Source organism: Halosimplex amylolyticum (genome assembly GCF_051414035.1).
Lineage (GTDB): Archaea > Halobacteriota > Halobacteria > Halobacteriales > Haloarculaceae > Halosimplex > Halosimplex amylolyticum.
Window position 1 is genome coordinate 1 of sequence record NZ_JBLKNW010000003.1, and the last position, 355,372, is coordinate 355,372.

Sequence of the window (355,372 nt, forward strand, 5' to 3'; positions counted from 1 at the left end):
TCCTGCGGCGTTTTGACAGAGAAACCGCTATGGGTCCGTGAACACTCCTGTCCCGCCTGCGGGTTTGAGGCGGATAGAGACGCGAACGCGGCGTGGAACATCCGTTCTCGCGGTATCACGAAGCGGTTAGGAGCGGGACGCTCCGAATCAACGCCTGTGGAGACTGCGCTCCCTGTGGACACCTCGGTGTCTGCAAAGCGCGTCGTGGAAGCAGGAAGCCCCACCCTCAAGCGCGAGCCGTCAGGCGAGCGCTAGGGTGGGGTAGTTCACGCTGCCGTTTCTAGAGACACCGGTCATTCGCCGGCGTCTGCTTCGAAAGCCCCTTGAGCGCATTTACACGCGTCTGTAACTCGACGATTCGGTGTTCCCGTCGGAGACAGACTGACCAGTGCCACGCCCATCACAATTCGACGAATCCGCTCTCATCCGAATACTTGTGGGCGCTCCCCACTGAGTGGCAACTATCGCCTAAACAAATAGGCCAAAGATTGAAACTATATCGCTAACATTTAATTAATTGCCCGCACGCACGGGCAACGAAGCCATCCACTTCGTTGGAGCTGCCAGAACTCCACACCCACATCTCACCCAGGAGACACCGTTCCGTGACATGCTCCGTGCCCGGATGCAGGGCACGGCGCCTCTGCAAGTAGGGGACTCAGTCGATCGCTTGTCAGCAGATGGCACACCGCCGTGAGTTGCTGGGCAATGGCGGCATCGCTACCGTGATCCGCGTGTTCGTGTTTGACGGGCTCCTCGAAGGCCGTCTCGACGACACGGTCCGGCGAGTCTGGGGGGACACCCAGCAATTCTGCGGCGCGTGCTTCATCGAGTTCGAGTCGGGAATGATCGAGCCGCAGATTACCCAGTTTCGTATTTCCCCGTGAACCGCCTCGAGGTCAAGTGGTTCGAAAGGCCTCCGGCCTTTCGTCATCACGAGAGAGCGAAGCTCTCTCGAAGGACCCCGAGGCACTCGCCTTGCTCATCTGTAGAAGTACTCGGAGCAGTTCACGTTACACGCACACCACTTGTTTCAATCCAAGAAGGTCCTAATTACAGCAATGCTTAAGGTTCAATAGATAACAAATTCTCGTGGCGATACCGAATGACAGAGATCCCCTCTGTGGCGGTTTTGAAACGGCCTGTGGTGGGCAGGTACGCATATCCGTCGATCCGTTTGCGGGTGGCCGTGAACCGGGGCGAACCAGTCGCAGTCCGGCTCATCGAGTCGCTGCCCGAAGGCCTGGACGAAACCGCTGTAGGATTTCACGAAAATGAGGGGTACGAACACTGGTCCGTAGTGGGTGATGGACAGATCGTATACGAGGACGTCATCCAGAAGGGCGAGCCGATTTCGACGCTCTACGGGGTCGCTGACGCCGAGCAACTCTCGAAATGTCTGGCCCCGCCAGCAGTCGAAATTGCGCTGACAGACGATCTCGCTGCGGTCGACGCCGATGACTGGGTGCCACTCGGCGGCGACCAACTCAACGCGCGCATCGTCGAAGAGGATACAGTTGGCATCGACTCTCACCTTACAGACCGGCAAATTAGTCCTGGGAATGGGGATTGCGGGAATTTGGGCACTACAATGAATCAAGAAACACCGGACGATACTGACGAACAGAGTGGTGACTCGGCACAGGTGGCGGAGCAGGACGGTCGGCAAGACACAGATGAATCGGAGCCACAATCGAAGGAGTCGGACAGCTTGGACGAGAGCCCGTACGGAACAAACGAATCGGACGGATCACCATCGAAGGTAGATGCCGAGGACGAGGCGAAGCCACTGACTCGCGGAGGGGCGACGGCCGATTGCGATGCGTCGACGCCGACGGACCGGACGACCGAGCCGGGGGCGAGTGCGCCCGACGAGTCGACCGGTCCTGCGGTACCGACGCAGCCGGAACCGCACGATTCGGTGGTCGAGCGCTTCGCCGAGGAACTGCGGCGCGACGAACCGTCGTCGCAGGCGGTCGCGACGCTCCGGAGCCACCTGGGCGCGGACACCTCGGGCAGCGTCGACGCGAAGCTCGACCACTGCATGACGCGGATCGGCGAACTCGACGCGTACGTCGACGCCCTCGAAGCGTTTCTCGACGACGAGGGAACCGCCGAACAGGTGCTCGGGGAGGTCCGCGACGACCTCCGGACCGTCGAAGCGCACGTGGAGGACGTCGAACGGCGCGTCGAATCGGTCGAGAAGGCCCAGTCGCGGCTCGACAACCGGCTCGCGTCCGTCGAGGCTGACCTCGACGAGGTCGCGGAACTCGACCACGCTGTCGACGACCTCGACGCGACGGTGACCGAGACGAGGGCCGAACTGACCGACGCGGTCGCCGAGGTAGAAGCGGAGGTCGCGGCGCTCGGCGACGACCTGGAGAGCGTCGAGGAGTGGCGCTCGACGGTCGTACAGGCGCTCTCGGCGGTTGATGAGACGCCTCCCACGGGGGGGTCCGACGCGGACTGACTACTCTGCAGATCGCCGTCTAGCTAGTGAACTGATGGCTTGACACCCAGTGGGACAGTCTTCCGCCGTAAACAGCGTGATTTGTTCCTCGAAAAAGAGTTCGCCGAAACGGTACTATTAGTCTCAGAATACGTATGATTACAGTAGCCACTGTCTCAGACGGCCGACCTGGAATCAACACACCGCCGACTTGATAATCACTTAGTATTTTCTTTGCACCACCTCGTTTCTACGTCTCGCGATTTCAACGATGACCATTGACCAAGCAGTTCGTAGAGTTGTCAAAACAATTATCCATCCTCGAACACTAAAGAGTTGGTCGGATCCATCCTCGATCGTTCGGAACCAGAGGGGTATTGAGGAACAAGAAATTTCAGTATGTCTCGATCGAGACGCCCAACGCTTCAAAGTCATCGACATTGTCCGTCAGGACTGCATCGTCGAGGACGTCGGCCATCGCGGCGATATACCCATCGTTTGGCCCGACACCAGCGTTCCCTCCCACACGGTCATCTGCCTGCGCAAGGAGTTCACCCGCTGTTCGTGCGATCTCTTCATCGATGTCGATGCGGGGGTAGCCGAGGAGTGTATTGCGTACCTCCTGCTCGGAGGTATCACTTCGGGCCGTGGCGACGCCGTAGTACGCCTCAGCGACCACCGGAGTCGGCAACCACTGCATCTCGCCGTTCTCGACGAGTTCAGCGCCCTTCGAGAACGCGTCCGGATCCTCCGCCATCAGGTCGAAGAGATACGAGGAGTCAATAATCATTTGTTCGCATCCTCGCTTTCGAAGGCGCTCCGGGCGGCGTCAAGACGGTCGCGATCACGGCTACGAAGGTGGTTGACCGCTTCTTTTGCAGCCACCGCCTCTTCCTCGGTCAGGAGTCCGGCTACGTCCTCAGGATGAGGGCCACGTGTCATCCGGCGGAGCGTCTCTTCCATCGTTTCGTCCTCTTTTTTGTGGGCATGCAACCACTCGTGGTATTCCTCCGAGACTCGAATGGTTTTGACCATGCCATATATTGAGATATATGGGATTAAGAGTGTTACGCCGCTTTCCACACGTATTGAAAGACACAGACTACGCATGTACGCACATGCGTAGATGGGAATGGTAATAAACGGGTAGAAGTTGCCGACTACCGGCCGATCAGTTCAGGTCGGGAAGGTATTCGTCGTTCGCCTCCAGCAGGTCGTCGACCATCTCGTCGATCGCGTCCAGGTCCAGCGCCGCAGCAGTCAGGGGATCGAGCTTGATCGCTCGCCGGAGCGCGTCCTCGTCGCCGTCGAGGCCGGCGCGGACGGCCTGCTCCTGGACGTTGATGTTCGTCCGGTTCAGCGCAGCCAACTGGCTGGGGAGGTCGCCGACCGTCGTGGGGTGGATGCCGGTGCCGTCGACGAGACAGGGTACCTCGACGCAGGCCTCGTCGGGGAGGTTGGCGATCGCGCCGGTGTCGTTGCGGACGTTGAGGTTCATCCGGCGGACCGTGTCCGTCTCCCGCGAGTGGATGATGTGCGAGCCGTACTCGGAGGAGCGCTCCAGCGAGAGGTCCTCCTCGGTGGGGTCGAACGCCGCATCCAGGTCGGGCTGGTAGGACTGCCAGTGCTCGAAGTACCGACCGGTGGGCATCCACTCGATCGTGTAGTGGCCGAACGCCTCGTCGGGCGTGTAGTCGTCGATGATCCCCTGGTCGGTCCGGAAGTACGGCAGGTACTCGCTGAGGTGGTGGCTCGACTCGGTGATGAACGCGCCGAAGTGCTCCATGACGTCGAAACGCACGGGGTCCTGATCCCGAATGTCTGGGTCGTCGGCCGCCGCACGGAGCGCGGGGTAGAGGTCCTCGCCGTCGTGGGTGAGTTCCAGGTACCACGCCATGTGGTTGATCCCGGCGACCTGATGTTCGATCTCCTCGGCCGGGACGTCCAGATACCGGCCGATAGTCGCGGTCGTGTGCTGGACGCTGTGGCAGAGGCCGACCACCTCGATATCGGTCGCCTCGTCGACGGCCCAGCACAGGATCGCCATCGGGTTCGTGTAGTTCAGCAGGACGGCGTCGGGGCAGAGTTCCTCCATCTCGCGGGTCATCTCGAGCAGCATCGGCATCGTCCGGAGCGCCCGGAAGACGCCGCCCGGGCCGAGCGTGTCGCCGACGGCCTGCTCGACGCCGTGTTCCTGCGGGATACGAACCTCGTTCTCGAAGGGTTCCGCGCCGCCGATGTTGACCATGTTCAGCACGTAGTCGGCGCCGTCCAGGGCCTCCCGCCGGTCGGTCGTCGCGCGGATCTCGGCGGGGAGATCGTGTTCGCGGACGAGCGCCTCGCCGACCGAGGCCGTCCGGTCGAGTCGCCGCTCGTCGACGTCCATCAACGTTATCGTAGCGTCCTGTAGCTCCTCGAACGAGAGGATGTCAGTCATCAGGTTCTTCGCGAAGACGATACTCCCCGCGCCGACGAAGGCGATCTCTGGCATGGGTCGGTAGTCTCCGAGCGCCCACAAAGGGATTGCTGACATCGCCAGTCCACCTCCGGAGATCGGAACGTGATGTGCCCGGGAACCCCAGTGATGGTTTGCAGCGTGACGACCCGCGAGATGAGCCAACACTTCGGGTCGCTATCCGATTGTACCGTCCTCGCTGAAGCGGGCGGCCAGTGCAACGATGCGACGTGACGGAAATCAGTTCGCTGTTCGGTGTTGTCGGGATGCCCACGAGAGGTGGGAGACCGATCCCGGGCGAACCCCCGGGTAGACGTCGACCGATCCGTTCCTGTGCCCAAACCGTCTTGTGCCCACCGTCGAGAACAGAACTATGGTCGGAGAGGCGCGACAGACGCGAGTCGCGATCGAGGACGACTCGTTCGTGATCAACGACGAGCCGACGTACGAGAATCGAACCCACGAGGGACACTCCATCGAAGGGCTACTGTTCAACGCGAGGGTCGTCCACGCGTGGTTCGACGACGAGAATCCCGACACGGTGGACAACTGGGCGTACCCGGACACGGGTGAATGGGATCCCGAGCGCAACGTCGGCGAGTTCCTCGCCGCGATGCCGGAGTGGTACGACCGGGGGCTCCGCGCCTTCGCGTCGAACCTCCAGTGTGGGAGCCCGGAGGGCTACTCGGATTCCCAGCCGTGGAGCGTCTCGGCGTTCCGACCGGACGGGACGCTGAAACCGGAGTGGATGGACCGCGTTCGCCGCGTGCTGGACAGGGCGGACGAACTCGGATTCGTCGTGATTCTCGGGCTGTTCTACTTCGGCCAGGACGGCAGTCTCGAAGACGAGGCCGCAGTGAAACGGGGCGTCGACGAGGCCATCGAGTGGTTGCTCGACGAAGGGTACACGAACGTGCTCGTCGAGGTCGCGAACGAGTGCGATATCCATTACGACCACGACATCATCGACGTCGGTCGGGTCGTCGAGCTCGTCGAGCGCGTGAAAGGAATCGAACGCGACGGGTTCCGGTATCCGGTCAGCACGAGTTTCAGCGGCGGCGTCGTCCCCCCTGACGACGTCGTCGACGCCTCCGATTTCGTCCTCTTGCACGGCAACGGCGTCGACGACCCGGACCGCATTCGCGAGATGGTCGCCGAGACGCGGGCGCTCCCGTCCTACGACGCGATGCCGATCGTCTTCAACGAGGACGACCACTTCGGGTTCGGGTCGGAGTGCAACGTGGACGCCGCACTCGAATCAGGCGCGTCGTGGGGCTACTTCGATCCGGGAGCGAACGACTACTGGCACGGGTTTCAGTCCCCGCCGGTCCGCTGGGACAGCAACACCGCTCGCAAGAAAGCGTTCTTCGGCTATCTTGACGGCGTGACCGGCCCCGAGGACGCACCACACTCCGACTCCGAAGCGACCGCCGAATTGCAGTAAACCGGGACAGAAAACGACCATCTTGACGGTTCGCTTCGCCGTGTCGTGGGCGCGAACAAACCGGACGAAATCGGCGGCGATCAGTGGCGGACACGCGGCGAGCCGCAGCATCGAAATCGGATTCCATGCCGATCTAACGCCGTTTGGAGCAACGGTGCCTCAGCAACGAGAAACTCAGCCGAGTACTGTCGATCGAAGCTGTTTCCGTCCCGGGATGATTTTCCGATCTGATAGCTCCATTAGTCCTCGATAGACTGCGAACAGCAGTCCGAGAGCGATGAAAACCACCCAGTGGCACGGAACGGTGCGAATCGGAGCGGTTCTGGCTGCCTGTCCTGTGATGGACGGTCAGCTGTCATGGACGTGTCGTCTTGGTCTTCCCATCACCGGCAACGAGTTCGGGCGAACGTCAGAGAGAATAACTAAGATATTCGTAAGCAGGATTAACTGACCTAATTTGGTACTGTACATTACGTTCGATGCCTCGCGCCAAACTTACGATAGATATCCCCAACGAGACGTGGATCGGCGACGTCTCAGCCCAACATCCGGAGTTACGATTCGAAGTGGTCACGGCGATGCCCGGGGAAAACACCGGGATCGCCCTCGTCCGACTCGATGCCGCTCAACCACTCCCTATCATCACAGAGATTAGAGATCGAGACGACATCGACGAACTGGAATTGCTCTGGAAATACGAGGACGAAGCACTCCTCCAGATCCAGTCGTCGAACCCGTTGCTTCTCCTCCCCGTCTGGCGATCTGGCGTCCCACTCACCACTCCGTTCGAGATACAAGACAAGCAAGCCACTTGGGAAATGACGACCTCAAACAGCCGTCTATCACGCCTCCGCTCCCAACTCGATGATTTCGGGATCGGGTTCTCGATCGATTACGTCCGAGACATCGATACGAGTCAGGCGGACCAGTTATTGACGGACCGCCAGCAAGAAGTCTTATCCAAAGCCGTTACGGAAGGCTACTATCGCGCACCACGTGAGGCGACGCTCGGTGACGTCGCAGATTCGCTCGACATTGCAAACGCGACGTGTAGCGACGTCCTCCACCGCGCGGAAGGCCATATCATCCACTGGTTCATTGACGAGCACTTGGAAGTAGGATCCACGATGGAGTGAATTACACCAGTCTATTCTACGAACGTGACAAATGACCACTCTCCTGAGATCAGCCGGACGAATCGTCACGTTCCATCGAAAATGGGGTATCCGGTCCAGGGTCTGCTTGGAGAATCATCTGCACCCGCGTGTGCCACGTCTCGTAGAAGGCGTCACGTTCCTCATCAGAGAGGTCACCCTGGACAAGCCGCGCGATCTGCTCCTTTACCTCGGGGCTCCCGTTCGCTGACTCCGGCTTCGTGGCTGAAGGGGTGAATGTGATACGCACCGTTTCTTCGGTGTCAACCCGTTTGAATTCGAACGAGCGGCCGGGACCAGGGATCTCCTCGAACGAGAGGCGGTTGTCGCGGCCGCCAAAGCCGTTGAAGCCGCTGAACCCGGTTTCGTCAGTGGCTCCGGTAATGTGCCGCATGACGTTCGCCATTGGACCGTAACCTGCGGCGTCGGGCGCGTCACCGACGACGACGTTGATATCGCTCCTGACGGGGTATGACTCGGGGTATAATTCGTCTAATGCGAGTTGGGTACTCCGGTATGCGCCGGAAACAGCGGGGCATGCATGGCCTGCCGCTTTTGCTACATCGGCGAACGTCACTGTCAACGGCTCCCCGTTCGGAACCATTCCAAGTAGTTCAGCGAGCGGATCACGGATCTCGATTGGCTCCGCGTCGGCCAGACGACGCCAAGAGGTTTGGTCACGATGTTGACTCGCCTCGGGTTCAATTGAGGAGTTTGACGTGTTCGTCATGGTTCGGGCCCAGGTCTCTGATACTATCAGGCTTCACGATGCAAGGTTGTTCTCGGTAGTATGTTCGAAATAGGCCGTAAATTCCAGAGTGAGCGATAAGATACGAGGGTGTCAGCCAATATCGAATATATAAGCCCGAATCAGTACGACTGGAGGTCTAGTCAGATAATTCAAAGAAAGAGTCTCGAAACCCCGGACCCTTGGTTGCATTCGATCAGTCGTCGAGCATCTTAACAGTAAGTTGACTCTTGAGCAGTGGCAGTACACCGGATTCTTGGAGAGCTCCTTGTGTTCCACGTCGTCCCTTCGATAGTCCAATAATCGCTAGCAGAGTGAATAAGAACGGTGAGTCCACGACCCGTTTGGAGAATGTGGACGGCTCTCCTGGTTGGCGGAACCGCTAATATATTCGTCAAAACGGCTATGTTCAACAGCGTCGTTGTACCTGACGCCGAGACCGAGCTTCTCGGTACTCCCGCATCACTACCGCTATCCGTTGGCTGACTCCCGGACACAACCACCAGCGGCCTGCTGCTCCCCCTATCCCCTTTCGTTTTCCCATGGCCTCAGAGGATCGATATTCATTGAATTCGAGCCTGAGGAGTGCGAATACTGCACGAGTGGTTCAATATCTATCGTGCACCGGAAAATGCGAACATATTAGCGAGTTGCTCAGGGCTTCGCGCGAGCGACTATCGAGCCGACGTTAATACACTAATGTGATGTCGGAGACCATCACGCCTGTCGACTCAGACGCACCAAAACAGTCGTATCACCCCACGCGATGTCGGACGACTGCCGTTGCTCGGGAGGACGAAATCCGCCTGATGCTCTCCAGAAATCGAGCGGTCGTGCCGCCCACCACGCTTAGGAGTGCTGCCTGATGACGCCTGCAATCTCCGAGCGTATCACGGACAACGCTCGCATCGTCATCGCGATCATGATCGTGGCATCGGCAGTCGTTGCAGCCGGGGTCCCGATGGTCGACGGTTCGACATCGCTCGACCAGTTCCAAACGGATGCGGATGAGGCTGACGCGCAGGACTACGCCGACGCGAACTTCTCTGCAGGGGACACCGAGACGACCAGCGCCCAGGTCATCGTCAGGGATGACGACGTTCTCGACAAGGGGACCCTCGTCTCGATGCTCGAATACCAGGAGGCGCTCCGAAACAACGAGACAGTCAACGAGACACTCGCCGAGAACGACTCGACACGCAGCGTTGCGAACCTCATCGCAACCACGTCAATCCGCCAGGAGCGAACTGAAGACCTCCGGACTCGGCAGGCGGAACTCAACGAAACGGGCCGCGCGCTCAACGAAGCTGCCAACTCGCTCGCGCAGAACCCGAACGCCAGTATCCGCCCAGCGTTCGAAGCTGTCGACGTCAACACGTCGGTCAATCTCACCGAAGAGGACTACGCGCTCTTTGAAGAAAGCGTCCAACAACGGCGTACGACAGACAACGCGACGACGAGCGCCGCCGAACGAAACGGGACAGCAGCCGGTAATCAGACCGTCTCGCAACAAATTCTCACCGAGGAATACGCTGAACTGTCCGACGACCGGCAGGCGGTCAAAGCGCTTGATCCCACGCTGGATACTCAACTCGACGAGCTCCGGTCACTGAATGACTCTCAGGTCGATGCTCTCGCCGCGGACGCGCTCGCCGGCAATACGAGCCGGTCGTCGCAAACACTCGTGTTCATGCCCGATTACTACGAGCCGGGATCCGCTGAGACGAACGCGACACTGATGGTCGTCACGCAAGAGACGCCCGGCGGGTCATTCGCACCCGGGGATGCGCCAACCGAAATCGAGGACAGCCAGGCGGCCATGGTGGACCTCGCGCCTGACGACGACTCGATGTCCGTGCTGATTTACGGGGACGGCATCGTCTCCGCAGAGATTACGGACTCGATGATCGACAGCATCCTGCTAGTCGGCCCACTGGCGATCGCGTTTGTCCTCCTCGTTCTCGTGGTTGTTTACAGAGATCCGATCGACATCCTGCTCGGTCTATTCGGCGTCGCGCTCGTCTTGGTGTGGACGTTCGGCGTCATGGGCTGGTTCGACATCGCGTTCAGCCAGCCGTTCATCGTCGTGCTCGTCCTGCTCATCGGACTCTCGATCGACTACGGGCTGCACGTCGTGATGCGCTACCGGGAGGCCCGCGAGACCAGCGACACGTCGCCGAGCCACGCGATGACCGTTGCGCTCGGGACCGTCGGTGTGGCTCTCGTCTACGTGACCACGACGACCGCAATCGGGTTCCTCTCGAACCTCACGAGCCCGCTGACTGTCTTCCGCGAACTCGGTATCGTCAGCGCCATCGGTATCGTGGCTACGCTCCTCGTGTTCGGCACCCTCGTCCCGGCACTGAAAGTCGAACTGGATGCGTTCCTGGAGTCGCGCGGCGTCGATCGAGTGATGCCGGCAGTTGGGACCGGTCGCGGACCGATAAATAGCCTGCTCGACACCGGTGCGACACTCGCTACGAAAGCGCCGTACGTCGTGATTATCGTCGCGTTGCTCGTGAGTAGCGTCGGTGTCTACGGTGCGACGGACATCGATGCGAGCTTCGAGCAGTCTGATTTCCTCGCCGAAGACCCGTCTGATTGGGTGAAAGACCTTCCAGGACCGATCGCACCGGGAACGTACACGGCAGAGACGGCGATAGACACGCTGGATTCGGACTTCGTCAGGCGAGATACGACAGCGACGATTCTCGTCCGAGGCGATGTGACCGATCCAGCGACGCTAGACCGGCTCGATACGGCACGAGAAAACGCCAGTGACCTGAGTGCGACGGAAACGTACGCCAACGACGAGGCCGCGATCACTGACCCGATAACGGTGATGGATCGGGTCGCGGCACAGAACGAATCGTTCAACGCGACGCTCGCGGCCGCCGACACGGACGATGACGGCGTTCCGGATCAGGACGTCGCGGCGGTCTTCGATGAGCTCTACCGGGTCGCGCCCGAGGACGCCGGGAACGTTCTCCACCGCGAGGACGGCGAGTATCAAGCAGTTCGGATGATTGTGACCGTCAGTGGCACGGTCGATGACGAGACCGTTCGCGATCAGATGGATTGGGTCGCCGAAGACGTCGAAAGTGACGGCGTCTCTGCAATCGCCACTGGTGACGTGATTGTCAACCAGATCACGGCCGACCAGCTCGCACAAACGGCGATAATGAGCCTGGTCGTCGCGCTCCTCGCAGTACTCGCCGTCATTACGATAGCATACCGGGTCACAGAAGGGAGCGCTTCACTCGGCGCCGTCACGATCGTCCCGGTCGTGTTTACGCTGACGTGGGTGCTCGGGACGATGGCACTGCTGGATATCCCGTTCAACATCGTCACCGGGATGATCACTGGCCTGACGATCGGGCTCGGTGTGGACTACAGCCTCCACATCAGCGAGCGGTTCAACCAAGAGCTCGAAGACGCGGAAACGGTCGCAGATGCGTTGCACGAAACCGTAATTGGAACGGGCGGGGCGCTGCTGTCGAGTGCAGCGACGACCGCGAGCGGATTCGCGGTGTTGCTCGTGGCGATCCTGCCGTTCCTCCAGTCGTTCGGCCTCATCACCGCACTCACAATCGTCTTTGCGTTCCTCGCCAGCGTGTTCGTCCTCCCGAGCCTGCTTGTCGTCTGGGCGCGGTTCGCGAGACCCGACATGGCCACGGAGAAGCCCGATGCGAGTGCGGAGAAACCCGCCACCGCCACGGAAGCGAGATCGGGTGGTGAGGCGACCGAGAACGACTCTCTCGCGACGCGTTCGATCCGCCGCGATTACGTCCTGCCGGACCAGTCCATCCCCGTCGCGGTCTCGCTCCAGGGCGTTCGAAACCGCGTCTCTCTCCGGGAGACGGTCCCCGGCACGATCACCGCTCTCGACGCCACACCGGAGCCGGTCGCCGTGGACCGGCACGACGGAAGCGTGACCGTCTTCTGGGACGTCGGCGAATCGCCGTCGGAAGCGACCGTGGAGTACACGGTCGAACCCCCCGAGGAAGCAGCGGACGGCGACGCGGTCACGTTCGAGGGCGTCGTCGAAGATGGGGAGGTACAGCGTCCGGTTGACGGTGACGAGACGGCCGTCTTCGTCGACGACGTGTTCCAGCGAGTTCTCGAACGCGGCACTGTCACCGACGCTGACGTCGAGATCGCCGTAGAGCACGACGAAGTCTCACCAACAGAACTCGATCGGATCCGCCGTGCCTGGCTGAAAGGGGACTAAGTCCGACGGTATCACTCGACGTCGACGGTCTCTATCCGTTCGCGGATTACATCTTCCGGCGGCGGGGATTTCTCGTGTCGTTCTTCCGAATGTCGTTGGACTTGTGCGATGACCTCCGCTTCGTCCGCGGCTCGGATCAGGAACGTGCAATCCGGGGCCGCACACTCGAACTGATACGCCATATGGATGCTACGCCTCCCTCGCCCGTTAATCCTCGCGGAAGCTACCCCGACCTACTCGGTCACCGCGGTCGATCCTTGAGATCGGAGGCGCTACCTCAAATTACGCCGGACCACGCACAGCAGCTTGGAAACCGACTCGAGCAACTGGGCGCCCGGACCCTAGTTCGACGGAGTTTACTCCTCGGCAGGACTGTCAGAACGGTCCGACCGAGATCCGACCGTGGCCTGCTCGTTCACGCGAACGTCCGAGAGATCAGAGGAGTCCTCGTCGAACCGGGTGGCGACGGGCGGCCCATTGAGGAACGCCGCGAGAAACGCAGTTCCCGTGCCGTGTGACGACTCGGGTCGAGTGAACCACGTCCACAACGTCTACGGCGTCTCCGAAGACGTCTCCGGGCGCGCCCTGTCGAGTCACGCCGTTGCCCAGCTCGAAGCCTACGGCGCCGACTACTACCTCGATCCTGTGGGGGACGTTCGAGAGGCCAGCGGCACCGGCGACACCGACGGCGACGGCCGGTTCGTCGTCGAGGCCGATCACGCGACCGTGACGGCCGATCGGGTCGTGCTCGCGACCGGCTTCACGGACGCGGAGCCGTCCGTCCCGGGCCTCCGCGAGTTCACCGGTCGCGGGCTTCACTACTGTCTGCACTGCGACGGGTACGTCCTCGGGGACGCCAGCGCGTACGTCCTCGGCCACACCGACCACGCGGCCACAGTCGCGATGATCCTGCTCAACTTCACCGCCGACGTGGACCTCCTCCTCGATGGTCGCGACCCCGAGTGGAGCGACGAGGTCGGTCGCCAACTCCGGGCCCACCCCGTCGACCGCGTCGACGCGGAGGTCACCCGTGCGTTCCCAGCGGAAGACGCCGACGACGAGCGACTCGGCGGCCTCGAATTCGCCGACGGACGCGAGCGCGAGTACCGCGGTGGGTTCGCCGTGTACGGGAAGGAGTACGACACCGGCCTCGCGGAGTCGCTGGGTTGCGGGCTGGCCGACGACGGCGCGGTCGCAGTCGACGACGACTTCGAGACGAGCGTCGACGGCGTCTACGCGGTCGGCGATCTCACCCACGGGCAGAACCAGACAGTCGTCGCGATGGGTAACGGCGCCAGAGCGGGGATGGCGATCGACAAGGGCCTCCGTCGCTATCCCCGGCCGCCGGGGGAGGAGGTCGACGAATCGGCCGTCCCCGGCGCGCCCGCCGACCTCCGGTCGCGGATGCGATTGGTGCGAGAGCGCGATGCCCACCCCGGGCTCGGGAAGGGCGAGCGCGGCGAAGAAGACGAGTGAGCGAAACGGGAGGAGCGAGGGGCGGGGCCTCCGATTACCCCTGTCGCCGGGCCGTGTCCCGGTCACGGAAGACGTACAGACAGTCGTTGCTGTACGAGCGACCGAACTGGTCGGCGTCCTCGCAGCAGAGGACGCGGCCGTCCTCCATGACGAGGAGGTTGTCGATATTGATGAGCGAGTCGTCGGCCACGTCGGCCGGGTCGCTCGCGTCGGGGCCGACGATGACGGGTTCGAGCGTCGAGACGTTGTAGTCGGGTTCGAGCGTGCCGCGGTAGACCACGCCGCCGTCGACGCGGTCGAGGCCGAGGTCGCCGGTCTCGTCGGCCATGTCGTCGTTTAGTTCCGAGATGGCGAAGTAGACGTAGTCGCCGGGCGTCGCCTTGTCGACGCTGTCGACCCCCTCGGCCTTGTTGAACTCGATGGTCGCGCCGATCTCCTTGGCCGCGGCGCGGGTCTCGAGGAACGGCACCTTCCGCAGGTCGTCGTCGACGTTGTTCGGGTCGGTGGCGCTCCACTGCTCGGCCCACTCGACGATATTCTCGTTCGAGACGTAGTTCGCGTTGCCGTTCTCGACGACCTCGCGGTCGGCTTCCTCCAGGACGGCCTCGGTGACTTCCTCCCCTCGCTCCCACGAGGAGTGGGCGGCGAGGTAGTCCGCCTGGGTCACGTCGTCGTACTCGGCGATCCACGACTCGACCTCGGCGTTCGTCGCGCGGCCGAGCGGCCACCACTCCAGTTCGAGGTCGACCTCCGCGGGCGAGCCCCCCCGTGCGGCGTCGGCGTTGGTGACCTTCGGCGCGTAGAGCGTCCCCTCGACGTCCATGGGGTCCTGGTAGCTGTGGATCGGGCGCTCGGCCTCGAACTTGTAGACGCCCTTGCTGTCGCCGTCGGAGCACTCGTACACCGTCTTCTTGTTCTGCTGGACGTCGGGCGCCTCCCAGGCGGCCCGTCCCATCACGTAGTACTTCACCGGCTGTGGCGTCTCCGCGGTCGGCTCGCGGATGTCCAGGTGATAGCCGTAGCGGTACGGGTTGGGGTAGACGTCGCTGATCGGATCGGTCGTGTTCTGCTGGTCGGCTCCGTCGGCGTACGGCGGCGCCGACTGGTCGACGCGCTCGGCGCCGAGGTAGTACGCCAGGAACTCGACGCCGGTCAGCGCCCAGTACCCCTGGACGTACCAGGCCTCGTCGCCGTAGTACTCGTCGATGGCCGACTGGATCGAACTGGGATTCGGCCGGTTCCAGAACTGGCAACCGCCGATGCGGCCCTTCCCGGTCCCCGCGTCGACGACGTCACCGACGGTCGCGGTCAGCGACACGCGCGTGTGAGCGTAGTTCTCCTCCGAGGAGAGCATCGTCCCCCACGGGCTCAGGTCGCCGTAGCAGTTGATGCGCGTCCCGCCGATCGCTCGCATCGCGTCGGTGTTGGCGAGGTTGATCGCCGCGTCGAGGTCGGCGTGCCACTCGCCGTCGTCGTCCTGACTGATCGGGATGCGCGAGACGTTCCCGGGGCTGTTCTCCCAGTTGGTGAACAGGTACCCCTCGGTGCGCGCGCCGTCCGTCGCGACGAACTGGTTGCAGTCGGGGTTGTAGCCGGCGTCGCCGTACTGCGTGCCCGCGAAGTTGTCCCGGGTGAGGTCCCAGCCGTCCGGCGTCTGCGCGACGCCGAGGCGCTCGGTACCCCCGTTTATCGGGTCCTGTTCCCGAGCGAGAAAGGTGTACTCGCCTTCCGCGCCGCGGACGCGCTCCCGTTCGGCCTGCGCCTCGGGCGCCGCCAGCTCCTCGAAGTCGTCGTTCGTGCCGTCGAACTCGAAACTGAAGCCACTGAAGTAGCCGATGCCCGCACGGTCGTACTCGCCCGCGTTGTCGCGGCTCGGGTGCTGGAGGCTGTACAGCAGCGACCCGTCGTCGAAGACGTACGGACCGGTCACCTCCGCACCGAAGGCCGTCGACGAGAACCGCTTGAGTTCCCCCTTCACTGTCGGTGCGCCGTCTGTCTGTTCGTCGTCCGCCGCCGCCCCGCTCGCGACGCCGGACACGCTCGCGCCCAGCGCCGCCGCCGCGGACGACGCCAGCAGCGTTCGCCGATTGAGATCGACCATTGCGTTCGCGTGATTAACTGATCAGCAAATGAACTCTGCTAAGAGCGATACGTTCGCTTCTGATCGGGAGACAACGGTACGGAGAGCTATGTAGCAAATCCGTACGAACATTCCGCTCTCGGTGCCGGAGAGGTCGCGTCCAGACGATCGGAGGCGGCGATCGGATACGGAACGGAGGACGGTAGACGGCCAAACGGGATTCGTTTCGGGATCGGCGGCGTTCGCGAGAACGAAATTTTTACGTAGGCCATCAGAACGCCTCTACCGTTCTGAGAACGGCGAACAACCTGAATTGCTCATCGTTGACCCGAATCACCGTCCAATCGAGCGCGACTAGATTCGAGGTTTCGCCGCTTGTGGGCCGTAGAACGGCTTTCTGCGCCCACTCGTACACTGCTTTCCTGCTGCGTCGAGCACCGATATTATAAATTTCTCGAATTGTATATGGAATTTATATAACGGACAGACGAATTCGAATGCCTCTCTTCATCAACCAACGGGAGCCTATTCACGCTTCATAAACTCAGGTCGTTACAGTCGCTGTGTCCGGTGAGACGGTGAAATTCGGGCATTGGTCACTCAGAAATGCGTTCGCCTAGCCCTTCGGTCATAACTAAACAGGATCTCAGCTCGAATTGTGCACCTGAATTGCCTTCCATCAAAGTGCTGTGGCTAATTATTGTGCCTACCGGTACATCTTCACTAACTATTCCAATATCGTCCAGTAATTGATTCAACTAGTGAGTATTCGTTCCTGTCAGAATTTTATTGTCTAAATACTAGTGAGAGCAGCTAAGTGGCAAATTTTGTAGAATAAACGCGGGGAATGCGAGTCGTGTCCAGCAAACGAACCCGCTTCACTGAGCGGGTTATCTCACGTGCTCAAAAAGCCGTCGTCGGCGAGCCAGGCCAGCGTTCCAAGACGATGACAGTGGCTATGCAGATTGGGTGATCGTGGCGATTCACGGTCTCTACGAGGAGCTGGATCACACGTCTCGGTGGTTGCTGGACGTGTTCCACGAAATGCACAGCATTGCCGCTAAAGAACCCATTTGCAATCATTATATATGACTCAACGACGAATACGTGAGCATGTGGAGCGGGTCGCGACGGAGGTTCGTCCAGGGGGCAACACTGTGTGGTATCTCTCTGTCGGCCGGGTGTGTCACTGACAGACCGAGTTCTGCGGAGCGGGCTCGGGAGGCCAAGGAGTCACTCACGAAGTACGAAGATGTCTCTGCGGCCTTAGCAGACGGGTATCGGACGACGGCGGCGTACGTTCAGTCGAACGACGGCGTCGTCGGAACACCGTTCGTCAATTGGTCTATAGACGACGTCGATCCCGAGCGACCGCAGGTGCTCTTGTACGACCTGAGTGACGCCGGCCACTACGAACTGATGGCCGTCAAGTGGTATCGGCCGGCGGACGACGTCGACTTCCCACCGTCACTGTTCGGGAAGTCCTTCGCGGGACCGCAGGAGGGATCGATCCCGTCGCTTCCAGAACACTACGGTCTGAGCGCCTGGCTGTTCCGCGAGAACCCCGACGGCCTCTTCGAATCGAACAACGCCGCTGTCGAACCGGGAGATCTGGTCAGCATGGTCACCCCGGTCCGCCGAGAGATCCGGGACTACCTCACGGGGCGAGAGGCGACTGAAGACGGGTACAGGAACTCGGAGAAGTGCATGGCCACCGAACGAGGCGTCTACGGTGTCCCGTTCGTCGACGAAACGGCGATGGGCGACGGGGGCACCGACCAGTCTCGACCGCCGATCCTGCTGTACCGGGTCACGCCCTCGTGGAGTTACCAGCTCTTGGGCGTCGAATGGTTCGTTCCGACGACCGAGGCCGAGTCGGCGCCGTCCATGTTCGGCTTCGAATTCCACGAACCCGCGACGGCACACAGTCCGAAGGTCGACCAGCCGGAACACTACGGTCTCCACGCGTGGCTGTTCAGTGCGAACCCGAACGGGATGTTCACACCGTTCAATCCGGCGCTGTCGTGTTAATACGAGTCGAGTCGACGTGGAGATAGCGAACGCGCCTTCGCGGACCGGTAGTTGGTCGAACCGGCTCCGGTGGCGCGGCTACGGACTGAGCACCCCCCTGATTCAAGAGGAACGCGGCCGAGCAGACGAGTATGCAGTTCGACTGGATGGTCGCCTGTTACCCCGGCGACGGCGTCCACCGCGACTACCCGATGATGGAACGACTGGATCGCGAGACAGTGATGCACGGCGTCGACGCGGCCGTCGACGCGGGCCTCGGGGGGATGTGGGCCCCCGACCACTTCATCCTCGGCCCGCATCACGAGGAGTACGAAGTGTGGACTCTCTTGTCGGCTATCGCCGAACGCACGGACGACGTCGACATCGGCCCGCTCGTCGGCGCGATCACGTACCGGAATCCCGCGTTGCTGGCCAAGATGGCGACGACGGTCGACCAGCTCTCGGAGGGGCGACTGATCCTCGGCCTCGGGTGCGGGTGGCACCGGGAGGAACACGAGCGCTACGGCTTCGACTTCCCGGAGATCGAGACGCGGATCGAGATGCTCGACGAAGGTCTCGACGTGATCACTTCGATGTTCACCGAGGAAGAGCCGTCGGTCTCGGGCGAGCACTTCCAGATCGACGGTGCGTTCAACGAGCCGAAACCGGTTCAGGATCCGCACCCGCCGATCCTGATCGGGGGTGCGGGCCCGAAGATGCTCCGGCTGACCGCGAAGTACGCGGACGAGTGGAACGTCGAGATCAGCGGGCGGAACCGCGGACCACCGATCGAGTACAAGCGCGACAAACTCGACGAGTACATGGAAGAAGCGGGTCGGGACCCGGGCGAGATAGACCGGTCGTGGCTCGCACACGTCCTCGTCCGAGAGACCGAGGAGGAATTACAGGCGGTCTGCGACGATATATTCCCGCTTCCCTGGGGCGAGGAAGAGGACATGGACGACCAGCTTACCCGGGAGAACGCCTGGGAGAAGGGACAGATGATGATCGGCACGCCCGCAGAGGTCGCCGAGCGAATCGAGTACGTCCGTGACCTCGGGTTCGACAAGATGCAGCTCATGTTCCTCGATTTCCCGGACACGACCAGTATGGAACTGCTCAGCGACGAGGTCATGCCCGAGTTCGTCTGAACTCAGCGATTGCGCCTGTTACACTTCACGATCACGTAGAGCAGGCCGGCGGTCATCGGGACGATGATGGCGATGTTGAGGAGGTTGACGAAGTAGGCGGCCGTCCCGCGGGGAGTGATGATGGCCGACGTGACGATCAGGACCATCACCACGGTACACATGACGAACAGGGCGTGCCAGAGCCGCATCCAGGCGCAGATTTGCTCGAAGTAGTCTTCCATTTGCCGGGACCATGCCCGGGGGAAGCAAATGCGTTTGGGACCGAGGTCGACCCCTCCGAGGGCGGTCCCGCTGGTGTCGCCGCCGAGCAGCCGGCTCGTATCGGTGTCGCGACCAGTGGTTTTATCGATTGGTGGCCGGTCTTTCGGGTATGCCGACGGTCTCACTAGCGGAAAGCCAACGGGTCGAAGCGCTGGAACCGCCCGAGGGAGCGGTCGACGTCGTCCTCGATACGGACGCGTACAACGAGATCGACGACCAGTTTGCGGTTGCATACGCGCTGCTGTCCGGATCGATCTCGGTCGAAGCGATCTGCGCCGCCCCGTTTTATCACTCGACCAACGACAGGTCCGAGTCACCCGAAGACGGGATGGAGCAGAGCTATCAGGAGCTCCGCCGGTTGCTCGACCTGCTCGACCGCGACGCGGAGGGGTTCGTACACCGGGGTGCCACCGAGTTCATGGACGACGGGGTTGGGCCTGTCGATAGCCCAGCGACGGAGACGTTGATCAGGGCCGCCAAAGACGACAGAGACGGGAGACTCTACGTCGTCGCGATCGGCGCACCGACCAACGTCGCGTCTGCGATCCAGAGCGCCCCCGAGATCGCCGAGGATATCGTCGTCGTGTGGCTCGGCGGGCACCCCCACTCCTGGCACACCGCTCGCGAGTTCAACCTGATGCAGGACTACGCGGCGTCGAAAACCCTCTTCGACAGCGGCGTCCCCCTCGTCCAGGTCCCCTGCAAGAACGTGGCCGAGCACGTCCGGACGACAGTACCGGAACTCCGAGACCACCTCCCGGACGAGGGCGGCCTCGGTGAGTTCCTCTTCGAACGGTTCAGCGACTACCGCAGCGACGGTCGTGACCTTCGAGTCTGGTCGAAGGAGATCTGGGACATGGCGCCGATCGCCTATCTGGTCGACGCCGGCATGGTACCGACGACACTCACACACGCGCCGACACTGAGCGAGGGACTCCAGTACGGTCACGATCCGAACCGACACCTCGTCCGCGTCGCCACCGACGCGGACCGGGACCGGATTTTCGACGACTTCTTCGCGAAACTGACCGCTGCGGACCTCGGGTGAGACGAGACCGGACACTGAGTCCCCCGGCTCGTCCGACGAGGGCCGGCACCTCTCACCGCCAAATTCGAGCGCCGCGCTTCGCGCGTCGTATAAATACTTATATGGGTTCCGGCGGCACCTCCGTGCGATGCGAACGAACGACACAGTCGTGTTTGCCGATGCGAACGAAGTCACCGTCGAGGAACGTCCGGTTCCCGAACCCGATGCCGGACAGGTGCTCATCGAGGCCGAGCGGAGCCTGATCAGTACCGGGACGGAACTCACCCAACTGTCGGGCGACGTCCCCGAGGGGAGCGTCTGGGACCAGATCTCGAACTACCCGATCGACACGCCGGGGTACTGCACGACAGGTGAGATCGTTGCTGTCGGCGAGGGCGTCGACGAGAGCGTGATCGGGGATCGCGTCGCCACCTGGAAGCATCACGCTCGGTACACCGTCGCGGACTACGACGCGGTCGAACCGGTACCCGACGGTGTCAGCGCGGAGGAGGCCGCTTTCACACCGATCGTTCAGATCGTCATGAACGGCGTGCGTCACGGCGACCTCGACTGGGGCGAGTCGGTCGGCATATACGGCCTCGGCCTTCTGGGCCAACTCGCGACGCGGTTCGTCCGGATGGCCGGGACGCGACCGGTCTACGCCCTCGACCTCGCCGAAGAGCGGATCGAGTACCTGCCCGAGGATTCGGCGGTCGAAGTCATCAATCCCGCCGAAGACGACCCGCGAGCGCGCGTGGAGTCGACCGGTCACGGGCGACTCGCGGACGTCGTCTTCGAGGTAACTGGCAACCCGGACGTGATCACCCAGGAGTTCGATATCCTGCGCGAGCAGGGGCGACTCGTCATGCTCTCGAGCCCCAAGGGCGAGACCAGCTTCGACTTCCACGACTACTGCAACCGCGGTAGCTACGAGATAGTGGGTGCCCACGTGAACTCGCACCCGACGGTCGAGACGCCGGCGAACCCGTGGACGAAGGCCCGGAACGCGGAGTTATTCTACGACCTGTTACTCGACGACCGACTCGACGTGACCGACCTGATCAGCCATCGGGAATCGATCGAGGACGCGCCGAGCACCTACGACATGCTGGTCGAAGACCGGACGCGGGCGATGGGCGTCATCTTCGAGTGGTAACTCAGAGACCGACGCTCGTACCGACATCGGCCGATCGGTAGACGGCATCGAGGACTCGCTGGACGGTCAACGCCTCCGAGACAGTGTTCGTCGGCGGGGCTCGCCCCTCGACGACCGCGTCGAGGAACGCGCGCTCTCCCGCCTCCCAGACGTCGTTTTCCTCCTCGATCGTGACGTCCACGTAATGGTCAGTGACGGCCGTGTCCGTCTCGAAGATCGTGAGCGTGTGTCCATCGATCCGTGCGCCGGCGTCGGTCCCGCAGACCACGATGTCGTGTTTCGGATTCCGGTTGATCGCCCACGCGACGTCCAGCGAGACCGAGCTCCCGTCGGCGCAACGGACCATCGCGGTCGCAGAGTCCTCGACGTCGAACTCACCGGTGCCGCCGCCCCAGCCGTCGGGATCGGCGTAGTCCGCTCGGCCGCCGAAGTCCGCGCGTGTCGTCCCGAAGACGGTCTCGACCTCGGGGAAGTCGAGGAACCAGAGGGCGGCGTCCAGCGCGTGCCCCCCGATGTCGACGAGCGCGCCGCCGCCGGCCATCTCGTCGCGGGTGAACCACGAGCCGACCGACGGCATCCCGCGCCGCCGGACCTTGTTCGCCTCGACGTGTCTGATCTCGCCGAGTTCGCCCCGGTCGATCCGCGTCTTGAGTATCGCCGCGGTCGCGCGCCGCCGGTCGTTGAAGCCGACCATGCCGATCCCGTCGCTCTCGGCCGCCGCAGCGGCTATCCGCTCGGCACTCTCCACCGAGTGGGCGAGCGGTTTCTCGACCAGCACGTCCAGATCCCGCTCGAAGGCCGCGACCGTCGCGTCCTCGTGGAAGCGGTTTGGGCTCGCGATCTCGACTGCGTCCGGCGCTGACGCGTACAGTTCCTCGTACGTCTCGAAGGTCGGCGCGTCGAACTCCGTGGCGAACTGCTCACGAGCCTCGGGGTCCGGGTCGACGCCCCCGACGATCTCGTGTCCCAGTTCTGTGGCGTGTCTCGCGTGCGCGAGCCCGCGAGTTCCGAGTCCGACGATGCCGACGCTGACAGGAGCGCTCGTCATGCCCACCGATGGGCACAGCGGGTAAATAAAGGTGCACCCACCCGGAGCGACAGGCCGGTTCTCGCGGCGACGATTTTATGCCACAGTCCGGCGAGATGCCAACGATGACCTGGGACATCGCGGTTGCCAGTTTCGACCACCCGCACGTCACGTTCAACGTCGACGCCGTCGACGAACACGACGGTGCCGAACTCGTCGGCCTCTGCGACGAGCGACCGGAACGCTCCATCGAGTCGATGCGACGAGTCGCCGAGGAACACGGTGTGCCTCCGGAACGCCGGTTCGACGACCTCGATGCGTGCCTCCGAACGGTCGCGCCCGACCTCGTCTGGATCTGCAGCGATCACCGGAGCCACGGCGATCTGACCGAGCGAGCGGCCGCCGCCGGGGTGCACGTCCTCGTCGAGAAACCGCTCGCCGCCGACGTCGCGGAGGCCGACCGGATGATCGAGGCCTGCGAGTCGGCGGGCGTCCGGCTCGCCGTCAACTGGCCCTACACCTGGTCGCCTGCGGTCCGGACGACGAAACGACTCGTCGACGACGGACGGATCGGTGACGTGCGCGAGGTCCACTACTACGGCGGTCACACCGGGCCCCAGCGGGACAGCTGGTTCTACGACCCCGAGCGCGGTGGGGGATCGCTCGAGGACTTCCTCGGGTACGGCGCGGTGTTCGCGACCTGGTTCCGCGACGGCGAGTTGCCCGTCGAAGTCTCGACGCGAACGCACGTCCCCGACGACCTGGAGGTCGATACGCAGAGCGTGACGACCGCCGAGTACGACACCGGGCTCTCTACGTTCCACACCACCTGGCAGGGGTTCTCGAACCCCTGGGAGCGCACGACGCGGCCCGCAAACGGATTCACCGTCGTCGGGAACGATGGAACGGTCACGACCCAGACGGACGACGGAGGCCTCCAGATCCAGACGCGCGACGCGCCGGATGCGAGCGAGGTGCAACCGGACGACCCCGCGTTCCCGAACCGAAACGTTCTCGAGCACGTCCTCCACCATCTGGAGACCGGCGAGCCCCTCGCCGGACCGACCGCGCCCTCGCTCAGTCGCGCCGGCCAGCGGATCATCGACGGCGCGCGACGGAGCGCCGAGGACGGTGTTCGAGTCGAACTCGGGTGAACGACTGGAAACGCCGGGCGGTGGACGCCGTTCGGCGGGGGTACTTTGATGACAGTGCGCACGGGAGAGTATTGCATCGATGCCGACCGACGAGTTTCCCCTCCAGACGGAGCAGCCCGTCTTCCGGTCACGGCTTCGGGAAACGACCGTCGTGGCCGGTGCTCGCTCCCGCGTGACGCGACTGTCGCGTTTCCTCTTCCGGGAGCGTACGGACTACCTCTACCTCGCAGTAGTGATCCTGGCCGGGGCGTACGTGTTCTACACGGGCCTCGGTTCGTATACCATCAGAAACTGGGACGAGGCAATGTATGCGAACGCCGCCTGGAGTATGCTCAACGGACATCCGCTCGTCCCCCACCACCACTGGATGTACGGGCCCGACGCGGGCTTCCGGGCGTTTCTGGAGAAGACCCCGCTCGTAATGTGGCTCCAGGCGGCTTCGATAGCCGTGTTCGGTCCCAACGAGTTCGCTGTCCGCTTCCCGTCGGCGACCACGAGCGTCCTGACCGGCGTCCTCGCGTACGTGATCGGCCGGGACTGTTTCGACCGACTGGCCGGCCTGTTCGCTGCGCTCGCGTTCTATACCACGCCGATGGCCTACGTGGGTTTCAACGCCGGTCGAACCGGTGGCCTCGACATGACGCTGGTCTTCTTCGGCTCGCTGTTCGTCTACCTGACCTACCGAATCGCCTCGGGACGCGACGAGCGGTACGCCCTGCTCGGTGCGGTCGCCGGACTCGCCGTGCTCGCGAAGGGCTTCGCGGCCGGACCGTTCGTTTTCGCAGTCGTCCCGCTGGTCGTTCTCGAACGGGATCGGTTCCTCCGGCCGGCGTTCGGGAGAACCGTCGCCGTGACCGCCGTCCTCGTCGTGCCCTGGGCGCTGTACACGTGGGCGATCCACGGCGAACGGTTCCTGAGCGAACTGGTCTACGAACAGGTGCTCGCCCGTGCCGGGGGCCGCTTCGCCGTCGAGGGCGGCGTCTTCGCGTTCCAGAACTTCCCGTATATCAGGAACCAGTTCATCGCGTTCGACCCCTGGATCTACCTGTTCGTCCCGGCGCTGGCTGTCGCCGGCCTCCAGGTCGTCCGCGGTCGACGCGAACTGCGGTCGACCGCCGTCCTCCTCTGGTGGGTCGCCGCCGTCTTCGGGATCTACCTCCTGACGGGTAACCACGCCTGGTACGTCCTGCCCGCGTACGTTCCAGCGACCGTGCTGATCGGGAGCGTCCTCTCGACGGCGACCGCCGGTGACCGGGTCGCGGTCGTCGGGACGACCGTCGGACTCGTCGCGGCAGTCCTGTTGTCGATCAGGATGGGGGCGGTCGGGCCGGGACTGAGCGGCGGTATCGTCTTCGAGTACGGGTTCGCGGGTCCGTACGTCACCGGGATCACCTACTCGTTCGGCCTCACGTTCGCGGGTGCGCTCGTCGTCGCGGCGAGCGACATCCGCGAGACCGGAACGTGGATCACGGGGAGGTGGAGCCGGCGGCTACGGTCCGTCGTCGTCGTCCTCGGGGCCGTCGTCTTCGTCTACGCCATGGTGCTCGTCCCGCCGGACACCGCCGAGTTCGACGACGGGTGGTCAGCGGATCAGGAAGCGCTCGGTCACGAGATACAGTCCGCCGTCCCCGCGGACGACACGGTCTACTTCACGCCGGCGACGGTGACCAGCGACAACGCCGACGACGCGCTCCACACTGTTCCGTTCTACGCCCAGCGGGACTTCGCGCCGGCAAGGCCGGCGAAGCTCGCGGACGACCGCTCGGTACGGTACGCGCTCGTCCGGGAGCGACAGCTCGACGCGATCGACCGCACCCTGACCGCCGAACGCCACATCAGGGTCCGGGACAGGACCGTGGTGTTCGTCAGGTTCACGGACTGACCCGTATCGACGCCTGCCCGTCGGTTCCCCGGAGCGGCGGATGCACGCCGAATCCTGTTGATCGTCACCATTTAACACCTATCAGTTACAGTATCCAACCATGTCGGACGCCACGGAGATGTCTACCAGAGAGGTCAGGGAACTCACGACCGAGGTCAACCAACTGAAGAGCGCGGTGCGACTCGCGATCGGCGCGTCAGTCGGCGTGGCCGTCGCCACGCCGGTCATGATCATGGTAACGGTCTCGAAATTCATGCGGCCGGAGTGGATGCAGGGCCGACAGACGCTACTGCTCTTCTGGGCGGTTCTCGTCTTGCTCTCGTTCGCCGTGGCGTGGACGGCAGTTACGGTCCTCCGCAAACGCACTGCGGGCCTGCCGTGAGACCGCCGGGAGGATGCACGAGATCAGACGAGAGACACTACTGACCAAGTAGCGAACGAAGGAGCAGCGGGTCGGTGACGCACGTGAGAACGGTTCTATCGCGGTCGGGGAAGTGAACAGCGTCTGGAAGCGAGGTCAGCCGAGCAGGTCGGCCTGCGGAGAGGTGCTCCGCTCCTCTTCGGTGTCGTCGGCCACGTCGCCCTCGGCGTGGCGGGCCCGGACCCGCGGGTTGAACAGGCGGTCGCTCCCCTGAGCGATGAGGATGAGGCCGTACGACAGGACCACGATGGCGAGCATCGGCATGAGGATGGTGTGAGCGCCAGCGAGCGTGAAGAGCGCCCCGCTCTCGTAGGCAAGGTTCAGCATCACGCCCCAGTTGAGCGTCGTGAACGGGAGGATCCCGAGGAAGTACAGCCCGACCGACGAGAAGATCACGTAGCGGGCCGCGCCGACGAAACTGATCATGATGTAGGGCATGATGTTCGGCAGAATCTCCCGGCGTGCGATCCCGGCGGTCGAGACACCGACGCATCGTGCGGCTTCAACGTACGATTCCTCGCGGATCGTCAGGACCTGTGAGCGGACGGACCGGGCAAGTCCCGCCCAGTTGTTGATGACCAGAAGGAACCCGATGATGATCGGGCTCCGCGGCTCGAAGATGGCCGTGATGACGATGATGAGCGGGAGGCCAGGGATGGTCAGTCCGATGTCCGTGATCGTCATCGCGATGCGGTCGAAGCGTCCGCCCTTGTAGCCCGAGACGGTTCCGACAACAGTGCCGAGCGCCGAAGAGAAGACCGCCCCGGCCGTGATCATCTTCAGCATCGAAGGCGTGGCGTGGACGATCTGCTCGAGGATCGGCTGTCCGAGCCCGTTCGTCCCGAGGATGTAATTGGGGTCAGTGAACGGCGGGATCGTCGACTCGTGGCCGGAGGTCGGCGGCTCGAGGACGACGACACCGACGGTGCCCATCAGGACGTACGTGAGGAGGATGAGACTGCCGACACGGGTCCGACGGTCGCTCCAGACGACTCGTATCGGCGTGACCAACCACTCCTCGAAGAGCTCTTGGAACCGCTCTCGCCGAGTCAGCGAGTGCTCGGCCATGATCTCGAACTGATTCTCCTCCGGGGGGACGTTCTCGTCAGAATGACTCACGTGAATCACCTCTACTGGCGCGGGGGTCGATGAGTCCGTACGTCAGGTCGGCGACCAGAATACCGACGACTGTCGCGCTCGTCAGCATGATGAATCCGCCCATCATCAGCGGGTAGTCGCGGCCCTCGATAGCCTGGAAGAGGTAGTAACCGACGCCCTCGTACTGGAAGATTTGCTCCAGGATGACGGAGCCGCCCAGGACGAAGCCGATGGAGAGGAGGATACCCGTGTACAGCGGGAGGATGGCGTTGCGGCCGACGTATCGGAGAGCGATCCGACGCGACGGGAGCCCGCGGAGCCGCGCGACGCGCAGGTAGTCCTCGCCGAGCACCTGGATGCTGTTACCGCGCATCGAGAGCGCCCACCCACCGAAGCCCGTCGCGACGAGCGAGACGAGCGGCAGGATCGCGTAGTACAGCACGCTCGCGAAAAACGCGAGTGAGAGACCCGGGGAGACCGCGTCGTAGTTGTACTTCCCGCTGGTCGGGAAGACGCCCCAGATGTATCCAAACAGATACACGAGCAGCAGCGCGATGACGTAGAACGGGATCGAGTTGAGGAACGTCGCGACCGAACTCATCGTGACGTCGAATCGACCCCCCTCGGAGTAGGCCATGATAGCGCCAAGGACGATACCGCTGGTGAACGTGAGACCGAGACCTATCGAGAACAGGAACGCGGTCCACGGGAGGGCGCTTCCGAGTACCGACGTGACTGACTCGCCGTAGAGAAACGAACGACCGAAGTCGCCGGTCAGAATCGAGGTCATGTAGTCGATATACTGCTGAAGTATCGGGGTGTCTGGATTGATGCTGATGTATATCTCGACGAGCCGATTCAGTTGGGTCTCGCTCACGCTCCCTTGCTGCGTTCGAATCAGCTGAGCGCGGAGGAATTCGGCGGGGCCCCCGGGCATCAACCGGATCAGGACGAACGTCAGCGAGATGACCGAGACAAGTGTAAGAACTGCCTGGCCGATCCGCTCCACGTAGTAGTTTACCATGGATCCGTGAGAAGGACTATCGCAGATAGGGTATTAAAGTTTTGGTCAACCGGCGGCCTTCGGCCAATTATCGGGCAAGAAATAACCGAGAGCTCCGCGCGATTGTTGGGGGGTAGTTCGACGGTGGCAGCCGACACGGCGTGGCTGACTGTCGGCGTTACTCGCGTTTCACCTGGAACGCGCCGCGCTTCAGCATCTCGAACATGCCGTCGAGCAGCTTCCCGTCCCACTCGTCGATACCATTCTTGAACTGGAAGTCCTCCGTGTCGACCCCGAGCAGGGACTGCTGGTCGAAGACCGGAATCTGTGGCAGGGTCTGGTTGTAGACCCAGGCCAGTTTCTGGACAGGTTCTTTCGCGGCCGAGTAGCTGTCCGACGTCATCATGTCCTCGTAGGCCTGATAGACGTTGATCTCGGTCGTCGAGCTACTGTCCGGCTGCCCGACGGGCGGGACCGACACGGTCTCGGGCGGGCTCGTCGCCATCCACCCAGCGTCGGGCGTCATCACGTCCAGCGACGTGAACGGATGCCATCCCTGGCCCCAGAAGCCGGAACAGACCCCGTAGTCGCCGTTCACGATGTCCGTCGTCAACGTGCTCGGTGCCGACAGCTCGACGGCGAAGTCCATCGCCTGCAGGTCCTCTTTGACCCCCTGCATGTACGAGACGATGTAGGGCCAGCCGTAGTGCTTGATCGACACCTCGAATAGCTCGCCGTCTTTGGCCCACTTGCCGTTGACGCTGCGCTCGTAGCCGGCGTCCTGCATCAGTTCGACGACCTTGTCCTTGTCCCGCGACTCCGGTGCGTACGACGACAGGGAGTCCTGGACGTCACCGAGCCACGCGCTCTCGTTGACCATGATACCGGACGGCTTCTCGACGACCCACCGCGCCTCGCCCCAGGAACCGGAGTTGCGGATCGGGTTGATCGCCTTGTCCATGTTGATCCCCCACGCGAACGCCCTCCGGACGCGCGGATCCCCGTAGTGCTCCTGGGCCTGATTGAACTGGATGGCCTGCGAAGACAGGAAGTTGTGGAAGAACGCGCTGAACTCCTTTTTGGTGAGTTGCGAGAGGATGTTGTTCGGCGGCCCGTCCACCGCGTCGAGTTCGCCGCCGAGCGCCATCTGCCAGGCCTGCTGGCCGGACGCGTAGTTGTTCGTCCAGGTCTCGAACCCCATCTCGCTACCGATCGGGTGGCCGTCGTAGGGCTCGTAGACGACCTTCTTCGGCGTCCGGTTCTTGTATTTCGCCCAGCCCGTGCCGACGGGCTCGTCGAGTTCGAAGGCCGTGAGTTTCTCCTGGGCCGCGTTCATCGCCTCTTCGTCGCCCTCGGCCTCCTCGAGGCGCTTCAGGTGGTCCTCGTAGATGCTGTGTTTCGCGTTGAATCGGAACCCGTAGGCGCTCCCGAGGAGGTTGATCTTCAGGATGCTCGGATTCGCCTTCTTCGACAGCGTCATCTCGACGGTCTTGTCGTCGACTCGTTCGAGCGAGCTCATGTCGACGAAGTTCGTGAACCCGGCGCCCTGGAACCCGTGGAGGCGATAGACAGTGTAGACGTCGTCGGCCGTGACCGGGTCACCGTTGTGCCACTCGCGATCCTCGTTCCCGGAGATGCGAACCGTCTCGCCCTCTTCCGGGCTCTGGGGGAACTCCCAGGTGCAAGCCCGCGGAATGTACGAGACTCGCCCGGACTCCATGAACCGCTTCAGGTCGAAGTGGCCGACCTGTTCGTACGCCGTGAGGTTCGACGTCGAGTCGAAGTTCTGCCCGAAGGGGTTGAACTGCATGTCCGTCGGGGGCTGAGCGAGCTGGCCCGAGAACTGCGGCGTCGCGTCGATTATCTCGCCCTGCGGCGTCGAGGTCTCCGTCTCATCCGACCCGTCCGTCGGTGTCGCCGTCGCCGTCGGCGTCCCCTCCTGTCTCGTGACCTCGATTCCGCCGTCTCCGTTCGAGTCTGTCTCCGTCGGTCCGCCGCCGTCTCCGTCGCTGCCACACCCGGCGATCCCGATTGCAGACAGCGCGGCCGCGCCCTCGACAAATCGACGGCGGGTCTGTGAATACGACTGGTGGCTCTTCTGATTGCCATCCTCTGGCATGGTGTTGACAATCGTGCACCAGAGCATAAAACTTTCGGCCGGAACGACATCGACGTGTTCGTTTCGCGCCGCAGCGGTCACCTTCGGCCGCCACAGTCGGCTTGGACGACGTTCGATTTAGCCACCGATCGGGTGGAGCAAGCGAGTAGCCCGAAAGAATTCGACGGCAGACGGGCCGCCACGCCCCGAATCGGACCTATGCCGACCGGAAGACCCGGACACTGTCGACGGAGACCTCGTAGCCGTCGGCGGTATCGGTGATCTCGGCGGGTCGATCGGTGATCAGGTCGATCGGTTCGACGGGTTCGTCGAGCAGGACCGTCTCCGGTTCGGCGTCGAAGTTCAGGACGACCACGACCTGTTCGTCGCCGTCCTCGCGCCCGTACGCGACGACCCGACCCGAGCCGGCGTGCCAGTCGACGTCGACGAACTCGCCACGGCGAAGGACCTCGTGGTCGTTTCGCGCGCTGATGAGCCGCCGGTGGAAGTCGGTGAGGTCGTTATCGCCGCCGCTCCAGGTCATCTCGTCCCAGGATCCGGTGACACCGCGCTCCTGCCCGTAGTAGACCATGGGGACGCCGGGCAGGGTACAGACGGCGGCGGCCGCCGCCTTCAGCGCGGGCCGTCCGCACTCCTCGACGTAGCGCTCGAAGTCGTGGTTCTCGACGAATCGCAACTGGAGCGCGTGTTCCGGGAACCCCTCGGCCGCCGGCGTCCTGACGACGTCGAGCAGGTGCGAGGCCGGTTCCGCACCGCGGCCGATCCGCCGGAGGTCGTTGAACAGCCGCGTATCGTGGTGGAGGTCGAACTCGGACTCGTGGTACTGCGCGTCCCGCGGGATGACCTCGTCCAGGAGGAGGAACTCGGGGTTGTCGGCCTTCACGCGCTCGCGGGCCTCCTTCCAGAAGCCGTGGGGCGTCCCCCAGGCCACGTCACAGCGGAACCCGTCGACGACCGCCGCCCACTCCTCGACGACCGAGTGGAGGAACTCGCGGACCTCGAGGGACTCGTAATTGAAGTTCGGCAGGTGGTCCCAGTCGAAGTAGTGCTCGTAGTCGCCCTCGTCGTCCCAGTTGTACCAGTCGCGGTACTCGTCGACGGCGGCCGCGCTGAGCTGGAAGGGGACGTGGTTGAACCCCGAGTGGTTGATCACGAGGTCGAACATCACCTTGATACCGGCCTCGTGGAGGCTATCGACCAGCGACTCGAACGCCTCGCGGTCGCCGAGGTCGCCGGCCGTCTCGAAGTAGTCCTGCACCTGATATCCCGACGGGGAGGTCGTCTCGAGGACGGGCGTGAACCAGACGCAATCGATCCCGAGCGATTCGAGATACGGGATCCGCTTTTCGATCTCCGCGAACGTGGTATCGACGTCGTCGGCCGCAAACGCGCGAGCGTAGATCTCGTAGATCGTCGCGTCGACCGCCCACTCCGGGGGATCGTTCGGCCGATCTATCGAGACGCCGTCGCCATCGCCTCTGTCGATCCGAACGACGTCGGCCACGCTGTGGCGCTCTCCGACGGCGACCGCGTGGACGCGGACCACGTCGTCGATAGCGTCGACCGCGACCCGCGCTTCGCGGTCCGACGTCGTCAGGGGCGCGTCGTCGCGGTCGTCACGGTAAAACTCCACGTCGAGGTCTGCGTCCTCGTACTCGCTGTTGGGTGCACTCCGCGGTCGCGCCGTGACGACGACCTCGTCGCCCTCGCGCACCGCGTCGAGGCGGACGCGCGGTCGGCCGGGACCGTCGACGCTGACGTACGGGGCGACGTCCTCCTGTGGACCGATGTCTTCGAGGACGCGGTTGATGTCGGCCCGTTCGCCCGGGACCTTGTCCGTCGGGAGTTCGATCCGAACGGGTTCGCTGTTGTCGGGGAACGCCCTGACCGTCAGTTCGTGTCGGCCGTCGGGGGCGTCGAGTTCCACCACGTACGTCCCCGGGACGTCCGGCTCGAAGTCGAGTACCGAGGCGTCGCCGAGTTCGACCGCGCTCTCGTCCGGCGCCTCTCCCACCGACCAGGAGAACGACCCGTTCGGATCAGCCCTCCAGGGCGCGAGTTCGACGCTGTCACCGATGCTAACGAAACGGGGCGGTCCCGGGTGATGCATGCACGTGAGGTTACGCGAGCGGAACTTATTTCTTCGCCTCGCGGAACCGACGCTTCCGCCCGGGCCCGGCTCCGGGAACACGCTTATCTGGGCTCGTCACGGTACGAAAACCAGTATGGTACCGACCGACAGTCCCGACCGGGAGGGTCCGACGCTCGCCGAGCGGGCCGAGCGCGAACCCGAAGCGGTCGATCTCGACGCGATCGCTCGCCGCGCCACGGGCGCCGAGCCCGACAGACGGGCAGCCGCGGAGGCGCTCAGGGCGATCGCGGCCAGAGCACCCGAACGCCTCGACGACGCGATCCAGACCCTCGAAGGCCTCCTGCGCGACGAGAACCCCGCGATCCGCAGCGAAGCGACGATCACGACCGAGCGGCTCACGCAGACGCGGCCCGAAACGGTCGCGCCGCTCGTCCCCGCGCTCGTCGACCGCCTCGACGACCGGGCGTCGACCCGCTACACCGCGCTCTCGGCGCTCTCCGCGGTCGCACCGGTAGCGCCCGGCGAAGTCGTCGCCGCCGTTCCTGCGCTCGAAGACGATCTCGTGAGCGAGGTGGCCGACGTCCGCGCCAAGGCACTCACGGTGGTCGCCAACGCGGTCTCCGTGGAGCCCGAGGCAGCGGCACCGCTCGTTCCGCGCCTGCTCGACGTGCTCGAGACCCGGAACGACGCAGACCCCGGGTCGGGGAGGCAGGTAGACTCCGACGACGTCCGGAGTGAGGTCGTCCAGGGAGAGACCACCGTTCGACGGCAGACCGAAGAGGCGCGTGCACAGGCGGCCCGCACGCTGGTGACGGTGGCCCGGGCGCGACCGGACGCGGTCGTCGACGCCGTACCGCGACTGGGCTCGCTGCTCGCCGCCGAAGAGACGGTCCCCGCCGAGGTCGCACTCGTCGACGTGCTCGCGTCGGTCGCCGGCGAGCGCGCGGATGTCGTTCGACCGACCGTCGGGATGCTGGGAGAACTACTCGCGGACGGTTCGACCGCCGAACTCCGCGGGACTGCCGCCCGCGCGCTGGGGAACGTGGGGGCGGAGTACCCAGACCAGGTCGAATCCGTGGTCCGACCGAGGCGGGACGAACTCGTCGAACTGCTGGGGGCGGACGCCGCCCACGCACGTGCGAGCGCGGCGACGCTCCTCTCCGTCGTCGGTGACGTCGACCCCGACGGGTACCGGTCGGCCGCCGGGCCGCTCGTCGCTCGTCTCGAGGACGAGACTGCGACAGTGCGGGGCAGCGCCGCGCTGGCGCTCGGTTCCATCGGGGACGACCGGCGTATCGCCGACCTGCGAGCGCTCGCGGAGGATGACCCGGACGAGGGCGTCCGCTCCGCGGCGGCGACCGCGATCGACGCGATACGGGCGGGACAACACTGAATACGTCTACGGCCGACGTAGGACCAGAAGCGATATGCGACGGAAACTCGCCGCCGGGCTCACGCTGTTCGTCGCGGCGCTACTGCTCGCCGGCATCGCGTTCGTCTCGCCCGGAGCGGTCGCCGACGCGACGGACCTGAGCGAACTGAGACTCGGTGACGAGGGGGACCCGTCGACGCCCCACATCGAATTTTCTCGACTCGGAGCAGAGCGCGGATTCGAATACACCAGCACCTTCACGCCCAGCGACGGAATGATGGGGAACGCGGGCGTGTACGCCTCGGACTACGACGGCGACGGCTGGACCGACGTGCTCGCCCTCGGCGGCGACCGGCCGGTCCTCTTCGAGAACGACCGCGGCCGGTTCGTCCGGTCCGGCGCGCTCCCCGCCGTCGAGGGGTACGTGAAGTCCGCGCACTTCCTCGACTACGACGCGGACGGCGACGACGACCTCCTCCTGCTCCGCTCGGGCGACAGCCCGGTGTTCCTGGAGAACAGCGGCGGGTCGTACGACCGCGTCGCCGTCGGGCTCTCGGACGTGACCCTCGACGTGCCGACCGGCGCCACGTCTGCCGACTTCGACGGCGACGGCTGTCTGGACCTCTTCATCTACCAGAACGGCGACTGGTCCGACGGCTTCCCGGGGAACAGCGAGAACCGGGCAGCGGTTCTAGACGGCGAGGCGCGGCCGAACGTCACCGACGGGAACCCGAACCTGCTCTTTCGGGGGACCTGCGACGGGTTCGAGAACGTGACCGAGCGCGCGGGGATCCGCGGCCACAAGTGGACCCTCGCGGCCAGTTTCGTCGACCTCACCGGTGACGGACGACCCGACGTCCACGTCGCGAACGACTTCAGTCACGACGTGCTGTACGTCAATCTCGGGAACGACACGTTCGAGCGGGTCGACCTCGGGCCGGCGACCGACCGCAACGCCATGTCTTCCGAGATAGCGGACCTGAACGGCGACGGGCGGCTCGACGTCTACGTGACGAACATCTACTTCACGGACTACATGCACCTCGTGGGCCAGGGCGGGCGCGAGGTGAGCATGACCACGTCGAGCCTCTCGCTCAACCCGCACGGCAACAACCTCCTCGTTAATCGCGGCAACGGTACGTTCGCCGACCGCGCCGGTGGCCTCGGCGTCCAGAAAGGCGGGTGGGGCTGGGCGGCGTCGGCCGTCGACCTCGACAACGACGGCCACCGCGACCTGATCCACGCGACATCATCGGACATCCCGATCGTCGAGTACGACGGGCTGGGCTACGAGCGACCACAGGTCTGGGCCGGGAACGGGACCGGCTTCGCCGAGCGAAACGAGAGCGCTGCGGGCTTCGACGTGACGAACGGTCGCGGCCTGATCTCGCTCGACTTCGATCGCGACGGCGAACTCGAAGTGATCGTCGCCGAGAGCGCGGCGTACCAGACGGGCGTGAGCACGGCCGGTTCGTTCGCGGTCTACGACAACGTCGGTGCGGCGGGGCGGTCGGTCTCGATCGCCGTCGAACGGGACGGCGTGACCAGCGTCGGCGCGCGCGTGTTCGTCACGACGGAGGAGCGGACGCGACTCCGGGTGCTCAACGCCCGGTCGGACTTCTTCTCGCAGGAGCCCCGTCGACTCCACGTCGGCCTGGGGAACGAGACGGTCCAGCGCGTCCGGGTCGTCTGGCCCGACGGTACCGAGCGCTCGTTCGCCGACGTCCCGGACGGCCGGTTCCTCACGGTCACGCCAGACGGGGTCACTGCTGCCGGGAACGAGACCGACTGAGACGAGGAGACACGACCGGCGCCGCGAAGGCCCCCTGGCTTCGACGGGAAACTTATCGCTTGAGCGCACACACCGGAACACGTGAACGTCTTAGTCATCGATATCGACTCGCTGCGACGAGACCGGATCGGGGCGTACGGGCACGACGCGCCCACGACGCTGAACATCGACGAGGTGGCGGCCGACGGCGTCCGGTTCGAGAACTACTACGTCGCGAACTCGCCGTGCATGCCCTCCAGAGCGGGGTTCGTCTCCGGTCGCTACGGCGTCAACAACGGCGTCGAGACGCACGGTCCGACGGCGCAGGTACTGGAGTCGCCCTCGAACGTGACCGACCGCTACGGCAACTGGGCGTTCGGGCGGGGGCCGATGCGCGGCGGCGACTACCGGACGCTCCCCGAGGTCGTCTTCGAGGACCGCGAACTGCACACCGGGGCCGTGTCGTCGTTCACTCGCCATCCCGCGCCGTACCTCTACCAGGTCTGGCACGAGTACCACCAGCCCCAGGAGCCCGCCTCCTTCGTCGCCGACAGCGAGATCGGTCCCGTCGCCGAGTACTTCCAGACGCGCGGCGAGACGGTCGCCGACCTTGCGCTCGACTTCCTCGACCGCAACGACGACGGGGAGTTCTTCCTGTACGCGCAGTTCTGGGACCCCCACGCCCCGTTCAACCGCTCCGACGACGAGGAGGCCGAGTTCGCCGACACGCCCTTGCCGCCGTACCCGACCGCCGACCAGATCGACGACCACGCCGACTGGGACCAGATGAGCGCCGCGACCGACGAGGGGGCGCTGGCGTTCCCGATCCGGGACCGCGAGGCGCTCCGCCGCCTCTACGCGGGTTACGACGCCGAGATCCGCTACGCGGACGAGCACGTCGGCCGCCTGTTCGACCGCTTGCGCGAACAAGGACGGTACGACGACACGCTGATCGTGGTGCTCGCGGACCACGGCGAGGAGTTCGGCGAACACGGGGTCTACCGGAACCACTGGAGTACCTACGAGGGGACGCAGAACGTGCCGCTGATCGTCAAACCCCCCGCCGACGCAGCGGTCGAACCCGGCGCTCGCGACCAGCTCGTCACGAACGTCGACGTGGCGCCGACCCTGACGGACTACGTCGGCGCCGACACGCCCGACGGGTGGCAGGGGCGGTCGCTGCGACCGCTGATCGAGGGCGAAGACGTCGACTGGCGGGACCACGTCGTCCTCGATCACGGTCTGACGACCGTCCAGCGCGCTATCCGAACCGATCGGTGGAAGCTGATCCGGACGTACCACCCCGGGCTGTGGCCCGACCAGTTGCCCGACTACCAGCTGTTCGACATGCAGTCGGACCCGTGGGAACAGACGAACCTCGCGCCCGAGCGCCCCGAACTCGTCGACGACCTGGAGGCGGAGATGGCGCAGTGGGTGGAACGCCACGTCGGTATCGGCGGCGACCCGCTCCGCGAAGTCGCCCGCGACGGGCCGCTCGTTTCGATGCGCCACATCGTCGGCGAGTAGATACGCTCCGCCGCTACCGTTACTCCGCCACCGTGTCGATCGACCGCCCTCAGAACGGGTGGTCGTCCCACTCGACGGTCGTCGGCCCCTCCTCGTAGGGGTGGGCCTCGACGACGGACTCGTCGAGTTCGACGCCGAGACCCGGCCTGTCCGGTACTTCGACCGCACCATCCTCCGCCACGAGCGGCTCTTTCACGACGTCTTCGCGGAACGTCGGACAGCCGGCGAACCACGTCATCTGCTGTTCGAGGAGGTCGAGATTCGGCAGCGTCGCCGCGACGTGGAGGTTGGCGGCCCGGTTTATCGCGTTGTGCCAGTTGTGCGGCGTGCACTTGATCCCCTCGAGGTGCGCGAGTTCCGCGGCGCGCTTGACCTCCGAGATGCCCATGATGTTACAGTCGGGCTGGACGATGTCGTACGCGCGGTCGTCGACGTACGGCTTGAGCTCGTGGACGTCGTCCATCATCTCGCCGCCCGTGATCGGGACGTCGGGGAGCGCTCGCCTGATCTCCCGGTAGCCCGCTTTATCGTCGGCCGAGATCGGTTCCTCGAACCAGTAGGGATCGAACTCGGCGAGTTGACGCCCCATCGCGACGGCGTCGGTCACGTTCGCGAAGCGCATGTTACCCTCGACGATCAGTTCCATCTCGTCGCCGACCGCCTCGTGGAGCCGGCGGGTCGCCTCTACGAACGACTGGTGGTCACCGATCCGGAACTTGAACGCCTCGTACCCCTCGTCGAGGTACGATTCGGCCTCCTCGACGAGCCGTTCGGGCTCCTCGGCGAACCGCCAGTCGTTCCCGCCGCTGGCGTACACCTCGACCTCGTCCCGTTCCGCGCCGCCGAGGAGCTTGTACACCGGCTTCCCCGTCGCCTTGCCGAGAATGTCCCAGCACGCGGTGTTGACAGCCGCGAGCACGTACCGGTGCGCGCCTGCGGTGGTCTTGCGGCCGTACCAGAGGCCGGGCCGCGTGAGCGCGTCCGGTTCGGTCGGGTCCTCGCCGACGAACCGCCCCTTCATGTCTTCGACGGCCTGCGCGATGTTGCCCATCCCTCCGTAGGGACTCGGTTCGCCGAGTCCGGTGATCCCTTCGTCGGTGTGGACGCGCAGGACCGCCATGTCGGCCTTGACGCGCTTGGTCGGCGGCCTGACGAGGCCACCCGCGCGGGGCTGTTTCGATTCCGGCACGTCCGCAGACAGCAGTATCGTCTCGATGTCGGTGATCTCCATTGTCGACACTCCGGGATCGGAAAGCAGGATAGTAAGCCTTGGGATAGTGAGGGTCGGAGATCGGACGGGAACTCCGCCTGAGCCCGCGGAACGGCAGGAACTCGGACCGATACCGGGCCGGTTCGACCGGTATCAGTCCGCTTCCGATCCGGCGCCGTCCGAAACGCCGCCCGTGTCGGTCCGTGCGGTCGGCTCGTCGTCGGTGAGCTCGGGGCTGGACCAGTACTCGTGGTCGGCTCCGTACTCCCGGAAACAGGTGGAGTAGTGATTCTCGGCGTTCCACATCGCCTGGGGCGACTGCTCGGTACAGACCTCCCGCGCCTCCGGACAGCGGGTGTGGAACCGACAGCCCGACGGCGGGTCGACCGGGTCGGGGATGTCGATCTTTCGCAGCGGCCGCTCGCCGGCGTCGTAGTCGATGTCGAGATTCGGCGTCGCCCACCGCAGCGCCTTCGTGTAGGGGTGGCGGGGATTGGTGAGGACATCCTTGGCCGGGCCCAGTTCGACTATCTCGCCGAGGTACATGATCCCGATGAGCCCGTCGGCCTTCTCCGTCAGGTACCTCGCGTTCGAGAGGTCGTGTGAAATGAACAGGAACGACGTATTGAACCGGTCCTGCAGGTCCAGCAGGAGGTTCATCATCTCGACGCGCAGACTCACGTCGAGCGCCGAGATGGCCTCGTCGGCGAGGATGAGATCGGGATTCATCAGCAGCGCCCGGACGAGCGCGACGCGCTGTTGCTCGCCGCCCGAGAGCTGGTGCGGGTAGCGCTCGGCGTAGTCCTCGGGGGGCGTCATCCCGACGGTCTCCAGCATTCCAAGGATGCGTGCCTCCCGATCTTCCCGCGAGAGTCCCTTCTGCCAGCGTTTGAGGGGTTCTTCGAGCGTCTTCTTGATCTTCCGCTTCGGGTTCAGGGCGCTCCCCGGGTCCTGGTGGATGATCTGGAGCGCCCGGCGGATCTGAGAGTGGGCGATGTCTGGGTCCCCCCTCCCGTCTTTCGCGTCCCAGATGTCCTGGCCGCGGTACTTCACGCTCCCGCCGGTCGGTCGCTGCAGGCCGATGGCGGTCTTCCCGAGCGTCGTCTTCCCGCAGCCGGATTCACCGACCAGTGCGACGACCTGATTCTCCGGGATCTGCAGCGAGATACCGTCGACCGCGCGGACCGTCTCGGGTTCGGCGAAGAAATCGAGGAAGCCTGTCGACTCCTCGAAGTGGACCTCGACGTCGTCGAGTGTCAGCACCGTCTCCTCGTCGCCGGCCCCCGGGGTGACTACCCCGTCGGCTCGGCCCGGCGGCGTCGGCGAACCGGTCCCCGGTTCGTCTCCTCGGGAGACGTCGGGCCCCTCGTGGTCCGTGAGTGTGAAGGGGATCGCATCGGCCGAGTCCTCCCAGTAGAAACACGCGGCCGCCCTGTCCTCGGTGACCTGCTGGAACTCGGGGTCCTCGATCGTACACGTCTCGTCCGCGAGCGGGCAGCGCGGGTGATACGAACACCCCTCCGGCACGTTGACCGGATCGGGGCTCGACCCCTCGATCGGTCGCATCTGCTCGACTCCCGCGTCGAGGTTCGGCGTCGAATTGAGCAGCGATCGAGTGTAGGGGTGGGCGGCGTCCCGGAGGATCTCTTCGGTCGGGCCGAGTTCGACGAACTCGAAGGCGTACATGACGCCGAGTCGATCGGCGAGTTCGGCGACGAGGGGCAGGTCGTGCGAGATGAACACCAGCGTGAGGTCGTACTGCTCTTTGACGGTTTCGAGGAGGCTGATGATCGAGCGCTGCATCAACAGATCCAGGGACGCGGTCGGTTCGTCCATGACGAGCACCTCGGGTTCGAGGATGAGCGAGAGCGCGATGAGCGTGCGCTGTTTCATGCCGCCCGAGAGTTCGTGGGGATACGAACCGAGGACACGTTCCGGATCCAGATAGAGATCCGAGAGGAGCCGGTTGGCGCGTTCCATGCCCTCCTCGATGTCCGCATCGTGGACGTCGAGCGTCTCCTTGAACTGCCCGCGGATGGTCATCGTCGGGTTGAACGAGCTCATCGCGCCCTGGAAGACCATCGAAATCTCCTCCCAGCGGAGCTGTCGGAGCTCCTCTTCCTCAAGGTCGTTCACGACGACCGACTCGCCGGACGCCCGGTTGAAGATGACGTCGCCCTGGAGGATCCCCGGGCGGACGACCGCGTCCAGCAGAGACGAAGCCAACATGGACTTGCCCGAGCCCGACTCGCCGACGACCCCGAGAACCTCCTCGCGCTGGATGTCGAGGTCAACGCTGTCCAAGACGCGCGACTCGCCCCGATCCATATCGAATGTGACGCTCGTGTTCCGGAGCTGGATGATAGGGTCGCTCACGGAACCCGACGCCGGTTGGTCTGCCGCCATACAGTGATCAACAGAACACAGACCCAACGGCGACATAAACATTGTGCTCTGGTAGACATTGACGCACCTCGCCCACCAGAAAGAGACCGGAGCGTCGGTGCCGTGTCACAGAGGCGGGACTCCCGCAACGGGGCCGGTCACTCGGCGTCGATGTGGCGACGGAATAGGTCGACGAACCGGGCCACGTCGTCGCGCCCCTCCTGGAACGTCGTCCGGACGTCGCCGCCGGTCTCGACGCACTCGATGAAGTGCTCGAGTTCGCACTTGAAGCTCTCCTCGTAGGACGCGGAGACGGATTCGGTCTCGATGCTCGATTTCCCACGCTTGGTGGTGATGGTGAACGGGTCGTTCCGGAGGTACGGGTTCGTGAACTCGAGGGTGATCGTCTCCTCGGGCGTCTCGACGCGGACGAACTCTTCCCACTCCTTGCGCTCGTTGAACGAGGACGTGAACACGCACTTCTCGCCGCCCTCGAACTCGAACACCGCCAGGAGCACGTCGAGGTCGTTGTAGATGTCGACGTACTCGACGCGCTCGACGTCGCCGAACAGCCCTCGGAGTGCGCTCATGTCGTGACACGACGCGCCGAGGTGCGAGGAGTAGTAGCGCTGCAGGTCCGGGTCGTCGGTCCCGAGCGCCTGCTCGATCTGTTCGGACCACGCCCGCCCGCTTTCCTCGATGACTTCCTCGGGTGGGTCCCCCGCCGCCAGGTCGTACATCTCCTCGATGACCTCGTCGTGCTGGCCGAGGACGAGCGTCCCGACGACGCGGTTGACCGACTCGAGGTCGTCGACGCGGTCCTGCATCTCGAGGTACGTCGGGTCGTGGCGCTTCATGTACCCGACCATCGCGGTCGCGTCCGACGCCTCGGCCGCCTCGACCATCCGGTCGGCGTCTTCGACGGAGAGCGCGAGCGGTTTCTCGACGAACGTGTGGAGGCCAGCCTCCAGCGCGGCGACGGCGAGGTTGGCATGCGTCTGGGGCGGCGCCGCGATCACGACCGCGTCCAGCTCACCGGCCGCGTCCTCGATCAGCTCGGAACTCTCGGAATACCGACGATCGACCGAGTACTGCTCGCCGATCGCGTCGAGGACCTCGGGAGCCGGGTCGGCGATCGCGCCGATCTCGGCCTTCGGGATCTCGTTCAGGTGCGGGAGGTGCATCATCTGGGCTACGCGGCCACAACCGATCACGCCAAACTTCATACTCGTACTCCCAGCACTATGCAGGATAAAGATTGTGGGTCGATCACATCCGGAAACGGTCGCCGGACCCGTCCGATCGTGGCTCCGTCCGATCGCGCTCCCTCCGATCGAACCGCGTCCAGTCGCGGTCCGAAGACGTGGTCCAGGCCTGCCGCGGGCGCTCGGGGAGTGCCCTCCCACGCCAAACTATATGTTGGTTCACGCACCCATCACGACTGCAATGGACATCGACTTCGACGCGCTCGAGCGACGAGACTGGCAGACGACCGATGACGTGGAGACGACGCGACTGGCAATCGTCGGACTGGGTTGGTGGGCGGAGAACTTCGTCCTGCCTGCCGTCGCCGACTCGGACTACTGCGAGACCACCGCGCTCGTGAGCGGGTCCGCCGACACCGCAGAGCGACTCGCGGGCGAGCACTGCGGCGGCTCGGTCCGAACGATCGACTACGAGGCGTATCACGACGGGGATGGCGCCGACTCGTACGACGCTGTGTTCGTCGCCACGCCGAACGTCGAGCACCTCGACGTCGTCGAGACCGCCGCGGACCTGGGGAAAGACGTCGTCTGCGAGAAACCGATGGAGGCGAGCGTCGAGCGCGCCGAGCGACTCGTCGAAACCTGCGAGGACGCGGGCGTGACGCTCATGACCGCCTACCGGATGCAGTTCGACCCGACGATGCGTCGGGTCCGAGAGCTACTGCGCGAGGGTGTGATCGGCGATCCCGTCCAGCTTCACGGCGGGTTCGCTTACCACCTCGTCGGCGGCCTCCCCGGGCAGTGGCGTCGCGACGCCGAGGTCTCGGGCGGTGGCTCGCTGACTGACATCGGCGTCTACCCCCTGAACACCGCGCGCTTCCTCCTCGATTCGGACCCGGAGCGGGTGGCCGGGGAGGCGCTGACGCCGGACAAGGAGTTCGACCGCGCCCGCGACGAACACGCGGCCTTCCAGCTGACCTTCCCCGACGCGGTGACCGCCTCGTTCACGTCGAGTTTCGCCGAACACGGCGCGAACTGGCTCCGGATCCTCGGGACCGAGGGGCAGATCACGGTCGACCCCGCGTTCGACACGAACGACAGCCGGACGCTCACCGTCGAGCGGGACGGCGACCGACTCGAGTACGAGAGCGCCGCGTTCGACGAAGTGCGCGAAGAGGTCGACTACTTCGCTCACTGTCGTTCGACGGGTGAATCGCCCGAACCCGACGGTCACGACGGGCTGACCGACATGCGGATCATGAACGCCGTCTACGAATCCGCCGAGACCGGCGAGTACGTCTCCCTCTGATCGCTCGGCGACACACGTTCTCACCCACTCACAGATGTCACTCTTCGACCGACGGCCCGTCAGGATCGGCGGCGCCGTCACCGCACTCGCGACCGCCGTCGCGCTCGGAGCGACCGCGGCGATCCCCTACGAGACCGTCCAGCGCGGCGTGTTCGAGCTCATCGGCGTCTGGCTGTCCGGCGACGGCTGGGGCGCCCTCAGATACCTCGGCGGTCTGATCGGCGGGTTCGCCGCGGGGTATCTCACCGGTGGTCGCTGGGAAGAGAGTCTCACGAACGCGCTCGCGGCGGTAGCGCTGGGGCTCGTCGGACTCTACGTCGCCTACTGTGCGGTCGCCTCTGGAGTCGCACTCACACAGGGATCCGCGCCGCCGGTGGGCTACCTCTTGCTCGTCGTCCCGCTGCTGGTCGGTGCCCCGTTCGCCGCGGCGTTCGTACTCACCGCACCCGTCGGCGGAGTAGCCGGACTCCTCGCCCGACAGTACCGCGACGGGACGCTCCTCGCCTAACAGACCTGCCAGCCGCCGTCGACGTGGAGCAGTTCTCCGGTCGTGTACGCGGCCGCGTCGCTCGCGAGCCACAGAAACGCCGCCGCGACGTCGGCCGGTCGCCCGGCGCGGCCGAGCGGCACCGGTTTGATCCCCTCGTCGGTCTCGGCTACCTCCTCGGCTCCCTCCGTCCACCCGTCCACGATCTCGGTGGCGATCTGCCCCGGCGCGACGGCGTTCACCCGGATGCCATCGTCGGCGAACTCGAGGGCCGCCCCGCGAGTGATCATCTTCACCGCGCCCTTGGTCGCCTCGTACTGGACCGACCCGCCCTGTGCGAGGTCGGAACTGATCGAGGCCGTGTTGAGGACGACGCCGGGGTCGTCGCGGTCGAGCATGTCGACCGCGGCCGCCTGGCAGCCGAAGAAGACGCCGCGGACGTTCACCGCGTGCAGCCGGTCCAGTTCGGCAGGCGTCACCTCGCGCATCGGTTTGCCGAGCGTGATCGCCGCGTTGTTGATCATCACGTCCACGCCGCCGTACTCGCGACCGTGTTCGACGACCGCCTCCACCTCGGCGGGGTCTGTCACGTCGGTCTCGAGGAACTCCGCAGTCCCGCCACGGTCGCGGATCGCCTCGTGGGTCGGCGTCGAGGCGTCCACGTCTTTCGGTTCCGCGCGGACGTCGGCGTTGAGCACCGTCGCGCCGGCGTCTGCGAACGCGAGGGCGGTCGCCCGGCCGATGCCGGAACTCGCCCCGGTGATCACAACTGTCTCGTCCTCGAAGTCGTAGGTCGGTGAACCCATACCGCACGCGTCGGCCAATCGGCCCATAATTCTTCCGTCGGTCCGCCCGGGAGACTGCGAGAGTGAGTCGGAACGGTGGAGTAGCGAAGCGGAAGGAGAGGAGCGTCAGCGCGGTGAGCGAACCGAACCGGTCAGACGTCGACCCACTCGCCGGACGCGTCGGATTCCTCGATCGCCGCCAGCAGTTCCTGGACGCGATAGCCCTCCTCGAAGGAGGGCGAGTGGTCCTCGCCGGCCGCGGCAGCGGAGAGGAACTCGTAGTTCTCGTGGACGAACGTGTGCTCCCAGCCGATGACGTGGCCCGGTGGCCACCAGTGGTCGATGTACGGGTCCTCGGGGTCGGTCACGTTGACCGTCTGGAACCCCCGGTCGCCTTCGAGCAGGAGTTCCAGTTCGTTCAGCCGTTCGAGCGAGAACTTCAGGCTGCCCTTCGAGCCGTTGATCTCGACGCTGTGGTCGTTCTTGCAGCCGGTGGCGAACCGTGAGGCCTCGTAGGTCGCGATCGCGCCGTTTTCGAACTCCGCCTGGGCGGTGTAGGCGTCGTCGACGGTGACCGGCTTCGTCTCGGTGCTGTCACCGCCGCCGCTCTCCAGCGAGCCCTCGTCGCCGCCGGGGACGGGCCGCTCGTCGACGAACGTCTGAAGCTGCCCCGACAGCCTGCTGATGTCGCCGGCGCGGTCGCCGACGAGGAATCGGGCCAGATCGATCGTGTGGGCGCCCAGGTCCCCGAGCGCGCCCGAACCCGCTACGTCCTCGGAGTTGCGCCAGCTCCATGGCGCCTGGGGGTCGACCAGCCAGTCCTGGAGATACTGGCCGCGGACGTGGTGGATCTCGCCGAGTTCGCCCGCGTCGATCAACTGTTTGGCGTACTGGATCGCGGGGATGAACCGGTAGTTGAACGCGATGCCAGCGGTCGCCGACGAGTCGCGGGCGGCGTCGCGCATCCGCTCGGCGTCCTCCAGCGTGTGCGCGAGCGGCTTCTCGCAGAAGACGTGCGTGTCGGCTTCCAGCGCGGCGATCGAGGGGTCGGCGTGGACGTTGTTCGGCCCGAGATTGTAGAACACGTCGACCTCCTCGACGACGTCCTCCCAGTCGGTCGCGTACCTGTTGAAACCGAGCCGCTCGGCGGCCTCCGCGAGCGCCTCCTCGTCGCGGCCGACCACGACCTCGCGCTCGACTTCTGGTGCTTCGGGGAAAAACATCGGCAGACGCGCCAGCGCGTTGGCGTGCGCCTTGCCCATGAACCGGTAGCCGAGGACGCCGACGGAGAGTGGATCACTCATCTCGATCACCTCACGCCCAGTATGCGTCTCCGGGGGTGGTTTCGAAGACGGAGCGCTGGAGGACGTCGATGGCTTTCTCCAGGCCCTCGTTGGGCGAGGTCAGCGAGTCCTCGTGCTCGATGGACAGGGCGCCGTCGTAGTCGATCATCCGCAGCGTCGACACCACGTCCTTCCAGAACTCCTCGCCGTGGCCGTAGCCGATCGATCTAAATAGCCACGAGCGGTCGGGTTCTTCGGTGTACGGCTCGGTGTCGAGGACGCCCTTCACGCGGCTATTGGCCTCGTACACCTTGGTGTCCTTGGCGTGGAAGTGATGGATCGCGTCCTCCTCGCCGAGGAAGCGGATGGCCTCGGTGATATCGATGCCCTGCCAGAACAGGTGCGACGGGTCGAAGTTCGCGCCGATCCTATCGCTGGTCCTGTCACGGAGTTCGAGCATGCCCGTCGGCTCGTACACCAGCATGTTCGGGTGCATCTCGATACCGACGTCGACGCCGTGTGATTCCGCGTGCTCTCCGATCTCCGACCAGTATTCTTCAGCGACCTCCCACTGGTACTCGTGGGCCTCGTGGTGCTCGTTGGGCCACGGCGCGGTGATCCAGTTGGGCACCTCGCCCGCGGGACTCCCGGCGGGCAGTCCCGAGAACGTCGTCACCGCATCCACGCCCAACTGATCCGCGAGTTCGATGGCTTCGCGCAGTTCCGTGTCGGCGCGAGCGGCCCGTTCCTCGTCGGGGTGGAGCGGGTTGTTGTGCGTCGCCAGTGCCGAAATATACAGGTCGTGCTCGTCGAGCAACTCCTGCAGTTCCGCCTGTGCCTCGTCGTCGTCGAGATACTCCTCGCGCGGCAGGTGGTCGTCGCCGACGAACCCGCCACAGCCCAGTTCGACAGCGTCAACGCCCTGATCGGCCAGGTACGCGAACGCGTCGTCGATCGATTCGCCACCGAGTGCTACGGTCAGGACTCCTACGTCCATACGTGGGAGACTAGCTCGAAGTATCAAAAAGATTGGTGGTGAGACGGCCCGGGTTCGGCCGAAAGTATATGTGGATTGCTGATGAATTCTCATTCGTCCCTGTCCGCGATGGGACGATGTACAGTCTGCCAATAGACCCCACCGTACCCGGCACCGAGCCGCGTGCGGAGTCGCTGTCAGAGATCGACGCTATCCCGTCGATCGAACTTGCCACGGCCCACACCGGAATGGAAGTCGGGTTCTTCCCGGCCGGTACCAGCAGGCGGTCCGGAACCTGCCCGGCGTGGATCTGGAACTGGCGGAGGCCACTCGGTCTGTGCCACCAGTCGTGTCGGCCTCCCCGTTCCGGTTTCGGCTCCGCTTCTGAGGGTCGGCTCCAGATACCAACGCCAGTGCCAGACGGCGCTGCGGCCTCGACGCGTCAAACGGAACCACCGAGGGGGACTGTCCGGACAAACGTTTATCGCCCGTTCACTCCAGCAAAGCCGTATGGATCGGATCCTGTACGTAGACGTCGATTCGCTGCGACCGGACCATCTCGGTTGTTACGGCTACCACCGCGACACGTCCCCGACGATCGACCGCATCGCCGCCGACGGGATGCGGTTCGAGAACTACTACGTCTCGGACGCACCCTGTCTCCCCTCGCGAACGGCGCTGTTCTCCGGGCGGTTCGGGATTCACACCGGCGCCGTCAACCACGGCGGACTCACCGCAGACCCGCGCTCGCTCGGCGACCAGCGGTGGTTCCGCACGAGCGGCGAGTTCAGGAGTCTCCCAGAGGCGCTCCGACAGGAGGGATTCACCACCGTGTCAGTCAGTCCCTTCCCGAGTCGTCACTCGGCCTGGCACGTCCTCGACGGCTTCGAGACGTGGCACGATACAGGCGGCTACGGCGAGGAGGGCGCGGACGTGATAGCGCCGTACGCCGAGGAGTGGCTCGAAAACCACGCCGCGGAGGAGGGGTGGTTCCTCCACGTCAACTTCTGGGACCCGCACATCCCCTACGACACACCCGAGGAGTACGGGTTCCCGTTCGCGGACGACCCGGCGCCCGCGTGGCCGGACGAGGAGACGATCCGCGAGCACTACGACGGGTTCGGTCCCCACAGCGCCCACGACCTGCTCGACTTCGGCCCGAATCCCGACACGCCGCGCGAGCCCACCGAGATCGCCTCCCGCGAGGACTTCGAGACGTTCGTCGACGGGTACGACGTCGGGATCCGCTACATGGACGATCACCTCGACCGGCTCCTGGACGTGCTCGAATCCGAGGGCGTTCGCGACGAGACGCTCGTGATCGTCTCCGCGGACCACGGCGAAAACATGGGCGAACTCAACGTCTACGGCGATCATCAGACACCCGACGACAAGACCTGTCGCGTGCCGCTGATCGTCGACGGACCCGGCGTCGAGGCAGGCGTCGACGAAGGGTTCCACTACAACGTCGACCTCGCTCCGACACTTCTGGACCTCGTCGGCGGAGAGCCCGCCGAGCGCTGGGACGGCGAGTCGTTCGCTCCGGCAGTCGTGGACGGCGCAGACACGGGCCGCGACCACGTCGTCGTCAGTCAGGGAGCCCACGTCGCCGGCAGAGGCGTGCGCTGGGACCGCTGGCACCTCGTGCGGATCTACGACCCCGGCGTGAAGGACCTCGACGAGACCATGCTGTTCGACCTCGAAGCAGATCCCCACGAGACGACGGACCTGGCGGGGGAGCGTCCCGAAGTCGTCGCGGAGGGGATGCGCATCCTGGGGGAGTGGCGCGCCGAGCGACTCGACGAGGCCGCGCACGGGCGGAACGGAGGGAACCCGGACTCGCCGGACGCCGTCACGGACCCGCTGTGGACCGTGGTCGCCGAGGGTGGTCCGCTTCACACGACGCGGTCGGTCGACCTCGATGCGTACTGCGAGCGCCTCCGCGAGACCGGCCGAGAGCGACACGTCGAACGGATCCGAATGCGATACGAGTAATCGACAGCAGCCCCGGCTACGACAGCGACAGCGCCACCGTTCGGCGGTCGGGCGAGAGCCGATAGACGCCGGGAGCAGTTTCGTCGCGCGCCCTTCCATTCTCGCGCACTTCGCCGTCCCAGTGGAACGAGGTACGACGGCTGGTGCGCAGCGGTAGTCGACCGCGCGGTCCATGGCCTCGAAGCGTCTAGATGGGGGAGAAAATACCGCCGACTGTTACACCGTGACCGCCCGAATGTGGACCGCCTGGCTCGTGACTGCCGTTCGGTTAACCGGGATCCGGCAACTGATGGACAGTCTCCGGATCAGTCGCTCTTCGCTACGTTGACGGCGGTCGCGCCACGCTCCCGGTGTTTGATCGCCTCGCCCGAAGCGGCGTCGAAGAGGTGGATACGGTCCTGCGGGAACGCGAGTGTCACCTCGTCGCCCTCGCGAACGATGATGTCGCCGTCGACGCTGGCGGGATACGTCTGGTCGCCCAGCTCGAAGTAGACGTAGGTCACGTCGCCGAGCGGTTCGACGACGGACGCCGACGTCGTGACCGTATTGACCGCGTCCGGGTCGGCGAACTGGATGTCCTCGGGGCGGATGCCGAGGACGACCTCGTCGGTGCCTTCGACCGCGTCGAGCGCCTCAGACGGGAGTTCGTACTCGAACAGGTCGTTCCGGAGCGTCGAGCCCGCTACGGTCATCGTGAAGGTGTTCATGCTCGGCGACCCGATGAACCCCGCGACGAAGAGGTTCGCCGGCTCGTGGTAACACTCCAGTGGCGTCCCGATCTGCTGGAGTTCGCCGCCGTTGAGGATAGCGATCCGGTCGCCCATCGTCATCGCCTCCGTCTGGTCGTGGGTCACGTAGACCGTGGTGACGCCGAGCTGCTGGTGGAGGTTCTGGAGTTCGGTCCGCATCTGGGTCCGGAGCTTCGCGTCGAGGTTGCTGAGCGGCTCGTCCATCAGGAACACCGAGGGCTCCCGGACCATCGCACGGCCGAGGGCGACGCGCTGCTGCTGTCCGCCGGAGAGTTCTCCGGGCGGCTGGTCGAGCAGGTCGTCGATGCCCATAGTCTCCGCGGCGTCCTCGACGCGCTCCTCGATCGCCTCCTCGGACATGTCCGTGGACATGCGGAGCCCGAACGAGATGTTCTCCTGCGCGGTCATGTGCGGGTAGAGCGCGTAGTTCTGGAAGACCATCGCGATATCCCGGTCGGCCGGCCCGCGGTCGACTATCGACTCGTCGCCGAGTCGGATGTCGCCCTCCGTGACGCCCTCGAGGCCGGCAATACAGCGGAGCGTCGTGGACTTGCCACACCCCGACGGTCCGACGAGGACGAGAAACTCCCCGTCCTCTATCGTCAGGTCGAGGTCGTCGACTGCGACGATACCTCCGTCGTCTCCGAAGCGCTTCGTGAGCGATCTGATGTCTACTTCTGCCATGTCTGATCTACCTGGGTAACTGCGGTCGCTGTCGTTCGTGGTACCGTGGCGTTCATCCGTCTATTCACCTTTCATCCCCATCGTGACGCCCCTGATGAACTGTCGCTGGAAGATCGCCAGGAAGATCACCGTCGGGAGGACCGAGATGATGACGCCGGCGAAGAGCAGACCCCACTCGTTGGCGCGTCGGCCCTGGAACGCGAGCAGGCCCGCCGGGAGCGTCCGGTGGGCGTCCTGCGTGATGAACGTGAGGACGTAGAGGAACTCGTTCCAGAGGAACACGAACTGGTAGATGGCGAGCGCGGCCAGCGCGGGCGCTGCGAGCGGCAGGTAGATCTTCCAGAACACCTGGAACTCCGAGCAGCCGTCCAGGCGCGCCGCCTCCGAGTACGAGTCGGGGATCCCGAGGAAGAACTGGCGTATCAGGAACACCGAGAACGGCATCGCGAAGGCGATATACACCAGAAAGAGGCTGTAGAAACTGTTGAGCAGGCCGAGCTGGTTCATCATCGAGTACAGCGGGATGATGAGGACTTGCGTCGGGATCATCAGTCCGCTGATGAGGAACAACAGCGTGAACCGCTCGGCTCTGAAGTCGAACTGGACGAGCGCGAACGCGCCCAGTGCGCCGATCACGATGATGGCGGCCAGACTAACCGAGACCACGATGAGACTGTTCATGAAGTACTGCGAGAATCCGCCGACGTTCCAGGCCGTGACGAACCGGCTGAAATCGAGCGTCTCTGGGAGCGCGAGCGGCGCGGAGAAGATCTTGCTCCTGCTCTTGAACGGGAGCGTCAGCAGGATGTAGATCGGGAAGAACGTGACGCCGACCAGGAAGAACAGCCCCAGCGTGAGAGCCAGCTTCGTGGTGTCGAAATCGGACTGAAGCGCCTGACCGAACCGCGGCGTGTCCGTGCTCATCACGCGACACCTCCGGTCCCGCCGGTCCCGCTCCCGGTACCGAGATAGAAGTTCACGAGCGAGACGACGAGCGTGATCGCGAACAGGACGACGCTCAGCGCTGCGGCGGCGCCGAGTTGCTGCTCCATGAACGCGATCTTGTAGATGTACGTCACCATCACTTCGGTCGCGTGGCCGGGGCCCCCGCGGGTCATCACCCAGTAGTACCCGAAGACGCGGAACGAGCTAATCAGGGAGAAGATGAACACGAAGATCGCTATCGGCCGGAGCTGTGGCATCGTGATGTACCGGAACATCTGTAATCGGTTCGCCCCGTCGATCCGCGCGGCTTCGTAGAGGCGTTCTTCGATGTTCTCGAGGCCTGCGAGCCAGATGACGGCGTTGAACCCGGTCCACTGCCACGTGCCGACCAGGATGATGGCGTACAGCGCCAGACTCTGGTCGGCCAGCCACAGCGGCTGCCAGTCGATGAGCGGGAGCATCGCGAGGAAGCGGTTCATCACACCGTACGAGGGATTGTAGATGAACCCCCAGACGAACGCGACCGCAACCGGCATCATCGCCATCGGGATCAGGAACGCCGTCTGGAAGAACTGCCGGAACCGACCGTAGGCGTTCCTGATAGCGATGGCGAGCCCCAGTCCGAGCGTGAAGTTCAACACGAGACCGATAATCGCGATCTGCACGTTGTGCCAGATCGCCGTGTACACGACTGGGTCGGACAGGGCCGTCACGTAGTTACTGATCCCGGCGAACTCGAGCGAGCCGAATCCCGTCCACTCGAAGAACCCAAGTCCGAAGAGGCCTCCGGTGGGGAAGATGAAAAACGGGATATAGAACAGGAGCACGGGACCGATGTACCACCAGTGTCGCTTGAGCCCGAGACGGCTCGTCTGACTGGCGATCCGCTCCCGAGTCTCCCAGAGTACGTTTCGTGTGCTCATGATCAGTCAGTCGTCTCTCGCGTCTTCGATCGCCGTTTCGGTGACTTCCTGTAGGTTGACCAGGACCTCCTCGGGGGATAGGTCTCCGGACATGAACTCCTGCGTGTCCGAGAGGAGCGTCGAGGTCGGCTCCGGCATGAACGCGAGGTCGAACGGGTCGTACGTCGCGTCCGCGTCCGCGGCCTGGTCGAGCCCCGCACGGAGCGTCTCGTGGACCGGGTCCAGTTTCCCCTCGCTCTCGAGTTCGTCCCAGGCCCCCTTGTGTGTGATCGGCTGGTTCGCCTCGAGGAGCCACTGCTTCATCGTGCTCTTCGAATAGAGCATCTCGTACATCTGGACGCTCTTCTCCAGGTTGTCACGCTGCTCGGCGCGCTGGCTGATCGCGTGGACGTAGTCCCCCATGTAGAAGCGCTCGTTCTTCCCGTTCTCGTAGATGTCGGGGAAGTACGGCGGCCAGAAGTAGTCGACCGCTTCCGGGATGCCGGGGAAGTCGTCGTCCGTCACACTGGCGATCGTCTGGGTGATCCACGACCCCTGGTGGAGGAACGCGCCCTGGTCCTGCACGATCCAGGCGTTGATAGCCTCCGAATTGGAGATCCCGTTCGCGTCCTCGTTCACGTACCCGTCGGTGAACAGGCTCTGTACCTCCGAGAGCGCCTGTCGAAGCGGTTCTGTGTTCCAACCCTCGTCCGATTTGAGGTACGCCCGGTCGTTGAACTCCTCTGCCCCGATGGCCTTCGCCAACGCGAACGTCGTGAAGTGGCCCCCGGTCCACTGGTTCTTGTTCCCGAGCATGATCGGGGTCTTGTCGGTGTTGTCCTGCACCTGCTGGCACAGCTCCTTGAACTCGGACATCGAGATGTCGGTGCGGTGGCTCAGACTCTCCGGGTCGATCCCCGCTTCCTCGACGACCTTCTTGTTGTACCAGATCGGGAGCGGGGGCGTCGAGATGGGGATCCCCCAGACTTTCCCGTCGGGGTTCCGCCAGCTCATCATATCGCCTTCTTTGAACCGACCGCGGAGCACCGCAGCGTCGTAGAAATCGTCGAAGAACGACGAATCGACGTGATCCTCGATAGGGATGGCCTGCCCGTTCTCGACGTACCGCCCGAGCCGGGGCGGGCCCGCCCACGTGTAGAAGATGTCCGGCGCCTCCTCGGTCGTGATCGCGTTGCGGATCTGCGTCCGGTAGTCGTTGAAACTGTACCGGGCGAACTCGACCTCCTGGTCGGTCTGACTCGTGAAGTCGTCAGCGACGTCGACTGTGATGTTCTTCTGCGGCCCGCCGGTCCAGATATTCCAGTACTTGAGATTGCTCCCTCCGCCCGACAGGGTACAGCCCGCGAGCCCTGATAGCGCCGCCGAGGCGCCGACGCCCTTCAGGACCGTCCGTCGGTCGATCACGCTCTGTTCGGTGCTCTTACCGCTGGTGTCTCGCTGCATACCGTGGTCGCGAGATAACAACCACAGTATTTACCATTTTTTAAAACTAACATACAATAATAGCCCAAATTTAGATTGACTTCGGATGTGGGAAACTCGGCGAATACGAACGACTGCCCGACTGGTCGATGAAAGGCCGATCTACCGTTCAAGGCCGAACGCCGAGATCGCTGTTGACAGCGGCCGTCAGTCGTCGGATGTGCTCGTCTGCAGGGATTCGCCGGTGACGCCAGCGTCCCGGAGCGATTGAATCCGCTCGTCGTCGTATCCGAACTCGGTAAGCACCTCCTCGGTGTGTTCGCCGGGGCTCGGCGGCGGCGTCTCGACGCGCCCGGGTGTCTCGGAGAGGTCGGCCGGGACCCCGACGGTCGTGAACTCGCCGCCCCCGGGATGTTCGATGTCGACGAGCATGTCGTTGTGGTCGACCTGTGGGTCCTCGGCCAGCGCGTCGAAGTCGTTGACCGGCGCCGCCCACACGTCGGCGTCGAGCAGCAGGTCGAGGAGGTCGTCGGTCGCGTACTCCCGCGTGTACGATTCGAGCAGTCGCTTGATCTCGTCGCGACGGTCGAACTGGTCTTTCGGCGTGTCGAACTCGGTGAACCGTTCGTCCTCGAAGAGGTCGACCAGCGCCTCCATCGGCGTCATCGCGATGGCGACGTACCCGTCCGCGGTCTCGTAGATCCCGTAGGGGCCGCCGAGGAACGCCTGGGCGATCCCTTCCTCGGAACGCTCGAAGTCCACGTCGAGGTTGAGCGAGGCGGTGATCTCCTGGCACTGGAAGTCGATCGAGGCGTTCAACAGGTTCGTGTCGACGCGCTGGCCCTCGCCGGTCCGCTCCTTGTGGAAGAGCGCGACCATCGTGTTGAAGGCGATCTGCGATGCGGCGTGTTCGTCGACGATGGCAGTCCCGACGGGGGTGGGCGGGTCGTCTTTCCGGCCCGTGTTCTGCGCCAGGCCGCTCATCGCCTGGAGGAGCAGATCCTGCCCGGGGCGACCGGCGTAGGGGCCGTCCGGGCCGAACCCGGACGCCGAGACGTAGACGATCTCGGGATTGACTTCGCGGACATCGTCGTAACCGAGACCGAACTTGTCCATCACGCCGGGGCGGAAGTTCTCGACGAGGGCGTCCGCCTCGGCGACGATGTCCAGCGCGACCTCTTGGCCTTCGTCGCTCTTGAGGTCGAGTTCGACGCTGCGCTTGTTGCGGTTCATCGCGAGGAAGAACGGGGAAACCCCGTCGAGGAGTTCGCCGCCGGCGTGGAGTGTTCGCTCCCACTCGCCGCCGATCCGCTCGATCTTGATGACGTCGGCCCCCATGTCGGCGAGTTTCTGCGTCGCCCAGGGCCCCTGCATCATCTGCGTGAAGTCTGCGATAGTAACGTCTTCGAGCGCCTGATCCATACGCATGACACTCTATTCTGGTCCTTAAATTTTTGTACTCCGGTAGTCGGCCTGGGGCTTCCAGAGTGGACGGCCTCCGGCGGTTTCGTCCGAACCCAGGACCGACCCGGGTATCTGAACGGGTCGCGGTCAGGCCACGCCGATCGGCCGAATTACGGCGCCCACGACGGGTCGATCGGGGCTTCGAGCCGTTCGATCTCCGCCTCGGAGAGGTCCACGTCGAGGGCGTTCAGGTTCGATTCGAGGTGCTCCATCGTCCGCGGGCCGATGATCGGCGCGGTGACGACGTCTTTGTGGAGCGTCCAGGCGAGCGCGACTTCGGTGGGCGTCGCGCCCTTTTCCTCTGCGAGGTCGCGGACGACGTCGAGGACGTCCCACTCGTCGTCGCTCCAGCGGTCAGCGGGCGAGTCGTCGGCCCAGCGGGCGTCGTCGGGCGCGCCGTCGCGCTCGTACTTCCCGGTGAGGAAGCCGCCGCCGAGGGGCGACCACGGGATGACGCCGGTGTCCTGGTCCTCGCACACCGGGAGCAGGTTCGCCTCCTCGTGGCGGCGGATCAGGCTGTATTCGGGCTGCATGCAGACGAACCGCTCCAGGCCGAGTTCGTCGCTGGTCTTGAGCGCCTTCATGAACTGCCAGCCGGCCATCGTGCTCGCGCCGACGTACCGGACCTTCCCCTCCTGAACGAGCCAGTCGAGCGCCGAGAGGGTCTCCTCGATCGGCGTTGTCTCGTCCCAGCGGTGGATCTGGTAGAGGTCGATGTAGTCGGTGCCGAGACGGTCGAGGCTCGCCTCGGCCTGTTCGAGGATGTGCTTGCGCGAGAGCCCCTGTCCGTTCGGCCGGTCGTCCATCCCGCCGAACACCTTCGTGGCGAGGACGACCTCGTCCCGGCGACCCTGAAGCGCCTCGCCGACGATCTCCTCGCTATATCCGTCATTGTAGACGTTCGCGGTGTCGATGAAGTTGATCCCGGCGTCGAGCGCCCGGTCGATGATGTCGATGCTGTCGGCTTCGTTCGTGGGCTCGCCGAAGTTCATGCACCCGAGGCAGAGCCGTGAGACTTCCAGCCCCGTGTCTCCGAGTTTCGTGTACGACATCGCTGTATCTGACATACTCGCACAGGCCTGCTCGGCGACTGAACAAGTAACTACCGGTGGCACGGACAGCACACTGTCCAGGTCACGCGACGCAGAAGCGTCACAGCATTCCGTCCGGTCGCGGCCGAAGTCCCGCCGGAGCCCATGGATTCATAACGGTCCCCGCCAGAATGGAGGCGTATGCAGGACGACCGCATCGATCCAGCAGCCGCCCTTGACGCGATCGTGGAACGCGTTCGCACGACCCACGATGCCGTCGGACGGGAGTTCCCGTACGTAGCGGACCCCCAGACCGGCGAGTGGACGACGACGCCGGACGGGAACTGGTGCGGGGGCCACTGGATCGGACTGCTTCACCTGGCGAGCGACCGTCTCTCGGGCGAACCCGCGAACCAACTCCGGGCGGCAGCGCGGGATCACACGGAGCGAATGGACGAGTACATGCCACGCGAGTCGATGTTCTGCGGCATGAACTTTCGATACGCCGGATTCGGAGGGTACGACCGGACGGGCGACCGGTCGCTGTTCGGGCTCGGCCTGACCGGCGCCGACGCGATGGTCGAGTACTACCACGAGGGCGCACGACAGATCCCGCTCGGCGAACTGGCCATCAAGGGACCCGACGAGTTCCGCGGACCGGAGTCCGACCACGGCCCGTCCGGTGCGCAGATCGGCGCGGTCGACAACATCTACACGGCGCTGCCTGTCCTGTGGCGAGCGTACGACGAGACAGGAGACCCGACGTTCCGCGACGTCGCCGTCTCACACGCCGACCGACACCTCGACTGGTACGTCAGGGCGGACGGGTCGACGTGGCACCACGCCGTCTTCGACCCGGAGACAGGCGAACTGGAGCGCCAGTACAACGAACTCGCGCGGTCGGACGAGACCTGCTGGGCGCGGGGGCAGGGGTGGAACGTCGCGGGGCTCTGCCGCGCGTACACCGAAACAGGCGCCCAGCGGTATCTGGACGCGCTCGAACTGACCGTCGGGTACTACCGCGACAACTCGCCGGCCGACGAGGTGCCCTACTGGGACTTCGCGGTCAGTGGGGCCGACGAGCCGAGAGACACGAGCGCCGCCGCGCTCGTCGCCTACGGACTCCTCGGGCTCGACCCGAGGGACGAGTCGGTCGCCGACCTCCGGGCGTACGGTCGAACCGTGCTGGCGTCGCTGGTCGACGACTACCTCGTCACCGACCCGGACGCACCGAACGTCGGCGCCGTCCGTCACGGGTGTTTCAACCGCCCCGGCGATTACGCGGTCGACGACGAACTGATCTGGACGACGTACTACGTGGCCCGAACGCTGGAACGCGTGCTGGACGCATGACGAGCGGATACGATCTTCCCGGACCGAGCGACGAGGCCGACCCGGACGCCTGGGACGGTTTCGAGTGGCGGATCCCGGAGACGTACAACATCGCCTCAGTCGCGCTCGACCACGACCCCGACCGGACGGCGATCAGACACGTCGAGGAAGACGGCGACCGACACGAGTTCACGTACGGAGAACTCGAACGCGCCGCGAGCGCGCTCGCAGTGGATCTGAAGCGAAACGGCGTCGAATCTGGGGACCGCGTCGCCGTGTGTCTCCCGCAGTGTCCCGAACACGCGGTCGTTCATCTCGCCGCGTACCGCTGTGGCGCGGTCACGGTGCCGCTCTCGATGTTGCTCGGCCAGGACACGGTTCGCTACCAGCTCACGGACTGCAACGTCCAGACGCTGTTTCTGGACTCGCAACGAGCGGCGGCGCTGCCCGACGATGCGACGGCCGTCACCGAACGCGTCGTGACTGTGACCCCCGGGTCGGGCGACTACACGGGGCCGCTCCGGGCGCTCGGTGGGCTCGAAGCGGTCGTCGGCGGCGATGGGTCGACGCCCGCCGCACGGACGTCGGTCGACGACCCAGCCGTGATCCTCTACACGTCCGGAACGAGCGGTCATCCGAAGGGCGTCCTCCAGAGCCACGGCTACCTCCTGGGGTCGCTCCCCGGCTATCACTACTGCTTTCACCTGTTCGACGACGCCGACTACCGCGACGCGCTCCTCTGGACGCCCTCGGAGTGGGCGTGGGCCGGCGCGCTCTTCGACGTCGTGCTTCCGACGCTCGCCACCGGCGGAACTGTCCTCTCGACGGAGCGACGGACGGGGTTCGACCCGTCGAGTGCCCTCGACCGGATCGAGGACGAGTCGGTGACGCACGCGTTCTTCCCGCCGACCGCACTCTCGCGGATGCGCTCGGAGACCGACCCGGCGGGTCGCGACCTCGGATCGCTCGACGTCGTCATGTGCGGCGGGGAGAAACTGCTACCGGCCGTCTTCGAGTGGAGCGAGTCCGAACTCGGCGTCACTGTCAACGAGACCTACGGCCAGACCGAGGCGAACATGCTCGTCGGGAACAGCCAGACCACGTTCCCGGCCAGGGCGGGGTCGATGGGGAAACCCTACCCCGGACACGACGTCGCCGTGGTCGACGAGGACGGGGACCCGCTGCCGCCGGGCGAGCTCGGCGAGATCGTCGTCGAGCCACCCGACCCGGTCACGCTCATCGAGTACTGGGACGACCCGGCAGCGACCGACGCGAAGTTCTTCGACGACGGCCGGATGCGGACGGGCGACCTGGCCAGACGCGACGAGGACGGCTATCTGTGGCACGCCGGTCGCAAGGACCACCTGATCATCACGTCCGGCTACCGGGTGAGTCCGCTCGAAGTCGAGTCGGCGCTCACCGAGGAACCGCGCGTGGCGGCGGCAGTCGTCGGCGGCGTCCCGGACCCGGAACGCGGCCAGCGAGTGAAAGCGTACCTGCGGCTGACGAACGGTCACGACCCGTCGGAAACCCTCGCCGCGGAACTGCGCGAGCACGTCAGGGAGCGGCTCGGCGCCCACAAGGTGCCCCGCGACATCGAGTTCATCGAGTCCATCCCGGAGACGCACTCCGGGAAGGCCGACCGGACGACGCTGTTCTCCGAGTGACGCCCTCGGCACAATCTTCTTGTCGATTACCGTTCATCGTACGGCCATGACGACGACACTCAGATTCGTCGGTCGTCCCTTCGAGGGGTTCGAACGCGCGCTGGACCGCCAGATGGAGTCGTTCGCCGAGGAGTACGACGTCGAGTTCGAACGCGACCACCGTCCGCTCCCGGAGATCCACGAGGAACTGATCGAGGACGGCGGCCTCGACGACGGGACCTACGACCTGTTCCTCTGCCTCTCGGACTGGCTCCCGGCGGTAGCAGAGCAGGGACTGCTCGAACCGCTCGACAGCCGTATCGACGCCTCGCCGCCGGCGGACTGGCCGGACGGCTGGGCCGAGAGCATGCGCGAACTCGTCCGCTGGGACGGCCGGACTTACGGCGTCCCGTACCACGACGGCCCGGAGATCTTCCACTACCGCGAGGACCTCTTCGAGAGCGTCGAGGAGCAGCGCCGGTTCCGCGAGGAACACGGCAGGCCGCTCCACGTCCCCAGGACGTGGGACGAGTTCCTGGAGGTCGCCGAGTTCTTCACCCGACCGGAGGAAGGGCTCTGGGGAACCGTCGTCGCGGCCAAACCCGACGGACACAACGACGTCTACGACTGGCTCATCCACCTCTGGAGCCGCGGCGGGGAGGTGTTCGACGACGACGGGAACGTCGCCTTCGACTCCGATGCGGGCGTCGAGGCGCTCCAGTACTACCACGACCTGATCCACGAACACGAGGTCGCGCCCCCCGAGTCGCTGGAGATGGAGAGCGTCGAGTCCGGCGAGTTCTACGCCGAGGGGAACGCCGCGATGATGTGGAACTGGTCGGGGTTCGGCGCGATGGCCGAGGTCGAAGACGCGCCCGTGTTCGGACGGACCAACTACGGCATCATCCCGCGGGCCGACGACCCCGAAGGCGAACACACGTCGCTGACGGTACTGTACGGGCTCACCGTCCCGGCGAGCAGCGACCACAAGGACCTCGCCTACGAGTTCGTACGCCACGCCTCGACCGCGGAGATGGACAAGGTCACGACGCTCGAAGGCGCCTCGGGTACGCGGCTCTCCACGTGGCGAGACCCCGAGATCCTCCGGACGAACACGTTCTACTCGATGGTCGAGGAGATCAACACGTCGGGCGTGAACTTCCTGCCGCGGATCCCCGAGTTCACCGAGCTGAACGAGGTCCTGAACGACATGGTCCGTTCGGCGGTCGTCGACCGCGAACGCTCGCCCGAAGCGGCCGTCGAGCAGGCCGCAGCGGCGGCACGCGAGTTCACCCGCGAGTGACTACGCGTCCGCGTCGCGTTTCTCGCAGAGCGTGATGTGGCGGCACGACAGCACCGTGTCGCCGTCCTGGTTCTCGACGTCGTACTCGTAGACGACGCGGCCGAGGTCCTCGTTGTACTCTTCCGTCTCGACGACTTCGCGGTGGACCGTGAGCGTCGTCCCGATCGGGACGGGCCGCACGAACCGGAGGTCGTCGTAGCCGTAGGAGAAGGCCTTGGGGTTCATGTCCGCGATGAGCGCCTCGGCGATCGAGAACACGAGGTTGCCGTGGGCGAGGCGCTCGCCGAAGTCGGTGTCGTCGGCGTGGGTCGTGCTCATGTGGAGCGGGTGGAAGTCACCGGAGATACCCGCGAAGTTCACGATGTCCGCCTCGGTGATCGTGCGTACCTCTTCGACGCTGTAGGTCTCGCCCTCCTCGACCTCCTCGAAGTACCGGTCAGTATCTTTCGACGGCGCGTTCATGCCAGCTATATCGGGGAAGGGGGCCTTGAAGACTTCGGCGCCGTGCTCATCGCTGTAGGTCCACGAGGCGCCGGGCGGTCTGCTCGACCGCAGGGGTCGGATCCTCGAAATCCGCCTCGTACTCGATGGTGAGCGGCGTCGTGAGGTCGGCGTGCTCGTCGAGGAGCGAGACGAGTTCCGCCAGGTCGAGGCGGCCCTCTTCGGGGACGACCTCGGTCTCCGCGTCCACGAAATCCTTCACGTGGACGGCGTGGATGTAGTCGCCGAGCGCCGGGACGACCTCGTCGGGGTGTTCGTCCATCCGGAGGAAGTGCCCCGTGTCGACGCAGGCGCCGACCCGGTCGGGGGAGTCCTCCACGGCCGCGAGAACGTCTTCGATCGTCTGGTAGCGCGCGCCCGGACCGTGGTTGTGGACCCCGACGAGGAGGTCGTGCTCGGCGGCGACCTCGGCGACCGTGTCGGCGAGGTCCGGCGGGAAGTCACAGGAGACGTAGTCGGCGCCGAGTTCGCGGGCGAAGGCGAACCGTTCGCGGGCGTCGTCGAGCCCGTCCGCGTCGAACGACCCGCCGTAGTAGCCCCGCACCTCGATGCCGGCGTCGTCGAGCGCGGTGAGCGCCTCGTCGACTGCGGATTCGTCCGCGTCGGGCGCCAGGTGCGTGTCCATGAGTTCGATAGCCGTCACGTCGGTGTCGGCGAGTTCCTCGCAGACCTCGTCGATCGTGAAGTCGCGGTACGTGTAGATCTGGACGCCGATGTCGTACGCCATACCGGTCGAGACTGTCCCCGTCGGAATAAAACCCATCGGTGGCCTCCCGGTCACCGGCGACAGGTCCGACGGAAACGAGAGACCGGACGGGAAGACAGGCGGAGCAGTTTTATGAGCGCGTGGGAAATAACGGGGCGCATGCAACGCGCAGTCATTTCGGGCGAACGAGAGGCAGGTGTCGTCGACGCGCCGGACCCCGACCCCCACGAGGACTGGGTCAAGATCAAGGTCCGCGCCGCGCCGATGTGCACCGAGCACAAGGCGTTCAGCGAGGGGACCGAACAGTCGTATCTCGGCCACGAAGCCGCCGGCGAAGTCGTCGACGTCGCCCAGCCGAACCGCTTCGACGTGGGCGACCGCGTCGTCGCGACGCCGCTGTACTCCTGCGGCGAGTGCTGGCACTGCCGGTCGGGCGAGCACCTCTACTGCGAAGACAAACTCGACGTCGAAGCCGAGACCGGTTCCCGCGAGGGCGAGGCGACGTACGCGCAGTACCACCTCAAACCCGACTGGCTGCTCGCCGAGATCCCGGACGACGTCTCGTACCTCCACGGGAGCATGGCCTGTTGCGGCCTGGGACCGACCTTCGGCGCGATGGAGCGGATGGACGTCGACGCCTACGACACCGTCCTGGTCTCGGGGCTCGGCCCGGTCGGGCTCGGTGGCGTCATCAACGCCGCTTACCGGGACGCCGAGGTGATCGGCGTCGAACCTACCGACTATCGCGCCGACCTCGCGCGGGATCTGGGCGCCGACCACGTCGTCGACCCGACCGACGACGACGCGCTGGAGCAGGTGATTGCCCTGACCGACGGGTCGGGCGTCGACGCGGCGGTCGACTGCTCGGGGATCCCCGCCGCCCAGGAGTTCATGATCGACACGGTCAGGCGTCGGGGGCAGGCGACGTTCGTCGCCGACGGCGGGGGCGTCGAACTCGACGCCGGCGGCGACATGGTGTACAACGGCCTCACCATCCACGGCCAGTGGCACTACCCCGAAGAACACATCCCCGACGTGTTCCAGGTGATCCGGGACGTGCCCGAGAAACTCGACCAGTTCATCACCCATACCTACCCGCTGGAAGACGTGCAGGAAGCCTTCGAGACGCAGGCGACCAGGGAGTGCGGCAAGGTCGTCCTCGATCCCTGGCCCGACGAATAGCAGCGACGATCAGTCGGAGAATCGGGCCGGAGGGCGCGTCCGCCGGCCTACTCGATTTTCGCTATCTCGTGGAGTCGGACGGAGTCGAAGGTCACGTGGACGCGGTCGCCGTCGGTCTCCGCGTCGACGGCGACGTCGGTGACCGCGGAGACTTCCGATCCGTCCGGTACGCGAACCGTCGCCGTCACGTCCGAGAGCGGCGGTACCTCCGTGATCTGTGAGATCGGTTCGCCGGCGCGCGAGGTGTGGTAGTTCGTGGCGTGGAGGTAGGTCGCGTCGCCGGTCGTCATCGCGTTGAGTTCGACGCTGGACGGTGCGTCGGCCGCGAGCGCCCGTTCGTCCTGCAAGTCGGTGACCAGGTTGTCGAGCAGGCGGCGGTGGCCGTGGTAGTCCTCCTGGTAGTACTGCGTGAAGAGGTTCGTCCCGACGTAGACTGCCTCGCCGTCGCCGTACTGGTTGTGGGTGATCGCGGGCACGTCGAGTCGCCGCTCCGGCGGGGCCTGGTAGTGGGAGAACCGGCGAGTCTCCGACCGCTCGGTAGTCGGGGCGACGACGGTTCCGCGGGCCTCCGCCTCGTCCGTCGCGATCGACTGGAACGGTCCGTAGGAAACGCACTCCATGTCGGGCAGGCCGTCGGCGTAGGGGCCCGGATCGAGGTACGCCGTCGTGTAGGGGAGCCGCCCCCGAGTGGTCACGCCGAACACGTCACCGAGGCCGAACCCGTCCTCGGAGAGCGACGCCGTTCCCGTCGCGACGAGCTTCCCGCCGTCGTCGACGAACGAGCGGAGCGAGTCCAGCGTCTCCGCGTCGAGCGGGCCGGTGTCGGGCAGAATCGCGACATCGAACTCCGACAGACGGTCGTTCGCGAAGTGCTCGTCCAGGACGTCGAACTGCTGGTGGGTCTCGGCGAGGAACTTGGTCGCGCTGACGGCGCCCTGCGCGCTCATCTCGGGGTTGTCGGGGTCCATCGAGGCCTGCTGCCCCGCCGGGTCGTGGTGGCCGGGGAAGACGACGGCCACGTCGCGGAGCGGGTCTGCCTGCGGGAGCTTCCGCTCCTTGGCGAACTCGAAGGCGTCGCCGATGACGTCGTACTTGGACGCCTCGAGGACGCCTCGGGGTCTGAGCTGGTCGCCCACGCTGACGGGCAGGTGGTGGATGAGTGACGTAGAGAGTTCGTACTTCAGCTGGTTCTCGTGTTTGACGGTCCCGAAATCGCCCCAGACCTTGTGAAAGGCGCCGGTCATGCCCTGGGTGAGGCGGTCGTAGTTGCGGGTGTACCGCGCGTGCATCGGCGTGTGCATGTACCCCCACCCGCTCGGGAGGCTCTCGATGACGAGATAGTCCATCGTGTCGTAGAGGTCGGCGGTGAGGCCGAGGCCGAGCCGATGGTTGTAGGTCACCACGAGGTCCTCGTCGTGGTCTTTGACCAGTTTCGTCGTCCGGTCGGCGAAGTCGCGACAGACCTTCGCGCGGTGGCGCCGGCGGTCCTCGGGGTCGTCGGGGTCCATCCCGAGCGTGCGCATGCTCTCGCTGCAGTAGCGGCAGGTGCAGGCGTCCTCGTGGTACAGCAGGATGTCGAACCAGAAGCCGTCGATGTCGTACTCGAGGATCTCGCGGACGTGCGGGTGGATGACCTCCTCCGTGTACGGCGAGTTGAGACAGAGGTACTCCCAGCGGTCCTCGCGGGTCTCGGCGTTCAGCTTGTTCCCCTCGCCGTCGCGCTGGTACCAGTCGGGGTTGGCCTCGCCCGGCAGGTTGTCCCAGGCGACCGTGTAGTAGGCGAGCACGCCGATGTCGCGGTCGTGGCACGCCTCGACGGCCTCCCCGAACATGTCGAAGTCGAGGTTCGGGTGTTTCGGCCCGACCGCCGAGTCGTAGTAGGTGTTACCGTGACAGCCCTTCGCGAAGAATGTGACGCTGTCGACGTTCGCCTCGGCGAGCGTGGCGGCGAACTCCTCGGCGTCCCAGTCCTTCCCGACCTCCCGCTGGAAGGCCGGCGTGTGGAAGTCGAGGTGGATGTTCGTCTCGCCCAACACTGATTCCGTTGCCTCCGTCGGCTCCATAATCGCACGCCCACGGCCACGATAGTAAGTGTGTCGCTCGATCAGGGACGGGTCCGCTCGATCACGCGCAATCCCCTCGCGATAGACCCCGTGACCCGGTCGACGTCCCAGTCGCCGACTCCGTGGTACCGGAGTATCTGTTCCGCGTTCGGGGCTTCGTCTCCCGCCGCGTCGAGCAGGGCCTCGAAGTCGACGCCGCTACCGCCGCCGGGGACCTGCGAGTCGGCTCGGTCCCACCACGCTCTCGACGCTTGCCGTGAGGGACCGGGTTCCGCGTCCCAGAGGTAGACACCGTCTACGCGGTCGCCGAGCGCCGCGAGCACCGCCGCGGGGGACTCGTCAGCCCGCAAGAGGGTCGGCGGGGCGACGGCGACCCGTACCGCGTCGCTGTCCAGTTCGGCGACGACGTCCGTCAGTTCGTCGAGCGAGGCCGGAACGCCGATACCGGGGACCAGCGCGCCAGTCAGATCGTGTTCCGCGGCTGCGTCGAGTCGCGTTCGGAGCGTGTCTACGTCGAACGCCTCGGTCTCGCCCGGGTGCCCGTCGAAGACGACCGAATCCGCACCGAGTTCGCTCGCGAACCGGATCCGCTCGACAGCGTCCGTGCCGCCGACGGAGACGACCGGGGCCGAGAGGTCGTGTGCGTCGAGGTCCTGCCGGACTACCTCGACGTCGTCCGCCGGATCGAAGTGCGACGCGACGCCCGGCACCGACCAGAGGTTCACGCGCGTGACTCCGAGGTCCGCAAGCGCGCGAAACGCCTCGTCCCGCTCGCAGTCGCCGAACAGCGAACTCGCCACGGACACCGGTCGGCGCGCGACGAGATGGCGCCGGAGTCGCTCGGTCGTCGGCCGGCCGACCGCGAGCGGTCGCTCACTCGGTGCGACCGTCCGACCGTCGAGCGCCGACCGCATCGCGGCGTCGACAGTCCGGTGGACCGCCACCGCGCTCTCGAGGCCCGCCGGGTGCGAGTCGCGCTCGCCCGAGAACACCGCCGCGAGGTCGTCGTACAACCGCCGCGTCATGTACGAATCCTCCTCGAAGTCGCGCGCCTCGACGTGCTCGGTCCCGTCGGCGAACACGCCGCTCGCGTGGTCCCCCAGGACGAGTTCACCGCGGCCTTCGGTCCCGATGACGTCGATCCTGAACTCGTACCAGAACGTGCCGGCCTGTGCGGGGACGTCGGGCGCGCCCGGTCCGAGATGAACGTACCCACGGACGCTGTCGGGGTAACTCAGTTCGATCGCCGTGTCCTCCGGTTCGGCGTGGTCGACGACCCACGGGTTCGCCGCGGGATCGAGCGAGACCGGCCCCTCGGCGAACCCGCGGACGGCCGTCGGCTCGTCATCGACGAACCAGTCGAGCGCGTGGAGGAAGTGCGTCCCCTGCCCCGTCAGCCCGCCTTTCGTCGAGCCGACGAGCCGTTCGATCTCACCGAGACGGCCGTCATCGATCCATCCCTTCAGGGTGCGGAACTCGTCCGCGTAGGGTTTCTGGTGACAGACGGTCACTCGCGTCTCGGCCGCGTCGGCGAGGTCGGCGATCTCCTCGACCTCGCCCAGCGTGTTCGCGACCGGTTTCTCGATCAGTAGCGACGCCGGTTCGTATTCGAGCACGTCCCGGACGACCCCGACGCGACCGCGGGGCGAAGTCACGGCGGAGACGTGATGGGGTCGCTCCGCCGCGAGCGCCTCGTCGAGATCTGTGTAGTACGCCGGCACGTCGAACTCTGCCATTACCGATTCGGCCTGGTCGGCGTCCCTGTCACAGACCGCGACGAGGGTCAGTTGGTCGCTGTCAGCTATCGCCCGAGCGTGCTGCTGTCCCCGGTGGCCGCAACCGAGGAGCACGCATCCGTGGTCGCTCATCGTATTCCGTCCGACGGGAGTCTGATACTTATACGTAGAGGTGTCGACGGGCGGCCGATCCGGAGAGAACTTCCCGATCTATCATGATATTGTCGTTCGGTGACACCGAACAGTTGATCCGTCCCTATCGAACGACGGAGGCGTCGATCGAGGGCCGAGTAGCCGTCGTATCATCGAAACGCTCGAAATATGGGGGAGTGGGGATTGGTCACTCTGTTCGTTGAGAGCGAATCCGAAAGGGCGGCCGAAGCGACGGCGGGATCAGAGGTGACGGACGTTGATCTCGATCTCGTTAGCGGTCGCGAGCAAGAGATCCGTCAGCTCGTTCTCCAGTTTGTCCTCGGTCAGCCGGTGAGCCGGGCCCCCGATGCTGATCGCACCGTAGACGCCCTCTCCCGTGCGCTTGATGGGAGCTCCGATCGCGTGAAGTCCCTCCATCGACTCCTGCAGGTTGAACGCGACCCCGCGATCGCGGATCTCCTCGAGTTCTCGTTCGAGTTCGTCGCGGTCGGTGATCGTATTGGACGTGTGCTGTTCCATGCCTGTGTGGTCCAGGATACCCGATACCCGCTCAGGGGGCAAGTGTGCGAGGATCGCCTTCCCGGCCGCGATGTGATGGAGCGACGTGTGCCTCCCGACGTTCTCGTGCGTGTGGACGGCGTGTTCGCCCTCAGCGCTGTAGAGATAGACGGCCTGGTCGTGTTCTTCCGCGATGCACCAGACGCGCTCTCCGGTCTCGGCCGCGAGTTCGTCGACCCGCTCCCGGGCGGCCTGGAATATCTGGCGCTGTCCGCGCGAGTAGATCCCGTAGTCCAGAAAGCGTAACCCGATGTGGTACTCCTCTCCGAACCTCGTGACGAACCCGTGATCCTCGAGCGTCGCCAGGTGGCTGTGAATCGTACTCTTCGCGAAGTCCAGTTCGTCGGCGAGTTCGGTGATCCCGCGGACCTCCTGCTGGCGGATCGCAGAGAGGATCTGCAGGAGTTTCTCGTCCGATTGGACCGTCCGCCGCGCGTTGTCTTCGGCCATGCCACGACGTTTGTGACCAACGACTATTAAGATTGTTCGTTGTGGTCGAATCCCATTTCGACCGAACGGCGACCCGCATCGCACGACTAGTGAACGGGACACGAAGGGAATCGAGAACGAGCGAGTGACATCCGTGATATCGTCCGTTCGGTGAGAACGAACGCCTCGCAACCGTCACTGTCGAGTGAAATCGAACATACTTTTTTGCTCCCGTGGTCTTGAGCGAGTATGGACGAGGAAACAGCGCCGGACGTGGGTTCAACTGCCGGGGGACCTGGCAGCAAGGTGGCGGCGCTCATCGAGCGATACGACCTGGTCGGGCTCGGGGACGATCTCGAGTCGCGCTGGACGGCGGACGGAGACGAACGGATGAGTCTCCGCGAACTGGCCGACTACGTGAACGAATCGCTGATCGCGGCAGCGCTACGAGCGTCCGATACACAGCCGGTCGACGGCGTGGCGTCGAACTACTATCGGTTGCTGACGAGCGACGACGTGAGCAGCGGGACGCGAATCGAAGCCGAGAACGAACTGGAGTCTCGGGGCGTCGATGTGGATCAGTTGGAGTCCGACTTCGTCTCCCGACAGGCCATCCACACGTACCTCACGAGCGAGCGAGACGCGAGCTACGAATCGCCCGATCGGAGCGACAGTGAACGAGCCGACGATCGACTACAGACGGTCCAGCGGCTGAAGAACCGCCTGGCAACCGTCGCAGAACGCGTGCTGACCGAACTCGAGGGGTCGGGGTATCTCTCTGTCGGTGATGCGCGGGTGACGGTTCTCGTCAGCGTCCAGTGTCGCGACTGCGGTGAGCAGTACGCGTTCGCCGATATCATCGCGAACGGCGGATGCGACTGCTGACTGGCCGAACCGCGGTCTATCTGCCGAGCTCGTCTACCCGGCCGCTACTATGACAGCCATAGGGGCGTCATAGAACCTTGTCACCGTCGTCGAATTGGTCGCCACTAACCCATGACAGTCCTATGTCCGTCATACCATGATGGAGACACGGAGATTTTCACGACGTGGCCGGACACCAAGGTACAACATGTGTGCAAGCGATTAGGTGTGTCCCACAGTGTAAAAGAAGGGAATGATTTATCCCGAGGGCGATTGACAGACCAGACGGAATGAGTTCAGGACAACGGATTGGGGAAGAAGTGACTCTCTCGGTGGAGAACATTGGGGGGATCGACCGTAGCGCCGTCACGTTCTCTCCCGGGGTGACGATCCTCACTGGCCGCAACGCCACGAATCGAACCTCCTTGCTCCAGGCCATCATGGCCGCGCTCGGGAGCGACAACGCGACGTTGAAAGGCGACGCCGAGGAAGGACGAGCCGAGCTCACGATCGGGGGCGAAACCTACACCCGGTCACTCACGGCCCAGGGCAACGGTGTCGTCGAAACCGGTGACCCGTACCTGGACGACTCGACTCTCGCGGATCTGTTCGCGTTCCTCCTGGAATCGAACGAGTGTCGCCAGGCCGTAGCGCGTGGCGACGACCTCCGCGAGATCCTCATGCGACCCGTCGATACGGACGAGATCGAACGAGAGATCGACGATTTGAAGAGCGAGAAGAAGCAGATAGACTCGGAAATAGAGAACATATCGAATCTCACGGACAGACTGCCAACGTTAGAAGAAAATAAGACGGAAGTAGAATCAGAAATCGAAGATGTAGAGTCCGATCTCGAAGATAAACGGACGGAGCTCGACGATGCAGACAGAGAAGTGGAAGAGACGAGAGAAAAGAAAGAAGAGCTCGAATCGAAGCTCGACGATCTCAACCGATCGAGGGACGAGCTACAGCGAGTGACGGACAAGATCGAGTCGGAGCGAGAGAGTATCGCGGGGCTCGAAGCCGAGAAAGAGGACCTGGAGAGCGATTTCGAAGGGCTCTCGCCGATCTCCGACGAGAAGATCGGGGACATCGATGCCGAGATCCAGCGGTTGCGGGGAGAGATCGACGCGATGGACCGGACCGTGACCGAGCTCCAGTCGGTCATCCAGTTCAACGCGGAGTTCCTCGAGGACGAACAGCCAGAGGTAGCGACCGCGATCGGCAGCGATACAGGCGATGGCGGAGCCGTGACCGACGAACTCCTCGCGGACTCCGAGACGGTGACCTGCTGGACCTGCGGTTCGTCGGTCGAAACCGATCAGATAGAGTCGACACTCGATCAGTTACGGTCGCTCCGCGAGCAGAATGTCCAGGAGCAACAGTCCCTCGAGGAAGAGATCGACCGGCTCGAGTCGGAGAAGCGCGACCTCGAACGGGAGCGCGAGCGGTATCGGTCGCTCCAGCAAGAGATCGCCGACGTCCAAGCGGAGATAGAAGACAGGACGGAACGCCTCGGCTCGCTGCGGGAGCGACGGGACGAACTCGAGGGCGAGATCGACAACCTGGAAGACGACGTCGAGGCGTTACAGGGTGCCGACTACAGCGAGGTGCTCGAGATCAGCGAGGAGGTGAACAGACTCGAATTCGAGATAGAGCGGCTCGCCGAGGAGCGCTCGGAGATCGAGGCCGAGATCGAACGGATCGAAGCGAAACGGGACGAGCGCACCGAGCTCGAATCCCGTCGGGAAGAGATCCAGCGGGAACTCGACAGACTCCGGAACCAGGTGGATCGGCTCCAGGAGGAGGCTATCGAGGAGTTCAACGACCACATGGAGACGGTTCTCGAACTGCTCGAATACGACAATCTGGAGCGCATCTGGATCGAGCGGACGCGCGAACGCGTCCGGGAGGGTCGCAGCAAAGTAGAGAAAGAACGGTTCGACCTGCACGTCGTCCGGAGCGTCGACGGCGGGCGAGTCTACGAGGACACTGTCGACCACCTCAGTGAGAGCGAGCGCGAGGTCACCGGACTCGTGTTCGCGCTGGCCGGCTACCTCGTCCACGAGGTATACGACGAGGTACCCTTCATGCTCCTCGACTCCATCGAAGCGATCGACGCGGACCGGATCACGAAGGTCGTCGACTACCTGAACGGGTACGCGGACAACCTCGTCGTCGCGCTCCTGGAAGACGACGCTGCGGCGCTAGACGACAACTATCAACGGATCACGTCGATCTAAGTACCGATCGGTGACGGTCCACCGACGCCACAGTTATATGGGACCCGGGCCGTCGTTTTGGTATGTCTCAGGAGATCGAACGCATCGAAACGATCGAGTTCGGATATCAACTCCGGGACGTCGGGACGCCACCCGGTGGCTTCGACATCGTCTACGACCCCGGCAACGAGATGGAGCGGCGACTCTTCGCCGTCCGGATCGAAGTGAGCGACGGACTGACCGGCGAGTACGTCGGGAGTAACTCGCCGGGGGCGGCACAGATCAACATGGTCGCGGACTATCTCGTCGGCGAGAACCCTCTAGAGCGGGAGAAACACTGGTCGGAGTTGAAACGCGCGCTCCGGAAGTACGACCGAATGGGGATCGGCCCGCTCGATATCGCCCTCTGGGATTACGCGGGAAAGCGCTACAACGCGCCGATCCACGAACTGCTCGGGACGTACCGTCAGCGACTCCCGGCCTACGCGTCCACTTACCAGGGCGACCGGAGCGGCGGTCTCGATTCACCGGCGGCGTACGCCGACTTCGCAGAGCGATGCCGCGAGTTGGGGTACCCTGGCTACAAGGTCCACGGCTGGGACGGCGACTGGCGAGACGTCGACCTCCTGGACGCGACAGTGCGTGCCGTCGGCGACCGAGTCGGCGAAGAGATGGACCTGATGGTCGACCCCGCCTGTAACCTCGAGACGTTCGCCGACGCACTCCAGATCGGTCGGGCCTGCGACGAGTACGGCTATCTCTGGTACGAAGACCCGTATCGCGACGGAGGCATCTCTCAGCACGCACACCGCAAACTCCGTCAGCAACTCGATACGCCTCTGCTCCAGACCGAGCACGTCCGCGGCCTAGAGCCGCACGCAGACTTCGTCGCGAACGAGTCGACCGATTTCGTCCGCGCAGACCCGGAGTACGACGGCGGTATCACCGGTGCCATGAAGATCGCCAGGGTCGCCGAAGGGTTCGGACTCGACACCGAATTCCACGCACCCGGCCCGGCGCAGCGCCACTGCATGGCCGCCACGCGGAACGCGAACTACTACGAGATGGCACTCGTTCACCCCGACGCCGCCAATACGACCCCACCAGTCTATGCCGGTGAGTACGAGGACGATCTAGAAGCTATCGACGACGATGGAACGGTGCCCGTTCCGAACGATCCGGGTCTCGGTGTCGAGTACGACTGGGACTACATTCAGGCCAACGAGACCGGGCGTCGAGTCTACAGCTAACTCGGCCACTGGCCGTCGCTGGTGGACCGATCGAACGCCGCTATTCGAACTGAATACCGGCCTATTCAGGGTGTTCTGCGACACGTCTGTCCATGTCTTCCAGCGCCGTGAGCGAACGATGCAAGTTCGTGTACACGCCGCCACCCACCGAGTACTCCTGGACTCCGACAGGACCATCATATCTGACTGAACGGAGGAAACCGACCAGGACGAAATTGTCGAGTTTCCCCGAATCGAGCGTCCCGGTGGTCACCTCGCCGCCGAGCGTAGAACTCCCACACAGATCGATCGAATGGAGATGCGGAGTGACCGAACGGATGCGGTCGTCCGGAGCGCCCCGTCTACGGTGTACCAGTGATACAGTAACCGTTAGAATTATCCGCTCATAGAATGTAGCAATAGCCAATGGATCATCTCGACGAGATCTCCGTCGAAGAACTCCATGACGCCCTCGACGACGTCGATGGAAACAAGCCGACACAACGGTTGTTAGCTGCGATCGCGTACAAAAACGGCGTGACGCAAACCGAACTTGCCGAGTGGCACGACACCGGGCGAAGAACGATCTACAGCTGGCTGATGCGATTCGATACGGACGAACCGCTTGCGCAAGCTGTCTCTGATGCTCATCGATCGGGGAGGAAACGAAAGCTCTCAGAATTACAGCAAGAAGAGTTCGAACAATCCGTTCACGGACCACCCGAGGAAGTCGGGATCGACGCGCCGGCGTGGACGCCGGCGCTCGTCCAGGAGTTTCTCGAGGAAACCTACGGCGTCGAGTACTCCTATCCGAGTTGTCGGCGGTTGCTCAAAGAAGCTGGATTGAGGTATCAAAGACCACCCCATACAGCCGCCGAAGCCAAGGAATCCGACAAAGACGAGCTCCACGACGAGATCAAAAAATGCGAGCGGAGATGGACGCCAAAATAGTTTCCATCGACCAAACCAGGAGATCGGTTCGGGTCGAGCCGCGTGGATTCCGCGCGGCACGCGGCCGACCGTCGAACTTTCCGGCCAACGCGGCTGGACGTACCTGTTTGGCGCGATCACCGAGGACGGCAACTGCTGTTTCTCACGGTTCACCGAGTACGTTACCGCTGATCACGCGGACTATTTCATATTTCCGTGATACAAAGAATTCGAATAAGACTTGATCGTCGTGCTCGATGGTGCGCCGTACTTCGAGGCGTCGGCCGTCACGGACCTGACGGCCCGTGACGACCTCTCCTTCGTCACGTTACCGGCGAATACGCCCGAACACAGTCCTGTCGAAGGGTACTGGCGACAATTCCAAAACGCTCTCAGCAACCGGTTCTTCGACTCGCTTGAGTAACTGACCAGCGCGATCGATACCGCCCTCGACCAACCTGCGTTCCCCAAGAGTGAGCAACTATTTCTAACGCTTGCTGTAGCCACAGAACACTGCCCCGATTCGCTGGTCGTCGATGCGGGACGGTTCCCCTCGAGACTACCGGATCTCACGACCAAAACCCGAACGAGGGTAGAGTCGCATTGACAGTCGAGCATCCGTTCGGGAACCATCCACCACCACGAAACGAGAATAGCACGCCGCTACCCATAGACTCAATTATCGTCTATACGTCCGGCGGAGCATGGCTCCAGAATACGATTTCGATCTAGAGGACGAGCCGCGACAGCTCGACATTACGGACCTCGAACGCATCGAGCGCTTCAAGGAGGCCGGTTACGGTGGCAGCGTCGCAGATGCGCTGTACAACGTCGGCGTCCGCGATTTCGTATTCGATCAGGACTTCTTCGCGATCGACGACGGCGAGATACTGGCTGGTCGTGCCCTCCCCGTCAAACTCCACACGCAGGCCGCGACTGACGAGACCGAAGACCCCGGCGAACAAGCTGAGGGAGACGAAGAAGTCCATCCGCAGAAACGGATGATGCGCACCGTCGAGAGCCAGCCAGACGGGAGTATCCTCTGTTTCGATACCGGTGGAGACATGCAACCGGCTCACTTCGGTGAGATGAGCTGCACGTTAGCTTACTCACACGGTGCCCGTGGGATGCTCTGCGCTGGAAACGTTCGCGACACCCGGTACGTGAGACAGATGGAAGAGTTCCCGGTGTATACGCTGGGAACGACGCCGAACTGGCACGGCGGTTGGGAGATTATTGATGTTGACGTCCCCATCCATCTGCCTGGTCACCTAAGTCACTACGTCACGGTCCGTCCGGGCGATTTCATATTCGGGGACTTCGATGGCGTTCAAATAATACCCCGCGAAGTCGTCGACGAAGTGTTGTTGCGTATCGAGGACATCTACGAAGAAGAAAACGAAGAGCGCAGAAAGATCGCCGAAGGCATGCCTATCGACGAAGTCTACGAGGAATACGGTGTGCTGTGAGAGGGGCTTGTGTAGACGCTAGCAAAAACAGATAACTATCTAAGCTACTAGAATATGAAGCAAAAAGAGGTATTTTGTGTCTCGCAAACTCGCCTGCTTCATTGATCGGGTCGCTCGCACGACGGCGGCGATGTTCAGCCGGCGGACGCGACCGGCACGGATCGGATTCCTGCCAGCCAACGCTGCGCAAGACCGATGGTAGCGACTGATAACCATCAAATTCAGATACTGTTAGACGTCTATACCTATTAGTATCGTTCTCGATCGTCCCGACTCAGTGTGCCTTCGTGACCGAAGTTCCGACCTCCGACGATGGATCCTGCGGCCCGTGGACGAGCAGTCCGTGGAGACGTGCGTTTCCCCGCATCAATTCACCGGTCGGACGTCAGCGGTTCAGACGGGGTCGGTGCGGCCTTCGAGACCGTGAATTTCGGGCAGGGAGCGCCCGATCGCGGCTGGTCGAAGCCTTCGATCAGGCGGGGTCGACGGCGCGTTCGAGGTCGCGCGTTTCGACGCCCGTCCGGATCTCTTTGGCGCGTCTGCGGACGGCGCCGACGTACCGCTCGATCTCACTCGGTCGCTTCCCGTAGAACGAGGCGACCCAGTTCGTGTCCGTTCCGGGCATCGTCAGGAAGTACGCGGCGAGCGTGTCCCGGCCCGCCTGGACGACCTCCGGCGGAACCCCGCGCTCGCCGGTGCCCTCCTCCTGGAACCCGTTCACGTCGAAGTAGACGTCGGCGTAGAGGGTCGCCGTCTCCGGGTCGTCGAAGGTCATCTCGACGTGTTCGGGCGCCTCGAACCGGTATCGCGGGTCCGCATCCCCGCCGGGCGCGAACTCGACGACGCGGACGTCGAGGACGTAGTCTTCGTACACGGTCTCCGTTCCGTCGGCACGTTCGGGTCCTGTCATGGTGAATCGGTCGACGTGGTCGGTCGGCGTCCCGCGACCGGCGTCGCGGAACCCAGACGTACGGGAGATCCCTCCACTGGCGGGGTTGAACCTTGCTAGTAGCGGTGTATCCCGCTACGTATCGCTCGGGAGCGCTACCGAGAGACAGGTCGGTCCCGCAGGGAGAGGCGGTCACCGAAGAAGCACCACGGTTCTCGGCGGCGGCGCGTCGATGAGGCAGTTGTTCCGCGGCCGCTCACCCTGCGATAACGCTTTATGCGACGCTCACCAGACTGAGAGACATGGTCGCTTCCGGGCCGGAGACGCTCAAATCGAGCGAGAAACTGTTCGCGCTCGTCGACGCGCTGCTCGAACTGGGCGAGGCGGGAGTGACGGAGCTGGCGGAACACGTCTCCTTCCACAAGAGCACTGTCTACGTCCATCTCCAGACGATGCGGGAGAACGGGTTCGTGAACAAGTCGGGGGATAAATACCGCCTCTCACTGCACTTTCTCACGATCGCTGAAGCGATCAAGAATCAGCACGCCGTCTATCGAAACGGAAGCGTGGAGATCGACCGCCTGGCCGAAGAGACCGGTGAGCTGGTCTGCCTCGGTATTCCGGAAGACGGGAGTGTCGTCGTCGTCCACGAGGCACAGGGCGAGAAGACGACGCAGAGCATCTCCGTCGGGACGAAGATGCCCCTCACGGAGACTGCGATGGGAAAGGTGATCCTCGCCTTCGCCACCGGGTCCGAAGACGGCGGGGACCGACCGCCCGGTGACGACGAGTTCGCCGAGGCGGTCGGTGCGGTCGACAGCGACCACGAACTGGCCACCGAGATCGCGGCGATCCGTCGCGACGGGTACCTCGTCTCGGGCGGCGAGTTCGACGAGGAGATGCCGTACATCGCCGAACCCGACGTCGGGAAGCCGCGGTCGGAGTCCCATCACGCCAGGGTCCAGAACCGGACCGTCGCGGCGCCGATACGAGCGGACGGACGTCCCGTCGGTGCCGTGACGGTGACCGGGCCAGCGAATCGGCTCAGTGACGAGTATCTCGACGACGTCCGGCAGCAAGTCATCAGTACGGCCGACGAGATCAGACAGAAGTTGACTGTCACTCAGCGCTTCTAGCACAGTTCGCATCGGCACCCAGAGTGTGGCGGACTACGCGAGTCGGAGCCACACCCTCATCGCGCCCTGCTCGCGATTGTTCCAGGCGTAGTAGGGGATCGCCGTGACGGTCGTCTGGTCCGTCCCGACGGCGTCGATAGGTCGATAGAGTGCGTCGTCCCACTCGTCGAGACGCTGTACCGTCGCGGTCCCCTCGATCACCGTGACGCCTTCCAACAGCGATTCGTCGTGGGAGGCGGTGAGCGATTCCGGGTCACCGAGTATCAGATGGTGGACAGGGACAGCGTTGTCGACCGACTCGACGCAGTACACGAGCGGTCCTCGTTGCAGTGCGACGTGTCCCTCGTCGGCTCGGACGTCTGGATGCGCCGCCAGGACGTCTATCGTCATCGGAAACGTGAGAGAGATCTCGTCACCGTCCTCGAACGTACGGCGGACAGCAGCGTACCCGTCTACTGCGTCGGCGGCGATCGATCGGCCGTTTACCGTCATTTCGTATCCGTCCGCCCAGTCCGGGATGCGGAACTTCACCTCGAACTCGGTCGGCGCTTGGAGCGACACCTCGACGTCCACGTCCCCTTGCCACGGGTACTCGGTCCGCTGGCTGAGACGGACCGGGTGGTCCGAGACGGTCGTCTCGATATCGCTGCCGACGTAGAGGTTCACGTAGATCGAGTCGGCGTCCTGTGCGTACACGTGCTGGCCGAGGGACGCGAGCGTCCGTGCGAGGTTCGGAGGACAACACGCGACGTACAACCATTCTTTGCGTTCGTACGTCCCCTGGGTTTCGAGCGGGTTCGAGTAGGAGAATCGCGTTCCGTCGAGCGAGACGCCGACCAGTGACCCGTTGTACAGCGCTCGTTCGAGCACGTCGATGTACTTCGCCTCGCCGGTCAGTTCGAACATCTTCTGACTCCAGCGAACGCTGCCGATCGCGGCACACGTCTCCGCGTAGGCGGTCTCGTTCGGGAGGTCGTAATCCGTCGTCAGGGCCTCGCCTTCCGACGTCGAACCGATCCCGCCGGTGACGTACATCCGTTTCCTGACCATACTCTCCCACAACCGTTCGACTGCATCGAACAGTTCCGGGTCGGCGATCTCCCGAAGCAACGCCGCGACCGCGGTGTATAGATACGTGGCTCGAACGGCGTGGCCCTCGACGGATTCCTGTTCGCGGACGGGAGCGTGGTCCTGGGCGAATCGACCGTCGTACGTCCCCGACTCGTCCAGAAAGACGTCGCGGTTTGCCTCGATAGACTGTAGCACCTCGTCGTAGTCTTCCGTGCTGCCGAGTTCCCATTCCCTGGAGAACTCGGTGGCGAGGGGGGACGGATCTCGGCCGCGTCGGTCGATAAAACACGTCGAAAGATCGAGATATCGTCGCTCGCCGGTCGCTCGAAACAGTTCGACGAGCGCGAGTTCGATCTCCTCGTGTCCCGGGATGATCTCGCGCTGCCCGGGTCCGAACCGTTCGTCGATGTGGTCGGCGAACTGACGGGCGACGTCGAGGAGCGTCGTCTCACCGGTCGACCGGTGATGTGCGATCCCGGCTTCGATCAGGTGGCCCGCACAGTACAGTTCGTGCATCCGGCTGAAGTTCGTCCATCGGTCCTCCTGGTCGGCGAGCATAAAGAACGTGCACAGGTACCCGTCCTCGGCCTGCGTCCGTTCGATCAGTGAGACGACCTCGTCCACTTTCCGGCGAAGCGACGGCATCTCTTCGGTCGCCAGTACGTAACTGGCCGCTTCCAGCCACTTGTACGCGTTCGCGTCGACGAACATCGGCCCCTCGAACTCGCCGCCAGCCTCGCCGAGAACCCGTCGAAAGTTGTCGAGACAGCCGTTCGCCTTGATGTGGTCGTACTGGTGTTCGAGCGTGACTAACCGGTTCGTTTCGAGACGCGGCGTCCAGAAGTCGTCCCGAATATCGACTGCAGACAGGGGGAGCGTTCGGATGGCGTCCGTCATTGGCAGGGCTCTCACAGCGGTACGTGGTACTCGCACTTAGTAGCGTCTCTCGCGGATCCCAGGGGGAGTCGCCGGCTGGCCAGTCACGGCAAGCCGACCGGTTCCATCTTCCGTGAGTCTCACCGACCCCCGGAAGGGGCGCTCACTGCTTGCGCGATGACCGATATAGAAGAGGTACATTATACAAAGCGTAATGATATATTTCGCGGACGAAACGGCACACGGTCGAGCGAAGAGGGTAATCGCCGACGAGACGCCGATCACGCTGGATTCTGGGCCGATTACGTCTATTGCAGATGATCAACCGCCATAATAGCAATTGAGGAGGTTTTTAGCCCATGATTATCATTGGACATCTGCGTATAATCCGTGTTAGCAAAATTCTCCGTATTCGACAATTTTCCGCGGAGAGAGTCTCCAAGCCACCCGATACTCCCCTTAATCGGTGGATTCTCTCAACACAGCGTCTTTACAGTCTACCAGAACCAGTTCCATCTAGAATGATTTCGCCATATAACACATATCATATATTTATCGATTACTGTAAGCAATAATATAGTTGGAGAGTAATTCCGACCCCTTCTCCCTCCGCCGGTCCCGAACGTTTCGAACCGAATTCCGCCACCCGCTGCTGACTCGTGCACTCTCGGGAGAACGACCGGCCGCGAGACCGCGGACGTGAGAGGGTATCCAGCTGTTGATCGTGCTCTCCCCGAACTGGAATTGATCGGTTACTCCTCGTGCAGTTCTGCCGAGGCTGTTTATTGACGTTAAACAGAGTTCGAGATCCTCCGATCTCAGTCTCTAGAGAGCAGAGACCTGCAGAGCGATCTGAACGATCGCTGGTCAACAGTCCCTGAAAAAGGAGAGAATTACAGAGATAGTTCTGTAATTCCAGAGGTGCCGATGGGGAGGTACAATCGTTCCCGGAGCGGCTGTTTAACCACATTAAACAGGGGCCCGTCGGGCGAGCGTTCGAACGGGAGATCGCCGACCGATAGTTGTCGACCAGAAGCCTTCCGACCGGCTGGTCCCGTCACTGACAGTGACGAGATCCCGGACTGTTCTCGTGGCGGTCAGGAACGTATCAGAGTGATGGGGAGTTGGCTCGATAGCCGTGTCGTACCACTGTGTTCTCACCGTCTGTCTTGCCACCTCACGAAGATTCACTCCACTACGTCTGATCCGGTCGGATCGGAATTCTGCTTCGTTCCTGCGCCGATTCCTGCGAGCGACGTGGCGAAGCTGCCGACCGACGCGAGTGCCATAATTCCCGATGATCGTTCGTGTATATAAAAAGAGTTAAGTAGTTGGATAGGGACTATCTGATGATGCGAGACATTGACAGACGTCAACTATTGAGAGTGATCGGTGCATCGGGCGCGGTCGGGCTGGCGGGCTGCAGCGGAAACGACGACTCGGACGGTGGGGACGGGTCGGACGGTAGTGATGGAGGTACGTCCGACGGCTCCGACGGCTCCGACGGCTCTGACGGCTCCGACGGTTCCGACGGCTCCGGTGGCGACTCCTCGCCAGTCGAGATCACGTACCGTGACCGGCAGGGCGGGTCCGATCCGTCGATCTACGCCGACGTGTTCAACGAGGGGCAGGACGACATCCAGGTCAACGCGAGCATGAAGCCCGTCGAGGAGAAGTACCGGTCGCTCATCGCGCAGATCTCTGCCGGCAACGCCCCCGACGTGCTCGGGCTCGACGTGGTGTACCTGCCGCGGTTCGTGCAGCTCGGCGCGCTAGACGAGATCAACGACTTCTACGAGAGTCGGGAGTACACCGACGAGATCTTCCAGCCACTCCGCGAGGACTTCATCCAGTGGGAAGATAACTACTACGCGATGCCGTTCTGGATCGACCTGAGCGCGTACTACTACAACAAAAACCACTACGAAGAGGCCGGTCTCGACCCCGAAAGCCCGCCGGAGACCTTCGACGAGTTCCTCAGCGCCTGTGACGCGCTGCAGCAGGCGGGTTACGAAACGCCACTGTCGAACACGCTCGGGTTCGTCGGGCTGGAGATGTTCTTCTTCATGCCCCACGTGTGGGCGGGCGGCGGCGAGTTCCTCAACGAGGACCAGACGGAGTGCCTCATCGACGAACAGCCGGCCGTCGACGCGCTCGAGTTCTTCCTCGAACTGCAGGAGAACGACTACTCGACCGACCAGACGTCGACGGAGAGCTTCACCTACGGTGCGTTCGCGGCAGAGGAGACCTCCATGATGTACGGCGGCGGGACCGGCGTCGGCGCGGTGAAAGACCAGAACGAGGACCTGTTCAACAACATGGGGACCGCCATGTTCCCCAAGCCGGAGGGCGGAGAACGGTCGAGCTTCCTCGGCGGCAACAGTATCTCCGTCTCGACGCAGGTGAACGAGGAGAAACGCCAGGCGTCCCTCGACTTCATCGACTGGGTCAACAGCGAGGAAGGAATGCGCGTCACGGTCGAAGACCTCGGGTATCTCCCGGCGCGACAGTCCGGGTTCGAAACCGACTACGTCCAGGAACGTCAGCAGATCTTCGGGGCGTTCGAGACAGCGATGGAACAGGGCCACGCGCCGCCGATGCACCCGCGACTCCTCGAGATGCAGGGTCCGCTCAACAACGCGATCACCCGTGCGCTTCTCGGTGAACAGGAACCGCAGGCGGCGCTCTCGCAGGCCGCGGACTCGATCAACGGCGTGCTGCAGTCCTGAGGGATACTCCCTGCTCTTCTCACACTATGAGTTCACGCAACACATTGGGAGATACGATCGGCCGGTACTTACCGGACAGACTCTCGCCGAACGTCTCGGCGGACGGCGGTATCGACTGGACGCCGTACCTGTACTTGCTTCCCGCGCTCGTCGTGTACGCGGTCGTCCTCGTCTATCCGTTCATCGACACGTTCCTGCTGAGCTTCCAGCGAGTCACGACGCTCGGCGGGGAACGAACGTGGGTCGGCCTCCAGAACTACGAGGCGATCCTCACCGACCCGATCTTCTGGCGAGCCGGATTCAACACGCTCATCTTCAGCATCGGCATGGTATTCGTCCCGCTCGTTCTGGGGCTGGTGTTGGCGATCCTCATCGACACGGGCATCTCGGGCACGAGCACGTTCCGCTCGCTGATCTTCGTCCCGGTCATCATCCCGCTCGTGGTGGCGGGGATCGTCTTCGGCTGGCTCCTCGGACAGAACGGGCTCGTCAACCACTTCCTGATGAGTCTCGGCGTCATCGACCAGCCGATGCGGTTCCTCAACTCCACGACGTGGTCGCTCCCGAGCGTCCTGTTGATGGTGATCTGGAAACGGACGGGATACTACCTCGTCATCCTCCTCGCGGGGCTCCAGGGGATCCCCGACAGCGTCTACGAGGCAGCGAAAATCGCCGGCAAGAGCCGCTACGAGACGTTCCGGAGTATCACGCTCCCGCTGTTGAAGCCGGCCATCCTCGTCACGGTCATCATCGGTATCATCGACTCGGTCAAGGCGTTCGCACACGTCTACGTGATGACTGGGGGCGGCCCCTCCCACTCCAGTGAGATCCTCGCGACGTACTTCTACAAGGTCGCGTTCCGGTTCTTCCAGTTCGGGAAGGGCGCGGCGTACGGGTTCATCCTGTTCGTCATCGCGCTCACGCTCTCACTGCTCATCATCCGGTTCTCGGGAGGGAGCGAGATATGAGCGTCCGCTCGCGCGTCCACGATGCGGTCGTCGGGAGCGAGGACGCCAATACGGTCACGCGTATCGGGACGCTCGTCACGCTCACCGTCGCGGCCATTCTGGTCGCGATCCCGCTGTACTGGATGGTCGCGACGTCGCTCAAGACGCCGGTGCAGATCAGCGCGTTCCCACCCCATCTCGTCCCACCGACACCGACGATTTCCCCGTACTTCGAGGCGCTTCGAACCGGGCCCTGGGTCTCGTGGTTCCTCAACACCGTCGTCATCAGCGCCGGGTCCACCGTGTTCGTCCTCACGATCGCGACGCCGGCGGCGTACGTGCTCGCGCGACGCGACTTCCCCGGGAGCAACCCGATCTACGTCATGTTCATCGGCATCCTGATGATCCCGGCGCAGATCCTGCTCATCCCGATGTACACGCTCTTCTCGCGCTACGGGCTGATCAACACGCGCCTCGGGCTCATCATCGCCTACAGCGCGTTCTTCCTCGGATTCTGCGTGTTCCTCCTCCACAGCTTCTTCGCGAACCTGCCGGACAACGTCGAAGACGCGGCGCACATCGGCGGCGTCCCCGAGTGGCGGACGTTCCTGCGAGTCATCCTGCCGATGGCGAAGCCGGGGATCGCGACGGCCGCGATCTTCGTGTTCGTCTTCACCTGGAACGAGTTCCTGTTCGCGCTCACCTTCCTGCAGACCGAGGAGCTCTACACGATCAGCGTCGGGCTCCAGCAGTTCCAGGGACTGCGCGGCAACGTCGTCTACAACCAGCTGTTCGCGATGAGCACGCTCGCGACGCTGCCGATCGTGATCCTGTTCGCGATCTTCTCGGAACAGTTCATCAAAGGAATGGCCGGTCTCAACCTCAAGTAACATGAAATTAGAAATCGAAAACCTGACGAAAAAGTTCGGCGACCTCGTCGCCGTCGACGACGTCTCCATGACGATCGAAGACGGCGAGTTCGTCACGTTCGTCGGCCCCAGCGGCTGTGGGAAGACGACGACGCTCCGCTGTGTCGCGGGGCTGGAGACGCCCACATCGGGGTCGATCAAGATCGACGGCGAAGACATGACCTACGCGAGTCCGAAAGAGCGAGGGACGGCGTTCGTCTTCCAGGACTACGCCCTGTACCCGCACATGACCGCTCGCCGGAACATGTCGTTCGCGCTCGAGAGCACGTCGATGTCCGACGAGGAGATACGCGAGTCGGTCGAAAGCACCGCGGAGATGCTCGGGATTCGCGAACACCTCGACCAGACGCCCGGCGAACTCTCGGGCGGCCAACAGCAGCGCGTCGCGCTCGGCCGGAGCATCGTCCGCGACCCGAAGATCTTCCTGCTGGACGAACCGCTCAGCAACCTCGACGCGAAACTGCGCGTCCAGATGCGCGCGGAACTCCAGCAGCTCCACCAGGAGATCAAGTCGACGACGATCTACGTCACGCACGACCAGGAGGAGGCCATGACGATGAGCGACCGGATCGCCATCCTCAACGACGGCCGCCTCCAGCAGATCGCACCCCCCGAGGTCGCCTACTCCCAGCCCGCCAACGAGTTCGTCGCCGGCTTCATCGGCAGCCCGTCGATGAACTTCCTCGACTGTACCGTCTCGAACGGGACCGTCGAGACGGCGGCGTTCTCGTTCGACGCTCCCGACGGAGCGCACGGGGCCGTGACGCTCGGTATCCGACCGGAGAACATCACGCTCGGTCCGCCGTCCGACGACGGTCACGTCGACGCGACCGTCTCCGTGTTCGAACAGGTCGGCTCGTTCAACATCGTCTACCTGGACATCGACGGACTCGACGACGTCGTGGCGCAGGTCCCGGGTGCCAAACAGTTCGAACCCGGCGCTCGGGTCTCGGTCACGATAGACACCGGTCGAATCCACCTGTTCGCCGACGACGGGGAGACCGTCCACAACCCGCCGGTGTTCACCAAACAGCCCGCCGCCGCCGAGTAGTCGTCGCCGCTCTTTTTCTGTTCCGCACCGGCCCTCTACCTCGTTTCGAGCGAAGACGTGACTCCGAACGACAGCGACCACACACCTGGCGATAAAATACAGTTTCTGCCCGCCTCCGCGCCGGGCGCGACGGGCTTCCGAGTCGACTACGCGTCGATAGCGGCGTCGATCCGCTCCCACTGGTCGTCGGAGAGTTCGACCTCGACGGCGCCGAAGTTCTCGTCTAGCTGGTCGACCGTCCGTGCGCCGACGATCGGCACGCACGTGAACCGCTCGTGGTCCATCAGCCAGCGCAGCGACACCTGTGCGGGCGTCGCATCGACTTCCTCGGCGACGGATCGGACCTCGTCGAGGACGCTCCAGGCCGCTTCCGCCACGTAATCGGATTCGAACTGGTCGTCGATGTCCGCACGGGACCCGTCGGGACCCCGAACCGACCCGTCGTCGGCCCGCTCGTACTTGCCCGTGAGGAACCCGCCGTGCAGCGGCGAGTACGGACAGACCGCCAGATCCTGGTCCTCACACACGTCGAGGTACTCCGTGATCGGTTCCTTGTGTTCCGGCGGCTGGTCCAGGTCGTCGACGATCGGGTCCCGGTACACCGCCGAGTACTCGGGCTGGGTGACGGTGAACGCCTCGTAGTTGTTCACGTCCGCCTTCCAGAGTCCCTTGACCAGTCTCCAGGCATCGCATGTCGAGACGCCGACGTAGTGGACTTTGCCCTCACTGACGAGGTCGTCCACGGCCCGCAACGTGTGTTCGATCGGGGTGTCGTCGTCGGAGCGGTGCAGGTAGAGGATGTCGAGGTAGTCGGTCCCGAGGCGGTCGAGCGACCCCTCGACTTCCGCCTTGACGTTCTTCTTCGAGAGGTTCTCCTGGAACCGCGATACTGTGGACCAGAAACACTTCGAGGCGATCACGTAGTCCTCGCGGTCGCGCTCTTCGAGCCACTCGCCGATCCAGCGCTCGGAGTCGCCGCCGCCGTAGCTGTTGGCGGTGTCGATGAAGTTGCCGCCGCGTTCCTCGAGGGCGTCGAGCAGTTCGTGTGCGTCCTCGCGGCCGGTCTCGACGACGCCGCTGTCCTCGTGTTCCAGCCCGAATCGCCACGTTCCGAAGCAGATCGGTGACACTTCTAGTCCGGTCGAACCGAGTCTCACGTACTCCATACAGGGGACTCGGTCGGCAGTGAAATGAATCCACCGGCTTCGGAAGTCGCCGTTCAGAACCCGACGTCGCCCGTCGACGACGGGCCGGTTCCGTCGAGTGGACTAGCGGTCAGCCCCGGTCCGTCGACGGTCGGCGGTCGATAGGCTGGCAGTTCTCGGTGGAGGTGGTCGTTCCCTGTCGACAGCAGGTACCCGGTCACGATTTCGGGAGCCAGGTCGTCATCGACCCGTCCTCGCGGTTGTCCCACGCGTAGTAGGGGACGGCGACGACGTCGACGTCTTCGCGGTCGACGCTCTCGGCCGGTCGATAGAGCGACTCCTCCCAGCCGTCGAGGTCGATCGCGGTTCCCGAGCCGCGGAGCGTGGTCACGCCGCCGAGCAGGTCCGGGTCGTGGTCGGGCTCGAACGAATCCGCACCGTCTGACACGGTGAGCGATTCGACCGGGACGGACTGGTCCGCGTCTTCGATGCAGTAGACGAGCGGCCCGCGCCGAAGCGCGACCCGACCGGCGTCGGCCCGGGTCCGGGGGTCCGCGGTGAGCGCATCGACCGGCAGTGAGAACGAGAGCGTGACCTCGTCACCGGGGTTCCACGCTTGCTCGACCGAGACGTATCCGTCCGCAGTCGACGCCGAGACGGACGCACCGTTGACCGAGAGGGCGACGTCCGACGCCCAGTCGGGGACGCGAATCCGGAGGTCGAAGTCTACTGGTTCGTCGTGGGTGAACTCGATGGTCGTCTCGCCGTCCCAGGGATACTCCGTCGACTGGGTGAACGAGACCGTCTCGTCGCCGAGTTCCGTCTCGACCGAGCTCCCGACGAACTGGGTGACGTACAGCGCGTCGCCGTCGGTTCCCCGGCCGTAGACGTATCGCTCGAGCGAGGCGAGCAGGCGCGCGGCGTTGGGCGGACAGCAGGCCACGTAGAACCACTCCTTGCGGTGGTGGTCGCCGTCGGTCTCCAGCGGGTTCACGTAGAAGAACCGGTCCCCACCGGCGGACACGCCCGCGAGGAAGCCGTTGTACAGCGTCCGCTCGATCAGGTCGGCGTACGCGGTCTCGGCGGTCAACTCGAAGAGTCGCTGGTTCCAGAAGATGCTCCCGATGGCGGCGCAGGTCTCGGCGTAGGCGGTGTCGTTGGGCAGGTCGTAGTCCTCGGTGAACCCCTCGTGCTCGTGTTCCGACCCGATCCCGCCGGTCACGTACATCCGCTTCGTCGTCATGTTCGTCCACAGCCGTCGCATCGCGGCCCACAGTTCGTCGTCCTCGATCTCCTGGAGCAGCGAGGTCACACCGGTGTAGCAGTACATCGCGCGGACGGCGTGACCCTCGACGGTCTCCTGGTCGCGAATGGGCTGGTGGTCCTGTGCGTAGCTCCCGTCGTACTCGCCGTCCCTGAGGAAGTGGTTTCGAGCGCCCTCGGCGGCGGTGTGCCCGTGGTGAACGAAGTTCGCGCCGGCGATATCGTCGATGTTCGCGAGTTCGTCCGCGAGTGGGGACGGACGCTGGCCGCGAGCGTCGACGAAGTATCGCGCCAGGTCGAGGTACCGCTCCTCGTCGGTGACGCGGTAGAGTTTGACGAGCGCGAGTTCGATCTCCTCGTGGCCGGGGACGCCCGTCTGGCCGTCGGGACCGAACTGCTGGTCGATGCGGTCGGCGAACGCCGTCGCCACGTCCAGAAGCGATTCCTCCCCGGTCGCGCGGTAGTGTGCGACGGCCGCCTCGACCAGGTGACCCGCACAGTACAGCTCGTGCATGACGCTCAGGTTGGTCCACTTCTGGTCGGGCTCGACGAGCTGGAAGTACGTATCGAGATACCCGTCGGCCTGCTGTGCGTCGGCGACGAGCTCGATCACCTCGTCGACCCGTTCGCGCAAGTCGGCGTCGTCGTGGTTCGCGAGGACGTAACTGGCCGCCTCCAGCCACTTGTACGCGTCCGAGTCGATGAACATCGGCCCCTCGAACCCGCCCGTTTCGCCGTCTGCGACGCGACGGAAGTTCTCCAGACACCCGTTGGTCTCCAGTTGGTCGTACTGGTGGGCGACTGTCACGTCCCGGTTGGTCTCGACGCGCGGCGACCAGAACTCGTCGTCGAGCTCGACGTCGGTGATCGGGAGCGATTCGGCTGTCGCCCGTGGTCCTGCTGGCATACACTTTTCAATCGCGAGCGACCGACTAATAGGTACTGCGTCGCATTACTCGACCGACACGACGTACCCCACGCCGCGGAGAGAACGGGGGATACCGGCAGCGAAGTACTCGGACTGGAACGTCACCGCGACTCGGCGTCGATCCAGAGGCGCATCGCTCCCGCGTCTCGATTGGCCCACCCGTAGTATGGGATCGCACGGACAGTCGTCGCCGTCGCGTCCGCCTCCGAATCCTCCCGATACAGGCGCCCGTCGTCCCACGACGTCATGTCGGGGACGCGCGCGTCCAGGTCGAGCGCGGTGACGCCGTCCAGGAGGTCGGGGTCGTGTTCGACGGAGACGCCCCGGTCCCGGTCGAGTCGAACCTGGTGGAGCGGACGGGGACTGTCCTGTTCTTCCAGACAGTAGACGATGGGGCCGCGCTGGACCGCCACTGCGCCGGCCGTCGACCGGACGCTGGGATGGCTCGTGAGGAAGCGAACGGGGAACGCGGCCTCGAAGACCACCTCGTCGCCGGCAGTCCACTCGCGTTCGACCTGGAGGTACTCACCGGGCGACGCGTCGACCGGTTCACCGGCGACCGTCACGGAGACGTCTTCGCACCACTCGGGGACCCGCAGCGCGAGTTCGAACGTCGCCGGCCGCTCGGGCGTCACCGTCAGCCGCGTCTCGGCGTCCCACGGAAACGACGTGTCCTGGTCGATCGCGACTGACGTGTCGGCGACGTCGACGGTCGCCTCGCTCCCCACGTGGTGGTTCACGTAGACCGACGAGCCGTCGGAGGCGTAGACGTGCGTCGCCAGCGACGCGATGAGCCGTGGGACGTTCGTCGGACAGCACGCCGTCTGGAACCAGCCCTGTCGCTCGTTCGCGAATCGGTTCGGATCCACGCCGTGCAGCGGGTGCCCGTCCGGCCCCATCTCGTGCGGGTTGGCGTAGAAAAAGCGCGTCCCGTCCAGCGAGAGCCCCGCCAGCAGCGCGTTGTAGAGCGTCCGGGACTGCAGGTCGCCGTACCGAGCGTCGCGCGTCAACTGGAGGAGTCGCTGGTTCCAGAGGACGCTGCCGAGCGCGGCACAGGTCTCCGCGTAGGACGTGTCTGTCGGCAGGTCGTAGTCCTCGGTGAACCGCTCGCCCTCGTGTGAGGACCCGATCCCGCCGGTGACGTACATCCGTCGCTCCGTCATGTTCTCCCAGAGCCCCTCGAGGGCGTCGACGAGATCCTCGTCACCACGCTCTAGCGCGACGTCGGCCGCACCGGTGTACAGATACATCGCACGGACGGCGTGACCCTCGACGGTCTCCTGGTCGCGGAGCGGCGCGTGGTCCTGAAAGTACCGGCCGTCGTACTCGCCGTCGACCACGACGTGGTCGTACGGGTCGCCCGCGATCTCGTCGGGGTGAAACGCCTCGTATTTCAGCCGCGAGTCCTCGGCACCGCGCCGTTCGACGAAGTACTCGGCGAGGTCGAGATACCGTTCCTCGTCGGTGACGCGATACAGCCGCACGAGCGCGAGTTCGATCTCCTCGTGGCCGGGAACGCCATCGTGGCCGTCGGGACCGAATCTCCGATCGACGTGGTCGGCGAAGTCGGTCGCGACGGTCAACAGCGTCTCTTCGCCAGTCGCTTCGTGGTGTGCGATGGCCGCTTCGAACAGATGCCCGGCGCAGTACAGTTCGTGGAGGACGCCGAGGTTCGTCCACTTCTTGTCCGGTTCGACGAGCTGGAAGTACGTGTTGAGATAGCCGTCGTCCTCCTGGGCCGCGGCTATCAGTTCGACGAGTTCGTCCACGCGCTCGCGCAGTTCGGGGTCGTCCCCCGTCTCGAGGAAGTAACAGGCGCCCTCGAGCCACTTGTACACGTCAGAGTCGTTGTAGAACCGGCCCTGGAACTCGCCGTCGACCTCGCCCGCGGCGACCCGGAAGTTCTCGATGCGACCCGATTCGACGAGTCGGTCGTAGACGAAATCGACGGTGGTCTCCCGCACTGTCTCGATTCTCGGCGTCCAGAAGTCGTCGTCGATAGCCGCGTCTGCGAGGTCCACTGGTCGCAGCCGCTGATCGGAATGGGTTGGCACACCAATCGATACCTCAGACAGTGATAAATAGTTGTTCGTCACTCGACCGAGGGGATCGAGCGGTGTCGGACAGACAGACGAACCGTCGGCGGAGAGACGGCACCTGGCCCCGTTCGAGGCGCGGCGGACCGCATCGGCTCGGGGTTCCGTAACCAGTAGAATTATTCCGTCGCTATTGGTACTGTGAGTCGTTAGCATGACTAGCTCGCAGTACTCCGTAGCCATCGGTGACGTAGCAATCTCCGACGAGTTCTGGTCGCAGTGGGTCAGCCGGAACCGCGACGTTACGATCGAATATCAGTACGACCAGCTCGAAGCCTCGGGCACGCTCGAGAACTTCCGCCGGGTCATCGACGGGAGCGAAGGCGGGTTTCGGGGGATGTGGTTCCAGGACAGCGACGCGTACAAGTGGCTCGAAGCGGCGAGCTACGAGCTCGCGAAGGCCGACGACCCCGAACTCCGCGAACGCGTGAACGAGGTGATCGACCTGATCGCGGAAGCACAGGAGGAGGACGGGTACCTCAACACGTACTTCCAGCTCGTCGAACCCGGCAGGAAGTGGACGAACCTCCACATGCTGCACGAACTCTACTGCGCGGGCCACCTCTTCGAGGCGGCCGTCGCACACTACGACGCCACGGGCGAGGAGTCCCTCCTGGACGTGGCGACCGCCTTCGCCGACCACATCGACGACGTGTTCGGCGACGAGATCGACGGGGTGCCCGGTCACGAGGGGATCGAACTCGCGCTCGTCAAACTCTATCGGGTGACGGACGAGGAGCGGTACCTCGACCTGGCAGCGTACTTCGTCGATCTGCGTGGGCACGACGACCGGCTGGCGTGGGAACTCGACCACCTCGACGAGATCGCCGGTGGGGCGTTCGACTCCGACGACTGGGATGGCTCGATCCACGATGGTTCGCGAACGGTCTTCCTGGACGACGACGGCGAGTACGACGGGAGCTACGCACAGGACCACGCGCCGATCCGCGATCAATCGGCGGTCGACGGACACTCGGTCCGGGCGATGTACCTCTACAGCGGCGTCACAGATCTGGTCGCCGAACGCGGTGACGACGACCTCCGAGACGCGCTCGACAGACTGTGGACGAACATGACGACGAAGCAGATGTATCTCACCGGCGGGATCGGGCCGGAACACGAACACGAGGGGTTCACCGAGGACTACGACCTGCCGAACGAGACGGCCTACGCCGAGACCTGCGCCGCCATCGGGAGCATCTTCTGGAACCAGCGCATGTCCGAACTGACGGGCGAGGCGAAGTACGCGGATCTGATCGAGCGGACGCTGTACAACGGCTTCCTCGCCGGCGTCGGCCTCGACGGCAAGCACTTCTTCTACGTGAACCCGCTGGCGAGTTCGGGCGACCACCACCGCAAGGGCTGGTTCACCTGCGCGTGTTGTCCGCCGAACGCCGCGCGCCTGCTCGCCTCGCTCGGGCAGTACCTCTACTCGACCAGCGGCGACGAACTGTACGTCAATCAGTACGTCGGGAGCCGGCTCGAGACGACGGTCGGTGACACCGACGTCACACTGGACCAGTCGAGCGACCTCCCCTGGAGCGGCGACGTGACGATCGAAGTCGACGCCGACGGGAGCGTCCCGCTCAACCTCCGCATCCCCAGCTGGTGTCCGGACGCCACGGTGACAGTCGACGGGGAGGCGGTCGACCACGACGACAGTGGGTACGTCCGGCTCGACCGCGAGTGGGACGGCGAGACCGTCGAACTCCAGCTGGCCCAGGACGTGACGGTGATGGCTGCCCACCCTGCGGTCGAGAGCGACGCCGGCCGCGTCGCCGTCGAGCGCGGGCCGCTCGTCTACGCCGCCGAAGCGGTCGACAACGACCGGCCGCTCCACCAGTATGCGGTCCCCACCGACGCAGACGCGGCGGTCGACCACGAGACAGACCTGCTCGGCGGTGTGACGACGCTCGAAACGGACGCGACCGTTCCGGCCCTCGACGACTGGGAGGGCGAACTCTACCGACCGGCTGACGAGACCGAGACGGTGGAGACGGGGCTCGAACTCGTGCCATACTACGCGTGGGACAACCGCGACCCGGGCTCGATGCAGGTGTGGCACCGGTCCGACGGGGCCTGACGCCGGGAGCGATTCCGAGTCGAACAGACAGTCCGCTCGGCCGACGTTGAGGGCGACTCGATCCCGAGCGTTTATCTCCGTTCCGCGGCGGATCGACGTATGGATTCGATTCCACTCGGCACGACCGGCGAGACCGTCAGCCCGCTGTGTCTCGGGACGATGTACTTCGGAAGCAAGACCGACCCCGAGACCTCGCGAGCGATACTCGACAGGTACTACGAGATGGGCGGTCGTTTTCTCGACACGGCCAACATCTACGCGACGTGGGTCGACGGCTACGACGAGCCGGAGAGCGAGCCCTTCCTCGGGGACTGGATGGCCGACCGGGGCAACCGCGACGAGCTCTTCCTGGCGACGAAAGTCGGGTTCGAGTACGGCGACGTTCCGCAGTCGCTCGACCCCGACCTGATAGAACAGGAGGTCGAGAAGAGTCTCGATCGACTCGGAACCGACTACGTCGACCTGCTGTACGCTCACGTCGACGACAGAGAGACGCCGCTCGCGGAGACGATGGAAGCCTTCGACCGACTCGTCGAATCCGGGAAGGTCCGTCACATCGGCGCGAGTAACTACTACGGATGGCGACTCGCTCGCGCCAACACCATCGCCGAGGAGCGAGGGCTGACGAAGTTCAGTTGCGTCCAGCCCCGCTTTTCGTATCTCGTTCCGCACCGATACTCGGACTTCGACCGACAGCGCCCGGCGACCGACGAGTTCGTGACCTACTGCGACGACCACGACCTGACGATGCTCCCGTATTCGCCCCTGCTCCAGGGGTGTTACGGCCGCGACGACCGGCGGATCCCCGAACGATACGTCACGACCGAAAATCGCCTGAAGATGGAGACGGTCCAGGACATCGCCGAGCGGAAGGACATCTCGGGCAATCAGGTCGTCCTCGCGTGGATGACCCAGCGTGACCCGCCGACGGCCCCGGTCATCGGCTGTAGCTCCGTCGCACAGCTCGAAGAGAACGTCGAAGCGCTCGAAGTGGACCTGAGCGACGCCGAGATGGAGCGACTGGACAGCATCGAGACGCTCGGCGGCCTCCACTAATCGAGAGACGGGTCCCCGGCGAGGACGGGACCCGATTCAGACGAATTCCGGTCCGTCGACCGATTCCTCCTCGGCCGTCTTCCAGGAGTGTTCGGGCTCCCAGCCGAGCATCGACTCCGCCTTGGCGGTCGAGTAGGCGGACTCCTCGCCGGAGAGGTCACACTCGTCGGGTACCTCGCCGTAGCCAGCTTCGATCGCCGCGGTCGTCTCGACGCCGAGGAAGTTGTCCGCCGCGAACGCGTTGAACACTTCGTGGCCGTCGAAGTCCGCGTCGATCGCCGCTCTGACGAGCGACACCACGTCACGGATGTCGACGTACGACCAGAAGTTCCCGAATCGGCTCGCGGTCTCGAAGTCGAACTGCTCCCGGATCGGCGTGATCTGGTATCGGCCGGGGTACTGGATCCACGACGGGCGGATCGAAGCAGCCGAGACGTCGAACGCGTTCGTTACGCGCTCGGCGGCCGCTTCGCCGGCGAGTTTCGACGTTTCGTACCCGTTCCACGGTTTGACTCGATGGGATTCGGTGATCGGGAGCGACGCCGGCAGTTCGGGATCGGGCCAGTGCGTGCCGTACACCGTCTCGCTCGACGCCCAGACGATATCTGCCCCGGCCCGCCCCGCCGCTTCGAGCACGTGATACGTGCTTACCGCGTTGTTCTCGTAGACGTCGCCACCGGGGTGGTTTTCCTCGTGCGGGATGTTCCCGAAGTGAACGACGGCCGTCGGGTCCGCGTCCAGGACGGTCTCCCAGGTCGGTCCCTGTTCGGTCAGGTCGAGTGCCTGGAAGCTCACTCCGTCGACGTCTACCGTCTCGGGCAGCGTCAGGTCGGCTGCCACCACGTCGTAGTCGTCTCTGAGGTCGTCTACGATCCAGCTCGCCGAACCGCCAAGGACACCTGTGACGACAACTGTCTCTGCCATAGGTTCAAATTAGGTCGTATCGACAAAACGTTTTAGTTCACACGCCGGACGGAGTGGTCAATTTAAGTTGGTCTGTGGACACAGATCACATGGAATGGCGCTCGAACCAGTCCCGTCGGCTGTCGGGATCGACGGTGGGAACGGTCGGCCAGTCGAGGGGACAGTCGGTACCGCGGTCAGGACGTGATCCCAACCCATGCGAGACTTCTCAAACCACGCGCAGAACCGGCCGGCAGAACGTGACGTATCGATCACCGACGTACAGACGTGCGTCGTCCAGGGCAACTTCGAGTGGAACATCGTCGCGGTCCACACCGACGCCGGCGTGACCGGGATCGGTGAGTCGTACCGGGGCGGTGGCGTCACCGATATCATGGAGTACATGAAGCGGTTTCTGGTCGGGGAGAACCCGCTCGACGTCGAGCGTCTCTTCCGGCGGATGGTCACCGAGACCTCCGGGCACGGCGGGACGACCGGGAAAGTCGTCACTGCGGCTTCCGGTATCGAGATCGCGCTCTGGGACCTCGCGGGGAAACTGTTCGACCTCCCCGTCTACCAGCTCCTCGGCGGGAAGTACCGTGACGAGATCCGGATCTACTGCGACTGCCACGCCGGCGAGAGCTACGAGGTCGAAGACGGGTTTCACGCGGCTCACGACGAAGATCTCTACGCTCCCGCGGCCTACGCCGACGAGGCCGAGCGCGTTGCGGACATGGGGTTCACGGCGCTGAAGTTCGACCTCGACCAGCCGTTCGACAACAGCCCCGACCCGTACAACGGGCGCGTCCAGAACGAGGACATCCGGCGGAAGGTCGAGACGGTCGAGGCCGTCCGTGAGCGGATCGGTGACGACATCGACCTGGCGTTCGACGTGCACTGGGACTACTCGATCGACTCGGCGAAGCGCCTGGCCAGCAAGCTCGAGCCGTACGACCTGATGTGGCTCGAAGACGTCGTGCCGCCGGAGAACATGGCGGCCCAGCGGGAGGTCAACCGGTCGACGAACACGCCGCTCGCGACCGGTGAGAACCGATTCCGCGTCCACGAGTTCACGGAGTTACTGTACGACTTCGGCGTTGACGTCATCACGCCCGACCCGACAACGTGCGGGGGGCTCGCGGAGTCGAAAGCGATTGCCAACCGCGCGGAGGAGAACTACATCGTCTTCTCGCCGCACAACGTCTGTGGCCCGATCGGGACGATGGCGTGCGTCCACCTTGCGGCGGCGGTCCCGAACTTCGACGTACTGGAGTACCACGCGCTCGAAGTCGACTGGTGGGACGACCTGCACGACCGTGACGAGGACCTGATCACGGACGGGTACATCGAAGTGCCTGAGCGACCGGGCCTCGGGATCGGCCTCGACGAGTCGACCGCGACGGAGCACCTCGCAGACCCCGGGACGATGTTCGGATGACCGAGATCGGGCCCCACCCCTGCTGACCGCTCTGCTGATAGCCGGCAGTCTCCCAGCCGTCTACTGGAGAGGACCGCACAGACTTCGCGCGGTCTAGAACAAATTGAAAAAGTTATATTTGGCCAGTATACTCGACGTGTTGACTGGAATAGCAGACCTCAATCTACTGCAACCGAGTACCAGTGAACTACCCCACCCTATCGCTCGCCTAACGGCTCGCGCTTGAGGGTGGGGCTTCCTGCTTGCACGACGCGCTTTGCAGATACTGAAGTATCCACAGGGAGCGCAGTCTCCACAGGCGTTGATTCGGGGCGTCCCGCTCCTAACCGCTTTGTGATACCACGAGAACGGATGTTCCACGCCGCGTTCGCATCTCTATCTGCCTCGAACCCACACGCCGGACAGGAGTGTTCGCGTACCCACAGCGGTTTCTCGGTCGAAACGCCGCAGGACGCACACTCTTTGGTCGTTCCGCGCGGATTCACGGCCACGAAGTGCGTCCCCTCGCGCTCACACTTGTATTCGAGCATCCGCAAGAACGTCCCCCACGCCGCTCCCGCTCGGTTCCGCGAGTTGCCCGGTAGCTCGACCAAGCCCTTCGCGTCGAGGTTTTCGACCGCCACAAGGTCGTACTCACGGGCGTAGTAGTTCGAGAGTTTGTGGAGGAAGTCACGACGCTTGTTCTTCAGGGTAGCGTGGCGTCCGGCCACGACCTGGCGCTGTTTCTCCCAATTCGCAGACCCGTGTTCCTTCCGTGAAAGGTCTCGCTGGGCGCGTTCTAACCGCTCGCGTTCGGCGGACAGATCAAGCGACTCGACGGCGATTCCGTCTGTATCGTGGGCGTACGTGAGAATCCCCACGTCGATACGCATTGCTCGGGATTCTCCGGCTTCTCCGGCGGGTCGTCAGGCGTTTCGACGCCGAGGATAGCGTACCACTTCCCAGTCGGTTCCTGCTTGACGGTGACAGTCTTAATATCGGCGTCGTCGGGCAGGTCACGATGCAATGTAAGCGGGATTTCCCCGAGTTTCGAGAGCCACAGTTGCGTCCGACCGCTCGTGTTGTTGAGCTTGAAGCCGGATTGACTGTAGGTGAAACTGCAGTACTCGCCCGGTGCTTTCCACGTGAGCGTCCCGACGCGGTAGCCGTTCTCTTTACGCCCGCGAAGCGTCGAGAGGTTGTCGTACAACCGCTGAACGACTTTCTGTAGCACTTTCGAGTGGACGCTTTTCAGGTCACTCCACCACTTCTTGAGACTCGGCAAAAGTTTCTGCTCGGAATACGCCGAGGTGTCGTCGTTCCGATTGAGACGGTGGAGGAAGTGGTTGTAGACCTGCCTACAGGTGTCGACGGTCCACGCTAATTGCTGTTCGAGGGCGTCGGACGGTCGGAGTCGATACCTGTAGTTGTAGTTCATCAGGTGGCGCTACTCGTTGGTGGGTTCGGTGGTTCGGACGACTTTCACGTCCGCGCCACGCCAATCTTTGGGGACAAGGACATGAGCGCCGTTGCCGGTGGCTTTGACCGTTCCGTCGATGACTTCGTGGCCCTCGATCTCGTGTCTATCCATCATCGAAGTTTACACTATGTTTCAACATAAAGGTGGCGGTGGGCCTGTGTGCCGAGCGTCGAACGTAGTTGAGAACTGTGCGGTGCTGTATCCCCTCCCTGCTCACTCGCTTTACTCGCTCGTTGAGGAAGGGGCCTTAGCACCTCAATTCAGGTGAAACGAGTTCCAGTATCACCGCACCAGAATCACCGGATATCTAAATTATACATATAATTAGTCTTATTTATATATAACCTTTCTTTCAAGAAGGGAGAAACGGAGAGACAGTCTGATCCATTTCGAGGATGCGAACTATTCCACTCAGACACCACTCGCGCTCGTCGGTCCCTTCGTTGGGAGGTCCCTCGTCACGGGGAGATGGCGATGATCGGCGACACGCTCGCGCACTCGGCGTTAGCCGGCGCCGCGGCGAGGGGCCACCGTCGTCCTCGTGGCGATCGGCGTCTACGCGGCTGTGAAGGCCGGGATTCGTGCCCGACACGGGGCGTCGTGCTGACAGCGACGCCGCGTCTCGACAGCGGCGTCGACGACGCCTGACCCGAACGGGGGAGACGACAGCGATTGACCCGCCCCAGCTGACCTGCTCTCCTGGTGTAGTTCCGGCCGGCCGGGTCGTGGCGACTGCCGACCGGGAGTGGCGGACGAACGGAGAGAACCCCTGAGTCTCCTCCGGCTCGAACCGTCCGAACGTCGTCTCTCGGACCGATGGGGCTGTCCCCGTTTGCCGGATCCAACGACACCAAACGGCCTGCTCGAGATACGTATCTGTGCGAGTAACCATTATCGGTGCGACCGGACATATCGGCACGTATCTCGTCCCGCGATTAGTGCGCGCTGGTCACGACGTCGTCTCGGTCAGCCGCGGGGAGCGAGACCCCTATCAGGACGATAGCGCCTGGGAAGACGTCGAGTCGGTCAGCGTCGACCGGGAAGCCGCGGAAGCCGACGGCGAGTTCGGCGAGGTGATCCTGTCGACCGAGCCGGACGTCGTGATCGACCTCATCTGTTTCGAACTCGAAAGCGCCGAGGCGCTCGTCTCCGCACTCCGCGGCGAGGTACAGCACCTGCTTCACTGCGGGACGATCTGGGTCCACGGCCACAGCGACCTCGTCCCGGTGACCGAGGACGAACCGCGGACGCGCCGGCCACTCGGTGAGTACGGGCGAAAGAAAGCCGCTATCGAGTCGTATCTACTGACCGAAGCGCGCCAGAACGGGTTCCCGGCGACCGTCCTGCATCCCGGACACATCTCCGGTCCCGGCTGGGTACCGGTCAATCCGGCCGGCAACGTCGACGTCGAGGTGTTCTCGCGACTCGCGACGGGCGAGGAAGTCGCGCTGCCGAACTTCGGGCTCGAAACGGTTCATCACGTTCACGCCGACGACGTCGCCCAGGCCTTCCAGCGGGCCCTCGAACGGTGGTCGGCCGCCGTCGGAGAGAGTTTCCACGTCGTCTCACCGCGAGCGCTCACGCTTCGCGGCTACGCCGAGGCTGTCGCGGAGTGGTTCGGCCAGGAGGCTGACCTCACCTTCCTCCCGTTCGACGAGTGGGCCGAGCGCCCGGAATACGACGACCAGGCCGTGAGTACCACCGAGGACCACATCCGTCACAGCCCCAGCATCAGCATCGAGAAGGCCCGCGAACAGCTCGGGTACGAGCCGCGGTACACGTCACTGGAGGCGACTCGCGAGGCCGTCGACGCGCTCGTCTCGGACGGCACGATCGACGTCGGTCGGTAGGCCTGGCGACCAGTAACCGACCCGAAGGCGGCCTCGATTATTGGCTCGTCCCCGTCGGTGAGACAGCTACCTCGTCGAGTGGATTCTGATGTTCGGGAGTTCGGACGACGAGCGGACGCGTCGCCTGCTGTCGTTCCCGGCGTTCACTCTTGCAGAGACCGGACGCGCGGGAGTGAAGCGATCGAGGTTGCCGGGGAGATGGACGGTCGACGAACGAAGCGACCGACGGTAGTATTTTGACCCGTCGGTCGGAATCAGAACGCGATGAAATCATCGAGTGGCGAGAGCCGCGTCACGGAATCGCTCGACGGTGAGTGGCAGTTCCTGATCGACCCCGACGACGGCGAGGGAGGCACGCTCTCAGAGCCGGGGGCGGACTGGTCGGACGCCGAGCGCGTGAGCGTCCCGCACGCCTGGCAGGAAGACGAGGCGCATCGCGAGTACACCGGGACGGCGTGGTACCGACGGACGGTCGAGTACGACGGAGCCGGCGACCGCGTCTTCCTGCGATTCGGCGCCGTCGACTACGAGGCGACCGTCTACGTCGACGGCCAGCGGGTCGGGACTAACCGCGACGGCTACCTCCCCTTCGAGGTGGAGGCGACCGACGCCCTCTCGTCGGGCGAGAACGTCGTCGCCGTCGAAGTGACCGACCCCGCGGACCTCTCGGAGATCCCCCACGGCAAGCAGGGCGCGCCGTGGTACACGCGGGTCAGCGGCATCTGGCAGTCGGTCACCCTCGAAGCCAGACCGGAGCGGTTCGTCGACGACGTGCGGGTCACGCCGGATCTGGACGACGACACCGCGACCGTCGAGGTGACCGTGGATGGGGACGCCAGCGACCTCGACGCCGCGGTCACCGTCTCCCGGGACGGTGAGGAGGTCGCCGCGGCGACGTGCGACGTCGACGGAGGTGTGGGGTCCTGCACCGTCTCGATCCCCGACGCCGACTACTGGACGCCGGAGAACCCGGTGCTCTACGACGTGGGCGTCGAACTGCGGGCCGGCGACGAGGCGGTCGACGCGACGGAGACGTACTTCGGGATGCGCAGCGTCGGCACGGACGGCGACCGCCTCTATCTCAACGGCGAGCCGCTGTACGTCCGCGGGGCGCTCGACCAGGCGTACTACCCGGACACGCTCTATCGCCCCTTCGACGACGACCTGTACGAGTACGAGGTTCGGACCGCGAAGGAGCTGGGGTTCAACATGCTCCGCAAGCACATCAAGCCGGCTCACCCCGATTTCGTGGAGGCCGCCGACCGTCTCGGCATCCTCGTCTGGCAGGAGCCGGCGAACCCGACCATCTACTCCGAGCGCTCGAAGCGCGAGGTCCGCGAGCAGTTCCGCGGGATGGTCGACCGCGACTACAACAGCCCGAGCGTCGTCGCCTGGAGCCTCTACAACGAGGAGTGGGGCATCGGTCTCGACCAGGAGGACTACTCCGACCACGAAGACCGCCTCTGGAACGACGAGGAGAAACAGGACTATCTGACCGAGCTCTTCCACGAGGCCAAGGAGTGGGACCCGACGCGGCTCGTCTGCGACAACTCCGGGTGGGCCCACGTCGCCACCGAGATCAACGACTACCACGAGTACTACGTCAGCCCGGACCGCGCCGAGCCGTGGGCCGACGCGCTCGACGAGATCGCGGCCAATCCCGGGGACAACTACGCGACCGAGAACACGCCGGCCGAAGACGCACCGATCCTCGTCTCCGAGTTCGGGACGTGGGGCTTCCCGGACCTGCCGAAGCTCCGTGAACACTACGGCGGCGACCCCTCGTGGTTCTCCCACGACTTCCTCGAAGACCCGCTCAAACGACCCCAGGGCGTCGACGAGCGCTACGAGGCGACCGACCTCCCGGACGTCTTCGACGACTACGACGACCTCACCGCGGCGTGGCAGCGCCGGGAGGCCGTCTCGCTCCATGGCGTCATCGAGGAGATGCGAACCCACGAGGCCGTCGCGGGGTACGTCGTCACCGAGTTCTCCGACATCGAGTGGGAGTTCAACGGCATCCTCGACTACCTCCGGGATCCGAAAGAGCACCTCGCCGACGAGTTCGCCACGGTCAACAGCGAGGTGCTAGTCGCCATCGACGCCGAGACGCACGTCCTGGCGCCCGGCGACGAAATCACCGCGGACGTCCACGTGGTCAACGACACGACCGAGACGCTGGAGGGGGAACTCCGGTGGAGCGGCCCGGGTACCGAGGGCGAGCAGTCGGTGTCGGTCGACGGGTTCGGCACGACGACCGTCGAGGGCGCGATCACGCTGGCCCCCACTGGGGACGACGCGACGGACCACCACTCGCTCGACGTGACGCTCGACGCTGGCGATCGGGAAGTCTCGAACGAGGAACCGGTGTTCGTCGTCGCGAGCGAGGCGCCCGACCGGACGGTCTACGCCGACGAACCGCTCGCCGCCGCACTGGAAACGGGGGGCGTCGCGGTCACCGACGACCTCGACGAGGCCGACGTCGCCGCGGTCACGGAGGTCGACGCGGACGTCTCGGCGTTCGTCGAGGCGGGCGGTTCGGCGCTGGTCGTCCCCGAGCCCGACGGGCGGATGACCGAGTCCGACGCCTTCGACTACCGGTCGCTCCCCGCGGGCGAGAGCTGGAACCTCGTGTCGTCGCTCCTCTATCAGGACAGCGACCTCCTGGCGGACCTGTGCGCCGACGCCCGCGTCGGCTGGGCCTTCGAGGATCTCTTCCCCCACGACCTCGCCGAGGATCTGGACGAGTCGACCGACGAGATCCACGTCGGCTCCGTCGAGGGCTGGATCGCGAACTGGGGCAGCCCGCTCGTGGTCCGCGACCGCGGCGACGGCCGGGTCTGTAGCTGCACGTTCCGCGTCACCGACCGCTACGGCGAGCACCCGACCGCCACGGCGCTGGTCGATCGACTCCTCGGAGAGCTGTAGCGCCGTCGGACCGACCCGACGACGGGTGGGCCTGACGGCGGGAGAACCCAGACGACGGGTGGGCCTGACGCCCGGGGCATCCAGACGACGAGTGGACCCGGCGGTGGGCGCCGGTTCACTCGGCGGGGCCGACGCCCGCCTCGCGCATGTACTCGTCGAGCGTCGCCGCGATCCGCTCGGCGAAGGCGTCGTCGTTGACGTTCCCGTCGTACTCGATCAGTTCGACGTCCTCGTCCAGGGTGTCCCGGAGCGCGTCGAACAGCGCCGCGTCGGCCTCGGGGTCGTGGAAGTCCTCGCCTTCGGCGTCGAGCATCGACACCCCGCCCAGCGGGAGCGCGAGCGCGGTCGGCCCGGTCGCGTCGTTCAGTTTCCCGGCGACGATCTCCCCGAGTTCCGCGTTCTCCTCGGCGGTCGTCCGCATCAGCGTCACCTGCGGATTGTGGACGTGGAACTGCCGGCCCTCGAACTCGGCCGGGACGGACTCGCGCGGCCCGAAGTTCACCATGTCGAGCGCGCCCACCGAGACGACCTGGGGGATCCCCATCTCGGCGGCGGCGTCGAGGCGGTCGGGCCCGGCGGCGAGGACGCCCCCGACGAGTTCGTCCGCCCACTCGGTTGTCGTGACGTCGAGGACGCCGTCGACGACGCCCTGTCGAACGAGGTCCTCCATCGCGCGGCCGCCGGTCCCCGTCGCGTGGAAGACGATCGTCTCGTAGCCGCGGTCCTCCAGATACCGGCGGGCGGTCTTCACGCAGGGGGTCGTCACGCCGAACATCGTGACGGCGACCGCCGGCCGTTCGTCGACGTCCACGTCGGCGTCGTTGCTCACCATGCCGGCCATCGCCAGCGCGGCGTTGGCGATCACTCGCCGCGATAGCTGGTTGAGCCCCTCGATATCCGCGACGGAGTACATCATCGTCACGTCGCTCGCCCCGACGTACGGCTCGGTGTCGCCCGAGGCCATCGTCGACACCATCAGCTTCGGGACGCCGACCGGGAGGGCCCGCATCGCCGTCGTCGCGACCGACGTGTTGCCCGACCCGCCGAGGCCGAGCACGCCGTCGAGGACGCCCTCCTCGTGCAGTCGTCGCGCGACAGCGGCGGCGCCCTCGCCCATCGCCTCTATCGCCTCGCCGCGGTCGGCCTCCCCGCGCAGGGATTCGAGCGTCGTCCCGGCCGCCTCGGCCACCTCGCCGGCGGAGGTGTCCGGGTCGAACCCGGGTTCGCCCATCACGCCGACGTCGACGACGTGGACGTCCACGCCCTGCGCCGTGAGCACGTCGCTGGCGAAGCCGATCTCTTCCGCTTTCGTGTCCAGCGTCCCGACGATAACGACGCTCATCTCAGAATTCCATGTCCTTGAACTCGCGCGCCTGTTTCTGGATGGCCTCCTCGGTCGGGAGGCGTTCGATGCTCGACGCGCCGAAGAAGCCGACGACGCCCTCGGTGTTATTGAGGACGTACTCGGCGTCGTCCGGCCAGGCGATGGGTCCGCCGTGGCAGATCACCATGACGTCCTCGTCGACGGACGTGGCCGCGTCGTGGTGAGCCTGCACCCGCTCGGCCGCCTCGTCGAGGTCCAGCGCCGTCTCGGCGCCGATGTCCCCCGAGGTCGTCAGCCCCATGTGCGAGACGATCACGTCGGCGCCCGCCTCGGTCATCTGCCGCGCCTGCTCCTCGGAGAACACGTACGGGCAGGTGAGCATCCCCTGGTCGGCGGCCTCGCCGATCATCTCGACCTCCTTGTCGTACCCCATCCCGGTCTCTTCGAGGTTCTGCCGGAACCCGCTGTCCTCGTCGATGAGCCCGACCGTGGGGAAGTTCTGGACGCCCGAGAACCCCCGGCGCTTGAGGTCCTCAATGAACACGTCCATCTGCCGGAACGGGTCGGTCCCGTTGACCCCAGCCAGGACGGGCGTGTCCTCGACCACCGGGAGCACCTCGTGGCCCATCTCGACCACGATCTCGTTCGCGTCGCCGTAGGGGAGCAGCCCGGCGAGCGACCCCCGACCGTTCATCCGGTAGCGACCCGAGTTGTAGATGATGAGCAGGTCGACACCGCCGCGCTCCGCGAACTTCGCCGAGATCCCGGTGCCGGCGCCGGCCCCGACGACCGGCTCCCCGTCCGCGACTGTCTGTTCGAGTCGATCGAGTGTTTCCTCGCGTGTGAACGCCATGTGTTTGACATCTCCCGCTCGGCTCTTCAAACCATCCCATGGTTTTCATCGTCGGGTGTCCTCGCTCGCTCCACTCGCGCGAACGCCAGTGGCCAGTCCACACGCACACGCGAACGTGAGGTGGGCGTGGACGGTACTGGTCGGGGGTGGCGACGAAACAGTTATTGCGTTGACGGGACATGGCAACGTGTACCAATGACAGCGGAGAACTTCATCCGGAGCGACGACGTGCCGACGCAGTTGTTCGACTGGGGGAAACTCAAGTGGATGGCGTCGCCCGAGGTGAACGACTGCGAGCGGTTCAGCGCCGGCGTCGTCAACCTCGAACCCGGAAAGGGGCACGACCTGCACACCCACCCGGACAGCGACGAGATTCTGTACGTGATCAGCGGGGAGGGCGAGCAGACGGTCGCCGGCGACAGCCGCGAGGTCAGCGCCGGCGAGATGGTGTTCGTCCCGGAAGGTGTCGAGCACGGGACGACCAACACCGGCTGGGAACCGCTGCAGTTGCTGGCCGTCTACTCCCCGCCCGGTCCCGAAGCCGAACTCGCCGAACTGCCCGAGTGCGAGGTCGTCCCGCCTGGCGAAGCCCCGACGCGAGACGACTGAACGGAATTCCAGACAAGGTCGTCGCGTTCGTCGACCCGTCGCTGGATCCGGCGACATGCAGGGCTGGCCACGCTCGAACCTGGCCTGAGTCGGGACCAGTCGACAGGTCTCACCGGACGTCCTCGGTCACACCATCATTTTATGATGGATCGGGAGAAACGATAGAATAGAATGCCTATCGAATCGGTTCTGTTGCCCGTGGGACTGGACGACAGCGAACGCGTCGACCGGCTCGTCGCGGAGGCTGTCGCCATCGCGAAAGCGACCGGTGCGACCGTCTCGGTCCTGCACGTGTTCAGCGAGTCCGGACTCGAAAACGCCATCGACAGACTGGACATCGAACGCGGCACCGAGGCCGCTACCCCGGACGTGGTCGCCGACCGCTTCGCTCCCCTCCGGGAGGTGACGTCGCAACTCGCGGACGCCGGCGTCAGCTACGAGGTTCTGGGCGAGGTCGGCGACGCCGCCGAGCGCATCGTCGCTACCGCCGAGGACATCGGTGCCGATCGGATACTCATCGGCGGGCGCAGGCGGTCGCCGACCGGCAAGGCCGTCTTCGGCTCCACCGCCCAGACGGTCATGCTCGACGCGCCCTGCCCTGTCACCTTCGTCCGCAGCGGGGATCGCTGACGGCGGATTCCTCTCGGACCGCGGGCCTCGCGACGACCGACCGGCGAATCACTGGTGGCGCAGGTTTACCTCGACGACGTTCACGGTGCTCAGAACCTTCTGCGGGACCCGCTCGCGGAAGTGGTCGCCGCGCATCCGGCTCTTGATCCCCGAGACGCTGACGGCGCCGACCACCTCGTCGCCGGTCGTCCGGATCGGAGCGGCGACACAGCGGATCCCCTCGAGGCGCTCCTCGTCGTCGGTGGCGTACCCCTGCTCGCGGATCGCGTCCAGTTCGGCCCGGAGCTCGCCTTCGTCCGTGATCGTGTTCTCGGTCGCCGCCGGGAGCCCGCGGTCCTCGATGATGCGGTCGAATCGATCCTCGCCCATGTAGGCCAGCATCGACTTCCCCAGCGCCGTGGTGTGGAGGTGGACGCGCTTGCCCTCGAACGTGTCGAGCGCGAGCGCCTCGTCGCCCTTGCGCTTGAGCAGGAACACGCCGAGTCCGTTCTCCTCGACCATGAGGTTCGCGTGGTCGCCGACGTCCAGCGCGAGGTCGCGGATCTCCGACTCCGCAATCCGGCAGAGTCGCGAGCGGGTGCGAGCGTAGCCGCCCAGTTCGAGGAACTTCATGCTGATCACGTACTTGTCGCCCTCTCGCACCAGGTACCCCAGGTCCGTCAGCGTCTGCAGGTGGTCGTGGACGGTACTGGTCGGCTTATCGAGCTCCTCCACCAGTTCCGTCAGTGTCAGCCCGTCGTGATCCTTGAGACAGTCGAAGATCCGGAAGCTCACTGCGGTCGCGCGTATCTTCGGGTCATGACAGGCGTCCATACTCGGCAAGTGGAATCGGAAGCGCTTAATAGTTCCGACGATGCCGGAACCGGGGCTCACCGCACCGATCGGGTGCGGACGCGGCGCAGCGAGCCCCGCGCCCGATCGGTGTCAGAAGCCGCGGAGCGCCGAGACGAAGAGCCGCCAACGCCGCACCGCGCCGACGGCCCGCGCGACGAGACCGCAGCGCGCGAGGCCGGCGAACAGAGCGCCCGCCCGGTCAGAGGACAGGGCCGGTGTGGAGACACGAGCGGTTCGTATGACACCGGAGAAGTCGAGGTTCAGACGACGATAACGTCGTTTTCGAGGGTCCCGATGTCCTCGATGGTGATCTTCACCGTGTCCCCCTCGCGGAGCGTCACGTCGGCCGGCGGGATGATGGAAGTGCCGGTGAGCAGGACGGTCAGTTCCGGGACGTAGTTGTGACGCCTGAAGTACGAGGCCAGTTCCTCGCAGGTGCGGACCATCTCACCCGTCGAGGTCGACTCCGCGAACACCGACTCCCCGTCGCGTTCGATGGTCATCGACATCTCCAGGTCGTGCGGGTCGTCGACCAGTGCGACGGCCGGACCGACAGCGCAGCTCCGGTCGTAGATCTTGCTCTGCGGGAGATACAGCAGGTTGTCGCGCTCGATCGACCGGCTGCACATGTCGTTGCCGACGGTGTAGCCGACGATTTCGCCGTCCAGGAGGACCAGCGAGAGCTCGGGCTCGGGCGCGTTCCACTCCGAGTCGCCCCTGATACCGACCGCCTCCCCCGGACCGACCGTCCGGGTTGGGGTGGCCTTGAAGTACACTTCGGGACGCTCGGCCTCGTAGGCGTCGAGGTACGTCTCCCCGAGCCCGCCCTCTTCCTGGCGGTCCTCCTGGCTGATGGCGTAGGTCACCCCCGCCCCCCATATCTCGTCGGCCCGGACCGGCATCGCCAGATCGCTTTGGATCTCAGACCGTTCGATCGTGGGCGCATCGTCACACAGTGCGGCTGTCAGATCCGCCAGCGGTCGGTCCGCGATGACCGCCGACCGAGCGAGTTCTCTGAACGAGTCGACCCGAGCGTCGGTCTCGCTCAGGTCGTACAGCTCGTCGCCGCGTTCGACGACAACGGCCGTGTCCACCCCGTCGCTAGTCTGGAAGTATCTCATTCGTCCAGTTCCGATATTCGCTGTATAGGATAAATAGGTTACCCCGGTCCCGGCAGATCGCAGGTGACCGGTGCGTCCACTGCGCACGCATCGCTATCGCCGGCGTCCCGCTATCGCCGGTGTCCGCGACCCCCTCGTGCGTCGGCGTCGTTTCGATGACGTCGACACCGTTCCCTGTGTGACGACGGCGTTCCGAAATAGTCGGAATGCCGGCACAGGATCGGCCGTCCACTGCCAGACAATGAGATTACAGTATTACTGGTGTAATCTGCCTGATTTCTACACTATCATTTGTGATTGGCAAAGAGAACCACAACTTCGAGAAACAGTGGCGCGATTGTCTATAATGGTCGTTCATGGAGCTTCGCTATGGTGGGAGGGAACAGTGTAATCAGGTACTCGACTGGTAGTTCCGGACTGCGGACACGCAGACGGCCGCCTGAGCGAGTAGAGCGGTGTTCCGGCCATCTCGGAACTACGTCGGGGCGTCACGCTGTGGACGGATACTCCGCAGACGACGGCGGCAGGCAGTGAATCCCCTCCACACTCTACTGAGGAGCGCCGGCGTAGCCCGGCCGGGCGAACGAGACTTGCGGAGCAGATCCCCCCGACCGGTTGTTTTATTGGCTCGTCACTGGAGCATACAGTCGTATGCCAGACGCTCGCATAGCGGTACATCCGGAGGCGCGCATCGACCGTATCGAACCCGAACTCCACGGGCACTTCTCGGAGCATCTCGGGCGCTGTGTCTACGACGGTATCTGGCACGACGAGACCGTCGACGGCGAGGGGTTCCGCGAGGACGTCGTCGGCCTCCTCGAGGACCTCGACCTGCCCGTGCTCCGCTGGCCGGGCGGCTGTTTCGCCGACGACTATCACTGGGAGGACGGCGTCGGCGAGGACCGTCCCCGCCGACGGAACCTCTTCTGGGCGCAGGGCCGCGAGGAGGTGCCGGAAGAGCCCAACAGCTTCGGCACCCACGAGTTCCTCGAACTCTGCGAGCGCATCGACACCGAGCCGTACCTCGCCCTGAACGTCGGGTCGGGCGACCCCCAGGAGGCCGCCGACTGGGTCGAGTACTGCACCTACGGCGGCGACACGGCGCTGGCCGACCGCCGACGGGAAAACGGTCGCGAGGACCCCTTCGACGTGCCCTACTGGGGCATCGGCAACGAGAACTGGGGGTGTGGCGGCCAGATGTCGCCCGAGCAGTACGCCCGAGAGTACCGCCGCTTCGCCACGTACGTCGGGACGATGGACCACCTGATGGCCGACCAGGAGTTCGACCTGATCGCCTGCGGCTTCGAGGACCACGAGTGGAACCGCCGGTTCATGGAGGAGGTCAGTGAGTCCGCCTGGGGCGCCGAGTTCCCGCTGGACCACCTGACGCTGCACCACTACTACGGCCGGACCATGTCCGTCGTGGAGACCGAGGACGACGAGACGTTCGACCGGTTCCTCGTCGAGGCGCTCGAGATGGACGAACACATCGAACGGATCGCCGCTGCGATCAACGCGTCGGCGACGACGCGCGACATCGGTGTCATCATCGACGAGTGGGGGGCCTGGCATACCGAGTCAGTGGCCGAGACCGGCCTCGAACAGCCCGGGACCGTCGTCGACGCCCTCTCGGCCGCCGCCGTGCTCGATATCTTCAACCACCACGCGGACGTGATGACGATGGGTAACATCGCCCAGACCGTCAACGTCCTCCAGTGTCTCGTCGAGACCGAGGGCGACGACGCCTGGGCCCGCCCCACCTACCACGTCTTCGACCTGTACTCGCCCCACCAGGGCAACGACGCCGTCCGTACTTCCGTCGACGCGCCCACCCGCGAGGTCGAGAACAAGGACGACGACCTCCCGCTGGTCGGCGCCTCGGCCTCTCTGTCCGACGACGGGACCTACGTCACGCTCACGAACCTCGACCTCCGGGGTGAGCACTCGGTCGAGATCGACGTCGAGAACGCCGACCCCGACGCCGTCGACGCGCAGATCCTCTTCGGCGACCAGGAACACGACGCCGTGGTGGACGCCGACAACGCCGCGTCGTTCGAGCCCGAATCGTTCGACGTCGGCGTCGAGAACGACGGGACGCTCACGGCCGACCTCCCGCCGTCGACCGTCGTCGGCGTCTCGATCCGATAACCGCTCCCGGGACACCCGGGAGGCCCCTCCGCCCGCATCGACCACGGTTAGATAATGATTAATCGTTACTGATATTCGAGAATCTGCGCTCGTCTTTAGGGCGATGCGAGACGTCGACAGGCGCCGGAAATTCGACCGGTCGTGAGAACGAGACCCTCACCGCGTCGTCGGGCGCCCAGGTCCGCTCGACGGAGACGTCGTCGTCGCCCACAGGCCCGAAGGCGGCCGCATCCGGGACCGCCCCGGCCGTTCCTGGAGAACCCTACAGATCAGCGTCGAGGTGGTCGGCGGCCTTGAGCGCGAGCGCGACGATGGTGAGCGTGGGGTTCATCGCGCCGCTGGTCGGGAAGACGCTGCTCGATGCGACCGTGAGGTTGTCGAGGTCGTGGGTCCGGAGCCGGTGGTCGACGACGCTGTCGGTCGGGTCCGTCCCCATCCGCGTCGTGCCGGCGGGGTGGCGGGCGGCGCCCGGGTGATGGACGTCCGTCTGGCCGGTTATCTGCGTGTCCATCGACGAGAGGATCCGGCGTTGGACCGACTGGGCCCGTTCCAGGGACGCGACGGCGTGGTCGCCGACGTCCCAGGAGACGTCCGGGACGGGGTTGCCGTGGTCGTCCGTCTCGTCGGTGTCGAGCGTGACGCGGTTCGTCGGGTCGGGCAACTGCTCGACGAGGGCGCCTATCTGGAGGTGGTTGCCGAACTCGAAGTCGACGGCCTCCTGCAGGTCCGTGCCCCACCGCCCGTCCCCGAGCGCGAGGTCCAGCGGCGACGGGCCTGCGTAGTTGAAGAATTCCAGTTTGATGCTCCCCGGGGTCGGTTCCTCGTGGTCGTAGAACTGGTGGGACTCGCTGGTGATGAAGCCGATCTCGTGCTGTTCGGTCCGCTCCAGCAGGAGTGCGTTCGTGCCCGCGAAGGCGTGTTCCATCAGGTAGCGTCCCACCACACCAGAGGAGTTGGCCAGTCCGTCGGGGTACTGTTCGGACTTCGACAGCAGCAACAGGCGCGGCGTCTCGATGCCGCCACAGGCCACCACGAACTGGCGTGCCTCCTGTCGGTGTTCGGTCCCGTCGGGGGTGGCGTAGACGGCGGCCTCGACGCGTTCGCCGTCGGGGCCGTGTTCGAGGCGCTGGACCGGCGCCCGGTCGACGACGCGTGCGCCTTCTTCCTCGGCTTTCCGGACGTGAACGGTCGCGTCGTACTTGGCGCCCGAGGGACAGACCGGCGCACACGTGCCCCAGCCCTGGCACGCCGACCGACCGTCGTACGGTTCGCTGTTGCGCGCCTGCGGGACCGAGTGGACCGCGATGTCGAGTTCCTCGCAGGCCGCGGCGAACAGCGAGTCAGAGTAACTCGGCGGGAACCGCTCCATCGGGAACGATGCCTCGCGGGGCGGGGCGAAGGGGTTGTCCTCGCTTCCGGCGACGCCCATCTCGCGCTCGGCCTCGGCGTAGTAGGGCCGCAGGTCGGCGTAGGAGATCGGCCAGTCGGTGCCGAGGCCGTATCGGGACTCCATCTCGAAGTCCTTCTCGTGAAAGCGCGGCGTGAGTCCCAGCCAGTGCAGCGTCGTCCCGCCGACGCCTTTCACGCGTGTCGTGTTCAGCGGGTAGTCGACGGTTCCGCTCGACGTGTAGGCGTCGCGCGGTCCGCCCATGTCCCAGACGTCGGTCCACCCGTGGGCGGGACGCAGGTGGCGCTCCATCCGGCGCTGTCGGTCGGCGAAATCGAACCGCGGGCCCGCCTCGAGGACGACCACCTCGTGGCCGCGCTCGGCGAGCGTGGCAGCGGTGACGGCGCCAGCGGGGCCTGATCCGACGATACAGACGTCGACCCGGGCGGACGGTGTCCGTGGCCCGCTCACCGTCCACCCCGTCGCGCAGGCGTCGTGACCCCGGGACCAGTCGCTCTCTCGGAACGCATACTCCCCGATATCGGGATGGGACGGTTAACTGTTTCGTCGGTAGTGAACAGATGGCCGAAGATATTTTAACAGGTCCCGGCATATGAGGCGATATGGCTAGTGTTAACATCGACGACGTGACGAAAATCTACGAGGATAGCGACGAGGGGCGGATACTGGCCGTCGATGGCGTCAGTCTGGAGGTCGAGGACGGCGAGTTCGTGACCATCGTCGGCCCGTCGGGGTCGGGGAAGTCGACGCTGCTGCGGATGGTCGCCGGCCTCGAGGACATCACCGAGGGGACGATGAAGATCGGGGACCGGGTCATCAACGACGTCCAGCCCCAGGACAGGGGGGTGGCGATGGTGTTCCAGAACTACGCGCTGTACCCCCACATGACCGCCCGGAAGAACATGTCTTACGGGCTGAAACTGACCTCGGACCTCTCGGACGAGGAAGTCGGGGAACGCGTCGAGGAGGCCGCCGAGATGATGGGGATCGAAGACCAGCTGGATAAGAAGCCGGGGAGCCTCTCGGGCGGCCAGCAACAGCGCGTCGCCACCGGCCGGGCGATCGTGCGCGACCCCGAGGTGTTCCTGTTCGACGAACCCCTCTCGAACCTCGACGCGAAACTGCGCGTCCACATGCGGACGGAACTCCAGCGCATCCAGGAGGAGCTCGGGACGACCTCGATCTACGTGACCCACGACCAGGAGGAGGCCATGACGATGTCCGACCGGATCGTCGTTCTGGACGCGGGGCAGATCCAGCAGGTCGGGACGCCAGAGGAGATCTACAACGAACCCGCGAACCTGTTCGTCGCCGACTTCGTCGGCAGCCCGTCGATGAACACCTTCGACGTCAAGTTGGACGGCAACACGCTTGTGGGCGAGGCCTTCGACTACCACCTCTCGGAACAGCACCTCGAACAGGTCAGAGAGCACGCGAGCGACGGGGAAGAGCTCATCCTGGGGATCCGCCCGGAGAACATCCACCTGGCCGAGGGCACCGAAGAGAACGCCATCCAGGCGCACCTCGACGTCCGCGAGCCGATTGGCAGCGACAACTACCTCTATCTCACGATGGGCGAAGAGGAGTGTCGGGTCCGCGTCCCCGGCGACGTCAAACCCGAGGAGGGGACCGACATCACGGTCCGGTTCGACGAGTCGAACCTCCACCTCTTCCGCCAGAAGACCGGCCGGAACGTCCTCGCGGATATCGAACCGACGGCCCAGGCGCAGGCATCCGGGGAGAGTTCGGTCGCAACCGCCGAAGACTGAGGCTGCCCTCGACCCGGTCCGACCCCGGACGCACAAATCCACTCTTCTCTCCCGACGCGGCTCTCCCCCCGGTCACAACCGACCCGTCCCCGACACGATCTCTCGATGCTCTTTCCGCGTCGAGCGGATGGGATTTCCGTTCCGTCCGGTAACCCCGCCGGTATATTTATATACCGCCGTTCAATATGCTCACCTATGTCATTCGATGACAACGGCGTTAACAAGCGTCGTCGCAGATTCATCAAGGCGGCCGGTATCGCTGGCACTGTCGGACTCGCCGGGTGTAGCAGCGGCGGCGACGGTGGCGACGGCGGCGGCGACGGTGGCGACGGTGGCGACGGCGGCGGCGACGGTGGCGACGGTGGTGGCGGAACCGCGACCACGACGCCATCGGCGACGCCGCCGGACGCGGATACGGTCCTCACGTACTGGACGCTGTTCGGCGGCGGGGACGGCGTCGTGATGTCCAACATCATCGACAAGTTCAACCAGGAGCGCCCGCTGGGCGACGGCGTCGGCATCCGGCGCCAGCGCGTCCCGTGGGACCAGTACTACGACCGGCTGTTCACGTCGTTGACCGGCGGCGCCGCGCCCGACATGGGGATCATGCACGGGTCGCTGCTGCGCCGGTTCAGTGACGTCCTCGTCGACCCGACGCAGTACCTCGACGCCGGTATCGAAGAGGAGTATCTCAACACTCACGCCGACCTGGTCACGATCAACGGCGAGGCCCAGGCGCTGCCGATGGACTTCCACCCGGCCGGGATCTACTACAACAAGACGATCTTCGAGGAAGCGGGACTCGACCCCGAGAGCCCGCCGAGCAACTGGGAGGAGTTCAAGGCAGCGGGTGACGCGATCGTCTCGGAGACCGACAACCACGCGTGGGTACCGACGCCGTACAACGACGGGGTCGGTTCCTACCGCGCCTGGAGCAGCTGGGTCAAGCAGGCCGGCGGGGAACTGTTCAACGACGACGCCAGCGAACCCAAGTTCAACAACGACGTGGCCCAGGAGATGATCCAGACGTTCTACGACATGACCGGCGACTGGGGCTGGGCCGAGCAGACCTCCGAGGAGAACTGGGGCAACCGCGTCTTCCAGAACGGCAACCTCGGGATGGTCACCAACGGGACGTGGTACGTCAACGTCATGCGCGAACTCGACGACTTCGACTGGGGCTTCTTCAAGCCCTACGTCGCGCCCGGTCACGAGCAAAACGCCGCCTGGGCGGACGGGCACACCATCATCCTGCCCCAGAGCGCGGACCGCAACGAGGAGAAGACCCGACTGGCCGCCGAGGCCGCCAACTGGATCACCACCCAGAACCCCGAGTGGGGGACCGAGGCGGGCCACCTTCCGGCCGGCCGGGAGATAAACGAGTCCGGTGCGCTCGAGGAGTCGCCGGTCTACGACCAGACGCTGAGCAAGTTCCTCGAGATGGCCGAAAACGAGGAGTACTTTTTCCACCCGCAGTGGCCGCAGGGTGACCCGAACGACGAGTCCAACTGGAGCTGGCTGGTCGACGTCTGGGCGCACAACGCCGAGCCCGAAGAGGGCCTCCAGTCGGGCTACGACACGGTCAACAACTCGCTCGGGAACTGACCCCGGCGACCTACACCACCTATCATGTCGATACGCAATCGATTGTCTGGGCTGACGCGGACCGAGGAGGGCCGCAAGCGCCAGAGCATCGGTGGGATCAGCTGGGAGACCATCCAGGGCTACCTCTGGGCGCTTCCGTACCTGGCCGCGTTCGCCGTGTTCCTCCTGTGGCCCCTGGCCAAGGGGCTGTGGATGAGCGCGCACGACTGGAACCCGCTGCTCCCGTCGGAGTCGGAGTGGATCGGGATCCAGAACTACGTGGAGCTCCTGAACGACCCGTTCTTCTGGAGCGCCCTCTGGAACACGATCTACTTCGTGGTGCTGACCGTGGCTCCGATGGTGGTCCTGAGCCTCGCCCTCGCGCTGGGCGTCAACCGCAACGTGAAGGGCAAGACTGCGCTCCGGACTATCTACTTCAGCCCCTACGTGTTGACGATCGCGGTCGTGGCGATCATCTGGCTGGAGTTCCTCTCGACGGACTTCGGCCCGATCAACTACTACCTGAACCTGTTCTTCGGGATCCGGCCCCAGTGGTTGACCTCGGAGCTGTTGGCGATGCCGTCGCTGGCGATGACGACGGTCTGGTGGCTGCTGGGATTCAACTTCATCATCCTGCTCGCGGCCCGCCAGAACGTCCCCGAGCGGCTCTACGAGGCCGCGCGGCTCGACGGCGCCAGCACCTGGCGCCAGTTCCGGGACATCACGGTCCCGCAGATGCGAAACGCCCTGCTGTTCGTCGTCATCATCCAGTTCATCTACCAGTTCCAGGTCTTCGGGCAGCCCTACGTCATGACCGGCGGCGGGCCCAGCCAGTCGACGCGGACGATCGTCTACTACCTCTACCAGTCGGCGTTCAACCAGCAGTCCTTCGGCTACGCCGCGGCGATCGGGTACATCCTCTTCGCCATCCTGGTCGGGATCTCGCTCGTGAACTACTACGTCATCGGAGGAAACAATGAGTGATGCACGCCCCGACGAGACGACAGCCGGCCGCACCGGGCGGTCGTTCGACGGACTGACGAGCAACCTCACGCTCGAGAGCGTGGGCATCCACGCGTTCCTGTACGGGGTCGCGCTGATCTTCCTGCTCCCGTACCTCTACATGGCGACGCTGTCGTTCCAGCCCCGGAGTACCGCGATCGACGGCATCCCGTACTGGATCCCGCCGGAGTTCACGCTAGAACACTACCAGTTCCTGTTCGAGAACTCGCTCATCGTCGACTGGACGATCAACACGTTCATCATCGCGGGCGCGGCGACCGTGCTGATCCTGATCGCCGACTCGATGATCGCCTACTCGCTGTCGCGGCTGAGCTGGCCGGGCCAGGGAGCCATCCTCGGGATCATCGTCGCGAGCTTCATGGTCCCGTACTACCTGAACATCGTGCCGCTGTTCACGATCGTCGCGGACCTCGGGCTCGTCAACAGCATCTGGGGCGTCATCCTGCCCGCGGTGGCGAGCCCGCTCGGGGTGTTCCTGCTCTACCAGTTCTTCAAGGACATCCCCGACGAGTACGAGGAGGCCGCGCGTCTGGACGGCTTCTCGAACTTCCAGATCTACTCGCGGATCATCCTGCCGCTCGCGCGGCCGGTGTTGACCGCGCTGGCGCTGTTCATGTTCGTGTTCAACTGGAACGCGTTCCTGTGGCCGCTCGTCGTGTTGCAGGACAACGCGGCGTTCACGCTCCCGATCGGGCTCGTCTCGCTGCTCAACGCCCAGATCTACCGGCCGGGCCGCACCATGGCCGCGGCGCTCATCGCGTCGGTGCCGCTGCTGTTGGTCTTCCTCCTGCTCCAGCGGTACCTCGTGCAGGCCGTCGAGATGCAGGGCGTCACCGAGTGACCCCTGTCCCGGCCCCGTCTGCCGTCTTTTCTCTTCTCGCCGGTCTCCTTCGCCAGTCCGTCGTCCCGCTCTCGTCGGCCGACACCGCCCGCGGCCGTGGCTCTCACGTTCCGGGTAGACCGTCCGACCCCGGCGACGGGCGCGAACACAGCAAGTTTGGCCGGGACCGAACGAGGGAGGCAGTTCGGCCCCGCAGTGTCAGCCATGACCGACTCCGGCGTCTCGCTCCCGGCCCACGCGACGACACGCGACACCCGCGAACGGCAGCGTGCGCCGCGAGTCGCGCCAGCTACGGACGGCCGCACCGGGCCGCAAGTCGCGCCAGACACGACCGGTCGCACCGGGCCGCCGGTCGCGGCCGGCACCGACTGGGGCGTCGCACCGCGAACCGACCGCGGGCGGGCAGGTGACCCATGAGCGACACTGAAACCGATATCGACACCGACGTCGGCATCGAAGCGGTCCACGGCGCGTTCAGCGCGTCGTTCCGGTTCGTCGCACAGAACGCCCTCTCGGTCGTCGGCGTGAGCCTCGCGTGGACGCTGGCGTCGCTCCCGCTGGTCACGGTGGGACCGGCGACGCTGGGCGCCTACGCCGCAGTCGCCTCGTTGCGCGAGCAGGGGTCCGTCGACGTCGGCGCGGTCCGCGAAACGGTGCGCGACCACGGTATCAACGCCCTCCTGCTCGGGGGCGTCGTCGTCCTCTTGGCGGGAATCAGCGTCCTCTACGTCGCCCAGTTCGTGCGGACAGAGGCGGCGATTGCCGGCGTCCTCGGGGTGGCGGGCCTGTACGTGACCGTCCACCTCGTGCTGGTGCTGGTCCCGACGTTCGTCGGGCTGGCCGTCGGCGTCCCGCTCGCGGAGGCCGTCAGGACGAGCTACCGGTGGACCATCTCGCACTCGGTGGCCGCGCTCTCGATGCTGTTGCTCACCGGCCTGCTCCTGGTACTGTCGCTCGCGCTCACTGTCGCGTTCGTGCTGGTGTTCCCGGCGGTCGCCGCCTGGTTCCACACGACGTTGCTGGAGCCGCTGTTCGTGCCGGAGGGCGAACTGGTCAGCGGCGCCGAGGACCGATCCGGGTCGGCCGAATACGCCGGGCCGCGGGGCGGCTGACCCGTCCCCGTCCCCGTCCGGACGACTGACTCATCCGGTCGGTCGGCAGTCGTTTGCCGTCGTTCTCGAAACGTTGCGCAGACGGGGGAGAATTGGACGGGGACGGCCGGGACGTCAGAGGGCGGCGTCGACGTGCTCGGCGGCTTTCAGCGAGAGCGCCGCGATGGTGAGCGTCGGGTTCATCGCCCCGCCGGTGGGGAAGACGCTGCTGGACGCGATGGAGAGATTCGCCAGGTCGTGCGTGCGAAGCCGGGGATCCACGACGCTTTCGGCGGGGTCTTCGCCCATCCGAGTCGTCCCCATCGGATGGCTTCCCGACAGCGGGCTGTGATCCGGGGTGGCGTAGTCGACGCGCGCGCCGGCCTCGCTGAGGATATCGCGCTGGACCTGGATCGCTTTCTCGGCGGTCGCCCGCGCGTAGTCGCCGACCGTCCAGTGGACGTCCGGGACTGGGTTGCCGTGGTCGTCGGTCTGTGAGTCGTCGAGCGTGACTCGGCTGTTCGGGTCGGGGAGCTGTTCGACGAGCGCCTCCGTCCCGATGTGGCCCCCGTACGAACGGCCGACGGCGGTCGTGACGTCGTCGCCCCAGCCACCGTCGCCCAGGGCGGCCTCGACCGGCGAGGGGCCGGCGTAGTTGAGGAAGCCGACGAAGAAGCTCCCCGGCGTCTCCTCCTCGTGGTCGTAGAACTGGTGGGTGACCGACGTGGTGAAGCCGACCTGGTGTTGCCCGGTGGGCTCCGGGAGCTGGCCGGTGACGAGGTACAGCAGGTGGTCCATCAGGTATCGACCGACGGCGCCCGAAGAGTTGGCGAGTCCGTCGGGATAGGTCTCGGACTGGGAGAGTAGAAGCAAGCGCGGCGTCTCGATGGCGCCGCAGGCGATCACGAACTGTCGGGCTTCCTGGCGGTGTTCGGTCCCGTCGGGGGTGGCGTAGACCGCGGCCTCGACGCGTTCGCCGTCGGGGCCGTGTTCGAGGCGCTGGACCTGCGCCCGGTCGACGACGCGTGCGCCCGCTTCCTCGGCTTTGCGGACGTGGACCGACCCGTCGTACTTCGCGCCCGAGGGGCAGACCGGGGTACAGGTGCCGTAGCCGACGCAGGCGCTGCGGCCGTCGTACCCCTCGCTGTTGCGCGCCTGCGGCACCGAGTGGACGTCGATGTCGAGTTCTTCGCAGGCCTCGCCGAGGATCGAATCGGAGTGGCTCGGCGGGAACGCTTCCATCGGGAACGACGCCTCGCGGGGCGGGGCGAAGGGGTTGTCCTCGCTTCCGGCGACGCCCATCTCCGACTCGGCCTCGGCGTAGTAGGGCCGCAGGTCGCCGTAAGAGATCGGCCAGTCGGTAGCGAGGCCGTATCGGGACTCCATCTCGAAGTCCTTGGGGTGGAGTCGCGGCGTGTAGCCGATCCAGTGGAGCGTCGTCCCGCCGACGCCCTTGATGCGCGTCCTGTTCAGCGGGTAGTCCACGTCGCCGGTCGAACTGTAGGCGTCGCGGTCGCCGCCCATGTCCCAGACGTCCGTCCAGTCGTGGGCCGGGCGCTGGTGGCGCTCCATCCGCTCGAGGCGCTCTTCGAGCGGCACGCGGGGACCGGCTTCGAGGACGACCACCTCGTGGCCGCGCTCGGCCAGCGAATGCGCGACGATGCCGCCTGCGGGGCCCGCGCCGACGATACAGACGTCAGCTCGGTCGGACGGCGTGCGATCCGTGGCGGTCATCGATCAGGTCCCTGCTGGTACGCGTCGAGTCCGCCCGGGTGGCCCGGCGGGTTCGCGATACCGACCAGCTCCCCGCCCTTGGGTGAGCGCATCAGCCCGTAGAGCAACTCGTTGACGAGGAAGTACCGGATCCGTTCGAGTTCGTCGCCCTCCGGGTCGGGGTCGACCTGCGACATTCGAAGGGACTGGAGGAGCGCGTCCCCCTCCTCGGGTTCCAGTTCGCGGAACGGCGTGGAGTGTTCCGAGCGGGCGCGGTCGTCCAGCGCCTTCGCGGCGTCGACCATTGCGGCGCGGTGGTCCTCGTCGCCCTCGATGCGCCCCGCTACGAACGTCCGGACGAACGATTCGACCTCGGAGACTTCGGACGGATAGACGACCGCGGCGAGCGCGACTGTCGTCTCGAGGAGCGGTTCAGCGTCGTCACCGTCCGTCGGCGTTCCGTCGGGCCCGTCGGTCCCGTCGGGTCTGTCTGGCCCGTCCCTATCCTGTAACTCGGACGCGCCGTACACCACCCCACCGCCGACACCGATGGCCGCAAGCGCCGCTACCGCGTCGCGGCGTGTCAATTCCATGAACGCATCCAGCACGTAACTTCAGTTAACTCTTGTGCTGACTCGGACGGTGTCTCTCCGAGGGAAACGAGCCCGAATTGGCTCCCCTGAGGATCGTTCGCGGACCCGCTTTGGCATCTGGACCTCGGTCAGCGAGATACAGGCGAAACCACAGCGACCCGACGCGTATCGACATCCGCACACCGATCCATAATATTTGTGTCATACATTTGTTTTCTATACTTCTGTTGCTCTCGAGAGACGCTAACGCTACTGACTAATTCACGGGCAGTCTCAGAAATCAGTACTCAGAAGCCGTCTATTAACAGCATGGCGCGCAAAATGCGGCCGTTATCGGACCCTGAGAGGAACTGCCTGCTGATTTCCGCTACCGGTGAGCCGAACTGACCAGGCGTTCCGCACAGGGCCGCTCAGTTTCACGGACGAGGTCCGCTGAAAGTCATAGATCGTCATCTGACTCCTGATTCGCGCCAAAAGCGTCTTGTTCGATGATCGTTCGCGTCTCTGTCACCGACCGCCGATTATCCCGGGAGACGGTATATAAATAATATTTACTAGATAATTGAATTACTATAACTATCCTGCTAATATTCTCGCACTCTCTGTGTAAATTGAATCCGATTCAGGTGAGGGCAAGAGTCCGGTCGTTAGCCTGGGTGGTGGAGTGTCCCCCTCAGTGGATTCGTCCGGTGCACCTATTTAGAAATCGTGATTTCTGAAATCGCGATTTCTGAAATGAGAACTTCCATATTGACTCGTCGAGTATGGAGGGACATGTCGAAGTTCGTCAACCGGGCGCGAGAACTAACCGACATTCAGGCCCGGTATGACTCCGACGACGCCGAGTTGATCATCCTGTACGGGCGCCGTCGCCTGGGGAAGAGCGAACTCGCCCGTCAGTCGATCGCCGGCCGTGAGGACGCCGTCTATTACCAGGCGATCGAGTCCACAGCACCGAACCAGCTCGACCAGTTCGTCGACGCGGCCACGGCGCAGTTTCCCGACCTCGCAAACATTCGACGGGACTGGGAAGCGCTTCTTACGGCACTCGGCGACCGTGACGCAGTCGTAATCATCGACGAGTTCCCGTTCCTCATCGAGGAAGACGACTCGCTCCCCTCCCGTATCCAGCGCGTCTGGGACACGGAGCTCCAGGACACGGCGACGACGCTCGTGCTCATCGGTTCGTCGATCAGTGTCATGGAAGACGAAGTCCTCGCCGGCGGAAGTCCACTGTACGGCCGTCGAACTGCCACGATCGATCTGAAGCCGTTGACAGTCCGTGACGCGCGCGAATTCTTCCCCGACTACGATCCCGAGACGGCGGTGAAAGCGTGGGCAATCTACGGCGGAACGCCGTATTACCTGCAGACGATCGACTCAACGAAGTCGCTTGCCGAAAACGTCCAGTCCTCTGTGCTCTCCGATCGAGGCCTGCTCTACGCGGAGCCGGAGTTTCTGCTTCGAACCGAGCTACGCCAGCCGAACACGTACTTCAGTATCCTCCGTGCACTCGCTCACGGGCGACGGACACCGAACGAGATCGCTGGAATGGCCGGTGTCGAATCCGGTTCGCTCAGCACGTATCTGCAGAAATTGCAGCGGCTCCGACTTGTCGAGCGCCACATTCCCGTCACTGAGTCGCCCAAGTCGTCGAAGCACGGCCGGTACCGGATCGCCGACCCGCTGTTTCGGTTCTGGTTCCGGTTCGTCTACGGAAATCAGGACCGACTGCGGCTCCTCGGCGATGACGCGTACGAGGAGCTAGTTGCGCCGGAGTTGGCCGATCACGTGAGTCCGCTCTTCGAGCGCCTGTGCCAGAAGGCGCTCCCGGGGCTCGTCGACCGCCAATTCCTGCGCGTCGGGCAGTGGTGGTTCCAGGAACACGAACTCGACGTTCTCGGACTCAGCCGCGACGGACTGGTCGCGGGAGAGTGCAAGTTCACGTCGACACCAGTGAGCGAGGGGGTACTGACCGATCTCGAACGGACTGCCGACAACGTCAGATGGGGAGACGAACCCGCGGACGCGACGACGCAGTACGCGTTGTTCAGCCGCTCTGGATTCACTGACGACATCCGGCGACAAGCCGAGGAACGGGAGGACGTGAGCCTCTACGGCATCCCGGACGTCGTAGATGCGATTCCTCCGTGACTTAGTTCGACTACTCCAGCGCCTTCAGGTTGTGAACGGGGTCGAGCCAGTCGACGACCTCGGCGGTCGGTTCGACGGCCTCGGCGATCGCCTCGGCGGGCTTGTACGCCATCGGCGCCTCGTCGAGGACGTCGTCGACGACGGATTCGGAGTAGACGTCCTCCATCGACGCCTCGAACGCCTCGAGCGAGAGCGACTCGTGGGCCTCTCGGCGACCCATCACGCGGCCAGCGCCGTGCGGCGCGGTCTGGTGGTACTCGTCGTTGCCCCGGCCGCGGGCGAGCAGCGACCCCTCGGCCATGTTGAACGGGACGACCAGTCGCTGGCCCTCCCGGGCGGGCGTCGCTCCCTTTCGAACGGTCAGGTCGCGGAAGTCGACGTAGTTGTGAATCGACTGGAAACGCTCGACGGGTTCGACGCCGAGCGCGCCGCAGATGGCCTCACTCATGAGCTCGCGGTTCCAGCGGGCGTACTGCTGGGCGAACAGCATGTCGACGTAGTAGCCGTCGGCCTCGCGGCCCTCCAGCCAGTCCAGCGACTCGTTCCGGTCGTCGCCGCCGGGGTTCGAGAGCGTCTCGAACACCGCATCGACGCGGTCGTCGTCGAAGTCCGTGCGGATGGCGTCCTTCCGGAGGTGCGACTCGCCCATCCCGCCAGTCACCCAGGCTTTGAGGTCGGCGTCGGAGACCGTCTCCGGGTCGAACTTGACGTACTCGGCGTACTCGGCGGGGATGGCCGAGCGGATGACGTCTGCGTCGCGCTGCTCCGTGGCGCGCGCCTGCCAGAACTCGGCGACGGCCTTGCCGAGGTAGCGCGACCCGCTGTGGATGACGAGCCAGTACTCTCCCGAGTTGCGAGCGCGGGCGAACTCGACGAAGTGGTTCCCGCCTCCGAGCGTGCCCGCGCTCCGGATGACGTGGCCCATCCCCGCTCGCCCGGTCAGCACGCGGTCGCACAGCGACTTGAAGTACTCGCCGTCGTAGCCGTCGAAATCGAACTCGACGGGTTCTACCGACCGGCCGAAGCGCTCCCGGACCGCGGCATCGAACGACGCGAACACCTCGTTGGCGCGCTCGAAGGGGAAATCGTCGACGAGGTGGACCGACTCGTCGTAGTCGTGGACCGACCGGCCCATCGGGACCGCCTCACGGACGCGCCGCTCGCGCTCGGCGTCGGACAGCGGGAGTTCGTCACCGATATTCGTCGATGCCATGCCGCACCCCACGTCGACGCCGACGATGTTCGGCACGACGCGCTCGGCCAGCGGCATCGTGAAGCCGATGGGCGCGCCGGCGCCCCAGTGGGTGTCCGGCATCACGCGGACGGGCTGGGTGAACGCCGGGTGGTCGACGAGTTCCTGGATCTGCGCCAGGCAGTTGTCCTCGGCGAGCGACTCGTCGTCGACCAGTACGCGAGCGGTGGTGTGTTCGCCCTCCAGTTCGATCGCCATGCGGAATCTGTCGAGAACTCCGGTGCCTCCACGAGTAAGCTTTCGGGAGCCGTGGGAGGGAGCGACAGTGGGCGGTACGAATGCGATCATCGGTCAGTAATCTGCCGATTGAGCATTGCAATGGTGGACGATCACCGGGGCTCTTTACTGCTATCACGAGGTCATTATCCAGATAATCATTATTGCGATAATGACCTCCATCAGACCGATCATCTCGATAAGATTCAAAAGGAAGATCGAGCCGCGCACTATTGTGCAGCGACTTAGTTTAGTAGAGAATCGAAAAGAATCAGTAGCGACGGACAGACAGAGAGGGTCGAAGGTCTCGTGTCAGAGTAGACTGCCGAAGAAGTTCACGAGTTTCGAGACTGCCCCTTCGACGCTCTCTCTCGATTCCGCCAGTCCACCCGTGGTCGTCGTCTGCGTCGGTGACGTGTCGGTCGGTGCGTCAGTCGCCGTCTGCGTCGCCGTCGGGGTCGCGGTGGCTGTCGCCGTCGCCATGGGCGACTCGGTCGGGGTCGCGGTGGCTGTCGCCGTCGCTGTCTCGGTCGGAGCCGCCGTTGCCGTCGCGGTGTCGGTCGCCGTCTCCGTCGCCGTCTCCGTCGGCGTTCCAGTCGGCGTGTCCCCGACCGTCTCGGGGCGCTCGAATTCGAATGTCAGGTTCCACTGGCCGTCGACCGGAACGCTCCGCCCGTCGGCCGTCTCGGCACTGGCCGTGTAGGTTCCCGTTTCGAGATCGGTCCCGTTGATCTGTGCCGTCGAGTCCGCGTCGACGGTGAGCGTCGTCACGAGCCCGGTCTCGTTCTCGACGGTCAACTCGACCGCCTCGTCGTTGGGGTTCGTCGCAGTGACATTATCGTCGACGGTCAACGCGAGCGATTCGAGGTCGGGCGGAAGCGAAAACTGCCACTCGGTCTCGCCGTTGACGGGCACAGATTCACCAGCCAGGGTCGCGGCTGTCAGCGTGTACTCGCCCGGTTCGAGACCGGTGATCGACTCGTTCGCCCCCGAATCGACCTGGAGCGACCGGATGGTCCCCGACTCGTTCGTCACGTCTACAGCAAGCGGGCCGTCGGTCGGGTTCTCCGCCCAGACGACGCGGTTGCCGACGGTCGCGTTCACCGCGAGGTCGGCTTCGGCTGGGACGCTGACGAGCGCGTAGATCCCGTCCTCGGTGATCGTCTGCGTCACGATCCCGTCCACGGACTCGGTCTCGTTCACGACCGTCGTCCACTCGGTCCCGTCGTAGCGCCAGAGCTGGACCACGTCGTCGGTCTCGTCGGTCCCGACGCCTTCGAGTTCGAATCGCACCTGGATGTCGCCGTCCAGACTACTCGCGTTCAGTCCCGGCCCGAGGGCGGTGGCGTCCTCGAGGAGGTCCGGGAGCGCCGTCTGCTCGACCGAGTCCAGCGCGACGGACTTGTCGTCGAAAGTGGTGTTCAGCGACGGACCGAGGCGAAGCGCGGTCGCGGTCGCGCTGCCGTCGGTCGCTTCAAGCGCGAGGCCGACGTTGTCAGTGACGGTGACGTTGTCGAGCGTCGCGCTGCCGTCGACTCGCACGCCGTCGTCGCCGTTGTTCCGGACCGTCGTGTCGCTGACGACCGTCCCGGTGACGTCGGTGCCGACGCTGACGCCCGGGCCGGCGTTCGCCTCGATCAGCGAGTCGGTGACGTTCGTGTCGCTCATCGCGGACTGCTCGACGACGCCGGCGCCGTCGTTGTCTGCGATGGTCACGTTCTCCAGCGTGGCGACGGAGTGGCGCAAGAGCACAACGCCGGCCAGTCCGTTGCCGGAGACGGTCGCGTTGACCATCGTCAGTTCGCTCCCCGTGTTTCGCGCGCGGACGCCCTCGCCGCCGTTGTCCGACACCGTCGTGTTACGCACGTCGAGCAGGCTGTTCGCATCGGTCGCGAGACCCGTGCCGTCGTTCGCGCGCACGACCGACGACTCGACGGAGACTTGCGTGGTCTCGACGGCGGCAAGCCCGTTCTCGTTCCCCTCGATGGTGCTGTCGTTGACGGCGATCTCGCCCGTCTCGGCGGCGAGCAGACCGAGCGAGTTCTCGGCCAGCGTGACGTTGGTCACGTTCGCGTCGAGCCCGCGGAAGAGCAGGCCCTGCTCGTTCTCGCTGAACGCGGAATCCGCGACCGAGACGTCTGTGACGCCGCCAAAACCGATCAGGTCGACCGCGAGGCCCTGATTCCAGCCGCTCGCGCTGACGTTTCGAACGGAGACGTTCTCGACCGAAACATCGCTGTCGTTAAAGACCCAGATACCGGCGTTCACGGTGCCGGACTCGGGGTTCTCGATGGGACCCGGTCCCTCGATACTGTAGTCGTTCCCGTCGATGACGACGTCACTCGCCTGCACCCGGAGACAAGTGTCCTGCTCCGTGGCCTGGACGTCCGCGGTCAGTTCGTACGCACCGGGCTGGGTGATGTTCCGACACGAGTTGATCTGCCGGTCGACGCCCGCTGCCTCGACGGTGATGGTCACGTTCGGCGAACCGTTCAGCAGGACCTCTCGGTCCGCGCTCTCGCCGGTCAGGGTGTAGGTGCCCGGTTCGAACTGCTCACTGACGGTCTCGTTCGCGGAGATTTCGAGCGTCCTGTTCTCGACTCCCTCGGCAGACGCGGTGACCGTGACGGCGATGTCACCGAGGTTCGCGATCGTGACGTTCTGGTCCGCGACCGAAACGTCGAGATCGATCGGCTCCGGTTCGGCGCTCTCGTTGATCGTGATCTCGTAGGCGGACTCGCCCTCGACGAGAACGTCGCGCTCAGCGCTTTCGCCGGTCAGCGTGTAGGTTCCCGGTTCGAACTGTTCAGTCGCGTTCTCTCCGGCCGCGATCTCGATCGTGCGGTTTTCCATCTCCTCGGCGGACGCCGTAACCGTGACGGCCGCATCACTCGGGTTCGCGAGCGTAACGTTCTGCCCCTCGACGGTGACGGTGAGATCTATCGCCTCCACCGCAGTGATCGTGAACTCGTAGGTTGACTGACCCCCGAAGACGACCTCGCGATCCTCGCTCTCGCCGGTCAGGGTGTAGGTGCCCGGATCGAGCGTCAGCGTCTCGGTCGCGTTCGCGCCAACCTCGATCCCCTCTTCGGTTCCCTCCTCGTCGGTCGCCGTAACCGTGACGGTGGCGTTACTCGGGTTCTCGATCGTGAGGGTCTGGCCGTCGACGCTCACCTCCAAGTCGATCGCTTCAGGTTCTTCCGGTTCGGGTGCGGGGGCCTCTATCGTCACCTCCGCCTCAGACTGACCGTTGATCTGAACCGACCGGCCCTCGGTCGTCTCGGCCGTCAGCGTGTACGTCCCGGGGTCGAGCCGCTGGGCGACAGTCCAGTCGCGAGGCACCTCGAAGGTCTCGCGCTGGCCGTCGTCGCGCTCGGCCGTCACGACCACGCGCTGGTCGTTCGGGTTGTCGACGGTGAGCGTCTGGTTGTCGACGGTCGCGCTGAGACTCTGCAGTTGGTCGCCGACTGAGATGGTGAGTTCGGACCGTCCGGCGAGTTCGACATCGCGGCCGTCGTCGGTCTCGGCGGTCAGGGTGTACGTCCCGGGGTCGAGTTCAAGCGTGGTCGACTCGCCGGGCGCGAGCGTGACGGTCTGCAGGTCGCCGGCGTCGCTGGTCACGGTCACCGTGACCGCGACATCGTTAGGGTTCGCGAGGAAGATCGTCTCGTCGTCGGCCGAGGCGAATAGACTGCGCAGGCGGTCCGGCTCGTCGTCCTCGGGATCCTCGGCGGTCCCCTTCGCGTAGTTGTAGATGGTCACTTCCTGGGTGACGTTGATCTCGACGGCCGTCTGGACAGTATTGGCGGCCGCGCGCTCGGTCGACGTCTGGATCTGTTCGACGCTAACGGTCTGAGTCTGGATGAGCGCGAGCGACCCCTCACTCGCTCCCTGGGCCGCCGACTGAATCTGGACGACCGATGCGCCCTGGGATTGCGAGAGCACACCAGTGGCCGCGCTCTCGGCGATTATCTGTATCTGGACGATGTTGATCTGCTGGATCTGGATGACGGTGCCCGAGCCCGCACCTGCGGCCGCGGCCTGGATCTGCCGGACGTTCGTCACCTGGTACTGGACCGCGGAGCCGACCGCGCCCGCGGCCGCGCCGAACGCCGCCTGCTGGATCTGCACGATCCGCACCGACTGGACCTGCGTGAGCGTTCCGCGCGCGGCCCCCAGCGCGGCGGCCTGGATCTGGACGACCGTCGCGCCCTGGGACTGGGAGAGCGCGCCCTCGGCGGCCCCCATCGACGACTGCTGGATCTGGGTGACGGTTACGTTCTGGCTCTGGGCCAGCGCGCCCTTGCAGGCGCCACGAGCGGCCGCCTGGACCTGCGTGATCGTCACCTGCTGGATCTGGATGAGCGCGCCCTGTGCCGCGCCCATCGCCGACTCCTGGACCTTCTTGGGGTTCGCGCCGCTCGTGCTCTCGACCGCACCGCCCGCGGCGCCGAACGCCGCGGCCTGGACCTGCGTGACGTTCACGGCCTGTCGCTGTTCGAGCGAGCCATAGGCGGCACCCTGCGCCGCTTCCTGCACCTGCGTGACGTTCACCTGCTGGGTCTGCGTCACGTCCCCTGCCTCGTCCTCGGCGGGGGCATCCGCGTGTGTCGCTCCCGCCGCGGCGCCAACCGCGGCGAACTGGATCTGCGTGACATTCGCCTGCTGGGACTGGGCGACCGTTCCGTGGGCCGCGCCGTACGCGGCCGCCTGCTGCTGCGTGACGGTCGCCGACTGTGACATCGCGCCGGCCGCACTCGCGTACACGCCGGCCTGGATTTGCGTGACGTTCACCTGCTGGGATTGGATGAGTGCGCCGTGGGCCGCGCCTTTCGTTGCGGCCTGGATCTGTTCGGCTGAGACGTTCTGGAACTGCGCGGCCGCGCGGAGCGAACTGTTGATCGTGGCGTTGAGTTGGGCCTGCGTGACGTTGACGCCCTGCTCCTGGGCGAGTTGCGCGCCTTCCCGTGCGCCGTCTCGCGCGGCCGCTTGCTGGCTCTCGTTCAGCGACTCGTTCACGGAGACAGTCGTCTCTGGCGTGACGCTCGCGAGCGCACGGAGTTGGTCACTGAGTTCGTCGTAGGGGACCTCGTCGACTTCCTGTAACGACGTTAGTGTTGATGGTGACTGCTGGTCGTGTGATGGTTGTGTCGCTACCTTCTCTGTCGGGGTTTCGACGGCCGCTCGGTCCTGTATCGAGTCGGACTGTGTCATATCTGCCGCGGCGACTGACGGCGCGAAGACGCTACAGACCATGAGAACGACGAGTCCAATCGGGACCGCGTCGTTCATGCTCGCCTCCAGTAGTCGAAGTCGCGTCCGTCGTGCTCGTTCGAAAGCCGGAGTGTAGTGGTGTACGGAGTCATTTTTTGAGAGGGTGCCAGCGAGGTGACTCGCTGTGTCTGACGAGACGACTGTAATCTAAGTCGACAGATAAACCCCTGAGACCGTCGTTTTCACGGACGTTTCCGTAAGTTCGGGTTACGTGCTCAATGCAAGGAACAGTCGGAACAGGCGCGCCTTACTGCAGCGGTGCCTATGCCGGTAACGCCATCCAAGAAGAGTGAACAGTTGTGAGTCAGTGAGAACTGAGGAAAAGAGATACGTCCGGTACCGAGTGAAGAGAGTATTGTAGTGATCCTCGCTTGTTCGTGCTGAAGGGCTCGGTACTCCTGGCGGTACCGAACTACAAACAACGGACGTACCCGGCCAGAACTCGCCGTCAGCAGTGGCGAGTAAGCAATGTTCGTACAGACACACCGGCCAACGAGTGAACGTACTCAAACTGTCCGGACGGCAAAACCGTCCGCATCGTGCAGACACACACCGGACACCGAGTGAAAACAGAACAGATAATTTTCGCTTCCATAAAGACCGGGCCCCCGAGGCACAAGCAGAAGGAAGCACCAACAGAGAGACCGAACTGGTCAATTAGGATTGGTAGGGGATATATCGGCCAGTGAAAGCATTGACATCATTGCCACTTCACTCGGTCCGTGGTGTCTCTATCCGGACAGTATAATTTATAGGTGTTTCTAGACGTGCCGATAGTGGAAGGTATAGTGTTCAAAATCGGTTTCACTCGTTGTGAAGTCGGCACGTTTATGACTAATGTCCCACTCGGATAGTGTACTTGATGGCAGAACCGGACCAGACGACCAATATCTTCGAGACGGGCGGGATATTCACTAACCGGGAACTACTCCGCGTGGGCCACGTGCCCGAACTGGATCGCGTCGTCGGCCGCGATGACGAGGTGAACTCGATCGGGCAAGCGCTTGGACCGGCGACCGTCGGTGGACCGCCGGAAACCACCATCGTCTACGGGAAGACCGGCGCTGGTAAGTCACTCGTTACCCGGTGTGTGTCCCGAGAGGCACACACCGAAGCCGAGGCTAACAGCGTCATCTTCCAGCACGCGTACGTCGACTGCTCGGACTACCAGACGGAGACGAAGGCTAGCAGAGAAATGGCTCGCCAGCTCGCCGCAAATCTCGGTGCAGACGTGGACATCCCGCGTGTCGGGATCGCCGCCGCGGACTACCGAGACATCACTTGGGACCTGCTCGAAGACCACGGCGTCGACTCGCTTGTCGTCATCCTCGACGAGATCGACAAACTGGACGATGACGAACTGCTTCGAAGCCTCTCGCGGGCCCGCGAGAGTGGCAAGTCCGAGGCTCACATCGGCGCGATCTGCATCAGCAACAAGATCGAGTATCGGGAACGGTTGAACGAACGGATCGACTCCAGCCTCCAGGACAACGAACTAGTGTTCGACCCTTATGACGCCGGTCAACTCCGGGAGATTCTCGACAATCGGACTGACGCCTTCGTCGACGGTGTCCTCGAATCGGACGTTATTCCGAAGGTCGCCGCGCTCTCGGCCAAGGAACACGGCGACGCGCGTAAGGCCATCGATACGCTCTACGAAGCCGGACGGCTCGCCGAGAAGCAGGGAACCGACTCAGTCACTGTCGACCACGTCGACAACGCGGTCACCCGAGCCGAGGTCAACCGCTTCGAGAAACTCGTCAGCGGGACCACGCCACACGTACAGTATATCCTCCGGGCGCTTGCACTTTTGACCGCCGACAACCCTGAACGGGAGGCGTTCCGGACCCACCGGATCTACACCCTCTACGTGACCCTTGCAGACCGAGAAGGGGCCGAACCGCTCTCGGAGGACCGGGTCTATCGTCTGCTCAAAGAGCAGTCGTTCCTCGGTGTTACCGAGTCGAACCACACCGGTGGCGGCCAGGGTGAGGGAAGCTATCTCGAACACCGCCTCCTGCGGGATCCTGCAATCGTCGTCGAGGCCCTCGACGCCTCGAGTTGAGGCGACCGGGCAAGATTCGCTTTCACTCGTTGCGAGGGGTGGGGGTCTGCTGTTCGTACCTCCTGACAGCGGGGTGTTCGGACCGCTCTGACTTCTGGCCATCTCTGTGAACTGCTCAGGAATAGTGCGGGGTCTACGAGCGATGAATCTCGTTATGTTCGACTACCAAGGAAGCTCGAACCAGGGCGATCTAAGAGTTCGATAATCGCACGACTGGAAGCGAATTCTCTTGTCCATCCAGAGCCTTCCCAGAGGCATAGTTGCAATGGACGATACGTTACTCACGGCATCAACGCTTCCAGATGAACTGGTGACCCGAGACCAGTGGGTCTGCTGGCGGAATCAGGAACGCAACGGGACAGAAACGAAGGTACCGATCAACCCACACACGGGTGCATTCGCGTCGGTGACCGACTCTGAGACGTGGGCGTCATTCGAAACCGCGTGCGAATCGGTCGAGTCACAGACCGTCGATGGCATCGGATTCGTGTTCACCGAGACGGACCCGCTCGTCGGTGTTGATCTAGACGAATGTCGCATTCCGGAGACGGAGACAATCACCGACGACGCAACCGATATCGTCGATCGACTCACCTCATACACAGAGGTGAGTCCGTCCGGTACGGGTGTCCACGTCATCTGCACCGGTACACTGCCGGGCGACCGGAGTCGGAAGGGATGGGTCGAGCTGTACGAAGAGGCCCGCTTTTTCACCGTCACCGGCGACCACATCGAGTCGACCCCGACTACTGTCGAATCGCGGACGAGCGAACTCGCGACAGTTCACACCGAATACGTCGCCAGCGCGTCGACGACGACCGAGACAGATGACTCACAGCCCGAGTCGGGTGATCCACCGACAGAGTCAACAGCAGACGCACAACCAGAGGCATCCGGAAACACAGACAGCGAGGCGGGGAACGGACTAACGGACAGCGAGGTCGTCGACCGGGCACAGTCCGCGGCGAATGGCGAGAAGTTCACGCGCCTGTGGAACGGGGACACAGGCGGGTACGAGAGCCACTCCGAAGCCGACATGGCGCTCTGTGCGCTACTCGCGTTCTGGACAGGTGGCGCAAGTGGCCAGATCGACCGGCTGTTTAGAGAGTCGGGTCTCATGCGCGAGAAGTGGAACGAACAACACTATGCTGACGGAAGCACCTACGGCGAGAAGACAATCGACCGAGTCCTCCAGGGGACGGACGAGTTCTACCAGCCTCCCAGTGACTCACCGGAAGGTAACTCGACAGACGATGGTGTGACAGACGGTGACTCGGCGGCTGGGGCGGCTGACCAGTCGACGGCGACCGAACCGAGTAAAAATGACGCGGAATCTGAGGACTACGCATTACACGAGCAGCTGTCGGAACTGCGGACTCGCGAGGAACGCCACCTCACGGTGATCGCCACTCTTCAGTCACAGGTCGAGCGACTCGAAACCGAAAACGAACGACTCGCTGAAGAAGTATCTACCGTCCGCGAGGAGGCCAGCGCCAGCACAGACGATCGGAGTGGCCTGTCGGTTAGGGCACGCCTGCGGCGGTGGCTTCCGTTCGGTCCGTCCACCTGATCCGGAAGTCGAACATCTCGACGAGATGGTTCATCGTCTCCAGTGGAAATGGAGGTGGGGATCCAGAGGGGAACGACGACACTGATCAGCAGTCCGGTGTGGCTCCACTTCCTGTGAGGCGCCCCGTCATTGCACCGGTATCCCCGGTACATGGACGATTCACGGCATCTTGCAGGAGAAATCGGGTTCAGACAACAACCACTACTCGGTGGGTGGCCAGTACACTGTCCCGCTTCTCCGCAATATTGTGTGTCTCATGGCGTGTACTGACCGCGAAGGCAGGGTGAACAGGAACCAACCGGACCAGTTGAACGGTAGAAACCGGACGTATTCTAGAGAGAGGGCTTGAGACCCTCGATTCTGGCAGTCGTGGCCGCGGATTGCGACGAGAGTGGGGAACTAGTTCCGGAAGAACGAGCGTACAAGCGCCTCTGGCAGGCGAATACAAGCGAATCGAAGATCAGCATCGACTAGGGATCGATACGCCAGGAATAGCGATTTCCCCGGAGTTTGGGGCTGAAACAGGACTACAAAGGCATCGAATCAGGACGGATCATCGACGCCACAATCCCGATCACACGGGGGGTATTCGAGAAGCGGCGCGTTGCCCCAAGTACACGGACGATCTGCCGCGAATTGGCGAATCGACCCCGAAAGAAGTCGCGTCTCGATGCCCGCGAATTCATCGCTTTCGAGGCCGCTCACATCGGATTCGATCTTAGCCGGCGCATCCAGCCGCGGCGGAATGCAACGCATCTTTTGTCGTCACAGTACATCCCCACAGAGGACACCTATTGCGGGAGATTACGGCCGTGTACTTCCTTCGGCGGATCGAGCTCGCCCGATATCCCCCGAGTGAGCGGTCGTGCTCCCGGAGATTCATCGATTCGGGAAGATGGGGCGCCATTGGGACCATGGAGCGCTGTTGGGCCACCGATTTCCACTCCGCGAGTAGACGAGAGCTGGGCAAATTTCTCCCAAGAGAACCATCGTTTCAGATGGAGCGAGAGTGCCGCCTGGACTGCAGTATGATCGTGACGATCTGGTTTCCGGCTGGTCCGATAGACGGCAGGGTCGACCCCATGTTCACGAGGTGAAGACCGACACTCAAGAAGTCATTGTTCGCTGACAGGCGTACCGATGCAGCCGCCTTCCTCACTGACCCGCAGCGTCGAGGAACTGGTTGTGGAACGACCCGATAGTGTAGATGTCCGTGAAGCCAGGTTCGTCGAAGGAAATGCGCGAGAGGGCGTACGACTCACTGTAGGTCCTCTCGACGCGCGGCTCACCCGAGCCGGGATTGTGGAGCGCTCGGATGATCTCATGGCCCTCGCTTCGGCCTTCGACGATCCAGAACGCACGGTCGGGATCGCAGGCGGCCATCTTGTCGTAGTCGGCGGGGACCGCCCGAAGCGTATCGTGATTCGACCGCTCGGCTTCGCCCGTGATCACGACGTCGCCATCGGTATCGAGCACGGCGACGTCCAGCCGACCGCCCTCGACCGGGTAGTAGGTCTCGACCGACGCGCTCGCATGCTCGGGGTCGTCGACGAACTTCGACTCGAACGCCCGCGCCATGGACTCGACCATCATGACGTGCAGACTCGACTCGCTGAGGTCGCCGACGCCGTCGCCGTGTGCCCGGCCTTCGCGATGGGCGGCATCGATGCGGTCGCGCCCGTCCGGCGTAACCGTATAGAGCGTGTGCGGGTACTCTCCGTCGACAGTGAGCAAACCGTCGAGGACGAGCCGTTCGAACTCGTCGTCGGAGAGGCCGGCGTAGGCCCGTAATCGCTCCATCCCATCGCGGACGATGTCGTACTCCCAGTCGGTGTCATACCGTTGCTGGTGGGCGTTATAGACGAGCTGGAGGAACAGGAGCTGGGAGTCGGTGTACTCGAGAGTCGAACGCTCGCCGGGCGAAAGCGTCAGTCCGACGTGGATCGGCGGGACATCCAGTCGGTTGATGTCATCCCGGTCGCCGTGACAGTCGACCGCAGCGAGTAGCTCCGGGAGGCGCCGCCCATAGCGCGTCTCACAGGTTTCACAGACGAGCGAGCCCGACGGGCCGTGATATTCGATGCCTGCGGGTAGGCGGCGCGTGAACGGCAGTGTCGTCTCTATGGGCGCGTGTTCGGTCCCCATTTCTGTAGGTGTCGTCTCTGTATCCGACGTCTCACTCGTCGCGGTGTCCATTGGCGTACTCGTTCGCATGACGGATACTCCGTGGCGTCGCGAGCGCTCGCTACGCTGGGTCTGTGCGGCCTCGAACGTCGCTTGGCGGGCGGCCGATAGCGGGTCGTCGCCCCCGGGGTGGCCGGGTGGGAGTGCCAGGGATTCCAAGAGGATCGGGCGTGGCGGCTCGCTGGCGAACGGTGCCGGGAGCGAGGCCAACCATTCACCGGCCGCGAGGCGGCCAAGCCGCGTGGCGACTGCCTCGGGCGGCATGTCCTCGGTCGCCAAACGCCTGGCCAATGCCGGGTCGTCTGTGACATTGCCCGTGACGACCGTCCCGATGTTATTGATCGCTTCCTCGTAAGTGGCTTCATCGACGCGCTTGAGCTGACGGGGATACTGCAACGAGAGCGTGACGCCGACACCGAAGCTCCGCCCCTCTCGGAGGAGGTCGGCGAGAATCCCGGAGGCTGCGACCGTGGCCGCCTCTTCGATGTGGACGGTGACCAGCGGCGGGTCGCCAGTGGCGTACTGCTGGCTTCGCTCGCGGTCACGGCGCTGGAGCGCCGTCCACAGCTGAGAGAGGACGACCAGCGTCACGACCCGTTGGGGCTCGCGACGCATCTCGTTCGTGTCGATGATGATGACGCAGTCCTCGTCGAGTTTCGACCGCCAGTCGATAGGCTGGGCCGCGGCTCCATCGCTGTCGGCCTGAGGCGCGTAGTTGAATAGCGGCGCGATCCGACTGTCCATCGCCGCAGTCCCGATCCGGCGGGCGGCGCCGGCGACGATCTCCTGAAAGGTGTCCTCGCTATTGTCGGCGATCCGCTGGAGTTCCCGACGGAGGCCCTCGTCGATGACCGGCGGCGCGTGGCTGGTCTCGGCGAACCGGCCCATCCGGCGCTGGAGGTCCACCAGCGTGAACTGGTCGCTGCCGTGGACAGGATCGAACATGGCCTTGACGACCGCTTCGATGACCAGCGACGACGTGAACGCCTGGTCGAAGTGCTCGGAGCCCATGATCGCCCGGAGGAGCTCTTCGGTGTGGTCGGCGACGTCTTCGACGGCCTGCGAGCGAGCGATGCCCGACGCTTGCTGGCGAGTCACGTCGAAAAACGGTGTCGCGGGCACTTGCTCGGCCGTGTTGAATCGATAGACTGACTCGAGCGTTCCGTACTCGGCGTAGTGGGCTCGCTCGTAGTCGTCGGCCATCTGGCCGTCCTTGGACTCGATGATGATCGTTGCCCCCTCGGTCGCTTCGTGGTTGGCGAGCAAGCCGTTGACCCCGAGAATGCTCTTGCCCGACCCCGTCCCACCGGCGATGAGTTGGTGGCGATGCTGGAGTGTGGGCGGGACGGCGAGTGGCGTCGGGGCGTCCACGCGGTCGCTCGTCTGGGGAACGCCCAGCGTGAAGCCATCCGTCTGGTATGTCTCGAGAATACTATCGGGCGGTAAATCGAGACCCGTGCGCTCGCCGGCACGCGTCTCCATGGCTCGCGTGGTCTGTTCGGGGAGGCTGGCGCCGCCGACGAGACAGAACTGCCCGACTGTGGCCGGGTCAGCAACGATTCGCGGATGGGTGTTCGTCGACAGGGGGATCGAGATACCGAGGAGTCGTTCGAGCCGGCGACTCAATGCGACACCGCGGACTGTCCGACTCGCGAGGTCAGCGGCAAGTGATTCGGCGCCATCGCTGTCGTGGGCGTAGTGAGTGGTCGTGAGTCGGTAGTGATTCTGGCCAACCTCGGCGAACGCCCCGTCGATGTTCTTCAACGGTGTGGTGGTACTGGAGTCCGTCCCGAAGGCGACGACCCGCGTGTTGACCCGGAAGGACGTCCGGGCGTCGACGGCCTCGATGGCCTCGATCCGCGACTGGAGGTTTGCAGGGATGTCCTCGCGTCGCCGGCGTTCGGTCTCGGGTTCGAGGCCGGGGAAGAATCCTTCGAGGAGGATATCCGCGATCCCGCGCTGTGGGTAGTGATACTCGTCGATGGTCGCGTGAGCCTCAGTCTGCCAATCGGGCTTCGGTTCGAGGAGCGTCTGGCAGACGGTCGGGACCGCAGCGTCGGCGAGAGCGTCGACGACGGTTGTCAGCGGCCAGTTCGTCCGGTCGTCTTCGGAGAGGGCGTCGACCGTCCTGAGCCGAGTCTGCCAGTCACCCGATCGTTGCTCGTCGGCCTGGACTTCCAGTCCCGCGACCGGTCGCTCGGCGAGTGGTGTCGACTGGCCAGTCGCTCCGTCGACGTCGACAGATGCGCCGTCGTGATCGGCTGTTTCGTCCGTGGTATCGGCGACTGCAACAGCAGCAGGGGCAAGTGCGTCATCGTCAGCGGCTTCGCCATCGTTAGTAGTGGTATCAGTGGCTCCCAGTCGTGCGGCCAGTGACGTCGTCGTGGTGGTCAACTCGTAATCGGTCGGGAGGGCGCGACGCAACTGTGCGCGAAGGCGGTCTGCATCGATGCCGTCAGCGCCGAAGAGATAAGAGACGCCGTCGTCGGCACCGCTCGTGAGCAGCAACATCTCGATGGTCGGCGGGTCACCGTCACCCGCCGTCCCATGGAGCGCACGAAAGGCAGTCGTGGCGTGGGCCGGCGTGATCGCAGTCGTCGTCGGCCGGATCTCAATGTACGTTCGGTTGGCCGTCAATCCGTCATCGCGGGTCGGCATTTTCGATAGACAGCGGCCGGATTGATTTGTACATCACGGTCCGCCAGTGGGTAGTTGCGTGATACCAGCAGCCACGAGCGTGAGTGGGAGCTTTGTCACTCAGCTCTGGTGAAGGTCTCGCCCGGCTCACGCGGGTTCGCGTCGAACTCGACCCCCTCGAAGGCCCGTTGCAGTTGTGCGAGTGATGGAGCCCCGGTGGGCCAGCCACCTACTGGAAGCGTGGCCTTGAGGCACATCTAGTGTCTGGGTGACACTTTGCCGAACTTGGCTCACATTGTACACACAAGAAGGGCGAAGTGGGTAGGCTCACAACGAACACCTAATGAGTAGCGATAAGAAGCGCGTCCAGTTCCGGGCGCCACACCGACTCATCGACCGGACAGACGCCCTCGCGGAGGTTCTCGGCGAAGACCGGACGAATATCCTCGTAACCGCGCTCCGGGAGTATCTTCAGGATGCCACCCACGACGACGCGCTGACCCAGGAGATCGTCGCCGCCTATTACGACGACGAGATCACTGTCGAGCAACTCAAAACACTCGTCGACGCCGAAGAGGCGGCGAATCTCCGAGTGTTGAAACAGCAGTTGGACGAGGACTTTATCGAGGAGACCGCCGACACATAGATACCGATCCTCGTCGCGGATGCCTCCGCTCTCGTAAGTCTCGGGATTGTTGCTGACGACGATCCCGATCCACTTGCGCTTTGTTACGACCAATACGAGGTCGTCGTCCCAACGGCGGTCATTGCGGAACTCAAAGAGATCACCTCGTACATTGACGCGCACGGTCGTGCTGCATCCCTTGTCCTCGATCGAATCAAAGCGCTAGAAACACGGTAATGAGTGTAATCAACTCGGCTTAGTCCATGCCTCGCTCGCTGATACACGGCTCGTCACGACGCCAAGGCTCCTCTCGGTGCTCGTTCGAACCGAACAGCTCTCAGCTGCCAATGCGCGAGTGCTCCTCGACGCGATCAGCGATGCCCGTAGCTGGGACGCGAACAGCTACGTGCAACGAGCGAGCTCGTTGTTTGAAGAACCGTGAAAGGTCGCGGTCGCTTGGTCTCCTTGGGATACGATTCCCAGCATCATCGCACCCAGAGCGGACAGAACGAGCCCAGCAACTAGCATCGCTTCGAGCCACGAAAGCACAACAGACGCAGGAGAATACAGTGTAGGGAGATGAGTCCCCTTGACACATCACCGCTCGAAGCGGATCGTTCCGCCCCTACTATGGTACCTATTGTAGTATCGAGCAAGGCAATCATACATGACGGACAACTCCACAGGGCCAGTCCGCATCAACGTCAAAACCGACTGGACGAGCGAGTGGACGGTTGACACCAATGTGTTCGGACGGTTCGCCGAACACCTCGGCGGGGCCGTCTATCCCGGCGTGTTCGAAAACTACGTTCTCAACGGTTCGTTCGACGTGTGGAACATGTCGGCCGATCCGTGGACTGCCTTTCCGAATGTCGACACTCAGGAGGGCATCGCGACCCCGTGGGAGCCGGTCGGATCAGCGGGCGGGACGACGTTTGAACAGCGCGTCGGCGGTGTGCGCGGGCGCGATGGTCCAGGGGCTCTCGTCGACGGTGTCGAAGTCCCAGACGGCAAGCGTCTCGACCCGCCCGATGTGACTGAATCGCGCTACCAGCGAATTGGGAACGATACTGACGGAGAGGCGGGCATCGGGCAGCGCCTCGCTCTCCCGGACCGACGAACCGACTCGTTTGAGGTCTGTCTCTCGGTAAAGGGGGAATGCTCGACGTGCGTTGTGGGACTCGAAACCCCGGATAGTGACGTGCTCGCTCTCGAAACGATCCCGGTCTCCAGCGAGTGGGAACGCCACGAGGTCTCGCTTTCGCTGGATAGTGAGAGTCCCGAGCGCTACGCATCGCCCCAGTACGGGGAGTATCTCCTGAACATCAAGAGCGAGGAAACAGGCGTCCTCGACGTCGATTGGGTGACGCTGATCCCAGATGATGCAGTCGAAGGGGTGTTCAATCCGGAAACGATCGAGCGACTGCGGGAAGCCAACGTGACGAGCCTTCGGTGGCCAGGCGGCAACTACGCCAGCCAGTACCAGTGGCGTGACGGCGTCGGCCCTGTCGCCGAGCGCCCGGTAGTCCCGGTGGCCAACTGGGGTGGCCTCGATCCGAACTACCTTGGGACGAACGAGTGGCTCCGCTTCTGCGAACTCGTCGACGTCGAGGCCTACATCACGGTTCCATTCTGGTCTGCGGCCGGTCCTGAAACAGCCGCAGCCTGGGTCGAGTACTGCAACGGCGACCCCGACGAGACGGAACTGGGCGCGCTGCGGGCCGAACACGGGTACGAGGAGCCGTGGGACGTCACCTACTGGGGTGTCGGCAACGAGGTGTGGGGGAGCTGGCAGATCGGGCGGACCGAAGCGATCGAGTACGCCGATCGGTACGCGGACTACCACGCAGCGATGCGCGCGGTCGACGCCGACATCGAGATCGACGCATGCGGCATCGACCCTTGGTTTACCCAGGTCCACGATGGCACACGCGAGGATGTCACGGTCCCCGCGGACGGCGGCGATCCACCCGTCTGGAATGAGCGTCTCTTCGAACGCGCCGAGTCGGTAATCGAGGGCGTCGACGTCCACCGGTACACGGAGGGTATCAGCGGTCATACCGGTGAGGATGGTGCCCGAGAAGCGTGGCTCGATACGAACGACGAGACGCCACTCGGATACGTCGAGGTTCTAGTCAACGACCCCGGCTCGTGGGGTGAGATGTTCGACGAGGTTCGATCGGTCGCCGTCGACTACGGAGTAGACGATCTCCGGATCACTTTCGGCGAGTGGGGATTGCGCGCCTGGGAGATCGACGAGGGCTGGCCACGGGCAAGTCGCGGGACGATGGCCCACGCGACATTTGCCGCCCGTGCCCTCCAGGCATTGTTGCGCAACGGATGCGACGTCGAACTCGCCCACTGGACGGACTTTTCGCCGTACGTCCGTCCCCATCCCCGCAGCCGAACCGGACAGCATCTCGGCGCGGAGATCTTCCGAGGCGTGGCCGAACCAATCCTGGCAACGGACGACGAGTGGCACCTGATTGAGACAGCAGTCGAAGACAGTCCGGTCCGCGACCGCCCGGCGACAGGCGTCTCGATCCCCCAGGGAGAGGTCGAACTGGTCGACGCAGTCTCAATCGGGACGGCATCCCACGGGCGCCTGCAGACGATCATCGTGAACGGCTCGCTTTCTCAACCGGTCGACGTGGCGGTCGAGTACGGTGACGGCGTCGACGCAGTTCAGGGGTCCCTGTTCAGCGGGAGCGACGACGATCCGTTCGCGCAGGGTGACAGTCAGGAAGACGACGGCCACGAGGTCGAGACGTTCGAAGCGACCGGCGACAGAATCGATCCCCTCGAACTCACGCTCCCGCCAGCGTCGGTGGTACTTCTCTCCAAGTAGCGGTTCCCACGTATCACCCAAACAATAGCCGTTTCAGTCGGGTTTGAAAAGCGCCGTGTTCACGGCGCGGCAGTGGCCGTATCGCCAGTCTCTGGATCGAACGGGAGATTGATGACAAGTTCGTCGAACCAGACGACCGGGCGCTTGCTCTGGCCGTCTTCCTCGAAGAAGATGATTCCTAACTGGGCGAGCCGACTGAGTTCCTCGTGGACGTTCTTCACGTCTCGGTCAACAACCCGTGCGGTCTCGTTGATGCTGGCTGGCTCATCGCGGCGGATGGCTTCGATGAGATCGAGGACGCGCGGTGTCAGCGTCTCCATGAGGTCGTCGTAACTCGTGAACGAGAGTGTCGGCGTGGAATCAACCGCGTCGTCCCGTTCGAGCGCCTCGATCAGGTCGGTGACGTCGTCGTGAAACTCACTGGATGACTTCACGGTCACGACGAGGGTTGATTCGGCCCGAAGCTGTTCGCGCTCCATCGGGTGCAGTGACGGCGTGGTATCGTTCATAGGTATCACCGTGGCGTGATGGCCTCACTTGACCTCGAACTCGGATTTCGGGATCTCACTCCAGAACCGTTCCCACAGTTCGATCATTCCGGGGAACTTGATGACGTCTGGGTTGGGGTCTGGTGCAACGTGCAGTTCGTGTCCCTTGGTGTCTTCGTGTGAGTTATCGTACCGACGAATCGTCCCATCGGATAGCGTGCGGGGCTGGTCCGGTTCCGTCGCACCGTAGTGGAACTTGTAGGCCCACCCGGACGGGTACACGTCACGGTCTGTCCGCATGCAAAACACACGGACGACAGTTCCGTCGGGGTACTTCCGCCCCTCGCTCACGCCATCGAGGTCGTCGTCGGTCAGTGAGGCCATCCTCGTCTATTGGTACACAGACCAATCCTATAGGTCTATTGGTCAGGGGAACAATAGCAGTCGTTGGACCCCCAAATCCTCATACCCTGAAAGCCCTCGACCGCCCGGCATCCCACTACTGTGCGAGACTCCGTCTCGCTGGCCCTCGTTCGCTTCGCTCACGAGAACGCCGCTGCGCTCCTCGTCCCTGCGGTGCTTGCGGGGTCGGGGGATGATCGAGGTAGCCTCGCCCTTTCAATCCGCCAGGGTGTCGGCGGAATATGCAGTCGACGCGGTCGCTGTGCAGATGATACGTTACCGGCCCGCCCCGCTCGCCGCGTACCGCCCGTCGCTTGCTCACGGCTCACTGCGTTCGCCGTTCGCGCCTCGCTTCGCTCGCGACCGACCATTCCGGGCGTGCGGGCGCTCTCCACACCGCGAGCGGCCCGTTCCGGGCTAAAGTGAATGTGCCTTCGGCGCCAGCACCAAGCGCGCTTTCGGTTGCGTCGCCCTGCGGTCGACGGACACGAAAACCGGCTTGTGTGCTGGACGCTCGCTCCGGGCGGGTCGCCGGAAGACTCACTCCGCTCACGGCTCGCGGTGCTCACCGTTCGCTTCGAGGTCTCCCGTCGGTCGACCTTGCACCGTTCGTCTTCCGGGCCCTGCCTCGCTTCGCTCGGCAGGACGCCGCGCGGTGCTGGCTGGTTTTCTTCGACAGCACGCGCTCGTCGCGCCCGGAGGGCGCGAACGAAGGCGCGACGAGCGCGCGCAGATGTGTCTCGTCGGACGTGTCGTCGGAAAACCGCGATGTTAGAGCATCGCGGTGGCGGCGCGTGAGCGCCTTCAGTGGTACCAAGGTAGATACCAATGTCTAGTAACACTCGAGTCAGTAATGAAGTTTCGGTCGATGCACAGGCGGATGAACAGGAACGCGATGCGGTCGACGAACAACCGGAGCTGCGGCGGTCGGTCGAACAGGAGATACAGGGGAAAGTCGATACGAATCATCCGGATGGACGGCTGGCCGGGATGACGCTTGAGGCAGAAGAGCGCTTCAAAGCGCGGGAAGACGAAATTCGCCGTACCCGACAGCGGTGGGACAGGCGGGAATCCTCGGATCGGGAGGAACGGACGCGAGACGTGGTGAGTGGCCAGACGCGCTATGCCTGTGAGGAACCTCCCACGGATCCCCGTGAAGACCTCAGTAGCGAGCAACTGGCGGAGGTGAACAAGCGCGCGGCACAGATCGCGGATGACCTCGAAGGTCGTTCCAGGGCGGGGGCAGCGTATCGACTCGCCAAGAAGGTGCGCGAGGGCGTGGATATGTTGAACGCGGCATTGCTGGTCAAAGAGGAATTACACGCATCCCCGGGAGTTCCGGTACCGATCGATACACTTGAGACGGTGCCTCGCTCGGCGGTAGACATCGAGGGCGAAATCGTGCAGTTATGGGAGCCGAGTAACACGAAGATACAGAGTGTTGGACTCATCGAGGACGAGTCGGGACGGACAAAATTCACCATTTGGGAGCGAAGCGGGCAACCGTGGGTCAGCGAAGGGGAGCGCGTGCGGTTGCGAAACGTCGAGAAGAGCTGGTATCAGGGGCGTGTTTCGGTGGCCGTAACGGGCTGGTCAGAGATGGAGTTCCCCGAGAAAGACCGGTGGTGGAGCGAGTAGGGCGCAAACCCTCTCTGTTTTTATTTTGCCAGACCGGCCCGACCCCACCACCCCACCCACCGCTCCGTGCTCGCTCTCAGCCAGTCGCTGTGCGCGCAGCCACAACCTCCAGCAACGAGGGTGTCATACAACCGGTTCCCGTCCCCATCTTCTCTCTCGCTCTGCTCAGTACAGCCCGCAGTGTGACCAATTGCAGTGGCGCGCGCTGTCGCGGGTTTCATCCCGTGACAGCAGTCGCGCGAGAGATGAGCATCGCAGCGAAGCGAGAAGCGCAGTCGGTTGGGGAGGCGTGTGGCGCGGTGCTGTGCTGGTCCTGGTGGACTGAAAGGGCGAGGCGCGCTCGCGTTCAGTTTAGTCGCTTGAGTCGGCACTATCCGAGCGAAACGAGGATATCCGACTCAGCGACCGCGAGCGCGTCGAGGGCTTTCACCGCTTGCTGTCAGTAGCGGTCCCGTTCACTCGACTTCATTCCACAGCGAAACCCGCAGAAACAACCGATCAACAAGCACAGACACTGAGCAGGAGGTTCATCCTCAAGAGCCCCGAAATCATGATCTCCAATGGGCGGATCGAAGGCAACTCAACAACTCTTTGATAGCGACACTGGGTGATTTTATTGCCCCCTGAAGGGCGCGGGGGTACTGCTGAGTCCCTCGCGAGTACCAATGGGACACCGTGCACTCATCGCCTACGAACGGCCGGATAGTACCTACAATCTCCATTACACCCACTGGGGCGGGATGCATCTCAGACTCAAGCGGGAGATCAGTCGCGAGACACCGTTTGGTGATGATAAATCGAACGAAGCGAGCCAATCCATCTGTGAGCAACTCCTCGAAGCAGCGACCGAGACGGCGATTCAAGAGGCTCTCGACGGCCGTGAATCACCGTCACTCCCGGTGGATATCGACCCGTGGGCGACGCGTCTCACCCTCGACGAGATTCTCACCGATTATCTAGATTGCCTGCACCACGAAGCGTTCTACGTCGTCGACCGTGACTTCGGGGTGACTGCCTACCGAACGCACTGGTTCGGCCTGCAGTACGACTGTGCTGCAGTCGAAACTGCACCCACAGTCGGCAATGGAGCACTCAGAACCGTCCGGTGGCACGATGGCGAGCCGGTCGGCGATGGCTTCGCGCAGGGTGAGTTCCGCGCACTGAAAGCCGTCGTCGGCGACCTCATCGACCGCAGTGTGCTCACGCAGTCGGAGGCTATCGAATTCATGGAGCAGAAGCTCGACGAATGGGTCGGCGATTCTCAGGAACTCATCGTCAGGCGACCGCACGGTATCGAGTGATCCATCGCGATTCACTCGAGATCCGGTGTGCGAAGTTGCGTGTTTTTATGACCCCCTGAGGGGTGCGGGGGGCACTACGAGGCCTCGCGCTGACCTTCGATGGCTACAACAGAACACTTCGAACGAACCTTCGACGACGATAGCGGGCGAACCATCCAGACGACCGAGTGTCCCGAGTGCGACGGGCGACTCATCACAGACAGTGGTGAAACTCGCTGCAACGAATGTGGACTCGTCGTCGAAGGCTGCCGTGTCGATCGACGCGGACCACGCACCTTCGCCGGGGATGACACCGAACGAGAACGCACGGGCGCACCGATCACCGAAGCGCGACACGACCGCGGATTATCGACAGAGATCGGATTCAAGACCGACGGAAAGGGAAACACACTCTCCGAACGGAAACGACACCACTTCGCCCGCTTGCGTCGCGAGCACACCCGGGCGAAGTGGCGATCAAAAGCCGAGCGCAACCTCGCTCACGGCTGTACGGAGATTGCACGGATGGTCAGCGCGCTCGACCTCGATCGGGCTAACCGCGAGCAGGCGAGTGCGCTGTTCCGGTCGGCTCAGGATGAAGGCCTCCTTCCCGGTCGGTCGATCGAGGCGTTTGCGGCAGCCTCGGTTTACGCGGTGTGTCGATGTACGACCGCGACTCGAACGCGCGGTGAAGTGGCGTCGGTCGCACAGGTCGGCCGTGAGCGGGTGATCAACGCCTACGACGTACTCAACGAGCAACTGGACCTACCGGCACCCCCACAGCGACCACGAGAATACATTCCAGCGCTGGCGTCGGCGATGGAGGTTCCACCGGAAACCGAGGGTGTTGCACGAGCACTCGCCGAACGTGCCTGGGAAGCCGGTGAAAGCATCGGTGTTCATCCTGCAGGGTTCGTAGCGGGCTGTCTCGAAGTCGCCTGTCGAGACCACGATGTGGAGATTACGCAGGTAGCCCTCGCTGCAGCGGCAGACGTGGCGCCGGTGACCGTGCGTGCCCATCGCGATCGGATCGAAGCAGCGCGCAGTGGGTGGCGCCAATGAGCCTCTCTTGGATTCGAGGTCACCTGCCAGGCTTCGGTTCGAGCGACGAGCGCATCCACGAGTGTCGCCACTGCGGGCAACCACTCGAATCGACAGTCGACTCGTGTCCGATCTGTGGGCGGTCAGGCATTGCAACCTACGAGGTCGGGTAGACGCTCCGTACGTTCTTCTATTGGCGCCCCGAGGGGCGGGGCACTCGTGTTCGGGTGCTCCAGAAATCCATGCATCCACTGAAACAACTCAGGTTCACGACCCGTGTCGCCAAGCGCGCTCAGTACGAAGCCTTCGAGTTTTCCCTGTCTCCAGGTGGCGCCACGGTTCGCAACGGCAGTCATGCCAATCCGAGCGAGCACGAATATCTCGTCTCCATCACGGATGGGGTTCCCACGGCCTGTGCGTGTCCGGCCGATGAGCACTACGAGGGTGCGTTTGACATCCTTGCCGCCCGCAACCACTACACGGTCGAGGATCCCTACGAGTGCGACGACACGCCGGACTCGCGGCCGACGTTCGGCCTCGATGAGGGTGAAACCGATGGCATCGTCCTCGCGAACGCGCGTGCCGTCGACGGGTCTCTGACCGACGAGTTCGGTGGAACGAACTTTCCACTCATCCACACCGTGCTCCAAGGGACGCGGATCGTCCCGACACCGCGGCTCATCTGTGACTACGCTCGAAACGGACATCTGGCCCAGAAAGAAGCCCGATCGCTGATCACGACGATTTGCCCGCATCGGAACTGGTAAACCAGCCCCTATGTTACGCAATTGCTCCAGCGTCTCGAAGCGTGAGCTGACGCTGTTTGTGGAGCCTTGGTGGGTGAAGGATCGAATGATTGACTCGCCGTATTAGAGATCAAAATATTATAGCCCAGACTATTATATCTCATCTCCTAACTTCGGAGCACATATGTATCTCCCACAACGACTGGGGGTATGGACCAGTTCGTCAATCGTATCGAGGAACTCGATCGGTTGCAGACCCTCTATGAGAGTGACACTGGAGAACTCGCAATCATCTATGGGCGCCGCCAGATCGGCAAGAGCGAACTCGTCCGCCAATCGATTGCCGACCGCGACGATGCCGTGTATTATCAGGCAGTCCAAGGGACAGCGACGACACAGCTCAGGCGGTTCGTCGAGGCAGCAGCGACGACCTATCCAGACATCACGGCCGTCAAAGAGGAATGGGAACCGCTCTTGACGTACCTCACCGACAGAGACGCAATCATCGTCATCGACGAATTCCCGTACCTCATCGAATCGAACGAGGGGCTTCCGTCGGTCATTCAACACCTGTGGGATACGGCCGTCGACGAGAGTCAGGCAACGCTCGTACTCACAGGCTCTGCAATCGGCATGATTCATACCCACGTCCTCGATGGCGGTGCGCCACTCTACGGCCGAGTATCCCAGAGACCGAATGGCCGCCTCGAACTCACCCAGCTGCCGTTTCGCTCGATCCAAGAATTCGTGCCGACGTACGATCCCCACCAACGGGTGTTCGTCTATGGCGTCTTCGGCGGCACACCCCGATATCTCAGCCCGCTCGATCCATCACAGAGCCTCGGAGAGAACGTTACGCGACTGCTGTGCGACCCGGACGGCCCACTCCACGACGAGCCCGAAACCGTCCTCCAGATGGAACTCAACGAGGTGAACACGTATTTCTCCGTGCTGGAATCGATGGCCAGCGGGAACCGCAGTCGAAACGAGATTGCCCAGGGAGCCGGCATCGAGAGCACCAACACGTCGTACTACTTCGACCGGCTGGAAACACTCCAGATCATCGAGAAACACCACCCGGCACTCGCCGATCCGGCGCGCAGCAAGCGGACGCGATACCGGATTCGGGATCCCGTATTCCGCTTTTACTTCCGGTATCTCTACGGCCGCGAGGGACAGTACGAACTCTACGGCGAGAACGCCTACGCGGATCTCATCGAACCGGAATTGCCTGACTTCGTCAGTGAAACGTTCGAATCGCTCTGTCACCAGGCAGTGCCGGCGCTCTATGCAGACTACCAGCTCACACAGGTGCCAAGCCAGTGGTGGTACAAGGGCCGAGAGGTAGATGTCGTCGCACCAACTGACGAATCAACACTGATCGCTGGCGAAGCGAAATTTACCAGCGCCCCTCTCGGCTATGATGTGCTTTCGGATCTCGAAGACGACGTGGAGCACATCGACTGGACGCCCACTGGGGGTGGTGAGCCAACGTATGAATTCGCGTTGTTCAGCCGCTCTGGGTTCAAACGCTCCGTCGAGGAAGCTGCAGACGAGCGTGACAACCTCCGACTCATCGAACTGCCCGATATCGTTGCCGTTCTCGAGAGTGAGAACAGTCAGTAACGCCGGAGGGCCAGTGACCTACGACTTCGTCGTGGGTCAGTGACTGCGGATCTGCTCCTGAATATCGATCACTCTCGATAGCGCCGAACTCCCCGTCGACGAGCAAGCCCGCAACGCAATTCTCATCGATTTCCGTTCACGAGTCGGCCAGTTGTCGAGCGTAGGGTAGCATCGTGCCATGTCGGTTCACTCTCCGACCTACTCGATCGCTTCGCTCGCCCCTTGAGGACGGAGGCTCCACCTTGGGATACGCTGAAAACGAACGCACCGCACGGTCGGTTTTTCGGCGCCACCATGGGTGGGGCGCACAATCGGGCGCTCCGATGAACAATGCATCCACTGCAACAACTCGAGTTCCCGACCCGAGTCGCAAAGCGCGCCCAGTACGAAGCCTTCGAGTTCACCCTCTCATCCGATGGAGTCGTCGTCCGGAACGGTAGTCACGCGAATCCGGACGAACACGAATATCTCGTCACTGTTGAAGATGGCGTTCCTGCAACCTGTGAGTGTCCGGCCGACGAACAGTACGAGGGCGCGTGCAAACACCGGGTTGCGGTGGCGATTCGCCGACCGCTTCTCGATGCTGTCACAGCAGCTACCGGACAGCCAGTCGTGGCAGACGGCGGGGAGGTCGAGCCAGCACTCGTCGCATTAGGTTCTGAGTGCGAATTCGGCGAGAGTGAATTAGGCGCCGAACACACCGTTCCGGACGACGAGGACTGTCCGGAGTGTATCGGTAAGTTCCCATGTTGGGACTGTGTCCGAACAAGACGACGTGACCTTCCGGAGTGAGGCGTCACAACTAGTGCGCAGATCCGCAAAACCAGATCAGTCTGCCCCTCCAGAGATCCGAACCGACGAGTACTTGCATATAATTGAAGAAGCAGAAGATATATTGAGCGCAGCCACCTACAAAGAGGTATGACCGAGTTCGACCCGTCCCCTTCGTCCGATGATACTCAGCGACGGTGGCAGACGGGAACAGACACGTTTGGCCGTGTCTACGACGTCGTCCTCGGGGTTACGTCGCCGACTGCGTACACCGAGATCGCGACGCTTGCGGACTGCTCTCCAAACGCCGCGAAAAAGCATCTCGACCGCTTGGCGGAGATGGGCATTGCCCGGGCCGATAGAGATAGCCGCCCAGCGACATACGAACGAAACGAGGGATATCTCGAATGGCAGGACTCCAGTCGGATCGCAACCGAACTCTCAGTCGAAGAGATCATCGACCGCGTGGAGGCGCTTGAATCGCAGCGGGCGGAGTACGAAGCACAGTTCGGGACGACAGACCCAACGGACATCTCCGTGTTCGATGACGGTGAGCACGAAACGATTCACGAACGAATGGCCGCAGTCAGCGAGTGGCAGGGCGTGATTCGGGATATTAGGCTGTATGAGCTTGCTCGCCAGCTCTCCCAGAACGACGGACATTTGATCCCGGCGTAGATGAGTCAGCCACCGGAGGATTCTGCGCCTCACTCGACAGGCCCACCGGATCGACAGACGTTGCGCCTACTGGAGCGGCATCTCACGTCAGATTCACTCCTCACCGAGACCGCATTCGACCCGGATTCCTACGAACCCCGACGGCTTCATGGATTACTCGACGCTGGACGATACCCAGATTCGGTGAACTACCCCACCCTACCGTTCGCCTGACGGTTCACGCTTGAGGGTGGGGCTTCCTGTTTCCACGACGCGCTTTGCAGACACCGAATCGGTGTCCGTAGGGAGCGCAGTCTCCACAGGCGTTGATTCGGGACAGCCCTCCCCTACTTCTTCGAGACCGCGAGACAGAATGTTCCACGACGCATTCGCGTCTCTGTCCGCCTCAAACCCACACGACGGACACGAATGCTCGCGTACCCACAACGGTTTGTCCGTCTTGACGCCACATGACGCGCATTCTTTGGTCGTGCCTCGGGGGTTGACGGCGACGAACTGTGTTCCTTCACGCTCGCATTTGTATTCGAGCATTCGCAGGAACGTGCCCCACGAGGCCCCGGCTCGGTTCCGAGAGTTGCCCGGTAGTTCGACCAAACCCTTCACGTCCAAATCTTCGACCGCCACAAGGTCGTACTCGCGGGCGTAGTACGCCGAGAGTTTGTGCAAGAAATCACGGCGCTTGCGCTTCAGGTCGGCGTGGCGTCGAGCGACCGTCTTGTGCTGTTCCTCCCAATTGTTTGAGCCGTGTTCCTTCCGCGAGAGGTTGCGTTGAGCGCGTTCCAACCGCTCGCGTTCGTCGGAAAGGTCCGGCGACTCGACGGCGGTCCCGTCGCTGTCGTGGACGTATTTCAGGATTCCCACGTCGATGCCAACTGCGTCAGTCACTTCGTCGGGCTTCTCGGGTGGGTCGTCAGGCGTTTCAACGCCGAGAATGGCGTACCACTTTCCGGTGGGTTCGCGTTTAACCGTGACGGTCTTGACGGTGGCGTCGTCGGGCAGGTCGCGGTGGAACGTGATGGGAACGTCACCAATCTTCGAGAGCCATAGTCGAGTCCGACCACTCGTGTGTTTGAGTTTGAAGCCGGACTGACTGTAGGTGAACGATTGGTACTCGCCCGGTGCTTTCCACTTCAACTCCCCAACGCTGTAGCCGTTCTGCTTCCGGCCTTTGAGCGTCGAGAGGTTATCGTACAACCGCTGGACGACTTTCTGGAGTGCCTTCGAGTGAACGTCGCACAGATCGGTCCACCAGTCTTTCAGGTCCGGCAGACGCGTCTGCTCGGAGTACGACGACGTGTCGTCGTGTCTATTGAGACGGTGGAGGAAATGGTTGTAGACCTGCCTACAGGTATCGACAGTCCACGCTAATCGCTCGCGGAGGTCGTCGGACGGGTGCAGTCGATACCTGTAGTTGTAGTTCATCTATTCGTCGTCGGGGTCAGATGTGCGGACGACTTTTACGTCCGCGCCACGCCATCGTTTCGGGACGTAGACGTGAGCGCCGTTGCCGGTGGCTTTCACGTCACCGTCCACGACTTCGTGGCCGTTGATTGTGAACTGGCCCATGTACGATGTAGATACATTGTAAGGGCGTATAAACGTGTCGGTGGGCCTGTGGGCCGGTCGTTGCAGAGTGTATGTGAGAGGATGACGGCGCTGTATCCTCGCCCTACTGCGCTACTCGGTCGCTTTGCTCCCTGCGTTGCTCCTTGAGGACGGGGCATTAGCGCCCGATTTTAGGTAAACGGCGGGCAAGGATGTCATCTGGTAGGCATCTGATCGCCAACTTTGAGTGTTCCTCTGTATCTGGTATGTAACCGTAGCATATCCACAGTTATCGAGAACTAGTGTCTAATACTACTATTTTCACGACCGATCAAGAAGGTATTTACCAGACTGTTCGACGATATAGTGTACCGTCGCTCGTAACGCCATCGTCTCATGATGAGACGGGATCTGGCACGATGAGCGACAGCCATCTCATGAATGACGATACGACGCAGGCAGATTCGTTGCAGTCGAACCGGTCGGATAATCAAAGACCGTCGCTCCGGACGCTCGGGCTGACGCTGTCGGCCCTCGCCGTCGTCGCCATCGAACCGGCGAGCGCCCAGTCGGTCGGCGAGTCCTTTTGCCAGACGGACATGGCGACGACGATCCGGAATCTCTTCACGCTCATCCAGTTCGGCGGCCCGCTCATCGGCGGGCTCGTCGCGCTCGGCGCGACGGTCGCGATCCCGTTGCTCCGGCGTGTGGACACCAAGAAAGAGCTCAAATCGATGCGGGTACAGGCAGTCGTCTGGGGTGTCATCGTCGCGCCGCTGGGGACGACCATCCTGCAGTTCCTGCTCACGTCCGTCGTGGCTGGTGGCGCCAGTTGCAGCTTCTGAGCCACTCGCTCGGTGCCGGGATTGCGGTTTTCGTCCTGCTAGCGATGAGTGCGTTCGTCGCAACACAGTCAGTTGCTCGCCCCCTGGAGGCTGGAGCGTTCAGCCCAGCCGACGACCACGACCACGGGGACAATCAGAGTCTCTGGTCCCGGGACCGTGACACGATCAACCGCTCCGCGCTCCAGAACCAGACGGGGTCGGCGACCCACTCGCTCGCAGCGACGACGGATATCCCCTTCAACCGGCCACCCGACGCCGTCGAAGCGTGGAATCGCGAACAACTCGTTGAGTTCCCCACCACCGACCGCAGGTCGTCGATCCATCCACCGGGCGCGACGCTCGTCAACGGACAGTTCATCCGCGACGCCTACGCTGAGATATTCACGCTCCAGCCCTCGACCACGGCGCGGCTCACGCCAGATACCCAGCCGCTGTACGTGGCTTCGCAGGGGGAGCTATTCGCGACGTTGGATTACCGACTCATGATTCCGCGGGACGCGGAAACTGCGACGGACCGCTTCACATGGTCGCTACAGTCGCACAACATCTCGGACCTGCAGCTTCTCGTCGACGGCCATCCCGAGGCCGAGCAGGAGGGAACGCAGACGCCGCGCTTTGACTACGATCTCACGAACTATCCAGGGACGAACCACACGCTCACCGTCACAGCGAATTACACGATCGAACTCCAGCGCCAGCACGACTACTGTACGAATCTCACTAGTGCGGGCAACTGCACGGCGTGGGACTCGTCCACGACGAATATTACTGAGACCGTGACCGTCCGAGACTCGCGGACGGTTTCGGAGTACAGGCTCAGCGTCTTCGGTTACTACGCCCGGTATCCAGATGGCGACCTCGGGCTGACCATGTTCAAGAGCGAGCCCTGGCTGGGCTATGCACTTCCCGAAGGGCGGGTCAACGGCGTCTGGCGCTTTTACTCCGCACGAAATCCCAAGTGGGACAGATTAGTGAACTCGACGGCGACTAACACGACGACAATACACTCTCCGATGCATCCGTTGGGAGTATCGGCGTATCCGATCAAGACGGGCCCGACCGCCTCACCAGCCGAGACGGTCTCGATCCTGGAAGTCAACGGCCAGCAGCGCGACCCGCCCACGCTCCCCCCGACGGTCAATCTGGACGTCCTCGAGGAGCCCTACAAATCGAGCTATACCCTGATGGCCCGCTTCGAGACGCCCGGTCGGACCGTGTCGGACGTGACCGCCCACGGGCTGGTCCGCGGTGTCCAGACCGACGTCGACCCGCAACTGTTCGAGGAAGTGCCAATCCACCGCAGTAATCTCACGCTGGCCGTCTTGAACACGACCGCACGGACTGCGACCGTTCGTGTGACGCTTCGGGACGTCGAGACGGGCGAGCCTATCGAGACAGCCGGAAGTGAGGGATACGTCGTTCTCGCAGGCGAGCGAGTCCAGACGGGCCGGGACGGGACACTCACGAAGACGATCGACCGGCCAGCCGGTGCGATCGACGCTCGATTCGAGCCCACGGCGTGGTGGCTGAAGACGACGGGCTACGTCGGCGATTCCGACGCTGTCTCCGTGCAGGGGACGGTACTGTCGGTCGTCAGATCGCTGTACCGGGCTGGCGTACCGGTCGGGCTGTTCTTGGTGGCCGTGTTTCTCATCGATCGGATCACGGGGTTGCCCGTGTGGCCCCCATGGAGGGGATTATGACGGGTGAGAAGAGGTCTCGTCGGCAGTTCCTGAAAAGCGGGCTTGCGCTCACCGCAGTGGGACTGGCCGGGTGTTCGAGTGGTGGCCCAGCCGGGACCGACACCCCGGAGTCTGTCTTCCGGGAAACCTCGGTGTCTGGGAACGCACTCAGGGTCACTCTTCGAGAGGACCATGGGGTGTCGAAGGTCAATCTGATCGATCCATCTGGATCGATATTCCAGTCGGCACAGGTCGCGACTGGTGCAACGACGGTTGAACTGGGTCTGTTCGATTACCGACGAGGGTGGCACTACACGCCCGGCGATCACACGCTCGTTGCTGTCAATGATGGTGAGGAGGTCGAATCGACGACAATCCCGTTGACTCCTGAATTAGAGATTACGGGCGTTGAGCCGTACACTGGCGGGCGGCCAACCCCTTCGAACCGGGCGAATCTCCTCGTCACTGTGGAGAACACGGGGACCGGTCCAACGTGGGTCTACTACGTTGGATACGGGAATGCGCCTCATTCGGCAGCGAACCGTATTCCCACTACGGATTACGCTAGATCGACTCCCCTGCTGAATCTCGAAAAGCCAGAATCTGTGGATGGAGTGATATTGGACCCTGGCGATTCGACGGTACTTCGAGGGATTCGTTCACCGCTGCTCCTCTCCCAGAGCGATCACTGCAATGACTTTGAGACCGATCTGACTGTGATTGTATCCACGGGGGTCGGTGAGAATGGTCAACACGAACTTCGGGCAATCCTTGATGGAGACCCTCTCCGCGCAAACTTCCGGGGGACTTGCAGTGACATCAGAGTAGAATCTCGCGAAGGTGAGACTCAGTGAGTAACCGATCGTACTGGTTTCATCTACTGAGTATCTGTGTTGCCCTCCAATTTGGAGCAGAATCTGTTCGTGCTCAGAGTGGTGACAGTGGTGGCGGTGCACTTGGTGACACCATTGTGTGGGCGATCAAGAATGCCCTCAGAGTCCTTTTTGAGCCGCTCAAAACGCTAATCCAGAATAACGCGAATACTGCCCTAAGTGTCGCGATTGGGACTCCGCATCCGAATGCTGTGTTCATCGCCCCGACAAACAATCCCTGGACCAGTATTTACGGATATTTCTGGGATGTACTCACCCCTCTTTCACTGCTATTATGGGCGCTTTCCGTAGGAATCGTAATATTCCTTGAATCAACAAGCTACCTCTTCAGTAGCTATCACCGTACGAAACTGAAGCGTCGAGCCTTTGCTGGGCTATTAGGCATTCTCGGATGGTGGTGGATGGATGGGCTTGCGCGTCAGTTCACGAATGAATTGGCTATCTTCCTTGCCCCAGATCTGTCGGAGGTCACTCTCTTTGAAACATTGTCTGTCTCCGGCGTTGGTGCACTAGTGACAGCAATCACGTTTTCCGTGGACTTCATTTTGATAGCACTCGTCATCCTCATCTACTTCATCCGAGAAGTCGTCCTCTATCTCTTCACTCTCTTGATGCCGATCCTGATTGCACTCTGGATTCCTGGAGTCGGACCGTTTAGTCTCGTCTCGAAGTTTATGAAGCGACTAGCCGGATTCTATGTTCCGTTCCTCTTCATGACCATCCCAGTGGCCCTTCTGTTCCGCCTTGGGCAGATTCTCGGGGAGAACTTCGGCTTCTCAGTAGAGGGACTCGGACTCTGGCTTACTGCACTCATCATCCCTATCGTCGCGATAGCCTCACCGTTCGTCCTGTTCTGGCAAGCCGGCTCGATCTTCTTCATGGCCCAGAGCGCGTCTCGCCACGCTTCGACGCGACGTGCTCAGTCACGAATGAGTGGAATGAAAAGCGGTGTTGGTACCGTCACCTACGAGGGCCGGAACTTCTCCCGGGGTACACAGGGCAAGTCCGCCCTCAAGCCAGACGGGCAGGCGGTGTCAGGTGATGGCAACTCTCGCGCCCACGCTGCAGGATCCCGACTCAACGATGCAGGTTCGCGACTCCGCGGTGCGCTGGCGCGGTCGTCCAGTACGACTGCCGGTGGAGGCGATGGCTCAGCGGACAACTCACCAGCGCAGTCAGACAACACCGAAGACAGTGCGACTGTGGACACCGACGACGACGAGTCCACAACACAGTCGAACGGACGCCGCTCCCAGAACTTCGACGCACTTCGCGACGATAATCGAACGGGCAACACGAGCGACGACCGAGACAACGGCGCGATCGACGACGAGCCCCGCTACATCCGCTAATGATGCAAGACCGCAATCCCGCAAAACGCATTCCAAAATCGCTCGGTACCGATACAAAACTACTCGGCAGCTACACGATGACGGACCTTGCCGTGGCGTTGTTTCCCGGCGTGGTCGTCGTTCTCTGTGTCCAGGTGCTCCTCCCGGCTGGGCTGACCATCCGCGGCTATCACGTGCAGACGCTTGCACTCCCGCTCGCCGGCGTGATGATAGGACTCGGCGCGCTCTTCGTCTACCTGACGCCCGCGTATACGACCAGCGCCGACTGGGTCACCTCAATGGTGACTTTCCATAGTCGTGCCGCAGACCTTGACCACGAGGCCGCCAAAGAGTACACCCAGATCGAGCGGGTGTATCCCAATCGGAACGCGATCGAACGCACGGACGGGGCAGTCTTCGGGCTCGTGCAGGTCATCCCGCCGACGATGGCGCTGGCGACTAGCGAGGAGTGGGCACAGAAGGCCGAAAGCTTCCAGGACTTTCTCAACACGACCGTCGAGTTCCCGATCCAGATCTACTCGACGACCCAGCCGTTTCCCGTCGATGATCACCTCGCTCGCTACGAATCACGGCTTGACGATCCCGACGTGGAGGCGAATCCCCAGCTCGAGGGGCTTATCGAGAACTACGTCGCGTGGTACGAGGATGAACTCGACCAGCGCCGGATGACGATTCGTGACCACTACGTCGTCGTCCCGGTCGCGCCCACGGAGGTTCGATTCGACGACGCAAGTCTCGCACAGCAACTCGCCGCGGTTCCTCTGGTTGGGTTGTTCGTCCGTGAGTTGTACGCACCCCGTGAGGCCGTCGAGCGACAGGCACTGATCGACGAACTCGACGATCGCCTCGAACGAGTCCGGGCGGGCATCCGCGGTATCGATGGCTGTACAGCCCACCGCATCGATGCGACAGAGGCGACGAAGGTGGTCGGGGAGTACTGGAGCGATGAATCGATGGGCTACGGCCATCTAGAGCAGGTTCTTCGAACTCGTGGTGTCGTCGGAGGGCCAGAGCGATGATCGAGACGCTGTTGTCTGCCCTCCCGACTCGTGAGACGGAGACCGATCCGTCCGGGGAGTCCGAGGGCCCGGATGCAGGCAGCACCGAAGCGGAGCCGCCCACGACAAGCGAGACGGGTGGCGGTGCTGCAGCGGGCGTGAGCGTCGACTACGACCCCTCGAGTGTGAACGGGGGCGGAGACACTCCGTCGGTCCCGGACATCCACCAGACGGTCGTCACGCCCTCGAGCATTGAACGAAAACCCAACGCCGTCCGGACGGGCGAGCAGTGGACGCGAACGCTGTGGGTCGGGGAGTATCCCGATACGCCGATGGACGGTCTCTTCGAGACGCTGTATTCCACGGCGGACACGCGGCGGACGGACATCAGTCTCCACATCTCGCCGCGAGACACGAACGCGACACTGGATACGCTCGAAAATACGATTGAGGACCTACAGGCCGACCGGGAGTATCTCGAAGAGAAGCGGCGTGCGGGTGCCCGAGGCGTCGAGAAAGACATTCAGGACTACCAAGCACTGTACGATGCGCTCAGGAACACGTCGATGAGTGCGTTCGACGTCTCGATGTATCTCGCCGTCCAGGGGGACTCACCCGACGAGTTGAACGTCGACGGCGTCACGAGTACCGCCCGGCAGTCGCCGACGAATCTGACACCCGTCACGCCGCGATGGGCTCAGCTCGACACCTTCGTCTCGGCCAGTCCGGTCGGCGTCGATAAGTTGAACGAGTCGATGGATACGACGACCCCGATGCTCGCTGGTGCTGTCGGATCGATGTTCCCGTTCGTCGCCGGCGCGTTCGCCGAACCCGGTATCGAGTACGGAACCTATGCGCTCAACGAAAGTCCGTTGATTCTCGACCGGTTCGAGCGAGAGACGGGCTACTGCACGATGGTCATCGGCCAACTCGGCGCGGGGAAATCTTTCTCGACGAAACTGCAGTTACTGCGGCGGGCGATGTATGACCAGGACACGGTCATCATCATGCTCGACCCGCTGGAGGGATTCGCCGGTGTGAACGAGGCGCTCGGTGGCGAGCGCATCACTGTCGGCGGGACCCAAGGCATCAACCCACTCGAGTTGAAAGCCACACCACCAGAAGTGCTCGCCAACGCGCCCGATATCGATCCCTGGTCAGAGCAGATCTCGTGGGTGCTCACGTTCTTCGAGACGTTCTTCACGCACGTCGCGACCAATCCCCTTGGCGGCCGCAAGCAAACGCTTCGGCGGGCCGTCCAAGAGGCCTACGAACGGCAGGGGATTACGCGGGCGCCCTCGACTCATGACCGGGAGTCGCCGACGATCCGCGACGTGATCGCAGTCCTCGAAGATCTGCTGGCAGATCCGGCTGGGTTTGGCTACGCGACTGAAGGAGAGCAAGCGAGCGTCGAGGGTGACGCACAATCGTTGTTGACGGACCTTCGGCCTTCGTTCCGTCCGGGTGGTGACCTCGCTAATCTCGCGGAACAGACGGCCTTCGACCTGGACTCGTCGGTGTTGTATCTGGACTTGCACCAGGAAGAAGGGGCGTCCGGTCGCTCGGAGACGAGTCTCATGATGCAGGTGTTGTTCAACGCTGTATATGAGCGAGCAAAGGGCACGGACAAGCGGGTGGTTTTCGCTATCGACGAGGCACACTATCTGATGAACGACGCGACATCGTTGGAGTTCTTAGAGACAGCGGTTCGACACAGTCGCCACTACGATCTCTCGTTGCACTTCATCACCCAGACTGGGGGTGAGTTCGCCTTGACGCCCGAAGCGCGGACGATCGCGAATCTCTGTTCGATCACGCTGATCCATCGCGTGCAAGAGGAAGCCGAGAAACTTGCAGAGTGGTTCGGGTTGAGTGAGCGCGAAGTGAACTGGATTCGTACCGCGAAGGCTGGCAACGACGAAGACGGCTTTTCCGAGGCGTTGCTCGGAGTCGACGAAGAGGGCTGGTTCCCGCTCCGAATTCGAGCCAGTGAGTTCGAGGTAGGGAGTCTCGAACAAACCCCAGAATCGAAGACGTGACAGAATTGGTACCCGTATCACGCATTTACCAGAATTGAGGCGAGAATGCCCCGTTCTCAAGGAGCGAACAGTAGTGAACGAGTAGGGCGGGATGAATCGCCGCACGCCAGTACAAACCATTACACCGGGCTCGTCTCCACCGAATTGCTCCGTAGGCAGCGTTTGTTACGGTGGGAGGTGGCGGTCGTAGATATTCCGTCGGTGCCCGACTGCTTCGACGATGAGAACGTCCTCCTCGCGGTCCCAGGTGATAATTCCCCGGTAGTCGCCAGCGCGAAGCTTGTAGTATGGAAAACCGCTGAGCTTTTCGAGGCGATGGGACGTCCAGTCTTTCGCCTCGTCGAGTTTCTTGACCAGCCGCTCCTGGGCTTCGGTGTCGAGTCCCTCCAGTGAACTACCCCACCCTATCGTTCGCCTGACGGCTCACGCTTGAGGGTGGGGCTTCCTGATTCCATGACGCACTTTGCAGACACCGAATTGGTGTCCACAGGGAGCACAGTCTCCACAGGCGTTGATTCGGAGTGTCCCGCTCCTAACCGCTTCGTGATACCGCGAGAAAGGATATTCCACGCCGCGTTCGCGTCTCTATCTGCCTCGAACCCACACGACGGGCAAGAGTGTTCACGGACCCACAACGGCTTGTCCGTCTTGACACCGCAGGAAGCACACTCTTTGGTCGTGTCTTTTGGGTCAACAGCGACAAAGTGCGTTCCCTCGCGTTCGCATTTATATTCAAGCATCCACAGGAACGTTCCCCATGCCGCGTCTGCTCGGTTCCGCGAGTTACCCGGCAGTTCCACCAAGCCCTTCCCGTCCAAGTCCTCTACGGCCACCAAGTCGTACTCGGTGGCATAGTAGTTCGCCAACTTGTGGAGGAAGTCGCGTCGCTTTCGCTTGAGGTCAGCGTGGCGTTCGGCCACCACACGACGCTGTTTCTCCCAATTTGCAGACCCGTGTACCTTCCGCGAGAGGTTCTGCTGTGCGCGTTCCAATTGCTCGCGTTCCACCGAGAGGTCGGGAGATTCGACGGCGGTGCCGTCCGTGTCGTGAACGTACTTGAGAATCCCTACGTCGATACCAACACACTTCTCGGGATTCTCCGGTTTCGCGGGCGAGTCGTCCGGTGTCTCGATACCGAGGATGGCATACCACTCCCCGGTCGGTTCCTGCTTGATTGTGACCGTCTTGATTTCGGCGTCGTCGGGCAGGTCGCGGTGGAAGGTGAGCGGGATCGTACCGAGTTTTGAGAGCCACAGCCGCGTCCGACCGCTCGTGTTTTTGAGCTTGAAGCCGGACTGACTGTAGGTGAAACTGCGGTACTCGCCCGGAGTCTTCCAGTTGAGAGTGCCGACGTGGTGGCCGTTCTCTTTGCGACCGCGAAGCGTTGAAAGGTTGTCGTACAGCCGTTGAACGACTTTCTGGAGAACCTTCGAGTGAACGCTTTCCAGGTCGTTCCACCACTTCTTGAGGCTTGGCAGGAGCTTCTGTTCGGAGTAGGCCGAAGTGTCGTCGTTCCGGTTGAGTCGGTGGAGGAAATGGTTGTAGACTTGTCTACAGGTATCGACAGTCCACGCTAACTGTTTTTCAAGAGCGTCGGATGGTCGGAGTCGATACCTGTAGTTGTAGTTCATCTGGAGAGCTATTCGTCGATGGGTTCGCTCGTTCGGACGACTTTCACGTTTGCACCACGCCAGTCCTTCGGGACGAGAACGTGAGCGCCGTTACCGGTCGCTTTGGCTGTCCCCGTGATGACTTCATGGCCTTCTATTTCGTGCCTATCCATCACCAGTGTATATACAATATTGAAACATAAAAGTGACGGTGGGCCTGTGGAATTGCGACCAATCAGTGTATGAGACCTGTGCGGCACTGTATCCCCTCCCTACTCGCTCCCTTCGGTCGCTCCTTGAGGAAGGAGCCTTAGCGCCTCAATTCAGGTAAATCGAGTGCTTTCTGTGTCCACTCGACCTCAGTCATCGATCCCCAGCCGGTCCTTCACGTCGTCCTGCGAAACCGTCTCACCCTGCTCCCGCTGGTCGCGGCTCTCGGCTAGATGCTCGAGTGCTTCCTCGGACAGCTGCGTTGGTGGGTTGACGGCATCCCGGAGGGCGTCACGGATGAACTCGGATTTGTTCGCGTAGCCACGCTCCTCCCAGACCTCGTCGACCTGTGCCAGCAGCGACTGTGGCACTCGGACGTTGATCTTCTCCATTTCGCCGTCACCGCCGGCGTCACTGTCGGTGCTCATATGCTGTGATACGCTTGTATCACGTAAGTAGCTTCGGTTGATTCTCTGGACTGTGGTTGACAACGTCGAGACCTCGAGTGGGGGGACGTCAGTCAGGAGTTTCCTCTTCGATCGAAATTCGGTCGTCAGTGACATCGTCAAAGGACTTATCCGACGAGATGACCGGATCGTGGTTAGCGTAGGTAATGTGATACGCATCGAACGCGGTGAGGCCATGTTGCTCCATATAGTCGGCCGGTTGGAAGAGAACCGTCTCGTCTTCAGGGACAGACGCGATCTCAAGCGTGTAGCTGAGTGCCTCCATACGGTCGAATTCGAACCGATCAGAGATCATCACTAAACCACGAACATTCCGCGCCAATTTGAACAGAGACACGGCAAACCGCTCCGGGCGGCAGTCGGAGTGGCTGCCAGCCCGGGCAGGACACAGCTATTTCGGGAGCGAGCGATACGATAACGTCCCACGAGGGACGCATATATTAAGAGGCCGGTGTTCCCCAAAAGGATACCTGCAAACTGATAACAGATAGTGCACATGTGCGTATTTTCGCTCTAACGTATCTGGGGAGGAACAAGCGAGCTGTCATTAAGAAAATCACATTTTCGGCGGGCAGCGGTCGGTTTGGTGTCTGGTCCACCAGATTTCGTCCCACCTCGTGTACAGCGGCAGGACTACGTGCCCGCTGTATCCTCCGTCCATCTTCCTACAAGGAGGGAATCCCGGCCTTCAGGCCGGGAGGGAATCCGACAATCCCCTCAATAACCACGTTCTGATGCTCGATCCGAATATCGACCGTCATTTTTAACTTACGTAAGAACTTACGTTTAGACGGATGAGAGCCGACTTCGATATGGAGCGCGGGGGGCCACTTCACGAGGCCGTGAAGCAATACGCCCGCGACCACGGGATACGCCACTCCCGCGCATATCCTGAACTCCTTCGCAAAGGACTCGAATCCGAAGGCTATGATGTCAACCACTCTGACAGCGACTAAGACGCTGGAAGCCACGCTTGCACCACCCACGCGGTGCAAAGAGCAACGTCTCCAGCAAACGCTGTCCGAATACCGTGACGCACTCCACGACGCCTTCAAGCAAGACTGTACGACGATGAATGCCACGAACGACGTGGTGACACCGTACAACTTGCCGTACCAAGCGAAAGACGCCCTCAAATCCTACGTCCCCAAACTCCACAACACATACAACGCGAATGAGTTGGACGACGAACACCCGGTCCGCTTCGTGAATCGGGCCGGGAAGTTCGACTGCGACTCTTCACGTGAGTACGAAATCTGTTGGAACGTTCCCCAACCCGGTCGCGGAACCAACTTCTGGATTCCACTCCGACTGAACCCCAAGCAAGAGCGACTATGGAATGATCTCCTCGATGACGAATCGAGTACGGGCGTGGGAGAACTTCGTTTGCAGAAACATCGGAAAACGTGGACGCTCCACGTCACTGTCGAATACGAGGTCGAAGACACGACCGAGATGCCCGAGAATGCGACTCGGGTCGGCTTCGATATTGGGGAGTCGATGCTGGTCACGGGCTGTGCCCTCCAGCACGGTGCTCCCACCGAACCGTTGCTCATCAAGGGGAACGAAGCCAAACGACTCCGAAAGGAGATACACACCACGCTCACGCGTCTCCAAGAGCGAGACGCGCCCGAATGGCGTGTTGAAGAACGCTTCTCGTACTACCAGAACCGACTCACGGACATCATCGAGAAGGCCTCTCAGAAGGCCGTTGCGTACGCCACGCAATTTGAAAATCCCGTTATTGTGATGGAAGACTTGGCGTACATTCGGGAGTCGCTGGACTACGGGAAGTACATGAACCGACGCCTGCACTCGTGGGCGTTTGCTCGCTTGCAGGACCGTATCGAGGACAAAGCCCGAGACGCGGGGATTCCGGTTAGATATGTTCACCCACAGTACACGAGCAAAACGTGCCATGCGTGCCAGCACATTGGGTATCGGCCTCAGCAAGCCGAGTTCGAGTGCAAGAATCTGGAGTGCCACGTATCGACGTTTCAAGCGGACATTAACGCTAGTGCAAACATCGCACGACGCGTAGACCCGTGGGGAGAGAGCCTGCCGCTGAAACCGGCGGGCGATGACTCGCCACAGGATGGGAGCCGTTGTGACACGGCCACGACTCACCGGGAGACGAGTGGGATACCCTCGCAGATGACGCTCACGGCATTCCAAGAGTCGAAACCCCCTGCCAGCAACGACTGACTGGCATTCCCACCGTGTGGGAAGCCCCGCCGTTCACGGCGGGGTGGATGTCACTTTAACACCACTTTTGCTGGGATGTGGATTCAAAATCCAAGTGAGTCGGGAGCGAGCAGTGATCGACCGTAGCGGCGATTAGCATCGACAGTACTCTGCGATTGCCGGTCTTGAGCGTTTGTATTGACAGCCTCAGCCATCAACCGGTCTTGATCATTTCTATATCAGTCACCCGCTCACGACCGGTCTCTCGCCAGTGGCATCCGGCGTAGATCTCGGTCACTCGCCAACAGTCCGATTCAGACGATCGAACGAATCGGACTCGTCGACGTGGGCCACTCTTGGGCGTGTACTCGACCACGAATTCATTGTCATCCATCTTAGACGTACTCTGTCGAACTGGCGCCGGCGATGATAGCGGCCCAGCCTCTAGTGCTCACGCGGTGGTCTTCCCAGGCGCCGCGGATAGTCTCGACGTGGGTCAACCAGTCGGTCAGCGTCGAGAGGGGCGTCTCTGCGAACGCCCACGATTCGACCTCGCCGGCGTCGACAACGTAGACCGTTCGTTCGTAGCGACTCCAGAAGTGGGTCGCACCGTCGCCGTCAGTGCCGAGGTAGTTGGCGTCGTGGGCGAGTTGCTCAGCAATACCTTCTTCAAGAGGGGGATCATTTTTCGGCATGGGTTCTGGAAGAACCCGGCTCGCCTGGTTCCAGCAGGCGGGCGCTTTCTGCGATATATCGCCCGAGAGAGCCGGTGTTCCTATCTAATTGTATTGTAAGCGGCCACCATAATACTTTTGCTTTTGGTAAACAGACATTCGCACGTATGACACAGGGGAAGCGAACCGTCTCGGATAGTGAGATTATTGCTGCAATCTGCGACCAGGACGATCCGTTCGTGACAGCTGCAGAAGTCGCAGGAATGTTCGGGATGACACGTCAGTGGGCACACAATCGACTTCAAAATCTTCACGATAGCGAGCGGATCAATCGAAAGAAGTCTGGGCCGCGAAACGTGATTTGGTGGGTTTCAGAGAATTAACTATCGCGGGTATCCGCAAGATACTGTTCCCCAGTTGTCGAAATCCAGAAGAACCGAGCACGTCCGCCTGGATTCTTACTCATAAGATATCCATCACTCTCAAGGGACTTAAGCCGGTTGTCCGCCCACTGTCGACTCTTTTCGAATTCCTCACTAACTTCAGTCGCGGTGAAACCGGGGTCCGGCGACTCGACGAAGAACCGTAGGATTTCACGTGTCTTGACAGAGGGATCGGGACCGCGACTCACACCACCAATTACACGACCTCCGGATTATTGATTCCGACTCCATCCATTTACCATTAGCAACTATTAAGCCGGTAGCAAAGGCAGTACATATCAGACTCTATGCGGTGAGAATTTCGCCGGAAAATCGGCGACCGTGGTCTAGCACGGCCGCCGCGTGGAGTCGGAACGACCGACATGTTCGTAATCACGCCGCGGGGACTTCAACTTCCCGCACGACGAGTCGCATCACCCTGCAACTCTGCTGTGACGAGTGGAGTTGTACCAGCCTCTGCTCGCTCGACGTATCTCATTCCCGGAGGGGATCATCGATGACCGACAATGAGTCGCTCGAAGCACGTGTGGCCGCCCTCGAAGCGACTGTCGAACAGCAGGCAGCCCGCATCACCGAACTCGAAGCCGATCACGATTCTGAGCGCCAGGCACGTGAAGCAGCTGAAACGCGCGTCGACGAACTTGAAATGACCGTCGAGCGCCAGAACGCCCTCCTCGATGCACTCCGGAAACGGATGAAGATCAGCCGCGGGATGATCGGAGAACTCCAGTCCCGTGAACTCGAGAAGGGCGCACACCTCCGCTGGGATCACGTTAAACCGACACTGGACGACGACTTGCTCGAACTCCACGAGGACACTGTCGAGCGAATCAGCAAAGACGACGGGAAGTACATCCGACTCCCCGCGGAATCGGACCCGCTCGATAGTGACGGGATTGTCGCGCTCGCCCACGGAGATCTGCTACCCATCCAGCAACTTGCACAGCTGGACGAGGAGACGCTCCAGTCCGTTACGGATGCGCGCCCCGACCGCCTGGCCGCACAAGTCTGGCAAGCCCGCCACGGACCGTCAGGCGACCTCTGGAAGACCGGTTGCAACGGTGTCCGGGAATATCTCGACGCCGGCAAGCTAGCGACGTGGATTCGGATCCAAGAGGGCGACGTGAGTCCCGATTATGCGACGAAGCTCGCGCGGCGGACGATCGATTCGCTGCTGGATCTGTCGAAGCATCGGTTGTACGACGAACTGCGCTCTCGGCGTGCCGATGGTCTCCAGTACAAAGAGCGTCGAGTGGTGTTGCCAGCAGATGCAGAGATTCCTGGGGAGACGCGTGCAGGTAGTGAGTCAGTGGAACCAAAGGAGTCGACCCCGGCGACAACTGGTGTCGCCGGTGACTAGCGTCGGCGGAGTGAGAGAGTCGCCCAACCGGACACGAACTAGGTAACAGACACGGACTAATAGAGCAAGCGCGGGTGTTCATCTGGCGTCGGTAGCTTGTCGTATCGGGTCTCGATCGGCAGTCGTCGGCTAGAACCACTGTACCCCGATGCTGCGGTCACCGATGACACCAACTGTCCACGGATGATATATAGATTTGACCACGCCGCATATCTGCAACCCCATGAAATCGGTGGATTCCTGCTAATACGGTCAAAGTAGCGGGTAATGCCGGAGGTCAAGGTTAGAAAATTCCCGCTAGTATAACGAGGATATCTCCAGTTCGAGGCTAGACTCCCAGCTGGTCACCGGGGCGAGAGACGTTGTCCACCTCAAGGGCGATCAGACGCCCGAAATCCCCGCGGAGCGCGGTCGGCGTCTGACTACATGTTGGAACAAATAATTATCATGAGGAGTTACAAGTGTAGTGAAAGACCGTCTCTACTGCTAAAGTTTTCCGATTGAGGAATCCGATTCAGAGAGATGTTGACATGTTTCGGCGGCAGGCGCAAACGACGATATAGCCGCGAAACCGCTTGTGGGACGTTCCTATTGCCGATACGTGCTTCTGTTCGATCGGCTTCGAACGATAGATTTCGGGTGAGTCTAGGCACGAATTGGGGTGTGAAACGCAATCATAGCGGGGACCGAGATAGGGTGTATGCCCGGAACAAGGGTCGTACACGGGGTAGTTCCGCTGGATATGCGTATTCTGCGGGTTGTAGATCGCAATGCGATTGGCGAGGATGGTCTATAATATGACGGACTATCGTAACCGGGCCATTCGAGTCACAAAATGCCGTAGTCAGAGGTCAACACTTGTTTGATTATAACCCTCAATAACCTTCGATAGACCAATTGAAGATGGTTTGATCAGTTATGCTGGTTCTCGAACCAGTTTACAGTCCGCTGAAGCCCTTCTTCGAATTCGGTTGAAGCCTTCCAGTCGAACCGTTCTTTGGCGCGCGAAACGTCCAGACGACGGCGCATCTGTCCGTCGGGTTTCGAGGTATCCCATTCAACTTCACCCTCGAATCCGGTCACGTCGGCGATTGTCTCAACGAGCTCTCGGATACTAATTTCCATTCCGCTACCGAGATTTACCGGTTCGCTCTCATCGTACCGCTCGGTCGCGTCAAGAATTCCTTCGGCGGCATCTTCCACATAGAGGAATTCTCTGGTCGGTTCGCCGGTTCCCCACGCAGTGATCGACTCGTCGCCTCGCTCCCGTGCTTCCACGCACTTCCGGATGATGGCGGGGATCACGTGCGACGACTCCAGATCGAAGTCGTCTCGGGACCCGTAGAGGTTGACGGGCATCAGATAGATGCTGTTGAAGTCGTACTGCTTGCGGTAGGCTTTCGACTGCGTGAGCAGCGCTTTCTTCGCGATCCCGTACGGAGCGTTCGTCGGTTCAGGATAGCCATCGAACAGGTCCTCTTCGGAGAAGGGGACAGGCGTATTCTCCGGATAGGCACAGATAGTACCGAGAATGGTGAACTTCTCGACGTCGAACTGCCGTGCCATCTCCATGAGCTCGATGCCCATGATAGCATTATCGTAGAAGTACCGACCCGGGTTCTCTCGGTTTGCACCGATCCCACCCACTGTTGCGGCCAGATGAATTACAACATCTGCACCCGAGTCCTGGAAGGCGCGGCGGGTATTGGTACGTTCCCGTAGATCGTACTCGCTGCTTCTGGGAACGAATATTTCCACGTTGTCGGATCTGGATTCGAGATCTTCGACGAGATGGCTTCCGAGGAATCCGTCACCTCCGGTCACCATGACGGTTTTCCCGTCCCAGTAACCTGCACTCATCGCCAGTCCACCCGCCCGTACCACTGTTCGCGGTTGTTCGCGTACCAGTCAATCGTCTTCAGGACACCTTCTTCCCAACTAACTTCGGGCTCCCAGCCGGTCTCCTCGTTGAGTTTCTCGTAACCGACGAGGAGTTCCTCAACGTCACTATCACCTGGGCGGTACCGATCTTCGCGCTGAACGATCTCGGGGTTGTCCCAGTATCCGTTCTCACTCCCTACTTCGAGAATGAGGTTGGTCCATTCGCGCATCGAGATGTTCTCGCCGTAGCCGTATACGTACTGTTCACCGGGTGACCCCTCCAGAGCGACGTGGAGGTGGCCACGAACGCCGTCACTCACGTAACACAGATCTCGTTTAGGTTGGAGATTCCCGAGTTTGACGACCTCCTGCTCTAGAGCCTGTGTGATGATTGTCCCCGTAATATACCGTGGATTCTGTCGAGGACCGTAGTTATTGAACATCCGCGTCGTGACGGTTGGCAGCCCGTACCCATCGTGGAAGTTCATCGTCAAGAAATCTGACGCGAGTTTCGATGTCGCATAAATGCTCGTCGGATTGACCGGTGAACGCTCACTAAGGAGCACACGGCCATCGTCTTGGAACTCGTGTTTTTCTGCCATCTCCTCTTTGACGTTTCCATACTCCTCACTGGTGCCAGCGGTGTCGATTTTTGCGACGTCTAGATCAAGATCGACGACGGCTTGTAAGAGATTGAGGGTCCCATTGATGTTCGTCTCGACAGTTTCGTACGGTCGATCCCAGGATTCGCCAACGTGGGCCTGCGCCGCGAGATGGAAGATGAGCGAATCACTGTGATCTTCGAGAGCGGAGAGTGCTTTGCGAACTGAATGCGGATCTCTCAGGTCACCTCTATGGACAGTAACTTCGTCCGACTGATGTACGATGTTGTTGAGTTCGCCGCTAGAAGTCGCACGAACAAACACGTGAACATCGGCTCCAGACTTTACAAGGCGGTCAACAAGATGAGAGCCGATAAAGCCATCTGCGCCGGTTACGAAGACGGGACGGTCCACTAATTTAGAGTCTATATCCATTATTGATTCCTCTAACCGTGGCCTATTTTTAACTTGCTAATACGATTGGGACACGAGGGATCCAAAGAGATTCAAGGACGTATCGAAGGACCCATTTCCGTATTGATGTGAGAGATCTTATGAAAAATAGAGTTCTTTTAAGTCATCAATAGCAAAACGGGTCGTAGCTCTTATGCCATCCGACTGCAGTTACAGATAATAATGGCCATCCGGTGGCGGTATCGCCTCGCGAGCGTTGTCGGAACGGTGTTCCTGACCGCGTTCGCGGTGCTGGTCGCCAATCACATCCTCGTTCAGGACCTGTTCAGTCAGGTTCCGTACTTCGGACGACCGGCGCCGGCCGTCCTCGCTGACGGCGATCTGACCGGCGCCATCTCGACCGTACTCGTCGTGACGCTGGCCGCGATGTGGCCGGTCTTCAAACCGCGCCCTCGCCGCATTCTCGACACGATGCTGCTGACCCAGAAGCGGGTCTTCCTCGCGATGGTCGGACTCGCGGCGCTGGGCTACTACGACTACAGTTACAGTTTACCCCGGTCGACGCTCATGCTCCTCACGGTCTTCCTCCTCGCCGCGTTACCGGCGTGGATGACCGCCATCCGTCGCCGTCCGAGTGCACAGTCGCGGGCGATCATCATCGGCGACGACCCACAGGCGATGGAGGATATCCTCGCGACGACGGACATCCCCGTCCTCGGCTACGTCTCTCCGCCGTCGTCGTATGCGACCGAGGAACATCGCGACACGGCCGCGGTCGAACTGGCAGACGGTGGGACGGTCAGGCAACGTCTGGACGAACTCTCGAACCTCGGCGGGCTCTCGCGGCTTGATGAAGTGTTCGTGAAGTACGGCATCGACACGGCGCTGTTGGCATTCTCAGAGACCGACCGGGCTGAGTTCTTTGGTGCGCTTGACGAGTGCTATGAGCACGGCGTGACGACACTCGCCCACCGAGACCACGCAGATGCCATCCTGACGAGTTCGGTCAGCAGAGGCGACCTCGTCGAAGTCAATCTTGAACCGTGGGACTGGCAGGATTACGTGGCGAAGCGGCTGTTCGACGTGGCATTCGCGCTCGCGGGATTGCTCGTCCTCTCGCCGCTAGTGGTCCTCATCGCTGTGGCGATAAAGTTGGATAGTCGTGGCCCGATATTCTATAGCCAGGAACGGACGGCCGAGTTCGGCGATACGTTCACCGTCTACAAGTTCCGCTCAATGTTCGTTGGGGGCGAGGAAACGACCCCGAACGAAGACGAGGAGAACGACCGGATCACAAGAATCGGTCGCCTCCTGCGCAAGACGCACTTCGACGAGATCCCCCAGCTGTTCGCGATCCTGGCCGGAAAGATGAGCGTCGTCGGTCCGCGGGCCGCCTGGACCGACGAGGAGACGCTGCTAGAGGAAGAGGCCGAGAGCTGGCGCAAGCGCTGGTTCGTCAAGCCGGGACTGACGGGACTAGCACAGATCAACAATGTCTCTTCGACGAATCCACGAGAGAAGTTGCGATTCGACATCGAGTACATCCGGAAACAGTCGTTCTGGTTCGACCTGAAGATCGTTATCAGGCAGATTTGGAACGTGCTGGAAGACGTCACTCAAACGAACACCGCCCGGCGATGAGCCCGTGAGACGGGCCACGCGGGGATACCCCGAGAGTCGTGGATTTATTCGTTCCTCGGATTGAGACAGCGTATGGACGACGCTGGCGCCGTTTCGGAGAATCTCAACGAACGACTGGTACTCGAATATCCGCTATAAGGTGCACTTGCTGTGGACGAGCAGCGTGACCGCTGGACGTTCGAAGACGTTCCAGTAGACTCCGATGCGTTCGGCGAGCTGGCAGCCCGCGATGTCGTGGAGCAGATAGGCGACGACCCGACGGAGATTCAGCGGTCGTCGACGTCTTGGGGAAGGAACGAATCACATACCGGGGTGAGTGAGAACGACACTTCAATCCGATGGCCTACTGAACGGCCGTTTCCGGTCCTGCCCACAAACGACACACTTGTATGCGGGCCTGATGTTCAATTTCGTACGCTCAATGTGTGGAATCGGAGGGGTGCTATCGTTCAACGGTCGGCCGGACCCGGATGTTGGTGCCGCAATGACGGATTGTATGTTTCATCGAGGACCACATGACAAAGGTATCCACGCAGACGGACCCATCCTGCTGGCCCACCGGCGTCTAAGCATTCTCGACCTCTCAGACGCCGGTCACCAGCCGATGTCGAACAGAGACGGGTCTGTGTGGATAGTATTCAATGGCGAGATATACAACTTCCAGGAACTTAAAGACGACCTCACGGGGCATTCATTCAGGTCGAATACCGATACGGAGGTGCTGTTGCATATGTATGATGAGTACGGCACTGACTGTCTCTCTCGACTGCGAGGTATGTTCGCCTTTGCAATTTGGGACGATGAAGCCGAACAGCTTTTTCTCGCCCGTGACCGAACCGGGCAGAAACCGCTGTTTTATTATCACGACGAAAACGGAATGAGGTTCGGGTCAACAATCAAGACGATTCTCTCTGACCCACGGGTCCCAGCAAGGGCAGATGAAGCAGCTATCTGGTCATTTCTCCAGTACCATTACGTCCCCAGTCCGGATACCGGCTTCAAAGGAGTACAGCGCCTAGAACCCGGCGAGTACATGATCGTTAGTGAAGACAGCATCAGAAAGGAATCATACTGGAACCTCTCTTTTCAAACCCAGTCGAACGCGACGCCCGAGAAACTGATGGACAGGCTCCGCAATCGGTTGCGCGAGGCGACCCGCTTGCGGATGCGTAGCGACGTTCCGGTCGGTGTCTTCCTGTCGGGCGGTATCGACTCGACCATCACGACCGGACTCATGAGCGATTTGACAGATGATCCGGTGAAAACCTACTCAGTTGGGTTCGAACAGGAGTCACACAACGAGCTCGAGTTCGCGAACCTCGTCGCTGACGCGTACGATACGGATCATCACGAGTACACAGTATCGCCCGATGCGGTCGAGTTACTCCCTGAAATCATCGAGCACTACGAGATGCCGTTTGGAGATACGTCAGTGATCCCGACCTACTATGTCTCGGAGAAGGCCGGACAAGATATACGTGTCGCATTAACTGGAGACGCGGGAGACGAGAACTTCGCCGGCTACACGCGATATACGTACGATCAGATCTGTTCAATCGTAAGCCGCGTCCCAAGTCCGCTTCGACGGGCCGCCCGAGCCGTACTCGCAGGAATGGACGAGGTCGTAGATGGACCTGAACAAGTTCACTACGCGCGGCGAATGGTGGAGATCGCCGACGCGGATCCAGACGTTCGGTACGCGCATTTCGTGACACACCTCTTCGACGAGAGCTTCCAAGACGTATGGGCGGGAGAGCAGCAAGCGGACAAACTCGCCTGGTTCAGATCCCATTACGACCAGACAGATGGTCCGGAGAGACTCGACCGGGTGCTTCAGTTCGACATCAGAACCTATCTCCCAGACGACCTGCTCGTCAAAATCGACCGCGCAACGATGGCTCACTCCTTGGAGGCACGATCGCCGTTTCTCGATCATACAGTCCTTGAGTTATGTGCCCGCATTCCTGCGAAATACAAATGGCGTCGGGGAGAGAAAAAGTGGATATTGAAACGAGCATTCGAGGATCTAGTCCCTGATCCCGTCATAAAGCGGGAGAAACAGGGATTCGGCGTCCCCGTCCACCAATGGTTCCGGTCAGGTCTCCGAGAACACGGACGTGAGATGGTTGAACGACACGGTCAAAGAGAGGTATTCAACTCCGCTGTCCTCGAAACGCTGTTTGCCGAACACGTCAACGACGGCGTCGACAACGGACACCATCTCTGGGATCTCTTGATTCTCGACCGATGGTATCGACGGTACATTGATGACCGGTAGCCCAAGGACTTGATCGCAGACCGCCTATCGAAGCGAGACCAAATGGCTAATCACCCCGTCCGCCCATCCCATACGTATGCTATCCGGTCTCGACATCAACAATGTTTACCTCTACATAGCGGACGCCGTCCGGTGGGATTTCGCCCCCAACGATGTCCTCAATCGGGGGAAAACTATCAAGACAGTTGCGTCCGGTATCCACTCGCCGACAAGTATCGCCAGCATCGTATCTGGTACGCTCCTTCCGCAACATAATGTCGGCCAGTTTGAAGACTCACTCCCGGAAACAGTCCCCAATCTATTTCGTGATTTCGACGTCGAAACACTGTTCGCAAATACCATCAACGACGTACGGTTCGACAATAGCCAGTCCGAAAGTATCATCGCCCAGACACTGAACACGGAAACAGTAACACCAGACCGGTTAGATGGGGTGTCAGAACCGTTTCTGTTCGTCGAACGTGGTCCAGGCGGACACGCACCGTACGGGCGGAAACGAGAACGTGAGAACGCAACCGAGTACTTCGAGCAGCGCCCGAACGCAACTAGGGATCAGTTTGCACGAGAGTATCGTGAATCCGTCCTTGAGGATTCCGAGTGGTTTCTCAGCCGCTTAAAATCACTCCGCAGCCAAGGTCTCCTCTCGGATACGCTGGTGATTTACACGAGCGACCACGGTGAGTTGCTCGGTGAAGGTGGGATGGTCGCACATAGTCCGCCCATTCACCCCCGTCACGTCTATGTCCCAACGACGTTCATTCATCCCGAGATTGAAATCGAAATTGATCAAAAGGCAGTTCTCAGGCATGTCGATCTACTCCCTACACTCACTACTCTACTCGACGAAACTCTGAACACGGCTATTCGACCGGCGGGCCGTGACCTGACTGAAGCGCAACCCGCAGATGTCGGTCCGTGTTATTATTCGGCATCACGCAAAACGAGAGCAGGAACCGTTGAGGTCACGTACGATTCAGTCTGGGACGCAACCGGTGGCTACGTCTATTGTGAGACCTCCAGACTCTCCCGAGTGTTACTTGGTCTGCACCAGTCGTTGCGGACGCCTTGGCGACGGTACACACGGAACCACCTGTCTGCGTACCTCCCCTTCCTGCTTCGCGGTGATCAAAGTTACTGGGCGCCAGAAGTTTCGCAAACTGACGCCAAACAATACATTAAGAACGTCAGAACAGAACCGGCAGACGCGAGTGGGACACAGACCCAGGAAGTAGCTACAGACAGATTGCAAGAACTCGGTTATATCGAGTAGTCCCTGTCATTCGAGGTATCCGAGGTCACGTAAATTTTCTTTTAGGTCTCGATCCTGATCCTTCTCCGTGGGATCGCCTACTTCTTCGATGACCGTTTGGAGTGCGAGCGCGCAGTACGCCTCCGGACTCTCGAATCCGAGTTGGTCCGCACGCATGGCAATAGCCTCGTAAATCTCGTCATCCAGTTCAACCACTAACCTGTGTGTCATTGATGAGTGTTTTTCAACGCGATATATAATCTCTACGTTCCGGATAGAACACGGCTACTGCGTAACCGGGAAATGTTCTAATACTCCCTTTCTGGATGCCATGCGTACACGTCCCCCGCCAGCGCATCCCACTCGGGGTCCGGGACTCGCATAGGGGCGAATTCGAGCTGGTATCCTTCAGACCGAAGTAAAGTGAGGAGTCTTTCGGTCCGCTTAGGGCTCCCAGAGCTAGTGTATCCATACGTCTTACATAGGAGCCGCGGACGATACTTGCGAAGCACTTCGAGGCCAGACGAGAGAACATCGAACTCGGTCCCATTCGTCAATACTTCGATAAAGTCAGGTTCAATCCCGTACTCTTCAACCACAGTATCCAACGGGGCTACTTTAGCGGCGATATCGTCAGGGTCATTGAGCGGGGGGAGTTCGTCGTTTACTTCCGGATCCCGAACACGTCCACCACCCGCATAGTCCGGGTCAGATGAGATAGTGATATTTCCCGGCTCTGGCCAAATACCTCTAGAGTCAAGCGTTACGTTCTGTTGTGCCGCCGCCCGAGGTTCAAGCTCCGTGCGGGCCGTCTTTGTCGGTTCGAAAATGTACACCTGTCCGTCTCGGGTGGCTAACTTCGCGAACTCGTCTACGGTTTCCGGATTCATCGCACCGATCTCAAGGACCGTGTCGCCTGCATCGATGAGGAGCGCTCGCCGGGGCAGATACAGCGGAAAGTTCTCCCGTGGTGCACCGAACTGCCGCCACAGATACGCGCGGAGGCGGTCTTTGTATATTCCGTTAGGGGCATACCGGATCGGTGCGGTAGAAACCGTCCCAATAGTGCGCAGAAGATCTCTTGACATAATGAGAGCGTATTAGGCACGTCTTTTAATGACTTTCTGTTCCAAGAGCAAAGTCAGAAGGATTTATGTAACGAATTACGTGGCTTCGAGTGAGGGATACTTGCCGGTTCAGACCACCGTTTGATACCGATCGAGCGTTTCAGCTATCATCCGTTCCTCCGTGAATTTATCGAGGACACGCTCACGCGCCGCAACGCCATACGAAGTACGACGGTCTGGTTCAGCGATCAACTCGTTGATTGCATCGGCAATTGCTCCCGCGTCTTCCGGGGGAACAGTTATTCCAGTCACCCCGTCAAGACTCACCCAGGGAACGCCTGTCTGGAGATCCGTGTTGATGACAGGGATCTCGTATGCCATGGCTTCTAGCTGAACGACACCGAACGCCTCGCTCGGCTCTGTCGATGGGAGAACGAACACATCGGCTGCCTGGTAGCACTCGTGTAGCTGCTTTTCGGACACCTCACCCAGAAACTGAACTTGATCGGCAACATCGTACTGTGAAACAGCGGATTCGAGATCAGCGCGACGCTCGCCATCACCCACGACGATGAGTTCTGCGTCGACATCTGCCATCGCCTTAATTAGATACGAGACGCCCTTGTAGTAGTTCAAGCGCCCAACGAACAAGATAGTGTGTTCCGCATCATCACTGGAACCGTCCCGCTGTTGCACCTCATCAGATGGAGCAAACGTCTCTGTGTCCACTGACAATGGAACGATAGAACATTTCTCACGAATGCCTTCGAGATGGGGAGACTGTTCCAGTAATGGTCGTGACGTCACAAAGACGTGGTCAAGCGACTGCAAGAATCGGTCTATGAACGGTTCGTACCAACCCAATACTCGTGATTGCCGGACGATGTCGCTGTGATACGTCGCGACCGTGGCGGCACCGCTAACAGGAGAGATTAGATGTGATACGACGCTGAGTGGATTCGGGAGGTGGTGATGGACGACGTCTGCATCGCTTGCGAGGTGAGCGTATCTGAGTGGGAAGGACGGAGCTATCGGGACTGACAAGATGGTTCCGAAGTGCCTCGCTTCGTGGACTGCGACTCCATCAACGGACCGTCGCCTTCCAAATGCTTTTTGTGTCGTTGCGAGTACGTTTACTTGATGTCTAGCACGTACTGTGCCGTCAGCGAGTGTCTTAACGACACTTTCGATTCCGCCGAAATGCGGATAGTAGTACTTGTTAACGTGTAGGATGTCCATTCAACGACGAATACATGACTATGAGCTTTGTATATTTTGATCGTTGTGAGTACTGATATCCCTGAAAATGCAGGTCGAGCCTTAGATCGGAGACGAACGACCCTCTATCAACGGATCGCAGTTCATGGCTTTGGAGTTGTCACACTTTTTGCCGTTCTCGATTTTCTCTCTTTGAACACGGCAATCTCGGCCAGCGAAGGATTGATGCCCGTCGTCGCCATCTTTGTGACAGCCCACGGTCTGTACCGTATCGCCTACAACAAGCAGGCACAGATCGTCCTGAGAAAGCCGACGGTTCTCATCTTCGGTTTCCTCGCTCTCTTTGGTATCTATACTTTGGCGCGGACTGACCCCCTATTCAATCGCTACGGATTTCCTATCGCGGTGGCGTATCTGAAGAGTCTCACAATGGCGATATTACTCGTTTTGACTGTCAACGATGCTCGAGACCTGAACACAATCGCAGTATACGGTGTCGCTGGTGCAACAGCGGGGTCGCTGATATCTTTCACGAGCCAGCAGACGCGAGCGACGGTTCCTGGAATTAATCCGAATTTGATGGGGTTCGTCCTCGTACTCGGGATCGTACTGTGCGTTTTCGTATATGTCCACTCAAAGACGGTCATTTCTCAGCGGCTGTTGAAATTGTTTGGGGCTTCGATGGGGGTCGGCGTTCTGCTGTCAGGGTCGAGAGGCGCGTATCTGGCTCTATTCACATTCGTTTCGATGTCCGTCGTTTTCTTCTGGCCGCGAATTAGAAGCATCGCGACGGCAAATAGAGGTAAGGTCGCCTACTCCGTGATCATCGCCAGTACTTTTGCTGCAGTGGGTTCGTATCTGATGGCAGAGCGTATCGCGGTGTACATAATACGGATTCGCCGATTGGTGATTGTCTTTCAGGGAGCTGACGCACTCCAGAAACTTGACTCGGCATCGTTACTCACGCGGTACGAACTCCATCAAACCGGGTTGCAGATGTTCCTCCGTAGACCGTTGTTCGGGTATGGTTTCGGCGCCTTCCGTTCGTACGCCGGGTCACACGAACCGTTATTGTCGCCGGTTGGGCCTCACAGTTTCTACCTCTCGACAATCTCCCAATTAGGTCTGATCGGGGCCGCGCTGTTCGCCGTCCCAGTCGTGTTGATCTTTAAGCTCGCCTTCACACGGTGCCACTACGATACGGTCCCACAGGTGGAGTTACATCGTCTGTTGATTTTACTCGCTGGCTTCGTTGCACTCCTCGTACAGGGTGTGGCTGTCGACGTGTTCCGGTGGAAGCAATCCTGGATTCTCATCGGTTTCCTGTTGGCACACTACGAGATAGCGACCGCGAGCACTGAGTAAGGGATCACGGACCTCAATATCGAGACGTGAAGTCATGCAGACAGTGCCCGGTCGTATCCCTCGGAGACGCGACTGACCGCCGTGTCCCAGGTCGGCCCAGTTTCCCCTTCAAGACAGTTCTGCCTTAATTGCCGCGCTAACTTCCGGTCTTCTGCTAAGCGTCTTAGCGCGGCAACAATAGCTTCCTCCGAGCGTTCAACGACGAGACCGGTCACCCCGTGTGAGACAAGCTTCGATACGTCTCCAGCAGGTGACGCGATCACCGGGGTCCCGATTTCGAGAGCTTCGCGGACGACCCTCGGCGTCCCTTCGCTCGCCGACGGCAACACAAGAACATCCGCGCTCGTGATCCGTTCCAGTGCCGCACGGTGTTCCAGCTCTCCGGTCAATGCAACCTGATTCGAGCATCCCCTGACAGAAGTCACGACTGCGTCCTTCGCCGGCCCATCACCAACGATTGTCAACGTCGCGTCGGGATGCTCGGAAAGCAGTTGTCGAAACGCACGGCAGAGGAGAAGAACGCCTTTCTCTCGTCGAAGTGCCCCGACGTACACCACCGACAAATCGTCGTCCAGAATAGGTTTGGACCTGTACTCGGAAACGTACGGTGGATTCGCGACCGGAGTCCTGATGATGGAGTCGGCAAGGATGCCGCTCTGTCGTAATTTGTCGTCTATATTCGACGCACAACTGAACCAGATCGGCGTGCTCCCGATTTTCACGAGCGCAGGCGGGAAATCCTCGTCTCGGCAGTCATACACGATTCGCCTCCGGCTAAGTGCGGCACTCGCTGCGACGCCGAGCGTCCCCAGTGACGTAGAATGGGTATGAAGGAGATCAATCCGTCCAGTTACGATCAAGAATAGCGAGACAGCGAAGGCAATAGGTGGCTGGACGAACATGCGCAACGGTCGTGGGATTCCAGACAGTCTAGGCACGACGCGATACACCGTCGCCCCGTTCTGATTCGTGACGAGCGGACGGTCCGTGTGATACGAAGTGAGAACAGTGAAGTCGTACATTCCGGACAAGGACTCGACCAGATTCGAGTAGTAACTCGCGCTCCCACCCCGATACGGCGGATAGAGTGGTGTATAGAGAAAGATACGTACCAAGGTATCGGTCTCTGGTTTACGGCCGAGAATAAGCATTTCCATCTGAACGACGACTCGTATTGAGTTCTAAGAGGTTTAATACGCAGGGGACGCTACTTGGAATTGAAGAACTCCGGATGGCCATGACTGAAACACCTTCTGAGTGGAGCGGCCAAGAACCCGTTGTAACTGTCCTAATGGCAGTGTATAACGGCGAAACGTTCGTCGAAAGCGCTATCGAAAGCGTCCTCGACCAGACGTTCAGCGAGTTCGAGTTTCTGGTCGTCGACGATGGGTCGACCGACGACACGCCGGAAATTCTCGACGGGATCGACGACCCCCGACTCCGCGTCGTGAGGCAGGAAAACCAAGGCCAAGCAGCGGCTTTGAACCATGGCCTCCGCCAAGCCCGAGGCGAGTATATCGCACGGATCGACGACGATGACATCGCGTACCAGGAACGCCTCGAACGACAAGTAGCGGTGTTAGAGGGTGACAAGCGGATCGGTGTCGTGGGCTCGTGGCACGAACGAACGAACACCGAAGGGGGTACAGAGGAAACCTGGACGCGGCGCCCCCCCGTCACCGACGACGCTATCAGAAGGGAGTTTCCGATCCGGAATCCGATCGCTCATAGCACGGCGACGTTTCAGCGGGATGCAGCGCAAACAGTTGGGGGATACGACGAAACGATCGACTCGTGCATCGACTACGATCTGTGGGTCCGAATCGGTGCGGCCGGCTACCGATTCGCGAACGTCGACGAGGTGGTCTGTCGTATTATTCAGCACGACGAGAGTTCCTATCGATTCAATGGATGGGACCAAATCAAACACTACCTCCGGTCACTCCGGATCGGCTGGCGAGCGGCACGAACGCTGGGTGTCCCAGTTCGCTACCATCTCTGGCCCGCGATCATGTTCCTCTGGGCTATCCTCCCGTCACCCATGAAAACGCTCGTCCGGCGAGTGAGACCGACTTGCTAACGAGATACGATAAACAGAGTGCAACATGGATCGTGTGGAACATTATTCGATCGGGTGTCGTCTCCATCCCGTGCCGATGAATTTATTCACACTTCACCTTTTGGTTCGGACATGACAGACGAGTCCGCAGTCGCCCAGTTCCTCGACGAACGGCCGGAGCTGGCGTCGGCGATGCAAACGGTCCTCGCAGTAGACGAGGAAGCCGACAGATGGTCCTTCGACGAGGTAAACGTCGGGTCCGGCCCGTTCGGAGAACTCGTCGACCGTGGCATCGTCGAACGTGTCGACGGCGGATACACAGTCGCAAACCCTGCCGCAGTCCGTGAGGTACTCGACGAGCCTTCAGAAACGCACTCGTCAGGGGAAGACAAGTCAGACGAGAGTTTAGTCTCTACATCGCTCCCAGAGGTGGATCGAAATAGACTCCTCGGCATCGGAGGAACTCTCTTGTTTGTGGTCTTATTGCGGACTCTGTTCTCGCTGACTGCAGTATTCCGTAACGGATCGATCGTACTCTCTGGGAACGACCCGTACTACTACCGATATGTTATCGAGTCGCTTGTGACCGATGGGGGTGAGGAGATGCTGTCGCTGTCGACTGGCGTGGCAAATGGCGAACCCCTATTCGTGATTTCGCTAGCGGCCGCCAGCACACTCCTAGGCGGTTCAGAGACAGCAGCCGGACTCGTGCTCGCGTGGTATCCAGTCGTGTCAGCGGTGCTGACAGCGGCCGCGATCTATGTCTTAGCTAAGCGTCTGACTGCGGACCGCCGCTCCGGACTCGCATCGGTCGTGATGCTCGCAGTTCTCCCTGCTCACGCCTTCCGGACGAGTCTAGGATACGCAGATCATCACGCCTTCGACTACCTGCTGCTCGGATTCGTCGTCTTGACTCTTACAGAGTTGGTTTCCTCCACTCGCTCGGACAACAGACAACGGCGATGGGCGCTCGCGGTGATATTCGGGATGGTTTTTGGTAGTCAAATACTCGCTTGGGAAGCCGGCCCGTTGCTTGCGATACCGGTTGGTGCCGCGGTAGTATTTCTCACTCTTCTCGATGTACGGGCTAACCGATCTACTCTTCCGTGGAGTGGTTCGCTGCTTGCCGGAATCGCCCTGGGAACCCTGCTCGTCACGATGGCCCACTTCCTGTTGGGATGGCATACCCCAAATACCGTCCTTGCACCGATACTATTACTCTGTCAAGTCACTGCTGTCATCGTAATCGGCGAAGTCACGGTCCGCGTCGATGGGTCTTGGCAGGCGGGAGCGTCAACGATCGTAGGTAGCGCCCTTACAATTGCCGTGGCAGTTTGGATAGCACTCCCGACGTTCTGGACGCGAGCGATGCAGCAACTCGGACGATTGGGGGCCCAGCGAGACATCGTCGAGACGAAATCACTGCTGAACGCCGATACTGGAGCGTGGTTGCTAGTATTCGGCTTTCTTCTATTTCTAGCTGTACCAGTACTTGCGATCACGACAGCCGCTATTCGCGATGGCGTACGTCGCTGGGTCGTCCCCACGACGTACGGCTGGTGGTTGGTCGGACTCACGCTCTTCCAGATCCGGTTTGCTGGTGAAGCGTCCATCCTTGTCGCGCTGTTCGCCGGCATCGGGTTCCTGAAACTGGCGGCCTGGGTGGACCTTGTAGAGGATCTACCGTTGGGCGGCGGTGCCGAAACTATGTCCCGAGCCCATCTCACGGGAGAACCACGGTCTGGCACGTCACGCGGATCCCTCGGAGTGGCGAACAGGCGGACCGTGATTTCACTCGTCATGCTCTTTGTACTTGTAGGGGGACTGAGCTTCCTCCAGGTCCCAATCAAGACTAGTCAGGTAACAATCGACGACCAGACGTACGATACCGCGAATTGGATATCCGACCACGCCGCGGCGCAGAACCTGACCTATCCCGAAAACTACGTACTGAGCCAGTGGGGTCGCAACCGTGTCTATAATTACTTTGTAAACGGCGAATCGATGTCCTACTCATTCGCCCAATCCACGTACGCCGATTTCATTTCCTCGACACGGCCAGACTACTGGTATCACCGTCTTGATGACCGAGTCAGATTCGTCGTTACATCCAGCGTAGCAGTCAGCGAAGAGAGCCTCCAACAGTACTTGCACGAGCAGTACGGCGTTGGCGCAACGCCGGGGCTCTCACACTACCGCGCTATCTACGTGACTGAAGATGGTTCGCAGAAGGTATTCGAACTAGTTCCCGGTGCGGTCGTCACCGGCCCTGGGAAACCGAACAGCACTGCAGTTCTAACCAGAAAGGTCGATCTTGGCCAACAAACGATCAAGTACACCAGAAAGGTGAGCGTGAACGAGCACGGCGTTTATCAGATTCGTGTTCCGTACGACGGAACGTACGAACTCGGTGAGAAGTCTGTGACTATCCCCCAGCGAGTAGTCGAACAGGGATCGGTCGCTTCGCAATTTTCGAACGAGGGGTTCGCTTCGTGGTCGTTCGACGAAGGCGACGGGTCGACAGCCTACGATAGGAGTGGCGGGCATCACCTAACGCTCAACGGAACCACTTGGACTGACACGGCTGTCAACGGTTCAGCGCTGGCGTTCAGTGACGGAGCGACAGCGACGATGAAGACTCACAACAGCACATTCGATGAGTTTACCATCAGTTTTTGGGTGCGTCCGACATCACTGAACGTCAACCAGAATAACAATTTCCAGGTGCTACTGACGACTAACACAGGGACACCGCTCGTGCTCGAGCAAGATGGTGACATCTCCTTCCGACTCCCGAACACCGATACGTCCCGTCTCACCGGTGGAAACGTATCAGTTGGCGATTGGAGCCACGTCGCAGTCACGTACGACGGTAGAAGTCGTGAAATCTATAAAAATGGAACACTCGTTGCAGCGGACACTGTCAACCTGTCGATGGTGACGGTAGGACGTAAACTAACGTTCGGGGCGAATTCTCGCGGCAGCAACTCGCACACACTCACCGGACAGTTAGACGAGGTAACGGTCTACGAGCGGAGCCTCTCACCAGAGGAGGTCAACGTAACGTACACCTCCGGCTCGGCCGGCGAATAGCGGTGCATAGGATCTCAAAATTCTCACGAATGGGTCGAAGACGGACCGATTCGTATGCATTATGAACGTGGGCCTATTAGTCCCAATATCTTCTTCACACAGCTTCGATCCACATGACAAAGATCACTGCCCTCGTCATGATGAACATATACTCGAATCGTCCTATCGGAAATCAGGCGAGAATGAACGATATCCTGGCATATTCGTCCTACGAAGGACGAGACGATATCGAGTTCCGAGTTGTCCCACTTATTCTCGACGAGGGCCACGACTCCCCGGATGAAGATCATATCGTCTTGCACGAGCCAAGCTCACGGATCGACCTGCTCCGGAATACATTCCAAGCGATCCGTAACCATCGCGCCGACGTCGACATCGTCCACTTCACATCGCTGCAGTGGTATCTACTGTGTCACTTTCTATTCGGGTCTCGTGGCAACACCGTCGTTGGTCCCAATATCGGCCCACCGATACCAACGTCGTTGCGTGATACCGAAACGATTCGGTTCTTTCAGGAGCATTATCCAACCCAACACTTGAAAGATACGCACATCCGCGACAGGATGACACGGTGGAAGCTCAAGACAATCGATCGTGTCCTCAACGGTTCAGTGCGATTCATCCAGTGTGGTCAATGGCCTGCGGAGGCGACACTGATAGAGCGCGGGATCCCTGAAGACCGGGTTTCTGTGTTCCCTCCGAGTGTGCGCACGGATATTTTTTATCCGCGTTCATCACCACGCAACCAGGCACGCAGAGAGTTACTGGTGGTCACCTCGGCGTCGAAGCCGTTGCTGAAAGGATTCCAGATCCTCGTGGATGCAGTCAAGCAGTTCGAACCGTCGCTCTCCGATGTCACGATACACGTCCTAGGACTAGGGGGCTGGCCCGACGAGAAGATAACGGGCTACGAGAGCGTTCGCGAGACGTTCGAGTTCCATGGCCGGATTCCACGAGAAGATCTGCGCAAGCAGTACTGCTCGGCAGATGCCTTAATCAACCCGTCGTACACCGAAGCAGACGGTGGGACAGTGATGTCAGAGGCGCTTGCGTGCGGAACGCCCGTAATCGCGACACGAGGGGACGCGTTCGAGACTGCGGCCCTCGGCAACAATACACTGTTTTTCGAACGTGGAAATCCTGATGCTCTCGCTAAGGCCGTCAACCGGTTCTATCGGACCCCAAATCGGTACTGGACGGCGGCACGTGAGCAGGTCGATGCGTACGATATCGAATCAGCTTACGACGTTTTAGTGGACACGTATGAGCGAGTGCTTGGCCGCGACAAGTAAGCGGGTCTCGTATCTGAGTCACCAGCGGAGGATAGTCCAGCGGGCTGGCACGACGTCTAGTTCGGATGCGTCTACTTCGAATCCCGGCCATTTCGGCGGTGCCAGGACTGTCTTGTTCTCGTTCTCGTTCAACCAAGCACCCCACCAGCTGAACGTGCTGTTCGCGATAACGTTGTGATCACACTGACGCATGAGTCTAAGGTCCTCGTACGCTGTCGACCCATCGTTTGTGTCGACGAAATGCGTATTCACGTCGAGGTGGTCTGACTCGAGCGAGTCGTGACCAGAATTCTTCACCCATTCGATGTCGTCGGAGAAGACAAAAACATCAATTTCGGAATGGCTTTGGGCGAATCGATCGAGCGCCATCGAATAGTAGTCGGTCGGGAGCGTCCAATCGAACGATTCGTAATCACCACGTCGGAAGTGGACACTGACCGAGTTAGAGTTCTCAATCAGCCGGCCCCACCGTTCGTTTCCCCCCGCCTGTTCGTGAGTTACGGAGAGTTCTGTCCGGATCAGGTCATCGAATTCCTGAAAATACCGTTCAGTCTGCCAGTACCCGATGAGAGATACGTCACCGGGTAGTTCAAGCACCCGCGGGTCGAATCGAAGGGGCTCGGTCTCCGAATAGGTCCCCAGGAAGAGGACTGTCGCACTCGGGGCCCACTCGCTCCCGATAGTGGCAATTTTTTCGTGCACTCCGTCGAAGACGCCGCGGGAATCGTCGCTGAAAACCTCGGCGGCGATATCGAAATGTGAGAGTTGAAAGTTTCTGTTCGTCTGCCTCGAACGGTCTGCCCTGTAGTGTGTGATGTCAAGAACGAGTTCTGACCCCGTTCTGTTCGCGATGGCTCTTCCAGTTGCGTACTGAAAGAGTTGATTTCCGAGCCCACCTTTCAGCCTAAGGACGACCATTAACGTGATTCGATTATGCAGTTACCACCATGTATGTTCCTGATTATGGCACGGTCGTAACAACAACTCGACACCTTAGCAAGCCCACCGAAGGCATCAATACTGAACAACCGACTCGGATACAGCTCGAACAAAAATGTTATCACTCTGAGACCGATTGATTTCGACTCCAATTTTGCCAGATCAGATCGTGTCTCAGGGTCTGAGTGTGTGTCTCAGCCAGTTTTGAGGTTATCTCATCGTATTCCGGCTTGAATTCGGTCGTGTCCCAGTGATAGTGAAACTGCACGGGGATGTCTTGTATACGCTCGATATACCCCGTATCGATCAATCGGTTGAGAATTGCATATTCTTCACCCTCTACGTTCATTTTCATGATTCTGATCTTGTCTACATCGATCTCATCGATTACTTCACAGACATCCCTTACTTTTAATTCCGTGTCGTTGTCCCCAGAATGGGACGATGAGGAAGCGCCATCGATATTGAACGTTTTGATGCGATTCGAGTCAGAGAGACCGTACTGATGCACCTTCACAGTATTGGTATCCGAAAACTTTTGGGAGATTGTCTCGGTAAACTCGGGAACTGGCTCGAATATGTGGACTCGTTCTGGTGAGTGACGCCGGAGCAGCCGTTCGGTGTAATTTCCCTGATACCCTCCGATATCGAACACAATATCGTCGTTGCCTACGTCAAAGTCAAAGAGTACATCGTCGTCAAAGCAAAGCGTCTGTCGTCGTTTCTTTGACCACAGTGCTCGGATATAAATTGTATAGAGTCGCTCGGTAGCCTTCGAAATAGCAGATACGATCCCTTCTCTCCGATATTTATCGACGAACCGTCGCAACAGCGAGTCGAGTGACACAGATTCGATTCGATGCCGATTTATAAGTAATTTTGGTCGTCCTCCGTCAAATTATCAAATTAATGATTGTAAAGCGATGATCGATAGTCGCGACGCCAAGTGATTCGGCGTGCACTGCGGAGCCTTTCCCCCATGATTCGGTCAGGCACAGAAGTCCCCGATGAGGTGTCAAACGATCCATGCGTTCTCGGTCTGAAAAATTGCTAAACGAACGACGTTAGAGGCTTTCGTCCATATCGACGGACATCCAGATGTGCGGAATTTCGGCCAATCATTCGAGACCGACACGAGAGTCGAACGCAGCGAATTCGATTGCCTAGTCGTCCAGGGATAGATGCTATGACAGGACTCTGGAATCGATGGCGTGGTGCAGAGAACTATCGACGGACGGAAGTCGGATCACCACCCGCTGATACCGGTTACACGAACCGAAATGGTTTAGATTGCTATCGAAATAATCTTTAGACTCTATATGCTCTCACAAAACAGAAATCAACGTAATGAGTGACGATTTGATTCCTGATGAAAAGGCAGGCATCCGTGAGCGAGTGGAAGCGCTCGCACTTCTTGCTCGGTTTCGACCGATATTTACAGTCTCGATCATTGTTATTAGCGTTTTCGCGGCTCTATTCGAGGGTATCGGCCTCGGATTCATTCTTCCGATTATCGAAACGGTACGTAACGGGTCAGGCGGCGGCGGCGTAATACTCACCACCTTTAGAAGAGCATACAATTTTCTCGGGGTCCCATTCGAACTCGGATACATCGTGGCTGGCGTGTCGGCAGTCATGGCACTGCGATTTACGATGAGTTTCCTCGTCGCGTGGTTGCGAGCCGCGCTGAGCGCGAGGTACGTCGAGTACCTTCAGACTGAGACCTTCGAATACGCGATGGACGCCTCCGTCCAGTACTTCGACATTAACGGGTCGGACGACATCATCAACGCTATCATCACGCAGGCAAAGTACGCTGGTGAAATCATCCAGTGGGTTGTCCGCCTCATCGAGCAGGGGCTTTTGACGCTGATGTACTTTCTCATCGCACTGTACTTGGCTCCGGTACTGACGATACTGACCGGCGTCGTGCTCAGTGGATTTCTTGTCCTCAGTCGGGTCGTCCTCGAGTCGGGATATGACGTCGGTGACCGTGTCGCGGAGGCGAACGAACAACTGCAGGAGACGGTGCAAGCGGGCGTGCAGGGGATCCGAGACGTAAAACTCTACACACTCGCCGACGAGATGACCAGCGATTTCCGAGCGCGCGCAAATCAACTCGCAACGGCACAGATCCGTCTTCGGCGCAACGAAGCGGCGATCGGGAATTTCTACCAGTTGGTCACTGTCGTGACCGTATTCGTCCTCATCTACGTCGCGCTCGAATTCTTCGAACTTACGTTGAGTGAACTCGGACTGTTCTTGTTCGCGATGTTCCGGTTGGGGCCGCGTGCAAGTACATTGAACAATTTAATATACAAGGTCGAAGGGGGGCTACCGCATCTCGTGTATACGGAGCAGTTCGTCTCTGAGATGCGAAAGTACGGTGAAACAGAAATAGACGATCCGAAACCGGTCCCCTCGCCAATAGAGAGGCTCCAGTTCGACGACGTAACATTCGCGTATGAGGAATCGGAGACGGTTCTCGAGGATATCTCGTTTTCCGTCGATGCTGGAATGTTCGTCGCATTCGTCGGCCCTTCAGGTGCGGGGAAATCAACCGTTGCTTCGCTTCTCTCCCGCATGTACGTCCCGGACAACGGCCAACTGACCATCAATGAGGAACCGATCGGTGATTTCGGCCTCGCCGACTGGCGCGATCACGTGGCAGTCGTCAGACAGGGCCCCCACATCTTCGATGACACGCTCTGGTACAATATCACGATCGCTGACCGGAGTGTCTCCGAAGACGAGGTCAAACGAGTCTGTGATATCGCACAGGTCACGGAGTTCTTAGACGAGCTACCACACGGGTTCGAGACGGAACTGGGCGACAATGGGGTCCGTCTTTCTGGCGGTCAGCGCCAGCGCATCGCCGTCGCCCGAGCACTGCTCAAGGACGCTGACGTATTGGTATTGGACGAGGCGACAAGTGACCTCGACACGACGATCGAAGAGCGGGTTCACTCCGGAATTGAAGCACAAAGCGGCGACACGATCATGATCGTAATCGCTCACCGATTGTCGACGGTGAAGAACGCCGACACTATCTACACGATGGAGGACGGGAAGATCATCGAGTCGGGAGAACACGAGAAGCTCCTCGACCGAGACGATAAGTACAGTGAACTCTATTCCAACCAGCACTGATCCCATGGCTGTTCATCCGTCGCCTGCGAGTGGGTGCCTGGTCATATCGCTCGATACGGAGCTGGCGTGGGGGTACCACGGCTTCGGTGGCGGCGATCACCTCAGTACTGACGGACGACGCGAGCGTCGAAACGTGTCTCGTCTCGTAGAAACGTTCGAGCGGCACGATGCACCCGCGACATGGGCAATCGTCGGCCATCTCATGCTAACAGAGTGCGACGGAGAGCACAAGGACCTCCCAAAACCGTCATACCCGGAAGTCCGCGAGTGGTATCGCAATGACCCAGGGTCCTCCGCCGATGAACAGCCGCTCAGGTATGCGCCCGACATCTTATCGACTATCACGGGGTCGGGGGTTGAACACGAACTCGGACTGCACACATTCTCGCACGTGCTCTGTGACCGAGCAGGCTGTCCACCAGCAGTGCTTCGTGCTGAAATCGAGCGGTGCAGTGAGTTGGCCGAGGAGTTCGGATTCGACCCGGAGACGCTTGTCTTCCCCCGTAACGGCGCAGCTCATATAGAAGTTCTCGCCGACATGGGTATTTCCATCTACCGAGGGAAATCGGCCGATGCCGTACTCAGGCGAGAGCCCTTCGGCCGGTACCGTGAGTATCTGCGATTTCTGCTCCGGACTACACCCCCTGTTGTAGAACCGACGCAGACGCCCGAAGGAGTATGGAATCTCCCGGCCTCGCAGTCACTTATTTACGACCCACTCGACGAGATCAATGAGCTGTTTCCGACACACCCACGCGTGAGACGTGCTGAAAAGGGCATTGCACGGGCCAAGCGCGAAAACAAGATATTTCATATCTGGTCACATCCCCACAATTACGACGAACAGATGTTTCGTGACCTTGAGCGGATTCTCTCATTCGCGGCGTCAGAAGGGGTGCCGGTACTGACCATGGCAGAGGCGGTCAACCGATTCGGGAACCGATCATGAGTGAGCAGCGGACGGTTGTGTTCGGCCTCGACGGTGCCCACTTCGAACTACTCGAACCGTGGATCGAGGCAGGAGACTTGCCGAACGTTGCACAGGCGATGGGAGACGGTGTCACCGGCGACCTAGAGGTGGTTCTCCCACCAGTGACATCACCGAATTGGAAGGCGTACATGACCGGGAAGAACCCCGGAAAACTGGGGATATTCTGGTGGGAAAACATCGATGTCGAGTCTCAGCGCATATATTATCCGGACGATCGAAAAAATCTGCAAACTGATTACTGGGAAATAATTGCTGAAGACACGACCGTGGGTGTGGTGAACACGCCCACGACGTATCCACCAAAATCTATCGACGGCCATGTAGTGTCAGGACCACCAGATGGCCAGGGGTCGGGCTACACGCATCCGACGTCACTCGAACAACGACTGAATGAGAAATTTAGTTATCGAGTGAACTCGGAGAACCGATTACAGGACAACGTCGACAGGGCAGCGGAGGAGATGCTCGAATTGATCGACAACCGATTCGAGGCTGCCCGCTGGCTGTTCGAGGAGCATGACCTCGAGTTCCTACAGGCGACGACGTTCTACATTAACTCTCTCCATCATTTCTTGTGGGACGACGAGTACACCAAAACTGCTTGGCAGACCGTCGACGATCATCTCGGATACTTCCTCAACCGAGACGACACGAACGTCGTCCTCATGAGTGACCACGGCTCGACCGAGATCGAAACGGTATTTCACATAAATACCTGGTTGCAGGATCACGATTATTTGGAGGTCAACACCGCCGTCGCTCGGTCGCTAGGTCGCCTGGGCGTTCATCGAGACACCGTTGCAAGTCTCGCGTCTCGACTGGGGGTGAGACGAGCACTTGCACGCTTTGCCCCACAGCAGATTATCGACTATATTCCGACGAATCAAGGTGCGATAAAGCGGGAGAGTAAAACAAACCATATCGACTGGGCAGAAACGGCCGCACTCGCCAGCGGACAAGGACCAGTATATCTGACCAAGGACCGATCAGATCCAGACTATGAGAGGGTACGAGCGGAACTGATGGAGCAACTCGCGTCTGTGACGGACGACGCTAGCAAGCCCGTCGCAAGGCGTGTCCTTCGAGGTGAAGATGTTTACCATGGAGAATACATCGATGACGCCCCTGACATCGTCGTCGAACAGCGGGAAGGGGTTCATATAACCGGGAGTATCGGCCGGGAAAACGTGTTCACGACACCAGCTGACGAACCGTGGGACGCAGAAAACAAACGTGACGGGCTATTCGTCGCCTGTGGTCCGTCGTTCACCGAGGGGACGATCGAAAATATCTCCATTCTGGACCTCGCTCCGACGCTCCTTCACCTGCACGGCTGTGCCGTGCCTGCGGATATGGATGGCGAGGTACTCGAAGACGTTTTCGACAAGAACGCTGAGCCGCGTCGCCGTGAGCCGAACTATGCCACTCGTGATAAAAAAGCCGCAGAGAAAGAGCGTATCAAACGGATCGCCCGCGAGTCAGTACTGTAGCCTCAGGTCCGTTCGAAGACGGCGACAACTGCGTTGCCGTTGTCTTCCTCGCCAACGATATCGAACCCGGCCGCTTCGAACTGAGATACCATCTCGGATATCGAGTACGCGAGGTCCGGGTGTAGTTCGATGATTACCAACGGACAGCAGGCTGCGACGAGATCCAGTTCAGTCGTTATCAGTTCGATTTCAGCCCCCTCGATGTCGGTAACGAGCACAAAGTCGTCGAGGTCGTGCTGTGCCGCGAGTCCAGCCAGAGAAACAGCGGGCACCGAAGTGCTCCGCGCACTCTCACCGACGTGACCTTCGAGGAAGTTGGTGTCAACAGTGAACGGCACTGTGTCCTCCGTCGGCGCATACGCAGCATGACAGACTTCAAAGGTCCCGCCGTTGAGTTCTCTGTTCCGTTCGAGAGTCTCGATCAATTCTGGGTTCGCCTCGACGGAAATTTGTTCCCCAGTGGTTACGTTGTCGACATAACAGGAGAGGAACCCGATCGACGCGCCTAGCTCGATCACGTCGGCTTCTCTCGACAGATAGGCATCGACGCATCGTCGCTCGGCATCCTCGTACGTACCGAATTTGAATGCGCTCCGTTGGGCCGGTGTGATCTGGTCGTTCGAGAGATCGAGCGTGACACCGTTGTACTCTACGCGATCACCTGTCGCAATGACGTATAGGCCGATTACACGACGTCTGATGAAGTGGGTCGCAAACGTGAACGCGCTCAGCAATAGCGCGAGCGATCCATCTGCCCGGATCTTCTGTTTGGCACGCGCTATCAGTTCGGCCATGTGTTCTCCGGCGTCAGGTCAGGTTTCGGCGTTGGTTCGACGACATCGCAACCGGTCAGCAGATTCACGTACTGCTCGACCACTCTGTCAGGTTCGAATCGGTCCAGATTGGCGGTCGCCGTCGCTGCGCGTTCCGCCCGCTCCTCAGGATTTTCGAGCGCGCGTTGGAGCATCGTTGCACAGGCCGTTTCGTTCAAACTCTCAAATAAGTATCCTGCCTCGCCTTCGATAAGGATCTCTCGAGGTCCCGACGGACAGTCCGATGATACGATAGGCGTCCCCAACGTCTGTGCCTCTAACAGTGAATTGGGAAGTCCCTCCCATTCCGACGTACTCACGAACACGTCCGCACGACGAACCCATGGCCACGGATTATCCTGCCAGCCAGCGAAGTGAATTGTCTCAGAGACACCGAGAGTCCCAGCGAGTTGCTCGAGTGACTCTCGTCTTGGCCCGTCACCGCAGATAATGAGTCGATGCGGAGTATCTTCCTCGCCGAGTTGGATCCGTTTCCAGGCACGGAGCAGAATTTCGAGTCGTTTCTGGCCCGCGAGACGACACGACGCAACGGCGGTTTCGTATTCCGCTGCGAACCACGGATGCTCAACCGGTTTATCGCCCTCTGTTCGAATCCGCTCGAAGTCGACAGGGTAGTACACCGTCTTGACTTTTTCCCGAGGAATATCGTGATTCTCGACAAAATCGTGGGCTGCCTCATGTGCCACGGCGTGAACGTAGTCGGCCCGTTCTGCGTATTCACGTGGGAACTGTGATCTGTAATACGTTCCGAACCAGCCGTCGTGTGGATTGTGTCCGGCGTTCATCGCCGAGACGTGTGCATGTTCGCTCACGACCAACCTGAAGTCGGAGTAGAATCGCTTGACAAAGCACAGCGCCATCGACTGAAACTGGTTCACTGCGAGGACGGCGTCAGGTTCCAGTCGTTTGAGCAGTTTATAGTAGCCAAGAACACGAGATGGCGCTGCCAGCCCAGAGAGTGGACGCTGAATGTCGTCTATCTCGTAGACGTCAATTTCGGGGTCGAGGTCGTCAGAGAACTTCCCATCGTACTGATATGCAGATATAGCCAGGTCTGGGCCATCCTTTGGCCAGTGGTTCGCAAGCGTAATCGCGACGCGCTGAGCGCCCAGACCGGCAAAATTGTTCAGAGCGATTAGAATGTCAGCCGACTCGTGTGACATTACCTTACCGAAAACAGACGACGGTAATGTAGCTTGCGTTCCCCTAAATGAATCAGTCATATCGGAGTGTAAAACCCCATATATTAGTGGAGGGGATTCATATTTTAAATTATGAATGTCTCCAACGATCCAATTATGTATTCAGGCAGGTTGGTAACCCTGTAACGAATGGCCAAATCGATTCTCGTGACTGGAAGCAGTGGGACTGTCGGGACGGAACTTGTCGAGACGCTACTAGCAGATGGACACAATGTAGTAGGTGTCGATCGCGTTTCGAACCGTTGGTCGGACCGAGTGGACGATGTAACACACCTCAGTGACCTCTGTGAGGAAGATGCACTACATGGACTCGACGCCAAGTTCGATTTAGTGGTTCATCTTGGCGCGAACGCGCGGGTCCATCGACTCGTCGAGGAACCACAGAAAGCCCGAGAAAACTTCAATACGACATTCAATACGCTGGAATTTGCCAGACGTACCGAGACAGACTTTATTTTCGCGAGTAGTCGCGAGGTATATGGCGACGGAGGGAAGCTGATCTACGCCGAAGACGACACGTATGTGGACGAATGTGAGAGTCCCTATACCGCGAGTAAGGTTGGTGGAGAAGCGCTTGTCAAATCGTATCAGAATTGTTATGGTATAGATGCGAGTATCCTACGGTTCTCGAACGTATACGGCAAGTACGATGCCTCGAACCGCGTCGTTCCGCTGTTCATCGCCACTGCCAACAGTAACGATCCATTGACCGTGTTCGGTAGCGACAAGATCCTTGATTTCACGTACATCAACGACTGCGTCTCAGGTATAATGCGATCAATCGAGCGATTTCACAAGGCAAAAGGAACGACCTTCAACATTGCTTCCGGCGAAGGGGCTTCGATTCTTGAACTCGCGGAAAAAATCGTTGAATTGACCGATAGTGACTCGGAGATCTTGATCGAAAACAACCGAACCGGCGAGGTGAGTAGATACATTGCAGATATTCAAAAGGCTGAAAAAGTTCTTGGATTTTCACCTTCCTACTCCCTTTCTGACGGGCTCGGCAAAACTATCGATTGGTATCAAAGTCACGACGACCTGTATACGGAAATACAGTCTCGCTGACATACCTCCATATTCAATTAAATAGTCGGTGTATACTTTCCTTAATGGAGCAATTTGCCTGCCAATCCAATTCGTTTTGCGCTTCGCTCGTATCCACCGCGAACTCACTGACGAGCGTCTCGTCGCGCGGGTTCTCCAGCAGTTCGATGTCTGGCTCGAAGTCGATCTCCTCGGCGGCGATGTCGCGGACCATCTCGGCGACCGTCGTGATGCCGGGGTCCTCGTCGCTGGCGATCTCGTACTTCTCGACGCCGGTCTCACCGACGTCCAACTGCTCGACCAATCGCTCGGCGCTCCGGACGTACGCGCGGGCCACGTCCTTGACGTGAACGTAGTTGCGTGCCTGGTCGCCCGGTTCGTAGACGGTCAGGTTCTCGCCGGCGAGCGCGCGGCCGACGAAGAAGTTGATTACTGTCCCTTTCGACACTGTCTGACCGCCGATCTCGTGTTCCCCATACAGATTCGACTTGAGGAACAGGTGGGCGGGGAACGCGCCGTCGGCGAAGTTCTCGATGGCGCGTTCGTTGATCAGTTTCGTCCGCCCGTACCAGTTCATCGGGTCGCGCGGGTGATCCACGGTGATGGGGAACTCGACCGGGTCCCCCAATACCGCCATCGAAAACGGGAAGACGAGCGCCGCACCGGTCTTCCGGCAGAACCAGGCGACGTTGTTCGTCCCCTGCACGTTCACCTCGTAGGTGAGGTCCTGATTCTCTTCGCAGTCGTCGACGCCGGAGATCGCCGCGAGGTGCATGACGATGTCCGCGCCCGAAAGCGCATCTTCCAGCCGATCCCGGTTGCGGACGTCGACGTGTTCGACGGTCACGTCGCCGATCTCGCGGACGTCACCGAGGTAGAAGTTGTCGAGTGCGGTGATCTCCCAGTCGGGATAGGCCCGCTGTAGTTCGTGGACGACGCGACTACCGATGAATCCCGCCGCGCCGGTGACTGCAACGGTGGGCGAATCGGGGTCGAAGTCGGTGGAGGTGTCAGTCATTGGTGAATTTCCGTGCGAGGTCGCGAACGCCCTCGCGGAGCGTGTGTTCGGCCTCGAAGCCAGTCTCCGAGAGGCGGTCGAAGTTGACGTGGTACGACGGGCCGGGGTGTTCGTCTTCGAGGTAGGTGATATCGACGGGACCGACCTCGTCGCGGACGATCTCGGCGATCTCCTCGATGCGATAGTTGCCGTCGTTCGAGCCGACGTTGTAGACCAGGCGATCCCAGCTGTCGGGCTCGCAGACGGCACGCTTGTACGCGCGGGCGGCGTCGTCGACGTGGACGAACGGGCGCCAGTTCGATCCGTCGCCGTAGACCGTCAGCGGGCGACCCGTGACGGCGCGGAAGACGAAATGGTTGACGACGAGGTTGAACCGGACCGCGGGCGAGTAGCCGAAGTTCGTGGCCATCCGCAGGGCCGTCCCGGTCATGTCGTACTCCTCGCAGTAGTCGGCGAGCATGCCCTCGGACTGGTACTTCGTCTCGGCGTAGGGGTTGATCGGGTCGGGGTCGGTCGATTCGTCGATGTCCGTGCTCGTCGCCCGGCCGTAGATGTTACACGAGGAGGCGAAGACGACGTGGTCGACGCCGAGTTTTCCGGCCGCGGTCAGGACGTTCTCGGTGCCGTCGTAGTTGACGGCGAAGGTCTCGTCGCGGCGGTCGTGCGTGCTCGCGGCACCCGTGATCGCGGCGAGGTGTACCACTCGATCGACCTCGCGCATCGCGCTCTCGACGTCGCCGTACTCGCGGACGTCGCCGCGGCGGAAGTCCAGCGCGTCGTCGAAACACCCGAACAGCGCGCGCGGCGACCCGGAGACGAGGCTGTCGAGGACGACGACGCGGTCGACGTCGTCGTCGGCCTGCAACTGCGGGACGAGGTGGCTGCCGATGTAGCCACACCCGCCGGTGACGAGGACGTCCACGGCTTACTCCTCGGCGTTCCAATCGTCGAGCACGCCGGGGAGGAAGCGGTCCTCGTGGGCTTCGATGGTGTCGGCGTACCGGGTCAGCGTCTCGAAGATGTCGGCGACGCCCTCCTCGAAGTCCTGGGCCTGCTCGCCGATGAGGGCGGCGTAGTTGTCGTCCTCGATCTCCATCTTGTGGGTCTCGTCCTCGTCGCGCGGGTTCTCGAAGTGCTCGACCGCCACGTCGAGGTCGAACTCGTCGCCCACGTCGGCGATGGTCTCGGCGATCTCGACGATGGAGATGGCGCGCGTGACCTGGTTGTAGACGGTGAGGTTGTCCGGGCGCTCCTCGTGGTCCTGCAGGGCGAGGTTCGCGAGGCCCTCGACGGCGTCCTCCAGCGAGATGAACGGCTTGCGCTGTTCGCCCTTGCCGTAGACGGTGACGGGATAGCCCGCGACAGCCTGGGCGGCGAAGCGATGCGCCACGGTTCCGAAGTAGTAGTCGAAGTCGAAGCGCGTCTTCAGGCGGTCGTCCTCGCGAGTCTCAGCGGTCTCGGTGCCGTACGTGATGGCCGTGCGCACGTCCGAGATCGGGATATCGAACTGCGAGTGAGCCAGGCGCATGTTCGCGGCGTCGTGGCTCTTGGTGAGGTGGTACCAGCTGCCCGCCATCGCCGGGAACGGCACGTCGTCGCGGTCGCCCTGGTTCTCCATGACCGCACCGCCTTCGGGGATGGGGAACTCGGGCGCGCCGTAGACACCGGTGGTGGTGGTCTCGATGAAGTGCGTGTCGTTCAGATCGTGCTCGTCGAGGCCCCAGAGCAGGTTGCGCGTCGCCTGCATGTTGTTGTGCTGGGTGTAGTTCGCCCGTTCGCCGTTGATCTGGGAGTACGGCGCGGAGGGCTGGGCGGCCGCGTGGACTACCACCTCGGGCTCGTGCACAGCCAAGAGTTCGTTGACGAACGACTTCTCGACGAGGTCGCCCTCCACGAACGAGAGGTTGCCGAGGCCGAACACGTCCTCGGCGGCCTCGATACGCTGGTCGATGCCCGCGACGGGCGTCGCGCTCTTCGAGCCGACCTCTTCGACCCACTCGCGGCGAGCGAAGTTGTCGACGAGCAGCACGCGGTCGTCCGTTCGGTTCGCGATGCGCAGCGCGGTCGGCCAGCCGATGTACCCATCGGCGCCGGTGACAAGGATCGTCATGAGTTACTCAGATAGTGAGTAACTACGCTCGCTTAAATATCTTGTCGTCTGCCGGCACGGAAGCAGGGTCGCCGTTCGAGCGGGGACGCAAGTACGGGCGAGGACCCAAACGAAACCACTTTACCCGCACTGGCGCTGTCCTGAATCAGCAATGGCGATCATCGACGAGGACGGTCGGATATTCGGGACGATCAACGTCGTCGATGCGCTGGCCGTCCTTCTGGTCCTCGCGGTCGCAGCTGCCGGAATCGCGCTGGTCACTGGAAGCGATCCCGGCGAGGAGGAGACGCGCCACGTTACACTCGACCTCGGGTCACAGCCAGAGTACGTGCTCGAACAGTTAGACACCGGAGACACGGCGAGTCTCGAGAACGAACCGGGGAACATGACGATCACCGACGCGCACTTCACCCCCGGGGAGTCTAACCCACAAGCGCTCGTCCGGGTCGAGGTCACCGGGACCGAGACCGAGGACTCGTTCACATACGGCGGTCGGACGTTGCGACTCGGCCGCACTCTTCAATTCGAGACCGACGAATACGTCGTCAATGGAACGATCCAAAGCGTCGGGAACCAGACAGACCTCCCGACCCAGGAGCGGACAGTCATCCTCCGCGGCACGGTTCCAAACGACGTCGCCCGTGACGCCGAAGCAGGCATCGAGACGCGGATCGCGAACCAGACGGTCGCTTCGGTCACCGATGTCGCTGTATACGATACTAACCGGTCCGGGAGACGAGCCCTCTTCCTCGCCGTCGACCTTCGGACGTACGGCACTGGCGACTCGGCCGAGTTCGCCGGCACCCGCGTCGAGGTCGGGCAGAACCTCGTCCTCCCCGTCGCCGGGTACCAGTTCACCGGCGAGATAGAACGGACTGCCGGGAACCTCACTCGGTCGAGCGAGAAGGTGCTCGTCACCAACGTCGTCGACAAGAGCGTCGCACGTCAGATCGAGGAGGGCGACGCGTACCGCGTGGCCGGCGAGTCGATAGCCATCGTCGAGAGCGTCACCGCCTACGGGACAGACGACCCCGATCGTAATCGGATATTCGTCGGGCTCTCAGTCCGGGCGCTCACGCTCGACGACCGACCGCAGTTCGGCGCGAACCGAACGCTTCGAGAGGACACCTGGATCCCGTTCCGGACGGACGGCTACGAGTTCGGCGGCCGGATCGTCCGTACCGGAACCGCGACGCAGCCCGGGGAGACGGCCGAGCGGACAGTCGAACTCGAACTGCGGAACGTCACCCCTGAGCGGGCCAACAGTCTCTCGGCAGGCATGACCGAGACGGCCGCCGGACGAACCGTCGCACGAGTGACCGACGTCAGCGTGGACCCTGCGGTCGTCGTCCTGAAAAGCGAGAGCGGCGACATCTATGAGCGCGAACACCCCGTCAATAAAGACGTCACGCTGACCGCTCAGTTGCAGGTCCGCGAACTCGACAACGGCATCCGCTTCAAAGGACAGACGATGCAGGAAGGAAACAACCTCGTCCTCAACCTCGGAACAACGACCATCGAGGCCGAGGTGGTGGATCTCGACACCGAATGAGCGTCCAGAACTCCCGCATTGCGCAGGGACTCACGACGGCAGGGCAGCGATTCCGCGCCGCCCTCGACGCCGCAACGACCACTCGGCAGGTCCGGACCACCGTCGACCGTCTGCGAGCAGTCGCTGCGAGCAGCCGACTCGCTGCCGGCGTCGCGTGGAGCGCACGCGCCGTCCGCGCGTCCTGGCTTTATAACTGGTTCACGGCCAAACCGGACCCAGACGTCGTCGTTATCGACCTGCGGGAGACGCACGTCGTCGGGCCAGTCATCCGAATACTCGACTCCACGTTCGATGGCCTCTCACATGGCTGGGCACGAGCCCGGTCGGGCCAGTTACTCGAAGGGCTCCACCAGGTACTCCTCGACCGCCCGATCCAGATAGTCAGTGGAGCCGCACTCGCCGCAGTCGTCGCCAGTCTCACGGTGGTCGTCGCAATCGGATCGACGACTGAACAGACCGTCGGCTTCATCCTCCTCGCGGCGGCTGCAGCGCTGGCAGGGACGCGAGTACGGGTGTCGTGGGACGAGGTGACCGACTCGCGTACGTACGAACTGCTCGTGGCGCTGTTCGAACCACCGGAGCCACCGGAACCGCCCCAAGACCGGTAGTCGACCGCTCAAGTCCGATGTCAAGAGGAGAAACGAACCGACAGAATTCACTCCGCGCAGCGCCGCCTACTCCACAGTCACGCTCTTCGCGAGGTTCCGCGGCTTGTCGATCGACCGCCCCAATTTATCAGCGACGTAGTACGACACGAGCTGCAACTGCACGTTCGCGAGCACGGCCGCGGCCTGCGGGTGCGTCTCGGGGACCTCGAGCACCTCGTCCGCGTAGCGTTCGACGTCCGACTGGCCGTCGGTCACCGCGACGACGGGCGCGTCGCGTGCCTCGACCTCCTTGACGTTCCCGATGGTCTTGCGCGCCATCTCGCCGTCGCCGGTGACGACGGCGAAGACGGGCGTGTCCTGCGTCACGAGCGCGAGCGGACCGTGCTTTAGCTCACCAGCGGCGAACCCCTCGGCGTGCTTGTAGGTGATCTCCTTCATCTTCAGGGCGCCTTCGAGCGCGACGGGGTACTGGTGACCCCGACCGATGAAGAAGTACGCGCCGCTGTCGACGTACGTCTCGGCGACCGACTCGGCGTTCGAGTCGTCGAGGATCGCCTGGATGTTGCTGGGGAGGTCCCGGAGCGCGCCGATGACCTCGCGGGCGCCGTCGGTGCGGGTCGTCCCGAGCGAGAAGAGGTTCAGCGCGGCCAGTTGCGAGGCGAAGGTCTTCGACGCGGCGACGCCGATCTCGGGGCCGGCGCGGATGTACAGCGCGTGGTCGCACTCGCGAGCGGCGGTCGAGCCGACGGTGTTGGTCACGGCGAGCGTCCGGGCGCCGCGCTTGCGCGCCTCCCGGAGCGCCGAGAGCGTGTCGGCGGTCTCGCCGCTCTGGGTGACGCCGACGACGAGCGCGTCGCCGATGGGCGGCGGCGCCGTGGCGTACTCGCTGGCGAGGAACGTCTGGGCGGGGATGCCAGCGTCGCGCAGCAGTTGCGCGCCGTACAGCGCCGCGTGATAGCTCGTCCCGCAGGCGACGAACTGGACGCCCGTCGGCGACAGGTCCCCTAGATCGCTGATGTCGACCTCGCCGGACAGTTCGTCGACGCGGCCGCGGAGACACTGCCGGATGGCGCGCGGCTGCTCGTGGATCTCCTTGAGCATGAAGTGGTCGTAGCCGCTCTTGCCGGTCTCCTCGGGGTCCCAGTCGACAGTGTCGACGTCCTTGTCGACTTCGTTGCCATCCACGTCAGAGACGCGCCAGCCGTCCGCGCTGAGCGTCGCGAACTCGCCGTCAGCGAGGTAGACCACCCGGTCGGTGAAATCGCGGAACGCCGGGACGTCGCTGGCGAGGTAGTAGGCGGGGTCTCGCGGCTGGCCGCTCGACTCGTCCGACTCGCTCCGCGCCTCGGGTTCGTCGTCGATGCCGAGCACCAGCGGCGAGTCGTTGCGCGCCGCGTAGATGGTGTCGTCGCCCGAGAGGACGACGGCGACGGCGTAGCTCCCCTCTAGCCGTGCGATGGCTCGGCGGACGGCGGCCTCGTTGTCCAGCCCGTCGGCGAGCGCGTCTTCGACGAGGTGCGGGACGACCTCGGTGTCGGTGTCGCTCTCGAACGAGTGGCCCGCGGCGACGAGTTCGTCGCGCAGTTCCTGGTAGTTCTCGATGATGCCGTTGTGGACGACCGCGACGTCGCCGGTGCAGTCGAGGTGCGGGTGGGCGTTCTCGTCGGTCGGCGGTCCGTGGGTGCTCCAGCGGGTGTGACCGATCCCGGCCGCGCCGCCGATCGTCCTGGATTCGAGGGCCTCGCGGAGGTCCTCGATCTTCCCGGACTTCTTGCAGACGTCGACGCGGTCGCCCGAGAGGGCGACGCCCGCCGAGTCGTAGCCGCGATACTCCAGTTTCGAGAGGCCGTGGACGAGCACGTCGAGCGTCTCGTCCTCACGGCCGACACAGCCGATGATTCCACACATTACGGTTGCACCTCCCTGATTCCGTCCGTTCGCGGTCCGCTCATCGCACCACCTCCGCGCCCTCGACGACGGTGCCGCTGGCGCGGACGCTCGTCCCGATGTGGGCGAGCGGGCCGACCAGCGTGCCCGGGGCGAAGCTCGCGTCGCCCTCGGCGGTCACGCGGTCGGCGATGACGGCGCCCAGGCGCTGGTCCTCGAACACCGTCCTGTCGACGCGCACGTCGGCCGGACCGCCGGGGACGGTCGTCCCCGCGCCGAGCGTCACGTCCTGGCCGGTCACGGCGTCGATGAGCGTCGATCCTGACTCGACGCGGGTGTCGGTGTCCAGCACCGAGTTGTGGACCGTGGCGTTCGAGCCGACGGTGACGTTCTGCCCGAGCGCCGTGTTCGGCCCGATGACGGTCCCCGGGCCGACCTCACAATCCGGGCCGACGACGACGGGACCCTCGAGGATCGCCGCGTCGTGGACGTTCGCGGCCGGGTCGACCCAGACGCCGTCGCCACGGGCGGGCTCGTCGACGTGCCCGCGCGCGAGCACCTCGTCGGCCACTGTCAGCAGGTCCCAGGGGTAGGTCGCGTCGACCCACATCCCCTCGGTGCGCACGCCGCGGACCCGGCCGTCGTCCATCAGTCGCCCGATGGTGTCCGTCAGGGCGAGTTCGCCGTCCGAGCGGTCGGTCTCGTCGATGGCCTCGAACACCGACCGTTCGAACGCGTACACGCCGGCGTTGATGAGCCGGTACTCGTCGGTGTCCGGTTTCTCGACGAGCTGGGACACGTCGCCGTCGCGGAGGACGACCGCGCCGTACTGGCTCGTCTCCGGCCGTTCGAGGACGGCCATCGCCGGCTCGCCGCTGCGCTCGAACTCCCGGGCTACGTCGCGGACGATGTTGGCGTCGATGACGCGGTCGCCGTTGACGACGAGCGTCGGGCCGTCGACGGCCTCGCGGGCCTGCTGGAGGGCGTGCCCGCTGCCGAGTTGCTTGTGCTGGGTGACGTACGTCAGGTCGACGCCCTTGTACGTCGGGCCGAAGTGGTCGCGCACGCGGTCGCGCTTGTACCCCACGACGACGACGATCTGCCGGACGTCGGCCGCGACCAGCGCGTCGAAGACGTACTCCAGGATCGGCCGGTTCGCCGCCGGCAACATCGGCTTGGGCCGATTGCGCGTCAGCGGACGCAGGCGCGTGCCTTCGCCGGCCGCGAGGACCACCGCGGTGTCGATGCTCATACGTATCTGTGGTCTGGGTTCATTTTTAAGTTTCTGGATGGATCGAAATCTTCGGACGACTGTCCATCCCGGTCACGTCGACTGCTGTAGTCGGGCCTCGGGGGCGAACGGGGTCTCACTGGTTCTCATGCACACGATCACCGCCCCCGATAATAGGAAAACGCCGACTACCCGTCCCGGAGGTCGACCCCGAGCGTAGGTTCCGTCTCCGGGAGACAGGCCCGGTCAGCCGCAGGAGCTGGGACGGTATTAGCGGAATACCCGGACGTAGCGGCCGATAATTTGCTGAATAACTATTGTGTGATTACGTCTCCGTGTACACATGTCGAGAGAGGCCAACGACCGAGAACTCCGAACGGTGGACGAGACGCTGGTCGGCCGCGTTGTCGACGACGACGACGTTGAACAGGCCGAGTACCGGTGCAGAGTCTCGTTCGTCCCGTCGCCTGGGCAGGTACGGGCTTCGCGGTCGAGGGCCGACGTTGAGTGTCGCGACTGCGAGTCGGCGACCGTTTCGGACGTGTACAAGGGCGACGAAGTGGTGCGCTGCGCGAGTTGCGAATCGATACTCGCCCGTAACCTCGACCGCTGAGTGGGTTCACGGACCCGCCGACGCGTTCGTCTGTCTCCTGTCACCCCTCCGTCTACGTTCTGCCCTCACTCCGCGTTCAGGCGGTCGTAGACGGGATAGAGCGAGTTGTAGACGGGGTAGGGGACGTTCCGTGCTGCGGCGCGAATCAGTTTGTGGTGGACCGGCGTGGAAGCCGACTTTGCGATCTCCTCGATATCGACGGTCGCCAGCCACTCGAAGAACTCGGTCGCGCCGTCGATCGGGAAGTCGCGGTCGACCCGGACGTGGTCCTGGATGTCCTGCCAGTGGAACACCGTGTGGTCGTCCATCACGAACGCTCGTCGTTCGAGCGCTTCGCGAGTCGCTTCGAACGTCCGCTCGTCCATCTCGTACCCGAACCGGTTGGGGTCGATCCCCGCGAGGACCATCCCGACCATCGTCCGGTAGCACTTCTCGCACTCGTTGCAGTTGCCCCCGTTCCCGTCGTGGATGCAGGTCCGTATCGGGAACTTTCGCCCGGTCGAATCTACGTACTCGGCGACGAGTTCGACCTTCTCCTGTCTGCTCAGTTCGTAGCCGTCGTGGTCGCCCCGGGTGTACGACCAGCGGACGTTGTCGTCGATGTCGGGGTGCGAACCCCAGGGCTGGCCGAACGCCTCGGTGTGACTCGACGCGATGTAGACGGTGTCGAATCCGAGCGCGTCCGACAGCGGCGCACACAGCGAGAGCAGTCCGAGCCCGTGGCCGACCGAGCTGTACCACGCGCCGTCGACGAATCGCTTGTAGTGTGCCTGCAACATGGGCGTGTCCAGGCACGACAGCATGTTCGATCGGACGTTCTGGACGTCGAGGTCGTGGTCGGCGGCGAACGTGTTGACGTGCCGTTTGACCGTGTCCCAGCGGTCGTCCTCGTCGACGCTGACCACCCAGCCCTGGACGCTGATCAACGTGGGCCGTTCGTCGCGATGGCGGACGTAACTGGCGACGGAGTCGACGCCGCCGCTGAACAACATGCCGCAGTCGTCGAAGTCGGCCGGTGACCGGTCCGATCGCGTGTCGACGACCTCCGAGGCATGGATCTCGCCGCCGTCCATGAACGTCGGGTACATCTGACTCAGCACCGAACGCACGTGCTCGAGGGAGTCGAGATACGTCGAGTCGACGACGGGCACGTCCACGTCGACGCCGTTGGCCCACGCGACCGGGCAGACGTGCGCGAGAACGGGGATCGTCGCGATCGCCCGCGGGACCGACGAGACGTCGACGTCGTACTCCACACGGAAGGGCTCTCCCGTGAAGAACCGACGGAGTTCGCGAGGGGGCGTCACCTCGCACTCGATCGCCGAGCCGTCGATCGCGGGTTCGTGGACGACTAAACTCATGGTCGATCGTGACTCGGGCGTCGGTGCGTGGCGAACGGTCGGACTCTGCCGGTGGGTATCGAGGCGTTCATGTGGGAGTTACTGCTGGCACCTCTGGTCGATAGTCATATGGTTATACGCGGTCTTATCGCCGCATTCGGCTCTTCACCCGGCTGAGCAGGTACTCGCCCGTGTCCATCGAGAACCCGACCGGATTCTCCCGGAACAGCGAGAGGTAGTCGTTGCTCTTGCGGTACGCCTCGCCGATCCTCCCCGGCTGGACCATCTCGTTGGTCTCGTAGCAGTACACCGGCCTGTTCGTCAGGTCGCAGATCTCGGCGGCCAGGTGCGGTCTGCTCTCGATGAACAGTTTCGCCCCCGTCTCTTCGTAGACGTTCGCCTTGTACTCGGCGTAGTCCCCGGCTTCCTGTCGGGCCTCCATGCTCGGGTGGTCCATCATCACGAGGTTGTCGTACTCGATGTCGTGCCTGCCGAGCCACGCCTCCGTCTCCTCGCGGTACTTCTCCAGTCGGCACGTGACGAGCCAGCCGATGCGCCGGTTCGGCAGGATCTTCGGGTCGACCTCGGAGATGAACTCACGGTAGTTCTCCCCGTCGTCGTTCTCCTCCTCGTGCGGGTCGCGACAGAGCACGCCGTCGATGTCGACGCAGAAGTTCATCAGGTCGTAGTGGTGCAAGACGTTCCACTCGAAGGCCCGCGGAGTCTGGACCACCTCGCCCCAGTAGTCCACGTAATCGTGCGTGTCGCGGGTGATGTACGCGGCGGCGTACTCGAGGTCGAAGGAGAAGTCCTTCTCGCGGAGTCGCCCCTGCGTCTCGGTCATCTGGGTCCCCGAGTACACGGAGTCGTCGAACACGAGCGCGGTGTCGATCTCCTCCGGCGACATCGACTCCTCGTACCGGTTGCCAGTGTCGAACAGTTGGCCACGGCAGAGCCCGTCGACGTCGGTCATCGGGACATCCATGTACAGACAGAGCAGGTTGGCTGCCAGCAGGCCGCTCCGCGGGATCGCCACGACCAGGTCGATGTCCGCCGGGAGATCGTGCGCCATCTGGCGCGTCGTCTCCTGGAGATCTGAAACGTCCCTGTAGTTCATTGCCGTGCTATCTAACGGCCTGAATCGCCCATAACTATACAGTTTGTAACGGCGGTAAGCAGAGTCTTGTATCTCCAGAATTTGATACGAACGCCCGGGACTCCGCGGTCTCGGCCTCGGAAGTTCGTCTCGGACCTCCCGCGAGACTCCGCGGGCCCGGCCCCCGAGTCGCCGACTCGTCCGACGACACCGAACACGTCGGCTGGGGTCGTCTGTTGTCCGAGGGCGAGTGGTACGTGCGATGCGTCGACAGCCGCCGTAGGGCAGTCGGTCAGGGCTGAGAGATAATTGCGGGCTGTTCGTGCCGCAATCCGATCCGTCACTCCAGAACAGCGATCAGATACCGACGAGCCGGTTATACGGTAGTGCGCTGTTAGCTACCGGTTGCGCTACCGACGGAGCAGAGTTTATGTGGTCTATTCCCGGCTACTATAGAGGTACTATCCACCTCGCCGCCGAAATAGTACGCCTGTAACTATCCTCATCTCAGTTGCCATATTTCGGTGAGAGGAACCGGCGCGATCGAACGCGCCGGGGCTCGCTATGAGTGATCAGAGCATACACGCAACCGGACTTCGGCCATCGAGTAACGATATCGTCATCGGGATCCCGGCTTACAACGAAGAAGAGACGGTCGCTGACGTCGTCACGGAAGCGCTCGAATCGGCCAGGAGCGTGATCGTCGTCGACGACGGGAGCGACGATCGGACCGCCGCGCGGGCGGAAGCGGCGGGGGCGACGGTCGTCCGTCACGGGGACAACCGGGGCTACGGCGCCGCGCTGGAGACGATATTCGAGACGGCGTACGAACGCGGCGTCGAACACCTCGTCGTGGTCGACGCCGACGGACAGCACGACCCGGCAGACGCCCCGATGCTCGTCAGGACCCAGCAGTCGTCCGGTGCCGACATCGTCATCGGGAGCCGATTCGTCGGCGGGTCCCAGAGCGGGACGCCGCTGTACCGGCGGGTGGGACTGGCCGTCATCAACCTCATCGTCGGGTTGAGCCTCCGGTTCGGCTACTCGTCGTCGCGCGTCCACGACACCCAGAGCGGCTTCCGCGCGTACGACGCCGAGGCGATCGAGATGCTGGCGTGCCGGGCCGATCTGAGCGACGGGATGGACGCGAGCGTCGACATCCTGTTCCACGCCGCCGACGAGGACTGCGAGTTCGTGGAAGCGCCGGTCGACGTGACCTATGACGTGGTCGAGGCGAACACACACAATCCGATCGTCCACGGCGCCGTCCTCGTCCAGAGCGTCCTCCACAGAGCGCTGACGGACCGCCCGGTACGGCTCCTCGGTATCCCGGGGACGTTCTGCCTGTTCCTCGGCATCGCTCTCGCCAGGGCCTCGGCCGCCGGCTTCGACCTCCTGCAGGCGGTCCCCACGCTGCTCGTCCCGTTCCTCATCGTCACGGGGAGCGGTCTCACTGGCGCAGCGCTGGCGATCGGGCGCGGTAGCCCGCGGAGTGACTGACTCCCCAGAGAACTGTTTTTGTTGCCCGATCCGTCCGTCTATTCGAAGCGCGAGCGGACGCTGAACAGTTCGACCGAGACGACCATTCGCGGGCACCGAAGCGTTCAGCCGAAGTAGCCAGCCGTGGCGGCGTGCGCCGGTCGGCACGGCCCGTCCGCGGTCAGTCGTTCCCCCGGAACTGTGACGACCGCCACAGGTATCGGCCGATGTCGGCGGGTCCCGGTACCCCGTCGGCGATCCAGAGCGCGACCATCAACAGGACGAACACGGTCCGATACGAACCGGCCGCGAAGTACGTCTCGGGGGAAGCCGCCAGCTCTCGAAACCGGCCCACGACGGTCCCCATGCCCTGATCCGGGGACGCCGGGAGGATGGGCCACAGGAGGAACCCGACGCTGTGGTAGTACCCGTCGACGAGCCGCGGCAGCGCGTCCCCGAACAGGTGGGTGAGATAGCCGATAACGAACGCGAACCCCAGGTCCGGTCGCCGCTTGCGGGCGGCGACCGCGAGCACGACCGCCGAGACGGGGACCGCGACCAGTGCCGAGTGGGCGAGACTGCGGGCGGCCGGCAGCACGTCGAGGTGCCACGCTAGCCCCTTGTCGACGATATCGGGGATCTGCGTCCCGACGCCGACCGCCACGGCGGCCCGGCCGTCTCTCTCGCGGCGGCTGGCTCGCCAGACGAGCGAAAACGCGACGTAGCCGAGCGCGAGGTGTTCCCAGGGCCACATGAGGAGGGGATCGAACCGGGATTTGACTGGCGACCACTTGAGTAGACAGCCCGTAGTCGCGGTAAGCCCCGTATCGCCAGCGGACGGCCCCGCGTCGGGGGGGCGGTGACGCCCTCGCAGCGGGACGGTCGCTCGTCGACCGGTCGATCGGCAGCGGCGTCACCAGAACCGCGGCGAACCGTCGACGAACGGCGGCGAACAAGCGGCCAGACCGCTGTACCGTTCGGCTGCGAATCCCCCTCTCCGGCGTTATGAAGCGGTTACTAATGATGGCCATTGTGCTACCATCGTGTAGCGATACGCAATGAGAGATTCTACACAGCGCGCCAGCAGTTCTACGCCGCCCTCACGCCGATCCTCGTCTCCCGGGGGGATCGGCGGTGGACGAGATAGCGAACGCGACGAGCGCCGCCGTATCGAGACGCCGAGTCCGACGACCCCTGAGTGCTCCGGCCGGAACGCAGCGGGGCGAGTCCGGACTGGCTGGCGGACGACCAGCGGGCCGTCCCGGGACGGCGGGACGAACGCGGTGGTGCCCGGACACGAGAACAGCGACCGTCGCTGACCATGAGAGAGAAGCTGAAAGCGCTCGTCGATCGGTTCCTGCCGACCGGCAGCGTCCTCCAGCAGACCGTCAAGAGTGGGGCATGGCTGGGCGCGATGAACGTCGTCTCGCGAATGCTCCAGATCGTCATGATCGTGATCCTCGCGAACCTGCTGGACCCGGCGGACTTCGGGCTGCTGGGGATCGCGCTGCTGGTGCTGAGCGGCCTGCGGGACTTCTCGGACCTCGGGTTGAACTCCGCGGTCATCCAGCGGAAAGAGGAGAACGTCGATGGGTACCTGAACACCATGTGGACGCTCCAGCTCGCCCGCGGCGCGGTCCTCGCGAGCATCCTCCTTCTGCTGGCGCCGGTCGTCGGGTCGTTCTTCAGCGAACCCCGGGCGACGGCGGTCGTGCGCGTGCTCGCGCTCTCGCCCGTCTTCATGGCGCTGCGGAACCCGGCGATCGTCTACTTCCAGAAGGACCTGGACTTCCACCTGGAGTTCGTCTACCAGATGAGCGGGTCCATCACCCGGTTCGCCGTCTCGCTCGGGTGGGCGCTCGTCTCGCCGACCGTCTGGGCGCTCGCCGCCGGGCTGATCGCCGCCGAGTTCGCGAAGTTCGTCGTCTCGCACCTGGCCCACCCCTACCGACCGTCGCTCTCGTTCCACCGGGAACGGGCGTCCGAACTCGTCTCCTACGGGAAGTGGATCACCGGCAACTCCATCCTCTACTTCCTGAACAGCGAGGGCGACGACGTCGTCGTCGGCTGGCTGCTCTCGGCCACGGCCCTGGGCTTCTACCAGACGGCCTACCGGCTGTCGAACGCGCCCGCGACCGAGGTGACGCAGGTCGTCTCGCGGGTGATGTTCCCCGCGTTCTCGACGCTACAGGACGACGTCGAGGCGCTGCGCAGTTCGTACTACCGGATGCTCCAGGTGACGGCGTTCGTCTCGGTCCCGATCGCCTTCGGTATCGCCGCCGTCGCCGACGTGTTCGTCGTGACGTTCATGGGCGAGGAGTGGACGCCGATCATCACCGTCCTGAAGATCCTCGCCGGATACGCGCTCCTGCGGTCCATCGGGAAGACGATGGGGCCGCTGTGGAAAGCCATCGGTCGGCCCGATTACGTCACGAAACTCTCCTTGTTGCGACTGGTGGTCGTCGCGATCTTCGTCGTGCCGGCGACGAACGCCTACGGCATCGAGGGGACCGCGCTCGTCATCGTCGGGAGCTACGTCTTCCCCACGTTCCCGCTCGACGTCCACCTGGCCGTCAAGTCCATCGAGGGGTCGTACCTGCGACTGCTGAAGGAGGTGGCGTATCCGGTCCTCGCCGGCGCCGCGATGTTCGGCGCCGTGACCGTCGTCGACCAGCAGAACCCGCTCTCGGCCGGGCCACTGGAGTTCGTGCTCCTCCTGGCGGTCGGCGTCGTCACCTACGTCGCGGCCGTCGGCCTCCTGGCGTTCCAGTTCCGGTGGGGCATCGAGAAGAACATCCGGTCGCTCGTCGACGCGCTCGCCTGACGGCGCCGAGACGCCGACCGCGACAATTCCGTCGCCGTCAGTTCGGTGTGAGACGGCGTCCGGTGGTATCGGCGCCGTCAGTTCCGTGGAGTCGGTCGCGAATGTCGATGCAGTGCGGAGACGGCTACTCCGCGCCGTGGGTCAGCGTGACGTGCCCGAGCAGTCGGTAGTCGTAGTGCGGGCGACCGCCGATCTGGTCGGGGTCGTTCAGGACGCCGTCGAAGTCGCCCCAGTGCGCGTGGGCGAGTTCGAACGCTGACGTGGCCTTCTGGACGGAACTGTTCGGGATGCCGCCGGAGTTCCACTTCCACGCGGACGTGTCCTGCACGTACTCCTCGAACCAGTTGAACGCCTTCCACAGCGAGGACCCGCTCTTGTTGTCGGTCGGCGCGTTGAACCCGTAGAGGGAGGTCCCGTCGTAGCGCTCGAAGACGACCAGCGCCGTGGTCATCGCCTTCAGGTTGTACGCGGTGTAGGCGAAGCCCTGGCTGCGGTGGAGTTCGAGCTTGAAGATGCCGTTCTCCTTCGGGTTCGCCGTCCCGTCGTAGGCGCGTCCGTCCTTGTAGTTGTTGACGAAGTCGCCCCACGGCCGCGGCGTCCCGTCGCACAGCTCCGCCTGGGCCTGCCACATCTGCTTCGCTTTCTCCATCGCGGCGTCGTCCTGGAGGTACGCCGCGGTGACGGCCCGGTCGACGATGCGCCACGCCCACTTGTTGTTCTTGACGCAGTAGCCGGGCCGCGACTCGACGTAGGTGTCGGCGCGGTCCGCGACCCACTGCTGGAACGCGGCCTCGGCGCTGCCGGACGAACCGCCGTCCCACGGCCGGGAGCCGTCGTAGTCGTCCCACGCGGCGTGACCGCGAACGAGCGAGGCCGCGTACGCGAAGGCGGGGATCGTGATGTGCTGTTCGATCGTCCCCGACTGGCCCGCGATCTCCACGGTCGGTTCCATGTAGGTGCCGTCCCCGAGACACCAGTGGTGGATGATCTCGACGGCGCGAGCGGCGTACGCGTCGTTACCGGTGAACCGGTACGCGAGCGCGCAGTCTCGCGCCCACGTGGACATCTCGATCGACGCCTTGTAGTCGTGTCGCGAACTGTCCGCGGTGTAGTCGTGGCCGCCCCCGTTGTCGGTGACGGACCTGAGAGACGTGTTGAGGTAGTTGTTCGCGTCCGAGACGAGGTCGTCGTAGGCCGACTTCCACGGCTGGGCCCCGTCGTCGACGCGCTGTTTCTGCGTCTGGATATCGCTCTCGGTGAGGAAGACGTAGTTGTCGGAGACGCTGTCGACGGTGTCCTCTTCCGTGTCTTCTTGCGAGGACCCGTCGTCGACCGTGACGGACTGCCCGCCGAAGGTCCCCTGGTAGGTCGTCTCCGCCGTGGCGAAGTCGAAGTCGCCCTCGCCGAGCGCGTGGTTCTGCTGGGGCGTGTCGTGTTCGAAGTACGCGTGGAACGCGACGTCGTGTTCGTTCATCCAGTCGAACATGTTCTGGACGAACACCGGATTCACGTCGCCGCCCCACTCGTAGCCGTCGTGACTGAGCCCCCACTCGGGGATCGCGATCGGACGGCCGACGTCGGCCGCGAGTTGGGCGATGTCGTCGAGTCCGACGCCGTCGCCGCCCCACTTGTCCCCCTTGCAGTGGTTCTCCTCCCAGACGTACTGCTGGACCGTCGCTCGCTCGGATTCCGTCGCGTTGTCGTAGTCGATGTCCTGGGGCGCCTTCGACTGCTTCCCGTACGCCGGGGCGCTGTCGTAGACGTCGGCGCCGACCATCGCGTACTCGGCTCCCGGGTAGTGGGCGAGCACCTCGTCGGTCGACATCTGCGTCGAGTGGACGAGCGGCGCCCAGACGGTTCGCAGGTCGTCGCCGAGGACGTCGCGGCACACGTCCACGATCTGTCGGTATCCCTGGATCCACGTGTCCGCCGAGACCGACGTCCCGACCGGCGAGTACGGCTGGGCCTCGATGTTGAACTCGTTCCCGATGCGGAGCACGAGGGTGTCGGTCGTGAAGCCGTCGGCCTTGAACCCCTCGGCCATCGACCGGAACTTGTCGTTGTACTTCCCGGCGGCCAGGTTGCGGAGCGCCTGCGTCCGCCCGATGGCGTCGTTCTCCTCGCGGGACACCATCGGGATGTGCGGCAGGAGGATGCGGTCGTCGCTCCCGTCTATCTGCTCGGGGAAGTCGCGGGTGTCGAAGTCGATGAAGTGCTGCCACTCGTTCTTCCCGCGCCCGGTAGCGACGACCTGTAGCTGGTCGCCGAGCCAGGACTCGTACGGACCGATCTCGTCGCCCCACCAGCACCACGCGCCGTTCGAGAGGGTACCGGTTCCGGTGGTCGTGTCGGTCTCGTCGCCGCTCGTATCGTCGCTCCCGCTGTCGGTGCCGCTGTCGGCACCGCACTCGCTCCCGTTCGGGTCGATCACGTCGCTGGCCTCACCGGACGGCGGCGACTGTGCGAGCCAGCCGACGAAGTACCACGTGCCGTTGGACCCGCCGGAGTAGAACCCGCGGCCCTTCTCGTGACTCGCGTCCTCGATGAACGCGAGGTGGTAGTCGGTCGGGTCGTGGTCCTCGAGGCGCTTCGGGTTCTTCACCTGGAGCAGTCGTTCGCCCGGCTGGGACGCCGTCTCGTTCGGCGAGACGGCTCCCCCCGCCGTCTTCGACGGCCGGTTCTGTTCGAGCCAGCCGACGAAGTACCACGTGCCGTTGGACCCGCCGGTGTAGAACCCGCGGCCCTTCTCGTGGCTCGGGTCCTCGACGAAGGCGAAGTGCTGGTCCGTCGGCTGGTACGCTTGCAGCTCGCCCGGTTGGGTGACCGAGACGAGCCGATGGGACGGTTCGGAGGCGTCACTGGCGGGCGTGATGGATCCCTTTGCCGTCGTGCTCGGCTTGGTCTGCTTGAGCCAGCCGGTGAACGCCCACGTCTGGGACCCCGTGCCGGCGTAGAACCCGCGTCCGCGCTCGTGTGTGCTGTCCTCGATGAGTGCGAGGTGTCGGTCGTTCGGAACGGTGTCGCACAGGGCCGTCGGCTGTCGCACCTGCAGGTGGAGGGGCCCGTCGCTCGCCGCCGCCAGCCCGGTTCCGGCGAACGCCGTGCCGGCCGAGACGCCCAGTAACTTGAGCATACTCCGCCGAGGCATGCCAGAACGGGGGTCCGATCCCGGCGGCGGCCCCGTCGCGGCACTGTTCTCTGACTGCCCGGAATCGCCGAAATACCCCGATAACTTCTCCTTACCGCGCGTCGCCGTCTCCTTGATCTTCTCCGCACGCCGATCTCGACTCTTGTCCATGCGTTAGGAAGGGGTTAACTATGCCGGTAAAACGCTTCGTGCAGTTTGAATACCGGTCCGGGCCGTTCGCGTACGGGTTACTCGCGGTTGGCTAGGGTTCGGTCACGTTCGGTCACCGGATACGTCCCAGATCGACGGGGAATTGGAGCCCCATTCGCGTCCGAAAGAAGGATCTTATTCCGCAATGGATGGCGGTAAGCAACGGTTACGCCGTCCGAACCGAAACGTTCTCGGTCGATCGTACACCGACACTGGGGCGACGCGACACCGGACGGAAAACAGCGGCGAATACCCGTTCTCGGAGGCGGTGACGGCCAGCGGACGCCGGTCCGGGCCGCTCGTCAGCCGGACTGATCGGAGGGCTGCGCGTCCCACCGGTGGACCGTCCCGTCGCCGTCCTTGAACAGGAGGGCGGTCGACCCCGTCCCGTCGACGTCGACGTCCACTGCGAACTCCGCGGCCGCGAGGTCGGAGGGGGAGGCGTTCGAGTAGTGCGCGACGCCCGACGAAGCCGAGCGATCTATCGTCTCTCCACTGGCCCAGCTCGAGTCGCCGAAGGCCCGGACGCCACCGCTGACGTCCGACTCCGAGTGGACGACGTCCGACGACGGACCGAAGTAATACGACGGCCGGGCGGCGTCGCTCGTCACCTCGATCTTGCCGACCCGGACGGTGCCGTTGTCGAGCAGCGGACCGATGACGTTGTTGCCGTTCGCGTGCTGCAACTGGACCATCGAACGCACGTCGGAGTTGGTGTTCTGGACGTACTCGAGCCGGGTCGACGCCTGTCCCTGGATGGCGACGATCGGGTCCTCGGTCGTCCGGACCGGTTCGAAGTTGATCCCGCCGACGCGGACGTGCCCGTTCTTGGCCGCCTTTATCCGGACCGCCTGTCCGGCCGACCCCCCGACGTTGATGAAGCCGATATCGACCTTCGCGCCGGCGAAGTCCGTGTAGAAGACGGGATCGCCCGTCGCGTTGCCGGCCCCGATGTATCCGATCTGGACGCCGAGGAGCGACTGGCCCTTCTCGAGGACGATTTCGCGGCCGTCGTTGGCGTCGTAGCCGAAGTCGAGGTGGCCCCACACGGAGTCAAAGGGGGACCCCTGCTCGCAGTGGACGACGGGGTCGATCCAGTTCCGGAACGCGAGGTTCCCGATATTGAACTGCTTCGGCGAGACGCCGGTGTCGTTGACGAAGTGGATCGCCGATCCGCCGCTGCGGTCCCCCTTGTCCAGGCCGCTGACGGTGAACCCGTCCAGCGAGACGAACTTGCCGTCTTTCAGGTGGGTGATCCTGAACCCGTCGCGTTCGAGGTCGGTGAACTCGATCTCGCTGGTGTGCACGCCCCACCCGACGAACTCGACGAACTGGCTGGGAACGATCGGCTCCGCTTCCTGGACCTTGAACGGGGGGAGCAGAACGGTGCCGAACCCCTCGTTCTCGCCGGTCTCGTCGATCTTCGCGACGGCGTCCCCGACGGGCGTCTCGGTCTGGTTCGGGTCGATCGCGTCCGCCGGTTCCAGTTCCGGAGCGACCGGGACGACAAGCCCGTCGAGCGTCTTCTTCACCGTCGGATCGCTCGGCGTGGGGGGCTCGTCGGAGGGAGAGCGGGGGGTGTCCTGCGGTGTGGTGGATTCGGTCGGCGTCCCCGTGGGGGTCCCGGAATCCGTCGCGTCGGACCCGAAGTTGTTACAGCCGGAGAGGCCTGCCAACGACGCCGTGACCCCACCGAGAAACGAGCGTCGTCCGATGCGTGTCCGTTTCATCGTTTGCCGTATCCGCCGAGGACCCCAAAAGTATGAGAGCGATACTCGACCGATAGATACGATTTCGTACCGATTACGAACGAGGCGGTTGACCCGGTCACGCCTGCCTCTGGTCAGGCCCACCGGCAGTCGAGCGTTACACGGAATATAATTAGGTCAGTTACAGGAGTCGTATCGGATCAAATGATGGGACGCATCCGGCAAGGGATCGATCGGACCATAAAATACTATCAGAACGAGGACCCGGTCACGGCGAGCAAGCGCGTCTCCTACGACGCCCACGCCGAGACGGTCAGGCTGCTGTTCGAGCACTTCGAAGACGACGTCGGCGTCCCCATCTTCGAGCGCGACTGGGACGTCCTGATCATCCTCGACGCCTGCCGGGCGGACCTCATGGACGAGGTCGCCGACGAGTATCCGTTCCTGGAACCGTACACCCGACACACCTCCCTCGGCAGCAACTCCGGGGAGTGGATGGAGGAGAATTTCACCGCCGAGTACCGCGACGAGATGGCGGAGACCGCGATGGTCACCGGCAACCCCCACTCGAAGACGTACCTGGACGAGGCGGACTTCGCGACGCTCGACGAGGTGTGGCGATACGCCTGGGAGGACGAGGACGAACTGTTCAAGCCCCAGTACATCACCGACCGCGCCATCGACGTCATGCGCAACGAGGACCCCGAGCGGATGATCGTCCACTACATGCAGCCCCACCACCCGTTCATCCCGCACTTCGACGGCTTCGAGTCCGACCTCCACGAGAAGTGGCTCAACCAGTGGCGCGACATCCGCGTCGGCCACGTCTCGAAAGCGGAGAAGTGGCGCCGCTACCGCGACAACCTCCATTACGTCCTCGACTACGTCGACCTCCTCCTCGACAGCATCGACGCCGAGACGGCTGTGATCAGCGCTGACCACGGCGAAGCCATCGGGGAGTGGGGGATCTACGGCCACTACGGGATCCCGCTGCGCGTGTTGCGCGAAGTCCCCTGGATCGAGACGGTCGCGCAGGACACGGGCGAGTACGAACCCGAGTTCACGCCGGAGACGACCGACGTGAGCGAGTCCAGGCGAGACGTCGACGACCAGCTCGAGAAGCTCGGCTACGTGTAAACTACCCCACCCTACTCCCTCGACGCTACGCGCCTCGGTCTTTGAGGGTGGGGCTTTGATGTGGACTCCCGGCAATCAGTCCCCAGCAATCGGCTGGTAACTCTTGCCGTTCACCGTCCCACCAGTTATACGCACGTTTACTGGTGCGTCTCCGTCCCCCGACGTGGGCGAGGAACGGAGTCTATGTTGTCGTTTCCGAGCGTACCGCGTCCCGATGTTCTTCGCGGCGTTGTAGTCCGCGTTCACTTCGTACCCGCACTTCTGGCACTCGAAATGTTCTCCGTGGCGGTTGCCATCGTGCGTGAACCCACAGTCCGTCCGAGAACAGCGTTGGGACGTGTGATTGGGCTCGACTTGCTCCACGGAGACACTGCGCTCAGGTGCCTTGTAAGAGACGTACTCGTACAGGCGTCGGAACGCCCATATGTGGTGCCACTTCGCCTGCAGTAGTCGTTCTCGAATATTGGTCAAGTCCTCGAACGCGATAACATCACAATCGTGTTCGACGGCTTCAGTGACGAGTTCGTTGGCGACAGTGTGGATGTACTGTTTCCGCCATGCTTCTTCGCGCTTCCCGAGTCGAAGCAGGGCGTTGTGTGCGGCCTGCGTGCCGCGCTGTTGCATTTCTCTGCGTCGCTTCTCGAACTCGCGGCACCAGTGGTCGTAGTCGTCTCCCTGCCAAAAGCGCCCAGTGGAGGCTACGGCGAGACTGTTGACGCCGAGGTCGATACCGAGGACTGTTTGGTACCCGGTATCTGCCGAAACCTCTGCGTCCTCACCGTCGTCTCCTTCGGAGTCATACTTCCGGGTGGTGATGTGGAAGTAGAACTCGTCGTCTATTGCGTCGTACTGGAGCGTACTCGCTCGGAACTCAAACGCCTCGGACAGCACGTACTGCTCGTATGGCGTGGGGCTGTCCGAGGGGAGTTCAAAGTCGCACTCGACACGCCCGTTGACAGTCGAGAGCGAGACTTTGGTCCGGTAGAATGTGGCACTCCGTTTGTCGTAGAGCATACTCCACGACGTAAACACCGGTTGGCTCACTCGTTTCCCTTGTTTCCACCGTTCGACGCAGCCGGTGACAGCGTGGACGGCACGTCGGATGGCTTCCTGGACGAGGTTCGCGGTGAGGTCAGTTTCGTCACGGAGTTCGTCGTAAAGAGCGGCTCGTGTGGTCGTGTTGGCCGTGACGCACTCGGTATAGGAGTTGTCGGACCAACAGAACTCGGCGGCACGGTTAGCGCAGTGGAGGAATTGCCGGGCGGATTCGTGGAGGTCGTCGCGGCGCTCGTCGGGAACGACGAGTTTAACGGGCGCGGTACGCCGGACCTCCATATTTCAGATGTAGTTCTGACGGTTCTTACTTATTCTGGAGTCGGACGGTCGCAGTATGCCGATTGTGTCGTACCATGTCGGTTTCCTCTCCGGCCTACTCGCTCACACCAGTCGCTCCTTGAGGCCGGAGGCTCCACCCCGAAAATGCTGAACTGCCCGGGAGTTCCGCCGAGCGCTCGGCTCGATACGCGTAGTTTTGGGACGGGCCAGGACAGTGCCTCCACAGGGAGACCGTGACAGCAGAAGGCCAGTTCGTCCGTTTTTCCGAGACGGCTGGAGAGCACGCAAGGTGGCGGCGACGAGACGACGCTTGAAATGAAGGCTGAGCGACGCCTGAGCCGTGAAGACAGAGCGACGCCGAAAACGAAGACGGACGCGTCGCGGTCGCGACAGGCGGCTCGGACGCCGACCGACGGCTCACTCGGAGGCTTCGGACGCGTTAATCCGGAGCTGTAGCCGGCGATACGCGTTCTCGGTCGTCGGGTCGTCGGGCGCGCCACCGCGGTACAGCAAGAAGGACAGCCGCAGTTGGTCGCCCGTGAGCGTCGGCGCCACGTCGTAGGCCGCGATCTCGGTCTCGTTCCGGCCGACGTGGTGGGTGCGCCGCTCGAGTTCGTCCACCTCGCGGATCTCGGTCGCGCCGTCCGTCACGCGGACGCGTTGCAGGAGGACGACCACGGAGTAGCTCGTCGCCTCGTGTTCTCTGTTGGCGATGCTGACCGCGAGCGACGTGCTCTGGCCGCGTTCGAACTCGGTCGGATAGTCCTCGGCCACGAGCGCGCCCGACTCGTTCTCCGCGAGGAGGGAGAAGTCCGTGTCGCCCGGGGGCGGGGTCGCCACCGCGAAGCCGACGCTCCCGGCGGCGAACAGCAGACTCGCGGCGAAGAGGACGGTCAGCGCGCCGTCGAACCGCGTCTCGAAGAGACCGCCGCGGCCGACCGTCGACCAGTCCGGGTAGGGCACTCGGAAGCGGTCGCCGTCGGGGAGCCGCATCCGTCGAACCGTCGCGACGGCGAGCAGCCCCAGGGTGATCGCGCTCACCACCTGGACGACCGGGACGGGCCGAATGGCCAGGCCCATCGCGTCCATACCGATGCCGATCAGCGGGACGAGAGCGACGCTGAGGCCGACCGAGAGCGCGAATCGTTCGATACCGTCGATGCCGCGCGTGCGGAGGCCGGCCGAGAGGCCGCGCTCGAAGCCGCCTGCGCCACCGAGCCGCCAGTTCACCGCCCCGCCGCTCCCTCCGGCGCCGGCGCGACCGCCGGCCTCGGGGAAGACCGCAGCGACGAAGGCGTACCCGGGGGCGAACGTGACGAGCGCGAACCCGAAGATGGTCGTGAGGAGTGCCCCGGTGCCGACCGCGACGACGAGGACGGCGGCCACCACGACGAGGGCCGCGACGGCCACGAGGTCTATCACCGCCTCCAGGGGCCAGCGGCGACCGGATTTCCCCTGTCGTGAGTCGTTCATCGTCCCACCTGTGAGGGGACTCGTCTATTGTTATGGACCGTATTCGGCCGGTTCCGGGGCTTTCCGGTCCGTCCGAGACGGGTGCCGCTCCGGCGGCGTCGCAGTGACCCCGAAACGGTCGGCGGGCGACGACGGCGTCGCAGTGACCCCGAAACGGTCGTCACGCGACGACGGCGTCGCGCCGACTCCGGGCGGGCCGACCCGGGATCACGACGGTGTCTCTGACGGCGACGACTCCGCGGCGTTCGAGAGGCCGTCTGCGGGCTCGGTCTCGTTGTACCAGACGTCGACGTGGGTGTCCGCGTACCCCTTCCCGACGACGTCGGGGCGGCCGTCGCCGGTGAGGTCGACCGCTTTCGCCTCGTGAGTCGGGACGCCGCGTTCGACGACGGTCCCCTCGAAGTCGAGCGACCCGTCGCCCGGGTTCCGGTACACGCGGTGGACCGGGTCGTCGTACCCGTCGAGGCCCATCTCGGCCACGTAGATGTCGGGGTGACCGCTCCCGTCGAAGTCGGCCGTCTGGACCGTGTGCGGGTTGTAGAGATCGTCTTCGAGGAGCGTCAGGTCCCACTCCAGCGGGTCGAACACGCCCAGGCGCGCCGGGCGGTCGTCCGCGTAGGGCACGTCGCCCTCGGTGACGACGAGTTCCTGCAGTCCGTCGCCGTCGAGGTCGGCGGCCGCGACGCGCGTCCAGTCCCACCCCTCGGCGAGCGATTCGCGCTCCCACCCGCGTTCGGACCGGCGGAAGACGTTCGTCCCGGCGACGAGTTCGGTCCGCCCGTCGCCGTCGACGTCGGTGACCGCGACCCCTTCGACGTTGAGGTTCTCGGCGACGATCTGTCGGTTCCGTCGCGGCCAGGGCTCCTGGCGGGGGTCGTCGGGAACGTCGTAGTACCCGACGACCGCGCTCTCCTGCGACAGGAAGACGACCTCCGGACGGCCGTCGTCGTCGACGTCGGCGACCGTCACGTCGTGGTACTTCTCGAAGTCGTCGGTGACGAGCCGTCGCGTCCAGGGTCGTCTGGGGTCGTCCGGCTGTTCGAACCAGCACAGGTCGGTCGCCAGGTTCTGCCCGGCGACCAGGTCGACCCGTCCGTTGCCGGTGAGGTCACCGAGGGCGCCGCCGACCGAGAGCCGGGGGGCCCGCGCGACGTCGTGTCGCTCCCAGCCCGGGTTCTCGTACCAGAAGACGTTCGTCTCGGCGCGGGCCGTCCACGACCGGGTCACCGGGAGCTCGCGGAGGTTGACGGTCCCTCCGACGACGGGGACGTCTACCCACCGGTTGGTTCCCAGGGCGCCGACGAGGACGTCCGGGCGCCCGTTGCCAGTCAGGTCTTCGGTGAGGCAGAAACTCATCCGCCCCGCCGGCGGGGCGTCGTCTATCCGCTCGTGACTGAACTCCATGCCCGGCGGGTGTCACCCCGCACGTATCAGTATACAGTCGATACCTGACCGATCAGAACCGCCGCGAGCGACAGCGACGGCTCGATACACGGCCCCGAGAAGCCGCGACGGTGGCTCCGCCGACTCGCCGCCGACCGCGCGAATCGGAGTCTCCCGATTGTGGCTTCGCGTCCGTGACTCCGCGGTTGGGTCACCGATCGGTCAGCGCTTCGGCTCCTCACCGGAGTTACCGGTCGGCCAGCGCTTCGGCTCCACGTCGAAGCGCGGCCGCGGGGTCGTCCGGGTGGTCGTCCTCGTAGATCACCCACTCGACGTCGTTCCGGCGAGCGGCCTGCATCGTCGACTCGACGTCGGCGCCTTCCGTGAGGTGGATCAGGTCGAGTTTGTCGCCGACGAGGTCGAGGACCGTGTCGGGCCGGTAGCCGGCCATCGCGACCGAGCCCACGTCGATCTCGAACCGGAGCGAACGGTCGACGGTACGGGCGTAGATCTGTCCGAGTGCGGTTCGGTCCGCGATGCTGTCGGGGTCCGGGTGGGCGACCCTGTCGAGCCAGTTCGTCGCCCGGTCGCCGACCAGCGCGGGAATCGGGCCCAGCGAGAGGACGCCACCCAGGCGGTCGTCGCGGAACTGCGGCCGCAGGTCGTGGGGGGCGTTGTGGTAGTAGAACTCGACGCCGCGGTTGGCCAGGCGCGCGCCCATCCGCGCGAGTTCGTCGGCGGTGTCGCGGACGGCCCGGTCCGAGATGACCTGGTCGATGCCGAGGTGGGGGTTCACGAGGCGGTGACACCCCACTCGTGCGTAGCGCTCGACGACACCGTCGAAGTCGTCCCGGAGGGTGGGCCAGTCGACGTGGGCGGCGGCCGCCTCGACGCCCGAGTCGGCCATCGCGGACTCGACGGCGTCGAGATCCGCGTCTTCGAGCGTGCCGGCGAACTCCACCCCGTCGAAGCCCGCCTCGCCGACGCGGCGGATCGTCTCCGGGAGCGACGCGTCGAGGTCTCGCAACGTGTGCAGCTGGATGCCCGTTCGAACGGTCTGCTGGTCCCGGTCCGCGGCCGTCGCGGACTGCTGGCTGGCCGCGGCGCGCGGGCCGGCGGGAGAACTGTCCATACGTATCGGTCACAGATACTGGCCACATTGTTAATTAGCTCCTACGGAATTCACTGTATCGCAGGTATGGCCCTTCTATGGCCCGGAAGCGGGCGAACTGTCGCGGTGAAAAGACCGATATCGTCCGCCGAGCAGGCGCCCCAGCGAGCGACGGGGGTGCCATTTCACGGGCTTCCAGCCGTCCGTGGGCGGATCGAAGAGGCGGTATAACAGATTCCCCAGCGGGCACGTCGCGGTTGTCGGCGCCCGGGAATTCCACCCCGGATCGCCGATATCGCGCCGCAGAGCACGCAGGAGTCCGGACACCGACTGTCGAAGACCCAGCGAGTTACTCGCGGGAACGTTACGTTTCCGGAACTGTACGCGCGAACTGACCAACTGACGCTCCGCAGATCGCTACGTGTTCCTCGTAGATGGCTCGATTCAGTCGATCTATTCGATCCCGATAATCGGCTCATACTATTGGTCGATTCGGGGCCACTGCTACTCGATGTCCGACACTGACCGAGATACTATGCTGGTGACGGGGGGTGCCGGATTCATCGGCTCTCACCTCGCCGAAGAACTGGTCGATCGCGGGAGAGAGGTCGTCGTCGCGGACGACTTCTCCCGCGGTTCGCTGGACAACGTCCGGCACCTCGAAGACGATGTCGAACTCCGAGCGGTCGATCTCACGACGCGCGAAGGCTGCCTGCGTGCGGTCGAAGGCGTCGACCACGTGTTTCACCTCGCCGCGAGCGTCGGAGGGATCCACTACATCCAGCGCGAGAACGTCGGCGGGCTCACGCCCAGCGTCCTGATGAACCAGCACATGCTGGAGGCGGCGCGGACGACCGACGTCGACCGCTTCCTGTTCGCCTCGAGCGCCTGCATCTACAGACAGCAACACGACAGCCTCAATCTGTTCACCGAGGACCAGGCGATCCCGGCGAACCCCCACAGCACGTACGGGTGGGCGAAGGTGCTCGGCGAGGTCGCCTGCGACGCCTACCAGGAAGACTGCGACATCGCGACCAGCAGCGTCCGCATCTTCAACTGCTACGGACCGCGCGAGAGTCTCGACCCCGACAGCAGCCACGTCATCCCCTCGCTCTGCCGCAAGGTCATCGAAGCCGACGACGGCGATTCGATCGAGCTGTTCGGCGACGGGACCCAGGAGCGCGGGTTCATCTACGTGACCGACCTCGTCAGGGGGATGATCGACGTCATCGAGAAGAAGGGCGACGGCGAGGCGATCAACCTCGGCAACTCCAGGGACGTCGTCTCCATGAACGAACTCGCCGAGCGGATCATCGCGATCTCGGGCAAGGACCTCGACATCGAGCACGACCGCTCGAAACCGACTGGCACCGACAAGTACGCCTGCGACATGACCCGGATCAACGAGGAACTCGACTGGCGGCCGGAAGTTCGACTGGACGACGGACTGCGTCGCGTGTACGAGTGGGCCGAAGACGAACTCGACGTCCAGCGGGAAGTCGTCGCGGCCGACGGAGGGACGCCATGAGCGACTGGGACGGCGAGCGCGTGCTCGTCACTGGCGGCGCGTCGTTCATCGGCAGCCACCTCGTCGAGGACCTGGTCGCCGAGGGCGCGGACGTCCGCGTCGCGGACGACCTCTCGAGCGGCGAACTCGAGAACCTCGACGCCGTCGCCGACGAGATCGAGTTCCGCGAGGGCAACCTCAAGCGGCTGTCGTTCGCCGAGGAGGCGACCGAGGGCATCGACACGGTGTTCCACCTCGCGGCCGACCACGGCGGGCGCGGGTACATCTCGAACTACCCGGCGAACTGCGCGACGAACATGGCCCTGGACAACGTCGTCTACGAGGCCGCCGCCCGGAACGACGTCGACCGGATCTGCTTCGCCTCGAGCGCCTGCACCTACCCGACCGACATCCAGCAGGAGAAACAGCGGCTCAGCGAGGACATGGTCAGCTTCGAGGAGCGCGGCGGCGCCTACGCCGACGAGGTGTACGGCTGGGCGAAGCTCATGGGCGAGCGCTCGCTGCAGGCCTACCACGAGCAGTACGACATCGACGCGAGCATCGTCCGCATCTTCACCGCCTACGGCCCGCGCGAGAACGAGACCCACGCCATCGTCGCGCTGATGGCCAAGGCCTACGCCGAGCAGGACCCCTACCAGATCTGGGGCGACGGCGAGCAGACGCGCAACTTCACGTACGTCAAAGACATCACGCGCGCGCTGCGGCTCGCCGCCGAGAACGTCACCGACGCGACGCCGGTCAACGCCGGGATCCGCGACTACATCACGATCAACGAGGTCGCCGAGGCGATCTTCGACCGCCTCGACTGGCACCCCGGGGAGATCGACCACATGACCGACAAACCCGTCGGCGTGCGCCACCGCGCCGCCGACACCACGCGGGCGGCGGAACTGCTCGGCTGGGAACCCCAGTACACGCTCCAGGACGGGATCGAGAACACCCTCGAGTGGTACGTCGGCAACCGCGAGAAGGACTACGTCGAGAACAACCTTGAGACGCTCCTTCACGAGCGATAACGGGGGGCGTGAGTAGCTACATGACGGACTCGACGAAGGACTTCGTGCTCGTCGCCGAGTACTTCCACCCCGACACGGCGTCGACGGGACAGCTGATGACCGACCTGGCCGTCGGCCTCGTCGACCGCGGGCTGGACCTGTCCGTGTACACCGGCCAGCCGAACTACCACAGCGGCGACAACGAGAAACAGCCACGCCGGGAGACCCACGAGGGCGTCCCGGTGCGGCGCATCCGCGCGCCGCAGGTGCGCCAGTCGTCGCTCCCGCGGCGGCTGTTCAACTGGGCCGTGTTCACCGTCTGGATGGTCGCCGTGCTCGCCCGCGACGACCAGGACGAGCGCGAGCTGGTGTTCACCTCGAACCCGCCGATCCTGCCGTCCGCGATGTGGCTGCTCTGCCGGCTCAAAGGCTGGGAGTACACCTTCATCGTGTACGACCTGTACCCCCAGGTCATCGCCGCGTCCGGGTACGTCGACCGCGACGGCGTCGTCTACCGCGCCTGGGCGAAGGTCCACGAACGCGTCTTCGGCGGCGCGCGCGCCGTCGTGGCCCTCGGCCCGGTCATGCGCGACCGCATCACCGACGCGGCCGGCGACGACTTCGACCCCGACAAGATCGAGATCGTCCACAACTGGGCGGACGGCGAGTTCATCCAGCCGATGGAGAAGTCGGAGAACTGGTTCAGCGAGGAACACGGCTTCGACGAGGCGTTCACGCTCGTCTACTCGGGGAACATCGGGGCCAACCACGACCTCGAGACGGCCGTCGAGGCCGCCCGCGCGTTCGCGGACGAGCCCGTTCGCCTGTGCATCATCGGCGAGGGCGACAGGAAGGCCGACGTCGTCGACCTCGCCGAGTCGTACGACCTCGTCGGCGACACCGTGACCTTCCTCCCCTACCAGGACCTCGAAGACCTCCCGTACACGCTGACGTGCGGCGACGTCTCGCTCGTCGCCGTCAGCGAGGGGATGGAGGGGCTGTGCGTGTCGAGCAAGCTCTACACGTCGCTCGCCGCGGGCCAGCCGATCCTCGTGGTCTCCCACCCCGAAGACGACGAGGCGAAGATCGTCGAGGCCCACGACGCCGGGAGACAGGTGACGCAGGGAGACGTGAAGCGCATGCGACACATCATCGAAGAGTGGCGCACGCGCCCCGAACTCGTCGCCCATCAGGGGGCCAACGCGCGCGCCGCGTTCGAGAACCACTTCACGAAGGAACAGTCGATCGACGAGTACTACCGGCTCCTCTCGGGGGAGAGCCAGCGGGACGAACCGGCCGAACAGCCGGTCCCGGGGGGTGTCGCGCCGTGAACGTCATCGTCGTCGGCCTCGACGGGCTCGAACCCAGTCTCGTCGAGCGCTGGGCCGAGGACCTCCCGACGCTGCGGGGACTGATGGAGGAGGGGTCGTTCGGCCGCGTCCGGTCGGCGGACCCGCCGCTGTCGGCGCCCGCGTGGCCGTGGATCTTCACGGGCAAGCAGGGCGGGAAACACGGCTGTTTCGGATTCACCAAGCGACGCGACGGCGAGTACAGCTGGGACCCGGTGAACTACGGCGACGTCAACGCCGAGTCGCTCTGGGAGGCGCTGGACGACGCCGGCGTCTCCTGCGGCGTCGCGAACGTCCCGCTGACGTACCCGCCCGCAGACCTCGACCACGGCTACGTCGTCTCGGGCTGGCCCGTCCCGAACCGCGTCGAGGTCAGCAACCCTCCCGAGGTGCTCGACGCCGTCGAAGACGAACTCGGCGAGCGATACCGGGTTCACCCCTTCGACATGGGCCCGGAGCTCCAGCAGGCCAGCGACGAGCGAGTGCTGGAGAACATCACGGACGGCCTCTGGCATCACCAGCGCGCGTTCGAGACGCTCACCAGGCAGACGGACGTGGACGTCTTCTGCTGCGTGTTCATGGCCACGGACGTCGCCGGGCACTACCTCGGCCGCGACCACGACCTGCTCAAAGAGCTCTACGTCGAACAGGACCGGGCGCTCCGCGAGCTCCTCGACGGGTGTCCGTCCGACGTCGACGCCATCGTCATGAGCGACCACGGCCACGCCGCCGCGAGCGACTGGAACTTCTACGTCAACGAGTGGCTCCGCGAGGAGGGATACCTCAGCGTGACCGACCCGTCGGGCGTCGACCTGCGCGGGCTGCTGCGGACGGCGGGGGTCACCCGCGAACGGCTCGTCCGGGCCAAGCGCGCGCTCGGACTGGACGACGTCCGGGAACGCCTCCCCCAGCCCGTGTTCGAGGCGCTCCAGCGCGTCGTCCCGCCCGCCGACGAGCGGAGCGACGGGTTCGACCCCGGCCGGGTGGAGTGGTCCGAGACGGTCGCGTACAGTCCGGACCAGAACGTCGTCCACCTCAACACGGCCGACACCCACCCCGAGGGGACCGTCTCCGAGGCGGAGGCGAGCCGGCTCCGAGCGGAGATCGAGTCCGAACTCGGGGAGATCGACCACCCCGCGCCGGACCGGGACGACCCGCTGATGACCGAGATCCGGCGGAAAGAGGAGGTGTTCGACGGCCCGTTCGCCGACGCGGCGCCCGACGTGATCCCGATCGCCGACGAAATGCACGTCACCGTCCAGACGAGCTTCAACGACGGCGACCTGTTCGCCCGCGACGAGTGGAGCGAACACCGGCAGTTCGGGGCGCTGTTCACCGCCGGCGACTCGTTCGCCCGCACCGACGACGTGCGCGACCGGAGCATCCTCGACCTGTTCCCGCTCGTCCTCGACCTCATCGACGAGCCGGTCCCGGAAGACGTCGACGGCGAGGTCCCGGCCGAGCGCCTGGCCTACGACCCCGACCCGTCGATGAGAGAGAGCCACGACGAACACGCCCCCTCCCGGGACTACACCGAGGAGGAGAGCGAGGACGTCCGAGAGCAACTGAAAGGGCTCGGGTATCTGGAGTGAACGCATGACCGGACCACCGACCACGGACGGCTCCTCGACGGAGTTGCCGAACGCAAGATCATGACCGAACGAACGAACGGAACCGGACGGACGGACGACCGCCGCGACGTCGTGCTCGTCACCGTCGACGCGTGGCGCAGCGACGTGGTGAACAGGATGCCGAACCTCCGGGAGCGGGCCCGGTCCGAGGGGTACGACCGCTCGATGGCCGTCAGCCAGTCTGCGGCGACGCACGGGGCGTTCCCGCCCCTGCTGGCGAGCCAGCACATCGTGCAGGCGTACGACCCGGACGGCCGGGTCAAGCCGACCGTGACGCCGCTCCCCGAGGTGCTTCGAGAGCACGGGTACGCCACGGCCGGGATCGTCGCTTCGAACCCCTTCCTGGGGAAGTGGACCGAGTACTTCGACCACTTCTGGAACGACGGGATGGCAACCGACGCCGACTACACGGGCGACCGGTACTCCACGGTCGACAAGGCCCAGCGGTTCCTCCGGCTGAAACAGCGCGTGGACGCCACCGACGTGGCCGACCGGGCCAGCGCGTGGTACCGGCGACAGGACGGCCCCCGGTTCCTGTGGATGCACCTGATGGACGCCCACGGCCCGTACTTCCCGGGACTGGACGGCGGGCGGCGGGTCGGCCTCTTCGAGACGTACTCGACGCTGTTCAACTACCACCTCCGGGACGACACCTCCCCGGAAGTGCTGTCCGGGCTCCGCGACCTCTACGAACAGTGCGTCGAGCGACTGGACGAACGGCTCTCGTCGGTGTTCGAGTTCGTCGACGACGACGCCGTCGTGGTCGTGACGGGCGACCACGGCGAGGAGTTCGACCACGGCTTCCACGGCCACGCGCAGCTGTACGACGAGTGCGTCACGGTCCCGTTCCTCTCGAAGAACCTGCGCCACCCCGTCGGTGACTGTTCGGTCCGCCACCTCGACCTGGCGCCCACCGTCGTGGACGAACTCGGGCTCCCGATCCCCGCCGAGTGGGAGGGCGAGCCGGTCGACGGGACGGAGCGGCCCTCCCTCCTCTGCAACCACGCGCCGCTGCTCGACCGGACGTACGTCGGCGTCCGGACGGACCGGTACAAGTTCGTCAAGTCGTTCCACGACGAACGGTGGACGGTCGAGGGACGCGAACTGTACGACCTGCGGGCCGACCCCGACGAGCGGGCGCCGAGAGACGACCCCGACACCGCCGCCGAACTGGAAGCGACCGTCGACGCGTTCCTGGACAGGGACGACGTCGACCTCGGCGTGATACGGGAGACGAACACGGGCATCGACGACGACGTCGAGGACCGACTCGAGGAGCTGGGATACGTATGACGTCCGGACCGGCGTCGATCGGACTGTCGTTCGCAGTCGCGGGCGATTTGATACGACTGGCGGCCGCGGTCGCCGTCCTCGTCCAGCAGTTTTTCGCACAGATATTCGAAGGACACCCCGCGGCCGTGATCCCGGTCGTGATCGTCGGTGGCGCGGTAGTCGGATACGTGAGCTACAGACTGGTGCACCTCGTCGAACCCAGCGCCAGGGACTCCCGGTCTCTCATCGGGACGGCCACCAGTTCGACGGTGCTGTCCCCGTCGAGCGCGATACACATGTCCCGGTACGAACCCCCCTCGGAAGTACTGTACGCGGCGCTCGCGTTCCTCAACGTCGCCGTGCTCGCCGGTATCGCGTTCGCGGTCGAGACCGGGCGCCCCCGATTCTTCGGGATGACCGTCATCGGAGTGGCGACCGTCGCACTGGCCGACGCGATGATCTTCCGGCCGTTCGACCGCATCGGCTCGGCTGCCGTGTCCCGGACGGCTCCGTTCTGGGCCGTCGTGACGGACCGGCGGTTCGCGGCGAGCGCCCTCCTGGCGAGCGTTGGCGTCCTCTTCTCGGTCGGCCGGGGGCTCGCCTTCTTCTCCCTCGTGGCCGTGTTCGTCACCTCGATCACGCTCCACGTCTGCGTCTCCGACCGAGCGGTCGTCTCGATCCCGGCGAGCCTGTCACTGCTCGCCGGTGGGGCGGGACTGCTTCTCACGGCGCAGGTGCTGACGGTGCCGTACTACGTGCGGACGCTCGACACCCTCTATCACACGGCGCTCGCCCGCCGGATCGCGACGGTCGGATCGCTCGCTCCGGCCGCCGGGACGAGGTACGCGGACCTCCCGGTGTTTCACACGCTGGCGGCCGTCTACGTCCAGCTATCCGGCGCCGACCCGAGGACGACCATCGGCGTGTTCTTCGCCGTGGCCTTCCCGGTCGTCGTCCTCGCGGGCTACGCGTTCGTCCGTAACGTCGCCGGGTCGTCGAAGATCGGGTTCCTCGGCGCGGCGCTGTTGGCCGTCAATCCCGAGTTCGTCGGCTGGGGGTCGCAGGCGCACGTGCAGTCGCTGAGTTTCGTCTTCCTCGCCGTCTTCGTGCTCCTGCTCAGCAAGTGGGCCGACGACGTCCGGTACACGCTCACCGCCGGCGTCGTCGTCCTCGCCTGGGTGATGACCCATCACCTGAGCGTGTTCATGTCGGTGGTGCTGACGGCGGCCTGGATCGGAGCGGGGATGCTCTGGTCGCTGCTGGCGGACCGCGCCGACCGCGAGCGCCTCAGTCGACCGCTCCAGCAGTCGGCGCTCCTGGTCGCCGCAGTCGGCGTCTACTGGTGGGTCACCGGTCTCATCTGGGTGCCGATCAACTGGTTGACCGAGCACAGTACGGCCGCCTCGACGGGGCTTCCGACCGAGCAGTTCGTCATCCGGAACTACGAGACCCCCCTCGAACTGGCCGCCGCCGCCGTCCCGTTCGTCCTGAACAACCTGCACTACGCCTTCTTCATGGCGGTCTGCGGGTACGGCCTCTGGGCGATCGTTCGCGCCGAGGACACCATGCCGCGACACGTCCGTCCCAAGGTGGTCGTCGGGTTCCTCGTCGCCGCACCGCTGTACATGCCGAACCCGATCTGGATGGTGGCTCGCGGGATGGCGGCGCTGAACCGCTGGGGGATCATGACGCTCCTGTTCCTCCTCCCCGTCGGCGCCCTCGGACTGCGGCGGCTCGCCGGCGCGTCCGGGCGCTCGAAGAGCGTCCTCGCAGTCGCGCTGATCGTGTTCGCCGCCGCGTTCGTCTCGGTCGGCGCCGGGTTCACGGACCCGTCGCTCAGCGACGCTGCCGGCTACGACAAGGGAGCTCGCAAACACTTCTCGACCGGGAACATCGCCTCCGGGGAACACGTCAGTCGATACACCGGGGACACGCCCGTCCACTCGTCGCACGCGTTCTCGGGCTATCTCAGGTTCGAGGAGTGGACCGGACGGACGAGCGAGCGGCCGGAGCGATTCGGGCTCACCCCGGTCGAGGACGGGCGACTCGTCGCGGAGCCCGGGCTGACCGTCGTCGAGTACGGGTCGCTCCGCGAGAGTCACGTCAAACTGGCTGTGACGCCCGAACGGTCGGAGGTCTACCAGGACGACGTGACGGTCCTGGCGCCGGTGTCGAGCGACGAGGTCGCGTTCAGACCGGATCGGGAGAACGTCGTCTACCACAACGCGGACACGATGATCCTGTTCGAGCCCCAGCCCGCGGAGACCAGCGACGACTCGGCGGGCCCCGGCACGTGAGCGGCCGGGTCGCCAGGCATCGACCGGGAGCCAGTGAGACTCGGTGCGCTCGCGGCCGACCACCGGCGCGGTCCGCTCGTCGCTGAAGTTCGAGCGCCTGGATCGTTACCCGAGCGCGTCGTTCCGCAACGTCACCGACCGAGAGAACCCGTGAGAACCGTCGACGGTCGCTGCTTCTGCAGACACCGATAGCCGATCTCAGCCGCTCGATCGCGGAGAGAGCGGTACGCGAGAGGGGAACGGAGAAGCCGACGAGAACGACGAACGTGGGGAGAACGGAGAAGCCGACGAGAACGGCGAACGTGGGGAGAACGGAGAAGCCGACGAGAACGGCGAACGTGGGGAGAACGGAGAAGGCGACGAGAACGATGAACGTGGGGGAACGGGGAATGTGAGGGGAACGACGAACGCGAGGAAAACCGTGAACTCGAGGAGAACGGTGAACCCGGAGAGAACGGTGAACGCGAAGACAGCGGTGGACGCGACTCGCGCGCGACGTCAGACCAGCCTGCGATAGACGTCCTGGTACGAACGGACCGCGCTCCTGATGCTGAAGTGCTCGCAGACCCGTTCGTAGCCGTTCCGACCCATCCGTTGTCGGCGCTCCTCGGACGACAGTCGAATCATGGCGTCGGCCAGCGCGGACGCGGAGTCGGGCGGGACCACGTATCCGGTCGTCCCGTCTTCGATCGCCTCGCCGGTCCCGGCGACGTCGGTGCCGACGACGGGGAGCCCGGCGGTCATCGACTCGAGGAGGACGACGCTCAGCCCTTCCGTGAGCGACGGCAGGACGAAAGCGTCCGCCAGCGCGTAGTACTCGTGGACCGACGGCACCCGGCCGGTGATCGTCACGTTGTCCACGACGCCGCACTCGGCCGCGGTCCGGCGGAGGTCGTCTTCGAGCGGGCCCCAGCCGACGACGAACAGGTGGGCGTCCGGCAGTGCGTCGACCACCTCGTCCATCGCGCGGATCAGCGCCCGCTGGTTCTTCTCCTCGGCGTAGCGACCGATGCTGAGGAACACCGGACCGCCGCCGGCCTCGCCCGCAGCCGGGACCTGGTCCGGGCTCGCCTCGTCGACGCGCGTCGCGAACTCGTCGACGTCGATGCCGTTGTGTATCGTGTACGTCCGCCGGTCGAACCCCTGCGCGTCGGCGTCCGGCGCGTACAGTCGGGCCGAGTCCGCGTACGACCGCTCGACGTCGGTCGAGACGGCGATGTTCGTGGCGCTCAGCGGCCGCGTGGCTCGTTCCAGCGCCTGCATCGCCGGGTGGTAGTTCTCGCGGGTGTTGTGATACGTCCCGACGACGGGCGTGTCGGCCAGTCGCGCACAGATCCGCGCGACGACCAGGACGTACAGCGACACGTGCGCGTGGAGGACGTCGAAGGACTCCTCGCGGAGGAACGACGTCACCCGGGCGAGGCTCCGGGGATCGAACTGGCCGGCGGGCGTACTCGACACCGTGTCGAGGTGGACGACGCGCGCTCCGGCGGCCTCGAACTCCTCGCGGAGGCTGTCGTCCTCGCCGAAGTAACAGACCGTGTACGAGACGGGGAGGTCCTGTGACCCGCGGATGAGCCGGAGGACCTGGTTCTCGAGGCCCCCGAGCGCGAGGTGGTGCATCGCGTGGCACACCCGCAGCTCCCCGTTCGGGTCGGCGTCGCCGGTCGCCGCGTCCACCGTCAGCGTCTCGTCCGCCGCGTCGGTCGGTGCCGCACCGGCGGTCGACGGTCCGTCCGTCGCCGCGTCGGCGGCTGTCGAGAGATCCGTCATGGGCTACGAGAGGTACCCGAGTTCTTCGAGGCGGGACTCGACGTCGCCCTCGATCTCGTCGTCCCAGCGCTCGGACTCGAGGTCCAGGCTCTCGAACCGGGCGGAGACGGCCCGCCTGACGGCGGCCGCCTCGCGAGCGTGGTCCGCGACCGAGACGCGTCTGGCGTCCCCGTCGCGCAGGTCGAACAGCCGCTCCTCGTCGCGGAGTTCGTCCCGCTCGTAGAGCCACTCGCGCGAGCGCGCACCGACGACGACGTCGCCCTCGACCTCGTGTTCGGCCACGACGTACTCGCGGGGGTCGTCGACGCCCGGACGGCGTCCCTCGTAGACCGCCGGGACGTCCAGATCCAGCGCGTCGTGGATCAGCGGTGGGACGTCGAGCAGGCTCACCAGGTCGTCGGTCGCGTCGTCCAGGTGGTCCGGCCCGTTCAGGACTATCAGCGGGACGTGGAGCAACTCGTCGTACATCCGCTCGGGCTTGCCGTGCTGGCCCCAGTCACCGAACAGTTCCCCGTGGTCCGAGGTGAGGATCACCAGGGTGTCCTCGAGCTCGCCGATCGCTTCGAGGTGGTCCAGAATCCGTCCGGCCTGGTCCGCGGTGTAGGCGATCGACGCTCGGTAGAGGCGGTGGAGTGTCTCGATCTCGTCGTCGGTGAGCGACGCCGGGTCGTCGAGGACCGCCGAGTACCACTCGCCGACGTCGGACTGGGTCACCGACCCGACGCCGTAGCGCTCGCGGTACCGTTCGGGCGGGAAACACGGGTGGTGGACGTCCATGTAGTGGGTCCAGCAGAAGAAGGGTGAGTCGACCCCGTCCAGCCACTCGATCGTGTCGTCGGTGATGACGTCGGCGCTCACGTAGGGGCGAGGCTTGCCCCGGACGAGCTGGTAGGTCTTCCGGATGCCGTCGGTGAGGTGGAGGTACTCGTCGACGGTCCTGAGCTTCGGGTTGTTGATCTCGATCCCGCGCGGGAAAATCTTCGTCGCGAGCCCCATCAGCGGGTTCTGGTAGTCCTCGAACGCGTCGAACCCCGCGTCGTACTCGAAGTGCGTCGAGAGGAACGGGTTGCACTGGAACCCGCCGGTCGCGTACCCCTCGTTGCGGAGTACGTCGGCGACCCGCGGCCGATCGGGCGACAGCGGGCCCAGGCCGCCGTACGAGAGGGGCATCGTCCCCGTCAGCATCGCCGGGAACGACGGCGTGGTTCCCGGACCGGTGGCGAACGCGCGCTCGAATCGCGTCTCCGAGACGCTGTCGCGGACGGACCCGTCGAGCAGGTCCGGCCCGAACCCGTCCCCGGGGACGGCGTCTTTTCGTAGCGAGTCGACTGTCAGTAAGAGGACGTTCATCGTTTGTCTGGGGTCGATTGAGGGATCGGTGTCTCGGTTCGTTCGGCGGTCGTCGAGCCCGTCTGCTCCCGGACGACCTCGCGATACGGTGTCAGCGTGCTCGTCCAGCTGAACGCCGAGACCGCCAGGTCCCGGCCGTTGCTGGACAGCCGCTCCCGGAGCGCGTCGTCGCGGAGCACCCGAACGGTCTCCGCGGCGGCGTCGCGGTGGTCGGCGACGAGCGCGGTCTCCCCGTGCGTCAGCGAGAGCCCCTCCGCACCGATCGGGGTCGTCACGACGGGGAGACCGGTCGCCAGGTACTCGAGGATCTTGAGGTTCGTCCCCGACCCGGAGAGCATCGGGGCGACGGCCACGTCCGCGGCGGCGACGTGGGCCGGTAGGTCGTCGATGACGCCGGTACACACGACGCCGTCGGGCGTCGACTCCGGCGGTCCGGCGCCGATCAACAGCAGCGAGGCGTCGGCGAACTCGTCTCTGACCGCCGGGAACACCTCCTCGACCAGCAGGTCGACGACCTCCGCGTTCTGGGCGTTCCCGAGGTTCCCGTGGAACACCAGCACCGGCGCGGAGAGGCCGTAGCGCTCGCGGATCGATTCGGCCGCGTCCGCCCGTTCGGGCGAGTAGCGGTCGACGTCGACGCCGTTCGGGGCGACCCGGAGGTCGACGCCGTCGTCGAGCCGGGGGGCCAGCTCGTCCCGGTCGGCCTCGGAGACCGCGAACACGGCGTCGGCGCGGTTGCAGGCGGCGATCTCGAAGCGCCTGAGAGCCCGCCAGAGCGGGATGTCGAGGCGCTGGGCGAACTTGTACTCGACGTTGTGTTCGCTGAGGACCACCCGACAGTCGAGTCCCCGGCTCGCCAGTTTCGCGAGGGGGACGAGATACGGGAACTCCACGAGCACGACGTCCGGGTCGAACGCCCGGAGGTGCTCCCGGAGCGACGGGTACAGCCACGGGTGGAGGTGATACAGCCCCTTCAGGGCGGAGTACTCGGGAATCAGCCGTTCGAGCGCGTCGATCGCCCGCGATTCGAGCCCGGTCCGCGCGAACGGCTGGTCGTCGGGGACGCGCCCCGATTCCGACCGCTTTCGCTGTTTCTCGTACGGGAAATACACGTTGACCGTGTGTTCGTTCCCCAGGACGCGACAGGTCTGGTACGTCCGCTCGAGGAGCCCGGTGTAGACGGGAACCGGGTCTCGGGGCGACAACACGGCGATGCGCTTCGACGACATTGTTGTGGGGTAGTCGTGTTTGGGTACCCCTGGATCCCACTTTGTAAAGACCACACTGTGCGGAGAATACGGTGTCTAACGGCGAGATCTCGCCGGTCAGGCGTCGCCGAAACGCCCGGTTCCGTCCCGGATACGCGCCAGCCAGGGGCGGCCTACTGTCCGCTCTCGTCTCCGTGACTGCCGACTCCGTTCCGGGTTTCTACTGGATCGTTCCGTCGTTTGCGGCGCGTTCGACGAAGTTTGGCGACGTATACTCATAGTGTTGTGTCGGGGAGGACGGTGTATGCCAGATGACGGCGACGGACGGACGGACCGGCGCTTCAGTCGTCGCGACCTGTTGGCGGCGACCGGCGTCGCAGCGGCGTCCCTGTCCGGCTGTCTCGACCTCCTCTCGTCGACCCGAGGGGAGACGCCCTCCCCGCGAGCGAACGACGGCACCGACGCACCGACCGCCTCCCCGCCGGCGCCGCCGACGGCGACCCGGTCGCCGACGGCTGGGCCCGGATCGCCGACGTCGACGCGGACGCCGACACCGACGCCGACGTCGACGGCGGAGCCGCCGACCGAGAACTACGTCTACGTCAGCGAGCGGCAGCTCCGGGAAGTCGCCGACCGGGTGAGCGACGGCGAATCGCCGTGGAAACCGGCCTACGACAAGGCGATCTGGGACGCGGACAAGGCGTTGAACATGTCGCCGAAGAGCGTCGTCGACGACGGCGCTCCCCAGTGGGACGACCCCCACCGGTTCGGGGCGACCGACGACCGGCACGACTACTCGGTCGCGATCGACATGACGACGGCCGTCCGCGACACGGCGCTCGCCTACTGGTTCACGGACGACGACGAGTACGCCGAGCGATCCATCGACCTCCTCTATCACTGGTGTCTGGACCCCGAGACGAAGATGAAACCCGACGGCGACATGGCGAACAACGGGACGGAGGTCGAGTTGATGATCACGATCCCGAAGCTCTGGTACGGCGCGTCGCTCCTCCGAGGCCACCCGTACTGGACCGAGAAGACGGACCGCGACCTCGAATCCGCGTTCGAATCGTGGGTCGATTCCTTCGTCGGATCGCTCGCCGACCCCGGGTTCTACCAGTACAACAACCAGTGGGCCTGGCGCATCGCGACTATCGCTGGCGCGGCGAGCTATCTCGGCGACGAGGAGCGCCTGGAACACGCGTTCTGTATGTGGCGCGGCCAGTGCGAGACCGCCGCTCACGGGAAGGACAAGCCCCGTCCGTGGAACCAGTACCGCAAGGACGACGACGCCAAAGGGTACCTCAAGCGCGAACTCGCGCGCCACGACGGGCTGAACTACCACATGTACGGGATGAAGGCGCTCACCCTCACCGCCGAGATCGGGAGACACCACGGCGTCGACCTCTACGGGTACAACGCGCCGACCGACCCGGGCGACGGACCCACGTTGAAGAAGCTCTTCGACTTCATGGTCCCGTATCTGCAGTCGCCCTCGAAGTGGGAGTGGGGAACGGGATCCGACGGGGTAGACAGCTTCGAGATCGGTAACTACGCCTCCCTGTTCGAACTGGCCTACTCCCGGTGGGAGGACCCGGCGTACCTCGACGTGGTCCGGTCGCTTGAGCGCCCGGCCTACGACTTCTGGATCCTCGGCTGGACGACGTTGACACACGGGAACTGGTTCGACCTGGTCGAGGCGTCGGCGACGGACGCCGACTGAACGGGCCGCCGGAGCCGATCCGGAGCGAGCGGCCGAACAGCGCACGGTGCCGGCTGGCAAGCCCGCGGCGACGACCGGCCGTCCGCGCGTCAGTTCCGCGACGCGGAGAGAACGCTGCTGACGCGGTTGGCGGCCCTCCAGCCCGGTTTCCCGAGACACGCCGCGACGACCTTGCTGAGCGCCTTCGGTTTCCCGGTCGGTGCGTAGTACAGGTGTCTGAGCAGCGACCCGATCGCCCGCATCGACCACCCCTCCCGTCGCAGGAGCAGGGCGCCTTCGGTCTCGTAGGTGTTCGCCAGCGCCGTCCGGCGAACGCTGTCGGCGTGGGCCGCGTACAGGTCGTCGTAGGCCTCCACGATATCGATCCGACCGCTGACCGCGTCCATCGAGGACCCGAGCGAGGAGTCGTCGATCCGCTTGAACAGCAGGGGTTCGTCGACGAACTCGAACGACGTCCGTCTGGCGAGGCGGATCATCAGTTCCAGGTCGTTGGCCGCCCGTCGGTCGGAGAGCGGGAGGACCTCGCGGAGGACGCCCTCCCGGATCAGCATCGTCGAGTTCATGCACGGCCACATCTCGAACATCAGCGCGAACTCCAGCACGTCGCCCCTGACCGACGGCTTCGGGAGGTCCGTCCGGTCGCCGGTCTTGTCGATGCCCGTGTAGACGACGCCGACGTCAGGATTTCGCCGCATGACCCGGACCTGCCGCTCGATCTTCGACTCGTACAGCACGTCGTCGTCGTCGAGGAAGTGGACGAAGCGACCGTCGGCGCGGCGCGCGCCGGCCGTCCGCGCGGCGTTCGCACCGCGGTTGCGGGTTAGCTCCAGGTAGCGGACCCCGTCGAACTCGGTCGCGACGGGTTCGGCGTGGCCGTCGCCCGAGTCGTCGACGACGATCAGTTCTATCGGGGAGTACGACTGCGCCCGGACGCTCCGGATCGTCTCCGCCAACAGGTCGTTCCGGTAGTACGTCGGGACGACGACCGAGACCAGCGGATCCTCGTCAGTCCGTGAACTCATACATCTGGTGGCCGGCACTTCAGTCGATCCGGGCATTACTATGCGGCGATTAACCGCGGAGACGGCGGCGCGAACCGGAAACTGGACGAGAAGTTGCCGGAAAACCCGTGCGGACGTGAGACCGCCAGCGGCGTCCGTTCTCCAGCCGCCAACCGGCAGCCGTCTCCCGGTGCGTCAGTCGGCGACCATCTCCTGACCCGTCAGTCGGCGGCAGTCGTGGGCTCGGGCGTGAGCGCGCCGGAGTCGACCATGGATTCGAGGGGGTTGTCGTCGACGTCGAGCGGGAGGTCGACGCGACCCCGCCGGCGGGCGGACTCCCAGGCCGCGAAGATGAGTTCGTCCGCGTCGAGCGCGAACTCCGCGTCCAGCGGCGAGGTCCCGCCCGACCGGAGGGCCGAGACGACGTCTTCGACGGCGCGTTCCGTGTACGTCGTGACGCCGACGCGGTCGGCGACGCGCTCGGAGACTTTCCGCGCCACGACTTCCGTCCCCCGCCGGAGCGTGCCCGGTTCCGGCTGGTATCGCCGGTCCGGGCCGGTGTCGACGGGCTGCCACGAACCACCGTCCTGCCGGTAGGAGAGTCCGCCGTCGTCGTCGATCTCGACGACGCCGTCGGTGCCGAACAGACGGAACGCCACGTCGGTGTACGACGCCCCGCGTCCGGTCGACGCGAGCCCGTAGACGCCGTTGTCGTACCGCCACTGGACGACGGCCTGGTTTTCGTTGTGCGCACCGAACAGGGTGTTCTCCTCTGTGTAGTCGACCTGGCCCAGGACCCACTCGACCGGGCGCTGGTCGTTGAAGTAGTTCACGAGGTCGAACGAGTGCGTCCCGTTGTCGTAGAGGGTCTGTTCCTGGAACTCGACGCGAACGAGGTCGCCGATCGTCCCCTCCTCGAGGAGGCGCTTGGCTTCCCGGTAGGGCCTCCCGAAGCGGAGCTGGTGGTTGATCGTCAGCTGGACGCCTTCGGACGCACAGACGGCCGCCATCCGTCTCGCTTCGCCCCAGGTGAGCGCCATCGGTTTCTCGCAGTGGACGGCCGCCGGAACGCCGCTCTCGGCCACGTCCGTGACGATGTCGGCGTGGGCGCCGGGGGGAACGCACACGCTCACGACGTCGGGGTTCGCCGATTCGAGCATCGCCTCGTAGGACTCGTAGACGTGCTGGTCGGGGACGTCGTGCGCCGCGGCGAAGACGTTCGCGTTCTCCGCGACGATGTCCGCGCAGGCGACGATCTCGCAGTCGTCGAGTCGCTGGTATCCCGACGCGTGCCGATACGCCATGGCGAACCCCTCGCCGTCGGGGTCTCCGGTGCCGATGAAGCCGATTCGGTAGGTCACTGTCGCGGATACTCGGTGGGTGGCTTTCAGTATACGCGGATTAAACGGGGTGGCTCCGGGCAGGAGCGGTGGGGTGGGCCGGACACCGCGGTCGGGCGGTCCCGCCGTCGCCGGTCACCACAGGTCGAGCGATCCCACCGTCGCCGGTCACCGCGGCCGGGCGGTCCCGCCGTCGCTGGTCACCGCGGACCGACCTCGTCGATCGGTTCGGTTTCGAGTTGCGTGGGGTCGCCGAGGGCGTCCTGCAACTCGAGGAACCGGCAGCCGACGCGGCTCGCGACGCTGAACGCGTGCGCCAGGAACCGGTCACGGTCGGTCATCGAGTCGCCTCCGTCCGGCGTCTCGTACGAGTCGACGAACGCCTCGAGCCCCGACCGCTCCCTGGCGAGGCGCCGCTTGTAGTACCGCCTCGTCGCCCGTTTTTTCAGGTAGGAGACGGGCTGGGAGTCGATGTCGTGGTAGATGACCGGGTCGGGATGGTAGATGAACTGGTCGCGGTCGTAGCCGTCGGTCACGAGGCGGTAGGTCAGGTCGATCCCCTCGTGGCCGGCTCTGCCCGCCAGCCCGCCGTCGAATCCGCCGGCCGACAGGAACGTCTCCCGGTCGTACGAGGAGTTCCCCTCCGTGTTGAGGTGGTACGGCACCGGGGTCCCGCCCAGGTCGTACCAGGACTGTCGCCGGTTGTAGAAGGTGTCTTTCGTCGTGAGTACGCGACCGCGAACGCCCACGACCCGCCCCTCGTGGGCGCGTCGGTGGGCGGCCACGAAGTCGCTCTCGGGGACGGCGTCGTCGTCCAGAAAGACCACGAGCTCCGACGAGGCGACGTGCGCGCCGACGTTCCGACCGACGGTGACGCCCCTGTTTCGCTCGAGTCTGACGAACGAAGAGACGCGGTCGAACGTCCGCGCCAGCCGGGCGACCGGCCAGTCGTTTCCGTTGTCCACGACGATGACCTCCATGTTCTCTGCCGTCTGTTCGTCTAGCGCGGCCAGTGCCGCTTCGAGATCGTCGGGAGACGTGTGATAGGTCACGACGACCACCGACGCCGCGACGGCGGACGGCGGCGGGTCGTCGAACGACGCATCCACCTCGTCCCGGTACGACGACGGTAGTTCGGCGACCCTTCCCACCGGCCCGGTCCGTACAGAACTGTCACGTTGCATTGCGAAGATCACGACGGTCCCTGTTCTCCACACCGAAACGGAAGACCATCTAGCGGGATCTCACGACGGGACGAAACTAAGGTATCAGTTGCTTACTCTTCGTTTCGGAGTGCATTCCGAGTGGATGAGGGACGGTATCTGGAACTTCCCGGCCGCTCGCCTCGCTCGCAACCTGCCCCGCTCGACACCGGGTCTCGACTCGGTCGGACACGACTCGGGCTGGCGCTCGGCGGTGACCTCACATCGGAGAAGCCAGTTCGATTCCCCGAACGCACTCACTGCTCGCCCATCGTATCGCCGGCGACGGAGCGACCGCGGGCGGTCATCTCGACCTCGGTGCGCTCGCGGACGACCTCGATGACGTCGAGTTCGATGAGCCGGTCGAAGATGGCCTCGATCTCCGCGACCTCGGCGTCGACGAACCCCGGGATGTCGAACGGCGAGACGCCCGAGTGCAGCGCCATCACGACCTGCTCCTCGACCGGTCCCAGGTCCAGGTCCGCACGGTTGCGCTCGACGCCCTCTTCGAGCACCTGCCGGAGGACCGAGAGGTCGTACTCGTCGCCAGTGACGTGGGTCTCGACGCTGATCTCGCCCTCGCTGTGTTCGACCTCGACGACGGGACGCTGTTCGCCGGCCGCCTGGCGTTCGTCCTGCTCGACCTCGCCGATGTCGTTCCGCTCGATGACGACCTGCTCGCCGTTCGCGAGCGCCAGTCGGACGTCCTCGTCGGTGATGCGGATGCGGGCTTTCGTCCAGTCAGTGCCCTGGACGACACCGCCCTCGACGGCGGGGTGGTCGACGTAGAGGATCTCGCCGTCGAGACAGGCGTGGTAGAAGTCGGTCTCGAACTCGTCGTGTTCGGCCGCGGAGACGAGGACGACGTCGTCGCCGACGGAGAGGCCGAGGTAGCTGGCGACGCCGGCCGCGCGCTGGTTGACGTCGGCGCGGACGCCGATCTCGTCAACGTCGCCGAGCGGGACGGTCAGCTTGCCCTCGGAGACCAGCACCAGCCGCTCCGTCGTCAGGACGATCCGACACGACTCCCAGGTCGCGTCGTCGCGCTGGTGACCGTCGACGACGGCCCGCATGTACCGGCCCTGCACGTCGGTCACTTTCTTCTCGGAGTTGCTCATTCTCGGGGATCGGCCGCGCTGTCGGGAGCTACCTCCTCGCCCGCAATATGCGTTGCGGGCCGATTATCGGTCGCCGAAATCGGACGACCGACCCGGAGCGAGCGACGGGTTCCGCCTCCAAAGGACTGATTCCCGACCGGGGCGATCGCTCCGTATGAGCGACGAACCCCGACCGGTGCGTCTCGGCGTCGTCGGACTCGGCTTCATGGGACAGACCCACGCGACGAACGCGGTGGACCTCGGCCACGAGGTGGTCGCCGGCACCGACGTCGTCGCCGACAGCCGCGACGAGTTCGCCCGGGCGTACGACGCGACGACCTACGAGGACGCCGCGGAGATGTACGACACCGAGGCCCTCGACGCGGTCGTCGTCTCGACCCCGAACGCGTTCCACGAGGAGGCCGTCGTCGGCGCGCTCGAACGCGGATACGACGTGCTCTGCGAGAAGCCCCTCGCCGACGACCTGGCGGCCGCCGAGCGCATCGCCGCGGCCGCCCGCGAGTCCGACGGGTTCTGCGCGGTGAACTTCCACAACCGGATCGCGACCGCCGCCGAGGTGTTCAGCGGCTACCGGGAGGAGGGTCGCTTCGGCGACGTCACACACGTCCAGGCCAACTACGTCCGCTCGCGGGGCATCCCCGGCGTGGGGTCGTGGTTCACGAACGAGGAGCTGTCGGGCGGCGGCGCGGTCGTCGACATCGGCGTCCACGCCATCGACTTCGCGCTCTACCTGCTGGACTTCCCGCCGGTCGAGGAGGTGTTCGCGGTCACGCGGACCGAGTTCGGGAACCGGGAGGACTACGCCGACCCCGGCGACTGGTACGACGCCACCGAGGAGGCCGTCTTCGACGTCGAGGACTCGGCGACGGCAATGATCCGCTGTGCGGACGACCGGACGATCTCCCTGGAAGTCGCCTGGGCCGCCAACCAGACCGAGACCCAGGAGTTCGTCGTCCGTGGGACCGACGCCGGCGCGCGCCTCGACCTCGGCGGCGAGGAACTGGCGCTGATCGAGGCCGGCCGCCAGGGCACCGACCACGTCGTGGAGTCCGAAGTGACCCACGGATCGCTCGACAACACCGGGTGGAAAGGGAGCGACGAACGCTTCCTCGACGCGGTGGTCGAGGGCGAACCGCCCGAAGGGAACACGGTCGAGCGCGCTCTCACCGTCCAGCGCGTCATGGACGGGATCTACCGGTCCGCCGAGGCCGGCACCTGCGTGAGCGTCGACGACGAGTGACGCCAAGAACGTAAGTCCGCACGGCCGTAGGTCGAGCGTCGGCGCGCCCAACGCCCGACGACTCGTCGCGCCAATACTATTATATTCCAACAGGTTCAACGCTCCGATAATATAGGTGCGTTAACTATCATGGGACCACCCCGGGCGGCCGAGGACGGGAGCACAGCCGTCGGCAAACGCCGGGTTTCGGCGAGGAGCGACGGGGTCGGGACCGAATACCGGTCGAGGGGGTCCGACCGGTGAGCGCGAACCCGGGCTACGGGGCGATCGCACAGGTGGGAGAACTGCTGGTCGACCGGCTCTACGAGGAAATCTCCCGGTCCAAGGACATCAGGGCGCGAGAGATAGCTCTCACCTCCCCGGACGGGGCCGCGGGGACCCATCGCGTGACGGTGTACCTCTACGAGGTGACCAGGAGCGCCCATCACCTGAACGCCGACGGTCGGCAGGGCCTCGCGGACCGTCGACAGGAGGGTGACGACGAGGCGGGAGACGAGGCGAGCGGCGACCCGCTCGTGCTGGACCTGCACTACCTGGTGACCGCGCATCCGGCCGGGGGCGGGGGGAGCGACTCCGGCGGCGAGGCCACGGCCCGGACGGCCGGCCAGCACGAACTGCTGGGGCTGGCGATGCAGGCGATACACGAGAACCACATCCTGCGCGGGGCGGACCTGCCGGGCTCGTTCGCCGGTCGGGAGCTGCAGATCGACGTCGAGTCGCGGTCGACGAACGAGCTGACCAACATCTGGAGCACGTTCCAGGACGAGCCCTACCGGCCGTCGGTCGCCTACCGCGTCACGCCGGTCGTCATCGAGTCGGAGGGAGCGGCCGGCGGCGAGCGCGTCGTCGAGCAGCGCTTCGAGGAGTACAGCTGAGATGGCGCGCGACCGATCCTCGGCGTGGGACCACGCCACTCACGTCGCGACGCTGACGACCACGCTCTCGATCGCGGTCGACCTCGTCGATCCGGTCACCGGCGGCCGGCCCGGCGAGGACGTCCGCGTCAGCCTCGCGGACGCGCCGGTCGACCCGGTCACGAACCCGAGCGGCTACCGCCTGTTCTTCGAGGTTCAGGAGGATCCGGTGACGCTGGTGGTCGACGGTGGCGACCGGTTCTTCGACGAGCGCACGACCGTCCCGAGCGGGAGCCAGTCGGGGAATCAGCCGCCGGATCCCGAGATCGTGACGATCGAGTTGACGCCGACCCCGGCCTACCGGTTCGCGTCGGGGACGACGCTGCTTCGCGGGGTGGTCACGGAGGACCCGCTCCCCGACGGTGCCGGCGTCGCCGACGCGACGGTCTCGCTGGCCGGCGTCCCGACCGCCGACGCCTCTGTGGAAGCCCCCACGACCGCCTCGGGGGAGTACGTCCTCCCGGTCCCGGTGTCCGCCGACCGGGTCGTCCGCGGGGACGGCGACCGCTGGCTGGACGTTCCCGGCGGCGACGGCCCACCGGGCAACGGAAACGGCAATGGGAACGGGAACGGCAACGGAAATGGAAACGGCAACGGCAACGGCAACGGCGGGGACGACGACCAGTTCCAGCCGCCCACGCACGAGGTCACCGTCGATCACGACGACTATCAGCCGAAGACGTCGCAGATCCCCGTCCGGGCCGGCGCGACGACGCGCCACGACGTGGTCCTCGACTGACCCTCCGAACTAGCGACTGTTCGGCCCCGGCGGTCCGAGGACTCGGCGGCGCCCGTCCCCCCGGCAGCGCGGCGTCTCTGCGCCGGCAGTCCGCCGTCGTGCGATCGATCAGTGAGCTATATTTTCACTCTCAGCGGAAGTTTAATTAGACGGTCACACTACATTTTGCCTAGTCATGCGACTTGCGCATCGGCTGGGAACGGTGCGGTAGATGCCCCAGTACAAGGCACCAGGCGTATACGTCGAGGAGGTAGAGCGCGGCGCGAAACCCATCGAGGGCGTGGGGACGAGCACGCCCGGCTTCCTGGGAGAGACGGAACGCGGGCCGGAAGACCCGCGGCTGGTCACGAGTTTCGCGGACTACCGGCGATGGTACGGCAGCGTCGTCGAGGACCGCTATCTCTCACAGGCCGTCGAGGGGTTCTTCCAGAACGGAGGGGGCCGCTGTTACGTCGGTCGCGTGGCCCCGGCGAGCGCCGAGACTGCCGAGGGGCACCTCCCTACGCTCGGCGTGGCCACAGGTCACCTTCAGGTGGCGCACGACACGCTGGATTTCGGCCGCGTAGCCGCCGACCAGACCCCGACGCGGGAAGTGGAGGTCGAACCGATCGCGGAACTGGGCGACGAGACAGTCACGATCACGAACCTCGAGATAGCGAACGACCCCGACGACGACTTCGAGCTCGAAACCGAGGTCCCCGACGAGGGACTCGCGGTCGAAGCCGGCGAGCCGGAACCGATCGCGGTCACGTTCACCCACACGAGCGGGACGGCGGGCGACAAGAACGCCGAGTTACAGATCACGGCGTCCGGCGAGGTGACCACGCTGACAGTCGCCCTCACCGGGGAGATGGTCGAGCACAACCTCGGGACCGGGGACAACGACGGCGAGTTCGGCTACTCCACGGGGACGCTCGACTTCGGGGACGTCGCCGTGGGCGACACGGCCGCGGCGACGGTGACGCTCCAGAACCTCGGCGACGCAGACATGATGCTGGCCGAGCCGGCGATCAGCATCGGCGGCGGCCCCTTCGAGGTCCAGCAGGCCGAGACCTTCGACGGACGAACCGTGGAGTCGACCGAGACGGTCGACGTGCTCGTCCTGGCGAGCCCGGAGACCGACGGCGACTGGACACCGTCGCTGACCGTCGACAACCAGAGCGGCCAGACGGCGACTATTGACCTCGACCTCAACGGCGTCTTCACCGACGAGGGGCTGGCGGCGGCAGGCGGAGACGCCGGTTCCAACGGGGACCTCGCGACGGCCGGCACGACGTTCGACTACGGGACGTTCGTCGCTGGGAACACGCGGACGATCACGCTCCACAACCGCGGTGCCGTCGAAATTCGCGTGACGGACGTGGACCTAAGCGGAGGGGGCGCAGACGCGTTCCGGATCGTCGAGGACGACGACCTTCCCGACGAACCGATCCCCGTACCGGGCGGTGGGTCGGCCGAGCTGACGGTCGTGGCGCAAGCGACCGACGCGGACTCCAGCGAGGCGACGGCGACGGTCACCTTCGAGTACGACCCAGGGACGGGTATGACGGAGGAAACCCTCCCGCTCACGCTCGACGCCGACGTCGTCGACTCGCTGATAGCGTTGCAGGCCATCGGGCCCGGCCCGTGGGGTGCGGGCGTCGCGGTAACTGTCGAGGACGCCTCGCTGTACGATCCGGACGCGAACGACCTGTTCCAGGTCACCGTGCGGTACTGGAGCGACCCGGACGACCGCGAGGACGCACGGGCCGTGCTCGCAGACCCCGATCTGGGGCTCGACGCGGCACCTGATCCCGACGTCGAGGAAGTGTACGACAACCTCACGCCGGAGGCGTCCTCCAGTGACCACTACGGGACGACGCTGAGCGGGTCGTCGGTCCTGGTCGACGTCGTCGACGACGAGAGTCGCGACGACGGGCCCCGACCGGCCAACGGCACCGTCTGGCTCGACGCGGACTTCCCGAACGACGACGTCGTCGCCAACGACTACGACGGCGTCGCGACCGACCCCGAGGACCGGACCGGCTTCGCCGCGTTCGAACAGATCGACGAGATCGCGATGGTGGGCGTCCCCGACGAACACGAGTACGACAACGGACTCTCGGAGGACATCGTCACCCACTGCCTGAACAGCGGCGACCGCTTCGCGATCTTGAACTCGCCGCCCTCGCCGCCGACGCCCGGCGACCTGCGGCCGACCGAGAACTCCGACTTCGCCGCGTTCTACTACCCGTGGCTGACGATCGGCCACCCGGAGACGGGCCGCGACCAGAACGTTCCGCCCTGCGGGCACGTCGCGGGCATCTACGCCCGCTCCGACCAGGAACGCGGCGTCCACAAGGCGCCGGCCAACGAGCAGGTCCGCGGGATCCGCGGGCTCCAGAAGACGGTCTCGAAGGGCGACCAGGAGACGCTCAACCCCCGCGGCGTCAACTGCATCAGGACGTTCCGCGGGCGGGGCACGCGCGTCTGGGGCGCCCGGACCACCTCCAGCGACCCGGCGTGGAAGTACGTCAACGTCCGCCGGCTGTTCCTGTTCGTCGAGGAGTCCATCGAGGAGGGCACCCAGTGGGTCGTCTTCGAACCCAACGACGAGCGCCTGTGGGCGCGCGTCAGGCAGACCATCCGGAACTTCCTCACGAGCGTCTGGAACGACGGCGCGCTGATGGGCTCGACCGCCGAGGAGGCGTTCTACGTGAAGTGCGACCGGAGTACGATGACCCAGAACGACATCGACAACGGCCGACTGATCTGCGAGATCGGCATCGCGCCGGTCAAGCCCGCGGAGTTCGTCGTCTTCAGGATATCGCAGACCACTGCCGGAGGGGAGGCCTGATCGCCCATGCCCGACAGATGGGGACCCTACCGGAACACGCGGTTCCTGCTGGAGATCGACGGTATCGCTATCGCCGGCTTCTCGACGTGTAACCTCCCGGAGAACTCGACGGAGGTCGTCGAGTACCGTGAGGGATCGGACCCGCCCCACTCGCGCAAGCTGACGAGCCTCAACGACTTCGGCAACCTCACCCTCGAGAAGGGGACGACCGACGACTCGATCGCCCTCTACGAGTGGCGCAAGCTCGTCGAACAGGGGAAACTCGAGGAGGCGCGGCGCTCGATAGCCGTCGTCGTCCTCGACGAGGAAGGCGAGGCCGGGCCTCGCTACGAGTTCAAGCAGGCCTGGGTGCGCCAGTACGACGCGCCCGACCTCGACGCGAGCGGTGGCGACGTCGCCGTCGAGTCCATCGAGATCGTCCACGAGGGGATGGAGCGGACCGCATGACCGGCGTCCTCCAGACGGAGTTCGAGTTCACGCTCCCCAACGGGTACGCCGACGACGACGGCGAACTCCACCGCGAGGGCGCGATGCGACTCGCGACGGCCGCCGACGAGATCAAGCCGACGAAGGACCCCCGCGTCCAGTCGAACCCCTCGTACATGACCGTCATCCTGCTCTCGCGGGTGATCACGGACCTCGGGACGCTCGACGAGGTGACGCCCCACGTCGTCGAGAACCTCTTCGTCGCCGATTTGGCGCACCTCCAGGACATGTACGAGCGGATCAACGAGCGCGGCAGCGACACGGTCGACGCCACCTGTCCCGAGTGCGGCGAGGGCTTCGAGGTCGGCGTCGCGACCGACGGCGGCCCGGAGGTCGGTCAGGGAAACGCGGGCCCGACGCCGGAGGTGGAGTCACCGCCCGGGGACCGATGACGCGAGCGCCGCCCGACCGCCTGTTCGAGGAGGCGGCGTTCGTCGCCTACCACTTCAACTGGGACCACGACACCGTCATGTCGCTCCCCCACCGCGAGCGCGAACGCTGGTGCGCCGAGATCAGCGCGATCAACGAGCGGATCAACGAGGAGGGCGAGCGATGAGCGCGAACGCGGGGCCACCGACCACTGCGTCGCAGTCGACCATCGCGTCGCAGTCGAACACTGCGCCCCAGGCGACCGCCGGGGGTGACACCGCGTGAGCGCCCGCACCCGCGAGAACCCGTACCTCGACTACCGCTTCCTGGTCGAGATCGACTCGGTCGTCGCGGGCGGGTTCAGCGAGGTCACCGGACTCGAACGGTCGGTCGAGACCCAGGAGTACGACGAGGGGGGCGTCAACGGTCACACCCACCAGCTGTGGTCCGGCGAGAGCGCGTCGAACGTGACGCTGCGTCGCGGGCTGACCGACGCCGCGACGCTCTGGGAGTGGGTTCAGCGCTCTGCGGCCCGCCCCGTCGAGCGCAAGACGGTCCTGCTGTTCGTGCTGAACAGGGCCGGCGAACCGGCCTGGGGCTGGTCGTTCAGCGACGCCCACCCCGTGACCTGGAGCGGACCGGACCTGAGCGCCGAGAGCGGGAGCGTCGCCGTCGAGGAGATCGAGTTGACACACACCGGCGTCAGCAGGATCGAGGGGCTGTAGCGATGCCGGCCGGACGCCGCCGCATCGGCCCGTCGAGACGACCGCCGTCCGCGGGAGGGTGACCCGATGGATCCCTACTCCGACGACGGCGCTCACCTCGCCGACGAACTCGCGCGCGTCGACGCGCTCCTGTACCGCTATCTCGACACCTGGCGCGCCGACGCTTCCGGCGAAGGCGAGGTCCCCGGGCTGTACGTCTCCGACGCCGAAGTCGAGCGGATCCTCGCGGGCGACCGGACGGGGGACCGCCCGGGCGACCGTCACGCGTCGGAGGAGCGCGCCGGCCGAGCCGCCGAACTCCGCGAGGCCATCGACGACCGCGTCGCCGCGACGGAGGACGCGGGGACCGACCTGCGCCTCCGGACGCTCGCGGACCGCTTCGACCTCGCATCCCGCCACGTCGACGCGCTCTTGCTGGCGGTCGCCCCGGAACTCGACCTGGACTACGAGAAGGTGTTCGCCTATCTCCAGGACGACCTCACCCGGAAGCGGCCGACGGTCGGCCTCGTGGCGCGCGTGCTGGGCTCGGCCGACCGCGGCCCGCTCGACGAGCGCTCCCGGCTCTCGGCGTCGTCGCCGCTCGTCGCGAACGGACTGCTCAGGCTCCGCCCGCCCGAACCGGAAGCCCCGCTGCTTGCCGCGTCGGTGACCGCCGACCAGCGCGTCGTCGCCTATCTCCTCGGGAGCGACGACGTCGACCCGGCCGTCGCCGAGTGCACCGAGGCGTTCGCGCCCGCGACGGCTGTCGCCGACCTCCCCCTGGACGACGACGTGCGAACGGCGGTGGCGAACGCGGTCCCGAAAGCCGGCGACTCGCCGACGATGGTGGCCCTCTCGGGGCCAGCCGGCGTCGGCAAGCGCGACGCCGTCGCGGCGATGGCGACGGCGCTCGACCGGCCGGTCGTCCGGGCGGACGCGTCCCGACTGTTCGCGAGCGACTGCGCCGATCCGGTCGACAGAGTCCACCGGGAAGCCCGACTGCGGGACGCGGTCGTTCACCTGACGAACGTGGACCGCCTCGACGACGAGACGGACGGCGACGCCGGCGTCGAGGCTCTCGCCCGGGAGTTCGCCGGCTTCCCCGACCACGTGTTCCTGAGCGGCGAGCGCGAGTGGCGCCCGCCGCGGGACCTCGACTCGCACGCCGTCGCGGCCCTGCACCTCCCCCGGCCCGGGTACGAACGGCGCGAGGAGCTCTGGGAGCGCCGCGCCGCCGACCTCCCCGTCGCCGTGGACACCGCCGACCTCGCGGCGACGTTCGCGCTCACCCGCGGCCGGATCGACGACGCCGTCGCGCAGGCGCGCCGAGGCGGCGACGACGGACTGTCGCCTGACGCGATTTACGACGCCTGTCGCGCCCAGTCCCGCGAGACGCTGGGGGACCTGGCCGTGCGGACCGAGCCGACCTACACCTGGGACGACATCGTCCTGCCGGACGACGAACTGCGCCAGTTGCGCGCCGTCGCGGCCCACGTCTCCCACCGCGGGACGGTGTACGCCGACTGGGGCTTCGCCGACCGTTTCAGCCTCGGCACCGGGCTCAACGTCCTCTTCTCGGGCCCCTCGGGGACCGGGAAGACGATGGCCGCGGAGATCATCGCCGGCGAGGCCGGCCTCGACCTGTTCAAGATCGATCTGGCGAGCGTCGTCAGCAAGTACATCGGCGAGACGGAGAAACACCTCAAGCGGATCTTCGACGAGGCCGAGCACAGCGACGCCCTCCTCTTCTTCGACGAGGCCGACGCCCTGTTCGGCGAGCGCTCGGAGGTCTCCGATTCGCACGACCGCTACGCCAACGTCGAGGTGAGCTACCTCCTCCAGCGCATGGAGGAACACGACGGCGCCGTGATCATGACCACGAACCTGGAGGAGAACATCGACGACGCCTTCCAGCGGCGGATCAACCGCACCGTCGAGTTCCCGCGCCCCGACCGGGGCTCGCGTTACGCCATCTGGCGGTCGATCTTCCCCGAGGACACGCCCGTCGGCGACCTCGACTACGAGTTCCTCTCGTCGTTCGACCTGACCGGCGGCAGCGTGAAGAACGTCGCGCTGACGGCGGCGTTTCTCGCCGCCGACGACGGCGGGGCGGAAGGTGAGGGTCGCGTCGAGATGAAACACGTCGTCCGAGCGTTGCGGCGTGAGCTACAGAAGACCGGGCGGCTGGTGAGCGCCGAGGAGTTCGGAGAGTACGGGGAGTCGCTTCACTGACCACGGCAGAATTCCCCCTCACCTCACCGGACTGTCACACAGTAACGTCCAGTCGATCGCCAACGAGACTACGTGGGGCCCGTCCCATACGCAGCGACTGTCGCTCCGCCCTCTAGGGCGCCCGATCTTTCGAATTCCGGTTCTTCGATGAATCTACGCTACTATGAGCGTCGCGTCTGGGCCATCGACTCGATGTTCACACGCAGTCCACGCGTCTCGTGTAACCGCTGGACGATTTGGTCGTCACCCTCGCTTCGGACCGGAGACAGTCCCTCTCGAGTGTACCGCGAACCACCCTTCCGAGGGAGCGTCCTCCCGTCGCGAACTGACAGGTTCTCGCTGTCGGACGCCCGCTGCTGGACGTTCCGTCAGAACGTGTATCCAGGAAGTAGAGGGAGTCGAAAGAAAACGACACCCGATCTACTCTGTCGCTGAAGGTTCGTTCCGGGGAGTGAGAAGGGAGTCACGAACTGGCGGCCTCTCAGTCAGGACAACGCTGCGGGCGTTCACCAAGTAACGAACTGGACGTCCTGAAGCGAAACCTCCCGGAGGTTCTCCATCGACCGTGCCGACAGCGACTCGTTCACGTCTGAGACAATCTCCTCGGCGATCTCCTCCAGCCGCTTGGGCGAGATGTCCAGTCCCCGAACATCGACGACCATGGTCTGGCGGTAGCCGGCCGGTCCCTCAGTCGCGCGATCCGCGAGTTGCTTTTTCAGTTTTCCGTGCAGAGAGCTCTTATTTTCCGGTTTCACTCGCTTGACTTCGATCATCACCTTCGAACCGAGGACGTCGGGCCGGGTCGAGCCTTCGGCACCGTGTGTAGCCTCCCGTCCGTGCTTGAACGACACCTCGCGTTTGGATTTGCCGATGGAGCTGTACATGTACGCGATCTCCTCCTCAGACTGCGTCGGTGTCGGCCGATCCTGGTTCTCGATACGCTCGATATATCCACGATACTTCGAGCGGTCGCTGGACGAAGTGGCCTGGTCTAGTCGTCTCTTCCAGTAGTCGAGGAGGTCCTCCCGAACGGACTTTCCGAACTTCGCGACCACTGGCAGTTCGTCGACGGGAGTCTGGCGGCCTGCGGACTTTCCTCCCTCTGTCTTTTTCTGCGCTGAGCGCGCCTCCCGCTCCCCGGACGCCTTCTGGCCTGCTTCCGAGCGCTGTTTCGACTGTCCTCGTTTGCCCCTGGTCCCCGACGATTCGGTCCCGGTCTCGGTGTGTTTCTTCTGTCGGCCTCGCCGCGAAACGCGAGAACTGCCGCTGTACATCCCGAGACCACCGAATCCGGCCTCGAACAGGGTCAGCGCCGCCCTGTACACGAGCTTCAGCCGTTCACTCGCGTTCTCCCGTATCCGCCTCCTCGCCTGCGCTATCGAGAGCCCGCCCTGGGTGACGTACCACCAGAGGTCCTGATTGTACTCCGTGAACGTGTCGTGGAACACCTCCAGTTGGAAGTCGCTTCCCTCGGCGAACGGCCGGTAGTACGCCCTGTCGCTCGGGAACATCTGGAAGGCCTGGACATTCCTGTATCCGCTGCCGATGGGCGCGGTCCACACGAGGACGTCCCCGAAGGGCCCTTCGCCGGCATCGGGAAACCGATAGAGACCGTCGCGGACCTCGAATTCACTGATGGTCGCGTACTCGTTCGACTGGATCGCCTTCCGCGCACGGGCCGGGACCCAGCCCGGGAGTTCCAGAGGGTTCGGTTCGACCACCGGTTCGGTTTCCAGACCCTCGGACGGTTCGGCTGATTTGCTCTCTTTCGTCGATTCGTCGCCGGCTGTTTCGGCCGTTGCAGAACCTTCATCACCAGCGGTCTCAGACTCACTCGCCGTTACCTTCACGTGGACCGTGTCGGAAAACGTCAGGTCACCGGGAGACGGAGCGCCGGGAGCGGTGTCCTCGGTCTTCTCAATCCGGATTAGATCCCGTTTGTTGGAATACTTGCTGGGGAGATCGTTTTCGGGCTTTCGTGGGTCGATCGCGAATCCGTTCGTTCCGCCGTCCGCCTCATACGTCCCCGGCGGGATTTCTTTGAATCGGGTTAGTCGATACGTGTATTCCCTGTCGTCGTCCGTGCCGACCACCACCGTATCAGTCGCCCTCCGAATGACGAGTGATACGACCGTATTCGACCCTCGCTCTGGCTCGGTCGGCTCCGAGTCGGTTTCGTCTTGGCGCTGAATGGCAGGTGTCTGCGTCCGCCGCTGCTGAACAACGTGGGTCAGTTCGTGTGCCAGCAACCGTTTGCCGTCGTCCGTCTCGGGTCTGTATTGCCCGGAAGCGAACACGACATCGCTGCCGACAGTGAACGCGGTGGCACGTACGGACCTCGCCAGTTCGTCTGCCCGAGGACCAGTGTGGACGCGAACGTCCCCGAAATCGTCCCCGAATCGCGGCTCGAAGAACGACCGGGCCGACTCGGGTAGCGGCCGGCCACCGTCGCGGAGCGACCATGTCTCTCCCCAGAGTTCGCCGTCGACATCGGGCGGCCCTGCGGACCGGCCGTCCCGCTGGAGCATCGACTCACACTCCTCACAGTTCAGGGGCTTCCCCCGCCGATACCGGCGTCGGCACCGGCCACACGTGCGCTGAATGGCATTGGCCGAATCCCGTTCCCGGGTATCCGCAGTCGTCTCCGGGCGGGTCGTTTCCATCATCGTCTCGGCCACCCGCTCGGCCTCCCGCTCGGCAGGGTCCGACGGGCTACTGACGGCGACTCCGTCACCACCACTTCGCCCCCGTTGCATCCGCTGGACCGCCTGATTTCCCACGCTCCGGTGGACGTCCGCTATCCGTCCCCGTTCTCGCTGCGACGCCCGCGACCGGTCGGCGTCGCGCTCGCTGGTCCGCGCACGCTCGTCGCCTCGGTCGGTCTCCATCTGCTGGCGGGTCACGTGCGACCCCGTCCTGCGGTCCCCTGACGAGTGGGGGTCATTTGATCTATCGATGACCCGCGTATTGATATTTCTTTCCCGCTGTCACCACGGCGACGACGCCGTCAGAGAGACACGGGCACGTCCGAACGGTTCACTACCGCTGAGCGGTCGCCCGGGGATCGCTCACTCGAGCGCATCGGTTATCTGCTCGCGATGGTCTACGAATCGGCACCCGGCGGTCCCCGGGCACGGCTGGTGCGATTCGTCTTCGAATCGGGCGTCGGCGAACCGGACGAAATACTGTTCACCCTGCTTGAAATACGACACGTAGATCGCTTCGGCCCACGGTTGCGGATACTCCGTCACGTACTCACCGAAGCGGCTCTCGGCCCGTTCTATCATCGTGACCGTCGCGTCGACTGTCCCTTTGACGGTGAGGAGCGAATCGATGATCGCACTGACCTCGGCGTCTGACGGTTCCGAAGAGGTCGACCCGTGTTCGGCGCGCCAGTTCTCTAGGGCCGTGCGCACCTTGAAATTAGCAGGACCGATGTCGTTTTCGAGTGCGTTCAGTAGCTTGTAATCGAAATCCAGGAACTGATCCACTTCGATCCAGGATTCGGGGAGCGAGCCGACGACTCGGTCCTGCGCCGCATCTAACAGTCCGTAGTACCGCTGTTGAGCGCCGTACTCGTCGGCGATTACGGCGGCGACCGCGTGTTTCGGTGCCGAAGAGGACGAGGCCGCCTGTTCGATCACGTCCGAGTGGGAACGAACGAACTCGAGCGCGGTCTGGTTGTACGGTTCCGTGCTCGGGCAGTCGCACTCCGGGGCGCTCGGTTCCTGCGGTTCGGGAACGGAGTGAGACAGATACACGTCCACCCGGCGATGCTCGCTGAGATCATCGGCCGCTTGGTCCCCCGTTCGACTCCGTTCAATTCCTCCCGCCCGCGGCACGAACTCCACGGAGGTCGTCCGGGTGGGACCGGCCGAGAGCAGTCCTTTCAACTGCTGTTCAACGGTCTCCGCGCGCGACATCGAGAGGTCCTCGTTGTAGCTTCTCGACCCACGCTCGTCAGCGAAGCCGACGATCGTTACGGAGAGCGGGTCCCTCAACCGGGAGCGTTCGTCCTGGTTGAGGAGGATCGCCTCGACGTCCTCGCGGATCTGCTGGAGGACCCCGAGATCCGTGGGGTCGAGCCGGGAACTGTCCGTCTCGAAGTAGAGAGACGCCGCGGGCCCGCCATTCCGAGTCCCGAAGTACTCGCTGCGGGCCTGGACGCCCGTGTCACGCTGCTCCTCCTCGGAGTCGGTCGACTTCGCGCGGGCACCGCCGCGTTCCGGTTGTCGATGGACATAGCGGGTTCCCCGGCTCCGTCGGGTACCACCGTTCTGCACGACGTGTGTCAGTTCGTGAGCCAGTAGTCGTTTCCCGTCGCTGGTGGCGGGATCGTACTCGTCGCGTCGAAATCCGATATCTCGTCCGACGGTGAACGCTCGGGCGTCTATCGAACCGGCCGCTTCGTCCGTCGCGGCGTTCACGTGGACTCGAACGTCGCCGAAGTCGTGACCGAAACGCGGCTCGAAGTACGATCGCACAGCCGTCGGGAGCGGTCGTCCGTCCCCTTCGAGCGACCCGACTGCCTGCTCGCTCGGACTGTCATCGCTGAGAGATCCGCTTGCGTCTGCCGACCGTCGCATGGTCGCCTCGCGTTGGCTGTGCGCACGTGACACCCCCGACGGATCCGCAGCCCCTATCACCTCGTCAGTCACCCGCTCGGCCTCCCGCTCGGCAGGGTCGCCCGGATCGCTCACGTCGATCAACGGCCGGGCGTCGTCACGCCCGTGAAGCCGCTGGACGGCCTGATTTCCGACCGCGCGATGCACCGACTCGATGCCGCCGTTTCGCGTTGTCGACGGATCGTCCCGATTCGCCGTTCCCCGCCGCGACCTAGTGACCCGCTCCTCTCGATCGGTCTCGCGCGTGCAGCAACTCATCGCCGATCACGACTCGCGCGTACCGCGAGACCGGGACTCATGTAACCACGTTCACATTCGAACGAGAAAAACGCTTCCCCAGTTCCCGCTCGCCCTCCGGTCCTATCAACGGACAGTTCAGAGAAACTAATAAGTAACCTGCGCGTAATTAGCGATCGTTTAACACGTAGTGGCAGACACCGACACCAAACAGAGGACAACACGTGGCAGAGAACCCCAAGGACATCGAACTCAGACGTTTCGCACGGCCGATCGGCGTCACGGGGCTCGGCGCGACCGCCGCCGGCCGAACGGAGCACCGGCTGGCGACCGTCACCGGGTCGTTCGACGGCGTGCTCGCGACCGGCGTGCGCGCCGGTCCCGGCGGTCCGCCGACAGCGCTATCCTACCTCACGCTGGCGCCGCTGGTGGCCCGGGCGTTCGCTTCCGAGGACCGCGACGCCCGCTCCAGGTCGTCGCCAGAGCTGTCGCCGCCCGGAGAGGAAGCGGTCGACGGAGACCGGCCGGACGCTGACGAGGAACAGGTCCGGGTCCGGGAGGTGATCCGGGGCGACGCGACAGAGTCGACGGCCGACGACCTGCTCGGCAGGGACCTGACGGTCAGCAGCAGTCCCAGTCGGCGCGACGCCGGGGACGTTCCGGACGGACAGCCGGACGGGCGCCCGGATCCGACGCAGCACGAAGGACGTGGTCGATTCGACGGCCGCGACGGCGGCGACCGCCACGACGGAGACGATGGCCAGAACCGCGGGGGCGATTCGACCGCGAATCTCACCGTGAGCGATCCGGTGCGGACCGTCGTCGAAGAGTCGACCAGCGACGCCGACGGCACCGCCACCGTCCCGGCCGCGGAGACGCTGGGCGACGCGTTCGAGCGAAACCCGCCCGGCGGGAACCGGTCCGAATCGGGAGAGACGAGCGCGAGAGGGCCCGGAGCGGCTGAGACGGTCCCGACGACGGTCGCCTCCGCCGGAAGTCCGACCGCCGCCGCGAGCGGGCGGTCCCCCGGCGACGTCGACCGGGGACCGTCGCTCACCGTCACCGGCGGGTCGGGGCCGTCAATCGACGCGGTGGTCGACGGGGTCGAAGAATCGGTGGCCGACGCCGACAGCGGGTCGGACCGTGGAAGCGGTGCGGTCGGCGAGCGAGGCGGTCGCTCCGCGGACGCGACCGGTGACGACGGCGTCGCCGAGCGGACGGTCATCCAGTCGGACGGCCGCGTGAACGAGCGCGTCCTCGACCGACTCTACGAGGAGTTCGACCGGAAGATGCGCCGGGAACGCGAGCGGGAGGGACGCTGACGTGTCCGGACGGGCCACCGACGCGGACCTGCCGAAAGCGAAGATACGGATCCTCGAAGGCAGCCGTCGAGGCGAGGAGATACGCTTCCGGTTCAACCCGAACGAGTACAGCGTCGACAAGCGCATGAACTACGGCGAGCAGTCGGTCGCGGGGATCACGACGCCGCTGACCCAGTTCGTCAGCGGGGAGTCGGAGACGCTGTCGATGGAGCTGTTCTTCGACGTGACCGAAGACGAGTCGACGGACGACGTCCGCGACCGGACGGAGCGCCTCGACGCGCTGTTGTCGATCGACGGCCAGTTGCACGCGCCGCCGAAGTGCCGCTTCGTCTGGGGGACCCTGGAGTTCAAGGCCGTCATGGAGAGCGCGAACAAGCGGTTCACGCTGTTCCAGCAGGATGGCACCCCCCTGCGGGCGAGAGCGGACGTGAACTTCAGGCGGTATCGGACGCCCGAGGAACAGTCGAAGGCCACGCCCAAACTGTCCGCCGACCGGCGGACGGTGTGGGAGGTCACCGCCGGCGACACGCTGTGGCTGATCGCCGACGAGGAGTACGGCGACCCGGCGACGTGGCGACCGATCGCGGAGGCCAACGACCTCGCCGAACCGCGCCGACTCGACCCCGGAACCACGCTGGTGATCCCGAAACTGGAGTCTGACGGCAGATGACGCTGACGCACCTCGAAGACGACTACGACCACTTCTACTCCCCGCGGTTCGAGGTCCAGGTCGGACCCCGAACCTACCGGGAGGCCGACGGGCGGATCTCCGGGCTCACGGTGGACACGGGCGTCGAGAAGACCAACACCGCCGAGTTCACGCTGAACGAGCGATACGACCACGAACACGGTTCGTTCGTCGACTTCGCGGAGAACCCCGTGATAGCGGGGATGCCCGTCGTCGTCAGACTGGGGTACGGCGACACGCTGCGACCGATGTTCGTGGGGACGGTCTCATCCGTCCAGCCGGACTTCCCGTCGAGCGGCGGCCCCACGCTCGGCGTGCGTGCCGACGACCTCGCCCACGAGATGACGAAGGGCGCGCGGTCGCGGTCGTGGTCGAACACGACGGTGAGCGCCGTCGTCGCCGACGTGGTCGCGGGCTACCCGTTCCGGGGCGTCTCGGTCGACCTCGCGGGAGCGCTCGACCTCACGTTCCAGTCGGTGATCCAGGAAGGCGTCTCGGACTACGCGTTCCTCAGGGACCAGCTGGCCGACCGGCTGGGCTACGAGTTCTTCGTCAAGGGGGGCGTCTTCCACTTCCGGAAGCCGAACCCGCTGGCGGCGCCCGTCGTCACGCTCGAGTACGGGAAGTCCCTCCAGTCGTTCCGGCCGAACGAGGAGGACGCCAACCAGTCGGTCGGGTCGGTCGAAGTCCGGGCGTGGGACCCCGGGAAGAAAGACGCCGTCACGGCGACGGCGACCGTCCCGGAGGGGGGCGACGAGACCGACGTCCGCCGAGCGGTCGTCGAGTCCCAGCGCGAGGCCCAGCGGATCGCCGACGCCGCCGGGTACGACCTCGCGCCGACCACCAGCGGCCGCTGTGAGACGATCGGGTTGCCGGAGATCCGCGAGGGAGAGGTCGTGGTCCTGGAGGGCCTCGGTCGCGGCTTCACCGGGCCCTACTACGTGACGTCGACGACGCACCGGGTGGACGACTCGGGGTACACGACGTCGTTCGAAGCGAGCCGGGCGGAGCTGTTCGAAGGGATACTATGAGCACGTCAGACAACACCGACGCGGGAGGCGCGGCGTCGATGCGCGGCGTCGCCGTAGGTATCGTCACGGACAACCAGGACCCCGAGAACATGGGGCGGGTGAAAGTGACCTACCCCTGGCGCGACGACGACGGGAGCGTCTGGGCCAGGGTGGCGACGGCCATGGCCGGGAACGAGCGCGGGACGTACTTCATCCCCGAGGTCGACGACGAGGTGCTCGTCGCCTTCGCCGACGGGAACGTCCGCTACCCGTACGTGATCGGCGGCCTCTGGAACGGCCAGGACGCCCCGCCGGGGACGAACGAGGGCAACAACGACGTCAGGAAGGTCACGTCCCGGAGCGGGCACGAACTCGTCTTCGACGACGCGAAGCAGTCCGAAAAGGTCGAGATCACGACGAGCGGCGGACATAGCGTCGTCCTCGACGACTCGTCGGGGAGCGAGACGATAACGATCACGGACAGCAAGGACCAGAACAGCATCGAGTTCGACGCGACGCAGGGGTCGCTCGACATCACCGGCGGGACGGAACTCACCATCGAGGCCCCGACCGTCGAGATAACCGGCAAAGGCAGTCTGAAACTCGAATCCGACGGCATCCTGGAGATCAACGGGTCGCTCGTCAAGATCAACTGATACACATGCCACCAGCAGCACGCGCACTCGACCAGACCGCACACGGAACGCCGCTGTCGGGACCGGGTAGTCCCGACGTCCTCATCGGCGGGAAACCCGCCTGGCGGGCCCTGTCGGACGTCCACCCCTGTCCGCTCGTGACCGGGGTCGTCCCGCACGTCTCTGGCACGGTAGTCGCGGGGAGCACCAGCGTCCTCATCAACGGGGTCCCGGCCGCGCGCCAGGGCGACACCATCGTAGAGAGCGGTCCGCCGAACACCATCGCCTCCGGGTGCCCGTCCGTGATCATCGGATGAGCGGCAACGACGGACCGCCGAGAGACCGGCGAACGGCGGCCGCGACCGACGGCGGCGCCAGCCGTGCGCCCGGAGGGGCCGACGCCCGCGAGACCGCGGAGGACTTCCTCGGGAGCGGCTGGGCCTTCCCCGTCGAGACCGACGAACGGGGGTCGATCACCCGGTCGCGCGGGCGGGTCGACATCGAGGAGTCGATCCGGTTGATCCTGGAGACCGCGAAGGGCGAACGCGTGATGCGACCGGAGTTCGGCTGCGGCATCCACGACTTCGCCTTCGCGACGGTCGACCGGTCGACGCTGACGCTCGCGGAGACGAGCGTCCGCGACGCGCTCAGGGAGTGGGAACCCCGGATCGAGGTGCTGGCGGTGGACGTCTCGACCGAGCGGCTCGACGAGGGAGTCCTCCTCGTCGACGTCGACTACCGCGTCAGGGAGACGAACAACGAGTTCAACCTCGTGTACCCGTTCTACCTGGAGGTCTCGTGATGAGCGAACCGCCGGACGTGGACGGCCGCGACCGCGACGCGATCCTGTCGCACCTGACGGCCATCGCCCCGTATTACACGGCCGAGTGGGACCCGACCGCACCCGGGCCGGGGACGACGCTCGCCGCGCTGTTCGCGGAGATGGCCGAGGACGTCGTCGACCGCCTCGACCGCGTCCCGGAGAAACACCAGATCGCGTTCTTCGACGCGCTGGGCTTCGACCGCCAGCCGCCCCAGCCGGCGCGCCTCCCGGTCGCGTTCGCCGTCGCCGACGGCGCCAGAGAGAACGCCGTCGTCGACGGCGGCACCCGAGTCGTCGCGTCCGCGGCCGACAGTCGCCCGGAGCAGCCGTTCACCGTTCCGGACGACCAGCGTTTCGAGGCGACGCCCGCGAACCTGCAGGCGCTCTACGGCGTCGACCCGACCGTCGACCGGGTCTGCGACCACTGGGCCCCAGCGAGCGACGACGGTCTCGCCGTCGGCGGCGACCAGCGGCTGTTCGCCGAACGGAACCAGCAGCGACACGTCCTCTACGTCGGCGACACCGCCCAGTTGAACGTCGAACAGCCCGAGGACGACGGGCGGGCGACGATCCGCCTCCGTCTCTCGACGGACGCCGACGCGGACGTGGTCGAGAGGCTCGACTGGCAGTACTACGGCGAAGCGCCCGTCGAAACGGGGACAGAGACCGAGACGGTCGAGCGGTGGCACCGATTCTACCCCGTCGCGTCCGTCGACACGGCGTCGACGGACGGGGAGGTCGTCCTCGACCTCGCGTTCGACGGAACTCTCACCGAGACGGCCGTCGACGGCGTCGAGAGCCGGTGGATCCGCGCAGTGGTGCCGTCGCTCCACGAGGCGGACGCGATCGCAGACCTGCGTCTCGGGACCGACGTCGGGGTCGGGCCGGGCCCCGTCAGGGGGACCGACGGCAGCGGCGGTGGTGGCGGTGGTGGTGGCGATGGCGGCGAGGGGCCGACGAAGGAGATGACCCCCGATCGCCTGCTGTACGACGACGTCCCGCTCCCGTTCGACGACGACGACGCCGACGGGGTCGACGGAGGGGACGACGGGACGTACTACCCCCTCGGGACGGCGCCACAGCGCCAGAGCACCTTCTACGTCGCGGCCGACGAGGCCCTCTCGAAGTCGGGGTCGACCCTCGAACTGGGCTTCGAGGGGCTCGGTCTCGGGAAGCGGCCGGACGTCAAGGAGAGCGACGCGCCGATCGATTCGGTTCTTGGCGACAGGAATCCGGAGGGGTGGGTCCGCGAAGTCGGGCAGCCGGACCTGTCCTGGGAGTACTGGGACGGGGAGGGGTGGTCGCGGATCGAGGGCCTCGCGGACGGCACCGGCGACCTGGTCGGTGGCGACCAGACGGTGCGGTTCCCGGTCCCCGACGACCTCGCGGAGACGAGCGTCGCCGGCCACGAGAACCGCTGGATCCGCTGTCGCCTGGTCGGCGGGAGCTACGGCACGTGGAAGACGACCGGGCCGTACGGCGCCTGGGAGAGCACCCACGTCGTCTTTCCGCCGCGGTTCGACTCCCTGACCATTAGCTACGCGCAACAGCCCGAGCAGGCCCGCAGGATCGGCACTTCGTACCTCTCCTACGTCGAGGAGGCCCGAACTCCCGCGGAGCCCACGTTGTCGTCCGCGTCGGCGACCCACCTCCTCGCCGAGAACCACCTCGCGGTCAGCGACCTGACCGCCGCGTCGGGCGGGCGCGTGCGTCCGTTCCGGCGGCTCCCCGACGAGTCCCAGACGCTCTACTTCGGGTTCGACGCGCCGCTGCGCGGCGGCCCGCTCACCCTGTTCGTCGACGTCGACGACCAGCAGTTCCCGAACAAGTTCCACCCGCGGGTGCGCTGGGAGTACTGCGTCGACCCGGAGGGCCAGTGGGTGGAACTCGACGTCCGGGACGGAACCGAGAGCCTGACCGAACGCGGCATCGTTCGGCTCGTCCTCCCCGGCGAGACCGCGCCACACTCGCTGTTCGGCACCGAACGTCACTGGATACGGGCGCGAGTGACCGGCCACCCGTTCGAGACGACCGCGCTCCCCGGCTGGCTCGGAAACCTCAGATTCCCCATCGGCGAGCTCCCGGTCGACGAGTTCCCGATAGACGAGATCCCCATCGGCGAACTCCCCGTCGACGGGTTCCCGAGCGACGAGTACCCCCTCGATCGGGTCCCGATCGGTGAACTCCCGAGCGACGAGTATCCGATCGGTGACCTACCGATCGAAGCGTTTCCCGTCGGGCGGGTCCCACTCGGCGACCTCCCCATCGAGGAGTACCCCATCGGAGCGCTTCCCGCGGACGAGTTTCCGATCGAGGAGTACCCGATCGACGAGTCCCCCATCGCGGAGTTCGCCACGGGGGAGTACACGTCGGGGGAGTTCCCGAGGGGCGAGTTCCGGAGCGGAGGGTCCGGCCGATTCGACCTCGACGACGGCGGCTTCCGGACCGACGGCGGGGTCGAGACGGTCCGGCCGTGCGGTCGGACGCTCGAGACCGAGCCGCCGGCGGGCGAGCCGACCAGGCGGCCGCCGCTCGTGACCGACGTGTCGCCGAACGCGGCGTGGGCCGCGAACGTCCGCCTGGTCGAGCGCGAGACCCTCGGGTCGAGCGACGGCGATCCGTCGCAGTCGTTCGAGACGTCGACGGCGCCAGTGCTCGACGAGACGGTCTGGGTCGACGAACTCGCCCGCCTCTCCGAGGGCCAGCGGACGGCGCTGCGCGAGGCGGAGTCGCCGACCGTCGAAGTCGAGACCGCGCCGGACGGGACCGTCGACCGGTTCTGGGTGACCTGGACGCCGGTGGGCGACTTCCTCGACTCCGGTCCCGAGGACCGCCACTACGTGGTCGACCGGACGGCCGGGCGGGTGACCTTCGGGGACGGGACCCGCGGCCGAGTGCCGCCCCGCGGGACGGACAGCGTCGAGGTGCGCTATCGGACCGGCGGCGGGCCGGACGGCAACGTGGCGGCCGGCGCCGTCGACGGGCTCCAGAACGCGATCCAGTACGTCGAGGGAGTCACCAACCCGGCACCCGGGAGCGGCGGGGCGCCGGCGGAGTCCTCCCGGGAGGTCGTCTCGCGGGCTCCCGGGCGACTGCGCGACCGCGACCGGGCGGTGGCCGCCGCCGACTACGAGCGGATCGCGACGGACTCCGCGCGGGGCCTCGCGCGGGCCAGGTGCATCCCGGAGATGGACCGCGGCGGCGACTACGAGCCCGGGTGGGTCACGCTGCTGGTCGTCCCGGACGCGCCGCGCGACAGGCCGGTCCCCTCGACCGGACTGAAGGCCCAGGTCGAGGCGGCGGTCGCCGAACGCGCGCCCGCGACGCTCGTCGCGGCCGACCGGCTCGTCGTCCGCGGGCCGAGCTACGTTTCCGCGTCGGTCGACGCGACGCTGGTCGCAGCGCAGGCGGGCGGCGTCGCCACGCTGGAGGAGTCGGCGGCCGGCGCGGTCGCCTCGTTCCTGCACCCGCTCTCAGGCGGCGAGGACGGCGACGGCTGGGCGTTCGGCGACCTGCCGACGATGTCGGACCTGTACGCCGTCCTCGAGGGCGTCGACGGGGTCGACCACGTCGCCGACCTCTCGGTGACGTTCGCGTCGAGCGAGGGGGCGACGACGGTGCGCGAGGGCGACGAGTCACCGAGCGTCTCGGCCGACGCGCTGGTCCACAGCGGTACCCACGACGTCACGGTTCGGCTCGGGTCGACCGGGGCCGGCTCCGGGGAGGCGGAGCGATAGATGGGTCTCGACGTACCCGAACTCGACGACCGCGAGTACGAGGCGTTCCTCGAGGACGCCCGCTCGCGCATCCCGGTCCACTCGGACGCCTGGACCGACCACAACGCCCACGACCCGGGGATCACGTTCCTCGAACTGTTCGCCTGGATCGCCGAGACCGACGACTACCGCCTCGACCGGCTCACCGACGGCCACCTGGCGCAGTACCTCCGACTCGTCGGCGTCCAGCCCCACCCGCCGCGCCGTGCGACCGCCCGGCTGTCGGTCGACCTGTCCGCCGACGTCGACGGCGCTCGGGTGCGAGAGGGCGAACCGCTGCTGGCCGTCGCCGGCCCGGAATCGACCGAGCGCTTCCGGGCGCGCGGAGTGACCGAACTGACGGGCGCCTCCGTCGACGCGGTCGTGTCGGTCCGCCGTGAGGGCCGTTCGGACGTCACCGTCGCCAACGACGCCGACGAGATGTCCTATCGGGCGTTCGGCGACGACCCGGCGGCCGGCGACGCGCTCTACCTCGGGTTCCGGGCCGATCCGTTCGCGGCCGCGTCGCGGCTCGAACTCGACGTCGAGTACCACGATGCGAACCTCCCGGACCCGGCGAGCCACGGCGACGAGCAGGTGCGCTTCGAGCCGTCTCACCGCGTCGTGTGGGAGTACTACGTCCCGCCGTCGGACGGTGACGGCGAGCCGGACGGGGAAGAAGACGACGGCGGAGGCGTCCGCTGGTTCGACGACGACCGCTGGCGCGCGTTCGCGGCCGTGGAAGACGCCGAGGTGCGCGACGGGACGCGACACCTCTACGAGGGTGGCCGCGTCTCGCTCCCGGCGCCCGGCGACTGGCCGGACGCGCCGGTGGCCTTCTTCGATGGGGATGACCCCCACTACTGGGTCCGCGGGCGCCTCGCGCGCCGCGACCCGCCGGCACCGTCACCATCCTGTGACGCGCCCGAGCGGTCGCCCGAGGCGCCCGCGGTCCACTACGAAGTCCCGCCGCAACTCTCGGCAGTCCGAACCAACGTGGTCGCGGTCGAACACGCCTCGCCGGTGACGGACGTCGACTGCGACGACCCCGACCGGCCGGTGACCGTGACCCTGGAGCGCCGCGAGGGACCGGAGACGACGGCCCGTCCCGGACAGCGGTTCCACTTCGACCGCGCGCCCGTGCAGTCGGCGACGGTCTCGGTCGGCGAGCGGGAGTGGCGCGAGGTCCCCGACTTCGCGGGCTCCGGGCCCGACGACCGCGACTACGTCCTCGACCGCGAGGCGGGGGTCGTCCGGTTCGGCGACGGCGTGCAGGGCGCCGTGCCCGAACCGGGGCAGGCCGTCGTCGCGACCGACTGCGAGTTCGGCGGCGGCACCGACGGGAACGTTCCCGCGTCGACGGCGTGGCAGTTCGAGTGCGAACCGCTCGACGCCGCCGCGGTCACGCCGCTGGGCCGGGCCACCGGCGGCGCCGACGCCGAATCCGTCGAATCGGCGCTCGTGCGGGCGAAGGAGGAGCGACAGACCCCGTTCCGGACCGTCACCCCGTCCGACTACGCCTACGTGGCGACCCACACGCCCGGACTGCGCTTCGGGCGCGCGGCGGTGCTCACCGGGGGCGAGGGGCGCGACCCCGCGGACCCGATCCGCGTCGTGGTCGTCCCGTTCAGCCCGCCGGACGTCCGTCCGGTGCCGAGCGAGGGGTTCCTCGACGCCGTCGACTGCCACCTCGAGCGCCACGCACTGTTGACCGACGACGTCACCGCCGTGGCGCCGACCTACGTGGCCGTCACGGTCGAAGCGGACGTCCGGGTTGTCGAGGGGACGGTTGCGGCGGAGCGACGCCGCGCCGGGGCGGACGCCGTCCGCGAGTTCCTCGACCCGCTCCGGGGGTTCGACGGCGACGGGTGGCCGTTCGGCCGCCCGGTGTACCCCTCGGAGATCTACGAACTGCTGGAGGAGACAGACGGCATCGAGACCGTCGCGGACGTGTCGGTCGAGACGGCTGACGGCGAGTTCGAGGCGAGCGAGGCGGCGCTCCCCGCGCTCGAAGCCGTGACCGTGCGAGTCCTGGACGAGCCCGCGGACTGCGGGAGGGGGTTCTGACGTGACGTTCCCGTTCGTCGGGACCCACACGGCCGCGGAGTGGGCCGACTGGTACCGGACGAACGCGTCAGTGGCCGAAGGCGGCGTCGCCCTCGCCACCGATCCGTTCCCGTCCTTCGATCCGCCCCGCCGGGTCGGCGAGGGAGGATTCGAGACGGTCGACGTGACCGTCGACGGCTGCGGCACGGCCTACGTCCTGACGGCCGACGGGGACGTGTACCGGTACGACGCGACGCAGGACCGACTGACGCGCCTCGCTTGCGTCTGGAACCCCGAGGACGGCGGGGAACCGGCGGCCATCGCCGCGACCGAGGACACGCTCTACGTCGCAGACCGGGGTACCGGGCGGGTGCAGGCGCTGTCCGCCCACCTGCTCCAGACCCGCTGGATCGCCGAAGGGCTCGAGGACCCGGTCGGGCTGACGGTGAGCGAGGGGACGGTGTACGCGCTCGACGGCGGCGACCCGTCGGCCCCGATGACGACCGCGCAGGGGCGGCTCCGCCGCGTCGGCCCCGACGGCGACCTCCGGACGGTCGCCGAACACATGTTCAACCCCGTCGACGTCGCCACCGACGGCGTCGGGAACGTCGTCGTCCTCGGCAGCCGGCCGGCGACCGCCCCCGTCGTCAAGCTGTTCGAACCGGCGTCGCTGGCCGACGTGTCGGCGACCGGCGCGACCGCGGACGTCCGGATCCCCCCGTCGGCGTTCGCCGTCGCCGGTTCCGGACGCCCGGTTGCGCCCACCTGCGTCGAGGCCGTCGGCGTCGGGGAGGTGCTCGTCGGCGTCGGCGCTGCGGGCCCGGGCGAAGCCGGGCTGTTCAGGTACCGCCCCGACGAGGACGGGTTCGAGCCGTTGCCGGTGGTCGACGGGAGCACGGTCGCGCTGCAGACGGGCGTCCCGGACCGCGAAGGCGTGGATCCGGAGCTGTACGCAGTCGACGGCGAGGGAGACCTCCGACTGTTCGACGCGGCCGGCCGTACGTACCGACGGACGGGGGAGGGAGCGTACCGGGGGGCCGTCGTCGGCCGGTTCGACGCCGGCGAGCGCGGGATCCAGTGGCACCGCCTCACGTTCGGTCTCCACCGGGGCGACGGGCGGGCGCGGGCCAGGTCGCAGGTCCGCGTGCAGTTCGCCGCGACCGACGACGACTGGCTGCCGGCCGGCGGGGACGCGTCGCCGTCGGATCCGCCGACCGCGATCGACGGGATCGGCCGGGCGTACGGCCGTCGGCTCCGCGACGCGGGCGTCATCGACCTCGGAGCGCTGGTCGAACTGCCGGCGGGGGAACTGGCGCTGGTACTCGGGACCGACAGTCACAGCGTCTCGCTCTCCGACGCGGCGGGTCTCCTCGCCGACGCCCGCGCCGCGCTCGGCCGCGGCGAGGTCGACGTTGACCGCTTCGAGTGGCGAGAACTGGACCGACCGAACCCCGAGGACGCGCTGGTGCCCGACGCCGAGGGGCGGTACCTCTGGGTCCGACTCGTCCTCGTCGGCGACGAGCGCGTCACGCCGCGCGTGGACAGCGTGCGGGCGTACTTCCCGCGGCAGTCGTACCTGCGCCACCTGCCCGCCGTCTACCGGGAGGACCCCTCGAGCGCCGCGTTCCTCGAACGCTACCTCTCGCTGTTCGAGAGCACCTTCGTCGACATCGAGGAACAGATCGCGAGCGCGTCGAAGTACGCCGATCCCGCGGGGATCCCGACGGAGCACCTCGACTGGCTCGGCGAGTGGCTCGCGGTCGAGGCGGACGAGACCTGGTCGACGCCGGCGCTGCGGGCGCTGATCCGTCGGGCGCCGGATCTCTACCGGAAGCGCGGGACCGCCGAGGGACTGCTCGCGACGGTCCGCCTGTATCTCCGCCACGCCGACGCCGGTGTCACGCCGCTGGACGACCCGAAGCCCTCGATACCCGGCGACGCGACGGCGATTCGGACGGGCGGGGGCAGTGCGCGAACGGACGTGGCGGGCGATGCCGAGACGGACGGAGCCGAAACGGACGAATTACGCGGAGACGATGGCGAGTCGGGCCGGCGGGTCGTCTGGCTGATCGAGCACGGCGACCTGACCTGTATCGACGCCGACGACGTCGAGGTACTGTACCACCGGCTGATCAGTTGTACTCGCGGCTTTCTCGTCTTGCTCCACCCCGACGTGAGCGACGAGGCCGCCGCGGCGATCGACCGCCTCGTCGAGGCCCAGCAGCCGGCCCACGCGACCGGCCGAACGGTTCACCTCCGCGACGCGACCGTGTTGAACGGGACCGGCGACGAGGTGGCCGACGCGCGGGGGTATCACACCTACCTCGGCGTCAACAGCCGACTCTCCTCGCGCGAGTTCGCGCTCGGAGACGGCGTCCTCGGTCAGGACTCGCGTCTCGCGGAACGCGAACCCGACGGGCACCTGGAACTGCAATCGCGGCTCGGGGAGGACGCCCGACTCGGCTGACGGGCGCAGACCGACCCGCCGCACGCCGCACCGCCTCACGAACGACACGCGACCGCACCACGACACCCGAATTCAGCAATGAGCAATTCACAGAACGACGCGACAGCTCACGATCAGAACGGAGCGGACAACCACTCGCTCGAACGGTTCGAGCGCAACCGGTTTTTCAACGGGAAGCTGATGACGGCCCGCGACATGCTGGCCGAGCAGGAGTATCACGCGGACCGCCTCGAGACGCTCACCGCGCAGGTGACCGGCTGGGGAATCGTCTGCGGACTGGGAACGCGGATCGAGCCCAGTGAGGACCCGGATGCGCCGCCGCGGGCCGTCGTCGAGGCCGGCATCGCCATCGACCGGGCGGGCCGACAGATCGTCGTCCCGGAGCGAGACAGCGAGCCCCTACCCGAGTCCACCGACGGGACCGTCGACGAGGCGTCGGTCTTCGTGGAATACGACACCTGCCTCACGGAGTCGGTGCCGGCTCACGGGTCGGAGGACGCCTGCAAGGAGCAGTGCGACTACAACCGGACGGTCGAGACCTACGAGATCGTCACGAATCGGGGCGGGCCGGCCGACGCGGCCGAACGCCAGACAGAGCAGAAGCAGTTGCCGTTCGATCGGGTCGAGTTCCCGACGAACGAGGAGGTGCAGTCCGACGTGACGACGGAGACGGGCCGTATCGCGCCAGCGAACGACGCCGCCCACCTGCCGGCGCGCTGGTACCACGAACTCGACGACGACGATTACCAGTTCCGCAGCGTCCGCTCGTGCGAGACCCCCGAGCCCGGGGCGGTGTTCCTCGGACACTTCGAGGCCGACGAGGAAGGGACCTGGCAGTCGGTCGACTACTGGGACGACGACACCGAGCCGCGCCCGTACGTCTACACGAACGACATGCTCTACACCGGGCTGCTCGACCACGCGACGGACTTCGAGAACCCCCACGAACTCGCGCTCTCCGTCTGGGACACCGACGGCGGAGCGTCGCTCGGCGTCGAAGACCGGGAGGTGCACGTCGCCGGCGCGGGCGGGACGAGCGTCGACGTCGACGGGAGCACGCTGACGATATCCGGCGGCGGGACGGAGGGCCTGGACCCGCTCGTCTACTACCTCGAGGAGTCCAAACTCCGCCGCGACGCCCTCAGGAAGGTCGCCTGCGCGTTCGAGGAGCTTCGTTCGCAGTTCGAATACGTCAGGAGCGGCCCGCAGACCGGACGACCGGCGCTCCTCGCCGACGCCATCGCGACCGTGACCCGGGACGGGCTCGACGACGACGACAGCGGCGATTTCGACGAGGTCTACGACGTGCCGGAGCGGTTCACGGAGTTCGTCGCCGAGCAGCTCACCGACGCGTTCGAGGCCTTCGGCGCGTCGCTCCCGGAGTTCGTCGGCGGCAGGGAGGAGTTCAAGGAGGCCGGGTCGACGCTCGAGACGATCGCCGACTCGGTCCTCGACGACGAGATCTCCCACGAGGACTCGAACGTCGTCGCCGTCGAACTGTGTCGGCTGGCGGAGGTCGCGTCGTGTCTCTCGGGGTGTTGCGTCGAGTTCGGGCAGTTCGACGACTACACGCCCGTGACGTCGCCCCTGTCGCTGAAGGACGTCGTCGTCGACCCGAAACTGATCGAGCTGCCGATGCTCTGGGACTACGTCCCGGTCGTCGTCCCCATCGACCACGAGGTCGGCAAGGTCCTCGAGTTCCTGGACGACGGCCTCCGCATCGAACTGCCGCCGACCGACGCGGTCGCGGTGACGGTCCGCAGCGGCGAGGGATTCGAGCTGAGCGCGTTCACCGAGCGGGGGAACCATGTCGGTACCGACGGCGGCGACGCGACCGACGGGAGCACGGCGACGCTCGAGGTCTCGACGGAAGCGGGCGAGGAACCGATCACGTACCTCGACCTCAGGTTCGAGTCCGGCGAGGATCCCATCGACGCCCCGGGCCTCGTCAGAGACGAGACCATGGGCCGGTTGAACGACGAGCAACGCAGGAGGCTCGAACAGAGCGAGACCGAGACCGGGCAACTGGTCTCCGTCTGCCACCGGTGACTGCGGACCGGCGACGGTTCGCACGGTGTGGTGCGGGCCGACGGTGTCAGCGGGATCTCCCGGTCACTGCTCGCTCATCGCTTCGCTCGCGAGGTTGCGCCCGTGGGCGTTCAGCGACACCTCGGTTCGGACGCGGACCTCGTCGACGGCGTCCATCTCCAGCAGTTTCTGGTAAATTTCCTCGACCTCGTCGACGCTGATGCCGACGAAGTCGGCCATCTCGAACGGGGAGACGCCCGAGTACAGCGCCATCAGGACCTGGTTCTCGACGTCGGAGAGTTCGTACTCCTCGCTCTGGCGGTCCGAGACGACGGCCTCGAAGAGGTGGGCGAGGGCGTTACAGTGGGCCTCGGTGCCCGAGAAGTGCGTCTCGACGCTGCGGCCCTCCTCGTCGGTGTGTTCGAGCTGGACCACCCGGCGCTGGGTTCCCATGACCCCCTGGCTCGCCGTCTCGACTGTCCCGACGTCGTCGACGGCGAACGAGGTCGTCCGCCCGCCGGGGAGCGCGAGTTTGACCTCGTCGTCGGCGAAGCGAAAGCGGGCCTTCGACCACTCGGTGTCCTGGACGACCCCGCCCACCACCGCCGGGTGTTTGACGAGGATGACCTCGGTGTCGAGCGCGGCGCGGCAGTACTCCCGATCGAACGCCTCCACGTCGGGCGCGTCGACGAGGAGGACGTGATCGCCGGCGCGGACGGCCGTCGCGCCGTCGGCCGGGAACCCCTCGGGGACCACGCCGTCGACGTCGTCGACGAGTTCGAGCGCGCTGTGTGGGAACGACTTGTTGCCGTCGGCCTCGGCGAGGACGAGGCGCTTGCTCGTGAGGACCAGCCGCGATGAGCGCCAGCGCGGCTCTTCGACCGGCTGCCCGTCCCGGACGACGAACGCGTAGTCCCCGGACGTGTCCACGAGTTTGGCTTCGTCCCCGCTCATTCCGTGACTACCGGACGTTGACGGCGCGATGTATATAAATTCGTCTGGGCGAGACAGCGGCGACAGTCAGATCGACTGCCGAGCGCCGGGGGACTCACCGTCCATCGAAGGGATTTTCGGCCGTTTCCAGCCGTGTGATACCGTCGACCGCATCGAAATCGTCGTCGAAGGAGTAGAGGTACTCGACATCCGTCCGCTCCATGTGCGCGGCGATGGTCGCGTCGCCGAACGCGAGTCCGTCGAACGTTTCGAACAGTTCGACCGCCCGATGGAAGTCGGTCTGTGCGGAGTGTATCAGTTCGAACCCCGCGGACTCCGAAAGGCGGTGCCGGAGATCGACGGCGATGTCGTGACGCTGGCGTTCGTGAATCCAGTTCAACGTCTCCAGCAACACGTAGTTCGTCACTCTCGCCGTCGGCAGGTCGCCCCGATCGACTGCGCGAACGATGGCTTCGGCCCGTTCGTGGCGGTTTCCCGCTCCCGTATCCTTGTAATCGATCAAAACGTTCGAATCGATAACTGCGATCGCCATCAGACGTTCTCCGAAAACGCGGAGTCCCGTTCGTTCCCGGCGAGATCGTGCGTCCCGTCGCTGTCTCCGCCGAGATCGGCCTTCAGATCGTCGTCTTCGAACGCACCGTATCGCTGGCGGACTACTTCCACAACGAGTCGCCCCGCTTCGTCGACGTTCCACCGTAGTTTGTCGCCGGCCTGGATGTCGAGCCGGCGACGCAGCGATGCCGGAATCGTGATCACCCCCCGGTCGCTGACTTTCGTCTCCTCCGGAGTCTCGTCCGTCGCCATACCTGTCGATACAGTCGGTCGCCCGATACATGTTTCGCTACATGTGCTCGAAGCGAGCGCGAATTCCTGCCCCTATCCACCGGTTCGAACTCGGAAACTGACAGCTCTGTTACCGGACTGCGTTTCAGTATTTCGCCCTACAGAAATGTATTTCAGATTATGCTTATGGGGGAACGGCTCCTACGATCAGATAGAGATGAGACAGCATTCACGCGGTTCGGCTGCGGTATCGGCTCCCCTCGCGTCCTACGGCCTCGGCCAGCTCGTCGCGGCGAGTCTGGTCGCAATGGTCGTGACGGTCGCGCTGGTCGCGCTCGTCGCTCGACCGGAACTGGTCGTCGGCCTCGCGGTCGTCGCGCTCGCCGTTCGAGCGCGGCGGGTCGTCACGGTCCCGCTCTCGCGGCGGGCCCACGAGCGACTGGCCGTCGAGCACCGCCCGTCGGCGAAGTGACGGGGGCGGAACGACGGGACGAAGAACGAACTGACGCGGACGAACTGACGCGGACGAACTGACGCGGTCCCCCTGATCGACGATTCGGCTCTCCACACGCCTTCGCCGCCGACGCTGCTTCCGTTCGGCGTCGGCGGAGTTACGCGATCCCGATCCACCCGTTTTCGACGGCGACGAGCATCCCGCCACCGAGTATCGCGAGCGCGCCGAACCCGACGCAGACGCCCCAGAAGGCGACGCGGCGGACGAGCGCGACCAGCGCGCCCACGGTGACGTAGCCGACGACGGCGCTGACGCCGAGCGCGAGCACCGCCTGCGGGACCGGGATCGTCGGCACACCGTCGTCGAGGACGACGAGCAGGCCCGCGCCAAGCGAGGCCGGGATGGAGAGGAGGAAAGACAGTTGCAGCGCGCGCTCGCCCTCGTGACCGCGGAGGAGGAGCGCGCTCACGGTCGTCCCCGACCGTGAGACGCCCGGGAGGAGCGCGAGGCCCTGGCAGACGCCGACCACCACGGCGTCGACGGCGTCGGGCGTGTCGCGCTCGCCGAGACCCCAGCGGTCGGCCGCGCGCTGGACGACCCCCGTTCCGACGAGGAGGACGCCCACGGCGGCGACGAACGCGCCGCCCGCGAGTTCCGTCGCGACCTCCGAGAGCGCGGCGTAGAGGGAGAGCCCGACGACGCCCGAGACGAGCGACGCGACGCCGTAGAACGTCAGGTCGGCCCGGTCGGCGCCGAACGCGTCGCGTGGTCGCCAGGAGGGGGCCGCTTTCGCGAGAGCGAACGCGTCGTCGCGGTAGAACGCGAGCGCGGCGACGGCCGTCCCCCCGTGGAGAAAGAGGGCGAAGCGAGTGGCGTCGAACGCCGTTTCGCCGGTCGCGAGCGCGACGACGAGCGCGACGCCGCCCTCGCTCGACACCGGCAGCCACTCCAGCACGCCCTGCACGAGGCCGACCAGCAGCGCCAGCAGCGTCGCCTGCGTGTCCATGGAAGTGAGGGGAGCGCTCCGCGATAAAGGGTATTCGGATCGGACCGAGACCGACTCGACCGCGCCCACGCCGTTCGCTGAATCGCGTTGCGCGGGTAGACGGCACGTTTATCGCCACTACCCGAGTACTGTCCGGAATGCAATCAAAGCTCGCTACCGACCTCTGGGCGGCGGTGCTGGCGCTCCCGCGCTGGCAGGGCCTCCTCGTCGTGGTCGGTGGGTCCCTGCTCTCGGCGTGGCTCGTCCGGGTCGGCGGCGACGTCGCGATCAAGCGGCTCACCCGGCGGATCCCTGGCGACGTCGACGCAGTGATCTTCCGGAGCGTCCACCCCGCCGTGTACGTCACGGTGGTCCTCGTCGGGGGCTACCTCGGGATACGACTCCTCGTCGACGTGCCCGCGTGGATCGACCCCTCGAAAGCGGGGATGCTGACGCTGGTCACCGTCGTCTGGGCGGTCCAGCTCGCGCGGATGGGCGGGGGCGTGTCGAACGAACTGACGAGCGACGACACGGTCGGCAACCAGATGGTCCCCATCTTCCAGAACGTCTGGACGGCGTTGCTGCTGGGCGCCTCGGCGTTCCTCGTCCTCTGGTACTGGCGGGTGAACGTGACACCGCTGTTGGCGTCGGCGGGGGTGCTCGGCATCGTCATCGGTCTCGCCGCCCGGGACACCATCGCCAACCTCTTCGGGTCGATCGCGCTGTACGCCGACGGGACCTACAAGGTGGGCGACTTCGTCGTCCTCGAATCCGGCGAGCGCGGCCGCGTCGAGGACATCTCCATCCGCTCGACGGTCCTGCGGACGCGCGACGACCTGCTGGTGACCGTCCCCAACGCCGTGCTCAACACCGCCACGATCACCAACGAGTCCTCGCCCGAGCGCGAGCGCCGAGTCCGCGTGTCCGTCGGCGTCGCCTACGGGACCGACGTCGACCACGTCGAGGAGACGCTGCACGCGGTCGCCGCCGCCGAGGACGTGGTGCTGGACGAACCCGAACCGCGCGTCCGGTTCCGCGGGTTCGGCGAGTCCGCGCTCGACGTCGAGTTGCTCTGCTGGATTCCCGCGCCCGTCCTGCGCGGCCGCGCGACCCACCGTCTGAACAAGGCCGTCTACCGGGCGTTCCTCGACGAAGGCATCGAGATCCCGTTCCCCCAGCGGGTGGTGACGATGAACGGCGCGTCCGACGGCGGACTGCGATCGGTCGACCAACGGTCAACCGACGGGACACCGATGGACGCTGCGACCGACGGCGGACCGACGGGCTGACTCCACCCGGACGTGACCCGCGCCGCGACGCTTCGAAAGGGAATTACGGCCCCGTCGCCCACTGACTGCCAATGACCGACGACGTTCTCGACCTGGCTCGACGGGCCGTCGAGACGGGGCCGCTCTGTGACCCCTGTCTCGGCCGGCTCGTCGCCGAGCGGAGCTTCGGCCTCACGAATCGCGAGCGCGGCCGGAGCCTCCGGGTCGCCGTCGCGCTCGCCGACGACCGCCCCGTCGCCGACCTCGAACCCGACGAGCCGTGCTGGGTCTGCGAGGGCGAGTCGGACGAGGAGCGAGTCCGGGAGTGGGCCGAGCGCGCCGCCTACGCCGTCCGGGACTACGACTTCGAGACCTTCCAGGTCGGGACGCGCGTCCCGCCGCTGTTCGAGGAGAACGACACGCTGCTGCGCGACGATCTGGGACTCGACGACGACGCCGGCGAGGCGCTCAAGACCGAACTCAACCGCGAGGTAGGGAAGCGATTCGGCCGCGAGACCGACACCGAGGTGGAGTTCCAGCGCCCCGACGTGCAGGTCACGCTGAACCTCGGCGACGACACCGTCGACGCGCAGGTCAACTCCGCGTTCGTCTACGGCCGTTACCGGAAACTCGAACGGGACATCCCGCAGACGAAGTGGCCCTGTTCGGACTGCAACGGCACCGGCCTCAACCGCGGGGAGATCTGCGAGGGCTGTGACGGCTCGGGCTACCGCTACGACGAGAGCGTCGAGCAGCTCACCGCGCCCGTCGTCGAGGAAGCGATGGACGGGGAGTCGGCGACCTTCCACGGCGCCGGCCGCGAGGACGTCGACGCGCTGATGCTCGAAGGCGGGCGCCCGTTCGTCATCGAGATCGAAGAGCCCCGCGAGCGGACGGTCGACGCCGCCGCGCTCCAGCCCGAGATCAACGACTTCGCCGACGGCAAGGTCGAGGTGCTCGACCTCCGCCAGGCGACCTACGAGATGGTCGAGCGCGTCAAGGAACTCGACGCCAGCAAGACCTACCGGATGGACGTCGAGTTCGAGGACGACGTGGATGCCGACGCCTTCGCCGCGGCGCTGGACGAACTGGAGGGCACGACCGTCGAACAGCGGACGCCCCAGCGCGTCGACCACCGGCGCGCCGACATCGAACGGACCCGCGACGTGTACGAGATCGAGGGCGAACTGGCCGACGAGCGCCACGCGACCGTGGAACTCCACGGCGAGGGCGGCCTCTACGTGAAGGAACTCGTCTCCAGCGACGAGGGGCGCACGGAGCCGAGCCTGGCCGGCCTGCTCGGCGTCGACGCCGAAGTGACGGCGCTGGACGTGCTCGACGTGCAGGGCGAGGACGAACCGTTCGCGAAGGCGGAGTTCTTCCGCGACAGTCCGGCAGGGGCCGACGACGGGGCGGACGACGGCGAGGCCGCGGACGCGGACGGCGACTGACCGACCAAGCGGCCGAAGCCACCGCCACCGACGGAGCCAAGAGGGACGGTGCGAGTTGTGGGAGCGAATGCCGACGATCGACGACTACCCCTCGGTCTCGCTGCACAACGTCGCGGAGACGGTTCCCGCCGACTGGACGGACGACGGCGATCGCCTGCACCGCCTTCCGGCCGATGTCGCCGCGCAGCTGAACGAGATGGCCGACGGCCGCGTCCGTGAGCCCTCCGGGAGCGAGCTCCGGTTCGTACCCGAGACCGACGACGCGGAGATCGAAGTGACGCTCTCGGCCGAGGAGGCGGGCCAGTTCCGCGTGTTCTGGGGGCCGTTCCAGCCCTGGAAGCCCACGGACATCGGGCCGGAGCCCGAGACGTACACGCTCGCGGTGCCCGAGCGGGTCCGGAAGCTCGACACCGAGGTGGACAGCCGGTTCGACCCGCGCGTCTGCCGCATTCTCTTCGAGCGCACGCCGGCGGTCGCCGTCCACGACGTGACGGGCGACTGCCGCCCGCCCGGACCCGAGGAACTGCCCGACACGCGGTACCTCGCCTACGGCACGTCGATCACCGAGGGCGCCGCGTCGTCGGCGACGCACCTGAACTACGTCTCGCGGACCGCCCGCGCGCTGGGGTGGGACGCGCTGAACTTCGGCTGTTCCGGGTCGGCGTACGCCGACCTGCCGATGGCGGAGTACGTCACCGACCGCGACGACTGGGACGTGGCCACGCTCGCGCTGTCGATCAACATGGCCAACCAGGACTTCTCGGTCGCGGCGTTCGAGGAGCGCGCCGAGGCGTTCGTCCGGACAATCGTCGACGCCCACCCGGACAAACCGATCGCCTGCATCACGCTGTTCCCGTTCTACCCGGACGTGATCGAGGGCGGCGACGCCGAACGCGCCGAGGCGTTCCGCGCGGCGGTCCGGGAGATCGTCGCCGAAACCGACCACCCGGATATATTCGTGATCGAGGGCACCGACCTGACGGACGTGTCGGGGTACTCCGCGGACATCCTCCACCCGGGCGACGCCGGGATGGAAGCCATCGGACGCAACCTGGCCCGACACCTCGACGAGCGGATCGAGTGACGGCACCGGCCGACTGCGGCGGCCATCGGACCGCGCGAGAGGCGCGGTCGCCCGCGTTTCCGTCGCTGTGACTCGGCCGACGGCGCCCCGCGGCCGGTCCCGTCGCGGAAAACGGCCACTAGCGGCCCGGAGGCGGCAGACGCGTGTCAGACGGTCGGCGTCTCGACCGCGACAGCTTAAATACCAGCAGGCACAAGGCGCCGCCATGCACGAGTTCGGCGTCGACGAGGCCGGCAAGGGGCCGGTGTTGGGCTCGATGTTCGCGGCGGCGGTCGCCGTCGACCCGGCCGACCTGCCCGACGACGTCGGCGACTCGAAGGGGATCGCCCCCGCCCGCCGCGAGGAACTCGCCGCGACCATCCGCGAGGTCGGCGCCGTCGGCGTCGCCGAGATCTCCGTCGACCGCATCGACGACGACGAGACGGACATGAACTCGCTGACCGTCGCCGCCCACGCCGAGGCCATCGAGAGACTCGTCGACGCGGCCGACGAGTCTCCCGATCCCGACGACCCCCACTCGGGGTACGTCGACGCCTGTGACACGAACGCCGTCCGCTTCGAGCGCCGAGTCGAGGACGGCACCGACGCCGCGGTCGACCTGCGGGCCGAGCACGACGCCGACGAGACCTATCCCGTCGTCGGCGCGGCGAGCATCGTCGCGAAGGTGGCCCGCGACGCCCACGTCGACGCGCTCGCCGACCGCTACGGCGCCGTCGGCAGCGGCTATCCCGGCGACGGGACGACCCGCGACTTCCTCGAATCCTACGTCGCCGACCACGACGCCCTCCCGCCGTGTGCCCGCGAGTCCTGGAAGACCAGCCAGGACGTGCTCGCGGCCGCCTCCCAGTCCTCGCTCGGCGAGTTCCAGCCCGACGGTGGCCGCGTCGGCGGCGACGCGAGCGGCGAAACCGAAGTGCGCTCGGACGGCGGCAGCCACGAGCGGACGACGCTCGACGATTTCTAAACCATCTTTTTCCCGACCGGGTTTCCGCAGCGAGCGGAGCGAGCGAGGAAACCCGGTCGGCAAAAACATGGTCTTGCCGAGCGGAGCGAGGCAAGGCTCGGAAGTCGCAGTCCGCGCAGTGAGCGAAGCGAACGAGCAGAACCGTCTTCCGGTGGTGAAAAAGGCCGCTCGCGCTTCGCGCGAGCGGAGAACCGGGCCTCGCTTCGCTCGGCCCGGATACTCAAGACAACGAAGTCGTTTACCGGCGCGCAGTCGTGTTTCGGACTATGACCGCTTTCGACCCGGAGAAGTTCGAAGACAAGTACGTCCACTACATGGACGAACTCCAGACGGCGTACAGGAACGCGTACCAGCACTTCCACGGCCGGTACGACTCGACGCTGCTCAAGGCGATCGACCGCCAGGTGCTCGACGGGAGCGAACCGTTCTACGAGGGGGACGGCGAGTTCCGGGTCGAACTCCCCGAGAACCCGCGTGAACGCGCAGGGGACCTCCCCGTCGACGACGAGACGTTCGACGCGGTTCTCCAGGAGTTCGTCGACCGGATCGAACTCGAACTGCGGCGCGTCTTCGAGTTCGACGACGCCGAATAGGTAGGGACCGAACAGAGCGGGCGGAGTCGGGGCCGTTCGTCACCTGGTCTGGTCCTCGATCCACGCCAGGTACTCGTCTCTCGCATCGATTTCGGTGTGCGTGACGCCGGGCAACTCGTCGGGGTGGTCCCCGTCGACGAGTTCGTACAGCAGGTCCAGCTGATCGGACGTCGTGAAGGCCGTGATCGTCCAGTAGCGCTGTTCGTTCACCTCGCCGTCCCACCAGTAGTGGCTCGTGCCCGAGGACGTCCGTGTCCCCGCGGCGATCCGCTCTTCGACGAGTACCCGAGACAGTTGGTGCGCGGCCGTCTCGTCCGGGACGCCGATTCGAACGGCGAGATAGGACATGGACGCTCAGTCGTCGCTACGGGAAAAATACCTGGCGGGCCGTCTCTCTTCGGCGCGAGTGGATAGAAACGATGGCGAAACGGGGGCGAACCGTTAGTCTCGCTGTTGCTCGCTCAGCATCAGGTTCCGCAGCACGTCACCGTACGCGGGACGCGTCACGAGCACGCCGATGAGGACGCCGACGATGGTGACGATGGCGAAGCCCTGCAGGTCCCCGAGCGAGAGGAAGGCGAGCGGGCTCATCGCGATGATGGTCGTCACCGCGGCGGCGCCGATGACCCAGAACGCCTTGCGGAAGCGGTTCTGGAACACCCTGCCGGTCGCGATCTCACCCTCGTTGAGGATCTCGTCGGCGATGATCAACAGGTCGTCCACACCGGTCCCGATGACTGCGATGAACCCGGCGATGTACGAGAGGTTGAGCGGGAGGCCGATAGCGGCGGCGAACCCGAGGAGCAGGTACACCTCGGCGGCGGCCGTCGCCAGCATCGGGAGCGCGACGCGCGGGTTCTTGTATCGCAGGAACACCATCCCGCTGACGGCGAGCCACGCGATCAGGCCCGTCAGCAGCGCTCGGGACTTGAACCGGTCGCCGAGGCTCTGCTGGAGGAAGAGCACGGTCCCCTCGTCGACGGCGAGTTCGGTCGGCAGCGCGCCGGCGCGCAGGTTGACCTGCAGGCTCTGGGCTTCGTCCATCGAGGTGGTCTGCATCTGGAAGGTCGGCGCCTTCTGGAACTCGCCGGACTCGATGGACTCGGCGAGACCGGGGTTCAGGTAGGCGGCGTAGACGACGTCGCCGTCGACCACGGTGTACAGGCAGTACCCCGCGTCGGAGGGTTGCGAGCGATAGCGACAGCGCTGGCTGCCGGTCGCCTCGCTCGACGTGAACCCGAGGTCGACGAGCGCCTGCGAGTAGTTCTGCGCGTCTTCCTCGGTGAGCGTCGCCGGGACGTAGGGACTACCGTTGCGGTCCGTGTCGGCGACGCCGATCTGCGAGCGTTCGAGCTGGCGGTTCGTGAGCACCGTCTCGTTGCGGTACTCGGTGCCGTTGTCGCCCTCGACCGGGTAGTGGGCGACGATGCGGACCTCGCCCTGGTCGCCGATGAGGTTCAGCACCTGCGTCGTGTTCGCGTTGGGGACGTCCACGACGACGTAGTGTTCGCCGGTGGCGGAGCGCTGGTCCGTCACGGTCCCGCCGCTCAGCCCCCCGCGGTTGATCTTCGCCTCGATCGTGTCGACGGTCTGCTGGCGCGTCTCCCCGGTGACGCCCCGTCGGAACGTCGCGTCCGCGGTGTCGAGACCCGCGGTCTGTAGGGCCGAACGGAAGCGTTCTTCGCTGACGTTCCGTTCGAGCACCTCGACCGCGTCGCCGTTACCCGTGTTCAGCCTGACGTTCACGTCGCCGCCGGTGACGTTCATCTCGGTCGCGATCGTCTCGCGGATGCTCGCCCGGTTGTTCTGGTCGATGCCGAGGTTCTCGGCGGTCGTGCCGACCAGTGGCGCGCGGATGCGCGTCCCGCCGGCGAGTTCCAGCCCGTATTTGAGGTTCGTCGGATCGGTCGACGCGCCGACCGAAGAGCTGTTGTTCGCACCGGGATCGGGGGCGGCGGCCGGGGCGAACAGGGCCGCCGTCGACGCGAGGACGAACACGACGAGCATGACGATCCGCCAGTTCGCGCGCAGGTTCATCGGCTCACCCCCTCGAACTTGTACCAGCGAAGCAGGCTCAGGTTCATCATGTAGGTGTTCATCAGGTCGACGACCAGCCCGAAGACGAGCACGATCGCCAGATCCGGGAGCAGCGGGATCCGGAACAGCGACGAGACGATGTACATCACCGTCATCGCCGCGATGGAGGTGACGGTCATCGTCACACCGGTCTGCATCGCGCGGTAGGTGCTCTCGTAGAAGCTCCCACGTCGGCGGAGGATGTGGTTGTTCAAGAGGATGTCAGAGTCGACGGAGTACCCGATAAGCATCAGGAGTGCCGCGACCGACCCCAGCGAGAGCTTGATCCCGAAGAGGTTCATCAGCGCGAGCGGGATGATGATGTCGGAGAACGCCGAGAGGACGACCGCGATGGAGGGCACGAACGAGCGGAACAGGACGAAGATGAGGATGCTCATCCCGACGAACGCGACGCCGATGCCCATGAGCGCGAGGCGCTGGGCGTCGGCGCCGAAGCTCGCCGACCGCGTCTGTATCGAGACGATCTCGTAGCCGGCCGACTCCACCTGCGAGCGGATGGTATCCGTGTCGGTCGACTGCGTGGTGACGATGTACTCGTTCGACCCCGCGACCGGCTGGACGCCGTCGGTCTCGAACTCGAGCGCCTGTCTGACCTCCGTCTGTGACGCGTCGGTCGCTATCTGAACCTCGGTCCCCCCGGTGAACTCGATACCCGGTGTGACCGGTGCCCCGGTCGTCAGGTACCACCCCGCGAGGACCAGCAACGCCAGTGCCAGCAGCGCGAGCGGAACGGCCGCGAGCTGGCGGTTTGAGTACCGGTCGTACTCCGGTTCCGGTACTACGAACTCGACCATGCCGGTGGGTGTGCGACGCCCGCCGATAAGCCTTCTCCATTCCGTCTCGGCGCCCCCGTCGACGGCGTCCGACCGCTGCGACGGAACGCCCGACCGCGCTCGCTGGACGGAACGCTCTCCCGCATCCGCCGGGACGGAACGCCCGGGCCCGCCCTCACGCTCTCGCGACCTCGAACGCGTCGCTGGCGCCCCCGCGACCGCGGGATGTCTCTGGGATCGACCGACCGTCGACACCCAAAGGCACTTTTTCTTTCGCTTGTTACCACCCACTAACCCGATGTCACGCAGTCCCTCTCTCCCCGAGCGACCCCGGCTGGAACTCGACCCCGACATGTCTCCGTCGGAGCGGCTGGGGGCCCTGCAAGAGCACTACCGACAGCTGGTTCGGGTCAACAGCGAACTCGAAGCCCAGCTGGAGAGCGCACGCGACCGCCGCGAGGCGCTCACCGAGGAGGTCGACGAGCTCGAGCGCGAGAACGAGACGCTCAAGACCTCCTCGCTGTACGTCGCCACCGCCGAGGAGATCACCGACGACGGCGTCGTCGTCAAACAGCACGGCAACAACCAGGAGGTCCTCACCGAGTTGCCCACCCAGCTCCGCGAGGCGCTCGAGGCCGGCGACCGCGTCGCCATCAACGATTCGTTCTCTATCCAGTCCCAGCTCGAAACCGAGACCGACGCCCGCGCGCAGGCGATGGAAGTCGACGAGTCGCCCGAGGTGACCTACGACGACATCGGCGGCCTCGAGGAGCAGATCCAGGAGGTCCGCGAAGCCGTCGAGGAACCGCTGATCAACGCCGAGCAGTTCGACGAGGTCGGCATCGACCCGCCGAGCGGCGTCCTGCTCCACGGCCCGCCCGGCACCGGCAAGACGATGCTCGCCCGCGCCGTCGCCAACGAGACCGACGCCACGTTCATCAAGATGGCCGGCTCCGAGCTCGTCCGCAAGTTCATCGGCGAGGGCTCGCGGCTCGTCCGCGATCTCTTCGAACTCGCCAGCGAGCGCGAACCGGCCATCATCTTCATCGACGAGATCGACGCCGTCGCCGCCAAACGAACGGAATCCAAGACCTCCGGCGACGCGGAGGTCCAGCGCACGATGATGCAACTGCTCTCGGAGATGGACGGCTTCGAGGACCGCGGCGAGATCCGCATCATCGCCGCCACCAACCGCTTCGACATGCTCGACCGGGCCATCCTCCGCCCCGGCCGCTTCGACCGCCTCATCGAAGTCCCCGAACCCGACGCCGAGGGCCGCCGCCGCATCCTCGAGATCCACACCCTGGACATGAGCCTCGCCGACGAGGTCGACTTCGAGCACCTCGCCGCTGAGACCGACGGCTTCTCCGGCGCCGAACTCGCCAGCCTCGCCACCGAGGCCGGCATGTTCGCCATCCGCGACGGCCGCACCGACGTCCGCACCGAGGACTTCGAGGACGCCCTCGAGAAGATCGAAGAGGGCGACCAGACCGAGGGTCAGCCGGTCGCTTTCTACTGAGACCATCTTTTTCGCGGACGGGTTTCCTCGGTCGCCTACGGCGACCTGCGGGAACCCGTCCGCCAAAAACATGGGTGAAAAAGGCCGCTCGCGCTCCGCGCGAGCGGTGAACCGGCTCGCTCACTCCGTTCGCTCGCCGGACGCTCGGCACCTCCGCACCGCGACTCCACCGCCCCAGCAACGCACCGCGACCCCGCTCTCCTATCTCGTCGACGCAGGCGATCACGTTCCCTCACTACCACTAGTAGTTGTTTAAGGATTAGGACTAAATGCAGGATGTTCGTCTACGTTTATCGTGATACGGTGATCGAAACCGATGTTATCTAACGACGCCGATACCGAGACGAGCAGTGAGGCGGAGCCAGGCTTTCTCACGGATCGCAGGGATCTGGAGGCGATACACGAGCAGATAGTCGGATTCGTCAAGGACACAGTGACGAAGGCGGGGGCTCGGGGGGTCGTCGTCGGTCTGAGCGGGGGGATCGACTCGACGCTGACGGCGAACCTGGCCGTACAGGCGCTCGGGAGCGAACGCGTCCTCGGGCTCGGGTTGCCGGCGCACACCGACGCGGACAACGCCCAGGAAGCGCAGACGATGGCGGAGGGACTGGGGATCGAGTTCCGGGAAGTCGACCTGCGCCCGCTGGTGGACGTGTTCGAGGACCACGTCGCGGCCGAAGTCGCACCGTCGGGCGGCCGCCGGGAGATCGGGAACGTCACCGCGCGCCTGCGAATGTGCGCGCTGTACTACGCGGCGAACGCGCGCTCGTATCTCGTCTGCGGGACGGCCAACCGCTCGGAGTTACTGCTGGGGTACTTCACGAAGTACGGCGACGGCGGTGCCGACCTCTTTCCCCTGGGTGACCTCTACAAGACCGAGGTCCGGGCGCTCGCCCAGCACGTCGGCGTCCCGCGGCGGATCATCGCCAAGGAACCCACCGCCGACCTGTGGGCGGGCCAGACCGACGCCGAGGACCTGGGCGCGCGGTACTCGGCGATCGACCCGGTCCTCCGCCGCGTCGTCGACCGGAGCGAGCGCGTCGAGGACGCCGTGGAGGCCCTCGACGTCGACCCGGAGACGGCCGAGGCGGTCGCGGAACTGTACGTCGACTCGCTCCACAAGCGCGCGGTCCCGCCCACGCCCGGCGTCGACGGCCGCGGGAAGGGCGGCGAGTCCTACCCGCTGCACCTCGCTGCGATGGCGAACGGACTCTGAGTTCGATTCGACCGGAAACGAAACCCCTTAGCGCCGGAGTCGACGAGACGGTGGTATGAGCACTATCCGGGTCGCGTGGGGGTCGGCCACCGGCCCGACCGCGATGTCGTCGTTCGACGCGGCGCTGGCCGAGGCGGGCGTCCACAACTACAATCTCGTGACGCTCTCCTCGGTCATCCCCGCCGAGGCCCGCCTCGAACGCGTCGGCACGGCGCCCGACCTCGGCCCGGCCGGGGAGGCGCTGTACGCCGTCGTGGGCCGCGAGACCCTCATTCCCGGCGTCGACGGCGAGGCCTGCGCGGGCCTGGGGTGGGTCCGCAGCGAGTCCGGCCGCGGGCTGTTCTACGAGGCCAGCGGGACCGACCCCGACGCGGTCGGCCGTGCGGTCGAGTCGGGACTCCGGCGCGGGATGGAACTTCGCGAGTGGACCTTCCACGAGGAACCGGAGGTGGTCGTCGAGTCGACGCCGGCGGCCGACGATGAGCACGCGACCGCCGTCGTGGTGGCCGCCTACGGAAGTAGCGAGCCGTTGCTCGACTGAGTAGCGAACCGCTACTGTCCCGAATAACGAGTAGCCGCGGCCAACCGCGACCGCGACCGCCGCCTACTCGACACACAGGGGTTAAGACCCTGCGACGAGTACGGGTGGGGAAGAGCTTCATGTACGGAAACACGCCGTTCGGAGACGAGGGGTTGGATCCGGAGACGCTGACGCCCGACCAGCGCCGCCAGCTGGAACGGGACCTCTCGCTCGTCGCCCAGCACACGCGAAAACTCCTCCCCGCCGAGTTCGTGGTCGGCTCGGACCTGACCGCCGGCACCGACGGTCCCGAGGCCACGGTCGCCGTCCGCCCGCCCGTCGGCCCCGTCGTCTCGGCCGGCTACACGCCCGAGGAAGCCGACGCGACCATCACCGAAGACGAACGCACCGACCTCGCCCAGGGCCTCGCGGCGAGCGCGGCGCTCCAGGTCAAACAGGCCCTCTCCGGCAGCACCAGCCCGACCGCCCGGTAACTACCTCGGCCCCGTTTTTTCGCCGTCTCAGCCCTCGCTGGCGCCGTCCGGCGGATTGTAAAAGAGCGCGTAGCCGATGGTCCCGCTGGCCGGGACGCTCCCGACGGCCAGCGCCGTTACCCACGACCACGAGAGCACCGCCCCGGCGAGCGTCGCGGCGACGAGGATCGCCGGGATCAGCGCCAGGACCGCGTCGTGGACCGACAGCATCCCTCGCGCGGCGGTCTCGTCTCGTCGAAGCACGTCTCGAACGTCGAGTGCGACGTAATTAAATATTATTACTGCAGGTGCGAGGGTGGGTCGAGGAGGGCTGTCGCGCGGTCACTTCCCCCAGAAGGGGTCGCGGTTGCGGCGCTTCTCGAGGTACATGTTCAGCGTTTCGACTTCGTCGGCGGGGATGTCCTCGGAGAGCTCCTGTTCGAGGATCTTCGCGTGTTTCTCGGGTATCTCGGTCCAGAGGTCGTCGCCCTCCTCGATCTGGCGGCCGACCGTCGGGCCGTCGATGGAGACGGCGACGCGTTCGCCCGTGCGGGCCTCGTCGACGTCCTCGCCCTCGTCCTGGATGGACTTGAGCATCCCCACGCGCTCGGGCTCGTCGCCCTCGAACTTGACGACGTGGGAGTTCCGACGGAGTGATCCGCCCCGGATCTCGACGCCGACGACAGCGGGGTCGGACTGGCGGAACGTGTGGTCGTCGAGGACGTGGAAGCGCGAGGGCCGAGTGATATTGTCGAGCACCTGGTCCTGCTGGGCGCGCTCGCGCTCCTCGACGAACTCCTCGTAGGCCTCGACTAGCCGGTAGATCACGTCGTGTTCGAAGATGCGAACGCCTTCCTGTTCGGCGAGGTCGGCGGCGTCGTCGAGGATCTCGACGCCGAACCCGAGGATGGTCCGGTGTTTCTCCTCGTTCGCGGTCTCGGCGACGCGCACGTCGCGAGGCGCGACGTCGCCGACCTCGGCGCGGACGATCGGGATCTCCTCCTCTTCGAGCGTCGAGGCCAACGCCTCCAGACTGCCGAGGGTGTCGGCCTTCACGACGACGCCTTCCTCCTGGGTTTCGACGGCGATGTCCGCGAGTTCGGCCTGTACTTCCTCGACGACCTCCTCGACGTCGCGGTCGCCGACCACGCGGATCGGCGCGCCGGCCATCGCGTCGTCGAGGTCCGGCGCGGCGATCTTGATGCCGTCGGCGGCTGCGACCGAGTCGACCTGTTCGAACTGGCCCTCGGTGCGGATCTCTTCGAGCGGGCGGGGGCGGAGCAGCGCGCGGACCTCGGTGACGATGGGGCCCTCGACGCCGCCGACGACGATCCGGTCGTCCGAGCGGATAGTGCCGTCGTAGATGATGGCGTCGACGGTCTTGCCGAAGCCCTGCGTGTCCTGCACTTCGAGGACCGTCCCGGCGGCCGGGCCGCCCACGTCGACGGCCATCTCTTCTTTCATGTAGCGCTGGGAGAGGCCCATCATGACGGTGAGCAGGTCGGGGATGCCCTCGCCGGTCTCGGCGGAGACGGGGACGACCCCGATGTTGTTCTGGAAGTCCTGGACGCGCCAGTACATGTCCGCGGAGAAGCCGTTGTCCGAGAGGTCGCCGATGAGTTCGTAGAGGTTCTCGTTGAGGTCGCGTTCGACGCGGTCGGTCTGGGCGTCGATGGTCTGCTGGGCGGGCGCGTGGGGATTCGGGTTCCATCCGGGGACGGTGTCGATCTTGTTCGCGGCGACGATGAAGGGCGTCTGCGTACGTGCGAGGATGTCCACCGCTTCGAGCGTCTGTGGCTGGAAGCCGTCGTTGACGTCGACCACGAGGATCGCGATGTCGGCGAGCGCACCCCCCCGGGAGCGCAGCGTCGAGAACGAGTGGTGACCGGGCGTGTCGATAAAGAGGAGCCCCGGCAGATCGAAGTCGGTCGGGTCGACGAGTTCCCCCGCGATCTCGGAGATGACGGAGAGCGGGACGGCCGTCGCGCCGATGTGCTGGGTGATCGCGCCGGACTCGCCCTCGGTGACCGCGGAGCCGCGGATCTCGTCGAGCAGGCTTGTCTTGCCGTGGTCGACGTGGCCGAGTACGGCGACTATCGGCGTCCGGAGGGTCTCCCCGGACGCGTCGTCGGAGTCTGTCTGTTCTGAGTCTGCCATCCTATCACCTGAGAAAGGTCGGTTGTCTTGGATCAACTCTGCGGGCGGGATAAGTGCATTCATCTCGCCGCGCGCGCCCGACGAGCGCGGCCGCGACTCGGCCGTCATCGCCGGGCTTCGGGAACCGCTCGCGCCGTCCGAGCGGTCACTCCGCGACGGTGAACGACCCGGTCATGCCTACGCTCCGGTGGGGGTTACAGTAGTACTCGTACTCGCCGGCGACCTCGAACGTGTGCGAGAGCGTGTGGCCCTCGTCGTAGAGGTCGTCGTCACCGCCCGCAGTCCCCGAGAAGTCCGACCCGCTCGGCGTCGACTCGGGGCGGACGTTGTGGCCGCTGCTGTGCCAGACCCAGACCACGGTCTCCCCCGTGCTGATCTCGAAGGATTCGGGGTCGAACGCGAGGGCGCCGTCGGCGACCGCGACGACCTGGGCGGCCTGCCGGGGCGTCGCCGTCGACGTGGTCGCGGCGGTCGACGTCGGGGAGGCCGTCGGCGCCGCCGTCGCGGTGGGCGTCGTCTCGGACGTCCCCGTCGGCGTGGCCGAGGCGGTCGGCGTCGATTCGGGTCGGGACGTCTCGTCGGGCGGGGCGGTGGTCCCCCCTCCGCCGGCCGGCGCGGTCGTCGGCGAGGGCGTCGAATCGCCGCCTCCGCCGTCCGCGGGCGGCTCCTCGGTCGCGGTCCCGTCGCCGTCTCCGCACCCGGCGAGGGCCGCCGCGAGCGCCGCGGCTCCCGTCCGGAGTAGCTGTCGGCGGTCCATGCAGCGGATTCGAACGGGCCGGGGATAAACCCACGGCGGCCGTTCCCGTCGGTGTCGTTCCGGCGGTCGACCGTCTCGGCGCCGCCAGGGAGGCGACAGTGTCGGCGAAACGGCGAAGGCGGCGCGCTCGGCGTAGTATCGGCGACGGCCACCGCCGCACTGTCGGCGACAGCACCCTCGGCGCACTGTCATCGACGGCCACCGCGCACTGCCTCGGCGGTCGAGCGGCTACTCGGTGACGGTGAACGACCCGGTCATGCCGACGTTACGGTGCGGATAGCAGTGGTACTCGTAGTCGCCGGCGACCTCGAACGTGTGGGAGAACGTGTACCCCTCGTCGTAGAGGTCGTCGTCGCCGCCGGGCGTCCCGGTGAAGTCCGAGCCGCGGGGTCGCGCCGTCGCGCGGACGTTGTGGCCGCTGCTGTGCCAGACCCAGACCACGGTCTCCCCCGTGCTGATCTCGAACACCTGCGGGTCGAAGGTGCGATTCCCGTCGGCGACGGCGACGACCTGCGCCGCCTGCGGGGGAACCGTCGGGGTCGGCGTCGGCGTGTCCGTCGGCGTCTCCGTCGCGGTCGGCGTCGGCGTCTCCGTCGGCGTCTCCGTCGCGGTCGGCGTCGGCGTCTCCGTCGGCGTCGACGAGGACTCGTCCCCATCTGTCGGCGTCTCGGCACCGGTTCCCAGCCCGCAGCCCGCGACGGCGGTCGCCAGCGTCGCGGCACCCACCTCCAGGAAGCGTCGGCGATCCATGACGGACCCGTAGCGAGACCACGACTATAGTCCCGGTGATCCGCGTGCGGCCCGTTCGCACGGTGGAACCCCTCGATATCGTCGCCGACGTCGGCGCTCGAATCGACAGCCCCCGGTCGGTTGTTGGGACCGGACCAGCCGCGGTGATGTGAACAGGACGCGGCGGGGCTCGGGCGGACCGCCGACCCGGGCGGCGACCCCGCGGCGACAGGCGGTCGTCACGCGGGTGTCAGACGGCCCCGTGGCGTTTATAGGGCAGGACTCGGTAGTCGGGGGCATGGCCGAGATACTCGCCGAGAACCTCTCCGGCAAGGCCGTCACCGGGACCGACGGCGCCGAGATGGGCATGCTGTACAACATCACGATGGACCTGGAGACGGGGCGGCTCCGTGACCTGATCATCGACCCCAACGAGCACCTCGACAACACCCAGTTCGAGGTCGACGAGCAGGGTCACCTCCTCGTCCCCGTCGACCGCGTCCAGGCAGTCAAAGACCACATGATCGTCAAGCGCTAAATGTACGTCCTCGACGCGTCCGCTTTTATCAACGACTATCACACAGACGAGCAACAAGCGACGGTGCCCATGGTCCGGGAGGAGCTCGAAGACGAGAGCGCCTACCGCTACGACGCCATGGAGGGCTCGGGTATGCACATCCACATCCCCGAGGAGGAGACCGTCGAGCGCATCGAGCGCGCCGCCGGGGAGACCGGCGACCTCGAGACGCTCTCCGAGACGGACATCCGGCTGGTCGCCGCCGCGTTCGAACTCGACGGCCGCCTCGTCACCGACGACTACGCGATGCAGAACGTCGCCGAGAAACTGGAAGTCGCCGTCGAACTCATCGCCCGCGAGGGCATCAGCGAGCAGCGCGACTGGCAGTTCCAGTGCGCCGGCTGCGGCCGCGAGTTCGACGAGAACCACGACCGCTGTCCGATCTGCGGGAGCGAACTCTCGCGCAAGAACCCCTCCAGCGCCTGAGTCTGCGTCTTCGTCGCCCGATTCTCCGTCACTCACACAGAGCCCGATTCGCGCGACCGCAGCGCGAGAACGCCGTCTCGGTCGTTCCCGTCCGGTTCCGCCGCTCGCCCACGAGCGGCGAGTCGTCGCCGCGTATCGGACCGCGTCTCGGTGTCGTCCCCACTCCACCCGCTACGGTGCGTGTTCTTCGAGGTGTTCGAGCCCGGTCTCGACGAGTTGCCGGAGTACTTCCTCCTCCGTGAGGTCGTACTGCCGGGCGATCGCCTTGATTTCCCGGGCGCAGTCGTCGTCGCAGACGACCGAGTAGCGGGTCGGCATACTTCCGAGTTTCCCGGCACCAGGCTTAATAACCCGTCAGACAACCGTCCGACAGGTTTTCGGGTCTGTGCGCCTGGGACCGCTGGGGCCCGGCGGGCCAGCGTTAGAGTGCCGCCGTCGCCTCGACGTACTGGCTGAGGAAGCTGAAGGAGTTCCAGCAGGCGTGGACGACGATCGGGACGGCGAGGTTCTCCGACAGCTCGTACAGGGCGCCGAGGACGAGACCGAGGACGGTGATGAGGACGATCGACGGGAGTTTCGTGTCGCCGGGACCCAGCAGCGCGAAGTAGTGGGGAGCGCCGAAGAACAGACTCGCCAGCAGGACGGCCGGGACGACGCCGTAGGCGCGCCGGAACAGCCCCTGGACGAGCCCCCGGTACAGCAGTTCCTCCGCGGGCGCGACGAACAGGAACGTGACGGGGAGCATGTAGAAGGCGAGCACCGGGTACTGCTCGACCTGGCGCGTCACCTGGTTGACCGCCGTGTCGACGCCGACGTAGCGAAAGACCGCCGAGAGGACGGCCGCGACGACGAACAGGCCGACGAAGCCGCCGACCATCCAGAGGACGCTCCGCAGGGAGGGGACCTCGACGGAGAACAGGTCGCCCCCGCGGTGGAACCGGAGGTAGAACCCGATGACCGCGAAGAAGCCGAGGAACTGCGTGGCCGAGAGCGCGGCGTACAGAAGCGGCGGCAGGGAGGCCATGGTCTCGACCTCGTACCCGACCGCCCGGAGGAGCGAGGCGCTACTGAGAAACACTAACGTTCCGAAGACGAACGCCGCGACGACGAGCGCCACCGAGTGCAGCAGACTCTCGACGCGCGTCTCCAGGTCGGCGACGCGGTAGTACTCCGAGGCCATCTGATTGGCGTCGATTTCGCGACCCACCCGTTTGACTGCACCGGTCCGGACGCACGACCGCGACGGCGGGAGCGAACGCGGGCGACCGTCCGCCTACTCGACGACCAGGTCCGTCTTCTCGCGGACGGCGTCGGCCTCCGCGAACTCACCGCCGCCGAGCAGGCCGCGCGCGGCGTTTTTACCCCACTCGACCGCGGGCTGGGTGAACGTCTCGACGCTGTAGAGTTCGCCCGCGAGGATGCACGCCGCTTCCACGTCGAACAGCAGGCGGCCGACGCTCTCGGCGTCCATCGCGTCGATCTCCACCCGGACCGAGGGGCGCTCGGCGGCCGCGAGGCTGGCCTCGGTCGCCTCGAACTCCGCGTCGAGGAGCGTGCCCAGGTCCTGTCCGCCGAGGTATTCGAGGGCCGCGACGTCGGTCTCCGGGATCGGACAGTCGGGGCGCTCGCGCGGGCGGACGACCGTGACGAGTTTGTCCCGCGGGCCGGCGCGGTAGAGCTGGAGCTGGGAGTGCTGGTCGGTCGCGCCGAGCGCGCGAGCGGGCGTCTGGCCGCCGCCGTCCTTGCCGAGGCTCTCGGCCCACAGCTGGGCGAACCACTCGGCGAACGACTCCAGCCCCTCGGCGTAGGGCATCATCGCGTTGACCGTCGCGCCGCGCTGGTCGAGCGCGTAGGCGACCGCGCCGTAGGCGTAGGCCGGGCAGTCGTACAGCGAGCCGGCGAGCGCGTCGGCGCCCGCACGGCCACCGTCGAGGAGCGCGTCGAGGTCGACGCCCATCAGCGCGGCCGGGACGAGCCCGACCGTCGAGAGCGCGGAGAACCGGCCGGGGACGCCCTCGGGGACGTCGAGCGCCGGGAGGTCCTCGGTCTCGGCGAGGTCGCGGAGCGGGCCGGACTCGCCCGTGGTGACGACGGTTTGCTCCGCCCAGTCGACGCCCGCCGATTCCATCGCCTCGCGGACGACGAGGAAGTTCGCCAGCGTCTCCGCGGTCGTCCCCGACCGCGAGACGACGTGGACGACCGTCTCGTCGAGCGGCAGGTCGTCCAGGAGTCTGTTCACGTGCGCCGGGTCCACGTTGTCCAGCGCGTAGTGGTCGATGGGGGAGTCACTCGCGAGAGCTTCGGTGAGAGTGACCGCTCCGAGGGCGCTCCCGCCGATGCCGACCGTGAGGATAGCCTCGGGGTCGAGACCGGCGACGGCCTCTTCGATCTCGGCCGCGTCGACGCGCTCGGGGAGGTTCAGCGACGCGTAGCCGAAGTCGTCGTCGGCCATCCCGCTCGCGATCCGGTCGTGGGCGTCGGCGACGCGCTCGTCGAGGGCGTCGAGGGCGTCCCGGTCGATACCGGGGTCGGCCTCGCTCGCCAGCGCGTTCCCGATGTCTACTCGCATGAGCGAGTGGTCGGACGGGTGGGGGATATGCCTGTCTACACGGACGAGGAGGGAGTGTGAAACCGGGATCTGCTGGAGGTGTACGGATCGAGCCAACAGAGAGAGCGAACGGGTGGTTTATTCCCGACCGAACCGAATCTCCGACAGATGAACGACGCCACGGACGGGGAGGTCGCCGCCAACGGGGAAGTCGCGATCCCGGCGTCCGGCGACGAATCGGACGCCGAGGACAGCTACGGCGGGATCCTGACCGCCTTTCCCTACGCGATTCGGGCGAGCGACTCGCGCGTGTTCCAGACCTACGCCGGGATCAGCGCGGTGTTCGCAGCCGGTATCGTCCTGCTGTTCGCGTTCGCGATCGTCGTGCTCCTCGGCGCGTCGGCCGGCGCGCCCGGTGGGTCGTTCACCTTCTCGCGGGCCTTCTTCCTCTTCCTGATGCTGCTGGTCGTCGCCCCGCTGGTCACGCCCGTATTGCTCGTCGCGCGCCGCCACCGACGAACGAGCTCGGACGTGCGATACGATCGAGGACTCGCGCTCGCCGGGTACGGCTTTCTCGCCGCGCTGTACGTGAGTCTCGTGATCTCGACCCCGGCGGAACTGCAGGAAGACCCCAGTGGCCCGCTGGGCGCGATCGCGGAGCTCCTTTACGGCCTCCCGACCCTCGTCGCGGTCGTCCCGCCGGTGGCGGCAGTCGTCGTCATGTACCTCGCGCAGCGTCGGTTTCGCTGAGTGCGCGAACGGCCGACGGACGAGTCGTCGTCGAAACGGAGAAAAGCCGCGGTCGGTTACACGCACCCATGAAAGACGGGACGTTCGTCGTGACGGAGGCCGACGCGGAGTCGGCGGTGTTGCGCGACGTGAGCGACGGGCAGATCCACACGCTGGGCTCGAACCCAGACCTCGCCGTCGGCGAGGCCATCGAGGCGACGCTCGCACCCGAACCGCCGATGGACGTCGTCTGGGTCGTCGAGGACGTCGCCCGCAGGTTCACCGTCTCCGTCGAGGAGAGCGCGGAACCGCCCACGCAACAGGCGCTCGACCTGGCCGCCGACCAGCCCGTCGGCGAGGTGACGACTCGCGAGCGCGCCGGGACCGGCGAAGTGCACGTCCTGTCTGTCCCCGAAGACGGCACGGAGCGCGCCGTCGCGGACGTGCGCGACGACGAGGCGACCGTCGAGCGAGCGGCGCGCATCGGCGTCGAACGCGTCGAGATCCGGTCGGAACCGGGCGTCGTCAGCGTGCGCTACCTGCCCTGAGGGTCCCGGTTACTCCGTCGGGCCACCGGCGCTCTGGACGCGCCAGCCGCCTTCTACCTCGCAGGTATCGCGGACCGTGTACTCGATCTCGGTCGACTCGTCGACGCGATCGCCACCCTCGACAGATTCGATCGCCAGCGGGACGTCCAGCGTGTCGCCGCAACAGCCGACGCCGGTGAACTCCTCGGTGACCTGCCCGACCTCGACCGTGCCGAGGGTCTTCTTCAGGTACGCGCGAAACGGCCGGCCCTCGACGATGTCCCGCCCCCACGTGCTCAGGTCCGACGGGTAGGAGATCACGACGGTCGTCGCCGCGTCGGCTGTCGATTGCTGGTTCTGTGCGTTCATCGATCGCAGTTGGGGAGTGGCGCGGAAAGGGGTTCCGTCGGCCGCCGGTTCGAGCGGAAACGAAGGCGTCTTAGATCGAAGCGGGGAGCGTCTCAGATCAGGTCCTCGAACTCGTCGAGGAACTCGTCGTACGTGTCGATGGCGGACTGGATCGGGTCGGACGTCGTCATGTCGACGCCGGCTGTCTCCAGGAGTTCGAGCGGGTACTCGCGGGAGCCACTGGCGAGGAACTCCCGGTAGCGCTCGGCGGCGGGCTCGCCCTCGTCGAGGATGCCCTGGGCCAGCGCGACGGCGGCGGAGATGCCGGTCGAGTACTGGTAGACGTAGAAGGCGCGGTAGAAGTGCGGGATGCGCATCCACTCGCGGCCGATGCGGTCGTCGACGTCCGCGTTTGCGTAGTAGTCGCTCTTGAGGTCGCGGTACACCTCGTCGAGGCGGTCGGCGGTGAGCGCCTCGCCTTCCTCTTCGAGGCGGTGGGTCCGGTGTTCGAACTCCGCGAACATGGTCTGGCGGAACAGCGTCGACCGGAATCGTTCGAGGTACTGGTTGAGGACGTGCCGGCGCAGCGTCTCGTCTTCGACCTCGTCGAGCAGGTGGTGGGTCAGCAGCGTCTCGTTGACGGTCGAGGCGACCTCGGCGACGAAGATCTCGTAGCCGCTGTAGACGTAGGGCTGGTGTTCGCTGGTGTACTCCGAGTGAAGCGAGTGACCGAGTTCGTGGGCGAGCGTGTACATCGAGGCCACGTCGTCCTGGTAGTTCATCAGGATGAACGGCTGGGAGTCGTAGGTCCCGCCGGAGTAGGCGCCCGACTGCTTGTTCTCGGTCTCGTAGACGTCGACCCACCGCGAGTCCAGCCCCTCGGCGAGCCACGACTGGTATTCCTCGCCCAGAGGTTCGACGGCGCCGGTCACCCACTCGCGGGCCTGGTCGTACTCGACGTCGGGGCTCTCGCCCTCGACCATCGGGACGTAGAGGTCCCACATCTTCAGTTCGTCGGCGTCGATGGACCGGCGCTTCAGGTCGGCGTGGCGCTGGAGCACGTCGAGGTTGTCGTCGACGGTGTCGACGAGCGTGTCGTACACCTCGACGGGGACGTTGGGGCCGTCGAGGGCGGCCTCGCGGGCGGTGTCGTAGTTGCGCGCCCGCGCCAGTTTCACGTCGGTCTTGACGCTGTTCTTGTAGGCGGCGGCGATGGAGTTCCTGTACGCCTCCCACTCGTCGTAGAACGTTTCGTAGACGTCCCGGCGGAACTCGCGGTCGGGGTTCTCCTGGAGCGTCGTGAAGTTGTTGAGGGTGATCCGCCGGGGCTCGCCGTCGGGGTCCTCGACGGCGGGGAACTCGATGTCGGCGTTGGCGAGCATGTTGTACACCTCGCCGGTCGACCCGAGCACCTCGCCCAGATCGGCGAGCAGGTTCTCGATCTCGGCAGAGCGGGTGTGCGGTTTCATCCGCAACACGTCGTCGAAGTAGTGCTCGTAGACCTCCAGATCGGGGTTCTCGTCGACGTACTCGTCGACGGTCTCGCGGTCGAGGCTCTGGATCTCGGGTTCGAGGAAGCTCGCGGCGCTCGACGCGCGGGAGGAGAGCGACTGGGCACGCGAGGTCAGGGCCTGATAGTGGCTGTCGGCGGTGTTCTCGTCGCGGCGCATCCGGGCGTAGGCGCTGACGTTCGCCACGTCGCGCATGACCTCCTCGTATGTCTCCAGCGTCGCCTGGAGCGTCTCGGGGTCCTCGGTCGACCGGCCCTCGAAGGACCGCAAGTCGTCGAGTCGCCCCTCGACGGACTCGAAGGCCTCCTCCCACTCGTCGTCGTCGGCGAACAGGGACTCCAGTTCCCACTTGTACTCCTCGTCGATATCGCTGCGCTCCGGTACCGAACTCATGGCTCCGGGTTAGACCCGTCTCGCCGTAAGCCTTTCAATGCCGGAGGCGCCGTACAACCGGGTGCGCCCCACGTTTTTGTCGCCGGCGACGCGAGGAGTGACATGGACGACAGTCGCAACGGCGCCACCCCACCCGACGCCGTCGACGACGCGGTCGCGGCGGCGCTCGGTCGTGCCTGGCTGGCCGACGACTCCTGGGACCTGCTCACGCGCCTGACCGAACTCGACGACCGGCTGGGCGGCCACCCCGGCGACCGCCGCGCGGCCGAGCTGGTCGCCGACGCCTTCGAGAACGCGGGCGTCCGGAACGTCCGCGAGGAACCCTTCGCCGTCAATCGCTGGACACGCAGGCGGACGGAACTCGCAGTCTCCGTCCCCGACCGCGGCGTCGAGCGCTCGTTCGAAGCGGTCGCGCTCCCGTACTCGCCCGCCTACGAGGGTGAGGCGCCGCTCGTGGACGTGGGCTACGGGACGCCCGCTGAACTCGACGAGGCCGACGTGGCGGGCTCGGTCGCGGTGACGCGGACGGCGACGCCGCCCGACTTCGGTCGACCCTACCATCGCGCCGAGAAAGTCGGTCACGCCGCGGCCGCCGGGGCGGAAGCGTTCGTCTTCACCAACCACGTCCCCGGGCAGCTCCCCCCGACCGGGTCGCTGCGCTTCAATCGTGAAGCCGCCATCCCCGGCCTCGGGGTGAGCAAGGAGACCGGCGACTGGCTGCGCGAGTACGCCGCCGAGGGCGCCCGGGCGCACGTCCGCGTGGACGCGGAGACCGAGCCGGGGACGAGCCGAAACGTCGTCGGCGTGGTGGGTCCGGATCCCGGGGACGCGGAGGGTCAGAGATCGCCCTCGGCGGACGGCCAGAGAGCGCCCTCGGCGGACGGCCAGAGAGCGCCCTCGGCGGACGGCGAAGTCGTCGTCCTCGCGCACTTCGACGCCCACGACGTGGGCGAAGGCGCGCTCGACAACGGCTGCGGCATCGCGACCGTGGTCGGGATGGCCCGGATCCTCGCCGCGATGGACCTCGACCGGCGCGTCCGGATCGCCGGCGTGAGCTGCGAGGAACTGGGGCTAATGGGTAGCGAGGCGCTCGTCGCGGACCTCGCGCTCGGCGACGTGCACGCCGTCGTCAACGTCGACGGCGCCGGCCGCTACCGCGAACTGAACGCGCTCGCACACGCCTCCGACGCGATGGCCGGACTCGCCGGGAGCGTCGCCGACGCCGTCGGTCACCCGGTCTCCGTCCAGGACCGGCCCCACCCATACAGCGACCACTGGCCGTTCCTGCGCGAGGGCGTCCCGGCGCTCCAGCTCCACAGCAAGGCGCCCGACGCCGAGGGGACGTGGGACCGCGGGTGGACCCACACCCGCGCGGACACCCGCGACAAGGCCGACCGGCGGAATTTACGCGAGCACGCGATGCTCGCCGCCCTGTTCGTCCGCGAGATCGCCGCGGCGGACGTGCCGCGGATCGACCGCGAGAGCGTGCGCGAGGGACTGGAGGCGTACGGCGCCGACGAGGGGATGCGTGCGGCCGACATCTGGCCCGAGGAGTGGGACTGACCCGTTCGCGTGGGAAACGGGTAGACCGTTCCGGCGAAAGACCATTGGGCGTCCGCCGAGAGCGGCCCGTAGATGGACGTCGACGACCCCGCCGAGCCCTCCGTCGAGTCGGGCAGCGACAGCCAGGACGACGGCGCGGACAGCGCTGTCGACGACGACGGACGGCAGCGCCTCCTGATCCTTTCCGGGGCCGTCGCGCTGACGGCGCTGGTCGCACTCGCACCCGCGGACGGGTCGCTCTCGACCGAAGGGCAGTACGCGCTCGCGACGATGGCGTTCGCGGCCGTGCTGTGGATCACCGGCGCGCTCCCGCTGTCGCTGACGGCGCTGACTGTCCCGATCCTGCTGACCGTCTTCGGCGTCTACCCGAGGCTCCGCGAACCGCTCGCGGCCTTCGCCGACCCCGTCGTCTTCCTCCTCTTCGCGGGGTTCGCGCTGGCCGCGGCGCTCCAGTCCCACGGCGTCGACCGCCGGCTGGCGCTCGCGCTCGTGAGCCGCGTCGGGACGTCGCCCCGGCGGATCGTCCTCGCGGTCATGGTCGCGACGGCGGGCCTCTCGATGGTCATCTCGAACACGGCGACGACGGCGATGATGGTCCCCATCGCGCTGGGCGTCGTCGGCCAGGTGACCGGCGAGCGACCCGCGCCGACGCCCGACGGGCGCCCGGCGCCCGGACCAGTCGAAGAACTCGGTCAGTCGAGCGGTGATGCCGGCAGTTCCGAAGACGCGACCAGCCCGTCCAACATGCAGGTGGCGACCCTGCTCGGGACGGCGTACGCGGCGACGGTCGGCGGCGTCGGGACGCTCATCGGCACGCCGCCGAACGCCATCGTCGCCGGGCAACTGGAGTCCTATCTCGGCGTCTCGGTCACCTTCCTCGACTGGCTGTTCGTCGGCCTCCCGCTCGTCGCCGTCGCGCTGCCGCTGACGTGGTACCTGCTCACCTATCGCCTCTACCCGCCGGACGCCTGGGACGTGTCCACTGCGCGGGAGGCCGCCGAGTCGCGCCTCGCCGCGGCGGGCGAACTCTCCACGGCGGCCCGCCGGACCGTCGCGATATTCGGCGTCACCGCCGCGCTCTGGCTGCTCGGTGGGTTCGAGTCGCTGTTCGAGCGCGTCCTCTCGCCGGCGGCGTTCGCGACCCTGTTCGGCGGGAGCGGCCCGACGGTCTTCGGGACCGTCGGCCACCAGGGGCTGCTCTACTACGTCCTCGTCGGCCTCGTCGCCGTCGTCGCGCTGGTCGCCACCGGCGCGGCGGCGTGGGACGACCTCCTCGGGATCGACTGGGGGACGCTGTTACTGCTGGGCGGCGGCCTCTCGCTCGCCGACGGCCTCCGCGACAGCGGCGCCATCGACTGGCTGGCGACCGAGGGCATCGCTGCCCTGGGTTCGGTCCCGGTGGTCGTCCTCGTCCTCGCCGTCGTCGGATCGACCGTCCTGCTTGGCGAACTCGCGTCCAACACGGCGATGGCCGCGATCCTCGCGCCGCTTTTGATCACAGCCGGCCCGGCGTACGCCGCCCAGCTCGGCACGGGGGGCGAACTGGCCTCGGTGTTCCTCGCCGTCACGGTCGCCGTCGCCGCGAGCTTCGGGTTCGCGCTCCCCGTCGCGACGCCACCGAACGCCATCGTCTACGGCAGCGGTGCGATCGGCCGCGAGCACATGCTCCGGGCCGGCGTCGTCCTCGACCTCGTGATGATACTGCTGGTCACCGCCGCGGCGTTCGTCGGGCTCGCGGTCGTCCTCCCGTTCGTCTTCGGCTGACGGGACGCCGCCGGACCCGCCACTGCCTGCGCTCACTCCGCCGTCCGCGCTCACTCCGCCGTCCGCGCTCACTCCGCCCGGGCCTCGAAGATCAGCGTCGACGGCAGCTTCGCCAGCAGTTCGGGCCTGTGCTCGCCCCACGGCCCCTCCTCGTAGTGGCCGGGGTCGTCCGACCCCGGTTCCAGCAGCCGCTCGACCCGGAATCCGGCCCCCGTGAGCGCGTTGTGCACGTCACTGATCCGGTGACGGTAGGTCACCATGTCGGAGTCGAGATCGTCGTACGTCGTGACCTGCCGGCCGGTGTCGAAGTAACTCTCCTCGACCCGGTGGGTCTCCGGGTCGGCCAGGTCGTAGACCGGGTGGGGCATCGAGAAGACGAGTCGTCCACCCGGTCGGAGGACGCGGTGGGTCTCGCGGAAGCAGGCCGCCAGGTCCCCGACCCACTGGAAGACGTAGGCGTTGAACGCCACGTCGAAGCTGTCGTCCGGGAACATCTCTAGATTGGTCACGTCACCCTGGACGAACTCCACGTCGACGTCGTGTTCGGCAGCCAGGTCGCGAGCGAACGACAGCTGTTCTTCCGAGAGGTCCAGCCCCGTCACGTTCGCGCCGCGCTGGGCCAGCGCGACCGAACACTGCCCGCCGCCACAGCCCAGTTCCAGCGCGTCTTTTCCCGCGACGTCGGACAGGAGCGTCAGGTCATCGTCGCTGGTCGTTCCCGTCCAGTTGACCCCCACGTCCAGGTCGATCTCGTCCTGAAACCACCCCGCCGTCAGATCCCACCACTCCTTCACTTCCTCTGTCATACCCTCTCTGTTTCGACCGGCTCGAATAGGTCTTGTGTACGTGTGGAAGGGTATGGCGTGGACTCGTCGACGGGTGAGCCGAATGGGTGGCGCGCGCTGTCGCGGGTTTCATCCCGCGACAGCACCGCGCGAGGGATGAGCGAGGGAACGGAGTGACCGAGCGAATCGGCTGGGGAGGCGTGAGGCTGTCAGCGGTGCTGTGTTGTCGCTGTCCCTGGCGGACTGAAAGGGCGAGACGCGCTCGCGTTTATGTAGTCGCCTGAGCGGGCACTATCTGCGCGAGTGCGGTGCGGTGCGGTGCGGTGCGGTGCGGGTGTTCGAGCGCGGATATCCCGCCTCAGCGACCGCGAGCGGGTCGAGGGCTTTCAGCGCTTGTCGTCACCGGCCGCCGATCCGACTGCTAACGAATCCCGAATCGAACCGGCAACACGCGCGACGGTCCGAAACTCCGCGTGCCGCGAACCGAACACCTCGCGAGCGCTCGCCGCCGCATCCTCGTCGACCGAAAAATCGACGCCCGGATACGTGACGTCCCAGAGCACGAGTGGGTACGGGGCTGCCGGCGCCACGCCTTCGGGGCCGTCCAGCGGCGCCGAATCGAGCACCCGGTCGATCTTCGCCATCTCGGACTCGCCACGACCGATTTCGACTACGAGGCCGACCACTCGACGAACTAACTGCCTGGCAAACCCGTCCGCTTCCAGCCGGACGACCAGGAAGTCGCCGTCGCGCTCCACCGACGCGTTCAGGTCCCGGACTGTCCCCTCGCCGTCGGGGGTCAGGTTGTGGAAATCGTGCTCGCCGGAGAGGCGAGCGAGCGCGTCCTCGACACGCCCCGCGTCCAGCCCCCCCTCCACGCCGGACGGCGCGTAGAGGTAGTAGACGTACTCCCGAGACGACGCGTCGTGCGTGGCGTGAAACGACGAACCCACCTCGGCGCTGGCCCACGCGCGAACGGACGCGGGCAACTCGCTGTTGAACGCCCGCGGCGAGAGCCAGTCGGGCGCCGCGAACGCGACGGTCTGCGCGCGCGCCGAGACGCCGGCGTCCGTTCGGCCGGCGGCGGCGTAGCCGGCGGGCTTGTCGGCTCCGTCGTCCAGCGCGCCGAGGTCCCGAAGCGCGTCGAATATCGCGTCCTCGACGGTCGACACGTCGGGCTGGCGCTGGAAGCCGTGGAACGGCCGGCCGTCGTAGGCGACCCGGTAGGCGCGCATCGCTGGCATCAGTCCGGCTTCGCGAGACCGCACCTTGTCGGTTTCGGGCGGGAACCGCCCCGCAGATCACTCGGTCCCAGCTCTCGTGATACGTTTCGGGGTCATCACTCCAGTTCAGTCACGCGGTCGCGCGACCGGCCTGACTCGACGTCGAGGCCCTCTGTTTCGAGCAGTCGGTCGAGTTTCCGTTCGAACTCGTCGTCGGTGATCTCGCCGCGAGCGTATCGGTCGCGGAGTTTCGCCACCGGGTCGTCCTCGTCGTCCGCTGCGACCTCCGTCGCAGTCACCGACTCCGACTCTCCGTCATCGGAACCGACGAACGGGAGCCGTTCGCCGAGGATAGCGACCAGCGGGAGTACGAGGAGAAAACCACTGATCGCGGCGACTTCCGACAGGATCTCGGCGCCCAGCGTGTCGGAGATGGCGACGACCGCGATGGTCAGGAAGAGGGCGATGGCGAACGCCTCCCGCTTCGCCAGTTCGAGGCGGGAGGGGGAGGGGGAGGGGGAGCGAGAGCGGTCCATACCCGAACCGACGACCGCGACGCCTAAAAGTGTCACCGGGTCAGGCGAAGTCGTCGTAGGTCGGCCGCTCGCCGTCGCCGGGGAACTCGTCGACGGGGACGTTCGTCTGGTCGCCGCTCTCCATGTCCTTGATCGTCACCTCGTCGTTCTCCAGGTCGCGCTCGCCGACGATGACGACCGTCTCCGCGTCGATGGAGTCGGCGTAGTTCATCTGCGCGCCGAACGACCGGCCGCTCACGTCCGTCTCGACGACGTGGCCGCGCTCGCGCAACTCGCGAGCGATGCGCGAGGCCACCGGACGCACGTCCCCGACCTGAAGGACGTAGTAGTCGGTCGAGATGCCCTCGCCGGGCCAGGCGTCGTGGACCTGCAAGAGGAGGGGAAGCGTCGAGTTCATGACGCCGATGCCGACGCCGACCGCGGGCGTGGCCTGGCCGCCGAACTCCTCGATGAGGTGGTCGTAGCGGCCGCCGCCGAAGATAGAGCGGGAGACCTCGCCCGAGGCGTCGAAGCACTCGAAGACCACGCCGGTGTAGTAGTCCAGCCCCCGCGCCGTCGTCAGGCTCACGTCGCAGTACTGCCGGACGCCGAAGTCCTCCGCCGCGGCGAGGACGTTCTCCAGGTTCTCGACCGCCGCGGACAGATCGTCGCTGTCGGCGAAGTCGGTCAGCGCCGAGAGGTCGTCGTCGCCCGCAACGAGCAGGTCGTCGAACTCGCGGGCCTGGTCGTAGGAGAGACCGGCGTCCGAGAGCAGGCCCAGATACTCCTCGTTCTCGACCTTGGCGCGCTTGTCGACGGCGCGGATGGCCGCCGTCGTGTCCACGTCGGCGTCGAACGACCGGAGGAGTTCCCCCAGGATGTCCCGGTGAGAGACGCGGAACTCGAACTCCGAGCCGTCGAGGCCGAGATTAGTGAGGGAGTCGGCCGCGAACGCGAGCACCTCGGCGTCGGCCTCGGGCTCGCTCGATCCGAAGATGTCGGCGTTGGTCTGGTAGAGCTCGCGGTAGCGGCCCTGCTGGACCTGCTCGTAGCGCCAGAACGGTCGCGTCGAGAACCACTTGATCGGCTTCGACAGCGCCTGCTGTTTGGCGACGACCATCCGCGCGACGGTCGGCGTCAACTCGGGCGTGAGCGTGACGTGGCGGCCGCCCCTGTCCTCGAAGTCGTACAGTTCGTCGACGATGTCCTCGCCGCTCTTGTCGGTCCACATCTCCGCCGGCTCCAGCGCCGGCGTCGACGTCTCCCGAAAGCCGTAGGCCCGGGCGGTGTCCTCGATCGTGTCGATGACCTCCCGGAGCGGGGCCATCTCGTCGGGGTAGAAATCAGTGAATCCCTTGAGTCCCTCGTACATATCACGACGTTCGGGCAGGGGTCGCTTCAAACCCATCTTTTTCGCCGGGGGGTCGCGCAGAGCGCGACCCCCCGGCCAAAAATATGGGTGAAAAAGGCGCGGCCTCACTCCGTTCGGCCGCGTGAACCGCGCCTCGCTCCGCTCGGCGCGGATGCTCAGTACAGGCGAGCGATGTAACGGGGGTTGTCGTGAGCTACCCGGTGTCTGTCAGAACTCGCGTGCTGAATACAGAGGATGGGTCCATCATAGCCTTGGAACGATTCTCATAAAAATCATAATAACCCGACAGCTTCAATCATTTTTGCCCGTTTTAGGCGACTCGACTGTGTCACTCTCTACGCGCTTCCCGTCGTACGATACGTCGTCCCCCTCAGTCCATCCGAGCCTTCCAGCAGCTGTTCTTCGGCGTTCGGTGGCGGGAGAGAGCGTCCCCGCTTTCCCCAACCCGATAGGTGGCGCGTTATGATAGACGGTTTCGTACTCGCCCGCTCGCACCAGATATGTCTCATGCCAGATTCCGACATCGTCGCTCTCATGCATTTGCTCATTCGTCCATTGCATTGCGGGAGCGTGCCGAGCGTCCGCATCGAGCGCGTACTCTCGCAAGTCCTCAAATGACCGCCAGTACTGGACGGATTCGTGGTTCCGGATTCCCAACTTTGTGTCGTGCGCCAGCAATCCATTCTCCGGGTCGGCCTCAAGCTCGTCAAGCATGCTCGGCATCGCTCGGATGACGGGGAGCCACTTGTGGATTTTCCAGAGCGTGTTCACCCGCATTCCGATCCGAAATACCACGAAGTCCCCGTCGATCTCCGCCGTTACCCGTTCGGTGTTGAGTGCTGTCATGCCTTCCCTCCTGTCGCGTTCGAGACGGACTGTCCGTGCAGCGAACGTTATCGAGATACTTCGATACGTGGTCCGTTAACAGTTATCGTGATACTTCGCGCAAAAGAGCCAGTGATCCATTGTCGGTGATAGATGCGCGCCCTATATTCAGCACGACACTCTGAACGCTACCGATTTTCGACAAGGGGGCCAGCGGTCAATTCGCACGCTCGCCAGAACACCGTCCGCCAGCGACGGTGAGCGTTTATTGTCTCCCCGGTCGACGTACGGAGTATCCGTGATGAACGACCAGACAGCGCGTGCTCGCGGGGTACTCGACGAGGCGTTCGGTGACTCGGGGGAACCGATCGCGGTCGTCTCGGCGCCCGGCCGGGTCAACCTGATCGGCGGCCACACCGACTACAACGAGGGGTTCGTCCTCCCGGCGGGGATCGACCGCCGGACCGTCGTCGCGGCCCGCCCGCGCGACGACCGGACGGTCCGCGTCCGCTCGTCGAATTTCGACCAGACCGCCTCCTTCGACCTCGCGGACGTCAGTCCCTCCGAGGACGCCCCGTGGAGCAACTACGTGGGAGGGGTCGCCGAGCGACTCCTCGACCGGGGCCACGACGTCGGGGGGACGGAACTCGCCGTCGTCGGCGACGTACCCATGGGCGCCGGGCTCTCCTCGTCGGCGGCGATCGAAGTCGCCGTCGGCGCGGCGCTGGCCGCGGTCCACGACCTCTCGCTCGACGACGAGGAACTCGTGACCGCCTGCTGGGAAGCCGAGACGGGATTCGTCGGGCTGAGCTGCGGCATCATGGACCAGTACGCCGCGGTCCACGCCGAGCGCGAGAGCGCGCTCTTCCTCGACTGCCGGGACGAGACCCACGAGGTCGTCCCGCTCCCCTCCGAGGACGTGACAGTCGTCGCGACGAACACGAACGTCCAGCGCGAACTCGTCGACTCCGCCTATAACGACCGCGTGGCGACCTGCCAGGAGGGAGTCGACTTTTTCGACGACGCGCTCGACGAATCGGTCGAATCGCTCAGGGACGTCTCGGTCGAGGCGTTCGAGGCCCACGCGTCGGAACTGCCGGAGACAGTACGAAAGCGCGTCCGCCACGTCGTCACCGAGAACGAGCGCGTTCGCGAGGCCGCGGCCGCGCTACGCGAAGGCCGACTCGACCGCGTCGGGACGCTCCTCGACGAGTCCCACGCGAGCCTCCGCGACGACTACGAGGTGAGCATCGACGAACTCGACGCCGTCGCGTCGATCGCCGACGATCTCGACGGCGTCTTCGGATCGCGGATGACCGGCGCGGGGTTCGGCGGGTGCGTGGTCACGCTGGTCCGCCCGGACGTCGCCGAGGATGTGACGGCCGCAATCGACGAGCGCTATCGCGACCGGACCGGTATCGAACCCGACGTCTACGTCTGCAACCCCGACGGCGGCGTCCGGCGACACGACCGATAGCGGCGGCGGGACGGGGGCGTAGGGAGGCGGGCGGCGGAACCAGCGATACGACCACTCGCGCAGTCGGGAGGGTTATTTCGCTGGCGAGACAGCGATAGGACACGATGCGCCGCCGAGACGTCGAAAACGAGAACGGCAATCGGCTGATCTACTACGAGTTCGACGACGAGGCCAGCGGAGACGAGGCCGAGGGCGTCGAGCGCGAGCGCGACGAATCCGAGTACGGCGACTCCGGGAGCGACGGGACCGATGTCTGAACTGCGATGGGACCCGGTCGAGCGCGAGTGGGTCATCACGGCCACCCACCGCCAGGACCGGACGTTCAAGCCCCCGAAGGACTACTGCCCGTTCTGCCCGCCGCGCGACGACGGCGTTCCGACTGCGGTCACCGAGTCGGACTTCGACATCGCCGTCGTCGAGAACGGCTTCCCGTCGCTGCAGGAAGACCCGCCGGCGCCGGCGGTCGACGGCGACGACCTCCGCCCCGTCGAGCCCGCGAACGGGGTCTGCGAGGTGGTCCTGTACACGTCGGACCACGAGGCCGTCAGTTCGGAGCTCCCGGCGTCCAAGTTCCAGAAGCTCGTCCGCGTCTGGCGAGACCGCTACCGCGACCTGGGCTCGCGCGAGGAAGTCGACTACGTGTACCTCTTCGAGAACAAGGGCGAGGAGATGGGCGTCACCCTCCAGCACCCGCACGGACAGATCTACGCCTACCCATTCGTCCCGCCGACCATCGAGCGGGAACTCGCCTCCAGCCGAGAGTACCACGAGGAAGAGGGGACGTGCCTGTTCTGCGATCTCGTCGCGTCGGAGGTGGCCGAGGGTGAGCGGGTCGTCGCGGAGAACGACTCCTTCGCCGCCGTCGTCCCCTTCTCGGCGCGATACGCCTACGAAGTCCACGTCTACGCCAAGGACCACCGGCCCTCGCTCGACGACTGCTCCGTCGACGAGTGCCGGGACCTGGGATCGCTGCTCAAGCGGCTCCTGGTCGCGTACGATTCGCTGTTCGGGTTCGAGATGCCCTTCGTCATGGCGACCCACCAGCAGCCGACCGACGGGACCGGCGCCGAGTACGCCCACTTCCACCTGGAGTTCTACCCGCCCTACCGGACCGCCGAGAAACTGAAGTACCTCGCCGGGAGCGAACTCGGCGCCGGCACGTACATCAACAACAAACTGCCCGAGGAAGCGGCGTCGGAACTCGGCGAACTCGTCCCCGAACGGGTCGAGTGACGGCGCGGCCTCGGTCGGTCGAGTGACGGCGCGGCCTCGGTCGGCCGAGTGAACGCTCGGCGACCGAGGTGTCAGGGACGTCGGTCGACGACTCGCGACTGGACGTGCTCGGGAAACACCTCGGAGACGGCGCCCTCGCCGTACTCCGCGACCATCAACGCGCGGAGCTCCGTCTCGTAGTCGCCGGTCGGAATCTCCTCGCTCGGGCCGGTCTCCACGTCGAACAGCCGATCGGCCAGTTCGTCGATAGCGTTCCGGCCGTACCCGGCGAGCGGTCGCAGATAGTCCACGCCGTGTCGGTCTTCCAGGCTCTGGGCGAACGGACGGTCGATCACTGGCGCGCGGTCGTCGCGGCGGGTTCCGTCCGCGACCGCTTCGAACTCGCGCCCACCGACCTCGGCGCGGCTCGCGACGGTCTCCAGGGCGTGCTCGTGGACCAGCTGGATCCCCTCGCGGGGATATCCGTCGTCGACCATCCGGTCGACGGCCGTCCGGGCCACTGATTCGTCCAGTTCGACGGTCACGACGGGAAATTCCACGGCTTCTCCCGCTTCGCGAGCGGTCTCGACCACCGACGCCTCCACGTCCAGATCCAGTCCGAACGTACAGCTACAGAGCGTCACGTCGTAGAACGGGTCGAGGACCGCGGCGGCGAGCGTCGAGTCCTTGCCGGCGGAGAACAGCGTCGCGACGGTCGGCATTACCGCCGCTGGATGTCGAAGCTCTGCTGGTCGGGCTGGAGCTCCTTGAGGAGCGCCTTCATCTTCTCCTCGTCGATCTTGCCCTGGATGCGGCCGCTCTGGGCGAGCGCGAGGACCTGCTGTTCGACCTGCTCGCCGAACTCGGGCTTGGACATCTTCACCGTGTTGAGGCGTTTGCGCGCGCCGTCCGTCAGATGCTTGCGCAGCATGGCCTTCTTCTGGGCCTCGCGCTGCTCGCGCTGGGCCTCCATGGCCTCTTCGTCGACGCCCTGGCCCTGCTGGCCTCCCTGTTCCTGCAACTGCTCCATCTTCTCCTGTCGGAGCTTCTCGAGCTCCTCGTCGCTGGGGTCACTGCTCATGGGCGTTCTTTGTCGAGTCGCGGGGAAAACGATTTCGGAGCCAGCCATCGCCCGAACGCGCGGCTTACGAATCGGATACCCCGAGAGAACGAGAAGAGAGAGAACGGGACCGCAGACGAACAGCCAGCTTACGCGACCGAAAGCCGGGCCAAACGTCCCGCGAGCGCACGGCCGCACCGACGGCTACCGGTCGGAGAAGATCGAGAAGCGTCGAGAACCGGGTTACGCGTAGCGTTCGAGGTCCGGGCGGTCGAGGCCTTCGAGGACCTCGCCGGCGACCTCGTCGAGCAGCGCCTGGCCGTCGGCGGTGATGCGGCGGCCCTCGCCCTCGGCGACCTGGACGTAGCCGGCGTCTTCGAGCTGCTGGAGCGCGGTGCGGACGACCTTGCCGCTCCCGTCGGTCGTCTGGTTCGGACGGACCTGGTAGCGGTTCGAGCCCTGCTTGGAGTCGCCGTAGGCGGTGCGGAGCGCACCGACGCCGACGGGGCCGTCGATGGCGACCTTCCGGAGGAGGCTGGCGGCGCGCAGCTGCCAGAAGTCCTCCTGCTCGGGCGGGAGTTCGCGGCCGACGCCGGTCTTGGCGAAGGTGAACCAGTCGGGCGCTTCCACTACGTCTTCCTCGACGAGACGTTCCGCGACCGCCTCGTTCAGGGCTTCCGCGGGCACGTCGTAGAGTGTCGTCATTGCCACGTTCTTCCGGAGCGGCTCATTTAAGGGCATCGTTCGTCGGCCGCCCACGTCAGGGCGACACAGGGAGCGGCGAGCGGACGGGACAGGCACGCTCGGATCCGCTGGAGTTCGAAATTAGTCCCCCACACCGAGCGCGAAGGCGACGCCGCCGCCGACAACGGTGGGGAAGACGTACGTCGCGCCGCGATGGACGAGCACGGCGGCGCCCGCGACGCCGGCGGCGACGCCGGTCGTCGAGACGAGCAGGGCGATCAGGACCGCGTCGACGCCGCCGAGCCCGCCCGGCAGCGGCGTCATCCCGGCGACCGCGCCCATGGGGACGACGAGCAGGACCGCAGAGAACTCGACAGGATGACCGAGCGCGAACAGCGAAAGCCACAGCGAGGCGCACAGCGCGAGCCAGCCCAGCGCCGAGAACCCGATAGCTTCGATCAGCGTGTTTCGGCTCCCGGCGACGCGGTCGATGGCGTCGAAGAATCCCTCGATGCGGCCTTCGATGGCCGCCGCCGTCGGCGGCGACTTCCGCGGAACGATACGGCCGAGAAAGCGAACGATCGGAGTGACGGCGCGTACGACGGCCGCCTCCAGTTCGTAGCGGTACTGCCAGCCGAAGTACGCGGCAGCCGGCATCCCCACCGCGAGGACGACCAGCGCGGTCGTCGCGAAGACGAGGTTGCGGCCGAACTGCGCCGCGCCCGCAATCACGAACGTCAGGCCGACGATGGCATAGGCGATTGAAGGGACGAAGTGGATGGCGTCGACGGAGGCGATGGCCGCGAGGCCCGTCTCGTACTCGCGGTCGGTCGCCCGCGAGATGAGGTAGCCGCTGACGGGTTCGCCGCCGGCCTGCCCGAACGGGGTGACGTTGTTCGAGAACACCGCGCCGGCGAACACGAGCGCGCCCATCGCGACGGAGATGGGGGCGTCGAGCGCCCCGAGAACCGTTCGGAGGGCGAGGCCCCAGCAGACCAGCCAGCAGACGGCGACGCCGAGGATGACGAACAGGTACCGGGCGTCGATCCCGCGAAGTTGCGTCAGGATGTCCTCGATCCCGACTATCCACACGAGGACTGCGAGGACGACCACCGCACCGGCGAACCCGACGATCGTCGCCCACCTGTCCCCGTTCATGTCCCCGACGAGGGGCCTGGGCGGTTTGAACCCACCGGAGTGGTGGCGAACTGGCGCTCCGGACGCACCGGACCAGCGCGCGCTGGGGACCCGTCCGGAGCCGGGCGGCCGAACCACAGGGGGTTTTGACGGAGCGCGCGAACGCCGCGTATGGACGAACGGACCGCGCTGGGACTGCTCGCCGACCGCTTGCCGACGGCGGGTGACGACGCCGCCGTCGTCGACGGGCAGGTCGTCACCACCGACATGCTCCACGACCGGACGGACTTCCCCGACGGGACGACCCGTTACACCGCCGGCTGGCGCGCGGTCGGGGCCTCCCTCTCCGACGTCGCCGCGATGGGCGCCGCGGCCACCGCCGCCGTCGCCGTCTACGCCGCGCCGGCGTTCGACGAGCGCGAACTCGTCGATTTCGTCGACGGCGCCACCGACGTCTGTGAGTCCGTCGACGCCGAGTACGTCGGCGGCGACCTCGACGACCACGTCGAGTTCACCGTCGCCACCACCGCGCTGGGCCGGACCGACGACCCCGTCCTGCGCTCGGGCGCCCAGCCCGGCGATGCGGTCTGCGTGACCGGACGGCTGGGACGGAGCGCGGCCGCCCTCCGCCTGTTCGAACGCGGCGAAATCGAACGGGCGAACGAGCTCTTCCGCTTCGCCCCCCGGATCGACGCCGGACGGGCGCTCGCGGGCCACGCGACGGCGATGATGGACTCCAGCGACGGCCTCGCCCGCTCGCTCCACCAGCTCGCCGAGGCGAGCGACTGCGGAATGGCCGTCGAGTCGCCCCTCCCGATCGACGAGTCCGTCGACGCAGTCGCCGACGGCACCGACGACCGCCTGGAACTCGGCGCGTTCTTCGGCGAGGACTTCGAACTCGTCTGTACCGTCCCCGAGGACGAACTCGCGACCGTCCACGCGGACGCCCCCGTCGACCTGACGCGGATCGGCACCGTCGTCGAGCGCGAGGCGCTCGGCGCCGCGGACCGAAGTCGGTCGAGAGACGGCGACGCCCCGGCGAATCGCGTCACACTTGACGGCGAGGGGTTCCCGGACCGCGGATACACGCACTGAACAGCTGTTTTCCGGATTCGGCGAGATGGCGATGCGTCCGGTACTCTACCGCTTGGAACAGCGCAGGTGACGGCTGGTAGTCCACGCGAGGGCAGTCGCGAGCGCTACAATATTATTACCTATGGGGTCCAACTATCGGGTATGGAGACGCCGGGCGAACCGACTGTCGAGAGCGTAGATATCGAGGAGCTTCGGGAGTATCTCGCCCGGACAGACGTCGTCTTTGCTGTTCTGTTCGGCTCTCACGCCCGGGGGACGGCAACGAAGTCGTCGGACGTCGATATCGCGCTTCGGTTCCCCGACGACCAGGACGACCACGAACGCTTCCGACGGCGGAACAGGATCGACGCCGCGGTTCAGGAGTACGCGACGGGCTTCGTCGACGTCAGCGACATCGAAGCGCTTCCGACTTCGGTCGCGTACGCTGCGCTTCGAGACGGTGTTCTCCTCGCCGGCGATCCGCAAGCCGTCGAATCGTCCTACGAACGGGTCGAGCGGGAGTACGAGGCGAGCGAGAGCGAGCGAGAGCGGGAACGGCGGTCGTTCATCGACCGTCTCGCGCGAGGCGACGTGTAGATGGTCGACGAAGCGATCGTTGCGGACAAACTCCGCCACGTCAACGAATACACCCGCGATCAGGAAGAGATGCGGGGGATGTCAAAAGCGGAGTACGTGGAGGACGTCGTGATCCAGCGGGCGGTCGAGCGGACGTTGATGAACCTGATTCAGACGTGTATCGACCTCGCACAACACGTCCGAGCGGGGGAAGGTCTCGAACCGAGCGGGACGGCGAAGCAAGAAATCGAGGCGATCGGAAACGCGGACGTCATTTCAGCCGAAACACAGGAGAGACTGGAAGAGGCAGTCGGGTTTCGGAACGTCCTCGCTCATCGATACGGCGACGTGGATCACGACGTCGTCTACGACGTATTGCATACCGATCTTCACTGGTTCGAACGGTTCCAGCGAGAGGTCGCACAGTGGTTCCAGCAGCACCATCAGTGAATCGATTGATTTTCCAATCCGGTCGGCTCGGAAAGTGCCATATTCATCCGTTAGAAAACCTCACGCCGCCAGAATTTCGAACGGGACGGGCGTGAAACACAGGAGACCGAGCACGAGCGTCAGGACGCCGACGGCCTGGCGACGACGGCCGATCGGTTCGTCGCGGATCGGCGTCGCCGGGCCGGCGTAGGCCAGGCCGCCGGCGATCAACCCCCAGAACGCCCAGAGGACGACCGCGTTCGTGGCTTCCTGCGCGAAGTAGAGGTAGCCGGCGAGGCCGAAGAGTGCGGCCGGGACCGCCGCGGCGACCGTCTCCTGGCGGGGGCCGAGGATGGCGCGGACGATGTGTCCACCGTCGAACTGGCCCACGGGGAGCAGATTCAGGAACGTGACGAACATGCCGACCCACCCGCCGAAGATGACGGGGTTGGCGGCCAGCCGGGGGTCCGAGTACGAGAGCGGTTGGCCGGTCAACTCGGCGAGGAAGACCAGCAACAGCGGGTCGTTGAACCGCAGCGAGGTCGACGACCCCTCGAGCACGCGCTCGGGGACGGTTATCGGATCGAGGTAGAGGCCGATGACCGTCACGACGACAGTCGCGACGAGCCCCGCGAGCGGGCCCGAGACGCCGATGTCGAACAGCGCCTTGCGGTCGGGGATCCGCCCCCGCATCCGGATGACCGCGCCCATCGTTCCGATGAGCGACGGGAACGGGATGAAGTAGGGGAGACTCGCGTCGACGTCGTGGTAGCGGATCATGACGTAGTGGCCGAACTCGTGGACCGCGAGCACCCCGAGGATGGCCGCGGTGAACGGCCACGCCTCCAGCAACGAGAGCGGGCCGTCGATCTCGACGTAGTACCACTGCGTCCCGACCAGAAGCGTCGAGAGCACCGTCAGCACGAAGAAGACGACGTTCGTCCAGGGGATCCCGTCGATGTGAGGCGAACGGGGCTCCGCGACGAGGACGTACTGCGGTCGCGACGGCCCGAACCGGTCCTCGACGACCGGCGTCTCGTCGAAGGGCGCCTCCGACTGGGCGCGCGTCGTCAGCGACAGGTCGTAGCCGTTCTCGCGGAACAGCTCCCAGAGCTCGCGCTCCAGCGCCTTGGCGGACGCCAGCGGCGTGCCCAGGTAGTAGATCGTGTCGTCGTCACCGACGCGAACGTCGGCCACCTGGAAGACCGACTGCACGGCATCGACCGGCGGCCCGGCCGCCGGTGCGCGACGCTCGTCCATCGGTTCGAGGTTGGGCACACCCGGGTATAAATCCCGGGAAGAGACGGGCGAAAACGGGATCGGCACTCGCCCTGTGACTGAGGCGAGTCCCGGCGGCGACAGACCGCCGGAGAAGTGGGGAACCGGGTCGCCGTGGCGGGGAGCCACCGCGCCGTGTGTCAGGGAACGTGTGATCGTGGCGTCGGTGTGAAGTCAGTGAGTCGTGGTAGGGTCAGTGAGTCTTGGTGGGGTCAGTCTGGTTGCGGATGTGGGTTCGTGTGGTGGATCTGTCGTGGTCTCCGTTGGCAAGCCGTGGATACGATCGTCTTACTACGCGCGTTCGACGCGCCACGTGGTCGCGCTCGTGTACGACCACTTCTCGACCTCGAGCTCGGACGCGGAGTCGCGGATCTTCACCATCAGCGCGCCGATCTCCTTGGGCGACAGACCGACTTCGTCCGCGATGAACTTGCTCTTGAAGTACATCTCGCCGTCTTCGGCCTTCTGCGCCAGATAGGCCTTGAGTCGCTCTTCTTTCGACGGCTCGTCTTCGGTGGAGGGCTGTAGTATCGAGCTCATGTTGACACCTCGCTCTGTTCTGGAACCCGTATATCCATATAAAGGCGGGAAGCTTCGGTTTGCTTCGTGTCGTTTCACAGACTTTCCGGGGAAAACTCGCCAGTATCGGGTTTTTCAGAACGTTTTCTGAGGGCGTTAGACATTTTATAATCGTCGCTAAAGCCGCCAGACGTTTTTGCGAAGGCAGTGCATGACCGGGGTGAAAATAACCGTTCGAGCCGGGATTCAGCCGGGCGTTGAGGCAATAGTTGCCGGCAGCAGGACCGCGGGCCCGAGGGCGCGGTCTTGCGAGTGCATCGTCGATCGCGGTACGCACTAGAAGGGGGGTCACGCGCGACCGTCTATACCGGATCGGGCCGTCGCGGCTTGACAACCCTTAAGACGGCATCGCGGTTACGCCGTGGCAATGAAAGCAGTCGTTTCTATCGGCGGGAGCGTCCTCGTCCCGTCGGTGAGTCCGGAGCGGGTCCGGGCCTACGCCGACGCGCTCGAATCGCTGGACGCGGACGGGTACACGCTCGGGACGGTCGTCGGTGGCGGCCCGACCGCGCGGGAGTACATCACCACCGCCCGCGATCTGGGGGCTAACGAGATCGAACTCGACCAGATCGGCATCGCCGTGACGCGGCTGAACGGCCGCCTCCTCATCGCCGCCCTCGACGAGCGAGCCGCGCCCACGCCACCGGAGGACTACGAGACCGGCCGCGAGGCCATCCGCCGCGGCGACATCCCCGTCATGGGCGGGACCGTCGCCGGCCAGACCACCGACGCGGTCAGTGCTGCCTTCGCCGAGTACGTCAACGCCGACCTGCTCGTCTACGCCACGAGCGTCGACGGCGTCTACGACGCCGACCCCAGCGAGAACGGCGACGCGACGAAGTTCTCGGAGATCAGCGCCGACGACCTCGTCGACCTCATCGCCGACCTGGAGATGGACGCCGGGAGCAACGCCCCCGTCGACCTGCTCGCCGCGAAGATCGTCCAGCGGTCGGGCATCCGGACCATCGTCCTCGACGGCGACGACCCCGAGCGCGTCGAGCGGGCGATCCGCACGGGCGAGCACGACGGCACCGACGTCGTCCCCGAGGGCGTCGGCGAACTGCCCGCCGAATGGACCGACCGATGACCGACGTCGCCACGGTGACAGCATGAGCGAGAGCGAACCCGACGACACCGGTTCGACCGCGAGCGCCGACCAGACCGCGAACGCCGATCAGATCGACGCCCCTGGCGGGACCGAGTCTGCTGACGACACCCGCTCCGACGAGACCGACGGCGATGCCCACTACGCCTTCTGGGCCGACGAAGTCGCCGACGCCGTCGAGGCGCGCGACCCCGAGGAACCGATCGTGATCAAGGGAGGGATCTCTCCTTCGGGCGTCCCCCACCTCGGCAACGTCAACGAGATCATGCGCGGGTACTTCGTCGCCGAGGTCCTGCGCGAGCGCGGCTGGGAGGTCCGGCAGGTGTTCACCACCGACGACCGCGACCCCCTCCGGAAGCTGCCCCGGAAACTCGCCGATCTGGACGGCAAGATCGTCGATCTCGGCGACGTGAACGCGAGCGCCCTCGGCAAGAACCTCGGGCACGCGTACACGGACATCCCCGATCCCTTCGGCTGCTGTGACTCCTACGGCGAGCACTTCTCGACGCTCATCGCCGAGTCCGCCGAACTGCTGGACGCCCCCATCGACGTCGTCTCGACCACAGACCTCTACGAGTCCGGCCGGATGGACGACGTTGTCGAACACGTCCTGCGAAACCGCGAGCAGGCCCGCGAGGTCCTCTCGGAGTACCAGGACAAGGTCGACGAGGACTACGTCCCGTTCAACCCCTTCTGTTCGAACTGCGGGAAGGTGACGGAGACGGTCACGGACGTGGACGTCGACGAGCGCGAAGTCCAGTACCGCTGTACGGACATCGAGGCCGGCAACCGCACCATCGAGGGCTGCGGCCACGAGGGCACCGCCACCTTCCGCGAGGGCAAACTCCCGTGGCGCTTCGAGTGGCCCGCCCAGTGGCAGGTCTTGGGGGTGGACTTCGAACCGTTCGGCAAGGACCACGCCGAGGGGTCGTGGCCCTCCGGCGTCGACATCGCGGAGAACGTCCTCGGCATCGACCCGCCCGAACCGATGGTCTACGAGTGGTTCACCCTGGACGGCGAACCGTTCTCCTCCTCGGAGGGCAACATCGTCCTCGTCCACGACGTGCTGGAGATGCTCGAACCCGAGGTCCTCCGGTACTTCTTCGCGAAGGACCCGAACAAGGCCCGCGACTTCAGCATCGAGCGCCTCGACCAGCTCGTCGACGAGTTCGACCGCGTCGAGCGCCTCTACTTCGACGAGGAGTCGGGCACCGAGAAGGAGACCCGCCGCGCCGACCGCGTCTATCCGTTCGTCCACTCGCTCGGCGACGTGCCCCCGGAGGCGCTGTCCGCCAGCGGCCTGTTCGACGCGGTCGCCGACGGCGAGGACTCGCACGCCGTCAGCTTCGACCACAACGACCCCGAAGACCGACGGCGCCGCCGCGAGTTCGTCGACGGCGAGTTCGCGAACCGGGTGCGCCTCCCCTACACGTTCGCCGCAGTGCTGGGGATGTTCGACGACGAGGACGCACGCGCCGAGACGGCCCGGAAGGAGGGTCACGTGGCAGACGACGACCCCGCCTGGGCCGTCGAGGACGCCTTCGGCCGCGTCGAACTCGCCAGCGAGTGGGCCGACCGCACCGACAACGAGTACAACTACACAGTCGCCCGCGCGGAGATTCCAGACGTGTCCGTCGACGACGAGACCGCCGCCGCGCTCGACGACCTGGCCGACTTCGTCGCCGAAGGCCACGACGGCGAGGCCATCCAGGGCGAGATCTACGAGACCGCGCGGCGCCACGACCTGGAGGTCGGCGACTTCTTCGCCGTCGGCTACCAGCTGTTCTTCGGCGTCGAGGAAGGGCCGCAGCTCGGCCACTTCCTCGGCGACCTCGACCGCGAGTTCGTCGTCGAGCGGTTACGTCGCGAGCGGTAGCCCGGTCGTCAGTTTTCCGAGGCCTGGCGGTGTTCAGTGGGTGGGCGAATAAAACGCTCTACAGCGGATGAAGGGAATGATTCGAAATACAGAATGACCCCATCTCACTCGGGCTTTCGGCTGATGTAGAGCAGGGTTATCCCACAGAAGAGGAACTGGTTAGCCTCATCAAGATCTCTGAGGTCCTGTTCCCACGCCTCGATTTCAGAATCATCGAAGGCATCGCTGGATTCCAGAAACCCACGTTGTACTTCGATTCCCCGCTCGACTTGTTCGTTGATCTCTCGTTGCACTGTCGCACGGGAGACAACGTCCTCAACAGTAAACCCGGCGTCAGGAAGCAACGAGAGAAGCTGAGTTCCAAAGTTTCGATCCCCCCTTACAGTCCGATACACTTCGTTGGCGCGTCGCATTTGCTCCGGATCTGAAGAGTGCATCACCTCAGATTCTCTGGCACTCTCGACAACCGCTATCCGTCCGCCCGGTTTGAGGACGCGAAAGAGTTCCTCCAACGCTGAGTCAACGTCATCAACGAACTGAAGTACCTGTTTGGCGATGACAAGGTCATAGCTTTCATCTGTTACCGGGAGTTCAGTAACGTCTCCGTGTTGGAACGATACCTGTGATAAGTTGCTACACCGGTTACGTGCTGCAGCCAGCACATCTTCGTTCACATCAATCCCGGTCACACTTCCTCCCTCTCCGACCTGTTGGGCAAGGACCGCTGCCTCAAATCCCGGTCCACACCCGACTGAAAGTACCGACTCATCCGCTTGAAGAGAGATCTCCTCGCAGACGAAGTTTCGGAACGTCTCTGCTGTTGCTGTCGAGAGTATCTGTTCCAGCATCTCCGTCTCCTCTTCATCAGACAGTTGATGGTTTGTCATATTCGAGACCGTCTGCTTCCGGCTTTATTAATCGCCAGGGACCGCGCAACTCTTTCGATAATGAGTTTTTCGTCTGGACTGATCATCCGCGCGAACGCAGTGAGCGCGGTTCACGCGGCCGAACGAAGTGAGGCCGCGCCTTTTTCACCCATGTTTTTGCCGGAGGGGTACCCGCAGCGGCCTGCGGCCGCGAGGATACCCCTCCGGGAAAAAGATGGTAACCAAACCCTCTTGACGGGCAGGCCCATCACTCCGGGTAATGGTAAACCCGCTGGTATGGGTACTCGCCGGGATCGTCGTGTACACGGCGGGGGCGATGGCGTTGCAGGCCAGGGGGTATCTCCCCGAGTCCGTCCGCGTCTCCGGCCCGATCACGACGTTGCACACCGGCCGCGGTCGCGAATTACTCACGAAGCTCGCCGCCCCGAAGCGACTGTGGCGCGCCTGGGGCAACTTCGGCGTCGGGATGGCGCTGGTCACGATGGTCGGCATGTTCGCCGCCGTCTTCAACGCCGGCTGGCAGGCCATGCGACAGCCCGATGCCCAGCCCGTCCAGAACCCGCAGAACGTGCTGGTCATCCCCGGGGTCAACGATTTCCTCCCGCTCGCCGCCGCGCCAGAGATCGTCCTCGGCCTGCTCATCGGACTCGTCGTCCACGAGGGCGGCCACGGCCTCCTCTGTCGCGTCGAGGACATCGACATCGACTCGATGGGACTGGCCTTCTTCGCGTTCATCCCCGTCGGCGCGTTCGTCGAACCCGACGAGGAGAGCCGACTCAGGGCGAGTCGCGGCAGCCAGACCCGGATGTTCGCCGCCGGCGTGACGAACAACTTCCTCGTCGCCTTCGTCGGCTTCCTGCTCCTGTTCGGCCCCGTCTCCGGCGCGATTTCGGTTGCCGCGGGCGTCCCCATCGGGAACGTCGCCTCCGGCTCGGCCGCCGAGGAGGCCGGCCTCGGTTACGGCGACGTCGTCACCGAAGTCGAGGGCCAGCCCGTCGCCAACGTCTCCGAGTTCGAGGCGACGCTCGGCCAGATCGAGGACCGCTCCGTCGAGCTCACGCTGAAGAGCGGCGAGACGACGACGCTCGAACGGAAGCTCGTCCTGATGCGGTCGGTCCCCTCGGTCACCGACGGCATCGAACCCAGCTCGCGGAACGCGACCGTCGTCGAGGCGATAAACGGCACCGAGGTCTACACCGAGCGCGAGTTCGCCCGCGCGATGGAGGGTCGCGAGGCGGTCGAGCTGCGGACCAGCCGCGGCACAGCCACCTTCCCCCTCGGCGCCTACGGCCTCGCCGTCGATAACGGCCCGCTTGCCAACGCCTCCGTCCCGACGGACGGCACCGACGTGATCGTCACCCACGTCGCGGGCGAGCGGACGCCCAACGCGTCCGTCTACAGCGACATCGTCGGCGGCCTCGAACCGGGCTCGACCGTCGACGTCCGCGCCTCCGTGGGCGGCGAGCGCGACACCTACGCCGTCACCGTCGGCTCCGGCGCCGGCAGGGGCGACGCGCTCGGCCTCCGGACCCAGCAGGGGTACAGCGGCATCGGCGTCGTCGACGCCGGGATCGACGTCTACCCCGCCGCGCAGTTCCTCGCGTACCTCGGCGGCTACAGCGGGGCGTGGGGCGGCCTCTTCAGCGGGCAGTTCCTCCAGCAGATGTTCGTCGTCCTCCTGGTCCCGTTCCTCAGCACCATCGCGCCGGGTATCGGCTACAACTTCGCCGGGTTCGTCCCCGACGTGGCCAACTTCTACACCGCCACCGGCCCGCTCTCGGCGCTCGGCGGCGGCGTCTTCGTGATCGCCAACGTCCTCTTCTGGACTGCCTGGGTCAACCTGAACCTCGGCGTGTTCAACTGCGTCCCCACCTTCCCGCTCGACGGGGGCCACATCCTCAGAGCCTCCGCCGAGTCCGTCGTCGCCCGTCTCCCCGTCGAGGACGGCCGCCGCGCCACCACCGCCGTCACCGCGTCGATCAGCCTCCTGATGCTCGCCGGGCTGTTCCTCATGCTGTTCGGCCCCCAGCTCTTCTGAACCATCTAGTTACCATCTTTTTCGCTCGGGGGTCGCCGCAGGCGACCCCCGAGCCAAAAACATGGGTGAAAACACCGGGAGAGCAAGCTCTCCCGAGCCCTCGTTCGCTCCGCTCACGAGGAAGGCCGAACTCGCGCTCCGCGCGAGTTCGGTGTCTGCGGGAGTGAGCACCGCGAACGACCGCAGGCTCGTCAGAGCTCCGCTCTGACGGCGAACCGGCGCCTTCGGCGCCGGATGCTTCTCGACCCCGCCACCGCTCCGCTACCGCCACCGCTCCGCTACCGCAACCGCCCACTACGGTCACGCTACAACAACGCCGACGCACGACCGCACCGTCCCGGAAAGGCAAGCTTCCTTACCGACGACTCGTAACCACCGGACATGGTCAGACGCGAGCCGCCGCAGACGGAGGAGGGCTGGTACGCACTCCACGACCTCCGGACGGTCGACTGGGAGGCCTGGCAGGACGCCCCCGAGCGCGTCCGTGAGCGGGCGCTAGAAGACGTCGTCTCCCACCTCCAGTCCGCCGAGGCCGTCGCCGACGCCGAGGAGGGCGACTCCGCCCTCTACGCGGTCGTCGGACACAAGGCCGACCTCATGGTCGTCCACCTCCGACCGACGCTGGCGGACGTCGAACGCCTCGAACGCGAGTTCGAGCGCACCGAGTTCGCACAGTTCACCGAGCAGACCTACTCCTACGTCTCCGTCACGGAGGCGTCGGGCTACTCCGAGCGCGCCCGGGAGTACTTCGACGGCGAAGTCGACGACGACTCCGGGCTCGCCCAGTACATCCGGTCGCGACTCCACCCGGAGATCCCCGACAGCGAGCACGTCTCCTTCTACCCGATGTCCAAGCGCCGGGACCCCGGCCAGAACTGGTACGACCTGCCCTTCGAGGAGCGTGCCGAACACATGGCGAGTCACGGCGACATCGGCCGCGACTACGCCGGCCGGGTCTCGCAGATGATCACCGGCTCCGTCGGGATCGACGACTGGGAGTGGGGGGTCACCCTCTGGGCCGACGACATGACCGACGTCAAGGAACTGCTGTACGAGATGCGCTTCGACCCCTCGTCGTCGAAGTTCGCCGAGTTCGGCCCCTTCTACGTCGGCCGCAAGTTCCCGCCCGCTGACATGGGTGCCTACCTCGCGGGCGAACGCGTCCCGGCCGCCGACGCCGCCACCGAAAGCGACGGCGAACGGCCGGCGCACGCCAGCGCCTCGACCGCGAGCCACGCGAACGGACACGGCGGCGACGCCGGACAGAGCGCTCACGGCGACAGCACGTCCGCGTCGTCGACTGACGCGGCCGCTGGCGACGACGCGGCCGCGCCCTCCGAAGCCGTCGCCGAGTCGAACGACGGCGACGGCGAGGCCGGTGGCGGACCGCCCGCAGCCGTCCAGCAGGAGACGGACGACGAGAGCGTCGACGGCCTCGACGCCGACGAGATGGGACGGACGCTCGCGAACTTCGGCGTGTACCCGGAGGACTACGACGACGGCGACTACGGGCTGGTCTGCTACGCCGACGCGGACGCCGAGGCGCTCGTCGACGAGGTCGACGGCCTGCGCGGCAACTTCGAACACTACGACACGCACGTCCTGACGAGCGTCCGCGCCAACCAGGGGCAGACCGCCGTCGTCAGCGTCTGGGCGAACGAGCGCGCCGCCGACACCGCGATCGGCTTCCTGACCGACATCGACGCCGTGACGCACAGCGCCCGCGGTCCGCTCGGCGACGCCGACGCGACCGAAGCCGACACCGCGACGGACGACGGCGGCGCCGACGCCGAGACGCAGGCCAGCGACGACACGACGGCCGCGGACATCCGCGAAGAACTCGCTGCGGAGGGCGTCTACGCCGGCCAGCCCCACGGCGAGGACGTGTACGCGCTCGTCCTCTACTCCGACGCCGACCCCGAGACGCTCGACGAGGAGGTCTCGGGCCTGCGCGACGGGTTCGACCGCTACGACACCCACGTGAAGACGGCGGTGTACAGCGACCACGCCGACGAGGACGGGACGGCCGCCGTCGTCAGCCTCTGGGACACCCAGAGCGCCGCCGACACCGCCGCGGACTTCCTCACCGACCTACCCGGTATCGTCGGCCGACCGGAGGACCGCGAGGGGTTCAACACGATGGGGATGTTCTACACCGTCAAGCCCGACTACCGGGAGGAGTTCGTCGACACCTTCGGCGCCGTCGGCGAGAAACTCGCGGAGATGGACGGCCACCGCGAGACGGCCCTGCTGGCCAACCGCGGGGACGAGAACGACATGTTCATCGCCAGCCGCTGGGACGACCGCGAGGACGCCATGGCCTTCTTCCGCTCCGACGACTTCCGCGAGACCGTCGCCTGGGGCCGCGAGGTCCTCGCCGACCGCCCGCGACACGTCTTCCTCGCGTAACGCGACACCGCACGTTTCTCCGACCGCCGATAGCTACAAACCGCGGATGGGCGAACGACGACCCATGACCGACCGACTGGCCGACCGGGTCGCCGTCGTCACCGGCGGCGCCCGCGGCATCGGCGAGGCGACCTGCCGGCAACTGGCCGCGGAGGGCGCGGACGTGGTCGTCGTCGACGCACTCGGCGACGAGGCAGCGTCCGTCGCCGACGACATCGCGGCGGAGACGGGCCAAGAGACGCTCGCCGTCGAGACCGACGTGGGCGACGAGGCGGCCGTCGAACGGATGGCCGACCGCGTCGCGGACGAGTTCGGCGAGATCGACGTGCTGGTCAACAACGCGGCCGTTCGCGTCGAGCCCCGTCCGGTCACCGAGGCCGACGAGGGCAGCTGGGACCGGATCGTCGACGTGAACCAGAAGGGCGTCGCGTTCTGCGCCAAGCACCTGATCCCCCTGATGACCCGGGACTCGCCCGCGGACGGCGGGTCGGTCGTCAACGTCGCGTCGATGGGCGCGGAGGTCGGCCGCCCCGACTGGGCGCAGTACGACTCGACCAAGGGGGCCGTCGTCGCGATAACGAAGGACATGGCCTGCGACCACGCGTCGGAGGGGATCCGCGTCAACGCCGTCTCGCCCGGGTGGGTGATCACCGACTACCACCTCCCGGACGACGAGCGCGAGGCCGAGACGTTCCTCAGGGAGAAGACGGCGCCCCACGCGGACGGGCCGGGAATCCTCAAGCGCGCGGGCGAGCCGCGAGAGGTCGCCGACGCCATCCTGTTCCTGGCTTCCGACGAGGCGTCGTTCGTGACCGGGACGAACCTCCGCGTCGACGGCGGCGTCTCGGCGGTCGGGACCGGTCTGGACTGGGCCGACTACGAGTAGCGGCTACCGGTCCAGCACCCAGAGGACGACCGAGATAGCCGTCGCCGCGACGAGCGCGACGGCGAGCAGCCGGAACGCCGCGCCGAACCCGGCGGTCTCGGAGAGGTAGCCGACGATAGCGGGCGAGACCGCGCCGGCGACCATCAACAGCGTCCGGACGACGCCGAGGCTCCCGCCCGCGACCGACTCCGGGACGACCGACATCATGTACGCGCCGCGAACGGGACGGTAGCCGTGGGCGCCCAGCCCGAGGAGGACGACCGCGCCGCCGAGCACGACCGCACCGCCGGTCGCCGAGAGCGCCAGGACGGCCAGGAGCCCGACGGTCGCGACCCCGAGCGTCAGTGCGAGGATGGCCTCGGCGCCGACCCGGTCGCTCGCCTCGCCGGTGACGAGCTGGACGAGGCTGACGACGAAGAGGACGCTGAACAACAGATTCGCCGTCGCCGCGGAGACCGCGGTCTCCTCGGTCAGGTACAGCGGGAGGAAGGCGACGGCGCCGTTGTACGCGAACGAGAAACAGATCGTGACGACGACGAACAGCGCGAACCGCCGATCCCGGAAGAGCGCGACGTAGGCGCGAAGCGGGACGCCGTCGCTGTCTCCAGACCCGTCGTCAGCTGCGCCAGGACCGTTCGAGGCGGCGCTCGCCGGCTCGTCGGGGAGCCGCTTCGGGACTCTCCGCGCGAACGCGACGGCGAGGCCGATGCCGACGACACCGGCCGCGAGGAACAGCGAGCGCCAGGGCGCGCCGAACGCAGCGGGGAGGCCCGACGCGACGACGACCGCCGCGGGCGCGGCGACGCCGCCGAACGTGCCGAAGGTGTCGAAGATTCCGAGTGCGCGGCCCGTCCGCGCGGGGTAGGCCCGCGAGAGCAGGCTGACGCCGACCGTCTTGTACGTCCCCGTGCCGGCGCCGACGAGCGCCATCGAACCGATCAGGACCCACAGCGGCGCGTCGACGGCGAGCGCGAACGCGGCGGCCGCCGCGAGCAGTGCCCCGGCAGTGATGACCCGGACCGATCCGAGCCGGTCGGCCAGTAGCCCGGACGGGAACTGCATCGCCGCGTAGACGAGCATCAGTCCCGTGAACGCGCTCCCGAGGACCGTCCGCGAAACGCCGTAGGTCGACCCGAGCGTCCCGAACAGCGGCGGGAACGCGTACCGGAGGAACTTCCCGAGGAACCACACCAGCGCCGTCAGCACGAGCGCGTCGAAGCGCGCGTACCGGTCGGCGACTACCACGGCCGGCCTCCCTCCGCGGTCGCTCTCCGGAACGGGCCCGCCGCTCCGCTGTCTCGGGGTTCGCTCGCGTCAGTCGGAGCGGGCGCCGGCGCCATCTGGTCGTTTCGGTGGAGGCGCGTTCGCGGGGAAATACGTCCCGGTTTCGGCCGACCCGACCCCAACAGAGCCAAGGCCGTCGCGACACAACGAGCGGCCGTGCCAGACGATACTCACGACGAGGAGCGCGGTGGGGACGAGGGCCCGGCGAACCCCGGCCCCGGGCGCGGCGGCGCCGGGGACGGCGGGCCCGGAGACGGCGCCCCATCGGTGACAGAACTCGACGACACCCCGACGGTCAGTTGCTCGCGCTGCGACCGGGAGTGGGACCTCGCCTACGAACTCGACGACCTCGGCGTCGGCAACCAGGCGGTCGAGCAGTTCGCGCTCGACCACAAGCGCCACACCGGCCACTTCCCCGACGACGTGACCACCTGGCTCGCCGAGTGTCGCCGCTGCCCGGAAGGATCCGAACACCTCGTCCGCCACGCCGCCGAGCGCTGGGCGACGATCCACGCGCGACACACCCGCCACGCCGTCGAGATCGACCACGGCATCGACGAGGAGACGACCGTGGTCGAACCCGACGACGTGAGTTAGTACTACGCGGTCGAACCGAGAGAAACCAGCCGAGAACGCCGCTGACGCTTACTCCTCGTCGTCTTCGGTCGTCGTCCGGTCGACGTCCTTCTCGCCGAAGTAGATCTCCGCGCCGTCCTGTGCCACCTTCTCTGCGAGCACGGCGCACTTGACGCGCATCGGGGAGATGTCGACGCCGAGCATGTCGATCACGTCGTCCCTGTCCATCGCCTCCAGGTCCTCGACGGGCATGCCAGCGAGCTGCTCGGAGAGCATCGAGGCCGACGCCTGCGAGATGGCGCAGCCGTCGCCGCGGAAGGCGACGCGCTCGATGACCTCCTCGTCGTCGTCGAGCACGACGTCCATCTCGATGGTGTCGCCGCACATCGGGTTCTCACCGACGTGGGTGAACGTGGCGTCCTCGATCTCCCCGAAGTTACGCGGGTTCTTGTAGTGGTCGAGGATCTGCTGTCGGTACATGTCCGATCCACCGATGCCCATTGTTGCCTATCGATATGCTCCATCGGCGGAAAAGGATTCCGAGGGAGCGCTTCGCACGGCCCGGCGGACCGACCGACGGCGACCGCCGCGGTGGCAGATCGGTTGTTTCACGTCGTGAACCCACACCGAAGTTTATTACCTACCCTCTCAGAAATAAGGGCAACGGAAACAGGGCAATGTTCGACCGAGTCAACGACGCCATATCCGGTGGGTCCGGGTCGGGGGACGCCGACGCGGAGCATCTGGGGGACATGTTGCGAGAGGGCGAAGCGTTAGCGCACGCGCTCGCTAACGACGGGACGATAGAACACACGAAGGACGGTCGAACGACGACGATCGAATCGAGCGGCGACCACGGCGCGTACATGCTCGCCACGGACGAGCGGATACTGTGGGTCCTCGGTGACCAGCCCGACGAGCCCGAGATAGCGTTCGAGCTGACCGACCTCGAGACGAGCCACGTCCGGAAGGGCCTGCTCAACAGCAAGATCGAGGTCCAGACAGACGACGAGACGGTCGTCTTCGACCCCGACGAGGGCGACGTCGAGGAAGCAGAGGACTACATCGACGCCGTCGGCTCGTCGTGGTCCGACATGGCCGCGGCCCTCGGGCACGCCCGCGACGCCATCGCCGCCTACGAGGACGCCTGCCAGCGGGGCGAGGACCCGAACCAGCACGCGCTCTCGGCGCGGTCGCAGTTCTCGCAGGCCCGGCGCTGTGCGACCCGCGAGGACCGCGCGCCCGGGGAGAAGATCCGCGCCGAAGTCGACGCCGTCGCCGAGGAGCTCGAACACACGCGGGTCACCGCGTGGCTCGACCGCGCCGTATCCGCGTACGAGACGGTCGAGACGGCCCTCGAAGACGGGCAGTACGGCGAGGCGTGCGAGGCCTACGTCGACGCCGCCGAGGCGATCGAGGAGGCCCGCGAGTCCCTCGACGACGTCGACCACCCGCCCGAGGGAGCCTCCGACCGGCTGGACTCCCTCGAATCCGACCTCCGCGCGGTCGGCGAGGGCTTCCTCGACGACGCCGCGGGTCGCTGCGAGACGGCGCTCTCCGCGGACGAGGCGACGGTCGCCGTCGACGCCTGGGAAGAGGCGTTCGACCGCTACCGCGCCGCGACCGACGCGGGCTGGAACGGGTACGCGCCCGTCGCCGAGGACGCCCTCGAGTACCAGCTCACGTGGGTGACGGCCGGACTGCTGGAAGCGATGAGCGCGCACGCGACCGCGCTCGAACGCGAGGGCGACGACAGCGCCGACGACGACGAGGCCGGCGACTACTACGAGGACGCGGAGTCGTGGTTCGAACGCGCCCGCGACCTCGCGTCCGATCGCCCCCACCACGACCCCGACACGTACGAGCAGGCGCTCGACCGGGTCGAGGAGAAACGCCTCGAGAGCGCCGGCTGGGAGTTCGGCGGCTGAGCGCCCGGCCGCCCTCCGCCACCGCGATCGGTCACCGCGCTACCGCGACCGGTCACCCGCTCCCTCGGCCGTTTACCGCGCCACCGCGACGACCGTCTCCGACTCCAGCGTGAGCTCGCTTCCGTCGAACCCGCCGAACAGTGAGACGTCCTCGAAGCCCGCGTCCTCGCAGAGTTCTCGAAGGACCGGCGGCGCGTAGAGCCGGTTCTCCCACTCCATCCGGTCCACGTAGTCGTAGCCCTCGCCCGTCGCGTCGAAGATGTCGATGCGCGTCGAGAACCGGCCCGTCTCGACGTCGAACTCCTGTCGATACACCGACAGCCTGTCGTCGTCCTCGCTGACAGTCGCCTCGTCGAAGTTCCGCACGTAGAAGTCCCGGTTCGACAGTTCGACGACGAGGACGCCGTCGTCGGTGAGCAACTCGCGAGCGTCCGCCAGGATCGCCACGTCCGTCTCGCGCCCGTAGTACCCCAGCGAGTTCCAGAAGACGGTGATCAGGTCGTACGAGCCCGACCGCTCGTCCAGGTCGCGCATGTCGGTTTCGCGGAACTCGGTCCGGTCGGCCAGTCCGCGGTCGCTCGCCCGGTCGCGCGCCCGCTCGACGAACGCCGGCGAGAAGTCCAGCCCCTCGGCCTGGATCCCCCTCTCGGCGAGTGCGAGCACGTGTCGACCGACGCCGCAGGCGACGTCGAGCGACGCGTCGGGGTCGTGGTCGTACGCCTCGGACAGCAGGTCGAGGAGATCCGCGACCTCCTCGTCGGCCGCCTCGAACATGTCCTCGAAGCTCTCCGCGAACAGGTCCGCTTGCTCGCGGAAGAGCCGCTCGGCCCAGTGAGTCACGTTCGGCGCGTCGCCGGAACGATAGAAAAGTCTCACGACAGTGTGAGATCGCGTCGCAGGGCGGGGAGCGGCGGTCCCGATCCGTCAGTCGTCGTGGGCCTGCTCCCAGGGCCGCGGCGGCAGGAGCAGCTCCTCCAGTTCAGGCATGTGTTTGACGTTGTAGAGCACCTGCAGCTCGTCGGAGACGGGCATCCCGTTACAGGAGAGCTGGAACCCCTTTTCGAGCATCTCGGGCGGGAGCACGTGGTCGACGCGGGTCCGCATCTCCCCTTCGATGATGATGATCGCGCAGTTCGCGCAGGCGCCCCCGCGGCAGGCGAACGGCCACGCGAACCCGTGGCGCTCGGCCGCCTCCAGCAGCGACTCGCGCGGCCGCACCCAGAACTGCCCGTAGTCCTCCCGGTCGAGGCCGCCGTCCGCCGCCACCTCGAAGAGGCCCTCGTCCTCGACGTCCCAGCCGTGGTCGTCGAGCACCTCGTAGTTGAGGTACTCGACCCGGCAGCGTTCCATCCGACGAGGGTCCGCGCCGCCCGCCTCGGGCGACTCGCCGACCGCGCCGCCGACGGCCCCCTCGTCACTGCCGCTCGCTTCCCCTTCGACCGCGGCGTCACCGTCCTTGATCTCCTCGTAGGCGGCCCTCACGAGCTGGAACTCGCGGGCCGACCCGCCGTGGTCGGGGTGAGCCTCCTTGATCCGCTCCCGGTAGGCCTCCTTTATCTCCTCGTCGTCGGCGTCAGGGGCCACCGAGAGAACGTCGAACGGCGATTCCACGGGCGCTCCTAGCGGTATCACGCCAATAAACCCACGTTTTTTCCACCACCTTTTTCTCGTCGGGTCGCTTCGCGACCGCTCCTCGAAAAAGATGGGGCAAAAAGCCGGAGCCTCGCTTCGCTCGGCTCCGGAGAATCGGCGCCGTCGGCGCCGAACGCTGGCTCTGACCGCGAACCGCCACCGCAGACCGCGAACCGCCACCGCAAACCGCTATCCGCTACGGCAGACCGCGAACCGCCACCGCAAACCGCGAACTGCTACTGCCCTACGCGAACAACTGCCGCGCCTCGTCCAGCGCCGCGACGAGCTTGTCCACTTCCGCTTTCGTGTTGTAGATGTAGAAACTGGCACGGGTCGAGGAGGGGATTCCGAGCTTGTCGTGGAGCGGCTGGGTGCAGTGGTCGCCGGCCCGCACCGCGACGGCGTACTCGTTGAGGATCTCCGAGGCGTCGTGGGCGTGGACGCCGTCGAGGTTGAACGAGACGAGCGCGGCGCGGTCGTCGCCCGGCGGCCCCAGGATCTGGATGTCCTCGAACTCCGAGAGGCGGTCGTAGGCGTACTCGGCGAGTTCCTCGCCGTGGCGCTGGACGCGCTCCATCCCGATGTCGTCGAGGTAGTCGCAGGCCTCCGCGAGGGCGATTCCCTGCGCGATGACGGGCGTCCCGGCCTCGAACTTCCAGGGGAGGTCGTGCCACGTCGAGTCCTCGTAGGTCACCTTCTCGATCATCATCCCGCCGTAGAGGTACGGCTGCATCTCTTCGAGGAGGTGCTCTTTCCCGTAGAGGACGCCGATGCCCGTCGGGCCGCACATCTTGTGCCCGGAGAAGGCGAAGAAGTCGGCGTCCATCGCCTGGACGTCGACGGGCATGTGCGGGACCGACTGGGCGCCGTCGACGAAGTACAGCGCGTCGTGGTCGTGGGCGATCTCGCCGATCTCGGCGACCGGGTTGACCGTGCCGAGGGTGTTCGAGACGTGGATCATGCTGACCATCGCGGTGTCGTCGGTGATCAGCTCGCGGGCGTGGTCCACGTCGAGGTAGCCCTCCTCGTCGACCCGGACGAACTTCACGTCGGCGCCGGTCTTCTTGGCGAGTTGCTGCCAGGTGACCAGCGTCGCGTGGTGGTCCATCTCGGTCAGGACGACCTCGTCGCCGGGGCCGAGCTCGGCCAGTCCCCAGGCGTAGGCGACGGTGTTGACCGCCTCGGTCGTGTTCTTGGTGAAGACGACCTCCTCGCGCCCCTCGGCACCGATGAACTCGGCGACGCGGTCGTGGGCCTCCTCGTAGGCGATGGAGGCCTCCTGGCTGAGGTGGTGGAGACCGCGGTGGACGTTGGCGTTCGTGGTGCGGTAGTAGTGCGAGATGGCGTCGACGACCTGGTCGGGGGTCTGGCTCGTCGCGGCGTTGTCGAGGTAGACGAGCTGCTCGCCCCGGAACTCCCGATCGAGGATCGGGAAGTCCTCCCGTATGCGCTCGACGTCGAGCGGCTCCGATTCTGACAGTCCCATTGGCAAAACGGACGCACTCGACGGCTAACATTCCTTCGGTTCGCGCGAACTCTGTTTCGCGCTTTCCGAAAACGGAGGTCTCCCGACTGTCGTCTCCGCTCCAGCGCCGATCGTATCTCCCGCCAGAGCCATCATCGTCGGATGCCAGCGGTTGACCGAGGCCGAGACACGACGTATCTCACAACCGTTCGGGATGGAAAGTCGATGCAGCCCTCGAGCAGTTGCCCCCTATTTTTGAACGTGATATCCACAGACGAGAATTATTTGGAACAAATGACGGTTGTAAAGATAAGTTGTTATACATAATATTTATTCTAGTGGGCCGCTGGAACTAGTATTTTTCTTGACGGTTCTACGATCGATCCGGAACCGCCGCCAATCGCCGTCAATCGCCCTGTAGTTCCCGATTAATCGAGTATCAGTCAGGTAAGTTCCCAGGCGATTCCGGCGCTTTCTCACGCAGAAAGTAACACATACGTACGAGAATATAATTATCTATTACGAAAATACTTACCACCCCTCTCCGCGCGTGTCGATGTAGGCGTATACTCAATATCGATAACGTCGGTGCGGGGGCGCCGACGTGAGAGGAACGCCGTAGGTAGACAACAGATGTCGCACGAAAAAGACGCAAACACTCGTTTCGACGGTATCGAACTCGATCGACGCACGGCGCTGAAAAGCGGCGCAGCCGGTCTCGGTCTTCTCGCGCTAGGGGGACTCGGCTCGGGGGCGGCTGCAGCGGACCATTCACCTGCGAACAAGGTCGCGGCTGCGGGGTCGACGATGCAGCGGCTCTCGTCGCCGGCCGGTTCACAGGACTCAGCTGTCGAGACACTGCTTGAAGTGTCCAACGTGAAAACGTCGAGCAGCGATCAGGACTCGCTCGTATTCCAGCCGACGGTCGAAAGTTCGCTCTTCACGAGAGTCGAGAGCGACGGCGGTGGCGGCGGGGGGAAAGGCAAAGACAAGGACAAAGACACGAACGACGGCTGGGAATCGATCGCCAAGGCCGGCGTCCTCGGCTGGATAGAGATCCGGGGTGACGCGACCGGCGGCGACTGGCGGATGGTGAGCGTCGACGGACACATCAACCAGGAACAGCAACCGCCCCAGCGGCTCGGTGACCTGGTCGGCACCGACGGGAATCTACACGAACTCGCGGACAGCGTCGTGGCATTCGACACTCGCGACCTGTACCTGGAGTGGGACATCCAGGATCTGCTGGATGCGGTGTCGGAGCTTCAGGACGAGGTCTTCGACGACGGAGACAGCTACACCGAGGAGATCGAAGTGCTTCTCGACCTCTACATGCGAACCCGGAGCGCGAACGGCTTCAACTGGATCGCGAGAGGCGTCACCGGCACCAACGACGTCCGACTGCAGGGTGCCCTGTACGACTTCACCGACGGCGACGCCGAAGCGGAAGCAGTCGTCGGCAATCGCACGATGGTTATCTCGCCCGAGAAGCTCCCCCACGAGGTGGCGTAACGCCACGGTCCCGGCCCGCTGTTTTGCGGCGTTTCGAGCGCAGTCTCACATCCAGAGCAGTTGCGCGTGGCGGGTGCCGTCGAGGTCGAGGACGTTCTCCTCGTCGACGAACCCGTGTTCGATGGCGAGACCGACGGCGTCGGTGCCGACGATGTTCGCGGTCGAACAGCGCGAGAGGCTGTCGACGACCTCTTCCTCGGTCGCCTCGTCGCCGTCGTAGAAGTCGGGTTCGACGGTCAGCGAGACCTCGCCGTTCCCGTAGGTCTCGCCCAGGTCCTCCGGGTCGCAGACCGAGACGAGCAACCCCTCGTCGGTGTCGCGTTCGTTGAGGAGCATCGCCTACTCCATCATCTCCGCTTCGGCCTGCTGGCGGAGTTCGTCGGCCTCCTCGGCCAGTTCCTCGGCGCGTTCGTCCTCGCCGAGCTCTTCGAGCGCGCGGGCCTTCTCCTCGATGATCTCGGCGTTGCGGAACCCGAGGCGGATGGCGTTGTCGAAGGCGTTGCGGGCGTCCTCGGCGAGGCCGCGTTCGAGCAGGAAGAAACCGCGGTTGTACCAGCCCTGGGCGAAGCGGGGGTCGATCTCGACGGCGCGCTCGGCGTGTTCGAGGGCCTGCTCGGTGCGGCCGGACTTCCAGAACGCGAAGGCGAGGTTGGTCTCGGCCGTCGCGGCGTGCTCGGAGTCGTCGTCGATGGAGAGCGCCTCGCGATAGGCGCCGATGGCGGCGTCCCACTCTTCGAGTTCGGCGTGGGCGGCGCCCTTGTTCGTCCAGGCCTCCTGTTCGATCCGCTCGTCGTCGGCGAAGCGAGCGGCCCGTTCGAGGGCGTCGGTGGCCTGCTCGTAGCGGTTGATGCCGATGTAGCTCAGGCCCACGTCGAGGAGTTCCTCGGCGTCGACCTCGGTGGCGGCGATGTTCCGCTCGTCGAGTTCGTCCGTCAGGACGCGCGAGTCGACGGGGTCTACCATGTCGGGGTCGACCTCGAACTCCGGCGGATCGATGTCGAACCCCTCGTAGGGGTCGCCGAAGCCCTGCCCGGAAGAGAACTCGTGGTCGTCCCGGTCGTCAGTCATACCACCCGATATGCGAGGAAGATGGATAAGGGCTACGTCACCGACCCGTCAGCCGCCCGGGTCCGACCGAACGCCGGACTCGGCGCCGTCGGTATCGGTACCGTCGTCGGCGTCGGTCCCATCGCCACCGTCGGCTGCTGACGTGTCCTCGCCCACGTCGACTACACTCGTAAAGAGGTACAAGCCCGCTACGACTACCATCAGGAAGCCCCAGTCGTTCCCCGAGCGGGTGACGGTCGTGAGGTGGATCCCGATCGACAGCACGATAACGGCCGTACACCGCCGAATAGTCCGCTGGAGGGCATCGGTCGACACGTCACCGACGTCGGATCGCTCCGGCATCAGTCTGGTGGTGGAACCACAACTAAGACGCGGGCGCTCCGACCTGGGCGTATGGGCAAGCGACTGTTCGTCAGCGTCGATCTCGACGGACTGGCCGAGGAGGTCGCGGCCGTGCAGGACCGGTTCGGGGGCGCGTCCGGCCTCAACTTCGTCGATCCCGAACAGGCCCACGTCACGGTGAAGTTCCTCGGCGACACCGAGACCGACCGACTCGACGACCTCGTCGACGCGTTGGCAGCGGCCGTGGCCGACGCGGGCGTCGACCCGTTCGAGGCCGAGTTCGGCGGGCTCGGCGTTTTCCCCAGCCTCGACTACATCAGCGTCGTCTGGGCCGGCACGCGCTCGGGCGGCGGGGAGCTGACGCGGCTCCACGAGGCCGTCGAGGAGCGGACGACGGCGATGGGGTTCGACGAGGAAGACCACGAGTTCACACCGCACGTCACGCTCGCGCGGATGGAACACGCCGGCGGCAAGGAGCAGGTTCAGGACGTGGTTCGCGAGGCGGACCCGGACGTCGGGACGCTCGCAGTCGAGGAGCTGCGGTTGAAAGAGAGCACGCTCGGCCCCGACGCGCCGACCTACGAGACGGTCGAGCGGTTCCCGCTGTAGCCGCGCCGCGTTCGGTGAGCATCGCCGTCCGTGTGTCCCGGCCGGCTTACAGCGCGGGCAGGCCGCCCGGCAGGACCCGCGCGGCGACGTAGCCGTCGCCGGCGGGCGTCGGCGAGAGTTCCATGCGGACCGCCGAGCCGGCCGTTCGGTCGGCGAGTCGCTCGGCGACGAGCCCGTCGAGGCAGTCGACGACCGTCCGCTCCTCGCCGTCGGGCGTCTCGACGGTCATTCGCCCCGACCCGTCGAGGGGGTCGACGATCCTGTGGGGGACGGCCCCGGTTTCCGCCGCGTCCGCATCGACCGTGCGCGTCGTAGTTGACATACTGTTATATTCGACTGAGCAGTATTTATATCTCACCGCATAGGAAGGTGAACATTCATAGTGCATATAAGGACCATTAACCACGCGTTGTCACGGCGCAGTCGATCCGCTTCGAGCACCCCGCCAGTGGCTCGCCGTCCGCTTTAGGTCACCCGAAAATAGTCAGATTCGTGATAACACTTACGGGCATCGCGCACCGACACATACGGACATGGCCGCAGTCGCGAACCTGGTGCTGGTATTCGTCGCGGGGCTGTTGACGGCGCTGGCCACGGGGCTGGGCGCGATCCCGTTCTTCCTCGTCGAGGACATCTCCGACCGGTGGAACGTCGTGCTGTGGGGGCTCGCCTCGGGGATCATGGTCGCCGCGTCGCTGTTCGGACTGGTCCGCGAGGGACTGGCAGTAGTCGACGGTGGCGTCGTCGACGCGGCGCTCGCCATCGGGCCGGGCGTCCTCGTCGGCGTCGCCCTCGTCGTCGTCGGTCACGAGGTGCTCGAAGACGCGGAGTTCGACGCGAAGGAGTACGAGGAGGCCGACTTCCGGAAGCTCGTCCTCATCCTCGGTATCCTGACCGTCCACAGCTTCCCGGAGGGGGTCGCCGTCGGCGTCTCCTTCGCCGAGCTGGGCATCGAGGACCCGAGCCTCGCGACCGTCTCGCTGGCGGGCCTGACCCTCCCGGTGCTGGCGGTGTTCATGACCGTCGCCATCTCCATACACAACGTCCCCGAGGGCGTCGCCATCTCCATCCCCCTGCGCGCGATGGGCGTCAGCGAGTGGCGGATGGCCTGGTGGGCGGTGTTCTCCAGTCTCCCGCAGCCCCTCGGGGCCGTGATCGCCTACTACTTCGTCACGCTGGCCGAGCAGTTCCTCCCCTTCGGCTTCGGCTTCGCCGCGGGCGCGATGGTGTACCTCGTCGCGACGGAGTTCCTCCCCGAGGCGCTGGAACACGGGGAAGACCTCCCCGGCGGCGGCCGGCGGGAACTGGTCGGCGGGATCACTGCCGGCGTGCTCGTGATGGTCCCCCTCGCGTTCGCCTGAAACGGCCCGCCGTCCGGCCTCCCCCGAGACCCGCTCACGGCTCACCGGCCCGTTCAGAGCAGTTTCCGCTGGGTCACGGTGAGGTCGACGAACACGTCGAGCGGCGCGGGTTCGTCGCCGGGTCCGGCCTCGTCGCGGTAGTCGGAGTGGTCGACGACGAAGTAGTACGGACCGGAGTCGTCGATCGGCTGTCGGGCGCCTCCCTTCTGGGTCTCGGCCTCGTAGGCGTCCTTCGCGACCTTCTCGGCGGTCGCGCTCACGTCGGTGTCGCCCGCGGGCGTCAGCGCCGGCTCGTCGCCGTCCGTGTAGGTGTCGTAGAACATGAACGACTCCTCGGAGGAGAAGAAGTAGACGTCGAAGGGCCGGTCGGCCTTGGCGTGATACCTGATCGCCCCGCCCGGGTTGGACACGTCCGGGATCTCCTTGATCCAGCCCTGGCCTGGCTGGACCGACACCGTCCGCTGGACGGTCGTCACTACCTCGCCACCGCCGCCGATACAGCCCGCGAGCCCGCCCGCGACGCCCAGCGCGGCCGTCGACAGTATCGCTCGTCGGTCCATAGCGAACGGTGCCGAATAGTCCTATATAGAGCCACCTGCCGGAGAATCAATCCTGATAGCACTCGCGGCGGCGCGCGGGGACCGGACTGTGAGCGGAGACCGGACGGTGCGCGGGGACCGGACGGCGAGCGCAGGGAAGCGCCACAGGGAGCGACGCGAACAGACCGACGGGCGAGCGGCGTGGACAGACCGGAACGCGGGCGAAACCGACCCCGGGCGAAAGGAACAGGAATTTAAGCGCCGACGCGGAAGGGGCTGACACTATGGGTAAGAAATCGAAAGCCAAGAAGAAGCGCCTGGGGAAACTCGAGCGCCAGAACACGCGCGTCCCGCCGTGGGTCATGCTCAAGACCGACCGCAACGTCGAACGCAACCCGAAGCGGCGCCACTGGCGCCGTAGCGACACGGACGAATGAGCGCCGGCGACTTCGAGGAGCGGGTCGTCACCGTCCCGCTCCGCGACGCGAAGGCCGCGCCGAAACAGGAGGAGGCCGACAAGGCCATGTCCATCGTCCGCGAGCACCTCGCCAAGCACTTCGCCGTCGACGGGGACGCCATCAGGCTCGACCCCTCGATCAACGAAGCGGTCTGGGCGAACGGTCGGCAGAACCCGCCGCGCAAGCTCCGGGTTCGCGCCGCTCGCTTCGAGGAAGACGGCGAGAGCATCGTCGAAGCAGAGACGGCAGAGTAGACTTGCTCCGCGCGGCATTCTCCGGTTCGGCGTACGTCGGTGTCTTCGCACGGGCGACAGACGACTGTCTGCTCGTCCGACCCGACGTCGATGCGGACCTCCAGGAGGACCTCGGCGAGGAACTCGACGTTCCGGTCGTCCCCACGACCGTCGGCGGGTCCGGGACCGTCGGCGCCCTCGCGGCCGGCAACGGGAACGGCCTCCTGGTGAGCAGCCGCGTTCGCGAGCGCGAGCGCGACCGGATCGCCGAGGCGACCGGCGTCTCCATCGGGGAACTCCCCGGCCGGATCAACGCCGCCGGGAACGTCGTCCTCGCGAACGACAGCGGCGCGTACGTCCACCCGGACCTCTCGGGCGAGGCGGTCCGCGCCGTCGAGGACGCCCTCGACGTGCCCGTCGAACAGGGCGTGCTCGCGGGCTCGCGGACCGTCGGGACGGCGGCCGTCGCCACGAACGCGGGCGTCCTCTGTCACCCGGACGCCACCGACGCGGAACTGGACTTTCTGGAAGACCTGCTGGACGTGCCCGCCGACATCGGCACCGTGAACTACGGCGCCCCGCTGGTCGGGTCCGGACTCGTCGCCAACGACTACGGCTACGTCGTCGGCCAGGACACTACCGGCCCGGAACTGGGCCGCATCGAGTCCGCGCTGGGCTACATCGACTGACCCCCGGACTAAACCGCGTCAGAAGACGTCCTGCGGGAGTCGCGGCGCGTTCTCGGCCAGCACGGTCACCATCGGTTCGACGTCGTCGAAGTTCGGTCCCCTGGCGACGACGTCGCGGTCGCGGTGCCACTCCACGACGTCGGCCTCTGCGAGTTTCGGGAGGTGGACGTGGTGTAGCCGGACCTCCGTGCGGCGCCGTGACTCCGGCTGTCCTCGCCCGTTCGCGATCGGCGGTTCGTCCGACGGCGTCTGTCCGCGCTCCAGTACGGCATCGGGTACCCGTACCGACTCGTTTTCACACAGCAACAGCAACAGTCGCCGTCGGAGGTCGTTCGCCAGCAATCCGAGCAGTTTCGAGGCCCCGATCATATGCACGTGTTCTCGTGGCCCACACATAACTGTTATCTCGCTATCAGTTGCCCGATCGTCCGCACAGGAGCCCTCGACAGGAAACGCCGGTCCGAGGGGGGCGGCGTTCGCGACGCTCGCGGCGGGCGGAGAGTCCGTTGCGGAAGGTACTTCCCGCTCGCTCTCCCAGCGGGACACATGAGTGAATTCACAGTCACCGGGCAGTGGAGCGCCCGCGACGGCTGGCAGCCCTTCGAGAAGGAGATCGAAGCCGAGAACGAGAACGTCGCGCGCGAGCACGTCCTCGCCGAGTTCGGATCGAAACACGGGCTCAAGCGCACGCAGGTCGAGATCGAGGGGGTCGACGCATGAGCCTCGGTGGCGGCGGCGGCGCCCAGCAGCAACTCCAGCAGCTCGCCCAGGAGATAGAGCAGATCGACGAGCAGATCGAGGCTCTCGAGGGCGAGATTAGCGGACTGCAGGAAGAGAAACAGGAGATGAACGAGGCCATCGAGGCCATCGAGGCGCTCGAGTCGGGGTCGACCGTCCAGGTCCCGCTCGGCGGCGACGCGTACGTCCGCGCCGAGGTCCAGGACATCGACGAGGTCATCGTCGAGTTCGGCGCCGGCTACGCAGCCGAGCAGGAGCAGGGCGACGCGATCGACGTCCTCGAATCGAAACAGGACACCCTCGACGACCGCATCGACGACGTCCGCTCGGACATCGCGGAGCTCGAGACCGAGAGCCAGGAGCTCGAACAGCAGGCCCAGCAGATGCAACAGCAGCAGATGCAGCAGATGCAGCAGATGCAACAGCAGCAGGACGACGAGTAAGGCCCGATGTTCGACGGACTGAAAGAGAAACTCGGCCGCTTCAGCGAGGACGTCGAGGAAGACGTCGACGAGGAAGCGGTCGAGGAGGAGCCGGTAGACGCGGACGACGCCGACGCGGCAGACGCCGAGGCCCAAACGGCAGACTCCGCAGCGAGCGACGCGGCCGACTCGGAGGGCGAACCGGACGCGGCCCCGGAGCCCGACGACGCCGCGGCCGACGACGCGGAGGCGGCCGGCGTCGAAGCCGATGAGACGGAGACCTCGGGAGCTGAGCCCGAGGACGCAGAGGCCGAACCCGAAGCCGAACCCGAACCCGAAGCCGACGAGGACGAGGACGAGGACGAATCGGCGTCGGACGACGACGACGGCCGGAGCCTCGGCGAGCGCGCGAAACTCCTCGCGACCGGGAAGACCGTCATCGACGAGGACGACCTGGAGAGCCACCTCGACGACCTGGAACTCGCCTTGCTCCAGAGCGACGTGGAGATGGGGGTCGCCCAGGAGATCCTCGACGGCGTCGAGGAGAACCTCGTCGGCGAGACGCGCCGGCGGCTGTCCTCGACGGGTAACCTCGTCCGCGACGCGCTCCGCGAAGCGCTGTACGACGTGATCAGCGTCGGCCAGTTCGACTTCGACGAGCGGGTCGCCGAGGCAGACAAACCCGTGGTCATCGTCTTCACCGGCGTCAACGGCGTCGGGAAGACGACGACCATCGCGAAGCTCTCGCAGTACTTCGAGGACCGCGGGCTCTCGACGGTGCTCGCCAACGGCGACACCTACCGCGCGGGAGCCAACGAGCAACTGCAGCAACACGCCGACGCCCTCGGCAAGGAGGTCATCTCTCACGAGCAGGGCTCGGACCCGGCGGCCGTCATCTACGACGCCGTCGAGTACGCGGACGCGCACGACGTGGACGTGGTGCTGGGCGACACCGCCGGACGGCTCCACACCTCCGACGGGCTGATGGACCAGCTCTCGAAGATCGACCGCGTGACCGACCCGGACCTGACGCTGTTCGTCGACGAGGCGGTCGCGGGACAGGACGCGGTCAACCGCGCGCGCGAGTTCGACGACGCGGCGGCGATCGACGGCGCGGTGCTGACGAAGGCAGACGCCGACCCGCAGGGCGGCGCCGCTATCTCGATCGCGCACGTCACCGGCAAGCCGATCCTCTTTCTCGGCACCGGGCAGGACTACGACGACCTCGAACGGTTCGACCCCGAGGAGATCGTCGACCGACTCATCGGCGAGGACTGAGTCAGTCCTGTCCGCACGGTTCGCCCGGTCAGCGACAGCTCACCCGGTGACGGTCACCCGACCGTCGCCGGAGACGGTCACGTCGCACCCGGCGTGAGAAAACGAGACGTGCGACAGGCCGCCGGCGGCGACGAGGCGTTCGAGCGCGTCGGGGTCGACCGACCGGTACAGCGGCGGTAGTGCGTCGGGCTCGCGGCCGGTAGCCGTCGCGAGTCTCTCGACGATCGCGACCGAGACCGAGACAGCGTCCGTCTCGCCGGGCGAACCGGCCGAGCCCACGCCGTCGGTCTGCTGTTCACGAACCATACTCACTCCTCCATCGGTGCGACCGTCGCGCCGAGCGCGGTCGCTGCACGAACGATACCACCAGTGGCGCATTGGGCCGGGAGGCCCGTTATCCCTCGGTGGGACGGGTCACGGGTATTAAGTGCCGGGTCGAGCGGAAACGCGATCCAACGGCGTCAGGGACGGCGCCCGTCGCGGTTGTCGTGTTCCAGCGTGTGTGCGACGAGCGCGTCCTGTCCCCGCCGGAGACGCGCCGACGCAGCGTTCCGCGAGATGTCCAGTTCGTCGGCGACGTCCTGTAGCGAACACTCCCGCGGGACCGAGAAGTAGCCGGCCTCGTGGGCGGCGGCCAGCGCCGCGCGCTGCTTCTCGGTCACCTCGTACTTCCCGTACGCCGAGGGGTCGTCGCCGCTGTAGAACCGGTCGAGTTCGACCGCTTCGCGCTCGGCGAGGAATCGGTCGTCGAACGCCGAGACGGCTCCGTGGTCAGAGAACAGCGCGCGGAGGACCCAGGTTCCGTCTTCGCCCTCGGCGCTCAGGACGGTCGCGTTCACGGCGGCGAGCGCCGCGAACAGGTCGGTCCCGTCGTCTCGCCACTCGACCCGATAGAGGCGCTCGTCCTCGTGGCGTTCCACGACGGCGAAGTCCTCCACCGAGGGATCACCGCCGACCGCCGTCTCGAACGCCTCGAAGTCGGCCGTCGCGACCCAGACGTACGGCGTCACCAACTGCTCGCCGTCGGCGACCATGCGTTCGACGGTGACCGTCCCGTCGACCTCGTGGAGCGCGTCCTCGAGCAGAAACGCCGCCGCGGGGACCCTGAACTCGGCGATGACGGTCATAGCGTCGCTTTGGTTCGCCAGAGAATAAAGTTCCGGCCGGCGAACGTCACTCGTCGCGCTCGTCGGAGAGGTGCTCCCACACCTCGGCGCAACCGCACCCGTCCTCGACGTCGTCCAGATGCGAGGTGTCGACCTCGCGCGCTCGCTCCTCCGTTCCCTCGTCCGATTCGACCTGCGCCTCTTCGGCTGCCTGTACGTTTGCCGGGTCGGTCATTTGGTTGTTCAGGTCCAAGGCCCCGCTCAGTATAAAGTCCCACATCGGCGCACCCCTCGCCGTCACTGCCCGAAAGCGACAAATATCTCCGGATCACCGAACCCGCCGACCGCCCAATTCCGGTGGACGGGAGCGTCCTGCCGGAGTTACGGGCCGATTCCGGCAAATGACACCGGATCGGGCGGCGACGGCGGCCACAGCGTAGTTGACCGGACTGTCAGGGACGGTCGGGTCGATAGCCGCGATTCGTCGTTGTGTCATACGTAACGGCAAGACGTGCGGGGTTTCCCGCAGTCGTGGCAGGCCTGTCCGTGACGGAGAGATACAGGGGGCCGCGCGGTGTGAACGTGACACACGCACGCGGTCGTCGCGTGGAGTTTCAGAATACGACTCATGTACGCAACAGAACCACGTCTACGCGGGAAACGGAGGGGATCGGGATGAACACCGAGAGACTCGCGATGCTCGTCTCTCGAGCGCAGCTTCGCCACTGGGGGTGGCTCAGATGAACACCGAGAGACTCGCGATGCTCGTCTCTCGAGCGCAGCTTCGCCACTGGGGGTGGCTCAGATGAACACCGAGAGACTCGCGGTGCTCGTCTCTCGAGCGCAGCTTCGCCACTGGGGGTGGCTCAGATGAACACGGTCGAAGAGCACAAACAGGAGAAACACCCCCTCGACGTGATCGAGGACGTCAAGGAGTACGCCGAGGAGGGACTCTCGTTCGAGGAGATCGAAGCGCGGGCCGGCGGCGGCGAGTGGGAGCGGCTCAAGTGGGCCGGCATGTACTCCCACGGCCGCAAGCCCGGCTACTTCATGATGCGGACGAAGGTGCCGGGCGGCTACCTCACGCCCGAGCAGGCCGAGGTCGTCGGCGAGGTCGCCGAGGACTACGCCGTCGCTCCCGAGGAGTATGGAGGCGAGGACCAGAACCCCATCTGGGGCGACGCGTTCATGGACGTCACGACCCGCCAGGACGTCCAGATGCACTGGATCCGGGTCGAGGACGTGCCGGAGATCTGGGACACCTACGACGCGGTCGACCTCACGACGATCCAGGGCTGCGGCGACGGCGCCCGGAACGTCCTCGGCTGTCCCGCTGCCGGCCTCGACGACCACGAGTGCTTCGACGCCCAACCCGTGATCGACGCCGTCTCCGAGTACTTCACGGGCAACCGCGAGTACGCCAACCTGCCCCGGAAGTTCAAGATGACCATCACCGGCTGCAAGCACGACTGCGGCCAGTCCCAGATCAACGACGTCGGGATGACCCCGGCCCGCAAAGAGGTGAACGGGGAGGAGATCTACGGCTTCCACTGCAAGGTCGGCGGCGGGCTCTCGGACGGCCCGCGGATGGCCACGCAGATGGACGTGTTCGTCCCACCGGGCGACGCCGTGGAGTTCTGCCGCGCCATCGCCCAGACGTTCAAGGAACTGGGCGACCGCAACAACCGCGGGGTCTGCCGGATGCGCTACCTCGTCGAGCAACTGGGCACCGACGAGTTCGAGCAGGCCGTCCGCCGGCGCTGCGAGGTCGACCTGCCCGACGCGGGGGTCGACCTCACCGAAGGCTACACCGGCGACCACGTCGGGGTCCACGACCAGAAAGAGGACGGGCTGAAGTACGTCGGCTTCAACGTCATCGCCGGCCGCATGGGCGGCGACGAATTCGCCGAGGCCGCCCGCGCCGCGAAGAAATACGGCACGGAGGACGCCTCGATCCGCCTCGCGACCGATCAGAACTTCCTCATCACCCACGTCCCCGAGGAGAACGTCGGCGACCTGCTGAACGAACCGTTCGCCCGCAAGTACGAGCCCGACCCCGGGCCGTTCTCGCGAGGCGCCGTCGGCTGTACGGGCTCGGAGTTCTGCAACTACGGCATCATCGAGACCAAGAACCGCGTCTACCGGTGGGCGAAAGCCCTCGACAGGCGCATCGACACGCCCGACGACCTCGACGTCGTCCGGATGCACATGTCGGGCTGCTCGGCTTCGTGCGCCCAGCCGCAGATCGCCGACATCGGTTTCCGCGGCGAGACGGTCACCCTCGACGAGGGCGAGGCGCGGAGCGCCTCGGAACGGTCGAGCGGTGAGGGAACCGAGCCGCGAGACCCCGAGGGAACCACCAACGAAGAGGGGGACAACATCGTCGAGGGGATGGACTTCGGCCTCGGCGGCTCGCTGGGGTCGGACAACGAGTTCCTCGACTGGGTCGAGAACGCCGTCCCCGCCAGCGCCGTCATCCCGGCCATCGAACAGCTGTTCGAGGCCTACGTCGACGAGCGCGAGGAGGGCGAGCGCTTCTACGAGTGGACCCGCCGCGTCGGTAACAACCGCCTGCGGAAGGTCATGCAGCGCGCCGACGCCAACGTCTCCGGAGGTGTCGCCCATGGCGACTGACCGCCCGTGGGAGCGCCCCGAGGACGAGCGGCGACGCGACGCCGAGCGCGACCAGGTCGTGCCGGCGGACGTGGCGCCGGAACTGACGGAAGGCGGGCGGGACCGGGCGGACCGCGACGACGACTTCGAACTGGACGACTCGCGGCTGCTGACGGACGGGGGCGAGCGAGCAGACGGCGGGCGGGACCAGCCCATGCCCGGCGTTCCCGACGTCGGCGGCAGCGACGACGCGGACGACTGCGGCTGCGGGAGTTCCTGTGGTTGCGGCGGCCACGCCGAGGGCGGTCACTCGCACGGCGACGCCACCGGCCGATCGACGGCGGTACCGGACGGCGGAGCCACGCCGGCGAACGTCGACGAGAACGGCAAGCTCCGGGACGTCGAGTTCACCCCGCCCGCGGAGGGCAAGAGCCAGGACGTCTACGAGACGCCGCCGGACCAGCGCGTCCAGCGGCCCGGCGAGGAGGAGCTGGCGCTCGACACGCCCTCGTACGAGATACGGTCGCGGATGAACGACATCGAGACGCCCGATAGCAAGACGTGGTTCATGGAGCTCGACGAGGCGGTCATCGACGACGGCCGCTGCATCCAGTGTGGCACCTGCGTCGCCTCCTGTCCCTCCGACTCCATCGGCATCGGCGACGACGGCCTGCCCGAACTCGTCAAAATGTGCACCGGCTGCTCGCTGTGCTGGGACTTCTGTCCCCGGGGCGGCCTGCGCTACGAGCGCCAGTGGAAGATCACCGGCGGCGACGACAACGTCTCCGGCGCCGGCGACCCCATCACGGAGTTCTCCGCGAAGGTCGACGAGGACTGGCGCGAGAACGCCCAGGACGGCGGCCTCGTCACCGCCGTCCTCTGCAAACTCCTCGAAGCGGACGAGATCGACGGCGCGCTCATCGCCACCGAGAGCGACGACGAGCCCTGGAAGGCCGAGTCGTTCCTCGCCACCACCCCCGAGGAGTGCATCGAGAACGCCGGGAGCTTCTACAACCAGACGATGGCGCTCGGGAATCTGAACCTGAGCCAGTGGGAGCACAAACTCGACGTGCCCGTCGAGGAAGCGTCCCTGGCGCTGGTCGGCACGCCCTGCGAGATCGAGGGCATCCGCGCCCTGCAGGACTTCGAGTGGGACTACGCCAGCCAGGAGGACGGCGTCCGCGCCATCGACTACGCTATCGCCCTGATGTGCACCAAGAATTTCAACTACCAGAAGCTCATGGGCGAGAAACTGGAGGAAGAGCGCGGCATCGACCTCGACGAGGTGGGCAAGATGGACGTGCTCGACGGCCGGATGATGGCCTACGACCACGACGGCGAGTTGATCGTCGACGAGGACGTCGAAGAGTTCCACGACGCTGCGCTCAAAGGCTGTGACGAGTGCGCCGACTTCACCGGCTACTGCGCCGACCTGACCGTCGGCTCGGTCGGCTCAAGCGACGAGTACTCCTCGGTGATCGTCCGGACCGAGCAGGGACTGGACGCCTGGAACCTGACCAAGGACGACCTGGACTACCACGACCTCGAAGACCGATCGGCCATCGGCGGCCTGCAGTCCTGGGACAAGAAGAAGGCCTTCGACTCGCTGAAGCGCCCGTTCGACCCCGACGCGCCGCGGTTCATCGACTACACCGACCACGCCGAGAACTACGGGACCGAGCTGAATCCCCACGACCGCGGGCACTGAGATTGCACTCCCCGTTCGGACTCCAGTTCTGACCGTCGATCAGTACGTCCGCACGTCGAGTCCGGGGACTCGTTCGAAGTGGGCGGCGTTGCGCGTGAGGACTGGTTCTTCCTCGCGGAGCGCGGTCGCGGCGATAACGCAGTCCTCTCTGTCGATGGGCTGTCCAGCGGCGTACAGTTCGCCCGAGATACGGCCGGCGCGGCGCATCACGTCGTGGTCCGCCGAAACGACCGTCTTCGAGTCGAGTACGTCGAGGACCGCTCGTTTCTCGTCGTCCGGACGGTCGGCGCGTTCGACGCCCTCGTAAAGTTCGAGGACGGTGACCGACGAGACTTTCTCGGGCTTCCGGTCGGTCTCGATATCGTCTAAGACGGTGAGCGCGCCGTCTTCACCATCGAGAACGTCGAGAACGAACGAGGTATCCTGAATCATCCGTCGAGGTCGTCTTGAAGTCGAGCGCGACGGTCGCGCGACCGGTCCCGACCCTCCTCGATAGCTGCCTCGATGTCGTCGGTCTCGTCCGCCCAGATACCCGCGACTTCGCTCCACGAACGTTCGCCTGCCAGACGCTTGACCACGTCGCTAAAGCTCTCTCCGTCGCGCTTCTCGGCAGCGAGTCGCTCGTACGCCTCCTCGTCGAGCGAGATCGTCTTGGTCGCCATCAATACACAGTCGTGTGTGTACCAATATAAACACTGGGCCGGTCCGGAGGCCGAATCCGCTCTCGCGAGGGGAAGTCGGTCCGCACGTGACTACCGACGGACACGACGTGGGGTAGGGGTCGGCGTCGGCGGCGAACGCCGCGCCCCGACTCGGCCGTCGCGGTCGTCACGAGAACGGTCGCGGGAGTCAGCGCGCGGCGTCCGGTCTGGTCCCTTCGATCGACGCCGCGAGGACGTAGTCGCTCGGGTCGCGCTCGTCGTCCCACTCGCGGATGAACGCCTCGCTGTCGTCGTCCGGTTCGATCCTGACGTCGACGAACCCGGCGTCGGTCAGCATCGTCTCGAGTTCGGCGACGGTCGAGGCGCCGCCGACGCAGGACGCGACGGAGTCCGGGTCCGTCGCCAGCCCGTCCGGGAGCGGGGCCGTCAGCACGACGTCCGAGATCGCGAGCCGACCGCCCGGACGGAGGACGCGGTAGGCCTCGCGGAACACCTGTGGCTTGTCCGGCGAGAGGTTGACGACGCAGTTCGAGAGGATCACGTCGACCGACTCGTCGGGCACCGGCAGGTGTTCGATCTCCCCGAGACGGAACTCGACGTTCGAGGCGTCGTTCGTCTCGGCGTTCTCCCGGGCCCGTTCGACCATCTCGGGCGTCATGTCGACGCCGACCACCCGGCCGTCGCTGCCGACCTCCCGGGCGGCGAGGAAACAGTCGAACCCGCCGCCGGAGCCCAGGTCGAGGACGTCGTCGCCCCGGTCCAGGCTGGCGATGGCGGTCGGATTCCCACAGCCGAGCCCCAGGTACGCGTCCGGGTCGACGGCCGCCACGTCCTCGTCCGAATAGCCGCGTCTGCGCGCCCCGTCCGTGGCGTCGCCGCAACAGGATGTGTCACAGCACGAGTCTGCGGGCGACTCGGTGGCGATGGCCCCGTACCGGTCGCGGACGGCGGCGCGCCGGTCGCTCGCGTCGAGACCGGCGTCCTCCGCGTCGGTGGCGGCGTCGTCAGTCATCGCGGTCCTCCCTCGTCTCGTCGAGCACGGCGAGCAGTCGGCGAGCGCGGGGGGTCGCCGAGTAGTATCGCCATCGCCCCTCTTTCCGTCGCTCGACCAGTCCGGCGCCGAATAGGCGCGAGAGCGCCTGGCTGACGGCTCCCTGGCTCACGCCGAGCGCCGGTTCGAGTTCGCAGACGCACGCGCCGTCCTCGGTGTCGGCTATCAGTCGGAGCGCCTCGTACCGGGTGTCGTTCCCGAGCGCCGCGAGCGTCTGCACGTCGCTGGCGACGTCCCCCTCGGTCAGGGAGTGCCCGGCCGGCGAACAGCACGTCTCGGCCCCCGCACCGGTCTCGCTGGAGATCGTCTCGCTGTCTGGGTGGCTCATCTTAGTGTTTTCTAATATTAGCTCCAGCTAATATAAGCGTTTCTCGGTCCAGACGTGCGAGCGAGAGTGCGGGAGGAACTCGACGGACCGAACAGCCGGTGTGCGATGCCGGTCCCGTCCCCGTCGCTGTCGGCGAAGCTCCGCGGGTACACCTGGTAGACGACGGCCTCCTCGCGTCAGATTCGGCGGACCCCGTCACAGCGGCCCTCCGCCGGGGCGGGTCCGCGCTCCCGGAGCGCCGGGACCGCGCCGAAGATGGTCGCCGAAACGACTACCGGTCCGTCGGCCGATGCCCGAGGCGACGGTGATGACGGAACGGCTCTATACCGAGTACCCCGACCTGTACGACGCGATCCAGCGCGAGTGGGACTACGACCGGGACGTCGCGTTCGTCGAGCGCGAGGTCGTCGAGGACCGCGCGCACGGCGATAGCGACGCGAACTCACTGGACCTCCTCGAAGTCGGCTGCGGCACGGGCGAGCACACCCGTCGGTTCGTCGACGCGGGCTTCGACGTGACCGCCGTCGACCCCTACGAGGGGATGCTCGACCGCGCCCGCGGGAAGTGCGACGCCGACCTTCGATCCGGCGCGCTCCCCGACCTCGACGTGGACGGCCAGTTCGACGTGATCGTCGCGATCCGCGGCGTGATCAACCACGTTCCACCCGAAGCGCTCCGCCCGTCGATCGACGCGCTCGCGGACCGCCTCGCCGACGGCGGCGCCCTCGTCTTCGACAACTCGCCGCTTCCGCCGGAGGGCAACCGTCCGGGGTTCCACAGCGACGACACGGAACACGGTCGGTACGTTCGCGTGGCGCAGATGCAACCCCGGGACGACGGCCGCCTCGACTGGGTGTCGGTCACGTTCACCGCGGACGGAGACGTGTTCACGAACAGTCGCCCGATGACGCCGTTCGCCGACGAGGAGGTCGCCGACGCGCTCCACGCGGCCGGGTTCGCCGTCGAGACCCGCGACGGCTACGGGCCGGGAGACGACCGGCGGACCGTCTTCGTCGCCCGGAAGTGACCGGCGAGTCAGACCGCCCCCGCGGCGCCGCCCGGCCTCACATCTCCGAGCGCTTGACGAGCGCGTAGACCAAAAGCGCCGAGAGGACGACGCTGAGATACGCCTCGCTGGCGGCGAACACCTCGGCGGCGCGGCCCTCCGGCCCGAGGAAGCCGTAGCCGATGGTCGTGTAGGAGACGTAGCTGAACCGCGCGACGTCGAACAGCGTCGCGAGCCCCTCGGGCGTCAGCGCCTCGCTCGGCGCGACCTGCCCGGCGGCAGTCCTGAACGGCGACCCGCCGAAGGCGTAGAGCGGCACGTACAGCAGCGGCGCGAGCAAGAACGAGAAGCCGATCCGGATGGGGCGCATCCCGTGGCCGCACGTGACCCCGAGGAAGTAGTTCTCGGTGGCGCGGCCGAGGTTCTTCACGCGGGTCCACAGCGGCGCCGACGAGTCCCGGACGACCGAGAGGTTCTCTTTCCGGCTGAACTGCTGGCGCTTGACGCGGAACTCGCCGGCGACCTTCATGTCGCCGACCGCCGCGGCGCTCTGCTTGGCCTTGAGGTAGGTCGTCTCGATCACCTCTGGCGTCATCTCCAGGGCGTAGTCGGGGTCGGCGCCGGGCGGTTCGTGGAACTCGTGGATGGCCCAGGCGTTGCGGTCGAGGTACTGGCGGTGGCCGCTGAAGTCGAACTCGTGACCGTCGAACTCCGTGAACTCCGTCCGGCAGAAGCGGAAGAAATCGAGCAGTCGCCGGTGGTCCTCGTCGGTCGCCGCGACCAGTTCGACGTCGCCGAGGCTGGCGAGCGTGAGGTCGTAGCGCACCCACTTCTCGGCCGGCTGGGCGATGCGACCGCTCTTGATCTTCGCGCGGGTGAAATCGACGAAGGCGTCGTCGGCGACCTGCGTGGCCTCGAAGTCGATGCGGTCGGAGAAGACGGCGCCGCTGAAGTCGATCTCCCCGCCGAAGGAGGTCCCCTCGAAGTTCGCCGACGTGATCTCCGCGTTGTGGAAGTCGGCGTCGTCGCCGAAGTGCGCGCCCTCGAACGACAGGTCGTCTTCCAGGAAGTTGGCGCCGCCGGTGAACTCGGCGCCGCGGAAGACACAGCGGTCCGCGAACTCGGCCGCCGAGAAGTCGGCGTCCTCGTTGAACCGGGACTCGTCGAAGTCGGCCTCGGCCTCGAAGTGCACCGACGGGAAGTCCGCGTCGGCGGTGAACGTCGCCTCCTCGAAGTGGACCTGCCCCGAGAACGTCACCGCCTCGAAGGTGACGTACCGGAACCGAGCGTGCTGGAAGTCGGCCTCGCCGGCGAAGGTCGACCGCGCGAAGGTCGCGTCCTCGTCGAGGGCGCGCTCGCCGCCGGAGAACGTCGCCCCGCGGAAGTCAGCGTCCGCGCGGAACTCGACGTCCGCGAACCCGGTGTCGCCGTCGAATCGCCCCTCGTCGAAGTCCGCGAACCCCTCGAAGACGACCTCGTCGAACTCGGCGTCGCCGTCGAACGCGGCCTCCTGGAAGTCCGACTCGGTGGCGAAGGTGGCTCGTTCGAAGTGGGTGAAGCCGAACGACGCCTGTCGGAAGTCCGCCCCCGCCTCGAAGGCGGCGCCCGTGAAACTCGTGTTGTCGTCGAGCAGGTTCGAGTCGCCGTAGAACTCGGCGGCGCGCGCCTCGACCTCCCCCGCGAACGTCGCCCCGTCGAAGCTCACGTCGTTCGCGAACGTCGCCTCGTCGACGTCGACGCGCCCCTCGAAGGTCGCGCCCTCGAACTCCACGTCGCCGGCGAAGTGGGCCTCGAAGGCCTCGAAGTCGCCCGTCACGGTCGCCCCGTCGCCGAGCAGCGCCTCCTCGACGTGGGACTCGTCGAGCGTCAGGTCGCCGACGGTCGCCCCCTCCAGGTGGACCGGCAGCCGTATCGTCGCGAACGTCGCCGAGAGCGACTCGATCGTCGCGTCGCGCAGGTCGATCGGATGCCTGTCCGTCCCCTCGACGGTCTGGCGGTCGAGGTCGAGCGCCGGCAGGGTGACGCCGCGCAGGTCCTTGTCCGCGGCGTCCCCGCGGCGCGCGACTTCGAGGAACGCCTCGGTGACCTCGTCGTCGTCGATTCCCCGTTCCGCGCGCTCCTCCGGTGAGAGGTGCAACACGGACGCGTCGACGCCGTCCGTCGCCGCCCGATCGGCCCGCATCACCTCGGCCGCGGCGCCCGCGCTCGCCCCGTCAACCTCGTCGGCGCCCGCGTCGCCGCTGCTCGGCTCGTCGGCACCCCCATGCCGCCTGTCTGTCATATCTGCTCACACGGTAACCCCCGAGTAAAAAGGTACTGCTGTGCGCCGGCGGGTCGACGCCGGGGGTCAGTCCGTCGGCTGCCCCGGTCGGTCGGCGCTGCGGTCTGTCGGACCGTCGGCGCCGCTGTCGGCTATTTCGCCGGTGACGACACCGTCGGGGACGGTCTCGAAGACCGTCCGCGTGTACAGCGCGAGGTCGAACTCGGGGTAGGTGTGGTAGGTCTCGTAGCCGTCCGCCAGCACGTCGACCGTCGTGACCGCGTCCGGGCCGAACCGGTAGGCGAGGTCGAACGTCCCCTCGGCCGGGAAGGCCGCCAGCGGTCGCCGCTCGACGACTGTCGTGCAACGCAGTCCGTCGACCGCGTAGTCGATTCGACGGCGGGGCGCCGGTTCGGCAGTCCGCGTCGCGTCCGCGCGTTCGTCGGCCCCGGCGTCGGCGGTTGGCGCCGGCTCCGTCCGGCCGTCGGGCTCGACGTCGGCGGTCGTGGCCCCGTCGAGCCGGAGCGTCGTCGCCCCGTCGCAGCCGACTGGCTCGCACGAGGAGAGTTCGTGGAAGTCGTAGGCGGGCGCGCTGACGTAGTGCGAGCTCCCGATCACGCGGAAGGTGAACTCGGCGCCGAGGAAGCGGCGCGTGAGCGAGTCGAAGACGCGGACGTCGCTGGTCGGCGGGCCGGCACTGTGGACGAAGTGGAGGGTATTTTCGGTCATGGATCGACGATCACGCCGTAGTTGGGGTCGAAGACGCTGTTCGGTTCGACGCCGCGATAGGAGGGCAGAGCCTCCCAGTCCCAGGGCCCGTACCGGTCGGCGACGGCGTCGAGGTAGTCGCTGCGAGCGCGGGTGACGTTCGGCGTCGGCTGCGGGCCGTCCGAGAGGACCCAGAAGCGCTCGCCGGTCTCGAACTCGTCGTCGCCGTCGGGGTCCTCGTACACCGAGTAGGAGAGGTACCGGTCGAAGCCAGCCTCGCGAAGCGTGTTGACGTGCACCGCGCGGTGCTGGGAGTAGTAGTACCGCGAGTACACCCACGTCGCGACGACGCCGCGCTCGCTGAGACGCTGACGCAAGAGGGTGTAGAACTCCGTCGAGTACAGGGCCAGCGAGTCGTCGCTGCGGGCGCCCGGCACGTCGAGCAGGATCAGGTCGTAGCGCTCGTCGGTGTGGCGCAGGTATCGGTAGGCGTCGCCGACCGTCGTGTTCAGGCGGTCGTACTCGTCGGCGTCGTCGTGGTAGCGGGCGAACGTCGACTCGTTTTTCGAGTAGTCGAGGAACTCGCCGTCGATGTCGACCTGGTCGACGCGCACGTCGTAGTCGCGCAGGCGGTCGACGGCGATGTAGTCGCCGCCGCCGACGAGCAACACGTCGAACGACTCGTTGCCGCCGGCCACGGCGCCCGACTCGTTCAGGTACGCCGACATGGGGACGTCGACGAGGCCGCTGTGATACGAGTCGACCCAGCTGTCGCAGAGCTGGATCGCCTGGTCGAGGCGGAGACAGGTCTCCGTGCCGGCGTTGCCCGCCACGTCGCGCTGATAGGTGGTGACCCGCTGGTAGGCCGTCCGCTCGAAGGATTCGACGGTGACATCCGCCTTCCCGGGCTGGTACTCGCTCTCGATTCGGTCGCCCATGTACGCCCCCGTGACCGCCCGGTCCACGGCGCCGGCGTTGGCGACCAGCCCGCCGTAGGTGCCCGTCAGCAGCAGGCCGGCGAGGACGACGCCGCGCCAGCGGGCGAGCGAGAGCGACCGGTCGGCGCCGCGGGAGACCGGTGCGCGGGCCGACCAGCCCGCGAAGACGAGCGCCGCGAGCGCGTTCAGCAGCCCGAGGGCGAGCGCCGTCACGACGAGCCCGTAGCGCGGGTAGAGGACGAGCGCGTAGACGACCGTCCCCGCGAGGCTGCCGAGGTAGTCGACGCCCAGCACCTCCGAGAACGACCGCCCCTCGGCCTCGGAGACGGAGAAGAACGCGCCGAGGACCCGGCGGACGACCGCCCGCGGGTAGGCGCGGCCGAGCGCGGCGAACAGCGTCTCTTCACGGTGCTCGACGAGTTCGTTCAGCAGTGGGATCTCGAACCCCGAGAGGAGCCCGACGAGCAGGATCGGCCCGTGCGCGAGCGCGAGCGTGACCGGCCCTTTCAGGGGGAAGACGACGTCCGGGAACGAGTTCAGGGCGATCACGAACGCTGCGCCGGCCGGGCCCGCGAACGCGAGGTACACCTCGGTCCGCAGGAAGTTCGCGTCGGGGTCGTCGAGGTGCGCCGAGAGGAAGGCGCCGACGCCCATCGAGAAGAGGTACAGACCGATGGTGATCGAGTAGCGGAGGACGGTCCCGCCGTAGAAGACCGTCAGCAGCTCCGAGTAGACGAGTTCGTAGGCGATCGAACAGAACGCGACGACGAACGTCAGCCCGAGTAGCACGCGACGGTCGGTGACGACTGCCGCCGCGGAGCCGTGGGCGGCAGTCGATCCGCCGTCCGTCACGGCCGCCGGCTCCGACCGCGTTCCATCTCCTTCCGCGGGCGATAGCGACGGCTCCGCGTCCGGGTCTCGGGCCGGTGGGCGGTGAGTATCGGGGACGCGGTCGGACGGATCGTCCGGGGCCGTCTCCGGGGGCGTGTCGCCCCCGCGGGCGTCGTCGCTGTCGCGGGCCATCGGCGGTCAGGCGCTCACACTCGGGGTTTGACGTACCAGGCCTTGTCGACCTGCCAGCCGCTGAGCTCGTCGTCGACCTCGAAGTCGACGGACTGCCACCCGAAGTCGGTCGACCCGTCCTTCGAGACGAGTTCGGTCCCGACGCGATACCAGCCCTCGCGCGGGCCGTCCCCGGGCGAGATGGCACCGATGTCGACGGCCTTCTCCGTCCCGTTCTCCGGGTCCTCCCACGTCTCGTCCCAGGAGACCTCGCCCGGGCCCGGGCCCGGCGCGTCGTTCTCGTAGTCGCTGTCGCTGCCCAGGTACGCGACGGCGAGCGTCGCGACGGTGGCGTCGTACATCCGGATCTCGTCGCGGTGGTCGTCGCGCCAGTCGTCGGAGTACGAACCGCCGTGCCAGATCGCCCAGCCGTGGCGCGGGTGTTTCGGCGCCGACGAGTAGCCGCCGGACCCCCGGCCGCCGGCGCCCTTGGCCGCCCTGGCGACCCCGACCGGCGCGAGCGACGCGACCGCACCGCCCGCGTCGAGGTTGCCCTGGTTCTCCTGGCGCGACTCGACTTCCACGTCCGAGAGCAACTGGATCTGTAGCTGCTCGTTCTGGAGGGCCACGTCGTCGAAGACCTCCGACCGCCGCGGCGGCGGCGAGTTGTTCCCACCGAGGCAGCCTGCGAGACCCAGTCCTGCCAGCAATCCCGCACTCCCCTGTACGAAACGTCGACGCTGCATACCGTGTAGCGCGGATCGCCCCCGACAAGTATCTTTATATTATCGTTTCAATCGAGTGGCTCGTTCGGGGCGGTCGCGTTGGGCGACTTTGAAGTACCGGCCCCCGGTAGGGGCGGAGTAACGGAGTTCGTTACGCATGAGCGACACGTGGGACGCGAGGACCGAGGAGTACTCCGGCGACGTGCGACTCGCCGGAAGTCACGCGACGCCGGTCGGCCTCCGCGGCGCCGAGGACGTCTTCGTCGGCCCGGACGCGGTCGCGGGGACCCTCCGGCTGGCCGACGTCGAGTACGTGTTCTCCGACGTCCCGGACGGCGACAGCGACAGCGCGAGCGAGGAAGACGGCGACAGCACGAGCGAGGCGAGCCGCGTGGCGACCGAGGTCACCGGCGACCTGGAAGACGGGTACGTCGAGGACGTCGACGGCGACGTCGTCGTCAGCGGCGTCGAAGACGTGTTCGTGGCCTACGGGGCTACCGACTCGCTCGACCCGGCGGGCGCCGAGCAGGTCTTCCACGACGACGCCGCCGCCCCGACAGGGTCGCCCGACGGCTACGACGTGACGGTGACGGGCTGGAACCACTCGCGCGACGCCGTCGACCCGCGAGACGGCGTCTCGGTCCGCGGCGCGAAAAACGAGGTCACCGTCACAGACGCGAAACACGACCTGACGGTGTACGTCGTCGGCTGGGAGAACGAGGTCCGCATCGAGGGCCGCGGGCTCGACGTCACGGTCTTCTTCGTCGGCCGGGACAACCGCGTCAGCGTCGGTCCGTACGTCTCCGCGACGACCGCGTCCGAGAGCGGCTTCGACAACGCTCTCGACGCCGACCCGCTCCCGCCCGAGGCGGTGATCCAGACCTCGAAGGAGGAGGCCCACAGCGGGACCACGTTCGGCCGCCACCGGATCACCTGGCAGGAGCCCGCGGCCGACAAGGACTGGTGCCCCAACTGCGGCGAGAACGCCGACGCCGTCATCGCCCGCCGACAGACGGACGCCTTCTTCCTGTTCGGGTCGGCGATCCGGACCTACGACAGCGGCGGCGTCTCCTACGAGTGCGAGCGGTGCAGCCGCCACGTCGCCGGCGGGGTCGACCTCTCCGAGCAGGAGCGCAAAGACGCCCTCCGGTGAACGAGACGACGGCGAACGACACCGGGTCGCACCGGCAGCGCAGCTGCCGGCGAGACGCGCTCCGATCCGAACGCTGAAAAGCCCAGATCGGTTCGGACAGGGTATGGAGGTGTTCGTGCGGCTGGGCTACCTGCTCGCGCTACTCGGGGTCGGCGTCGCCGCCCGCCGGACCGGGGTCCTGACCGAGCGGCGGACGGGCTGGCTCAACGACGCCGCGTTCTACGTCGCGCTCCCGGCGCTCGTGTTCTCCTCGACGTACGACCGGGCGCTGGGCGAACTCGTCTCGCCGGCGCTCGTCGGCGGCGTCATCCTCGTGTTCGCGACGGTCATCGGGCTCGCGTGGCTGGTCCACCGCCGCCGCGCCTCGCGGGGACGACGCAGCGTCGCGATGGTCCAGTCGTACCACTCGAACCTCGGCTTCCTCGGCCTGCCGCTGGTCGAGGCGACGCTCGGCGGCGCCGCCAGCGGGACCGCCGCCGTCGTCCTCGGCATCGGCGTGCTCGTCCAGACGCCGCTGACCGTCCTCTCGCTCATCGCGATCAACGACGCCGACGCCGACGCCGCCGCGGAACTGCGCGGCGTCGTCACGAACCCCGTCCTCGTCGCGCTCGCCGCCGGCCTCTCGTTCTCGACCGCGGGACTGGGCGTCCCCGGCGCCGTGGCCACCGGCCTCGGTGGGGTCTCCGAACTCGCCCTGCCCATCGCCCTGCTCTGCGTCGGCGCCTCCCTCCAGGTAGTCGACGCCGACGTGGACTACGGGCTGACGGGCTCGGTCGTCGCGATGAAGATCGGACTGATGCCCGCGCTCGCGTGGGTGATCTTCACGCTGCTTGCCGTCGACGCGACCGCCGCCGCGGCCGTCGTCGTCATGCTCGGGATGCCCTCGGCCGTCTCGACGTACGTCTACGCGACCGAGCTCGGCGGCGACTCGCAACTGGCCTCGCTCAACGTCTTCGCCTCGACGCTCGCTTCCCTCGGGACGGTCGCGCTCATCCTCGAAGTGATGGGATAGGCCGACGCCGTCCGCTGGACTCGCGCGATTTTATCAGCCACGACCACGCACGCACGGGCATGGGCTACCACTACCTCGATCCCAACGACCTCGACGCGACGCCGGACTACCCCTGCGACCGCCGCGGGATCTCCGACGCGGCGGAGCTGGCCGCGCTCCACCTCGCGACCTACGAGATGGCGCCCGGGGAGCAACTGCCGCGGGTCTACCACTACCACGACCAGCGGGAGGAAGCCTTCTACGTGATCTCGGGGACGCTGCACGTCGAAACGCCCGACGAGGAGTACGTCGTCGAAGCCGGCGAGGTGTTCGTCGCCGAGCCCGAGAGTCCCCACCGCGCGTACAACCCCGAGAGCGCAGACGGGAGCGTACGCGTGCTGGGGACGGGCGCACCGAAATCCGACATCGCCCACCCCTACGAGCCCGAGGACGAAGGCGGGGAGTGAGCGACGACTGGATACCCTTTAGGGCCCACCGGTCGCAGGGTGAGCCATGACGAACAAAGACGACGTGCGACGACAGATCGTCGAGAGCGGCGTGACCGCGGTCCTGCGGGGGATCGACGAGGACGACATCGTGCCGGTCGCCGAGGCCATCCACGAGGGCGGCGTCACGGCCCTGGAAGTGACGGCCGACGCCAAGCGCTGCAGCGAGATGATCGCCGACGTCGACCGCGCGATGGAGGGCACCGACGCCGTCGTCGGCGCCGGCACCGTGATGGACGCCGCCGCGGCGCGCAACGTCATCGAGGCCGGCGCCGAGTTCGTCCTCGCACCGAATCTCAACGAGGACGTCATCGACGTCTGCAACCGCGAGGGCGTCGTCGCCATCCCGGGCGTCATGACGCCGACCGAGGCCGCCCAGGCGATGGAGGCCGGCGCGGACATCCTGAAGATGTTCCCCGCCTCCACGGTCGGCCCGGGCCACATCGGCGCGCTCCAGGGCCCGCTGGGCGACGTGCCGATCATGCCCACCGGCGGCGTCTCGACGGACAACGTCGCCGAGTACTTCGAGGCCGGTGCCATCGGCGTCGGTGCCGGGTCGGCGCTGGTCGACTACGACGCCATCGAGCGCCAGGACTGGGACGGCGTCCGCGAGTCCGCCGCCGCGTTCGTCGAGGCCGTCGAGGACGCCCGGTCGTAGCGCCCGCGAGACCGCGGCGCGCTCCCGCCCGACGCGTCCCGTCACCGATAAGAGGACCGAACGACCAGTGAAATCCATGGGAAATCGGTCGCTCGACGACTTTCTGGGCGGCGACGACGAGGAGTCCGACGACGAGCAGGTTGCCGACCCGCCGAGCGGCGCGACCGACGAGTCGAGCACGACAGCGAGTGAAACGGACCCGAGCGACGAGGCCGACGACACGGACACGAGCGACGAAGCAGACGCGAGCGACGAAGCCCCCGACGACAGCGGGGAACCGATCGCTGACGCGGACGACGCGGACGGGGATTCGACTCCCGCGGACGACGCCAGTGCGGACGAGGGCGACGACAGAGACCCAGACGGCGTCGACGACGGCGGTCTGGACGGCGACGGCGACGCTGCGGCGGACGGCGCAGACGAGGACGGAGCGGACGTGGACAGCGTAGACGGTGATGACGGCCCGCCCGTCGCCCCGGACGCCGTCGAGCCGGCCGCGGCGACCTACACCTGGAGCGGCGACGGCGGGGTCTGTGCGGCCTGCGGCGAGACGGTCGACCGGCGGTGGCGACAGGACGACGACCTCGTCTGTCCCGAGTGCAAGGAGTGGTGAGTCCGGGCTGCCGTGAGAAGTATCGCGTGCGAACTGACCACTGGCATTCGCGCGAGCGGAGCGAGCGCGATTCACTGTCAGAGCTCCGCTCTGACAAGCCCCCGTTCGCTGGCGCTCACGAGGACACCGAATCCGAGCGAAGCGAGGATTCAGCCTTTTTCACCCATGTTTTTCGAGGAGTGGTGCCCGCAGCGAGCGGAGCGAGCGAGGACACCCGACGA

295 protein-coding genes and 8 pseudogenes are annotated in these 355,372 nt (G+C 65.0%); 160 read left to right on the top strand and 143 right to left on the bottom strand.

Annotated features, from left to right (window positions below):
- Together ACMGFE_RS15335 and ACMGFE_RS15340 are read left to right on the top strand one after the other, a co-directional pair.
- The coding region (locus ACMGFE_RS15335) for a zinc ribbon domain-containing protein (protein WP_436926105.1) at positions 1-255 on the top strand (255 nt) is incomplete at its 5' end.
- Between the two features lie 425 nt (positions 256-680).
- Complete coding sequence (locus ACMGFE_RS15340; RefSeq protein ID WP_436926106.1) at positions 681-887, top strand: hypothetical protein; 207 nt, start codon at positions 681-683, stop codon at positions 885-887.
- 185 nt (positions 888-1,072) lie between these two features.
- On the opposite strand, the gene ACMGFE_RS15345 is transcribed toward ACMGFE_RS15340, so the two are convergent.
- Complete coding sequence (locus ACMGFE_RS15345; protein WP_436926107.1) at positions 1,073-1,534, bottom strand: hypothetical protein; 462 nt, start codon at positions 1,532-1,534, stop codon at positions 1,073-1,075.
- A 177-nt stretch (positions 1,535-1,711) separates the two neighbouring features.
- Here ACMGFE_RS15345 and ACMGFE_RS15350 point away from each other — a divergent pair, with 177 nt between their 5' ends.
- Positions 1,712-2,470 carry a hypothetical protein gene (locus ACMGFE_RS15350; protein ID WP_436926108.1) on the top strand — a complete coding sequence of 253 codons (759 nt, stop codon included), beginning with the start codon at positions 1,712-1,714 and terminating at the stop codon, positions 2,468-2,470.
- A gap of 373 nt (positions 2,471-2,843) precedes the next feature.
- Here the strand turns inward: ACMGFE_RS15350 and ACMGFE_RS15355 are convergent, their stop codons facing one another.
- From ACMGFE_RS15355 to melA, 3 genes are all read right to left on the bottom strand, one after another.
- Positions 2,844-3,206 carry a PIN domain-containing protein gene (locus ACMGFE_RS15355; protein WP_436926109.1) on the bottom strand — a complete coding sequence of 121 codons (363 nt, stop codon included), beginning with the start codon at positions 3,204-3,206 and terminating at the stop codon, positions 2,844-2,846.
- Positions 3,207-3,235: 29 nt separating this feature from the next.
- A complete protein-coding gene (locus ACMGFE_RS15360) occupies positions 3,236-3,484 on the bottom strand; it encodes a hypothetical protein (RefSeq protein WP_436926110.1) in 249 nt (82 codons plus the stop codon).
- 136 nt (positions 3,485-3,620) lie between these two features.
- Positions 3,621-4,940: an alpha-galactosidase gene (melA, locus tag ACMGFE_RS15365; protein WP_436926111.1), complete on the bottom strand. Its 1,320-nt coding sequence runs from the start codon at positions 4,938-4,940 to the stop codon at positions 3,621-3,623.
- Between the two features lie 337 nt (positions 4,941-5,277).
- On the opposite strand from melA, the gene ACMGFE_RS15370 reads away from it, so the two are divergent.
- Positions 5,278-6,348, top strand: a complete 1,071-nt coding sequence (locus ACMGFE_RS15370; protein WP_436926112.1) for a hypothetical protein — start codon at positions 5,278-5,280, stop codon at positions 6,346-6,348.
- 479 nt (positions 6,349-6,827) lie between these two features.
- Positions 6,828-7,484 (top strand): helix-turn-helix domain-containing protein, encoded by a 657-nt coding sequence (locus ACMGFE_RS15375; protein ID WP_436926113.1) that lies wholly within the window; start codon positions 6,828-6,830, stop codon positions 7,482-7,484.
- Between the two features lie 49 nt (positions 7,485-7,533).
- On the opposite strand, the gene ACMGFE_RS15380 is transcribed toward ACMGFE_RS15375, so the two are convergent.
- Complete coding sequence (locus ACMGFE_RS15380; protein WP_436926114.1) at positions 7,534-8,232, bottom strand: hypothetical protein; 699 nt, start codon at positions 8,230-8,232, stop codon at positions 7,534-7,536.
- Between the two features lie 883 nt (positions 8,233-9,115).
- Between ACMGFE_RS15380 and ACMGFE_RS15385 the strand changes: the two genes are divergently transcribed.
- Positions 9,116-12,481: an efflux RND transporter permease subunit gene (locus ACMGFE_RS15385; RefSeq protein ID WP_436926115.1), complete on the top strand. Its 3,366-nt coding sequence runs from the start codon at positions 9,116-9,118 to the stop codon at positions 12,479-12,481.
- An 11-nt stretch (positions 12,482-12,492) separates the two neighbouring features.
- Here the strand turns inward: ACMGFE_RS15385 and ACMGFE_RS15390 are convergent, their stop codons facing one another.
- Positions 12,493-12,663 (bottom strand): DUF1059 domain-containing protein, encoded by a 171-nt coding sequence (locus ACMGFE_RS15390; protein ID WP_436926116.1) that lies wholly within the window; start codon positions 12,661-12,663, stop codon positions 12,493-12,495.
- A 349-nt stretch (positions 12,664-13,012) separates the two neighbouring features.
- Here ACMGFE_RS15390 and ACMGFE_RS15395 point away from each other — a divergent pair, with 349 nt between their 5' ends.
- Entirely contained in the window at positions 13,013-13,957 is a 945-nt protein-coding gene (locus ACMGFE_RS15395) for an NAD(P)/FAD-dependent oxidoreductase (RefSeq protein WP_436926117.1), read from the top strand.
- 34 nt (positions 13,958-13,991) lie between these two features.
- On the opposite strand, the gene ACMGFE_RS15400 is transcribed toward ACMGFE_RS15395, so the two are convergent.
- Together ACMGFE_RS15400 and ACMGFE_RS15405 are read right to left on the bottom strand one after the other, a co-directional pair.
- Positions 13,992-16,058, bottom strand: coding sequence for an alkaline phosphatase PhoX (locus ACMGFE_RS15400; RefSeq protein WP_436926118.1), 2,067 nt, complete (start codon positions 16,056-16,058; stop codon positions 13,992-13,994).
- Positions 16,059-16,335: 277 nt separating this feature from the next.
- A pseudogene (locus ACMGFE_RS15405) lies at positions 16,336-16,476 on the bottom strand (IS6 family transposase); the annotation flags it as partial.
- A gap of 408 nt (positions 16,477-16,884) precedes the next feature.
- Here ACMGFE_RS15405 and ACMGFE_RS15410 point away from each other — a divergent pair.
- The 3 genes and pseudogenes from ACMGFE_RS15410 to ACMGFE_RS15420 form a co-directional block, all read left to right on the top strand.
- Positions 16,885-17,102: pseudogene (locus ACMGFE_RS15410) on the top strand (IS5/IS1182 family transposase); the annotation flags it as partial.
- Positions 17,103-17,414: 312 nt separating this feature from the next.
- Positions 17,415-18,068 (top strand): hypothetical protein, encoded by a 654-nt coding sequence (locus ACMGFE_RS15415; protein ID WP_436926119.1) that lies wholly within the window; start codon positions 17,415-17,417, stop codon positions 18,066-18,068.
- 131 nt (positions 18,069-18,199) lie between these two features.
- Positions 18,200-19,198: an LLM class flavin-dependent oxidoreductase gene (locus tag ACMGFE_RS15420; protein WP_436926120.1), complete on the top strand. Its 999-nt coding sequence runs from the start codon at positions 18,200-18,202 to the stop codon at positions 19,196-19,198.
- Positions 19,199-19,200: 2 nt separating this feature from the next.
- On the opposite strand, the gene ACMGFE_RS15425 is transcribed toward ACMGFE_RS15420, so the two are convergent.
- On the bottom strand, positions 19,201-19,419 hold the full coding sequence (locus tag ACMGFE_RS15425; protein ID WP_436926121.1) for a hypothetical protein: 219 nt from the start codon (positions 19,417-19,419) through the stop codon (positions 19,201-19,203).
- 149 nt (positions 19,420-19,568) lie between these two features.
- Between ACMGFE_RS15425 and ACMGFE_RS15430 the strand changes: the two genes are divergently transcribed.
- Positions 19,569-20,507, top strand: coding sequence for a nucleoside hydrolase (locus tag ACMGFE_RS15430; RefSeq protein ID WP_436926122.1), 939 nt, complete (start codon positions 19,569-19,571; stop codon positions 20,505-20,507).
- A gap of 127 nt (positions 20,508-20,634) precedes the next feature.
- Positions 20,635-21,642, top strand: a complete 1,008-nt coding sequence (locus ACMGFE_RS15435) for a zinc-dependent alcohol dehydrogenase (RefSeq protein WP_436926123.1) — start codon at positions 20,635-20,637, stop codon at positions 21,640-21,642.
- A 1-nt stretch (position 21,643) separates the two neighbouring features.
- On the opposite strand, the gene ACMGFE_RS15440 is transcribed toward ACMGFE_RS15435, so the two are convergent.
- Positions 21,644-22,690, bottom strand: a complete 1,047-nt coding sequence (locus ACMGFE_RS15440) for a Gfo/Idh/MocA family protein (RefSeq protein WP_436926124.1) — start codon at positions 22,688-22,690, stop codon at positions 21,644-21,646.
- 104 nt (positions 22,691-22,794) lie between these two features.
- On the opposite strand from ACMGFE_RS15440, the gene ACMGFE_RS15445 reads away from it, so the two are divergent.
- The 3 genes from ACMGFE_RS15445 to ACMGFE_RS15455 all read left to right on the top strand — a co-directional run bounded on the left by ACMGFE_RS15445 (position 22,795) and on the right by ACMGFE_RS15455 (position 26,087).
- Positions 22,795-23,823 carry a Gfo/Idh/MocA family protein gene (locus ACMGFE_RS15445; RefSeq protein WP_436926125.1) on the top strand — a complete coding sequence of 343 codons (1,029 nt, stop codon included), beginning with the start codon at positions 22,795-22,797 and terminating at the stop codon, positions 23,821-23,823.
- 79 nt (positions 23,824-23,902) lie between these two features.
- A complete protein-coding gene (locus ACMGFE_RS15450) occupies positions 23,903-25,705 on the top strand; it encodes an ArnT family glycosyltransferase (protein ID WP_436926126.1) in 1,803 nt (600 codons plus the stop codon).
- Positions 25,706-25,805: 100 nt separating this feature from the next.
- Entirely contained in the window at positions 25,806-26,087 is a 282-nt protein-coding gene (locus ACMGFE_RS15455; protein WP_436926127.1) for a hypothetical protein, read from the top strand.
- 135 nt (positions 26,088-26,222) lie between these two features.
- On the opposite strand, the gene ACMGFE_RS15460 is transcribed toward ACMGFE_RS15455, so the two are convergent.
- The 4 genes from ACMGFE_RS15460 to ACMGFE_RS15475 all read right to left on the bottom strand — a co-directional run bounded on the left by ACMGFE_RS15460 (position 26,223) and on the right by ACMGFE_RS15475 (position 32,456).
- Complete coding sequence (locus ACMGFE_RS15460) at positions 26,223-27,245, bottom strand: ABC transporter permease (RefSeq protein WP_436926128.1); 1,023 nt, start codon at positions 27,243-27,245, stop codon at positions 26,223-26,225.
- Complete coding sequence (locus ACMGFE_RS15465) at positions 27,232-28,248, bottom strand: ABC transporter permease (protein WP_436926129.1); 1,017 nt, start codon at positions 28,246-28,248, stop codon at positions 27,232-27,234. Before ACMGFE_RS15465 ends, ACMGFE_RS15460 begins: the two co-directional genes overlap by 14 nt.
- Before the next feature lie 157 nt (positions 28,249-28,405).
- Positions 28,406-30,346, bottom strand: a complete 1,941-nt coding sequence (locus ACMGFE_RS15470; RefSeq protein WP_436926130.1) for an ABC transporter substrate-binding protein — start codon at positions 30,344-30,346, stop codon at positions 28,406-28,408.
- 196 nt (positions 30,347-30,542) lie between these two features.
- Positions 30,543-32,456, bottom strand: coding sequence for an alpha-amylase family glycosyl hydrolase (locus ACMGFE_RS15475; protein WP_436926131.1), 1,914 nt, complete (start codon positions 32,454-32,456; stop codon positions 30,543-30,545).
- Between the two features lie 115 nt (positions 32,457-32,571).
- Here ACMGFE_RS15475 and ACMGFE_RS15480 point away from each other — a divergent pair, with 115 nt between their 5' ends.
- From ACMGFE_RS15480 to ACMGFE_RS15490, 3 genes are all read left to right on the top strand, one after another.
- Positions 32,572-33,831 (top strand): HEAT repeat domain-containing protein, encoded by a 1,260-nt coding sequence (locus tag ACMGFE_RS15480; protein WP_436926132.1) that lies wholly within the window; start codon positions 32,572-32,574, stop codon positions 33,829-33,831.
- Between the two features lie 34 nt (positions 33,832-33,865).
- A complete protein-coding gene (locus ACMGFE_RS15485) occupies positions 33,866-35,602 on the top strand; it encodes a CRTAC1 family protein (protein WP_436926133.1) in 1,737 nt (578 codons plus the stop codon).
- Between the two features lie 81 nt (positions 35,603-35,683).
- Entirely contained in the window at positions 35,684-37,108 is a 1,425-nt protein-coding gene (locus ACMGFE_RS15490; RefSeq protein WP_436926134.1) for a sulfatase family protein, read from the top strand.
- Positions 37,109-37,157: 49 nt separating this feature from the next.
- On the opposite strand, the gene ACMGFE_RS15495 is transcribed toward ACMGFE_RS15490, so the two are convergent.
- From ACMGFE_RS15495 to ACMGFE_RS15505, 3 genes are all read right to left on the bottom strand, one after another.
- Positions 37,158-38,339 carry a mandelate racemase/muconate lactonizing enzyme family protein gene (locus ACMGFE_RS15495; RefSeq protein WP_436926135.1) on the bottom strand — a complete coding sequence of 394 codons (1,182 nt, stop codon included), beginning with the start codon at positions 38,337-38,339 and terminating at the stop codon, positions 37,158-37,160.
- A gap of 132 nt (positions 38,340-38,471) precedes the next feature.
- Positions 38,472-40,724, bottom strand: coding sequence for an ABC transporter ATP-binding protein (locus tag ACMGFE_RS15500; RefSeq protein WP_436926136.1), 2,253 nt, complete (start codon positions 40,722-40,724; stop codon positions 38,472-38,474).
- Between the two features lie 137 nt (positions 40,725-40,861).
- Positions 40,862-41,929, bottom strand: coding sequence for a Gfo/Idh/MocA family protein (locus ACMGFE_RS15505; RefSeq protein WP_436926137.1), 1,068 nt, complete (start codon positions 41,927-41,929; stop codon positions 40,862-40,864).
- A 220-nt stretch (positions 41,930-42,149) separates the two neighbouring features.
- Between ACMGFE_RS15505 and gfo6 the strand changes: the two genes are divergently transcribed.
- Positions 42,150-43,217, top strand: a complete 1,068-nt coding sequence (gene gfo6 / locus ACMGFE_RS15510; RefSeq protein ID WP_436926138.1) for a D-xylose 1-dehydrogenase Gfo6 — start codon at positions 42,150-42,152, stop codon at positions 43,215-43,217.
- A gap of 34 nt (positions 43,218-43,251) precedes the next feature.
- Positions 43,252-43,725, top strand: coding sequence for a hypothetical protein (locus ACMGFE_RS15515; protein ID WP_436926139.1), 474 nt, complete (start codon positions 43,252-43,254; stop codon positions 43,723-43,725).
- On the opposite strand, the gene ACMGFE_RS15520 is transcribed toward ACMGFE_RS15515, so the two are convergent.
- The 3 genes from ACMGFE_RS15520 to ACMGFE_RS15530 form a co-directional block, all read right to left on the bottom strand.
- Complete coding sequence (locus ACMGFE_RS15520; protein WP_436926140.1) at positions 43,722-44,510, bottom strand: SDR family NAD(P)-dependent oxidoreductase; 789 nt, start codon at positions 44,508-44,510, stop codon at positions 43,722-43,724. The two genes, ACMGFE_RS15515 and ACMGFE_RS15520, sit on opposite strands and share 4 nt — an antisense overlap.
- 131 nt (positions 44,511-44,641) lie before the next feature.
- The gene (locus tag ACMGFE_RS15525) at positions 44,642-45,793 is read right to left on the bottom strand and encodes a Gfo/Idh/MocA family protein (RefSeq protein WP_436926141.1); all 1,152 of its coding nucleotides are present in this window, start codon (positions 45,791-45,793) and stop codon (positions 44,642-44,644) included.
- Positions 45,794-45,803: 10 nt separating this feature from the next.
- Entirely contained in the window at positions 45,804-46,769 is a 966-nt protein-coding gene (locus ACMGFE_RS15530; RefSeq protein WP_436926142.1) for a sugar phosphate isomerase/epimerase family protein, read from the bottom strand.
- 489 nt (positions 46,770-47,258) lie between these two features.
- Here ACMGFE_RS15530 and ACMGFE_RS15535 point away from each other — a divergent pair, with 489 nt between their 5' ends.
- Complete coding sequence (locus ACMGFE_RS15535; protein ID WP_436926143.1) at positions 47,259-48,743, top strand: sulfatase family protein; 1,485 nt, start codon at positions 47,259-47,261, stop codon at positions 48,741-48,743.
- Between the two features lie 305 nt (positions 48,744-49,048).
- Here ACMGFE_RS15535 and ACMGFE_RS15540 read toward each other — a convergent pair whose 3' ends face one another.
- The 6 genes from ACMGFE_RS15540 to ACMGFE_RS15565 form a co-directional block, all read right to left on the bottom strand.
- Positions 49,049-50,176: an ABC transporter ATP-binding protein gene (locus ACMGFE_RS15540; protein WP_436926144.1), complete on the bottom strand. Its 1,128-nt coding sequence runs from the start codon at positions 50,174-50,176 to the stop codon at positions 49,049-49,051.
- Positions 50,177-50,236: 60 nt separating this feature from the next.
- On the bottom strand, positions 50,237-51,100 hold the full coding sequence (locus ACMGFE_RS15545) for a carbohydrate ABC transporter permease (RefSeq protein ID WP_436926145.1): 864 nt from the start codon (positions 51,098-51,100) through the stop codon (positions 50,237-50,239).
- Positions 51,100-52,044 (bottom strand): carbohydrate ABC transporter permease, encoded by a 945-nt coding sequence (locus ACMGFE_RS15550; protein ID WP_436926146.1) that lies wholly within the window; start codon positions 52,042-52,044, stop codon positions 51,100-51,102. Before ACMGFE_RS15550 ends, ACMGFE_RS15545 begins: the two co-directional genes overlap by 1 nt.
- A gap of 6 nt (positions 52,045-52,050) precedes the next feature.
- On the bottom strand, positions 52,051-53,487 hold the full coding sequence (locus tag ACMGFE_RS15555) for an ABC transporter substrate-binding protein (RefSeq protein ID WP_436926147.1): 1,437 nt from the start codon (positions 53,485-53,487) through the stop codon (positions 52,051-52,053).
- Between the two features lie 186 nt (positions 53,488-53,673).
- Positions 53,674-54,888 (bottom strand): CaiB/BaiF CoA transferase family protein, encoded by a 1,215-nt coding sequence (locus ACMGFE_RS15560; protein WP_436926148.1) that lies wholly within the window; start codon positions 54,886-54,888, stop codon positions 53,674-53,676.
- Positions 54,889-55,040: 152 nt separating this feature from the next.
- The gene (locus tag ACMGFE_RS15565; protein ID WP_436926390.1) at positions 55,041-55,982 is read right to left on the bottom strand and encodes an aldo/keto reductase; all 942 of its coding nucleotides are present in this window, start codon (positions 55,980-55,982) and stop codon (positions 55,041-55,043) included.
- A 180-nt stretch (positions 55,983-56,162) separates the two neighbouring features.
- On the opposite strand from ACMGFE_RS15565, the gene ACMGFE_RS15570 reads away from it, so the two are divergent.
- The 3 genes from ACMGFE_RS15570 to ACMGFE_RS15580 are packed head-to-tail and all read left to right on the top strand — an operon-like array spanning position 56,163 to position 60,242.
- Positions 56,163-57,314, top strand: coding sequence for a glycoside hydrolase family 88 protein (locus ACMGFE_RS15570; RefSeq protein ID WP_436926149.1), 1,152 nt, complete (start codon positions 56,163-56,165; stop codon positions 57,312-57,314).
- Positions 57,311-58,960: an acetate--CoA ligase gene (locus ACMGFE_RS15575; RefSeq protein WP_436926150.1), complete on the top strand. Its 1,650-nt coding sequence runs from the start codon at positions 57,311-57,313 to the stop codon at positions 58,958-58,960. The genes ACMGFE_RS15570 and ACMGFE_RS15575 overlap by 4 nt, the downstream gene beginning before the upstream one ends.
- Positions 58,961-59,006: 46 nt before the next feature.
- Positions 59,007-60,242 carry an ABC transporter substrate-binding protein gene (locus ACMGFE_RS15580; RefSeq protein WP_436926151.1) on the top strand — a complete coding sequence of 412 codons (1,236 nt, stop codon included), beginning with the start codon at positions 59,007-59,009 and terminating at the stop codon, positions 60,240-60,242.
- Here ACMGFE_RS15580 and ACMGFE_RS15585 read toward each other — a convergent pair whose 3' ends face one another.
- Positions 60,243-60,704, bottom strand: a complete 462-nt coding sequence (locus ACMGFE_RS15585) for a MaoC family dehydratase (protein WP_436926152.1) — start codon at positions 60,702-60,704, stop codon at positions 60,243-60,245.
- 46 nt (positions 60,705-60,750) lie between these two features.
- Positions 60,751-61,470 carry a sugar phosphate isomerase/epimerase family protein gene (locus ACMGFE_RS15590; protein WP_436926153.1) on the bottom strand — a complete coding sequence of 240 codons (720 nt, stop codon included), beginning with the start codon at positions 61,468-61,470 and terminating at the stop codon, positions 60,751-60,753.
- A 138-nt stretch (positions 61,471-61,608) separates the two neighbouring features.
- Here ACMGFE_RS15590 and ACMGFE_RS15595 point away from each other — a divergent pair, with 138 nt between their 5' ends.
- Positions 61,609-62,631 carry a zinc-dependent alcohol dehydrogenase gene (locus ACMGFE_RS15595; RefSeq protein WP_436926154.1) on the top strand — a complete coding sequence of 341 codons (1,023 nt, stop codon included), beginning with the start codon at positions 61,609-61,611 and terminating at the stop codon, positions 62,629-62,631.
- Positions 62,632-62,678: 47 nt separating this feature from the next.
- Here ACMGFE_RS15595 and ACMGFE_RS15600 read toward each other — a convergent pair whose 3' ends face one another.
- The 3 genes from ACMGFE_RS15600 to ACMGFE_RS15610 all read right to left on the bottom strand — a co-directional run bounded on the left by ACMGFE_RS15600 (position 62,679) and on the right by ACMGFE_RS15610 (position 67,591).
- A complete protein-coding gene (locus tag ACMGFE_RS15600; protein WP_436926155.1) occupies positions 62,679-64,667 on the bottom strand; it encodes an alpha-L-fucosidase in 1,989 nt (662 codons plus the stop codon).
- 68 nt (positions 64,668-64,735) lie between these two features.
- Positions 64,736-66,562 carry a Gfo/Idh/MocA family oxidoreductase gene (locus ACMGFE_RS15605; RefSeq protein WP_436926156.1) on the bottom strand — a complete coding sequence of 609 codons (1,827 nt, stop codon included), beginning with the start codon at positions 66,560-66,562 and terminating at the stop codon, positions 64,736-64,738.
- Positions 66,563-66,823: 261 nt separating this feature from the next.
- Positions 66,824-67,591, bottom strand: a complete 768-nt coding sequence (locus tag ACMGFE_RS15610; RefSeq protein ID WP_436926157.1) for an IclR family transcriptional regulator — start codon at positions 67,589-67,591, stop codon at positions 66,824-66,826.
- A gap of 228 nt (positions 67,592-67,819) precedes the next feature.
- On the opposite strand from ACMGFE_RS15610, the gene rdfA reads away from it, so the two are divergent.
- From rdfA to ACMGFE_RS15635, 5 genes and pseudogenes are all read left to right on the top strand, one after another.
- Complete coding sequence (gene rdfA / locus ACMGFE_RS15615) at positions 67,820-68,455, top strand: rod-determining factor RdfA (protein ID WP_436926158.1); 636 nt, start codon at positions 67,820-67,822, stop codon at positions 68,453-68,455.
- Positions 68,456-68,724: 269 nt separating this feature from the next.
- Positions 68,725-70,677 (top strand): archaea-specific SMC-related protein, encoded by a 1,953-nt coding sequence (locus ACMGFE_RS15620; protein WP_436926159.1) that lies wholly within the window; start codon positions 68,725-68,727, stop codon positions 70,675-70,677.
- 62 nt (positions 70,678-70,739) lie between these two features.
- On the top strand, positions 70,740-71,906 hold the full coding sequence (locus tag ACMGFE_RS15625) for an enolase C-terminal domain-like protein (RefSeq protein ID WP_436926160.1): 1,167 nt from the start codon (positions 70,740-70,742) through the stop codon (positions 71,904-71,906).
- A 405-nt stretch (positions 71,907-72,311) separates the two neighbouring features.
- Positions 72,312-73,306, top strand: a pseudogene (locus ACMGFE_RS15630) (IS630 family transposase).
- A gap of 213 nt (positions 73,307-73,519) precedes the next feature.
- Positions 73,520-74,284, top strand: a complete 765-nt coding sequence (locus ACMGFE_RS15635; RefSeq protein WP_436926161.1) for an RraA family protein — start codon at positions 73,520-73,522, stop codon at positions 74,282-74,284.
- A 472-nt stretch (positions 74,285-74,756) separates the two neighbouring features.
- On the opposite strand, the gene ACMGFE_RS15640 is transcribed toward ACMGFE_RS15635, so the two are convergent.
- On the bottom strand, positions 74,757-75,194 hold the full coding sequence (locus tag ACMGFE_RS15640; protein WP_436926162.1) for a hypothetical protein: 438 nt from the start codon (positions 75,192-75,194) through the stop codon (positions 74,757-74,759).
- 281 nt (positions 75,195-75,475) lie between these two features.
- Between ACMGFE_RS15640 and ACMGFE_RS15645 the strand changes: the two genes are divergently transcribed.
- On the top strand, positions 75,476-76,309 hold the full coding sequence (locus ACMGFE_RS15645; RefSeq protein ID WP_436926163.1) for an IclR family transcriptional regulator: 834 nt from the start codon (positions 75,476-75,478) through the stop codon (positions 76,307-76,309).
- Positions 76,310-76,342: 33 nt separating this feature from the next.
- Here ACMGFE_RS15645 and ACMGFE_RS15650 read toward each other — a convergent pair whose 3' ends face one another.
- Positions 76,343-78,277: a glycoside hydrolase family 127 protein gene (locus ACMGFE_RS15650; RefSeq protein WP_436926164.1), complete on the bottom strand. Its 1,935-nt coding sequence runs from the start codon at positions 78,275-78,277 to the stop codon at positions 76,343-76,345.
- A 1,331-nt stretch (positions 78,278-79,608) separates the two neighbouring features.
- Between ACMGFE_RS15650 and ACMGFE_RS15655 the strand changes: the two genes are divergently transcribed.
- From ACMGFE_RS15655 to ACMGFE_RS15670, 4 genes are read left to right on the top strand one after another with little or no spacing between them, the layout of a single operon-like run.
- A complete protein-coding gene (locus ACMGFE_RS15655) occupies positions 79,609-80,985 on the top strand; it encodes an ABC transporter substrate-binding protein (RefSeq protein ID WP_436926165.1) in 1,377 nt (458 codons plus the stop codon).
- A gap of 26 nt (positions 80,986-81,011) precedes the next feature.
- Positions 81,012-81,953, top strand: a complete 942-nt coding sequence (locus ACMGFE_RS15660; protein WP_436926166.1) for a carbohydrate ABC transporter permease — start codon at positions 81,012-81,014, stop codon at positions 81,951-81,953.
- A complete protein-coding gene (locus tag ACMGFE_RS15665) occupies positions 81,950-82,822 on the top strand; it encodes a carbohydrate ABC transporter permease (protein WP_436926167.1) in 873 nt (290 codons plus the stop codon). The genes ACMGFE_RS15660 and ACMGFE_RS15665 overlap by 4 nt, the downstream gene beginning before the upstream one ends.
- Position 82,823: 1 nt before the next feature.
- The gene (locus ACMGFE_RS15670) at positions 82,824-83,912 is read left to right on the top strand and encodes an ABC transporter ATP-binding protein (protein ID WP_436926168.1); all 1,089 of its coding nucleotides are present in this window, start codon (positions 82,824-82,826) and stop codon (positions 83,910-83,912) included.
- Between the two features lie 146 nt (positions 83,913-84,058).
- Here the strand turns inward: ACMGFE_RS15670 and ACMGFE_RS15675 are convergent, their stop codons facing one another.
- The 3 genes from ACMGFE_RS15675 to ACMGFE_RS15685 all read right to left on the bottom strand — a co-directional run bounded on the left by ACMGFE_RS15675 (position 84,059) and on the right by ACMGFE_RS15685 (position 89,302).
- Positions 84,059-85,078: an aldo/keto reductase gene (locus tag ACMGFE_RS15675; RefSeq protein WP_436926169.1), complete on the bottom strand. Its 1,020-nt coding sequence runs from the start codon at positions 85,076-85,078 to the stop codon at positions 84,059-84,061.
- A 196-nt stretch (positions 85,079-85,274) separates the two neighbouring features.
- Entirely contained in the window at positions 85,275-87,227 is a 1,953-nt protein-coding gene (locus ACMGFE_RS15680) for a glycoside hydrolase family 127 protein (RefSeq protein ID WP_436926170.1), read from the bottom strand.
- A 122-nt stretch (positions 87,228-87,349) separates the two neighbouring features.
- Positions 87,350-89,302 (bottom strand): glycoside hydrolase family 127 protein, encoded by a 1,953-nt coding sequence (locus tag ACMGFE_RS15685; protein WP_436926171.1) that lies wholly within the window; start codon positions 89,300-89,302, stop codon positions 87,350-87,352.
- Positions 89,303-89,498: 196 nt separating this feature from the next.
- On the opposite strand from ACMGFE_RS15685, the gene ACMGFE_RS15690 reads away from it, so the two are divergent.
- Positions 89,499-91,427, top strand: coding sequence for a glycoside hydrolase family 127 protein (locus ACMGFE_RS15690; protein WP_436926172.1), 1,929 nt, complete (start codon positions 89,499-89,501; stop codon positions 91,425-91,427).
- A gap of 99 nt (positions 91,428-91,526) precedes the next feature.
- On the top strand, positions 91,527-92,483 hold the full coding sequence (locus ACMGFE_RS15695; protein ID WP_436926173.1) for an aldo/keto reductase: 957 nt from the start codon (positions 91,527-91,529) through the stop codon (positions 92,481-92,483).
- A 36-nt stretch (positions 92,484-92,519) separates the two neighbouring features.
- Here ACMGFE_RS15695 and ACMGFE_RS15700 read toward each other — a convergent pair whose 3' ends face one another.
- Positions 92,520-93,407 (bottom strand): NAD-dependent epimerase/dehydratase family protein, encoded by an 888-nt coding sequence (locus ACMGFE_RS15700; protein WP_436926174.1) that lies wholly within the window; start codon positions 93,405-93,407, stop codon positions 92,520-92,522.
- Positions 93,408-93,603: 196 nt separating this feature from the next.
- Here ACMGFE_RS15700 and ACMGFE_RS15705 point away from each other — a divergent pair, with 196 nt between their 5' ends.
- Entirely contained in the window at positions 93,604-94,824 is a 1,221-nt protein-coding gene (locus ACMGFE_RS15705; protein ID WP_436926175.1) for a mandelate racemase/muconate lactonizing enzyme family protein, read from the top strand.
- Between the two features lie 197 nt (positions 94,825-95,021).
- Here ACMGFE_RS15705 and ACMGFE_RS15710 read toward each other — a convergent pair.
- Together ACMGFE_RS15710 and ACMGFE_RS15715 are read right to left on the bottom strand one after the other, a co-directional pair.
- Positions 95,022-96,241 (bottom strand): annotated as a pseudogene (locus ACMGFE_RS15710) (RNA-guided endonuclease InsQ/TnpB family protein).
- 9 nt (positions 96,242-96,250) lie between these two features.
- On the bottom strand, positions 96,251-96,394 hold the full coding sequence (locus ACMGFE_RS15715) for a DUF2080 family transposase-associated protein (RefSeq protein WP_436926176.1): 144 nt from the start codon (positions 96,392-96,394) through the stop codon (positions 96,251-96,253).
- Between the two features lie 767 nt (positions 96,395-97,161).
- Here ACMGFE_RS15715 and ACMGFE_RS15720 point away from each other — a divergent pair.
- Positions 97,162-98,133, top strand: coding sequence for an NAD-dependent epimerase/dehydratase family protein (locus tag ACMGFE_RS15720; protein WP_436926177.1), 972 nt, complete (start codon positions 97,162-97,164; stop codon positions 98,131-98,133).
- Between the two features lie 264 nt (positions 98,134-98,397).
- Positions 98,398-101,061: a glycoside hydrolase family 2 protein gene (locus ACMGFE_RS15725; protein ID WP_436926178.1), complete on the top strand. Its 2,664-nt coding sequence runs from the start codon at positions 98,398-98,400 to the stop codon at positions 101,059-101,061.
- Positions 101,062-101,176: 115 nt separating this feature from the next.
- Here the strand turns inward: ACMGFE_RS15725 and ACMGFE_RS15730 are convergent, their stop codons facing one another.
- Together ACMGFE_RS15730 and ACMGFE_RS15735 are read right to left on the bottom strand one after the other, a co-directional pair.
- Positions 101,177-102,403, bottom strand: a complete 1,227-nt coding sequence (locus ACMGFE_RS15730) for a Tm-1-like ATP-binding domain-containing protein (RefSeq protein ID WP_436926179.1) — start codon at positions 102,401-102,403, stop codon at positions 101,177-101,179.
- Between the two features lies 1 nt (position 102,404).
- On the bottom strand, positions 102,405-103,238 hold the full coding sequence (locus ACMGFE_RS15735) for a phosphoenolpyruvate hydrolase family protein (protein ID WP_436926180.1): 834 nt from the start codon (positions 103,236-103,238) through the stop codon (positions 102,405-102,407).
- Positions 103,239-103,433: 195 nt separating this feature from the next.
- Between ACMGFE_RS15735 and ACMGFE_RS15740 the strand changes: the two genes are divergently transcribed.
- Both ACMGFE_RS15740 and ACMGFE_RS15745 read left to right on the top strand, forming a co-directional pair.
- Entirely contained in the window at positions 103,434-103,847 is a 414-nt protein-coding gene (locus tag ACMGFE_RS15740; RefSeq protein ID WP_436926181.1) for a cupin domain-containing protein, read from the top strand.
- Positions 103,848-104,018: 171 nt separating this feature from the next.
- Positions 104,019-104,477, top strand: coding sequence for a universal stress protein (locus tag ACMGFE_RS15745; RefSeq protein ID WP_436926182.1), 459 nt, complete (start codon positions 104,019-104,021; stop codon positions 104,475-104,477).
- 48 nt (positions 104,478-104,525) lie between these two features.
- On the opposite strand, the gene ACMGFE_RS15750 is transcribed toward ACMGFE_RS15745, so the two are convergent.
- Both ACMGFE_RS15750 and ACMGFE_RS15755 read right to left on the bottom strand, forming a co-directional pair.
- Positions 104,526-105,290 carry an IclR family transcriptional regulator gene (locus ACMGFE_RS15750; protein WP_436926183.1) on the bottom strand — a complete coding sequence of 255 codons (765 nt, stop codon included), beginning with the start codon at positions 105,288-105,290 and terminating at the stop codon, positions 104,526-104,528.
- A 281-nt stretch (positions 105,291-105,571) separates the two neighbouring features.
- On the bottom strand, positions 105,572-106,432 hold the full coding sequence (locus ACMGFE_RS15755) for a fumarylacetoacetate hydrolase family protein (RefSeq protein ID WP_436926184.1): 861 nt from the start codon (positions 106,430-106,432) through the stop codon (positions 105,572-105,574).
- 651 nt (positions 106,433-107,083) lie between these two features.
- Between ACMGFE_RS15755 and ACMGFE_RS15760 the strand changes: the two genes are divergently transcribed.
- Complete coding sequence (locus ACMGFE_RS15760; RefSeq protein ID WP_436926185.1) at positions 107,084-108,580, top strand: alpha-N-arabinofuranosidase; 1,497 nt, start codon at positions 107,084-107,086, stop codon at positions 108,578-108,580.
- Between the two features lie 262 nt (positions 108,581-108,842).
- Here ACMGFE_RS15760 and ACMGFE_RS15765 read toward each other — a convergent pair whose 3' ends face one another.
- Positions 108,843-110,438, bottom strand: coding sequence for a GMC family oxidoreductase (locus ACMGFE_RS15765; protein WP_436926186.1), 1,596 nt, complete (start codon positions 110,436-110,438; stop codon positions 108,843-108,845).
- A gap of 152 nt (positions 110,439-110,590) precedes the next feature.
- On the opposite strand from ACMGFE_RS15765, the gene ACMGFE_RS15770 reads away from it, so the two are divergent.
- From ACMGFE_RS15770 to ACMGFE_RS15790, 5 genes are all read left to right on the top strand, one after another.
- Positions 110,591-111,757 (top strand): ABC transporter ATP-binding protein, encoded by a 1,167-nt coding sequence (locus ACMGFE_RS15770; protein ID WP_436926187.1) that lies wholly within the window; start codon positions 110,591-110,593, stop codon positions 111,755-111,757.
- 195 nt (positions 111,758-111,952) lie between these two features.
- Entirely contained in the window at positions 111,953-113,362 is a 1,410-nt protein-coding gene (locus tag ACMGFE_RS15775) for an extracellular solute-binding protein (RefSeq protein ID WP_436926188.1), read from the top strand.
- A gap of 24 nt (positions 113,363-113,386) precedes the next feature.
- Entirely contained in the window at positions 113,387-114,325 is a 939-nt protein-coding gene (locus tag ACMGFE_RS15780) for a carbohydrate ABC transporter permease (RefSeq protein ID WP_436926189.1), read from the top strand.
- Positions 114,318-115,205, top strand: coding sequence for a carbohydrate ABC transporter permease (locus tag ACMGFE_RS15785; protein WP_436926190.1), 888 nt, complete (start codon positions 114,318-114,320; stop codon positions 115,203-115,205). Before ACMGFE_RS15780 ends, ACMGFE_RS15785 begins: the two co-directional genes overlap by 8 nt.
- Positions 115,206-115,618: 413 nt before the next feature.
- Complete coding sequence (locus ACMGFE_RS15790) at positions 115,619-116,317, top strand: hypothetical protein (RefSeq protein ID WP_436926191.1); 699 nt, start codon at positions 115,619-115,621, stop codon at positions 116,315-116,317.
- 114 nt (positions 116,318-116,431) lie between these two features.
- Here ACMGFE_RS15790 and ACMGFE_RS15795 read toward each other — a convergent pair whose 3' ends face one another.
- On the bottom strand, positions 116,432-118,030 hold the full coding sequence (locus tag ACMGFE_RS15795) for a GMC family oxidoreductase (protein ID WP_436926192.1): 1,599 nt from the start codon (positions 118,028-118,030) through the stop codon (positions 116,432-116,434).
- Positions 118,027-118,602: a gluconate 2-dehydrogenase subunit 3 family protein gene (locus tag ACMGFE_RS15800; RefSeq protein ID WP_436926193.1), complete on the bottom strand. Its 576-nt coding sequence runs from the start codon at positions 118,600-118,602 to the stop codon at positions 118,027-118,029. The genes ACMGFE_RS15795 and ACMGFE_RS15800 overlap by 4 nt, the downstream gene beginning before the upstream one ends.
- 774 nt (positions 118,603-119,376) lie before the next feature.
- Here ACMGFE_RS15800 and ACMGFE_RS15805 point away from each other — a divergent pair.
- Complete coding sequence (locus ACMGFE_RS15805) at positions 119,377-120,756, top strand: ATP-binding protein (protein WP_436926194.1); 1,380 nt, start codon at positions 119,377-119,379, stop codon at positions 120,754-120,756.
- A 10-nt stretch (positions 120,757-120,766) separates the two neighbouring features.
- On the opposite strand, the gene ACMGFE_RS15810 is transcribed toward ACMGFE_RS15805, so the two are convergent.
- Both ACMGFE_RS15810 and ACMGFE_RS15815 read right to left on the bottom strand, forming a co-directional pair.
- On the bottom strand, positions 120,767-122,206 hold the full coding sequence (locus ACMGFE_RS15810; RefSeq protein ID WP_436926195.1) for an RtcB family protein: 1,440 nt from the start codon (positions 122,204-122,206) through the stop codon (positions 120,767-120,769).
- Between the two features lie 330 nt (positions 122,207-122,536).
- Positions 122,537-127,438: a right-handed parallel beta-helix repeat-containing protein gene (locus ACMGFE_RS15815; protein WP_436926196.1), complete on the bottom strand. Its 4,902-nt coding sequence runs from the start codon at positions 127,436-127,438 to the stop codon at positions 122,537-122,539.
- Between the two features lie 922 nt (positions 127,439-128,360).
- Here ACMGFE_RS15815 and ACMGFE_RS15820 point away from each other — a divergent pair.
- Complete coding sequence (locus ACMGFE_RS15820) at positions 128,361-129,563, top strand: Cdc6/Cdc18 family protein (protein ID WP_436926197.1); 1,203 nt, start codon at positions 128,361-128,363, stop codon at positions 129,561-129,563.
- A 265-nt stretch (positions 129,564-129,828) separates the two neighbouring features.
- Positions 129,829-131,133, top strand: coding sequence for a phage NrS-1 polymerase family protein (locus ACMGFE_RS15825; protein WP_436926198.1), 1,305 nt, complete (start codon positions 129,829-129,831; stop codon positions 131,131-131,133).
- A 1,155-nt stretch (positions 131,134-132,288) separates the two neighbouring features.
- On the opposite strand, the gene ACMGFE_RS15830 is transcribed toward ACMGFE_RS15825, so the two are convergent.
- Positions 132,289-135,975: an ATP-binding protein gene (locus tag ACMGFE_RS15830; protein ID WP_436926199.1), complete on the bottom strand. Its 3,687-nt coding sequence runs from the start codon at positions 135,973-135,975 to the stop codon at positions 132,289-132,291.
- A gap of 116 nt (positions 135,976-136,091) precedes the next feature.
- Between ACMGFE_RS15830 and ACMGFE_RS15835 the strand changes: the two are divergent.
- The 4 genes and pseudogenes from ACMGFE_RS15835 to ACMGFE_RS15850 form a co-directional block, all read left to right on the top strand.
- Positions 136,092-136,226, top strand: a pseudogene (locus ACMGFE_RS15835) (DUF7558 family protein); the annotation flags it as partial.
- Between the two features lie 71 nt (positions 136,227-136,297).
- Positions 136,298-136,600: a hypothetical protein gene (locus ACMGFE_RS15840; protein WP_436926200.1), complete on the top strand. Its 303-nt coding sequence runs from the start codon at positions 136,298-136,300 to the stop codon at positions 136,598-136,600.
- Positions 136,601-137,021 (top strand): annotated as a pseudogene (locus ACMGFE_RS15845) (hypothetical protein).
- A gap of 732 nt (positions 137,022-137,753) precedes the next feature.
- On the top strand, positions 137,754-139,427 hold the full coding sequence (locus ACMGFE_RS15850; protein WP_436926201.1) for an alpha-L-arabinofuranosidase family protein: 1,674 nt from the start codon (positions 137,754-137,756) through the stop codon (positions 139,425-139,427).
- A 59-nt stretch (positions 139,428-139,486) separates the two neighbouring features.
- On the opposite strand, the gene ACMGFE_RS15855 is transcribed toward ACMGFE_RS15850, so the two are convergent.
- Complete coding sequence (locus ACMGFE_RS15855; RefSeq protein ID WP_436926202.1) at positions 139,487-139,936, bottom strand: HVO_A0114 family putative DNA-binding protein; 450 nt, start codon at positions 139,934-139,936, stop codon at positions 139,487-139,489.
- A 24-nt stretch (positions 139,937-139,960) separates the two neighbouring features.
- Positions 139,961-140,299 carry a toxin-antitoxin system TumE family protein gene (locus tag ACMGFE_RS15860; RefSeq protein WP_436926203.1) on the bottom strand — a complete coding sequence of 113 codons (339 nt, stop codon included), beginning with the start codon at positions 140,297-140,299 and terminating at the stop codon, positions 139,961-139,963.
- An 846-nt stretch (positions 140,300-141,145) separates the two neighbouring features.
- On the opposite strand from ACMGFE_RS15860, the gene ACMGFE_RS15865 reads away from it, so the two are divergent.
- The 7 genes from ACMGFE_RS15865 to ACMGFE_RS15895 all read left to right on the top strand — a co-directional run bounded on the left by ACMGFE_RS15865 (position 141,146) and on the right by ACMGFE_RS15895 (position 148,097).
- Positions 141,146-141,955 (top strand): DNA-binding protein, encoded by an 810-nt coding sequence (locus ACMGFE_RS15865; protein ID WP_436926204.1) that lies wholly within the window; start codon positions 141,146-141,148, stop codon positions 141,953-141,955.
- A 665-nt stretch (positions 141,956-142,620) separates the two neighbouring features.
- Positions 142,621-143,256 carry a DUF6735 family protein gene (locus ACMGFE_RS15870; RefSeq protein WP_436926205.1) on the top strand — a complete coding sequence of 212 codons (636 nt, stop codon included), beginning with the start codon at positions 142,621-142,623 and terminating at the stop codon, positions 143,254-143,256.
- Positions 143,257-143,355: 99 nt separating this feature from the next.
- Positions 143,356-144,297, top strand: coding sequence for a transcription initiation factor IIB (locus tag ACMGFE_RS15875; protein WP_436926206.1), 942 nt, complete (start codon positions 143,356-143,358; stop codon positions 144,295-144,297).
- 221 nt (positions 144,298-144,518) lie between these two features.
- Complete coding sequence (locus ACMGFE_RS15880) at positions 144,519-145,043, top strand: hypothetical protein (RefSeq protein WP_436926207.1); 525 nt, start codon at positions 144,519-144,521, stop codon at positions 145,041-145,043.
- A 189-nt stretch (positions 145,044-145,232) separates the two neighbouring features.
- A complete protein-coding gene (locus ACMGFE_RS15885; protein ID WP_436926208.1) occupies positions 145,233-146,648 on the top strand; it encodes an ATP-binding protein in 1,416 nt (471 codons plus the stop codon).
- A gap of 330 nt (positions 146,649-146,978) precedes the next feature.
- The gene (locus ACMGFE_RS15890) at positions 146,979-147,440 is read left to right on the top strand and encodes an SWIM zinc finger family protein (protein ID WP_436926209.1); all 462 of its coding nucleotides are present in this window, start codon (positions 146,979-146,981) and stop codon (positions 147,438-147,440) included.
- 129 nt (positions 147,441-147,569) lie between these two features.
- Positions 147,570-148,097 carry a DUF7342 family protein gene (locus tag ACMGFE_RS15895; protein ID WP_436926210.1) on the top strand — a complete coding sequence of 176 codons (528 nt, stop codon included), beginning with the start codon at positions 147,570-147,572 and terminating at the stop codon, positions 148,095-148,097.
- A gap of 198 nt (positions 148,098-148,295) precedes the next feature.
- Here ACMGFE_RS15895 and ACMGFE_RS15900 read toward each other — a convergent pair whose 3' ends face one another.
- On the bottom strand, positions 148,296-149,519 hold the full coding sequence (locus ACMGFE_RS15900; protein ID WP_436926211.1) for an RNA-guided endonuclease InsQ/TnpB family protein: 1,224 nt from the start codon (positions 149,517-149,519) through the stop codon (positions 148,296-148,298).
- A complete protein-coding gene (locus tag ACMGFE_RS15905) occupies positions 149,520-149,663 on the bottom strand; it encodes a DUF2080 family transposase-associated protein (RefSeq protein ID WP_138781446.1) in 144 nt (47 codons plus the stop codon). It abuts the gene before it with no gap.
- Between the two features lie 416 nt (positions 149,664-150,079).
- On the opposite strand from ACMGFE_RS15905, the gene ACMGFE_RS15910 reads away from it, so the two are divergent.
- Genes ACMGFE_RS15910 through ACMGFE_RS15935 form a run of 6 tightly spaced genes read left to right on the top strand, consistent with a single transcriptional unit; the run spans position 150,080 to position 157,451 of the window.
- Positions 150,080-150,487, top strand: a complete 408-nt coding sequence (locus ACMGFE_RS15910) for a hypothetical protein (protein WP_436926212.1) — start codon at positions 150,080-150,082, stop codon at positions 150,485-150,487.
- Positions 150,488-150,531: 44 nt separating this feature from the next.
- A complete protein-coding gene (locus ACMGFE_RS15915; protein ID WP_436926213.1) occupies positions 150,532-152,190 on the top strand; it encodes a DUF8186 domain-containing protein in 1,659 nt (552 codons plus the stop codon).
- The gene (locus ACMGFE_RS15920; protein ID WP_436926214.1) at positions 152,175-153,023 is read left to right on the top strand and encodes a twin-arginine translocation signal domain-containing protein; all 849 of its coding nucleotides are present in this window, start codon (positions 152,175-152,177) and stop codon (positions 153,021-153,023) included. The genes ACMGFE_RS15915 and ACMGFE_RS15920 overlap by 16 nt, the downstream gene beginning before the upstream one ends.
- Positions 153,020-154,414, top strand: a complete 1,395-nt coding sequence (locus ACMGFE_RS15925; RefSeq protein ID WP_495849301.1) for a TrbL/VirB6 family protein — start codon at positions 153,020-153,022, stop codon at positions 154,412-154,414. Before ACMGFE_RS15920 ends, ACMGFE_RS15925 begins: the two co-directional genes overlap by 4 nt.
- Positions 154,415-154,416: 2 nt before the next feature.
- Complete coding sequence (locus tag ACMGFE_RS15930; RefSeq protein ID WP_495849302.1) at positions 154,417-155,433, top strand: TraC-like domain-containing protein; 1,017 nt, start codon at positions 154,417-154,419, stop codon at positions 155,431-155,433.
- The gene (locus ACMGFE_RS15935) at positions 155,430-157,451 is read left to right on the top strand and encodes a VirB4 family type IV secretion system protein (protein WP_436926217.1); all 2,022 of its coding nucleotides are present in this window, start codon (positions 155,430-155,432) and stop codon (positions 157,449-157,451) included. Before ACMGFE_RS15930 ends, ACMGFE_RS15935 begins: the two co-directional genes overlap by 4 nt.
- A 165-nt stretch (positions 157,452-157,616) precedes the next feature.
- On the opposite strand, the gene ACMGFE_RS15940 is transcribed toward ACMGFE_RS15935, so the two are convergent.
- From ACMGFE_RS15940 to ACMGFE_RS15965, 6 genes and pseudogenes are all read right to left on the bottom strand, one after another.
- Complete coding sequence (locus ACMGFE_RS15940) at positions 157,617-157,841, bottom strand: type II toxin-antitoxin system RelE family toxin (RefSeq protein ID WP_436926391.1); 225 nt, start codon at positions 157,839-157,841, stop codon at positions 157,617-157,619.
- Between the two features lie 14 nt (positions 157,842-157,855).
- Positions 157,856-159,082, bottom strand: coding sequence for an RNA-guided endonuclease InsQ/TnpB family protein (locus ACMGFE_RS15945; protein WP_436926218.1), 1,227 nt, complete (start codon positions 159,080-159,082; stop codon positions 157,856-157,858).
- Positions 159,083-159,090: 8 nt separating this feature from the next.
- Positions 159,091-159,234 carry a DUF2080 family transposase-associated protein gene (locus ACMGFE_RS15950; protein WP_436926219.1) on the bottom strand — a complete coding sequence of 48 codons (144 nt, stop codon included), beginning with the start codon at positions 159,232-159,234 and terminating at the stop codon, positions 159,091-159,093.
- Positions 159,235-159,420: 186 nt separating this feature from the next.
- The gene (locus ACMGFE_RS15955) at positions 159,421-159,699 is read right to left on the bottom strand and encodes a ribbon-helix-helix domain-containing protein (RefSeq protein ID WP_436926220.1); all 279 of its coding nucleotides are present in this window, start codon (positions 159,697-159,699) and stop codon (positions 159,421-159,423) included.
- Between the two features lie 88 nt (positions 159,700-159,787).
- A pseudogene (locus ACMGFE_RS15960) lies at positions 159,788-160,039 on the bottom strand (type II toxin-antitoxin system VapC family toxin); the annotation flags it as partial.
- A 364-nt stretch (positions 160,040-160,403) separates the two neighbouring features.
- The gene (locus tag ACMGFE_RS15965; protein ID WP_436926396.1) at positions 160,404-160,709 is read right to left on the bottom strand and encodes a hypothetical protein; all 306 of its coding nucleotides are present in this window, start codon (positions 160,707-160,709) and stop codon (positions 160,404-160,406) included.
- On the opposite strand from ACMGFE_RS15965, the gene ACMGFE_RS15970 reads away from it, so the two are divergent.
- The gene (locus ACMGFE_RS15970) at positions 160,669-161,943 is read left to right on the top strand and encodes an RNA-guided endonuclease TnpB family protein (RefSeq protein ID WP_436926221.1); all 1,275 of its coding nucleotides are present in this window, start codon (positions 160,669-160,671) and stop codon (positions 161,941-161,943) included. The genes ACMGFE_RS15965 and ACMGFE_RS15970 overlap by 41 nt on opposite strands.
- 374 nt (positions 161,944-162,317) lie before the next feature.
- On the opposite strand, the gene ACMGFE_RS15975 is transcribed toward ACMGFE_RS15970, so the two are convergent.
- Positions 162,318-162,617, bottom strand: a complete 300-nt coding sequence (locus ACMGFE_RS15975; RefSeq protein WP_436926222.1) for a hypothetical protein — start codon at positions 162,615-162,617, stop codon at positions 162,318-162,320.
- Positions 162,618-163,535: 918 nt separating this feature from the next.
- Between ACMGFE_RS15975 and ACMGFE_RS15980 the strand changes: the two genes are divergently transcribed.
- Positions 163,536-164,399, top strand: coding sequence for a DUF8008 family protein (locus ACMGFE_RS15980; RefSeq protein WP_436926223.1), 864 nt, complete (start codon positions 163,536-163,538; stop codon positions 164,397-164,399).
- A gap of 912 nt (positions 164,400-165,311) precedes the next feature.
- On the opposite strand, the gene ACMGFE_RS15985 is transcribed toward ACMGFE_RS15980, so the two are convergent.
- Both ACMGFE_RS15985 and ACMGFE_RS15990 read right to left on the bottom strand, forming a co-directional pair.
- Entirely contained in the window at positions 165,312-166,259 is a 948-nt protein-coding gene (locus ACMGFE_RS15985; RefSeq protein WP_436926224.1) for a GDP-L-fucose synthase family protein, read from the bottom strand.
- On the bottom strand, positions 166,256-167,317 hold the full coding sequence (locus ACMGFE_RS15990; protein ID WP_436926225.1) for a GDP-mannose 4,6-dehydratase: 1,062 nt from the start codon (positions 167,315-167,317) through the stop codon (positions 166,256-166,258). The genes ACMGFE_RS15985 and ACMGFE_RS15990 overlap by 4 nt, the downstream gene beginning before the upstream one ends.
- A 201-nt stretch (positions 167,318-167,518) precedes the next feature.
- On the opposite strand from ACMGFE_RS15990, the gene ACMGFE_RS15995 reads away from it, so the two are divergent.
- The 3 genes from ACMGFE_RS15995 (at position 167,519) to ACMGFE_RS16005 (ending at position 172,485) form a co-directional block, all read left to right on the top strand.
- Complete coding sequence (locus ACMGFE_RS15995) at positions 167,519-168,937, top strand: sugar transferase (RefSeq protein WP_436926226.1); 1,419 nt, start codon at positions 167,519-167,521, stop codon at positions 168,935-168,937.
- Positions 168,938-169,358: 421 nt separating this feature from the next.
- Positions 169,359-171,215, top strand: coding sequence for an asparagine synthase (glutamine-hydrolyzing) (asnB, locus tag ACMGFE_RS16000; protein ID WP_436926227.1), 1,857 nt, complete (start codon positions 169,359-169,361; stop codon positions 171,213-171,215).
- 76 nt (positions 171,216-171,291) lie between these two features.
- Positions 171,292-172,485, top strand: coding sequence for a sulfatase-like hydrolase/transferase (locus tag ACMGFE_RS16005; protein WP_436926228.1), 1,194 nt, complete (start codon positions 171,292-171,294; stop codon positions 172,483-172,485).
- A gap of 6 nt (positions 172,486-172,491) precedes the next feature.
- Here the strand turns inward: ACMGFE_RS16005 and ACMGFE_RS16010 are convergent, their stop codons facing one another.
- The 3 genes from ACMGFE_RS16010 to ACMGFE_RS16020 form a co-directional block, all read right to left on the bottom strand.
- Positions 172,492-172,695, bottom strand: a complete 204-nt coding sequence (locus tag ACMGFE_RS16010) for a hypothetical protein (protein ID WP_436926229.1) — start codon at positions 172,693-172,695, stop codon at positions 172,492-172,494.
- A gap of 77 nt (positions 172,696-172,772) precedes the next feature.
- Positions 172,773-173,552 carry an FkbM family methyltransferase gene (locus tag ACMGFE_RS16015; RefSeq protein WP_436926230.1) on the bottom strand — a complete coding sequence of 260 codons (780 nt, stop codon included), beginning with the start codon at positions 173,550-173,552 and terminating at the stop codon, positions 172,773-172,775.
- Between the two features lie 108 nt (positions 173,553-173,660).
- On the bottom strand, positions 173,661-174,770 hold the full coding sequence (locus ACMGFE_RS16020; protein WP_436926231.1) for a glycosyltransferase: 1,110 nt from the start codon (positions 174,768-174,770) through the stop codon (positions 173,661-173,663).
- Positions 174,771-174,815: 45 nt separating this feature from the next.
- Between ACMGFE_RS16020 and ACMGFE_RS16025 the strand changes: the two genes are divergently transcribed.
- A complete protein-coding gene (locus ACMGFE_RS16025) occupies positions 174,816-176,114 on the top strand; it encodes an O-antigen ligase family protein (RefSeq protein WP_436926232.1) in 1,299 nt (432 codons plus the stop codon).
- A 32-nt stretch (positions 176,115-176,146) separates the two neighbouring features.
- Here the strand turns inward: ACMGFE_RS16025 and ACMGFE_RS16030 are convergent, their stop codons facing one another.
- Positions 176,147-177,271, bottom strand: a complete 1,125-nt coding sequence (locus tag ACMGFE_RS16030) for a glycosyltransferase family 4 protein (RefSeq protein WP_436926233.1) — start codon at positions 177,269-177,271, stop codon at positions 176,147-176,149.
- Positions 177,272-177,288: 17 nt separating this feature from the next.
- Here ACMGFE_RS16030 and ACMGFE_RS16035 point away from each other — a divergent pair, with 17 nt between their 5' ends.
- The 3 genes from ACMGFE_RS16035 to ACMGFE_RS16045 all read left to right on the top strand — a co-directional run bounded on the left by ACMGFE_RS16035 (position 177,289) and on the right by ACMGFE_RS16045 (position 182,558).
- Complete coding sequence (locus ACMGFE_RS16035; RefSeq protein WP_436926234.1) at positions 177,289-178,194, top strand: glycosyltransferase family 2 protein; 906 nt, start codon at positions 177,289-177,291, stop codon at positions 178,192-178,194.
- A 111-nt stretch (positions 178,195-178,305) separates the two neighbouring features.
- A complete protein-coding gene (locus ACMGFE_RS16040) occupies positions 178,306-181,266 on the top strand; it encodes a LamG-like jellyroll fold domain-containing protein (RefSeq protein ID WP_436926235.1) in 2,961 nt (986 codons plus the stop codon).
- 113 nt (positions 181,267-181,379) lie between these two features.
- Positions 181,380-182,558: a glycosyltransferase family 4 protein gene (locus ACMGFE_RS16045; RefSeq protein WP_436926236.1), complete on the top strand. Its 1,179-nt coding sequence runs from the start codon at positions 181,380-181,382 to the stop codon at positions 182,556-182,558.
- 18 nt (positions 182,559-182,576) lie between these two features.
- On the opposite strand, the gene ACMGFE_RS16050 is transcribed toward ACMGFE_RS16045, so the two are convergent.
- Both ACMGFE_RS16050 and ACMGFE_RS16055 read right to left on the bottom strand, forming a co-directional pair.
- Entirely contained in the window at positions 182,577-183,476 is a 900-nt protein-coding gene (locus ACMGFE_RS16050; protein ID WP_436926237.1) for an alpha-1,2-fucosyltransferase, read from the bottom strand.
- Between the two features lie 142 nt (positions 183,477-183,618).
- Positions 183,619-184,344, bottom strand: coding sequence for an FkbM family methyltransferase (locus tag ACMGFE_RS16055; RefSeq protein WP_436926238.1), 726 nt, complete (start codon positions 184,342-184,344; stop codon positions 183,619-183,621).
- A gap of 500 nt (positions 184,345-184,844) precedes the next feature.
- Between ACMGFE_RS16055 and ACMGFE_RS16060 the strand changes: the two genes are divergently transcribed.
- The 3 genes from ACMGFE_RS16060 to ACMGFE_RS16070 are packed head-to-tail and all read left to right on the top strand — an operon-like array spanning position 184,845 to position 189,128.
- Positions 184,845-186,647, top strand: a complete 1,803-nt coding sequence (locus ACMGFE_RS16060) for an ABC transporter ATP-binding protein (protein WP_436926239.1) — start codon at positions 184,845-184,847, stop codon at positions 186,645-186,647.
- A 4-nt stretch (positions 186,648-186,651) separates the two neighbouring features.
- On the top strand, positions 186,652-187,596 hold the full coding sequence (locus ACMGFE_RS16065; RefSeq protein ID WP_436926240.1) for a polysaccharide deacetylase family protein: 945 nt from the start codon (positions 186,652-186,654) through the stop codon (positions 187,594-187,596).
- On the top strand, positions 187,593-189,128 hold the full coding sequence (locus tag ACMGFE_RS16070; protein WP_436926241.1) for an alkaline phosphatase family protein: 1,536 nt from the start codon (positions 187,593-187,595) through the stop codon (positions 189,126-189,128). The genes ACMGFE_RS16065 and ACMGFE_RS16070 overlap by 4 nt, the downstream gene beginning before the upstream one ends.
- A 2-nt stretch (positions 189,129-189,130) precedes the next feature.
- Here ACMGFE_RS16070 and ACMGFE_RS16075 read toward each other — a convergent pair whose 3' ends face one another.
- Together ACMGFE_RS16075 and ACMGFE_RS16080 are read right to left on the bottom strand one after the other, a co-directional pair.
- On the bottom strand, positions 189,131-189,922 hold the full coding sequence (locus ACMGFE_RS16075; RefSeq protein WP_436926242.1) for an FkbM family methyltransferase: 792 nt from the start codon (positions 189,920-189,922) through the stop codon (positions 189,131-189,133).
- Positions 189,910-191,124 (bottom strand): glycosyltransferase, encoded by a 1,215-nt coding sequence (locus ACMGFE_RS16080; protein WP_436926243.1) that lies wholly within the window; start codon positions 191,122-191,124, stop codon positions 189,910-189,912. Before ACMGFE_RS16080 ends, ACMGFE_RS16075 begins: the two co-directional genes overlap by 13 nt.
- Positions 191,125-191,292: 168 nt before the next feature.
- On the opposite strand from ACMGFE_RS16080, the gene ACMGFE_RS16085 reads away from it, so the two are divergent.
- A complete protein-coding gene (locus tag ACMGFE_RS16085) occupies positions 191,293-192,231 on the top strand; it encodes an NAD-dependent epimerase/dehydratase family protein (protein WP_436926244.1) in 939 nt (312 codons plus the stop codon).
- 13 nt (positions 192,232-192,244) lie between these two features.
- On the opposite strand, the gene ACMGFE_RS16090 is transcribed toward ACMGFE_RS16085, so the two are convergent.
- Genes ACMGFE_RS16090 through ACMGFE_RS16100 form a run of 3 tightly spaced genes read right to left on the bottom strand, consistent with a single transcriptional unit; the run spans position 192,245 to position 195,338 of the window.
- Positions 192,245-193,228 carry an NAD-dependent epimerase/dehydratase family protein gene (locus tag ACMGFE_RS16090; RefSeq protein ID WP_436926245.1) on the bottom strand — a complete coding sequence of 328 codons (984 nt, stop codon included), beginning with the start codon at positions 193,226-193,228 and terminating at the stop codon, positions 192,245-192,247.
- On the bottom strand, positions 193,221-194,150 hold the full coding sequence (locus tag ACMGFE_RS16095; RefSeq protein WP_436926246.1) for an NAD-dependent epimerase/dehydratase family protein: 930 nt from the start codon (positions 194,148-194,150) through the stop codon (positions 193,221-193,223). The genes ACMGFE_RS16090 and ACMGFE_RS16095 overlap by 8 nt, the downstream gene beginning before the upstream one ends.
- A 3-nt stretch (positions 194,151-194,153) precedes the next feature.
- On the bottom strand, positions 194,154-195,338 hold the full coding sequence (locus tag ACMGFE_RS16100) for an NAD-dependent epimerase/dehydratase family protein (protein WP_436926247.1): 1,185 nt from the start codon (positions 195,336-195,338) through the stop codon (positions 194,154-194,156).
- Positions 195,339-195,489: 151 nt separating this feature from the next.
- Between ACMGFE_RS16100 and ACMGFE_RS16105 the strand changes: the two genes are divergently transcribed.
- Positions 195,490-196,890, top strand: a complete 1,401-nt coding sequence (locus ACMGFE_RS16105; RefSeq protein WP_436926248.1) for a DUF4330 family protein — start codon at positions 195,490-195,492, stop codon at positions 196,888-196,890.
- Positions 196,887-197,498 carry a hypothetical protein gene (locus ACMGFE_RS16110; protein WP_436926249.1) on the top strand — a complete coding sequence of 204 codons (612 nt, stop codon included), beginning with the start codon at positions 196,887-196,889 and terminating at the stop codon, positions 197,496-197,498. Before ACMGFE_RS16105 ends, ACMGFE_RS16110 begins: the two co-directional genes overlap by 4 nt.
- A 66-nt stretch (positions 197,499-197,564) precedes the next feature.
- On the opposite strand, the gene glmS is transcribed toward ACMGFE_RS16110, so the two are convergent.
- Together glmS and glmU are read right to left on the bottom strand one after the other, a co-directional pair.
- Positions 197,565-199,406: a glutamine--fructose-6-phosphate transaminase (isomerizing) gene (glmS, locus tag ACMGFE_RS16115; protein ID WP_436926250.1), complete on the bottom strand. Its 1,842-nt coding sequence runs from the start codon at positions 199,404-199,406 to the stop codon at positions 197,565-197,567.
- Positions 199,407-199,446: 40 nt separating this feature from the next.
- The gene (gene glmU, locus ACMGFE_RS16120; RefSeq protein WP_436926251.1) at positions 199,447-200,637 is read right to left on the bottom strand and encodes a bifunctional sugar-1-phosphate nucleotidylyltransferase/acetyltransferase; all 1,191 of its coding nucleotides are present in this window, start codon (positions 200,635-200,637) and stop codon (positions 199,447-199,449) included.
- 322 nt (positions 200,638-200,959) lie between these two features.
- Here glmU and ACMGFE_RS16125 point away from each other — a divergent pair, with 322 nt between their 5' ends.
- Positions 200,960-201,229 (top strand): hypothetical protein, encoded by a 270-nt coding sequence (locus tag ACMGFE_RS16125; protein ID WP_436926252.1) that lies wholly within the window; start codon positions 200,960-200,962, stop codon positions 201,227-201,229.
- Positions 201,230-201,294: 65 nt separating this feature from the next.
- Here ACMGFE_RS16125 and ACMGFE_RS16130 read toward each other — a convergent pair whose 3' ends face one another.
- Entirely contained in the window at positions 201,295-202,590 is a 1,296-nt protein-coding gene (locus ACMGFE_RS16130) for a hypothetical protein (protein WP_436926253.1), read from the bottom strand.
- A gap of 124 nt (positions 202,591-202,714) precedes the next feature.
- A complete protein-coding gene (locus tag ACMGFE_RS16135) occupies positions 202,715-203,686 on the bottom strand; it encodes a phosphoribosyltransferase (protein ID WP_436926254.1) in 972 nt (323 codons plus the stop codon).
- 543 nt (positions 203,687-204,229) lie between these two features.
- Between ACMGFE_RS16135 and ACMGFE_RS16140 the strand changes: the two genes are divergently transcribed.
- Positions 204,230-205,165 carry a glycosyltransferase family 2 protein gene (locus ACMGFE_RS16140; RefSeq protein ID WP_436926255.1) on the top strand — a complete coding sequence of 312 codons (936 nt, stop codon included), beginning with the start codon at positions 204,230-204,232 and terminating at the stop codon, positions 205,163-205,165.
- A gap of 160 nt (positions 205,166-205,325) precedes the next feature.
- Here the strand turns inward: ACMGFE_RS16140 and ACMGFE_RS16145 are convergent, their stop codons facing one another.
- Positions 205,326-205,898: a metal-dependent hydrolase gene (locus ACMGFE_RS16145; protein ID WP_436926256.1), complete on the bottom strand. Its 573-nt coding sequence runs from the start codon at positions 205,896-205,898 to the stop codon at positions 205,326-205,328.
- A 567-nt stretch (positions 205,899-206,465) separates the two neighbouring features.
- Here ACMGFE_RS16145 and ACMGFE_RS16150 point away from each other — a divergent pair.
- A complete protein-coding gene (locus ACMGFE_RS16150; protein WP_436926257.1) occupies positions 206,466-207,968 on the top strand; it encodes a lipopolysaccharide biosynthesis protein in 1,503 nt (500 codons plus the stop codon).
- A 124-nt stretch (positions 207,969-208,092) separates the two neighbouring features.
- Here ACMGFE_RS16150 and ACMGFE_RS16155 read toward each other — a convergent pair whose 3' ends face one another.
- Positions 208,093-211,101 carry an alginate lyase family protein gene (locus ACMGFE_RS16155; protein ID WP_436926258.1) on the bottom strand — a complete coding sequence of 1,003 codons (3,009 nt, stop codon included), beginning with the start codon at positions 211,099-211,101 and terminating at the stop codon, positions 208,093-208,095.
- Between the two features lie 506 nt (positions 211,102-211,607).
- Entirely contained in the window at positions 211,608-213,035 is a 1,428-nt protein-coding gene (locus ACMGFE_RS16160; RefSeq protein WP_436926259.1) for a hypothetical protein, read from the bottom strand.
- 183 nt (positions 213,036-213,218) lie between these two features.
- On the opposite strand from ACMGFE_RS16160, the gene ACMGFE_RS16165 reads away from it, so the two are divergent.
- Positions 213,219-214,151, top strand: coding sequence for an alkaline phosphatase family protein (locus tag ACMGFE_RS16165; RefSeq protein WP_436926260.1), 933 nt, complete (start codon positions 213,219-213,221; stop codon positions 214,149-214,151).
- Between the two features lie 75 nt (positions 214,152-214,226).
- Here ACMGFE_RS16165 and ACMGFE_RS16170 read toward each other — a convergent pair whose 3' ends face one another.
- From ACMGFE_RS16170 to ACMGFE_RS16185, 4 genes are all read right to left on the bottom strand, one after another.
- Complete coding sequence (locus ACMGFE_RS16170; RefSeq protein ID WP_436926261.1) at positions 214,227-215,486, bottom strand: RNA-guided endonuclease InsQ/TnpB family protein; 1,260 nt, start codon at positions 215,484-215,486, stop codon at positions 214,227-214,229.
- Positions 215,487-215,903: 417 nt separating this feature from the next.
- Positions 215,904-216,959: a DUF8471 domain-containing protein gene (locus ACMGFE_RS16175; RefSeq protein ID WP_436926262.1), complete on the bottom strand. Its 1,056-nt coding sequence runs from the start codon at positions 216,957-216,959 to the stop codon at positions 215,904-215,906.
- A 207-nt stretch (positions 216,960-217,166) separates the two neighbouring features.
- Complete coding sequence (locus ACMGFE_RS16180) at positions 217,167-218,363, bottom strand: FG-GAP repeat domain-containing protein (protein WP_436926263.1); 1,197 nt, start codon at positions 218,361-218,363, stop codon at positions 217,167-217,169.
- A gap of 226 nt (positions 218,364-218,589) precedes the next feature.
- Positions 218,590-219,474, bottom strand: coding sequence for a sugar phosphate isomerase/epimerase family protein (locus ACMGFE_RS16185; RefSeq protein WP_436926264.1), 885 nt, complete (start codon positions 219,472-219,474; stop codon positions 218,590-218,592).
- A 514-nt stretch (positions 219,475-219,988) separates the two neighbouring features.
- On the opposite strand from ACMGFE_RS16185, the gene ACMGFE_RS16190 reads away from it, so the two are divergent.
- From ACMGFE_RS16190 to ACMGFE_RS16215, 6 genes are read left to right on the top strand one after another with little or no spacing between them, the layout of a single operon-like run.
- Complete coding sequence (locus ACMGFE_RS16190; protein ID WP_436926265.1) at positions 219,989-220,981, top strand: NAD-dependent epimerase/dehydratase family protein; 993 nt, start codon at positions 219,989-219,991, stop codon at positions 220,979-220,981.
- Entirely contained in the window at positions 220,978-221,997 is a 1,020-nt protein-coding gene (locus tag ACMGFE_RS16195) for an NAD-dependent epimerase/dehydratase family protein (RefSeq protein ID WP_436926266.1), read from the top strand. Before ACMGFE_RS16190 ends, ACMGFE_RS16195 begins: the two co-directional genes overlap by 4 nt.
- 20 nt (positions 221,998-222,017) lie before the next feature.
- A complete protein-coding gene (locus tag ACMGFE_RS16200) occupies positions 222,018-223,307 on the top strand; it encodes a glycosyltransferase family 4 protein (protein WP_436926267.1) in 1,290 nt (429 codons plus the stop codon).
- Positions 223,304-224,917, top strand: coding sequence for an alkaline phosphatase family protein (locus ACMGFE_RS16205; protein WP_436926268.1), 1,614 nt, complete (start codon positions 223,304-223,306; stop codon positions 224,915-224,917). Before ACMGFE_RS16200 ends, ACMGFE_RS16205 begins: the two co-directional genes overlap by 4 nt.
- 60 nt (positions 224,918-224,977) lie before the next feature.
- Complete coding sequence (locus ACMGFE_RS16210) at positions 224,978-226,249, top strand: sulfatase-like hydrolase/transferase (RefSeq protein WP_436926269.1); 1,272 nt, start codon at positions 224,978-224,980, stop codon at positions 226,247-226,249.
- A complete protein-coding gene (locus tag ACMGFE_RS16215) occupies positions 226,246-228,525 on the top strand; it encodes a hypothetical protein (RefSeq protein ID WP_436926270.1) in 2,280 nt (759 codons plus the stop codon). The genes ACMGFE_RS16210 and ACMGFE_RS16215 overlap by 4 nt, the downstream gene beginning before the upstream one ends.
- A 498-nt stretch (positions 228,526-229,023) precedes the next feature.
- Here ACMGFE_RS16215 and ACMGFE_RS16220 read toward each other — a convergent pair whose 3' ends face one another.
- The 3 genes from ACMGFE_RS16220 to ACMGFE_RS16230 are packed head-to-tail and all read right to left on the bottom strand — an operon-like array spanning position 229,024 to position 232,877.
- On the bottom strand, positions 229,024-230,298 hold the full coding sequence (locus ACMGFE_RS16220; protein WP_436926271.1) for a glycosyltransferase family 4 protein: 1,275 nt from the start codon (positions 230,296-230,298) through the stop codon (positions 229,024-229,026).
- Between the two features lie 3 nt (positions 230,299-230,301).
- The gene (locus ACMGFE_RS16225) at positions 230,302-231,648 is read right to left on the bottom strand and encodes a sulfatase (protein ID WP_436926272.1); all 1,347 of its coding nucleotides are present in this window, start codon (positions 231,646-231,648) and stop codon (positions 230,302-230,304) included.
- A complete protein-coding gene (locus ACMGFE_RS16230) occupies positions 231,645-232,877 on the bottom strand; it encodes a glycosyltransferase family 4 protein (protein ID WP_436926273.1) in 1,233 nt (410 codons plus the stop codon). The genes ACMGFE_RS16225 and ACMGFE_RS16230 overlap by 4 nt, the downstream gene beginning before the upstream one ends.
- A gap of 283 nt (positions 232,878-233,160) precedes the next feature.
- Here ACMGFE_RS16230 and ACMGFE_RS16235 point away from each other — a divergent pair, with 283 nt between their 5' ends.
- A complete protein-coding gene (locus ACMGFE_RS16235; RefSeq protein WP_436926274.1) occupies positions 233,161-234,582 on the top strand; it encodes an alginate lyase family protein in 1,422 nt (473 codons plus the stop codon).
- A gap of 89 nt (positions 234,583-234,671) precedes the next feature.
- Here the strand turns inward: ACMGFE_RS16235 and ACMGFE_RS16240 are convergent, their stop codons facing one another.
- The 4 genes from ACMGFE_RS16240 to ACMGFE_RS16255 all read right to left on the bottom strand — a co-directional run bounded on the left by ACMGFE_RS16240 (position 234,672) and on the right by ACMGFE_RS16255 (position 239,243).
- Positions 234,672-235,604, bottom strand: coding sequence for a glycosyltransferase family 2 protein (locus ACMGFE_RS16240; protein WP_436926275.1), 933 nt, complete (start codon positions 235,602-235,604; stop codon positions 234,672-234,674).
- Positions 235,605-235,804: 200 nt separating this feature from the next.
- A complete protein-coding gene (locus ACMGFE_RS16245) occupies positions 235,805-236,944 on the bottom strand; it encodes a Gfo/Idh/MocA family protein (protein WP_436926276.1) in 1,140 nt (379 codons plus the stop codon).
- Between the two features lie 179 nt (positions 236,945-237,123).
- Positions 237,124-238,107 (bottom strand): glycosyltransferase family 2 protein, encoded by a 984-nt coding sequence (locus ACMGFE_RS16250; RefSeq protein ID WP_436926277.1) that lies wholly within the window; start codon positions 238,105-238,107, stop codon positions 237,124-237,126.
- 275 nt (positions 238,108-238,382) lie between these two features.
- Positions 238,383-239,243: a CheF family chemotaxis protein gene (locus tag ACMGFE_RS16255; protein ID WP_436926278.1), complete on the bottom strand. Its 861-nt coding sequence runs from the start codon at positions 239,241-239,243 to the stop codon at positions 238,383-238,385.
- Positions 239,244-239,397: 154 nt separating this feature from the next.
- Here ACMGFE_RS16255 and ACMGFE_RS16260 point away from each other — a divergent pair, with 154 nt between their 5' ends.
- The 10 genes and pseudogenes from ACMGFE_RS16260 (at position 239,398) to ACMGFE_RS16305 (ending at position 248,763) form a co-directional block, all read left to right on the top strand.
- Complete coding sequence (locus ACMGFE_RS16260; protein ID WP_436926279.1) at positions 239,398-240,483, top strand: Gfo/Idh/MocA family protein; 1,086 nt, start codon at positions 239,398-239,400, stop codon at positions 240,481-240,483.
- Positions 240,484-240,722: 239 nt separating this feature from the next.
- Complete coding sequence (locus ACMGFE_RS16265) at positions 240,723-241,358, top strand: Pvc16 family protein (protein WP_436926280.1); 636 nt, start codon at positions 240,723-240,725, stop codon at positions 241,356-241,358.
- A gap of 1 nt (position 241,359) precedes the next feature.
- Complete coding sequence (locus tag ACMGFE_RS16270; protein ID WP_436926281.1) at positions 241,360-242,136, top strand: hypothetical protein; 777 nt, start codon at positions 241,360-241,362, stop codon at positions 242,134-242,136.
- Between the two features lie 211 nt (positions 242,137-242,347).
- Positions 242,348-244,972, top strand: a complete 2,625-nt coding sequence (locus ACMGFE_RS16275; protein WP_436926282.1) for a phage tail sheath C-terminal domain-containing protein — start codon at positions 242,348-242,350, stop codon at positions 244,970-244,972.
- Between the two features lie 6 nt (positions 244,973-244,978).
- Complete coding sequence (locus tag ACMGFE_RS16280) at positions 244,979-245,419, top strand: phage tail protein (protein WP_436926283.1); 441 nt, start codon at positions 244,979-244,981, stop codon at positions 245,417-245,419.
- Complete coding sequence (locus ACMGFE_RS16285) at positions 245,416-245,850, top strand: hypothetical protein (protein WP_436926284.1); 435 nt, start codon at positions 245,416-245,418, stop codon at positions 245,848-245,850. Before ACMGFE_RS16280 ends, ACMGFE_RS16285 begins: the two co-directional genes overlap by 4 nt.
- Positions 245,847-246,014: a DUF6760 family protein gene (locus tag ACMGFE_RS16290; RefSeq protein WP_436926285.1), complete on the top strand. Its 168-nt coding sequence runs from the start codon at positions 245,847-245,849 to the stop codon at positions 246,012-246,014. Before ACMGFE_RS16285 ends, ACMGFE_RS16290 begins: the two co-directional genes overlap by 4 nt.
- A gap of 94 nt (positions 246,015-246,108) precedes the next feature.
- Positions 246,109-246,552: a phage tail protein gene (locus tag ACMGFE_RS16295; RefSeq protein WP_436926286.1), complete on the top strand. Its 444-nt coding sequence runs from the start codon at positions 246,109-246,111 to the stop codon at positions 246,550-246,552.
- A gap of 63 nt (positions 246,553-246,615) precedes the next feature.
- Positions 246,616-247,254: pseudogene (locus ACMGFE_RS16300) on the top strand (hypothetical protein); the annotation flags it as partial.
- A gap of 174 nt (positions 247,255-247,428) precedes the next feature.
- Positions 247,429-248,763, top strand: coding sequence for an ATP-binding protein (locus ACMGFE_RS16305; RefSeq protein WP_436926392.1), 1,335 nt, complete (start codon positions 247,429-247,431; stop codon positions 248,761-248,763).
- A 506-nt stretch (positions 248,764-249,269) separates the two neighbouring features.
- On the opposite strand, the gene ACMGFE_RS16310 is transcribed toward ACMGFE_RS16305, so the two are convergent.
- Complete coding sequence (locus ACMGFE_RS16310) at positions 249,270-251,291, bottom strand: eCIS core domain-containing protein (protein WP_436926287.1); 2,022 nt, start codon at positions 251,289-251,291, stop codon at positions 249,270-249,272.
- 540 nt (positions 251,292-251,831) lie between these two features.
- Positions 251,832-253,646, bottom strand: coding sequence for an eCIS core domain-containing protein (locus ACMGFE_RS16315; RefSeq protein WP_436926288.1), 1,815 nt, complete (start codon positions 253,644-253,646; stop codon positions 251,832-251,834).
- Between the two features lie 203 nt (positions 253,647-253,849).
- Between ACMGFE_RS16315 and ACMGFE_RS16320 the strand changes: the two genes are divergently transcribed.
- The 10 genes from ACMGFE_RS16320 (at position 253,850) to ACMGFE_RS16365 (ending at position 268,420) form a co-directional block, all read left to right on the top strand.
- The gene (locus ACMGFE_RS16320; protein WP_436926289.1) at positions 253,850-254,947 is read left to right on the top strand and encodes a hypothetical protein; all 1,098 of its coding nucleotides are present in this window, start codon (positions 253,850-253,852) and stop codon (positions 254,945-254,947) included.
- A 1-nt stretch (position 254,948) separates the two neighbouring features.
- A complete protein-coding gene (locus ACMGFE_RS16325) occupies positions 254,949-255,617 on the top strand; it encodes a CIS tube protein (protein ID WP_436926290.1) in 669 nt (222 codons plus the stop codon).
- Positions 255,614-256,666, top strand: a complete 1,053-nt coding sequence (locus ACMGFE_RS16330; RefSeq protein ID WP_436926291.1) for a phage late control D family protein — start codon at positions 255,614-255,616, stop codon at positions 256,664-256,666. Before ACMGFE_RS16325 ends, ACMGFE_RS16330 begins: the two co-directional genes overlap by 4 nt.
- Positions 256,663-257,301, top strand: a complete 639-nt coding sequence (locus ACMGFE_RS16335; protein WP_436926292.1) for a phage baseplate assembly protein V — start codon at positions 256,663-256,665, stop codon at positions 257,299-257,301. The genes ACMGFE_RS16330 and ACMGFE_RS16335 overlap by 4 nt, the downstream gene beginning before the upstream one ends.
- Before the next feature lie 5 nt (positions 257,302-257,306).
- Complete coding sequence (locus ACMGFE_RS16340) at positions 257,307-257,597, top strand: PAAR domain-containing protein (RefSeq protein WP_436926293.1); 291 nt, start codon at positions 257,307-257,309, stop codon at positions 257,595-257,597.
- Complete coding sequence (locus tag ACMGFE_RS16345; protein ID WP_436926294.1) at positions 257,594-258,082, top strand: GPW/gp25 family protein; 489 nt, start codon at positions 257,594-257,596, stop codon at positions 258,080-258,082. Before ACMGFE_RS16340 ends, ACMGFE_RS16345 begins: the two co-directional genes overlap by 4 nt.
- A complete protein-coding gene (locus ACMGFE_RS16350; protein WP_436926295.1) occupies positions 258,082-261,840 on the top strand; it encodes a putative baseplate assembly protein in 3,759 nt (1,252 codons plus the stop codon). Before ACMGFE_RS16345 ends, ACMGFE_RS16350 begins: the two co-directional genes overlap by 1 nt.
- Positions 261,841-263,925 (top strand): putative baseplate assembly protein, encoded by a 2,085-nt coding sequence (locus ACMGFE_RS16355; protein WP_436926296.1) that lies wholly within the window; start codon positions 261,841-261,843, stop codon positions 263,923-263,925.
- A 1-nt stretch (position 263,926) separates the two neighbouring features.
- Positions 263,927-266,371: a phage tail protein gene (locus tag ACMGFE_RS16360; RefSeq protein ID WP_436926297.1), complete on the top strand. Its 2,445-nt coding sequence runs from the start codon at positions 263,927-263,929 to the stop codon at positions 266,369-266,371.
- Positions 266,372-266,449: 78 nt separating this feature from the next.
- Positions 266,450-268,420, top strand: coding sequence for a hypothetical protein (locus tag ACMGFE_RS16365; protein WP_436926298.1), 1,971 nt, complete (start codon positions 266,450-266,452; stop codon positions 268,418-268,420).
- Between the two features lie 63 nt (positions 268,421-268,483).
- On the opposite strand, the gene ACMGFE_RS16370 is transcribed toward ACMGFE_RS16365, so the two are convergent.
- The 3 genes from ACMGFE_RS16370 to ACMGFE_RS16380 all read right to left on the bottom strand — a co-directional run bounded on the left by ACMGFE_RS16370 (position 268,484) and on the right by ACMGFE_RS16380 (position 270,157).
- The gene (locus ACMGFE_RS16370; protein ID WP_436926299.1) at positions 268,484-269,353 is read right to left on the bottom strand and encodes a CheF family chemotaxis protein; all 870 of its coding nucleotides are present in this window, start codon (positions 269,351-269,353) and stop codon (positions 268,484-268,486) included.
- A 94-nt stretch (positions 269,354-269,447) separates the two neighbouring features.
- Entirely contained in the window at positions 269,448-269,885 is a 438-nt protein-coding gene (locus ACMGFE_RS16375; protein ID WP_436926300.1) for a type II toxin-antitoxin system VapC family toxin, read from the bottom strand.
- On the bottom strand, positions 269,885-270,157 hold the full coding sequence (locus ACMGFE_RS16380; protein ID WP_436926301.1) for an AbrB/MazE/SpoVT family DNA-binding domain-containing protein: 273 nt from the start codon (positions 270,155-270,157) through the stop codon (positions 269,885-269,887). The genes ACMGFE_RS16375 and ACMGFE_RS16380 overlap by 1 nt, the downstream gene beginning before the upstream one ends.
- 196 nt (positions 270,158-270,353) lie before the next feature.
- On the opposite strand from ACMGFE_RS16380, the gene ACMGFE_RS16385 reads away from it, so the two are divergent.
- Positions 270,354-270,608, top strand: coding sequence for a hypothetical protein (locus ACMGFE_RS16385; RefSeq protein WP_436926302.1), 255 nt, complete (start codon positions 270,354-270,356; stop codon positions 270,606-270,608).
- Positions 270,609-270,747: 139 nt separating this feature from the next.
- On the opposite strand, the gene ACMGFE_RS16390 is transcribed toward ACMGFE_RS16385, so the two are convergent.
- Complete coding sequence (locus ACMGFE_RS16390) at positions 270,748-271,596, bottom strand: undecaprenyl-diphosphate phosphatase (RefSeq protein ID WP_436926303.1); 849 nt, start codon at positions 271,594-271,596, stop codon at positions 270,748-270,750.
- Positions 271,597-271,733: 137 nt separating this feature from the next.
- Here ACMGFE_RS16390 and ACMGFE_RS16395 point away from each other — a divergent pair, with 137 nt between their 5' ends.
- From ACMGFE_RS16395 to ACMGFE_RS16415, 5 genes are all read left to right on the top strand, one after another.
- Positions 271,734-272,864: a mechanosensitive ion channel family protein gene (locus ACMGFE_RS16395; protein WP_436926304.1), complete on the top strand. Its 1,131-nt coding sequence runs from the start codon at positions 271,734-271,736 to the stop codon at positions 272,862-272,864.
- Positions 272,865-272,935: 71 nt separating this feature from the next.
- The gene (locus ACMGFE_RS16400; protein WP_436926305.1) at positions 272,936-274,294 is read left to right on the top strand and encodes a tRNA pseudouridine(54/55) synthase Pus10; all 1,359 of its coding nucleotides are present in this window, start codon (positions 272,936-272,938) and stop codon (positions 274,292-274,294) included.
- 67 nt (positions 274,295-274,361) lie between these two features.
- The gene (locus tag ACMGFE_RS16405; protein ID WP_436926306.1) at positions 274,362-275,378 is read left to right on the top strand and encodes a GDSL-type esterase/lipase family protein; all 1,017 of its coding nucleotides are present in this window, start codon (positions 274,362-274,364) and stop codon (positions 275,376-275,378) included.
- Between the two features lie 205 nt (positions 275,379-275,583).
- On the top strand, positions 275,584-276,342 hold the full coding sequence (rnhB, locus tag ACMGFE_RS16410) for a ribonuclease HII (protein WP_436926307.1): 759 nt from the start codon (positions 275,584-275,586) through the stop codon (positions 276,340-276,342).
- A 266-nt stretch (positions 276,343-276,608) separates the two neighbouring features.
- Positions 276,609-276,935 (top strand): DUF5783 family protein, encoded by a 327-nt coding sequence (locus ACMGFE_RS16415; protein ID WP_436926308.1) that lies wholly within the window; start codon positions 276,609-276,611, stop codon positions 276,933-276,935.
- A 39-nt stretch (positions 276,936-276,974) separates the two neighbouring features.
- Here the strand turns inward: ACMGFE_RS16415 and cutA are convergent, their stop codons facing one another.
- From cutA to secF, 3 genes are all read right to left on the bottom strand, one after another.
- Positions 276,975-277,283 (bottom strand): divalent-cation tolerance protein CutA, encoded by a 309-nt coding sequence (cutA, locus tag ACMGFE_RS16420; RefSeq protein ID WP_436926309.1) that lies wholly within the window; start codon positions 277,281-277,283, stop codon positions 276,975-276,977.
- A gap of 93 nt (positions 277,284-277,376) precedes the next feature.
- Complete coding sequence (locus tag ACMGFE_RS16425; RefSeq protein WP_436926310.1) at positions 277,377-278,972, bottom strand: preprotein translocase subunit SecD; 1,596 nt, start codon at positions 278,970-278,972, stop codon at positions 277,377-277,379.
- Positions 278,969-279,826, bottom strand: a complete 858-nt coding sequence (gene secF, locus ACMGFE_RS16430) for a protein translocase subunit SecF (protein WP_436926311.1) — start codon at positions 279,824-279,826, stop codon at positions 278,969-278,971. Before secF ends, ACMGFE_RS16425 begins: the two co-directional genes overlap by 4 nt.
- Positions 279,827-280,103: 277 nt before the next feature.
- Between secF and pan2 the strand changes: the two genes are divergently transcribed.
- The 4 genes from pan2 to ACMGFE_RS16450 all read left to right on the top strand — a co-directional run bounded on the left by pan2 (position 280,104) and on the right by ACMGFE_RS16450 (position 283,554).
- Positions 280,104-281,324, top strand: a complete 1,221-nt coding sequence (pan2, locus tag ACMGFE_RS16435) for a proteasome-activating nucleotidase Pan2 (RefSeq protein WP_436926312.1) — start codon at positions 280,104-280,106, stop codon at positions 281,322-281,324.
- A 316-nt stretch (positions 281,325-281,640) separates the two neighbouring features.
- Positions 281,641-282,540: an NAD+ synthase gene (locus ACMGFE_RS16440; protein ID WP_436926313.1), complete on the top strand. Its 900-nt coding sequence runs from the start codon at positions 281,641-281,643 to the stop codon at positions 282,538-282,540.
- A gap of 55 nt (positions 282,541-282,595) precedes the next feature.
- The gene (locus tag ACMGFE_RS16445) at positions 282,596-283,081 is read left to right on the top strand and encodes a pyruvoyl-dependent arginine decarboxylase (RefSeq protein ID WP_436926314.1); all 486 of its coding nucleotides are present in this window, start codon (positions 282,596-282,598) and stop codon (positions 283,079-283,081) included.
- A gap of 119 nt (positions 283,082-283,200) precedes the next feature.
- The gene (locus ACMGFE_RS16450) at positions 283,201-283,554 is read left to right on the top strand and encodes a DUF5811 family protein (RefSeq protein WP_436926315.1); all 354 of its coding nucleotides are present in this window, start codon (positions 283,201-283,203) and stop codon (positions 283,552-283,554) included.
- Positions 283,555-283,581: 27 nt separating this feature from the next.
- On the opposite strand, the gene ACMGFE_RS16455 is transcribed toward ACMGFE_RS16450, so the two are convergent.
- The 4 genes from ACMGFE_RS16455 to ACMGFE_RS16470 all read right to left on the bottom strand — a co-directional run bounded on the left by ACMGFE_RS16455 (position 283,582) and on the right by ACMGFE_RS16470 (position 287,197).
- Positions 283,582-283,797 (bottom strand): DUF8015 family protein, encoded by a 216-nt coding sequence (locus ACMGFE_RS16455; protein ID WP_436926316.1) that lies wholly within the window; start codon positions 283,795-283,797, stop codon positions 283,582-283,584.
- Between the two features lie 78 nt (positions 283,798-283,875).
- Positions 283,876-285,690, bottom strand: a complete 1,815-nt coding sequence (gene infB / locus ACMGFE_RS16460; RefSeq protein ID WP_436926317.1) for a translation initiation factor IF-2 — start codon at positions 285,688-285,690, stop codon at positions 283,876-283,878.
- A 145-nt stretch (positions 285,691-285,835) separates the two neighbouring features.
- Complete coding sequence (locus ACMGFE_RS16465; protein WP_436926318.1) at positions 285,836-286,447, bottom strand: plastocyanin/azurin family copper-binding protein; 612 nt, start codon at positions 286,445-286,447, stop codon at positions 285,836-285,838.
- Positions 286,448-286,675: 228 nt separating this feature from the next.
- Positions 286,676-287,197: a plastocyanin/azurin family copper-binding protein gene (locus ACMGFE_RS16470; RefSeq protein ID WP_436926319.1), complete on the bottom strand. Its 522-nt coding sequence runs from the start codon at positions 287,195-287,197 to the stop codon at positions 286,676-286,678.
- 277 nt (positions 287,198-287,474) lie between these two features.
- Between ACMGFE_RS16470 and ACMGFE_RS16475 the strand changes: the two genes are divergently transcribed.
- The gene (locus ACMGFE_RS16475) at positions 287,475-287,714 is read left to right on the top strand and encodes a PRC-barrel domain-containing protein (protein WP_436926320.1); all 240 of its coding nucleotides are present in this window, start codon (positions 287,475-287,477) and stop codon (positions 287,712-287,714) included.
- A complete protein-coding gene (locus ACMGFE_RS16480; RefSeq protein ID WP_436926321.1) occupies positions 287,715-288,179 on the top strand; it encodes an NOB1 family endonuclease in 465 nt (154 codons plus the stop codon).
- A 171-nt stretch (positions 288,180-288,350) separates the two neighbouring features.
- On the opposite strand, the gene ACMGFE_RS16485 is transcribed toward ACMGFE_RS16480, so the two are convergent.
- The 3 genes from ACMGFE_RS16485 to ACMGFE_RS16495 form a co-directional block, all read right to left on the bottom strand.
- The gene (locus ACMGFE_RS16485; RefSeq protein ID WP_436926322.1) at positions 288,351-288,497 is read right to left on the bottom strand and encodes a CopG family transcriptional regulator; all 147 of its coding nucleotides are present in this window, start codon (positions 288,495-288,497) and stop codon (positions 288,351-288,353) included.
- Positions 288,498-288,600: 103 nt separating this feature from the next.
- Positions 288,601-289,359 carry a CPBP family intramembrane glutamic endopeptidase gene (locus tag ACMGFE_RS16490; RefSeq protein ID WP_436926323.1) on the bottom strand — a complete coding sequence of 253 codons (759 nt, stop codon included), beginning with the start codon at positions 289,357-289,359 and terminating at the stop codon, positions 288,601-288,603.
- A gap of 93 nt (positions 289,360-289,452) precedes the next feature.
- Positions 289,453-290,748, bottom strand: a complete 1,296-nt coding sequence (locus ACMGFE_RS16495) for a phosphoglucose isomerase-related protein (protein WP_436926324.1) — start codon at positions 290,746-290,748, stop codon at positions 289,453-289,455.
- Positions 290,749-290,895: 147 nt separating this feature from the next.
- On the opposite strand from ACMGFE_RS16495, the gene ACMGFE_RS16500 reads away from it, so the two are divergent.
- A complete protein-coding gene (locus ACMGFE_RS16500; protein ID WP_436926325.1) occupies positions 290,896-291,477 on the top strand; it encodes a DUF8056 family protein in 582 nt (193 codons plus the stop codon).
- 68 nt (positions 291,478-291,545) lie between these two features.
- The gene (locus ACMGFE_RS16505; RefSeq protein WP_436926326.1) at positions 291,546-292,004 is read left to right on the top strand and encodes a DUF5812 family protein; all 459 of its coding nucleotides are present in this window, start codon (positions 291,546-291,548) and stop codon (positions 292,002-292,004) included.
- Between the two features lie 9 nt (positions 292,005-292,013).
- Here ACMGFE_RS16505 and ACMGFE_RS16510 read toward each other — a convergent pair whose 3' ends face one another.
- A complete protein-coding gene (locus ACMGFE_RS16510) occupies positions 292,014-292,352 on the bottom strand; it encodes a DUF7968 family protein (RefSeq protein WP_436926327.1) in 339 nt (112 codons plus the stop codon).
- Between the two features lie 92 nt (positions 292,353-292,444).
- Positions 292,445-294,235: an oligoendopeptidase F gene (gene pepF / locus ACMGFE_RS16515; protein WP_436926328.1), complete on the bottom strand. Its 1,791-nt coding sequence runs from the start codon at positions 294,233-294,235 to the stop codon at positions 292,445-292,447.
- A gap of 102 nt (positions 294,236-294,337) precedes the next feature.
- On the opposite strand from pepF, the gene ACMGFE_RS16520 reads away from it, so the two are divergent.
- Together ACMGFE_RS16520 and ACMGFE_RS16525 are read left to right on the top strand one after the other, a co-directional pair.
- Complete coding sequence (locus ACMGFE_RS16520; RefSeq protein ID WP_436926329.1) at positions 294,338-295,798, top strand: M28 family peptidase; 1,461 nt, start codon at positions 294,338-294,340, stop codon at positions 295,796-295,798.
- A gap of 72 nt (positions 295,799-295,870) precedes the next feature.
- Complete coding sequence (locus ACMGFE_RS16525) at positions 295,871-297,562, top strand: SLC13 family permease (protein ID WP_436926330.1); 1,692 nt, start codon at positions 295,871-295,873, stop codon at positions 297,560-297,562.
- Between the two features lie 68 nt (positions 297,563-297,630).
- On the opposite strand, the gene ACMGFE_RS16530 is transcribed toward ACMGFE_RS16525, so the two are convergent.
- The 5 genes from ACMGFE_RS16530 to ACMGFE_RS16550 all read right to left on the bottom strand — a co-directional run bounded on the left by ACMGFE_RS16530 (position 297,631) and on the right by ACMGFE_RS16550 (position 302,303).
- Positions 297,631-298,368, bottom strand: a complete 738-nt coding sequence (locus ACMGFE_RS16530; protein WP_436926331.1) for a class I SAM-dependent methyltransferase — start codon at positions 298,366-298,368, stop codon at positions 297,631-297,633.
- A gap of 365 nt (positions 298,369-298,733) precedes the next feature.
- The gene (truA, locus tag ACMGFE_RS16535) at positions 298,734-299,582 is read right to left on the bottom strand and encodes a tRNA pseudouridine(38-40) synthase TruA (RefSeq protein ID WP_436926393.1); all 849 of its coding nucleotides are present in this window, start codon (positions 299,580-299,582) and stop codon (positions 298,734-298,736) included.
- A 104-nt stretch (positions 299,583-299,686) separates the two neighbouring features.
- The gene (locus ACMGFE_RS16540) at positions 299,687-300,106 is read right to left on the bottom strand and encodes an SHOCT domain-containing protein (RefSeq protein ID WP_436926332.1); all 420 of its coding nucleotides are present in this window, start codon (positions 300,104-300,106) and stop codon (positions 299,687-299,689) included.
- 40 nt (positions 300,107-300,146) lie between these two features.
- Positions 300,147-301,457: a histidine--tRNA ligase gene (gene hisS / locus ACMGFE_RS16545; RefSeq protein ID WP_436926333.1), complete on the bottom strand. Its 1,311-nt coding sequence runs from the start codon at positions 301,455-301,457 to the stop codon at positions 300,147-300,149.
- A gap of 291 nt (positions 301,458-301,748) precedes the next feature.
- Positions 301,749-302,303, bottom strand: coding sequence for a DUF4188 domain-containing protein (locus ACMGFE_RS16550; protein ID WP_436926334.1), 555 nt, complete (start codon positions 302,301-302,303; stop codon positions 301,749-301,751).
- A gap of 280 nt (positions 302,304-302,583) precedes the next feature.
- Between ACMGFE_RS16550 and galK the strand changes: the two genes are divergently transcribed.
- The 3 genes from galK to galT all read left to right on the top strand — a co-directional run bounded on the left by galK (position 302,584) and on the right by galT (position 304,992).
- On the top strand, positions 302,584-303,759 hold the full coding sequence (galK, locus tag ACMGFE_RS16555; RefSeq protein ID WP_436926335.1) for a galactokinase: 1,176 nt from the start codon (positions 302,584-302,586) through the stop codon (positions 303,757-303,759).
- A 104-nt stretch (positions 303,760-303,863) separates the two neighbouring features.
- Positions 303,864-304,016, top strand: a complete 153-nt coding sequence (locus tag ACMGFE_RS16560) for a hypothetical protein (RefSeq protein WP_436926336.1) — start codon at positions 303,864-303,866, stop codon at positions 304,014-304,016.
- Positions 304,009-304,992, top strand: a complete 984-nt coding sequence (gene galT / locus ACMGFE_RS16565) for a galactose-1-phosphate uridylyltransferase (RefSeq protein ID WP_436926337.1) — start codon at positions 304,009-304,011, stop codon at positions 304,990-304,992. The genes ACMGFE_RS16560 and galT overlap by 8 nt, the downstream gene beginning before the upstream one ends.
- 71 nt (positions 304,993-305,063) lie before the next feature.
- Here galT and ACMGFE_RS16570 read toward each other — a convergent pair whose 3' ends face one another.
- The 4 genes from ACMGFE_RS16570 to ACMGFE_RS16585 all read right to left on the bottom strand — a co-directional run bounded on the left by ACMGFE_RS16570 (position 305,064) and on the right by ACMGFE_RS16585 (position 307,873).
- Positions 305,064-305,693 carry a DUF7411 family protein gene (locus ACMGFE_RS16570; protein WP_436926338.1) on the bottom strand — a complete coding sequence of 210 codons (630 nt, stop codon included), beginning with the start codon at positions 305,691-305,693 and terminating at the stop codon, positions 305,064-305,066.
- On the bottom strand, positions 305,693-306,052 hold the full coding sequence (locus tag ACMGFE_RS16575; RefSeq protein ID WP_436926339.1) for a DNA-binding protein: 360 nt from the start codon (positions 306,050-306,052) through the stop codon (positions 305,693-305,695). Before ACMGFE_RS16575 ends, ACMGFE_RS16570 begins: the two co-directional genes overlap by 1 nt.
- 222 nt (positions 306,053-306,274) lie before the next feature.
- Positions 306,275-306,736, bottom strand: a complete 462-nt coding sequence (locus ACMGFE_RS16580) for a 30S ribosomal protein S19e (protein WP_436926340.1) — start codon at positions 306,734-306,736, stop codon at positions 306,275-306,277.
- A gap of 120 nt (positions 306,737-306,856) precedes the next feature.
- On the bottom strand, positions 306,857-307,873 hold the full coding sequence (locus ACMGFE_RS16585; RefSeq protein ID WP_436926341.1) for a lysylphosphatidylglycerol synthase transmembrane domain-containing protein: 1,017 nt from the start codon (positions 307,871-307,873) through the stop codon (positions 306,857-306,859).
- 150 nt (positions 307,874-308,023) lie between these two features.
- On the opposite strand from ACMGFE_RS16585, the gene thiL reads away from it, so the two are divergent.
- The 3 genes from thiL to hepT all read left to right on the top strand — a co-directional run bounded on the left by thiL (position 308,024) and on the right by hepT (position 309,952).
- Positions 308,024-308,947 carry a thiamine-phosphate kinase gene (gene thiL / locus ACMGFE_RS16590; RefSeq protein WP_436926342.1) on the top strand — a complete coding sequence of 308 codons (924 nt, stop codon included), beginning with the start codon at positions 308,024-308,026 and terminating at the stop codon, positions 308,945-308,947.
- 141 nt (positions 308,948-309,088) lie between these two features.
- Positions 309,089-309,523 carry a type VII toxin-antitoxin system MntA family adenylyltransferase antitoxin gene (gene mntA, locus ACMGFE_RS16595; protein WP_436926343.1) on the top strand — a complete coding sequence of 145 codons (435 nt, stop codon included), beginning with the start codon at positions 309,089-309,091 and terminating at the stop codon, positions 309,521-309,523.
- Positions 309,524-309,952: a type VII toxin-antitoxin system HepT family RNase toxin gene (gene hepT / locus ACMGFE_RS16600; protein ID WP_436926344.1), complete on the top strand. Its 429-nt coding sequence runs from the start codon at positions 309,524-309,526 to the stop codon at positions 309,950-309,952.
- A 60-nt stretch (positions 309,953-310,012) separates the two neighbouring features.
- On the opposite strand, the gene ACMGFE_RS16605 is transcribed toward hepT, so the two are convergent.
- The gene (locus ACMGFE_RS16605) at positions 310,013-311,191 is read right to left on the bottom strand and encodes a site-2 protease family protein (RefSeq protein WP_436926345.1); all 1,179 of its coding nucleotides are present in this window, start codon (positions 311,189-311,191) and stop codon (positions 310,013-310,015) included.
- A gap of 309 nt (positions 311,192-311,500) precedes the next feature.
- Positions 311,501-311,749 carry a DUF7123 family protein gene (locus ACMGFE_RS16610; RefSeq protein WP_436926346.1) on the bottom strand — a complete coding sequence of 83 codons (249 nt, stop codon included), beginning with the start codon at positions 311,747-311,749 and terminating at the stop codon, positions 311,501-311,503.
- A gap of 406 nt (positions 311,750-312,155) precedes the next feature.
- Between ACMGFE_RS16610 and pyrH the strand changes: the two genes are divergently transcribed.
- Together pyrH and lysS are read left to right on the top strand one after the other, a co-directional pair.
- Positions 312,156-312,875, top strand: coding sequence for a UMP kinase (pyrH, locus tag ACMGFE_RS16615; protein ID WP_436926347.1), 720 nt, complete (start codon positions 312,156-312,158; stop codon positions 312,873-312,875).
- A gap of 22 nt (positions 312,876-312,897) precedes the next feature.
- Positions 312,898-314,769, top strand: coding sequence for a lysine--tRNA ligase (lysS, locus tag ACMGFE_RS16620; protein ID WP_436926348.1), 1,872 nt, complete (start codon positions 312,898-312,900; stop codon positions 314,767-314,769).
- A 104-nt stretch (positions 314,770-314,873) separates the two neighbouring features.
- Here lysS and ACMGFE_RS16625 read toward each other — a convergent pair whose 3' ends face one another.
- The gene (locus tag ACMGFE_RS16625; RefSeq protein ID WP_436926349.1) at positions 314,874-315,656 is read right to left on the bottom strand and encodes a methyltransferase domain-containing protein; all 783 of its coding nucleotides are present in this window, start codon (positions 315,654-315,656) and stop codon (positions 314,874-314,876) included.
- 259 nt (positions 315,657-315,915) lie between these two features.
- Between ACMGFE_RS16625 and ACMGFE_RS16630 the strand changes: the two genes are divergently transcribed.
- The 3 genes from ACMGFE_RS16630 to ACMGFE_RS16640 all read left to right on the top strand — a co-directional run bounded on the left by ACMGFE_RS16630 (position 315,916) and on the right by ACMGFE_RS16640 (position 320,989).
- Positions 315,916-317,694 carry a site-2 protease family protein gene (locus ACMGFE_RS16630; RefSeq protein ID WP_436926350.1) on the top strand — a complete coding sequence of 593 codons (1,779 nt, stop codon included), beginning with the start codon at positions 315,916-315,918 and terminating at the stop codon, positions 317,692-317,694.
- A 381-nt stretch (positions 317,695-318,075) separates the two neighbouring features.
- Entirely contained in the window at positions 318,076-320,103 is a 2,028-nt protein-coding gene (locus tag ACMGFE_RS16635; protein WP_436926351.1) for a heme-binding protein, read from the top strand.
- A gap of 64 nt (positions 320,104-320,167) precedes the next feature.
- Positions 320,168-320,989, top strand: a complete 822-nt coding sequence (locus tag ACMGFE_RS16640) for an SDR family NAD(P)-dependent oxidoreductase (protein ID WP_436926352.1) — start codon at positions 320,168-320,170, stop codon at positions 320,987-320,989.
- Between the two features lie 3 nt (positions 320,990-320,992).
- Here ACMGFE_RS16640 and ACMGFE_RS16645 read toward each other — a convergent pair whose 3' ends face one another.
- Entirely contained in the window at positions 320,993-322,234 is a 1,242-nt protein-coding gene (locus ACMGFE_RS16645; RefSeq protein ID WP_436926353.1) for an MFS transporter, read from the bottom strand.
- Between the two features lie 306 nt (positions 322,235-322,540).
- Here ACMGFE_RS16645 and ACMGFE_RS16650 point away from each other — a divergent pair, with 306 nt between their 5' ends.
- Entirely contained in the window at positions 322,541-322,870 is a 330-nt protein-coding gene (locus ACMGFE_RS16650) for a DUF8062 family protein (RefSeq protein WP_436926394.1), read from the top strand.
- Between the two features lie 48 nt (positions 322,871-322,918).
- Here ACMGFE_RS16650 and sufU read toward each other — a convergent pair whose 3' ends face one another.
- On the bottom strand, positions 322,919-323,350 hold the full coding sequence (gene sufU, locus ACMGFE_RS16655; RefSeq protein ID WP_436926354.1) for a Fe-S cluster assembly sulfur transfer protein SufU: 432 nt from the start codon (positions 323,348-323,350) through the stop codon (positions 322,919-322,921).
- A 176-nt stretch (positions 323,351-323,526) separates the two neighbouring features.
- Between sufU and ACMGFE_RS16660 the strand changes: the two genes are divergently transcribed.
- Positions 323,527-324,777 carry a hypothetical protein gene (locus ACMGFE_RS16660; protein ID WP_436926355.1) on the top strand — a complete coding sequence of 417 codons (1,251 nt, stop codon included), beginning with the start codon at positions 323,527-323,529 and terminating at the stop codon, positions 324,775-324,777.
- Between the two features lie 72 nt (positions 324,778-324,849).
- Here the strand turns inward: ACMGFE_RS16660 and ACMGFE_RS16665 are convergent, their stop codons facing one another.
- The 3 genes from ACMGFE_RS16665 to ACMGFE_RS16675 form a co-directional block, all read right to left on the bottom strand.
- Positions 324,850-325,617 carry an SAM-dependent methyltransferase gene (locus ACMGFE_RS16665; protein ID WP_436926356.1) on the bottom strand — a complete coding sequence of 256 codons (768 nt, stop codon included), beginning with the start codon at positions 325,615-325,617 and terminating at the stop codon, positions 324,850-324,852.
- An 84-nt stretch (positions 325,618-325,701) separates the two neighbouring features.
- Positions 325,702-326,388 carry a ferredoxin Fer gene (gene fer, locus ACMGFE_RS16670; protein WP_436926357.1) on the bottom strand — a complete coding sequence of 229 codons (687 nt, stop codon included), beginning with the start codon at positions 326,386-326,388 and terminating at the stop codon, positions 325,702-325,704.
- Between the two features lie 265 nt (positions 326,389-326,653).
- Positions 326,654-327,889, bottom strand: coding sequence for an aminotransferase class V-fold PLP-dependent enzyme (locus ACMGFE_RS16675; RefSeq protein WP_436926395.1), 1,236 nt, complete (start codon positions 327,887-327,889; stop codon positions 326,654-326,656).
- Between the two features lie 861 nt (positions 327,890-328,750).
- Here ACMGFE_RS16675 and ACMGFE_RS16680 point away from each other — a divergent pair.
- On the top strand, positions 328,751-329,386 hold the full coding sequence (locus tag ACMGFE_RS16680; RefSeq protein ID WP_436926358.1) for a hypothetical protein: 636 nt from the start codon (positions 328,751-328,753) through the stop codon (positions 329,384-329,386).
- Between the two features lie 45 nt (positions 329,387-329,431).
- Here the strand turns inward: ACMGFE_RS16680 and ACMGFE_RS16685 are convergent, their stop codons facing one another.
- Genes ACMGFE_RS16685 through ACMGFE_RS16695 form a run of 3 tightly spaced genes read right to left on the bottom strand, consistent with a single transcriptional unit; the run spans position 329,432 to position 330,769 of the window.
- Complete coding sequence (locus ACMGFE_RS16685; protein WP_436926359.1) at positions 329,432-329,722, bottom strand: DUF424 domain-containing protein; 291 nt, start codon at positions 329,720-329,722, stop codon at positions 329,432-329,434.
- Positions 329,723-329,725: 3 nt separating this feature from the next.
- The gene (locus tag ACMGFE_RS16690) at positions 329,726-330,454 is read right to left on the bottom strand and encodes a tetratricopeptide repeat protein (protein WP_436926360.1); all 729 of its coding nucleotides are present in this window, start codon (positions 330,452-330,454) and stop codon (positions 329,726-329,728) included.
- 48 nt (positions 330,455-330,502) lie between these two features.
- Positions 330,503-330,769: a hypothetical protein gene (locus tag ACMGFE_RS16695; protein ID WP_436926361.1), complete on the bottom strand. Its 267-nt coding sequence runs from the start codon at positions 330,767-330,769 to the stop codon at positions 330,503-330,505.
- 78 nt (positions 330,770-330,847) lie between these two features.
- On the opposite strand from ACMGFE_RS16695, the gene thpR reads away from it, so the two are divergent.
- A complete protein-coding gene (gene thpR, locus ACMGFE_RS16700; RefSeq protein ID WP_436926362.1) occupies positions 330,848-331,405 on the top strand; it encodes an RNA 2',3'-cyclic phosphodiesterase in 558 nt (185 codons plus the stop codon).
- Between the two features lie 46 nt (positions 331,406-331,451).
- Here the strand turns inward: thpR and ACMGFE_RS16705 are convergent, their stop codons facing one another.
- Entirely contained in the window at positions 331,452-331,727 is a 276-nt protein-coding gene (locus ACMGFE_RS16705) for a DUF7999 family protein (RefSeq protein WP_436926363.1), read from the bottom strand.
- Positions 331,728-331,938: 211 nt separating this feature from the next.
- On the opposite strand from ACMGFE_RS16705, the gene ACMGFE_RS16710 reads away from it, so the two are divergent.
- Complete coding sequence (locus tag ACMGFE_RS16710; RefSeq protein WP_436926364.1) at positions 331,939-332,766, top strand: ZIP family metal transporter; 828 nt, start codon at positions 331,939-331,941, stop codon at positions 332,764-332,766.
- Positions 332,767-332,819: 53 nt separating this feature from the next.
- Here ACMGFE_RS16710 and ACMGFE_RS16715 read toward each other — a convergent pair whose 3' ends face one another.
- Positions 332,820-333,326, bottom strand: a complete 507-nt coding sequence (locus ACMGFE_RS16715; RefSeq protein ID WP_436926365.1) for a hypothetical protein — start codon at positions 333,324-333,326, stop codon at positions 332,820-332,822.
- Positions 333,327-333,589: 263 nt separating this feature from the next.
- On the opposite strand from ACMGFE_RS16715, the gene ACMGFE_RS16720 reads away from it, so the two are divergent.
- From ACMGFE_RS16720 to ACMGFE_RS16730, 3 genes are read left to right on the top strand one after another with little or no spacing between them, the layout of a single operon-like run.
- A complete protein-coding gene (locus ACMGFE_RS16720; RefSeq protein WP_274325978.1) occupies positions 333,590-333,742 on the top strand; it encodes a 50S ribosomal protein L39e in 153 nt (50 codons plus the stop codon).
- Entirely contained in the window at positions 333,739-334,017 is a 279-nt protein-coding gene (locus ACMGFE_RS16725; RefSeq protein ID WP_436926366.1) for a 50S ribosomal protein L31e, read from the top strand. The genes ACMGFE_RS16720 and ACMGFE_RS16725 overlap by 4 nt, the downstream gene beginning before the upstream one ends.
- 2 nt (positions 334,018-334,019) lie before the next feature.
- Positions 334,020-334,685, top strand: a complete 666-nt coding sequence (locus ACMGFE_RS16730) for a translation initiation factor IF-6 (RefSeq protein ID WP_436926367.1) — start codon at positions 334,020-334,022, stop codon at positions 334,683-334,685.
- Between the two features lie 18 nt (positions 334,686-334,703).
- Here ACMGFE_RS16730 and ACMGFE_RS16735 read toward each other — a convergent pair whose 3' ends face one another.
- A complete protein-coding gene (locus tag ACMGFE_RS16735; RefSeq protein WP_436926368.1) occupies positions 334,704-335,054 on the bottom strand; it encodes a DUF7344 domain-containing protein in 351 nt (116 codons plus the stop codon).
- Between the two features lie 177 nt (positions 335,055-335,231).
- Here ACMGFE_RS16735 and rpl18a point away from each other — a divergent pair, with 177 nt between their 5' ends.
- From rpl18a to ftsY, 3 genes are read left to right on the top strand one after another with little or no spacing between them, the layout of a single operon-like run.
- Positions 335,232-335,405, top strand: coding sequence for a 50S ribosomal protein L18Ae (gene rpl18a / locus ACMGFE_RS16740; RefSeq protein ID WP_415379912.1), 174 nt, complete (start codon positions 335,232-335,234; stop codon positions 335,403-335,405).
- Positions 335,402-335,866 carry a prefoldin subunit alpha gene (gene pfdA / locus ACMGFE_RS16745; protein ID WP_436926369.1) on the top strand — a complete coding sequence of 155 codons (465 nt, stop codon included), beginning with the start codon at positions 335,402-335,404 and terminating at the stop codon, positions 335,864-335,866. The genes rpl18a and pfdA overlap by 4 nt, the downstream gene beginning before the upstream one ends.
- A gap of 6 nt (positions 335,867-335,872) precedes the next feature.
- Positions 335,873-337,123, top strand: a complete 1,251-nt coding sequence (ftsY, locus tag ACMGFE_RS16750; RefSeq protein WP_436926370.1) for a signal recognition particle-docking protein FtsY — start codon at positions 335,873-335,875, stop codon at positions 337,121-337,123.
- A gap of 39 nt (positions 337,124-337,162) precedes the next feature.
- Here the strand turns inward: ftsY and ACMGFE_RS16755 are convergent, their stop codons facing one another.
- From ACMGFE_RS16755 to ACMGFE_RS16765, 3 genes are all read right to left on the bottom strand, one after another.
- Positions 337,163-337,429 carry a HalOD1 output domain-containing protein gene (locus ACMGFE_RS16755; RefSeq protein ID WP_436926371.1) on the bottom strand — a complete coding sequence of 89 codons (267 nt, stop codon included), beginning with the start codon at positions 337,427-337,429 and terminating at the stop codon, positions 337,163-337,165.
- Positions 337,430-337,584: 155 nt separating this feature from the next.
- Entirely contained in the window at positions 337,585-338,250 is a 666-nt protein-coding gene (locus tag ACMGFE_RS16760) for a helix-turn-helix domain-containing protein (protein ID WP_436926372.1), read from the bottom strand.
- 46 nt (positions 338,251-338,296) lie between these two features.
- Positions 338,297-338,464, bottom strand: a complete 168-nt coding sequence (locus ACMGFE_RS16765; RefSeq protein WP_436926373.1) for a DUF8595 family protein — start codon at positions 338,462-338,464, stop codon at positions 338,297-338,299.
- 635 nt (positions 338,465-339,099) lie between these two features.
- Between ACMGFE_RS16765 and ACMGFE_RS16770 the strand changes: the two genes are divergently transcribed.
- Both ACMGFE_RS16770 and ACMGFE_RS16775 read left to right on the top strand, forming a co-directional pair.
- Entirely contained in the window at positions 339,100-340,863 is a 1,764-nt protein-coding gene (locus ACMGFE_RS16770; RefSeq protein WP_436926374.1) for a nitrite/sulfite reductase, read from the top strand.
- Positions 340,853-342,550 (top strand): Coenzyme F420 hydrogenase/dehydrogenase, beta subunit C-terminal domain, encoded by a 1,698-nt coding sequence (locus tag ACMGFE_RS16775; protein WP_436926375.1) that lies wholly within the window; start codon positions 340,853-340,855, stop codon positions 342,548-342,550. The genes ACMGFE_RS16770 and ACMGFE_RS16775 overlap by 11 nt, the downstream gene beginning before the upstream one ends.
- 39 nt (positions 342,551-342,589) lie before the next feature.
- Here the strand turns inward: ACMGFE_RS16775 and ACMGFE_RS16780 are convergent, their stop codons facing one another.
- From ACMGFE_RS16780 to ACMGFE_RS16795, 4 genes are all read right to left on the bottom strand, one after another.
- The gene (locus tag ACMGFE_RS16780) at positions 342,590-342,982 is read right to left on the bottom strand and encodes a type II toxin-antitoxin system VapC family toxin (RefSeq protein WP_436926376.1); all 393 of its coding nucleotides are present in this window, start codon (positions 342,980-342,982) and stop codon (positions 342,590-342,592) included.
- Entirely contained in the window at positions 342,979-343,212 is a 234-nt protein-coding gene (locus ACMGFE_RS16785; RefSeq protein WP_436926377.1) for an antitoxin VapB family protein, read from the bottom strand. Before ACMGFE_RS16785 ends, ACMGFE_RS16780 begins: the two co-directional genes overlap by 4 nt.
- Positions 343,213-343,399: 187 nt before the next feature.
- Complete coding sequence (locus tag ACMGFE_RS16790) at positions 343,400-344,224, bottom strand: arsenite methyltransferase (protein WP_436926378.1); 825 nt, start codon at positions 344,222-344,224, stop codon at positions 343,400-343,402.
- The gene (locus ACMGFE_RS16795) at positions 344,217-344,591 is read right to left on the bottom strand and encodes an ArsR/SmtB family transcription factor (RefSeq protein WP_436926379.1); all 375 of its coding nucleotides are present in this window, start codon (positions 344,589-344,591) and stop codon (positions 344,217-344,219) included. Before ACMGFE_RS16795 ends, ACMGFE_RS16790 begins: the two co-directional genes overlap by 8 nt.
- 307 nt (positions 344,592-344,898) lie before the next feature.
- On the opposite strand from ACMGFE_RS16795, the gene ACMGFE_RS16800 reads away from it, so the two are divergent.
- Positions 344,899-345,618, top strand: coding sequence for a class I SAM-dependent DNA methyltransferase (locus ACMGFE_RS16800; RefSeq protein ID WP_436926380.1), 720 nt, complete (start codon positions 344,899-344,901; stop codon positions 345,616-345,618).
- A gap of 37 nt (positions 345,619-345,655) precedes the next feature.
- Here ACMGFE_RS16800 and ACMGFE_RS16805 read toward each other — a convergent pair whose 3' ends face one another.
- The 4 genes from ACMGFE_RS16805 to ACMGFE_RS16820 form a co-directional block, all read right to left on the bottom strand.
- Positions 345,656-347,878, bottom strand: coding sequence for a pentapeptide repeat-containing protein (locus tag ACMGFE_RS16805; RefSeq protein ID WP_436926381.1), 2,223 nt, complete (start codon positions 347,876-347,878; stop codon positions 345,656-345,658).
- A gap of 66 nt (positions 347,879-347,944) precedes the next feature.
- Positions 347,945-348,586 (bottom strand): DUF2617 family protein, encoded by a 642-nt coding sequence (locus tag ACMGFE_RS16810; RefSeq protein WP_436926382.1) that lies wholly within the window; start codon positions 348,584-348,586, stop codon positions 347,945-347,947.
- Positions 348,583-350,526 carry a spermidine synthase gene (locus ACMGFE_RS16815; RefSeq protein WP_436926383.1) on the bottom strand — a complete coding sequence of 648 codons (1,944 nt, stop codon included), beginning with the start codon at positions 350,524-350,526 and terminating at the stop codon, positions 348,583-348,585. The genes ACMGFE_RS16810 and ACMGFE_RS16815 overlap by 4 nt, the downstream gene beginning before the upstream one ends.
- Positions 350,527-350,540: 14 nt before the next feature.
- Complete coding sequence (locus tag ACMGFE_RS16820) at positions 350,541-351,251, bottom strand: hypothetical protein (protein WP_436926384.1); 711 nt, start codon at positions 351,249-351,251, stop codon at positions 350,541-350,543.
- A gap of 136 nt (positions 351,252-351,387) precedes the next feature.
- Here ACMGFE_RS16820 and ACMGFE_RS16825 point away from each other — a divergent pair, with 136 nt between their 5' ends.
- From ACMGFE_RS16825 to ACMGFE_RS16845, 5 genes are all read left to right on the top strand, one after another.
- A complete protein-coding gene (locus tag ACMGFE_RS16825) occupies positions 351,388-352,383 on the top strand; it encodes a DUF8108 domain-containing protein (RefSeq protein WP_436926385.1) in 996 nt (331 codons plus the stop codon).
- Between the two features lie 103 nt (positions 352,384-352,486).
- On the top strand, positions 352,487-353,395 hold the full coding sequence (locus ACMGFE_RS16830; protein ID WP_436926386.1) for an AEC family transporter: 909 nt from the start codon (positions 352,487-352,489) through the stop codon (positions 353,393-353,395).
- A gap of 59 nt (positions 353,396-353,454) precedes the next feature.
- Positions 353,455-353,841: a cupin domain-containing protein gene (locus tag ACMGFE_RS16835; protein WP_436926387.1), complete on the top strand. Its 387-nt coding sequence runs from the start codon at positions 353,455-353,457 to the stop codon at positions 353,839-353,841.
- Positions 353,842-353,887: 46 nt separating this feature from the next.
- Positions 353,888-354,538, top strand: a complete 651-nt coding sequence (locus ACMGFE_RS16840; RefSeq protein WP_436926388.1) for a bifunctional 4-hydroxy-2-oxoglutarate aldolase/2-dehydro-3-deoxy-phosphogluconate aldolase — start codon at positions 353,888-353,890, stop codon at positions 354,536-354,538.
- 76 nt (positions 354,539-354,614) lie between these two features.
- The gene (locus ACMGFE_RS16845; protein ID WP_436926389.1) at positions 354,615-355,151 is read left to right on the top strand and encodes a DUF7573 domain-containing protein; all 537 of its coding nucleotides are present in this window, start codon (positions 354,615-354,617) and stop codon (positions 355,149-355,151) included.
- The last annotated feature ends 221 nt before the right edge of the window (positions 355,152-355,372 follow it).

Bases quoted from the DNA above. Each gene is read 5' to 3' on its own strand.
- ACMGFE_RS16285 (WP_436926284.1), top strand. From the start codon at position 245,416: ATGACCGGCGTCCTCCAGACGGAGTTCGAGTTCACGCTCCCCAACGGG.
- ACMGFE_RS16075 (WP_436926242.1), bottom strand. From the start codon at position 189,922: ATGGCCGAACTGATAGCGCGTGCCAAACAGAAGATCCGGGCAGATGGA.
- ACMGFE_RS16160 (WP_436926259.1), bottom strand. From the start codon at position 213,035: ATGAAACGGACACGCATCGGACGACGCTCGTTTCTCGGTGGGGTCACG.
- ACMGFE_RS15565 (WP_436926390.1), bottom strand. From the start codon at position 55,982: ATGTCGTACACGAAACTCGGAGACACGGGGCTGGAAGTCTCACGGCTC.
- ACMGFE_RS15875 (WP_436926206.1), top strand. From the start codon at position 143,356: ATGGCTACAACAGAACACTTCGAACGAACCTTCGACGACGATAGCGGG.
- ACMGFE_RS16065 (WP_436926240.1), top strand. From the start codon at position 186,652: ATGGCTGTTCATCCGTCGCCTGCGAGTGGGTGCCTGGTCATATCGCTC.
- ACMGFE_RS16520 (WP_436926329.1), top strand. From the start codon at position 294,338: ATGGACGACAGTCGCAACGGCGCCACCCCACCCGACGCCGTCGACGAC.
- thiL (WP_436926342.1), top strand. From the start codon at position 308,024: ATGGACGAACGGACCGCGCTGGGACTGCTCGCCGACCGCTTGCCGACG.
- ACMGFE_RS16705 (WP_436926363.1), bottom strand. From the start codon at position 331,727: ATGTCAACTACGACGCGCACGGTCGATGCGGACGCGGCGGAAACCGGG.
- ACMGFE_RS16365 (WP_436926298.1), top strand. From the start codon at position 266,450: ATGAGCAATTCACAGAACGACGCGACAGCTCACGATCAGAACGGAGCG.
- ACMGFE_RS16715 (WP_436926365.1), bottom strand. From the start codon at position 333,326: ATGGACCGACGAGCGATACTGTCGACGGCCGCGCTGGGCGTCGCGGGC.
- ACMGFE_RS15385 (WP_436926115.1), top strand. From the start codon at position 9,116: ATGACGCCTGCAATCTCCGAGCGTATCACGGACAACGCTCGCATCGTC.
- ACMGFE_RS16375 (WP_436926300.1), bottom strand. From the start codon at position 269,885: ATGGCGATCGCAGTTATCGATTCGAACGTTTTGATCGATTACAAGGAT.
- ACMGFE_RS16725 (WP_436926366.1), top strand. From the start codon at position 333,739: ATGAGCGCCGGCGACTTCGAGGAGCGGGTCGTCACCGTCCCGCTCCGC.
- ACMGFE_RS15675 (WP_436926169.1), bottom strand. From the start codon at position 85,078: ATGGAGTACGTGAGACTCGGTTCGACCGGACTAGAAGTGTCACCGATC.
- ACMGFE_RS15900 (WP_436926211.1), bottom strand. From the start codon at position 149,519: ATGAACTACAACTACAGGTATCGACTGCACCCGTCCGACGACCTCCGC.
- ACMGFE_RS15820 (WP_436926197.1), top strand. From the start codon at position 128,361: ATGGCAGAACCGGACCAGACGACCAATATCTTCGAGACGGGCGGGATA.
- ACMGFE_RS15910 (WP_436926212.1), top strand. From the start codon at position 150,080: ATGAATGACGATACGACGCAGGCAGATTCGTTGCAGTCGAACCGGTCG.
- ACMGFE_RS16470 (WP_436926319.1), bottom strand. From the start codon at position 287,197: ATGGATCGCCGACGCTTCCTGGAGGTGGGTGCCGCGACGCTGGCGACC.
- asnB (WP_436926227.1), top strand. From the start codon at position 169,359: ATGTGTGGAATCGGAGGGGTGCTATCGTTCAACGGTCGGCCGGACCCG.
- ACMGFE_RS16530 (WP_436926331.1), bottom strand. From the start codon at position 298,368: ATGACAGAGGAAGTGAAGGAGTGGTGGGATCTGACGGCGGGGTGGTTT.
- ACMGFE_RS16580 (WP_436926340.1), bottom strand. From the start codon at position 306,736: ATGACGACACTCTACGACGTGCCCGCGGAAGCCCTGAACGAGGCGGTC.
- ACMGFE_RS16130 (WP_436926253.1), bottom strand. From the start codon at position 202,590: ATGAGTTTAGTCGTCCACGAACCCGCGATCGACGGCTCGGCGATCGAG.
- ACMGFE_RS16345 (WP_436926294.1), top strand. From the start codon at position 257,594: ATGAGCGGCAACGACGGACCGCCGAGAGACCGGCGAACGGCGGCCGCG.
- ACMGFE_RS16495 (WP_436926324.1), bottom strand. From the start codon at position 290,748: ATGCGAGTAGACATCGGGAACGCGCTGGCGAGCGAGGCCGACCCCGGT.
- ACMGFE_RS16050 (WP_436926237.1), bottom strand. From the start codon at position 183,476: ATGGTCGTCCTTAGGCTGAAAGGTGGGCTCGGAAATCAACTCTTTCAG.
- rdfA (WP_436926158.1), top strand. From the start codon at position 67,820: ATGGACGAGGAAACAGCGCCGGACGTGGGTTCAACTGCCGGGGGACCT.
- melA (WP_436926111.1), bottom strand. From the start codon at position 4,940: ATGCCAGAGATCGCCTTCGTCGGCGCGGGGAGTATCGTCTTCGCGAAG.
- ACMGFE_RS16305 (WP_436926392.1), top strand. From the start codon at position 247,429: ATGGCGACGGCGCTCGACCGGCCGGTCGTCCGGGCGGACGCGTCCCGA.
- ACMGFE_RS15455 (WP_436926127.1), top strand. From the start codon at position 25,806: ATGTCGGACGCCACGGAGATGTCTACCAGAGAGGTCAGGGAACTCACG.
- ACMGFE_RS15705 (WP_436926175.1), top strand. From the start codon at position 93,604: ATGCGAGACTTCTCAAACCACGCGCAGAACCGGCCGGCAGAACGTGAC.
- ACMGFE_RS16755 (WP_436926371.1), bottom strand. From the start codon at position 337,429: ATGGTTCGTGAACAGCAGACCGACGGCGTGGGCTCGGCCGGTTCGCCC.
- glmU (WP_436926251.1), bottom strand. From the start codon at position 200,637: ATGAGCATCGACACCGCGGTGGTCCTCGCGGCCGGCGAAGGCACGCGC.
- galK (WP_436926335.1), top strand. From the start codon at position 302,584: ATGAACGACCAGACAGCGCGTGCTCGCGGGGTACTCGACGAGGCGTTC.
- ACMGFE_RS16235 (WP_436926274.1), top strand. From the start codon at position 233,161: ATGCCAGATGACGGCGACGGACGGACGGACCGGCGCTTCAGTCGTCGC.
- ACMGFE_RS16060 (WP_436926239.1), top strand. From the start codon at position 184,845: ATGAGTGACGATTTGATTCCTGATGAAAAGGCAGGCATCCGTGAGCGA.
- ACMGFE_RS16250 (WP_436926277.1), bottom strand. From the start codon at position 238,107: ATGCAACGTGACAGTTCTGTACGGACCGGGCCGGTGGGAAGGGTCGCC.
- ACMGFE_RS16405 (WP_436926306.1), top strand. From the start codon at position 274,362: ATGCCGACGATCGACGACTACCCCTCGGTCTCGCTGCACAACGTCGCG.
- ACMGFE_RS15935 (WP_436926217.1), top strand. From the start codon at position 155,430: ATGATCGAGACGCTGTTGTCTGCCCTCCCGACTCGTGAGACGGAGACC.
- ACMGFE_RS16770 (WP_436926374.1), top strand. From the start codon at position 339,100: ATGAACACGGTCGAAGAGCACAAACAGGAGAAACACCCCCTCGACGTG.
- ACMGFE_RS15525 (WP_436926141.1), bottom strand. From the start codon at position 45,793: ATGAGTGATCCACTCTCCGTCGGCGTCCTCGGCTACCGGTTCATGGGC.
- ACMGFE_RS16635 (WP_436926351.1), top strand. From the start codon at position 318,076: ATGGTCAGACGCGAGCCGCCGCAGACGGAGGAGGGCTGGTACGCACTC.
- ACMGFE_RS16785 (WP_436926377.1), bottom strand. From the start codon at position 343,212: ATGGCGACCAAGACGATCTCGCTCGACGAGGAGGCGTACGAGCGACTC.
- ACMGFE_RS16525 (WP_436926330.1), top strand. From the start codon at position 295,871: ATGGACGTCGACGACCCCGCCGAGCCCTCCGTCGAGTCGGGCAGCGAC.
- ACMGFE_RS16105 (WP_436926248.1), top strand. From the start codon at position 195,490: ATGGCGATCATCGACGAGGACGGTCGGATATTCGGGACGATCAACGTC.
- ftsY (WP_436926370.1), top strand. From the start codon at position 335,873: ATGTTCGACGGACTGAAAGAGAAACTCGGCCGCTTCAGCGAGGACGTC.
- secF (WP_436926311.1), bottom strand. From the start codon at position 279,826: ATGGTCGAGTTCGTAGTACCGGAACCGGAGTACGACCGGTACTCAAAC.
- ACMGFE_RS15340 (WP_436926106.1), top strand. From the start codon at position 681: ATGGCACACCGCCGTGAGTTGCTGGGCAATGGCGGCATCGCTACCGTG.
- ACMGFE_RS16015 (WP_436926230.1), bottom strand. From the start codon at position 173,552: ATGTCAAGAGATCTTCTGCGCACTATTGGGACGGTTTCTACCGCACCG.
- ACMGFE_RS16315 (WP_436926288.1), bottom strand. From the start codon at position 253,646: ATGAGTTGCTGCACGCGCGAGACCGATCGAGAGGAGCGGGTCACTAGG.
- ACMGFE_RS16020 (WP_436926231.1), bottom strand. From the start codon at position 174,770: ATGGACATCCTACACGTTAACAAGTACTACTATCCGCATTTCGGCGGA.
- ACMGFE_RS16810 (WP_436926382.1), bottom strand. From the start codon at position 348,586: ATGACCGAAAATACCCTCCACTTCGTCCACAGTGCCGGCCCGCCGACC.
- ACMGFE_RS16735 (WP_436926368.1), bottom strand. From the start codon at position 335,054: ATGATCGGGGCCTCGAAACTGCTCGGATTGCTGGCGAACGACCTCCGA.
- ACMGFE_RS15640 (WP_436926162.1), bottom strand. From the start codon at position 75,194: ATGACAGGACCCGAACGTGCCGACGGAACGGAGACCGTGTACGAAGAC.
- ACMGFE_RS15545 (WP_436926145.1), bottom strand. From the start codon at position 51,100: ATGAGCACGGACACGCCGCGGTTCGGTCAGGCGCTTCAGTCCGATTTC.
- ACMGFE_RS16465 (WP_436926318.1), bottom strand. From the start codon at position 286,447: ATGGACCGCCGACAGCTACTCCGGACGGGAGCCGCGGCGCTCGCGGCG.
- ACMGFE_RS16845 (WP_436926389.1), top strand. From the start codon at position 354,615: ATGGGAAATCGGTCGCTCGACGACTTTCTGGGCGGCGACGACGAGGAG.
- ACMGFE_RS15775 (WP_436926188.1), top strand. From the start codon at position 111,953: ATGTCATTCGATGACAACGGCGTTAACAAGCGTCGTCGCAGATTCATC.
- ACMGFE_RS16280 (WP_436926283.1), top strand. From the start codon at position 244,979: ATGCCCGACAGATGGGGACCCTACCGGAACACGCGGTTCCTGCTGGAG.
- ACMGFE_RS15915 (WP_436926213.1), top strand. From the start codon at position 150,532: ATGAGTGCGTTCGTCGCAACACAGTCAGTTGCTCGCCCCCTGGAGGCT.
- ACMGFE_RS15625 (WP_436926160.1), top strand. From the start codon at position 70,740: ATGTCTCAGGAGATCGAACGCATCGAAACGATCGAGTTCGGATATCAA.
- ACMGFE_RS15760 (WP_436926185.1), top strand. From the start codon at position 107,084: ATGCCAGACGCTCGCATAGCGGTACATCCGGAGGCGCGCATCGACCGT.
- ACMGFE_RS15445 (WP_436926125.1), top strand. From the start codon at position 22,795: ATGACCTGGGACATCGCGGTTGCCAGTTTCGACCACCCGCACGTCACG.
- ACMGFE_RS15380 (WP_436926114.1), bottom strand. From the start codon at position 8,232: ATGACGAACACGTCAAACTCCTCAATTGAACCCGAGGCGAGTCAACAT.
- ACMGFE_RS16030 (WP_436926233.1), bottom strand. From the start codon at position 177,271: ATGGAAATGCTTATTCTCGGCCGTAAACCAGAGACCGATACCTTGGTA.
- truA (WP_436926393.1), bottom strand. From the start codon at position 299,582: ATGCGCGCCTACCGGGTCGCCTACGACGGCCGGCCGTTCCACGGCTTC.
- ACMGFE_RS16840 (WP_436926388.1), top strand. From the start codon at position 353,888: ATGACGAACAAAGACGACGTGCGACGACAGATCGTCGAGAGCGGCGTG.
- pfdA (WP_436926369.1), top strand. From the start codon at position 335,402: ATGAGCCTCGGTGGCGGCGGCGGCGCCCAGCAGCAACTCCAGCAGCTC.
- ACMGFE_RS15905 (WP_138781446.1), bottom strand. From the start codon at position 149,663: ATGGGCCAGTTCACAATCAACGGCCACGAAGTCGTGGACGGTGACGTG.
- ACMGFE_RS15715 (WP_436926176.1), bottom strand. From the start codon at position 96,394: ATGGATAGACACGAGATCGAGGGCCACGAAGTCATCGACGGAACGGTC.
- ACMGFE_RS15560 (WP_436926148.1), bottom strand. From the start codon at position 54,888: ATGGATCAGGCGCTCGAAGACGTTACTATCGCAGACTTCACGCAGATG.
- ACMGFE_RS16660 (WP_436926355.1), top strand. From the start codon at position 323,527: ATGTTCGACCGAGTCAACGACGCCATATCCGGTGGGTCCGGGTCGGGG.
- ACMGFE_RS15990 (WP_436926225.1), bottom strand. From the start codon at position 167,317: ATGGATATAGACTCTAAATTAGTGGACCGTCCCGTCTTCGTAACCGGC.
- ACMGFE_RS15620 (WP_436926159.1), top strand. From the start codon at position 68,725: ATGAGTTCAGGACAACGGATTGGGGAAGAAGTGACTCTCTCGGTGGAG.
- ACMGFE_RS15400 (WP_436926118.1), bottom strand. From the start codon at position 16,058: ATGGTCGATCTCAATCGGCGAACGCTGCTGGCGTCGTCCGCGGCGGCG.
- ACMGFE_RS16710 (WP_436926364.1), top strand. From the start codon at position 331,939: ATGGCCGCAGTCGCGAACCTGGTGCTGGTATTCGTCGCGGGGCTGTTG.
- ACMGFE_RS15800 (WP_436926193.1), bottom strand. From the start codon at position 118,602: ATGGAATTGACACGCCGCGACGCGGTAGCGGCGCTTGCGGCCATCGGT.
- ACMGFE_RS15655 (WP_436926165.1), top strand. From the start codon at position 79,609: ATGCGAGACATTGACAGACGTCAACTATTGAGAGTGATCGGTGCATCG.
- ACMGFE_RS15360 (WP_436926110.1), bottom strand. From the start codon at position 3,484: ATGGTCAAAACCATTCGAGTCTCGGAGGAATACCACGAGTGGTTGCAT.
- ACMGFE_RS15420 (WP_436926120.1), top strand. From the start codon at position 18,200: ATGCAGTTCGACTGGATGGTCGCCTGTTACCCCGGCGACGGCGTCCAC.
- ACMGFE_RS15695 (WP_436926173.1), top strand. From the start codon at position 91,527: ATGGATTCGATTCCACTCGGCACGACCGGCGAGACCGTCAGCCCGCTG.
- ACMGFE_RS15865 (WP_436926204.1), top strand. From the start codon at position 141,146: ATGTCTAGTAACACTCGAGTCAGTAATGAAGTTTCGGTCGATGCACAG.
- ACMGFE_RS16425 (WP_436926310.1), bottom strand. From the start codon at position 278,972: ATGAACCTGCGCGCGAACTGGCGGATCGTCATGCTCGTCGTGTTCGTC.
- ACMGFE_RS16085 (WP_436926244.1), top strand. From the start codon at position 191,293: ATGGCCAAATCGATTCTCGTGACTGGAAGCAGTGGGACTGTCGGGACG.
- ACMGFE_RS15840 (WP_436926200.1), top strand. From the start codon at position 136,298: ATGAGTAGCGATAAGAAGCGCGTCCAGTTCCGGGCGCCACACCGACTC.
- ACMGFE_RS16585 (WP_436926341.1), bottom strand. From the start codon at position 307,873: ATGAACGGGGACAGGTGGGCGACGATCGTCGGGTTCGCCGGTGCGGTG.
- ACMGFE_RS16070 (WP_436926241.1), top strand. From the start codon at position 187,593: ATGAGTGAGCAGCGGACGGTTGTGTTCGGCCTCGACGGTGCCCACTTC.
- ACMGFE_RS15665 (WP_436926167.1), top strand. From the start codon at position 81,950: ATGAGCGTCCGCTCGCGCGTCCACGATGCGGTCGTCGGGAGCGAGGAC.
- ACMGFE_RS15570 (WP_436926149.1), top strand. From the start codon at position 56,163: ATGCAGGACGACCGCATCGATCCAGCAGCCGCCCTTGACGCGATCGTG.
- ACMGFE_RS15755 (WP_436926184.1), bottom strand. From the start codon at position 106,432: ATGAGATACTTCCAGACTAGCGACGGGGTGGACACGGCCGTTGTCGTC.
- ACMGFE_RS15860 (WP_436926203.1), bottom strand. From the start codon at position 140,299: ATGGCCTCACTGACCGACGACGACCTCGATGGCGTGAGCGAGGGGCGG.
- ACMGFE_RS15585 (WP_436926152.1), bottom strand. From the start codon at position 60,704: ATGAACGCGCCGTCGAAAGATACTGACCGGTACTTCGAGGAGGTCGAG.
- ACMGFE_RS16190 (WP_436926265.1), top strand. From the start codon at position 219,989: ATGCTGGTGACGGGGGGTGCCGGATTCATCGGCTCTCACCTCGCCGAA.
- galT (WP_436926337.1), top strand. From the start codon at position 304,009: ATGTCTGAACTGCGATGGGACCCGGTCGAGCGCGAGTGGGTCATCACG.
- ACMGFE_RS15465 (WP_436926129.1), bottom strand. From the start codon at position 28,248: ATGGTAAACTACTACGTGGAGCGGATCGGCCAGGCAGTTCTTACACTT.
- ACMGFE_RS15690 (WP_436926172.1), top strand. From the start codon at position 89,499: ATGACTAGCTCGCAGTACTCCGTAGCCATCGGTGACGTAGCAATCTCC.
- ACMGFE_RS15855 (WP_436926202.1), bottom strand. From the start codon at position 139,936: ATGAACGATACCACGCCGTCACTGCACCCGATGGAGCGCGAACAGCTT.
- ACMGFE_RS16150 (WP_436926257.1), top strand. From the start codon at position 206,466: ATGAGAGAGAAGCTGAAAGCGCTCGTCGATCGGTTCCTGCCGACCGGC.
- ACMGFE_RS16540 (WP_436926332.1), bottom strand. From the start codon at position 300,106: ATGGACCGCTCTCGCTCCCCCTCCCCCTCCCCCTCCCGCCTCGAACTG.
- ACMGFE_RS15805 (WP_436926194.1), top strand. From the start codon at position 119,377: ATGTCGAAGTTCGTCAACCGGGCGCGAGAACTAACCGACATTCAGGCC.
- sufU (WP_436926354.1), bottom strand. From the start codon at position 323,350: ATGGGCATCGGTGGATCGGACATGTACCGACAGCAGATCCTCGACCAC.
- ACMGFE_RS15520 (WP_436926140.1), bottom strand. From the start codon at position 44,510: ATGGGTTCACCGACCTACGACTTCGAGGACGAGACAGTTGTGATCACC.
- ACMGFE_RS16390 (WP_436926303.1), bottom strand. From the start codon at position 271,596: ATGGACACGCAGGCGACGCTGCTGGCGCTGCTGGTCGGCCTCGTGCAG.
- ACMGFE_RS15450 (WP_436926126.1), top strand. From the start codon at position 23,903: ATGCCGACCGACGAGTTTCCCCTCCAGACGGAGCAGCCCGTCTTCCGG.
- ACMGFE_RS16685 (WP_436926359.1), bottom strand. From the start codon at position 329,722: ATGCTCCTCAACGAACGCGACACCGACGAGGGGTTGCTCGTCTCGGTC.
- ACMGFE_RS15885 (WP_436926208.1), top strand. From the start codon at position 145,233: ATGGACCAGTTCGTCAATCGTATCGAGGAACTCGATCGGTTGCAGACC.
- ACMGFE_RS16355 (WP_436926296.1), top strand. From the start codon at position 261,841: ATGGGTCTCGACGTACCCGAACTCGACGACCGCGAGTACGAGGCGTTC.
- rpl18a (WP_415379912.1), top strand. From the start codon at position 335,232: ATGAGTGAATTCACAGTCACCGGGCAGTGGAGCGCCCGCGACGGCTGG.
- ACMGFE_RS16625 (WP_436926349.1), bottom strand. From the start codon at position 315,656: ATGACAAACCATCAACTGTCTGATGAAGAGGAGACGGAGATGCTGGAA.
- ACMGFE_RS15895 (WP_436926210.1), top strand. From the start codon at position 147,570: ATGACCGAGTTCGACCCGTCCCCTTCGTCCGATGATACTCAGCGACGG.
- ACMGFE_RS16475 (WP_436926320.1), top strand. From the start codon at position 287,475: ATGGCCGAGATACTCGCCGAGAACCTCTCCGGCAAGGCCGTCACCGGG.
- glmS (WP_436926250.1), bottom strand. From the start codon at position 199,406: ATGTGTGGAATCATCGGCTGTGTCGGCCGTGAGGACGAGACGCTCGAC.
- ACMGFE_RS16330 (WP_436926291.1), top strand. From the start codon at position 255,614: ATGACGCTGACGCACCTCGAAGACGACTACGACCACTTCTACTCCCCG.
- ACMGFE_RS16140 (WP_436926255.1), top strand. From the start codon at position 204,230: ATGAGTGATCAGAGCATACACGCAACCGGACTTCGGCCATCGAGTAAC.
- ACMGFE_RS15810 (WP_436926195.1), bottom strand. From the start codon at position 122,206: ATGGCGATCGAACTGGAGGGCGAACACACCACCGCTCGCGTACTGGTC.
- ACMGFE_RS16450 (WP_436926315.1), top strand. From the start codon at position 283,201: ATGTACGGAAACACGCCGTTCGGAGACGAGGGGTTGGATCCGGAGACG.
- ACMGFE_RS16490 (WP_436926323.1), bottom strand. From the start codon at position 289,359: ATGGCCTCGGAGTACTACCGCGTCGCCGACCTGGAGACGCGCGTCGAG.
- ACMGFE_RS16185 (WP_436926264.1), bottom strand. From the start codon at position 219,474: ATGGACAGTTCTCCCGCCGGCCCGCGCGCCGCGGCCAGCCAGCAGTCC.
- ACMGFE_RS16825 (WP_436926385.1), top strand. From the start codon at position 351,388: ATGAGCGACACGTGGGACGCGAGGACCGAGGAGTACTCCGGCGACGTG.
- ACMGFE_RS15650 (WP_436926164.1), bottom strand. From the start codon at position 78,277: ATGACGGACGCCATCCGAACGCTCCCCCTGTCTGCAGTCGATATTCGG.
- ACMGFE_RS15505 (WP_436926137.1), bottom strand. From the start codon at position 41,929: ATGAAGTTTGGCGTGATCGGTTGTGGCCGCGTAGCCCAGATGATGCAC.
- ACMGFE_RS15815 (WP_436926196.1), bottom strand. From the start codon at position 127,438: ATGACACAGTCCGACTCGATACAGGACCGAGCGGCCGTCGAAACCCCG.
- ACMGFE_RS15780 (WP_436926189.1), top strand. From the start codon at position 113,387: ATGTCGATACGCAATCGATTGTCTGGGCTGACGCGGACCGAGGAGGGC.
- ACMGFE_RS16350 (WP_436926295.1), top strand. From the start codon at position 258,082: ATGAGCGAACCGCCGGACGTGGACGGCCGCGACCGCGACGCGATCCTG.
- ACMGFE_RS15740 (WP_436926181.1), top strand. From the start codon at position 103,434: ATGACAGCGGAGAACTTCATCCGGAGCGACGACGTGCCGACGCAGTTG.
- ACMGFE_RS15605 (WP_436926156.1), bottom strand. From the start codon at position 66,562: ATGAGCGACCACGGATGCGTGCTCCTCGGTTGCGGCCACCGGGGACAG.
- ACMGFE_RS15930 (WP_495849302.1), top strand. From the start codon at position 154,417: ATGCAAGACCGCAATCCCGCAAAACGCATTCCAAAATCGCTCGGTACC.
- ACMGFE_RS16575 (WP_436926339.1), bottom strand. From the start codon at position 306,052: ATGAGCAGTGACCCCAGCGACGAGGAGCTCGAGAAGCTCCGACAGGAG.
- ACMGFE_RS16125 (WP_436926252.1), top strand. From the start codon at position 200,960: ATGTCGAGAGAGGCCAACGACCGAGAACTCCGAACGGTGGACGAGACG.
- ACMGFE_RS15370 (WP_436926112.1), top strand. From the start codon at position 5,278: ATGGTCGGAGAGGCGCGACAGACGCGAGTCGCGATCGAGGACGACTCG.
- ACMGFE_RS15635 (WP_436926161.1), top strand. From the start codon at position 73,520: ATGGCTCCAGAATACGATTTCGATCTAGAGGACGAGCCGCGACAGCTC.
- ACMGFE_RS16290 (WP_436926285.1), top strand. From the start codon at position 245,847: ATGACGCGAGCGCCGCCCGACCGCCTGTTCGAGGAGGCGGCGTTCGTC.
- ACMGFE_RS16155 (WP_436926258.1), bottom strand. From the start codon at position 211,101: ATGCTCAAGTTACTGGGCGTCTCGGCCGGCACGGCGTTCGCCGGAACC.
- ACMGFE_RS16800 (WP_436926380.1), top strand. From the start codon at position 344,899: ATGACGGAACGGCTCTATACCGAGTACCCCGACCTGTACGACGCGATC.
- lysS (WP_436926348.1), top strand. From the start codon at position 312,898: ATGAGCGAGAGCGAACCCGACGACACCGGTTCGACCGCGAGCGCCGAC.
- infB (WP_436926317.1), bottom strand. From the start codon at position 285,690: ATGGCAGACTCAGAACAGACAGACTCCGACGACGCGTCCGGGGAGACC.
- ACMGFE_RS16260 (WP_436926279.1), top strand. From the start codon at position 239,398: ATGAGCGACGAACCCCGACCGGTGCGTCTCGGCGTCGTCGGACTCGGC.
- ACMGFE_RS15730 (WP_436926179.1), bottom strand. From the start codon at position 102,403: ATGAGCGTCGTTATCGTCGGGACGCTGGACACGAAAGCGGAAGAGATC.
- ACMGFE_RS15530 (WP_436926142.1), bottom strand. From the start codon at position 46,769: ATGGACGTAGGAGTCCTGACCGTAGCACTCGGTGGCGAATCGATCGAC.
- ACMGFE_RS16165 (WP_436926260.1), top strand. From the start codon at position 213,219: ATGATGGGACGCATCCGGCAAGGGATCGATCGGACCATAAAATACTAT.
- ACMGFE_RS16040 (WP_436926235.1), top strand. From the start codon at position 178,306: ATGACAGACGAGTCCGCAGTCGCCCAGTTCCTCGACGAACGGCCGGAG.
- ACMGFE_RS16380 (WP_436926301.1), bottom strand. From the start codon at position 270,157: ATGGCGACGGACGAGACTCCGGAGGAGACGAAAGTCAGCGACCGGGGG.
- ACMGFE_RS16760 (WP_436926372.1), bottom strand. From the start codon at position 338,250: ATGACCGTCATCGCCGAGTTCAGGGTCCCCGCGGCGGCGTTTCTGCTC.
- ACMGFE_RS16225 (WP_436926272.1), bottom strand. From the start codon at position 231,648: ATGAACGTCCTCTTACTGACAGTCGACTCGCTACGAAAAGACGCCGTC.
- ACMGFE_RS16790 (WP_436926378.1), bottom strand. From the start codon at position 344,224: ATGACTGACGACGCCGCCACCGACGCGGAGGACGCCGGTCTCGACGCG.
- ACMGFE_RS16795 (WP_436926379.1), bottom strand. From the start codon at position 344,591: ATGAGCCACCCAGACAGCGAGACGATCTCCAGCGAGACCGGTGCGGGG.
- ACMGFE_RS15645 (WP_436926163.1), top strand. From the start codon at position 75,476: ATGGTCGCTTCCGGGCCGGAGACGCTCAAATCGAGCGAGAAACTGTTC.
- ACMGFE_RS16560 (WP_436926336.1), top strand. From the start codon at position 303,864: ATGCGCCGCCGAGACGTCGAAAACGAGAACGGCAATCGGCTGATCTAC.
- ACMGFE_RS16255 (WP_436926278.1), bottom strand. From the start codon at position 239,243: ATGAGCAACTCCGAGAAGAAAGTGACCGACGTGCAGGGCCGGTACATG.
- ACMGFE_RS15750 (WP_436926183.1), bottom strand. From the start codon at position 105,290: ATGGACGCCTGTCATGACCCGAAGATACGCGCGACCGCAGTGAGCTTC.
- ACMGFE_RS16005 (WP_436926228.1), top strand. From the start codon at position 171,292: ATGCTATCCGGTCTCGACATCAACAATGTTTACCTCTACATAGCGGAC.
- ACMGFE_RS16310 (WP_436926287.1), bottom strand. From the start codon at position 251,291: ATGCTCCAGCGGGACGGCCGGTCCGCAGGGCCGCCCGATGTCGACGGC.
- ACMGFE_RS16240 (WP_436926275.1), bottom strand. From the start codon at position 235,604: ATGAGTTCACGGACTGACGAGGATCCGCTGGTCTCGGTCGTCGTCCCG.
- ACMGFE_RS15425 (WP_436926121.1), bottom strand. From the start codon at position 19,419: ATGGAAGACTACTTCGAGCAAATCTGCGCCTGGATGCGGCTCTGGCAC.
- ACMGFE_RS16370 (WP_436926299.1), bottom strand. From the start codon at position 269,353: ATGAGCGGGGACGAAGCCAAACTCGTGGACACGTCCGGGGACTACGCG.
- hisS (WP_436926333.1), bottom strand. From the start codon at position 301,457: ATGTACGAGGGACTCAAGGGATTCACTGATTTCTACCCCGACGAGATG.
- hepT (WP_436926344.1), top strand. From the start codon at position 309,524: ATGGTCGACGAAGCGATCGTTGCGGACAAACTCCGCCACGTCAACGAA.
- ACMGFE_RS15785 (WP_436926190.1), top strand. From the start codon at position 114,318: ATGAGTGATGCACGCCCCGACGAGACGACAGCCGGCCGCACCGGGCGG.
- ACMGFE_RS15485 (WP_436926133.1), top strand. From the start codon at position 33,866: ATGCGACGGAAACTCGCCGCCGGGCTCACGCTGTTCGTCGCGGCGCTA.
- ACMGFE_RS15430 (WP_436926122.1), top strand. From the start codon at position 19,569: ATGCCGACGGTCTCACTAGCGGAAAGCCAACGGGTCGAAGCGCTGGAA.
- ACMGFE_RS16145 (WP_436926256.1), bottom strand. From the start codon at position 205,898: ATGTGGCCCTGGGAACACCTCGCGCTCGGCTACGTCGCGTTTTCGCTC.
- ACMGFE_RS15480 (WP_436926132.1), top strand. From the start codon at position 32,572: ATGGTACCGACCGACAGTCCCGACCGGGAGGGTCCGACGCTCGCCGAG.
- ACMGFE_RS15375 (WP_436926113.1), top strand. From the start codon at position 6,828: ATGCCTCGCGCCAAACTTACGATAGATATCCCCAACGAGACGTGGATC.
- ACMGFE_RS16605 (WP_436926345.1), bottom strand. From the start codon at position 311,191: ATGGACGAGCGTCGCGCACCGGCGGCCGGGCCGCCGGTCGATGCCGTG.
- ACMGFE_RS15355 (WP_436926109.1), bottom strand. From the start codon at position 3,206: ATGGCGGAGGATCCGGACGCGTTCTCGAAGGGCGCTGAACTCGTCGAG.
- ACMGFE_RS16720 (WP_274325978.1), top strand. From the start codon at position 333,590: ATGGGTAAGAAATCGAAAGCCAAGAAGAAGCGCCTGGGGAAACTCGAG.
- ACMGFE_RS15500 (WP_436926136.1), bottom strand. From the start codon at position 40,724: ATGGCGGCAGACCAACCGGCGTCGGGTTCCGTGAGCGACCCTATCATC.
- ACMGFE_RS15790 (WP_436926191.1), top strand. From the start codon at position 115,619: ATGAGCGACACTGAAACCGATATCGACACCGACGTCGGCATCGAAGCG.
- ACMGFE_RS15495 (WP_436926135.1), bottom strand. From the start codon at position 38,339: ATGGAGATCACCGACATCGAGACGATACTGCTGTCTGCGGACGTGCCG.
- ACMGFE_RS15550 (WP_436926146.1), bottom strand. From the start codon at position 52,044: ATGAGCACACGAAACGTACTCTGGGAGACTCGGGAGCGGATCGCCAGT.
- ACMGFE_RS16485 (WP_436926322.1), bottom strand. From the start codon at position 288,497: ATGCCGACCCGCTACTCGGTCGTCTGCGACGACGACTGCGCCCGGGAA.
- ACMGFE_RS16765 (WP_436926373.1), bottom strand. From the start codon at position 338,464: ATGACCGACCCGGCAAACGTACAGGCAGCCGAAGAGGCGCAGGTCGAA.
- ACMGFE_RS16835 (WP_436926387.1), top strand. From the start codon at position 353,455: ATGGGCTACCACTACCTCGATCCCAACGACCTCGACGCGACGCCGGAC.
- ACMGFE_RS16415 (WP_436926308.1), top strand. From the start codon at position 276,609: ATGACCGCTTTCGACCCGGAGAAGTTCGAAGACAAGTACGTCCACTAC.
- ACMGFE_RS15575 (WP_436926150.1), top strand. From the start codon at position 57,311: ATGACGAGCGGATACGATCTTCCCGGACCGAGCGACGAGGCCGACCCG.
- ACMGFE_RS15795 (WP_436926192.1), bottom strand. From the start codon at position 118,030: ATGACCGCCACGGATCGCACGCCGTCCGACCGAGCTGACGTCTGTATC.
- ACMGFE_RS15470 (WP_436926130.1), bottom strand. From the start codon at position 30,346: ATGCCAGAGGATGGCAATCAGAAGAGCCACCAGTCGTATTCACAGACC.
- pepF (WP_436926328.1), bottom strand. From the start codon at position 294,235: ATGAGTTCGGTACCGGAGCGCAGCGATATCGACGAGGAGTACAAGTGG.
- ACMGFE_RS16640 (WP_436926352.1), top strand. From the start codon at position 320,168: ATGACCGACCGACTGGCCGACCGGGTCGCCGTCGTCACCGGCGGCGCC.
- ACMGFE_RS16775 (WP_436926375.1), top strand. From the start codon at position 340,853: ATGGCGACTGACCGCCCGTGGGAGCGCCCCGAGGACGAGCGGCGACGC.
- ACMGFE_RS16400 (WP_436926305.1), top strand. From the start codon at position 272,936: ATGACCGACGACGTTCTCGACCTGGCTCGACGGGCCGTCGAGACGGGG.
- ACMGFE_RS15980 (WP_436926223.1), top strand. From the start codon at position 163,536: ATGACCGACAATGAGTCGCTCGAAGCACGTGTGGCCGCCCTCGAAGCG.
- mntA (WP_436926343.1), top strand. From the start codon at position 309,089: ATGGAGACGCCGGGCGAACCGACTGTCGAGAGCGTAGATATCGAGGAG.
- ACMGFE_RS16195 (WP_436926266.1), top strand. From the start codon at position 220,978: ATGAGCGACTGGGACGGCGAGCGCGTGCTCGTCACTGGCGGCGCGTCG.
- rnhB (WP_436926307.1), top strand. From the start codon at position 275,584: ATGCACGAGTTCGGCGTCGACGAGGCCGGCAAGGGGCCGGTGTTGGGC.
- ACMGFE_RS15825 (WP_436926198.1), top strand. From the start codon at position 129,829: ATGGACGATACGTTACTCACGGCATCAACGCTTCCAGATGAACTGGTG.
- ACMGFE_RS16610 (WP_436926346.1), bottom strand. From the start codon at position 311,749: ATGAGCTCGATACTACAGCCCTCCACCGAAGACGAGCCGTCGAAAGAA.
- ACMGFE_RS15955 (WP_436926220.1), bottom strand. From the start codon at position 159,699: ATGAGCACCGACAGTGACGCCGGCGGTGACGGCGAAATGGAGAAGATC.
- ACMGFE_RS15830 (WP_436926199.1), bottom strand. From the start codon at position 135,975: ATGCCGACCCGCGATGACGGATTGACGGCCAACCGAACGTACATTGAG.
- ACMGFE_RS15890 (WP_436926209.1), top strand. From the start codon at position 146,979: ATGCATCCACTGCAACAACTCGAGTTCCCGACCCGAGTCGCAAAGCGC.
- ACMGFE_RS16395 (WP_436926304.1), top strand. From the start codon at position 271,734: ATGCAATCAAAGCTCGCTACCGACCTCTGGGCGGCGGTGCTGGCGCTC.
- ACMGFE_RS16570 (WP_436926338.1), bottom strand. From the start codon at position 305,693: ATGCCGACCGTCGCGACGCTGTTCTCCGCCGGCAAGGACTCGACGCTC.
- ACMGFE_RS15540 (WP_436926144.1), bottom strand. From the start codon at position 50,176: ATGGCAGAAGTAGACATCAGATCGCTCACGAAGCGCTTCGGAGACGAC.
- ACMGFE_RS15950 (WP_436926219.1), bottom strand. From the start codon at position 159,234: ATGGATAGGCACGAAATAGAAGGCCATGAAGTCATCACGGGGACAGCC.
- ACMGFE_RS16630 (WP_436926350.1), top strand. From the start codon at position 315,916: ATGGTAAACCCGCTGGTATGGGTACTCGCCGGGATCGTCGTGTACACG.
- pyrH (WP_436926347.1), top strand. From the start codon at position 312,156: ATGAAAGCAGTCGTTTCTATCGGCGGGAGCGTCCTCGTCCCGTCGGTG.
- ACMGFE_RS15595 (WP_436926154.1), top strand. From the start codon at position 61,609: ATGCAACGCGCAGTCATTTCGGGCGAACGAGAGGCAGGTGTCGTCGAC.
- ACMGFE_RS16220 (WP_436926271.1), bottom strand. From the start codon at position 230,298: ATGACGGATCTCTCGACAGCCGCCGACGCGGCGACGGACGGACCGTCG.
- ACMGFE_RS15590 (WP_436926153.1), bottom strand. From the start codon at position 61,470: ATGGCGTACGACATCGGCGTCCAGATCTACACGTACCGCGACTTCACG.
- ACMGFE_RS15700 (WP_436926174.1), bottom strand. From the start codon at position 93,407: ATGGCAGAGACAGTTGTCGTCACAGGTGTCCTTGGCGGTTCGGCGAGC.
- ACMGFE_RS15735 (WP_436926180.1), bottom strand. From the start codon at position 103,238: ATGGCGTTCACACGCGAGGAAACACTCGATCGACTCGAACAGACAGTC.
- ACMGFE_RS15660 (WP_436926166.1), top strand. From the start codon at position 81,012: ATGAGTTCACGCAACACATTGGGAGATACGATCGGCCGGTACTTACCG.
- ACMGFE_RS16690 (WP_436926360.1), bottom strand. From the start codon at position 330,454: ATGACTGACGACCGGGACGACCACGAGTTCTCTTCCGGGCAGGGCTTC.
- ACMGFE_RS16830 (WP_436926386.1), top strand. From the start codon at position 352,487: ATGGAGGTGTTCGTGCGGCTGGGCTACCTGCTCGCGCTACTCGGGGTC.
- ACMGFE_RS15440 (WP_436926124.1), bottom strand. From the start codon at position 22,690: ATGACGAGCGCTCCTGTCAGCGTCGGCATCGTCGGACTCGGAACTCGC.
- ACMGFE_RS15985 (WP_436926224.1), bottom strand. From the start codon at position 166,259: ATGAGTGCAGGTTACTGGGACGGGAAAACCGTCATGGTGACCGGAGGT.
- pan2 (WP_436926312.1), top strand. From the start codon at position 280,104: ATGTCACGCAGTCCCTCTCTCCCCGAGCGACCCCGGCTGGAACTCGAC.
- ACMGFE_RS16010 (WP_436926229.1), bottom strand. From the start codon at position 172,695: ATGACACACAGGTTAGTGGTTGAACTGGATGACGAGATTTACGAGGCT.
- ACMGFE_RS16780 (WP_436926376.1), bottom strand. From the start codon at position 342,982: ATGATTCAGGATACCTCGTTCGTTCTCGACGTTCTCGATGGTGAAGAC.
- ACMGFE_RS16175 (WP_436926262.1), bottom strand. From the start codon at position 216,959: ATGAACGACTCACGACAGGGGAAATCCGGTCGCCGCTGGCCCCTGGAG.
- ACMGFE_RS15970 (WP_436926221.1), top strand. From the start codon at position 160,669: ATGTCAACCACTCTGACAGCGACTAAGACGCTGGAAGCCACGCTTGCA.
- ACMGFE_RS15880 (WP_436926207.1), top strand. From the start codon at position 144,519: ATGCATCCACTGAAACAACTCAGGTTCACGACCCGTGTCGCCAAGCGC.
- ACMGFE_RS15945 (WP_436926218.1), bottom strand. From the start codon at position 159,082: ATGAACTACAACTACAGGTATCGACTCCGACCATCCGACGCTCTTGAA.
- ACMGFE_RS16480 (WP_436926321.1), top strand. From the start codon at position 287,715: ATGTACGTCCTCGACGCGTCCGCTTTTATCAACGACTATCACACAGAC.
- ACMGFE_RS16335 (WP_436926292.1), top strand. From the start codon at position 256,663: ATGAGCACGTCAGACAACACCGACGCGGGAGGCGCGGCGTCGATGCGC.
- ACMGFE_RS16270 (WP_436926281.1), top strand. From the start codon at position 241,360: ATGGCGCGCGACCGATCCTCGGCGTGGGACCACGCCACTCACGTCGCG.
- ACMGFE_RS16210 (WP_436926269.1), top strand. From the start codon at position 224,978: ATGACCGAACGAACGAACGGAACCGGACGGACGGACGACCGCCGCGAC.
- ACMGFE_RS16135 (WP_436926254.1), bottom strand. From the start codon at position 203,686: ATGAACTACAGGGACGTTTCAGATCTCCAGGAGACGACGCGCCAGATG.
- ACMGFE_RS16110 (WP_436926249.1), top strand. From the start codon at position 196,887: ATGAGCGTCCAGAACTCCCGCATTGCGCAGGGACTCACGACGGCAGGG.
- ACMGFE_RS16805 (WP_436926381.1), bottom strand. From the start codon at position 347,878: ATGACAGACAGGCGGCATGGGGGTGCCGACGAGCCGAGCAGCGGCGAC.
- ACMGFE_RS15670 (WP_436926168.1), top strand. From the start codon at position 82,824: ATGAAATTAGAAATCGAAAACCTGACGAAAAAGTTCGGCGACCTCGTC.
- ACMGFE_RS15770 (WP_436926187.1), top strand. From the start codon at position 110,591: ATGGCTAGTGTTAACATCGACGACGTGACGAAAATCTACGAGGATAGC.
- ACMGFE_RS16505 (WP_436926326.1), top strand. From the start codon at position 291,546: ATGAAAGACGGGACGTTCGTCGTGACGGAGGCCGACGCGGAGTCGGCG.
- ACMGFE_RS15390 (WP_436926116.1), bottom strand. From the start codon at position 12,663: ATGGCGTATCAGTTCGAGTGTGCGGCCCCGGATTGCACGTTCCTGATC.
- ACMGFE_RS16550 (WP_436926334.1), bottom strand. From the start codon at position 302,303: ATGACAGCACTCAACACCGAACGGGTAACGGCGGAGATCGACGGGGAC.
- ACMGFE_RS15435 (WP_436926123.1), top strand. From the start codon at position 20,635: ATGCGAACGAACGACACAGTCGTGTTTGCCGATGCGAACGAAGTCACC.
- ACMGFE_RS16445 (WP_436926314.1), top strand. From the start codon at position 282,596: ATGAGCACTATCCGGGTCGCGTGGGGGTCGGCCACCGGCCCGACCGCG.
- ACMGFE_RS15580 (WP_436926151.1), top strand. From the start codon at position 59,007: ATGACGACGACACTCAGATTCGTCGGTCGTCCCTTCGAGGGGTTCGAA.
- ACMGFE_RS16090 (WP_436926245.1), bottom strand. From the start codon at position 193,228: ATGACTGACACCTCCACCGACTTCGACCCCGATTCGCCCACCGTTGCA.
- ACMGFE_RS16440 (WP_436926313.1), top strand. From the start codon at position 281,641: ATGTTATCTAACGACGCCGATACCGAGACGAGCAGTGAGGCGGAGCCA.
- ACMGFE_RS16045 (WP_436926236.1), top strand. From the start codon at position 181,380: ATGACAAAGATCACTGCCCTCGTCATGATGAACATATACTCGAATCGT.
- ACMGFE_RS15555 (WP_436926147.1), bottom strand. From the start codon at position 53,487: ATGCAGCGAGACACCAGCGGTAAGAGCACCGAACAGAGCGTGATCGAC.
- ACMGFE_RS16215 (WP_436926270.1), top strand. From the start codon at position 226,246: ATGACGTCCGGACCGGCGTCGATCGGACTGTCGTTCGCAGTCGCGGGC.
- ACMGFE_RS15920 (WP_436926214.1), top strand. From the start codon at position 152,175: ATGGAGGGGATTATGACGGGTGAGAAGAGGTCTCGTCGGCAGTTCCTG.
- ACMGFE_RS16340 (WP_436926293.1), top strand. From the start codon at position 257,307: ATGCCACCAGCAGCACGCGCACTCGACCAGACCGCACACGGAACGCCG.
- cutA (WP_436926309.1), bottom strand. From the start codon at position 277,283: ATGTCCTATCTCGCCGTTCGAATCGGCGTCCCGGACGAGACGGCCGCG.
- ACMGFE_RS16200 (WP_436926267.1), top strand. From the start codon at position 222,018: ATGACGGACTCGACGAAGGACTTCGTGCTCGTCGCCGAGTACTTCCAC.
- ACMGFE_RS16100 (WP_436926247.1), bottom strand. From the start codon at position 195,338: ATGACGATCCTTGTCACCGGCGCCGATGGGTACATCGGCTGGCCGACC.
- ACMGFE_RS15610 (WP_436926157.1), bottom strand. From the start codon at position 67,591: ATGGCCGAAGACAACGCGCGGCGGACGGTCCAATCGGACGAGAAACTC.
- ACMGFE_RS15975 (WP_436926222.1), bottom strand. From the start codon at position 162,617: ATGCCGAAAAATGATCCCCCTCTTGAAGAAGGTATTGCTGAGCAACTC.
- gfo6 (WP_436926138.1), top strand. From the start codon at position 42,150: ATGGACATCGACTTCGACGCGCTCGAGCGACGAGACTGGCAGACGACC.
- ACMGFE_RS16815 (WP_436926383.1), bottom strand. From the start codon at position 350,526: ATGGCCCGCGACAGCGACGACGCCCGCGGGGGCGACACGCCCCCGGAG.
- ACMGFE_RS16080 (WP_436926243.1), bottom strand. From the start codon at position 191,124: ATGTCACACGAGTCGGCTGACATTCTAATCGCTCTGAACAATTTTGCC.
- ACMGFE_RS15515 (WP_436926139.1), top strand. From the start codon at position 43,252: ATGTCACTCTTCGACCGACGGCCCGTCAGGATCGGCGGCGCCGTCACC.
- ACMGFE_RS16385 (WP_436926302.1), top strand. From the start codon at position 270,354: ATGAGACAGCATTCACGCGGTTCGGCTGCGGTATCGGCTCCCCTCGCG.
- ACMGFE_RS16180 (WP_436926263.1), bottom strand. From the start codon at position 218,363: ATGGAGTTCAGTCACGAGCGGATAGACGACGCCCCGCCGGCGGGGCGG.
- thpR (WP_436926362.1), top strand. From the start codon at position 330,848: ATGGGCAAGCGACTGTTCGTCAGCGTCGATCTCGACGGACTGGCCGAG.
- ACMGFE_RS15745 (WP_436926182.1), top strand. From the start codon at position 104,019: ATGCCTATCGAATCGGTTCTGTTGCCCGTGGGACTGGACGACAGCGAA.
- ACMGFE_RS16500 (WP_436926325.1), top strand. From the start codon at position 290,896: ATGAACGACGCCACGGACGGGGAGGTCGCCGCCAACGGGGAAGTCGCG.
- ACMGFE_RS15995 (WP_436926226.1), top strand. From the start codon at position 167,519: ATGGCCATCCGGTGGCGGTATCGCCTCGCGAGCGTTGTCGGAACGGTG.
- ACMGFE_RS16170 (WP_436926261.1), bottom strand. From the start codon at position 215,486: ATGGAGGTCCGGCGTACCGCGCCCGTTAAACTCGTCGTTCCCGACGAG.
- ACMGFE_RS16820 (WP_436926384.1), bottom strand. From the start codon at position 351,251: ATGCAGCGTCGACGTTTCGTACAGGGGAGTGCGGGATTGCTGGCAGGA.
- ACMGFE_RS15535 (WP_436926143.1), top strand. From the start codon at position 47,259: ATGGATCGGATCCTGTACGTAGACGTCGATTCGCTGCGACCGGACCAT.
- ACMGFE_RS15475 (WP_436926131.1), bottom strand. From the start codon at position 32,456: ATGCATCACCCGGGACCGCCCCGTTTCGTTAGCATCGGTGACAGCGTC.
- ACMGFE_RS16275 (WP_436926282.1), top strand. From the start codon at position 242,348: ATGCCCCAGTACAAGGCACCAGGCGTATACGTCGAGGAGGTAGAGCGC.
- ACMGFE_RS16230 (WP_436926273.1), bottom strand. From the start codon at position 232,877: ATGTCGTCGAAGCGCATCGCCGTGTTGTCGCCCCGAGACCCGGTTCCC.
- ACMGFE_RS15725 (WP_436926178.1), top strand. From the start codon at position 98,398: ATGAAATCATCGAGTGGCGAGAGCCGCGTCACGGAATCGCTCGACGGT.
- ACMGFE_RS15870 (WP_436926205.1), top strand. From the start codon at position 142,621: ATGGGACACCGTGCACTCATCGCCTACGAACGGCCGGATAGTACCTAC.
- ACMGFE_RS15680 (WP_436926170.1), bottom strand. From the start codon at position 87,227: ATGCCAGCAGGACCACGGGCGACAGCCGAATCGCTCCCGATCACCGAC.
- ACMGFE_RS16510 (WP_436926327.1), bottom strand. From the start codon at position 292,352: ATGAACGCACAGAACCAGCAATCGACAGCCGACGCGGCGACGACCGTC.